Origin of the sequence: Actinoplanes sp. NPDC049265 (assembly GCF_043197135.1) — a bacterium.
Taxonomy (GTDB): domain Bacteria; phylum Actinomycetota; class Actinomycetes; order Mycobacteriales; family Micromonosporaceae; genus Actinoplanes.
On sequence record NZ_JBICSP010000006.1, the window covers coordinates 1 to 397,438 of the forward strand.

General features: G+C 69.7%; 364 protein-coding genes, 7 tRNA genes, 1 other RNA gene, 9 pseudogenes and 1 riboswitch. Of the genes and pseudogenes, 174 read left to right on the forward strand and 207 right to left on the reverse strand.

The features are described from left to right. Nucleotides 1-132: 132 nt before the first annotated feature. Complete coding sequence (locus ACGFIO_RS16635) at nucleotides 133-507, reverse strand: DsrE family protein (protein ID WP_392827095.1); 375 nt, start codon at nucleotides 505-507, stop codon at nucleotides 133-135. Between the two features lie 13 nt (nucleotides 508-520). On the opposite strand from ACGFIO_RS16635, the gene mtfM reads away from it, so the two are divergent. Together mtfM and ACGFIO_RS16645 are read left to right on the forward strand one after the other, a co-directional pair. After that, on the forward strand, nucleotides 521-625 hold the full coding sequence (gene mtfM, locus ACGFIO_RS16640; RefSeq protein WP_392827097.1) for a small membrane protein MtfM: 105 nt from the start codon (nucleotides 521-523) through the stop codon (nucleotides 623-625). Beyond that, nucleotides 619-1,233, forward strand: a complete 615-nt coding sequence (locus ACGFIO_RS16645) for an FABP family protein (protein ID WP_392827099.1) — start codon at nucleotides 619-621, stop codon at nucleotides 1,231-1,233. Before mtfM ends, ACGFIO_RS16645 begins: the two co-directional genes overlap by 7 nt. On the opposite strand, the gene ACGFIO_RS16650 is transcribed toward ACGFIO_RS16645, so the two are convergent. After that, nucleotides 1,214-1,984: an aminotransferase class IV gene (locus tag ACGFIO_RS16650; protein ID WP_392827100.1), complete on the reverse strand. Its 771-nt coding sequence runs from the start codon at nucleotides 1,982-1,984 to the stop codon at nucleotides 1,214-1,216. The two genes, ACGFIO_RS16645 and ACGFIO_RS16650, sit on opposite strands and share 20 nt — an antisense overlap. A 63-nt stretch (nucleotides 1,985-2,047) precedes the next feature. Between ACGFIO_RS16650 and ACGFIO_RS16655 the strand changes: the two genes are divergently transcribed. The 9 genes and pseudogenes from ACGFIO_RS16655 to ACGFIO_RS16695 all read left to right on the forward strand — a co-directional run bounded on the left by ACGFIO_RS16655 (nucleotide 2,048) and on the right by ACGFIO_RS16695 (nucleotide 8,148). Next, nucleotides 2,048-2,446 carry a Fur family transcriptional regulator gene (locus ACGFIO_RS16655; RefSeq protein WP_392827455.1) on the forward strand — a complete coding sequence of 133 codons (399 nt, stop codon included), beginning with the start codon at nucleotides 2,048-2,050 and terminating at the stop codon, nucleotides 2,444-2,446. Beyond that, a complete protein-coding gene (locus ACGFIO_RS16660; protein ID WP_392827101.1) occupies nucleotides 2,443-3,471 on the forward strand; it encodes a YgfZ/GcvT domain-containing protein in 1,029 nt (342 codons plus the stop codon). Before ACGFIO_RS16655 ends, ACGFIO_RS16660 begins: the two co-directional genes overlap by 4 nt. Nucleotides 3,472-3,671: 200 nt before the next feature. Further along, nucleotides 3,672-4,502, forward strand: a complete 831-nt coding sequence (locus ACGFIO_RS16665; protein ID WP_392827103.1) for a 3-keto-5-aminohexanoate cleavage protein — start codon at nucleotides 3,672-3,674, stop codon at nucleotides 4,500-4,502. 158 nt (nucleotides 4,503-4,660) lie between these two features. Then, nucleotides 4,661-5,011: pseudogene (locus ACGFIO_RS16670) on the forward strand (helix-turn-helix domain-containing protein); the annotation flags it as partial. A gap of 107 nt (nucleotides 5,012-5,118) precedes the next feature. After that, on the forward strand, nucleotides 5,119-5,556 hold the full coding sequence (locus tag ACGFIO_RS16675; protein ID WP_392827105.1) for a hypothetical protein: 438 nt from the start codon (nucleotides 5,119-5,121) through the stop codon (nucleotides 5,554-5,556). A gap of 52 nt (nucleotides 5,557-5,608) precedes the next feature. Beyond that, the gene (locus ACGFIO_RS16680) at nucleotides 5,609-5,932 is read left to right on the forward strand and encodes a DUF2516 family protein (RefSeq protein ID WP_392827107.1); all 324 of its coding nucleotides are present in this window, start codon (nucleotides 5,609-5,611) and stop codon (nucleotides 5,930-5,932) included. After that, nucleotides 5,929-6,816: an alpha/beta fold hydrolase gene (locus ACGFIO_RS16685; RefSeq protein ID WP_392827108.1), complete on the forward strand. Its 888-nt coding sequence runs from the start codon at nucleotides 5,929-5,931 to the stop codon at nucleotides 6,814-6,816. Before ACGFIO_RS16680 ends, ACGFIO_RS16685 begins: the two co-directional genes overlap by 4 nt. A gap of 38 nt (nucleotides 6,817-6,854) precedes the next feature. Further along, the gene (locus ACGFIO_RS16690) at nucleotides 6,855-7,313 is read left to right on the forward strand and encodes a hypothetical protein (protein WP_392827110.1); all 459 of its coding nucleotides are present in this window, start codon (nucleotides 6,855-6,857) and stop codon (nucleotides 7,311-7,313) included. 34 nt (nucleotides 7,314-7,347) lie between these two features. Then, complete coding sequence (locus tag ACGFIO_RS16695; RefSeq protein WP_392827111.1) at nucleotides 7,348-8,148, forward strand: EI24 domain-containing protein; 801 nt, start codon at nucleotides 7,348-7,350, stop codon at nucleotides 8,146-8,148. 147 nt (nucleotides 8,149-8,295) lie between these two features. Here the strand turns inward: ACGFIO_RS16695 and ACGFIO_RS16700 are convergent, their stop codons facing one another. The 7 genes from ACGFIO_RS16700 to ACGFIO_RS16730 all read right to left on the reverse strand — a co-directional run bounded on the left by ACGFIO_RS16700 (nucleotide 8,296) and on the right by ACGFIO_RS16730 (nucleotide 15,428). Further along, nucleotides 8,296-11,100, reverse strand: coding sequence for an RICIN domain-containing protein (locus tag ACGFIO_RS16700; protein WP_392827113.1), 2,805 nt, complete (start codon nucleotides 11,098-11,100; stop codon nucleotides 8,296-8,298). Nucleotides 11,101-11,175: 75 nt separating this feature from the next. Next, complete coding sequence (locus tag ACGFIO_RS16705) at nucleotides 11,176-12,021, reverse strand: hypothetical protein (RefSeq protein WP_392827115.1); 846 nt, start codon at nucleotides 12,019-12,021, stop codon at nucleotides 11,176-11,178. Nucleotides 12,022-12,089: 68 nt separating this feature from the next. Continuing rightward, complete coding sequence (locus ACGFIO_RS16710; protein WP_392827116.1) at nucleotides 12,090-12,413, reverse strand: DUF1416 domain-containing protein; 324 nt, start codon at nucleotides 12,411-12,413, stop codon at nucleotides 12,090-12,092. Between the two features lie 2 nt (nucleotides 12,414-12,415). Further along, nucleotides 12,416-13,264 (reverse strand): sulfurtransferase, encoded by an 849-nt coding sequence (locus ACGFIO_RS16715; RefSeq protein ID WP_392827117.1) that lies wholly within the window; start codon nucleotides 13,262-13,264, stop codon nucleotides 12,416-12,418. A 123-nt stretch (nucleotides 13,265-13,387) separates the two neighbouring features. Then, on the reverse strand, nucleotides 13,388-13,516 hold the full coding sequence (locus ACGFIO_RS16720) for an Ms5788A family Cys-rich leader peptide (RefSeq protein ID WP_392827118.1): 129 nt from the start codon (nucleotides 13,514-13,516) through the stop codon (nucleotides 13,388-13,390). Nucleotides 13,517-13,536: 20 nt separating this feature from the next. After that, a complete protein-coding gene (locus tag ACGFIO_RS16725; protein WP_392827119.1) occupies nucleotides 13,537-14,325 on the reverse strand; it encodes a DUF2993 domain-containing protein in 789 nt (262 codons plus the stop codon). A gap of 83 nt (nucleotides 14,326-14,408) precedes the next feature. Further along, on the reverse strand, nucleotides 14,409-15,428 hold the full coding sequence (locus ACGFIO_RS16730; RefSeq protein ID WP_392827120.1) for a hypothetical protein: 1,020 nt from the start codon (nucleotides 15,426-15,428) through the stop codon (nucleotides 14,409-14,411). Between the two features lie 224 nt (nucleotides 15,429-15,652). On the opposite strand from ACGFIO_RS16730, the gene ACGFIO_RS16735 reads away from it, so the two are divergent. The 6 genes from ACGFIO_RS16735 to pstB all read left to right on the forward strand — a co-directional run bounded on the left by ACGFIO_RS16735 (nucleotide 15,653) and on the right by pstB (nucleotide 21,493). After that, on the forward strand, nucleotides 15,653-16,375 hold the full coding sequence (locus ACGFIO_RS16735; protein ID WP_392827121.1) for a winged-helix domain-containing protein: 723 nt from the start codon (nucleotides 15,653-15,655) through the stop codon (nucleotides 16,373-16,375). A 7-nt stretch (nucleotides 16,376-16,382) separates the two neighbouring features. Further along, entirely contained in the window at nucleotides 16,383-17,243 is an 861-nt protein-coding gene (gene mshD / locus ACGFIO_RS16740) for a mycothiol synthase (RefSeq protein ID WP_392827123.1), read from the forward strand. Between the two features lie 182 nt (nucleotides 17,244-17,425). Continuing rightward, on the forward strand, nucleotides 17,426-18,520 hold the full coding sequence (gene pstS, locus ACGFIO_RS16745; protein WP_392827124.1) for a phosphate ABC transporter substrate-binding protein PstS: 1,095 nt from the start codon (nucleotides 17,426-17,428) through the stop codon (nucleotides 18,518-18,520). Nucleotides 18,521-18,562: 42 nt separating this feature from the next. Continuing rightward, entirely contained in the window at nucleotides 18,563-19,633 is a 1,071-nt protein-coding gene (gene pstC / locus ACGFIO_RS16750) for a phosphate ABC transporter permease subunit PstC (RefSeq protein ID WP_392827125.1), read from the forward strand. A gap of 20 nt (nucleotides 19,634-19,653) precedes the next feature. Further along, nucleotides 19,654-20,700, forward strand: coding sequence for a phosphate ABC transporter permease PstA (gene pstA, locus ACGFIO_RS16755; protein WP_392827456.1), 1,047 nt, complete (start codon nucleotides 19,654-19,656; stop codon nucleotides 20,698-20,700). A 16-nt stretch (nucleotides 20,701-20,716) separates the two neighbouring features. Beyond that, a complete protein-coding gene (pstB, locus tag ACGFIO_RS16760; RefSeq protein WP_392827127.1) occupies nucleotides 20,717-21,493 on the forward strand; it encodes a phosphate ABC transporter ATP-binding protein PstB in 777 nt (258 codons plus the stop codon). A gap of 64 nt (nucleotides 21,494-21,557) precedes the next feature. On the opposite strand, the gene ACGFIO_RS16765 is transcribed toward pstB, so the two are convergent. Then, on the reverse strand, nucleotides 21,558-22,436 hold the full coding sequence (locus ACGFIO_RS16765) for an NUDIX domain-containing protein (protein WP_392827129.1): 879 nt from the start codon (nucleotides 22,434-22,436) through the stop codon (nucleotides 21,558-21,560). Between the two features lie 47 nt (nucleotides 22,437-22,483). On the opposite strand from ACGFIO_RS16765, the gene ACGFIO_RS16770 reads away from it, so the two are divergent. Then, complete coding sequence (locus ACGFIO_RS16770) at nucleotides 22,484-23,449, forward strand: Gfo/Idh/MocA family protein (RefSeq protein WP_392827131.1); 966 nt, start codon at nucleotides 22,484-22,486, stop codon at nucleotides 23,447-23,449. A 112-nt stretch (nucleotides 23,450-23,561) separates the two neighbouring features. On the opposite strand, the gene ACGFIO_RS16775 is transcribed toward ACGFIO_RS16770, so the two are convergent. The 3 genes from ACGFIO_RS16775 to ACGFIO_RS16785 all read right to left on the reverse strand — a co-directional run bounded on the left by ACGFIO_RS16775 (nucleotide 23,562) and on the right by ACGFIO_RS16785 (nucleotide 26,284). Beyond that, entirely contained in the window at nucleotides 23,562-24,569 is a 1,008-nt protein-coding gene (locus ACGFIO_RS16775; protein WP_392827133.1) for an anion permease, read from the reverse strand. Next, nucleotides 24,570-25,196, reverse strand: a complete 627-nt coding sequence (locus ACGFIO_RS16780; protein ID WP_392827134.1) for a DUF47 domain-containing protein — start codon at nucleotides 25,194-25,196, stop codon at nucleotides 24,570-24,572. Nucleotides 25,197-25,303: 107 nt separating this feature from the next. Then, on the reverse strand, nucleotides 25,304-26,284 hold the full coding sequence (locus tag ACGFIO_RS16785; protein ID WP_392827136.1) for a hypothetical protein: 981 nt from the start codon (nucleotides 26,282-26,284) through the stop codon (nucleotides 25,304-25,306). Between the two features lie 95 nt (nucleotides 26,285-26,379). On the opposite strand from ACGFIO_RS16785, the gene sigJ reads away from it, so the two are divergent. Then, nucleotides 26,380-27,285 carry an RNA polymerase sigma factor SigJ gene (gene sigJ / locus ACGFIO_RS16790; protein ID WP_392827138.1) on the forward strand — a complete coding sequence of 302 codons (906 nt, stop codon included), beginning with the start codon at nucleotides 26,380-26,382 and terminating at the stop codon, nucleotides 27,283-27,285. On the opposite strand, the gene ACGFIO_RS16795 is transcribed toward sigJ, so the two are convergent. After that, nucleotides 27,268-27,774: a DUF402 domain-containing protein gene (locus ACGFIO_RS16795; RefSeq protein WP_392827140.1), complete on the reverse strand. Its 507-nt coding sequence runs from the start codon at nucleotides 27,772-27,774 to the stop codon at nucleotides 27,268-27,270. The two genes, sigJ and ACGFIO_RS16795, sit on opposite strands and share 18 nt — an antisense overlap. Nucleotides 27,775-27,881: 107 nt before the next feature. On the opposite strand from ACGFIO_RS16795, the gene ACGFIO_RS16800 reads away from it, so the two are divergent. Beyond that, nucleotides 27,882-29,885: an ATP-dependent DNA helicase gene (locus tag ACGFIO_RS16800; RefSeq protein ID WP_392827141.1), complete on the forward strand. Its 2,004-nt coding sequence runs from the start codon at nucleotides 27,882-27,884 to the stop codon at nucleotides 29,883-29,885. 14 nt (nucleotides 29,886-29,899) lie between these two features. On the opposite strand, the gene ACGFIO_RS16805 is transcribed toward ACGFIO_RS16800, so the two are convergent. Then, entirely contained in the window at nucleotides 29,900-31,165 is a 1,266-nt protein-coding gene (locus ACGFIO_RS16805) for an AI-2E family transporter (protein ID WP_392827142.1), read from the reverse strand. Nucleotides 31,166-31,312: 147 nt separating this feature from the next. Between ACGFIO_RS16805 and ACGFIO_RS16810 the strand changes: the two genes are divergently transcribed. Continuing rightward, a complete protein-coding gene (locus ACGFIO_RS16810; protein ID WP_392827457.1) occupies nucleotides 31,313-31,621 on the forward strand; it encodes a GroES family chaperonin in 309 nt (102 codons plus the stop codon). Nucleotides 31,622-32,795: 1,174 nt separating this feature from the next. Here the strand turns inward: ACGFIO_RS16810 and ACGFIO_RS16815 are convergent. Next, nucleotides 32,796-34,481: pseudogene (locus ACGFIO_RS16815) on the reverse strand (PrsW family glutamic-type intramembrane protease); the annotation flags it as partial. A gap of 185 nt (nucleotides 34,482-34,666) precedes the next feature. Then, nucleotides 34,667-35,872 (reverse strand): aromatic acid exporter family protein, encoded by a 1,206-nt coding sequence (locus tag ACGFIO_RS16820; protein ID WP_392827144.1) that lies wholly within the window; start codon nucleotides 35,870-35,872, stop codon nucleotides 34,667-34,669. Between the two features lie 16 nt (nucleotides 35,873-35,888). On the opposite strand from ACGFIO_RS16820, the gene ACGFIO_RS16825 reads away from it, so the two are divergent. Beyond that, nucleotides 35,889-36,521 carry a metal-dependent phosphohydrolase gene (locus ACGFIO_RS16825; RefSeq protein WP_392827146.1) on the forward strand — a complete coding sequence of 211 codons (633 nt, stop codon included), beginning with the start codon at nucleotides 35,889-35,891 and terminating at the stop codon, nucleotides 36,519-36,521. A gap of 58 nt (nucleotides 36,522-36,579) precedes the next feature. On the opposite strand, the gene ACGFIO_RS16830 is transcribed toward ACGFIO_RS16825, so the two are convergent. Both ACGFIO_RS16830 and ACGFIO_RS16835 read right to left on the reverse strand, forming a co-directional pair. Further along, nucleotides 36,580-36,852, reverse strand: coding sequence for a DUF4031 domain-containing protein (locus ACGFIO_RS16830; RefSeq protein WP_392827148.1), 273 nt, complete (start codon nucleotides 36,850-36,852; stop codon nucleotides 36,580-36,582). Beyond that, the gene (locus tag ACGFIO_RS16835; protein WP_392827150.1) at nucleotides 36,849-38,624 is read right to left on the reverse strand and encodes a glycerol-3-phosphate dehydrogenase/oxidase; all 1,776 of its coding nucleotides are present in this window, start codon (nucleotides 38,622-38,624) and stop codon (nucleotides 36,849-36,851) included. Before ACGFIO_RS16835 ends, ACGFIO_RS16830 begins: the two co-directional genes overlap by 4 nt. A gap of 187 nt (nucleotides 38,625-38,811) precedes the next feature. Between ACGFIO_RS16835 and ACGFIO_RS16840 the strand changes: the two genes are divergently transcribed. Further along, nucleotides 38,812-44,232, forward strand: coding sequence for an Ig-like domain-containing protein (locus ACGFIO_RS16840; protein WP_392827151.1), 5,421 nt, complete (start codon nucleotides 38,812-38,814; stop codon nucleotides 44,230-44,232). Nucleotides 44,233-44,447: 215 nt separating this feature from the next. On the opposite strand, the gene groL is transcribed toward ACGFIO_RS16840, so the two are convergent. Beyond that, nucleotides 44,448-46,070 carry a chaperonin GroEL gene (groL, locus tag ACGFIO_RS16845; RefSeq protein WP_392827153.1) on the reverse strand — a complete coding sequence of 541 codons (1,623 nt, stop codon included), beginning with the start codon at nucleotides 46,068-46,070 and terminating at the stop codon, nucleotides 44,448-44,450. A gap of 331 nt (nucleotides 46,071-46,401) precedes the next feature. Here groL and ACGFIO_RS16850 point away from each other — a divergent pair, with 331 nt between their 5' ends. Continuing rightward, on the forward strand, nucleotides 46,402-46,938 hold the full coding sequence (locus ACGFIO_RS16850; protein ID WP_392827155.1) for a GNAT family N-acetyltransferase: 537 nt from the start codon (nucleotides 46,402-46,404) through the stop codon (nucleotides 46,936-46,938). 1 nt (nucleotide 46,939) lies between these two features. Further along, the gene (locus tag ACGFIO_RS16855) at nucleotides 46,940-47,371 is read left to right on the forward strand and encodes a hypothetical protein (RefSeq protein WP_392827157.1); all 432 of its coding nucleotides are present in this window, start codon (nucleotides 46,940-46,942) and stop codon (nucleotides 47,369-47,371) included. On the opposite strand, the gene ACGFIO_RS16860 is transcribed toward ACGFIO_RS16855, so the two are convergent. From ACGFIO_RS16860 to ACGFIO_RS16875, 4 genes are all read right to left on the reverse strand, one after another. Beyond that, a complete protein-coding gene (locus ACGFIO_RS16860; protein WP_392827159.1) occupies nucleotides 47,368-48,366 on the reverse strand; it encodes a GNAT family N-acetyltransferase in 999 nt (332 codons plus the stop codon). The two genes, ACGFIO_RS16855 and ACGFIO_RS16860, sit on opposite strands and share 4 nt — an antisense overlap. A 255-nt stretch (nucleotides 48,367-48,621) precedes the next feature. Further along, nucleotides 48,622-49,896 carry a threonine synthase gene (gene thrC, locus ACGFIO_RS16865; RefSeq protein ID WP_392827160.1) on the reverse strand — a complete coding sequence of 425 codons (1,275 nt, stop codon included), beginning with the start codon at nucleotides 49,894-49,896 and terminating at the stop codon, nucleotides 48,622-48,624. An 11-nt stretch (nucleotides 49,897-49,907) separates the two neighbouring features. Beyond that, nucleotides 49,908-50,016, reverse strand: a riboswitch (SAM riboswitch). Between the two features lie 61 nt (nucleotides 50,017-50,077). Continuing rightward, nucleotides 50,078-50,956, reverse strand: coding sequence for an ABC transporter permease (locus ACGFIO_RS16870; protein WP_392827161.1), 879 nt, complete (start codon nucleotides 50,954-50,956; stop codon nucleotides 50,078-50,080). A gap of 41 nt (nucleotides 50,957-50,997) precedes the next feature. Beyond that, nucleotides 50,998-53,772, reverse strand: coding sequence for an alpha/beta fold hydrolase (locus ACGFIO_RS16875; RefSeq protein ID WP_392827162.1), 2,775 nt, complete (start codon nucleotides 53,770-53,772; stop codon nucleotides 50,998-51,000). 85 nt (nucleotides 53,773-53,857) lie between these two features. On the opposite strand from ACGFIO_RS16875, the gene ACGFIO_RS16880 reads away from it, so the two are divergent. Beyond that, nucleotides 53,858-56,059, forward strand: a complete 2,202-nt coding sequence (locus ACGFIO_RS16880; RefSeq protein WP_392827163.1) for an AAA family ATPase — start codon at nucleotides 53,858-53,860, stop codon at nucleotides 56,057-56,059. A 77-nt stretch (nucleotides 56,060-56,136) separates the two neighbouring features. Here the strand turns inward: ACGFIO_RS16880 and ACGFIO_RS16885 are convergent, their stop codons facing one another. From ACGFIO_RS16885 to ACGFIO_RS16925, 9 genes are all read right to left on the reverse strand, one after another. After that, entirely contained in the window at nucleotides 56,137-56,478 is a 342-nt protein-coding gene (locus tag ACGFIO_RS16885; protein ID WP_392827164.1) for a DUF3263 domain-containing protein, read from the reverse strand. Between the two features lie 57 nt (nucleotides 56,479-56,535). Then, a complete protein-coding gene (locus tag ACGFIO_RS16890) occupies nucleotides 56,536-57,537 on the reverse strand; it encodes an ABC transporter permease subunit (RefSeq protein WP_392827165.1) in 1,002 nt (333 codons plus the stop codon). After that, entirely contained in the window at nucleotides 57,534-58,523 is a 990-nt protein-coding gene (locus tag ACGFIO_RS16895; protein WP_392827166.1) for an ABC transporter ATP-binding protein, read from the reverse strand. The genes ACGFIO_RS16890 and ACGFIO_RS16895 overlap by 4 nt, the downstream gene beginning before the upstream one ends. An 85-nt stretch (nucleotides 58,524-58,608) precedes the next feature. After that, the gene (locus ACGFIO_RS16900; RefSeq protein WP_392827167.1) at nucleotides 58,609-59,796 is read right to left on the reverse strand and encodes a hypothetical protein; all 1,188 of its coding nucleotides are present in this window, start codon (nucleotides 59,794-59,796) and stop codon (nucleotides 58,609-58,611) included. Further along, the gene (locus ACGFIO_RS16905) at nucleotides 59,793-60,308 is read right to left on the reverse strand and encodes a SigE family RNA polymerase sigma factor (protein ID WP_392827168.1); all 516 of its coding nucleotides are present in this window, start codon (nucleotides 60,306-60,308) and stop codon (nucleotides 59,793-59,795) included. The genes ACGFIO_RS16900 and ACGFIO_RS16905 overlap by 4 nt, the downstream gene beginning before the upstream one ends. An 86-nt stretch (nucleotides 60,309-60,394) precedes the next feature. Beyond that, nucleotides 60,395-60,574, reverse strand: coding sequence for a hypothetical protein (locus tag ACGFIO_RS16910; RefSeq protein WP_392827169.1), 180 nt, complete (start codon nucleotides 60,572-60,574; stop codon nucleotides 60,395-60,397). A 282-nt stretch (nucleotides 60,575-60,856) separates the two neighbouring features. Then, nucleotides 60,857-61,945, reverse strand: a complete 1,089-nt coding sequence (nagA, locus tag ACGFIO_RS16915; RefSeq protein WP_392827170.1) for an N-acetylglucosamine-6-phosphate deacetylase — start codon at nucleotides 61,943-61,945, stop codon at nucleotides 60,857-60,859. Next, entirely contained in the window at nucleotides 61,942-62,856 is a 915-nt protein-coding gene (locus ACGFIO_RS16920; RefSeq protein WP_392827171.1) for an ROK family protein, read from the reverse strand. The genes nagA and ACGFIO_RS16920 overlap by 4 nt, the downstream gene beginning before the upstream one ends. Continuing rightward, nucleotides 62,853-63,770 (reverse strand): SIS domain-containing protein, encoded by a 918-nt coding sequence (locus ACGFIO_RS16925; RefSeq protein WP_392827172.1) that lies wholly within the window; start codon nucleotides 63,768-63,770, stop codon nucleotides 62,853-62,855. Before ACGFIO_RS16925 ends, ACGFIO_RS16920 begins: the two co-directional genes overlap by 4 nt. Before the next feature lie 227 nt (nucleotides 63,771-63,997). Between ACGFIO_RS16925 and ACGFIO_RS16930 the strand changes: the two genes are divergently transcribed. Then, nucleotides 63,998-64,783, forward strand: a complete 786-nt coding sequence (locus ACGFIO_RS16930; RefSeq protein ID WP_392827173.1) for a DeoR/GlpR family DNA-binding transcription regulator — start codon at nucleotides 63,998-64,000, stop codon at nucleotides 64,781-64,783. 51 nt (nucleotides 64,784-64,834) lie between these two features. On the opposite strand, the gene ACGFIO_RS16935 is transcribed toward ACGFIO_RS16930, so the two are convergent. Next, nucleotides 64,835-65,800, reverse strand: coding sequence for a helix-turn-helix domain-containing protein (locus ACGFIO_RS16935; RefSeq protein WP_392827174.1), 966 nt, complete (start codon nucleotides 65,798-65,800; stop codon nucleotides 64,835-64,837). 166 nt (nucleotides 65,801-65,966) lie between these two features. Between ACGFIO_RS16935 and ACGFIO_RS16940 the strand changes: the two genes are divergently transcribed. Beyond that, on the forward strand, nucleotides 65,967-66,527 hold the full coding sequence (locus ACGFIO_RS16940) for an RICIN domain-containing protein (RefSeq protein ID WP_392827175.1): 561 nt from the start codon (nucleotides 65,967-65,969) through the stop codon (nucleotides 66,525-66,527). Nucleotides 66,528-66,562: 35 nt separating this feature from the next. Here the strand turns inward: ACGFIO_RS16940 and ACGFIO_RS16945 are convergent, their stop codons facing one another. Both ACGFIO_RS16945 and ACGFIO_RS16950 read right to left on the reverse strand, forming a co-directional pair. After that, entirely contained in the window at nucleotides 66,563-67,261 is a 699-nt protein-coding gene (locus tag ACGFIO_RS16945; RefSeq protein WP_392827176.1) for a phosphatase PAP2 family protein, read from the reverse strand. 13 nt (nucleotides 67,262-67,274) lie between these two features. Next, the gene (locus ACGFIO_RS16950) at nucleotides 67,275-68,687 is read right to left on the reverse strand and encodes a trypsin-like serine peptidase (RefSeq protein ID WP_392827177.1); all 1,413 of its coding nucleotides are present in this window, start codon (nucleotides 68,685-68,687) and stop codon (nucleotides 67,275-67,277) included. 113 nt (nucleotides 68,688-68,800) lie between these two features. Between ACGFIO_RS16950 and ACGFIO_RS16955 the strand changes: the two genes are divergently transcribed. After that, nucleotides 68,801-70,021 carry a DUF4032 domain-containing protein gene (locus ACGFIO_RS16955; RefSeq protein WP_392827178.1) on the forward strand — a complete coding sequence of 407 codons (1,221 nt, stop codon included), beginning with the start codon at nucleotides 68,801-68,803 and terminating at the stop codon, nucleotides 70,019-70,021. On the opposite strand, the gene ACGFIO_RS16960 is transcribed toward ACGFIO_RS16955, so the two are convergent. Beyond that, the gene (locus ACGFIO_RS16960; protein ID WP_392827179.1) at nucleotides 69,993-70,568 is read right to left on the reverse strand and encodes a dihydrofolate reductase family protein; all 576 of its coding nucleotides are present in this window, start codon (nucleotides 70,566-70,568) and stop codon (nucleotides 69,993-69,995) included. The two genes, ACGFIO_RS16955 and ACGFIO_RS16960, sit on opposite strands and share 29 nt — an antisense overlap. A gap of 121 nt (nucleotides 70,569-70,689) precedes the next feature. After that, nucleotides 70,690-72,471, reverse strand: coding sequence for a potassium channel family protein (locus ACGFIO_RS16965; RefSeq protein WP_392827180.1), 1,782 nt, complete (start codon nucleotides 72,469-72,471; stop codon nucleotides 70,690-70,692). A 101-nt stretch (nucleotides 72,472-72,572) separates the two neighbouring features. On the opposite strand from ACGFIO_RS16965, the gene ACGFIO_RS16970 reads away from it, so the two are divergent. Further along, complete coding sequence (locus tag ACGFIO_RS16970) at nucleotides 72,573-73,208, forward strand: hypothetical protein (RefSeq protein WP_392827181.1); 636 nt, start codon at nucleotides 72,573-72,575, stop codon at nucleotides 73,206-73,208. 182 nt (nucleotides 73,209-73,390) lie between these two features. Here ACGFIO_RS16970 and ACGFIO_RS16975 read toward each other — a convergent pair whose 3' ends face one another. From ACGFIO_RS16975 to ACGFIO_RS16985, 3 genes are all read right to left on the reverse strand, one after another. Continuing rightward, nucleotides 73,391-76,639 (reverse strand): S8 family serine peptidase, encoded by a 3,249-nt coding sequence (locus ACGFIO_RS16975; protein WP_392827182.1) that lies wholly within the window; start codon nucleotides 76,637-76,639, stop codon nucleotides 73,391-73,393. Nucleotides 76,640-76,784: 145 nt separating this feature from the next. Then, nucleotides 76,785-77,132 carry a low temperature requirement protein A gene (locus tag ACGFIO_RS16980; protein ID WP_392827183.1) on the reverse strand — a complete coding sequence of 116 codons (348 nt, stop codon included), beginning with the start codon at nucleotides 77,130-77,132 and terminating at the stop codon, nucleotides 76,785-76,787. Between the two features lie 120 nt (nucleotides 77,133-77,252). Continuing rightward, nucleotides 77,253-77,666, reverse strand: a complete 414-nt coding sequence (locus ACGFIO_RS16985; RefSeq protein WP_392827184.1) for a GNAT family N-acetyltransferase — start codon at nucleotides 77,664-77,666, stop codon at nucleotides 77,253-77,255. A gap of 130 nt (nucleotides 77,667-77,796) precedes the next feature. Here ACGFIO_RS16985 and ACGFIO_RS16990 point away from each other — a divergent pair, with 130 nt between their 5' ends. Together ACGFIO_RS16990 and ACGFIO_RS16995 are read left to right on the forward strand one after the other, a co-directional pair. Next, nucleotides 77,797-78,231 (forward strand): SRPBCC domain-containing protein, encoded by a 435-nt coding sequence (locus tag ACGFIO_RS16990; RefSeq protein ID WP_392827185.1) that lies wholly within the window; start codon nucleotides 77,797-77,799, stop codon nucleotides 78,229-78,231. Continuing rightward, entirely contained in the window at nucleotides 78,218-78,565 is a 348-nt protein-coding gene (locus ACGFIO_RS16995) for an ArsR/SmtB family transcription factor (protein ID WP_392827186.1), read from the forward strand. Before ACGFIO_RS16990 ends, ACGFIO_RS16995 begins: the two co-directional genes overlap by 14 nt. 41 nt (nucleotides 78,566-78,606) lie before the next feature. Here ACGFIO_RS16995 and ACGFIO_RS17000 read toward each other — a convergent pair. Then, nucleotides 78,607-78,680 (reverse strand) — tRNA-Thr (locus ACGFIO_RS17000). 157 nt (nucleotides 78,681-78,837) lie between these two features. On the opposite strand from ACGFIO_RS17000, the gene ACGFIO_RS17005 reads away from it, so the two are divergent. Then, entirely contained in the window at nucleotides 78,838-79,923 is a 1,086-nt protein-coding gene (locus ACGFIO_RS17005) for an ABC transporter ATP-binding protein (protein ID WP_392827187.1), read from the forward strand. Nucleotides 79,924-79,969: 46 nt separating this feature from the next. Here the strand turns inward: ACGFIO_RS17005 and ACGFIO_RS17010 are convergent, their stop codons facing one another. Next, nucleotides 79,970-83,290, reverse strand: coding sequence for an Hsp70 family protein (locus ACGFIO_RS17010; RefSeq protein WP_392827188.1), 3,321 nt, complete (start codon nucleotides 83,288-83,290; stop codon nucleotides 79,970-79,972). Between the two features lie 299 nt (nucleotides 83,291-83,589). On the opposite strand from ACGFIO_RS17010, the gene ACGFIO_RS17015 reads away from it, so the two are divergent. Then, complete coding sequence (locus tag ACGFIO_RS17015; RefSeq protein ID WP_392827189.1) at nucleotides 83,590-84,090, forward strand: GNAT family N-acetyltransferase; 501 nt, start codon at nucleotides 83,590-83,592, stop codon at nucleotides 84,088-84,090. Nucleotides 84,091-84,099: 9 nt separating this feature from the next. Next, a complete protein-coding gene (locus ACGFIO_RS17020; RefSeq protein ID WP_392827190.1) occupies nucleotides 84,100-84,726 on the forward strand; it encodes a TetR/AcrR family transcriptional regulator in 627 nt (208 codons plus the stop codon). Nucleotides 84,727-84,778: 52 nt separating this feature from the next. On the opposite strand, the gene rlmB is transcribed toward ACGFIO_RS17020, so the two are convergent. From rlmB to ACGFIO_RS17035, 3 genes are all read right to left on the reverse strand, one after another. Further along, nucleotides 84,779-85,894, reverse strand: coding sequence for a 23S rRNA (guanosine(2251)-2'-O)-methyltransferase RlmB (gene rlmB / locus ACGFIO_RS17025; protein ID WP_392827191.1), 1,116 nt, complete (start codon nucleotides 85,892-85,894; stop codon nucleotides 84,779-84,781). Next, a complete protein-coding gene (cysS, locus tag ACGFIO_RS17030) occupies nucleotides 85,894-87,309 on the reverse strand; it encodes a cysteine--tRNA ligase (protein WP_392827192.1) in 1,416 nt (471 codons plus the stop codon). Before cysS ends, rlmB begins: the two co-directional genes overlap by 1 nt. Nucleotides 87,310-87,427: 118 nt before the next feature. After that, the gene (locus tag ACGFIO_RS17035; RefSeq protein ID WP_392827193.1) at nucleotides 87,428-88,825 is read right to left on the reverse strand and encodes a class II fumarate hydratase; all 1,398 of its coding nucleotides are present in this window, start codon (nucleotides 88,823-88,825) and stop codon (nucleotides 87,428-87,430) included. Nucleotides 88,826-88,916: 91 nt separating this feature from the next. Between ACGFIO_RS17035 and ACGFIO_RS17040 the strand changes: the two genes are divergently transcribed. After that, on the forward strand, nucleotides 88,917-89,435 hold the full coding sequence (locus ACGFIO_RS17040) for a hypothetical protein (protein WP_392827194.1): 519 nt from the start codon (nucleotides 88,917-88,919) through the stop codon (nucleotides 89,433-89,435). Between the two features lie 178 nt (nucleotides 89,436-89,613). Here ACGFIO_RS17040 and ACGFIO_RS17045 read toward each other — a convergent pair whose 3' ends face one another. The 3 genes from ACGFIO_RS17045 to ACGFIO_RS17055 form a co-directional block, all read right to left on the reverse strand. Then, nucleotides 89,614-91,281, reverse strand: a complete 1,668-nt coding sequence (locus ACGFIO_RS17045) for a fumarate hydratase (RefSeq protein WP_392827195.1) — start codon at nucleotides 91,279-91,281, stop codon at nucleotides 89,614-89,616. Nucleotides 91,282-91,341: 60 nt separating this feature from the next. Then, nucleotides 91,342-92,643 carry a hypothetical protein gene (locus ACGFIO_RS17050; protein ID WP_392827196.1) on the reverse strand — a complete coding sequence of 434 codons (1,302 nt, stop codon included), beginning with the start codon at nucleotides 92,641-92,643 and terminating at the stop codon, nucleotides 91,342-91,344. A gap of 203 nt (nucleotides 92,644-92,846) precedes the next feature. After that, on the reverse strand, nucleotides 92,847-93,341 hold the full coding sequence (locus ACGFIO_RS17055) for an Lrp/AsnC family transcriptional regulator (protein ID WP_392827197.1): 495 nt from the start codon (nucleotides 93,339-93,341) through the stop codon (nucleotides 92,847-92,849). A gap of 89 nt (nucleotides 93,342-93,430) precedes the next feature. Between ACGFIO_RS17055 and hppD the strand changes: the two genes are divergently transcribed. From hppD to hisC, 4 genes are read left to right on the forward strand one after another with little or no spacing between them, the layout of a single operon-like run. Further along, entirely contained in the window at nucleotides 93,431-94,585 is a 1,155-nt protein-coding gene (gene hppD, locus ACGFIO_RS17060) for a 4-hydroxyphenylpyruvate dioxygenase (protein ID WP_392827198.1), read from the forward strand. A gap of 10 nt (nucleotides 94,586-94,595) precedes the next feature. Then, complete coding sequence (locus tag ACGFIO_RS17065) at nucleotides 94,596-95,162, forward strand: RDD family protein (protein ID WP_392827199.1); 567 nt, start codon at nucleotides 94,596-94,598, stop codon at nucleotides 95,160-95,162. Then, nucleotides 95,159-96,028 (forward strand): RDD family protein, encoded by an 870-nt coding sequence (locus ACGFIO_RS17070; protein WP_392827200.1) that lies wholly within the window; start codon nucleotides 95,159-95,161, stop codon nucleotides 96,026-96,028. Before ACGFIO_RS17065 ends, ACGFIO_RS17070 begins: the two co-directional genes overlap by 4 nt. Further along, on the forward strand, nucleotides 96,028-97,128 hold the full coding sequence (hisC, locus tag ACGFIO_RS17075; RefSeq protein WP_392827201.1) for a histidinol-phosphate transaminase: 1,101 nt from the start codon (nucleotides 96,028-96,030) through the stop codon (nucleotides 97,126-97,128). Before ACGFIO_RS17070 ends, hisC begins: the two co-directional genes overlap by 1 nt. Nucleotides 97,129-97,245: 117 nt before the next feature. Here the strand turns inward: hisC and ACGFIO_RS17080 are convergent, their stop codons facing one another. Together ACGFIO_RS17080 and ACGFIO_RS17085 are read right to left on the reverse strand one after the other, a co-directional pair. Next, nucleotides 97,246-98,064: an SMP-30/gluconolactonase/LRE family protein gene (locus tag ACGFIO_RS17080; protein ID WP_392827202.1), complete on the reverse strand. Its 819-nt coding sequence runs from the start codon at nucleotides 98,062-98,064 to the stop codon at nucleotides 97,246-97,248. A 50-nt stretch (nucleotides 98,065-98,114) separates the two neighbouring features. Continuing rightward, nucleotides 98,115-99,257 carry an ROK family protein gene (locus ACGFIO_RS17085; RefSeq protein ID WP_392827203.1) on the reverse strand — a complete coding sequence of 381 codons (1,143 nt, stop codon included), beginning with the start codon at nucleotides 99,255-99,257 and terminating at the stop codon, nucleotides 98,115-98,117. Nucleotides 99,258-99,458: 201 nt separating this feature from the next. Between ACGFIO_RS17085 and ACGFIO_RS17090 the strand changes: the two genes are divergently transcribed. The 4 genes from ACGFIO_RS17090 to ACGFIO_RS17105 all read left to right on the forward strand — a co-directional run bounded on the left by ACGFIO_RS17090 (nucleotide 99,459) and on the right by ACGFIO_RS17105 (nucleotide 103,030). Continuing rightward, entirely contained in the window at nucleotides 99,459-100,646 is a 1,188-nt protein-coding gene (locus ACGFIO_RS17090; RefSeq protein ID WP_392827204.1) for a chitosanase, read from the forward strand. A 70-nt stretch (nucleotides 100,647-100,716) separates the two neighbouring features. After that, nucleotides 100,717-101,562, forward strand: a complete 846-nt coding sequence (locus ACGFIO_RS17095) for a hypothetical protein (RefSeq protein ID WP_392827205.1) — start codon at nucleotides 100,717-100,719, stop codon at nucleotides 101,560-101,562. A 53-nt stretch (nucleotides 101,563-101,615) separates the two neighbouring features. Beyond that, a complete protein-coding gene (locus ACGFIO_RS17100; RefSeq protein ID WP_392827206.1) occupies nucleotides 101,616-102,074 on the forward strand; it encodes an SRPBCC family protein in 459 nt (152 codons plus the stop codon). Then, a complete protein-coding gene (locus tag ACGFIO_RS17105; protein WP_392827207.1) occupies nucleotides 102,071-103,030 on the forward strand; it encodes a hypothetical protein in 960 nt (319 codons plus the stop codon). Before ACGFIO_RS17100 ends, ACGFIO_RS17105 begins: the two co-directional genes overlap by 4 nt. Nucleotides 103,031-103,254: 224 nt before the next feature. Here ACGFIO_RS17105 and ACGFIO_RS17110 read toward each other — a convergent pair whose 3' ends face one another. The 4 genes from ACGFIO_RS17110 to ACGFIO_RS17125 all read right to left on the reverse strand — a co-directional run bounded on the left by ACGFIO_RS17110 (nucleotide 103,255) and on the right by ACGFIO_RS17125 (nucleotide 106,452). Further along, nucleotides 103,255-104,421, reverse strand: a complete 1,167-nt coding sequence (locus ACGFIO_RS17110) for a tetratricopeptide repeat protein (protein WP_392827208.1) — start codon at nucleotides 104,419-104,421, stop codon at nucleotides 103,255-103,257. Between the two features lie 291 nt (nucleotides 104,422-104,712). Then, nucleotides 104,713-105,192, reverse strand: coding sequence for a 2-C-methyl-D-erythritol 2,4-cyclodiphosphate synthase (ispF, locus tag ACGFIO_RS17115; RefSeq protein WP_392827209.1), 480 nt, complete (start codon nucleotides 105,190-105,192; stop codon nucleotides 104,713-104,715). A gap of 32 nt (nucleotides 105,193-105,224) precedes the next feature. Continuing rightward, nucleotides 105,225-105,923 (reverse strand): 2-C-methyl-D-erythritol 4-phosphate cytidylyltransferase, encoded by a 699-nt coding sequence (gene ispD, locus ACGFIO_RS17120; protein ID WP_392827210.1) that lies wholly within the window; start codon nucleotides 105,921-105,923, stop codon nucleotides 105,225-105,227. 43 nt (nucleotides 105,924-105,966) lie between these two features. Continuing rightward, nucleotides 105,967-106,452, reverse strand: coding sequence for a CarD family transcriptional regulator (locus ACGFIO_RS17125; protein ID WP_041832964.1), 486 nt, complete (start codon nucleotides 106,450-106,452; stop codon nucleotides 105,967-105,969). Between the two features lie 332 nt (nucleotides 106,453-106,784). Here ACGFIO_RS17125 and ACGFIO_RS17130 point away from each other — a divergent pair, with 332 nt between their 5' ends. Beyond that, the gene (locus ACGFIO_RS17130; protein ID WP_392827211.1) at nucleotides 106,785-107,552 is read left to right on the forward strand and encodes a hypothetical protein; all 768 of its coding nucleotides are present in this window, start codon (nucleotides 106,785-106,787) and stop codon (nucleotides 107,550-107,552) included. 171 nt (nucleotides 107,553-107,723) lie between these two features. On the opposite strand, the gene ACGFIO_RS17135 is transcribed toward ACGFIO_RS17130, so the two are convergent. The 4 genes from ACGFIO_RS17135 to ACGFIO_RS17150 are packed head-to-tail and all read right to left on the reverse strand — an operon-like array spanning nucleotide 107,724 to nucleotide 111,080. Further along, nucleotides 107,724-108,179 (reverse strand): DUF6023 family protein, encoded by a 456-nt coding sequence (locus tag ACGFIO_RS17135; protein WP_392827212.1) that lies wholly within the window; start codon nucleotides 108,177-108,179, stop codon nucleotides 107,724-107,726. Next, nucleotides 108,176-109,213: a type III polyketide synthase gene (locus ACGFIO_RS17140; RefSeq protein ID WP_392827213.1), complete on the reverse strand. Its 1,038-nt coding sequence runs from the start codon at nucleotides 109,211-109,213 to the stop codon at nucleotides 108,176-108,178. Before ACGFIO_RS17140 ends, ACGFIO_RS17135 begins: the two co-directional genes overlap by 4 nt. 8 nt (nucleotides 109,214-109,221) lie before the next feature. Then, nucleotides 109,222-110,376, reverse strand: coding sequence for an acyl-CoA dehydrogenase family protein (locus ACGFIO_RS17145; protein WP_392827214.1), 1,155 nt, complete (start codon nucleotides 110,374-110,376; stop codon nucleotides 109,222-109,224). Beyond that, complete coding sequence (locus tag ACGFIO_RS17150) at nucleotides 110,373-111,080, reverse strand: methyltransferase domain-containing protein (RefSeq protein WP_392827215.1); 708 nt, start codon at nucleotides 111,078-111,080, stop codon at nucleotides 110,373-110,375. Before ACGFIO_RS17150 ends, ACGFIO_RS17145 begins: the two co-directional genes overlap by 4 nt. A 46-nt stretch (nucleotides 111,081-111,126) precedes the next feature. Here ACGFIO_RS17150 and ACGFIO_RS17155 point away from each other — a divergent pair, with 46 nt between their 5' ends. The 4 genes from ACGFIO_RS17155 (at nucleotide 111,127) to disA (ending at nucleotide 115,609) form a co-directional block, all read left to right on the forward strand. Continuing rightward, the gene (locus ACGFIO_RS17155) at nucleotides 111,127-111,954 is read left to right on the forward strand and encodes a UbiA family prenyltransferase (protein WP_392827216.1); all 828 of its coding nucleotides are present in this window, start codon (nucleotides 111,127-111,129) and stop codon (nucleotides 111,952-111,954) included. A gap of 98 nt (nucleotides 111,955-112,052) precedes the next feature. Continuing rightward, a complete protein-coding gene (locus ACGFIO_RS17160; RefSeq protein ID WP_392827217.1) occupies nucleotides 112,053-112,802 on the forward strand; it encodes a hypothetical protein in 750 nt (249 codons plus the stop codon). 132 nt (nucleotides 112,803-112,934) lie between these two features. Then, on the forward strand, nucleotides 112,935-114,335 hold the full coding sequence (radA, locus tag ACGFIO_RS17165) for a DNA repair protein RadA (protein WP_392827218.1): 1,401 nt from the start codon (nucleotides 112,935-112,937) through the stop codon (nucleotides 114,333-114,335). Nucleotides 114,336-114,421: 86 nt separating this feature from the next. Continuing rightward, complete coding sequence (gene disA / locus ACGFIO_RS17170) at nucleotides 114,422-115,609, forward strand: DNA integrity scanning diadenylate cyclase DisA (protein WP_392827219.1); 1,188 nt, start codon at nucleotides 114,422-114,424, stop codon at nucleotides 115,607-115,609. On the opposite strand, the gene ACGFIO_RS17175 is transcribed toward disA, so the two are convergent. Beyond that, nucleotides 115,600-115,980, reverse strand: a complete 381-nt coding sequence (locus ACGFIO_RS17175; protein WP_392827220.1) for a winged helix-turn-helix transcriptional regulator — start codon at nucleotides 115,978-115,980, stop codon at nucleotides 115,600-115,602. The two genes, disA and ACGFIO_RS17175, sit on opposite strands and share 10 nt — an antisense overlap. 84 nt (nucleotides 115,981-116,064) lie before the next feature. Between ACGFIO_RS17175 and ACGFIO_RS17180 the strand changes: the two genes are divergently transcribed. Continuing rightward, a complete protein-coding gene (locus ACGFIO_RS17180) occupies nucleotides 116,065-116,691 on the forward strand; it encodes an NADPH-dependent F420 reductase (RefSeq protein ID WP_392827221.1) in 627 nt (208 codons plus the stop codon). A gap of 217 nt (nucleotides 116,692-116,908) precedes the next feature. Here the strand turns inward: ACGFIO_RS17180 and ACGFIO_RS17185 are convergent, their stop codons facing one another. The 4 genes from ACGFIO_RS17185 to ACGFIO_RS17200 all read right to left on the reverse strand — a co-directional run bounded on the left by ACGFIO_RS17185 (nucleotide 116,909) and on the right by ACGFIO_RS17200 (nucleotide 119,544). After that, entirely contained in the window at nucleotides 116,909-117,628 is a 720-nt protein-coding gene (locus tag ACGFIO_RS17185) for a class I SAM-dependent DNA methyltransferase (protein ID WP_392827222.1), read from the reverse strand. A 43-nt stretch (nucleotides 117,629-117,671) separates the two neighbouring features. Continuing rightward, nucleotides 117,672-118,412, reverse strand: a complete 741-nt coding sequence (locus tag ACGFIO_RS17190; protein WP_392827223.1) for an adhesin — start codon at nucleotides 118,410-118,412, stop codon at nucleotides 117,672-117,674. Between the two features lie 71 nt (nucleotides 118,413-118,483). Next, nucleotides 118,484-119,035, reverse strand: coding sequence for a peptide deformylase (locus ACGFIO_RS17195; RefSeq protein WP_392827224.1), 552 nt, complete (start codon nucleotides 119,033-119,035; stop codon nucleotides 118,484-118,486). Continuing rightward, a complete protein-coding gene (locus ACGFIO_RS17200) occupies nucleotides 119,032-119,544 on the reverse strand; it encodes a glycine cleavage system protein R (RefSeq protein WP_392827225.1) in 513 nt (170 codons plus the stop codon). The genes ACGFIO_RS17195 and ACGFIO_RS17200 overlap by 4 nt, the downstream gene beginning before the upstream one ends. 21 nt (nucleotides 119,545-119,565) lie before the next feature. Here ACGFIO_RS17200 and ACGFIO_RS17205 point away from each other — a divergent pair, with 21 nt between their 5' ends. Further along, entirely contained in the window at nucleotides 119,566-120,465 is a 900-nt protein-coding gene (locus ACGFIO_RS17205) for an A/G-specific adenine glycosylase (protein WP_392827226.1), read from the forward strand. 27 nt (nucleotides 120,466-120,492) lie between these two features. Here ACGFIO_RS17205 and ACGFIO_RS17210 read toward each other — a convergent pair whose 3' ends face one another. The 5 genes from ACGFIO_RS17210 to nadC form a co-directional block, all read right to left on the reverse strand. Further along, nucleotides 120,493-123,024, reverse strand: coding sequence for an ATP-dependent Clp protease ATP-binding subunit (locus ACGFIO_RS17210; RefSeq protein ID WP_392827227.1), 2,532 nt, complete (start codon nucleotides 123,022-123,024; stop codon nucleotides 120,493-120,495). A 366-nt stretch (nucleotides 123,025-123,390) separates the two neighbouring features. Continuing rightward, nucleotides 123,391-123,747, reverse strand: a complete 357-nt coding sequence (locus tag ACGFIO_RS17215; RefSeq protein ID WP_392827228.1) for an Lsr2 family protein — start codon at nucleotides 123,745-123,747, stop codon at nucleotides 123,391-123,393. A gap of 124 nt (nucleotides 123,748-123,871) precedes the next feature. Further along, complete coding sequence (lysS, locus tag ACGFIO_RS17220) at nucleotides 123,872-125,380, reverse strand: lysine--tRNA ligase (RefSeq protein ID WP_392827229.1); 1,509 nt, start codon at nucleotides 125,378-125,380, stop codon at nucleotides 123,872-123,874. 25 nt (nucleotides 125,381-125,405) lie between these two features. Continuing rightward, entirely contained in the window at nucleotides 125,406-126,164 is a 759-nt protein-coding gene (locus ACGFIO_RS17225) for a type III pantothenate kinase (protein ID WP_392827230.1), read from the reverse strand. 91 nt (nucleotides 126,165-126,255) lie between these two features. Continuing rightward, nucleotides 126,256-127,122: a carboxylating nicotinate-nucleotide diphosphorylase gene (nadC, locus tag ACGFIO_RS17230; RefSeq protein ID WP_392827231.1), complete on the reverse strand. Its 867-nt coding sequence runs from the start codon at nucleotides 127,120-127,122 to the stop codon at nucleotides 126,256-126,258. Nucleotides 127,123-127,480: 358 nt separating this feature from the next. On the opposite strand from nadC, the gene ACGFIO_RS17235 reads away from it, so the two are divergent. Together ACGFIO_RS17235 and ACGFIO_RS17240 are read left to right on the forward strand one after the other, a co-directional pair. Continuing rightward, nucleotides 127,481-128,380: a septum formation family protein gene (locus tag ACGFIO_RS17235; protein WP_392827232.1), complete on the forward strand. Its 900-nt coding sequence runs from the start codon at nucleotides 127,481-127,483 to the stop codon at nucleotides 128,378-128,380. Nucleotides 128,381-128,427: 47 nt separating this feature from the next. Then, entirely contained in the window at nucleotides 128,428-130,074 is a 1,647-nt protein-coding gene (locus ACGFIO_RS17240; RefSeq protein ID WP_392827233.1) for an L-aspartate oxidase, read from the forward strand. Here ACGFIO_RS17240 and panD read toward each other — a convergent pair. Genes panD through ACGFIO_RS17255 form a run of 3 tightly spaced genes read right to left on the reverse strand, consistent with a single transcriptional unit; the run spans nucleotide 130,071 to nucleotide 132,186 of the window. Then, complete coding sequence (gene panD, locus ACGFIO_RS17245) at nucleotides 130,071-130,466, reverse strand: aspartate 1-decarboxylase (RefSeq protein WP_392827234.1); 396 nt, start codon at nucleotides 130,464-130,466, stop codon at nucleotides 130,071-130,073. The genes ACGFIO_RS17240 and panD overlap by 4 nt on opposite strands. After that, a complete protein-coding gene (gene panC / locus ACGFIO_RS17250; protein ID WP_392827235.1) occupies nucleotides 130,466-131,296 on the reverse strand; it encodes a pantoate--beta-alanine ligase in 831 nt (276 codons plus the stop codon). The genes panD and panC overlap by 1 nt, the downstream gene beginning before the upstream one ends. 29 nt (nucleotides 131,297-131,325) lie before the next feature. After that, nucleotides 131,326-132,186, reverse strand: a complete 861-nt coding sequence (locus ACGFIO_RS17255) for a Rossmann-like and DUF2520 domain-containing protein (RefSeq protein WP_392827236.1) — start codon at nucleotides 132,184-132,186, stop codon at nucleotides 131,326-131,328. A gap of 139 nt (nucleotides 132,187-132,325) precedes the next feature. On the opposite strand from ACGFIO_RS17255, the pseudogene ACGFIO_RS17260 reads away from it, so the two are divergent. Next, nucleotides 132,326-133,444 (forward strand): annotated as a pseudogene (locus ACGFIO_RS17260) (SAM-dependent methyltransferase); the annotation flags it as partial. A gap of 203 nt (nucleotides 133,445-133,647) precedes the next feature. Next, nucleotides 133,648-134,772, forward strand: a complete 1,125-nt coding sequence (locus tag ACGFIO_RS17265) for an NADH-quinone oxidoreductase subunit D (RefSeq protein WP_392827458.1) — start codon at nucleotides 133,648-133,650, stop codon at nucleotides 134,770-134,772. 6 nt (nucleotides 134,773-134,778) lie between these two features. On the opposite strand, the gene ACGFIO_RS17270 is transcribed toward ACGFIO_RS17265, so the two are convergent. The 4 genes from ACGFIO_RS17270 to ACGFIO_RS17285 all read right to left on the reverse strand — a co-directional run bounded on the left by ACGFIO_RS17270 (nucleotide 134,779) and on the right by ACGFIO_RS17285 (nucleotide 139,317). After that, complete coding sequence (locus ACGFIO_RS17270) at nucleotides 134,779-136,629, reverse strand: hypothetical protein (RefSeq protein ID WP_392827237.1); 1,851 nt, start codon at nucleotides 136,627-136,629, stop codon at nucleotides 134,779-134,781. Nucleotides 136,630-136,734: 105 nt separating this feature from the next. Continuing rightward, nucleotides 136,735-137,733, reverse strand: a complete 999-nt coding sequence (locus ACGFIO_RS17275) for a glycine betaine ABC transporter substrate-binding protein (protein ID WP_392827238.1) — start codon at nucleotides 137,731-137,733, stop codon at nucleotides 136,735-136,737. Nucleotides 137,734-137,878: 145 nt separating this feature from the next. Continuing rightward, a complete protein-coding gene (locus ACGFIO_RS17280; protein ID WP_392827239.1) occupies nucleotides 137,879-138,598 on the reverse strand; it encodes an ABC transporter permease in 720 nt (239 codons plus the stop codon). Further along, nucleotides 138,595-139,317 carry an ABC transporter permease gene (locus tag ACGFIO_RS17285; RefSeq protein ID WP_392827240.1) on the reverse strand — a complete coding sequence of 241 codons (723 nt, stop codon included), beginning with the start codon at nucleotides 139,315-139,317 and terminating at the stop codon, nucleotides 138,595-138,597. Before ACGFIO_RS17285 ends, ACGFIO_RS17280 begins: the two co-directional genes overlap by 4 nt. Before the next feature lie 2 nt (nucleotides 139,318-139,319). Between ACGFIO_RS17285 and ACGFIO_RS17290 the strand changes: the two genes are divergently transcribed. From ACGFIO_RS17290 to ACGFIO_RS17305, 4 genes are all read left to right on the forward strand, one after another. Then, nucleotides 139,320-140,327 carry an ABC transporter ATP-binding protein gene (locus ACGFIO_RS17290; RefSeq protein ID WP_392827241.1) on the forward strand — a complete coding sequence of 336 codons (1,008 nt, stop codon included), beginning with the start codon at nucleotides 139,320-139,322 and terminating at the stop codon, nucleotides 140,325-140,327. Between the two features lie 70 nt (nucleotides 140,328-140,397). Continuing rightward, nucleotides 140,398-140,784 (forward strand): GntR family transcriptional regulator, encoded by a 387-nt coding sequence (locus ACGFIO_RS17295; RefSeq protein WP_392827242.1) that lies wholly within the window; start codon nucleotides 140,398-140,400, stop codon nucleotides 140,782-140,784. After that, entirely contained in the window at nucleotides 140,781-141,668 is an 888-nt protein-coding gene (locus ACGFIO_RS17300; protein ID WP_392827243.1) for an ABC transporter ATP-binding protein, read from the forward strand. The genes ACGFIO_RS17295 and ACGFIO_RS17300 overlap by 4 nt, the downstream gene beginning before the upstream one ends. After that, nucleotides 141,665-142,696 carry an ABC transporter permease subunit gene (locus ACGFIO_RS17305; RefSeq protein ID WP_392827244.1) on the forward strand — a complete coding sequence of 344 codons (1,032 nt, stop codon included), beginning with the start codon at nucleotides 141,665-141,667 and terminating at the stop codon, nucleotides 142,694-142,696. Before ACGFIO_RS17300 ends, ACGFIO_RS17305 begins: the two co-directional genes overlap by 4 nt. A 123-nt stretch (nucleotides 142,697-142,819) precedes the next feature. Here the strand turns inward: ACGFIO_RS17305 and ACGFIO_RS17310 are convergent, their stop codons facing one another. The 7 genes from ACGFIO_RS17310 to folP form a co-directional block, all read right to left on the reverse strand. Next, nucleotides 142,820-143,314 (reverse strand): hypothetical protein, encoded by a 495-nt coding sequence (locus ACGFIO_RS17310; protein WP_392827245.1) that lies wholly within the window; start codon nucleotides 143,312-143,314, stop codon nucleotides 142,820-142,822. A gap of 53 nt (nucleotides 143,315-143,367) precedes the next feature. Continuing rightward, nucleotides 143,368-143,649, reverse strand: a complete 282-nt coding sequence (locus ACGFIO_RS17315) for a hypothetical protein (RefSeq protein ID WP_392827246.1) — start codon at nucleotides 143,647-143,649, stop codon at nucleotides 143,368-143,370. Between the two features lie 61 nt (nucleotides 143,650-143,710). Next, nucleotides 143,711-144,904: an ABC transporter permease gene (locus ACGFIO_RS17320; RefSeq protein WP_392827247.1), complete on the reverse strand. Its 1,194-nt coding sequence runs from the start codon at nucleotides 144,902-144,904 to the stop codon at nucleotides 143,711-143,713. 69 nt (nucleotides 144,905-144,973) lie between these two features. Then, nucleotides 144,974-145,495, reverse strand: a complete 522-nt coding sequence (locus ACGFIO_RS17325; protein ID WP_392827248.1) for a DUF3180 domain-containing protein — start codon at nucleotides 145,493-145,495, stop codon at nucleotides 144,974-144,976. Further along, nucleotides 145,492-146,022 (reverse strand): 2-amino-4-hydroxy-6-hydroxymethyldihydropteridine diphosphokinase, encoded by a 531-nt coding sequence (gene folK, locus ACGFIO_RS17330; protein WP_392827249.1) that lies wholly within the window; start codon nucleotides 146,020-146,022, stop codon nucleotides 145,492-145,494. The genes ACGFIO_RS17325 and folK overlap by 4 nt, the downstream gene beginning before the upstream one ends. Further along, complete coding sequence (gene folB / locus ACGFIO_RS17335) at nucleotides 146,019-146,378, reverse strand: dihydroneopterin aldolase (protein WP_392827250.1); 360 nt, start codon at nucleotides 146,376-146,378, stop codon at nucleotides 146,019-146,021. Before folB ends, folK begins: the two co-directional genes overlap by 4 nt. Then, nucleotides 146,375-147,199 carry a dihydropteroate synthase gene (gene folP / locus ACGFIO_RS17340; protein WP_392827459.1) on the reverse strand — a complete coding sequence of 275 codons (825 nt, stop codon included), beginning with the start codon at nucleotides 147,197-147,199 and terminating at the stop codon, nucleotides 146,375-146,377. Before folP ends, folB begins: the two co-directional genes overlap by 4 nt. 372 nt (nucleotides 147,200-147,571) lie before the next feature. Between folP and ACGFIO_RS17345 the strand changes: the two genes are divergently transcribed. The 6 genes from ACGFIO_RS17345 (at nucleotide 147,572) to ACGFIO_RS17370 (ending at nucleotide 156,493) form a co-directional block, all read left to right on the forward strand. Beyond that, a complete protein-coding gene (locus tag ACGFIO_RS17345; protein WP_392827251.1) occupies nucleotides 147,572-147,865 on the forward strand; it encodes a hypothetical protein in 294 nt (97 codons plus the stop codon). 3 nt (nucleotides 147,866-147,868) lie between these two features. Continuing rightward, nucleotides 147,869-148,231, forward strand: coding sequence for a hypothetical protein (locus ACGFIO_RS17350; RefSeq protein ID WP_392827252.1), 363 nt, complete (start codon nucleotides 147,869-147,871; stop codon nucleotides 148,229-148,231). Between the two features lie 109 nt (nucleotides 148,232-148,340). Continuing rightward, nucleotides 148,341-152,291 carry an ATP-binding protein gene (locus tag ACGFIO_RS17355; RefSeq protein ID WP_392827253.1) on the forward strand — a complete coding sequence of 1,317 codons (3,951 nt, stop codon included), beginning with the start codon at nucleotides 148,341-148,343 and terminating at the stop codon, nucleotides 152,289-152,291. Nucleotide 152,292: 1 nt separating this feature from the next. After that, nucleotides 152,293-154,221: an MFS transporter gene (locus ACGFIO_RS17360; RefSeq protein WP_392827254.1), complete on the forward strand. Its 1,929-nt coding sequence runs from the start codon at nucleotides 152,293-152,295 to the stop codon at nucleotides 154,219-154,221. Nucleotides 154,222-154,775: 554 nt separating this feature from the next. Next, nucleotides 154,776-155,891, forward strand: a complete 1,116-nt coding sequence (locus ACGFIO_RS17365) for a M23 family metallopeptidase (protein WP_392827255.1) — start codon at nucleotides 154,776-154,778, stop codon at nucleotides 155,889-155,891. 44 nt (nucleotides 155,892-155,935) lie between these two features. Then, complete coding sequence (locus tag ACGFIO_RS17370; protein WP_392827460.1) at nucleotides 155,936-156,493, forward strand: hypothetical protein; 558 nt, start codon at nucleotides 155,936-155,938, stop codon at nucleotides 156,491-156,493. Between the two features lie 2 nt (nucleotides 156,494-156,495). Here the strand turns inward: ACGFIO_RS17370 and ACGFIO_RS17375 are convergent, their stop codons facing one another. Next, nucleotides 156,496-156,930, reverse strand: a complete 435-nt coding sequence (locus ACGFIO_RS17375) for a hypothetical protein (RefSeq protein WP_392827256.1) — start codon at nucleotides 156,928-156,930, stop codon at nucleotides 156,496-156,498. Nucleotides 156,931-157,189: 259 nt separating this feature from the next. Between ACGFIO_RS17375 and ACGFIO_RS17380 the strand changes: the two genes are divergently transcribed. From ACGFIO_RS17380 to ACGFIO_RS17390, 3 genes are read left to right on the forward strand one after another with little or no spacing between them, the layout of a single operon-like run. Beyond that, nucleotides 157,190-159,775 carry an FtsK/SpoIIIE domain-containing protein gene (locus ACGFIO_RS17380; protein ID WP_392827257.1) on the forward strand — a complete coding sequence of 862 codons (2,586 nt, stop codon included), beginning with the start codon at nucleotides 157,190-157,192 and terminating at the stop codon, nucleotides 159,773-159,775. Beyond that, entirely contained in the window at nucleotides 159,772-160,461 is a 690-nt protein-coding gene (locus ACGFIO_RS17385; protein ID WP_392827258.1) for a hypothetical protein, read from the forward strand. The genes ACGFIO_RS17380 and ACGFIO_RS17385 overlap by 4 nt, the downstream gene beginning before the upstream one ends. A gap of 11 nt (nucleotides 160,462-160,472) precedes the next feature. Then, nucleotides 160,473-160,733 carry a hypothetical protein gene (locus ACGFIO_RS17390; RefSeq protein ID WP_392827259.1) on the forward strand — a complete coding sequence of 87 codons (261 nt, stop codon included), beginning with the start codon at nucleotides 160,473-160,475 and terminating at the stop codon, nucleotides 160,731-160,733. On the opposite strand, the gene ACGFIO_RS17395 is transcribed toward ACGFIO_RS17390, so the two are convergent. From ACGFIO_RS17395 to dacB, 7 genes are all read right to left on the reverse strand, one after another. After that, entirely contained in the window at nucleotides 160,730-161,122 is a 393-nt protein-coding gene (locus ACGFIO_RS17395; RefSeq protein WP_392827461.1) for a RidA family protein, read from the reverse strand. The genes ACGFIO_RS17390 and ACGFIO_RS17395 overlap by 4 nt on opposite strands. A gap of 2 nt (nucleotides 161,123-161,124) precedes the next feature. Further along, on the reverse strand, nucleotides 161,125-161,760 hold the full coding sequence (gene folE / locus ACGFIO_RS17400; protein WP_392827462.1) for a GTP cyclohydrolase I FolE: 636 nt from the start codon (nucleotides 161,758-161,760) through the stop codon (nucleotides 161,125-161,127). Next, nucleotides 161,760-163,787: an ATP-dependent zinc metalloprotease FtsH gene (gene ftsH / locus ACGFIO_RS17405; RefSeq protein WP_392827260.1), complete on the reverse strand. Its 2,028-nt coding sequence runs from the start codon at nucleotides 163,785-163,787 to the stop codon at nucleotides 161,760-161,762. The genes folE and ftsH overlap by 1 nt, the downstream gene beginning before the upstream one ends. 225 nt (nucleotides 163,788-164,012) lie before the next feature. Continuing rightward, nucleotides 164,013-164,588, reverse strand: coding sequence for a hypoxanthine phosphoribosyltransferase (gene hpt, locus ACGFIO_RS17410; RefSeq protein ID WP_392827261.1), 576 nt, complete (start codon nucleotides 164,586-164,588; stop codon nucleotides 164,013-164,015). Between the two features lie 106 nt (nucleotides 164,589-164,694). Beyond that, nucleotides 164,695-165,645: a tRNA lysidine(34) synthetase TilS gene (tilS, locus tag ACGFIO_RS17415; protein ID WP_392827262.1), complete on the reverse strand. Its 951-nt coding sequence runs from the start codon at nucleotides 165,643-165,645 to the stop codon at nucleotides 164,695-164,697. Continuing rightward, nucleotides 165,646-166,704 (reverse strand): zinc-dependent metalloprotease, encoded by a 1,059-nt coding sequence (locus ACGFIO_RS17420; protein ID WP_392827263.1) that lies wholly within the window; start codon nucleotides 166,702-166,704, stop codon nucleotides 165,646-165,648. Nucleotides 166,705-166,764: 60 nt separating this feature from the next. After that, on the reverse strand, nucleotides 166,765-168,171 hold the full coding sequence (dacB, locus tag ACGFIO_RS17425) for a D-alanyl-D-alanine carboxypeptidase/D-alanyl-D-alanine-endopeptidase (RefSeq protein ID WP_392827264.1): 1,407 nt from the start codon (nucleotides 168,169-168,171) through the stop codon (nucleotides 166,765-166,767). A 725-nt stretch (nucleotides 168,172-168,896) separates the two neighbouring features. Between dacB and ACGFIO_RS17430 the strand changes: the two genes are divergently transcribed. Beyond that, nucleotides 168,897-169,400, forward strand: a complete 504-nt coding sequence (locus ACGFIO_RS17430; RefSeq protein WP_392827265.1) for an inorganic diphosphatase — start codon at nucleotides 168,897-168,899, stop codon at nucleotides 169,398-169,400. Between the two features lie 394 nt (nucleotides 169,401-169,794). Here ACGFIO_RS17430 and eccD read toward each other — a convergent pair whose 3' ends face one another. Then, nucleotides 169,795-171,231, reverse strand: a complete 1,437-nt coding sequence (gene eccD, locus ACGFIO_RS17435; protein ID WP_392827266.1) for a type VII secretion integral membrane protein EccD — start codon at nucleotides 171,229-171,231, stop codon at nucleotides 169,795-169,797. Between the two features lie 186 nt (nucleotides 171,232-171,417). On the opposite strand from eccD, the gene eccCa reads away from it, so the two are divergent. Beyond that, entirely contained in the window at nucleotides 171,418-175,371 is a 3,954-nt protein-coding gene (eccCa, locus tag ACGFIO_RS17440) for a type VII secretion protein EccCa (RefSeq protein WP_392827267.1), read from the forward strand. A 407-nt stretch (nucleotides 175,372-175,778) separates the two neighbouring features. Beyond that, a complete protein-coding gene (gene mycP / locus ACGFIO_RS17445; protein WP_392827268.1) occupies nucleotides 175,779-177,017 on the forward strand; it encodes a type VII secretion-associated serine protease mycosin in 1,239 nt (412 codons plus the stop codon). Between the two features lie 127 nt (nucleotides 177,018-177,144). Here the strand turns inward: mycP and ACGFIO_RS17450 are convergent, their stop codons facing one another. Beyond that, nucleotides 177,145-178,545 (reverse strand): FAD-dependent monooxygenase, encoded by a 1,401-nt coding sequence (locus ACGFIO_RS17450; protein WP_392827269.1) that lies wholly within the window; start codon nucleotides 178,543-178,545, stop codon nucleotides 177,145-177,147. Between the two features lie 91 nt (nucleotides 178,546-178,636). Here ACGFIO_RS17450 and ACGFIO_RS17455 point away from each other — a divergent pair, with 91 nt between their 5' ends. Beyond that, nucleotides 178,637-179,251, forward strand: coding sequence for a TetR family transcriptional regulator (locus tag ACGFIO_RS17455; protein ID WP_392827270.1), 615 nt, complete (start codon nucleotides 178,637-178,639; stop codon nucleotides 179,249-179,251). Nucleotides 179,252-179,264: 13 nt separating this feature from the next. Here the strand turns inward: ACGFIO_RS17455 and ACGFIO_RS17460 are convergent, their stop codons facing one another. The 5 genes from ACGFIO_RS17460 to ACGFIO_RS17480 all read right to left on the reverse strand — a co-directional run bounded on the left by ACGFIO_RS17460 (nucleotide 179,265) and on the right by ACGFIO_RS17480 (nucleotide 183,882). Beyond that, on the reverse strand, nucleotides 179,265-180,443 hold the full coding sequence (locus tag ACGFIO_RS17460) for a MarP family serine protease (RefSeq protein WP_392827271.1): 1,179 nt from the start codon (nucleotides 180,441-180,443) through the stop codon (nucleotides 179,265-179,267). Between the two features lie 31 nt (nucleotides 180,444-180,474). After that, nucleotides 180,475-181,137 carry an NUDIX hydrolase gene (locus tag ACGFIO_RS17465; protein ID WP_392827272.1) on the reverse strand — a complete coding sequence of 221 codons (663 nt, stop codon included), beginning with the start codon at nucleotides 181,135-181,137 and terminating at the stop codon, nucleotides 180,475-180,477. After that, nucleotides 181,134-181,775 (reverse strand): TlpA family protein disulfide reductase, encoded by a 642-nt coding sequence (locus tag ACGFIO_RS17470; RefSeq protein ID WP_392827273.1) that lies wholly within the window; start codon nucleotides 181,773-181,775, stop codon nucleotides 181,134-181,136. The genes ACGFIO_RS17465 and ACGFIO_RS17470 overlap by 4 nt, the downstream gene beginning before the upstream one ends. 68 nt (nucleotides 181,776-181,843) lie before the next feature. Further along, nucleotides 181,844-182,641 carry an endonuclease III gene (gene nth / locus ACGFIO_RS17475; protein ID WP_392827463.1) on the reverse strand — a complete coding sequence of 266 codons (798 nt, stop codon included), beginning with the start codon at nucleotides 182,639-182,641 and terminating at the stop codon, nucleotides 181,844-181,846. A 56-nt stretch (nucleotides 182,642-182,697) separates the two neighbouring features. After that, nucleotides 182,698-183,882 (reverse strand): CapA family protein, encoded by a 1,185-nt coding sequence (locus ACGFIO_RS17480; RefSeq protein ID WP_392827274.1) that lies wholly within the window; start codon nucleotides 183,880-183,882, stop codon nucleotides 182,698-182,700. A 203-nt stretch (nucleotides 183,883-184,085) separates the two neighbouring features. On the opposite strand from ACGFIO_RS17480, the gene ACGFIO_RS17485 reads away from it, so the two are divergent. The 4 genes from ACGFIO_RS17485 to ACGFIO_RS17500 all read left to right on the forward strand — a co-directional run bounded on the left by ACGFIO_RS17485 (nucleotide 184,086) and on the right by ACGFIO_RS17500 (nucleotide 189,003). Continuing rightward, nucleotides 184,086-184,763: a Crp/Fnr family transcriptional regulator gene (locus ACGFIO_RS17485; RefSeq protein ID WP_285686067.1), complete on the forward strand. Its 678-nt coding sequence runs from the start codon at nucleotides 184,086-184,088 to the stop codon at nucleotides 184,761-184,763. Nucleotides 184,764-184,960: 197 nt separating this feature from the next. Beyond that, a complete protein-coding gene (locus ACGFIO_RS17490; protein ID WP_392827275.1) occupies nucleotides 184,961-186,397 on the forward strand; it encodes a carboxyl transferase domain-containing protein in 1,437 nt (478 codons plus the stop codon). Nucleotides 186,398-186,467: 70 nt separating this feature from the next. Continuing rightward, complete coding sequence (locus ACGFIO_RS17495) at nucleotides 186,468-188,474, forward strand: biotin carboxylase N-terminal domain-containing protein (protein ID WP_392827276.1); 2,007 nt, start codon at nucleotides 186,468-186,470, stop codon at nucleotides 188,472-188,474. Nucleotides 188,475-188,595: 121 nt separating this feature from the next. Beyond that, nucleotides 188,596-189,003 (forward strand): DUF3592 domain-containing protein, encoded by a 408-nt coding sequence (locus ACGFIO_RS17500; RefSeq protein WP_392827277.1) that lies wholly within the window; start codon nucleotides 188,596-188,598, stop codon nucleotides 189,001-189,003. On the opposite strand, the gene ACGFIO_RS17505 is transcribed toward ACGFIO_RS17500, so the two are convergent. From ACGFIO_RS17505 to ACGFIO_RS17525, 5 genes are all read right to left on the reverse strand, one after another. After that, entirely contained in the window at nucleotides 189,000-190,307 is a 1,308-nt protein-coding gene (locus ACGFIO_RS17505) for a serine/threonine-protein kinase (RefSeq protein ID WP_392827278.1), read from the reverse strand. The two genes, ACGFIO_RS17500 and ACGFIO_RS17505, sit on opposite strands and share 4 nt — an antisense overlap. Before the next feature lie 31 nt (nucleotides 190,308-190,338). Continuing rightward, a complete protein-coding gene (locus tag ACGFIO_RS17510; protein ID WP_392827279.1) occupies nucleotides 190,339-193,986 on the reverse strand; it encodes an adenylate/guanylate cyclase domain-containing protein in 3,648 nt (1,215 codons plus the stop codon). Further along, nucleotides 193,983-194,777, reverse strand: coding sequence for an MBL fold metallo-hydrolase (locus ACGFIO_RS17515; RefSeq protein ID WP_392827464.1), 795 nt, complete (start codon nucleotides 194,775-194,777; stop codon nucleotides 193,983-193,985). Before ACGFIO_RS17515 ends, ACGFIO_RS17510 begins: the two co-directional genes overlap by 4 nt. A 124-nt stretch (nucleotides 194,778-194,901) precedes the next feature. Further along, nucleotides 194,902-195,393 (reverse strand): RidA family protein, encoded by a 492-nt coding sequence (locus tag ACGFIO_RS17520; RefSeq protein ID WP_392827280.1) that lies wholly within the window; start codon nucleotides 195,391-195,393, stop codon nucleotides 194,902-194,904. 85 nt (nucleotides 195,394-195,478) lie between these two features. After that, complete coding sequence (locus tag ACGFIO_RS17525) at nucleotides 195,479-195,634, reverse strand: DUF4177 domain-containing protein (protein ID WP_093619400.1); 156 nt, start codon at nucleotides 195,632-195,634, stop codon at nucleotides 195,479-195,481. Between the two features lie 103 nt (nucleotides 195,635-195,737). Between ACGFIO_RS17525 and ACGFIO_RS17530 the strand changes: the two genes are divergently transcribed. From ACGFIO_RS17530 to ACGFIO_RS17540, 3 genes are all read left to right on the forward strand, one after another. Then, nucleotides 195,738-196,982 carry a hypothetical protein gene (locus ACGFIO_RS17530; RefSeq protein ID WP_392827281.1) on the forward strand — a complete coding sequence of 415 codons (1,245 nt, stop codon included), beginning with the start codon at nucleotides 195,738-195,740 and terminating at the stop codon, nucleotides 196,980-196,982. 121 nt (nucleotides 196,983-197,103) lie between these two features. After that, the gene (locus tag ACGFIO_RS17535; RefSeq protein ID WP_392827282.1) at nucleotides 197,104-198,063 is read left to right on the forward strand and encodes an ArsA family ATPase; all 960 of its coding nucleotides are present in this window, start codon (nucleotides 197,104-197,106) and stop codon (nucleotides 198,061-198,063) included. A 55-nt stretch (nucleotides 198,064-198,118) separates the two neighbouring features. Then, the gene (locus ACGFIO_RS17540) at nucleotides 198,119-199,234 is read left to right on the forward strand and encodes an ArsA family ATPase (protein WP_392827465.1); all 1,116 of its coding nucleotides are present in this window, start codon (nucleotides 198,119-198,121) and stop codon (nucleotides 199,232-199,234) included. A 28-nt stretch (nucleotides 199,235-199,262) separates the two neighbouring features. Here ACGFIO_RS17540 and ACGFIO_RS17545 read toward each other — a convergent pair whose 3' ends face one another. Next, nucleotides 199,263-199,565: a WhiB family transcriptional regulator gene (locus ACGFIO_RS17545; protein WP_392827283.1), complete on the reverse strand. Its 303-nt coding sequence runs from the start codon at nucleotides 199,563-199,565 to the stop codon at nucleotides 199,263-199,265. A gap of 316 nt (nucleotides 199,566-199,881) precedes the next feature. Here ACGFIO_RS17545 and ACGFIO_RS17550 point away from each other — a divergent pair, with 316 nt between their 5' ends. Then, entirely contained in the window at nucleotides 199,882-202,311 is a 2,430-nt protein-coding gene (locus ACGFIO_RS17550) for a transglycosylase domain-containing protein (RefSeq protein ID WP_392827466.1), read from the forward strand. Between the two features lie 100 nt (nucleotides 202,312-202,411). Here ACGFIO_RS17550 and ACGFIO_RS17555 read toward each other — a convergent pair whose 3' ends face one another. Then, a complete protein-coding gene (locus tag ACGFIO_RS17555; RefSeq protein ID WP_392827284.1) occupies nucleotides 202,412-202,864 on the reverse strand; it encodes a GatB/YqeY domain-containing protein in 453 nt (150 codons plus the stop codon). Nucleotides 202,865-202,889: 25 nt separating this feature from the next. Between ACGFIO_RS17555 and ACGFIO_RS17560 the strand changes: the two genes are divergently transcribed. Both ACGFIO_RS17560 and ACGFIO_RS17565 read left to right on the forward strand, forming a co-directional pair. Continuing rightward, nucleotides 202,890-203,783 (forward strand): metallophosphoesterase, encoded by an 894-nt coding sequence (locus ACGFIO_RS17560; protein ID WP_392827285.1) that lies wholly within the window; start codon nucleotides 202,890-202,892, stop codon nucleotides 203,781-203,783. 74 nt (nucleotides 203,784-203,857) lie between these two features. Next, a tRNA-Pro gene (locus ACGFIO_RS17565) sits at nucleotides 203,858-203,931 on the forward strand. Between the two features lie 110 nt (nucleotides 203,932-204,041). Here ACGFIO_RS17565 and ACGFIO_RS17570 read toward each other — a convergent pair. From ACGFIO_RS17570 to ACGFIO_RS17610, 9 genes are all read right to left on the reverse strand, one after another. Continuing rightward, nucleotides 204,042-205,553, reverse strand: coding sequence for a LacI family DNA-binding transcriptional regulator (locus ACGFIO_RS17570; RefSeq protein WP_392827286.1), 1,512 nt, complete (start codon nucleotides 205,551-205,553; stop codon nucleotides 204,042-204,044). Nucleotides 205,554-205,609: 56 nt separating this feature from the next. Beyond that, nucleotides 205,610-205,951, reverse strand: coding sequence for a helix-turn-helix domain-containing protein (locus ACGFIO_RS17575; protein WP_392827287.1), 342 nt, complete (start codon nucleotides 205,949-205,951; stop codon nucleotides 205,610-205,612). Between the two features lie 186 nt (nucleotides 205,952-206,137). Beyond that, nucleotides 206,138-208,090: a DUF3987 domain-containing protein gene (locus tag ACGFIO_RS17580; protein ID WP_392827467.1), complete on the reverse strand. Its 1,953-nt coding sequence runs from the start codon at nucleotides 208,088-208,090 to the stop codon at nucleotides 206,138-206,140. 31 nt (nucleotides 208,091-208,121) lie between these two features. After that, on the reverse strand, nucleotides 208,122-208,460 hold the full coding sequence (locus ACGFIO_RS17585; protein WP_392827288.1) for a hypothetical protein: 339 nt from the start codon (nucleotides 208,458-208,460) through the stop codon (nucleotides 208,122-208,124). Continuing rightward, complete coding sequence (locus tag ACGFIO_RS17590; protein ID WP_392827289.1) at nucleotides 208,457-208,729, reverse strand: hypothetical protein; 273 nt, start codon at nucleotides 208,727-208,729, stop codon at nucleotides 208,457-208,459. The genes ACGFIO_RS17585 and ACGFIO_RS17590 overlap by 4 nt, the downstream gene beginning before the upstream one ends. A 135-nt stretch (nucleotides 208,730-208,864) precedes the next feature. After that, entirely contained in the window at nucleotides 208,865-211,006 is a 2,142-nt protein-coding gene (locus ACGFIO_RS17595; protein ID WP_392827290.1) for a cell division protein FtsK, read from the reverse strand. A 91-nt stretch (nucleotides 211,007-211,097) separates the two neighbouring features. After that, nucleotides 211,098-211,292: a hypothetical protein gene (locus tag ACGFIO_RS17600; protein WP_392827291.1), complete on the reverse strand. Its 195-nt coding sequence runs from the start codon at nucleotides 211,290-211,292 to the stop codon at nucleotides 211,098-211,100. A gap of 21 nt (nucleotides 211,293-211,313) precedes the next feature. Then, nucleotides 211,314-212,048, reverse strand: coding sequence for a DUF2637 domain-containing protein (locus ACGFIO_RS17605; RefSeq protein WP_392827292.1), 735 nt, complete (start codon nucleotides 212,046-212,048; stop codon nucleotides 211,314-211,316). Beyond that, a complete protein-coding gene (locus tag ACGFIO_RS17610; RefSeq protein WP_392827293.1) occupies nucleotides 212,048-212,293 on the reverse strand; it encodes a DUF6284 family protein in 246 nt (81 codons plus the stop codon). Before ACGFIO_RS17610 ends, ACGFIO_RS17605 begins: the two co-directional genes overlap by 1 nt. Nucleotides 212,294-212,675: 382 nt before the next feature. Between ACGFIO_RS17610 and ACGFIO_RS17615 the strand changes: the two genes are divergently transcribed. Further along, the gene (locus ACGFIO_RS17615; RefSeq protein ID WP_392827294.1) at nucleotides 212,676-213,536 is read left to right on the forward strand and encodes a GntR family transcriptional regulator; all 861 of its coding nucleotides are present in this window, start codon (nucleotides 212,676-212,678) and stop codon (nucleotides 213,534-213,536) included. Next, the gene (locus ACGFIO_RS17620) at nucleotides 213,491-214,354 is read left to right on the forward strand and encodes a glycosyltransferase family 2 protein (protein WP_392827295.1); all 864 of its coding nucleotides are present in this window, start codon (nucleotides 213,491-213,493) and stop codon (nucleotides 214,352-214,354) included. Before ACGFIO_RS17615 ends, ACGFIO_RS17620 begins: the two co-directional genes overlap by 46 nt. 18 nt (nucleotides 214,355-214,372) lie before the next feature. Here the strand turns inward: ACGFIO_RS17620 and ACGFIO_RS17625 are convergent, their stop codons facing one another. Then, on the reverse strand, nucleotides 214,373-214,621 hold the full coding sequence (locus ACGFIO_RS17625) for a GntR family transcriptional regulator (protein ID WP_392827296.1): 249 nt from the start codon (nucleotides 214,619-214,621) through the stop codon (nucleotides 214,373-214,375). 115 nt (nucleotides 214,622-214,736) lie between these two features. On the opposite strand from ACGFIO_RS17625, the gene ACGFIO_RS17630 reads away from it, so the two are divergent. Both ACGFIO_RS17630 and ACGFIO_RS17635 read left to right on the forward strand, forming a co-directional pair. Beyond that, nucleotides 214,737-214,982 (forward strand): hypothetical protein, encoded by a 246-nt coding sequence (locus ACGFIO_RS17630; RefSeq protein WP_392827297.1) that lies wholly within the window; start codon nucleotides 214,737-214,739, stop codon nucleotides 214,980-214,982. Nucleotides 214,983-214,993: 11 nt separating this feature from the next. Next, complete coding sequence (locus ACGFIO_RS17635; protein WP_392827298.1) at nucleotides 214,994-215,581, forward strand: hypothetical protein; 588 nt, start codon at nucleotides 214,994-214,996, stop codon at nucleotides 215,579-215,581. A 440-nt stretch (nucleotides 215,582-216,021) separates the two neighbouring features. Here ACGFIO_RS17635 and ACGFIO_RS17640 read toward each other — a convergent pair whose 3' ends face one another. The 4 genes from ACGFIO_RS17640 to ACGFIO_RS17655 all read right to left on the reverse strand — a co-directional run bounded on the left by ACGFIO_RS17640 (nucleotide 216,022) and on the right by ACGFIO_RS17655 (nucleotide 222,424). After that, the gene (locus ACGFIO_RS17640; RefSeq protein WP_392827299.1) at nucleotides 216,022-218,133 is read right to left on the reverse strand and encodes a hypothetical protein; all 2,112 of its coding nucleotides are present in this window, start codon (nucleotides 218,131-218,133) and stop codon (nucleotides 216,022-216,024) included. A gap of 588 nt (nucleotides 218,134-218,721) precedes the next feature. Beyond that, a complete protein-coding gene (locus ACGFIO_RS17645) occupies nucleotides 218,722-219,417 on the reverse strand; it encodes a hypothetical protein (protein WP_392827300.1) in 696 nt (231 codons plus the stop codon). Between the two features lie 904 nt (nucleotides 219,418-220,321). Continuing rightward, nucleotides 220,322-221,890 carry an ATP-dependent endonuclease gene (locus ACGFIO_RS17650; protein WP_392827301.1) on the reverse strand — a complete coding sequence of 523 codons (1,569 nt, stop codon included), beginning with the start codon at nucleotides 221,888-221,890 and terminating at the stop codon, nucleotides 220,322-220,324. A 288-nt stretch (nucleotides 221,891-222,178) separates the two neighbouring features. Beyond that, nucleotides 222,179-222,424, reverse strand: a complete 246-nt coding sequence (locus tag ACGFIO_RS17655; protein ID WP_392827302.1) for a DUF6019 family protein — start codon at nucleotides 222,422-222,424, stop codon at nucleotides 222,179-222,181. Nucleotides 222,425-222,600: 176 nt separating this feature from the next. Between ACGFIO_RS17655 and ACGFIO_RS17660 the strand changes: the two genes are divergently transcribed. Both ACGFIO_RS17660 and ACGFIO_RS17665 read left to right on the forward strand, forming a co-directional pair. Then, nucleotides 222,601-223,500, forward strand: a complete 900-nt coding sequence (locus tag ACGFIO_RS17660; RefSeq protein ID WP_392827303.1) for a GntR family transcriptional regulator — start codon at nucleotides 222,601-222,603, stop codon at nucleotides 223,498-223,500. Nucleotides 223,501-223,513: 13 nt separating this feature from the next. Next, a complete protein-coding gene (locus ACGFIO_RS17665) occupies nucleotides 223,514-223,975 on the forward strand; it encodes a hypothetical protein (protein WP_392827304.1) in 462 nt (153 codons plus the stop codon). A 13-nt stretch (nucleotides 223,976-223,988) separates the two neighbouring features. On the opposite strand, the gene ACGFIO_RS17670 is transcribed toward ACGFIO_RS17665, so the two are convergent. The 4 genes from ACGFIO_RS17670 to ACGFIO_RS17685 all read right to left on the reverse strand — a co-directional run bounded on the left by ACGFIO_RS17670 (nucleotide 223,989) and on the right by ACGFIO_RS17685 (nucleotide 229,189). Beyond that, nucleotides 223,989-225,272: a methyl-accepting chemotaxis protein gene (locus ACGFIO_RS17670; protein ID WP_392827305.1), complete on the reverse strand. Its 1,284-nt coding sequence runs from the start codon at nucleotides 225,270-225,272 to the stop codon at nucleotides 223,989-223,991. Nucleotides 225,273-225,470: 198 nt separating this feature from the next. After that, on the reverse strand, nucleotides 225,471-225,761 hold the full coding sequence (locus tag ACGFIO_RS17675; RefSeq protein ID WP_392827306.1) for a hypothetical protein: 291 nt from the start codon (nucleotides 225,759-225,761) through the stop codon (nucleotides 225,471-225,473). A 73-nt stretch (nucleotides 225,762-225,834) separates the two neighbouring features. Beyond that, entirely contained in the window at nucleotides 225,835-228,027 is a 2,193-nt protein-coding gene (locus ACGFIO_RS17680) for a putative bifunctional diguanylate cyclase/phosphodiesterase (RefSeq protein WP_392827307.1), read from the reverse strand. Nucleotide 228,028: 1 nt separating this feature from the next. Further along, a complete protein-coding gene (locus ACGFIO_RS17685; RefSeq protein WP_392827308.1) occupies nucleotides 228,029-229,189 on the reverse strand; it encodes an FIST signal transduction protein in 1,161 nt (386 codons plus the stop codon). A 92-nt stretch (nucleotides 229,190-229,281) separates the two neighbouring features. On the opposite strand from ACGFIO_RS17685, the gene pyrE reads away from it, so the two are divergent. Then, complete coding sequence (pyrE, locus tag ACGFIO_RS17690) at nucleotides 229,282-229,806, forward strand: orotate phosphoribosyltransferase (protein ID WP_392827309.1); 525 nt, start codon at nucleotides 229,282-229,284, stop codon at nucleotides 229,804-229,806. A 43-nt stretch (nucleotides 229,807-229,849) separates the two neighbouring features. Here the strand turns inward: pyrE and ACGFIO_RS17695 are convergent, their stop codons facing one another. The 3 genes from ACGFIO_RS17695 to ACGFIO_RS17705 all read right to left on the reverse strand — a co-directional run bounded on the left by ACGFIO_RS17695 (nucleotide 229,850) and on the right by ACGFIO_RS17705 (nucleotide 232,917). Beyond that, nucleotides 229,850-230,518 (reverse strand): hypothetical protein, encoded by a 669-nt coding sequence (locus ACGFIO_RS17695; RefSeq protein WP_392827310.1) that lies wholly within the window; start codon nucleotides 230,516-230,518, stop codon nucleotides 229,850-229,852. A 67-nt stretch (nucleotides 230,519-230,585) separates the two neighbouring features. Further along, nucleotides 230,586-231,644: an aspartate-semialdehyde dehydrogenase gene (locus tag ACGFIO_RS17700; RefSeq protein ID WP_392827311.1), complete on the reverse strand. Its 1,059-nt coding sequence runs from the start codon at nucleotides 231,642-231,644 to the stop codon at nucleotides 230,586-230,588. A 7-nt stretch (nucleotides 231,645-231,651) separates the two neighbouring features. Next, nucleotides 231,652-232,917 carry an aspartate kinase gene (locus ACGFIO_RS17705; protein ID WP_392827312.1) on the reverse strand — a complete coding sequence of 422 codons (1,266 nt, stop codon included), beginning with the start codon at nucleotides 232,915-232,917 and terminating at the stop codon, nucleotides 231,652-231,654. 159 nt (nucleotides 232,918-233,076) lie between these two features. Between ACGFIO_RS17705 and ACGFIO_RS17710 the strand changes: the two genes are divergently transcribed. The 5 genes from ACGFIO_RS17710 (at nucleotide 233,077) to ACGFIO_RS17730 (ending at nucleotide 238,490) form a co-directional block, all read left to right on the forward strand. Next, a complete protein-coding gene (locus tag ACGFIO_RS17710; RefSeq protein ID WP_392827313.1) occupies nucleotides 233,077-233,868 on the forward strand; it encodes a hypothetical protein in 792 nt (263 codons plus the stop codon). Between the two features lie 139 nt (nucleotides 233,869-234,007). After that, nucleotides 234,008-235,741 (forward strand): 2-isopropylmalate synthase, encoded by a 1,734-nt coding sequence (gene leuA, locus ACGFIO_RS17715; RefSeq protein ID WP_392827314.1) that lies wholly within the window; start codon nucleotides 234,008-234,010, stop codon nucleotides 235,739-235,741. A gap of 329 nt (nucleotides 235,742-236,070) precedes the next feature. Continuing rightward, nucleotides 236,071-236,724 (forward strand): HNH endonuclease family protein, encoded by a 654-nt coding sequence (locus ACGFIO_RS17720; protein WP_392827315.1) that lies wholly within the window; start codon nucleotides 236,071-236,073, stop codon nucleotides 236,722-236,724. Then, on the forward strand, nucleotides 236,724-236,966 hold the full coding sequence (locus tag ACGFIO_RS17725; protein WP_392827316.1) for a hypothetical protein: 243 nt from the start codon (nucleotides 236,724-236,726) through the stop codon (nucleotides 236,964-236,966). Before ACGFIO_RS17720 ends, ACGFIO_RS17725 begins: the two co-directional genes overlap by 1 nt. Nucleotides 236,967-237,002: 36 nt before the next feature. Beyond that, nucleotides 237,003-238,490 carry a family 20 glycosylhydrolase gene (locus tag ACGFIO_RS17730; protein WP_392827317.1) on the forward strand — a complete coding sequence of 496 codons (1,488 nt, stop codon included), beginning with the start codon at nucleotides 237,003-237,005 and terminating at the stop codon, nucleotides 238,488-238,490. Here the strand turns inward: ACGFIO_RS17730 and ACGFIO_RS17735 are convergent. The 9 genes from ACGFIO_RS17735 to ffs form a co-directional block, all read right to left on the reverse strand. Next, nucleotides 238,480-239,523 (reverse strand): ABC transporter ATP-binding protein, encoded by a 1,044-nt coding sequence (locus ACGFIO_RS17735; RefSeq protein ID WP_392827318.1) that lies wholly within the window; start codon nucleotides 239,521-239,523, stop codon nucleotides 238,480-238,482. The genes ACGFIO_RS17730 and ACGFIO_RS17735 overlap by 11 nt on opposite strands. Continuing rightward, on the reverse strand, nucleotides 239,523-240,569 hold the full coding sequence (locus ACGFIO_RS17740; protein ID WP_392827319.1) for an ABC transporter ATP-binding protein: 1,047 nt from the start codon (nucleotides 240,567-240,569) through the stop codon (nucleotides 239,523-239,525). The genes ACGFIO_RS17735 and ACGFIO_RS17740 overlap by 1 nt, the downstream gene beginning before the upstream one ends. Further along, nucleotides 240,569-241,582, reverse strand: coding sequence for an ABC transporter permease (locus tag ACGFIO_RS17745; RefSeq protein ID WP_392827320.1), 1,014 nt, complete (start codon nucleotides 241,580-241,582; stop codon nucleotides 240,569-240,571). The genes ACGFIO_RS17740 and ACGFIO_RS17745 overlap by 1 nt, the downstream gene beginning before the upstream one ends. Nucleotides 241,583-241,754: 172 nt before the next feature. Further along, a complete protein-coding gene (locus tag ACGFIO_RS17750; protein ID WP_392827321.1) occupies nucleotides 241,755-243,509 on the reverse strand; it encodes an ABC transporter substrate-binding protein in 1,755 nt (584 codons plus the stop codon). Between the two features lie 79 nt (nucleotides 243,510-243,588). Next, nucleotides 243,589-244,515, reverse strand: coding sequence for an ABC transporter permease (locus ACGFIO_RS17755; RefSeq protein WP_392827322.1), 927 nt, complete (start codon nucleotides 244,513-244,515; stop codon nucleotides 243,589-243,591). Nucleotides 244,516-244,951: 436 nt separating this feature from the next. Next, complete coding sequence (gene recR, locus ACGFIO_RS17760) at nucleotides 244,952-245,545, reverse strand: recombination mediator RecR (protein ID WP_392827323.1); 594 nt, start codon at nucleotides 245,543-245,545, stop codon at nucleotides 244,952-244,954. An 11-nt stretch (nucleotides 245,546-245,556) separates the two neighbouring features. After that, on the reverse strand, nucleotides 245,557-245,856 hold the full coding sequence (locus ACGFIO_RS17765; RefSeq protein ID WP_392827468.1) for a YbaB/EbfC family nucleoid-associated protein: 300 nt from the start codon (nucleotides 245,854-245,856) through the stop codon (nucleotides 245,557-245,559). Nucleotides 245,857-245,953: 97 nt separating this feature from the next. Beyond that, a complete protein-coding gene (locus ACGFIO_RS17770; protein WP_392827324.1) occupies nucleotides 245,954-249,223 on the reverse strand; it encodes a DNA polymerase III subunit gamma and tau in 3,270 nt (1,089 codons plus the stop codon). Between the two features lie 78 nt (nucleotides 249,224-249,301). Beyond that, nucleotides 249,302-249,391: signal recognition particle sRNA small type (ffs, locus tag ACGFIO_RS17775), an RNA gene on the reverse strand. A gap of 86 nt (nucleotides 249,392-249,477) precedes the next feature. Here ffs and ACGFIO_RS17780 point away from each other — a divergent pair. From ACGFIO_RS17780 to ACGFIO_RS17790, 3 genes are all read left to right on the forward strand, one after another. After that, a tRNA-Ser gene (locus ACGFIO_RS17780) sits at nucleotides 249,478-249,565 on the forward strand. 181 nt (nucleotides 249,566-249,746) lie between these two features. Beyond that, nucleotides 249,747-249,953 (forward strand): hypothetical protein, encoded by a 207-nt coding sequence (locus ACGFIO_RS17785; protein WP_392827325.1) that lies wholly within the window; start codon nucleotides 249,747-249,749, stop codon nucleotides 249,951-249,953. Beyond that, a complete protein-coding gene (locus tag ACGFIO_RS17790) occupies nucleotides 249,950-250,321 on the forward strand; it encodes a type II toxin-antitoxin system PemK/MazF family toxin (protein WP_392827326.1) in 372 nt (123 codons plus the stop codon). Before ACGFIO_RS17785 ends, ACGFIO_RS17790 begins: the two co-directional genes overlap by 4 nt. Nucleotides 250,322-250,410: 89 nt before the next feature. Here ACGFIO_RS17790 and ACGFIO_RS17795 read toward each other — a convergent pair whose 3' ends face one another. Beyond that, nucleotides 250,411-251,151: a hypothetical protein gene (locus ACGFIO_RS17795; protein ID WP_392827327.1), complete on the reverse strand. Its 741-nt coding sequence runs from the start codon at nucleotides 251,149-251,151 to the stop codon at nucleotides 250,411-250,413. Between the two features lie 379 nt (nucleotides 251,152-251,530). Here ACGFIO_RS17795 and ACGFIO_RS17800 point away from each other — a divergent pair, with 379 nt between their 5' ends. Beyond that, nucleotides 251,531-252,472 (forward strand): glycerophosphodiester phosphodiesterase family protein, encoded by a 942-nt coding sequence (locus ACGFIO_RS17800; protein ID WP_392827328.1) that lies wholly within the window; start codon nucleotides 251,531-251,533, stop codon nucleotides 252,470-252,472. A 235-nt stretch (nucleotides 252,473-252,707) separates the two neighbouring features. Here the strand turns inward: ACGFIO_RS17800 and ACGFIO_RS17805 are convergent, their stop codons facing one another. The 6 genes from ACGFIO_RS17805 to ACGFIO_RS17830 all read right to left on the reverse strand — a co-directional run bounded on the left by ACGFIO_RS17805 (nucleotide 252,708) and on the right by ACGFIO_RS17830 (nucleotide 256,707). Next, entirely contained in the window at nucleotides 252,708-253,055 is a 348-nt protein-coding gene (locus ACGFIO_RS17805) for an STAS domain-containing protein (RefSeq protein WP_392827329.1), read from the reverse strand. A 72-nt stretch (nucleotides 253,056-253,127) separates the two neighbouring features. Beyond that, nucleotides 253,128-253,628: a DUF6886 family protein gene (locus ACGFIO_RS17810; RefSeq protein ID WP_392827330.1), complete on the reverse strand. Its 501-nt coding sequence runs from the start codon at nucleotides 253,626-253,628 to the stop codon at nucleotides 253,128-253,130. Nucleotides 253,629-253,739: 111 nt separating this feature from the next. Beyond that, entirely contained in the window at nucleotides 253,740-253,949 is a 210-nt protein-coding gene (locus ACGFIO_RS17815) for a hypothetical protein (RefSeq protein ID WP_392827331.1), read from the reverse strand. Nucleotides 253,950-254,327: 378 nt separating this feature from the next. After that, nucleotides 254,328-254,741: a universal stress protein gene (locus ACGFIO_RS17820; protein WP_392827332.1), complete on the reverse strand. Its 414-nt coding sequence runs from the start codon at nucleotides 254,739-254,741 to the stop codon at nucleotides 254,328-254,330. Then, a complete protein-coding gene (locus tag ACGFIO_RS17825; RefSeq protein WP_392827333.1) occupies nucleotides 254,738-255,967 on the reverse strand; it encodes an SLC13 family permease in 1,230 nt (409 codons plus the stop codon). Before ACGFIO_RS17825 ends, ACGFIO_RS17820 begins: the two co-directional genes overlap by 4 nt. Nucleotides 255,968-255,987: 20 nt before the next feature. Beyond that, nucleotides 255,988-256,707 carry an SDR family oxidoreductase gene (locus tag ACGFIO_RS17830; RefSeq protein WP_392827334.1) on the reverse strand — a complete coding sequence of 240 codons (720 nt, stop codon included), beginning with the start codon at nucleotides 256,705-256,707 and terminating at the stop codon, nucleotides 255,988-255,990. Between the two features lie 96 nt (nucleotides 256,708-256,803). On the opposite strand from ACGFIO_RS17830, the gene ACGFIO_RS17835 reads away from it, so the two are divergent. Continuing rightward, entirely contained in the window at nucleotides 256,804-257,643 is an 840-nt protein-coding gene (locus tag ACGFIO_RS17835) for a LysR family transcriptional regulator (RefSeq protein WP_392827335.1), read from the forward strand. Between the two features lie 169 nt (nucleotides 257,644-257,812). Here ACGFIO_RS17835 and ACGFIO_RS17840 read toward each other — a convergent pair whose 3' ends face one another. Beyond that, nucleotides 257,813-258,415, reverse strand: a complete 603-nt coding sequence (locus ACGFIO_RS17840) for a DinB family protein (RefSeq protein WP_392827336.1) — start codon at nucleotides 258,413-258,415, stop codon at nucleotides 257,813-257,815. Nucleotides 258,416-258,492: 77 nt separating this feature from the next. Further along, nucleotides 258,493-259,464: a prephenate dehydrogenase gene (locus ACGFIO_RS17845; RefSeq protein ID WP_392827337.1), complete on the reverse strand. Its 972-nt coding sequence runs from the start codon at nucleotides 259,462-259,464 to the stop codon at nucleotides 258,493-258,495. Nucleotides 259,465-259,575: 111 nt separating this feature from the next. Here ACGFIO_RS17845 and ACGFIO_RS17850 point away from each other — a divergent pair, with 111 nt between their 5' ends. Then, nucleotides 259,576-260,724, forward strand: a complete 1,149-nt coding sequence (locus ACGFIO_RS17850; RefSeq protein WP_392827338.1) for a PQQ-binding-like beta-propeller repeat protein — start codon at nucleotides 259,576-259,578, stop codon at nucleotides 260,722-260,724. A 122-nt stretch (nucleotides 260,725-260,846) separates the two neighbouring features. Here the strand turns inward: ACGFIO_RS17850 and ACGFIO_RS17855 are convergent, their stop codons facing one another. Continuing rightward, nucleotides 260,847-261,359, reverse strand: a complete 513-nt coding sequence (locus ACGFIO_RS17855; RefSeq protein WP_392827339.1) for a hypothetical protein — start codon at nucleotides 261,357-261,359, stop codon at nucleotides 260,847-260,849. A gap of 178 nt (nucleotides 261,360-261,537) precedes the next feature. Continuing rightward, nucleotides 261,538-262,287, reverse strand: a complete 750-nt coding sequence (locus tag ACGFIO_RS17860) for a M23 family metallopeptidase (RefSeq protein ID WP_392827340.1) — start codon at nucleotides 262,285-262,287, stop codon at nucleotides 261,538-261,540. A 64-nt stretch (nucleotides 262,288-262,351) separates the two neighbouring features. Here ACGFIO_RS17860 and ACGFIO_RS17865 point away from each other — a divergent pair, with 64 nt between their 5' ends. The 4 genes from ACGFIO_RS17865 to ACGFIO_RS17880 all read left to right on the forward strand — a co-directional run bounded on the left by ACGFIO_RS17865 (nucleotide 262,352) and on the right by ACGFIO_RS17880 (nucleotide 264,081). Then, nucleotides 262,352-262,747 carry a hypothetical protein gene (locus ACGFIO_RS17865; RefSeq protein ID WP_392827341.1) on the forward strand — a complete coding sequence of 132 codons (396 nt, stop codon included), beginning with the start codon at nucleotides 262,352-262,354 and terminating at the stop codon, nucleotides 262,745-262,747. A 67-nt stretch (nucleotides 262,748-262,814) separates the two neighbouring features. After that, on the forward strand, nucleotides 262,815-263,021 hold the full coding sequence (locus tag ACGFIO_RS17870) for a hypothetical protein (protein WP_392827342.1): 207 nt from the start codon (nucleotides 262,815-262,817) through the stop codon (nucleotides 263,019-263,021). Nucleotides 263,022-263,104: 83 nt separating this feature from the next. Next, nucleotides 263,105-263,632: a tRNA adenosine deaminase-associated protein gene (locus ACGFIO_RS17875; protein ID WP_392827343.1), complete on the forward strand. Its 528-nt coding sequence runs from the start codon at nucleotides 263,105-263,107 to the stop codon at nucleotides 263,630-263,632. Between the two features lie 26 nt (nucleotides 263,633-263,658). Then, nucleotides 263,659-264,081, forward strand: a complete 423-nt coding sequence (locus ACGFIO_RS17880) for a nucleoside deaminase (RefSeq protein ID WP_392827469.1) — start codon at nucleotides 263,659-263,661, stop codon at nucleotides 264,079-264,081. Here ACGFIO_RS17880 and deoD read toward each other — a convergent pair. Beyond that, nucleotides 264,053-264,778 (reverse strand): purine-nucleoside phosphorylase, encoded by a 726-nt coding sequence (deoD, locus tag ACGFIO_RS17885; RefSeq protein ID WP_392827344.1) that lies wholly within the window; start codon nucleotides 264,776-264,778, stop codon nucleotides 264,053-264,055. The two genes, ACGFIO_RS17880 and deoD, sit on opposite strands and share 29 nt — an antisense overlap. Nucleotides 264,779-264,881: 103 nt before the next feature. On the opposite strand from deoD, the gene ACGFIO_RS17890 reads away from it, so the two are divergent. Continuing rightward, nucleotides 264,882-264,971, forward strand: a tRNA-Ser gene (locus ACGFIO_RS17890). A 65-nt stretch (nucleotides 264,972-265,036) separates the two neighbouring features. On the opposite strand, the gene ACGFIO_RS17895 is transcribed toward ACGFIO_RS17890, so the two are convergent. The 5 genes from ACGFIO_RS17895 to mtnA all read right to left on the reverse strand — a co-directional run bounded on the left by ACGFIO_RS17895 (nucleotide 265,037) and on the right by mtnA (nucleotide 268,462). Next, on the reverse strand, nucleotides 265,037-265,297 hold the full coding sequence (locus ACGFIO_RS17895; RefSeq protein WP_392827345.1) for a Txe/YoeB family addiction module toxin: 261 nt from the start codon (nucleotides 265,295-265,297) through the stop codon (nucleotides 265,037-265,039). Continuing rightward, nucleotides 265,294-265,596 carry a type II toxin-antitoxin system Phd/YefM family antitoxin gene (locus tag ACGFIO_RS17900; RefSeq protein WP_392827346.1) on the reverse strand — a complete coding sequence of 101 codons (303 nt, stop codon included), beginning with the start codon at nucleotides 265,594-265,596 and terminating at the stop codon, nucleotides 265,294-265,296. The genes ACGFIO_RS17895 and ACGFIO_RS17900 overlap by 4 nt, the downstream gene beginning before the upstream one ends. Before the next feature lie 459 nt (nucleotides 265,597-266,055). Continuing rightward, nucleotides 266,056-267,063: an acyl-CoA dehydrogenase family protein gene (locus ACGFIO_RS17905; protein ID WP_392827347.1), complete on the reverse strand. Its 1,008-nt coding sequence runs from the start codon at nucleotides 267,061-267,063 to the stop codon at nucleotides 266,056-266,058. A gap of 87 nt (nucleotides 267,064-267,150) precedes the next feature. Beyond that, nucleotides 267,151-267,279: a hypothetical protein gene (locus ACGFIO_RS17910; protein ID WP_392827348.1), complete on the reverse strand. Its 129-nt coding sequence runs from the start codon at nucleotides 267,277-267,279 to the stop codon at nucleotides 267,151-267,153. 214 nt (nucleotides 267,280-267,493) lie between these two features. After that, entirely contained in the window at nucleotides 267,494-268,462 is a 969-nt protein-coding gene (gene mtnA / locus ACGFIO_RS17915; protein ID WP_392827349.1) for an S-methyl-5-thioribose-1-phosphate isomerase, read from the reverse strand. 18 nt (nucleotides 268,463-268,480) lie between these two features. Between mtnA and ACGFIO_RS17920 the strand changes: the two genes are divergently transcribed. The 8 genes from ACGFIO_RS17920 to ACGFIO_RS17955 all read left to right on the forward strand — a co-directional run bounded on the left by ACGFIO_RS17920 (nucleotide 268,481) and on the right by ACGFIO_RS17955 (nucleotide 277,655). Then, nucleotides 268,481-269,557 (forward strand): PHP domain-containing protein, encoded by a 1,077-nt coding sequence (locus ACGFIO_RS17920; protein ID WP_392827350.1) that lies wholly within the window; start codon nucleotides 268,481-268,483, stop codon nucleotides 269,555-269,557. Between the two features lie 10 nt (nucleotides 269,558-269,567). Continuing rightward, on the forward strand, nucleotides 269,568-271,238 hold the full coding sequence (locus tag ACGFIO_RS17925; protein WP_392827351.1) for a DUF885 domain-containing protein: 1,671 nt from the start codon (nucleotides 269,568-269,570) through the stop codon (nucleotides 271,236-271,238). 295 nt (nucleotides 271,239-271,533) lie between these two features. After that, nucleotides 271,534-272,700: a hypothetical protein gene (locus ACGFIO_RS17930; RefSeq protein ID WP_392827352.1), complete on the forward strand. Its 1,167-nt coding sequence runs from the start codon at nucleotides 271,534-271,536 to the stop codon at nucleotides 272,698-272,700. After that, entirely contained in the window at nucleotides 272,687-275,389 is a 2,703-nt protein-coding gene (locus tag ACGFIO_RS17935; RefSeq protein WP_392827353.1) for an ATP-binding protein, read from the forward strand. The genes ACGFIO_RS17930 and ACGFIO_RS17935 overlap by 14 nt, the downstream gene beginning before the upstream one ends. Beyond that, nucleotides 275,386-275,856: a roadblock/LC7 domain-containing protein gene (locus ACGFIO_RS17940; protein ID WP_392827354.1), complete on the forward strand. Its 471-nt coding sequence runs from the start codon at nucleotides 275,386-275,388 to the stop codon at nucleotides 275,854-275,856. Before ACGFIO_RS17935 ends, ACGFIO_RS17940 begins: the two co-directional genes overlap by 4 nt. Continuing rightward, nucleotides 275,853-276,290, forward strand: a complete 438-nt coding sequence (locus ACGFIO_RS17945; protein WP_392827355.1) for a DUF742 domain-containing protein — start codon at nucleotides 275,853-275,855, stop codon at nucleotides 276,288-276,290. Before ACGFIO_RS17940 ends, ACGFIO_RS17945 begins: the two co-directional genes overlap by 4 nt. Further along, nucleotides 276,268-276,915: an ATP/GTP-binding protein gene (locus tag ACGFIO_RS17950; protein WP_392827356.1), complete on the forward strand. Its 648-nt coding sequence runs from the start codon at nucleotides 276,268-276,270 to the stop codon at nucleotides 276,913-276,915. Before ACGFIO_RS17945 ends, ACGFIO_RS17950 begins: the two co-directional genes overlap by 23 nt. A 92-nt stretch (nucleotides 276,916-277,007) precedes the next feature. Continuing rightward, nucleotides 277,008-277,655 (forward strand): hypothetical protein, encoded by a 648-nt coding sequence (locus tag ACGFIO_RS17955; protein WP_392827357.1) that lies wholly within the window; start codon nucleotides 277,008-277,010, stop codon nucleotides 277,653-277,655. On the opposite strand, the gene ACGFIO_RS17960 is transcribed toward ACGFIO_RS17955, so the two are convergent. Genes ACGFIO_RS17960 through ACGFIO_RS17970 form a run of 3 tightly spaced genes read right to left on the reverse strand, consistent with a single transcriptional unit; the run spans nucleotide 277,652 to nucleotide 284,997 of the window. Beyond that, the gene (locus tag ACGFIO_RS17960; RefSeq protein WP_392827358.1) at nucleotides 277,652-282,487 is read right to left on the reverse strand and encodes a DNA repair ATPase; all 4,836 of its coding nucleotides are present in this window, start codon (nucleotides 282,485-282,487) and stop codon (nucleotides 277,652-277,654) included. The two genes, ACGFIO_RS17955 and ACGFIO_RS17960, sit on opposite strands and share 4 nt — an antisense overlap. After that, nucleotides 282,484-284,370, reverse strand: coding sequence for a flotillin family protein (locus ACGFIO_RS17965; RefSeq protein ID WP_392827359.1), 1,887 nt, complete (start codon nucleotides 284,368-284,370; stop codon nucleotides 282,484-282,486). Before ACGFIO_RS17965 ends, ACGFIO_RS17960 begins: the two co-directional genes overlap by 4 nt. Before the next feature lie 36 nt (nucleotides 284,371-284,406). Next, on the reverse strand, nucleotides 284,407-284,997 hold the full coding sequence (locus ACGFIO_RS17970) for a hypothetical protein (RefSeq protein WP_392827360.1): 591 nt from the start codon (nucleotides 284,995-284,997) through the stop codon (nucleotides 284,407-284,409). Between the two features lie 325 nt (nucleotides 284,998-285,322). On the opposite strand from ACGFIO_RS17970, the gene ACGFIO_RS17975 reads away from it, so the two are divergent. From ACGFIO_RS17975 to ACGFIO_RS17985, 3 genes are read left to right on the forward strand one after another with little or no spacing between them, the layout of a single operon-like run. Further along, nucleotides 285,323-286,000: a UDP-N-acetylglucosamine 2-epimerase gene (locus tag ACGFIO_RS17975; RefSeq protein WP_392827361.1), complete on the forward strand. Its 678-nt coding sequence runs from the start codon at nucleotides 285,323-285,325 to the stop codon at nucleotides 285,998-286,000. 1 nt (nucleotide 286,001) lies between these two features. After that, entirely contained in the window at nucleotides 286,002-286,352 is a 351-nt protein-coding gene (locus tag ACGFIO_RS17980) for a hypothetical protein (protein ID WP_392827362.1), read from the forward strand. 40 nt (nucleotides 286,353-286,392) lie between these two features. Next, nucleotides 286,393-286,830 carry a VOC family protein gene (locus tag ACGFIO_RS17985; protein WP_392827363.1) on the forward strand — a complete coding sequence of 146 codons (438 nt, stop codon included), beginning with the start codon at nucleotides 286,393-286,395 and terminating at the stop codon, nucleotides 286,828-286,830. A 55-nt stretch (nucleotides 286,831-286,885) separates the two neighbouring features. Here ACGFIO_RS17985 and ACGFIO_RS17990 read toward each other — a convergent pair whose 3' ends face one another. After that, nucleotides 286,886-288,073 carry a hypothetical protein gene (locus tag ACGFIO_RS17990; protein WP_392827364.1) on the reverse strand — a complete coding sequence of 396 codons (1,188 nt, stop codon included), beginning with the start codon at nucleotides 288,071-288,073 and terminating at the stop codon, nucleotides 286,886-286,888. A 71-nt stretch (nucleotides 288,074-288,144) separates the two neighbouring features. After that, nucleotides 288,145-288,903, reverse strand: a complete 759-nt coding sequence (locus tag ACGFIO_RS17995; RefSeq protein ID WP_392827365.1) for a dienelactone hydrolase family protein — start codon at nucleotides 288,901-288,903, stop codon at nucleotides 288,145-288,147. Nucleotides 288,904-288,987: 84 nt separating this feature from the next. Here ACGFIO_RS17995 and ACGFIO_RS18000 point away from each other — a divergent pair, with 84 nt between their 5' ends. After that, a complete protein-coding gene (locus ACGFIO_RS18000) occupies nucleotides 288,988-289,548 on the forward strand; it encodes a TetR/AcrR family transcriptional regulator (protein WP_392827366.1) in 561 nt (186 codons plus the stop codon). An 844-nt stretch (nucleotides 289,549-290,392) separates the two neighbouring features. Here the strand turns inward: ACGFIO_RS18000 and ACGFIO_RS18005 are convergent. Continuing rightward, the gene (locus tag ACGFIO_RS18005; RefSeq protein ID WP_392827367.1) at nucleotides 290,393-291,013 is read right to left on the reverse strand and encodes a TetR family transcriptional regulator; all 621 of its coding nucleotides are present in this window, start codon (nucleotides 291,011-291,013) and stop codon (nucleotides 290,393-290,395) included. Nucleotides 291,014-291,112: 99 nt separating this feature from the next. Here ACGFIO_RS18005 and ACGFIO_RS18010 point away from each other — a divergent pair, with 99 nt between their 5' ends. Next, nucleotides 291,113-293,293 carry a CocE/NonD family hydrolase gene (locus ACGFIO_RS18010; RefSeq protein WP_392827368.1) on the forward strand — a complete coding sequence of 727 codons (2,181 nt, stop codon included), beginning with the start codon at nucleotides 291,113-291,115 and terminating at the stop codon, nucleotides 293,291-293,293. A 92-nt stretch (nucleotides 293,294-293,385) separates the two neighbouring features. On the opposite strand, the gene ACGFIO_RS18015 is transcribed toward ACGFIO_RS18010, so the two are convergent. Beyond that, complete coding sequence (locus ACGFIO_RS18015) at nucleotides 293,386-293,967, reverse strand: TetR/AcrR family transcriptional regulator (RefSeq protein ID WP_392827369.1); 582 nt, start codon at nucleotides 293,965-293,967, stop codon at nucleotides 293,386-293,388. Between the two features lie 109 nt (nucleotides 293,968-294,076). Between ACGFIO_RS18015 and ACGFIO_RS18020 the strand changes: the two genes are divergently transcribed. From ACGFIO_RS18020 to ACGFIO_RS18035, 4 genes are read left to right on the forward strand one after another with little or no spacing between them, the layout of a single operon-like run. Continuing rightward, nucleotides 294,077-294,487, forward strand: coding sequence for a MarR family winged helix-turn-helix transcriptional regulator (locus tag ACGFIO_RS18020; RefSeq protein ID WP_392827370.1), 411 nt, complete (start codon nucleotides 294,077-294,079; stop codon nucleotides 294,485-294,487). A 5-nt stretch (nucleotides 294,488-294,492) separates the two neighbouring features. Next, a complete protein-coding gene (locus ACGFIO_RS18025; RefSeq protein ID WP_392827470.1) occupies nucleotides 294,493-296,022 on the forward strand; it encodes an MDR family MFS transporter in 1,530 nt (509 codons plus the stop codon). A gap of 59 nt (nucleotides 296,023-296,081) precedes the next feature. Further along, nucleotides 296,082-297,686 (forward strand): diguanylate cyclase, encoded by a 1,605-nt coding sequence (locus tag ACGFIO_RS18030; RefSeq protein ID WP_392827371.1) that lies wholly within the window; start codon nucleotides 296,082-296,084, stop codon nucleotides 297,684-297,686. A gap of 4 nt (nucleotides 297,687-297,690) precedes the next feature. Continuing rightward, nucleotides 297,691-299,256, forward strand: coding sequence for a diguanylate cyclase (locus tag ACGFIO_RS18035; RefSeq protein ID WP_392827372.1), 1,566 nt, complete (start codon nucleotides 297,691-297,693; stop codon nucleotides 299,254-299,256). Nucleotides 299,257-299,459: 203 nt separating this feature from the next. Here ACGFIO_RS18035 and ACGFIO_RS18040 read toward each other — a convergent pair whose 3' ends face one another. Together ACGFIO_RS18040 and ACGFIO_RS18045 are read right to left on the reverse strand one after the other, a co-directional pair. Beyond that, nucleotides 299,460-299,786, reverse strand: coding sequence for a hypothetical protein (locus ACGFIO_RS18040; RefSeq protein ID WP_392827373.1), 327 nt, complete (start codon nucleotides 299,784-299,786; stop codon nucleotides 299,460-299,462). 4 nt (nucleotides 299,787-299,790) lie between these two features. Next, entirely contained in the window at nucleotides 299,791-300,027 is a 237-nt protein-coding gene (locus tag ACGFIO_RS18045) for a hypothetical protein (protein WP_392827374.1), read from the reverse strand. 253 nt (nucleotides 300,028-300,280) lie between these two features. Here ACGFIO_RS18045 and ACGFIO_RS18050 point away from each other — a divergent pair, with 253 nt between their 5' ends. After that, the gene (locus ACGFIO_RS18050; RefSeq protein ID WP_285686153.1) at nucleotides 300,281-300,520 is read left to right on the forward strand and encodes a DUF397 domain-containing protein; all 240 of its coding nucleotides are present in this window, start codon (nucleotides 300,281-300,283) and stop codon (nucleotides 300,518-300,520) included. 57 nt (nucleotides 300,521-300,577) lie between these two features. Here ACGFIO_RS18050 and ACGFIO_RS18055 read toward each other — a convergent pair whose 3' ends face one another. Next, nucleotides 300,578-301,459 (reverse strand): helix-turn-helix domain-containing protein, encoded by an 882-nt coding sequence (locus ACGFIO_RS18055; protein WP_392827375.1) that lies wholly within the window; start codon nucleotides 301,457-301,459, stop codon nucleotides 300,578-300,580. A 284-nt stretch (nucleotides 301,460-301,743) separates the two neighbouring features. Between ACGFIO_RS18055 and ACGFIO_RS18060 the strand changes: the two genes are divergently transcribed. Genes ACGFIO_RS18060 through ACGFIO_RS18075 form a run of 4 tightly spaced genes read left to right on the forward strand, consistent with a single transcriptional unit; the run spans nucleotide 301,744 to nucleotide 302,922 of the window. Continuing rightward, complete coding sequence (locus tag ACGFIO_RS18060; protein WP_392827376.1) at nucleotides 301,744-302,040, forward strand: hypothetical protein; 297 nt, start codon at nucleotides 301,744-301,746, stop codon at nucleotides 302,038-302,040. Next, on the forward strand, nucleotides 302,037-302,231 hold the full coding sequence (locus tag ACGFIO_RS18065) for a hypothetical protein (protein WP_392827377.1): 195 nt from the start codon (nucleotides 302,037-302,039) through the stop codon (nucleotides 302,229-302,231). Before ACGFIO_RS18060 ends, ACGFIO_RS18065 begins: the two co-directional genes overlap by 4 nt. A gap of 24 nt (nucleotides 302,232-302,255) precedes the next feature. Next, a complete protein-coding gene (locus ACGFIO_RS18070) occupies nucleotides 302,256-302,594 on the forward strand; it encodes a CU044_2847 family protein (protein WP_392827378.1) in 339 nt (112 codons plus the stop codon). Between the two features lie 37 nt (nucleotides 302,595-302,631). Then, the gene (locus ACGFIO_RS18075) at nucleotides 302,632-302,922 is read left to right on the forward strand and encodes a DUF3040 domain-containing protein (protein WP_392827379.1); all 291 of its coding nucleotides are present in this window, start codon (nucleotides 302,632-302,634) and stop codon (nucleotides 302,920-302,922) included. Here ACGFIO_RS18075 and ACGFIO_RS18080 read toward each other — a convergent pair. The 10 genes from ACGFIO_RS18080 to ACGFIO_RS18125 form a co-directional block, all read right to left on the reverse strand. Next, nucleotides 302,900-303,739: a phosphoribosylaminoimidazolesuccinocarboxamide synthase gene (locus ACGFIO_RS18080; protein WP_392827380.1), complete on the reverse strand. Its 840-nt coding sequence runs from the start codon at nucleotides 303,737-303,739 to the stop codon at nucleotides 302,900-302,902. The genes ACGFIO_RS18075 and ACGFIO_RS18080 overlap by 23 nt on opposite strands. A gap of 308 nt (nucleotides 303,740-304,047) precedes the next feature. After that, nucleotides 304,048-305,181: an Ig-like domain-containing protein gene (locus tag ACGFIO_RS18085; protein WP_392827381.1), complete on the reverse strand. Its 1,134-nt coding sequence runs from the start codon at nucleotides 305,179-305,181 to the stop codon at nucleotides 304,048-304,050. A gap of 260 nt (nucleotides 305,182-305,441) precedes the next feature. Continuing rightward, nucleotides 305,442-306,854, reverse strand: coding sequence for a M14 family zinc carboxypeptidase (locus ACGFIO_RS18090; protein WP_392827382.1), 1,413 nt, complete (start codon nucleotides 306,852-306,854; stop codon nucleotides 305,442-305,444). 203 nt (nucleotides 306,855-307,057) lie between these two features. Next, nucleotides 307,058-307,789, reverse strand: coding sequence for a 2-phosphosulfolactate phosphatase (locus ACGFIO_RS18095; RefSeq protein ID WP_392827383.1), 732 nt, complete (start codon nucleotides 307,787-307,789; stop codon nucleotides 307,058-307,060). Between the two features lie 4 nt (nucleotides 307,790-307,793). Next, nucleotides 307,794-308,177 (reverse strand): PPOX class F420-dependent oxidoreductase, encoded by a 384-nt coding sequence (locus tag ACGFIO_RS18100; protein WP_392827384.1) that lies wholly within the window; start codon nucleotides 308,175-308,177, stop codon nucleotides 307,794-307,796. A gap of 45 nt (nucleotides 308,178-308,222) precedes the next feature. Further along, complete coding sequence (locus ACGFIO_RS18105) at nucleotides 308,223-308,852, reverse strand: GntR family transcriptional regulator (protein ID WP_392827385.1); 630 nt, start codon at nucleotides 308,850-308,852, stop codon at nucleotides 308,223-308,225. A 13-nt stretch (nucleotides 308,853-308,865) separates the two neighbouring features. Further along, nucleotides 308,866-309,633 carry an ABC transporter ATP-binding protein gene (locus ACGFIO_RS18110; protein ID WP_392827386.1) on the reverse strand — a complete coding sequence of 256 codons (768 nt, stop codon included), beginning with the start codon at nucleotides 309,631-309,633 and terminating at the stop codon, nucleotides 308,866-308,868. Nucleotides 309,634-309,758: 125 nt separating this feature from the next. Next, entirely contained in the window at nucleotides 309,759-310,520 is a 762-nt protein-coding gene (locus ACGFIO_RS18115; RefSeq protein WP_392827387.1) for an ABC transporter permease, read from the reverse strand. Then, nucleotides 310,517-311,275, reverse strand: coding sequence for an ABC transporter permease (locus tag ACGFIO_RS18120; RefSeq protein ID WP_392827388.1), 759 nt, complete (start codon nucleotides 311,273-311,275; stop codon nucleotides 310,517-310,519). Before ACGFIO_RS18120 ends, ACGFIO_RS18115 begins: the two co-directional genes overlap by 4 nt. A gap of 18 nt (nucleotides 311,276-311,293) precedes the next feature. Continuing rightward, nucleotides 311,294-312,235: an ABC transporter substrate-binding protein gene (locus ACGFIO_RS18125; protein ID WP_392827389.1), complete on the reverse strand. Its 942-nt coding sequence runs from the start codon at nucleotides 312,233-312,235 to the stop codon at nucleotides 311,294-311,296. Nucleotides 312,236-312,363: 128 nt separating this feature from the next. On the opposite strand from ACGFIO_RS18125, the gene ACGFIO_RS18130 reads away from it, so the two are divergent. From ACGFIO_RS18130 to ACGFIO_RS18160, 7 genes are all read left to right on the forward strand, one after another. Continuing rightward, on the forward strand, nucleotides 312,364-313,065 hold the full coding sequence (locus tag ACGFIO_RS18130; protein ID WP_392827390.1) for a 4-carboxy-4-hydroxy-2-oxoadipate aldolase/oxaloacetate decarboxylase: 702 nt from the start codon (nucleotides 312,364-312,366) through the stop codon (nucleotides 313,063-313,065). A gap of 26 nt (nucleotides 313,066-313,091) precedes the next feature. After that, nucleotides 313,092-314,114, forward strand: coding sequence for a 4-oxalomesaconate tautomerase (locus ACGFIO_RS18135; RefSeq protein ID WP_392827471.1), 1,023 nt, complete (start codon nucleotides 313,092-313,094; stop codon nucleotides 314,112-314,114). After that, nucleotides 314,111-315,064, forward strand: a complete 954-nt coding sequence (locus ACGFIO_RS18140) for a VOC family protein (protein ID WP_392827391.1) — start codon at nucleotides 314,111-314,113, stop codon at nucleotides 315,062-315,064. The genes ACGFIO_RS18135 and ACGFIO_RS18140 overlap by 4 nt, the downstream gene beginning before the upstream one ends. Continuing rightward, on the forward strand, nucleotides 315,061-315,831 hold the full coding sequence (locus ACGFIO_RS18145; RefSeq protein WP_392827392.1) for a DUF1932 domain-containing protein: 771 nt from the start codon (nucleotides 315,061-315,063) through the stop codon (nucleotides 315,829-315,831). Before ACGFIO_RS18140 ends, ACGFIO_RS18145 begins: the two co-directional genes overlap by 4 nt. Then, entirely contained in the window at nucleotides 315,828-316,820 is a 993-nt protein-coding gene (locus tag ACGFIO_RS18150; protein WP_392827393.1) for an amidohydrolase family protein, read from the forward strand. Before ACGFIO_RS18145 ends, ACGFIO_RS18150 begins: the two co-directional genes overlap by 4 nt. A gap of 174 nt (nucleotides 316,821-316,994) precedes the next feature. Further along, nucleotides 316,995-320,579, forward strand: a complete 3,585-nt coding sequence (locus ACGFIO_RS18155) for a family 78 glycoside hydrolase catalytic domain (protein ID WP_392827394.1) — start codon at nucleotides 316,995-316,997, stop codon at nucleotides 320,577-320,579. 710 nt (nucleotides 320,580-321,289) lie between these two features. Beyond that, nucleotides 321,290-322,198 carry a Ku protein gene (locus tag ACGFIO_RS18160; RefSeq protein ID WP_392827395.1) on the forward strand — a complete coding sequence of 303 codons (909 nt, stop codon included), beginning with the start codon at nucleotides 321,290-321,292 and terminating at the stop codon, nucleotides 322,196-322,198. 36 nt (nucleotides 322,199-322,234) lie between these two features. Here the strand turns inward: ACGFIO_RS18160 and ACGFIO_RS18165 are convergent, their stop codons facing one another. Both ACGFIO_RS18165 and ACGFIO_RS18170 read right to left on the reverse strand, forming a co-directional pair. Beyond that, complete coding sequence (locus tag ACGFIO_RS18165) at nucleotides 322,235-322,717, reverse strand: SRPBCC domain-containing protein (RefSeq protein WP_392827396.1); 483 nt, start codon at nucleotides 322,715-322,717, stop codon at nucleotides 322,235-322,237. After that, the gene (locus ACGFIO_RS18170) at nucleotides 322,714-323,034 is read right to left on the reverse strand and encodes a putative quinol monooxygenase (protein WP_392827397.1); all 321 of its coding nucleotides are present in this window, start codon (nucleotides 323,032-323,034) and stop codon (nucleotides 322,714-322,716) included. The genes ACGFIO_RS18165 and ACGFIO_RS18170 overlap by 4 nt, the downstream gene beginning before the upstream one ends. Before the next feature lie 82 nt (nucleotides 323,035-323,116). Here ACGFIO_RS18170 and ACGFIO_RS18175 point away from each other — a divergent pair, with 82 nt between their 5' ends. The 3 genes from ACGFIO_RS18175 (at nucleotide 323,117) to ACGFIO_RS18185 (ending at nucleotide 325,303) form a co-directional block, all read left to right on the forward strand. Then, the gene (locus ACGFIO_RS18175; RefSeq protein WP_392827398.1) at nucleotides 323,117-323,599 is read left to right on the forward strand and encodes a MarR family winged helix-turn-helix transcriptional regulator; all 483 of its coding nucleotides are present in this window, start codon (nucleotides 323,117-323,119) and stop codon (nucleotides 323,597-323,599) included. Nucleotides 323,600-323,735: 136 nt separating this feature from the next. After that, nucleotides 323,736-324,386 (forward strand): GntR family transcriptional regulator, encoded by a 651-nt coding sequence (locus ACGFIO_RS18180; RefSeq protein ID WP_392827399.1) that lies wholly within the window; start codon nucleotides 323,736-323,738, stop codon nucleotides 324,384-324,386. 8 nt (nucleotides 324,387-324,394) lie between these two features. Then, the gene (locus ACGFIO_RS18185) at nucleotides 324,395-325,303 is read left to right on the forward strand and encodes a DUF6282 family protein (RefSeq protein WP_392827400.1); all 909 of its coding nucleotides are present in this window, start codon (nucleotides 324,395-324,397) and stop codon (nucleotides 325,301-325,303) included. 13 nt (nucleotides 325,304-325,316) lie between these two features. Here ACGFIO_RS18185 and ACGFIO_RS18190 read toward each other — a convergent pair whose 3' ends face one another. From ACGFIO_RS18190 to ACGFIO_RS18200, 3 genes are all read right to left on the reverse strand, one after another. Further along, the gene (locus ACGFIO_RS18190; protein ID WP_392827401.1) at nucleotides 325,317-326,717 is read right to left on the reverse strand and encodes an Ig-like domain-containing protein; all 1,401 of its coding nucleotides are present in this window, start codon (nucleotides 326,715-326,717) and stop codon (nucleotides 325,317-325,319) included. Between the two features lie 104 nt (nucleotides 326,718-326,821). Continuing rightward, nucleotides 326,822-328,063: an RICIN domain-containing protein gene (locus ACGFIO_RS18195; protein ID WP_392827402.1), complete on the reverse strand. Its 1,242-nt coding sequence runs from the start codon at nucleotides 328,061-328,063 to the stop codon at nucleotides 326,822-326,824. A gap of 46 nt (nucleotides 328,064-328,109) precedes the next feature. After that, nucleotides 328,110-328,598, reverse strand: a complete 489-nt coding sequence (locus tag ACGFIO_RS18200) for a MarR family winged helix-turn-helix transcriptional regulator (protein WP_392827403.1) — start codon at nucleotides 328,596-328,598, stop codon at nucleotides 328,110-328,112. A 96-nt stretch (nucleotides 328,599-328,694) separates the two neighbouring features. Between ACGFIO_RS18200 and ACGFIO_RS18205 the strand changes: the two genes are divergently transcribed. Continuing rightward, complete coding sequence (locus ACGFIO_RS18205; RefSeq protein WP_392827404.1) at nucleotides 328,695-329,069, forward strand: DoxX family protein; 375 nt, start codon at nucleotides 328,695-328,697, stop codon at nucleotides 329,067-329,069. A 293-nt stretch (nucleotides 329,070-329,362) separates the two neighbouring features. Then, nucleotides 329,363-329,920, forward strand: a complete 558-nt coding sequence (locus tag ACGFIO_RS18210; RefSeq protein ID WP_392827405.1) for an AAA family ATPase — start codon at nucleotides 329,363-329,365, stop codon at nucleotides 329,918-329,920. Nucleotides 329,921-329,960: 40 nt separating this feature from the next. Here the strand turns inward: ACGFIO_RS18210 and ACGFIO_RS18215 are convergent, their stop codons facing one another. Then, entirely contained in the window at nucleotides 329,961-330,986 is a 1,026-nt protein-coding gene (locus tag ACGFIO_RS18215; RefSeq protein WP_392827406.1) for a serine hydrolase domain-containing protein, read from the reverse strand. A 70-nt stretch (nucleotides 330,987-331,056) separates the two neighbouring features. Here ACGFIO_RS18215 and ACGFIO_RS18220 point away from each other — a divergent pair. Further along, nucleotides 331,057-331,185 (forward strand): annotated as a pseudogene (locus ACGFIO_RS18220) (aldo/keto reductase); the annotation flags it as partial. Nucleotides 331,186-331,243: 58 nt separating this feature from the next. Here the strand turns inward: ACGFIO_RS18220 and ACGFIO_RS18225 are convergent. Continuing rightward, nucleotides 331,244-331,561 (reverse strand): nucleotide pyrophosphohydrolase, encoded by a 318-nt coding sequence (locus ACGFIO_RS18225; RefSeq protein WP_392827407.1) that lies wholly within the window; start codon nucleotides 331,559-331,561, stop codon nucleotides 331,244-331,246. 22 nt (nucleotides 331,562-331,583) lie between these two features. Between ACGFIO_RS18225 and ACGFIO_RS18230 the strand changes: the two genes are divergently transcribed. The 4 genes and pseudogenes from ACGFIO_RS18230 to ACGFIO_RS18245 form a co-directional block, all read left to right on the forward strand. Then, nucleotides 331,584-332,321 carry an NYN domain-containing protein gene (locus ACGFIO_RS18230; protein ID WP_392827408.1) on the forward strand — a complete coding sequence of 246 codons (738 nt, stop codon included), beginning with the start codon at nucleotides 331,584-331,586 and terminating at the stop codon, nucleotides 332,319-332,321. A gap of 9 nt (nucleotides 332,322-332,330) precedes the next feature. Further along, complete coding sequence (locus tag ACGFIO_RS18235) at nucleotides 332,331-333,572, forward strand: FAD-binding protein (protein ID WP_392827409.1); 1,242 nt, start codon at nucleotides 332,331-332,333, stop codon at nucleotides 333,570-333,572. A 671-nt stretch (nucleotides 333,573-334,243) separates the two neighbouring features. After that, nucleotides 334,244-336,013 carry an HEXXH motif domain-containing protein gene (locus ACGFIO_RS18240; RefSeq protein WP_392827410.1) on the forward strand — a complete coding sequence of 590 codons (1,770 nt, stop codon included), beginning with the start codon at nucleotides 334,244-334,246 and terminating at the stop codon, nucleotides 336,011-336,013. A gap of 328 nt (nucleotides 336,014-336,341) precedes the next feature. Beyond that, a pseudogene (locus tag ACGFIO_RS18245) lies at nucleotides 336,342-337,640 on the forward strand (hypothetical protein); the annotation flags it as partial. Between the two features lie 107 nt (nucleotides 337,641-337,747). Here the strand turns inward: ACGFIO_RS18245 and ACGFIO_RS18250 are convergent. Continuing rightward, a complete protein-coding gene (locus tag ACGFIO_RS18250) occupies nucleotides 337,748-337,792 on the reverse strand; it encodes a hypothetical protein (RefSeq protein WP_392827472.1) in 45 nt (14 codons plus the stop codon). Here ACGFIO_RS18250 and ACGFIO_RS18255 point away from each other — a divergent pair. The 3 genes and pseudogenes from ACGFIO_RS18255 to ACGFIO_RS18265 form a co-directional block, all read left to right on the forward strand. Beyond that, nucleotides 337,776-338,477 (forward strand): annotated as a pseudogene (locus tag ACGFIO_RS18255) (hypothetical protein); the annotation flags it as partial. The gene ACGFIO_RS18250 and the pseudogene ACGFIO_RS18255 sit on opposite strands and share 17 nt — an antisense overlap. A 29-nt stretch (nucleotides 338,478-338,506) precedes the next feature. After that, on the forward strand, nucleotides 338,507-342,235 hold the full coding sequence (gene fxsT / locus ACGFIO_RS18260) for an FxSxx-COOH system tetratricopeptide repeat protein (RefSeq protein ID WP_392827411.1): 3,729 nt from the start codon (nucleotides 338,507-338,509) through the stop codon (nucleotides 342,233-342,235). A 101-nt stretch (nucleotides 342,236-342,336) separates the two neighbouring features. Then, complete coding sequence (locus ACGFIO_RS18265; protein WP_392827412.1) at nucleotides 342,337-343,779, forward strand: cellulose binding domain-containing protein; 1,443 nt, start codon at nucleotides 342,337-342,339, stop codon at nucleotides 343,777-343,779. 46 nt (nucleotides 343,780-343,825) lie between these two features. Here the strand turns inward: ACGFIO_RS18265 and ACGFIO_RS18270 are convergent, their stop codons facing one another. From ACGFIO_RS18270 to ACGFIO_RS18285, 4 genes are all read right to left on the reverse strand, one after another. Further along, complete coding sequence (locus ACGFIO_RS18270; protein WP_392827413.1) at nucleotides 343,826-344,224, reverse strand: ChaB family protein; 399 nt, start codon at nucleotides 344,222-344,224, stop codon at nucleotides 343,826-343,828. A 68-nt stretch (nucleotides 344,225-344,292) separates the two neighbouring features. Next, nucleotides 344,293-345,552: an AI-2E family transporter gene (locus tag ACGFIO_RS18275; RefSeq protein WP_392827414.1), complete on the reverse strand. Its 1,260-nt coding sequence runs from the start codon at nucleotides 345,550-345,552 to the stop codon at nucleotides 344,293-344,295. Nucleotides 345,553-345,605: 53 nt separating this feature from the next. Beyond that, entirely contained in the window at nucleotides 345,606-345,830 is a 225-nt protein-coding gene (locus ACGFIO_RS18280) for a hypothetical protein (protein WP_392827415.1), read from the reverse strand. A gap of 189 nt (nucleotides 345,831-346,019) precedes the next feature. Then, a complete protein-coding gene (locus tag ACGFIO_RS18285) occupies nucleotides 346,020-346,796 on the reverse strand; it encodes an SEC-C domain-containing protein (RefSeq protein WP_392827473.1) in 777 nt (258 codons plus the stop codon). 18 nt (nucleotides 346,797-346,814) lie between these two features. Between ACGFIO_RS18285 and ACGFIO_RS18290 the strand changes: the two genes are divergently transcribed. Then, the gene (locus ACGFIO_RS18290; protein WP_392827416.1) at nucleotides 346,815-347,045 is read left to right on the forward strand and encodes a hypothetical protein; all 231 of its coding nucleotides are present in this window, start codon (nucleotides 346,815-346,817) and stop codon (nucleotides 347,043-347,045) included. 8 nt (nucleotides 347,046-347,053) lie between these two features. On the opposite strand, the gene ACGFIO_RS18295 is transcribed toward ACGFIO_RS18290, so the two are convergent. The 6 genes from ACGFIO_RS18295 to ACGFIO_RS18320 form a co-directional block, all read right to left on the reverse strand. Then, the gene (locus ACGFIO_RS18295; RefSeq protein WP_392827417.1) at nucleotides 347,054-347,356 is read right to left on the reverse strand and encodes a hypothetical protein; all 303 of its coding nucleotides are present in this window, start codon (nucleotides 347,354-347,356) and stop codon (nucleotides 347,054-347,056) included. Nucleotides 347,357-347,374: 18 nt separating this feature from the next. Then, entirely contained in the window at nucleotides 347,375-347,812 is a 438-nt protein-coding gene (locus ACGFIO_RS18300; RefSeq protein WP_392827418.1) for a hypothetical protein, read from the reverse strand. Further along, the gene (locus ACGFIO_RS18305; protein WP_392827419.1) at nucleotides 347,745-348,281 is read right to left on the reverse strand and encodes a hypothetical protein; all 537 of its coding nucleotides are present in this window, start codon (nucleotides 348,279-348,281) and stop codon (nucleotides 347,745-347,747) included. The genes ACGFIO_RS18300 and ACGFIO_RS18305 overlap by 68 nt, the downstream gene beginning before the upstream one ends. Nucleotides 348,282-348,616: 335 nt before the next feature. Next, nucleotides 348,617-348,829, reverse strand: coding sequence for a hypothetical protein (locus ACGFIO_RS18310; protein WP_392827420.1), 213 nt, complete (start codon nucleotides 348,827-348,829; stop codon nucleotides 348,617-348,619). 292 nt (nucleotides 348,830-349,121) lie between these two features. After that, nucleotides 349,122-350,204, reverse strand: a complete 1,083-nt coding sequence (locus tag ACGFIO_RS18315) for a NaeI family type II restriction endonuclease (RefSeq protein ID WP_392827421.1) — start codon at nucleotides 350,202-350,204, stop codon at nucleotides 349,122-349,124. Between the two features lie 64 nt (nucleotides 350,205-350,268). After that, complete coding sequence (locus tag ACGFIO_RS18320; RefSeq protein WP_392827422.1) at nucleotides 350,269-351,348, reverse strand: DNA cytosine methyltransferase; 1,080 nt, start codon at nucleotides 351,346-351,348, stop codon at nucleotides 350,269-350,271. An 80-nt stretch (nucleotides 351,349-351,428) separates the two neighbouring features. Between ACGFIO_RS18320 and ACGFIO_RS18325 the strand changes: the two genes are divergently transcribed. The 6 genes from ACGFIO_RS18325 (at nucleotide 351,429) to drmB (ending at nucleotide 364,055) form a co-directional block, all read left to right on the forward strand. Beyond that, nucleotides 351,429-351,872, forward strand: coding sequence for a very short patch repair endonuclease (locus ACGFIO_RS18325; protein ID WP_392827423.1), 444 nt, complete (start codon nucleotides 351,429-351,431; stop codon nucleotides 351,870-351,872). A 187-nt stretch (nucleotides 351,873-352,059) separates the two neighbouring features. Next, nucleotides 352,060-352,359 carry a hypothetical protein gene (locus tag ACGFIO_RS18330; RefSeq protein ID WP_392827424.1) on the forward strand — a complete coding sequence of 100 codons (300 nt, stop codon included), beginning with the start codon at nucleotides 352,060-352,062 and terminating at the stop codon, nucleotides 352,357-352,359. A 476-nt stretch (nucleotides 352,360-352,835) separates the two neighbouring features. Then, the gene (locus ACGFIO_RS18335; RefSeq protein ID WP_392827425.1) at nucleotides 352,836-357,548 is read left to right on the forward strand and encodes a sacsin N-terminal ATP-binding-like domain-containing protein; all 4,713 of its coding nucleotides are present in this window, start codon (nucleotides 352,836-352,838) and stop codon (nucleotides 357,546-357,548) included. 2 nt (nucleotides 357,549-357,550) lie between these two features. Next, the gene (locus tag ACGFIO_RS18340; RefSeq protein ID WP_392827474.1) at nucleotides 357,551-359,128 is read left to right on the forward strand and encodes an ATP-binding domain-containing protein; all 1,578 of its coding nucleotides are present in this window, start codon (nucleotides 357,551-357,553) and stop codon (nucleotides 359,126-359,128) included. Further along, nucleotides 359,125-362,235 (forward strand): helicase-related protein, encoded by a 3,111-nt coding sequence (locus ACGFIO_RS18345; protein WP_392827426.1) that lies wholly within the window; start codon nucleotides 359,125-359,127, stop codon nucleotides 362,233-362,235. Before ACGFIO_RS18340 ends, ACGFIO_RS18345 begins: the two co-directional genes overlap by 4 nt. After that, nucleotides 362,232-364,055, forward strand: coding sequence for a DrmB family protein (gene drmB / locus ACGFIO_RS18350; RefSeq protein ID WP_392827427.1), 1,824 nt, complete (start codon nucleotides 362,232-362,234; stop codon nucleotides 364,053-364,055). The genes ACGFIO_RS18345 and drmB overlap by 4 nt, the downstream gene beginning before the upstream one ends. A gap of 27 nt (nucleotides 364,056-364,082) precedes the next feature. On the opposite strand, the gene ACGFIO_RS18355 is transcribed toward drmB, so the two are convergent. Then, nucleotides 364,083-364,946: a hypothetical protein gene (locus tag ACGFIO_RS18355; protein ID WP_392827428.1), complete on the reverse strand. Its 864-nt coding sequence runs from the start codon at nucleotides 364,944-364,946 to the stop codon at nucleotides 364,083-364,085. A 58-nt stretch (nucleotides 364,947-365,004) separates the two neighbouring features. Here ACGFIO_RS18355 and ACGFIO_RS18360 point away from each other — a divergent pair. The 4 genes and pseudogenes from ACGFIO_RS18360 to ACGFIO_RS18375 form a co-directional block, all read left to right on the forward strand. Beyond that, nucleotides 365,005-365,385 (forward strand): annotated as a pseudogene (locus tag ACGFIO_RS18360) (restriction endonuclease); the annotation flags it as partial. Nucleotides 365,386-366,156: 771 nt separating this feature from the next. After that, nucleotides 366,157-367,167, forward strand: coding sequence for a hypothetical protein (locus ACGFIO_RS18365; protein ID WP_392827429.1), 1,011 nt, complete (start codon nucleotides 366,157-366,159; stop codon nucleotides 367,165-367,167). A gap of 1,074 nt (nucleotides 367,168-368,241) precedes the next feature. Then, a complete protein-coding gene (locus ACGFIO_RS18370) occupies nucleotides 368,242-368,550 on the forward strand; it encodes a hypothetical protein (RefSeq protein ID WP_392827430.1) in 309 nt (102 codons plus the stop codon). Beyond that, nucleotides 368,550-368,606, forward strand: a pseudogene (locus ACGFIO_RS18375) (hypothetical protein); the annotation flags it as partial. The gene ACGFIO_RS18370 and the pseudogene ACGFIO_RS18375, both read left to right, overlap by 1 nt. A 61-nt stretch (nucleotides 368,607-368,667) precedes the next feature. Here ACGFIO_RS18375 and ACGFIO_RS18380 read toward each other — a convergent pair. Continuing rightward, entirely contained in the window at nucleotides 368,668-368,919 is a 252-nt protein-coding gene (locus tag ACGFIO_RS18380; protein WP_392827478.1) for a hypothetical protein, read from the reverse strand. A 107-nt stretch (nucleotides 368,920-369,026) separates the two neighbouring features. Here ACGFIO_RS18380 and ACGFIO_RS18385 point away from each other — a divergent pair, with 107 nt between their 5' ends. The 4 genes from ACGFIO_RS18385 to ACGFIO_RS18400 all read left to right on the forward strand — a co-directional run bounded on the left by ACGFIO_RS18385 (nucleotide 369,027) and on the right by ACGFIO_RS18400 (nucleotide 371,995). Further along, nucleotides 369,027-369,257 (forward strand): helix-turn-helix domain-containing protein, encoded by a 231-nt coding sequence (locus ACGFIO_RS18385; RefSeq protein WP_392827475.1) that lies wholly within the window; start codon nucleotides 369,027-369,029, stop codon nucleotides 369,255-369,257. Between the two features lie 439 nt (nucleotides 369,258-369,696). Further along, entirely contained in the window at nucleotides 369,697-369,939 is a 243-nt protein-coding gene (locus ACGFIO_RS18390; protein ID WP_392827431.1) for a hypothetical protein, read from the forward strand. 1,143 nt (nucleotides 369,940-371,082) lie between these two features. Further along, the gene (locus ACGFIO_RS18395) at nucleotides 371,083-371,550 is read left to right on the forward strand and encodes a tyrosine-type recombinase/integrase (RefSeq protein ID WP_392827476.1); all 468 of its coding nucleotides are present in this window, start codon (nucleotides 371,083-371,085) and stop codon (nucleotides 371,548-371,550) included. 118 nt (nucleotides 371,551-371,668) lie between these two features. Further along, complete coding sequence (locus ACGFIO_RS18400; RefSeq protein WP_392827432.1) at nucleotides 371,669-371,995, forward strand: helix-turn-helix domain-containing protein; 327 nt, start codon at nucleotides 371,669-371,671, stop codon at nucleotides 371,993-371,995. 76 nt (nucleotides 371,996-372,071) lie between these two features. Here the strand turns inward: ACGFIO_RS18400 and xerC are convergent, their stop codons facing one another. The 3 genes from xerC to ACGFIO_RS18415 form a co-directional block, all read right to left on the reverse strand. Further along, nucleotides 372,072-373,112 carry a tyrosine recombinase XerC gene (gene xerC / locus ACGFIO_RS18405; RefSeq protein ID WP_392827433.1) on the reverse strand — a complete coding sequence of 347 codons (1,041 nt, stop codon included), beginning with the start codon at nucleotides 373,110-373,112 and terminating at the stop codon, nucleotides 372,072-372,074. Between the two features lie 520 nt (nucleotides 373,113-373,632). Continuing rightward, nucleotides 373,633-373,705: transfer RNA gene (locus ACGFIO_RS18410), tRNA-Arg, on the reverse strand. 163 nt (nucleotides 373,706-373,868) lie between these two features. Continuing rightward, nucleotides 373,869-373,962 (reverse strand) — tRNA-Ser (locus tag ACGFIO_RS18415). Between the two features lie 1,072 nt (nucleotides 373,963-375,034). Between ACGFIO_RS18415 and ACGFIO_RS18420 the strand changes: the two genes are divergently transcribed. Then, a complete protein-coding gene (locus ACGFIO_RS18420; RefSeq protein ID WP_392827434.1) occupies nucleotides 375,035-376,009 on the forward strand; it encodes a hypothetical protein in 975 nt (324 codons plus the stop codon). A gap of 199 nt (nucleotides 376,010-376,208) precedes the next feature. Here the strand turns inward: ACGFIO_RS18420 and ACGFIO_RS18425 are convergent, their stop codons facing one another. Next, nucleotides 376,209-376,964, reverse strand: a complete 756-nt coding sequence (locus tag ACGFIO_RS18425; RefSeq protein ID WP_392827477.1) for a CPBP family intramembrane glutamic endopeptidase — start codon at nucleotides 376,962-376,964, stop codon at nucleotides 376,209-376,211. Between the two features lie 75 nt (nucleotides 376,965-377,039). On the opposite strand from ACGFIO_RS18425, the gene ACGFIO_RS18430 reads away from it, so the two are divergent. Further along, on the forward strand, nucleotides 377,040-378,146 hold the full coding sequence (locus tag ACGFIO_RS18430; protein ID WP_392827435.1) for a globin domain-containing protein: 1,107 nt from the start codon (nucleotides 377,040-377,042) through the stop codon (nucleotides 378,144-378,146). Between the two features lie 37 nt (nucleotides 378,147-378,183). Here the strand turns inward: ACGFIO_RS18430 and ACGFIO_RS18435 are convergent, their stop codons facing one another. Next, nucleotides 378,184-379,734 (reverse strand): peptide deformylase, encoded by a 1,551-nt coding sequence (locus tag ACGFIO_RS18435; protein ID WP_392827436.1) that lies wholly within the window; start codon nucleotides 379,732-379,734, stop codon nucleotides 378,184-378,186. A 311-nt stretch (nucleotides 379,735-380,045) separates the two neighbouring features. Between ACGFIO_RS18435 and ACGFIO_RS18440 the strand changes: the two genes are divergently transcribed. Continuing rightward, nucleotides 380,046-380,765 (forward strand): IucA/IucC family C-terminal-domain containing protein, encoded by a 720-nt coding sequence (locus tag ACGFIO_RS18440; RefSeq protein WP_392827437.1) that lies wholly within the window; start codon nucleotides 380,046-380,048, stop codon nucleotides 380,763-380,765. A gap of 61 nt (nucleotides 380,766-380,826) precedes the next feature. Here ACGFIO_RS18440 and ACGFIO_RS18445 read toward each other — a convergent pair whose 3' ends face one another. Next, nucleotides 380,827-381,837 (reverse strand): monooxygenase, encoded by a 1,011-nt coding sequence (locus ACGFIO_RS18445; RefSeq protein ID WP_392827438.1) that lies wholly within the window; start codon nucleotides 381,835-381,837, stop codon nucleotides 380,827-380,829. 327 nt (nucleotides 381,838-382,164) lie between these two features. On the opposite strand from ACGFIO_RS18445, the gene ACGFIO_RS18450 reads away from it, so the two are divergent. Next, nucleotides 382,165-384,015, forward strand: a complete 1,851-nt coding sequence (locus tag ACGFIO_RS18450) for a diguanylate cyclase domain-containing protein (RefSeq protein ID WP_392827439.1) — start codon at nucleotides 382,165-382,167, stop codon at nucleotides 384,013-384,015. 85 nt (nucleotides 384,016-384,100) lie between these two features. Here ACGFIO_RS18450 and ACGFIO_RS18455 read toward each other — a convergent pair whose 3' ends face one another. Continuing rightward, entirely contained in the window at nucleotides 384,101-385,687 is a 1,587-nt protein-coding gene (locus tag ACGFIO_RS18455) for a hypothetical protein (protein WP_392827440.1), read from the reverse strand. 48 nt (nucleotides 385,688-385,735) lie between these two features. Between ACGFIO_RS18455 and ACGFIO_RS18460 the strand changes: the two genes are divergently transcribed. The 3 genes from ACGFIO_RS18460 (at nucleotide 385,736) to ACGFIO_RS18470 (ending at nucleotide 388,532) form a co-directional block, all read left to right on the forward strand. Continuing rightward, nucleotides 385,736-386,041 (forward strand): hypothetical protein, encoded by a 306-nt coding sequence (locus tag ACGFIO_RS18460; protein WP_392827441.1) that lies wholly within the window; start codon nucleotides 385,736-385,738, stop codon nucleotides 386,039-386,041. A gap of 265 nt (nucleotides 386,042-386,306) precedes the next feature. Continuing rightward, complete coding sequence (locus ACGFIO_RS18465) at nucleotides 386,307-387,020, forward strand: class I SAM-dependent methyltransferase (protein WP_392827442.1); 714 nt, start codon at nucleotides 386,307-386,309, stop codon at nucleotides 387,018-387,020. A gap of 312 nt (nucleotides 387,021-387,332) precedes the next feature. Then, the gene (locus ACGFIO_RS18470; protein WP_392827443.1) at nucleotides 387,333-388,532 is read left to right on the forward strand and encodes an ATP-binding protein; all 1,200 of its coding nucleotides are present in this window, start codon (nucleotides 387,333-387,335) and stop codon (nucleotides 388,530-388,532) included. 259 nt (nucleotides 388,533-388,791) lie between these two features. On the opposite strand, the gene ACGFIO_RS18475 is transcribed toward ACGFIO_RS18470, so the two are convergent. From ACGFIO_RS18475 to ACGFIO_RS18485, 3 genes are all read right to left on the reverse strand, one after another. Then, nucleotides 388,792-389,469: a GNAT family N-acetyltransferase gene (locus ACGFIO_RS18475; protein WP_392827444.1), complete on the reverse strand. Its 678-nt coding sequence runs from the start codon at nucleotides 389,467-389,469 to the stop codon at nucleotides 388,792-388,794. Nucleotides 389,470-389,560: 91 nt separating this feature from the next. Beyond that, entirely contained in the window at nucleotides 389,561-390,280 is a 720-nt protein-coding gene (locus ACGFIO_RS18480; RefSeq protein WP_392827445.1) for a C40 family peptidase, read from the reverse strand. 610 nt (nucleotides 390,281-390,890) lie between these two features. After that, nucleotides 390,891-391,070 carry a hypothetical protein gene (locus tag ACGFIO_RS18485; protein ID WP_392827446.1) on the reverse strand — a complete coding sequence of 60 codons (180 nt, stop codon included), beginning with the start codon at nucleotides 391,068-391,070 and terminating at the stop codon, nucleotides 390,891-390,893. Between the two features lie 135 nt (nucleotides 391,071-391,205). On the opposite strand from ACGFIO_RS18485, the gene ACGFIO_RS18490 reads away from it, so the two are divergent. Continuing rightward, the gene (locus ACGFIO_RS18490) at nucleotides 391,206-391,472 is read left to right on the forward strand and encodes an excalibur calcium-binding domain-containing protein (protein ID WP_392827447.1); all 267 of its coding nucleotides are present in this window, start codon (nucleotides 391,206-391,208) and stop codon (nucleotides 391,470-391,472) included. Nucleotides 391,473-391,528: 56 nt separating this feature from the next. On the opposite strand, the gene ACGFIO_RS18495 is transcribed toward ACGFIO_RS18490, so the two are convergent. From ACGFIO_RS18495 to ACGFIO_RS18505, 3 genes are all read right to left on the reverse strand, one after another. Continuing rightward, nucleotides 391,529-391,708 carry a hypothetical protein gene (locus ACGFIO_RS18495; protein ID WP_392827448.1) on the reverse strand — a complete coding sequence of 60 codons (180 nt, stop codon included), beginning with the start codon at nucleotides 391,706-391,708 and terminating at the stop codon, nucleotides 391,529-391,531. A 76-nt stretch (nucleotides 391,709-391,784) separates the two neighbouring features. Further along, entirely contained in the window at nucleotides 391,785-392,666 is an 882-nt protein-coding gene (locus ACGFIO_RS18500; protein ID WP_392827449.1) for a transketolase family protein, read from the reverse strand. 5 nt (nucleotides 392,667-392,671) lie between these two features. Then, nucleotides 392,672-393,304 (reverse strand): transketolase, encoded by a 633-nt coding sequence (locus ACGFIO_RS18505; RefSeq protein WP_392827450.1) that lies wholly within the window; start codon nucleotides 393,302-393,304, stop codon nucleotides 392,672-392,674. 48 nt (nucleotides 393,305-393,352) lie between these two features. Here ACGFIO_RS18505 and soxR point away from each other — a divergent pair, with 48 nt between their 5' ends. Beyond that, nucleotides 393,353-393,787, forward strand: a complete 435-nt coding sequence (gene soxR, locus ACGFIO_RS18510) for a redox-sensitive transcriptional activator SoxR (protein ID WP_392827451.1) — start codon at nucleotides 393,353-393,355, stop codon at nucleotides 393,785-393,787. Here soxR and ACGFIO_RS18515 read toward each other — a convergent pair. Further along, on the reverse strand, nucleotides 393,776-394,732 hold the full coding sequence (locus ACGFIO_RS18515; protein ID WP_392827452.1) for an NAD(P)H-quinone oxidoreductase: 957 nt from the start codon (nucleotides 394,730-394,732) through the stop codon (nucleotides 393,776-393,778). The genes soxR and ACGFIO_RS18515 overlap by 12 nt on opposite strands. Nucleotides 394,733-394,817: 85 nt before the next feature. Here ACGFIO_RS18515 and ACGFIO_RS18520 point away from each other — a divergent pair. The 3 genes from ACGFIO_RS18520 to ACGFIO_RS18530 all read left to right on the forward strand — a co-directional run bounded on the left by ACGFIO_RS18520 (nucleotide 394,818) and on the right by ACGFIO_RS18530 (nucleotide 396,870). Then, nucleotides 394,818-394,905: transfer RNA gene (locus ACGFIO_RS18520), tRNA-Ser, on the forward strand. 565 nt (nucleotides 394,906-395,470) lie between these two features. Further along, nucleotides 395,471-396,217 (forward strand): HNH endonuclease, encoded by a 747-nt coding sequence (locus tag ACGFIO_RS18525; protein ID WP_392827453.1) that lies wholly within the window; start codon nucleotides 395,471-395,473, stop codon nucleotides 396,215-396,217. 41 nt (nucleotides 396,218-396,258) lie between these two features. Next, nucleotides 396,259-396,870 carry a hypothetical protein gene (locus tag ACGFIO_RS18530; RefSeq protein ID WP_392827454.1) on the forward strand — a complete coding sequence of 204 codons (612 nt, stop codon included), beginning with the start codon at nucleotides 396,259-396,261 and terminating at the stop codon, nucleotides 396,868-396,870. A gap of 292 nt (nucleotides 396,871-397,162) precedes the next feature. Here ACGFIO_RS18530 and ACGFIO_RS18535 read toward each other — a convergent pair. Continuing rightward, nucleotides 397,163-397,345, reverse strand: a pseudogene (locus ACGFIO_RS18535) (site-specific integrase); the annotation flags it as partial. Nucleotides 397,346-397,438 lie beyond the last annotated feature (93 nt).

Here is a 397,438-nt window from a genome sequence, read left to right on the forward strand (position 1 = left end):
GGGCAGCAACGGTGGGCGATGACCCGACGGATCCAGATGCCTCCGGCCCTAACGAGCCGGACAACAACAAGGGTCCACCAATGAGCTGCGGTCTGGACCACCCACCCAGCTACGACAGCAAAGCTCTTGAACTCAATAGACGAGGGCCTGTGCGCCATCGGCCATCACTTCTTCGACGAAGACCGCGGCGCCGGCGATGCGGATGCCGGGGAGGACGTCCTCGGGGGTGATGCCGCGGCGGGCCGCGCACTGGGTGCAGGCCGTCACCCGGCCCGCCTCCAAGAGGATGCCGAGCAGCTCGGGCAGGGGCGCCGCGTGCGGGAGGTCGAACTCCCCGGCCTTGGACGGCAGGGCGAACCACGTCGACTCGCCGGTCATCCAGAACGAGACATCGACCCCGGCCACCGCGGCGGTGCTCGCGACCGTGAAAGCCTGCGAGCAGCGTTCCGGGGCGTCCGAACCGGCGGTCGCCTTGACGACGAGCATGCGTGCCATGCGGCTCAGCATAGGATGGCTTCCCGTGGTTACCGAGATCGGATTCGTGAGCCTGCTCGTCGCGGGCCTGGGCGCCATGGCCGGCGGCGTCGGCTACCTGGCCGTGCGGATAGCAAGGGGGCGTTGGTGAGTTCTTCCACCGAGAAGCCGGACGAGAATCCTCTCGGCCCGCCGCCGTGGCTGAACGCGCCGCCCGTCGAGCCCTACCCGTACGAGGACACCTTCGACCTGCGCACAGGTCCCGACCTGCACCCGTCGCTGCTGGGGCTGCTGCCGTTCGTCGGGCAGTGGCGCGGGCGCGGCCAGGGTGGATTCCCGGCGCCGGAGGACTACGACTTCGCGCAGGAGATCACGATCAGCCATGACGGCCGGCCGTTCCTGATGTATTCGTCGCGCGCCTGGCTGCTCGACGGCGACTCCAAGCCGGTGGCCGAGTCGGTGCGCGAGTTCGGCTTCTGGCGTCCGGTGCTGGTCGACGGCAAGCCGGGCGACGACATGGAAGCCACCATGATCACGCCCGATGGGGTGATGGAGTTGTACCTCGGCCGGGCGAACGGCACCCGGCTGGAGATGGCGACCGACGCGATCGTGCGGACGCCGACGGGAGCCGAGGTGACCGGTGGGCAGCGGCTGTTCGGCATCGTCGACGGGGCGCTGCTGTACGCGCACGAGATGGTCGCCAATGGGGACGGGCCGCATCCGCACATGTCGGCGCGGCTTATCCGGGTCGGCGGCTGACGATCTCCTGCAGGCGCCCGGTCGCACTCGACCGGGCGCGCGGGCGTCCGTCGAGTTCGCGCACCTCGACCAGGCCGCGCAGGGCTGAGGCCAGCCAGATGCCGTCGGCCTCGTGCAGTTCGGCCGGCCGGACAAATCCGGCTCTTCCGTTTTCGGTCAACAGCAGGTGCGCCACGGTGACGCTCGGGAGCACGCCGTCGCCGGCCACCCCGTGCAGAACGCCCTGCTCGAGCCACACCAGGCCGGCGGTCGGTGACTCCAGGGCGTACCCCTCGGTGGAGATCCACAGCAGGTCCGCCCCGGCGACCGACCGCCGCGCGGCCAGATTCGCGGCGTAGGAGATCGTCTTCGCGGTCGTCAGCGACCAGCCGGGCCGTTCGCACGACACTCCGGCCCCGGCGGTCACCACCCGCACCCCGTCGGCCCGCTGGGCGATCACTTCCGGGGGTACGGGTGAGACGGTCGCGTAGAGCACCGGCTCCCCACCGGCCGGCCCGGCCGTGGCCACCAGCCGCAACGCACCCTCGCCCTTCGCCGCGGGCCAAGCCTCCTCGGCCTGGTCGACCAACGGCGCCGGGTCGGGCAGCGGGATCCCCAGCAGCGCCGCCGACCGGGCCATCCGGGCCAGGTGAGCCGCCCGCAGCCGGGCCACCCCGTCCCGGATCCAGAGCGTCTCGAAGACCCCCTCGCCGTACAGCACCCCGCGATCGTCCGGCCGGAGCATCGTCCCCGCCGGGATAACCAGGTTCACCGGCGCAGACTATCCGCCGAGCCGAACTATGCTTCTGGAGTGCCCGCCACGACCCTCGCCGAGATGCTCCGGGAACGCGGCCTGCGGCTCACCCCGCAGCGCCAGCTGATCCTGGAGGCCGTCCATGAGCTGGGCCACGCCACCCCCGAACAGGTGCACACCTACGTGCGAAAACGAGTGGCCGGCGTCAACATCACCACCGTCTACCGCACCCTCGAGCTGCTCGAGGAGCTACGCCTGGTCAACCACACCCATCTGTCGCACGGCTCGCCGACCTACCACGCCGCCGGTGAGGACCAGCACGTCCACCTGGTCTGCCGGGCCTGCGGCTCGATCGCCGAGGTCGACCCGTCGGTGATGCAGCCGGTGACCGAACGCCTCCTGGCCGAGCGCTCGTTCCGGGTCGATGTCGGGCACGTCTCATTGTTCGGCGAGTGCGGGGACTGTAAGGATCGACCATGACCACCGTGACTATCGAGGACCTGGCCCCCGAGTCGGCCGACGCGGGCGTGGCGGCACACTACGGCGACCCGGTGCGCGAGCAGCGCCTGCTGGAGACCGCGGTTGGCCTGGTCGACCGGTCCAACCGGGATGTGATCGCGGTCCCCGGCGAGGAACGCGCCTCCTGGCTGCACACGCTCACCACCCAGCACCTGACCGACCTGAGCTCCGGGCAGGGCTCCGAGCTCCTGGTCCTGTCCCCGCACGGCCACGTCGAGCAGCACGCGTACGTGACCGAGGACGGCACCACCGCCTGGCTCGACACCGAGCCCGGGGCCGGGGCCGGGCTACTGAAATACCTCGAGATGATGCGGTTCTTCACCCGCGTGGAGCCCCGCGACGCCTCCGCCGAGCTGGACGTCTGGTCGCTGGTCGGGCCGGGCGCGGCCGGTCTCTTCCCCGAGCTGGGCGCACCCGTGGTCGCTCCCGTTCCGGGTCCGAAGTTCGCCGCCGGGTCGGTGGCGGCGGCTCCGACCGCGCTCTATCCGGCGGTCTCGGTGCGCGGGATGCTGGTTCGCCGGGTGCCGCTCGGGGTCGACCTGCTGGTGCCACATGGGCAGGTGCCCGATCTCGACGTGCCGCGGGCCGGGCTGTGGGCCTACGAGGCGCTCCGAGTCGCCCACCGGATCCCACGGCTCGGCTGGGAGACCGACCACCGGACGATTCCGGCCGAGGCCGGCTTCCTGGCCCAGTCGGTACACCTGGACAAGGGTTGCTACCGCGGGCAGGAGACCGTGGCGCGAGTCCATCACCTGGGCCGGCCGCCGCGCCGGCTCGTGCTGCTGCACCTGGACGGGGTGGCCACCGACCAGCCGCCGGCCCAGGGCACACCGGTCGAGCTGGACGGGCGGGCGGTCGGCTTCGTCGGCACCGCCGTGCGCCACCACGAGCTGGGCATGATCGCCTTGGCCGTCGTAAAGAAGAACGTCGCGGATGACGCGCGTCTCACGGTCGGCGAGTCGGCTGCCGCCATCGACCCGGCCTAAACACCCGCACAAGCGCCCCCCAAACGCGCAACCGCCCCCACCCGTCCTAAACACCCCCGCAAGCGCCCCCTCCCAAACGCGCAACCGCCCCACCCGCCCACCCCACGCGTTAGGCTGCGTACCCAGCGCACCCAGCAACCCACCCCGCGCCAAACACACAGCGCCACCCCGCGCAAAAAGGGCCGGAGAGGCGGAACAGCATGCCCGGGACCGTGATCACGGTGGCGCCGACCGGGGCGGAGAGCAGCAAAGCGGCAGTGCCCGCGCTGCCCGTGACGCTCGATGAGCTCGTCGCCACGGCCAAGGAGTGTGAGGCGCTCGGCGCGGCGATCGTTCACGTGCACATCCGCGACGACGACGCCCGGCCCACGCTCGATCAGGGCCGGTTGCGTGACACCGTGGCCGCGCTCAAGCAGTCGACCGACCTGATCGTGCAGCTCTCCTCGGGCGGCGCGGTGACCGACCCCGAGGATGCCCGGCTGGCCGTGCTCGAAGCGGGGCCGGAGATGGCGTCCTGCACGATGGGCACGGTCAACTTCGGTGACGGCGTGTTCCTGAACCGCTGGGAGTTCATCGTCGACCTGCACCGGCGGATGCAGGAGCGCGGGATCGTGCCGGAGTACGAGATCTTCGACCTGGGCCAGCTGACCACGTTGCGGCGGCTGCTCGACCAGCACGGGCTGCCGGTCGGCGGGCACGTGCACGTAGACCTGGTGATGGGTGTGCCGGGCGGGATGCCGGGGACGGCGGCGGCGCTGGTCGCCTGCGAGTCGGTGATCCGGGATCTGCCGGCGGGGACCACGTTCAGCGCCACCGGCATCGGCCGGTCGACGATCCCGGTGATGCTGGCCTCGCTCTCGGCCGGTGGGCACCTGCGGGTGGGCATGGAGGACACCATCTCGTACGCCCGGGGCCGGCCGGTCGAGTCGAACATGCAGCTGGTGGCCCGGGCGGTCGGGTTCGCCCAGCTGGCCCAGCGGCCGCCGCTGATCCCGGCGGCGGCCCGGGAGCTGCTCGGCGTACCGGCTTGATCCTTCGGTGTTGTCACGCCGGGCGTCGCGGGGGCGGGGGACGTGACCGGGCCGATGTTTCCACGCTCGGCGAACGATCCGTCTGGTGACCTGGTTCACGCTAGCTGGAGTTAGCATTTTGCTTGCAGGAGCTAGCAGTGCGGGTTACTGTCGATCGCATGGCCGGAAACAACGATCTGCCGCAGGACATCGGGACGTTCATCCGTGACCTCCGGCAGACCGCCAAGATCTCGCTTCGGCAGCTCGCCGACAAGGCCGGGGTGAGCAACCCCTACCTCAGTCAGATCGAGCGTGGCCTGCGCAAGCCCAGCGCCGAAGTGCTGCAGCAGATCGCCAGCGCGCTGCGGGTCTCCACCCCGGCGATGTACCTGCGGGCCGGCCTGCTCGACAGCGATGGTCAGCCAGGTGTGCTGGCCGCGATCGCCGTCGATCCGGAGCTCACGATCGCGCAGAAGCAGTCGCTCTCGCAGATCTACGAGACGTTCCGCAACGAGAACGCCCGGAAAGCACCAGAACCCGAGCTCGACCCCGAGACCGCGCCTGACCTCGACGAGGAGGCGGCGATCCGCGAGCGGCTCGCGACCGAGACCACCATTTCCCGTACGGAGGAGAAGTAATGCCCGAGCAGACCAACACCCGGCTCCCCGCTCCGCTCTACGCCGCCGCCGGCGCCGGTGATCTGGCGTACCAGCAGCTCCGCAAGCTCCCGGCCCTGGTCGACGAGCTGGGCGTGCGGGTCAACCAACTCAGCGAGAAGGCCACCGCGTCGCTGCGGGCGGCCAACGAGAAGGCCAACCAGACCGACTTCGACAAGCTGCGGGACAACGCCACCACCGGCGCCGTCGCCTTCGCGCAGGTCGCGTCCGAGCGGGCCGTCCAGGCGTACACCGCGCTGGTCGCCCGGGGCGAGCGGGTCGTCGGCACCGGTGTCGTCGCGACCGCCGACGTGGTCAACGCCGACATCGAGACCACCGAGGAGCCGGCCGCCATCGAGGCCGCCGCCCCCAAGCCGCGCAAGAAGGCCACCCCGGCCAAGAAGACCACGAGCAACTGAAGCCTGAGGAGGCCCCGGCAGCGGCCGGGGCCTCCGGCATAGACTCAAGGTCATGGCCACCAGCGCGCCGATTTTCTACATAGACGTGGTGAGCATCATCTCGCTCATCGTCAACATCGCGTCCCTGATCGTGCAGGCGGTCGCCCTGATCCACTGCGTCACTCAGCGCGGCGACGGGTTCCAGGCGATCGGCACCCTGCCCAAGGGCGCCTGGCTGGCCATCCTCGCGGTCTGCTTCGTGCTCACCTTCCTGCCGATCAGCGGCGGCGGCGCCACCGGCATCTTCGGCCTGATCGGCGTGGCCGCCGCGTTGATCTACCTGCTCGATGTCCGCCGCGGCCTGCGCGACCTGACGGACGGCAAAGGCTTCTGGTGAGAGGTTTCCGCTGGCCGCCGCCTCCGGACGGCGGGCCGCGGACCTGGGGACCGGCACCGACCGGCCCCCGCACCGGCCGGCCGACCCTGCCGTCGCCGCCGACCGAGCTGATCGACGGCCCGGCCGGCGTACGCCTGGAACAGCTGACCAGCGGCGTCGGCACCCCGGTGGCCGTGTTCGCGCACGGGCTGGCCGGTGACATCTCCGGCACCCGCCCGCTGGGCAGCGCGGTGCGTGGCCGCCGGGTGTTCTTCCAGTTCCGCGGCCACGGGCGCTCGTCGGCGCCACCGGGGCCGTGGAGCTTCGCCGACCTGGCCGCCGAGCTGCGCGCCGTCGCCGATCACGCCTCGGCCACCCGGGCGCTCGGGGTCAGCATGGGCGCCGGGGCCCTGTGCCGGCTGCTGGCCGACACGCCCGACCGGTTCGAGCGGGTGGTTTTCTATCTGCCGGCGCCGCTCGACGGTGTCCGCTCCCCGGCCGCGGTCAACCGGCTGGGGCGGCTGCTGGCCGCGCTCGACACCGGCGAGGCGGCGCTGGTCGCCGAGGCGGTCGAGGCGGAACTGCCGCCGTCCGTCCGCCACACTCCGGCCGGCTGGAGCCACCTGCGGCACCGCGTCGAGCAGTTGATGCGCGACGGGTTGTCGGCCGACCTCGACTCGCTGTGGCCGGCACCCGCCGTTCCCGACCCGGCCGCGTTGGCCAAGGTCACCGCCCGCGCGCTGGTGCTCGGGTGCGCCGGCGACGACGTACACCCGGTGCGGGTGGCCGAACGCCTGGCCGCCACCTTCCCCGACGCTGACCTGCACATCTACGATCGTCCGTCGGTGCTGTGGACCAACCGGTCCGATCTGCGCGACCGGATTTCGACGTTCTTGAACGCCTGAGGCCGTAACCTTTCCGGTCGCCACGCGGTGTTCTGGGCGTGCGGCTCTCCCCTAAATCGATCTTCATAGGCCTGATCGCGCTCGGGCTGCCGTTCGCCGTCGCCCTCGGCTGGATGCTGGGCGCCACCGGAAGCCGGGCCGGGCAGCCCCGGATCGCCGGCGCGCCCGGTGGGGCGGGCACGATCGGTGCCGCGCCGGCCAGGGGACACCCGACGGAGCCGGTCAACCCGGTCCGCTACGACGTACGCCGGCCCGCCGCTCAGACGTCGGCGCTGCCCTCGGCGCCGGCCCCGCCGCCGGCCACCGCACCGCCGCCGTCGGCCGGTTCGTCGCCCAGCCCCGGCGGCCCCCTGGTCACGCTGACCACGCTTCCGCCGCTGACCCACCCGCCGGTCCCGACGCCGACGACTGTCACCAGCGGTCCGCCGTCGTCCTCGGCGACCCCGTCCGGCAGCACGTCGTCGACGTCGGGTGGCCTGCTGTTCCGCCGCCGCTGAGGCGACGCTGGCCCGCTCGCCCTACGCTGTCCGCGTGGGTGCTGCGTTTCGCGATTTCTTCACCGGTGCCGGCCTGCTCGGCCGCGGCCTCGGGCAGGTGCTGCGCCGGCCCGGGTTGCTCGGTCTGGGCATGCTGCCCGCGCTGATCTCCGCTGTCGTGTACGCCGCGGCGCTGATCACCCTGATCGTCTACATCGACGACCTGTCGGCCGCGGTCACCTGGTTCGCCGACGACTGGGCGACCGGCTGGCGCGACGCCATCCAGATCTTCGCCGGCCTGGCCCTGCTCGGGGTATCCGGCCTGCTCACGGTCCTTACCTTCACCGCCGTCACGTTGCTGATCGGCGACCCGTTCTACGAGAAGATCTCCGGACTGGTCGAGGAGCGCTTCGGCGGCGTGCCCGATGCCGTCGAGACCGAGTGGTACCGCTCGCTGGGCCGCAGCCTGGTCGACAGCCTGCGGTTGATCGGCCTGTCGATCCTGCTGGGCGTTCCGCTGTTCCTGATCGGGCTGATCCCGGTGGTGGGCCAGGTTCTCGGCATCGTGCTGGGCGGTGCGGTCGGCGGCTGGCTTCTCGCCGTCGAGCTGACCGGGGTGCCGTTCCAGCGGCGGGGCAAGCGCCTGCGGGACCGACGCGCGGTGCTGAAGGCGCGGCGACCGCTGGCGCTCGGTTTCGGGGTCGCGGTCTTCCTCTGTTTCCTGATCCCGCTGGGCGCGGTGCTGCTGATGCCGGCCGCGGTGGCCGGGGCGGCGCTGCTCTCCCGCGCGGTGCTGGGCCTGCCGGTCGAGGCTCTGACCACGCACGCGGCCGCGCAGCGACCCGGCCAGGGGTAGGCCCGGGCGGCATCTGCGCAGCGGATACCGCCCAGGCCTACCACCGATATAAAGGGCGCGACCAATTTACGCACGTGGAGCGAAGCGACCTCGGCGGGAGCGACGGTCAGCACCACCCACTCACCTACGACATCCGCCTTCGACCCTTCACGAACCGGGAATGACCCGCCAGCGCTGGTTTCCCAGATCGCTGCGTTGCGTGACGATGGCGCCGTCGGCGGCCGACTGGCCCGACACTTCCAGCACCTTTCCGCTGTGCCGGGCCACGATGGCGAAGATCGACGGCCCGGTCCAGGCCAATCGCCACTGCTGATTGGCGCCGCCGGCCGATCCCCACTGCACCACCCGGGCACCGTCGGCGGTGGACGCGCCGAGCACATCGACGACCTTTCCGCTGTGGTCGCTGACGATGCGGAAATAGCCGCCGCCGGCGTCCTCGAAATGCCACAGGTGGTCGGCCGTTCCGGTCGGCGGCCACTGCGTGAGTTGCGCGCCGTCGGCCGTCGACATGTCCTGGATCGCGAGCACCTGGCCCGAATGAGTGGCCTGCAGCTTGACCCGCCCGTCGGGAATCAGCCGCCAATTGTGGTCGGCCGTCCCGTTGTCCGCGAACTGCACCACATTGGCCGAGTCGGCCGTCGACAGACCGGAGACGCCCAGCACCTTGCCGGAGTTCTTATTGCGGATGCGGGCGTATCCGGTGCCGTTGTCGACGATCTGCCACAGGTGGTCGGCGGTGCCGTTGTCGGTGAACTGCACGACCTGCGCCGAATCGGCGGTGGACATACCCGCTACGCCGAGGACCTTGCCCGAGTTGACGTTGCGGATGCGGATCCAGCCGTCGCCGTTGTCCACCGGAACCCACAGGTGGTCGGCCGTTCCGCTGTCCGCGAACTGCACCACCCGCGCGCTGTCGGCAGTGGACATCTGGTCCACGCCGAGCACCTTGCCGGAATTCTGGTTCTGAATGCGGAACGGTACGCCGGGCTCGATCCACGGCCGCCCGTCGCCGATTCGCGGGAATGATGTAACGCGCAGCCGCGCCGCGCCCATCGGAATCAGTGTCACCGTTTCCAGCGGCTCGGTGGACGGCGTCGGACTGTCCTGCAACGGCGTGACGATGTCGTCCGAATCCGCTTTCCAGGCGGTCACGCGACGCGCGCCGGTGGTGATCCGGATCGGCGCGCCGGCCGGGGTGAACGGATCGGCCGCGTTGCCCAGACCGGTGGTCACCGCGAAGCCATTCAGCGTCAGGCCGTAGTTCCACGCCGATCCGGGTCGCACCTCGCGCGTCGGCCACGTGCTGGTTCCGCCGGTCTGCACCCAGTTCTCGGTGATCGCCAGCGAAAAGGTCAGCGCCCCGAAATCGACGGAGACCGCGTTGTGGTTGCTCGCCCAGGTTCGCGTCCGGGCCTGCATCGGCAGGCGGAGAACGACACGGTCACCGGTGGTCCAGGTCCGTTCGATTCTGAGGTACGCCGGGCCGGCCACCCCGGGCGCGGCGGCCCCGTTCACAGTGACGACGGGGGCGACGCACCACCCGGGCACCCTCAACAGCAGCGGGAACGCGAGCGATCGGGGCGTACTGACCGTGTAGGTGATCGTGTCCGAGAACGGATAGGTGGTGTCGGCCGTGATCGTCACCGTCGTTCCGTCCCCGACGCGAGCCGTGACCCGCGACGGCCCGTGCAGGGTGGCCGCCAGCCCGCCGTCCGGGGTGGCCGCCCACATCTCTTCCACGTAGTACGGCCAGCCCATCCCGTAGTTGTGCGGGCAGCATCGGTAGTTGTCGATGCCGAGCATGTACGCCTGCATCGCGAACCCGTTCTGGAACTGCCCCTGATGCCCGGGCCGGTCCCGCAGCGAGATGCTGTTGGCGCTGGTGACGTAGTGGATGCCGCGCTGCTGCGGGTCGAGCGCGGCGGGCAGCGAGTTGAACGCCAGGTCCTCGGTGCGGTCACCCCACACCGGGTCGCCGGTGATCCGGGTCAGCATCTCGTGGCTGGCCATGAACTCGACGATGCCGCAGGTCTCGAAGCCCTGGCGGGGGTCGCCGAAGCCGGGGCGGGTGTTCTCGTCACCGGCGAAGCCGCCGCCGGGGAACTGTCCCCACTGGGCCATGATCTGGTTGTAGTCGTTGTAGCTGGCCTGCCGGTGTGTGGCGTCGCCGGAGAGGACCGAGTAGACGGCCGGTTCCCGGAAGCCCTGCGCCAGGTTGACGTTGTGTGGGGTCGGCAGGTTGTTGACGTAGTTTTGCGAGTATTGGTGGATCTTGCGGGCCAGGTCGAGCAGGAACGCGTCGCCGGTGCGGTTGTAGGTCCAGAAGACGACCTCGAGGGTGTCGGCCCAGCGGAAGCTGCCCCAGTCGTACTGGAAGACGCCGGCCGGGCGCGCGTTGACGAACTGGAAGAACCGGGTCAGGAACGGCAGCACCCGGGTGTCGCCGGTGTACTCGGCGCGTGCGCGGATGGCGTGCAGCATCGGCATGTGCGGCCAGAAGTCCGGGCCGTTGTTCAAACTCGTGCGGAGCCGGGTGGGTCCGAAGAAGCCGTCCGGCGCCTGGGTCGCGAGTACCCCGGTGATCCAGCGCTCGGTCTCGGTCAGCACCCGGGAGTCGCCGGTCGTGTAGCCGAGGCTGCCGAAGCCCTTGAGCCAGTACGGCAGCTCCTCCCAGCCGGCCAGCGCCGGGTTGACCCAGCCGCTGTTGTCGTACTGGAGGAAGTGTGACACCTCGGTCATCCGGCCGTTCAGCCCGGTGAGCTGGTAGTTCAGCTGGGTGGCGAGCCAGCCGGTCGCGCGGGTCGAGCCGGGGGTGAGCCGGATCAGGGCGTCCGGCCGCAGCGGCGCGCGGTTGACCACGTATCCGGGGGCGACGGCCGCGGCCGGGTCGGCGGCGAGCGCGACGACGGGGACGGCGGCAGCGGCTCCGGCCAGCAAGGTTCGACGACGCATGGCGTTCACCCTTGATAGAAAATGTTCGATTGAGCGCGTAACCGGAGGGTAACGCAGCCAATCGATGATTGTCTATCAGTGACAGGGTTCGGTGACGCTGAGCCGCAGCGTCGACCCCTGCTTCACCACCGCCACGGCCACGCCGTCGATCAGGTACGCCCACCCCGACGGCTCCGCGCGCACCACCGACGCGCCGCCGACCACCGGCTGCAGAGCCACGCCGAGATCGCGGGGCGGCGGCACACCGTCCACCGTGTAGGTCCGCCCCGAACCACCGCTCGGGCAGGACACCGTGCTCGAACCGGCCGCCGCCGCCTCGTCCTGGCCGAGCGCCCGCAGCGCGGCCACCAGCTGGGCGGGCGGCTTGACCAGACTCGGCGACTCCAGCTCGAGGTCACCGTCCGGGCGGCAGCCGGTGCTGACCTCGATCGGCACCACCTGACTGGACGCCTCGGCCCGGGCGTCGATCGCCACGTAACCGCCGGCGTCCGCCTCCAGGCCGACCCGGCGCCCGGTGGTGCTCGCGTCGGCCCGGGCGTGGTAGCCGGCCGGAAGCGCGGCGGCGATCGCCTCGAGCACCGGCAGGGCGCCGTCGCCGCGGACGTAGACGGTGACCGTGCGGGTCGCCTCGACGCCGGACCGCACCGGCGTCACGCGGCATCCCCGGCGTACCCGGACGTCGTCGATCTCGGCCGCGCGGTCTCGCCCGTCCGACGCCGCCGCGAAAACCGCACCGGCCGCCTCCTGGAGCACCGGCATCGCGGCAGCGATGTCGCGCTGCTCGGGCACGGTCGGCGGGTCGTGCCACACCGACCACAGCCCGAGCCCGGCCACGACCAGGATCCAGGCCACCACCACGGCGATCAGCCCGGGCCGGCGGACGCGCGGCTGCTCGGTGGGCGGCGTGGTCACGGCAGTCATGGTGACACGCCTCCCTTCACGCGAAAGGCCCACCCCTACGCGCGGGGCGGGCCTTTCCCAACAGAGCGTCAGGCGGCGACGTTCAGGCCAACCTCGTTCACGCCGCGGGTGGCGTCGACGACCAGGTCCCCGTTGCCGTGGCGGGAGAGCGCCCGCAACGTCCAGGACCCGGGCGCCGCGAAGAAGCGGAACACCCCTTGCGGCGACGTGACCACCTCGGCGGTGAACTCGCCGGACGAGTCCAGCAGGCGCACGTACGCGCCGCCGACCACATCGCCCTCGGCGTTGTTCACGATTCCGGTGATGACGGTTTCCTTCTCCAGGTCGACGCTCGCGGGCAGCGGCGCCGACTGGTCCGGTGCGGCGCAGCCGGAGATGTCGGATGCGGTCATCGTCACGCCTTCCCGGGCTCGTCGCCGAGCACGACGGGCACGCCGATCAGCGAGCCGTACTCGGTCCACGAACCGTCGTAGTTCTTGACGTTCTCCTTGCCGAGCAGCTCCTTGAGGATGAACCAGGTGTGGCTCGACCGCTCGCCGATCCGGCAGTAGGCGATGGTGTCCTTGCCGTTGTCCAGCCCGGCGTCGCCGTAGAGCTTGGCCAGGTCCTCGTCCGACTTGAACGTGCCGTCCTCGTTCGCGCCCTTGCTCCACGGCACGTTGATCGCGGTCGGGATGTGCCCGGCCCGCTGCGCCTGCTCCTGCGGCAGGTGCGCCGGTGCGAGCAACCGGCCCGCGAACTCGTCAGGGCTGCGCACGTCGACCAGGTTCTTCGCCCCGATCGCCTGCACGACCTCGTCGCGGAAGGCGCGGATCGACAGGTCCGGTGCGGAAGCGGTGTAGCTGGTCTTCTCGCGCTGCGGGACGTCGGTGGTGTACGCGCGGGCGTCCAGCTCCCACTTCTTGCGGCCGCCGTCCAGCAGCACCACGTCACGGTGACCGTAGAGCTTGAAGTACCAGTACGCGTAGGCCGCGAACCAGTTGTTGTTGCCGCCGTAGAGGACGACCTTGTCGTCGTTGCCGATGCCCCGCTCGGACAGCAGCTGCGAGAACTGCTCCTGGTTGACGAAGTCCCGGCGTACCGGGTCCTGCAGGTCCTTCTTCCAGTCCAGCTTGATCGCGCCCGGGATGTGGCCGCCGTCGTAGGCGGTGGTGTCCTCGTCGACCTCGACGAAGACGACACCCGGGGTCTCGAGGTTCTTCTCGGCCCAGTCGGCAGATACGAGCGCAGAGTCGCGGCTCATCGATTTGGCTCCCTTGTTGAGATTCCAGGGAGGTCCGCACACGCGCGGACCCCAGGATGGATCAGCGATTTCGTGCGAACGGCGCCACTGCCGGGCGGAAGAAATGCAGCCGGAAGGACCCCGTCAGATGACAGGGCGACACAGGCAGGCGGCCACGCGGCACAGGTCGACCGCGCGCCGTTTGGTGAGCAACAGGCTCATGCGGCCGACCCTACCAGCGGTTCCAGCCACCGGAACACCTCGAACCAGCATCCGGGACGGCGGTCACATCGTCAGCCGGCGCTGTTGAGCGGAACGTTCTTGGCGCCCGCGGTCACCACGAGACCGTTCGGCGTGGGCTGCACCTTTTCGACCTTGAGGTTGAGCGGCAGGGCCGGCACCGGGACGTCGATCGACAGCTGCCGGGCGTAGTTGTTCAGGGCGCCGCGTACCAGCGGGACATCGGGCAGACCCTCGGCCGTGACCTCCTCGAAACGCACCCGGACGACGTTGTTGGCGGCCACCTCGAGGTTGGCCGTGCCGTTGACCGTGACGCTCTGGTTGAGGATCTTGACCGGGGCGGTGACAGCCAGCTTGCCGTCCTTCTCGGCCAGCTTGACGCCGTCCTGATCGCTCAGGTCGGCCAGGGTCGGGTAGTCGAGGGTGCCGGCGCCGGTCAGCGTGCCGGCCACGATGTCGCCCTGCCCCGAGCGCACGGTGTCCAGCGGCGCCCGAACGTCCAGTGCCCGCACGTCGAGCAGCGGCAGCTTGATCGTCTTGCCGTTGCCGGCCGGGCCGGCGAAGTCCGGGACCTCGATCTGGATCTCCTGGTAGTCGCCCTTGACCACCTGGGTCAGGAACGGCACACCCTTGATCGTCACCCGCGGGTCGCCGGAGGTCGCCTTCTGGTCGGCGATCTGCTGGGCGACGCGGTCGCCGATCATCTGTTCCGCGTACGAGGCGCCGAGCCGGTCGGCCACCACCGCGATCAGGCCCAGGATGATCAGCAGCACGACCAAGGTGATCAGCAGGCGGCGTCCCCAGCGCCTGCGCGGGCGTCGTTCGCCGTACACCTCGGCCACGTGATCTCCTCTTGACAGCCACTGATGCGGGCGACCGTATATGCCCCCCGCCACCTCTTTTTAGTCAGGTCAGGTTTTCTGGGTCAGGTCAGGAAGAAGGCGTTCAACGCATACGCCACCGGAGCGACCGCCGCGAACGCGCCCAGCGGCCCCTGCATGTGCCGGGCCAGCCAGAACGTCGGCGCCTCGTCGGGCCAGTCCCGCCCCGCCTCGGTGAAGTTGATGGCCAGGTCGACCAGCACCGCCGCGCCCGCCGCGACCAGGCCGAGCACCGCGCCCCGGGCCGGGGTGAACGGCTGCACCAGAAAACTGCCCAGCTGAGCGGCGGCGAGCGTGCCGAGCATCGCGCCGAGGATGATGCCGGTCGCGCCCCGCGGCACCTGCGGGGCGATCCGCGGCTTGGGGAAGACCGCGTCCACCAGCCTGGCCACCAGCAGGCCGACGCCGGCCGCGGCGAGGCCGACCATCTGCGCCTGGGTGCCCACCGGCTCACGGGACAGCACGAGGAAGACGGCCGGCGTGATCACGCCGCCGGTGATCAGCACGGTCGAGGTGAGCGCGTCGCGGACCCGCAGCCGATCGAGCCGGAACGCGAACTGCCCGCCGACGATGACGACCACGCCGACCACGGCGACCAGCAGCAGTTGCAGCAGGCCGGCCTCGCGGGCGCTCGCCGCCAGGAAGTCACTGACGAGAGCGGCCAGCACCGCCACCCCGGCCACCAGCAGCGGCACCGGCGGGCGCATAGCCATCGTCCAGGCCAGCGCGAAGAGCAGCTGCACGCCGAACAGGACTATCGCGTACGGCCAGCGGGAGTCGGGCCCGGACGTCTGCGCTCCGAGGATCAGCGCGATGCCGAGCAGCCCGGAGAAGCCGGCGATGGCCACCGACAGCGGCCGGCGGACCGGCACCAGCGGGATCTCGGTCTCGTGGTCCTCGTCCGGCTCCTCTCCGTCGGCGTATCCGCCGGCACGGGAGGTGGACTCGTCGGGCACAGCGCCGTAGACACCGGAGGCCGCACGCGGAGCGGAACGCGCGATCTCCCGGGAGACATCCTCATCCCAGTTGTCACGGTCGCCGTCGGTCGGCATCGAGGGGAACACGACTGCGATCGTGCCAGACTCCGGAATCCGTGCATCCCGGCGTGGCAGTCATATGAACGGGTCGTTACCGATAGGCCGTTCGGACACCTTGATGGCGTACGCAATATCACAGGCCGGTGCGACCAGGGTGAACAATGCTCTTCGTCGGTTAAGGTAAGCCCAGCCCACCCGTCGGTGACGCCGGGATTCTTTAGTCCGGCGCCCCCGGGCCCGCGAGAGTCGAGGTGAGTGTGGAAATCCTGCTGTTGGTGACGGCACGCGCTGGTGAACCGTCCGCCGTGCTGCCCGCCCTGGACCTGCTGCCCCATTCCGTGCGTACGGCGCCTCGCGACGTACGCACTCTGGTTTCCGGGCCCAGCCCGGACGCGGTCATGGTGGACGCCCGCTCGGAGCTCTCCGAGGCCCGCGCCACGTGCCGCATGCTGCACGCGACCGGTCTGGGCGTCCCGCTGGTGGCCGTGGTCACCGAGGCCGGGCTGATCGCCCTGAACGCGGACTGGGGCGTCGACGACGTGATCCTGGCCAGCGCCGGACCGGCCGAGGTCGAGGCCCGGCTGCGGCTGGGCGTCGGCCGGCTGTCCAACGCGACCGCCGGGGCCGGTGGCTCGATCCGGGCCGGCGAGCTCAACATCGACCCCGACACGTACGCGGCGAAGCTCAAGGGCCGCCCGCTCGACCTCACCTACAAGGAGTTCGAGCTGCTCAAGTTCCTGGCGCAGCACCCCGGCCGGGTGTTCACCCGCGACCAGCTGCTGCGTGAGGTCTGGGGCTACGACTACTTCGGCGGCACGCGCACTGTCGACGTGCACGTTCGGCGGCTGCGGGCCAAGCTCGGCTCCGAGTACGAGTCGATGATCGGCACCGTCCGCCAGGTGGGTTACAAGTTCGTCATCCCGCCGAGTGGCCGCCAGCTGCCCGACAACGAGCCCGTCTCGCTTCCGGTCTGACCCTGCCTTGGTCTCGGCAGAGCCTTCTTCTCCTCCGGCGGCGGCGGTGCTCGACCTGGCCGCCGCCGCTCTTCAGGCCGACGGCGTCTACCCGCTGTCCGAGGATGTCGTTCTGCGCGTCCGAGACGGCGGCGGCTTTTCCGTGTCGTCCTACGACGGGGACACCCTCACCGGTTTCGCGAATATCGACGGTGGTTCGGGCGAACTCGTCGTCCATCCCGATCACCGGCGCCGCGGCTATGGAACGGCACTCCTGGCCGCCCTCGGATCAGGCCCATTGGATATTTGGGCTCATGGGGACAATTCGGCTGCGCATTCTTTTGCCGACCGGAGCGCCTTCTCGCGCGATCGCGTGCTGTTCCAGATGCGCCGCCCGCTCGACTCGCCGCCGCTTCCGGACAATCGGCTGCCCGAGGGCGTCACGGTTCGCGAGTTCCGCCCCGGCCACGACGAGGACGCCTGGCTGGCGATCAACGCCCGGGCCTTCGCGCACCATCCCGAGCAGGGCCGGTGGACCACCCACGACCTCACGTTGCGTGAAGAGGAGCCGTGGTTCGACCCGGCCGGTTTCCTCCTCGCCGTCGACATCGAGGACACCCTGCTCGGCTTCCATTGGACAAAGGTGCACCCCGCGGCCGGTGCCGACCCCGCGCTGGGCGAGGTCTACGTGCTCGGCGTCGACCCGGGCGGCCACCGGCGCGGGCTCGGCCGGGCACTGAGCGTGGCCGGGCTGACCCACTTGAAACAGCAGGGCCTGACGACTGCCATGCTGTACGTCGACGAGTCCAACGAGGCGGCCGTCCGGCTCTACCAGAGCCTGGGATTCGGCGTTCACGCCGCCGACGTGATGTACCACCGCGCGGCCTGACGACCAGGCACGCCGTGCGCTGGTTCACGTAACGGACAACACATCCTCAGTCGGCGTGCACCCCAGCGCGTAGACCTGTTCACGCTGCGTTCATTTAGGGCCGGGAGCCCAGTTACTTGCCTCTTTTAGCTTTCGGATGAGCCGGTGAGACACCGGCGCGCAATCCATTCGAAGGGAAAATTGTGAAGCTCCAGCGGGTCGGCTTCGTGGCCGGCATTGCTTTGACTGCGACGCTCGCGCTCACCGCGTGCGGTTCGGACAACGAGGCCACGCCGTCCGCCGGCGGCGCCTCCGCGGCCAACGCGAACTGCGTGGCCGGCCAGATCACCGCTCAGGGTTCCACCGCCCAGAAGAACGCGATGGACGAGTGGATCAAGACCTACCAGGGTCAGTGCGCCGACGCCAAGATCGACTACCAGGGCACCGGTTCCGGCGCGGGCATCCAGGCGTTCATCGCCGGCACCGCGGACTTCGCGGGTTCCGACTCGGCGCTCAAGCCGGAGGAGCAGCCGCAGGCCGACGCCAAGTGCGCCGGTGGCCAGGCCCTCAACCTCCCGATGGTGATCGGCCCGATCGCCGTCGTCTACAACCTGGACGGCGTCGACAACCTCCAGCTCTCGCCGGAGACCCTGGCCGGCATCTTCGCCGGCAAGATCACCAAGTGGGACGCCGCCGAGATCAAGGCGGACAACCCCTCGGCGAAGCTGCCGTCGACCGCCATCCAGTCGGTCCACCGCTCGGACGAGTCGGGCACCACCGACAACTTCACCAAATACCTGAGCAAGACCGCCGAGAAGATCTGGACCTTCGGCAACGCCAAGGCGTGGAAGGCTCCGGGCGGCACCGGCGCGGCCAAGTCGGACGGCGTGGCCACCCAGGTCAAGGGCACCGCGGGCACCATCTCCTACGTCGAGCTCTCGTTCGCCGAGAACAGCGACCTGAAGAAGGCCAAGATCAAGAACGGCGCCGGCGAGTACGCCGAGCTGACCGGCGAGAGCGCCGGTAAGACGATCGCGGGCGCCAAGGTCGAGGGCACCGGCAACGACCTGAAGCTGTCGATCGACTACTCGACCAAGGAGGCCGGGGCCTACCCGATCGTCCTGGTCACGTACGAGATCGTCTGCAGCAAGGGCAGCGCCAAGGCCGCCGCGATCAAGGGCTTCCTGACCTACACCTCCAGCACCGGTGGCCAGCAGGCGCTCGGCGAGCTGGGCTACGCGCCGCTGCCGGACAGCGTCCGCAGCAAGGTCGAGACCGCCGTCGGCGCGCTCGCCTGACCCACTCGACACAGCCCCTTCTATTCAAAAGCGAGCGAGCGAATGGGTGACATCCCCTCCCGCTCGGCGACGACACCGGCCGGCGAATCGGGTGTGACAGGAAGTCACACCCGGTCCGCCGGCACCGGCGTATCGCCGAACGCCCCCGCTGGACCGCCCCTGGGTGGCGGCAATGCCCTGGCCACGAAGAAGCGCTTCGGCATGGAAGCCGGCTTCCGAGGTCTGAGCACCGCCGCCGGCGCGATGGTGCTGGTCATCATCGTGGCCATCGCGATCTTCCTGATCTCCAAGGCGGTGCCGGCCCTGTCGGCCAACAACGAGAACTTCCTGACCTACAAGGCGTGGTTCCCGAACGATGCCCAACCTAAGTTCGGCATCGCCGCGCTGGCGTTCGGCACCGTCCTGTCGTCGATCATCGCCCTCATCGTGGCGGTGCCGATCGCGCTGGGCATTGCCCTCTTCCTGTCGCACTACGCGCCGAAGCGGCTGGCCACGCCGCTCGGCTTCATCATCGACCTGCTGGCCGCCGTGCCCAGTGTGGTGTTCGGCCTCTGGGGGCGGGACGTGTTCCTGAACCCGGTGCGCGACTTCTCCCAGTGGCTCAACGAGTACTTCGGCTGGATCCCGATCTTCGGCGGGGACGGACCGTTCGGCCGCTCGATCCTGCTCGGCAGCCTGGTGCTGTCGATCATGGTGCTGCCGATCGTCACCTCGCTGTCCCGGGAGGTCTTCATGCAGACCCCGGGCATGAACGAGGAAGCCGCGCTGGCGTTGGGCGCGACCAAGTGGGAAATGGTCCGCACCGCTGTCCTCCCGTACGGACAGCCCGGCATCATCGCCGCGGTCATGCTCGGCCTCGGCCGGGCGCTCGGTGAGACGATCGCCCTGGCGCTCACCCTGGGCATCGTCTTCAACATCTCCTTCAACATCATTGAGAACGGCGGGAACTCGATCGCCGCCAACATCGCCAACACCTTCGGTGAGGCGAACGCCACCGGCCGCGGCGCGCTGATCGCCTCCGGTCTGGTCCTGTTCGCGATCACGCTGGTGGTCAACATGGCGGCTCGGGCGATCATCTACCGCCGTCGCGAGTTCCGGGACAGTGCCGCATGACCCAGGTTTCCGATGTTGTGATGACGCCGTCCGGCCTGCGTACCAAGCAGCTGCCGCTGGTGGTCAATCTGCTCATCGCCGTTGTGGCGCTCGTCGTCTCGGCGGCGGTGGTGCTCGGCACCGGCTTCGGTGGCTGGGTGCTCGTGGTCGTGGTGGCCGGCATCCTCTACCTGATCGGCCTCTCGATCGTCGCCGGCCGGGTCGAGGGCCGGCGCGCGGCGACCAACCGGGTCTGGCAGGCGCTGATCTACACCGCCTGTGTGCTGGCGGTCCTGCCGCTCGCCTCAGTGGTGTGGACGCTCGTCTCCAAGGGCGCCAACCGGCTGGACGGCAACTTCTTCGGCACGTCGATGAACAACATCGGTGCCCGTGACCCGATGGGCGGCGCCTACCACGCCATCATCGGCACGCTGGAGCAGGTCGGCCTGGCCACCCTGATGGCGGTACCGCTGGGTGTGCTCGGCGCGATCTACCTGGTGGAGTACGGGCGGGGCCGGTTCGCCCTGACGGTCCGCTTCTTCGTGGACGTCATGACCGGTATCCCGTCGATCGTCGCCGGCCTGTTCGTGCTGGCCTTCTGGGTGCTGATCGTCAGCCCGTGGTTCAACGACGGGAACCCGCGGTTCTCCGGCTTCGCGGCCTCTCTGGCACTGACCGTGTTGATGTTGCCGACGATCGTCCGGTCGACAGAGGAGATGCTGCGGCTGGTGCCCGGGCCGCTGCGCGAGGGTGCGTACGCGCTGGGCGTACCGCAGTGGAAGACCATTCTGCGGATCGTCCTTCCGACGGCACTGCCCGGCATCGTGACCGGCGTCATGCTGTCGGTGGCCCGTGCGGCCGGCGAGACGGCTCCGGTGCTGCTCGTCGCCGGTGGCGCCGCGGCGATCAACTTCAACCCGTTCGACGGCAACCAGTCGTCGCTCGCGCTGTACACCTACTCGCAGGCCGGTGACGCATCCAGGTTCGCACCGGACCGCGCGTGGACGGCCGCTCTGACACTGGTCGCCATCGTGCTGATCCTGACGATCGCCGCCAAGCTGCTCGCCCGCCGCAACAGGCTTTCCTGACAAGAGGTATTCCCCCATGGCCAAGCGCATCGAGGCGTCGAACGTGACGTCGTACTACGGAAGCTTCAAGGCGATCGACGGCATCTCGATGACCGTCGAGCCGAAGACGATCACCGCCCTGATCGGCCCCTCGGGTTGTGGCAAGTCCACGTTCCTGCGGTCCATCAACCGCATGCACGAGGTGCTGCCGAACGCCCGCATCGAGGGCCGGCTCACCATCGACGACCAGAACATCTACGACGCCGACGTCGACGTGACAGCGGTCCGCCGCATGATCGGCATGGTGTTCCAGCGCCCCAACCCGTTCCCGACGATGTCGATCTACGAGAACGTCGTGGCCGGCCTCAAGCTGAACGGCGTGAAGAAGAAGTCGGTGCTCGACGACGCGGTGGAGAACAGCCTCCGCTCGGCCAACCTGTGGGACGAGGTCAAGGACCGCCTCGGCCGCCCCGGCGCCGGCCTCTCCGGTGGCCAGCAGCAGCGCCTGTGCATCGCCCGCACGATCGCCGTAGAGCCCCAGGTAGTCCTCATGGACGAGCCCTGCTCGGCCCTGGACCCGATCTCCACGCTGGCGATCGAGGACCTGATGTTCAAGCTGAAGGACCGCTTCACCATCATCATCGTGACCCACAACATGCAGCAGGCGGCCCGAGTCAGCGACAAGACCGGCTTCTTCTCCATCGACAAGACGGGCGACCCCGGCCGCCTGATCGAGTACGACGACACCCAGAAGATCTTCTCCAACCCCACCGAGAAGAAGACCGAGGACTACATCACCGGCCGCTTCGGCTGACCCTTCCCGCCGCCTATCGGCCTGGTTACCCGCCGGGCGGGTGGCCCCGGGCCGAACCTCGGTATCACTGATCGACTCGCAACACGGCGCCGCCGTCGCCGGTCAGCTCCACCCGGGGCCGCACCGGCACGGCGGCGTTCCGCTTCTCGACCAGCACCTGCTCGATGCTCGCGAACGCCTCCAGCGAAGCCAACGTGACCCGCGTAGGGGGCAGCATCGTCAACTCCCCGGTCTCCGCCGGATCGACCCACGCAGTGCCGTCGCTCTCCCCCGACACGTCCCGAGCCTCTTGCCCCGCCGGCAACGCCGCCACGAAGAACCACGTGTCGAACCGGCGCGGCTCGAACTCCGGCGTCACCCACCGCCCCCACGGATGCAGCAGGTCATCACGCATCCGCAGCCCCCGCCGAGCCAGCAGATCCGCCATCCGAAGCTCCCGCCGCATCACCGCCACCCGATCCGCCTCCCACTCATCTCCCACGACATCTGCCACGACGTCGTACCCGGCCACTCCGGCTGCCGCCTCCTCCCGGCCCGCCAGCGCCACGGCCTCGTCCTCATCGGCTTCCTGCTCGCCGGCCGCCCGTGCCCCGGCGTCCCCTCGGCCCGCCAGCAGCACCCCGGCCTCCTCGAACAGCTCTCGCACGGCCGCCCCAACCACCGCCCGGGCCTCGGCGTCGCTCACCCCGAGCCGCTCGGCCCAGTCCGATCGCACCGTGACGGGCTGATCGTCCGGGTCGACACCTCCGCCCGGGAAGGCGTACACCCCGCCGAATGCCATCCCTCGCGCCCGCCGCAGCACGTAGGCCTCGAACCCCGGGCCCGCCTCTCTCAGCAGCACCACCGTGGCGGCCGGACGGGTCGGCGCCGGCGGTCCGGTGAACTCGTGCGCCCTCTTCACCATCGCGGGCGGCAGCGGATATCCATCACGAGGTTCGGTCACGGGTGGATCCTCCCATCGGGCCGGCGCCGGACGATACGGTGGCGATCATGACGACGCGTTGGGGAATCCTGAGCACCGGTGGCATCGCCGAGTCGTTCGCCTCGGACCTCGCCCTGGTGGACGGCGCGAAACTGGCCGCCGTCGGCTCCCGCACCTTGGAGTCGGCGACCCGGTTCGCTGAGCGGCACGGCTTCGCCCGCGCGCACGGCTCGTGGGCCGAGCTGGCCGCCGATCCCGAGGTCGACGTGGTCTACGTGGCGACGCCCCACGCTCAGCACGAGGCCGCCGCACTGCAGTGCCTGCGCGCCGGCAAGGCTGTGCTCTGCGAGAAGCCGATGACGCTCGACCTGGCGTCGTCCGCCCAGCTCGTGCAGGAGGCACGCGCCCACAACGCCTTTCTCATGGAGGCGATGTGGATGCGCTGCAACCCGGTCATCCGCGAGGTGGCCGAGCTGATCGAGCAGGGCCACATCGGCCGGGTCACCGCGGTCCATGCCGACTTCGGAATCCAGGGCCCGTTCCCGGCCACGCACCGCCTGCGGGCCCCGTCGCTCGGCGGCGGCGCTCTGCTCGACCTTGGCGTCTATCCGATCCACTTCGCTCACCTCTTTCTCGGTGCTCCCGCCTCGGTGCAGTCCTGGGCCCGCCTCACCCCTGAGGGCGTCGACGAGACCACCGGCCTTCTCCTGGGCTACGACTCCGGCGCCGTGGCTGCTCTGACCTGCAGCATCAACGGCGCCTCGGCCAACGGCGCCACCATCACCGGCGAATCCGGCCGCATTGACATCCCGGACGGTTTCTGGGCGCCGCGCGGCTTCTCGGTCACCCGCGCCGGTTCGACGGAAACCCACGCCCGCGATTACGAAGGCCTGGGATATCGCTTCGAGGCGGCCGAGGTCCAGCGCTGCCTGGACGCCGGACTGCTGGAGAGCCCCCTGGTGCCGATCGCCACAACCCTCGAGATCATGACCCTGATGGACATGGTCCGCGAACAGATCGGCGTCGCCTACTGATCGTCCCCGCCGGGGTAGCAACTAACAAATGTCATCGAAATCCCATGACACTTTGTCACTACCGACCGCGCACCCCAGCGAGTGACGATGATGGCCTCGCAGGCACCCCGGCCTAGCCGAAAAGTGGCTTGACAACTAAATAGAGAAGGCAGGCAAAGATGCCGGCCGCCGGGAAGGTGATCAACCACCCCAGAATAATGTTGCCGGCCACGCTCCAGCGGACCGCCGAAAGGCGTTTGGTTGCCCCCACGCCCATGATGGCCGAGGTGATGGTGTGGGTCGTCGAGATCGGCGCGCCCAGGACCAGGGCATTGAAGTAGAGCACGCCGCTGGCCACCGTCTCGGCGGCGAACCCTTCCGGTGGCCGCAAGTCGATGATCTTGCGGCCGAGCGTGCGAATGATCCGCCAGCCGCCCGAATAGGTACCCGCCGCGAGCACGGCGGCGGAGGCCCAGATCGACCATTCCGGGATGTGCCGTGCGTCTCCTTGCCATCCACCCACATGGAGCGCAAGAACAACAACGCCGATCGTTTTCGCGGCGTCCTGCATGCCGTGCCCGATGGACATCGCCGCGGCGCTGAGCGTCTGGGCATTACGGAATCCACGATTGAGCCGAGCCGGGTGTCCATTACGAAAAATCCACAGCACCGCGATCATCGCGACGAACCCGAGAATGAACCCGACCAGCGGCGAAACCACCATCGGAATCAGAATCTTCTCGACAATGTTGGCCCACTGCACCGCTCCGCCCGAAGCGAAAATGGTGGCACCGACGAGGCCGCCGAAAAGAGCGTGCGACGAACTGCTCGGAAGCCCGAAATACCAGGTGATCAAATTCCAGCAGATGGCGCCGAGGACGCCGGCGAAGACGACGCCCAGGCTTTCCATACCCGTGGGCAGGGTGACGAGGCCACTGCCGACGGTCTCGGCGACCTTCGTGCCGATGTGCGCACCGATGAAGTTGCCCACCGCGGCCATGGCCAGCGCGGTACGCGGTGTCAAGGCCCGCGTGCTCACGCTCGTCGCGATCGCGTTCGCGGCGTCGTGGAATCCGTTCGTGTAGTCGAAGGCAAGCGCGACGACGATCACCGCGACAACGGCGATGAGCTCGGCGGACAATTACGACTCCTTGACCGAGATGGTCTCGATGGTGTTCGCGACGTGCTCGAAGGCGTCGCAGGCCGCCTCCAACTCGTCGGCGACCTCCTTCATCTTGAGCACGGTCAGGGCGTCGTACTCCCCGCTGAAGAGCCGGACCAGCAGCATCCGGTACGCGCGGTCACCGTCGTTCTCCAGGCGGTTGATCTCGATCCAGTACTCCTCCAGGTTCTTCATCGCCCGCAGCCGTGGCATCGCCTCGGCAGTGATCTTCGCCTGCTGATCGAGCACGTTGACGAGCTCGTGCATCTCCCGGGGAAGCGACGGCAGCTCGGTGAGCCCGTAGAGGTAGAGCAGGTTGCCGACCGCCTCCAGGTGGTCCATCACGTCGTCCAGCTGGGAGCCCAGCGAGTAGATGTCCTCGCGGTCGAACGGCGTGATGAAGGTCGAGTTGATCTTTTTGTAGAGATCGTGGGTGATCTGGTCGCTGTCGTGCTCTACGTCGGTCAACCGCTCGCTGACCGACTGCACGTCCACCCCGGGCAGGGCGAGCTCGTTGAGCAGCTCCGTGCCGCGCACGAGGTTCTGGGCGGCTCGGGTGAACAGCTCGTAGAACGCACCTTCGGTGGGGCGGAAGGAGAACTTCACAGCGCGGACCTCGATCGACGGAAGAGGAGATTCTTCGGGAACAATAGGTAACGCCCGGGCGGCGTGTTTCCTCGCCCACCCCGGCTCACTTCCCGATCACCCGCCGGTCAGGCGTTGTTCACCTTACGCAACGCGGTCGCATCGTCCGAGACGACGGCACGTGGAGCAGGGGCGGACCGGCGGACCGGCTTGGCGACGAACATCTGCACCGCGGTCTGCGGACTCACCGGGTGACGGCGCAGGTGGCGGGCCAGCCCGCTGTGGTCCGGGTCGGCCAGGACATCGACGCCGGCCAGTCCGAGCTCAGTCCAGACGGCGCGGCGAGCGCTGCGTGCGCCGGCGCTCAGGCCCGAGATGCGGACGGTACGCCCGTCCTCGTGCGCGGCGCGCACCATGGCGTGGAGCAGGTGCCGCTCCTCGGCCGAGATGGGTTCCCGCCCGTCCCAGCCGAAACGCCGCGACCAGGGCTCGCTGATCATCGGGACCAGCGACGCCGGTGCCGACCGCGAGCCGATGTCGTCGAAGGTGCCGTCGGCGAAGGCGTAGCGGCGACGTTCGGCGACGAGGAGTTCCCGCACGTCGACGATGCCGGCGACCGCAACGGTCACCGCACCCGGCTCGAGCTTGCCGTCCTCGCACCGGCTGAGCAGTGATGCGTGGTCGCGCAGTTGCTGATCGAGCATCCGGTAGGCACGCAGCAACGTCTTCGCGTCGCGGTTGGGCCCGGTGAACTCCACGACCAGCCGGAACGGCACGGTCTGGTCCGGGCGCAGGCGTCCACCACGGGCCTTGGCCCGGGCCAGGAGCGGGCCGAGGACCAGACGGCGCAGGGTACGCCCCGGTTGTGGCGCCCCGGGGCCGATGAACAACTCTCCGTGCGGGCCGGGCAGCACCGGCACAGTCAGGCCGGCGAGCCCGCTCTTGAGGACAGCGGGGAGCGGATCGACAATGTCGGCGCCGGCCAGGGCATGCCCGGACGGCTGGTACGGCGCCGGTCGGCGCACCGCGGCAACTCCGGCCGACAGCGCACCCACGGCACCGGCCAGGCCGACGGCACCGCCGACCATGGTGATTACATCGTTGGCCACGGCTTTCTCCGAGATCGGACAAATAGTACGTTCGGTGCAGCCACTGTGACACAGATGGCTGCCGCGATCAGGCAATCTCGCAGAGAATTGTCACCATGTCCCCCGAGGAGGAGTTCGAGCGCGAGCGGCCGCACCTGATTTCGGTGGCCTACCGGATGCTGGGCAGCCGGGCCGAGGCGGAGGACGTCGCTCAGGAGGCGTGGCTGCGGTTCGACAAGGCGCGCCGGGAGACCGACATCAACGACCTGCGCGGCTGGCTGACCACGGTCGTCGGGCGGCTCAGCCTCGACGTGCTCAAGTCGGCACGGGTGCGACGGGAGGCGTACCCCGGTCAGTGGCTCCCGGAGCCGGTCGTCACCCGGCTGGACGACCCGGCCGAGCGGGTCACCCAGCGCACCGAGGTCGGCCTGGCCCTGTTGGTCATCCTCGAGAAGCTCACCCCGGAGCAACGAGTCGCGCTGGTGCTGCACGACGCGTTCGCGGTGCCGTACGAGGAGATCGCCGACGTCCTGCACACCTCGGTGGCCGCGGCCCGCCAGCACGCCTCACGAGGGCGCCGCGCGGTGGCCGAGGACCGCGCCCGGCACAACGCGGACCTCCCCGAGCAACGTCGGGTGCTCGAGGCGTTCATGACGGCGGCCGACTCCGGCGACATCCAGGCATTGGCCGCGGTGCTGGCACCGGACGTCGTCTCGATCGGCGACGGCGGTGGGGTCGTCAACGCCGGCTCGCGTGTGGTCGCCGGCGCCGACCGGGTGGCCCGCTTCTGGATCGGGTTGATCAACCGACGGCTACGCACGATGACCGACATGACCATGACACCGGTACTGGTCAACGGCGATCTCGGCCTCTTCGCGCACGGCCGGTTCGCGGACGGTCGGGAATTCCGGTCGGTCATGACGCTCGCGGTGGCCGACGGCCGCGTCACCGCCGTCTACAACCAGCTCAACCCGGGCAAGCTGGGCGACATCGAGACGCTGGGCCTAGTCGACGACGTCTGACAGCCACTTGCGGTACTGCGTGGCGAACGGCTCGGAACCGTCGCCCAGGGCGACCATGAGCTTGCGGGCGGCCGCGTACGCCTCGGTGACGACCTCGCCGGGATAGCCGAACTGTTCCTTGTGCTCGGCGAACTCGTCCTCGTCACGCAGCTCGACGAGCTGGGTCTCGCGCCGGCGTACGACGTCGAGGTCCAGATCCACGATGTGAACCGTGTCACCCTCCCACCGAGCGGGGGTCGTGATGTCGCAATAGACCTCGCTGGTGCGAGGAGGGGGGTTGAACATGCCGGTCCACCACGCCGCGTGCGGGATCAGCAGCACGAACGGGATCTGCTCGACCGACGGCCGTCCGTGGTAGACGGAGGCCGTGCCACGCGGCACACCCACCCAGATGCCCAGGTCATCCTCACTGAGCTTGCGGGCCGGATAATCGCGGTGCGCCGAGCCGTCAAACTTCGTATAGACGACCCGGACCGTCTCGCTCGGCATGACAGGCACCCTAACGGTGCGAGGAATTTGTCGGTGGCTGCGGGTACGGTCTCCGTCGTGGTCGAGCCTTCTCCGTCATCCCCATCCGCCGCCCCGGGCAGGCGATCATGACCGCTACGACCCGCCGCAAGGCCAAGGCCGCCGATCTGCTCGGGGCGGCCGTCGGCGCGGTGCCCGGCGGCGCGGCCCGCCCCGGCCAGCAAGAGATGGCCAACGCGATCGAGCGGGCCGTCCGGGAGAAGGAGCACCTGCTCGTCCAGGCCGGCACGGGCACCGGCAAGTCGCTGGCCTACCTCACACCGTCGCTGCTGGTCGACGGTCCGGTGGTGGTGTCGACGGCCACCCTGGCGCTGCAGAACCAGCTGGTCGAGCACGACCTGCCCCGGCTGGCCGACGCGGTCGAACCGATGCTCGGGCGGCGGCCCAAGTTCGCGGTGCTCAAGGGTCGGCACCACTACCTCTGCGTGGCAAAGATGGAACACGCTGACGAGGAGGAGCCCACCGACACGCTGTTCGACGCGGCGCCCGCCCAGCGCGGCGGCACGCAGTGGCTGGGCGAGGCGGGCCGGCTGGGCAAGCAGATCCAGCGGCTGCAGGCCTGGGCGGAAAAGACGACCACCGGCGACCGTGACGAGCTCGACCCGGGCGTCGACGACACCGCGTGGCGGCAGGTGTCCATGCCGGCCCGGGACTGTGTCGGTGCGGCGCGTTGCCCGTACGGTCAGGAGTGTTTCGCCGAGGCCTCCCGCACCCGGGCCCGCGAGGCGGACATCGTGGTCACCAACCACAGCCTGCTCGCGGTCGACATGCTGGCCGAGCGCAACATCGTGCCGCCGCACAAGCTGCTGGTCATCGACGAGGCACACGAGCTGGCCGAGCGAGTGTCGTCAGCGTCACAGGCCGAGCTGAGCCCGGAGTCGGTCGAGCGGGCCGCCAAGCGCGCCCGCCCGCTGATCCCGCAGCCCGTCGCCGAAGCCTTGGCCGAGGCCGCCGACGCGCTGACCGTCGGCCTGGGCGACGCGCCGGCCGGCCGCATCACCACCGGGCTCCCGCCGATGCTGGCCCAGGCGGTGATCCTGATCGACCAGGCCACCCGCCAGGCCCTGTCCGCCATCGGCGAGATCAAGACCGACGATCCCGACCCCGTCCGCAAGCAGCAGGCCAAAGCGACCCTGGACGAGGTCTCCGAGACGACCCGCCGCCTGCTGGAAGAGTCCGACTTCGACGTCGCCTGGGTGGAGAAGCCCGACGTCGGCAGCGGGCGCCGGGCGCTCGTGGTCGCCCCGCTGTCCGTGGCCGGCACGCTGGCCAACAAGCTTTACGACGAACGCACCGTGGTCGCCACCTCGGCCACGCTGACGCTGGGCGGCCGCTTCGACACGGTGGCGCGGTCGCTGGGCCTGCCGGCGCCCCGCGCACCGCAGGACACCTCGGGCGAGGGCTGGACCTCGCTCGACGTGGGCTCGCCGTTCGACTATCCGAAGCAGGGCATCCTCTACGTCGCGTCGCACCTGCCCCGGCCCGCGGCGTCCGGGCTGCCCGACAAGGCCGGCGAGGAGCTGCTCGAGCTGGTGCAGGCGCTGGGCGGGGCTACGCTGGGCCTGTTCTCGTCCCGGCGGGCGGCGACCCAGGCGGCCGAGCTGGTCCGCGCCCGGACGACGCTGCCGGTCCTGCTGCAGGGTGAGGAGGCGCTGCCCCTGCTGGTGCGCCGATTCCGCGAAGAACGGGCGACCTGCCTTTTCGGCGTGATGTCGCTGTGGCAGGGCGTGGACGTCCCGGGCGAGTCCTGCCAGCTGGTGGTCATCGACCGGCTGCCCTTCCCCCGGCCCGACGAGCCGCTGGCGGCGGCCCGGGCAGCGGCGGTCGACGCGGCCGGCGGCTCCGGCTTCTCCGCGGTGAGCGTTCCGATCGCCGCGATCCGGCTGGCCCAAGGCGTCGGCCGGCTGATCCGGTCGACCGGCGACAAGGGTGTGGTCGCCGTCCTCGACTCCCGGCTGGAAACCGCCCGCGGCTACGGCGCCTTCCTCCGCGAGTCCCTGCCGCCGTTCTGGTACACGACCCGGCAGGAAGTCGCCGTGGGAGCGTTGAAGCGCCTCGCCAACAAACCCTGACCGGCCGGGGCGCGCTAGCTCGCCGGCGGCTCGGCCGTGACGACGACCGCGTCCGGCGGGATCTCGGGCCGGCGGCGGGCCAACCGCCGGACCGCCGTGTTGAGGACCGCGATCAACGGCACGGAGACCAGCGCCCCGATGATGCCGGCGACGACCACGCCGGACGCGATACCGATGATCACCACCAGCGGGTGGATCGCGACCGCCCGGCCCATGATCAGCGGCTGGAGGACGTGCCCCTCGAGCTGCTGCACGGCGATCACCGCACCGAGCACGATCAGGGCGATCACCCAGCCCTGGTCCACCAGGGCGACCAGCACGGCCACCGCGCCGGAGACGCTGGCGCCGACGATCGGGATGAAGGCGCCCAGGAAGACGAGCGCGGCCAGCGGGAACGGGAACGGCACGTTGAGGATCACCAGGGCCAGGCCGATGCCGGTGGCGTCGATGAAGGCCACCAGGACCGTGGCCCGCACGTAGGCGCCCAGCGTCGACCAGGAGGCGTCGCCGGCGTCGGAGAGCGACCAGCGGGCGTTCACCGGGAACAGCCGGACCAGGAAGCGCCAGATCTTGCGGCCGTCGCGCAGGAAGAAGAACGTCGAGAAGAGCACCAGCAGCCCGCCGGTGAGGATCTCGGCCAGCGTCGCGGCGGTCGAGATGCCGGTCGAGGTCAGCGACGAGGTGTTCGCGTTGATCCACGACTGGGCCTGGTCGATGGCCTTGTCGACCTGGGCGTCGGACAGGTGCAGCGGGCCGGTGCGGGCCCAGTTCTGGATCTGCCGGATGCCGTCGCTGGCCTTGTCGGTGAGATTGGGCAGACCGTCGACGAACTGGTTGACCACCAGCGTCAACGTGCCCGCCACGGCCGCCAGCCCGCAGATCAGCACCAGGAAGGTGGCCAGCGACCGCGGCACCTTCAGCTTCAGCAGCCAGCCCACGGCCGGCGCCAGCAGCGCGGACAGCAGCAGCGCGATGGCCAGCGGGATCATGACGATGCTGATGATCCCGACGAAGCGCAGCAGCGCCCAGCCGACCACACCGACCACGATCAGGCGCCACGACCAGGCGGCGGCGATCCGCAGCGCGTGCGGCACCTCGGCGTCGTCACGGCTGGTGGTCGACTGGTTGTCCAGCGGGTCGGGCGGTGGCGGCGGGGCGAACTCGACCTCCGGCTCCACGTCGCGTTGCCGCTCCCGCTCGGCGCGAGCGATCCGCACGGACTCACGCCCACTCTCGTATGCGCGGCGTAGGTTGTCCCGCACACGCTGAAAGCGACTCACCCGGCCGATCCTCCTCGCGTCATCGCGTCTCCATCACCGTAGTCGCACCACACGACACTTCCGCGCCGCACGTGGCCGAGTCTCACCGGTCGGCGCGGCGGGCGTACCGTCAGCGTCGTGACTGCCGACACCACCACCGATACCGGGATGCCGATCCGGATGCTGCACGACCGTGTCCTCGTGCGGATGGACGGCGGCGAGGGCGAGCGCCGCTCCGGCGGCGGCATCGTGATCCCGGCGACGGCGTCGATGGGCCGCCGGCTCTCCTGGGCCACCGCGGTCGGCATCGGCCCGAACGTCCGTTCCATAGTGGTGGGCGACCGCGTGCTCTTCGACCCCGACGACCGCTCCGAGGTCGAGTTGCACGGCCGCGAGTTCATCCTGCTCCGCGAGCGCGACGTCCACGCCGTGGCAGCGAACCGCGTCTCCTCCGACAGCACCGGCCTCTACCTCTGACCGAGATCCAGATCCGACGGGTACGCCGGGCACAACGCTCCCCATGCCGAAGCGGCCACCCTGCCGCTCAAGGCCGTAGCGCCCGCATCCGGGCCTGAGAATCGGGCCGGGCCTGAGAATCGGGCCGGGCCTGAGAATCGGGCCGGGCCTGAGAATCGGGCCGGGCCTGAGAATCGGGCCGGGCCTGAGATCTTCATCCGCTATACATCCCAGGCGGCATCGAGGAAGCAGGTCCCCGCGTAGGCGATGTGACTGCCTGCCGGGGGACCTTAGCTGAGACGTGCGGAGCGCCTCAGCTCGACGACGAGCTGTCCGAGGACGAGGACGACCCGTCGGACGAAGAGGACGATCCCCCGTCCGAGGGCGACGAGGAACCCGAGTCCGACGACTCACCGGCATCGGTGGATCCGCTCGCGGCGGGTGACGTTCCGCCCGAGTCAGCCGACCACGGTGACGAGCCGGAGGACGGTGCGCCGGGCCCGGAGGACGGTGCGCCGGGCCCGGAGAGCGGCGAGTTGTACTCGGGCCATGGCGACCCGTAGCCGGGCATGCCGGCGGCAGCTGAGGTGGGCGCGTCGCCCCACCCGGTGCCGTGCGACGGCCCTGAGGCCCCGGACGCCGACGGCTGCGCTGACGAGGGGTGCGGCGGCGGCGAGTGATGCGTTCCCGGTGCCGGGGCGGCGCCGGGACCAGGCGCAGCGCCCGGTTGAGCCGCCTGCGGGTAGCCCGATGCCACCGCCTCGGAACCACCAAAAGTGGCGGGGTTGCCGTAGGCCTGGTCACCGGAGGGCTGCGGAGATTGCGGGCGGATCTGCGGAGCGGCGCCGGGGCCTGGGCTTGGCTGCGGATCGGCGTAACCGCCACCGGCCGGAGCACCCCAGCCCGGACCGACTGGGCTGGGAGGAGCCGAAGGCCGCACCCCATGCGGAGGCTGAGCACCGTAGCTGGCATCGGGAGTAGCCCCGGCGCCCGCCGTCTCGCCCTGACCCGGCGTCGCTCCATACCCAGGGGCGGCGCCGTGGCCGGGCGGGGGCCCATAGCCAGATCCGCCGCCGTAACCGGGCGCGGACCCGTACCCGTAGCCGGGAGCGCCGCCGTAACCTGGGGCCGCGCCGTAACCAGGAGCGCCGCCATAGCCCGAAGTCGCGCCGTAAACGGGAACGCCGCCATAGCCAGGAGCCGCACCATAGCCAGGAGCCCCGCCTTGGCCGGGTGCGCCGCCATAGCCAGGTGCGCCGCCATAGCCAGGTGCGCCGCCATAGCCAGGAGCGCCGCCATAGCCAGGAGCGCCGCCATAGCCAGGAGCGCCGCCATAGCCAGGAGCCCCGCCATAGCCACCGCCCCCCGCCATCGCCGGCTGGGCCATCCGGATCGGCACGGGGACGACCGGCTCGACAGGGGCGGCCACCGTTCGGGTCACGCCGTCGGGGAAGGCGATCTGGTAGTCGTGGCCGTTCCAGAAGGCGCGGGGCATCTGCGGGTCGCGGCCGGAGAAGGCCGCTCGGTAGTCGCCGATCGCGGTGAGCAGTTCCCGCTCCTCCTCGACCGCGCGGGCCTGGTCCTCGGAGCCGCGGAGCAACCCCCGCTCCATGCCGTCGCGGACGATGGCCAGGCGGGTGGCGGCGAACTGGAAGCTGCGCATCGCCCGCATGCCGGCCTGGCCGGATACGCGCTGGGCCCAGCGGCGGGCCGAGTGGCGGCGGCCGAGGCTGCTCAGGGACGCCACCTCGGGGGGCGCGAACCAGCCGGCGGCGACATAGTGCGGGAGGATGCGTTCGCTGAGGCGGCCCTCGTAGCCGCGCAGGGCGACGGCGAAGCCGACCGTGGCGAAGAAGAACGGGACCATGAAGCCCAGGTACCCGTACAACATGATCATGGGTTGACCTGTGGCCACGGACAGGGTGGGCAGCAGGTTGAACGTGCCGTGCAGGATCATCGCGAGGAGCAGGCCGGCGATGGGGGCCAGCCAGCGGACGCGGCGGTCGCCGGAGCGGGAGGCGAGGCCGAGGCCGATGCCGGTCATCGAGGTGAAGAGCGGGTGCGCGAATCCGGTGAAGAGGATGCGCACGATGAAGATCAGGAAGACGTTCTGGATGCCGGTGGCCGGACCGTACTGTTCGTTGCCCGCGGCGTAGCCGTGACCGCCCAGGTAGAGGACGTTCTCGACCATGGCGAAGCCGAGGGCGGAGATTCCGCAGTAGACGATGCCGTCGGTGATGCCGGACCACTCGCCGCGGCGGCGCCAGAACAACAGCATCGGGCCGAGGGCCTTCATCGACTCCTCGATGAACGGCGCGATCAGCACGGCGACCAGGGCGTCGGGCAGCCCGATGGCGTCGAAGAGCCAAGCGGCGCCGTTGTTCACCCAGTACGCCGTGAGGGTCGCGACCGCGGCACCCCAGGAGAAGCAGAAGACCAGGTAGCGGTTCGGCTCGGGCTCATAGCGGTCGAGCCAGAGGAAACAGCCGACGAGTACGGGAACCGGCAGCATCGCCGCGATGAGGCCGACGATCAGGCCTTGGATGCCGTTGTTGAAGCCGAGCACACCGAGCATGACGACCGAGCAGATCGCGATGCCGGTGATCACCAGGGTCAGCGGAAGCCAGCGCCGCCACCCGCTCTTGCGCCTCGGCAACGCGACGATGGCGGGCGGCTGACCCAGCGGCGCCCCGGACGGCCCCAGCTGCCCGGACGGCCCCAGCTGCCCGGACGGCGGCGCCGCCTGTTGCGTGAACGGCGTCGCCGGCGCGCCCGGTTGCGCGGGCTGGTACGCCGGGGGCGCGACCGGCTGGTGCTGCGGGGGCGCGACCGGCTGGTGCTGCGGGTCGGGCGAGCCGCTCGGCGGCGCTGGTTCGGCCATAGCGACCAGCGTAGCCACCCCGTCCCGGCCCGGCTGGCCCGAGCCGGGACGAACGGCTCCGAAGAGCGCGGATCGGGCGAACGGCATCCGCACCGCTGGCCATCGGCCCCGGGGAGGTGGGGCGGGGCGGCCCGGACGACAGCGAGACGGGGCGTGCGGTGGGGCCGGGAGGCAAAAGTGGTAGCTCAGGAGCTGTGGGGATCGGGGCGGGGACGGGCCGTGCGGTAGCGGCCGGCGCGGCGCTTGGCCTGCCAGCCGACCGCCTTGCGGACCAGCCGGGGGGCCTCCGCGTGTTCGATGCCGGTGGCACGGAGCAGGTCGGTGGCCGTGGTGCGGATCTGGGCTACCACCACGCCGCCGGAGAAGCCGACGCCCTCCTCGAAACCGCGGCCGGCCTCGGCGGCGGCGCGCAGGGCCCGTTCGCGGGTGGCGATGGGCTCGACGCCGCGTGCCCACTCCTGCCGCAGGAGGTCGACCGCGTCGCCGAGGGCGCTGATCGACTCGGGCAGCACCTCGGGCATGGTCTCCTGGTCGCCCATGGCGGTCAGCACCCGGCGGGTCAGCACGCGTACGTTCCGCAGGGCGTAGGTGAGGTGCTGGGCGCCGTCGACGTACTGGGCCAGGGCGCCCTTGGTACGCCAGCGGGCGGGGGCGAAGGCGACGTTCTCCCGGGCGGCGGCCACGGCGGCCGAGAACGCGGCGAACGTGGCCTCGGACGCCCGGAGCTTGGTCAGGGCCTCGTCGACGGCCTCGTCGTCCTGGTCGGCCAGGCCCTGGGCGACGCCGTGCAAGCCCTCGGCCAGTTCCTCGAGGGCCGGGTCGGCCGAGCGGCGGACCACGCTGAGCGGGTTCAGCGGGAGCAGCAGCGTCATCACGATCAGGCCGACGCCGCCGCCGACCAGGGCGTCGATGAAGCGGGTGTACGGCAGGCCGGGGCCGGTGGTCAAGGTGGCGACGAGCACGGCGGAGGACGCCGACTGGACGACCAGCGGGGTGCCGCCGCCGACCGCGGTGGCCACCAGCACCGCGCCGAGCACGATCAGGCCGATCTGCCAGGGTCCGCTGCCGATCACATAGATCAGGGCGTCGCCGACACCGATGCCGATGGCCACGCCGAGGACCAGTTCCGCGGTCCGGCGGGCGCGCTGACCGACCGAGGAGGCCAGCGTGATCACGGCGGCGATCGGGGCGAAGAACGGCGACGGCCGGTGCAGCACGTCGTTCGCCAGATACCAGGCCAGGCCGGCGGCCAGGGCGGCCTGGACGGCCAGGAACAGGCCGCCGCGCACCCGGGTCCACGCGGCCGCCGCACCGTGCCGGGTACGCCCGGGCATCCCGGCCAGGATCTTCGCCACCCTGCGGTCGGTGGGTTCGTCGCCCGCCTCGGTCATGACCCAAACTTAGGGGGTGACGAGTCTTGCGGAGCAGTGGCGTGCGGCGGTTCGGGGTGCCGGGGCGACAGCCGGGGACGACGACCTGGACGCGGCGGGTGGCTACCTGCTGGGACGCTGGGCGGAACCCCAACGGCAATATCACGACGTGTCGCATCTGTCCGCCGTACTCGAGGTGATCGATCGTCATGCGGCGCTCGCGCCGCATCCGGACCGCGTGCGCGTGGCGGCGTGGCTGCACGATGCGGTCTACGACCCTCGGGCGCTGGGGGATGCCAACGAGCGGGACAGCGCCGAGTTCGCGGAGGGGCTGCTGACCACGCTGGGGGCGCCGGCCGAGGTGGCGGCCGAGATCGCGCGGCTGGTCGGGCTGACCGCGGGGCACGCCACCGGCACGGACGACCCGGACGGTGAGCTGCTGTGCGACGCCGACCTGGCGATCCTGGCGGCCGACGAGGAGCGGTACGCGGCCTACACGGCGGCGATCCGGCGGGAGTACGCGCACGTGCCGGACGACGCGTTCAAGGACGGTCGCGCCCAGGTGCTGAAGGCGCTGCTGGAACTGCCGTCGATCTACCGCCACCCGCCGCTGCGCGAGGCGTGGGAGGCCAAGGCCCGCGCCAACCTGGAACGCGAGCTCAACGGCTGAGCCGCGGGCACGACGGCCGCGAGGAAAGACGACGGCCGCGAGAGGTGCGGTCGCGGCGTCAGGGGCGCGGGCGGCTGAGGTGCTTGGGGCGGCGGAGGCCCGTCGCGCGGAGGCGGGCGGCCAGGTCGCGGGACGGCAGGAGCGTCGCGCCCAGCCACAGGGCCGAGTGGAAGCGGGCCTCGGGGATGTCGTAGTGGTCACGGTCGAAGGCTCGCCGGGGGGCGCCGAGCATCTCGGCGAAGATGTGCAGTTCCTCGTACGACAGGTCGCTGACCAGGTGCGACCACAGTCGGCCGTGGGCCGGCCAGAGGGGCTGGTCGACGAGGATCAAGGGCGGTCGGCGGCGTAACCGCGCACGTCGGGCACCCCGATGCGGGCGGCGTCGGCGGTGGCGTCGTCGGGCATCTTCTGCGACTGGCGCTCGGACTCGACGCGGGCCAGGTAGTGCTCGACCTCGCGTTCGCGCACGGCGTCGTCCCAGCCCAGCGCCTCGCCCATGATCTCGGCCGCGTGCTTGGCGGTCTCGGCGCCGCGGTGGGCGGTCTCGATGGAGATGCGGGTACGCCGGGTGAGCACGTCGTCGAGGTGCAGGGCGCCCTCGGCCTGGGCGGCGTAGGCGACCTCGGCGGCCAGGTATTCCGGGGCGCCGCTCAGTGGCGCGGCCAGCGCGGGGTCGGCGTTGATCATAGCCAGGAGGTGCACCGTCAGGGTGCCGTAGCGTTCGAGCAGGTGCTCGACGACGCCGGCCGAGACGCCGTGGCGGCGGGCCGTGTCGAGGCGGTCGCGCCAGGCCGCGGCGTAGCCGTCGGCCCCGAGCAGGGGCAGCTCAGCGGTCTGCGACGGGCGCCAGGGGCCGCCGAGGCGGCGCACGGCGCGGTCGATCACGTCGGCCGCCATCACCCGGTACGTCGTGTACTTGCCGCCGGCCACCAGCATCAGCCCGAGCATGGGTTCGACCACGGCGTGCTCGCGGGACAGCTTGGAGGTGCTGTCGGCCTCGCCGGAGAGCAGCGGGCGCAGGCCGGCGTAGACGCCCTCGATGTCGTCGGTGGTCAGTGGCCGGTCGAGCCACTGGTTGACCTGGTCGAGCAGGTAGCTGATGTCGCGGGCCGAGGCGGCGGGGTGGGCCCGGTCGAGCTGCCAGTCGGTGTCGGTGGTGCCGATGATCCAGTGGCCGCCCCACGGGATGACGAAGAGCACCGAGGTGGGCGTACGCAGGATCAGGCCCGCCTCGCCGGTGATGGCCGAGCGCGGCACCACCAGGTGGACCCCCTTGGACGCCCGGACCCGCAGCCCGGGGCGTACCCCGACGTCGCTGAGCATCTGCGACATGTCGTCGCTCCACACGCCGGTCGCCGCGACCACCGTGCGCGCCCGGACCTCGAAGTCCGGCTCGCCCGGCGCCTCCAGGTCGCGGACCCGGACGCCGACCACCTCGCGCGCCTCGCGGACGAAGCCGACCACCCGGGCGCTGGTGACGACGGCCGCGCCCAGGCTGGCCGCCGTCCGGGCCAGGTTGACCACCAGCCGCGCGTCGTCGACCTGCCCGTCGTAGTAGCGGATCGCCCCGGCGATCCGGTCGGCGCGCAGGCTGGGGAACAGGTGCCGGGTGCCGTGGCCGGTCAGGTGCCGGTGCAGCGGCATGCTCCGGCCGTTGCCGAAGACGCCGGCGAACGCGTCGTAGGCGGCCACGCCGAGCCCGTAGTAGGCGCGGTGCCAGACCCGGGCCGGAGGATGCGACTTCTCGAGCGGGACGAGGATCGGCACCGGCCGGACCAGGTGCGGTGCGATCCGGCCGGCCAGCAGCCCGCGCTCGGTGAGCGCCTCGTGCACCAGGTGCAACTCGAGTTGTTCGAGGTAGCGCAGGCCACCGTGGATCAGCTTGCTGGACCGGCTGGAGGTGCCGGCGGCCAGGTCACGGGCCTCGACCAGGGCGACCTTGAGGCCCCGGGAGGCGGCGTCGAGGGCGGCGCCGGCACCGGTCACGCCCCCTCCGACGACCAGCACGTCGAACTGTTCGTCGCGCAGACGCTTCAGATCGGTCGTACGGCGGATCGGTGAGAGCCGGCCGGCCGCGTACCGGGAAACCGAGGGATCACGCACGCGTCCCACGTTAGCGCTCCGCGGCGTCCCGGAGACCGCCCAATCCCGCCGGACCAGCCCCGCCGGACCGGCGAATATCCACCGCAAACGGCTCTGACCAGCACCTTTCCTGCACCTGACCGTCCCTAGCGTCAGTGGGGCCCGGCCCATCAGGTCGGGCGTTCCGACGTGACGACCGAGGGCGGCCATGCACCGACGACCCCTGCGCGCGGCTCCCATGAGGGTGCTCGCGGTCCTGGTGGCCCTGGCCGTCGCGGCGACCTTCACCGCGTACGTCAATCAGGCGCAAGCGGTCATCACCACGCCGTTCGACACCACGTTCGCGGCCAACGCGAACGGTGCGATAGTGCTGCGCGGCAACGCCAGCCTGACCTGCCCGCCGGCCGCCACCGGCTGCCTGGACGCGCTGCGCGGGATCGGCGCGACCTCGGGCGAGGCGCTGAACAACAACGGCTACAACATGATGTACAAGGACGTCGACACCGACCCGTCGACGTTCAACTCGAGCAGCGCCGACATCAACCTTCCGGCCGGGAGCACGGTGCTGTTCGCCGGTCTGTACTGGAGCGCCAACACCGGGGCCGGCTCCAACGGCTCGGCCGCGCCGAACGCGGGCATCAAGGGCACCATCCGGTTCCGGGTTCCCGGCGGGTCCGGCTACACCACGCTGACCACCAGCGACGTGATGGCCGGCGGCACCGCGTACCAGAGCTACCGCAAGGTCACCGACCTGGTCGCGGGGGGCGGCAACGGCACCTACACGGTGGCCGACATCCAGGCCGGGACCGGCGTCGACCGGTACGCCGGCTGGGCGCTCGTGATCGCGTACCAGAATCCGGCCGAACCCATGCGCGACCTGCGGGTGTACGACGGTTTCGGTGTCGTCGGCAGCACCCAGACCAACGTCACCATCCCGGTCAGCGGGTTCCAGACGCCACAGTACGGCCAGGTCACCACCAAGATCGGCACGGTGGTGTACGAGGGCGACCTGGGCAAGACCGGTGACACCCTGCAGCTGGACAGCCAGTCCATGTCGGACACCCGCAACCCGGCCGGCAACTTCTTCAACTCGACCGTGAGCGACAGCAACGCGCTGGTCGGCAGCCGCAACCCGAACAACTCGAACCTGCTCGGCGTGGACATCGACCAGTTCGACGCCAGCGGCAAGCTGGGCAACAACGCCACCGGCGCCACGCTCACGCTGACCACCGCGTCCGGCGGCGAGACGTTCTACCCGGGCGTGGTCACCTTCGCCACCGACCTGTACGCCCCGGACCTGACGATCGCGATGACCGGCACCGACACCGACGGCGGCGACCTGCTGCCGGGCGACGAGATCGAGTACGTCGTCGACGTCAGGAACGCCGGCACCGACGACAGCATCGACTCGATGCTGTCGGACGCCGTCCCGGCCGGCACCACGTACGTGCCGAACTCCTTGAAGATCGGCGGCGTGGCCGTCTCGGACCAGGCCGACCTCGACACCGGCGAGTTCAAGGCCGACTCGGCGCAGGGCACCAACCTGTTCCGGATCGGGTCCGGGGCCACCTCGGCGGCCGGCGGCAGGCTCGTCCCCAACGCCACCGCCCAGGTCAGCTTCCGGGTGAAGGTCGACGTGAACACCCCGGCCGGCTTCGTGGTGCTGAACAAGGCCGCCGTCGACTACACCGGCGAGCACACCGGTCGCAAGATCGCGGGTACCAGCAGCGCGGCCGGCGTGACGGTCATGCGGCCTCGGGCCGACCTGGCCGCGGCGCTGTCCGTGGTGCCGTCCCGGGTGCAGCGCGCGACACCGTCGAACCCGGTCAGCTACCAGCTGACCGTCACCAACAACGGCACCGACCTGGAGCCGCGGGCGACCGGCCGGCTCACCCTGCCGACCGGTGTGACGTCCGGTCCGGTGCCGGCCCAGTGCACCCGGTCCGGCCCGGACGTCATCTGCGACATGGGCCCGCTGGCCCCGTACACCTTCCGCACGCTGCAGATCGACGCGACCGCCGGCCCGTCCGCGGACGCCGCCGCCGTGGCCGGCGCGGTGGCCACGGGCACCGGCCTCGACGCCGTGTCCTCGAACGACACCGCGTACGCGACCCTGGTCGTGAACACCGCCCCCGAGGCCGAGGACGACACCGCCACCACCACGCACCACCACGTCGTGGTGATTCCGGTGCTGGACAACGACAAGGACGCCGACCACGACGCGCTGACCGTCACCATGTCGGCCTCCGTGTCCGGCCGGCCGAAGCACGGCGACGCGGTCGCGAACACCACCGGCAACACCGTCACGTACACCCCGGAGGACGGCTTCGCCGGCACCGACACCTTCTCCTACGAGGTCTCCGACGGCCGGGGCGGCACCGGCAGGGCGACGGTGACCGTCGAGGTGGCCGACGCCGCCCCGGTGGCCGGTGACGACAGCGGCGCCGGCCGGGCCGGCCAGCCGGTCACGGTCACGGTGCTGGACAACGACCACGACCCGAACGGCGACCCGCTGACCATCACCGCCGTCACCCAGCCGGCCGGCGGGCAGGTCATCTTCTCCGGCGGCTCGGTCACCTTCACGCCGAACCCGTCGTTCGCCGGGACGGCGACCTTCACCTACACGGTCTCGGACGGCAAGGGCGGCTCCACTGTCGCCACCGTGCGGGTCGACGTCGCCAACGCCACCCCGCACGCGGTGGACGACGAGATCGCCACCGGCTATCGCACCGACGTCGTGGTGCCGGTGCTCACCGGCGACACCGACCCCAACAACGACCAGCTGACCGTCAAGCAGGTCACCCAGCCGGCGAACGGCACCGGCACGGTCGGCCTGACCGGCGGCGTCGTCACCTACCACGCGCCGACCGGCTTCTCCGGCGTCACCACGTTCACCTACACGGTCACCGACGGGCAGGGCGGCGAGGACACCGCCACCGTGCGGGTCACCGTGGGCAACGCGCCGCCGGTCGCCGCCGACGTGACCGGGTCCGGTCCGTACGGCCGTCCGGTCGCGATCGAGGTCGCCGGCGCCGCCACCGACCCGAACCACGACCCGCTGCACATCTCCGATGCCGGCGCCCCCGGCCATGGGACGGTCGCGGTGGACGGCGACGGCCAGCTGGTCTACACGCCGGAGGACGGCTTCTCCGGCACCGACGAGTTCGATGTGGAGGTTTCCGACAACCACGGGGGTACGGACACCGCGCACGTCACCGTGACCGTCGAGAACGGCGTACCCGTGGCGACGCCCGACTCGGTCACCGCCGAGACCAACCTCGCGCTGACCGTCCCGGTCCTGGCCAACGACCACGACCCCAACGGCGACCCGCTGCTCGTGACCGTCAAGGCCGGCCCGGCCCACGGCACCGCGGTCGTCCAGCCCGACGGCCAGGTCCTCTACACCCCGGTCGCGGGCTTCCGCGGTGCCGACTCGTTCCAGTACGAGGTCGCCGACGGCGAGGGCGGCAAGGCGACCGCGACGGTCAGCGTCACGGTGGTGAACTCGCCGCCGATCGCGCACAGCGACGCCGACAGCACCGGGCCGGATACCGCGATCACGTTCGACGTGCTGGCCAACGACACCGACGCCGGCCACGACGGGCTGACCGTGACCGGCTGGACGAACGGCGCGCACGGCACCGTCGCCCCGGACAGCCAGGGCCGGCTGGTCTACACGCCGGCGCCGGGCTTCGCCGGGACGGACGCCTTCACGTACGCCATCGAGGACGCCGCGCACGGCACCTCCACCACGACCGTGACGGTGACCGTGCTCAACGCGCTGCCGATCCCGGTGAATGACCAGTTCCGGGTCCGCGCCGGCGTGGCCAACACGTTGACCGTGCTCGCCAACGACACCGACCCCAACACCGATCAGGTCCTCCATGTACGGGCGGTGAGCACGGCCGGTCACGGCATGGCGAGCGTCGGCCCGCACGGCACGTCGGTCACGTACATCCCGGCGCCCGGCTTCACCGGCTCTGACACCTTCGACTACGAGGTGACCGACGACGCCGGCGGTCTCGCCACGGCCACCGTGTCCGTGGTCGTTGACCTGCCGCCGGTGGCCACACACGACGCCGGCACCACACCGTCCGGCACCGCGATCAACGTGCCGGTGCTGGCCAACGACGCCGACCCCGAGCACTTGCCCCTGACCGTGGTGGCCGCGGCCACGCCCCCGCACGGCACCGTGGCGGTCAACCCCGACCTCACGGTCCGCTACCTCCCGGCGGCCGGTTTCGTCGGCGCTGACACGTTCAGCTACACGATCCGGGACGCGGCCGGCAACACGGCCATCGGGACCGCCACCGTGACGGTGGCCGACGCCGCCCCGGTCGCCCGCCCCGACCTGGCCGCCGTGGCCGCCGGCGGACGCACCGACGTGACCGTGCTGGGCAACGACGGCGACATCAACCCGGGGCAGACGCTGACCGTGACGTCGGTCGGCGTACCGGCCCATGGCACCGCCACCCGGCTACCCAACGGCAAGATCCGGTACGTGCCGGCGGCCGGGTACACCGGGCCGGACAGCTTCAGCTACGTGATCTCGGACGGCCAGGGCGGCACGGCCACCTCGACCGTCACGGTCACGGTGACCGACGGCGTGCCGGTGGCGCTGCCGGACGTGGCTGAGACGCCGTACCGGCACAGCGTCACGGTCCACCCGCTCGACAACGACCTCGACCCGAACAACGACGCCCTGCGGGTCATCGGGGTGAGCGGGCCGGCCACCGGCACTGTCACGTTCACCCCGGGCACCGTCACCTACCGGCCGCCGGCCGGATTCTCCGGGGTGGTCGAGGTGGAGTACACGCTGGCCGACAGCGACGGCAACCAGGCCAAAACCAAGATCACGATCACGGTGGGTACGCCGCCGGCGGTGCCGGACAAGCAGGCCGCCGCCCCGCCGGGAACCCCGGTCACCATCGGACTGCCCCTGGTGGACAAGAACAATCGCCCGGTGACAGTGGTCGAGGTCGGCCGGCCGGCCCACGGCACCGCCAGGCTGGACGCCAACGGCAAGGTGATCTACACGCCGGTGCAGGGCTTCTCGGGCTGGGACACGTTCACCTACACGGCCGAGGACGTCAACGGCAACCTGGCCACGGCCACGGTGAAGGTCTTCGTGGCCGGCCCGGCGGCTCCTCCGGTGGCCCGCAACGACGGCGCCGAGGTGCCGGTCGGCGGCTCGGTGCGGATCACCCCGGTGGCCAACGACACCGACGCCAACCAGGACCGGCTGACCGTCATCAAGATCGGGAAGCCGCGGCACGGCACCGCGGTGCTGTCCGGCGGCAAGGTCGTGTACGCCCCGGCCAAGGGCTACCAGGGTGGCGTGGACTCGTTCACGTACACCGTTTCGGACGGGCACGGCGGCACCGACACCGCGACCATCACGGTGAACGTGCACGCCGAGGCGACGCCGCAGCCGAGTGCCGCCCGCCTGCCGAAGACTGGCCAGGATCTGGTCACTGTGGCCGGCGCGGGGACTCTGGCCCTGCTGGTGGGCGCGGCGCTCTACTGGTTCGGTGTCCGCGGCGGGACGACCGTCCCGGTCCTGGTGGTCGGCGGCGAGCGCCGCGGCCCGGGCCGGCATCGCCCGGGACGTCACCGCGAGCAGCGCTGAGACAAAGCGCCAAGAGAAGCCACGCGCGGCGAAGAGATCGCTCGGCCAGGAAAGCCGCCCGGCGAAACGGCCACGCGCTCACAACCGGCGCCCGGCGAAGCAGGTGTCCGGCGAAGACAGCGCTCGGCGAAACCGCGGCGTTGCGGGGAACGGAGAACGGGCGGGCCGCTGGAGTGCGGCCCGCCCGTTCCAGGCGTTTCAGGAGTGGACTGGACTCAGAAGTCCATGTCCCCGCCGCCCGGAGCACCGGCCGGGGCCGGGTTCTTCTCGGGCTTGTCCGCCACGACCGCCTCGGTCGTGAGGAACAGGGCGGCGATCGACGCGGCGTTCTGCAGCGCCGAGCGGGTGACCTTGGTGGGGTCGATGATGCCGGCGGCCAGCAGGTCGACGTACTCGCCGTTGGCGGCGTTCAGGCCGTGGCCTGCGTCGAGGTTGCGCACCTTCTCGACCACGACGCCGCCCTCGAGGCCGGCGTTGACGGCGATCTGACGCAGCGGGGCGTCCAGCGCGACCTTGACGATGTTGGCACCGGTGGCCTCGTCGCCGACCAGGTCCAGCTTCTCGAACGCGGTCTTGCTGGCCTGGACCAGCGCGACACCACCGCCGGGCACGATGCCCTCCTCGACGGCCGCCTTGGCGTTGCGGACGGCGTCCTCGATGCGGTGCTTGCGCTCCTTGAGCTCGACCTCGGTGGCCGCGCCGACCTTGATCACCGCAACACCGCCGGCCAGCTTGGCCAGGCGCTCCTGCAGCTTCTCACGGTCGTAGTCGGAGTCCGACTTCTCGATCTCGGCCCGGATCTGGTTGACCCGGCCCTGGATCTGCTCGGCGTTGCCGTTGCCGTCGACGATGGTCGTCTCGTCCTTGGTGATGACCACCTTGCGGGCCTGGCCCAGCAGGGACAGGTCGGCGGCGTCGAGCTTGAGGCCGACCTCCTCGCTGACGACGGTGCCGCCGGTGAGGATGGCGATGTCGTCGAGCATGGCCTTGCGACGGTCACCGAAGCCCGGCGCCTTGACGGCGACCGACTTGAAGGTGCCGCGGACCTTGTTCACGACCAGGGTGGCCAGGGCCTCGCCCTCGACGTCCTCGGCGATGATGATCAGCGGCTTGCCGCCCTGCATGACCTTCTCCAGGATCGGGAGGAGGTCCTTGACCGCGGAGATCTTGCTGTTCGCGATCAGGATGTAGGGGTCGTCGAAGACGGCCTCCATGCGCTCGGCGTCGGTCATGAAGTACGCCGAGATGTAGCCCTTGTCGAAGCGCATACCCTCGGTGAGCTCGAGCTCGAGCCCGAAGGTGTTGCTCTCCTCGACGGTGATGACGCCTTCCTTGCCGACCTTGTCCATGGCCTCGGCGATGATCTCGCCGACCGTGGAGTCACCGGCGGAGATGGAGGCGGTCGAAGCGATCTGCTCCTTGGTCTCCACATCCTTGCTCAGCTGCGTCAGCGCCTCGGAGACGCTCGCCACGGCCGCCTCGATGCCCCGCTTCAGGGCCATCGGGTTGGCGCCGGCGGCGACGTTGCGCAGGCCCTCGCGAACCAGCGCCTGGGCGAGGACGGTCGCCGTCGTCGTGCCGTCACCGGCCACGTCGTCGGTCTTCTTGGCGACCTCCTTGACCAGCTCAGCGCCGATCTTCTCGTACGAGTCCTCGAGCTCGATCTCCTTGGCGATCGACACACCATCGTTGGTGATGGTGGGAGCGCCCCACTTCTTCTCGAGCACGACGTTGCGGCCCTTGGGGCCCAGCGTCACCTTCACGGCGTCGGCGAGCTGGTTCATGCCCCGCTCGAGGCCCCGACGAGCTTCCTCGTCGAATGCGATGATCTTGGCCATACGGCTGTGTCCTCCCGGACATTCACAGGAACCTCTGCGGACGTCGCCACCTGGCGATGCGACGTCCTCAGGCCGAGCCGGATAGCCCGCGACGACCGGCCCCGTGCCGGGGCACCGATGGCGGCGCCCGGCCGGAACCCCACCGTCCCGACCTGCTTGGCACTCACGTGGTGCGAGTGCCAAGCCCATGTTTAGCACTCCCATGGGCCGAGTGCAAGGAGAGTGAGCCTAGTCGCTCGACTAGTTACGCCCAGGGCGAAACAGGTGGCAGCGAGGTCGGATAAGCGCAACCCGCTTGCCGCCCCTTCCCCCGGCCGGGTAGGCAGACACCATGGTGTCGCTCAGCACAGCCCCCCGATCGACGGCCACGGTGCACCGGGTCCGGCCCGAGGACGCCGGCCGGATGCGCGCGTTGCGGCTGGAGATGCTCGCCGACAGCCCGCTGGCCTTCCTGGAGACGCTGGCCGCGGCGGCGGCCCGTTCACACGACGACTACCGGCGCCGGATCACCCAGGCCAGCCACGGACACACCCTCGCGCAGTTCGTGGCCGAGCCCGGGGCCGGCAAGGGGCCGCTGGTCGGGCACGCCGGCGGCACCGTGCTGCCCGAGGACCTGCTGACCACGGTCGTCTTCGCCGTCTACATCACCCCCGAGCGCCGCGGCACCGGGATCCTGGCCGACCTGGTCGAGGCGGTCGCCGCCTGGTCGAGGGCGGCCGGGCGCGACCAGTTGATGCTGGAGGTGGTGGTCGGCAACGACCGGGCGGTACGCGCGTACCAGAAGCTGGGTTTCACCGACACCGGCGTCCGCGTGCCGCACCCGGTCGTCCCGGGCCTGACCGAGTTACAGATGCGCCGGACGGCGTGAGATGCGCGCCCGCACGCTGCTGACCGCCATCAACGGCACCACACTGGCCGGGCTGATCCTGGCCCGGGCGACCGGCGCGACGATCAGGCGCGGCCGCGACGGCGTGTTCATCGCCGAGGGGTACGCCCGGAAGATCCCGAAGAACACCTGCTTCACCGTCGGCTCGGTGATCATCACCCGGCGCAGCGCGGAGTGGCTGCTCGCCGACGAGCGGACCGCCCTGTTCAGCCACGAGAGCCGGCACGTCAGCCAGTACGCGCTGCTCGGACCACTCTTTTGGCCGCTGTACTACGCGTTCTGCGGCTACTCGTACGCGATGACCGGCTCCTACGGCTGCCGCAACGCCCTCGAGAAGCACGCCGGCCTGCACGCCGGCGGCTACCGCACGGACGCCCCGCTGCGCCCCTGGGCGACGAGGTTCAAGGCGCGCTAGATCGTCAGCTGCCACTGCATCCAGGTGTCGGCGGCCCGGAAGCCCAGCGCCCGGTTGATCGACAGCATGTACTCGTTCGACGAGGCGTTGAACGTGTCGATCGCGGTCAACGCCGGCCGGTGATCGAGCGCGAACCGCAGGTTTTCCAGCTTGACGATCAGGCCGAGCCGGTGGCCGCGGTGGTCCGGGTCGACGATCGTGATGTGCTGCCAGAGGTGGGTGGCCAGCGCCGGCGGCCCGGAGAGCGTCGTCCAGGCCACCATCCGCCCGGTGGCCTCGTGCACAGCGCCGGTGTGGAAGCGGTCGAGGCCCCGGTCGAGCCGGTTCTGCTCGCTCGTGCGGATCCGGTCGGCGTCGACCTTTTCCGGTTCGATGGTCAGGTCGCCCATGGGCGCGTCCTCGAAGAGCCGGCTGTCCAGATAGGCGATGTCGTCGAGGTACTCGTCGGCCGGCATGCCCTGCCACCGCACCACCCGGTAGCCGGCGGCGCTGGCCCGGGCCTCGGCGAGCATCTCGGCATATCGCTTGTGGTCGGCCGTGGTCAGGTCGAGCCGGCTGCGGGTGTCCTGCAGGGCCGCCTTGGCGCCGGCGGCCGAGGCGAAGGCGTCACCGTCGGGGTGCTTCTGCACCGACTCGCCGGTGATGTGTTTGCGGCCCTCGGCGCGGCTGCGCTCGATCACGAAGTCGAGCAGCGCCCGCCCGACGCCGTGCCGCCGCATCGCCGGGTGCACGTTGAGGTGGGTGTTGAGCTGTTCGAGGTTGTCCAGCAGCGGCAGGGACATCTCGACCACGCCGGCCGGTTCGCCGTCCAGCGTGGCGAGCGCGTGAATGTTGCGGCACGCGGGATAACCACGACGCACCGTGTCGACGAAGAAGTCCTCGGGCTCGAACGGGATGTCCGGAACATCGCGCTCGTGTGCGGCCTTGGCGACCGCGTAGGCCTGGCGGACAACGGACTCGTCAGAACCCTCGAACTCGGCGACGTCGATGCGCATCCCCACAGACTGAACGCACTCGTGGTCCGCCGCGACCGATTTACCGAAGGAGAAATTTGGTCGGGAGGACGCGCGCACAGCGCCTCCGGCACTGGGTCGTTGGGCCCCGGTAGAGATTGTCGCCAAGCTCGAAGGTGGGGCCTCGTACGGCGTCGCGTCCTCCCGCAGAGAGCATCCTGCCGACGTTGTGATCCGTTCGCAAGTCCTCGCAGGATGGAAAAGCGAACTTACTGTCGGGAACCCGACTACACCGGGTTACCCGAGAAGGCCGGCGTCACGAGCCCCGCGCAGCGACGGCTTGATCCGGTGCGTCGGCCCGACCCGGTCGGCCACCGCGTCCAGCGTCTTCAGACCCTCGCCGGTGTTGAAGACGACGGTCTCCTTGGCCGGGTCGAGCTTGCCCGCGGCGACCAGCTTCTTGAGCACGGCCACGGTCACGCCACCGGCCGTCTCGGCGAAGACGCCGGTGGTCTGGGCCAGCAGCTGGATGGCCTCGCGGATCTCGTCGTCGTCGGCGTAGTCCATCCACCCGTCGGTGCGCTGGACCGCCTCGATGGCGTAGACGCCGGCCGCCGGGTCGCCGATGTTCAGCGACTTGGCGATGCCGGTCGGCTTGACCGGGACGATCTGGTCGGTGCCGTTGTGCAGGGCGGTCGCGATCGGGTTGCAGCCGGCCGACTGCGCGCCGAACACCCGCCAGCCGCCGGCCGGGGCCTCGACCAGGCCGATCTCGACCAGCTCGGAGAACGCCTTGTCGATCTTGGTGAGCAGCTCGCCGCTGGCCATCGGGATGACCACCTGGGCCGGGATGCGCCAGCCGAGCTGCTCGGCCACCTCGTACCCGAGGGTCTTGGAGCCCTCGGCGTAGAACGGGCGGACGTTCACGTTGACGAACGCGGTGTCCTCGAACTCGTCGGTCTCGACCAGTTCGCCACAGAGCCGGTTGACATCGTCGTACGAGCCGTCGATGGCGACCAGCTCACCGCCGTACACCGCGGTCGTGACGACCTTGCCCTGCTCCAGGTCGCCGGGGATGAAGACGATCGAGGGAACGCCGGCCCGGGCGGCGTGCGCGGCCACCGAGTTGGCCAGGTTACCGGTGGAGGCACAGGCGAACCGGGTGAAGCCGAGGCCGCGGGCCGCGGTCAGGGCGACCGAGACGACCCGGTCCTTGAACGAATGGGTCGGGTTGGCCGAGTCGTCCTTCACCCACAGCGGAGCGTCCAGGCCGATCGCCGCGGCCAGCGCGGGCGCGCTGATCAGCGGGGTGAGGCCGGGGTCGAGGGTGACGCGACCGGCCGGATCCTGACCGGCCGGGAGCAGCGGCGCGTAGCGCCAGATGTTGTGCGGACCCGCCTCGATCTGGGCGCGGGTCACCTGGGCGATCGCCGCCGGGTCGTACGCGACCTCGAGCGGCCCGAAACACTCGTAACAGGCATGCTGGGCGGCCAGGGGGAACTCGGCACCGCAGGCCCGGCAGACAAGAGCGCGGGCGGGAGAACCGACGGATGTGCTGAGGGTGGACGTCACCAGAGGAATTCCTCTCATCTTTCCCTGCCCGGGGAGGCAAGGCCGGAATTAGCACCTGCCACAGATGTGGTGGTTGCCGGGGCTTCAACGGGCCGTTCCCTCTGCCCCTCTGGATGAGGTATTCAGTTGTCTGACACACACCCTACGTGGCGATTGGCCTAGGCGAAAAGTAGTGTGACGCTCACGACGTGATGTCCTTGCGGGTGAATCGCCAGAACGCGAGCGACCAGAAGATCGTCGCGTACGCCACCGCCGCGATCGCCCCGCGCACCATGTCGTCGGTCTGGGTGGGCGTCGAGAGCAGGCCCAGCCAAGCGTCGCTGTAGTGGGTGGGCAGGAAGTCCCGGATCACCCCGAGCGCCTCGATCTGGTCGAGGATGCTGGACAGGATCCACAACAGCACCGCGCCGCCGACCGCCCCCAGCGCCGCGTCGGTCAGCACCGAGAGCAGGAACGCGAGCCCGGCCACGATCAGCAGGATGACGGCCAGGTAGCCCAGGATCCCGAGCAGCCGTAGCAGCCCTTCGCCGGGCGGGATCTCGGCGGCGATGGTGCTGCCCAGCGGGTGCCAGCCGTACCGCAGCGTCCCCACCAACAGCGCCACCCCACCCAGCGTGAGCAGCGCGACCAGCGAATAGGCGAGGGCGACGCCGAGCTTGACGGCGAGCAGCCGGGCCCGCGGCACCGGGATCGCGAGCAGGTAGCGCAGGCTGCCCCAGGACGCCTCGCTGGCCACGGTGTCGCCGCAGAATAGCGCCACGACCACGACCAGCAGGAACGACGCCGAGACGAAGACGCAGAAGAGCGCGAAGTTGAGTCCGCCCGAGGTGGCCAGGTCGACCAGGCTGGAGAACTGCCCGCCGCCGTTGTCGTCGTCCGAGCTGCCGCCGAACTCGAACGCGACAAGCACGATCAAGGGCAGAAGAGCCATGAAACCCAGAGCCAACTGGGTACGCCGGCGCGACGCCTGCCGCCTGACCTCGGCCCAGATCGGCAGCGTGGCCGACGGCCGGTACCCCGTAGCTGAGTTTCCGCGCTCCACGGTCCGGCGATCGTTCACCGTTGTGGTCGCGACCGTAGCCTCCCCGCTGCCGCTCGAGGTCATCGGTCCCCACTCCCTCGCGAGTTCTCCCCGACCAGCGCCAGGAACGCGTCTTCCAACCGGCGCCGCGGCACCACCCGGTCGACCCCGATCCCGGCCTTGACCAGCGACGCCACCACCTCGGCGCGCGGCGTGCCGTTCATGTCGACGATCAGACCGGTCGCGCCGTCCGGCAGCACCGAGGTCACGTTGAGCCCGGCGAGCACCCGCGACGCCTCGGCCACGTCGGTCACCTCGATCTGCACCGACGGCGAGTCGCCGACGATCTCGTCGACCGGCCCGGACGCCACGATCCGGCCCTTGTTCACCACCACCGCGTGCGTACAGGTCTGCTCGACCTCGGCCAGCAGGTGGCTGGACACCAGCACCGCGCGGCCGTCGGTGGCGTACCGCTTGAGCACCCGGCGCATCTCGGCGATCTGCGGCGGGTCCAGCCCGTCGGTCGGCTCGTCCAGCACCAGCAACTCGGGCAGCCCGAGCATGGCCTGGGCGATGGCCAGGCGCTGGCGCATGCCGTGGCTGTAGTTCTTCGTACGCCGATGGATCGAGTCACCCAGCCCGGCGATCTCCACCGCCTCGTCGAACCGCGCGTCGGCCCACGGCCGGCCGGTGGCCCGCCAGTACGCCCGCAGGTTTTCCTCACCGGTCAGGTGGGGCAGGAACCCCGGCCCCTCGACCAGCGCGCCGACCCGGGACAGGATCGGCGAACCGGGCACCAGCGGGTTGCCGAAGACCAGCGCTTCGCCCCGGGTCGGCATGGTCAGCCCCATCAGCACCCGCAGCGTGGTGGTCTTGCCGGCACCATTGGGACCGAGCAGCCCGACGACCTGGCCGCGCTCGACCGTGAAGCTGATCTCCTCGACCGCGACGAACCCGTCCCCGTACTCCTTGCGCAGGTCACGCACGACCAGCGGGGTCTCGGCGAACTCGGCCACGGTCGGCGCCCGGCGGGCCCGGCGGCGGCGGATCAGCAGCACCACGACAAGTCCCAGGACGATGGCGGCGATCAGGCCGGCCAGCACGTACCGCCAGATCACCTGGGGGTTGCTGATCGGCGTGCCCACCATGGTCGGCAGCGTGAGCGTGGGTTCGACCGCGACGGTGTAGGTGGCCGGCGCCGGCGGTGTGAGGTAGCCCTGGTCGGAGGCGGCGACCACGACTCGCAGCGAGTTGCCGGTCTCGATCCGCCGGACGATCGCCGGCAGTGTGACGGTCACCGGCCGCGCGGCCGCGATGTCCCGGCCGAGCCCGGTCAGCCGGACCGGCGCGACCAGCCCCGCGCTCAGCGTCTCAGCGCCCTTCGGGTCGACGTCGTAGAGCTTGACGAACAGCGTCGCCTCGCCGGTCGGTGACGCGGCCCGGAGCCGGACGGTCGGCGCTCCGACCACGTCGACGGCCTGGGTGACGGGCTTCGAGGCGAAGGTGGCGTACTGCCCCGGTATGTCCCCGGCCACGCCTGCGAGCAGCGTGGACAGCCGGCCGCCGACGCCCGGCAGCGAGGAGAGGCCGCCGGGATTGCCGTTGGGCGGGTTGGCGATCGGCTGCGCCGGGCCGGCCAGCGCGATGTCGGTGCGACCGGTCCCGCTGATTCCGGGGTACGCGTCGACCGAGTACCCGTTCGTCACCAGCCCCCGGTCGAGCGCGCTGAAGCCGGCCACCCGCGAGTACGTGAAACTGGTCGGCGGCGCCTCGCCCTCGCCCTTGACGTAGTGGTCGAGCCACTGCACGGTCAGGAACTTGGTCCGGTCCTGGTCGGTCTGCGGCCCGAGCCCGCCGTCGTGCCCGCCGGTGAACCAGGCGACCCGCACCGGCGTACCGGCCGCCGCGATCCCCCGCGCGTTGGCGTCCGCCTCGGACAGCGGAAAGAGCGTGTCCACTGCCCCCTGAACGAGCAGCGTCGGCGCCTTGATCTTTCCGAGTACCGCCTGAGGGCTGGACTCACGCAGCAAGGCCAGCGCCGCGGCGTCCGGCTGCCCCGTGGTCGCCATCGAGAGATAGGCCGCACACACATCGGCGGCAAACCGCCCGCAAGCAGGGTTGATCCCCGGCGGAAGAACCGCCGGCCCGGCGGCCGCGCCGGCATCGGACCCGGAGCCGGCGCCCTCGTCGGGCGAGCCACCCGTGGCCGCGGGCGAGGCGGCGCCGTTTCCGAAGAACAGGCCGGCCCAGCCCTTCTTGAAGACGCCGACCGCGTCGGTGCCGGCCGACTGCGGCAGGAACGAGCGCCCGAGATCGTTCCAGGTGATCAGCGGGACGATCGCGTCCACCCGGGTGTCCTGCCCGGCCAGCAGCAGCGCCAGCGCCCCGCCGTAGGACCCGCCGACCACGCCCACCCGAGGGTCGCCGGCCGCGTCGGTCTCCACCTCGGGCCGCCGGGCCAACCAGTCGAGCAGCCGCTGCGCGTCGCGGACCTCGTAGTCGGGGCTGTCCAGGTGGATCTGCCCGCCGCTGCGGCCGAAACCGCGGGCGGTCCAGGTCAGCACCGCGTACCCGCGCTCGACCAGCGACTCGGCGTCGTCCCGGACCGAGTTCTTGGTCCCGCCGAAGCCGTGCGCGAGCAGCACCGCGGGCACCTTGCCGGCCCGGTCGCGCGGCAGGTAGAAGCGCGTGTCGAGGTCGATCGTGGCCCCGCCGGAGGGCGCCTCGGGCACGGTCACCGGCTGATCGCTGGTGGTCCAGGCATCCCGGCCGGGCAGCACGGCCCCGACCACCAGACCGGCGAGGATCACGAGGACTGCCGTGGCGGCCAGGACCCTACGACGGCTCAATGGCATGCGCCCAAAGCTATCCCGGCCGATCTGAGCGAGTGCTGTGAGTGCTGTGGGTTCCCACCGGCGTGAGGGCGATAGCGTGGTAGCCGTGGCAGACGATCTCACGCTGACCGTGACCCAGCGGCCCGCGGCCCTCGACGCGCGTCGCGGCATCGTCCGCCTGCATCCCGAGGTGATGGCCGCGCTCGCGATCAACCCCGGTGACCCGCTGCGCCTGGCCGGCGCCCGCACCACCGCCGGCATCGCCGCCCGGGCCGAGGCGAGCGCCAGCCGCGCCCTGCTCTACGCCGACGACCTGACCATCGGCAACCTCGGCCTGCGCGACGGCGGCCAGGTCACCGTGACACCGATCCCGGTGGTCGGCGCCCGCCGGGTGACGTTGAGCGGCCCGGCTGAGATCGTCGCCGTCGTCTCGCCCGAGATGCTGCGCCTGGCCCTGCTGGGCAAGGTGGTCAGCGCCGGCGACGACGTCTCCCTGCTGCCACAGGACGTGCTGCTCGACGCGGACAAGCGGGCCGCGGTCGAGGGCGCCCGGCGCAGCCTCTCCAACCGGGTCGGGTACGCCTGGACCAGCACCCTGCTCAAGGTCGTCGAGGTCACCGACGCCGACGCCGCCCTGGTCTCGATGGACACCCTGGTCGCCTGGGAGCACGGCGAGGCGACCCGGCCGGCCGCCTCCGTCGCCGCTCCCGCCCGCCCGGCGACAACCGACCCCGAGGTGCCGCCGCCCAGCATCGACGACCTGCCCGGTCTGCGCGCCCAGGCCAAGGAGCTGACCGAGCTGCTCGACCTGGGCTTCCACCACCGCGAGGTGCTCGGGCGGCTCGGCACCACGGTGTCGCTGGGCGTGCTGATCTCGGGGCCGGCCGGGTCGGGCAAGTCGGCGCTGGTCCGGGCGGTCGCCGCCGGCGTCGGGGCCGAGGTCTTCCCGCTGTGGGCGCCCGAGCTGGCCGCGCTGACCAATGACGCCGCGGCCGGGCGGTTGCGCGCCGCCGCCCGGGACGCGCGTGCGGGTGGCCCGGCCGTGGTCCTGATCGCCGACGTCGAGGCTCTGGCCCCGCGTGAACAGCCCGGTCCGGTCGCCACGGTGTTCCGGCAGGTGCTGGCCGAGACGGTCCGGGCCGGTGTGGCGGTGGTCTGCACGACCAGCCGGCCCGAGGCCGTCGATCCCGAGCTGCGCGCGCCCGACCTGCTGGCCGTGCAGCTGGCGGTGGCGCTACCGGACCAGGCGATGCGCCGCGAGCAGCTGAGCGTGCTGACCCGGGGAATGCCGCTGACCGAGGATGTACGCCTGGATGACGTCGCCGCGCGTACCCCCGGATTTGTCGCCGCCGACCTCGGAGCTCTCGCCCGGGAGGCCGGTGTCCGTGCCGCCCTGCGCCAGAAGGACGCCGAGTCGCCGACCGTGACCATGGCCGACTTCGAGGCCGCACTGGACGTGGTCCGGCCGACGTCCATGGCCGAGTCGTCGCTCGAGATCGCCGCGGTCACGCTGGACGACGTCGGTGACATGACCGAGGTCAAGGAGGTGCTGACCGAGTCGGTGCTGTGGCCGCTGACCTATCCGGACACCTTCGCGCGGCTGGGGGTCTCACCGCCGCGCGGCGTGCTGCTCTACGGTCCCCCCGGCTGTGGCAAGACCTTTCTGGTCAAGGCCATCGCGGGTACGGGCAGAGCCAACGTCCTGTCGGTCAAGGGCGCCGAGTTGCTGAGCAAGTGGGTCGGCGACAGTGAAAAGGCCGTGCGTGAGCTGTTCCGCCGCGCCCGCGAGGCCGCGCCCACGCTGGTCTTCCTGGACGAGGTGGACGCGCTCGCCCCGCAGCGTGGCCAGGGCTCGGACGGCGGCACCACCGACCGCGTGGTGGCGGCGCTGCTGACCGAGCTGGACGGCGTCGAGGACCTGCGCAACGTGGTGGTGATCGGGGCGACCAACCGGCCCGACCTGATCGATTCGGCCCTGCTGCGTCCGGGCCGGCTGGAACGACTGGTCTACGTGCCGCCACCGGACGCCGAAGCCCGCGCGGCGATCCTCAAGGCGTCGTCGAAGTCGGTGCCGCTGGACGACCAGGTCGACCTGGACGCGCTCGGCGCCGACCTGGACGGTTTCTCGGCGGCCGACTGCGCGGCCCTGATCCGCGAGTCAGCGCTGGCCGCGATGCGCGAGTCCCTCGACGCGACCACGGTCACCGCCGCGAACGTGACCACCGCCCGCTCCCGCATCCGCGCCTCCTTGGACCCGGCCCAGGTCGCCTGGCTGGCCAACTTCGCCGACCAGCAAACCCGCGCCTAGCCCTACCACTCCCTCACACAGTGGTCGCGCAGCGCGGCATCCGGGCCGGAACCACCGCCCGGCCCTACCACTGAGGGCTAGCGGCGGCGGGTGCGGGTGCGGGTGGCGCGCAGGCGGCGGAGGCGGCCGACCAGCACCGGCTCGTGCTCCAGCGCGGCCGGATTGTCCAGCAACGCGTTCAGAAGCTGGTAATACCGGGTCGAGGACAGCTCGAAGGTGTCCCGGATCGCCTGCTCCTTGCTGCCCGCGTGCCGCCACCACTTGGCCTCGAAGGCCAGGATCTTGAGCTCGCGGTCGGACAGGGCGGGCTCGGTCGCCGCCGCGGGCTCGTGCGCGGAGGTGCACGGCGCGGGCGGCCGCTGCGCCGGCGCGTGACCGGCCGGCCGATCCACATCGGACGGCGAAGATTCGGGGTGCATGGTGCTCCTGAGCGTGGGGATCGAAGAGCATCGTAAGGTCTGCACCCCGAAGCTACCTCACGCGATGTCCCGCTTACGCATAGTCCACAAGGCGGCACCCACAATGACGACGAAGATCGCCGCCCACAGCGCGCCGGCCATCGGCCAGGTCAGCGTCAGCGTGTCCGGTTGGCAGCCGTTGACCGAGGAGAACTGGCAGGAGTTGTAGTCCTCCAGCTTGAACTCCTTGTTCATCCAGGCGACGGCCCAGATCGGCAGCAGCCAGACCTCGCCGAACGGCACCTCGGCCATGTTCAGCACCAGGTAGAGCCCGAACTGCAGGACCACCACGACGCCGGCCGCCACGCCCAGCGCCACCGCGGTGTGCCGGCCCAGCGACGCCAGCCCGAACCCGATCGCCGCGGCCAGCAGGATCAGCACTATCGCGCGTACCTCGGTCAGCGCGGTCGACCGCCACGCCCCGGCCGTCATCCCCTCGGTGGTGCCGTGCAGCTCGGCGATGGCCAGGAACGTCAGCGTCCACAGCACCGCCACCACCACGCTCAGCGCCGCCACCGCCCCGAGCAGCACACCCAGCTTGGTGCCCAGCACCTGGAGCCGGCGCGGCCGCCACAGCAGCAGGTTCATCATCCCGCCGCTGCTCCACTCGGCCCCCACGTACGACGCGCCGACCACGAAGGCCAGCAGCACGAAGATCGCGGCGAACGTGGTGATCACCGCGCCGAAGTCGTTCTTGAAACGGAACGTCGACGGCATGTGCCAGTCGGGCGGGAAGTCCTGCGGTTGCGGCTGGTAGAGCTGCGTACAGTCGGCCGGATAGCCGTTGGTGCCGGGCGCGCGCTCGCAGTTGGCGCGATCCTGGCCGGCCTGCCGCAGCGCCTCCTGATAATCCTGCTCGGCCGCCGCCCGGGCCTGGGCCACCTGCTCCGGGCCGACCTTCTGGTTGCTGAGGAAGATGCCCACCGCGATCACGACCATCACCACCAGCGTGCCGATGGTCAGCCAGCGTACGAACCGGCGCTTGGTCAGCCGCCGCAGTTCCGCCTGGGCCAGACTCACTGCCCCCACCCGCCCCGCGCGCCCGCCACCGCGGACTCGTCGACCTGCCGGCTCGCCCCGTCCACCGGCGCCGTCCCGGTCAGCTCCAGGAAGACACTCTCCAGGTCGACCGCGACCGGCGCCAGCTCGCTCACCCACACCTCGTGCTGCGCCAGCACCCAGGTGATCCAGGCCGGCCGCTCCACCCCGCCGACCATCACGTGGTCGTCGGCCGGGGTCACCTGGGGCGCACCGGCCGACCGCAACACCTCGGCCACGGCGGTCAGGTCAACCCCGGATTCCACGCGTACGCGCACAGCGCTCGACTTGTGCTGCGCCAGCACCTCGGCCACCGACCCGGCCGCCACCCGCCGCCCCGCCGAGATGATCGTCACCGAGTCACAGATCAGCTGGATCTCGCCGAGGATGTGGCTGGACACGACCACCGTCATGCCCGACTCGCTGAGGGTGCGCATCAGCGAGCGCATCTCCCGGATCCCGCCCGGGTCGAGCCCGTTGGCCGGCTCGTCCAGAATCAGCAGCCGCGGGTTCTTGAGCAGCGCCGACGCCACCGCCAGCCGCTGCTTCATACCGAGCGAATAGGTCTTCACCCGGTCCTTGGCCCGGTCCCGCAGACCGACCAGTTCGAGCACCTCGGGCACCCGGGCCCGCGGCACCCCGCCCGCGTCGGCGAGCAGGGTCAGCGTGTCCTGCGCGGTGAACGGCAGGAAGAACTGCGGGCTCTCGACGATCGCGCCGACCTGGCCGGCCACCTCGGGCAGGCTCTCGGGCACCTCCCGCCCGAGGATCGCCATGCGACCGCCGTTCGGTTTGATCAGGCCCAGCAGCGTACGCAAAGTGGTGGTCTTTCCCGAGCCGTTGGGCCCGAGGAATCCGTGCACCTGTCCGGCCTCGACCACCATGTCGAAGCCGTCCAGCGCGCGGCGCACCCCTTTGCGGCTGCGATAGGTCTTCCGCAGACCTTCGATCTCCAGCACGGCGCTCACACCGAGACCTTAGAGGCCAACCGGCGCGTAACCCGGGAGGCCGCACGCCGACCCGCCTACCGGGCCGGCGCGCGCTGTCCTGCTGTCAGCCGCAGGTCCAGGTGACGGCCCGGCCGGTGTCCCGCGTCGGATCGGTGTGGAAGTACTCGTTGCCGGTCACCGTCCGGCCGTCGTCGCTGATCCCGAGGATCCGGTAATTTATCGTCCCCGGCGCCGGTGGCGTCCCCGGGAGCTTGCGGGCCGTCCCGCCGTCCAGCACCCACAGGTGGCCGTCCGTGCCGTCGTCGCCGACCACGGCACCGTTGGCCGCCACCGTGTGCGGGCGCCGGATCTGCGCGGGCAGGGCCTCGTACTTCTTGGTCCCGACGCTGTATCGGAAGCCCTTGGCGTCGTCGTAGCCGACGACCCAGCCGCTGGCTATACCCCACACCGTGGGCGAGCGTTGCCCCGCGGACACCGGAACCGGCCGGCTGCTGCCGTCGGGCAGCCACAGGTTCGCGAACTCGGCCCCTTCGCTGTTGGCGTAGCCCAGCATCGTGCCGTCCTCGTCGAGGAACAGGACCTGGGCCTGCTTGCCGACCGGGACGGCGAGCTTGGTGGGCGCGGCGTCCGGGCGCTCCCAGCGGGCCGGCACGTTGCCCTTCACCAGGCCGGCGAACCGGCCGTCGTCGGCGATAGCGGTGGTGATGGCGCCGTCCTTCAGCGCGGTCAGCTTCCCGTCCTCGTACACGTACGAGAGCAGGGTCAGCTCGTCCTTGGTCATAACGGTGAACAGCGCCGTGAACTCGCCCTTGGCGTTGAGGTCGTACTCGCCGCGGCCCCCGACCGGAATCTCGACCTCGGCGACCCGCGCACCGTCCTTGCGGACGGTCACGGTCGTCTTCTTGCCGCCGCTCGCCTCCTGCAGCGTGTAGTGGCCGGTGTGGTCGACCGCGGCCAGCAGACCGGTCGTGCCGGGCATCGGCGACAGCGTGCAGTCCGGGCCGGTCGCGGCGGCCGGCAGATACGCGGGGGCCGCCGCCGACGGGGAACCGCGGTCGGCCGCCGGCACCCCGTCGCCGCCCTGCCGGCCGTTCACCACGATCGCCGTCGTACCCGCGGCCACCGCGGTCAGGAACACCGCCGTGAACGCGCCGGTCGCGGCGGTCCGGACCCGGCGGCGCCGGTCACCCTCACGCACGATGTGGTCCAGGTCGAGCCACTGCTCGCCGCTGGGCTCGCCGGCCAGCGGCCCGAGCATCTCGCGGGCCTCACGATCTTCGGTCGAGTTCATCGCAGTCCTTCCAGGGCCGAGGCCGGCTCACGGGAGCCGAGGATTTTGCGCATCGCGGTGAGGGCGTGGCTGGTCTGGGACTTGACCGTCCCCTCGGAGCAGCCGAGCAGAGCGGCCACGTCGGCCACGCTGCGGTCGCACAGAAACCGCAGGACGAGCACCGCCTGCTGGCTCGACGTCAGCCGGGACAGGGCCGCCCGCACCACCTCGCGGTCCTCCACACCTGGCCCCAGCCGCGCCTGGTCCGGCAACGCCTCCCCGAACAGGCGTACCTTCCACCAGCCCCGGCGCCGCTCGCTGATGAACGTGCGCACCAGGATCCGGTGTACGTACGCGTCGATGTTGTCCGCCCGCGCCACGCCGGCCCAGCGCGCGTACACCTTGGTCAGCGTCTCCTGCACCAGGTCATCGGCCTGATGCGTGTCGCCGCACAGGAGGTACGCCGACCGTCTCAGCGCACCCGCACGGCCTCGCACGTAGGCGAGGAACTCCGGGTGCGCACCCGCACTCATATCGCTCACGAACCCCCGACGCGACCCCGGCGAAATCGGTTGTAGGTGCCGAAGAACTTTCCCGCCGTACGCTCAGGGCAACACGATCATCGGTCCGCTGGATCCCGCTCGCGATCCGCCTCTGACTCCGGTGCCCGCTCATATTTGGCGTCGGCCCAGGTGCCGGTGACGACGTTGCCGTCGACCACCAGATCCATGGTCAGCAGGGACTTGTCGGGACCGTGGACGCTGCGCGCGGTGAGCCGGTCGCCGTGTTGCAGGACCACGACGAAGTGGGCGTTCGTGAACTCGGCCTCGCGGCTGCTGGAGTAGTAGCGGTAGCGGCTGAGCCAGACGCCGGTGTACCCACTGCTGGGCCGGGCGGCACCGGCCGCGACCGGCCCAGCGGGACCGCGTACCTCCAGATCGTGCCCACCGTGCCCATCCTCGACCGCAACCGACTCGGCTTCCGCCGGGAACCCGAGCGAGGCGATCGGCAGGCGCGTGACGACCTCGAGCGCCCGCGCGCTGGCGGGCCGGGGATTCGCGATCTCGCCGCTCTCGTAGCGCTAGTCGATCCAACGACCGGCCCGCATGACGCGCTTGACCCGCAGGTCCTCGGAGAGCACGACCAGGTCGGCGCGCAGGCCCGCCTCGAGCGCTCCGATCTCGTCGGAACGCCCCAGCACTCGCGCCGGCGTCGTCGCGGCCATCAGGCAGGCGTCCGGCAGGGGGATGCCCGCCCCGACGGCCCGGCGCAGGGCCGCGTCCATGGTCAGGGTGCTGCCGGCGATCGAGCCGGTGCCGATCCGGGCCACCCGGTCGGCCACCGTCACGGTCTGGCCGCCCAGGTCGTAGGTGCCGTCGGGCATGCCGGCGGCGTCGATGGCGTCGGTTATCAGGGCGGCGCGGTCGGGACCGGCCGTGCGGGCGGCGAAGGCCAGCATCCCGTCGTGCAGGTGGACGCCGTCGGCGATCAGTTCGCAGACGATGCGGCGGGAGGCGAGCAGGCCGATGACCGGGCCGGGCTCGCGGTGGTGGGCCGGTCGCATGCCGTTGAAGAGGTGCGTTCCGAGGGTGGCGCCGGCTTCGACACCTTCGAGCGTCTGTTCGTACGTGGCATCCGTGTGCCCGATGGCCGCGACCACGCCCGACCGGTCCAGATAGGAGATGGCGTCGAGGGCGCCGGGCAACTCGGGGGCGATCGTGACGGCCCGCACGATCCCGCTGGCGACCAGGGTCCGCAGTTCGGAAAGGTCGGGGTCGCGGATGTGGTCGGTGTTCTGGGCCCCGCACCGCACCTTCGACAGGTACGGCCCCTCGAAGTGCACCCCGGCGATCGAACCGTCGGCCACCAGCGGCTGGAAGGCCTCGACGGCGTCCCGCATCACCTTCAACGGTGAGCTGACCAGGCTGGCCAGCACCGTCGTGGTGCCGTGGGCCAGATGAAAGGCCGCCGCCGCGCGCGCTGACGAGAAGTCCCCGGTGGTGAAGGTGTGCCCGCCGCCCCCGTGACAGTGCAGGTCGACGAAGCCGGGCACCACGTAGTCGGTGGTGTCGACGCTGGACTCGGACACCGAGATGATCGCCGGTCCGGAGACCTCGACGTGACCGGGGACGACCGAGCCGGGCCGGACGATGCGTCCAGGGATCTTCACGAGAGCGCGTCCAGTCCTAGGAGGGCGGCGCCGAGGCACCCGGCCGTGTCACCGAGGGCCGCCCGCTCGACGCGTGGCAGCCGGAGAAACCGTTTCCGCGTGTCCAACGCGGTCCGCAGGGGTGCCAGCAGCGCCTCGCCGGCCTCGGCCAGCCCGCCGCCGATGACGATCATCCCGGCGTCGTACAGCGCCTGCGCGGTCAGCAGCCCGTCAGCCAGCGCGTCGACCGCCTCGATCCACACCTGGCGGGCCAGCGCCTCGCCCGCCGCCGCGCGGGTGGCCACGTCGAACGCGGTCGAGCCGGCCACGCCGGACAGGGACGCGTACCGCCGCCCGATCGCCGACGCCGAGGCGATCGACTCCAGACAGCCGTGCCCGCCGCAGGCGCAGGGCGGCCCGCCGGGCCGGACGATCACGTGCCCGACCTCGCCGGCCGCGCCGTGCGCCCCGGCGAAGGCGGCACCGCCGACCACGTGGGCCGCGGCGATGCCGGTGCCGATCGCGATGAACAGAACGTGTGGTTCGCCCCGGCCGGCGCCCAGCCGGGCCTCGGCCATGCCCCCGGCGCGGACGTCGTGCCCGAGGGCGGCCGGTAACCCGAGGCGCGCGGCGACCAGGTCACGCATGGGCACGTCACGGAAGCCCACGTTCGACGACCAGACCGCGACGCCGTTCGCCTCGTCCACGACCCCGGGCACGACCAGGCCCACCGCGGCCGGCTCGAGGCCGGAGGATCGGGCCCGGCCGGCCAGGCCGTCCGCCACCGCCAGGATGTTCTCGGTCACCGCCGCGGGGCCGCGCTCGGCCCGGGTCAGGTGTCGTTCGGTGTGCAGGACCCGGCCCTCCGGGTGGACGAGGGCGCACTTCATGCCGGTGCCGCCCACGTCCAGGGCGATGACGACGCGACTCATTGGAGGACGACGCTGCGGGTCAGGTTGCGGGGGTGGTCCGGGTCGAGGCCCTGGGCCTCGGCGAGGGCGATGGCGACCCGTTGCGCCACGATCAGGTCGGCCATCGGGTCGAGCGGGGTACGCCCACCGCACCAGCGTCCGATCGCGCCGTACCCACCGTGGTGCCGGGCGTGCACGAACGCCGCCCCGGTCGCCTCGACGTCGTCGGCCAGGTGGGCCGGCACGTCACCGATGGCCCAGACCACCCGGCCGGGCGCCGCGATGGAGATCGGCCCGTGCCGGTAGTCCATCGCCGGGTACGCCTCGGTCCACACCATGGCGGCCTCGCGGCACTTGAGCGCCGCCTCGTGGGCCAACCCGACGGTCCAGCCGCGGCCGAGGAAGGTGATCTGTGTCGTCGTGTCGGTGCGGACCGGGAGGGGCAGGCGTACGGCCACCTCGGCGTCGCCGGCGATCGGGGCGATGTCCTGGCCCAGCCCCGCCCGCAGCAGCGCCAGCACGCTGGTGGCGAACCGGGTCTGCACCACGGCCTGCTCGTCGGCGAAGTCGAGCACGATCACGTCGTCGGCCACGATGGCGGCGGGTTGGGTGGCGTCGGCGGTCACGACCGTGGTGGGGGTACGCACGGCGCCCAGCGCGTCGACGACTTCGGTGGTGGAGCCGGAGCGCGTGATCGCGATAATCCGGTCGTACCGTCGATTGAGCGGGAACTCGGACGCCTGGAACGCGTCGGTCTCGCCCTGGCCGAGCCGCTCGCGAAGCGCGGCGTAGGCCTGACCCATGAACCATGACGTGCCGCAACCGATCACCGCGACCCGCTCCCCGACGGCCGGCAGCCCCGGTGACCCGGCCAGCTTCGCGGCCCGCGCCCAGCAGTCCGGCTGGCTGGCGATCTCGGTCTGCACGTGCGTCATGTGGGTTCCTTCGACGGCGAGGATGCGCATAAGCGTTCGGTACGGTGCCCTTTCGAGCTGCATTCTGCGTGGAACGCCGCCGCCCACGCAACAGTCAGGTTACGTTCGCGCAGCCACGATCTTTGCTATGCCGCTTTTCGAGCACTAATGTGCACACTCTTATCACGGAGTGGGCATCCCGACCGCGGATGCCGCTCGGAGCCGCCACTGCGGGTTTTGGGGGTTGAGTGGACCGGTACGCGCGGTGGAACGCCCTGCTCGAGCTGCTGGCCGAGAGCGGGCGGGTGAGCGTCGAGGACGCCGCCGAGCGCCTCGACGTGTCCCAGGCCACCATCCGGCGCGACTTCGACCAGCTCGCCCAGCAGCAGATGATCACCCGGACCCGGGGCGGTGCGGTCGCCAACGGCGTCTCCTACGACCTGCCGCTGCGCTACAAGAGCGCCAAGCACTCGGCCGAGAAACAGCGCATCGGTGAGGCCGCGGCCCGCCTGGTCGAGCCCGGCACCGTCGTCGGCCTCAACGGCGGCACCACGATGACCGAGGTCGCCCGCGCCCTGGCCGTACGCCCCGACCTCAACACCAGCGGCGAGGGCGCCCAGCTCACCGTCGTCACCAACGCGCTGAACATCGCCAACGAGCTGCTCGTCCGCTCCCGGATGAAGATCGTCGTGGCCGGCGGCGTGGTCCGCCCGCAGTCCTTCGAACTGGTCGGCCCGCTCGGCAGCGCACTCCTCAAGGAGGTCACCCTCGACGTCGTCCTGCTCGGCGTCGACGCCCTCGACGTCGAACTCGGCGCCGCCGCCCACCACGAGGGCGAGGCGGCGATGAACAGCCTGATGGTCGCCCGGGCCAAACGCGTCGTGGTCATCGCCGATTCGTCCAAACTGGGCGGCCACGCGTTCGCCCGGATCTGCCCGATCACCAAGGTCGAGGTCCTGGTCACCGACAACACCGCCCCGGACAGCGCCCTGACCGCCTTCCGCGAAGCCGGCGTCGAGGTCATCGTCGCCTGACGGTGCCAACCCCGTCGCCCCCAGCGCGACCGCGCGGAAGCCAGCCGGCGGTCACGACTCCGGCGCCGGCGGCACGGACGCGCGGAAGTCACCCGGCGTCAGCCCGTATCGAGTGCGGAAGGCCCGGTTGAAGTTGGCCGGATCGGCGAAACCCCACCGCGCGGCGAGCGCCCGGATCGGCACGTGCCGCTGGCCCGGGTCGGCCAGATCGTGCCGGCAGTTCTCCAGGCGGCGGCGCCGGATGTACTCGGCCACGGAATCGTCGCTGCCGTGGAAGAGGCGATGCAGCGAACGCACCGACAGGTGATGCGCGGCGGCCACGCCGGCCGGGCCCAGGGCCGGGTCGCCGAGCCGGCTCTCGATGTACTGCCGCACCTGGAGCAGGCCGACCCGGCCGGCCGGGCGGGCGTCCGCTCCGAGGTGCGCGGCCAGCACTCCGCCGACCAGCTCGGCGAGGATGCCGGTGAGCCGGGCCTCGTCGTCGGGCCCGTACCGGCCGCAGTCCTGGGCGACGGTGCCGAGAAACTGGGTCAGCAGCGCGCCGAGGCCGCTGTGGACCGGCAACCGTACGGCGGCGACGCTCTCCGCCTGGGCCGTCGAAAGGGGGACGAGCCGGCGCGGGATGTGAGCCTCGATCACCGACACGGTGCGCTGCCGGCTCTCCGAGGTGGTGCGGAACGGCCGCCAGGACTGGTAGAGCACGAGATCGCCGGGGCCGAAGGTGACCGTCCGCCCGCCCTGGTTGAGCCCGAACCGCCCGTGTACGCCCAGGTTGAGGTGGTAGCACTCCGGATCCGACCGCCGGATCAGGCGCGTGGTCCGGCTCGCGGTGACCGCCGAGCACCGTACGGTGGCCACCTGCGCCCCGCCCATCTCGAGCGCTTCGACGCCGCCGCTGAACGACCGGGGGTGCGCGGTCCGGACGTCGATCGGGGCGTACATCGTGCTCAGGCTCTGATGCCAGAAGTCGAACCGGTCACCCGCGGGCAACTCGCGCAGGTCAATGGCGTGGTACATCGTCACTCCCCCGGGTGGCGGCGCCGGACGGCCACTGTAGACAGCGGCCGCCACCCCTGCGGCTCGGCGCACGATGACAACGGGTGTGGCGCGCCACGACAATGACGCCGGTCCCGGCGGCACGCGAAGGTAGGGCACAGAATCGCCTGCTACGAAAGGGATACGCATGAAACGTACGTCAGCCCTCGCGTCGTTGATCGCCGTCGTCGCCGCCGTTCCGGCCGCTTCCGTGCCGGCCGCCGCGGCTGCTGCCGCCCCTGGCCCGCGCGCCGGAAGGGCGTCCGCCGACTCCGACTACCGGGTGGTGCGGCTGCGGAACCTGAACTCCGGCCGCTGTATGGGTGCGGAGGGAGGCACCCCGGCCAACGGGACCCGGGTGATCCAGTGGACCTGCACCGGGTCGGGTGATCAGGCGTGGTACGTCAACTTCGACGGCAGCTACTCCGAGGTGGTGAACTTCCGCCGCGGTCCCGGGTCGACCGACGCCTGCCTGGGCGTGTCCGGCGGCGTTACCACTCAGGGCGCACAGATGGTCACCTGGCAGTGTGACGGCAAGGCCAACCAACAGTGGCGCGTCGAGGGCAGCAGCGAGTGCGGTGGCGTCATCCTGGTCAACGCATCGGCCGGGATGCTGGCCAGCGTGGAGGGCCGCAGCACGGCGAACGGCGCATCCGTCATCCAGTGGCCGCACGGAAGCACCCGCGACCAGACCTGGTGCGTCGAATAGACGCGACGACCTCGGTGCGCTGATCCTGGCGGGGATCAGCGCACGGACGGCGTGAACGGACGCTCGAAACGAGCCACCGGGCCGGGCAGCGGCAACGTCTCCCACGGCACCCGGGCCAGCAGCCGGGCCAGCACCAGCCCGAGGAAGAGCCCGGCGATCGAGTCGGTGATCCAGTGCCAGCTCAGGTAGGTCGTCGTGCCGAAGACGATCGCCGGGGGCAGCACCCGCAGGGCCAGGGTGACTCGTCGGCCCAGGGCACCGATCAGACCGGTCAGCCCGAACGCGATCACCACGTACCAGATCACGGCGTTGGCCACATGACCGGACGGATAGCTCATCCCGGCCTGCCCCACCGCCGCCGGGTTGAAGAGCGCCGTGCGGTCGGGGCCTTCGAAGCGCGGCGCCGCCCGTTGGAACAGGATCTTCATCGGGCCGAGGGACAGGTACGTCAGGAGCGTCGCGCCCAGGAACACCAGGAGCGGCCGGATCGAGCGGCGGCGCCAGGCCAGCAGCGCCACGAGCAGCCCGGCCACCGGCATCAGCAGCCAGCCGCCCTGGCCGAGGCTGTTGAGCACCCGGGCGGTCCAGTAGGCGACGGGCGGCCGGTGCGCGTCGGACCAGTCGGCCACGGCCGCGTCCAGACCGAACAGGTGCCCCCGCGCCAACAGGACGGTGATCAGCACGAACGCGGCCACGAAGGCGGCGTCGGGCCACCAGCTGCGGGGTCGGGTCACGCGACCACGGTACCTACAGCTTGCCGCTCAGCTGACTGAGGAGCAGGTCGGATCGGACGCCGGAGTTGGGGCAGCCGCCGAAATGGTGCAGGGCGACGACCCGGTTGGTCCGGCGGGAGATGACCGGCGAACCGGACGAGCCGCCCTCGGTGTCGCAGTAGTAGGACACGTCCGAGGCGGTCTGGTAGCCGGTGTACGCGTTGTCGGCGACGGCGCAGTTGCCGGCCTTTTCGCCGAGGCTGCCGGCGATCCGGGTCGGGTCGCCAGCCGGGTGCTGCGGCACGTACAGCGGCTGTCCCTTGGCCGGGCGGACGTTGTCGAGCTGCAGGTAGCCGTACTTTTGAATGGCGCCGAAGTTCTCCACCGTGAACAGCGTGTAGTCCAGCGTGTGGTTGGTGGCCAGCACCTTGTCGCCCCAGACCTTGGTCGGCTTGAAGGTGTCGTACCCGCCGCAGGTCGCGCACTGGTAGTTGAACCAGACCTCGGTGTCGTAGGCCGAGTCCGAGTTGTCGAAGCAGTGGTTGTTGGTGAGCATGCGGTTCCTGGTGCCGACGCGCCAGCCGGTGCACAGCTCGGTGCCGTCGATCAGCAGCCGCGCGACCGCCTTGGACCGGGTGTAGGCGACCGGGTCCTTGGCCTTGTAACAGACCGCGTCCTTGGACTCGTCGCTGCCGCAGACGGATTCCTCGCGGCCGGTGTGGCCGGGCGCGGTCAGCGTTTCCTCCGGCGCACCGCCCTGTTCGGTACGCGTGAAGCCGCGCGCCACCCGGTCCACCCGGACACCGGGCTCGCCGGCCAGCGAGCGCGCGCCCAGCGGGTCGACGGCGCGGTGCACCTTCACGACCGCGGTGTCGCCGGTGACGGACATCGCCCACTTGTCGACCGACGCGCCCTCGACCAGCGCGGGCGCGTCGTAGCGGTACGACTCCTGGCCCTTGGCGTCGGAGACGGTGAGGTAGTCGCCCGGCGCCATCACCATGCGGTCGAAGTGCAGCTTGACGTACGAGGCGCCGGGGTAGCGGAAGGTCTCGGTGGCGGGCGTCCGCGCGTACCCGAGAAGCTTGTCGACCCGCAGCAGACGGCCTACCTTCTGCCGGCCCTTGGCGGCGGCCGCGGCCGCGCTCTCCTCGACGATGGCCCGCTTGTGTTTGACCGGCTCGGCGTGGGTCCGCGGATCCTCGCTGACCGGCTTCGTGCTGGTGGCGGCCGCGGTCGGGGTCTCGGTCGCGGCCTGGGTCGCGGCCGTGGTGGGTCGCTGGTTCGACAGAACGGCCACGGGGGTACGCGCCTCAGCCGGCGCCTCCCGCCAGCCGCCGACGGGCCGGCGTTCGTCGTTCGACTGCTGCTTCCAGACCACCGCGCCCGCCGATCCGGCGAGTACGAGGGCGGCGCACGCCCCGACGACGATGCCTGCCTTGCGTCGCATGCTTCTCCCCGGGGTCACGAAAGCCATAAAAAGGCCGATAAGGCGATCTGGCAGTTTGTGTAACGAGCCACGTGCGGGAGCGACGCGCGTCGGACAGCGTGCACACTGGGTCGGTGCGCATCACGTCCGCCCTCGTCGACCCGGCACTGCTCGATCTGCCGTGGTCGGTTCCACTCGAGGATTGGCCGGCCGATCACCTGGTCGCGCTGCCGCAGGGCATCTCCCGGCACATCGTCCGCTTCGTCAAGCTGAACGAGACCGTGTACGCCCTCAAGGAGACCCGGGAACGGATCGCCGAGAAGGAGTACGACCTGCTCCGCGCCCTGGAACGGATCGACTTCCCGGCGGTCGAGGCGGTGGCCATCGTCACCGACCGGCAGGACGAGGCGGGCGAGCCGCTGGAGTCGGTGCTGATCACCCGGCACCTGCAGTTCTCGCTGCCCTACCGCGCGCTGTTCTCGCACGTGCTGCGGCCCGAGACGATGAACCGCCTGCTCGACGCGCTGGCCGCGCTGATCGTCCGGATGCACCTGACCGGGTTCAGCTGGGGCGACTGCAGCCTGAGCAACACCCTCTTCCGCCGGGACGCCGGCGCGTTCGCGGCCTACCTGGTCGACGCCGAGACCGGCAACCTCTACCCGAAGCTGTCCGAGGGCCAGCGCAGCGAGGACATCGAGATCCTCCGGCTCAACATCTACGGCGAGTGCCTCGACCTGCAGGCGGCCGAGCTGCTGCACGAGTCGATCGACCCCGAGACGGTGGTCGACGACATCGTGGCCCGGTACGACCGACTGTGGCACGAGGTCACCTACGAGCAGGAGGTGCCCCGCGACGCCCGGCACGACATCGAGCGCCGCATCCGCCGGCTCAACGACCTCGGCTTCGACGTCGCCGAGGTGGCCGTGTCCACGGTGGACAGCGGTTACCGCGTACGCCCCAAGGTCGTCGACGCCGGCTATCACACCCGCCGCCTGATCCGCCTGACCGGCCTGGACGCCGAGGAGAACCAGGCCCGGCAGTTGCTCAACGACCTCGACACCTACCGCGCCGAGAGCGACCTGATCGACGAGCAGCAGGCCGCGCACCGCTGGCTGACCGAGGTCTTCGAGCCGGTGGTCCGGGCGGTGCCGGCCAACCTGCGCCGCAAGCTGGAGCCTCAGGAGATCTTCTCGCAGATCATCCAGCACAAGTGGCTGCTGTCCGAGCGGGCCGGCCGGGACGTCGGCATGGCGCCCGCCGTGCAGAGCTACCTGACCGACGTGCTCGCCCACAAGCCCGACGAGCAAGCCGTGCTGGGCCTCGAGGTCAGCGCCCTCGAGGACGCGAATAGCTGAGGATGATCACTCCGGTGGTGGAGGTCTCGCTGCCGTCCAGGGTCAGCGTGGCCGGAGCGCCGCCGTCCGGGAACATCCGCTTGCCGCCGCCGACCACCACCGGGAAGACCAGCAGCGTGTAGCGGTCGATCAGGTCCTGGGCGACGAGCGTCGGGATCAGCCCGCTGCTGCCGAAGACGACCAGGTCCTCGCGCTGCCCGAGCCCGGCGATCTCGTCCTCGCGGACGATCTGGCTGTTGTGCCACTCGGCCTTGTCGAGGGTGCGGGACACGACGTATTTCGGGCGCCGGTTGAGCGCGGCGACGGCCGGTTCGCTCTGATCGGCCTCCGACCAGTTCGACACGAAGGTCTCGTAGGTTCGCCGTCCGAACAGGAACCCGCCGGCGCCGGTGGTGGCGTCGCCCATCACCCGCCCGACGACCGGGTCCATCGACGGCTGCACCCAGCCGCCACGCTCGAAGCCGCCGTCGGTGTCCTCGTCGGCGTACAGCGGCGACTGCACGACACCGTCGAGCGTGACGAAATTGACGACTGTGATCCCCGACATGCGAACGATCCTGGCACAGCTCAGCTCGCGGCGCGGCGCGGCCACCGTCGTTTCACCGCGGCTACCTCATCCAGCGGCGCGACCAGGCGATCGGGGTTACATCGACCGCACCCCGGTGCTGCTAGTCATCGGTCTCCCGGTAGGGGGTGGCCTGCTCGAGCAGGGCGCGCAGGCCGGCCCGGCGGGCCACGACCACCACCCGGTCGCCGGCCGACAGCACCCGCCGCCGGTCGGGGGTCCAGTCGACCCACTCCGAGTCGGCCGCGGACATGCCGATCACCCGCACCATCTGCGCCCGGTCGGCCGATTCCAGGGCCGTCCCGTCCAGCGGCGAGCCCGGCAGCACCCGCACCGCGGCCACCAGCAGCGCGTGCCGGTCGACCGGGATCGTCACGATCACGTCCCGGTCGAGCAGGGACGCGGCGAAGGCCGGGGCGACGAGCCGGGACACGCTGCGGGAGATGTCGATGTTGAAGGCCTTCTGGACCCGGCGGGCGAAGTCGTCGTCGAACAGGCGCAGGACCACGCGAATGTCGGAGCGGGCGGCCCGGGCGTTCAGCGCCGCCTGCAGGTTGGTGACATCGTCGGTGGACACGACGACCAGCGCTTTGGCCGTGTCGACGTGGGCCTGGCGCAGCGTATCGTCGGAGGCCGCGTCGCCGACGATGAACGGCACGCCCAGCTGCCGGGCCACCTTGGCGCCGCGGGCGTTCGGGTCACGGTCGATGGCGACCACGTCCAGGCCCAGGTCGTTCAGGTGCCGGAGGGTACGGGTACCGACGGTGCCCAGGCCGACCAGCACGATGTGGTCGGTGTGCGCGCTGCGGACCTGCCCGTTGGCCAGTTCGAACCGGGCGTTGACCATGCCCTCGACCACCGCGGCGGTGATCAGCGGGATCAGCGCGACGCCGGCCAGCGTGAGGACCAGCTGGGCGCCTTGGGCCACCCCGTTGCGGTCGACCTCCACATCGGACGATCCGACCGCGGTCAGCAGGGTCACGTAGAGGGACGTCCAGAAGCCGCCGGGGACGTTGTCGGTGTGCGCGAGCACCGCCCCGGCCAGCACGGTGATCACCAAGGTGGCAATCACGGCCACGCCGAGCTTGCGGTTCATCGCGGCCCGGACGGCCCGGACGGCGCCACGCAGCGTCCGGCCGCGGCGTGCCGACCGGGCCAGCTTGCGGGCGGCCACGGCCTGGCCGACGGGTTTGCGGGAAGCCTCGGCGAGCACGAGGTCGGCCGGGCGGCCCTGGCCCGGCGCGGGGTCGGCGGGCAGCACGGCCGTCTCGCCCGAGCCGTCGGCCGTGGTCAGGGTGCAGACCACGGATTCGGCGGGTACGTCGGACCGCCGCGCCACGTGCATCGTCCGGCCGGCGTGGCGGAAGTGGGTGGGCGCGGGCTCGCCCAGCGCGGCGGCGACGAACGCGGGCGCCGCCATCGTCGCGTCACTGAGGACGGCGCAGTCGTCGAACAGCTTGCGGACGCCGTACCCGAGACCGGTGTTGAACATTCGCAGCACCAGGCGCAGGTCGGGTTCGACGGCCTGGGCGCACAGCGCGGCGTGCAGGTTGATCACGTCGTCGGGCATGACCAGGGCCAGCGCCGCCGCTCCGGCCAGGCCGGCGGCGCGGAACGCGGATTCGTCGAGGCGGTCGGCGCGGACCACGCGTACCCCTCGGAGCCCTTGCAGGTCGGGAACGTTGGCGCGCAGCCGGTGGGGCACGACCAGGGTGATCCGGATCCGGTGGCCGGCGTTGGAGAGTTCCTCGGCCAGCGTGTAGACGAGCGAGTCGGCGCCGCAGATGACGAAGTGGGGGCGGCCGTCGGTGCCGTTGGCCAGGCGCTGCTGGAGCCGGGACATGAGCCCGCGCCGTACCGCTCCGGGCTGTTGTTCGGCGCTCACGGACCGATCGTAATCATGGCCGTCACCGGAACCAGGTACGTCCGCCGCTCGTTGCCCCTTCCGAGCCAATTGTCCGTGAAGTCTAGTACCGGAGGACTCGCATGCGTAGGTACCTGCTCGCCGCCGCGGTGATGGGTGGGCTCGTCCTGTTCGGCGCCGGGCCGGCGCGAGCCGACGACCAGCCGCTGCCCGCCGTCGATCAGGTGGGTGGCCTGGTCGGCTCGGTGGGTGACATCGGGGGCCTGGGCCCGGCCGGTGACGTCGCCGGCGCCGATCCGCTCGGCGGCGGTGTGACGGTGCCCAACCCGCTCGACTCCGGTGCGCCGGCCGTCGACTTCCAGCCCGGCGACAACTCGGTGACGCCGCCGACGCTACCCGCCACGGCACCCAAGGCCGCGACGACGAAGACGGCGGCGACCACGGCCGCGTCGTCGACGAAGGCGGCGACCTCGAACGCACCGGCCACCGGCACCGAGTCCCGCCTCGCCGGCAGCAACCTTCCGCTGCTCGGGGGCCTGCTGCCGCAGAAGCCGGTGCGGACCCTGCCCACGTCCACCGACATCAGTGGCCTGCCTCCGGGCGGCACCGACGTCCCGCCGGGTGGAGGTAACACCACGCCGGCCGCCGGCCCGGGCGACGACCAGCAGCGCCTCGACGAGGAGCCGATCGACGGCGAGTCCGCGCGCCCGTTCTCCGAGGGCCGCCCGGTCGCCGGCCAGGACCCGGACTACAAGTAACCCGCACGCGAAGCGGGCCCATCCTCGCCGTTGAGGATGGGCCCGCTCTCGTCAAAGACCAGTGGTAGCCCCGGGCGCATCCGCCCGGCGGATGCCGCTCCGGCCCACCACCGCCCGGGGAAGTGGTAGACCTCGGCGGTCTCCGCCCGGCGGATGCCGCTCCGGCCTACCACCGTGTGGGGCTAGCTGACCGAACTGATGGCCACCGAGCCGCGGCCGACGACCGCGCCCTCGCTGGTCGTGAAGACCGCCTCGCCGAAGAGGTCACGGCCCTCGGACGGCGCCGCCGCGGCGGTCACCGACCCGGTCACGGTCGCGGACGCGCCGTTGGCCAGCGGCGTCTCGGTCGGCGGCACGGTCAGCGCACCGAGCGCCGGGCTGTAGAAGACGTCCAGGTAGTCGTACTGCGTGGTCCCGGCCGGGATCGCGTAGCCGTCGACCACCACGGTGTACGTCCCCGCCGCGGGCGACGGGATCGACACCGCTTCCTCGGCGTCGCCGTCGGCCTGCTGCGCCACCGGGGTGTCGCCCAGGTAGACGGTCAGGTCGAGGTCAGCCCCGAGGTCGGACGGGTTACCGATGGCCACGTCGAGGCGGGACGCACCGGCGGGCACGACGACCTCGAACTCCTGCTGGTCGCCGTCCGCGATGGTCGGGCGGTCCGACTTGGCGCTGCCCAGCGGGCCGCCCTGCGCGGTCAGCGTGAGCGGGCCGTAGTTGTTGGTGACGTTCCAGCTGACCGGGGCCGGGGTGCCGGCCTTGACGCTGGGCAGGGTGACCGTCTCCGGGTCGACCGTGACGCCCTGCACCTTGGCCGTCAGCTGGTACGGGTTCTGCAGGTAGGGCGACGTCCGGCGGGACTCCACCTCGATCTCCCAGACTCCCGGGATCGGGTCGTCGTAGGAACGCTCGTCCGGCTTGCAGGTGTCCGGGTTGGAGAAGTGCGGGTAGCACTCGAGGCTGGAGGTCGGGTCGAGCGGCACGCCGTACGGGCTGATCGCGACGAACCGGGTCTGCGAGTCACCCTTGAGCCCGGCCAGGTCGACCTGCAGCGAGCTGGCGCCCTCGGGCACGACCACGAAGTACGAGACGGACGAGTTGCGGTCCACCTTGCCCTCGCCCTTCAGGGCGTACGACGGCTTCTTGGTGGTGACCGAGGTGACCACCGTGTTCATGATCTCGTAGTCGACCACCGAGGTGGCCGGGTCGTCGACCTTGAGGATGGCCGAGTTGAGGCCGTCCTTGGGGGTGACCACCACCGAGACGGTGACCGCCTTGTTCAGTGGCAGCAGCACGCTGCCGGCCGACTTGAACGCGCCCTTGTCGCCGACCCAGGTCAGCTTGTGCCGGACCGTACCGGCGGCGCCGCTGGTGCGCTTGATCTGCACGTTGTAGACGCGGGTGGAGTCGGCCGTCTGACCGCCCTCACCGGCCACGCAGCGGTTGTGGATGCCGCTGCCACGATTCGGGGTCGGGGTCAGGAACTCGGACAGCGCGGTGCAGACCGGCGCCGACGACTCGTACCCGATGGTGTCGACGGTCTTGGACAGCAGTTTCCAGGCGCCGTTGACGTCGAGTAGGCCGTCGCCCTGTGCCGCCACCGAGACGCCCTTGATCGGCTGCGCCGAGCTGTAGATCGCCTTGCGCAGCTGCGCCGGGTTGACCTGCTTGTTCGACTGCTTGGCCGCGGAGAGCAGCAACGCGGCGGCCCCGGCGGCCTGCGGCGAGGCCATCGAGGTGCCGTTCTGGTGGTTGAGGCCGATCGGCAGGGTGTAGCCGGCCTCCGGGATGCCCGGCTCGTTCAGCCACATGTTGATCGTGGAGATGGCCGAGCCCGGCGCGGTGATGTTCGGCTTGAAGCCGCCGTCCTCCCGCGGTCCCCGCGAGGAGAAGTTGAACATCGCCATGTCCTTGCGGACCACCGAGCCGTAGTTGGCCAGCCAGGTCTCCTTGCTGATGCTGGCGGCCACGCTGACCACGTCGGTGGCCACGGACGGGTCGCCGATGGTGTTCACGCCCGGCCCGGAGTTGCCGGCCGAGATGAACATCTGCACGCCGTAGTCGCTGATCAGCCGGTTGTAGAGCTCCGACCGGGCGTTGTCGCCGCTGTTCAGAGGGGGCAGGCCGCCGATCGACATGTTGATCACGTCGACGCCGCGGTTGACGACCAGGTCGGCCATGCCGGTGGTCAGCGCGGCGGCGGTGCAGCCACCGCCCCACGAGCAGGCTCGCGACGAAACGATCTTGGCGCCCGGGGCCTGGCCGTCGAGGTTGTCGTTGCCGAGCATGTTGTTGGCGGCGAGGATGCCGGAGACGTGCGAGGCGTGCGAGGCTTCCGGGATGCCGATGTTGACGAAGTCGGCCACCTGACCGGGCAGGCCGGCCGGGGTCAGGTCGACGTCCTCACGGAACTCGACCACGAACGGGACGCGCTCGGCGACCGGGGTGGCCGGGTTGTCGACGCCGAAGTAGCCGACGTCGTACTTCTCCTTGTACGGCCGCATCACGGCGTCGTCGGTGAAGTCGTTGTTCTGGTTCACGTCGACCCGGATGTCGTGCGAGGCCGGGTCGTAGAGGATTCCGAAGACGTCGGTGCTGTCGCCGTCGCGGTTGACGTCGCCGGCCAGGTCGTCGGCCACGGTGATCGACTCACGGAAGGTGCTGTAGAGGTACGTGCCTTCCGGCTTCTTCACCGACGCCGGCGGCGCGGAACGCATCGCCCGCCAGGTCGCGTCGTTCTCCAGCAGCGGGTCGGTCGCCGTCACCCAGTCGACGATCTTGCGCTCGCCGGTCGACGTGGTCTTCAGGGCCGGGTTCTCCAGGTCCACACCGGAGTCCATGACACCGATGGTGACGCCGCGGCCGTCCCATTCCGGGTGCTTGCGCTTGAACGCGACCGAGCCGGTCTCGTCGGTCGGCATGTACGGGTTCGCGGCCGGCGTCCTCGGGCCCGGGCCGGGCAGCGTGTCGGTCTGCTTCGCGCCTTTCTTACCCAGTTGCTCCTGAGGCTCCGGCAGCTGGATCTTCTCGTCCAGGTCGATCGCCGATACACCGGGCAGCTTGGCCGCCTTGACCACGTTGCCGGTCGGCACCGAGGCCAGCACGTAGCCGACCTGGTCGAAGCGGCGGGTCACGGTGCCGCCGAGGCTCTTCACCTTGGCCACCACGTCGGCCGACCGGCCCTGGTCGGCGGCGATGATCACGGTGACGTTGGCCGCGCCCTTGGCTTCGGCCTGGGTCAGGAGGTCGGCGTCGTGCGAGTCGAGGGTGGTGGCGGGGGCGTCCTTGGGCGAGTCGCCCGGCGTCTCCTGGGCCGGTGGCACGGTCGGTGCGGGCGCGGCCTGCGCGGGAAGGGCGTTGCCGAGTACGGCGACTCCCACCGCGAGCACGGCGATACCTGTTCGCCGGCTCCAGGCGGATCGATGTCTCACGTACGAATCCTCCGGAACTTCTCGCCCGCCAAGGGGGTGTGCGGACGTATCCAGGGATCCTCGGACTCCGGTAGTCAGCTAGTCACTATGGTCGATGGAGTTCGTGACCAGGATGAGACATTTACGCGTGCGCATATGCGTTTTCCTAGTCGGCTGATTGCTTTCGTTCCGGGTCAATTCGACCGCGGAGCCGCGTGATCAGCACCAAAACGGCGAGCAGCCCGGCGGTCACATGCACCGGCGCCGGGCCGAGCGGTGTCAACAAGATCAAAACCACGATGCCGGGGTACGCGAAAAGCACGGCGCCATGAGCCTGCGGCCGAATGTGCAACAGCCACACGATCAACAGATAAACGGCGACGGGTACGGCCACCGCGAACCCGGCGAGATGCCCGCCGATCTCGGTGTCCCGAATGTCGAAGTCGACCACCACCCCCAGCCCGGCCCCCACCGCCGCGGCGGCCGCGAAAATCAGAAAGTGGCCGTACCCCACAGCATCGACATCCGCAGCGAGCCCAGCAGGTCATGGGCTGACCGAAACAGAGGTCGAAGAACAGTTCCAGCGGCGTGGCGACCCGATGCGACTCGTCCACCCGCCGGGCCCGCATCGGCGTCACGTCAGATCCCAGTTGAGCAGCAGGAACGGCTCTTCCTCGTCGGCGCCGGCCTTGCGGTAGGTCGCCTGCGCGGCGGCGTTGTCCCGCTCGGTGCCGACCCACATGCCGTAGCAGCCGCGTTCGGTCGCGAGCCGGGCCAGGCCTTCGACCAGCGCCGTGCCGACCCCTTGCAGTCGCGCCGCCGGTAGGACGCCCAGCTCGTACACGAACATCTCGGTCCCTTTGTCCGGGTGGGTCATCTCCACCCCCGAGATCATCCCGACCGCCCGCCCCGCATCGTCGTACGCGAACAGCAGGTGATGCCCCGGCTCGCGCAGGAACCGCCGGGTCACATCCTCGATCGGCGGCCCGTCGAAGAGATCCGCCGCCCCCAGCACCTCGGCGACGTCCACCACCCGTTCGATCCGCATGGCGCCACGATAGGGGCATGGCCATGGAGTGGATCCACAACCGGCAAGGACGTGGTCGGCGCGCCTTGACGCAACCATTGGGTTGCTATAACTTCAGTAGCAACCCAATGGTTGCTATATGGAGGACGACATGACCTTTCCCAATCAGATCGAGCGCACCCTGCAGCTCAAGCACACCCCCGAGCGCGTCTGGGCCGCCCTGACCACCGCCGAGGGCCTGGGCACCTGGTTCGGCAACCGCGCCGAGGTCGACCTGCGGGTCGGCGGCGAGGCCCGGCTCAGCTGGGACAGCGGCGACAACGCGACGCTGGTCATCGAGCGGCTGGAGCCGCCGCGCGTGTTCGCATACAGCTGGCCGATCAACGGGCTGCCCGACAGCGACCCGCGCCGCACCTATGTGGAGTTCACGCTCGAACCGACCACGTCGGGCACCACGCTGACCATGGTCGAGAGCGGGTTCGCGCAGGTGACCGGCGACCAGCACGAGAAGGCGCACGGCGGCAACACCGACGGCTGGACGCACGAGCTGGGCGAGCTGGTCGCGTACCTCGATGCCCAGCCCTGACCTGGAGGCCGTGGCGGCCGAGGTCTTCATCGCGCTGGCCGACCCGAGCCGGCGAGCGATCCTGGCCGCCCTCGCCGCCGGCGGCCCAGCCACCGCCACCGACCTGGCCGGCCGGCTGCCGATCACCCGGCAGGCCATCGCCAAACACCTCGCCCTGCTGACCGAGGCCGGTCTGGTGGTGACCGAGCCGGGCGAACGACGTCGCATCCGCCATCGGCTCAACTCCGCCCCGATGCGGGTGGCCCAGCAGTTCCTGGCCGCACTGGCCCGCGACTGGGACGGCCCGCTGGCCGCCCTGCGGGACCGGCTCGACGAAGGAGATCCCGATGCTTGACCTGCCGCCGGCGTCCCCTCGAAGACCTGGCCGCGGTGGAGAGCCCCCGGCCGGATTCGAACCGGCGACCTACCGCTTACAAGGCGGTTGCTCTGGCCAACTGAGCTACAAGGGCGCCCGAACAGCATACCGGCAAAGGGTGATGACCCTCGAAACGCCAGCTCAGCGCGTCTGGACCTTGGCAGAATCGTGAAAAGGATTTAACGTAACGCTGTTCCATCCACTCGGATCGTCCGGCACGTTCCTGCCGGTGGAAAGGAAGTCGATACTTCATGGCTACCGTCACCTATGACAAAGCCTCCCGGATCTACCCGGGCTCTGAGCGCCCCGCGGTCAACGAACTCAGCCTCGAGATCGGCGACGGCGAGTTCCTCGTCCTGGTCGGGCCCTCCGGCTGCGGCAAGTCCACCAGCCTGCGCATGCTGGCCGGCCTCGAGGACGTCGACCGCGGTCGCATCCTGATCGAAGGCAAGGACGTCACCAACCTCCCGCCGAAGTCCCGCGACATCGCGATGGTCTTCCAGAACTACGCCCTCTACCCGCACATGTCGGTGTACGAGAACATGGCGTTCGCCCTGAAGCTGCGCAAGACCCCGAAGGCTGAGATCGACCGCCGGGTCAAGGAGGCCGCCGCGCTGCTCCAGCTGGACGAATACCTGGCCCGCAAGCCCAAGGCGCTCTCCGGTGGTCAGCGTCAGCGTGTCGCCATGGGCCGCGCCATCGTGCGTGAGCCGCAGGTCTTCCTCATGGACGAGCCGCTGTCGAACCTCGACGCCAAGCTCCGCGTCCAGACCCGCTCGCAGATCGCCACCCTGCAGGCCAAGCTCGGCATCACCACCGTGTACGTGACCCACGACCAGGTCGAGGCCATGACCATGGGCCACCGGGTGGCGGTCATGCTGGACGGCGTCCTGCAGCAGTGCGACACCCCGCGCGCCCTGTACGACACCCCCGGCAACGTCTTCGTGGCCGGCTTCATCGGCTCGCCGGCGATGAACCTCAAGACCGTGGCGCTGACCGAGGCGGGCGCCAACTTCGGCCCGCTCGCCGTCCCGCTGTCCCGCGAGCAGGTCGCCGCGGCGCAGAGCGGTGGCGGCAAGGTGACCGTCGGCTTCCGCCCCGAGGCGACCGACCTGGTCGGCGCGGCCGACGGCGGCCTGCCGATCGTCGTCGACCTGGTCGAGGACCTCGGCTCGGACGCCAACGTCTATGGCCACGCGGCCATGGACGACGGCTCGGAGCGCTTCGTGGTCCGCACCGACCGGCGCAACATGCCCAACATGGGCGAGACCGTGCACATCAAGCCGCAGGCCAACCAGGTGCACGCGTTCAACGCGTCGAGCGGCGAACGGATCTGAGTTTCCACGGAACGGCCCCGGCGTTTGTCAACGCCGGGGCCGTTTTCTATGCCGCGAAGCGCTGCCAGATCAGGGTGGCGTCGGCGACGCAGGCGATCACTTCGGTGTTCCAGGAGCACGAGGCGGTGCGTACGCCGGGCAGGGGCCCCAACTGGACCGGATCGTCGCCGACGTGCCGCCCGGCCAGCGCCGGGTCCTCGGGCGAAGTGTTCAGGGGGTGGGAGAAGAGCAGCACGTTCCCGCCGTCGAGCCGGCCGGCGGCGCCGTCCGCGGTCCAGGCGACCTTGCCGGTGGCCGAGTCGACCAACGCCACCTTGGCCGTCGGCGACAGGTTCTGGGTGACCAGGGCGTGGTCGCCGACCGGGACGATGGTCTCGGCGCCGGGCAGCGACACCCGCCAGGTCTTGGCACCGTCGGCCACGCGTACACCCGCCAGCTTGTGGGTCTTGCTGTCATAGCTGGTCGACTCGATCCAGCAGACGTAGTCACCGCCGCACGACGCCAGCGCCATGATCCGGGCGTCGTTCTCGGCCTGGCTCAGCACCTTGGGACCCTCCAGCGTGGACAGGTCGAAGGACAGCACCCGCTGGGTGTTGCCGTTGGTCTCGACGGTCACGACCCGGTTGCCGGTCACCGAGATCAGCCCATCGGTGTCGGCGACGCCGGCCTTGGGCGCGACCTTGACGCTGCCGTCTCCCGCGTCGATCACCCGCGCCGACCGGTCGCCCAGCACCTGCAGCAGCCGGGTGTCGTCGTCGTAGTCGGGCGCGAACGGCACGCCCGTGGTCCGCGCCGGCCCGGACAGGTCGTCGGCGGTCTGGCTGGTCCAGACGACCGGTGTCGTGGTCGATTCGACCTTGGGGTCGGGCGTCTCCCACGCCTTGTCGCCGTCGCTGCGGCGCAGTCCGAGCAGCCGCTTGTTCCGGCTGTCGGTGAAGACGGCGTTGGGCCCGCTGAACCGCACGGTGTCGTCCCGGTCCATCGCCCGCTGCCAGCGCACCCGCCCCGAGTCCCCGTCGAGCACGACCAGCCGCCGCTGCCCGCTGGTGCTGTCCACCTCGCTGATCGCCGCGACGCCGTCGGGCAGCCCGATGATCTGCTCCCACCCACCGGCGATCCCGGCCGCCGTGTTCCCCCACACCTTCTTGCCGCTGCCCGCGTCGGCCGCCACGATCCCGAGCGCGCCGTCGTCCCCCTCGGTCGCGTAATACACCCGATCCCCGTAGATCACCGTCTCGACCAGGTTGCTGCCGACCTTGGCGGCCGCGTCCAACGTCACCGGCGCGGCCTTGTCCAGCGCCTGGAAGTCGATCGCCCGATACCCCGGCCACAGCACCCAGGCCAGCGTCGCCCCCGCCGCGACCACGACGACCGCGACCAGAGCGACAACCCCGACCCACTTCTTCCGGTACGCCCTTCTGCCCGCGCTGTCGCCTTCCCGCTCCGCCGACGCGAGCCAGGACCCACCGCCCGCCCCGCCCTGCGCCCCCACCGAGCCGACGCGCCCACCTTGCCCGCCGCGCCCGCCAAGACCACCTTGCCCGCCGAGACCACCTTGCCCGCCGAGACCACCTTGCCCGTCGTGACCGCCGCCGAGCCCAGCGGCCCCGTGAACGCCGCCCTGGCCACCGCCGAGCCCACCGGCACCGTGACCGCCCCGCTCACCACCGAAGCCGCTGTTTCCTCCACCGCCGTGGTAGGCCGACGGCCCACCCGGCCCGAAGGCCTCCGCCTCACCGGTCGCCCACGGGTCGACCGGCTCCGCATACTGCGACGCGTCCGGCTCCCCCCGGACCTGCTGCGCCGGAATCGTCGCCGGCGTGGGTGTGGGCGTCGCCGCCTCGGCCTCCCCTCGCCGATAGGTAGCCTGATCATCCGGAACCACCACCGCCGTCCCGGTGTCCCACCCCCGGTTGTCGACCTGCGTGCCACCGCCATCGTCCGCGGCACCGGTCCCCGCCTCGGCCGCGAGCGCCGCCAGACCCGCCGCCCCACCCACCTCGGCGCCAGGGGCCGCCGACGCGCCGCCGGACCCAACCGCCCCGGACGCGACGCCAGGCCAAGCGGGTCCCGGCCCAACCTCACCCGACGCGCCGCCCGGCCCAACCTCACCCCGCACGACTCCACCCGACGCGACGCCCGGCCCAACCTCACCCTGCGCCACTCCACCCGACGCGACGCCCGACTCGGGTGGCCGGGCCTCGGCGCCCACCCCTGAGGTCGGTGCCGGGGGCGCGGCGGACGGCGCTTCCGGCGTACCCGTCGCATCTGACTGAACCGCGACGATCGCACCCTCGGCGACCGGCAGCTCCGGCTGCTCCAGCACCGTCGGCGCGACGCCCAGCTCGGCGTGCAGCAGCCGCGCCACCAACGGCACCCGTGACGACCCGCCGACCAGGAACAACCCGGCCAGCTCGACCGGCGTGAATCCGGCCGCCTGGATCACCGCGTCGGCCTCCGCGACCCCGCGGCGGATGAGTGGCCCGGCCGCCGCCTCGAGTTCGTCGCGGGTCAGGTGCACGGCCTCCTCGACGCCGGGCACCGCCACCGGCGCGACCGACGAGCGGGACAGCATTTCCTTCGCCCCGCGCACGTCCTCCCAGAACTGCCGCCGCGCCCGCCACTGGGCCAGCGTGCGCGGATCGGTCAGCGCCGCCCACGCCTCCGGTTCGGCCCCGGACAGCGATTTGCCCAGGTGGTCGACCAGCGCCGCGTCCAGGTCGAGGCCGCCGAGGTCGTCAGCGCCGCCGGATGCCGCCACCTCGAAGCGCGGGCGCCCGTCGGATCCAAGGCCTTCGTTACGTACGACGGCCACGTCGAGCGTGCCGCCGCCCAGGTCGAACACCGCCAGCGCCGCGCCCACCGGCACCGGCCGGCGCAGCACGTCGGCGAAGTAGCGGGCGGCGGCCACGGGTTCGGGCACCAGGCGGGTCGCCGCGGGCCAGCCGGCCCGGCCGAGCGCCTCGGTCAGCACGTCGCGCCGCAGGCTGCCCCAGGCGGCGGGGTAGGTCAGGACGGCCTGCGGCAGGAATCCGGCCGTGGCGACGGCTTCCCGGGCCACCGCCCCGAGCAGCGCGGCCAGCAGTTCGGCGACCGGAACGCCGGCGTCGCCGAGGTGCACGGTGCCGTCGTCGATGTGCCGTTTCGGGTGCGGTTCGATGCGCGCCGGGTCGGCGTACCCCAGCCGCTGCGCGTCCCGTCCCACGTGCAGCCGCCGTCCGGCGTCGAGGTAGACGGCCGACGGCAGGAGCGGCTGCCCGTCGAAGAGCAGCGGCCGGGTCCGCCCGTCGGGCCGGCGCAGCATGGCGACCGTGTGCGACGTTCCAAGGTCGACGGCGAGCACAAAGCCGTCCCCGGGCTCGGTCATCGTGCTGCTCCTCCGCCAACGGACACCCGGCCCGTCATGTTACGGCCCGGGCACTACCAGCAGAAACGGGAGGATCACCCGAGCGCGACGGTCGTACGCCTAGGCCTCATTTCGCGGTCCAGCCAGGGCCGTGGTCCGGCCGGGCCCGCGGTCCAGCCAGGGCCGCGGTCCAGCCAGGGCCGCGAAACGGCCGGAGCCGCGAAACGGCCTAGACTGCGTCGGATGTTCCGCCCGGCCTACCCGATCCGCACCCCCCCCGGCTGACTCTGCGCCCGGTCACCCTCGACGATCTCGACGACGTGTACGCCTACCAGCGCCGCCCCGACGTCGTCCGCTGGATGCTCGGCGCCACGACCCGCACGCGGGAGCAGTCGCGGTCGTCGGTGATCGCCATGTCGGGCGAGGACGCGCTGCGCGCCGAGGGTGACGTTCTGACCCTGGCCGCATGCACCGGCGCCGGGGTCATCGGGACGGTGGAGCTGGTCTGGCACAGCGAGGCCGACGCCACGGCCGAGCTGGGTTACGTCTTCCACCCCGACCACGGCGGCCGGGGTCTGGCCACCGAGGCCGTGACCGCCATGCTGGAGTGGGGGTTCACGGAGTTCGGGCTGCATCGCGTCCATGGCCGGTGCCACGCCGGCAATGACCGGTCGGCGCGCCTGATGACCCGGGTCGGCATGCGCCTGGAGGGACGGCACGTCGAGAGTTACCGCTTCCACGGCGAGTGGGCCGACCGGCTGGTCTTCGCCGTCCTGGCCCGCGAGTGGCGGCGTAGTGGAACAGCTGATCCGCTTAGCTAGAGTGGGATTGTGACGGAGCAACTGGTCGGCAAGCTGCGCTCGGATGCCCGGGACAACCGTGACCGGATCGTCGAGGCGGCGCGCGAGGCGTTCGCGTCCGATGGTCTGGATGTGCCGATGCGCGAGGTGGCCCGGCGCGCCGGGGTGGGCCTGGCGACCGTCTATCGCCGCTTCCCGACGAAGGAGGCCCTGCTCACGGCCGCTTTCGCCGAGCAGATGCAGGCGTGCGAGCGTGTCCTCGACGAGGCCCTGACCGTGCCCGACCCGTGGGCCGGCCTCTGCCGGGCGATCGACAAGGTGCTGGCGCTGCACGCCCTCGACAGTGGTTTCGCTCGTGCGATGACGGCGCAGTACCCGCGCGTCTTCGACTTCGCCGACGGCCGCGACCGTTCCCTGCGCAAGCTGCTCGGCCTCATGCGCCGCGCGAAGGAGTCCGGTGGCCTGCGTCCGGATGTCGTCCTCGAGGATGTCGTGCTCGCCATGATGGCCAACGACGGCATCCGCGCCGAGTCACCGGAGCTGCGGCTGGCGGCGACCCGCCGTTTCGCCGCCCTGATGCTCCAGTCGTTCAGCGCCCGGCCGGTGCCGCTCCCGCTCCCGCCGGCGGTCCGGCTTCCCTTGACGGTGCGGGCATAGGCGGCACGCCGCGGCACCGCCTGCGTCTGGGCCGGCGGTGCGCGGTCACGGCTCAGCCGTAGGTGCGGCGGCGGTTCACCTCGGCCAGCGTGACGGCCGCGGCCACCGACGCGTTGAGCGACTCCACCGTGGACGCCATCGGGATGTTGACCCGCAGGTCGCAGGTCTCGCCGACCAGGCGGGACAGGCCGCGCCCCTCGGAGCCGACGACCACCAGCAGCGGGCCGACCGCGGCCTCGAGCTGGTAGAGATCCGTTTCGCCGTCGGCGTCGAGCCCGATCGCCGTGAACCCGGCCTGCTGGCAGGCCTTGACCGCGCGGGTCAGGTTGACCACCTGCGAGACCGGCACCCGGGCGGCCGCGCCGGCGCTGGTTCGCCAGGCCGTGGCGGTGATGCCGGCGGCGCGCCGCTCGGTCATGAAGACGCCGTGCCCGCCGAAGGCCGCCACCGAGCGGATGACCGCGCCCAGGTTGCGCGGGTCGGTCACGCCGTCCAATGCGACCAGCAGCGGTGCGGTCTGTTCCAGAGCGGCCGCGATCAGGTCGTCGAGCTGCTCGTACGCGAACGGCGGCACCTGCAGCCCGATGCCCTGGTGCAGTACGCCACCGGTCATCCGGTCGAGCTCGTTGCGGCTGACCTCGAGGATCGGGATGCCCCGGTCGCCGGAGGTGCGGATGATCTCGTTGACCCGGTCGTCGATGTCGATGCCCTGGGCCACGTACAGCGCGGTCGCGGGGATCGCCGCGCGCAGCGCCTCGACCACCGGGTTGCGGCCGAGCAGCAGTTCCGGCCCTTCCTTGGTGGGGTTGGACCGGCGGCCGGGCGCGACCCGCGGGCCACCCCGCTGGCTGGTCTTGCCGCGCTGCGGTGTGGGCCGGCCGGTGCCTCGCCCGCCGCCCCGGCCCCACGTGGTGTCCTTCGAGCCGGGGAGGCCGACCTTGGGCGCGCGGCCCTCGGCGGCGGCCGCCCGGCGCTCTTTGTCCTGTTTGCGCGCGGTCTTGGCCGGCAGTTCCTCGGTGCCGGAGTAGCCCTTGTGCCAGGGCCGCTCGTCGGCGGGCAGGGTGCGGCCCCGGCCCTTGAGGCCCGAGCGGTTCTTGCCGCCCGAGCCGATCGGCGCGCCCTTCTTCGAGGTGACGCGGCGGCTGCGGTTGCTGGAGTTACCCGGCATCAGTGTTGCTCTCCCACTGTCCAGCGGGGTCCGGCCGGGGTGTCTTCCACCTGGATGCCCGCATGCTTCAACTGGTCGCGGACCGCGTCGGCGGCGGCCCAGTCCTTCCGGGCCCGCGCCTGCGCCCGCTGCTCGAGGGCCAGGTGGACGAGGGCGTCCACCACCGGCTTGAGGTCGTCGCCGCGGTCGCCACCGCCCCAGGCCGGGTCGAGCGGGTCGAGGCCGAGGACGCCGAGCATGGCCCGCACGGCGGTGAGCGCGGCGCGTACGCCGGTCTCGTCGCCCGAGGCGAGCGCGGTGTTGCCCTCCCGGATGGTGTCGTGCACGACCGCCAGGGCGGCCGAGGTGTTGAGGTCGTCGTTCATCGCGGCGGCGAAGTCGGGTGGCACGTCCATCGGCCGGCCGGGCCCGACGATCTCCACGGCCCGCTGCACGAAGCCCTCGATCCGGCGGTATGCCGTGGCCGCTTCCCGCAGGGCTTCCTCGGAGTAGTCGATCCGCGAGCGATAGTGCGGAGTACCGAGGTAGTAGCGCAGTTCGACCGGCCGGACGCCCATCTGCATGATCGACGCGAAGTCGATGACGTTGCCCAGCGACTTGCTCATCTTGGCCTCGCCCAGGTTGAGCAGCGCGTGGTGCACCCAGAAGCGGGCGAACGGCAGCCCGGCCGCGCGGGACTGGGCGATCTCGTTCTCGTGGTGCGGGAAGGTCAGGTCGAGCCCACCGCCGTGGATGTCGAACTCATCGCCGAGGTAGCGACGGGCCATCGCCGAGCACTCGATGTGCCAGCCGGGCCGGCCCCGACCCCACGGCGACGGCCAGGTGGCGTCGACCGGCTCGTCGGATTTCGCGGCCTTCCACAGGGCGAAGTCGCGGTAGTCGCGTTTGTCCTTCTCGCCGCCGTCGGCGGGCGCGCGCATGTCGTCGGGGTTCTGGCCGGACAGGGCGCCGTATTCCGCATACGACGGGACGTCGAAGTAGACGTCGCCGTTGCCGTTCTCGGCGGGGTATGCGTGGTCGCGCTCGATCAGGTCGTCGATCAGCTCGTGCATCTCGGGGATGTGCGCGGTGGCCAGCGGCTCGTAGGTCGGGGGCAGCACGTTGAGCGCGGCGTAGTCGGAGTCGAGGACGCGACGGTTCTCGTACGCGATGGACCAGAACGGCCGGCCCTCGTTGACCGCCTTGACGAGGATCTTGTCGTCGACGTCGGTGATGTTGCGGACGAAGGTGACCTCGAGGCCGGTGTGCAGCAGCCAGCGCCGTAACACGTCGTAGTTGACCGCGGACCGCAGGTGGCCGATGTGAGGCACCGACTGGACGGTGAGACCGCACAGGTAGATCCCGACCTGACCGGGCGTCTTCGGGACGAACTCCCGGACGGATCGGGTCGCGGTGTCATGCAGGCGGAGCGTCACCAATCAAGGGTACCGAGGTGGTCCAATCGGTAACGCTCCGCCTGTGGACAAAGGCCTGGTTTTCACATTCGCCACCAGTGCTGACGCCCCGGGATTGAATTCGAAACCAGGCCTAGGCCTAGGGCCTCGTCATGCGAAGGACGTCGAGGGCCGTGTCCAGTTGATCTTCGGTCAGGGTGCCACGGTCGACGTGGCCTCGGGCCAGCACGATCGAGCGGATCGAAGAACCGGAGGCCAGCGCCTCCTTGGCGATCGAGGCGGCCTCGTCGTACCCCAGGAATCGGTTGAGGGGTGTGACGATCGACGGCGAGCCCTCGGCGTACCCCCGGGCGATCTCCTCGTTGGCCTCCAGCCCGTCGATGCAGCGGTCGGCCAGCATGCGCGCCGCCGCGGCCAGCAGCCGGATCGACTCGAGCAGGTTGCGGGCCATCACCGGCAGCATCACGTTGAGCTCGAAGTCACCCTGAGTGCCGGCGAACGCGACGGCCGCGTCGTTGCCGATGACCTGGGCGCAGACCTGGCGCACCGACTCGGGCACCACCGGGTTCACCTTGCCCGGCATGATCGACGAGCCCGGCTGCAGGTCGGGCAGCCGCAGTTCGCGCAGGCCAGCCCGCGGCCCCGACCCCATCCAGCGGATGTCGTTGACGATCTTGTAGAGCCCGACCGCGACCACCTTGAGCTGGCCCGACGCCTCGACCAGCGCATCCCGGGCGCCCTGGGCCTCGAAGTGGTTGCGGGCCTCGCTCAGCGGCAGCCCGGTCATCTCCTTGAGCGTGGCGATCACCGCGGGGGCGAAGCCGGGCGGCGTGTTCACGCCGGTGCCCACGGCCGTCCCGCCCAGCGGCAGCTCGGCCAGCCGGGGCAGGGTGTCGGTGAGCCGGTCGATGCCGTACTGCACCTGCGCGGTGTAGCCGGAGAACTCCTGACCGAGCGTGACCGGCGTCGCGTCCATCAGATGCGTACGCCCGCTCTTGACCACCTCGGCCCAGGCGTCGGACTTGGCCTTGAGCGCGGCCGCCAGGTGGTCCAGGGCCGGGATGAGGTTGCTGGTGACCGCCTCGGTGGCGGCCAGGTGGATCGACGAGGGGAAGACGTCGTTGCTCGACTGCGAGGCGTTGACGTGGTCGTTCGGGTGCACCGGGCGACCGAGCTCACGCGCGGCGAGCGAGGCGATCACCTCGTTGGCGTTCATGTTCGACGACGTGCCCGACCCGGTCTGGAAGACGTCGATCGGGAACTGGTCGTCGAAACCCCCGCCCGCCACCTGCGCCGCGGCCGTGGCGATGGCCTTGGCCAGATCGTCGTCGATAACGCCCAGAGTGGCGTTGACCTGGGCCGCGGCCCCCTTGATCTGGGCCAGCGCCTTGATGTGGGCCGGCTCCAGCCCGCGCCCCGAGACGGGGAAATTCTCCACCGCGCGCTGGGTCTGCGCCCGCCACAGGGCGTCGGCCGGGACCCGGACCTCGCCCATCGTGTCCTTCTCGATGCGGTATCCGCTCTCGTCACTCGTCACACCCTCATTCGTACACCGAAAGTGGACGGGCTGGACGACGGAACGTACCGTGGGCCAGCGTTTGGACTGCCTACTGAACAGGATCTTTGTGATGCGACGCGCTCTGTTGGCCGCTGTGGCGGGTGGTGCTCTCGTGGCGCTGACCGCCTGTGGCAGCGACGCGAACAACGCCTCGACCACCGCTGAGCAGGCGCCTCCGTCGCCCTCGGCGTCGGCCGAGTCGACCTACGTGGCGCCCGACTACACGACCAACACCAAGCAGGTGTGCGACAAGGTCTCGGCCATCTACGCGGACGGCTTCGGCGGTTTCTCGGCCCAGATGGGCAAGATGATCGCCAACAAGGAGGCAAAGCAGGCGCCCGAGGCGACCGCCGCGCAGAAGGCGGCCGGCGAGGAGCTCAAGAAGGTCGGCGCGCAGATCACCAAGGAGGTCTCGGTGGCCGAGGACCCCGACCTCAAGGTCGCCGGCGAGCAGAGTGCGGCGAAGGTCACGCAGAGCGCGTCGGACAAGGCCTTCTTCGACTCGATCAAGACAACCAAGGACCTGGACGCCAAAATCGAGTCGAAAATGCTCGACTGGATGAACCCGGTGACCGGCTTCTGCGCCTGATCAAGACCAAGACCAAGTTCAAGATCCGGTCGTAGCGGGGTGGGTGGTACAGACCGCTGCTCCCGCCGAGGGTCGCTCCGCTCCACCTGCGTAAGTGGTTGCGCCCCAAACCCCAGTGGTAGCCCAGGCGGTATCCGCTCCGCGGATACCGCCCGCTCCTACCACCGCCGCCAGCGCGTCAGGGGCGGGCGCCGATGTTGAGAACAGCCTTCGGCCTGGTCACGTCGGCGAAGAAGTCGTTGCCCTTGTCGTCGACGACGATGAAGGCCGGGAAGTCCTCGACCTCGATCTTCCAGATCGCCTCCATGCCGAGTTCCGGGTATTCCAGGACCTCGACGTGCCGGATGCAGTCCTGGGCCAGCCGCGCCGCCGGGCCGCCGATCGAGCCCAGGTAGAACCCGCCGTGCGTCTGGCACGAGCGGGTCACCTGCCCCGAGCGGTTGCCCTTGGCCAGCATGACCATCGACCCACCGGCGGCCTGGAACTTCTCCACGTAGGAGTCCATGCGCCCGGCCGTCGTCGGCCCGAACGAACCCGACGCGTACCCCTCGGGGGTTTTGGCCGGTCCGGCGTAGTAGACCGCGTGGTCGCGCAGGTATCGCGGCATCGGCTCGCCCGCGTCCAGCCGCTCGGCGATCTTGGCGTGGGCGATGTCCCGGGCCACCACCAGCGGGCCGGTCAGCGACAGCCGGGTCTTGACCGGGTACTTGGACAGCAGCGCCCGGATCTCGTCCATCGGCCGGTTGAGGTCCACGCGGACGACTTCTTCGTTGTCGAAGGAAACGTCGGGCAGGAAGCGGGCCGGGTCGGTCTCGAGCCGTTCCAGCCAGACACCGGAGGGCGTGATCTTGGCGACGGCCTGGCGGTCGGCCGAGCAGGACACCGCGATCGCGACCGGGCAGGACGCGCCGTGCCGCGGGAGCCGGATGACGCGGACATCGTGGCAGAAGTACCGGCCGCCGAACTGGGCGCCGATGCCGAAGTCGCGGGTCAGCTCGAGGACCGCCGCCTCCAGCTCGACGTCGCGGAAGCCGTGCGCCGCCATCGTGCCGTGCCGGGGCAGGTTGTCCAGGTATTTGGCGCTGGCCAGCTTGGCCGTCTTGAGGGCGTACTCGCCGCTGGTGCCGCCGATGACGATGGCCAGGTGGTACGGCGGGCAGGCGGCCGTACCGATCAACCGCAGTTTCTCGTCCAGGAAGGCCATCATCCGCGCCGGGTTCAGCAGCGCCTTGGTCTCTTGGTAGAGGTACGACTTGTTGGCCGAGCCGCCGCCCTTGGCCATGAACAGGAATTTGTACGCGTCGGGATGGCCACCCGGGTCCTCGGCCGCGATCTCGATCTGGGCCGGCAGGTTGGAGCCGGTGTTCACCTCGTCCCACATGGTCAGTGGCGCGAGCTGTGAGTAACGGAGGTTCAACCGGGTGTACGCCTCGTAGACGCCGGCCGCGATCGCCTCCTCGTCGCGGCCGTCGGTGAGGACGTGCCGGCCGCGCTTGCCCATGACGATCGCGGTGCCGGTGTCCTGACACATGGGCAGCACGCCGCCGGCCGCGATGTTGGCGTTACGTAGCAGGTCGAGGGCCACGAACCGGTCGTTCGGCGATGCCTTGGGGTCGTCGATGATCGAGCGGAGCTGGGCGAGGTGGGCGGGCCGCAGGAAGTGTGCGATGTCGTGCATCGCCTCGGCCGTGAGGAGGGTGAACACCTCGGGCTCGACGGTCAGGAAGCGGCGCTTGCCGGGTCCCTCGACCACATCCACGCCCTCATCGCTGACCAGTCGGTAGTCGGTGGTGTCGTCACCGACCGGCAGCAAGGGTGCGTAGGTGAAGGAGCCGGGTCTGTTCATGAGCGGCAAGCCTAAATCAGAGGGTTGCGCGACTGCGAACGGCCCGGGATCTCGAATCGATCACTTGTACGGCAGGTAGGCCATGTCCCGCCCGTCCACGGCGATCAGGCCCTGCGGTCCGGTGGCGAAAACCGAGGCCTCGGTACGCGCGTCGACCAGCACTCGCCCACCGGCCGGGGACAGCGCGATGATCCGCCGGGGCGACGCGTTGGCGATGATCGCCGCGTACGGGGTGAGTGCCGCCGACGCGCCGTCGTTGACGTTCCGCCGCCAGGTGACGTCCCCGGTGCTGAAGGATCGCCCGCTGAGCGTTTTGCGGTCGGCGCTCCGGACGATCGCGTGGGCGTCGTTCACGGCGAGCACGTCCTGATCTTTGGCGCCGTACCAGAGCCGCCGCCCGTCGTGCGCCGCGATCAGTTCCTCGCGCCCGACCGGGTCGACGCCGAGCACGACGTCGTCACCGCCGGCCGGGTCCCGGGTCTGTTTGCAGGACGAGCCGTTGTCCGCGGTCCGCAGGTTCAGCCCGTCCCGCTGCCACACCGTGCCCGCACCCGGGTTGGTCGCGACCACGCTGTAGTAGCAGGTGCCGTCGCCGGCCGTACCGGTGACGGTGATGACCCGGCCACCGACCACCGTGACCCGCTCGGCCGGCTTGGGGGTCAGGGTCTGCACGACCTTGCCGGTGGCGGTGTCCACGATGCGCACGTGCCCGCCGTCGGCCAGACCCATCAGCCCGGGCAGGTACGGCCGCCCGGCGACCTGGTCGTCCACTTGGGACGCGGGCAGCGGCTGGGTGCCGGGCAGGGCGGGGTTGGCCGCGTCGAGGACGAAGCCGATGCCGCCGGTGCTGACCCTCCACAGCGGACGTGAGCCCCGCGGGTCCCAGGCCGACAGCTCGCACTCGCCGCCTTTGACGCAGGCCAGGTCGACTATCGCGTCCCGGTAGGCCCACACCGCGGTGGCCGCGTTGTCGCTGCGCCGGACCGCGCCGCTGCGTGGGTCGAGCACCTGGTAGCCCTTGGTCAGCAGCTTGCCGGTGACGACCACGGCGTCCGGGCCGGTGCCGGCCACCGAGGCCCAGTCGGCGTCGGACTGCCACAGCTTGACGCCGGCGCCGAGCCCGTACGACTCGACCCGGGTGCGGTATTCGACGATGGCCGCGTCGCCGGCGATGGTGACGCCGGCCGGGGATCCGCTGAGTTTGATCTGCCACTGGGAGGCGCCTTCGGCCACCGGCCCGGCCGCTGTCACCCAGTTCCAGACCTGTGGCCAGGGGTTGAAGACGCGGGTGAGGGCGAGCACGACGAGGCCGACGACGACGAAGATCGCGATGTACCCCCTCGGGGTGCCGCCGGAAGCCACGCCACACGCTAACGAGATCCACCCGGCTCGACCGGGAGGGCCCCTTAAGCCCGTGTCATCCCGATTGGTTACGCTTCGCGGCCTCAATCATCGCTGAGAGCGCATCGCGGCCGCGGTCATCGCTGAGAGCGCTTCGCGGCCGCGGTCATCGCTGAGAGCGCTTCGCGGCCGCGGTCATCGCTGAGAGCGCTTCGCGGCCGCGGTCATCGCTGAGAGCGCTTCGCGGCCTCCAAAACCAACGGCATGATCCGGTACGGGATGAGCTCGGCGAGGGCGATGATGGTGGCCGCCCGCTCGATGCCCTCGTGGTTCAGGATCCGGTCGATGACCCGCTGCAGGTCGGTGTTCGATCGGGCCACCACGCGACACAGCATGTCCCCGCTGCCGGTGATGGTGTGCACCTCCAGCACCTCCGGCACGTCGGCCAGGTGCTTGATCAGCGCGCTGTGGCCGTACCGCTGACTGATCTCGAGGGTGACGAAACTGGTCACGCCGAAGCCGATCGACGCGGGCGCGACGTCCGGTCCGAAGCCGCGGATCGCGCCCCGCGCGATCAGCTTGTCCAGCCGGGCCTGGACCGTGCCGCGGGCGACCGACAGCCGCCGGGAGAGTTCGAGCACGCCGATCCGGGGCTCGTCCTGCAGCAGTGAGAGCAGCCGCGCGTCAAGCTCGTCGAGCTGGACATCCTGACCAGTCACAGCCGTCCCCCACTCTACGGATTGCGCACGTTGACCAGCAAAAACTGTAACTATTGCCCATCGACCGTACGTGAGACAACGATCACGTCATGACGCAGACGATGGAAAGCGCGACCCCGACTGCCGACGTCTTCCCTGTCCAGGGCGTCGACTACCTCCAGTTCCTGGTGGGCAACGCCAAGCAGGCGGCCCACTACTACTCGACCGCGTTCGGCATGACCTGCGTGGCCTATCGCGGGCCCGAGCACGGCTACCGCGACCACGCCGAGTACGTGCTGGTCAGCGGCGGTGCCCGATTCCTGATCACCGGTGCCGTGCACGCCGGCGCGGCCGGTGCCGACCACGTCGCCGCGCACAGCGACGGCATCAAGGACATCGCGCTCGCGGTGCCCGACGTCGACAAGGCGTACGCCCACGCGACAGCGGCCGGCGCCCGCGGCGTGACCGAGCCGTACGACGTCAAAGACGAGCACGGCACGGTCCGGATCGCCGCCGTCGCGACCTACGGCGACACCATTCACACCCTGATCGACCGGTCCGGGTACGACGGCCCGTTCCTGCCCGGCTTCGTGGCCCGCGGCCCGATCGTCGACCGCGGCGCCGCCATCGCGGCCGGCCTGCAGCCCAAGCGTTACTTCCAGGCGGTCGACCACGTGGTCGGCAACGTCGAGCTCGGCAAGATGGACGAGTGGGTGGAGTTCTACCGCCGGGTCATGGGCTTCACCAACATGGCCGAGTTCATCGGCGACGACATCGCCACCGACTACTCGGCCCTGATGAGCAAGGTCGTCGCCGACGGCACCCGCAAAGTCAAGTTCCCGCTGAACGAGCCGGCCGTGTCGCAGCGCAAGTCGCAGATCGACGAGTACCTGGAGTTCTACGGCGGCCCGGGCGCCCAGCACGTCGCCGTGGCCACCAACGACATCCTGGCCAGCGTCGATGCCATGCGCGCGGCCGGGCTGGAGTTCCTCGACACCCCGGATTCGTACTACGACGACCCGGAACTGCGGGCACGGATCGGCCAGGTCCGCGTACCCATCGAGGAGCTGAAGAAGCGCTCGATCCTGGTCGACCGGGACGAGGACGGCTACCTGCTGCAGATCTTCACCAAGCCGGTGCAGGACCGCCCGACGGTGTTCTTCGAGCTGATCGAGCGGCACGGTTCGCTCGGTTTCGGCAAGGGGAACTTCAAGGCGTTGTTCGAGGCCATCGAGCGGGAGCAAGAGCTGCGCGGAAACCTGTAACACTGTCCCGGTGACTTACCAGGCCTACCCGCCTTACCAGGGACCGCCGCCGTACGGGTACGGCGGGCCGCCCCAACCGATGAGCCCGGGCGGGCAGCCGCTGGCCGATTTCGGCAACCGGCTGCTCGCCTACATCATCGACAGCGCCATCCTCGGCGCCGTGATCATGCTGATCTTCCTGCCGGTGTACGGGTTCTATCTCTACGGGGTGATGAACAGCGTCGACGCGACCGACCCGAACCCGTTCGGCGACGTCATCGGGCCGTTCCTGATCATCTACGCCGGCATCTTCCTGGTCGACCTGATCCTGCTCTACCTCTACCACGTGGAGTACATGCACCGCGGCGGCCAGACCCTGGGCAAGAAGATCATGAAGCTGAAGGTCGTCCCGATCGACCCGAACCTGCGGCTGACCCGGGGCATGGCGGCCAAGCGGTACGTGGTCGAGACGATCTGCGGGCTCGTGGTGCCGATGTTCAGTTACCTGGACGGGTTCTGGCAACTCTGGGACAAGCCGTACCAGCAGACCCTGCACGACAAGTTCGCCGAGACCGTCGTGGTAAAGGTTGGCCCATGAGCTCCCTGCCCGCGGGCTGGTACAAGGACCCGGCCGACCCGGCGACCCAGCGCTACTGGGACGGTGAGGGCTGGGTCGGCAAGGCCATCCCGGCCGACGCCACGCCCCCGCCGGACGGGCCCGAGCCGTTGCCCGAGCCGGTCGTCGCGCCGCCGGTCACCACGCCAGCCCCGGCCGAGGACCCGAACAAGCTGCCCGACTACCCGCAGACGTGGACACCGCCGCCGGGCTACCCGCCGCCCCCGCCGGGCTGGATGCCGCCGCCCGGGTGGACGCCGCCGCCCGGCTCGGGCTGGATCGTGCAGGCCCGGCCGCACGGCTTCGCGCTCGCCGGGTTCGGTCAGCGGCTGGTCGCCCGGCTCGTCGACGTGTTCGCCGTCCTGCTGCTCAACGTCGTGGTCAACGGCTGGTTCGCCTACCAGTTCCTGCAGGAGTTCCTGCCCATGTACCGGGCCGCGCTGGCCGACCCGTTCGGCGAGCAGCCCGACCCCAGCGCCCGGTCGGAATACCTGCTCTGGACCATGCTGATCGTGGCCACCCTGCTGTGGCTGCTCTACGAGGCGCCGGCCATCGGCTCCCGCGGGCAGACGCTGGGCAAACGGATGGTCGGCATCAAGGTGATGGCGGTCGAGAACACCGAGCCGCTCGGCTTCGGGCGGGCGTTCCGCCGCTGGGCCCGGCTGGGCCTGTTCACCCCCTTCTGGGGCTGCGCCGGCCTCGGCCTGGTGATCCAGCTGGTCGACTCGCTGTCGCCGCTGTTCGACCAGCAGCTGCGGCAGGCGTTGCACGACAAGACCGCGCGTACGGTCGTCATCGCCCTGCAGCCCGACCACAAGCCACCCACGGAACGGGAAGGAACCTCCTGATGACCCGGTTGACCCGCGCCGACCTGGACGCACTGCCCACCTATGTGCCCGGGCGCAACGTCGCCGACCTGGCGCGGGAGCTCGGCATCGCCGAGGCGATCAAGCTGGCCAGCAACGAGGTGCCGTTCGGGCCGCTGCCCGGCGTGGTCGAGGCCGTGACCGAGTGCATGCTGGGCTCGCACCGCTACCCCGACATGGGCGTGGTCGATCTTCGAGACAAGATCGCTCAGCGGTACGCGGTGAGCGCCGACCGCGTCGTCACCGGCTGTGGCTCGGTGGCGCTGGCCGAGCACCTGATCAAGGCGACCAGCCTGCCCGGTGACGAGGTGGTGTACGCGTGGCGCTCGTTCGAGGCGTACCCGATCATCACCGCCACCTCGGGCGCCACCTCGGTCCGCGTCCCCAACACGGCCACCCACGGGCACGACCTGCCCGCCCTCGCCGCGTCGATCACCGACCGGACCCGCGTGGTGATCGTCTGCAACCCGAACAACCCGACCGGCACCTCGGTCGGCCGGGCCGAGCTCGACCGCTTCCTCGACGACGTGCCGTCCGACGTGCTGGTCATCCTCGACGAGGCGTACCGCGAGTTCGTCACCGACGAGCGGGTCCCGGACGCGCTGACCACCTACGGCGACCGGGCCAACGTGGTCGTGTTGCGTACCCTCTCGAAGGCCTGGGGTCTGGCCGGCCTGCGGATCGGTTTCCTGGTCGCGCAGCCCGAGGTCGCCGCGGCCGTCCGCAAGGTCGTCACCCCGTTCTCGACCAGCCTGGTCGCGCAGGCCGCGGCCATGGCCGCGCTCGATCAGGAGGACGAGGTACGCCGCCGCTGCGCCGTGGTCATCGCCGAACGCGACCGCGTCACCGAGGCCACCCGCAAGCTCGGCCTCGACGTCCCGACGTCCCAGGCCAACTTCATCTGGCTCCCGCTGGGAGACAAGGCCGCGGCCTTCGCGGCCGCGTGCGAGCAGCGTGGCGTGATCGTCCGGGCTTTCCAGGGCGACGGCGTACGCGTAACCATCGGCACCCCCGAGGAGAACGACGCCTTCCTGGCTGTATTGGATGGCCTCGCTCCGCTCGGCGAGGCGATCGTCCCCTGATGCCGTTGGAGATGACTCGCGCTTTTCTGACGCCCGCAAACCCCGACGGGCGCCAGAAAACCACGGGCCATCTCAACGACGGGACAATCGCGGGACGGGCCGCCGGCTGGCGAGAGGTCAGTCAGGTTTGACCGTGGCAGCGAGAAGGCGGCCGGTGCGGGCGCCGGAGAACATGGCGTTCGGGTCGGAGAAGTCGGCGGTCACGGCGTAGAGGGTGCCGTCGGGGCTCAGGGCGCAGTCGAAGGCGCCGTCCTCGAAGGTGACCGTCTGCAGGATCTCGCCGCCCTCGCGAACCCGGCGGCAGTGCCGGCCTGGGACCGAGGCATACCAGATCGCGCCCTCGGGGTCGAAGCACAGGCCGTCGGGGGCGTCGCCGGGCAGCTCGGCCCAGACCCGGCGGTCGGTCAGGTTGCCCTCCGCGGTTATGTCGAAGGCGGTCAGCCGTTCGCCGTGCGACTCGGCCACGACCAGCGTGCCGCCGTCCGGGCTGACCGCCATCCCGTTCGGGAAGAGCAGGTCACCGGCGACCCGGCGGACCGCGCCGCCCGGGGTGATCACCGCGATGAGGCCGGGTGCGGGCGGGCCGGCCGGGAAGTCGTACCCGATGTTGTTGACGAAGACGTGCCCGCGCGGGTCGACCGCGATGTCGTTCCAGGCGTGCGGGGCGACGACGCCGGCGAGGTCGGCGTGGGTGGTCTGCTCGCCGTCCGGGGCGATCGCGAGCAGCCGCTGATGGGTGCCGTTGGTGCTGACCATCCGGCCGTCGGGCAGCCAGTCGAAGCAGAACGGCATGCCGTCGACCCGGGCCACCACCCGCGCCGACCCGCCCTCGACCTGGATCAGCTCACCGGCGACCCAGTCGGAGAACCACACCCGGCCCTGGTGCCATCGAACCGACTCCCCCAGCACGATTCCCTCGAGAACCAACTCCACCACGCCACGAGACTATGCGGCGATCGCCCGCGAAGCGGAGCGGAGCCGGCAACTCAAGCGTCGGAGATCGCCGACAGCAGCGCCTCACGGATCGAGTTGAGGCCGGCGTCGAGGGCACCGAGGAGCACCGCGTCATCGTGGATGCTGGTCACCTCGATCTGCGCCTGCAGCGGCTCGTTGCGCTGCATGGCGGCGGCCACCGCGTCGCGTAGCGCCCCGCCGCCGGCCTGCGCCACCTCGCCGGCCAGCACCACCAGCGGTGGGTCGAGCACCGCGATCACCGCGGCCAGACCGACCGACACCCGGTCGGCGAGCTGGCTGAAGAACTCGGCGAAGTCGGCCCGCCGCTCGCCGGCGTAGGCGACCACCTCGGGCGGGGTCTCGCCGGGAATGTCATGCTCGCGGGCCAGATCCAGCACGGCCGCGCCGCCGACCAGGTCCTGCAGGGCGATCTTGCTGTGCGCGGAGTCCGGTGCGTACAGCGGCATGTAACCGATCTCGCCGGCCCCGCCGCGCGCGCCCCGCATCAGCGCGCCCCCGATGTCGATCGCGAGGCCGAGGCCGTCCTGGCCCAGCCAGAGCAGCGCGAAGCCGTCCGCGCCCTGGCCGATCCCGCGCCGGCGTTCGGCCACCGCGGCCAGGTTGACATCGTTGTCCACGTCGACCCGGGTGCCGAACCGGGCGGCGATCTCCGGCACCAGCCCGCTGCGCCCGAAGCCGGGCACCTCGACGTGGTGGATGGTCTCGGTGCGCGGGTCGTACGAGCCGGCCACGCCGAGCTGGATCTGCTTGATCCAGGCGGCGGGCGCCCCGGTCTCGGCGCGCAGCCGGTCGACGACGCCGCCGAGCGCCTCGATCGGGTCGGCCTCGAGGAAGTTGACGCGGGTTTCGACCCGGGCCCGGACCTCGCCGGTGAGGTCGCACACCGCGGCGGTCAGCGACGGTGCGCCACTGGCGCCGATGTCACGCACCGAGATGGCGACGGTCCAGGCGGCGTCCGGATTGGCCGAGTAGACCTCGGCGTTCGGGCCCGGCCGGCCGCTGTTGTGCCCGACCACCGAGACCAGCCCGGCGCCGACCAGCCGGCGCAGCACCTCGGAGATCGTGGGGGTCGACAGGGCGGTCAGCCGGCGCAGGTCAGCGCGGGTCAACGTGCCCGGATCCAGCAGATACGCGAAGGCCGCGCTCTCGTTCATGGCACGCAGGAGCTTCGATGAACCCGCTGGTCGCGACAACCCGTTTGCTCCCCACGAACATCGAACAGATGTCACGGAACGTAGGCGTATGACGCATCAGTGTCAAGCGACGCCCACCGCTGTCAGACATTGACAACTGAGAATTGATAAAACAGGTTAACTGACATAGCGTTACCTTCCCCATCGATATGAGGAGCGCTCATGTCCATCCCCAGGGCCGCGATCGCGGCCGCAGCAGGTGTGCTCATCAGTGCCGGCGGCATCGTCCTCGGCGTCCTCCCGGCCAGCGCGGCCGGCGCCGGCCCGATCACCGGCCTGGCCGGCAAGTGCGTCGACGTGGCCGGCGCGGCCAATGCCAACGGCACAGCGATCAACCTCTACACGTGCAACGGCACCAACGCCCAGAACTGGACCGCCGGCACCGACGTCCGCGCGCTGGGCAAGTGCCTCGACGTCACCGGCGCCGGCACCGCCGACGGCACCAAGGTCCAGCTGTACGACTGCAACGGCAGCGGTGCCCAGAAGTGGACCGCCGACAGTGGCCGGTTGCGCAACACCGGATCGGGCAAGTGCCTGGACGTGACCGGCAACAACTCCGCCGACGGCACCCGGCTGCAGATCTGGACCTGCGGCTCCGGCGCCAACCAGCGCTGGACCCTGCCCGGCGGCGGCCAGAACCCGCCGCCGACCGGCACCCCGCTCGACGACCCGGCCAAGAAGGAGGTCGCGATGAAGCTGGTCAGCGCGGCCGAGAACTCGTCGCTGGACTGGCGGGCCCAGTTCCGGTACATCGAGGACATCGGCGACGGCCGTGGCTACACCGCTGGGATCATCGGCTTCTGCTCGGGCACCGGCGACATGCTCGAACTGGTCGAGAACTACACCGCCACCAAGCCGAACAACGTGCTGGCCAAGTACCTGCCGGCCCTGCGCCAGGTCGACGGCAGCGACTCGCACGCCGGGCTCGACCCCAACTACCCGGCCGACTGGCGTACCGCCGCCGGCGACAGCGTCTTCCAGGCCGCGCAGGAATCCGAGCGCGACCGGGTCTACTTCAACCCGTCGGTCCGCGACGCCAAGAACGACGGCGTCCGCGCGCTCGGCCAGTTCGCCTACTACGACGCCGCGGTCATGCACGGGTACGACGGCATGCGCTCGGTGCGGTCGGAGGCGCTGCGGCACGCCGTCCCGCCGTCCCAGGGCGGCAACGAGACCACCTGGCTGAACGCGTTCCTGGACGCGCGGGTGGCCGAGATGAAGAAGGAGGAGGCGCACTCGGACACCTCACGGGTGGACACCGCGCAGCGCGTCTTCCTCAACAACGGCAACCTGGACCTGAACACGCCGCTGGTCTTCGCCGTCTACGGGGAGCAGTTCCGGATCGACTGATCTGTCTATGGAAAACACGGCCTGACGGACGCTGTTGAACACCGCTCGCAGCGTCCGTTAGGTTCGATTCGTGTCGTCGATGGTGCCACCGCTGCTGGCCGGGCTGGTTGACGACGCCGCCCTGCTCCAGCCCGGCGACACAGCCGTCAAGACGGCCGCCGCCGGGCTCCGCGAGCACCGCGACGCCTGGTACGGCCAACTGGCCGGCTCTCTGCTCGTACCCTCGTCGCGCCTGGATCTTGATCTTGAACCGCCCGGGCTGCCGGTCGGCGTGATCAACGATGGGGCCTTCACCGCCCTGCCCGCCACCGTGGCCAAGCTGCGGTCGTGCGGCGCCGAGGTCCGCTCGATCGAGGCCGCGGTCGCCCGCCGGGGCGAGGACCCGCAACCCGGCCTGGCCGAACTGCGCCGGCTGGCCGCCACCGACAAGGACCTGGAGGTGTACGCCGAGATCCCGCTCAGCTGGGGCCTGCTGGCGGCACTGGACGCGGTGGCCGCGATGCGCGCCGACGGCCTGCGGATAGCGCCCAAATTCCGGGTCGGCGGACTGGCCGCCGAGCTCTTCCCCACCCCCGTCGAGCTGGCCGCCGTAATCTGCGCCTGCCGCGACCGCGAGCTGCCGTTCAAGCTGGCCACCGGCATCCGGCACGCGCTGCGGCACACCGACCCGGAAACCGGCTTCACCCACCACGGCTTCCTCAACGTGCTGGTCGCGGTGCTGCTGGCCAACGACGGGCAAGAGGTCGCCGAGGTGGCCGAGGCGCTCGGCGCGACCCACCCGGTGCCGCTGGTCGAGCCGGCCCGCGCCCGCCGCGACGAACCCCGGCCCCTGTGGGCGGCCTTCGGCGCCGCCGCGATCATGGAACCGCTGACCGAGCTGGTCCGGCTCGGCCTGATCAACGGCGGCTACCAGTAACCCCTGTCCGGCACCGGCCCGTTCCCCGTATTTTGTACGCGGGAGGTCACGCAATGTCGACAGTCGTGGTGACACGCCTCATCGAGGCACCCATCGAAGCGGTCTGGCGCGTCTTCACCGACCTGCCCGGCCGCGCCACCTGGCTGCACACGGTCACCGCGGTCGAGGTGCTGACCACCGGCCCGTTCGGGCAAGGCACGGTGTGGCGCGAGACCCGCACCATGCCCGACGGCGGCGAGATCACCGAGGAGTTCCAGGTCAGCGCGAGCACGCCCGGGAACTGCTTCGCCGTCGAGTCGCCCGGCATCGGCGCCGAATACCGCATGACATACACGTTCGTACCGGTGCTGGAGGGCAAACGCCGCGGTGGAACTATGGTCACCGTGGTCCAGGACGGCACTCCGACAGCGCCGGCGGGCCGGTTCCTGGCCCTTGTCTTCGGCGGCCTGGCCGCCCGCACGGTCGAGGGTGCCCTGCGGCGCGACCTCGACGACCTGGCGGCGGCCGCTTGACGTACGGCCGCACACTGCTCGCCCTGGTGCTGGTGGGTGTCACAGGGCTGATCGGGTGGCGGGTGCTGCGTCCAGCCTCGCTCTCGGCCACCGGCACGGTCCCCGCACCGGTCGACGTGGCACCCGGCCCGACCGGCCGCATGTCGGTCATCCCGTTGCTGGTCGAGGGGCAGTTCCGGGTGTACGTGTCCCGGCGCCAGGTGCGGGCCGACGGTCCCGTGGCGGCCAATACGGCCCGCACGCCCTTCTGGTCGCTGCGCCGGTGGCCGCAGTCGGTCAGCGGGGTGGTCGCGGTGGGGACGGTGGTGGTGACCCGCTGGTCGGACGGGGCGGTGATCGCGCTGGACGGGCTGACCGGGCGTACCCTCTGGCGCGCCTCAGGCTTTTCGGGGTCCTTCTCCATACCTAGGGACGTTCTCTGGTCGCCGCCCGACATGTTCGCCGCCGCCGCGGCCCGGGTGGTGCTGCTCCGTTCGGGCGGACAGGTCACCGCGCTGGCCGCGGCGACCGGGGCCACGGTCTGGTCCCGTGCCTGCGCCGGGCCGGCGTTCGCCACCGACTCCGACCTGGCCTGCGGCGACCGGCTGCTGTCGGCCTCGACCGGCGCGGTCGTCGCCACCGGTACCTTCACCGGCGTGGAGTGCGCCGTCGGTTGTCTCGGGGCGCGTGACGTGAGCGGGCGGGTCTGGCGGGCCGGGCGGCCCATCGCCTATGCTCCGCCCTCCGGTTTCGTTCTGGGCTCGGCCGGCGGCGTCTCGTACGTGCTCACACCCGACCGCCACCTGGTCGCCCGGGACGAGACGACCGGCACGGTCCGGGGCGACTTCGTCCTCGGCTACCCCCACGACCGGACCGACTGGACGCCGGCCGGATGGCAGCTGGCCGACGGCTACCTGGCCATCGACCGGGGCCCGACCTTCACCCGCGACCAGGTCCTGCTGGCCAAGCTGCCCTGAGCCGCATGTCGCCCGCCCCTGGCCAGCCTTGTGCCGCGTACCGCTTCAGCCCCGCCCCCGGCCCACTGGCCGCTGACCACCGACCTCAGCCTCCGCGCCCCCGGCCCCAGCCCCGGCCCCTTCGCCACAGACCCTTTCAGCCCCGCCGCCGACCCCTTGGCCGAGGACCACCTCAGCCCCGCCGCCGACCCCTTGGCCGAGGACCACTTCGGCCTCGCCGCCGATCAGCGCCGCAGCAGGACGACCAACTCGGCCGCCGCCGCCACGATCATGGCCACCACCAGCGGGATCAGGCCGCCGATGAGGGCGTACCCAAAAATGATCAACGGCGCCACGAGCGACGCGTAGGCGGCGACGGCCATCAGCGGCTCGGTGCGCCGCAGGCGGGTCAGGGCGGCAGCGGCCCGCTCGGTCAGACGCCGGCTCAGCCACACCGCGAGGGCCACGAAGAGGATCACACTGATCAGGCCGGCCCAGACCCGGGAGGCGCCCGCGCTGGCCTGCGCCATCAGCGCTGTCAGCAGGGCGGCCACCAGGGTGCCGCTGCTGCCGTACAGGATCATCTGCCGCACCGCGGCGCGCGAGTCACCGGACGGGTCCAGCACCGGCCCCCGCGGCTTGCTCACCGGCGGCGGCTCCTGAAACACCTCGCCCCGCAGGCCGGCCGTCGGATCGTAGGCTTCCGGCGCGGGCTCGGGCCGGTCCGGAGCCGGATAGGCCCGCGGCAGTTCCTCGACCACCGGCGGCGCGGTCGTGTCGATCGCCGCGTCGTCCGCCAGCCCTTCCAGCGCCAACGCCCACCGCCGGCGTTCCAGGCGCACGATCCCCACGTCACGCTGGGCGTCGCCGATCGCAACATCAAGATCGAGGGCTTCCGCGTACGCCCGCTGAGCCAGATCGAAAAGCCGAAGCCGGGCGGCCACCACCGCCAGCACCAGATGCGCCTCAGCCTCGGCCGGCGCCGCCCGCACCCCGTTCCAGGCCGCGTTCAGCGCATCCTGCCCGTTCCGGGCTTCGCTGAGCAGCGCGGCCCCAGTCCGCTGGGCGTAGGCGTCGCCCGGCCACCGCGCCAGTATCTGGTTCGCCACCCGTGCGGCCTCGCCGAACTTCCGGTTGTCGGTGAGAGCCATCGCCCGAACCACCAGCGCCGCCACCGTGCCGCTGCCCGCCGCCACGGCCCGCTCGGCCGCAACCAGAGCCTCGGCCGGCTGATCGGCCACAAGGTGCACCCGAGCCAGCGTGGCCAGCAACTCAGCATCCTGCGGCGCCCCCGCCAGCCCCGCCGCCACCTCAGCGGCAGCGTCGTCATACCGCCCCAGGTCAGCAAAGAGCAGCGCCCGCTGCCGATACTCCTCCGGCGTCGTTTCAGGCTCCAACGGGCTGGCACTCACGCCCCGAGCGTAGGCGACCAACCTGAACACCACTCGCCCTGCCCGCTCCCGCTCGCCCTCCTACACCCCGCCCCCACTCGCCCGGCTAGCTCCCGCGGCTGGCGACAGGCCCAGGGGCCGCGGCTCAGCTCGCTCTCAGCGCCTGCTCGCCCGCCCGCCTCGCTGGGTGGTGGGTTGCGCTGATCGACGATCCGCCGCCTCCCCCACCCGAACACAGGGTGGGCGGTCAATGTAGCGGGCGCGGACGGCGGCGGCCGGGATTGTCCACAGGGGCGCGGGATTGTGGACAGGTCAGGCGGATGGTGGCAGGACCAAGGCGACGGCCGTTGCCGCGAGGCCCTCGCCTCGGCCGGTCAGGCCCAGCCCGTCGGTGGTGGTGCCGGCGACGGTGACGGGGGCGCCGGCCGCCTCGGAGAGCACTCGCTGCGCCTCGTCGCGGCGTGGGCCGATCTTGGGGTGGTTGCCGATCACCTGGATTGACACGTTGAGCACGGTGAAGCCGGCGGCAACCAGCAACCGGGCCGCCTCGGTCAGGAGTGTCACGCCGGAGGCGCCGGCCCACTCGGGGCGGGCGGTGCCGAAGTTGCTGCCGAGGTCGCCCAGGCCGGCCGCACTGAACAGTGCGTCGCAGGCGGCGTGGGCGGCTACGTCGCCGTCGGAGTGTCCGGCCAGGCCGATCTGGCCGGGCCAGTGCAGGCCGGCCACCCAGCATTCCTCGCCGTCCTGGAAAGCGTGCACGTCGGTGCCCAGGCCTACCCGAGGAAAGATCACCCGGTCAGCCTAGGCCTCGCGTGAAGGGCCGCTCAGAAGGGACCGTGTGCGAGGAGGGCCTCGGCGATGACCAGGTCCAGGGGGCGCGTGATCTTGAGGGCCAGCTCGGAACCCAGCACGCAGGTGACCGGAATTCCGGCCTTTTCGGCCAGGCCGGCGTCGTCGGTCAGTGGATCACTCGCGGCGGCATGGGCGGCGGCCAGGACCTGGTGCTGGAAGCCCTGGGGGGTTTGGACGCTTCGCAGCACCGACCGGTCGACCGTGCCGAGTACGAGGCCCTCGGGCGACGCCTCCTTGATCGTGTCGACCACGGGGAGGGTGGGGATGACCGCCGGCCGACCGGCTCGGACGGCGGAAGCCACCGACTCGATCAGGTCGGGTGGGGTGAGGGCGCGGGCCGCGTCGTGGACCAGGACGATCGGGACGTCGGCGGGCACGACGGCCAGTGCGCGGCCGACCGACTCCTGGCGTTCGGCGCCGCCGGCCACGACCGAGACGGGGGTGATCGGAGTGAGCAGCTCCGACACCGCTTCGACGTCGGCCGCGGGGGCGGCGACCACGATCATGCGTACGCTCGGCGCGGCCGCGACCCGGCGTACCGCATGAACCAGGAGGGGTTCCCCGGCGAGCAACCGCAGCGCCTTGGGTCCGCCCGGACCAAGGCGGACTCCGGCGCCCGCCGCAGGAACGAGGACCGCGACGTCACCCCGAGCATTGAGCTGCGCGGTCACGTCGCGGTCCTTCTCAAGTGTTGCTTATGAGTGATGTGGCGGATCAGGCCTCGGTGAGGACCTTGTCGAGGAGGACTTCCGCCTCGTCCTTGGTGCTCTTCTCAGCGAGGGCCACCTCGCCGACGAGGATGTCGCGAGCCTTGGCGAGCATGCGCTTCTCCCCAGCCGAAAGGCCACGCTCCCGCTCACGACGCCAGAGGTCACGAACGACTTCGGCAACCTTGAGCGGGTTGCCTGAGGCGAGCTTCTCGAGATTGGCCTTGTAACGCCGCGACCAGTTGGTCGGCTCCTCGGTGTGCGGTGCGCGGAGGACATCGAAGACCTTGCCCAGGCCTTCCTCGCCAACCACCTCACGCACGCCGACGATCTCGGCATTCTCAGCGGGCACGCGGACCGTCAGGTCGCCCTGGGCAACCCGAAGGACGAGGTACTGCTTTTCCACGCCCTTGATAGTTCTAGTCTCGATTGCCTCGATGAGTGCGGCCCCGTGGTGGGGGTAAACAACGGTCTCGCCGACACTGAAAACCATAGGTTCGAAACCCCTTTCGCTGTTACCAGGGTAACACGCTCAGGCGGCGATGTCTCACCCTGCCTGTGACTGTTAGTGCAGCTCAGAGGCCTTGTGACGGGCCTTTCTACCGCTTGACATGCGGGCGTTGAGCTGCCTGCGTCACTCAGCGTGAGCACAGCGTTACGGGCTCATCGACCGAGTCGTAAAAGTCGGAACTGACTGCTTTGTGAGGTCAAGCTTATCGCTGGGGACCGGAACCAGACACTACTGGCGTCCCGGCCCCGCTTGAGAGAGGCTTGGCAACAAGTCCTCGAACGGCACATGTGGTCGGTCTGGGAGGAGGGTGAATTATGGGCGGCTCCAACGACAACGGCGGCGATTTTCCGCGCGACGGCGGCTCCCCAGACGACCTCCCCGAGCTGCCCGAGGAGTGGGGCGTCATCGTCATCCCCGACGATCTCTCGGAGCTTGCCGACGAGGTCAGGGCGGTGCAGGCCGAGCTGGCGATCTCCGCACCCTATTCGCGGTGGGAGAGGTTCAAGGTCCGCCCGGGGGTACGCCGCCTGCGCCGGATCGCGAGCGCCGGCCTCCGTGCCCCGGTGGTGATCATCGCGATGGCCGTGCTGGTGACGGTGGCGAGCCTGTTCGCGTCGGCGTGGCCGGGGCCGTCCCGATCGCCGGCGACCGAGCGGACGGCCGACAACACCGAGGAGCCCGGCGACACGCTGCCGTCCCTCGAACTGCTCGACCGGGAGGGCAAGGCGGTCGCGCTCCGTGGTCAACTACCCGCGGTGATCCTGCTGACCGATGGTTGTGCCTGCACCGATCTGATCAACGACACCGTCACCGCCGTACGCCCCGGAATCGTTGTGGTCACGGTGAGCGCCATCCGCCCCACCAAGGGCACCGCGCCACCGACCGGCGCGGCACCGCAGCCGCAGGGCAAGACCGTCCGCGAGCTGCGCGACCCGACTGACGAGCTGCGGCGATACCTCAAACTGGCGGCCCCCGACGGCACCGCGGGCACGGTCCTGGTCGACCGGGGCGGCAAGATCATCCGCACCGAGGCCCGCACGGCGTCGGTCGAGGCGTTCAAGGGTGACCTGGCCCGCCTCTGACCAGCGCCAGGAACATCAAGGCGGACCGCGAGAACGGTCGGCGGCCACGCTTCCCGGCGAAGCCACCGCTGGCCGCGCAGAACAGACCGGCCGCGCAACAGCACAGAGCCCACCACCTGCGCGGAGCTCGGAGCCGAGCGCCCGCGCGCAGCGCAGAGCGAACCGGCCGGGTCAGTAGCCGAGGTTGCGTTCGAGGCGCCAGCGGAAAACGGCACCACTCTGCTCGTCCTCGCCGGTGATCTCGATGTAGAACTCGTCGGCCAGCGCCACGTCGAGGCGGCCGATCTCCGGGTTGTCCGAGCACGGCACCGCCCGACCGGAATCGCGGCGGTTGGTGCTCACCCGGACCCGGGCCCGGCCGGTGCCGGCACACACCATGGCCAGGGTGTACGAGCCGCTGTCGACGGGGCTGGTGCGTTCGGCGGCCCGGTCGCCGTCCAGGCGTACCGTCTCGGCCAGCGCCCGGGGGCGGTCCGGCAGCAGCCCCTCGACCGTCTCCTGCCAGGCCTGCAACCGCGGGTCGGCCCCGGTCAGCGGCGCCGCCCGCACGAACCACAGGCCGCCACCGAGGAGCACCACGGCGGCCAGCCCATACAGCAGCACGCCGCGCAGACGCTCCTCGCTCACGGACCCAGATTAGGTCCCAGGATCGCGCCGTAGAGAGTGAGACCGGGGCCGAAGGCCATCAGGACCACGCGATCTGGTCGGTCGTCGCGGCGGCGGAGCGCGTCCAGGACCAGGAGCACGGTCGGTGAGGAGCAGTTTCCGTACGCCGAAAGCACGCTCCGCGACGCCTCGAGCGCGTCCGGCGGCAGGCCCAACCGCTCCTCCACCACGTCCAGGATCTTGGGGCCACCAGGGTGCACGGCCCAGCCGTCGCCGGGACGGACCCCGATCTCGTCGGCGAAGCCCCGCACGTGCCGGGCCAGCACCGACGGGACCCGCGGGGACAGCCCCATGCGGAAGCCGGCGTCGGTGATGTCCCAGGTCATCTGGTCGACCGCCGTGGTGTCGGTCAGGGCGGACAGCTGACGGAAGGCGTACGCGTCAGCATCGTCACCCGGAGTGAGCACAACGGCGGCCGCCGCGTCCGCGAACAGCGCATGCGAGACGATCTGCTGCACGTCCACGCGGGCGGCCGCGGGCTGTACGTGCAGGCTGGTCAGCTCGACGCAGAGCAGCAGGGCGGGACGGCCGTGGGCCGAGACGTAGTCGGCGACCGTGCCCATCGCCGGCAACGCGGCGTAACAACCCATGTGGCCGATGAAGAGGCGCTGCGTGCTCGGGGCCATGCCCAGGTCACGGGCGAGGAGGATGTCCAGGCCGGGGGTGGCGTAGCCGGTGCACGAGCAGACCACGAACAGGCCGATCTCGTCGGCGCGGACCCCGGCGTCGGCCAGCGCGCGGTCGATCGCCTCCTTGCCCAGCGGCATCGCCTCGATCTGGTAGCGGGCCATCCGCCGCTGGGTGGTCCACTCGGACGCGTCCTCGACCAGCGGGCTGACGGCGATCTGGCGGCGGCGTACCCCGGAGTTCTGGAAGATCCGCTGGGCCAGCGGGCGGCGGCGGGCGTCGTAGTGGGCGGCGAAGTAGCCGGACCACAGCTCGTCCTGGTCCACGGACGGGGGAAGGGCGATACCGAGCCCGGCGATCTTCGACAAAATGCCTCCTACCAGCGTGGCGCCGACCCTTCCGAGTCGGGATCGCCGCCGAGCGCGTCCACGCCCAGCCAGTCCGCGCACACGTCCGAGGTGGCCGGCTGCAGGGAGCCGGCGCGGGCGTCGCGGTAGAGCCGTTCGAGCGGATTCCCGCGCCGCATCGCCGAGGTGCCGGCCGCCTCCAGCATCGAGGCCGCCACCTCGGCCGCGGTGGTGCCGGCGAGCAGCTTGGCCCGCCACACCCAGCGGTTGGTCTCGGCGTCGCCGGGCGCCTCGTCGACCCGGCCCGCGGCCTCCATGACGGCCAGGTGGGCCGCCGCAACCTGGGCGTCGGCCCGGCCGATGCGGGCCCGTACGGCCGGCAGATGCCCCAGCTCGCGCCGGTTGACGTGCTCGACGGCGGCGTCGACGGCGGCCCGGGCCACCCCGACGTAGACGGCGGCGTAGCTGGCCACCATCCACTGCGGGGCGAGCTGGGCCACCACCAGGGCCAGGCCCTCGACGCCGCCGAGCAGCGCGCCGGTCGGCACTGTCACGTCCAGGTGCAGGTCGTGCGAGCCGGTGGCCCGCATGCCCAGGGCGTCCCAGGTCTGCTCCACCCGTACGCCGTCGCCGGGCGGGACGATGAACTGGCTGACCTGGGTCGGGTCTTCGGTGCTGCGGGCGGCGACCAGGTAGCCGCCGGCGTGCCCGGCTCCCGAGCAGAACGTCTTGCTGCCCACGATGCGGTAGCCGCCGTCCACCTTCTGGTAGCTGGTGGTGAGCTGGGACAGCCGGGAGCCGGCGCCCCGCTCGCTCATCGCCACCGCGTACCACCGGCCCTCGGCCGCCGCCCGCAGGTAGTCGTCGCGGGCGGTCAGGGCCTCGGCGGGCAGGCCGAGCGCATCGGCCAGTTCGTCGGTGACGCCGGCCAGGGCGCCGGTCACCGAGGCGTGCATGTTGAAGATCAGCGCGGTGGCGCCGTTGCCGCGGGCCAGCTCGTAGGCGATCGCCGCGTACGCGCCGAAGCCGGCCCCCGAACCGCCCAGCCGGACCGGCGCCATCAACCCGAACAGCCCCGAGCGTCGCAGGTCGGCGAAGTCGTCGGTGGGGAAACTGCCGTCCCGGTCGTGACCGGCGGCACGGGCCGCGAACCGGGGCGCCAGCCGCCGGGCCTCCTCGATCATGACTTCCGCCCCCTGCCCTGGAACAGGACGGCCGTGGTGAACGTGGGCACGATGCGACCGAGCGGGCCGCCACCGGTCGGCGGCCACCGGAACAGCCAGCGCGTCAGCCCCGTCATGGTCGGACGGATACCCCTGACCCGCAGATCAACCCCTTGGTGACGGAACTCTTCAATCAGCCGCCGGGGCCGGACGAACAGCGCCGGATCGTGCAGGCCGCGCGGGGCGATGCCGAGGCGCTCGGCCGCGGTGACCGTGACGAACCGGCTCACCGCGGTCGCGTTCAGCGTGTCGAGCACGATCAGGCCGCCCGGCCGCAGCACCCGGCTCAGCTCGGCGACGGCTCCGGGCAGGTCGGTGACGTGTTCGAGGATCTCGCCGGCGACAACGACGTCGGCACAGGACGTGGCCAGCGGCAGCGCTGTGACATCGCCGCCGACCGGGCGGATGCCACGCCGGACGGACTGGGCCAGGCTGGTTCGCCCGACATCGACGCCGACGTGCCGATAGCCGAGCCGCGCCACGTGCGGGGCGAGCAGGCCACCGCCGCACCCGGCGTCCAGGAGCACGGCCCTTTTTCGAGATGCCGAGGGTACGAGGGCAGCCCGCGCCGCCGCGAGCCAGTGCAGCAGCTCAAAGGTGCCGCCGGGCCGCCACCACTCACCGACCAGGTCGTCGTACTGTCCGGGGTCATTGCGTCGCCGCATGTAATCGAGCGTGGCACGACACCGGAACAAGCACCACACTGCAGACATGTCCCGCACCCTTGCCCTGCTCCGATCCTCCCACCCCGAACCGGGCGGAGCCGTGACACTGGCGATGACCCTGCTGGCGGTCGGCGCCGGCCATCGGGGCTGGGCGATCCTCGGCGTGGCGGCCGCGGTCGGCGCCACCCAACTCTCGGTCGGCTGGGTCAACGACTGGCTCGACGCCGACCGGGACCGGGCCGCCGGACGCGTCGACAAGCCGGTGGCGCGGGGCGCGGTCTCCCGCCGTACCGTCGGGCTCGCGGGTTTGATCTCCTCGCTCGTCATCCCCGTGCTGGGGCTGCCCTTCGGCCCGGCCGCGACCGTCTGCATCACCCTGGTCGGGGTGTTCGCGCTGCTCTACGACTGGCCGCTGAAATCGACCGCCTTCTCGATCGTGCCCTACCTGGTGGCGTTCGGGCTGTTGCCGGCCTTCGTCGTGGTGGCGCTGCCCGGCCACCCCGCGCCTCCGCTGTGGCTGGTCGCGGCCGGTGCGCTGCTCGGCGGGGGCGCGCACTTCGCCAACGTGCTGCCCGACCTGGCCGACGACGCCGCGACCGGGGTGCGTGGGCTGCCGCACCGGCTGGGCCCGACCGGTTCGTCCATCGCCGCCGCGGTGCTCCTGCTGGGTGCGACGCTCGCGCTGGTCCTCGGGCCGTCCGGGCCGCCGTCGTGGGCCGGCCTGGCCGCCGGTGCGGCCGCCGTCGTGGTCCTTCCCCTGGGCTGGTACGCCGCCCGCCGCGCACAGGGACGCGCGGTGGCGATGTTCCGGGCGGTGATCCTGGTGGCCCTGATCGACGTGCTGCTGCTGATCTTCAGTGGGCCCGTGCGCTGATTGCCCGGGTCGCCGCACGCGCCCGATCAGCGACCTCTAGGCTGGCCCTCAGCCTTTCCCTGCCGCTTTCCGCTGTCCTTGTTGTTGGAGGCTGAACGATGCGCTTCACTGGTCGCCGTGTTACCGCGCTGGTCGCGGGTTCGGCCACGGTCGCCGCCCTCGCGCTGACCGGCTGCAGCGCCGGCCAGGTCGCCGAGACGGCGATGAAGAAGCCGTCCAACTCCGGGGTCAACGCGAGCAACTCCAACAACAGCGTCGTGGTGCGCAACCTGCAGGCGGTCTACAACGGCGTCGAGGGGTACGCCCCCGGCACGCCCGTTCCGCTCGAGGTCGCGCTGTTCAACCAGACGACGGAGCAGGTCGTGGTCACGATCAGCAGCCGGCCGCTGTCCGGCGCGGCGCCGAGTCAGGGCGCGGTCGCGGCCGGCCAGATCGGCATCACCGGCGGCCCCGGTGCCGCTTCGGCCAGCGCCGCCGCCGAGCCGTCCGGCAGCCGCCCGCCGGCCTCTCCCGACACCGAAACCCCCGACAATGTCCCGTCCGGCAGCGCCTCCGGTGGTCCCGCGGTGCCGCCGCCCGCACCCGGAAACACGCCGCAGCTGCAGCCGGCCCGCATCACCATCGGCGCGATGGGCTCGGCGTCCTTCATGCCCGGCGACTCGTCCCAGCTCCTGGCCACCGGCATCACCAGCAAGGTGACCAACGGCCAGGCGATCAACCTGGTCTTCGAGTTCAGCAACGGCGCGCAGCCGCTCGAACTCCAGGCTCCGGTCGGGGTTCCGATGTCCGCCGCCCCGCGTGGCTCCGCCGACCCGGCCGAGAACGAGGAGCCCGAGGGCGGCGAGTAACCCGCCCGGCTTCCACTCCCGGCGGCCAGTTCCCCGGCTCGCCGTTCCCCGGCTCGCCCTTCGCCGCTTTCCGGCGTGCGGTTCGGCCGGCGGGCTTCCGGGTTTGTCGTACCCGGCCGATAGCTTTGCTCCGTGACGTCATCCCGCGCCGCCACCAAGGCGCCCAAGCCGGCCTTCGTCTGCGACGCGTGTGGGCACCAGCCGCCCAAGTGGGTCGGCCGCTGCCCCGAGTGCAACGAATGGGGTTCGGTCATCGAGTCCACGGTGACCGGTCCGCTGGTGTCCGGCCGGGTGGTCAGCTCCCGGATGCCGTCCGAGCCGGCCCGCCCCATCTCGCAGATCAGCGCGGCCCCGGCCAAAGCGGTGCCGACCGGCGTCAGCGAGCTCGACCGGGTGCTCGGCGGCGGGCTGGTGCCCGGCGCGGTGGTGCTGCTGGCCGGCGAGCCGGGCGTGGGCAAGTCCACGCTGCTGCTCGACGTGGCCCAGCAGTGGGCGGTCAACGCGAGCACACCGTCCCTCGTGGTCAGCGGTGAAGAGTCGGTGAGCCAGGTCCGGCTGCGGGCCGAGCGGCTCGGCGCCCTGCACGAGCGGCTCTTCCTGGCGTCCGAGAGTGCGCTCGACGCCGTGCTCGGGCACCTCGACGCGGTCAAGCCGGGGCTGCTCGTGCTCGACTCGGTGCAGACGATCTCCACCCCCGGCCAGGAGGGCGTGCCCGGCGGCGTGACCCAGGTGCGTGCCGTCACCGCGGCTGTCGTGGCCGTCGCCAAGGAACGCGGGATCGCCACCGTGCTCGTCGGCCATGTGACCAAAGACGGACAGGTCGCCGGCCCACGGGTCCTCGAGCACCTGGTCGACGTGGTGCTCCACTTCGAGGGCGACAAGCATTCCGCGCTGCGGTTGGTGCGCGGTGTGAAGAACCGCTTCGGCGCGGCCGACGAGGTGGGCTGCTTCGAGATGCACGAGGGCGGCATCACCAGCCTGCCCGATCCGTCGGGGTTGTTCCTGACCCGCTATCAGGAGCCGGTGCCGGGCACCTGTGTGACGGTCGCCATGGAAGGCCGGCGGGCGCTGGTGACCGAAGTGCAGGCGTTGATCGGGGCCGAGGTGCAGGGTTCGCCGCGGCGGACCGTGTCCGGGCTCGACGGTGCCCGGCTGGCCATGGTGCTGGCCGTGCTGGAACGCCGGACCAAACAGTTGAAGCTCTACAACCGCGAGGTGTTCGCGGCCACCGTCGGCGGCATCCGGCTGGTCGAGCCGTCGGCCGACCTGGCCATGGCCCTGGCGGTCGCGTCCGGTGGCCTTGACCTGGCCATGGCCCCGCATCTGGCCGCCATCGGCGAGGTCGGGCTGACCGGCGAGATCCGCCGGGTCGGCGCGGTCGGGCGGCGGCTGGCCGAGGCGGCCCGGCTCGGTTTCAAGTCGGCGCTCGTGCCGCCCGGCTGCAGTGGCGACGCGCCCCGCGGCATGGACGTCATCGAGGTCGGTGACCTGCGCACAGCGTTGCGATCGGCGGCCAGCCTCTCGGCTTCCTGATCACGCAAGGTCACCGATCATCACGCTACGGAGCATTCCTCGCACCGCGCCTCGTTGACCTGGTTGACAGTCCGTAGAATGTACCGGTGCCGCTCGACCGCGATCCTTCGAAGCCCGCCGTGCCCAGCAACGTGCCGCGCCCGGGCGTGAACGGTTCGTCGTCCCGTGGGATCGTTCCCACACCGCCCGGCCTGACCGGCGGCGGCGTCAGCGCCGACCCGTTACGAGCCAATCTCGCGTTGATGGCGCCCGGCACCGCGCTGCGCGACGGGCTCGAGCGGATCCTCCGCGGCCGCACCGGCGCCCTGATAGTTCTCGGACACGACGCGGTCGTCGACAGCATCTGCACCGGCGGCTTCCCGCTCGACGTCGAGTTCTCCGCGACCCGGCTCCGCGAGCTGTGCAAGATGGACGGCGCGGTGGTCCTGTCCAGCGACGGCACCCGCATCGTCCGCGCCGCGGTGCACCTGATGCCCGACCCGTCGATCCCGTCCGAAGAGTCCGGCACCCGGCACCGCACCGCCGAGCGGGTCGCCAAGCAGTCCGGCTTCCCGGTCATCTCGGTCAGCCAATCGATGCGCATCATCGGGCTCTATGTGAACGGCCAGCGCCACGTCCTCGACGACTCGGCCGCCATCCTGTCCCGGGCCAACCAGGCCCTGGCCACGCTGGAACGCTACAAGCTCCGCCTCGACGAGGTCTCCGGCACACTGTCCGCCCTGGAGATCGAAGACCTGGTCACCGTGCGCGACGCGGTCGCCGTGGTGCAGCGCCTCGAGATGGTCCGCCGCATCGCCGACGAGATCTCCGGTTACGTGGTCGAGCTGGGCACCGACGGCCGCCTGCTCGCCCTCCAGCTCGACGAGCTGATGGCCGGCGTCGACTCCGACCGCACCCTGGTCATCCGCGACTACCTGCCGACCGGCCGCAAGGCCCGCACGCTCGACGAAGCGCTGGTCGAGCTCGACCTGCTGACCGCGACCGAGATGATCGACCTGGTCGCGGTGGCCAAGGCGATCGGGTACGCCGGAGCCAGCGACGCACTGGACGCGGCAGTCAGTCCGCGCGGTTTCCGTTTGCTGGCCAAGGTGCCGCGGCTGCCCACGCCGATCGTCGACCGCCTGGTCGGCCACTTCGGCAGCCTGCAACGCCTGCTCGGCGCCACAGTCGAAGACCTGCAAGCCGTCGACGGGGTGGGCGACGCCCGCGCCCGAGGAGTCCGCGAGGGCCTGTCCCGCCTCGCCGAGGCCTCCATCCTCGAGCGCTACGTCTGAGCCGGCTCGTTACGTTCCTGGGCCTCGAAGAGTTCGTCGCCGTACTTGGTGACCCAGTCGGCGAGCGCCCGCATCGGCCCGTCGGCGAAGGTCTGGCCGAGCGGCGTCAGCGCATAGTCGACGCGAGGCGGGGCCTGCGGGAACCAGGTGCGTTCGATCAGGCCGTTGGACGAGAGCCGGTGCAGGGCCTCGGTGAGAGCCTTGTCACTGATGCCGCCGATGTTGGCCCGGAGGGCGCGGCGGCGTTGCCGGCCGGCGGTGAGAGCGGCCACGATCACCGGGTCCCAGGCGTGCGTGAACAGGTCCGTCGCCATCCGGATCCGGCAGTCGGCCACCAGATCGAAACAGTCGGCGGCGGTGTCGTGGGACATCCGGCCATGATGGCACGGGCGACGCGCACCCGATGGTGCGTGACGAGCTGATCGGTGCGCCTCGGCGTTCCTAGGTTCGACGTCATGCGAATTGGAATCCTCGGTACCGCGACCTTCGCCACCGCGCTCGCCACCGGCTGGACCCGGGCCGGACATGACGTCATCGTCGGTGGCCGCTCACCCGAGCGGGCGAAGGCCGCCGCTCAAGCGTCCGGCGCCCAGGCCCGGCCGCTGTCCGAAATCGGCGAAGGCTGCGACGCCGTCCTGCTCAGCGTGCACTGGGAGGGCATCGCCGACATCCTCGCGGCGGCCGGGGCAGCGGCGGGGTCGCTCGCCGGCAAGCCTCTGATCGATCCGACCAATGCGGTCGATCACGGGTACGGCGTGCTGCGGACCGAGCCCGGGCGTGCGATCGCCCACCGGGTGGCCGAGCTCGCGCCGGGCGCCCACGTCGTCAAGGCGCTGAACCTCTTCCCGTCGACGCGGTGGACCACGTCGAGCCCGTCGCCGTCGGCGGTGGCAATGTGCGGCGACGACCCGCGGGCGCTCGAGGTGGTGGGGTCGCTCGTCCGTGACCTCGGCGGCGTTCCGTCCGTGCTCGGCGGGCTGGACCGGGCCCGCCAGCTGGAGGAGGTGGCCGGCTTCGTCATCGCTCTCGCGTTCGCCGGCGTCGACCCGCAGTCGGCGATCCCCGCCCTCCCGCAACCGTAACCGCCCCGTTCCGCCTACTACGGCGCGACGCAGTGGTAGCCCAGGGCGGTAACCGCGGCGCGGAAACCGCTCGGGGCTACCACTGGGGGCTTGTCGAGCTCGGGGGATCGTCGGGGGAGGGCTGGAAGGACCGGCGTCTTGGGCCGGATGCGGGCGTTACGGCCTTGAGCGGCAGGGAGGTCGCTTCGGCATTGGGGACTTCAGAGTGGCGTACCCGTCAAAGGGGTTTTTGCCAGACGGAGATGTGGGACGGGCTGTCGGCGGTGAACAGGGACCGCGACCAGTCGGCCCAGCGCTCGGTCAGGTGGAGGCCGGCCAGTTGCGCCATGAGGTCCATCTCGGCCGGCCAGGCGTAGCGGTGCTCGGAGTGGACGACGCGCGAGCGGCCCTCGGTGACGGTGAAATGGTGCGAGGTCTGGCGCTGGGTGAGGAGGTCGTACGTGTCGAAGCCGGCGTACTCGTCCTCGACGGCGAACGGGACGGCGACCGCGCCGGGCGGGAGCAGACGCAGCGCGGGGACGTAGCACTCGATCACGAAGCTGCCGCCGGGGCGCAGGTGGCGGGCCGCGTTGGCGAAGCAGGCGACCTGGGCCGGCTGGGTGAGCAGGTTGGTGATGGTGTTGAAGACCAGGTAGGCCAGGTCGAACTGGCCGGGGGCACGGTCGGCGGACATGTCGCCCTCGACGATGGTGATCTGGTCGGCGCCGGGCTTGGCCCGCAGGTGGGCGAGCATGGCGGTGGAGGTGTCGATGCCGGCCACCTCGATGCCACGCCGGCTCAAGGGCAGACCGACCCGGCCGGTGCCGATGGCGAACTCGACGGCGCGACCGCCGGGAGCGAGCGCGGCCAGGAAGTCGACGGCAGCGTCGGGAGGCACCAGATCGGTGCCCTCGTCGTAGCCTTCGGCGCGGAAGCTGTCCCACAACTGCGACGTCATAGGCGGAGCTTCACACGCTCCGCCCGGGTGACGCGAGCGAGTTTCAGGCGGTGACGGTGACCGCGACCGGCTCGCTGATCTTGCGGTCGAGGCGGGCGCGGAGCTGGTACTGGCCGGGCGGCAGGGCCGGGCCGGTGGGCAGCGCGGCCGAGCACTTGTTGGCCTGGTGACCGTTCCAGGTGATCGAGAAGTGGTAGTCCATGCCGGGCTGCATCTTCGTCGGGTTGGTGGAGCGGTCGGCGCTGCACGTGTCCGACGACCAGAATTTGTGGGCGCCCTGGTCGAGGTAGAGCTCCTGGGCGCCGGCGCCGAGGTCGCGCGTACAGGCGGTGGGCGACGTGTTTCTGATCTTGATGCGAATGGTCAGCGGGGTGCCGGACTTGACGGTGGTCGCGGCGGGCAGCGGGGTCAGCGCGATCGCCTGGTCGGCGCAGGATCCGTTGGTCGGCGCGTCCACGTTGTTGTTGGTGCCGGTGCCGTTGCCCGAGGACGGGTTGGGGACGGCCGGAGTGCCCGACTGGAGCTGGTCGGGGTCGGGCAGGGCCGGCTCGTTGGGCTTGTCGTCGCCGAACGAGGGCTCCGGCTCGGCGCTGTCCGAGTCGTCGGGGGCCGGGGTCGGTGCCTGGGAGCCTGAAGTGCCCTTACCTGCGCCACGCTTGGTGTCGGCGTCGTTACCGCCGCACGAGACGAAGAGCAGGATGCCGACGAGCAGCAGTGCTCCCAGCACCACGACCCGGCGCCGCCAGTAAACGGCGGGAGAAAGGGGACCGACCGTCGATCGCATGATGGCCTCACCGTACGCCGCGCCGGAGCACCAATCGCCGCGACGCGCCGAGGGACGCGACGGTGCTTCGCTTATAGGTAGACTTTGCGCTGGTAGATCGCATGCGCGCCGGCCACCCGATCGAGGAAGAGTTTCCCTCCGCAGTGGTCGATCTCGTGCTGCAGGGCGCGCGCCTCGAACGCGTCGGTGGCCAGGCTGACCGGGTCGCCCGAGCCCGGCAGCGCACCCTCGACGACCACCCGGCCGGCCCGCTTCACGTCACCGGTCAGGTCGGGCACCGACATGCAGCCCTCCCGGCCCGGCCGCCAGCGGCTGGCCTCGACCACCTTGGCGTTGCACAGCACGAACGTGCCGTGCGTGGTCACCGTCTTGGGATGCTGGGTGACGTCGACGACGAAGACCTGCGCGCTCACCCCGAGCTGCGGCGCGGCCAGCCCCACACAGCCGGGCGACACCCGCATGGTGGCGACCAGGTCGGCGGCCAGCTGCACGACCTCGGGGTCGGCCGGGTCGACGTCCTCGCCGGTGGTGCTGAGCACGGGGGCCGGGGCGGTGACGACCGGGCGGACCCGGCCCTCGACGCCGAGCAGGTCCGGCTTCCAGTCGAGCAGGTCCGGACTCACAGGATCTCCGACTCGGCGCGCCGCAGCGTCACGTCCACGCCCAGCTCGGCGGCGGCCACGGCCAGCTGGGCGGCCAGCACGTCGGCGCGGTCCGGGCCGAGGTCGACCTCGGCCACGATCACGTACAGCGGGCCGGTCAGCCGGCTGGTCAGGTCGGTGATGTTGCCGCCGGCCGCGGCGACGACCCGGGTGACGGCGGCGACGATGCCGAGGCGGTCGGCGCCGTGCACGCTGACCAGGAACGGTTCGCCGTGTGGGGTCGCGTCGGCTTCCTGTTGTACGGCGCGCACGATGGCCACCAGGCGCCCGTCGGCGGTGAGCGGCTCGAGCGCCTTCTCTACCGCCCCGGCGGCCGGACCCGTGCAGATCAGGGTCATCGCGAAGTGGCCGCGCAGCCGGGTCATGGTGGAGTCGGCGAGGTTGGCGCCGACCCCGGCCAGCGCCTCGGCGACGTCGGCGACGATCCCGGTGCGGTCCGGGCCGATCACGGTGATGGCGAGCTCGTGCACAGCCCTACAGTAGGGGGCGCTATGACGCTCGCTGACAACGCCATCGCCTGGTACGAAGCCAACGCCCGCGATCTGCCCTGGCGGCAGCCGGACACCACGCCGTGGGGGGTGATGGTCAGTGAGGTGATGCTGCAGCAGACGCCGGTGGTCCGGGTCGAGCCGGCCTGGCGTTCCTGGATGACGCGCTGGCCGACGCCGTCCGCGCTGGCCGCGGACCCGCCGTCGGAGGCGATCCGGATGTGGGGGCGGCTGGGATATCCGCGGCGGGCCATGCGCCTGCACGCGTGCGCGGTCGCGATGGTCGCGAAGCACAACGGCGACGTGCCCTCGGATCTGGACGAGTTGCTGGCGCTGCCGGGGATCGGGACGTACACGGCGCGGGCGGTGGCGACCTTCGCCTTCGGGCAACGTCACCCGGTCGTGGACACCAACGTGCGCCGGGTCGTGGCCCGGGTGGTGGAGGGCCAGCCGGATGCCGGTCCCGCCACCACCGCGGCCGACCTGGTCGCCATGACCGATCTGCTGCCCTCGGATCCTCCACGCGCCGCTCGCGCCTCCATCGCTTTCATGGAGCTGGGCGCGCTGGTCTGCGTGGCCCGGAATCCCAAATGTCTTGTTTGCCCGTTGGAGAATGTCTGCCTGTGGCGCGCCTCGGGCCAGAAGCTGCCCGACGGACCAAGCCGGAAACCCCAGACCTACGCGGGCACCGACCGCCAGGTCCGCGGCCTCATCCTCGAGGTGCTGCGCCACGCCACCGGCCCGGTCCCCCGCCCGCGCATCGACGTGGTCTGGGGCGACGACGTCCAGCGCGCCCGCGCCCTGGCCGCCCTGGTCTCGGACGGCCTGGTCGAGCCCCGTTCCGGCGACTCCTTCGCGCTGGCCGGCGACCTTGCCGGGGACACGGAACGGCCCGGCGGGTAACCCCGCCGGGCCGTCACTCAGACGTACTTACTCGGTCGCACCCTCGGCGGTACCCGCGCCGAGGTCGGCCGGCACCGCGTCCGGAACGCTGGAACCGCGGTCGGCGCCGGTGAACGTCAGCTTGCTCTTCTCGACGTTCGCCGGGTCGCCCTCGCAGTCCACCACCACGATCTGGCCGGGGCGCAGCTCGTTGAAGAGGATCTGCTCGGACAGCGTGTCCTCCAGATCGCGCTGGATGGTGCGGCGCAGCGGCCGGGCACCCAGCACCGGGTCGAAGCCCTTGTTGGCCAGGTACTTCTTCGCGTTGTCGGTCAGCTCGAGGCCCATGTCCTTGTTCTTGAGCTGGGTCTCGATGCGCGCCACGAAGATGTCGACGATCTGCAGGATCTCGTTCTGGCGGAGCTGGTGGAAGACGATCGTGTCGTCGATGCGGTTGAGGAACTCGGGGCGGAAGTGGTTCTTCAGCTCGTCGTTGACCTTCTGCTTCATCCGCTCGTAGTTCGACTCCTCGGCCTCGGAGGCCTGGAAGCCGAGCGACACGGCCTTGGCCACGTCCCGCGTACCGAGGTTGGTGGTCAGGATGATCACCGTGTTCTTGAAGTCGACGATGCGGCCCTGACCGTCGGTGAGGCGGCCGTCCTCCAGGATCTGCAGGAGGGTGTTGAAGACGTCCGGGTGGGCCTTTTCGATCTCGTCGAAGAGGACCACGGAGAACGGCTTGCGGCGAACCTTTTCGGTCAGCTGGCCACCCTCGTCGTAGCCGACATAGCCGGGAGGGGCACCGACCAGACGGGACACCGTGTAGCGGTCGTGGAACTCGGACATGTCCAGCTGGATCAGCGCGTCCTCGGAGCCGAAGAGGAACTCGGCCAGCGCCTTGGACAGCTCGGTCTTACCGACACCGGACGGGCCGGCGAAGATGAACGAGCCGGACGGGCGCTTCGGGTCCTTCAGACCGGCCCGGGTCCGCCGGATCGCCTTGGACACCGCCTGGACCGCGTCCTCCTGGCCGATGACCCGCTTGTGCAGCTCATCTTCCATGCGGAGCAGCCGGGAGGTCTCTTCCTCGGTCAGCTTGTAGACCGGGATGCCGGTCCAGTTGCCCAGGACCTCGGCGATCTGCTCGTCGTCGACCTCGGACACGACGTCGAGGTCGCCGGCCTTCCATTCCTTTTCCCGCTGCGCCTTCTGACCGAGGAGCTGCTTCTCCTTGTCGCGCAGCTGGGCGGCACGCTCGAAGTCCTGCGCGTCGATCGCGGACTCCTTGTCGCGGCGTACCTGGGCGATGCGCTCGTCGAAGTCGCGCAGGTCTGGCGGCGCGGTCATCCGGCGGATGCGCATCCGGGCGCCGGCCTCGTCGATCAGGTCGATCGCCTTGTCCGGCAGGAAGCGGTCGGAGATGTACCGGTCGGCCAGCGTCGCCGCGGCCACCAGGGCGGCGTCGGTGATGCTGATCCGGTGGTGCGCCTCGTAACGGTCGCGCAGGCCCTTGAGGATCTCGATGGTGTGGGCCAGCGACGGCTCACCCACCTGGATCGGCTGGAAGCGGCGCTCGAGAGCGGCGTCCTTTTCCAGGTGCTTGCGGTATTCGTCCAGCGTCGTGGCGCCGATGGTCTGCAGCTCGCCACGGGCCAGCATCGGCTTGAGGATCGACGCGGCGTCGATCGCGCCCTCGGCGGCACCGGCGCCGACCAGAGTGTGGATCTCGTCGATGAACAGGATGATGTCGCCCCGGGTGCGGATCTCCTTGAGCACCTTCTTGAGGCGCTCCTCGAAGTCACCGCGGTAGCGGGAACCGGCGACCAGCGCGCCCAGGTCGAGCGTGTAGAGCTGCTTGTCCTTGAGCGTCTCGGGCACCTCGCCCTTGACGATCGACTGGGACAGGCCCTCGACGACGGCGGTCTTGCCGACGCCCGGCTCGCCGATCAGCACCGGGTTGTTCTTGGTGCGGCGGGACAGCACCTGCATGACCCGCTCGATTTCCTTTTCGCGCCCGATGACCGGGTCGAGCTTGCCCTCGCGGGCGGCCTGGGTCAGGTTGCGCCCGAACTGGTCGAGGACCAGCGACGTGGACGGCGCGGCCTCACCGGCGGCGGCACCGGCCGCGGCCGGCTCCTTGCCCTGGTAGCCGGAGAGCAGCTGGATGACCTGCTGGCGGACCCGGTTGAGGTCGGCGCCGAGCTTGACCAGCACCTGGGCGGCGACGCCCTCGCCCTCACGGATCAGGCCGAGCAGGATGTGCTCTGTCCCGATGTAGTTGTGGCCCAGCTGAAGCGCCTCGCGCAGCGAGAGCTCCAGCACCTTCTTGGCGCGCGGCGTGAACGGGATGTGCCCGCTCGGCGCCTGCTGACCCTGGCCGATGATCTCCTCGACCTGCTGCCGGACCCCTTCGAGGGAGATGCCGAGGCTCTCCAGAGCCTTGGCGGCGACACCCTCGCCCTCGTGGATCAGGCCGAGCAGGATGTGCTCTGTCCCGATGTAGTTGTGGTTGAGCATCCGGGCCTCTTCTTGGGCCAGGACGACAACCCGTCGCGCTCGGTCGGTGAACCGCTCGAACATGCCCTCGTGCTCCTCACGTGCCGTGCGCCAATGTTGAAACTGGCGGGGCCAGCGCACGGACATCGGTGATGCCCGCGCTGTAACTCTATCGCCGCCGGGTGCGTCCGCTGGGGGCTCACCGGCCCGGGTGGGACTCCTGACGACGATGTTCTCCCCAACTTCGCACGCCAACCAGGTGTTCCCCACCCCGATGGACTACGCGCACAGCGAAATCAGGACGAGATCGCTAGTTGTCCACAGCCTGTGGACAACGTTGTCCACCCCTGTGGATAACCGTACGCACCCGGGCCGGAGGCGGGGCGAAAAGCGCGAGGGTCCGCGGCGCCGGTCGCGCCACGGACCCTCGTCCACACCTTTGGGAGGCGATCAGCTCCGGCCCGGGCCCTTCGCGTGGAACTCGTCCACGATCTCCTGCGGGATACGCCCCCGGTCGGAGATGTCCTTGCCGCTCTTCTTCGCCCACTCCCGGATCGCCTTGTTCTGCTCCCGGTCGGCTGTCGCGCCGCCACGGCCCCGGGCAGCCCGCCCACCGACCACGACACCGCCGCGCGCGACCTTGCTCCCGGCCCCGACATAGGGTGCGAACAGGTCGCGCAATTTCCCGGCGTTCTTGCCGGACAGGTCGATCTCGTACTGAATGCCGTCGAGGGCGAACTTGACCGTCTCGTCGGCGTCACCGCCGTCGAGGTCATCGACCAGCTTGTGAATGATCTGCTTGGCCACGCGCCGTTATCCTTCCGAGCACCGCGCGGTGCTCCCCGCGCTTTATCAGCTGAACGATAACTTGTCGCATCCGCAGCACGTCAATGGAGGGTGGCAGATTTATCTTCGCCACTCACTTCCGGCTTCACTCCGGCCGGGTCAACGGAAACAGGATGGTTTCCCGAATACCCAAGCCGGTGAGCGCCATCAGCAGCCGGTCGATTCCCATTCCCATGCCGCCGGACGGGGGCATTCCGTACTCCATCGCGCGCAGGAAATCCTCGTCCAGCCGCATCGCCTCGGCGTCGCCACCGGCGGCCAGCAGCGACTGTGCGGTGAGCCGTTCCCGCTGCACCACCGGGTCGACCAGCTCGGAATAGGCGGTGCCGAGCTCGAAACCGAGGACGTAGAGGTCCCACTTCTCGGTCAGCCCCGGGACCTCCCGATGCTGCCTGGTCAGCGGCGCCGTCTCTTCCGGGTAGTCGAGGACGAACGTCGGCGCCCGCAACGACGGCACCACGAGGTGCTCGAACAGTTCCTCGGCGAGCTTGCCCGCGCTCCACTTCGGGTCGACGGCCAGTTCGACCTTGTCGGCGTACGCCCGCAGCCGATCCAGATCGGTCTCGACGGTCACCTCCTCCCCCAGCGCGGCGGACAGCGACCCGAACAGCGTCACCTTCGGCCACTCGCCGCCGAGATCCAGTTCGGTGCCGTCGTAGTGGGTCACCGAGGTGGAGCCGGACACCGCGACGGCGGCCTCCTGAATCCACTCGCGCACCTGCTCGGCCATCACGTTGTAGTCGGCATAGGCCTGGTACGCCTCGAGCATCGCGAACTCCGGGGAGTGACTGCTGTCCATCCCTTCATTTCGGAAGTTCCGGTTGATCTCGAAGACCCGCTCGATCCCGCCGACCGCGGCCCGCTTCAAGAAAAGTTCCGGGGCGATGCGCAGATACAGATCTATGTCGAGCGCGTTGCTGTGCGTCACAAATGGGCGAGCAGTGGCGCCGCCGTGCAGCAACTGCAACATCGGCGTTTCCACTTCGAGATAATTGCGCTGGAACAGCGACTCCCGAAGACTCCGGACCACTGTCGCCCGCGTCCGTACCACCTCACGGGCCTGCGGCCGGACGATCAGATCGACATAGCGCTGGCGTACCCGGGTCTCCTCGGAAAGCGGCTTGTGCGCGACCGGAAGCGGACGCAGCGCCTTGGCACTCATCGCCCACGAATCGGCCAGCACCGAAAGCTCACCGCGGCGGCTGGTGATCACCTCACCGGTGACCGACACCAGATCACCCAGGTCGACCACCGACTTCCACCGGGCCAGCGACTCCTCACCGACCTTGTCCAGCGACAGCATCGCCTGCAGCTCCACGCCGTCGCCGTCACGCAGCGTCGCGAAGCACAGTTTGCCGCCGTTCCGGATGAAGATCACCCGGCCCGCGACCGAGGCCGTGTCGCCGCTCGGGGTGTCGGTGGGCAGGTCGGCGTACTTCTCCCGGATCTCGCCCATGGTGGCGGTACGCGCGACGTTGACCGGATAGGGGGCGATGCCCTCGGTCAGCATCCGGTCACGCTTGGCCCGGCGGACTTTCATCTGCTCGGGAAGGTCCTCGGCCGGGTCGAAATCTGGGGCGTTCTGCTGCGTCACGTCGAAGAAGCCTACTCAGCCCGCCTCAGACGTTCCGCTCATATACCATCCGCAGCCCGATCAGCGTGATCATCGGCTCGTACGCGGTGATCGTCCGGCACTCGTCCTTCACCAGCGGCGCCAGCCCGCCGGTGGCGATCACCGCGCGTACCGAGCCCAGCTCCTCGGTCATCCGCTCGACGATTCGGTCCACCTGCCCCGCGAAGCCGAAATACATCCCCGACTGCAGACACTCGACGGTGTTCTTGCCGATCACCGACCGCGGCCGGGCCGGCTCCACCTTGCGCAACTGGGCGGCCCGGGCGGCCAGCGCGTCGAACGAGATCTCGATGCCCGGCGCGAACGCCCCGCCCAGGAACTCGCCCTTGGCGCTGATCACATCGAAGTTGGTGGTGGTGCCGAAGTCCACGACGATCGACGGCCCGCCGTACAACGCGTGCGCGGCGAGCGTGTTGACCACCCGGTCGGCGCCCACCTCCTTCGGATTGTCGATGGCCAGCTGCACGCCCGTCTTGACGCCCGGCTCGACCACCACGTTGGGCAGGTCACCGTAGTGCCGCGCCAGCATCCCGCGCAGACTCCGCAGCGCCGCCGGCACCGTCGAACAGGCGGCCACGCCGGACACCTCGACCGCGTCCCCCGCCAGCAGCCCGCGGAACATCAGCCCGAGCTCGTCCGCGGTCGACCGCGCGTCCGTCTTGATCCGCCAGTTGTGCACCAGCTTGTCGCCGTCGAAGGTGGCCAGCACGGTATTGGTGTTCCCGATGTCGATACAAAGCAGCACGGTCCCGATTGTTCACCGCAAACCCATTCGGCGGGTACGCCGGGCGGGCCCCACAACCGCAGATCCGGTCTGACCCAGTGCCGGAGGACGCTCAGCGAGCTCTCAAGTCCATCGCGATGTCCATGATCGGCGACGAGTGGGTCAGCCCGCCCACCGACAGATAGTCGACCCCCGTGGCGGCGTACTCAGCGGCCGTCTCCAAGGTCAGGTTCCCCGTGGCCTCCAGCTCAGCCCGGTCCCCCACCCGCTCGACCACCTCCCGCAACAACCCCGGCCGCATGTTGTCGCACAGCAGAAAGTCGGCCCCCGCCGCCACCGCCTCGACCGCCTCGTCCACGGTCGTCACCTCGACCTGCACCGGCACGTCGGGAAACGCCGCACGCACCCGCTCATAGGCCGCGGTAATGCTGCCCGCCGCCAGCTTGTGGTTGTCCTTGATCATGGCCACGTCGTACAGGCCCATCCGTTTGTTCGTGCCCCCACCGGCCCGGACCGCGTACTTCTCCAGCTCGCGCAACCCCGGCGTGGTCTTCCGGGTGTCCAGAACGGTCGCCTTGGTCCCGGCCAGCACATCCGCCCAGCGCCGCGCGTGGGTGGCCACCCCCGACATCCGGCAGAGCAGATTGAGAGCGGTGCGCTCGGCGGTCAACAACGCCCGGGTCGGCCCGCTGACCGTCGCCAGCACATCGCCCCTGACCACCGCCGCGCCGTCGGCCACCCGCTGCTCGAACGTGGCCCGGCCACCCGAGGTGACCGCGAAGACCTGAGCCGCGACGGTCAGGCCGGCCACCACCCCCGGGGCGCGGGCGACCAGGTCGGCGGTGTCGGTCTGGTCGGCGGGGATGGTCGCCTCGCTCGTGACGTCCCGTGGCGGGGTACCCAGATCCTCGTCCAGCGCCGTCCGGACGATTCGCTCCACGGAAGCCACATCCAGGCCGGTTCTGCTCACGATCACCACTTAACCATTGGGGGTGGGGCGCTATCCACAGGACTGTGGACAGGTCACAGGATCGCCAGGATCGCGCGCTATGTTCGGGCCCCACCCGGTGCTGGGGTGGGGGCGGTCCAGCGGGGCGCGGGCGGATTTTTTCGGTGGTAGGGGTGGGCGGTGTCCAGGCCCCAGCTACCACCGCGGACGGCAACGGTAGGGGCCGCGCCCGGTGGTAGGACCTGACGGCAACTGCCCGCCGCGCGCCGCCCGGCGCTACCGCTGATGGTCGGGGCGGTGGGAGGCGGCGGGGAAATGGCTGGAACACCGGGACCTGCATCAACGATCTGCCTATGATCGACAAAACGGACATCGATCGGGAGGCTCGGTGCGGTTTCGGGGGTGGGTGGCCGGTGCGCTGCTTCTGGTGCTGGCCGGCTGCGGGAACCCCGGTGGGGTGGACGGCGACCTGACCGACGGGTGGGGTGCGATTCAGGCGCCGACCGGATTCACGCCGGAGCCGGGGGCCTGTCACCTGGCCAACTTCTCGAATGTGGGCACGCGCGCGGCCTACGAGGAGGTCGACTGCGATCTCAAGCACCGGACCGAGACCGTTTTCGTCGGCAAGTACGCGGATCCGGCCGCCCAGGCCGCCGCGCCGCCGGCCGACGACTCGGCGGCGGCGCGCGGGGCGTACCAGACGTGCGACGCCAAGACCAGCGCCTATGTGGCAGCGCCGTGGCGTACGGGGCGGTTCTGGATCGGGGTCACGCACCCCTCGCCGGCGGCCTGGACCGGTGGCGCCCGCTGGTTCCGGTGCGAGGTGCTGGAGATCAGTTCAATCGAGGACGACGGCGGGCTGGTCATGCGGCTCGGCACGGTCAAGGACGCGTTGAAGGCGAGCGGCTCGGATCTGCTGCTCGGGTGCTATGCGATCCAGCTGGACTCGAACGGGGCGATCAGCACGATGCCGGCGGCCAGTTGCGGGGCCCGGCACAACGCCGAGTTCGTGGGGGTCTGGGATGCGGATGACCTGGACTATCCCAAGGATGACAAGCAGTGGGCGAAGTTCCACGAGGGGTGCCGGAAGCTGATCGCCTCCTTCGCCAAGGTGCCGGACGACGCCGACCTGCAGTATCGGACCGGCGTGGTGTCGCTGCCGGGCGGCGAGGACGTGTGGCGGCTCGGTGATCATGGGGTGCGCTGCTACATGTGGCTGGACGGCGCCGAGCTGACCAAGTCGCTCAAGGGTGTGGGGATCAAGGAACTGCCGGTCCAGTACAAGTAACTCAGCGCACTATTCGCGCCCCGAGTGTCGAAACTCGCGTCCGCCCGATGAACACTGAGCGGATGGATCTCCCCGCATTGCCCCGTCGTCTGGCCGCCCCGGAGCCGGGCTGGACCGAGACCACCGACGTCGTGGTGGTCGGGTCCGGCGTGGCCGGGCTCACCGCCGCGTTGCACCTGCGGGAGCAGGGCCTGCACGTCACCGTGGTCACCAAGGTCAACATCGATGACGGGTCGACGCGCTGGGCCCAGGGCGGCATCGCGGCGGTGCTGGATCCGCTCGACACGCCGGAGGCGCACGCCTTCGACACCGAGATCGCGGGGGTCGGGCTGTGCGACCCGCGTGCGGTCCGGGTGCTGGTCGAGGAGGGGCCCGCCCGGGTACGCGAACTGATGCGTCTCGGCGCGGCGTTCGACCGGCATCCCGACGGGACGCTGATGCTGACCCGGGAGGGCGGGCACCGGGCCGACCGGATCGTGCACGCGGGCGGTGACGCCACCGGGGCCGAGGTGCAGCGGGCGTTGCACGAGGCGGTGCACCGCGACCCGTGGATCCGGCTGGTCGAGCACGCGCTGGTCCTCGACCTGCTGCGTACCCCGAACGGGCGGGCCTGCGGCATCACCCTGCACGTACTCGGTGAGGGCTCGGACGACGGCGTCGGCGCGATCCTGGCCCGGGCGGTGGTGCTGGCCACCGGTGGCATGGGTCAGGTGTACGCGTCGACGACGAACCCGTCCGTCTCCACCGGCGACGGGGTGGCCCTGGCCCTGCGCGCCGGCGCCTCGGTCACCGATGTGGAGTTCGTGCAGTTCCACCCGACGTCGTTCGTGACCGCGAGCGTCAACTCGGTGCAGCGCCCGCTGATCTCCGAGGCGTTGCGGGGCGAGGGGGCGCACCTGGTCGACGAGACCGGCAAGCGGTTCATGGTCGGGCAGCACGAGCTGGCCGAGCTGGCGCCTCGCGACGTCGTGGCCAAGGGCATCCACCGGGTGCTGCGCGCCACCGGGGCCGACCACGTCTATCTGGACGCCCGGCACCTGGGCAAGGACTTCCTGGAGCACCGCTTCCCGACGATCGTGGCGTCGACCCGGGCGGCCGGCGTCGACCCGGCCACCGAGCTGATCCCGGTGGCGCCGGCCGCGCATTACGCCTCCGGCGGCGTACGGACGGATCTGCACGGCCGCAGCAGCATCGACGGGCTCTACGCCTGCGGCGAGGTGGCCTGCACGGGCGTGCACGGCGCGAACCGGCTGGCCAGCAACTCGCTGTTGGAGGGGCTGGTGTTCGCGCGGCGGATCGCCGACGACATCGCCCGCGACCTGCCGGCCCAGGGCGACCCGGTGTCGTCGAGGGCCGAGTCGTGGGTGATACCGGACGCGGCCCGGCCCGACCTGCAGCGGGCGATGACCCGGGGCGCCGGGGTGCTGCGGTCGGCCGATTCGCTGGCGGCGACGGCCGGTGAGCTGTCCCGGCTGGGCGCCGAGCGCTCCCGCCCGCGCAATGCCGCCTGGGAGTCGACGAACCTGCTCACTGTCGCGTCAGCGCTGGTCGCGTCGGCCGCCACGCGCCTGGAGACGCGTGGCTGCCACTGGCGGGAGGACTACCCGAACGCCGCCGACGAGTGGCGCGGGCATCTGCTGGACGCGATCGACGCCCGCGGGCAGCTGGCCCAGACCTTCGAGGAAATGCCCTAGACGCCGGGCACGCCGACAGCAGCGCTGGTGGGGTCGGTGTCGCGGGCGAGGATCTTGTTGTCGGCGTCCACGTGGACGACGCGGGGCTGGTAGGAGCGGGCCTCGGCGTCGTCCATCTGGCCGTACGCGATGAGGATGACCAGGTCGCCGGGGTGCACCAGATGCGCGGCGGCGCCGTTGATGCCGAGCACGCCGGAGCCACGCTCACCGGCGATCGTGTAGGTCTCGAGCCGGGCGCCGTTGGTCACGTCGACGATCGCGACCTTCTCGCCGGGCAGCAGGTCGGCCGCGTCGAGCAGGTCCTCGTCGACGGTGACGGAGCCGACGTAGTGCAGGTCAGCCTGGGTGACAGTGGCGCGGTGGATCTTGGACTTGAGCATCGTGCGTTGCATCAGGGGCCTTCCAGGTCCAGCGGGACGTTGTCGATCAGACGGGTACGCCCGACCCTGGCCGCCACGAGCAGGCGGGCGGGGCCGGACTCCGGAGCCGGGCCGAGCAAGGGATCGGTCAGGGCCAGATAATCGAGCCGCACACCCGTACCCCCCTCGAGGATCTTGCGAGCGGTCGACAGCGCACCCTCGGCAGTGGCCTGCGCCGCACCGGCCCGGAGGGCCCGGGACAGCGTGAGGGCGGCCTCGCGCTCGGCCTCCGACAGGTAGCGGTTGCGGCTCGACCGGGCCAGGCCGTCCGGCTCGCGCACCGTCGGCACCACCCGCACGTCGACCGGGAGGTCGAGGTCACGGACCATCCGCCGGACCAGCGCGACCTGCTGGAAGTCCTTCTCGCCGAAGAACGTCAGGTCGGCCCGGGTCAACTGGAGCAGCTTGCAGACGACGGTGAGCACGCCGGTGAAGTGCCCGGGCCGGCTCGCACCCTCGAAGATCTCGCCCAGCCGGCCCGCCTCGACCCGCACGGCCGGCAGACCACCCGGATACATCTCGTCGACGCTCGGCGCGAACACCACGTCGGCGCCCTCGGCGGCACAAACCTCGAGATCTTTTTCGAGGGTACGCGGGTAGCGGTCGAAATCCTCGTTCGGCCCGAACTGCAGGGGGTTCACGAAGATGGTCACGATCAGCCGGTCGGCGTGGGCGCGGGCGGCCCGCATGAGCTCCCGATGCCCGTCGTGCAGCGCTCCCATGGTCAGCACCACGGCCACCGTGCCCGGCATCGCTTTGCGGACCGCCTGCAGCCCCAACTTGGTCTCGACCAGCTCGGTCATCGCGGCCCCGTCCGGTCGAGCCCGCCCGGTCATCGGACGGCTTCCGTCAGGTGGGACAGCACGTCCAGCAGGTGGGTGGCGTCCTGGGTGCGCAGGCGACCCGAGGCGATCGCCCGATCGGCGGTGCGGCGGGCCAGCGCCAGATAGGCCGGCAGCGACTCGGCCGGGACGCTCGCCAGGTGGCGGCGAACCGTGCCGGCGTCGCCGCGGGAAACCGGACCGGTCAGTGCGGCGTCACCCAGGCGCAGCGCATTGTCGAGGGCGGCGGTCAGCAGCGGGCGCAGCACCGTGGCCGGCTGCTCGACGCCGGCCGCCCGCAGGATCGCGGCCGCCTCGTTGACCAGCGTGACCAGGTGGTTGGCGCCGTGCGCGAGCGCCGCGTGATAGCGGGGCCGCTCGGCCTCGGCGATCCATTCCGGGACGCCACCCAGGTCGGCGACCAGGCGCGTCGCGAAGCCGCGATCGTCGGCGGTGACTCCCCAGGCGATGCCGGGCAGCCGTTCCAGATCCCCCGGCTCGCCGGTGAAGGTCATCGCCGGATGCAGGGCCAGACCGGTCACGTCACCGAGAACGGCCACGCCGTGCGCACCGGACGTGTGCGCGACCATGCGCGTCTGGGACAGGGCGCCCGTCTCGGCCAGGCCGGCGACCACCGCGCGGAGGGCGTCGTCGGGCACAGCCAGCAGCAGGAGGTCACGTGCGGCCCGGGCGACCTCGTCGGCCGGAAGCACCGGCACGCCGGGCAACAGGCGCGCGGCGCGCTCGAGCGAGGCAGCCGACACGGCGGCGGTGGCGGCCACGTCATGCCCGGCCGCACGCAACGCGGCGCCCAGCACGGCGCCCACACGGCCGGCGCCGACCACGCCGATGACCAGCGGTTCAGTCTTCATCTGTAGATCCAGTCCTCATTCACAGGGGTACCGGTCCGAGCCAGTATGCGCCCGTTTCACGGCCCGGAAACAATGGATGTGGCCAACCGCACCGGTCCCGTACGGTGGCGTGGTGAACGGGGTGGGCTGGCGCGCGGCGATGGAGGCGGCGCTCTATGGACCGGACGGATTCTTTGTACGGGACGGCGACGGGCCGGGTGGGCACTTTCGGACCAGCGTGCACGCGTCGCCGTTGTTCGCCGGGGCGGTGGCTCGGCTGATCGGGCGGGTTGACGAGGCGCTCGGGCATCCGCCGGTGCTCGACGTGGTGGATGTCGGCGCGGGGCGGGGTGAGCTGCTTGTGGCCCTGCTCGAGGCGCTGGAGGGCGACAGGGCGCGGGGGCGGCGCTCGGTGGAAGCCTGTGGACAGCCGACAGAAACGTCTGCCTGTGGACAGCCGACGGAAAATGTCGCCGCCGGCCGCTACGTTTCGGCCCACCCAGTGCACGGGGTGGGGGAGGTGGCGGCCGACGCGGACAAAAACGGCGAATCGGGCAGGGTGATGCGGCCGCTGGGGGAACGGGTGCGGCTGGTCGCGGTGGAAAAGGCGAGCCGGCCCGCGGGGCTGGACGGGCGGGTCGAGTGGCGAGAGCAACTGCCCGACCAGGTGACCGGGCTGATGCTGGCCACGGAATGGCTGGACAACGTGCCGATCGACGTGGCCGAGGTGGACGGCGACGGGGAGCCTCGGCGGGTGCTGGTCGACCCGCTTACGGGGGCGGAACAGCTGGGGCCGCTGCTTGAGGGCGCGGATCGGCGGTGGTGCGAGCAGTGGTGGCCGGCCGGGGGCGGTGAGCGGGTCGAGATTGGTTCGAGCCGGGATTCGGCCTGGCGGGACGCGGTGAGCCGGCTACGGAGGGGCCTCGCTCTGGCGGTCGACTATGGGCACCTGAGGGACGACCGGCCGCGGCCGGGGACGTTGACCGGGTTCCGGGGCGGGCGGCAGGTGGTGCCGGTGCCGGATGGGTCGTGCGATGTCACGGCACATGTCGCCATGGATGCGGTGGCGGTCGCGGGCGGTCACCCGTACACCCTGATCAGTCAGCGGGAGGCCCTCCGAGCGTTGGGGGTCGACGGCGCGCGACCACCGCTGGACCTGGCCCGCAGCGACCCGGCGGCTTATCTGCGGGCGTTGAGCGGGGCGGGGGCGGCGGGCGAGCTGACCGATCCGGACGGGCTGGGCGGGCACTGGTGGCTGCTGCAGTGGGTCGGGCTGAGCGAAAGCGGGCCGGGTAAAAGCGGGCCGGGCGAAACCGAGCGCGAGAGGCTGCTGCAGCCGGCGGGGCTGAGCGAAAGCGGGCCGGGCGAAAGCGGGCCGGGCGAAAGCGGGCCGGGTGAAACCGAGCACGAGAGGCTGCTGCAGTCGGTCGGGCTGAGCGAAAGCGCGCGTGGCACGATGCTCGGGTGAGTGATGTGCGGGAGATGACCGTCGGCACCGGTGCGGGGCTGGACACCGCCGACATGGTGCTGAACATCGGGCCGCAACACCCCTCCACGCACGGCGTGCTGCGGCTCAAGCTCACCCTGGACGGCGAGCGGGTGACCGCGTGCGAGCCGATCGTCGGCTACATGCACCGCGGCGCCGAGAAGCTGTTCGAGGTGCGCGACTACCGGCAGATCATCGTGCTGGCCAACCGGCACGACTGGCTGTCGGCGTTCAGCAACGAGCTCGGCGTGGTGCTGGCCGTCGAGCGGCTGATGGGCATCGAGGTCCCGGAGCGCGCGGTCTGGCTGCGGATGGCGCTGGCCGAGCTCAACCGGGTGCTCAACCACCTGATGTTCCTGGGGTCGTACCCGCTGGAGATCGGTGCGATCACGCCGATGTTCTACGCGTTCCGCGAGCGCGAGACCATCCAGGCGGTGATGGAGGAGGTCTCCGGCGGGCGTATCCACTACATGTTCAACCGGGTCGGCGGCATCAAGGAGGAGGTCCCGGCCGGTTGGACGCGGCGTGCGCGGGAGGCCATCGGTCAGGTCCGTCGCCGGATGCCCGACCTCGACCGGCTGATTCGCAAGAACGACATCTTTCTGGCGCGTACGGTCGGAGTCGGCGTTCTGACCGCCGAGCAGGCGGCGGCGTACGGCGCGTCCGGACCGGTGGCCCGGGCCAGTGGTCTCGACCTGGATCTGCGGCGGGACGAGCCCTATCTGGCGTATGACCAGCTGAACGTGCCCGTGGTGACGCGAACCGCCGGCGACTGCCACTCGCGCTTCGAGGTGCTGCTCGATCAGGTGTACGTGTCGCTCGACCTGGCCGAGCAGTGTCTGGACAAGGTGGACACGATCGGCGGCCCGGTCAACGTGCGGCTGCCCAAGGTGGTCAAGGCACCCGAGGGGCACACGTACGCCTGGACCGAGAACCCGCTCGGCATCAACGGCTACTACCTGGTGTCGCGGGGCGAGAAGACCCCGTGGCGGCTCAAGCTGCGCACCGCGTCCTACGCCAACGTGCAGGCCCTGGCCACGCTGATTCCCGGCTGTCTGGTGCCCGACCTGATCGCGATCCTGGGCTCGATGTTCTTCGTCGTCGGCGACATCGACAAGTAGGTCGCGTCACCAGTTCTTGCCGTGGCGCTCCTCGGCCTCGGACCAGCCCGGGTAGCCCTCGTCGACGGTGCCGAAGCCGCCGGCCTCCCAATAATTGCCGTTCCCGTAGTAGCCGTCGTCCTCGTCGTCCCCCGCCGCCGCGTGATCCGGCTTGGACCGCCGCCCGGTGTAACCGAGGTCGACCGCGGTGACGTCGGCCCGCCGCTTACCGCCCTGATCGCCGCCGGGCAACGCCCCGGAGTCGTCCACGCCGCGGCTCGCTCCATAGACACCGCCGCCGCCGGCGTAGGCCTCGCTCGAACCCGAGCTGTAGATGTCACCGGACGGCTGGCCGTCACCGTAGATGTCACCGGACCGATCGGCGGCGTAGATCTCCCCCGAGCGCTCGCCGCCGTAGATCTCCCCCGAGCGCTCGGCGCCGTAGATGTCACCGGACCGCTCGCCGCCATAGACCTCGCCCGAGCGGTCGGCGCTGCCGTAGACCTCACCGCCACGGTGGGCAGCCGGCTGCGGGCGGGCCTGCGGCGGGCGCCGGCCGGGGCCGGGAACGGAACCGGTGCCGCCGCCGGGGCCAGAAACGGTTCCGACGCCGGGGCCGGGACCAGGACCGGCGCCGACGCCGGGGCCGGAAACGGCGCCAACGCCCGGGACGGGAACGGCGCCAACGCCCGGGACGGGAACAGGACCGGTACCGACGCCGGGACCAGCGTCACCCGGGCCGGCGGCCCGGCCGGGCGGGTTCGGGGCGCGACCGGGCGGGTTCGGCGCACGGCCGGGTGGATTCGGGCCACGGCCAGGCGGGTTCGGGCCACGACCGGGCGGGTTCGGGGCGCGACCAGGCGGATTCGGGGCGCGGCCGGGGCCGGCGACCTGGCCCGGCTGCGGTGGGCGACCCTGGACCGGGCGACCGCCCGGGTGCGGCGGGTGCGGGCCGGGCCGGGCCGGGCGCGGATTGCCGTAGGTGCCGCCGGGCGCGGTTGGTTCGGCCGGCGTGGAAAAGACCGGCGGCACCTGGGCGGCGCCACGACCACCACGCGGCTCGGACCAGCCACCGGCCTCGTCGGCGCCGGACCAACCGGACTGATCCTCGTCGGACCAGCCGGATTCGTCGCCGTCGGACCAGCCGGACTGATTCGGCTCGGACCACCCGGGCGGGTCGGCCGGCCAACCGGGAGCGGAAGCGACACGCGCGGCCCGAGCCACCCCAGCACCACCACCAACAGCCGCGCCCCCGACAGCAGCTCCGCCGACAGCCGCGCCGCCGACAGCAGCACCACCAACAGCCGCGCCCCCAACGGCGGGACCGCCGACGACCGTGCCGGTGTTGGGGATCGGCCGACCGCCGGTGCGTTGACCAGGCTCGCGAGACGGAGAGACCGGCGTCGACGGACCGGCGCCCACTCCCCCGGGCGGCGCACCACCGGGACGAGGCGGCGCCCCGGGCCGGGAGCGGGGCCCGACCCCCGAACGCTGCGGCGGCACCGCCGCGACCGGCCCGTTCGGCACCGGTGCGACCGGGGCCGCGGCGGGCGCCGGCGGGGCGGGCGGCATCGCGCGTACCCGGGCGCTGACGGTGGCGATCTCGGCGCGCATCTCCTCGCGGAGCGCGCCCACCTCCTCGGCCACGCGGTCCTCGACCTGCATCCGCAGCAGGACCGGATCATTGCGGACCAGCAGCGACGCGCCGACCAGCACGACGCACACGGCGATCAGCAGCACCGCGAACCGGATCGGGCCCTGGCTGCTGCCCAGCATCACGACCAGCGCGGCCACCGGGGCGAGGCTCACGCCGCCCCAGACGAGCGCGCGCAGCAGGCGCGCGTTCTGCCCGTTTTCAGCAACCCGGTCGGATGACATGGACGCCGATGTTACTCATCCTCATCCGGGTACGAAACGGGCAGCGCCAGGCTTCCTGGTGAACATGAAATCCAGGGAGCCTGGCGCCGGGTTTGTCAATCCGGTCTAGCCCGCGGCCAGTGCCGCATCCGAGCTGAACACCAGGCCCACGCTGACCGTGCCCTGCTTGAGGCCGGTCTTGGTGAGCGGGCCGCCGGCGTCGAGCGAGGTGAACTTGCCGGCCTGGAAGTTGTACGTGGAGACGAGGCCGGCCTGGCACTTGGGCCGCTGCGGGCACTCTGGGGGCCCACCGAGCACGGTCGCCGAGCCGGAGCACTTGGCGGCCAGGTCGGACAGGCTCTTGACCGCGTTCTTGTCGGCGAACGCCTGGGTCACCGCGAACGCGTTCTGGTCCTGTGCGGTGGACGGCTTGCCGAAGACCAGCCCGGTCTTCTGGCCCAGCTCGGTCAGGGCGGTGATGGTCTTGTCGAGGTCGGGGGAGGACGGGTCGGCCGCCTTCTCGCCGTTGACCTTGCCGTTGAGGAAGCCGGCCAGGGTCGCCGCGTACTCGGGGACGACGTCGATGTCGCCCTTCTCCAGCGCGGGCTCGTACAGCTCGCGGTTGCCGATCTGCTGGACCTTGACCGTGTAGCCGGCCGAGGTGAGCGCGAGTGCGTACAGCTCACCCAGGGTGGCGTTCTCGGCGAAGTTGGCCGCACCGACGGTGATGGCGCCGCCCTTGCCCTTGGTGATGCCGGCCGTCACGTTGTTGGCCGTCGCGAACTCCTGCGCGGCCGCCTTGGACGACTTGCGGTCGACGTCGACGGCCTTGTTGAGCTCGATCAGCTTTTGCGTGTCGAGGGCGGCGGACACCTTGTCGAGCGCCGCGATCAGCTCGGGGCTGGACGACTTGGCGTTGATCGCCGGGATGACGTTGTCGGTGTTCTGCAGCTTTTTGTCGTCGTCGAGCACGACGAGCTTGTCACCGGCGGCGGGGGCGCAGCCCGCCCCGGAGGCACCCGCGGCCGGGGCCTCGGTGCCCGACGAGCCGGCGTTGCCACAGCCGGAGAGGATGACGACGGCCGCCGTTAAGGACGTGGCCGTCAGGAGCAGGTGTCGACGCATTACTGCCGCCTTCTGTGTCCCGGATCGGCGAGGTGGCCGAGCCGCGTGTCCGACGGGCAGTCGGTAGGGGCCGATGCCCGTATGAATCTTCCACTGCTCTTCCTACCTGCTGGGTATGACAACTTCGCAGGTGGTGTGGCGACCGTTACCCAGCCGGTACCGCCGCCGGGCTGGAGCGACGGCGCCGGCGAACCCGCAACGGCCGGGGGGTGACGGCGCGTTGAAGGATGGCCAGCAGGCCTTCGACGACCAGCGCGAGCAGGGCCACCACGATGCCGCCGGCGACGATCTGCCCGCCGCCGCCCTGGCTCATCCCGATACCGAAGCCGGCACTGATGATCTCGCCCAGGCCGCCGCCGTTGACGAAGGCGGCCAGCGCGGCCGTGGCCACCACCTGCACCGCGGCGGTACGCAGCCCGGCCGCCAGGTAGGGCACGCTGAGCGGCAGCTCGACCTGGCGCAACAGCTGCCCGCCGGACAGGCCCATCCCCTTGGCCGCGTCCCGGGTCTCGGGGTCGATCTGCCGGAGCCCGGTGTACGCGTTGGCCAGCAGCGGCGGCACCGCGAACACGGCCAGCGCCACGACCACCGGCGGCTGCCCGAAGCCGAGCGGGGTCAGCGGCAGGATGGTGAGCAGGGCCAGCGTGGGGATGGCCAGGGTGAGGTTGGCGACGGTGATGACCGCGCCGCCGCCCCGCCCGCGGTGGCCGAGCCAGATGCCGATCGGCCAGCCGATCACGCAGCCGAGCAGCACGGCCAGCCCGCTGATGGTCAGGTGCTCGACCAGCCGGTCGAGCAGTCCACCGGGGTTGGTCCAGTTCAGCGGGTCGTTGAGCCAGACGAAGCCCTGCTGGAAGTAGTTCATGACGCCCGCCGCCCCCGGATCCACGGTGTGAGTAGCCGGCCGACCCCGGCCAGCACCAGGTCGAGCACGAGCGCGAGGGCCACGCAGAGGATCGCGCCGGTGAGGATCTGGGCCTTGTAGAAGTTGTTGCGGAAGCCACCGAGGATGAGGTCGCCGAGCCCGCCCTGACCGATGATCGAACCGACTGTGACCAGCGCGACTGTAGACACCGTGGCCAGCCGGAGGCCGGTGATGATGCCGGGCAGGGCCAGCGGCAGCTCGATCCGGAAAAGGCGCCCGAACCGGCCGTACCCCATGCCCGCGGCCGCGTCGCGAACCTCGTCCGGAACGCCGGTCAGCCCGGCCAGCGAGTTGCGGACCAGGACGAGCAGGGCGTAGAGGACGAGGGCGACCAGGACGGACGCGATGTTGGTGGTGCCCAGCAGGGGGGCGAGCATCGCCAGCAGTGCCAGCGACGGAATCGTGTACAGGACGCCCGACAGTGCAAGAATCGGCCCGGTCAGCGGTCGTATCCAGTAGGCGACGACCGCGAGTGGTACGGCGACGACGAGCGCGATGAGCACGGTCTCCGCGGTGAGTTCCGCGTGGATGATCAGCTTGTCGAGGATCGCGTCGGCGTTGTCGCTCAGATAGCGCCAGGAGAACCACGGGTTTCCGGGCCCGTCATCGGCGGGCGCGGCCAGCGGGGACGCCGCGAGGTCCCACGACAGGAAGGACATACGTGGACGCTACCGCGATCACCGACTCCGGCGCTGGCCGGAGCGCGGCGTCGATCACGCTGGAGAATGTGGGGAAGGTCTATCCCGACGGGACCGTGGCGGTCGGCGACATCAGCCTCGACGTACCCGCGGGTGAGCTCGTGGTTCTGATCGGCCCGTCCGGTTCCGGCAAGTCCACCGTGCTGCGGATGATCAACCGGCTGATCGAGCCGTCCAAGGGGCGGATCCTGATCGACGGCGAGGACGTGACCGACCAGGATCCGGTCGAGCTGCGCCGCCGGATCGGCTACGTGATCCAGAACGTCGGCCTCTTCCCGCATCAGAGCATCCGCACCAATGTGGGTACGGTGCCCCGGCTGCTCGGCTGGCCCAAGAAGCGGACCAACGAGCGCGCCGACGAGTTGCTGGACCTGGTCGGCCTGGACCCCTCCCGGTTCGGTGGCCGCTATCCCAACGAGCTGTCCGGCGGTCAGCGGCAGCGGGTCGGGGTGGCTCGGGCGCTGGCCGCCGACCCGCTGGTGCTGCTGATGGACGAGCCGTTCTCGGCGGTCGACCCGATCGTGCGCGGCCGGCTGCAGGAGGAGTTCCTGCGGCTGCAGGCCGCGGTACGCAAGACGATCGTGCTGGTCACCCACGACATCGATGAGGCGGTACGCCTGGGCGACCGGATCGCGGTCCTCGGTGAGGGCGGCCGGCTGCTGCAATACGCGCCACCGCCCGAGCTGCTCAGCAAGCCGTCCTCGGCGACGGTGCGTGACTTCGTCGGCGCCGACCGGGGCATCCGCCGGCTGACCGTGACTCCGCTGCGTGACGCTCTGCGCCCGCTGGGCCGGGTCGAGGACATCGAGCGGCTGCCGACCGTGGAGGCCGGTGGCACGCTCTACGACGCGCTGGCCGCGATGCTCACCGCCGACGCTCTGAACGTGGTGGCGGTGGATGACGGCACGCCGGTCGGCACCGTCTCCCGCTCCGCGATTTTCGAGGTGCCGAACGCCGAGGCGGTTGCCTGAGGAAACTCTCAGCTTCCACATTGAACTAGGGTGCTAGGGTCATAGCACTTTAGTCGATTGGAGGCTGTCCGTGATCGATTTCCATCTGGACGCCCGGTCCGGCGTGGCGCCGTACATGCAGCTCATCCACCAGGTCCGGCGGGCCATGCGGCTCGGCCTGCTCAGCGAGGGCGACCAGCTACCCACCGTCAAAGAGGTGGTCGGCAAGATCGCCATCAACCCCAACACGGTGCTCAAGGCCTATCGCGAGCTGGAGTACGAGGGCCTGGTCAACCTGCGCACCGGGGTCGGCACGTTCGTCGCCCGTACGCTCAGCCCGGACACGTCCGCCCACGCCCCGCTGCGGGCCGAGCTGGAGCGGTGGCTGGCTCGGGCACGCGAGGCCGGGCTCGACGACGAGAGCATCGAGGCCCTGTTCGTCAGCGCTTTTCGTGCCCAGGCGGAGGCCCGATCATGACGGACGCGATCGTGACTGAGGGCCTGACCAAGAGGTACGGCCGCAAGACCGCGCTCAACGACTGCACGCTGAGCGTCCCCAGCGGCCGGGTCGTCGGCCTGGTCGGCCCCAACGGCGCCGGCAAGTCCACCCTGCTCCAGCTGGCCTGTGGGCTGCTGCGGCCGACGTCCGGCGCGATCCGGGTCCTCGACGGGCAGCCCGGCGACTCCCACCAGGCGGCCAGGATCGGCTTCGTCGCCCAGGACACCCCGACGTACGCGCACCTGAGCATCGCCGAGCACCTCCGCCTCGGCCGCGCCCTCAATCCGGGCTGGGACGACGCCCTGGCCCGGGACCGGATCGCCGCACTCCGGCTCGACCCGGCACAGAAGGCGGGCAAGCTCTCCGGCGGTCAGCGGGCGCAGCTCGCGCTCACCCTGGCCGTCGCCAAACGCCCCGACCTGCTGCTGCTGGACGAGCCGGTCGCCGCGCTCGACCCGCTGGCCCGGCGCGAGTTCCTGCAGGGGTTGATGGAGCACACGGCCGAGCACGGCACCTCGCTCGTGCTCTCCTCGCACCTGGTCGGCGACCTGGAACGCACCTGCGACTACCTGATCGTGCTGGTCGCGTCCCGGATCCGGGTCGCCGGCGACGTCGACGAACTGCTGGACCAGCACCACCGGGTCAGCGGGGCCCGACGCGAGGCCGGCACCCTGCCCGCCGGCCACGAGGTGATCCACCAGAGCCACGCCGGCAAACAGACCACGATGATCATCCGCAGCTCGGCCCCGATCGACGATCCCTGGTGGACCGTGGAGCCGCTCGACCTCGAGGACCTGGTCCTGGCGTACATGACCGAGGCCGCCGGCGCGGGCCCGGCGCGAGTGCTGGAGGGACAACGATGACCTGGTTGACGTGGCGACAGTTCCGTACCCCCATCGCCCTAGTCGGTGCCCTGGTCGCGGCGCTCGCGGTCGCACTCGTGGTGACCCGGCCCGCCCTGGTCGACCTGTTCCGGTCGACCGGGATGGACACCTGCGGCAGCAACTGCGCCAACCAGGCCAAGGACTTCCTGCTCCGCTCCGAGAGCCTGGCCGCCGCACCCCTGTTCCTGGCCGGCGCGGCCATGGTCTACCTGATCCCGGCCATCATCGGCATCTTCTGGGGCGCCCCCATGATCGCCCGCGAGCTCGAGTCGGGCACGTACCGCCTGGCCTGGAGCCAGAGCATCACCCGCACCCGCTGGCTGACGGTCAAGCTGCTGGCCGGCGCGGCCGCCGCGATGCTGGCGGCGGGACTGCTCAGCCTGGTGGTGACCTGGTTCTCCAGCCCGTTCGACACGGCACGGGCGAACCGGCTGATCCCCGAGCTGTTCGGAGCCCGCGGCATCGTGCCGATCGCGTACGCGGGGCTGGCCTTCGCTCTGGGCGTGCTCATCGGAACGGTTCTGCGCCGAACCGTCCCGGCCATGGCCCTCACCCTGCTCCTGGTCGTCGGAATCCAGGTGCTCATGCCGACCCTCGTGCGGGGTCACCTGATCACGCCCATGCACGACAGCGCGGCGATCACCGCCCAGCCCGGCGGCGGCGGCGAGGACTTCTTCGAGGAGTTCCTGATGAGCGACGACGGCAGCATGACCGTCGTCCCCAAGCTCGACAAACCGGGCGCCTGGGTGATGTCGAACCGCGCCGTCACCGCCGACGGGTCGACCTTCCGCGGACCGTACGACCCCAACTCCTGCGGGCGGGAAGCGGGCGGCGGACCGAAGAAGTGCGAGGAGTGGGTGCTGTCGCAGAACCTGCACCATGACGCGGTCTACCAGCCGGCGAGCCGATTCTGGCCGCTGCAGTGGATCGAGTCCGGGCTGATCCTGGCGGTCACGGCGCTGCTGGGCCTGCTCACCTTCTGGTGGGTACGCCGCCGCCTCAGCTGACCGGCGTACCGGGCGGTCCCGGGAGCGGGACCGCCCGGCCGTGGACGTGCCGTTGGGGGACGGATGGGCGGCACGCCCTGGTCAAGGCCGTGTTTCGCAGTCCCGCCGGGGCTGCGGCGTGGCCTACGACCGTGTGCCTCGGCGGCCGCCGAGGGTGACCAGTCCGATCAGCCAGCCGACGAAGATGCCGTAGGTGGCGCCGGACCCGGCCGACTCGAACGCGCGGAGCAGCGTCGGGTTGGCCAGGAACAGAGTGGTCAGGAGCGCGGCGAAACCGCAGGAGAAGATGTACGCACCCCAGCCGGCGAAGAACTGGCTGATCGTGCCGCGGGCCCGGGCGAGCTGAGAACCGGGCAGGAGGAAGAGGAAGAGCGCGGTCAGGACGACCACCAGGATCGCCCGGAGGTCCTGCACGACGATCTCGCGCAGGGAGTCACCGGAGTCGATGTACCACGACGGCCAGCCGAGCAGCCGGAGGAACCAGCCGCCCGCGGTCGCGGGATTCGTGTTGTCCGCCGCCCAGTCCCGGTACCACGGGCTACCGAAGACCAGGACTAATATCAGGGCGGCGGCGGTGCCCGCGCCGGGCGCGGACTTGTACTTGTTGCCGAGAGCCATGGGCCGCCTATTTCCCAGGCGGCCGGATGCTTCAAACGACGGCGCTGAATGTCCTATTTCTGCAGGTAGTCGATGAACGCGGCCCGCAGCAGGGGCTCCTGTTCGCCGTAGCCGTGGCCGGTCAGCTCACGCCACAACGCGACCGCCTCGTCGACCGTCGGACCGACCGAATTGGGCGCGCCGTCCAGTGCCGACGCCTCGTCCGAGTCGGGCAGGTGCTTGAACACCGACCAGAAGAAGCTCAGGTCGCGCTTCTCCCGCGCCTTGGCGAACGCGCGCTCGCGCAGCTCTTCGGTCTCCAGCGCGTCCAGCTCGGCAAAGCTCGCAGAGGTCATGGTCACAGTCTAGGCAGGGCTCCGGACCGACACTCCGAGGCGGCGGAACTGGGCCATCAACTCAGTCGTCCCAGCGGTCGGCGCGCTGCTGTGGCTGGGCGGGGGGCTGCTGCCATGTTTCCGGCTGGTCGGGGTGCCAGGTGCCGGCCGACGGGGCCGCCGTCATCTGCCAGTCGTCGTCGTAGCCGATGGTGGGCTGGGGGCGGCCGTACGTCTCGATCAGGCGGGTGACGACCAGGCCGGCACCGAGGAGGGCGGCGGCGATGGCGTACATGGCGATGTCGAGGTCGCGGCGGTCGGCGTAGTCCAGGAACAGGGTGAGCGCGGCGGTGGCCAGGAGCGTGCCGAAGATGCCGCCGCGCCGGCCGAACGCGCTGGTGCCGGCCAGCATCGCCACGCCGATGGCGATGCCGGTCCACTCGAAGCCGGGCTCGGGCTGGACCGGGGTGTTGGGCCGCACGGTGGCCAGCAGGATGCCGGCCACCACCGCGAACAGCGAGGAGAAGACCAGGGCGGCGACCACGGGCACGGTCACGCCGGCGCCGCGACGGCGGGCCGGGTCGGTGACCGGGCGCATCTTGCCGATGAACCGGCGCAGCGGCGCCACCGTGCCGGTCGCCCCGCCCAGCACGGCCAGCAGCGCGAACCCGCCGAACAGGAAGAACGCCTGGTCGGAAGGGTCGAAGGTGCCCTGCACGTTGACCGGGCCGGTGCGCAGCTGGTTGTAGACGACCACGCCGAGCCCGGCGGCCAGGGTGGCCACCCAGCCGGGCACGTGCAGGCTGATCACCAGGATGGCCACGGCCAGGCCGGCGATCGCGGCGATGATCAGCGCGGGGACGGCCGCCTGGAGCAGGCCCTTGTCGCCGTTCTCGGCGTACTGCAGCGACGCGGCGATCGCGATGGGGCCGACGGCGAGGTTGGGTACGCCGGCCCGCAGCGTCAACCCGGCCCCGAGGGCCAGCAGGCCGATCGCCGAGCCCCAGATGAGCAGCGTGTCCAGGGCCGGACGGCGCAGCGCGTCGGGCTCCAGTCGATACAGCAGGAAACCGATCGCCGCCACGGTGAGCAGCAGGACGATCTCCCAGCCGATGTGGATGCCCAGCCGGTCGCGGCCGGTGTCCTCGATCGGGACCAGGCGCAGCGGCGGCCCGCCGCCGTCGTCCGGATCGAGTCCGTGCCGGCTCCGGAAGTCCTGCGCGGCGTGACCTGTGCGGTACGCCGCTGGATCACTGACCTGCTCGTCGTACGCCATGTCCGCCTCCGCCCAGTCCTGCCCAGGATACGGATGTACCACCAGCGGGGTTCAAGACCAAGAGACAGGTCAGATGCGGTCGGGTGGAATGCCCGGCTCGTCGGTATCGTCCCGGTCCGGTGGGTCGGGCACGCGGCACGAACGCTCCAGCCAGAGCGCCGCACCGACCAGCGCCAGCGCCGCGACCACCCCGGCCGCGGTGGCCGGAAGTGAGTCGTTGGAGAACTCCCGGGACATGTCCAGGGCAAAGAACAGCAGCTGGCCGGCGCAGTATCCGCCGTACAGGGCGCCGGCCAGTGAGGACGCCTTGGCCAGGACCGCGTACCGGGCGACGGCCAGCGGCTCGACCGGCGGCGCGCCGCGTTTGCGCTGGACCCGGGCGGCCGTGTTCTGCGCGAGGATGCCCTCGGCGGCGGCCAGCGCGGCGATCACGATCACCGGCAGCCAGGGCGGGGCCGGCCACTCGTTGTAGAAGAAGCTGAGCAGCAACCACCCGACCGCCGCGGCGACCAGAGCGGCCACCACCAGCACGGAGATGCTGGTGGGACGGATCGAGGGGTCGGTGCGCGGACCGCTCGGGTTGTTGCTCACGGGTCCAACTGTAGTGACAGGCCGGAGCACGGGCTCATCGCGGCGGCGTCGGCGGCGAGCTCCGGCCGGGTGAGCAGGTCGGTGACCCAGCCATGGCCGGTGAGCTGGGCGTACGGCTGAATGTCGAGCCACGGCTTGAGGACGAAGGCCCGCAGATGGGCGCGCGGATGCGGCAGGGTCAGCTCGGGATCGTCACTGGTCACCGGCGTGTCGTCGGGGCCGTACACCTCGATCACGTCGACGTCCAGGGGGCGCGGCCCGAAGCGGCGGTCCGGGTCGCGGACCCGGCCGGCGTCCTTCTCGCAGGCCCGGGCCAGCTCGAGCCAGCCCGCCGGCTCGATGTCCGGATCCAGGACCATCACGACGGCGTTGAGGTACGCGGGCTGAGCGCGATCGTCCCCCCAGGGCGGTGTCTCGTACACGCCGGAGGCGAGCAGCACCCGGTCGCCGAGCAGGTCGACGGCCCGGCGCAGATGGCCGGCGCGGTCGCCCAGGTTGCTCCCCAGCGACAGGATCGCCCTGGTCACCGGGTCCTCCGCAGCACCACGGCGACGTCGGCGAACTCGTGCGGGATCGGCGCCTGCGGCTTGTGCACGGTGATCGTGGCCGCCTCGACCCGGGCGTCGGTCAGGCACTCGGCGGCCAGCCGGTCGGCCAGGGTCTCGATCAGGTCGACCGGTTCACCCGCGACGATGGCGGCGAGGCGGCCGGCCAGCTCGCCGTAGTGCACCGTCCGGGTAACGTCGTCGGTGGCCGCGGCCGGGGCTAGGTCCAGCTCGAGCTCGGCGTCGATGACGAAGTCCTGGCCCTCGGCCCGCTCGACGTCGTACACGCCGTGGCGGCCGCGGATCCGCAGGCCGGTCAGCCGGATTCGGTCGCTCACGGCGTACCCACCGAGGGTTTGACCAACCGCGGGGCGCCTGACGCGCGCCACACCTCGAGCGCGTCCCGGGTCGCGCGCACCTCGTGCACCCGCACGCCCCACACTCCGGCCGCCACCGCCAGCACGCTGGTGGCCAGCGTGGCCGCGTCGCGTTCGGGGGCCGGCCGCGGGATGCCGTCCGGCCCGGCCAGCAACCGGCCCAGATAAGACTTGCGGCTGGCCGCGAAGAGCACCGGGTGGCCCATCCCGAGCAGCACGTCGAGCCGGCGGGTGAGCGCCCAGTTGTGGGTGGCGTCCTTGGCGAAGCCCAGGCCCGGGTCGATGATGATCCGCTCGGCGGCGACCCCGGCCGCGAGCGCGGCCTCGACCCGCTGCGCCAGCTCGGCGGCGACCTCGGCGACCACGTCGTCGTAGCGGGCCAGGGCGTTCATGTCGCGCGAGGGCCCCCGCCAATGCATGATCACGTACGGGCAGCCGGCTCGCGCCACCAGCGGCGCCATGTCCGGGTCGGCCAGGCCGCCGGAAACGTCGTTGACCAGCACCGCCCCGGCCTCCAGAGCCGCCGCGGCGACCTCCGACCGGGTGGTGTCGATGCTGGTCGGCACGCCGGCGGCGGTGAGCGCGGAGATCACTGGGACAACCCGCGAGATCTCGGTACGCGCGTCCACGCGCTCGGCGCCCGGCCGGGTCGACTCGCCACCGACGTCGACCAGGTCGGCCCCGTCGTTCCTGATCGCAATGCCGTGCGCCACAGCGGCGTCGGTGCCGGCGTAGAGACCGCCGTCGCTGAAGCTGTCCGGGGTGACGTTCAGGACCCCCATCACCACGGGGTGATCCAGGCTCACTAGCTGGTCACCGATTATCACAATCCAAAACCTAGCCCCAGTCGATCTTCGTACGTATGTACTGTCGCGGCTGCCGCAAGGGGGATTCACCTGCGCCGTCACTCAGGTTCAGTCACGCCCTCACCTTGGGTAACGAATCAGGCAGCTTGTAGGTAAGAGGGGCGGCCCGTACGCTTCGGGACAGGCATCATTTGAAGGACCGAAGGAAGCAGATGGGCTAGCGGAGGACGGGTCGCCCTTACGGCTCACTGGACTCAGGTGCGCCAGAAGTAGCACCATATGGGGTTGCCGTCAGGCTTCACAACTGCAGTGATCGATCTTTCTGTCGGTCACCCGGGAGGTTTACCGATGATCGCCACCGACTTCGCCGCCCAGGCAGCGACGGTGCTTCAGCAAGGCGCAGTGCTCGCGGCCGATCAGGGCCAGATCAACACGAACGGCATAGTGTCGTTCTTCGCGAGCAACATCGCCCCGATCCTGCTCGCCGTGCTCGGCGTCATCTTCATCGGCCGAGCCAGCCGGGGCGAGATCTCCAAGGTCCTGACCAGTTCAGCGATCGCCATCGTCGGGCTCGCGTTCATCGCCGGCGCGGCCACGCTGTTCTTCGTCGGCGACCGCCTGATCGATCTGATCTTCACCTGAGCCATGCGCCTACGCACGGATGACGACATCTACCGGGCACGGCTCGTCTACCTCGGGCCGCCCGGCTACACGCTGCCGATGCACCTGCCGTACGCGCAGTATGGGATGTTCATCCTCCTTGTTCCGTTCTTTATGTTCTTGCACTATCTGATCTCGTTCGAGATCGATCCCTTCCCCGCGTGGGAGATCGCTCTCGCGATGGTCAGCACGTCGTACGTGTTCCGCCACGTCGACCCCGACCGGCCCGCCCGGGCGGTCATCCGCACCGCGCTCACCGACTGGCGGCGCACCCGCGAGCCGGCCGCCGAGCGACGCGACCCCCGTCTCGTCGCGACCCGCATCCGGGTTCGGGAGGAGCTGATATGAGACTGCCAAGTCCTGTCGCACGCCCGAGCGGGGCCACTTCATGACCACATCCCCTCCGCCGGGGCGTCCCCGCGGCGGATCTCCTCAGTCGGCCAGGCAAAGTAACGGTATGCGTTCGAATGATTACGCTGAGGCCAACGGTTCCGAGGAGTTCAACTCTCCCGACACCGAGTTGGTGACGAGTCCCGGGCACGGGGCCGTCGGAGTGTTCCAGGCGCCGCAACCGGTGCGCCCCCGCGCCAACGGCGGGCCGGGCCTGGACAACTCGCTGGACATCGACTCGCCGTTCCTCGATCTCTTCGGTGGGGCGCCCGCCTCGGCACCGCCGGTCCCGCCGCCGGCCGAGGAGCCGCACACCCCGCCGTCCGACGACGATGACTTCGACTTCGGATTCGAGTTCGAGGAGCGGACCCCGGCCGGGGCACCCGCGCCGGCCTCGGATTACGCGGCGCCGCCGGAGTTGGCGGTACTCGACCCCGGGCCGCCGCCGGAACTCGAGGTGACCCACCCCAACCTCCAGCCCGACCTCGCCTCGGCGCCGACCGTCGAGCAGCCGGCCGCGCGTGACGTCCCGGAGCAGCCGTCCTACGCGGACCAGCCCGCTTACCCGGAGCAGCCCGCTTACCCGGACCAGCCCTCCTACTCGGAGCAGGCGCACTTCGGGGAGGCTCGGGCGGACGGCGGAGAGTCGGCGTCGGGGTCGCAATCGGACCTCGACCGTCGCGGGGCCGCTCCGGCTGGGCCGCCGATCCAGCCCCCGCCGGTGCCGGCCGCGCCGCCGGTCGCTGAGACGGCCGACTACGACGAGGACTTCGGGGCCGGGCTGGAGGATTGGCCGGACGAGGTGCGTGGCGGGGCCGGAACGCCGGTTTCGCCCGCGGCGCCGCCGCGCCGGTCGGTCAGCGGGTCCCCGCTCAACCGGCCTCTCGACGCGCCGCCGCTCAACCGGCCTCTCGACGCATCGCCCTCCGACCGGCGGGTCGACGCACCGCCGTCCAACCAGCCATTCGACCCACCGCCGGCCGATCAGCCTTTCGACCCGCCGCCGGCCCACCGGCCTCTCGACGCGCCGCCGGACCGATCCCTGGGCCGGGCGCCGCGGGACGACCGGGCGCCACGGGATCGGGCGCCGGGGCGGGGACAACAAGAACGAACCCGCGGCCGGGCGGACGAGTCGCGCGGCCAGGCTGCTGACGGGACGCCGCCGGGACGGCCGGTTTCCGCGCCGCCCGTGTCGACAGCGCCGCTGTGGCAGACCGTCGCCACGCCCGACCGGCGCCACGCCAACGGGCAGCACCCCGGGGTCACACCGGTGCCGCGCGCGCCGGAACGGGAGCTCGAGCCTCTGCGCACCGGGCGGGCACTGGCCGAACCCGAAACGCGCGACCTGCCGGCCACGATGCCCGAGAAGGCGCCGGCCCGGAAGCGGAAGCGCACACAGCCCGACAACCTTCCCGCCGTACGCCGGAAGGAGGTAAAACCGGCGCCGCTGAAGCCCAACAAGATCAAGTTCAGCGATCGCGACCCGGCCATCGAGCTGGCCATCAGTGAGATCGCCGGCCACCTGACCTTCACCCAGTCCACGGTCACAGCCTGGTACTGGCTGCCCGAGGTGCGCTGGGCGTTCCGGCCCGACGCCGAACGTGAGGCCCTGCTCTCGGCCATCTCCGAGCAGTACGCCGGCCTGGCCGGGTTCCGGCTGCACCTGCGGCGGACCACGCGGCCGTTCCCGGCCGACGAGTGGGCCCGTACCGTCGACTCCCTGACCGCCAAGCCCTTGGCCGACGTGGCCGGCGCGACCTCCTGGTCCGACCACCTGGTCGCCGCGCAGCGGCACCTGCTCTCGGTCAACCACGCCGAAGGCCAGACCTACCTGGGTGTGACGTTCGCGCGGCGGTCGCTGGGCGACACGTTCTCCGAGCGCGTCCTGCGCGTGTTCGGCAAGGGCACCTCGGACGGCGAGCGGCGCAAGCTGGGCCGGACCGTCGAGCAGTTCGACGAGGTGCTGAACGCGTTCGGCATGCGTGGGCGGCGGGTCAGCCCACAGGAGCTGGAGTGGCTGCTCTTCCGGTCGGTCGCGCTGTGCATGGCGCCGCCCGGGCCGCTGTCCCCCGTGACCAGCGGGCAATGGGATTCCGGGGACCTGCTGGCGCTGACCGAGCAGGTGGAACGGTACCGCACGCCCTACGGCTCGACGGTCAAGCTGGTCAACCGGATGACCGGCGAGGAGCGGCACGTCGCCGTGCTGTCCGTCGGTCGCATGGAGCCGCTCGAGATCCCCGAGAAGCACGAGCCGTGGCTGCACTTCCACGAGCGCCTGCCGTGGCCGATGGAACTGTCGTCGCGGATCGACATCCTCGGCTCGGGCAGCTCGTTCAAGAACCTCGAGCACCGGCTGCGGATGATCCGGTCCCAGCAGCTCGACTACGCCGAGCACGGCATCGACGCCCCGCCCGAACTGGAACGCCTGGCCAAGCGGGCACTGGTGATCGGCGACGAGATGACCACGGGACTTCCGGTCGAGTCGGCGCGGGCGCACGGCTGGCATCGGATCGCGGTCGGTGGGCGTACCCGGGAAGAATGTCTCGAACGAGCCCGCCGCCTGATCCAGCTCTACTCGCGGGAGCTGCGGATCTCGCTGCAGCATCCGAAGAACCAGGATCAGCTGGCTCGCGAGTTCATTCCCGGCGAGCCGATCGCCAACACCGGCTACGTGCGGCGGATGCCGGTCAAACTGCTGGCGGCGGCACTGCCGCAGGCCGCGTCCACGGTCGGTGACCGGCGGGGCGACCTGATCGGGCGTACCGCGGGAACCTGCCGGAGGCCGGTCTTCCTCGACCTGCACTTCCCGATGGAGGTGCGGGAGCGGTCCGGGCTGGGTGTCTTCGTGGCCGAGCCCGGTGGTGGCAAGTCGACGCTGATGGGCGCCCTGGGGTACCTCAATGCGCGGCGGGGCGTGCAGGTCACGCTGCTCGACCCGTCCGGCCCGCTGGCCCGGCTGTGCCAGATGCCGGAGCTGCGGCCGTACTCCCGAGTCCTCAATCTGACCGGCTCGGAGCAGGGGACGCTGGCGCCGTACGCGCTGATCCCGACGCCGGTACGCAGCGAGTTCCCGGCCGGCCCCGGCGGCGACCGGGAATACGAGATCGGCGTGTCCAACGCCCGCGCCGAGCGCCGCATGCTCGTGCAGGACATCTGCTCGATGCTGGTGCCGCCGCAGGTGGCCAAGGAGGCGTCCACGGCGACGCTGCTGCGGCACGCGGTGCGGCAGGTGCCGGCCGAGGAGACGTCGACGCTGGACGATGTCGTGCGTACGCTGCAAGGCCTCGACGACGACGGCAAGGAGCTGGCCAACCTGCTCCTGGACACGGCCGAGATGCCGCTGGCGCTGCTGTTCTTCGGCTCCCCGCCCAGGCATCTGCTGGGCGCCGACGCCACGCTGACGGTCATCACCATGGCCGGCCTGCGCCTGCCCGACCTGAAGATCGAGCGCGAGTACTGGTCGGCCGAGGAAAGCCTCGCCCTGCCCATGCTGCACACCGCGCACCGCCTGGCCGTCCGCCGCTCCTACGGCGGCTCGATGTCGGCCCGCAAGATGGTCGGCCTGGACGAGGCGCACTTCATGGAGGGCTGGCGCTCCGGCCGTTCGTTCCTGGTCCGCCTGGCCCGAGACTCCCGCAAGTGGAACCTGGCGGCGCTGGTAGCGTCGCAGAACCCGCGCGACATCCTCGGCCTCGACGTGCAAAACCTGGTGTCGACGGTGTTCGTCGGCCGGATCGCTGAAGACCAGGAGATCGCCAGCGAGGCGCTCCGGTTGCTGCGGGTGCCGGTCCACGACGGGTACGAGGCCACGCTGGCGTCGCTCTCCCAGGTGGACACTTCGTCCGCCACCAGACTCGGTTTCCGTGAGTTCGTGATGAGGGACGTGGACGGGCGGGTGCAGAAGGTCCGGGTCGACGTGTCATACGTCGACGGCCTCCTCGACCACCTGGACACGACACCGGCGGCCCAGGCGCCCCCGGTAACCACCATTCCGAGCATGTCCGACCTGGAGGGTTGAGATGATGCGGCGGGCCCTGGCGACGGTGTTGACCCTGCTGGTAACAGCAGTAGCGTCGATCGCGTGGGCGGTGGCGGCCCCTTCCGCCGCAACCGCAACCCCGCTGCGGGTACCGGGAGGTGCGTGCAACACCCAGGAATGGCAACAAGATTTCAGGTCGTGCCTAGTTCGCGCAAAAGTTGACATCAGCGACGCGGTGGACTGCAAGAAGGCGCCCACCCCCAGCAGCCCGGACTCCGGTTTCGGAGGCTGGTTCGCCGAACGTCCGCCGACGTCCAACAACGGTGTTCGGGGCATGTATAGCCGGTATGGGTACGCGGGCTATTCTTACACCACATACAGCCCGAACGACAGTTGCGCATCATCCCTGATAGATCCTGAGTACAAATTCGAAACCACAGTAGCCAACGGCGAGTTCATGATCGCCACGGCGATTATTGGCGCCTCAAATGCCGTCCGAGAGAGGGCATGGGACCCAAAGTCACTGTGGGGTTGGGCTGACCCTCTTGTAGAGCAGGCAACCAAGGCCATTTACGAGAAGGTATTCAGCGTATTCGGTGTCGTTACTCTGGCGGTAGTCGGCCTGTATCTGATTTGGCGATCGCGCCAGGCAGAAATGGGCGCAGCGACGACCACTGCCGGGTGGGCGATCCTTGTCATGGTTGCGGTCACGGCCATCGCGGCATGGCCGGTGAGATCCGCAAACATCGCCGATCAGAGTCTGATTTCGACCCTTGGCGTGGTGCACGACGCGGTTGGCCCACGCCAGGCGAACGGCCGATGCGACGATCCCACGCCCGGTGCTTGCCAGGACAAACGTCCACCAGCCGCTCGAGCGAGTGATACTGCAACTGAAACCATGCTTTATCGAAATTGGCTGCGAGGACTACTCGGGTCAGCTGACAGCCAGGTCGCCAAGAGATACGGACTCGCGCTTTATGATGCCAAGTCTTACTCCTGGCAGGAAACTGACAAGCTCAACGCTAATCCCAAGACCCGCGATGCGCTGATCAAACAGAAGGAAGAGCAGTGGCACCAGGCCGCGAAGCTCGTCCGGCAAGATGATCCCGAGGCATACGATTACCTCACCGGCGAAAGGGGAATGGAGCGGATCGGATCCGGCTTCATTGCGCTTCTGGCCGCAATCATGTTTGCGCTTTTCGATTTGACCGCATCCTTGCTGGTGCTACTCGGCTTCCTGATCTTCCGGTGGGCGGTGATCGCTGCCCCGATCTTAGGCACGGTCGGCTTGTTGCGCCCGGCCAGCGCAGGTATCAAGCGCCTGGGCAATGCCGTGGTCGCAGCGGTGTTCAACATCGCGATCTTCGGCACAGGCTCAGCTGTCTACCTCTTTGCTGTTGATCTGATCATGAATACTCCAAGCCTGGCCGGTTGGCTACAGGTCGTTCTGGTCTTCCTCTGCGGCGTAGTGGGTTGGGTATTGCTTCGGCCCTACACACGCGTCACGCAGCTCGGAGGCAAGAATTCGACACAGCAGCTGTCTCGGCTCTTCGAGGGGATCATGGCTCGTCGTGGCCGGGAATATGTCGTCAGTGACGACGATGGCAGATCGAAAACCATCTTTGTCGATCCGGTGGGTGGCCCTCCATCTATTCAGCAACGACCCGAGAGCCGCGGCGAAGATCCGTCACAGACTCAACCGGGTCGGAAGCTACCGTCGCTAACCGGACGTGGCGATCAGAGGCCCGAGACGACAGCCCCTGCACCCCGGCGCGAGGGATCAGAGAGCCACAAGGAGGACGTGCCGGCAACACGCGAACCGGCTCCGGCACCTTCACCTCGCCGTGCGCCCAGTTGGTCCGAGCCCGACGTCGCTGATCAGCCGGCGTCCTACGCCATCTACCGACCTGAGACAGGCAGCACGACGAGCGAGCCATCAGAGCCGCGAGTACGCACCGAGGCGAAGTGATCTTTGATGGCTCCGCACTTACTAGAACGTGGCTTGTCCGGCCTATTCCGGTCACGATGGGGCGTAGCCATCGTGATTGCGATAATTGTGCTGGCCGTCGTTGGAGTCGGCCGAATCTTCTCTGACGGGTCTGACCACAGTAAGGACCCGCTCGGATCGATCTCGCCGGCACCCGCGCTCACCGTGGATCCGGCTGATGAGGACAGTGTGATCTCACCTGACCCACCGCCGTCGCCCACCACCAGCCCTGGAACCGCCGCCCCGGAGGCGGTGGCCTACGCCTTCGCTGGCGCTTGGGCAGATCACGACAATGTATCCGCGAAGACATGGCGTGATCGCCTGGTGCCCAACGCGACCAAGGAACTGTCGGCTGAGCTTGCAGACACTGATCCAGCGGACGTTCCAGCGAACCGTGTGACCGGACGTCCGGAAATCCGTCCCGTCGGCGACGGGCTGATTGACGCTGTCGTCGTTGCTGACACTGGCACACTCACACTTCGCCTGGTATCGCCCGAAGGGCGATGGGTGGTCAGTGGGATCGATTGGGCCGAGTCATGAGTCTCCGCCGGCCGCGCCACGTCACTCTGTTGGTCGCTTTGGTTGCGACACTGGCGCTCATCTGTTGTGGCGGTAGCGCGAGCGCGATCCTCCTCGGGGGTTTGGGCGGGGAGGAAAAGGCCAAAACCCTTTCGACATCGGAGTGCGGGCAGGGCGGTCCGATCGATGTGAACGGTGAGCTACCTACACTCCCGCAGTACGGTCCTGAGCAGATGCGCAACGCGGCGGCAATCATCAAGGTGGGCTCGGATCTGAAGCTTCCTCCACGGGCATGGGTGATCGCCATTGCGACGGCCATGCAGGAGTCGCGACTTCTCAATCTCGGCAACCTGGGAAAGAGGAATGATCACGACTCGCTCGGACTTTTCCAGCAGCGCCCCAGCGCGGGCTGGGGAACACCCGGGCAAGTACGCGATCCCGTCTATGCGAGCCGGAAATTCTACGAAAAGCTGCGGACCGTTAAGAATTGGGAGAACATGTCGCTCACGCAGGCGGCACAAAAAGTTCAACGCAGCGCTTATCCCAACGCCTACGCCAAACATGAGCCGCTGGCGACGCAGATCGTTAATAAGCTCGCCAACGGGGCAGCCAACGCCGTTGGAAAATCAGTGGCGATGGTCTGCGCGGCCGGCGGGCAGGTCGCCGCATCTGGTTGGAGGATCCCCCTCAAGGCGACGGTCGGCTCGGGGTTCCGCACTCCCCAACGTCCCACCCACCAAGGCGTCGATCTCATCGTCCAGCGCTACACACCGATCGCGGTTGTGGCGAGCGGCGTGGTCTCGGTGGTCAAGTGCGACGAGGACCATCGCGGACGCCGTACCTGTGACGTTGACGGCTACCCAGGTAAGGGTGGTTGCGGCTGGATGGTGGAGGTCGTGCATGCAAACAAAGTCATGACGCGCTACTGCCACATGGTGCAACATCCCTTCGTCAAGGTCGGTCAGCAGGTCACTGCGGGTGACATCATTGGCCGAGTGGGAACTAGCGGCAACTCCTCCGGACCTCATCTGCATTTCGAAGTGCATATGGGTAACGACCGCACCAGTGGCGGGGCCGTCAATCCGGCGGACTACATGCGACGGCAGGGCGCGCCCCTCGGAGGCGACGAGTGAACAGCCGCCAGCTACCGGATCCGTTCACCGGACCGGCCGATTGGATGGACGCGGCTCCCAGACCGATCGTGCCGACGCCTGCGAACATGGCGGGGGCCTTGCGAGGGCGCCGCGTCTTGATCGGCCTGCCTGGTCAGGGATGGCGGGGCGACATGAGAGCCGATGAGAAGGTGGTGCAAGGCAGTCGGACCTACGTGCCCGTCATGCCGGAGTCAGAATGGTATCGCGCTGAGTCGGAACGCACGGAGGTCTTCGCGCCGATGGTGCCGGTCGAGCGCGTATGGGTCGAAGAACTTGGCCTGGCGGCCTCGCCTTCGCCCCTCGACGATGTAGTGAACAGGCTCGTCTCGCTGGACGATCCCCCGCGACGGACACCCGTGGCAGCCCGCGCCATCCCAACTCTCACGGGTAGGCGGGCAGTCCAACTACTCGAGGACGGCGGTGAACGCCGCGACCTTCGGTGCGTAACTGAGCTGCACACCAGCGACGATGGCGGAATTTGTGCCCGCGTGGCCACCGAACTGGATTGGTACCGCTGGGCGTGGAGCGGCAAAACACCCAGCACCTTGGAAGTACCATTGGAACTCTTGTGGATTGAATAAGCTCAAGCCATTTTGGATCCACCGCAGAGCTGCCATTGGTCGCCCGTTCTTTTGACGTCGAATTGCCAATCTTCGTCACGACTGCTCAGCATTTGTCCCTGATCAAAGCCGGATATGGTCAGCGTGACACCTACCGACTCCTGTTCCTGGCCGGTGGTCGTGCGGGTCAACGCACCCCAGCTCACCATGACCGAAACCTTCTGCTCGGTTTCCCGCCGCAGAATCTCGCTTCGGAGAGCAGCGACCGCCCTCAGGTCCGGCTTTTCACATGTGAAGAGGCTGGATTGCTTGTCATCTCTATCGACGAGGAAGGCGATCAGGAAACTGTCGGTTACGACATCCGGTTCGCTCCGATCAATCTTGGTGGCTCGATCGTAGAGGGAGACGAAGACTCCTACGCCGCCTAGGCAGAGTAAGGACAGGATGCCTGCGGCCATGGCCAGGAGAAGGCGGGCTCGGCGGTTGGGAGGCTTGGGCGACGAACTGGCGGGAGGCGGCGGGGGGAGCGCGCCGGAGGGTGGCGCCGCCGGGGAGGGCTGCTCGGGCTGGGGTGGCGGCTCCGGGGGGTGCACACCGTCGACTTTAGTGGCTCTGGAGGATCTATCGACCGGCGCCACGGAAAGGTGCTGTGGCTACGGAACGCAAAGGGTCGGCGTGGCTGGGATACGGTTTGAGCGCACACAGGGAGGTGAGGCGGTGGCGGAGTCGAGTTCCCGGATCGATCAGGCCGCTGCCCTGCACCGGCAGGCCGAGGCCACCGTCGCGGCGGCGGCGGCCGTGCTTGATGGGCAGGCGCCGGCCGCGGGTGATCCGCGGGAGCAGCATGCCCTGGCCGAGGAGTTGCGGGCGGCGGCCAGCGCGCTCGCGCCGGGGTGGCTGGGCGCGCCGCTGGAGGCCCGGTCGGCCAACACGCCGCTGGGCGGGGCTGGTCTGCCCCAGTTCGTGCGGGTGGGGGTGGCGCAGCCGCTCGATGATGCGACCTTCCCGGCGATTGTGCCGCTGCTGGGGTCGGGCAACCTGACCATCGACCAGGATGCCCGGGACGCGCGGGTGGCGGGACTGTTGCGCAGCGTCGTGCTGCGGTTGCTGGCGGCCGCTCCGGCCGGGTCGCTGCTGTTGCGGGCGGTCGACTGTGCGGGCGGCGGGACGGTCTTCGCGCCGTTCGAGCCGCTGATCGGGACCGGCGTCCTCAATCCGGTCGCCACTGACCAGGAAGGTCTGCGGGAAACCCTCAACGACGCGCAGAAGTGGGTACGAGCGCGGCGTGGTGATGGCGCCCGCCGCAGCCGCCGGGACAAGGTCATGCTGCTGGTGATCGCCAGCCTGCCGCCGACCGCGTGGGGTGAGCTGCCGCAGATCGCGCTGCTGGCGCAGCAGGGGCCGAGTGTCGGCCTGCATCTGATCGTGGCGGGCTGGCCGCCGCCGCCGGAGAACACGGGTGACAGCCAGCAAGGAATGCTGCGGGATGCCACCGCCATCGCGTTGCTCAATCCGGATGTACGCATCGGCAACACGCCTCTCGGCGCCTTCACCGCGGGGGTCGACGGCTTCTTCGACGTGCCGGTCTTCCTCGACGACGACCCGCCGCCGCACCTGATCGACGCGGTCTGCCAGGAGCTGGCCGCCAGTTCGGCCCAGGCCGCCCAGGTGATGCTGTCCGACCTGCTACCGGACCCGCGTGAGGAGATCTGGACGGCCGACGCCGCCGACGGGCTGAGCACGCCGGTGGGGCAGGCCGGCGACAACCCGGTGGTGCTGCAGTTCAACGACCTGACGCCACACTGGATGGTCGGCGGGCGGTCCGGCGCCGGCAAGACCGCCTTCCTGATCAACGTGCTGTACGGGCTGTGCGCCCGGTTCAGCCCGGCCGAGCTGGCCCTCTACCTGCTCGACTTCAAGGAAGGCGTCTCGTTCGCCGAGTTCGTGCCGACCCAGCGTGACCGCACCTGGCTGCCGCATGCGCGGGCGGTCGGTGTCGAGTCCGACCGGGAGTACGGGCTGGCCGTGCTGCGCGAGCTGGACGCCGAGATGACCCGCCGGTCGGTGGCGTACAAGCGGGCCGGTGTGACCAAGTTCGCCGACCTGCGGGCGGTGGCCGCCGAGGAGGGGCGCGGCAAGGCGCTGCCCCGGGTGCTGTGTGTGATCGACGAGTTCCAGGTGTTGCTGGCCGGCAATGACCCGATTGCCACTGAGGCGGTGGGGCTGCTGGAGTCGCTGGCCCGCAAGGGCCGCTCGTACGGCATCCATCTGGTCCTGGCCAGTCAGACCGTGCTCGGCGTGGAGGCGCTGTACACCAAACGCGATTCGATCTTCGGTCAGTTCCCGGTGCGGGTGGCCCTGCCGGGCGGCGGTGACGTGCTCGAGCCGACCAACGACTCGGCGGCCGGCCTGGCTTTGGGCACCGCGGTGGTGAACACGGCCGGTGGCCTCGGCGGCCCGCGTGGCGCCACCCGGGCCCACGAGCGGCATGTGCGTTTCCCCGACCCGCACGCCGACAAGGACGCGCTCAGCGAGCTGCGCCACAAGCTGTGGGGCGCCCGTGATCCGGAGTCGCCGCCGCCGCGCATCTTCGCCGGCTACGCGCAGCAGCACCTGGCCGACGACCCGACCTACCGGGCCGCGCTGGCCGGGCGGGCGGGGCGGCCGGCCGCGCTGGTCGGCCGGGTCATCGACGTGCAGCTGTCGACCGCATCGTTCCCGTTGGACGCGTCGCCGGGGCGGCACCTGGCGATCTTCGGGACGCGACCGGACGGGGCCGAGGTGTTGCAGGCGGCCGCGTTGGGTGTGGCGGCGTTCCACGCACCGCGTACCGCACGATTTGTGATCTCGTCGTTGGTCGCCGAAGGCGATGAGCTGGCCAACGACCTCGCAGCCGAGATCGGCCACCGGCAAGAGGTGGTGGCGGTGGGCGCGTCCGGCCTGGCCGCCCAGCTCAACCTGGAGCGGCCGAGCTATCTGGTGGTGTTCGGGATGGATGCGGCCAGCCCGGGGACGCTGCCGACGCTGCGGCAGGTGCTGCGGGACGGGCCGGGCCGCGGCGTGCACCTGCTGTCGTGGTGGCGCGGGCTGCGGCGGTTCACCGAGGAGACGGGCGGCAGCGCGGGCCGGGAGGACGTGGCCGGGCTGCTGTTCCTGAACACGGCCCAGCAGGATGTCTGTCTGATGCTGGGCCGGCAGATCGACTGGCAGCCGCGCCCGAACCGCGCGTTGCTGCACGACCGGCACGCCGACCGGGTGGATGTGCTGGTGCCGTTCGTGCTGCCGGAGGCGGAGGAGCCGTGACGGAGCCGACCACCGACGAGATCATTCCGCAGCAGCAGTCGCCGGCGCCCGCGCACGGGCCGTGGGCGGATTATCTGGCCGCGGCGCAGCGGTTGGATGCGGTGCGTCGCGAGGCCAGCGTCACGGCCGGTGAGCAGGCTGCGGCTTTGCAGGCCGCGAGGCAGGAGCTGGCGGGGGTACGCGCACGGCTCGCACCGCAGCGCGCCCGGTTGGTGCAGGAGTTCGGCGTACCCGAACAGGATCTTGTGCCTCGGCCGGCCGAGCAGGCGGCTGCGGCACCCACGGTGAACGGCGGTCCGGCCGCGGCCCTGGCCGCATTGCGACAGTCCCGGGGGACAGCGGACGCGGCCGACGCGGCGATGCTCGGCTCCCCGGCCCGGCGGGTCTCGTCGCTGCGGCCGTGGGCCCGCAATCTGCTGATCTACGGTCCGTTCGCGGCCGCGGTGCTGATCGTGCAGATCGTGCTGTATCTGGTGGCGCCGCCCGGCTCGGTGCCCACGTACGCGCTGCTGTGCGGGCTGAGCATGCCGGTGATGGCGTTCGGGCTGGGCTGGGTGACGATCGGTTTCGTCTACGGCGGCGGCCCGGAGAAGGTGGATCGCACCCCGGTCGTCGGTGTGATCGCGTGCCTGACGCCGGTGCTGCTGACCTGCATGGCCGTCGGGCTGCTGCAGTTCATCAAGTAGGAGGTGCGGCGGTGGCGAGCGTCGAAGAGGTCAAGGCCAACGTGCGGGCGTCGGTGGACGGCACGCAGCGGGCGGTGACCGGCATCCAGCACGTGTCGGAGCAGCTGGACGACGCGCTGGCGCTGCTGCGGCTGACCGCGGTGGGGTCGTTTCACCCGTCCGTGGCGTCGGCGATCGCGCAGCTGGAGCAGGCCCGGATGCGGCTGGACGAGGCGGCGACGCTGGCCCGGGCGGCGATCGACAGCGCCGACACCTACCGGATGATCGTCTAGGCGGTCTCGGCCGTCAGGTCGACCTCGATGAGTTGGCCGCGGTAGCCCAGGGCGGCGACCCCGAGCAGGGTGCTGGCGCTGGTGAAGGCCGGCGCCAGCGGGGATCGCATCAGGCGGTGCCACACGTCGGCCAGCTCGCCGCTGTCGGTGCTGACCACGTACACCACCGAGCGCACCACGGCGTCGGGCTTGACCCCGGCCGCATCGAGGACGGCCAGACAGTTGGCGATGACCTGGTCGGTCTGGGTCAGGAAGTCGTCACCGACGATCTTGTCGTCGACGTCGAGCGGACACTGGCCAGCGAAGTGGATCATGCGGCTGGCGGAGGAGACCGTGATGTGGGCGTAGCCGTCCGGCCGATGCAGGCCCGGCGGGTTGAAACGCTGCATGGTCACCTCGCGTTGATCAGGGCCATCGCTTCCGCGCGGACCTTGCCGTCGCGCTGGAACGCGCCGCGGACCGCCGAGGTGACCGTACGGGCTCCGACCTTGCGGATGCCACGCATTTCCATGCAGAGGTGCCGGCATTCGAGCACCACGATGACCCCGCGCGCCCCGAGCTGCTTCATCAGCAGGTCGGCGATCTCCGAGGTGAGTCGTTCCTGCACCTGCGGGCGGCGGGCGAACACCTCGACCAGGCGGGCGAGCTTGGACAGCCCGGTGATGCGGCCGTCGGTGCCGGGGATGTAGCCGATGTGCGCGCTGCCGACGAATGGCAGCAGGTGGTGCTCGCACATGCTCTGCACCTCGATGTCGCGGACCAGCACGAGTTCCTCGTGGTCGGCCTCGAACGTCGTGGTGACCACCCGGGCCGGGTCGACCCGCAGGCCGGCGAAGAGTTCGGCGTACGCCCGGGCCACCCGGGACGGGGTCCGTTCCAGACCGTCGCGGTCCGGATCCTCGCCGATCGCGATGAGGATCTCCCGGACCGCCTTCTCGATACGCGGAAGGTCGACGGCGTCCTCGACGGGAGACCCGTTGAGTTTGCCGTCGACCAGTCGCGCGGCGAGATAGTCGAGCTCGCCGATCAGTGGCCGCCTTCCGCCCCGTTACTGCCGGCCGTGCCCGAACCCCCGGGCACGATCGCCGCCTGACCGTCCGCCTCGGCCTGCGCCTTGAGCGTGGCCTGCTCGGACGGGGTGAGCACCGGAGGGGCCGACGACGGCAGACGCTTGCCGAAGCCGTTGAACGGAGCCATCGGAGGACGCTTCTGCACACGGGCGCAGATGCGGTTCATGTCGTCCTGGGTGATGGTTTCCTTTTCCATCAGCTCGAGCACCATGTCGTCGAGGACGTCCCGGTATTCGACCAGGATTTCCCACGCCTCGTCGTGCGCGAGCTCGATGAGCGCCCGGACCTCGCTGTCGATGTCGGCCGCGACCGAGTCGGAGTAGTCCTTCTCGTGGCCCATGTTGCGGCCCATGAACGGCTCGTCGCCGCTGGTGCCGTACTTGACGGCGCCCAGCTTGGAGCTCATGCCGTACTGCGTGACCATGGCGCGGGCCAGGCTGGACGCCTTTTCGATGTCGTTGCCGGCGCCGGTGGTGGGCTCGTGGAAGACGAGTTCCTCGGCGGCCCGGCCACCCAGCGCGTAGGCCAGCGTGTCGATCATCTCGGCCCGGGTCTGGGTGTATTTGTCCTCGGTCGGCAGGACCAGCGTGTGGCCCAGCGAGCGGCCGCGCGGCAGGATCGTCACCTTGTGCACCGGGGCGGAGTGCGGCAGAGCGTATGCCACCAGCGCGTGACCGCCCTCGTGGTACGCGGTGATCTTCTTTTCCTTGTCGCTCATCGCCCTGGTCTTGCGCTCCGGTCCGGCGATGACGCGGTCGATCGACTCCTCGAGGAACTCGTTGGAGATCGCCCGCTTTTCGTTCCGCGCGGTGAGCAGTGCGGCCTCGTTGATCACGTTGGCCAGGTCGGCGCCGGAGAAACCGGGCGTCCGGCGGGCCACCGAGTCGAGGTCGACGTCGGGCGTGAACGGCTTGCCCTTGGCGTGCACCCGGAGGATCGCCTTGCGGCCCTCCATGTCCGGGTTGTCCACCGGGATCTGCCGGTCGAAACGGCCCGGGCGCAGCAGCGCCGGGTCGAGGATGTCGGGCCGGTTGGTCGCCGCGATCAGGATCACGCCGCCCTTGGTGTCGAAGCCGTCCATCTCGACCAGCAGCTGGTTGAGCGTCTGCTCGCGCTCGTCGTGACCGCCGCCCATGCCGGCACCGCGGTGCCGGCCGACGGCGTCGATCTCGTCGACGAAGACGATCGCCGGCGCGTTGGCCTTGGCCTGCTCGAAGAGGTCGCGGACGCGGCTGGCGCCGACACCGACGAACATCTCGACGAAGTCCGAGCCGGAGATCGAGTAGAAGGGCACCCCGGCCTCACCGGCGACCGCCCGGGCCAGCAGCGTCTTGCCCGTACCGGGTGAGCCGAACAGCAGCACACCCTTTGGGATCTTGGCGCCGAGGGCCTGGTATTTGGCCGGATTCTGCAGGAAGTCCTTGATCTCGTAGAGCTCCTGGACCGCCTCGTCGGCCCCCGCCACGTCGGCGAAGGTGGTCTTCGGCGTGTCCTTGGTGATCATCTTCGCTTTGGACTTGCCGAAGTTGAGCACCCTCGAACCGCCGCCCTGCATCTGCGACATGAACAGCAGTAGCAGGATCACCAGGATCGCGATCGGTAGCAGGTTGATCAGGAGACTGAGCAGGATGCTGTCGCCCGAGACGGTGGTGTTGAAGTTCTCCTGGATGCGCCCGGCGGCCTTGGCCTGCTGGACCGCGTCGAGGATGCGGTTGCTCGCCTCGTACGGGTACTGCGTCTCGATCAACTTGGTCTGTTTGCCGGCGAAGCGCTCGTCGGAGACCAGGTCGATCTGCAGCGTCTGCTCTTTGTCCTTGATCAGGACTTTCTTGATGCCCGGCTGGGTCAGCCGCTCGAGGGCGACCGACGTGTCAACTCGCTGGTAGCTCGGACCACTGGTGAAGATTGAGCTCAGCGCAATCGCACCGATGATCACCAGACTGATCCAGACCACCGGGCGTCGGAAGAAACGCGTACGTTCCATACTGTCTGTCGGGCACTTGTCGCGCCCGGACCCTCCTGATCGGCGTCCTGGTCACCTGACTTGCTGCCGGCGAGCATGGGGCTGCGCCATTGGTCACTCGACGGTACACCGTGGGTGCCGGTTGCGACTCCGTGAGCCCACCCGCCCGACACCGGCCGTTTACGGCCTAGCCAGTTGAAAAGCGGGCGAAGCGCCCCATTCCTGAGAAGAAGCTGAGGAACCCGTTCAGCTACGGGCGTACACCTCCGGCTTCAGCACCCCGATGTACGGCAATTCGCGGTACCGCTCGGCGAAGTCCAGCCCGTACCCGACGACGAACTCGTTGGGGACGTCGAAGCCGATGTACTTCACCGGCACGCTGACCTTGACCGCGTCCGGTTTGCGCACCAGGGCCACCACCTCGACGCTGGCGGGCGACCGGCTGTGCAGGTATTTCATCAGCCAGGACAGGGTCAGACCGGAGTCGACGATGTCCTCGACGATCACCACGTGCCGGCCGGCGATGTCGCGGTCGAGGTCCTTGAGGATGCGCACCACGCCCGAGGAGGCCGTGCCGGAGCCGTAGGACGACACCGCCATGAACTCCATCTCGACGGACGGACCGGTCCGGCCCAGCGCGCGGGAGAAGTCGGCCATGAACATGACCGCCCCCTTGAGCACGCAGACGAGCAGCAGCCCGCCCTCGGCGCCGGCGTAGTCGGCCGAGACCTGCTTGGCCAGTTCCTCGGTCTTCTCCCGGATCTGCTCCTCGGAGATGATCACGTGATCGATATCGGCGTCATACCAGGAGCCGTCTGCCATGGACCTAGCCTGCCTGATGAAGGTTGCGGGCGGCGGCCGGGGTCAGCGGCCGGACCTGCGCAAATCCCGCTAAACCGTGGGCTGGCGTGACACGGCGTGGCGACCGTCACAGGTCGACCCGCCTGAGGCAACCCTCTCGCCGGGCCACCAGCACCCCGCCCGGTAACGCGGCCGGACCCTGACCGTGCCAGTCCGTGATCAAGGCGTCCATCGCGGCCACGTGCCGGTGGGACAGCGCACCGCCGGAGACGCCGAGCCGCCGCGCCCACTGGTGCAGCACCCGGGTGCGGATCGCGTCGGGCAAGACGGACAGGTCGGTCACCACGAGCTCGTCGCGCACCTCGGCGGCGGCCAGCGCGTCCAGGGCCTCGGTGTCGGCCGCCAGCTGTCCCGCCGTCCGGGCCAGGTTGCCGACCACGGCCGGGCCGAGCGCGGCGATCAGGGCGGGCAGCAGGTCGGCGCGGACGCGCGCTCGGGCGTACGCGGGATCGTGGTTGTGGGGGTCATTCCAGACCGTGAGGCCCAACGCAGCGCAAGCCTTGCGGGTTTCCGCCCTCGACACGTCCAGAAATGGGCGCAGCAACAATCCCCGGCGCTGGGGCATTCCGGACATTCCACGCGGGCCGGCGCCTCGGGCCAGTGCCAGCAACACCGTCTCGGCTTGATCGTCCCGGGTGTGCCCCAGCAGGATCGCGGAGGCGCGATGCTCACCAGCCGCCTCTTCCAATGCCGCATATCGCGCATTTCTGGCAGCAGCCTCGGGACCGCCCGGGCCGACGACCTCCACCCGGACCGCCAGCGTGGGCGACAAATCTGGAAAGACCGACAAGACGCCGGCAGCGCGCTCAGCGGACCCCTCCTGAAGCCCGTGATCAACGGTGATCAGGCCGGCCCGAAGACCGAGGCGAGGCGCCACGAAACCCGTCGCCGCCGCGAGCGCCAGCGAATCAGCCCCGCCCGAACAAGCCACCAACACGAGCGAGCCGCGGGGCAAAGACGACAGGCCGGAACGAACCGCCCGGCGGGTGGCCGCGACCGGCGCCGGGAGAAACGCCATCTAGCCCGCCGCGACGCCGCCGTGCACCCGGGCCACCCAGGCATCCGGGTCGCCGAGCTCATCCAGCCGCGGCAGGGTCAGCGGCGACTCGAAGATCTTGTTGAAGCCGCTCATGCCGACCCGCTCGACCACGCCGTGCACGAATTTGCGGCCCTCGGCGTACTGCCGCATCTTGACCTCGATGCCCAGCAGCCGGCGGATCGCCATCTCGAGCGGGTTGCCACCCTCGCGGCGGCGGTTGAACTTGGCCCGGATCGACTCCACGCTTGGGATCACCTCGGGGCCGACACCGTCCATCACGAACTCCGCATGCCCCTCGAGCAACGTCATCAGGGCGGTCAGCCGGTCGAGCACGGCCTTCTGCGCCGGGGTCTGCACGATGTCCAGTACCGAGGCGCGGCTCTCCGGGTCGCGCAGCGCGTCGGACAGGGTCGCGACGCCGCGCCGCAGCCGCTCCAGGATGTGCTCGGCACCGGCCTGCGAGGCGTCGGTGAAGGCCTGCACCTCGCCCAGGAAGTAGCCGCGCATCCATGGGACCGCGGTGAACTGGGTGCGGTGGGTCACCTCGTGCAGGCACACCCAGAGCCGGAAGTCGCGCGGGTCGGCATCCAGCTTGCGCTCGACCTCGACGATGTTCGGAGCGTTCAGCAACAGCTGGCCCGGCTCGCCGGAGAACACCTCGTACTGTCCCAGCACCCGGCCGGACAGATAGGCCAGCACGGTGCCGGCCTGCACCCCGGTCACCCGCGAGCCGATCGCGTCGGCCACCGCGCCCGGCTGCCGGTCGCCGGAGAGCCGGGTGACCAGCGGGCTGATCACCTGCCGCAGCCCGGCGATGTTCACCGCCGCCCAGTCCTTCCGGTCCACCACCCGCACCGCCGGCACCTCGACCTGCGAGGTGAGGCCAGTGTACGCGGCGACGTGCCCCGCCGCCTCGTCGGTCAACTCACGCAGCTGGCTCACCACCTGCATAGCTTCCTCGTAGGACACCGCGGGGCCGGATTTGGACAGCGCCCCCGCGGTGGCGGAGGCCAGATCCCAGTCAACGAACTGCGCCATGAACCGACAGTACCCGCGAGTCACCAGTCGGCGACCCGGTAGAAACCCGGATAACCGGCGTCAACAGCCGCAGGCGACAAGTCTGGTCGCCACCCGGTCGAGCGCCTGCCGCGCCGTTACCGAGTCGCCTGTCGCATCGGCCATGATCGCGAAGACCAGCAGCCGCCCGTCCTTGGTCACCAATTGCCCGGCGATCGTATTGACGCCGCTCAGCGAGCCGGTCTTGGCCCGGACCAGCCCCTGGCCGGCCCGGTTCGGGGCCGGCGTGACGAACCGGGTCCGCAAGGTGCCCGACCACCCGGCCACCGGCAGGCCCCCGAACATCGAGGTCAGCTCTGGGTGATCGCCCTGGGCCGCCAGGGCCAGCAGCTTGGTCAGCAGATCCGGGCTGATCTGGTTGAGCCGGGACAGCCCGCTGGCGTCGGACAGCTTGATCTCGCCCGCCGGCAGGCCCAGCTCGGTCAGCTTGGCGATCATCGACGTGGTCGCGCCGTCGAACGTGGCCGGCGCACCCGCGGCCAGCGCCACCTGCCGGGACAGCACCTCGGCGATGGTGTTGTCGGACTGCTCCAGCATCCAGTCGATCACGTGCACCAGCGGCGGGGACTGCACCTTGCCCAGCTCGGCGCCCGGAACGATCGCGCCGCCCGCGGCCGCCGTCGCCGCGGCCGGTGCGGATCCCCTGGTCACGGCGGCCTTGACGCCCAGCTGCCGGGCGAACGCCTGCCCCGCCGCCAGGGCCGGATCGGTGAACCGCGGATCCCCGCCGACCTCGTGGTGCACCGGCTGCCGGCGCCCCGCGTTGGTCATCAGCGGCATGACCGCCGCCACCTGGCCCTCCGGCGCGATGATGGTCCGATTCCAGCCCTTGGCCGTGGTCGAGCCGCTGAACAGCGACGTGTCGATCAGCACGCGGGTGATCGGCGTACCGTCCATCGCGGTCTTGACCTGGTCGGCCAGCTTGTCCAGCCGGGCCGCGCCCGGGAACTGCCCCTTGGAGTTGACCGCCAGCGTCGGGTCGCCGCCGCCGACCAGCACCACCTCGCCCGGTTGCCCGCCGGCCACGACCCGGGTGGTCAGGCGGTAGGCCGGCCCACGGGTGGCGAGCACGGTCGCGGCGGTGACGAGCTTGGTCGTCGAGGCCGGGGTGGTCGGGGTCGCGGCGTTCTGGGCGTAGAGGGTCGCGCCGGTCGAGACGTCGACCACTGACGCGCGTACCCGGGAGCCCAGGGCCTTGGCCCCCAGCAGCCCGCCGATCGCCTGCTGCACGGCCGCCGCGCTGGGCTGGGTGGCGCTCTCACCGGCCGCGGCCAGCACCGGCGTGGGCGTAGGCTCGGGCGCCACCGAGGGCGAGGCGGTCGGGTCGGTCTTGTCGGCCAGCCAGCCCGCGATCGGCCCCGGACGCATGATGAAGGCCGCCGCGCCGACTGCGACAATCAGGATCAAAGTCAATAAACCGGAAACCATGAGGGTACGGCGAGTCTTTGTGCTCCCCGTGGCCGCACCGGCTTCGTGCGGGCTTGCGCCCGCTGCACCCGCTGCGGGTTGTCCCGGCCCATCCGCCGGTCCCCCGCCCGGCCCGGCGCTCGCCGAGGCCCGGTCGATCCCCACCGGCCGGGACACACTGACCCGCCCGACCGCTTGACCGCCGGCCTCTTGCCCTCCAGCCCAACCGCGACCGCCGGCCTGTGGCCCACCGGCCCAGCCGCCATCGGCCTGTTGGCCGGCCCAGCCGCCACCGTCGGCCTGTTGCGCGCCGGCCCAGCCGCCGTCCGCCGCGCCGCTTGCAGGCCCGCCGCCGGCCGGGCGCATCTCCCCGCCGAAGCCACGCTGCTGCCCGCCGGGAGACTGCCCATCACCGGCGTTGGGCATCGGCACGGACGCCCGTCCCGCCTTGATCGGCGGCCCGCCACCCGGTCGATCCCCCTGCTGGGGGTCACTCTGTGGCGGCTGTGATTGCTGAGCCGGACTCACGTCCGCGACCGACTCGGGAGGGTTTGCGGGCACCGATGCCCGTCCCTTGTGTGAATCTTCCCTCCCCACCGGCCCCTCCTCGTTCGCGGCGTCAGACTTAGGGGAGACTACTTACATCCCGCACATCGCGGCGCGCGGATCCTGCCGAGCCCGGGCTCCCCCGCGCCCCAGCGTGATCGGGCCTACACACGGCCGGCATACGACCGAGGGAGCACATCATGGATTTCGACGTTCTGGTTGAGATCCCCAAGGGTCAGCGCAACAAGTACGAGGTCGACCACAAGACCGGACGAATCCGACTGGATCGCACGCTGTTCACCGCGACGCAGTACCCGGCCGACTACGGCTACATCGAAGGCACCCTCGGTCAGGACGGCGACCCGCTCGACGCCCTCGTCCTGATCCAGGAGCCGACGTTCCCCGGCTGCCTGGTCCGCGCCCGAGCCATCGGCATGTACCGCATGACCGACGAAAAGGGCCGCGACGACAAGGTCCTCTGCGTTCCCTACGAGGACCCGCGGCAGGAACACCTGCGCGACATCCACCACCTCGGCGAGTTCGACCGCATGGAGATCCAGCACTTCTTCACGGTGTATAAGGACCTCGAGCCGGGGAAGTCGGTGGAAGGCGCGACCTGGGTGGGCCGGGTGGAGGCCGAGGAGGAGATCCGGGCCTCGTTCAAGCGAGCCGAAGCTCTGGAGCACGGAACGGACGGGCACTAGCTCGTTGGGGGGCTGAGCTCGGCCTGATGCTCCGAACGGAGTGGCTGGGCTCAGCGGACCGGCCTGAGGAACGGCTGAGCTCGGCGAACCGCCCAGGCTGAGGTCGGTTGAGCACGCCCGCTGAGGTCGATTGAGCACGCCCGCTGAGCTCGATTGAGCACGCCCGCTGAGCTCGATTGAGCACGCCCGCTGAGCTCGATTGAGCACGCCCGCTGAGCTCGATTGAGCACATCGGCTGAGGTCGGTCGAGCGCGCCGCGTGGGCTCATGGGGACCGCGCCGCGTGGGCTCATGGGACCGCGCCGGCGCTGCGCAGGGAGACTGGGCCACGGGGTAGGACCAGCTCAGCGGAACGCGCCGTGGGAATGGCTGAGCTCAGCGGAACGCGCCAGTGGCTAGAAAGAGATGTTGGTTACGGCGTTGTATAGGCCTGCTACGGCGCAGGCTACGGGGATTACGGAGACGACCACCAGAGTGTCGGTCAGGTCGGCGGCTCGGCCCAGGTAGGGGGACGGGGGCTTGCGGGAGTAGGTGGCGCCGGCGGCCATTGTGGACAAGGCCAGGACTACGGCGGCGGCGCTCACGGCCAGACGGACCGGGGTGTTGGCGGTGGCCAGCAGGTTGAGGCCCAGGGCGGCCACGCCGAACAGGCCGGCGCAGATCAGCGGGACCCGCTGGCGCAACGTCACGAACAGGCGGGAACGCAGGAGCAGGGCCGCGGCTGAGACCGCCATGAGGAGGCGGGCCGCCAGGCTTTCGGAGGACGCCAGCACCAGGAAGGCGCCGGCGGCCAGGATCGCGTGGCCCAGCAGCATCCCGGCCAGGAGTTCCTCGGTGCGGGTGACCGCCGCGAAGACGGTGGCCCGGTCGGGGCGTTCGCGGGCCAGGTCGGCCGCCCCGGTCTGCTGCGCGGCGGTGAAACCGTCGGCGCCGCTGCCGGTCGGCAACGTGACCGGCGGCATCGGGACCTTGCCGAAGCGGATGGCGATCAGCGGGATCAGGCCGATGCCACAGACCAGAACCGAGATCAGCGCCGCGGCGCCGGCCGCGGCGGACGCCCAGATGCCGATCAGGGCGGTGATCGCGCCGAGCAGGCCGACCATGCCGCCGGCGGCGAAGACCCGCAGGCCGGCCGCCACCCCGATGCCGCCGAGCGCGGCCACCAGCAGCAGGGCGACCGAGCCGGTCAGCAGCTCGGCGCCACCCAGCCACGGGAGCAGGGCGAACACGCCCACGCGATCGGCCGAGCCGGACGAGACGAGGACGGCGCCGCCGGCGAACGCGTACGGCATCGCGCACGCGCCCAGGGCCGCACCGGCCCGCGCGTCCCCGTACGCGCGGGAAGCAGTCACCCCGGCCAGCGCGAGCAACAGGCCCACGCCAAGCCCGACGTAGGCCGAGCCGACCCACGACGGCCCGGCGGCCAGCACCGCGAGCAGACCCACCCCGAGCAGGAGCGCACCGCTGAGCACGGTGGCCGTGCGGGTGGAGGCGGGCGTCCACACCGTGCCCCGGCGGCGCGCACCATCGGCGATCGCCTCGACCACGTCGTCATACTCCAGCTCGGGCCAGTCTTCGCGCGCGGGCACCAGATGCAGCACCTCGCCGTCGCGTACCCCTTGCGGGAAAAGACCTTGAGCCGTCGCCAGCGGAACCCCGTCGGTGCGCCGCAGCAGCCAGCCGCCGTGCCGCTCGCCGTCGTCGGCCAGGCCCTCGCCGGCGTGCCGCAGCACCTCGGGCAGCAGCTCGGCCAGCGGGACGTGCTCCGGCAGCGCCACGTCGACGCGGCGTTGTGGAGCGCTGATCGTGATGCGCGCCAGACCGACACTCATGAATGAAACCCATCGAGGAGAAGCGAGGCTGCGGAACGGAGGCGACTTTACCTATCCTGGGCGCGGCGCGATGCCCGCCTGTGGATGGACGCAGGCGACGGCCGGCCTGTGGATAACTCAGGCGACGGGCCGGCGCGGTGCCAGACTGTGCGTGCAGTCGACGGGGAAAGAAAGGGACGGCTTGTCATGAGTACGACCGTGATCAAGCGGTCCGCGAGACGACCGGCACCGGAGATTCCGACCGGCGAGTTGGCCGTGGACGCGCCACCGGAGATCCCGCAGGACGGTGCCCGGCGCTGGCAGCAGGCGGTGATGGTGCTGCCGATGCTGGGCGGCTCGGTGGCCATGGCCATGATGATGGGCCCGGCCCGGGGCGGCGCCATGTCCTACGTGATTGGTGGCCTGTTCGGGGTTTCCTCGCTGGCCATGCTGGCCACCTCGTTCGGCAGCAGCGGCTCGCCCAAGAAGGCCGAGATGATGGCCGCCCGTCGCGAATATCTGCGGCATCTGGCCAACCTGCGCCGCCGGGTGCGCGAGACGGCGAGCAAGCAGCGGACCGGCCTTTATTACCGGCATCCGGAGCCGGGCCAGCTGTGGTCGACGGCGGGTAGCCACCGGGTGTGGGAACGCCGCCCGGCCGATCCCGATTTCGGGGTGGTCCGGCTGGCGGTCGGCCCGCAGACCTTGGCGACCCCGCTCGTCCCCCCGGTGACCAGGCCACTCGAAGATCTGGAACCGATGACCGCGGGTGCACTGCGCCGGTTTCTCGATGCGTACTCGGTGGTCCCTGATCTTCCCGTCGCGGTGTCGCTGCGCGGTTTCGCCCGGGTCTTCATGCGCGGGCCCGAGGCCGAGGCCCGCGCGCTCACCCGTGCGGTGCTGGCCCAGCTGGCCGTCTTCCACGCACCCGACGACCTGCTGATCGCGGTGGCGGCCGGGCGCGAGCGGCGAGCCTCCTGGGAGTGGATCAAGTGGTTGCCGCACAACCTGCATCCGACCCGCACCGACGCGCTCGGCCAGGTGCGGATGGTGGCCAGCTCGGGGCCGGATCTCGAGCGGATGATCGAGGATGTGATCGGCAACCGGCCGCGCTTCAACCCGGGTGCGATGGGTACGAGCACGCCGCATGTGATCATCGTGCTCGACGGGGTTGACCTGCGCGGGGCCACTCAGCTCGACGACGGCATCGATGGCGTGACCGTTCTCGATCTCGATGACACCCCACCCAAGCTGCTCGACCGGTCGCTGTTGGTGCTGGAGGTCCAGCAGGCCGCCGGCCAAAGAGCACTGCACACGTACGCCACTGAGCACGCGGCCGAGGTCGGCACGCCGGACCGGCTGAGCGAACCGGAGGCGGAGGCGGTCGCGCGGCGGCTCGCCCCCTACCGGCTGGCCGCCGCGTCGAAGTCGCCGGATGCCCCGCTCGCCGCCGAGATGGGCCTGACCGAGCTGCTCGGCATCCCCGATCTCGAGACGTTCAGCGTGGCGCAGAGCTGGCTGCCCCGGCCTAACCGCGACAAGCTGCGCGTACCGATCGGCGTCGGCGGCGACGGCGGCCCGGTCGAGCTCGACCTGAAGGAGTCGGCACAGGACGGCATGGGCCCGCACGGCCTGCTGATCGGCGCCACCGGCTCGGGTAAGTCGGAGCTGCTGCGCACCCTGGTCCTGGCGCTGGCCGGCACGCACTCGTCCGAGACGCTCAACTTCGTGCTGGTCGACTTCAAGGGTGGCGCGACGTTCGCGTCGCTGGACAGGCTGCCGCACACCGCGGCGGTGATCACCAACCTGGCCGACGAGCTGCCGCTGGTCGACCGCATGGTGGACGCGATCGACGGCGAGATGCTGCGCCGCCAGGAGCTGCTGCGGAAGTCGGGGAACTTCGCCAGTCTGCGCGACTACGAGAAGGCGCGGGCGGGTGGCTCGGCGCTACCGCCGTTGCCGTCGCTGCTGGTGATCTGTGACGAGTTCTCCGAGCTGCTGTCCGCCAAACCGGACTTCATCGACCTCTTCGTCCAGATCGGACGTCTCGGGCGTTCGCTGGGTGTGCATCTGCTGCTGGCCAGCCAGCGCCTCGAAGAGGGACGGCTGCGGGGACTGGACACGCATCTCTCGTACCGGATCGGCCTGCGGACCTTCTCGGCGCTCGAGTCGCGGGCGGTGCTGGGCGTGCCCGACGCGTACGAGCTGCCTCGCTCACCCGGCCACGGGTACCTCAAGTTCGGCACCGAGCCGCTGGTCCGGTTCAAGGCCGCGTACGTCTCCGGCACCTACCGCAAGCCCGGCAGTCGTCGCGCCGGCGCCACCGGAGCAAGCGCCGCACCGCAGGTACTGTCCTATTCGACCCATTACGTGCCTGTGCCGAAAACCGTCAAGCCGGCCGAACCGACCCCCGAGGAGACACCGGCCGGCGAGAGCCTGATGGACGTCATGGTGGCCCGGCTGGCCGGCCAAGGACCGCCCGCGCACCAGGTGTGGCTGCCGCCGCTCAACCAGTCGTCGGTGCTGGACGAACTGCTCGGGCCGGTCGCGGTCGACCCGGTCCGCGGGCTCAGCTTCGCCAACCCCGAGTTGCACGGCGCCCTGCAGGTGCCCGTTGCGCTCATCGACAAGCCCCGTGAGCAGCGACGCGACGCGATGTGGATCCAGCTCGGCGGCGCTGCCGGGCACCTGGCTGTGGTCGGGGCGACGCAGTCCGGCAAGTCGTCGGCGCTGCGTACCCTGATCTGCGGTCTTGCTCTGACCCACACCCCGGCCGAGGTGCAGATCTACTGCCTCGACTTCGGCGGCGGAGCGCTCGGCGTCCTGCGCGATCTGCCGCACGTGGGCGGAGTCAGCGGGCGCGCCGACGCGATCGGCGTGCGCCGCACCGTCGGCGAGGTCCTGACCGTGCTCGCCCAGCGCGAGCAGCGGTTCGCCGAGATGGGCATCGACTCCATGGCGTCCTACCGGCGCCGCCGGGCCAACCCCTCGGCGGTCGCCGCCGACCCGTTCGGCGACGTCTTCCTGGTCGTCGACGGCTGGACCACGCTGCGCAAGGAATTCGAAGAGCTCGAACCGGTGATCACTGACATCGCCACCCGCGGCCTGTCGTACGGCATCCACGTGGTCGGCACCGCGACCCGCTGGATGGACTTCCGGCCGGCCATCCGCGACCTCTTCGGCTCCCAGTTGGAGCTGCGACTGGGCGATCCGAGCGACTCCAGTGTCAACCGGCGGGCCGCGAACAACGTCCCCGAACAGGCCGGCCGTGGCATCGTCGAGCACCCGACCGACAAGAACAAGAGCTACCACGTCCTGACGGTACGCGCGGAGCTGAGCACCATCGGCGAGACGACGGAGCTGGTCAAGGAGATCGCGACCAACTGGCGTGGCCCGCTGGCGCCGCGGGTGCGGATGCTGCCCGACTCATACCCGTACGCCGACATGGACCTGGCCCGCAGCACCGGCCTGCGCCTGCCGATCGGGCTGTCCGAGCAGGACCTCTCCCAGGTCGAGATCGACTTCGCGACCGACCCGCACTTCCTGCTCTTCGGCGACGCCGAGTGCGGCAAGTCGTCGTTCCTGCGCGCGGTGGCCAGCACCGTGACCCGGCGGTTCCAGCCCGAGGAGGCCCGGCTGATCCTGGTCGACTACCGGCGCAGCCTGATGGACATGCCCGAGACCGACCACCGCATCGGGTACGGCATGCAGGCGCAGAAGACGCTGGAACTGATGGAGTCGGTGGCCGGTTACATGGAACGCCGGCTGCCCGGGCCGGACGTCACCGCGCAGCAGCTGCGGGAACGCTCCTGGTGGACCGGGCCGGAGCTGTTCGTGCTGGTCGACGACTACGACCTGGTGGTCTCCGGCCCGACCAACCCGCTCACCCCGCTCCTGCCCTACCTCTCCCAGGCCCGCGACGTGGGTCTGCACGTGGTGATCACGCGGCGGGCCGGCGGTGCCAGCCGGGCCCTGTACGAGCCGGTCATCCAGCGGCTGCGCGAGCTCTCGTCACCGGGACTGGTGATGTCCGGGTCACCGGACGAGGGCGCGCTGATCGGGCCGGTGAAGGCCGTCCCGATGCCGCCGGGACGTGGCCGCCTCATCACCCGGCGTGAGGGCGTACGCCTGGTCCAACTCGCCCACCAACCGCCCTACTAGGGCGATCGGACGAACGGTGCGATTGAGTTGTCCACAGCCCAGCCAAGCGTCGCTTTTTCGGAGTAATCTCCCTGCATCGACCAACCCCGTTCACCACTGGCAGATAGGCATCGTCGACCCGTGAGCGCAGCGAGCACCTCCCCCCGGGGCCGTGACGCGTCACCTCGGTGGATCCTGCCCGGCGGCTCGCCTCGCATTGCTCGCGGCGATACGGTCGCCTCGGCTTCCGGCGGCGGTCCGGGCAGTGCACCTCGCATTGTTCCCGGCGGTGCGGCCGGCGCGGCTCCCGGCGGTGCGGCCGGCGCGGCTCCCGGCGGTGCGGCCGGCGCGGCTCTTGGCAGGGCGGCTTTCGGCGGCACGGCTTTCGGTGGTGCTCTTGGCGATGCGGCTTTCGGCGGTGCGGCTTGGTGAGTCGTTGTCTGCGCGCGACCGCCGGTGTGTTCGCCGGTTCGGTTCTCGCGGTCGGTCTTCCCGGCACCGTCGCTGAGGCCGCGCCCAACCCGGTCACTCAGGACACGATCCGCTCCGAGCAGTGGCATCTGCGGACGCTGAACGTCGCCGGCGCCTGGAACTGGTCGCAGGGCGCGGGCGTCACCGTCGCGGTGATCGACTCCGGGGTGGATTCCCGGCACGTCGACCTGCAGGGCCAGGTGCTGCCCGGCCTCGACCTGGTCGACAGCAAGGGCGACGGCGACACCGACCTGGTCGGCCACGGCACCACGGTCTCGGCGATCATCGCCGGCAAGGATGACGACGCCGGCGTGGTGGGCATCGCGCCCAAGGCCAAAATCCTTCCGGTACGCGTGCTCGACCAGGAAAACCGTTACGACGACGCGATGATCGTGGCCAAGGGCGTCCGCTGGGCCGTCGACCACGGCGCGCGCGTGATCAACATGTCCCTCGGCGGCAGCGGCAGCAGCGCCGCCCTGGCCGCGGCCATCGACTACGCCTTCGCCAAGGACGTCGTGGTGGTCGCCTGCACCGGCAACGCGAGCGCCTCGTCGTCGAGCGGAGTGTGGTACCCGGCTCGCGAGCCCGGCGTGATCGCGGTGGCCGGCATGGAGCGCTCCGGCGACGTGCTGTGGTCCGGTTCGATCACCGGCCCCGAGACCGTGGTGACGGCGCCCGCCACCAAGCTGGTCGGGGCCAGCCCGTCGGGCTACTGGAACGTGCAGGGCACCAGCTTCGCCGCGCCGATGGTGTCCGCGACGGCGGCGCTGATCCGCTCCCGCTGGCCCACCATGCCGGCCGGCGAGGTGGTCAACCGGATCATCAAGACGGCCCGCGACCGGGGACCCGAGGGCCGCGACAACAAGTACGGCTTCGGCCTGGTCGACCCGACCGGCGCCCTGACCGCCGAGCTTCCCACGGTGGCCGACAACCCGCTCGACACCTCCCCGACGCCCGGCCTGGCCCGCCTGGGCAGCGCGCGGGTGTCCGGTTCGGCCCAGTCGGCCCCCAACAAGCCGGCCCCCGACACCGCGAGCGACAACCGCGTCCCCGGCAAGAACGCCGGTGCCCAGGTCGCCGCCCCGCCCGCCGACGACGAGCAGCACAACCGAGGCTGGTGGGCGGCGGCCGCCTTCTTCGCCCTCTCCGCCCTCGTGGGCGTAGCGATCATCCGCCGCTTCGCCAACGTCACCTGACCCACGGCGCCGGGCGCGGTGAACGGGTCCATCCCTGGGCGAGCTCGCACCCATGGGTGGCCCGAATGACCCGGCGGCCGACCTGAACCCGCCAACGTCGGCCGGGGGCGTTGAGGCGCTGGGCTAGCTAGCTCGCCACCGGCTTGCCGGCCGGGGCGCCGCACCAGTGCCGCAGCGCGGTAAGCAGGCCGGCGGTGTCGGCCGGGGCGCCGGACCACGCCGCGTACCCGTCCGGGCGTACCAGAATGATCCGGTCGCCGGCCGAACTCGCGTCGGTGGGGGTGACCCGCTCGGACCAGGCGCCGATGTCGAGGGCCGGCTGGCCGAGGAGCGCGAACCGCCCGTCCCGCAACGCCTCGTAGAGCCGCCGGCCGTCGGGCAGCGGGACGTCCGGCACCCGGTCCACGCCGTTGCCGTAGCTGATGCCGACCCCGGAGATCATGAGCGCGCCCTTGCGGCGGATCGCCGGCACGCTCAGCGGGATCCGGACCGCGGCCAGGCGCAGGGCGCGCTGCGGGGCCGAGCGGGCGATGCCCGAGCGGACCAGGGCGCCCGATGACTTCACCGCGGTCCGGCCGATCGGGTGCCGTTCCGTCTCGTAACTGTCCAGCAGCCCGTCGTGCCCGCGGACCGCCGCCGCCAGTTTCCAGCCGAGGTTGGCGGCGTCCTGGATGCCGGTGTTCATGCCCTGGCCGCCGGCCGGCGAATGGCAGTGCGCGGCGTCGCCGGCCAGGAAGACGCGGCCCACCCGGTAGTGCGGGGCCTGGCGTTCGTCGGAATGGAACCGGGACATCCAGCGTGGGTCGTGCAGGCCGAAGTCGGTTCCGCAGGCCTGGCGGACGGTCGCCCGGATCTCGGCCAGCTCGACCGGTTCGGAGACGGGACGCTCGTCGCTGTTCCAACTGAAGACGCGGTACCAGCCGTCGCCGAACGGTGCGATGAAGGCCATGGCGCCGACGGCCGAACTGACCGTGAGAGTCTCGGCCGGCTTCTCCCGCAGGCGTACGTCGGCCAGCATGATCGAACGCAGGACCGAGCGCCCGGGGTACGACAGTCCGATCGCCCGGCGGACCACACTGTGCACCCCGTCGCAGCCGACCAGGTAGCGGGCCCGCAGCGTCCGGCCGTCGTCGAGGGTCGCGGTGACGCCGTCGTCGTCCTGGTCGACCGAGGTGACCGCGGCGCCGGAGGTCACCCGGACGCCGCGACCGGCCAGCACCCGTTCGGTCTCGTATTGCGGGGTGATCAGGACGTAGGGGAAGCGGCTGGGTACGCCGGCCAGGCTGACCATGGTCTTCCCGAACAGGCGGATGCCGGGTAGCTGCTGCCCGGTGGCGACCAGCTCGTCGGCGACGCCACGCATGTCGAGTTGCTCGAGGGTGCGCGCGTGGACGGCGAAGGCGCGGGTGGTGTTGGGCTCGCCCGAGCGGCGTTCCAGCAGCATGTGGCCGATGCCGGCCCGGGCCAGGTCGCCCGCCAGGGTCAGGCCGGTCGGCCCGGCCCCGACGATCAGGACATCGGTATCCATCGCGCTCCCCCTCCGAATGCCAACACCTGTTGACCGATCCTCCTCGGCCCCGGCGGAGGAAGTCAACGGTTGTTGGCCTACAGTTGTTGACGTGACAGGGGAACAGGACATGCCGCCCCGCCGATCCGACCGCACCCGGGCAGCCATCCTGGCCGCGGCGCGCGAACGGTTCGCCGCCGACGGCTACGCCAAGGCCACCATCCGGGCTATCGCCGCCCAGGCCGGCATCGATCCGGCCATGGTGATGCGCTATTACGGCTCCAAGGAGAAGCTGCTGGCCGCCGCGGCCGACTTCGGTCTGGAGCTGCCCGACCTGACCCGGCTCGCCCCGGCCGCACGGACCGCCGCACTGGTCCAGCACCTGCTCGACCTGTGCGAGCGCAACGACACGATGATCGCCCTGCTGCGGGTGGCGGCGACCCAGGAGGCGGCGGCCGAACGGGCCCGGTTCCTCGTCGCCAACCAGATCGAGCCGCTGATCGCGCTGATCGAGCCCGATCCGGAGCAGGTCCACCGGCGGGCCGGGCTGCTGGCGACGCAGATGATGGGCTTGGCGCTGACCCGGTACGTCCTGGAGCTACCCGCGGTGGTGTCCATGACCGCCGGCGAACTGGCGGCGTGGCTCGGCCCGGCGATCGAGCACTACCTCACGGGCCGGCCAGGCACCGCCCGCCGGCCTCACACCAGCGGCTCCCCGCACAGATAGGTCGGAGTGGCGGTCAAGCACAGTCGCCGGTGCGGACTCCCCGGGTGCGGTCGCGGCCGTCTTGGGCCACCCCGGCCGCCTCGCGGGCCGTGACCGCGAACCCGATGTTCCGGTCGTCCGCCGCCGCCGCGAAGATCACGCCGAGGACGCGGCCGTTCGGGGTGATCAGCGGGCCGCCCGAGTTGCCGCTGCGGACCAGCGCCCGGATGGTGTAGATCTCTCGGTTGACCTCGCCCGCCTCGTAGATGTCGGGGCCGGGCACGTTGCCGACGTCGCTGACCCGGGCCGACTGGGCGTCGTAGGGGCCGTCCAGCGGGTAGCCCAGGACGATGGCGTTCTGGCCGGTGGCGGCCGGCTTGTCGACGAAGTTCAGGCGCGGCGCCCGGAGGCCGGGCACGTAGATGACGGCCAGGTCGCGTTTCGGGTCGTAGACCACGACCGTTCCGTCGAGGCGGCCGCTCGACGTCTCCACCTCGATCTCGCGGGTGCCGGCGACCACGTGCGCGTTGGTCATCACGCGCTCGTCGGCGTACACGAAACCGGATCCTTCGATACGCCGGGAGCAGCTGGGCGCGGTGCCCAGGATCTTCAGGACCGAGCGGCGGCTGTTGATCACGACCTGGGACTTGGCCAGGGCCGGATCGGGGGCGGCGACCTCGCGGGCGTTGGTCGGGGAGAGGCCGCTGAAGACCTCGGGGAAGCCGTTGGTGTCGAGGGTGGACCGCAGGGCCGAGGACAGGGCCTGGGCCTGCTGCGGCATCAGCGAATTGATGCCGTCGAGGACCGCGCTGCTGCGCACCTCGCGGTTGAGCCACGGCAGCGACGTCGACTTCAGCGGGATGGCCACCAGCCAGGCCACCAGCAGGACGGCGACCAGCGAGACCATGGCCCCACCGGCGTCGTCCAGGCGCTGCACCGGCTTGCTGGTCATCGACCGCCGCAGCTTGGTGCCGAACCAGCCGGCCAGCGTCTGACCGAGCACGGCCAGCGCGAAGATCGAAACCAGGGACACCACGACGCGTACGGCGCCGTCGGCGAACTGGTTGGCGATCAGCGGGCCGACCTGAAGGCCGATCAGTGCGCCGCTGAAGAAGCCGCCGAAGGACAGGGCACCGATCACGAATCCCTGCCGGTATCCGCTGATCGCGAAGACCAGCATCAGCAGGATTAGGATCGCATCGACCACGTGCACCCACTCAGCGTAGAAGTGACGGTCCACCCGCTCACGGAACCACCTGTCCCGGCACCGGTGCGGCCTGCTCCGGCAGGTCCTCGACGCGGTCGGTGTCCCACGGCCGGCTCCAACCGGCCAGGTCGAGCAGGGTCGAGGTGACACCGGCGGTGAAACCCCAGACGAGCATGTCGCGAACCTGGAAGGCCGGCCCGATCCAACCGCTCGGATGCCGGATTCGCAAGCGGTTGGCCGGATCGACCAATTCGGCCACCGGCAGCCGCTCGACCCGGGCGACCTCGGCCGGTTGGCACGGTCGCACCGGATGCGGGGCGTGCCACCAGGCCAGCACCGGTGTCACCAGGAAGCCGCTGACCGGGATGAACAGTTCGGGCAGGGACGCGACGACGGTGGCGCTGGCCGGGTCGAGCCCGACCTCCTCGCCGGCCTCGCGCAGGGCGGTGGCGGCCGGGTCGGCGTCGCCGGGGTCGGCCGCGCCGCCGGGGAACGCGGGCTGACCGGCATGGTTGCGCATGGTCGCGGCGCGTTGCAGCACGAGCAGGTCGGGCTCACCGGGGCGGTCCTCGCCGAGGAGCACGAGCACGGCGCTGGGTCGCCCTTGGCCCTTGGGTACGCGCAGCGTGGTGAAGTCTTCCGTACGCAGCGACGCCGTCCGGCTTCGCAACGGCTCCCACCAGCCGGGCAACTCGGTCACGGCGCCACCGCCACCCCGGTGTGCGTGCGCACGAGCTCACTCAGCGTCCGGGCGTCCATCGGCAGCGGGTGCACGTAGGCGCGGCCGGCCGTGTCGACGAAGACGGTGACCGGCAGGTTGATCTGGCCGAGCGCGGCGGGCAGCCGCCTCTTCGGGTCGTAGAGCGTCGGCATGGTCACCGAACGCCCCCGCCCGAACGAGGCCGCCGCCTCCCGGCTGTCGCCCACATCGACCCCGAGCACGTGCAAGCGCCCGCCCGCCTTGGCGGCCAGGCCTTGCACGACGGGCAGCTCGTTGCGGCACGGTCCGCACCACGACGCCCACATGTTGATCACCGCCGGGCCGGGAAGGGCGCCGAGCGCGACCTCCTGCCCTCCGGTGAAGCAGGGCAGCGACAGTTCGGGCAGAGCGGCCGCCCGTTTCGCCCCAGCCGAGGAGGAGCCCCCAGCCGAGGAGGCCCCGGCCGAAGAGGTCGCCTCGGCCGGCGAAGAGGCCCCGGCCGAGGCGGAGGGCGGCGCGGTCAGCGCGGCGCAGTCGTCGAAGGGTGACGGGGTTTCCGACGTCGGCGTCGTGGAGGTCTCGGGCGGCGAGGTGCACGCCGGCAGAGCAAGAATCATGGGCACGGCGAGCCAGGCCATCCCGCGTCCCCACCGACCGGGGGCCGACGGGGACGCGGAGAGTGTGACCGGGGCGGCCGGCCCACGCCTCACGGGGCCTCCGGGGTGACGATGGCCGCCGCCGGGACCAGGGAGGGGTCGACGCCGGCGTGGACGGCCAGCTCCCGCGCCCGCGGGCCCTTGAGTAGCTTGGCCGCGCCGGCCGCGTCGGTCGGCCCGGTGCCGTACGACGGGCACATCGGCGCCAGCGTGCACGCCCCGCAGGCCGGCTTGCGGGAGTGGCAGACCCGGCGGCCATGGAAGATCACCCGGTGCGACAGCATGGTCCAGTCGCGCTTCTCGATCAGGTCGGCGACCTGGAACTCGATCTTGACCGGGTCGTCCTCGCTGACCCAGCCGAACCGGTTGGTCAGCCGCCTGAAGTGGGTGTCGACGGTGATCCCGGGTACGCCGAACGCGTTGCCGAGGATCACGTTGGCCGTCTTGCGCCCGATGCCGGGCAGGCTGACCAGGTCGTCGAGCTTGGCCGGCAGCACCGAGTCGTACCGCTCGACCAGGGCCTGCCCCAGCTTGATGAGCGAGTCGGTCTTGGCCCGGAAGAACCCGGTCGGCCGCAGGACCTCTTCCAGCTCGGCCCGGTCGGCCGCCGCGTAGTCGGCCGGCGTCAAGTATCTCTTGAACACCCGCGGAGTGACCTCGTTGACCCGGACGTCGGTGGTCTGCGCGGACAGGATGGTGGCCACGGCCAGCTCGAGCGGCGTGGTGAAGTCGAGCTCGCAGTGCGCGTCGGGATGCGTCTCGGCCAGCTCCCGGGCCATCTTGCGGGCCCGGCGTTTGCGCCCGATCGGCGTTTCGCCGGCGAAACGCTTGGCCGAGCGGGCCAGCAGAGCGGCGGTGGGCGAAGTCACCGACAAAGAGTACGTCGCCGGTACGACGGGCCGGGTCACCGCGGCGGCGAGATCGATCCGTCCTCGCCGATCTTCGCCGCGGTGTCGCCGAAGTCGTCGGCGGACAGGTCGGCGATCAGGTCGCGGGACTTCCCGTTCTCGTCGGCGGTGGGTACGCCGGCCGCGTTGAGATAGGTGGAGACCACCTTGCCGCCGGCCCACGTGCCGTCCGGTTGGAGCGAGACGTGCAGGATGGCGCCGTACTTGAGGACTCCGGTGCTGGACAGCGTCTTGCCGCCGCCGGCGAAGTTGCCGAGGCTGTACGCGATCAGCCGGTCCTTGTAGAACTCCATGCCCCGCAGCACGTGCGGACCGTGCCCGATGACCACGTCGGCGCCGGCGTCGACGACCGCGTGGCTGAACGCCTTGGGGTCGCCGCGGTTCTCGCCGAAGAACAGCTCGCTGCCCGGTTTGACGTGCGTCTTGTCCGAGCCCTCGGCGCCCATGTGCACCTGCACCACGACCAGATCGGCCTGGCCGGCGGCCCGCTTGACGACGTCACGCGCGGCTTCGAGGTTGTTCAGGTTGTTGGCCCCGGCGTACGGGGAAAAGCCCACCACCGCGACCTTGACGCCCTTGACCTCGACGACGGTGATTTCGTCCTGCGCACCGGTGTGTTTGAGCCCGGCGCCCTCGAGCGCCTGGACGGTGTTCTGATAGCCCTGGGTGCCGTAGTCCTTGGAGTGGTTGTTGGCCGTGTTGAGCAGCTGGAAGCCGGCCTCTTGCAAATGCTTCGCGTACGCCGGGGGCGACCGGAACGCGAAGCAGTTGGCGCGCGGCGGCGACCCGCACTTGGAGGTGCCGGTGTCGCCGGTGAGCGGCTGTTCCAGGTTGCCCATCACGAAGTCGGATTTCAGCCCGTCGGTGACCGAGTCGAAGAACCCGTCGCCGTTGCGGGCCGGCAGCTTGTTGGGCGCGCTGCCCATGATGATGTCCCCGGTGGCCGACATCGAGATGGCGTCGCCGGTCGACTCCTCGCGCGGCGGTGACGACGAGGGCGTGCGCTGCTTGGGAACGGTGGGGGGCGCGGCGGCGGCACCGGCTTGCCACTGTGGTGGGTCGGATTTGTCACGATTGGCGAGGGCCACCCCGCCGATCCCGATTCCGGCCAGCGCCGCGACGGCGATCGTCGCGGTCAGGATGGGACGACCGAACAGACCGGTCCGGGGGTGGGCATTCATCGACGGCGACGATACCGTCAGGGAGCAAGCGCGAACGACGGTCGTTCAGCCGATCGTCAATCACCGAGAGCGACCGATTTTCGAGCGAGACGGCCCGTAGCGGTTACGCTGCGGGTTCTGGATCAAGGGGTGCCCGCCAGTTTCCGGCCCGCGTGCGCCTAGACTGATCGAGCGCGGGCAAACGCGCAGGTGGAGGTGCGGCGATGGATGAGGTGCTGGCGCGCAGCGGGATCTTCCAGGGCGTTGACCCGGAGGCGGCCGAGGCGCTCGCCAAGGAGATGGACACGATCGAGGTCCGCAAGGGCGACATCGTCTTCAACGAGGGCGAAGCGGGAGACAGCCTCTATATCGTGCTCTCCGGCAAGATCAAGCTGGGTCGCCGGGCGGCCGACGGCCGGCAGAACCTCGTCTCGATCATGGGCCCGTCCGACATGCTCGGCGAGCTCTCCCTGTTCGACCCCGGCCCGCGGACGGCGACCGCCACGGCGGTGACCGACACCCGGCTGGCCCGGCTCAAGAAGTCGTCGCTGCGCCCGTGGCTCAACAACCGTCCGGAGATCGCCGAGCAGTTACTGCGTGTGCTCGCCCGCAGGCTGCGCCGGACGAACGACGCCCTGGCCGACCTGATCTTCACCGATGTCCCGGGCCGGGTGGCGAAAAACCTCCTGCAGATGGCCGGCCGCTTCGGCACCCGCGACGGTGGCGTCCTGCGGGTCACCCACGACCTGACCCAGGAGGAGTTGGCCCAGCTGGTCGGCGCCTCCCGCGAGACGGTGAACAAGGCGCTGGCCGACTTCGCGTCGCGCGCCTGGCTCCGGCTCGACGGCAAGAGCGTGATCATCCTCGACCCGGAGCGTCTCGCCCGCCGCGCCCGCGTCTAGGTAACTCGTAACAGAAAGGCCGCCCCTGACCGGGCGGCCTTTTTTGCGTTTGGTAACACCCCCGGAGAAGGACGTCAAGATCCGTGTCGCACCCGGTCAGATGCTCGTTGTGGAGGTGGTCGAGAGGCACGACATCCACAGCGAGAGGGCGCGGACTTGAGCGACGCACGGGCCGGCGGGCACAGCGGGGTGAGCACATGACCGTCCTGGAGTCCGCGATCGACCCGCGGACTCCCGCCTATCTGCAATCGAAGTCGGCGATGCTCGAGCGCTTGGCGGAGCTCGAGGCGGCGCTGGACGAGGCGCGGGCCGGCGGCGGCGAGAAGTGGGTGACCCGCCATCACGCCCGGGGCAAGCTGCTGCCCCGCGAGCGGGTGGAGATGCTGCTCGACCGGGACAGCCCGTTCCTCGAGCTGTCGCCGGTGGCGGCCTGGGGCTCCGGCTATCCGGTCGGCGCCAGCGTGGTGACCGGCATCGGCGTGGTCGAAGGGGTCGAGTGCGTGGTGATCGCCAACGATCCGACGGTGGACGGGGGCGCCGTCAACCCGTACACGGTCGAAAAGATCCGGCGGGCCGCCCGCATCGCCGCGGTGAACCGCCTGCCCCTGGTCAACCTGGTCGAATCGACCGGCGCCGCGGCACCGGCGGGACCACCGCCGGGCGGCGCGATCGCCCGCGACCTGAGCCAGCTCACCGCCGACCGGGTGCCCACCGTCTGCGTCGTGTTCGGGGCGACGACCGGTGACGCCGCCTACCTGCCGGCCCTGTCCGACTACACGATCATGGTCCGCGGGCACGCCAAGGTGCTGACCATCCACCCGCAGCCGGTCCGCGCCGGCGCCAACGGCCGTGGCTCCGAGGTCCGCAGCGCCCCGACCGTGCCCGCCGGGGTGACCGGGCCGGCCGACCAGCTGGCCGAGGACGAGCGGGACGGGCTGCGGCTGGCCCGGCAGTGCGTACGCCGTTTCAACTGGCGCAAACGCGGCCCGGACCCGCGCACCGCGTCCCCGCGCCCACCCCGGTTCGCCGCCGAGGCCCTGCTCACGATGGCCGGCGAGGACGGTTTCGACCCGCGCGAGGTGCTCGCCCGGATCCTCGACGACAGCGACTTCGACGAGTTCAAACCGACCCAGGGCACGGCGGTGGTGACCGGCTGGGGCGAGCTGCACGGCTACCCGATCGGCGTGGTGGCCAACCTGGGCGGCACGTTCACCCCGGCCGAGACGCAGAAGGCCGTGCACTTCATCCAGCTGGCCAACGCCACCGACACCACCCTGCTGTTCGTCCAGTACACCGGCGACGCCCAGGTCGAGGACCGGGAGGCGGCCGACGTACGGCACGGCGCGCCGCTGGTGCACGCGGTGGCCAAGTCGACCGTGCCGCATCTGACGCTGATGATCGGCGCGACGCCGGCCGAGCAGATGGGTGGCATCTACGGTCGGGCGTACGAGCCCCGGTTCCTGTTCAGCTGGCCGGTGGAACGGCCGGCCGAGGAGCCGGACCAGCGGCGCAAGCTCCCGGACGACGGCGTCATCGACCCCCGCGACACCCGTACGGTGCTGGCACTCTGCCTTTCCGCCGTGCACAGCGCCGCCGTCCAGGGCGCCGAGCACGTGGGCGTGTTCCGACCGTGAAAGCCCCGAAAGGTAGCTGGGCCCCCCTCAAGCGGCTCCGCCGCACTGCAACAAGAAGATGGGTAGCAAAGTGATCCGACGTCTGTTGGTGGCCCACCGTGGTGAGATCGCCCGCCGGGTCTTCGCCACCTGCCGCCTGGTCGGCATCGAGACGGTCGCCGTCTACTCCGATGCCGACGCCGACGCGCCGCATGTGACGGAGGCCGACTACGCCGTCCACCTGCCCGGCAACTCGCCGTCGTCGACCTATCTCCGCGGTGACCTGGTCATCGCCGCGGCCCGCCGGGCCGGTGCCAACGCGATCCATCCCGGCAACGGGGTGATGGCCGAGGACCCCGACTTCGCCGCCGCGGTCGCGGACGCCGGGATGATCTGGGTGGGGCCGCCGGCCAAGATCCTGAGCACGCTGCACAGCAAGATCGAGAGCAAGTCGAGGGTCGCCGAGGCGGGCGTACGGACGCTGCCCACGTTCACCGACCCGGCCCAGGTCACCGAGTTCCCGGTGCTGATCAAGCCGGCCATCGGCGACGGCGGCACCGGCATGCGCGTGGTCCGGGACAAGGTCACGCTGGCCGAGGCGGTCGCGGCCACCCGCCAGGAGGTGGGCTCGGACGTCTTCTGCGAGCCGTACATCGAGGACGCCCGGCACATCGAGATCCCGATCCTGGCCGACGCCCACGGCAACGTGGTGCCGTTCGGCGAGCGGGAGTGCTCGGTCCAGCGCCGCTACCAGAAGATCGTCGAGGAGACGCCGTCCCCGGCGGTCGACCCGGTGCTGCGCGAGGAGCTGTGCCGGGCGGCGATCGTCTGCGTCAAGGTGCTCGGCTTCGTCGGTGTCGGCACTGTCGAGTTCCTGCTCGACTCCGACGGAGACTTCCACTTCCTCGAGCTGACCCCGAGCCTGCAGGTCGAGCACGCGATCACCGAGTGTGTCTCCGGGTACGACCTGGTCCGGCTGCAGTTCCTGATCGCCGAGGGCGGCCCTCTGCCGATGCCCGGGCCGCCGCCGATCCGCGGCCACGCCATCGAGGTCCGGATCTGCGCCGAGGACCCGGCGTACGCCTGGCTGCCCGCCGCCGGCACGCTGCACCGCTTCTCGGTGCCCGACATCGCCGGCTCGTTCCGGCCCCTGCCCCAGCCCGGCCTCCGCCTGGACGCCGGGGTCACCGACGGCTCGGTGGTCGGCGTGCACCACGACCCGATGCTGGCCAAGCTGGTGGCCTGGGCGCCGACCCGGGCCGAGGCGGCGCGGATGCTCGGCTCGGCGCTCGCCCGGGCCCAGCTGCACGGTGTCGTCACCAACCGTGACCTGCTGGTCCGCGTCCTGCGCCACCCGTCGTTCCGGGCCGGCGAGGTGGACACCGGCTTCCTCGACCGGCATCCCGAAGTCTTCGCGCCCCTGCTCTCCTCGGTGGACGCCGTCCGCATCTCTTGCCTGGCCGCCGCCCTGGCCGGTGCGGCCGGCCGGCGTACCTCGGCCCGGGTTCTGGCATCGCTGCCCAGCGGCTGGCGCAACGTGCCGTCGGGTTCACAGACCGCGGTGTACGACGGCCCGGCCGGCCCGGTCGAGGTCGGCTACCGGATGAACCGGCACGGCGAGCTGGCCGGCTGGTGGGTGCGCGCGGTCGACCCCGAGGAGCTGGACCTGGCCGGGCTGGGCCAGGAGCCGACGATCGACGACCACCCTCCGACCACGGTGGTGCACGCGTCCAGCGACAAGGTCGCCTTGGACGTGAGCGGCATCCGGCTGACCTTCCACGTGCACCGGGTGGGCGAGGTGTCCTACGTGGACAGCCCTGAAGGGTCGGTCACCTTGCGTGAGGTGCCCCGCTTCCCGCTGCCGGCTCCGGAGGCGGCGGAGGGCTCGCTGATCGCTCCGCTGCCGGGTGCGGTGCGGCGCGTTCTGGTCGTTCCCGGCCAGCGGGTACGCGCGGGCGAACTCCTTCTCACCCTGGAGGCGATGAAGCTGGAGCACCCGGTCCACGCCCCGTCGGCCGGCGTGGTCGCCTCCTTGCCCGTCCAGCCCGGCGCCGAAGTGGACACCGGCGAACTCCTGGCCGTTCTCGACCCCGAGTAGCCCCGCGCGGCCCCTTTGCTCTGAGCACAAATATGCATCACTGTTGAACGTTCAATGGTGATGCGTATTTGTGCTCAGAGCAAAGGGCCGCCAGGTGCACCCGTCGGGCACGATGAGCGGCATGGATATCGGCGTTCTGATCAAGCTCGTCGGCGGCGCGATGGTGCTGGTCGCCGGGCTGGTGCAGGTGCTGAAGGTGCCGCGCCTGCGCCGCAACCGGGTCCGGACCGTCGGCCGGGTGACCGGGGTCAAGCCGTTCGACACCGACGAGGGCCGGCTGTACGCCCCGGTGGTCGCCTTCGCCGACGAACACGGCGGCGCGCACAAGTTCACCGCCGAATGGGGTACCGGCGGCGGCCAGCACGACCTCGGCGACGAGGTCCCGGTGACCTATCCCGCGGATCGCCCGGAGGACGCCCGTCTGAGCAGCACGATGCAGAACGCGCTGACCTTCGTTCTGCCCCTCGGCCTCGGCGGGGTGTTCATCCTGGTCGGCCTGATCCTGCTGGGGTCTCTCGCACTGGGTTAGCGCGAGGGAGCGGCCAGGCAGGTGAAGGACCGGCCCGACGGCTGCACCGCGAAGGACCAGCCGCGCAGATCGGTGACGCCGGTCGCGCGGCGGAACGAACGCACGCTGCAGACGTCGCGGACGGTCTCGTTGCCGGTCACCGCGGCCCGATCGCCCGGGTCGACGCCGGCCGGCAACGGGCCGCGAGCGAAGGACCGCCACGCGATCGGCGCCGTCGAGGCCACCGGCACGCGCAGTCTGCCGGCCAGGGTGCGCACCCCGGCGGGCGGCGCGGAGGCCAGCCAGGCGCCGGTCAGGGCGGCCGCGACCAGCAGGAACACGCCGAAGCCGCCGAGGAACCACTTGCGCTTCTTGCGTTCGGTGTGCACGGTCGGGGTCTCGTCGGGCTGGGTCTGGCTGGCCGGCGGAATCGGGCGCGGCTCGCTGAAGCTGTGCGTCGAGCGGTAGACGGTCGGCGGCGGGGGTGGCGCCCCGCCCGGTGCCAGGTGCAGGCCGTTGAGCATCTCGCGCAGTTGCTCGGCGGTGGGCCGGGCCCGCGGGTCGTTGGTCATCCCGTACCGCAGGACCTCGGTCATCGACTGCGGGACGTGCGGCAGATCGGGGATCGGCCGGTTGAACAGGTCCATCAGCGTGATCAGGCTGGGGCTGCGGTCGGACTCCCAGCGCGGCGGGTGGCCTCGCATCACCGCGTACAGCGTTGCGCACAGCGCGTACACGTCGACGGCGCCGGACGGCTGGTCGTGGCGGAACATCTCGGGCGGCGCGTATGCCGGAGTCAGCACCTCGAGGGTGACCGACGAATCGCGCATCTCGCCCAGCACGGCCAGCCCGAAGTCGGCCAGCACGGCCGGGTTGAAGTGCGAGTAGAGGATGTTGGCCGGTTTCACGTCGCGATGCAGGACCCCGTTGGCGTGCGAGTGCACCAGCGCGTCGGCGATCTTGACGCCGAGGTCGCGGGCCTCGACCGCGCCGAGCGGCGAGACGCGCATGCGGTCCAGGTACGACCCGTCGCACAGTTCCATGATCAGGTACGGGTGCTGGTCGACCGTGACACCGACGTCGAACAGGTCGACCACATGCGGGTGCGATGACATGCGCCCGGCCGCTCGCGCCTCGCGCAGGAATCGGGCCTGGTCGCGTGGATTGTCCAGGGTGCGATTTTCCACCTTGATCGCGACCTCGCGGCCGACCGAATCCTGGGTGGCTTTGTACACAGTGGCGTAACCCCCACGCGCCATGACCGACAAGCCGGACATGCCTGGCACGTAGGGCGTGGGCAGAGCGCCAGGCGGAGTGTCCGTCACGGGTATGAAAATAACCCAGGAGCCGCCGAGATCATCCAGGCACGTCAGACGTGAGGACGACAGATTCCGCCGGACCGGTGAGCGGCAGGGCCAAAGCGTCCCGCAACTCCTCGGCCGCGAGCCGTTCACCTGCCTGTTCGGTCGAGTAGGCGAGCATGACGGCCTCATCGGCGGCAATCCGCGATTCGTCCAGGCAACCCGCCGCCGCGAGCACCCGGGCGTGTACACCGGCCGCCACCACACTGCTCCGGACATCCTCGGCCTGAGCTTCGCGGGCCCGCCGGACCCAGGTCAGTGCGGCGTCGGTGCGGCCTTCGGCGAGCAGAGCCGACGCGTACGCCGCCAGCGCCTGCCGCCGCGAGAACAGCAGCGACGGCGTACCCGTGTCACTCGCGATCGGCGCCAGCAGCCCCACCGCGGTGGCCGAATCCCCGGCCCGCAACCGCGCCTCGGCCAGCAACACCCGCGGCCCGACCTGGGCCGGAGCCAGCGGATTGTGCGGCTCGACCGCGGTCATCACCCGCCGCGCGTCGGCCTCGGCCGCCGCCACATCGCCCAGTTGCAGGTGGACGAAGCCGCGGATCGTCCCGGCCATGCCGAGCAGCAGCGGATGCCCGGTCCGGCCGGCGTAACCCAGCGCGTCGTCGAGCAGGTCCACGGCGTGGTCCCACTGACCCAGGCCACGGGCAATCGCTCCGCGCACGACCAGGGCCAGGCCACGTCCCCAGTCGTCGGAGACCGCACTGAACTCCTTGTACGCCTGCCGCGCCTCCTGATCGGCCTCGCCCAGGTCGCCCAGTTCGCTGGCCGCGTACGCCTCGACCGCGCGCAACGTGCCCACCGCCCAGCCCTCGCCGACCCGCTCGCCGAAGGGCAGGAAGATCTGGGCCAGCCGGCGCGCCTCGGTCAGCCGGCCGGAAAGCAGCCGGGCGAACGCCGTGGTGCCGCGCAGCCAGGATCGCCCGACCGGGTCGCCGAGCTCGGCGAACAGTCGCGCGGCCCGGCCCAGGACGGCGTCGGTGCCGGTGAAGTCGCCGCGCGTGGTCGTCACCCAGGCCAAGTTCTGCAGCGCCCAGGCCTGGCCGTGCCGGTCGCCGGCGGCCAGCGTCACCTGGTACGCGGCGGCGAACCGGCTGCTGGCCTGGCTGAGCCGCCCGCCCAGGAAGTCGGCCATGCCCAGCCGGCGCATCGCGTTCGCCCGCTCCGGGGCCAGCTCGGCCTCGGTCGCGACGTCCAGCGCCTGCTGCCAGGCCGCGGTGGCCCGGGCCATCTCGCCCAGCGCCTCGTGCGCCCGGCCGGCCACCAGCAGCGCCTCGGCCCGCGCGACCGGATCGTTGTCGGCCGCCCCGGCGATCTTCTCGCCGTACGCCAGCGCCTCGTCGGCCCGGCCCAGCCGCAGCAGCGCACGAGCCTGCACGAGCTGGTCGGGGACGGGCAGGTTGCCCTTGGCCAGGGCGGTGGCCCGCTCGCCGTACTCGATGGCCGCGCCCGGCTCCACGTTGGCCAGTGCCCGCCGGGCCAGCCGGCTGAGCGCGTTCAGTCCGAGCGGGCCGACCTGCCGGGCCGGCGCGTCGGCCCGCAACCGCACCTGGTCGGCCAGTTCCACCGCGCATTCGGCGTGTGTGGCGACGAAGGCGTCCCGCTCGTTCTCAGTCAGGCTGAGCCGGCCGGCCGGGTCGTACCCGAGCTCGGTGACCGACTCCGGTGCCGCCCAGCGGGCCAGGTAGGCGTGCTTGTCGGCCAGCTCGGCCTTGCCGATGCCGGCGTACGCACCCTCGCGCATCAGCGGCGTGCTGAACGCAAACCCGCCCCGCACCCGGTGCAGCATGCGGCGTTGCAGCAGCTCGTCGACGGCCCGTTCGAGCTCGACGGCGGCCACCGCGCCGGGCCGGGCGTCACTGGCCGCGCGGCGCTCGCGCAGCGCCTCGATCACCCCGGTCGGCACGGTGTCACCGAGCACGGCGGCGTCACGCAGCACCGAGCGAGGCTCGGCCGGGAGCGCGTCGATGCGGGCGGCGAGCACGGCGGCCAGGTCCCGGGACAGCAGCTGGCTGCCCAACGAGCCGGCCGCCAGCTGCCATTTGCCGGCCGCGTTGGCGCCGACCGCGGGGATCAGGGCACCCCGCTCGATCAGCAGCGTGACCAACTCGGCCAGGTAGAACGGGTTGCCCTGGGCGGTGGCGAGCAGCCGGTCGGAGTCGGCGGTGGGCAGCTTGCCGCCGTTCAGGTAGGACGTGAGCAACCGGGAGGCGTCGGCGCCCCGCAGCGGCGGCAGCGTGTGCACCTCGGCTTCGGAGAGGCGGGTCAGCGCGCCGGCCGTACGCACCAGCTCGGGCCGGCCCAGCAGCAGCACGACCACCGGCCCGTCGAGCCGGGAGAGCGTCATGCCCAGCGCGTCGACAGTGGTCGCGGTGGCGTCGTGCAGGTCATCGACGATCACCACCAGCGGCGCCTCGGTGGCCAGGGCGTTGAGCAGGTCGGCGACCGCGATCGAGATCGCCTCGGCGTCGGTGCGCTTGCCGCTGGGTTGCCAGTCGGCGGTCGCGTTGGGACCGACCGGGACGGTCGGCGCCTCGCCGTAGCCGAGCAGCCCGAGCAGCCGGTCGATGTCCACCGCGGCCGGCTCGCCGTCCCGGCCGAGCCGGGTGACCAGCTTCTTCAACCGCTCCTCGACCACCGGCCGGGTGATCGTGGCGGTCACGTCCTTGGGCAGGCCGGCCGACTTGCGGACCAGGTCGGCCAGCGGCGCGAACCGGCGGCGCTCGCCGAACGCGCGGCAGCGCACCCGCAGCACCCGGGCGCCGGTGTGCGCGGCGAAGCGGCCGTGGCTGCTCACGTCGTACCCGGCGGCCAGGCGTTTGATCTCGGTCGCGAACCGGGTCTTGCCGATCCCGGCCTCGGCCGTCATCACCATGATGCGCGGGGTGAGCGTGTCGATCGCCTCGGAGATCCGCCCGGACACCCGGCCCAGCTCGGTCTCGCGCCCGACGAACGGCGCCTCGTCGCCCACGCCGGAGCGCGTGCCGGGCGCGTCGTGCAGGCCGAGCAGCTCGAACGCGGGCACCGGTTCGCGTTTGCCCTTGAGCCGGAGCGGGCGCAGCTGCCGCCAGGAGGCCACGTGCCGGGTGGCCGCGGTGGTCCGCGCGCCGGCGTAGACCGCGCCGACCGCGGCGGCGTCGGCCAGCCGGGCGGCGGTGTTGACGGTGTCGCCGATCACGGTGTACTCGATCGACGCCTGGATGCCGGCCACCACCTCGCCGGTGTTCAGGCCGACGCGCAGGCCGAGGGGTGCGCCGCCGCCGCGTTCGTCGTCGAGCACCCGGCGTACGGCACGCTGCATGCTCAGGGCGGCCCGGACGGCCCGTTCGGCGTCGTCCTCGTGGGCCACCGGGGCACCGAAGACGGCCATGATCCCGTCGCCGGTGAGCTTGTCCACGTGGCCGCCGAAGGTCTTCACGGCGCCGGCCAGCGCGGCCAGCACCCGGTCGGTGACCGCGCCGACCCGCTCCGGGTCGAGGTCCTCGGACCAGGACGTGAAGTCGGAGAGGTCGCCGAAGAGCACGGTCACGATGCGCCGCTCGGCCGCGGGCAGGGTGGCCGCGGCGGGCAGGGCGGCCCCGCAGTTGTGGCAGAAGCGGGCACCGGGAACGGCGACGGTTCCACACACCGGACAGGTCACAGCGGGTCCAACTGTTGCGTACCCGGTTGTGATTCCCGCCTCAGATAATCCAGCTGGGCTCGGGTGGACATCTCCGCCGCAAAGCGTACTTTCGGGTCAATATCTGAATACACAGCGTCAACGATCGCCTCCGCAGTGTCGGCACCCTGCGCGATCGCCGCGCGCACCTGCGCCAACCGCTCGCGCCGATGCGCGAGATAGGCCCGTGCCACTCCGGCCGTGTCTTCCCCCACCGGCCCGTGCCCCGGCAGGAGCGCCAGCGGGTACGCCGTGAGCACGCCCAGACTGTCGAGGTACGCACCCAGATCGCCGTCCGGATAGGCGACGACAGTGGTTCCCCGGCCCAGGATCGTGTCCCCCGTGAAGACGGCGTCCTCGGTCACGAAGCACACCGAGTCGGCCGTGTGCCCCGGCGTGGCCAGCACCTCCAGTTCCAGCCCGGCCGCCGCCAGCCGGCCCGGGACCAGCGGCTCGGCGTTCAGGCAGTGCCGCGGATCGGCCGCACGCACCGGAGCGCCGCCGAGCAGCCGGGACAGCTTGGCGGCGCCCTCCACGTGATCGTGGTGGCCGTGCGTGATCAGAATCGTGCTCACCGGAGCGTGCTCGGCCAGCGCGGCGAGGTGACCGTCGTCCTGCGGCCCCGGGTCGATCACCACCGCGTCAGCGGCCCCCGGCGCACGCAACACCCAGGTGTTGGTGCCGTCCAGCGTCATCGGGCCCGGATTGGGCGCGCGCACCAGCGTCACCCAGCCGGGCAGACCCTCCTGAGCTGCACCACCCACGTCACGGATGGTACGTCGCTTCCTGCCACGAGGAAGGGACCGGATGTGCGATCCGGTCACTTTCGGTCAGGTCTCGTGCACAAACGCACATCACGCCGACGCTCCCGCGACCTCGGGCCACCGTGGCCCCGGGTCAGGCGACCTCGGCGATGACCTCCACCTCGACCGGGGCGCCCAACGGCAGCTCGGCCACGCCCACCGCACTGCGTGCGTGCCGCCCGAGCTCGCCCAGCACGTCGCCGAACAGCTCGGAAGCGCCGTTGATCACGGCCGGCTGACCGGTGAACCCGGGCGCCGAGGCGACGAACCCGGTGATCTTCACGATCTTTACCACCCGGCCCAGGCCGACCAGGGCGTCGATCGCCGCCAACGCGTTCAGCGCACAGGTGCGGGCCAGTACGGCCGCGTCCTCGGCCGAGACCTCGGCGCCGACCTTGCCGGTGGCGGCCAGCCGGCCCTCGACCATCGGCAGCTGCCCCGACACGTACACGTGGTTGCCGGACTGCACCGCCGGCACGTACGCGGCCAGCGGCGGCACCACCTGCGGCAGGGTCAGCCCGAGCTCGGACAACCGGGCGTAGATGGCCGCCCCGCCGTCACCGCTCACCGGCGTAGGCGCTGTCACGGCTGAGCCCCCTTCGTCTTGCCCTTCCGGCCCTCGCCTTCAGCGCCGTTTCCCGCTGCCGGCATCTGCCGCTCGGCGCAGGCGGTCACGACTTGGGCCGCTTCAAATACGCGACCAGTTGCTCCGGATTCGGGCCGGGCACCACCTGGACCAGCTCCCAGCCGTCCTCACCCCAGTTGTCCAGGATCTGCTTGGTGGCGTGCACCAGCAGAGGCACGGTCACGTACTCCCACTTCTGCATCGTCGATGTGCTCCTTCGATCGGGTACCGCGACAGCTTAGGGCTCACGCGTCTCCCTGTTTGGTTAGGCTGAGCGCGATGTCACAGAGGGCCGGGAGCAACCGATGACGACCGACACCAGTCATCCGGAACCGGAGCCGACACCGACGCCGGACCCGGATCCGCCCCAGCCGATCCCGCCGCCCGCGCCGGTGCCGGCTCCGGAGCCGCCGCACACGTCGGCCATGTCCTTCTACGGGTCGGACTTCATCGACGCGCAGCCGGACTTCATCGAGCCCTCGTTCCCCCCGCCCGGCGCGTTCCCCGACGAGCCCGGCGGCCCGCCCGGCACCCAACTGATGCCGGCGTTCCCGCCCGTCACACCGTCACCGCCCATCGCAGCGCCGCCGCCCGTCACACCGTCACCGCCCGCCGCAGCGCCGCCGCCGCCCGCGACAGTCGCAGCGCCCCCGGCCGTCACGCCGGCGCCACCGGCCATCGCGGCTCCGACCGAGCTGATCCCCGCGATTCGCGCCGACGAGACCGCCCCGCCCGCGACGCCCGTGGCCGCCACCTCGGACCCCACCTCGGTCACGGCCACGCCGGGCAGCGCCGATACCGCCCAGCTGCCCGCCGTCCGCACCGACGACGCGACCCAGCTCGCCCTCCGGGCCGACGACACCGCTCGGCTCCCGGCCGTACCCGCGTCCGAGCCGGCGCCCGGGTGGCATCAGCCGCCGCCCGCCGGCCCGTGGCACGCCCGGCACGAGAAGCCCGGCGAGTGGCGGCACGACCCGCCCGAGCACCTGGCCTTCGAGCATTCGCCGCCGGCCGAGGTGCAGATCCCGTCGCTGCTCGGTGCCGCCTCCGCGCCGGTGCCGCCGGCCCAGCCGTGGGAGGTTCCGCTCAAGATCGAGGCGGGCGAGAAGCGGCGGCGCAGCGGCCTGTGGATCTCGGTCGCGCTGACCACCACGCTGCTGCTCTGCGGTGGCGGCGCGGCCTCGGCCTACCTGCTGCTCCGGGACAGCGACGCGAGCGGCGCCCCCGACCCGGCCTCGGCGGTCAACGAGTTCCTGACCGCGATCTACACCCGGGGTGACGCCGACGCGGCCGGCGAGCTGGTCTGCCGCGAGGCCCGCGACAAAGACAAGATCACCGCCAAGGTGCAGCAGATCAAGGGATACGCGGCCGAGTACGACGCCCCGAGTTTTCGCTGGGACGACCCGGCCGTGGACGGCAAGACCGACGAGCGCGCCACCGTGTCGGTGCAGCTGACCATGTCGACCGAGGACGAGAAGACCGCCCAGCAGACATTGACCTTCACGACCGTACGAAAATCGGGTTGGCTGGTCTGCGAGGTCAAAGGCTGAAGCTGTGCCGCCCGGCTCGGCTTCGCTCCGCAACACGAAAACCTCGGGAGTCGACATGTGAAGCGGTGGCCGCAAACACCACGGCCGCCGTTTCACACGCCAACTCCGTACAGTCGAAGCCATGGGTGACCAACAGCGGACCTCGCGCTGGCCCGCACGCCTGCACGTGGTGACCGGCAAGGGCGGGACCGGCAAGACCAGCGTCGCCGCCGCGCTCGCGCTCGGCCTGGCCGAAGGCGGCCGTAAGACCCTGCTCGTCGAGGTCGAAGGGCGGCAGGGCATCGCGCAGCTCTTCGGCGTCGAGCCGCTGCCTTACAAAGAGTTGCGGATCGCGAGCGTGCCAGGCGGCGGCGAGGTGCGCGCGCTGGCCGTCGACGCCGAGGAGGCGCTGCTCGAGTACCTCGAGATGTTCTACCGGCTCGGCGCGGCCGGGCGGGCGCTGCGCAAGGTGGGCGCGATCGACTTCGCCACCACGATCGCCCCGGGCCTGCGCGACGTGCTGCTCACCGGCAAGGTCAAGGAGTCCACGACGCGGTCCCGGGACGGCCGCCGGGTGTACGACGCGGTGGTGCTCGACGCGCCGCCGACCGGGCGCATCGGCCGCTTCCTGAACGTGACGGCCGAGGTGGCGGGGCTGGCCCGGGTCGGGCCGATCAAGACACAGAGCGAGGGCGTGGCGTCGCTGCTGCGCTCGCCGATCACCTCGGTGCACGTGGTCACGCTGCTCGAGGAGATGCCGGTTCAGGAGACCCTGGACGCCATCGCCGAGCTGCGGGCCCTGGACATCTCGATCGGGCGGATCGTGCTGAACGGCGTACGCCCGCCTCTGCTCGCTGAGGCCAAAATCACCAAGGCCGAGCTGAAGCGGGGTCTGACCGCGGCCGGCCTGGCCGCCGACACCGCAACCGTGGCCGTGCTGCAGGAGGAGGCCAAGGCCCATCTGACCCGGCGCGGCCTGCAGGAGTCGCTGCGCGGCGAGCTCGAGGAGCTGGGCCTGCCCCTGGTCGAACTGCCGCTGCTCGATCGCGGGGTGGACCGGGCCGGGCTGGACGCGCTGGCCGAGGCGTTGATGGGTGTCTGAGGTACGGACTGGTTACGCTCGGGTAGTGACCGCTGAGCGCCTCGACCTCGACGCGATGCTGGCCGATCCCGTCACGAAGATCGTCGTGTGTTGCGGTTCCGGCGGCGTCGGGAAGACCACTACCGCCGCCGCGATCGGTGTCCGATCCGCCGAGGTGCACGGCCGCCGCACGGTGGTGCTGACCATCGACCCGGCCCGCCGGCTGGCCCAGTCGATGGGCCTGACCGAGCTGGACAACACGCCGCGGCAGGTCAAGGGCATCGACACCGAGGCCAGTGGCGGCGAGCTGCACGCCATGATGCTGGACATGAAGCGGACCTTCGACGAGGTGGTGCAGGAGCACACCACGCCGCAGCGGGCCGCCGAGATCTTCGCCAACCCCTTCTACCAGGCGATGAGCTCGACCTTCGCCGGTACGCAGGAGTACATGGCGATGGAGAAGCTGGGCCAGCTGCGGGCCACCGACGAGTGGGACCTGATCGTGGTCGACACCCCGCCGTCCCGTTCGGCCCTGGACTTCCTGGACGCACCGGCCCGGCTGTCGCGGTTTCTCGACGGGCGCATGCTGCGGCTGCTGCTGGCCCCGGCCCGGAGCGGCGGCCGGAGCATGTTCTCCCTGGTCACCGCCTCGTTCGGGCTGTTCTCGCGGGCGGTGCAAAAGATCCTGGGCGCGCAGCTGCTGACCGACCTGTCGGGTTTCGTGGCCGCGCTGGATTCGATGTTCGGCGGGTTCCGGCAGCGGGCCGACGAGACCTACCGCATCCTGCAAGATCCGCAGACGGCGTTCCTGCTGGTCGCGACCCCGGAGCGGGACGCGCTGCGGGAGGCCGCCTATTTCGCCGAGCGGCTGGTGGCCGAGCGGATGCCGCTGGCCGGCCTGGTGCTCAACCGGGTGCACCGCTCCGGCTTGCCGGAGCTGACGGCCGAGCGGGCCGAGCGGGCCGCCGCCGTCCTCGACGCGGCCGAGGGCAATGAGGTGACCGCGGACGCGCTCCGGATCCACGCCCAGTTGTTGCGGCAGACCGAACGGGAGGCCCGGGTGGCCGCGACGTTCACCGACGCGTTCCCGGGTGTGCCGGCCGCGGCGATCACCGCGCAGCCCGCCGACGTGCACGACGTCGACGGGTTGCGGACGATCGGCGCGGCGTTGGCTACCGCGACGCGGCCCTGAACCGCTCGTACGACCCGGATGGGCCTGCTCAGCGCGCTGAGGCCAAAACCTTGTCGGCGCTCTTCTCCTTGAGCGCGGCCTCGAACATCTTCCGCCAGCTCGCCACGTGCGGGTGCCGGCGCAACAGCGCGCGACGCTCCCGCTCGGTCATGCCGCCCCAGACCCCGAATTCGATCCGGTTGTCCAGCGCGTCGGCGAGGCACTCGTAGCGAACCGGGCAGCTGCGGCAGATCCTTTTCGCCACGTTCTGCTCGGCGCCCTGCACGAACAGCGCGTCCGGGTCACCGCTCTGACACGCCGCCATGCTGGGCCAGTCGCTGATCATTCCCATCTGTAAACGTCCCCCCTTGCCTTTACCCCCTGACGTCTGCGGCTCATGTCCCCCAAGCAGCGCAGACGTCGTGCGAAGCTCGCCGGACCATCATGCTCTGTAGTCAGGCGATTACGCAACGTTCACCCTCAAAATCGGCATAGCCGGGCACAGCCGGGCAACTCCGGGCAGTCGATTGCACCATCCGGGGGATCCACTTTCGGGAAAAAGGCGCGCTCAGAGGCATCAGCGTGCAGAATCATTCTCGGTGAACCGTGACCTTCTCACCGAGCGTTCGCGTGCACCCGTCAGGTAACTTGTGCCCGTGAGTTCCTGGATGCGCCGACGCGATCACAACATCTTCGCCAACGCGACCTCCCTGATCATCTGCGGGTTGCTCGCGGGGGTGGTGGTGGCCGCGGCCGCGTTCCCGGCGGTGGCCATGTCGGGCCTGGCCGCCAAGGCCGGCGGTGACACGTTCGCGCAGCTCCCCAGCACTCTCCGGTCGGCCTCCGCGCCCCAGGTGTCACGCGTCTACGCCAACGACGGCAAGACCCAGATCGCGGCGATGTACGACGAGTTCCGCAGCGACGTCCGGCTCAAAGACATCAGCCAGAACATGCAGGACGCGATCGTCGCGGCCGAGGACCACCAGTTCTTCAAGCACAAGGGCGTCGATGTCAAGGGCGTCGCCCGGGCCTTCGTCAACAACAACAGCGGCAAGTCCCAGCAGGGCGCCTCCACCCTGACCATGCAGATGGTCCGGATGTCGCAGGCGTACAGCGCGACCAGCCCGCAAGAGGTCGTCGACGCGACCAAAGACAGCCCCAAGCGCAAGATCACCGAGATGAAGTACGCCCTCGAGGTCGAGAAGCAGCTGTCCAAGGGCCAGATCCTCGAGCGCTACCTCAACACGGCACCGTTCGGTGGCGGCGCGTACGGCATCGCCGCGGCCAGCCAGGTCTACTTCGGCACCAAGGCCAGCAAGCTCACCGTCGCCCAGTCGGCGCTGCTGGCCGGCATGGTGAAGGCGCCGTCCGCCTTCGACCCGACCACCAAGACCGGTTACCCGCAGGCCAAGGACCGCCGCACCTGGGTGCTCGGCAACATGCGCGACATGGGCTTCATCACGCCCAAGGAATACACCGACGCCATCGCCACCAAGATCCCGACCAAGATCCAGCGGGTCGGCAACGGCTGCACCTCGGTCAAGACCAACAGCTGGGGCTTCTTCTGCGACTTCTTCTACCGCTGGTGGAACAGCCAGCCGGCCTTCGGCGTGAACGTCTACACCCGTGAGCGCCAGCTGAAGAGCGGCGGCTACCGGATCGTCACCTCGCTCGACCCGAAGGCACAGGACCAGGCGCGCAAGCGGGCGACCGAACGGCTCAAGGACACCAACCGCAACGCGGTGCTGCTGGCCGGCATCGAGCCCGGCACCGGCCGGGTCCGGTTCCTCGCCACCAACCGCAAGTTCAAACTGGACAACTCGGCCCACCCGGAAAACCGGATCTCCTCGGACCCGAAGAAGGCCCGGAAGAAAATCCGCGGCACCTACCCGAACACCACCAACCCGCTGTTCAGCGGCGGCGGCGACATCACCGGCTACCAGGCCGGCTCGGTGTTCAAGATGTTCACCATGGTCGCCGCCCTGGAAAAGGGCCTGCCGCTGGGCACCACGATCAACGCGGGCCCGCAGGCCAAGACCAACTACATCGTCCAGTACGGCAGCCCGGCCGCCTGCCCCGGCACCAACAAATACTGCCCCGAGAACGCGGGCGGGGCCGACGGCGGCCCGACCAACATGTGGACCGGCTTCGGCCTCTCCCGCAACACGTTCTTCGTGCCGCTGGAGGAACGGGTCGGCGCCGAGCGGGTGGTCGACGTGGCCAAACGATTCGGTGTGCAGTTCCGTGCCTCGAACGACGCCCGCCTGGCCAACAACAAAGACCTGGCCCACGGCTGGGGCGCGTTCACCCTGGGCGTCACCTCGTCGACGCCCCTCGAGATGGCCAACGCGTACGCCACCCTGGCCGGCGACGGCATGTTCTGCGAGCCGACCCCGGTGCAAGAGATCAAGACCCAGCACGGCGAGAAGATCGACGTCGGTAACCCGCACTGCACCCGGGCCACGTCCTCCGAGGTGGCCCGCTCGGCTCTGGACGCCGCCCGGTGCCCGGTGGGCGACCAGTCCTACCTCGGCCGCTGCCACGGCGCCACCGCCGGCGTCGTCCACGGCGCCGTCGGCCACCCGGTCTTCGGCAAGTCCGGCACCACCGACAAGGACAAAACGGCGGCGCTGATCGTCGGCACCGCGTCCATCGTGGTCGCCGGCTACGAGGTCAACCCCGACTGGGCCGACCACAACGACCGGATGGACCACGACGTCATCAACCCGGCCGTCTACAAGACGGTGGCCGACTACATGAAGGGCAAGCCGAAGAAGGGCTTCAAGAAACCGGGGAACCGCAAACTCACCGTCGGCGAACAACGTTCGGTCCCGAACGTCGAGTGCTCGTCGATCGGCGAGGCGAAATCGCGGCTCTCCGGCGCCGGCTTCGACCCGTACGTGATCGGTGGCCAGGTCGACTCGAAGTGCCCCGCCGGCCAGGCCGCGGGCACCAACCCCGACGGCCAGTCGATCAAGGGCGGCCCGGTCGGCATCGAGGTCAGCAACGGCAAGGGCGGCGGTGACAAGCCACCGCCCGGCACGAAACCGGGCGCACCCAACTTCCCCGGCTTCCCGAACTCACCCCGCCGCAACTGATCAACAGAACCCCCGAGGCTCCGGCCCCGGGGGTTCTGTCGTAATCGGCCCAGCTGCTTGCGTACCCCGGCCTTGTCCTCAGCCTTTTTCTCAGCTTTTCTCAGCCGAGCTGCTTGCGAACCTCGGCGGCGACCCGGCCACCCTCGGCCCGGCCCGCCACCGCGGCCTGCGCCGCCTTCATCGCCGGACCCATCTGCGCCTTGCCGGAAAAGCCGCCCGCGGCCAGCGCACCGGCCACGATCTCGGCGATCTCCTCAGCCGAGAGCTGCTGGGGCAGGTAGCGGTCGAGAACCTCACCCTCGGCGTTCTCCCGCGCCGCCTGATCGGCCCGGCCGGCCCCCGCGAACGCGGCCGACGCCTCGCGGCGCTTCTTGGCCTCCTTGGTCAGCACGGCGGTGACCTCGTCGTCGGTCAGCTCCCGGGCGGCGTCACCGGAAACCTCGGCGGTGCGTACGGCGGACAGCGCCATCCGCAGCGTCGAGGTGGTGAGCTCGTCCCGCCCCTTCATGGCGGTGCGCAGGTCGTCGTTCAGGCGGTCCTTGAGCGTTCCCATGAACGGAGAAACTACCCTTGCCCTCATGCGTAAGCGCACCGCAATATCGCTGGCCGCCGGCATCACCGCCCTCGGGGGCGCCACCTTCGCGTACGCGTCCCTGGTCGAGCGCAACATGTTCACGTTGCGCCGCTTCGACGTGCCCGTCCTCGAGCCGGATGCGGAACCGCTGCGCATCCTGCACCTGTCCGACCTGCACATGATGCCCGACCAGAGGCGCAAGCAGGCCTGGGTGGCCGCCCTGCGCGGCACTGACCCCGATCTGGTGGTGGTCACCGGCGACAACCTCTCGTCGCCGCATGGCGTCCCCGGCGTACTCAACGCCCTGACCCCGTTCTTCGACGTACCCGGCGCCTTCGTCTTCGGCAGCAACGACTACCGCGGCCCCGTCTGGAAGAACCCCCTGCTCTACCTGGTCCCCGACCGCGAATACGTCCAGGGCGTCGACCTCCCCTGGGAGGACCTGCGGGCGGCCTTCACCGACGCCGGCTGGACCAACCTGAACAACGCCCGCACCACAATCAAGGCCGGCGGCCGGTCAATCGAACTGGCCGGCGTCGACGACCCACACATCGAACGCGACGACTACCCGTCCGTCTCCGGCCCCGTCTCCCGCGGCGCCGACCTGCACATCGGCGTAACCCACACCCCCGCCAGCCGCGTCCTGTCCCCCATGGCCCAGGACGGCTTCAGCCTCCTCCTGGCCGGCCACACCCACGGCGGCCAGGTCCGCGTCCCCGGCTACGGCGCCCTGACCACCAACTGCGACCTCCCCCACAACCTGGCCCGAGGCCTGCACCGCTGGCCCGGCACCGACAGCTGGCTCCACGTCTCCGCCGGCCTCGGCACCCACCCCACCGCTCCCATCCGCTTCGCCTGCCTGCCCGAGGCCTCGATCCTGACCTTGATACCGCGCTGAGCTGGGGTTTCGTGCTGGGGGGTATACCGATTTCACGGGGGGCGGGGCGTCGGATAGTATTGCCCAGCACGTTGCGGGGTGTGGCGCAGCTTGGTAGCGCGCTTCGTTCGGGACGAAGAGGCCGTCGGTTCAAATCCGGCCACCCCGACGTGAGTTAGAGCAGCTCAGGGCCGGTCTCCTGGAAACAGGGACCGGCCCTGACTGCTTCTCCTGGCCGCTTGGGAGAAATTTTGGGAGAAGATCTTGCTGACGGGCTCCCTAGACAGCTCGCAACAGTGCATCGAGCGCACGGACCGGGGAGCCTGACGACATCGCCCTTCGGGCGCGGAGAGCCGTCTCCCACTGGGCTGTGAGGTCGTCCATCAACCGTTGCCGCATGGCTGCGGTGATGTGGGAGTACCGGGCCTGAACTGAGCCGTCCGCGTGGCCCATCCGGTCGTCTTGCAGCTTCTTGGGTACGCCCATCTCCTCCATCATCGTCTTGTGCGAGTGCCGTAGCCCGTGCGGCGTCAGACCGGTGGCGATTGAAGTCCAACAGGCGTCGGCACGGCTCACCGCTCCTCGGCCCCGGGCCGGGACCCCGGGAAACGTGCCTCCCAGGATCGGTACCGGCCGCGCCGGCTGGGGCGCGGCCCGTGGGTACCAACCGCTCGCTGCGGGGTGGAACAGCCACGTCGCGAATCCGGACCGTCGCCAATGCGGCGCAAGCTGTCCGGGCTTCGGTCCACCCCGCACGTAGCCGAGCTGTGCCACGGCATCAGCGACCTTCGCGCGGGTGCCCTCCGGCACCATTTCCGGCCGATTCAAGACGTTGGAGACCGTGCCGGTCGAGACCTCGGCGAGCCGGGCGACGTCCAGCAACTTCGGCCCCGGAGCGCTCGCCGCGCCGTTGGCCGGTCGATGCCCGCTGAACAGGTAAGTCCGGCCGTGACACGCGCAGGGCTTCGGTTTGGTGGCCACGATGTGAGCCGTAAGCAGGTCGCTCAGGAAGTCCGGGGCGTCGATCGTGCGGTACGAGTCATCCTTGGGCGGCACTCGGGTCAGTTCGCCCGAGTCGAGTTCGTATAGCTGCCATTCGACTCGGATGCTGTTGCGTCGGACGTACTCGGTTTCCAGGCCGACGAGTTCCCCGAACCGCATGCCGGTCGTACCCTTCGTCACCACCGCCACGAATTCGTCATCCCTGCCGGACAGCATCGCGGCCCGTTCGGCGATAAGCAGTACGCCGCGCATATCCGTGAACACCTTCTCCGGGCCGCGGTTTCGGCGCCGTCCCGCACGTCGTCCCCGGCCGCGCCGTTTCGTCGCTGGGTTTGACGACATCCGGCCTTCCGCCTCGGCGTCCGACAAGATTAGGTGAAGCGTGCTTCGCCACGTCTTGATGCTGGACGCGGCGTAGCCTGCGGCCCGTTCCTTCTTCTCCCACAGGTCGACCCCTTCGCTGACAAGTTCGACCAGGGGTGTTTCCTCGAATGCGGGCAACAGGTGGTTCTCGATGTGTCGCCGATAGTTCTGCATGGTCGAAGCGGCGAGGTCTTGCCGGGCGTACCAGGAACGGACGTACTCGCCGAAGGTGATTCGTAGGTCGGCCCGTGGGCGAGGTGCCTGCTTGGCGGCATTCGCCTCCGCCAGGTCAGCGGCCCTCTTCGCGTCGCGCTTCGTGTCGAACTTGATGACGTCTCCGACTTGGTCGGACACCGTTCCGTATTTTCCGGGAGCGGTCTTGAAACGCCCCCGCCAGTAGTTGCCGCGCTTCTCGGCGAATCCCATGCCTCGTGATCTCCTCAGTGGGGAGATGCCCCCGCCGCACGGCGGGGGCATCTCTGTCAGGCGGCGTCACTTTGGGTGGTGTCTTGCGCGCGCCGGGCACGCGCGGGAATCCGAGCTGTCAACTGGGCGGACGAATCAACGGGTGGCCGAGGCGATCGGTTCCGTCGGGCACGCCGCGCATCGACGGGAATGACCTCGGCGCCTTCGGCCGTCCGCTCGGAGAGACGAACGATCTCGCTGAGGTGATCAGGGGTGAAGCGGTATCCGCCCCCGATCCAGCAGAACGGGATTCGGCGCTTCCTTGCTTGCTCCTTCACCCACCACTCGGAGCACTTCAGAATCCGGGCCACGTCGCGCGGCAGATAGAAGACAATTTCGACGGCCGATTCGGCAGCCATGGGGGTGCCCTCCCGTTGAGTCGGCGTATGGATGAACCGATGTCTGTGTGTGGCTCTCAGCGGGCCGGTCTTGGTCAGCCGCGCCCTGTTCGCTGGATGGGGGACGTGGCGTGCCAGAAGTGCCACAACTGCCAGAACCTGTCTGGGTTGGGGGTTGTGGCGGTTGTGGCAGTTCTGGCACGCCGGTTACGCGGCCTTGCGCGCGGCGAGCGGGTGCACGGTCGCGGCCGGTTGGTGGACTTCGGGGTTGACCAGGTAGCTCGGTGACGGGGGTCGTCCCCCGGCCCGCTTCGGTGTGGGCGGGTCGAGCTGTCTGAGGTAGCCGTGGGCTTCCAGCACTGACAGGGGTGCGTCGAAGTCAGCGGCGGTCGGGATCTGCGTCGACTTGAGCGCCCGGAAGACTTCACGTTTGGTGAACGCGCGGGTGTTGGTGCGTTCGATCCACGCCAGGATGGTTCGGGCGTTGCGGGTCGCCTGGTCGGATCCCATGTCGTCGAACGCGCCCAGGGCGTGAGCGGCGTAGTACTCGCCGATCAGGGCGGCCCGCTCGATGGTGTCGACGCCGACCGGCTTGCCCCATCCGTCGTGCAGGTGCTCGGCGAGGTGGATCAGTCCTGCGATCCGCACGACGGCCCCGGTGTACTTGCTGCCCCAATCGACGACGTGTGACCACGCGCCGCCGGGGGCAAGCCGGGGTTCGACCTGCCGTTCGATGTCGAGAACGGCATCGTTGGCTTGCGGGGTGAGGACCAGCACGGCCGGATCGGTCCATTCGGCGAGCGTGAGGACCAGGGCGTGCAGGTGGGCGTGATACTCCGCTGCGACCTGGGTGGGGATCGGGTCGGCACCGATCTTGCGGCGGCCGACGGTGTTTTCCGGCAAGGCGAACAGGATTCGGGCCAGCAGCCCGAGTCCCCGGAAGCCGGGCATGCCCGCGATGTCGCGCAGAATCTCCGGCTGCACCGCGAGGCCCATGGTCAGGGCTGGTTTGTCGACGTGTCCGCCGTCGCGGGAGAGCCGGTCGACGCGCATCATGTCTCCGGCGTGGCCTTTGAGGAAGACCTCCAGGTTCGGGGTGCCGGAGTAGCGGCCCGCCATGGTGGCGAAGATCCCGCCTTCCGGTGACAGCACGGCGATCCGGCCGCCTTGGGCGGCGAGGATCTGTTGGGCGGTTTCGCTGGTCACGTCGTCGGCGACCAGTTGAGGTTTGACGGGGACGGTGATCGCTTCGGCGTTCATCGCGGCGGCTGTCGCTTCGGCGATGAGGGTGTCGCGTGCCGCTGGATCGGCGTTGGCGGCGGCGAGGGCGGCTTTCTCGGCCGCCTTTCCCGCGACTTTGGCGGATAGTTCGGCCTCGATGATCGCGGGTGCGGTCCGTTCGGCCAGGGCCTTTTCCGCGAGCAGGATTGGGCCGACCATCGCGGCGAATACTGCGCTCTTGCGGGAGCCGGGCGGGAGCACGACGACCGTGAACAGGTTGGTTGGCTCCCGCCAGGATCCGCGTACTTCTACCTCGGCCCGTCCGCCGGCCGCCGTGGACAGGCACGCGAGCGCGATGCTCCCGGCCGCGTCGATCGGGGTTTGGGTGAACTCGGCAACCGCGAACACCTGCTCGGCCACCCAGTCGGGCAGCAGTTCGGCGGGGAACACCGGCAGGTGCCGTCCACGGCCGAGCGGGACCAACGGTGACCAACCACCCGGCACCTCGGCGTCATCGAGCATGGCTCGCCCGGCGGCGACCAGGTCGGCCGCGTCGGCACCCGAGGTGGCGAGCTGGGCGAGCTGCGCGCCGACGTCGGCGACCTTCCGCCGTTTCGCCAGGTCGGCCACGATGCCCGCGTAATGGGCTGCGTTGCCGGTCGAGGGTGTCTGGGTGGTCAGGGTATGCAAGTAGGGCGCGCCGCCCACCTTGCCGAGTTGGCCGGTCTCGGCGAGGTGGGCAGTCACGGTGATCGGATCGGTGGGTGTCCCGGCCGCGTGCATCCCGCACATGGCTTCCCACAGCACACCGTGCGCGGGGCGTCCGAAGTCGCCCGGGGCGAGGGTGGCGGCGAGGTCGGCCATGAGGTTCGGGGCGAGCAGGGCGGCACCGATGACGGCCTGCTCGGCGGCCAGGTCGTGCCCGGCTTGAGTCACGATGGGGACTCCTCTCGGATCGGGGCAGGGGTCATCAGGCAGCGGGTCGGCCGATCGCCCGGTGCTGCTCGCGGTCGGTCAGGCTGGCGAGCCGGGGAGCGACCTCGTTGAGCAGTGCGCGCATGAGCTGCAACGCGGCGGCGAGCTGCCAGCGGGCCACTGTTTCGTTGCTGTGCAACGGGATCCGGGCGCGGATCTCGATGTACTCGACGTTTGCGGCGCGGACGCGGGTGAGCCAGGCCCGTCCGCCGATCTCGTCGGCGGTCAGGTCGGCCGACCGGTGCTCGGCCACGCCGCAGCGGTGGTCCCGGGCGCACCATGCGGTGTGCGGGGTCGCGGCGCGCTGGATGCGGGCCATCGTGCGGGCCTTCATCGGGTGCCCTTGTCGTGCAGCTCCCGGACGCTGTTGATGATCCGGCGGCCGACCCGCAGGCGGCGGCCGTCGCCTCCGCAGCGGCGGCACAGACCGAACGCGCGGCCGAACGGCGACCGGCGTTTGCCGGATCCCTTGCACTTGCGGCAGGCACCGAACGGCCAGATCCAACACCCGATGCTGTAACAGAAGGTGACGATCACGAGGATGAGGAACAGCAGGCCGGTCAGACCGGCGGACGGGGTTGCGGTCGCGGCGAGGGTGGCCACGGAAAGCCTCCAGGGGCAGGGTCTGGGGTGTGAGCTGGGGTGGGGGCGACCCGCGACCGGCGGATATATGGCCTGACCAGGCCGGTCGCGGGTCGAGTCGCGTGGACGCGACCGGTCGCGGGTCGTCCGCGACCGTCAGGCGGCTTTCCGCCGGCCGATCGCGGCGTCGATGTCGTCGGTCTTGGCGCCCTTGAGTGCCTTGCCGTTCCGCTTGACATCAACGCTGCGTACACCGAACGCTCGGACCTGAGCCGAGATCGACTCGGCCGTGGTGTCGGCGTACGCCTCCGGGAGCCGTTCGCCGAGCCGGGAGGCGATCTCCTCCCACTGGGCTCCGGTCTCGCCACGCTCGATCACGGCGCGGACGTCGGCGAGGACGTCTCGGGCGACCCGGGCGATGTCCTCCCCGGCGGCCATCCCGGTGAGGGTGCCCGCGGCCTCCCGCAGTGCCCGCGCGGCGGTCAGGATCTTCTCGGCGTCGTCGGCGTCGGCGAGGTAGGTCCGGACGGTCGGGGTGGCGTCCGACGCGCCGCGCAGGATGCCCACCCCCTTATAAGAGGGCAGCAGGGTGGAGCTGTCGTGCCCTTCCGAGTACGCCCCGGAGCCAAGGACCAGGTCGGACACCTGCCACGACCCGGTACGCAGGCTGAACCGCACCTGGTGGTTGTCGCGGAAGGACACGAACTGCTGAGCGACCTGCCCCGACCCGATCCCCGAAGGGCGTTGGGTGGCGTCGACGAACCCGACCCCGGCGGCCGGAGCGACCTTGACCAGGTACACCAGAAGGGAGGCGATCTCCTTGCTGATCTCGCCGAGGTCGAAGTACTCCTGGAACTCGTCCAGGAACACCAGCCGGACCGGCATCTTGTACTTCGGATCCCGGGCGATCTCCCTGGTCAGCTTGCCCTCAGGGCACACGTCGACGGGCAGTTTCGACAGCCGCTCGTAACGGTCCTGCACGTCGGCCTTGATCTCCCGGAGGGCTTCCAAGACGATCTCGGCGGGGTCGCCGTCGCGGGTCATCGCCAGGCCGAACGCGCACCGGTCGGCGACCAGGGAGAACTTGCGCCAGTCCGGCTTACCGCCACCGTCGAGCACGGTCAGCTTCACGTACGGGTCAAGTGCTGCGTACAGGGCCAGGAGACGCGCCGCGAACGTCTTGCCCTGGCGGGGTTGCGCACCGATCAGGATGCTGTTCCACAGCAGGTCAACCATGACCTTGTTGCCGCGTTCGTCGAGGCCGAACGGGGCAGGCTGCCACACGTCGGTGGCCTTGCACCGCAACAGCGGCGTTCGGCCGGCCCCCGCCGACAGCGGATCCCGGTCGGCCACCCACAGCGTGTGCCGACGGTGCGAGCTGAAATCCCGGGTGATGAACACCTGAGAGATAGCCACGTCCAGACCGGACGCGATAGCACCGCGCGCCTTCACGGCCTCATCGAACGTCTTGCCGTACGGCAGATCGATCGACACCTGGGAACCGGTCCCCGAGGGGTCCCGGGCCATGGTCGAGCCGAAGCTGATCTGCTGGTGCGGCTTGTCCGGGTGGCCCAGACCCGCCGCGTAGTACGCGCGGAGGATGATGTCCGGGTTGACGCGCCGGAACCGTCCGGCGACGGTGGCAGGGGTAATGATCGGCCGGTCATCGGGGCGGCCGATGTGCGCCAGGAACGTCACCACGGCCGTGGCGACCAGGGCGAGCGCCCACCACGGGGCGGTGACCCACAGGATCGGTCCGCCGATGACGACGGTCAGGACTTCGGCGGCCAGCACGATGAACCGCCACATGCGGGTGGCCTTGACCTCCCGGTGCAGCTTGAGCCACATCGCCGGATCGTTCGCGTCGGCGGTACCTTGCCGCAGCGCGTACTGCTCGGTCACCCACCACCATCTGATCTGCCGACCGGCCAGCCGGAACACCCCGACGACGGCCCAGAACGCGGCGAGGATCGCGTACTTCGGCGAGCGCAGCGCGTGGAAGCCGCACCGGTAGCCGAACACGGCGAGGGTCTGCCTGATGTTGTGCTTGATGTTCGGCCAGCTCGACCAGCCGACCGGCACGATCGGCACCCGGCCGGCCGCCCCGGACGGCGGCGGGTCGACGGGCATTCCGCCAACGGTCGGCGACTCGTCGAGGGTCACCTCGAAGTGGGTATCTCCCGCGCCGGTCGTTCGGCGGGTGCGGGCCTCGCCCAGGTCGACGACGTTCTTGACGTCGGCTTCGGCAGCGGTCCAATCAAAGTTCTTGTCGTCAGGGTTGGGATTCTGCGGGACCATCAGGCTCTCTCCTGCGGGTCGTGAAGGGCTTGCGGAGGGAACCGGCGGCACGGCGTGTGCTGGCAGGCTTGGGCCGTGCCGCCGGGCGGAGTCAACGGGGCGCGTTGTGGTCGGTGGCGTAGAGGAAGCCGAACAAGGCTTGCTGCAACGCGACCAGGTCAGTCGCGTGGATCGGGCGGGGGTAGCCGTGTTTGGCGAACTGATCGGCGATGTCGATCAGCAGGCCGAACGTGAACCGCCGGTCAGCGTCGGGACGCGGCAGGGGGTAGGCATTCTGGTCGGTCATGACGGTGGCTCCCTTCATTGATCAGGCAGCTGTGAGAGCCGGGGTTTCCGCAGGCTCCGGGCCGGATGGTGACGCGTCCGTGACGCGCAACGCGGCGAGGTGACGCCGCGCCGTCGACGGCGAAACCTCCGCCCGCTTGGCGATCTCCGCCACGCTGGCGCCAGGCATCCGCGCGGCGACCTTGGCGACCTTGCTCGCCGACGCGGGACGTGGCGTGACCCGCTTGGCGGGCGTCTTCTTGATCGGCGTGGCCGGAGCGGGCGAGGTCTCGGCGACCCGCGCGATTGGTGCCTCAGACGTGGTGTCCGTGACGGTCACGATGTCTTCCGCCACGTCGGTGACGCGGCGAGCGGTCGCCAGCAGCGCGCCGGTCGCCATGACCATCAGCCCGTCAACAGCGAGCGGGCCGAGCATCGCGGTCAGGGTGTCCTCGCCGTAGAAGTGCAGCAGTCCGGCGAGGTGCTTGTAGGAGACGAACGCGGCGACCAGGGCGACCGGGAGCAGGCCACCCAAGCGGAGCGCGGTCCAGCGGCGGCCGGACGGCCACGCCACCCGGGCCAGGATCTCGGTAGCCACGAACAAAGCGACCGGCCAGAAGATCGCACCGACCACCGCGCCCGTCTGCGGCGTCCAGTCGACCGGGACGTCGGCCGGCGGGACGTAGGAGTGCGCGACGTTGGCGGCGATCGACACGGTGCCACCCAGGGCTGCACCGATGTAGGCCCAACCACGACCGGAAACCGACGGCTTGCGCATCAGGCCACCGCCCTGCGAATCGCGGGAAGCGCGGCCAGCTCGGCGGCCACGCGGGTGACCCTGGCCTCTGCACGGCGCATGCGACGCCAGTCGAGGACGGTCGGACCGCCGTGGTCGTCGGCGTAGATGAGGTTGATCTCGGCGTCCAACAGGTCCAACTCGGCCGCGATCAGCGGCCACTCGGCCTCGATCGCGGCCAGGTCGGCAGCGGTCGGACCGTCGGTGATGCGGTGAAGCTTGCTCAATGGAACCTCCGAGGGGGCGCCGTGTTCGGCAACGTTTGTGCCGCACACGGACAGGCAACAAGGGGACGTGGATCAGAAAGAGTCACGAGATACGCGACGTCGTGACCTCGGTTGAGCCTCGGATGGACAGGTCAAGCGGCCGGACACGTCGACGGCCGAACACCCGAGGTAACCCCGAAAGGTCACGTATGCACTTGTCAGAGAGCAAGTCACGACCGGCCTTCCTGCGGCAGCACAGGCGAAGCCAAGCCCGACATGCCGACGAATCGGCCTGCCAACTTCGGTACCGAAGTACCGAAGTTGGGATGAGGCTACGACAGGTGATCGTCGATGCGCAAGCACTTCGGTACCGAAGTACCAAACCCGCTGCTAAAGTGCGGTCATGACAGCCGAACGGACTCTTGGGACCGTGGCGCTCCATGACCAGATAGCCGACGATCTACGCGAGCGGATCGCTTCCGGTGAGTACGCACCGGGCGCCACGCTCCCGTCTGTGCGCCAGCTACAGGACAAGTGGAAATGCTCCGACGGCCCCGTACGCGACGCGCTCACGATCCTTCGCAACGAGGGGCGCATCATCCAAAGTCGAGGTGCCCCCGCCCGTGTCCGGATCGCTCCGGAGCGAGCACTCTCCATCTCCATCACGCCTGAAGCCGCACAGACGCAGAAGGACCTCGCGCTCCGTCCGCAGAATGAGCGTGCCGAGACCGGCGCCTCAGAGCTGGCCCTAGGCGTACCGATCGACCAAACCGCCTTCACCGCCACCTACACGCGGGTGCCGGCCGACCGGGAGCTTGCCGGAGAATTCGAGCTGCAAGCGGGAGCTGAGTTGCTTCGGCGCGAGTATCGGACGGTCCACAGCGAGTCGGACCGGCTGGTGCTGTCGAGCGTTTCGCACATCCCGATCGCCCTGGTCGAAGGAAACCCCGACCTGCTCGACGAAAAGAACGAGCCGTGGCCGGGCGGGCACTGGCACCAGCTCTACACGGTCGGCATCGAGATCGACCGCATCGAAAGCTCGATCACGGCAATCCAGCCGACGCCGAGGCAGCGTCAAGACTGGAAGATGGACCCCGGCGTACCACTGCTCTGCCTGCGAAGCCTCTCGATCGACACGGAGGGCCGCGTGGTCGAGGTGGCCGACTCCACCTATCCGGGCGACCGAACCGCAATCTCCTTCACGCAACAACTCAGCCGGTGGCCGACGACCCGTCGCGCCAGGCCGGGAAGGAAGGCTGTCTAGTGCCAACGCTCTCGATCATCACAGCGGCGTACGCCCCGAGCGCGGCCTACCTCCGGGAGACCATCGACAGCGTTCGCGCCCAAGAGCTCCCGCAAGGATGGGACCTGGAATGGGTCGTCCAGGAGGACGGCATCGCTCCTTCCCTCGCTCACCATTTCGCACAGGTCAAATGCGCCCGATACGAAGCCAGCGGCGCGCAGCTGGGCATCGCGGCGACCCGCAACCTGGCGCTGTCGCGAGCGACGGGTGACCTCATCCAAGTCCTCGACTCCGACGACGTGCTCCTGCCGGGTGCGCTAAGGGCTCTAATCCCCAAGTTCGAAGAGAACCGGATTCACTGGGCGGTTGGTCAGGCTGACGACCTGATGCAGGACGGCTCACGAGTCGCGTGGAAGTCGGCGCTTCCCTACGGGCTGGTCTCACCCGGCACCGTGAACCGATGGGCAGAGGAGAACGGCGGCAACTGGCCCATCCATTGCGCCGGCCTAATGCTCCGGGCCATCTCGCTACGAGCGATCGGCGGATGGGTCGGCCTGCCCGGGGACGAAGACATCGCCATGTTCGCCGCACTGTCAGAAATAACCAAGGGCTACAACCTCGACGGCGTGACATGGCTCTACCGCCAGCATCCCCAACAGATCACTCGTTCGCGCGCGACGCGCCACCTCAGCGAGGATTGCAGGCGGCTGGCTCTCCAACGAATCAAGGCCGTGCAGCTTTCCGGCCTCGACTTCGGTAGCTCACGTCAGTTCGACTTTGACCTGGACGTGCACCTGGTCAAGGTCGGCCCAGCAGCTAAGCAGTCGGGTGACGCATGATGTCGTACATCGCGGGAGCTACTTGTCGGCGCCAGTTGACGGCGGCGACACATAGGTCCCGCGCTGAGGAACCGTGAAGACGAGACCCTGCTCCCGTAACGTCTCGACGGCACGTCGAACCGTTCCGCGGGCAATACCGAACTCTTGGATGAGCTGGCTCTCACTGGGGATCGGCCGATTCGGCGCCCAATCCCCCTTCTTGATCCGCTCGCCGAGGATCTCAGCCAGCTGTAGGTAAATCGGCACAGGGCCGTCCGGCTCGATCATGTCGACACGCTAAACGACTACAAGCAGCCAGGTAGCTCTAACTACGTAACTAAACGTCTAGAGACGGAGCTAGACGAGTGTGAACGAGGGCTGCGATCGCTTCGCGGAGGAAAGGATGCTCATCGATTCATTGCCCGGCGGCGTGACCCTCACCCGCAACCAACTCGGCGGCCACTGGGTCGAATGGAACGGAAGGTTGATCGGCTGGTTACACGCGAGCATAGGAAACCACTGGAATGCCTACGCATACATCCCCGATTCAGAATACGACGGCGACGAACTGGGACGGTTCTCACGAGTAGAGGCGCTAAAGAAAATTGCCAAGACGGCAGGCTGGAAGAGCAGCAATAAATCGGAGTGAAAGGAAATATAATGGATGACGCCAGGTTTGCGTCGGGACTGACTCTCACCGACGAGAACCGCGAAATCATGGCCGAGACGTTCGATTGGCCGGATGACGCGCTTGACATCTGCAAGTTCATCGAGATTGATTTCCCCGAGTGGTATCCCGTATACATCGGAGTCGACGGAGGCGACCGGGCCTACCCGCCTGGCTTTTACGCAATTCGGCGCTTCTCATGGAAGTCAGAGCCGCCGGCCTACGGCGCCACAGATGATGAGCTGCGAGCTGCACTCAACGACTGGCGCCCTGGTCTTGCCCCGCCCAACGCCGCAGCAGCAGACCTCCTCGAAGAAGTGACTCCCGTGCTCATGGGCCTGAGCGAGCTGGAGAATCAGGCCGGACTCGGCCCAGAGATGCTTCAGCTCCTCTCGCGCATGAACATCTTCCCGCCGCCCATCGCCGACTTGGCCAGCGGGCCGCTGTGGCTAACCGCAGAACTCCAAATTCGATTCGGTCGCAAACTACAGAGGAAGGAGCCGGAAAAAACCCAGACGTGGTGGTCGAGGTGGTGGCAGCGCCTAAAGGGACAATCTAGCCCGTCCGCAAATCCGGCCTAACTTCAAGGCTTCTAAATCCGACTGCTGGGAGACGGCCGGTACCGCAACCGCCCCCCAGCATGCGATCCAGTGCGCGAGGCGCTGACCGGTCTTCGCACGGGGCGGCGTCGGTTGCCGCGACGGTTCGCAGCCGCCGGCGACCTCCCTGGGGCCAAAGCTCCAGCCCGGGGAGGTTGTCGAACGTTTCGCAATTAATCGACGAAAGGACACGAATGCAATTCTCGGAATGGGTCACGCTTACCGTATCGAAGCAGCCCAACAATGCCTTAGTACAGAACATATGACAGGAGAAAGGTACTGACCTTCGCCGATCTTCTATTCGGCCGTCTATTCCCTCGATCATCTACGGCGACGGGCCGGAAGTATCTGCTTCCCGCCCGTCGCTGACCGACGTCCCTCACCTGCCCGCCCTCACGTGCCCGGTCGTTGGCCGCAAGAAACTATTTCCGATCCAAGAGGGCAATGAAGTTCAGAACGGCATCATTTGGATTTCCACTGTCCATGTCGCGAATGGTGAATCCGTGCAAGGATAGCTTTTTGACATCAAGGTAGTAATGCGAGCCTCGGCGGTAGACGAGCTCCAGTTCCTGCAGTCGATCGAGATAGCGCCTCCTGACGCTATTGTTCTTGACGATCCTTTGCTCCAAGAGTTCGTCGAACACGCTAGGAGATTCACCCGCCTGCTGCCTAAAACTTCTCAGAATTGCGCGAAGGTTCATATAGTCGTTGCGTCCGATGAAGGCAGATCTTCTGGACGGACCAGGACTATAGGGGCGCAATGCAGCAAGTGGCTCCTTGCAATAGACGACGAACGCATTAATTCGTGGAGCTTCAATGGAGAGAGGCCCCAAGGCGATGATCGTCTCGGCGTCCATGAGCGATGGCGGAGCACTTTCAACCCCTGGGTCGACAGAGATAATCTCGGCGTCCAGATTGATTTCCTTAGCCACAATCGCAGCTGATGGGCCGAGGATGAAGCGCTGCGACTTGCTCCCAATAATAACGCCCACGTCGGTTACCACGAGCCCACGAGAAATGCGATCCGTGAAGTGGATTGCGCCAGACAGGTCACCAACCGTGAATCTTAGGTTAGCGCCTGATCGACTCATGGTGTCTTTCAGCTCAAGCAGTGCATCACCGCCGCCCTGGAGGAAGGAGAAAAGCTGCTCCGCCTTGCTCATAGAGGAACTGTTCTGCGATTGCACCAGTACTGGTACAAGATTCTCGGGAATCTGGGGGTAGCCGTCGTCAGAGCTGGTCGCAAACTCATGAACGAATTGGTAGAAGAACGGCCCGACGCCTGTGATTCTGTGCCGCGGATCTGACTTCAGACTGGCGGCACAGGCAGGGTCGATGGCAGCCTTGGCCATGATGAAGTCAGAGAAGACCACGTTCACCGCATTTTTTCCCGCCAAGAAGGGGTGGTCTCCCATAAACTGGGTCGCATGCTTCTCATACGTTTCTCGTAGCGACGCGGGCATCGTGGCCGGCATCTCGACTGCGATGTCCACCCCAAGCACGTGACTAACGAGGCGAACGCTCTGCTCCTGCGGAGAATAGATGCCTTCAAACCCGTCCCACGACTCATTGGCCGCCAACAGCGCCCTCATCTTGTCAACGGTGCGACCCTTGAATTTCGCTTGCTCACGTTCGAGAAGCTCATCAATTATCCTTAGCAGGATGCCCTTCGGCGCCGCAGAAGCCGAGCCCAAAATCTGCTGTTCTTTATGTGGGTTTGGGACAGCTAGGAATTCTCCAAGTACGGAAAGCACCGGCGCGTAGCCCAAGAACCCGTTTACTTCCAGCCATACCTTTTGGGCAGAAGTAACCTTCTCGGTCAGCAAGGCTGACGCGATCTCGCGCATCCTGCTCTGCGCAAGTTCCTCGAAAGGCCCCGGGTACTTGACGGCAGAGTCGTAGTCGCGACCCGGATACTGTTCGTGCATCCGGGCCATGAATGAGTGGATGTAGCTTAAAGCCTGCTCGTAAGAGAAAAATGAAACCTTAGCATTTGCCAACGGCGCGCCTTCTGAGGCAAAGAACAATTCAACCAGTTCGGCCGTATCCGGCCGCGAAAGCAAGACAATGCTCAAACCTTCACCGGAACCGCGGCCCGCAAGCTTGCGCACATTGTCCAGAAACGCTAGAAAGTTTGCTGTTCCCGCTTTAAGGTGAGCTTCATCGAGCGCATCAATAACCAGCCCTGCTCGACCCGCCATTACTTCCCCGATAAAAGGGGAATTGAATCCGAGCGCGTCCTGAATCAGACCCGAGAGCGAGTAAGATCCGACCTGTGCATGAGCGGCGTCAATTAGCGGCCAATTGAGCGTCGCGGCGAGCGCATTGGCGGCCGCCGACTTTCCCACCGCTCCAGGCGCCTCTATGAGCAGAATCCGAGAGCCCTCAGGAAAGATCCAATCCCGGAGGTCGGGCCAAACGTAGCCGGGAGGGACGTGGACGTCCGCCGTAAGTGCCTTGACGGACTCATCTTCGGGCGTGAGCGGCCCGTCAAGTGAAACCAAGTGTTCGGTCAGATCTCTCAGGGTCTTCAACTCAACGCTCCATCACAAAATCACTCGCAGCGACTCTCGTGATACATGACGCTACTAAGGCATCGATGATCGTTTCCACGACTCAGGGACCTAGTTCGTCACCTCTTCGGTCGCCGCATCCCGTCCGAGTCGACACACTGAGCGCTAGCTGCGGCTAGCGGTCTCAGCGGTACTGTCGCTAGGCTCACGCCCGGTCTAACGAAGCGTTGATAGATCGGACGCGGTGCGACCAACGCGTGTCAACGATCGCCGAGCGATCTGTGTGTGGGCAGGTCATCGCCTTGCGGCCCACAGGCTTTAAAGCCGGTGAGAACCTTCTGCGCGACGTTAAAGCGGCCCGTTCCGCAGGCCGCTCGCGCGCCGCCGGACCTCGGCCTGGCCGCTGGCCAGCCGCCGGCGTTCTTGGGACTCCGTCCACGACGCCGCGATGAATCCCGCCGGCCGGCGCGAGGGTACGTCGTCACTTCGGAAAGCTATGCCCCCGGCGGGGACTCCGGTATCAGAGATGGGTGGTGCCATCCCGACAGCCTCCGTCCAGGCGAAGCCGAACGGAGGCTGTCGGGATGGCGGTTGGTCCGAGATTGCTGTTCAGGCGTTGTCGTCGAAACGGACATGCGTCTCTGGATGGGTCTTCTGTAAGTTCAGGCGTTCCTCGGGATTCTGCAGCTCAAGCGGATGATGCAATGGCTCGTAGGGAAGAGGCTTCCGCTTCGCGCGGCGGAGTATTGCTCGCCATAGGGGAGTGAAGTTCGTGTAGATGATGTCGTTGAACCAGACCGCTTCTCGATTGAGCTCTGTTGCGACTCTTGGATACTGGCTTTGATATGTCGCCCATTGTGCGTCAGCTTCAAGCATATCCAATCGCGTACATGCGTTAAAGCACTTTGTCAGCGCCTCCATGCATGCCCGTGCAGGGATTTGGACGTCTGGTAGCGAGAATGCCTCAAGTTCCGCGAAGGCATCTCTTACTTTTTCTTGACGCCCTCGTGCCGCATCGAAGTTGAATGTTGTTTCCGGTGTTTCGCCAGCGTTGTTGGCCTCATGAGTTTGACGGGCCAAGATGCGAAGTGCGTCGACTCGCGCCGCGAAAGCCCAGGTTGCTTTTCGGAAGTTGACTCCCAGTTCCCGCCGGCGTGCAATTTCCTTGAATATTAGTTCGCGCGTGAATGATTGGGTAGTTGAACGTCGCGCCAGTCCGGCTCCTACCCAAATTCCTAGCACTGCAATTATTGCAGCTACTACAGGGGCTGCGCTCTTTAAGATCTCTGGCCAGTAATAACTCACGCGGACAGAATGAAGTATAGGTGTTCTTGCTGCAATGGTCCGAACGCGTGGTTGAGGCATCCGATCCGGGGGCGGTGGAAGATTGTTGGAAAGGAGGGCTGCGTTTACGTTGAAGCGACGAACCGAGCCCGGCAGGCAGGGCTGTTGGGGGTACAGCAGCGAAGTACAGCAACCGGAGCGTCGTTAGCTACTCATGTTTGGCTGATCATGTCATCTGACCTGCGTTTCTGGACTTCGATGGCCTTGCTGCCGGGACCCGATCGGTCATGGGTTGGTTGACGCCTGTCGGCCCCACGGGTTGGGCTAGACCTGGACACAGTTCCCTACGGTCTCAGTTGTGGTCTCATTCGGTGCTGAATGGAGCGGTTCGCCAGCGTTCAGGCAGGGAGGTAGCCGCAGGTCATGGACGGTGCTGACCATCGCCGGACGGCGGTCTACAGACTTGGAAAGCGTGCGGGGGCGTTGGGAGAAATCGGGGAGAACTTGGCTTGATCGCTGCCCCCGGCTGACGACTAAGACCAACGTAGACCAACGCCCTGAGCTGCGACTTTACCGTTGTGGCGAGGTCAAGATCCGTCCGCTGTCCTCATTCGGGACGAAGAGGCCGTCGGTTCAAATCCGGCCACCCCGACGTGAAGTAAGAGCAGGTCAGGGTCGGTCCTCCGGAGGCGGAGGGCCGGCCCTGATTTTCGTTCCGGCCGCGGTTGGGGCGGGACGTGGGGCATGGAGTCACGGGGACGTGCCGCGCGGAACCCCAGGTTGATGGTCGAGCACTTCCCCACGGAACCGGAGGCCGACGTTCGGGCCGCCAAAGCCAACGTTTGGCCCAGCGTCACGCAAGCGTCTTCAGTCGGCTGAACAACTGATCGGCCATGTGATCATCAGGTACGGAAAGGACGATAGGTCACAGGGCCTCGAGGAAGCCGCCAAGGTCAGATTGGAGCATTTCCTCGCGGCTTACGTTCGCGGCGATCCTCCAGTTCTCCGTTTTTGCCCAGCCCTGGCTCACGCCTTTTTTGTCGAACGGGCCGAGAGCTTCGAACTTCCGGCCGAACGTTCTATCGATCGCAGTCTGGCTGAAGTAGTTTTCCAGAGCACGTCGCTCCAAGACGTGTCCTGCTATCCCGAGCCTCGCGCACAGAGACGTGAAATCTTGGCGTTGGCGGCTCAGTGCGGCGGACGGCGACTTGCGTTCGCTGTCAATAAGATATGAGACTGACTTCGATATGCGAAGTATGTCGAGTAGCTCTTGTTCTACGTCCCCTCGGATCATCTCGCCTCCATGAAGCGGCAGGCAAAGCACTTCGTGCTCCTTGCCAAATGACCGCAGCAGTTGCATCATGGCGCGAATCTCGGTTTTGCCCTCAACGAGCAGGATCTTGGAAAATCCGAGCTGCGGGCTGCCCTCGAACGATAACTGGCCCATGAGCGTGACGAGAGAATCCGCACCCTCGTATGGCGCTACTTTACGTCGGCCGGCGTCGGTCTTGGACACCACGAAGATCTGATCAGCGCTGGTCCGCGCCAGCCCCATGCTGTGGGTCGCGTAAATCGTCGCAGTGCCGACATACTTGGCCAGGGTCGTCAAGAAATCCAATTGGAGGGATGAGTGCAGGTTGAGCTCTGGTTCATCGATGAGCAGAATGCTTGGACGCCGGACCAGTAGATTAACCAGAACTACGATGAAGTGAGCAATGCCTGCCCCTTGCTCGGTGAGCCGGAAGCTGCGGCCATCGACCGTCAGCTGAAGCGCGTTCATCTCAGGATTTGGGTTGATGTCCAGGGCCTGGAAGCCAAAGATTCGACGGATCTCGTCGAGGAGAATGGCGACGGCCTCATTGCTGTCCGGATCATATCCGGACTTGTATTCAGCAAAACGTTCGACAAACGCGCTTCCAATTTGAATGTCGAAATAGTTGGCTTGAGTGCCAATATTGATAGCGTTGCGAAAGGGGCCGACATACATTGTGTCTTCAAGCACATTCATTGCGAAAATGAACGGATTGAAAATCGACTCTCTTACGTCTGGTTGCATGCCGCTGCCCGGACCATACAGAACTTGATTTCCGCTCAGGATTCTTGGCGTCACCCGCCCGCCCTTTTGAAAGTCGAACTGGTATGTCAGAACCTCGCCATGATCCGCAAATGCGCCGGCCGGGCCGTCATTTACCGTAAACGATATTTCAATGTCTCGGTTTTCACCTGCTCGCCACGGTCGCTCCCCCGGCAGAACGCCAAAGCTGTTCACATTCCATGGCTTGGCATGCAACAGCATCTGGCTCGCTTCACCGATGGGGGTGTTCTTATTGAAGACCGAAAAGAAGGGCCGGAGCTCATAAATCAGCCGGAGAAGTGAACTCTTGCCTGAATTGTTCGTTCCAACCAGCGCCGTAAATCCGTCTCGGATCGAGAACTTCACCGGATCGTCGCCGAAGCAGCGGAAGTTGCGAACGGCAATATCGATATCCAACATGATCTTCCTCCCGTGCCGGAGCCGGCCAACCTTATCGGATCCCACTCGTTCGGAGAGACGTGGCACCAGAGTCCTCTAGCAATCGCGGTCACGCCACGGGTGTGTTCATGTGGGTCTTTGCCGCTGTTTCGCACCTGACCGCACGAAATCGTCCTTGAGCGGGAATAGAAGGCCAGGAACCAACGCCAACGCGTCGACGATGCGACTCTGCCGAGAAGATGTACGCGTACACCGTTAACCGTCGTCGGGCCTTGGAACGCGCCAGCGACATTTGGGCTGGGTACACGGCTAGACCAAGCGCCCGAACGACGAATAGCCGGGGCAGTCGGCGTAGCCACCGGCGGTCAGGAACGTGTGGGCGACATGCTCCGCATCGGAACCGCAGGAACGCGGCTCCCGGCCGGCTGGCTCGGCCGCCGTCGTGATCCGGTGGGCCTCGATCATGCCGTTGCGGACGGCCGCCTTGACGATCAGGTAGAGCACGATCAGGCCCACCGTCGTGATCACCACCGCGGTGATGATCAGGGCGGTCACTCCGGACGCTGCTGCCGCTTCCACGGTTCGCCCGATCGGCCGCCGGGCGGCTGACCTGAGCCGATGAGCTCGACCAGCATCATGCGCGGCGCCGGTTTGCGCGACGGTCGACGCCTCATGGACCGCGCCCGAAGATCATCGCCGGTTGCGAACGGCCTATGACATAGGGTGGCCGGGTGAGTGAGCTGACCGTCGACACGGCGTCGGCCACCCCGGTCTACCGGCAGATCGTCGAGCAGGTCCGTTACCTGGTCGACGGCGGTGGGTTGCGGCGCGGCGATCGGCTGCCGCCGGTACGCCAGCTCGCCGACAATCTCGGCGTCAACCGGAACACCGTCGCGAAGGCGTACGCGATGCTCCGTGAACTGGGGTTGATCGAGACCAAGGGCGCGTCCGGGACGACGATCGCCGGGCCCGCGCCGCGCAAGGACCGGCTGCGCGAGGCGGTGCTCGAGGCGGTGCGCGGGGGGATGAGCCCCGAGGAGGTACGCGACACCGCGTACGCCCTGGCCCAGTCGGTCGGCTCCGACGTGCGGGCGGTCTTCGCCGAGTGCAACGAGGAGCGGGCGGTGGCCTTCGCGAAGGAGCTGTCCGAGCGGCTGCACGCCGACGTGCGCCCGAGTCTGCTGACCGAGCTCGGCACCAGCACCGTCGACGCCGAGCTGGTCGTCACCACGTTCTTCCACCTGGCCGAGGTGCGGCGCTGGGCCCGGGCGGCCGGCCGCGCCGTCGAGACCGTGGCGATCGTGGTCGCGCCGCACATCCGTACCCTGATGAAGGTGGCCGAGCTGCCCGCGAACGCCCGCGTCGGCGTCCGCTACTCGACCCCCCACCAGGCCGAGCAGGTGCGAGATTGGCTGGCCGCGGCCGGTCCGGCCACGGTCGAGATCATCGGGTACGAGACCACGGCGCTCAACCCCGGCCTGACCATGCTCGTGGTGCCCAGCGAGGAGCCGGCGCTGGCCGCGGTGGCCGCCCCGGGCACTGAGGTCGTCGAGTTCGGCAACGTCCTCGACGAGGGCTCGATCCGCATGGTCGGCACAGTCCTCGACGAACTCCGAACCCGCTCCGCTTGACCTAGGACACGACATGACGTCCCTGACGGCGACTCGTCCCAGCTTCTGGAAGAACGACTACGAACTGGCCGTGGACGGTCGCGTGGTCACCCGCTGGAATGCGAAGTTCTGGCGCGCCGGCGGCTCCTTCGAGCTGGACGGCCGCACCTACGAGGTCCGGACCAACGCCTGGGCCACCCGCTACGAGATGACCGACCAGCCCACCGGCGTCCTGATGGCGACCGCCGAGCGCGTGGGCCGCAAACGCTGGACGATCACAGCCGACGGCCGCACTTACGCTTTCCAGCGCGGCTCGGTCTGGCGCCTCGAACAACTCCTCATCCTCGACGGCCACCCCGCCGGCAGCATCCGCCGCCCCTACCTGCGTCCGGGCACCGCCGAGGCCGACCTGCCGGGCCTGCCGCCCCACGTCCAGATCTTCGCGTTCCTGGTCGTCCTGAGCGGCTGGGACCAAGCCTCCGCGGCCGCCGGCTGACGCCCCGCCCGGGTCAGCGGGCGGAGATCTCCGACGCCCGGGCGACCTCGTCGGCGACGCTGGTGACCAGGTCCCGGGTCTGTGCGGCCATCGCCACCTGCTCGTTCATCACCGACGCGGCCAAACGCTGCGCGTCGGCCACCGCGCCCAGGCGGCTGGTCATGCCGCTCACCGCGGTGCCCAGGGCGGCCGCGCCCGAGGTCACCTCGGTCACCGTGGCTTCGATGCGGGCGGTTGCGGTGGCGGTCTGGCCAGCCAGTTGTTTGACCTCGCCGGCGACGACGGCGAAGCCCTTGCCGACCTCGCCGGCCCGGGCGGCCTCGATGGTGGCGTTCAGGGCCAGGAGGTTGGTCTGGTCGGCGACGGCCTGGATGAGGTTGGCGATGGTGGCGATGTCGGCTACCGACGTACGCAATTCCTCCAGGCTCTTGAGCGCTGCGTCGGCGTCGCCGAGGGTGGTGGTGACCTGGTCGCTGGCGTGTGTCACGGTGCGGGTGACGTCCGACAGGGCCGATTCGAAGCCGCTCAGGGCCTCGTCGGCGTCGGTGCGGAGGCGGGCGCCGGTGGCGCTGGTGCGTTGGAGCACGTCCTCCAGGCGTACCGCCATCTGTTCGGACCGTTCGAGCTGGGCCTGCGCTTCGGCCCGGGCCGCCTCCTCGCGCCGGTTGGCGTCGTCGGCGGCCTCGCGCAGCTGGGCCGCGCTCTGTTCGGCCAGCTGGGCCTGGCGGTTCTCGTTCTCGCGGCGGACGGCGGCGTCGAAGTGCCAGTAGGTGATCTGGGCGGCCGACATGGCCAGCACGAATGCGGCGTGCAGCAGGGCCCGGCCGAAGACGGCGCCGGCGCTGTGCCCGCTGTGCTCGCCGTAGACGAGGCCGGGGGCGAGCAGGCCGATGCCGAAGTGGTGTCCGGCGACCAGGAGGACGGCCAGGGCGAAGGCCAGCCAGTCCTGGTAGAGGCCGATCAGGGCGATCACCACGAAGAAGTGGAAGTGCAGGTCGATCTGCCCGCCGCCGGCGTGGACGAGGGCGTCGGCCGCGAGCAGGAAGCCGACGCTGGTGGCGATGGCCCGTCCGCGCTGTGACTTGGCCAGGCCGGTGGTGACGCCGCAGATCATGACGCCGCCGAGGACGGCGAGTAGGAGCGGCGCGTGGTGGCCGGGGCTGAGCTGCCCGGTGAAGTAGCCGATGACGAGGATGACCGGCACGTGGGCCCAGAGCAGGACCCGCAGCACCCGATGGCGGGCGTTGAACGCCGGTTCGGAGAGCTGTACGTCGGGAATCAGGGCCAGTGTGGGCATCTCGGGTCCACCGTCTCCCATCGGCGCCCGGTTGTGGGGGCAAATCGGGAGCTTTCTTTATTTCTTGAAGTTTCCTTACAGTAGTTGACTCCGCCGGAGACATCGGGTTGGCTCAATGCGTTACACGCGGACTTCAACACGGAAGAGGGGCCGAGAGGGGTACGGCCGGGCGGCGGCCGTACCCCTCTCGACGAACCTCTAGAGCGCGAGCTGCGGACGCGCCGGAACCCCGGTCACCGCCGGCGCCGCCGCCCGTGGCGGGGGCACCGCATAGGCCGGGACCAGCATCGACTCCACCGCCGGAGCGATCCCCGGGCGCTCGTTGAGCGAGATCAGCCGGGCCGCCCGGGCCAGGGAACCGGTCTCGCCGTCACGGAAGCCGGCCCGGTAGCCCCGCTCGTAGCGTTCGCCACGGCCCAGGGCACGGCCCAGGGCGAAGCAGGAGGATCCGGCGAGGGCCAGGAGGAACAGCAGAGCGAAGGGTGTCACGGTCCGTCCTCTCGAGAGTGTTGGACTCCCATTGAGTCGCAAAATACTCGAAACCCGACAGAACGGACCGTAACTATGCGATCAGTGACGCGTTCGGGTGACTGAGGCTCGTGCTCTCCAGGAACGGTGGTAGGTCGGACGCGTCGGCGGGGCGGCAGAGGTGATAGCCCTGGCCGTACGCGCAGCCCAGCGCGCGCAGCGCATCCAGCTGGGCGGCGTTCTCGATGCCCTCGGCCACCACCCGCAGACCCAGGATCTGGCCGAGCTGGACGATGGTCCGCACCAGAGCCAGGTCCTCGCCGGTGAGTTCGGCCCGGGCGATGAAAGCACGGTCCACCTTGAGTTCGTCGACCGGCAGTTCGCGCAGGTACGCCAGAGAGGAATACCCGGTGCCGAAATCGTCGATCGAGAGCTGGACGCCGAGCGTACGCAGCGCCAGCAGCCCGGACCGGGCCAGATCGGGCTCACTCATCAGCACCGACTCGGTCAATTCGAGCGTGACCGCGCTGGACGGCAGGCCGGCCATGGCCAGCGCGCGCATCACGTCGTCGGCGAACCTCGGGTAGACCAGTTGGTGGCCGGAGACGTTCACGTTCAGCGTCAGGTCGGGGAAGGTTCGGCGCCACCTCGCGACCTGCGCGGCCGCCGTTTCCAGCACCCACCGGCCGATCTCCACGATCAGGCCCGACTCTTCGGCGATCGGGATGAAGTCGACCGGGCTGACCAGGCCACGGCCGGGGCTGTGCCAGCGGATCAGCGCCTCGACACCGGCCACCTCGCCGGTGGCCAGCCGGATCAGCGGCTGGTACTGCAGCGCGAACTCGCCGGCGTCCAGCGCCTTCTGCAGGTCGCCGCGCAGGCTGAGGTAGTTCAGGGCCTCGGTGTGCATGTACGGCTCGTACACCACGACCTTGCCCGGGCCCTCCTTCTTGGCCCGGTACATCGCCACGTCGGCGTTGTTCAGCAGCACGTCCGAGTGCTCGGAGGTCTCCCGCGAGATGGCCACGCCGACGCTCGCGCCGATGAAGATGTCCCGGCCGGCCAGCCGGAACGGGTCCTTGACGGCGTTGATGATCCGCTCGGCGACGCCGGTCGCGGCCTCCATCGGCGAATCGTGCAGCAGCACCGCGAACTCGTCGCCGCCGAGCCGGGCGGTCGTGTCGCTGGCCCGCACGCAGCCGCGGATCCGGCCGGCCACGGCGGCCAGCAGCTGGTCGCCGGCCTCGTGGCCCAGGCTGTCGTTGACCGCCTTGAACCGGTCCAGGTCGATGAAGAGCACGCTGGTCGGGTCGGTCGACACGTCGCGGGAGGCCAGCACCCGGTTGAAGATCTTCAGGAACAGGCCGCGGTTGGGCAGGCCGGTCACCGGGTCGTGGTGCGCTTCGGGCACGGCTTCGACGGTACGGGCGTCGGCCATCGCCAGGCTCACCTGCTGCGCGAACGCGGCCAGCTGGTCGCGGTGCTCGCCGTGCCGGTCGGCCGGTCCGGGCAGCCGGGCCACCAGGCTGCCCGCCATCTCGCCGGTCACCTGCACCGGAGCGGCGATCACGGCGTCCTGGGCGAGCGGGCGGATCAGCACCTGGCCACCGGCCATCGCCTCGCGGGCCTCGGCGTGATGGGTGGACGCCTCCGGCGTACCGGCCGTGGACGCCACCGTCAGCCGCCGGGCCCGGCCCTCCTCGGCCAGCATCAACGCCACCGAGTCGGCCCCCAGCAGGGCGGCCGCGCCACTGGTGACCGCGTCCAGGATCTCCGGCAGCGGCCGCCGGTTGGAGATGTTCCGCTGGATCGTCAGCAGGGTCTCGACCAGCATCTGCTTGGTTCGCGCGCTCTGCGCCACCCGTTCTGAGTCGGCCCGCAGGTTGCGCTCGTCGGACAGCGCCCGGATGCTGCGCAGGGCCAGGCCGAGCACCTGGGCCAGGCCCTGCAGCACGTGCCGTTCCTCGGGGCTGAACTCGTCGGCGACCCGGCCGACCATCAGTGCGCCGTGCTTCCGATCCCCGGCCAGCGCGGTGTAGCAGGTGTGCAGGGCGCCGAGCCCGGGCACGCCGAGCCGCCGGTCGGCGCGGAGCAGCCCGGTCACCGGCACGTCGGCGCCGAAGCCCCAGGCGCCACGGACCTCGTCGGCCAGCACCACGGCGGCCACCTCGGCCTCGACCATCTCGGCGGCCCGCTCGACGGCGGCCGCGACGGCGGTCTCCTCGTCGGCGGCCGCGTTGACTGCCGAGAAGTACTCGGTGAGCTGGAGAGTCGACCAGTTCGGCATGTCAGGCCAGGGCCAGGGTGACGAGGGTCAGGTGGTGGGTGCCGAGCGCGCCGCGTACCCGCGCGATCTCCCCGGATGTATAGAAGCCGGCGTACGGCGTGCTGCCCAGCGCGGAGCGCATCGCGGCCATCTCCTCCCGCATCCCGTCGGGTCCGAGCCGGCCGCGCCGCGCGCCGCAGTCGAAGGCGAGCACGCCCAGCGGCACCTTCCCGTCCAGCCCGTCCAGCGCGTCCAGGCACGAGTCGACCGCGCCCTGGATCAGCGCCTCGTGGTCGGCCGCCATCAGCCAGCACAGTGCACCCTGGGGAACATCGGACATCCCCAGGATGGACCGTTCGACGTCGTCGCCGTCGTGGATCACCCGGATGTCCTCCCCGTTGCGCCGGGACAGGCCGATCGCCTGCAGCGCGTGCACGTCGTGGAACAGCTCGGCGGCGGGCCGGCCGACCATGTCGTTGCGGCGCAGCAACACGTCGAGCGCCGGTTCGTCGTCGAGCTCGTAGATCCGGCCGCCCCGGCTGCGGGTGACGATCATCGGCGGGTCGAGCCGGTGCCAGCCGTGGGCGATGCCGATGCCGATCGGGGCGTCCGAGCCCAGCGCGATGCCCACCACCGCGTCGGTGAAGACGGTGTCGCCGATGAACTGGAACGTTTTCGACCGGTCCGATCCGCCGCCGGCGAAGCCCCCGACCAGTGGCACCGCCGCCCCGAGGATCGAGTAGGCGCCGCGGACGACCTCGTGCGGATCGCCGGAGAGCCCGTCGGCGAGCAGGACGAGCACGCTGTGCGGGCTGGTGACACCGGCCATGGCCTCGGCCGCCTCGGCACCGGCCTGGCGGTGGCCGGCGTCGCTGATATGGGCGACCTTCGCGCGTACGGTGAAACCCTCACCGCCCAGCGCGCCCACCGACACCCCACCCGCGCTCGCGCCGTCGTTGGCCAGCTCACCCAGCGTGGAGGCGCCGACCACCAGCGCGTGCGGCCCAGCCTCGGCGCGGACGGCCATCAGCAGCGCGGGCAGGTCATGCTGGTGCGAGGCAAAGACGAAGACCACCGCCGGGGTACGCCCACCGATCGCCGAAGTGGCCGCCTCGGCGCCCGCCTTGGCGCTGTCCGCGGCCGTGCTGTGCCCGGCGCCGAACCAGCGGTGCGGTGTCTGCATGATCGTCTGATCGGCAGGTTCGAACGGTTGCTGAGGCGTTGCGGGCGGGGTGCCGTGAGCCCACCGGGGCCCGCCTGACAGGCTGTCCTCTTGTGACTGACTCCGACCTGGCCCGGCAGGTGAACAGCGTCGCCCGGCTCTCCGGCACGTTCACGCTGCGCAGTGGCCGCACGGCGACCGAATACTTCGACAAGTACCAATTCGAGGCCGATCCGGTGCTGCTCGACCAGCTGGCCGAGCAGATGGCCGCGCTGATCCCCGAGGGCACCGAGGTGCTGGCCGGCCTGGAGATGGGCGGCATCGCGGTGGTCACCGCGGTCGGCCGGCACGCCGGTCTGCCCTGCGCGTTCGTACGCAAGCAGGCCAAGCAGTACGGCACGGCGCGACTGTCCGAGGGCGCCGAGGTGGCCGGTCGGCGGGTGCTGGTGGTCGAGGACGTGGTGACCTCCGGCGGCCAGGTCGTCATCTCGACCGGCGAGCTGCGGAAACTCGGCGCACACGTGGATCACGCCCTGTGCGTGATCGACCGGCAGGAGGGCGGCGCCGAAACGCTGGCCGAGCACGGCATCAAGCTCCGTGCCCTGCTCAACCGGGCGACGCTGGACGCGGCGATCTGATTCGGCGGCCGGCGCCGCCTACGCGTTCGGCGGCCGGCGCGGCCTACCCGAAGGACATCAGGGCGCCGACCACCATTCCGACGACCGCGCCGGTGACGCCGACGATCAGGCCGGCGAGCCAGAGGGTCTCGCCGCGGCTGCGTCCGACCAGGGCCAGGGTGACGGCACCGACGCCGAACACGGGTGGGCAGACCAGCAGCGCGATCAGGCCCATCACGATCGCGGCGATGCTGAGGGCGACGCCCGCTTTCTGGACCGGCGCCACGAAGGGGTAAGGCGGCGCGTAACCGGGCGGCGGCACGAAGCCGGGCTGGGCGTACGCCGGCGGCGGCGCATAACCAGGCTGGGCATACGCCGGCGGCGGCGCATAACCAGGCTGGGCATACGCCGGCGGCGGCGCGTAGCCAGGCGGGGCATACGCCGGCGGCGGCGCGTAGCCAGGCGGGGCATACGCCGGCGGCGGCGCGTAGCCAGGCGGGGCGTACGCCGGCGGCGGGGCATGGCCGGGCTGGCCGTCAGCTGGCGGCGGGGCCAAGGCCGGCGGCGGCGCGGCCGGGTAGAGCTGGGCCGTCGTCGGCGGCGGGGCGTAGCCGGTCAGGCCGGACGGCATCGGGGTGCCGAACTGATCGGCGGCCGGCGCCGGGGCGGCGTGACCGCAGCTCGGGCAGGCCGTGCCGACCGGGACGCCGGCGCCGCAGTTCGGGCAGGCCATCGGGGCTCCTAGGTGCTCGCGGGATGCGGCCGCAACGATCGACCGGCGCCCCACCCACCTGAGCGAACTACCGGGCCAGCTCCGCGGCCAGCAACTCGGCGATCTGTACCGTGTTGAGGGCGGCGCCCTTGCGCATGTTGTCGCCGGTGATGAACATGTCCAGCGCCCGGGGGTCGTCCATCGCCCGGCGGATGCGGCCGACCCAGGACGGATCGGTGCCGACCGCGTCGATCGGCATCGGGAACTCGCCCGCCGCCGGGTCGTCGACCAGGATCACGCCGGGGGCGTTGCGCAGCACCCCGCGGGCGTCCTCGGCGGTGAGCTCGGAGCCGAAGACCGCGTGCACCGCGACCGAGTGGCCGGTCACCACCGGGACCCGGACGCAGGTGGCGGAGACCTTGAGCGACGGCAGGCCGAGGATCTTGCGCGACTCGTTGCGCATCTTCAGCTCCTCCGACGACCAGCCGTCGGCGGCCAGATCACCCGACCAGGGGACCACGTTGAGGGCCAGCGGGGCCGGGAACGGGCCCAGGTCGTCGCCGACGGCCTGCCGGACGTTGCCCGGGCGGGAGCCGAGCATCCGGTCGCCGGCCACCTTCATCAGCTGGTCGTGCAGCACGTCGACGCCGACCTGGCCGGCGCCGGAGACCGCCTGGTAGGACGCCAGGACCAGCTCACGCAGCCCGTAGTCGCGGTGCAGGGGCGCGATCGCCATGATCATCGCCATCGTGGTGCAGTTGGCGTTGCTGATGATCCCCCGCGGGCGGCGGCGCATCGCCTCCTTGTTGACCTCGGGGACGACCAGCGGCACCTCGGGGTGCATGCGGAAGGCGGCCGAATTGTCGACCACGGTGGCCCCGCGCTCGACCGCGATCGGCGCCCACTCGAGCGAAACCGCGTCGGGTACGTCGAACATGGCCACGTCGACGCCGTCGAACGCCTCAGCGGTCAGCTCGGCCACCGGGAGGTCCTCACCGCGGCAGCGCAGCGACCGGCCGGCCGATCGGGCCGACGCGAGCAGCCGGATCTCGCCCCACACGTTGCGCCGGGAGGAGAGCAGCTCACGCATCACCGTCCCGACGGAGCCGGTGGCCCCGACGACGGCGAGCGTGGGCTGCCGCGTCATCGCCGGGCTAACGTCCGGTACCCGCGTAGACGACGGCCTGCTCGTCGCCGCCCAGCTCGAACTGCTCGTGCACGGCGCGGACGGCGGTGTCGAGGTCGTTGTCACGGCACACCACGGACACCCGGATCTCCGACGTGGAGATCATCTCGATGTTCACGCCGGCGGCGCCGATGCAGGCGAAGAAGGACGCGGCCACCCCCGGGTGCGAGCGCATGCCCGCCCCGATCAGGGACACCTTGCCGACGTGGTCGTCGAAGAGCAGGCTCTTGAACTTGATCTGGCCCTGGATCTTGTTGAGCGCGGCCATCGCCGTCGGCCCGTCGGCCTTGGGCAGCGTGAACGAGATGTCGGTGCGGCCGGTGCCCTCGGTGGACACGTTCTGCACGATCATGTCGATGTTGATCTCGGCCGAGGCGACCGTCTCGAAGATGCGGCCGGCGGCGCCCGGTTCGTCGGGCACCCCGACGATCGTGATCTTGGCCTCGCTGCGGTCGTGGGCGACCCCGGTGATCAACGCCTGTTCCACGGAAGGGTCCTCCATCGATCCGGTGACCATGGTGCCGGGTTTGTGGGTGTACGAGGAGCGTACGTGGATGGGCACGCTGAACCGCCGGGCGTACTCGACGCAGCGCAGCATCAGCACCTTCGCCCCGCCGGCGGCGAGTTCCAGCATTTCCTCGTACGTGATCGCCTTGATGTGCCGCGCGTTCGGCACGATCCGCGGGTCGGCGGTGAACACACCGTCCACGTCGGTGTAGATCTCGCAGACGTCGGCCCGCAGCGCGGCGGCCAGCGCCACCGCGGTCGTGTCGGAGCCGCCCCGGCCCAGCGTGGTGATGTCCTTGGTGTCCTGGGAGACGCCCTGGAAGCCGGCGACGATCGCGATCGCGCCCTCGTCCAGCGCCGTCCGCAGGCGGCCGGGCGTGACGTCGATGATGCGGGCCTTGCCGTGCACCGACGTCGTCAGCACGCCGGCCTGCGAGCCGGTGTACGACCGGGCTTCGTACCCCAGGTTGTGGATCGCCATCGCCAGCAGGGCCATCGAGATGCGCTCGCCCGCGGTCAGCAGCATGTCGAGTTCGCGACCGGGCGGCAACGGGCTGACCTGGTTGGCCAGGTCCATCAGCTCGTCGGTGGTGTCGCCCATCGCGGAAACCACCACGACCACGTCGTCGCCGGCCTTGCGTGCCGCCACGATCCGTTCCGCCACCCGCTTGATGCGCTCCGCCGTGGCGACGGATGAACCGCCGTATTTCTGCACCACCAGGGCCACGGCCGCAGACTTCCTCTCTGCACGTGCGCGAACGGACCTGACCAGCTTAGTGGCACCAGCAATTTGCACCGAGCGGCGATCCCAGATTCCGGCCGGTGGGTCGCGACACGCCCGTAACGGTCCGCGACCGATGTGCGGCACAGAGGCGAGAATGTCTCGGTGCGTCCACGCCTCGTACCCGTCGTCCTGCTGACCCTTCTGGCAGCGGGCTGCGGTACCGACGCGCCCGCCGCGCCGCCGGCGCCGGAGCCCAGCGACAACGTGGTGGCCGACATCTCGCCGGCCCGCACCGAGCTGGCCGCCCGGGCCGCGCTGGCCCAGGACCACCGCTACTCGGCCCTCTACGACTACGACCCCGGCGACGGCCAGGGCAACCGGTCGGTGGTGGCGACGGTCGCGACCGACGGCTCGTGGCGGGTGGACATTCCCGGCGGCGCGCTCGGCGGCACCGCGGACGTGTCGATCGTGCAGACCGGCGACGGCGTCTTCCAGTGCGCGATGCCGTCCGCGACCAACCCGATCGCGTCGTCCTGCGCCCGGGTCGCCGACCCCGACAAGCGCCTGCCCCGCGACATCGACCCCAAGGTCGAGCGGATCTTCCGGCAGTGGCTGAGCGTCTTTCAGGACCGGCAGGCCCCGCTGTCCGTGGTGGCGGCCCAGCCCCTGGCTACGCAGGGCGCGGCCGCACAGGGCAAGTGCTACTCGGTCGACGGCATCTCGGCCTCGCTCAGCCCGCCGGTGGACGTCGGCATCTACTGCTACGCCGACGACGGCCTGCTCACCGCGGCCCGCGTCGACTTCGGCGCGCTCACCCTGGTCAGCGTCGCAGCCGCACCGCCGCGCATCGACCTGCCCGGGCCGGTCACCGGCAGCCAGCCGCTCGAGACGAAGAGCCCGCCGCCGGCTCCCTCGTCCGGATCAGTTGGCCCTAGCGTTCAGCCGCCGGGCTGATAGTGTTGCCGACGACATGTGGAACGCACTTCTCCTTCCGTGCCGCGACGGGGCCCGTTTCTAGGCCGACACCTCGTCGCGGAGTTTGATGTGCGCGCGGCCGTCCAAGGTCCCGTTCCCCTCTTCAGGAGCACATCCCATGTCAGTTACCGATGACGCCATCGCCCGCCAACGTCCGAGTGCGATGCCGTTCCAGCGCTACCAGGCCTACCACCAGCAGTTCGCGGTCGACCTGCCCGATCGGCAGTGGCCGTCCAAGCGCATCGAGAAGGCGCCCCGCTGGTGCGCGGTCGACCTCCGCGACGGCAACCAGGCGCTGATCGATCCGATGTCCCCCGAGCGCAAGCGGCGGATGTTCATGCTGCTCGTGCAGATGGGCTACAAGGAGATCGAGGTCGGCTTCCCGGCCGCCAGCCAGACCGACTTCGACTTCGTCCGCCAGCTGATCGAGCAAGACCTGATCCCGGACGACGTCACCATCCAGGTGCTGACCCAGTGCCGCGAGCACCTGATCGACCGCACCTTCGAGTCGATCCGCGGCGCCAAGCGGGCCATCGTGCACTTCTACAACTCGACCTCGACGCTGCAGCGCCGGGTGGTGTTCGGGCTGGACAAGGACGGCATCACCGACATCGCGACCACGGGCGCGCGGCTGTGCCAGAAGTACGCCGAGATCCACACCCCGGACACCGAGATCTTCTACGAGTACAGCCCCGAGTCGTACACCGGCACCGAGCTGGACTACGCGCTCGAGGTCTGCTCGGCCGTCATCGACGTGATCGACCCGACCCCCGACCGGCCGCTGATCATCAACCTGCCGGCCACGGTCGAGATGGCCACCCCCAACGTGTACGCCGACTCGATCGAGTGGATGCACCGCCACCTGCCCCGCCGCGAGTCGGTGGTGCTCAGCCTGCACCCGCACAACGACCGCGGTTGCGCGGTGGCCGCGGCTGAGCTCGGTGTGCTGGCCGGCGCCGACCGGGTCGAGGGCTGCCTGTTCGGCAACGGCGAGCGCACCGGCAATGTCGACCTGGTGACGCTGGGCCTCAACCTGTTCTCCCAGGGCGTCGACCCGATGATCGACTTCTCCGACATCGACGAGGTCAAGCGGGCCGTCGAGTACTGCAACCAGCTGCCGGTGCACGAGCGCCACCCGTACGTGGGTGACCTGGTCTACACCGCGTTCTCGGGCTCGCACCAGGACGCGATCAACAAGGGTCTGGCCGCGCTGAACAACGACGCCAAGGCGGCCGGAACCCCGGTCGACGACTTCACCTGGGGCGTTCCCTACCTGCCGATCGACCCCAAGGACGTCGGTCGCACATACGAAGCGGTCATCCGGGTCAACTCGCAGTCCGGCAAGGGCGGCGTGGCGTACATCATGAAGGAGGAGCACAAGTTCGACCTGCCGCGCCGGCTGCAGATCGAGTTCTCCGGCGTGGTGCAGCGGGTCACCGACTCCGCGGGCGGCGAGGTCGGACCGCAGGCGATGTACGACATCTTCGCCGGCGAATACCTCACCGACCACCAGGACTTCGCCCGGATCCGGATGCAGCGGTACGCCACCGCCACCGTGGACGGCAAGGTCGAGATCGAGGTCACGGTGACCGACCGGGGCGAGGAGAAGACGCTCACCGGGGTCGGCAACGGCCCGATCGACGCGTACGTGCAGGCCCTCCAGCCGCTGGGCATCCAGGTCCGGGTGCACGACTACCACGAGCACGCCCTGTCCTCCGGCGGAGACGCCCAGGCCGCGGCGTACGTCGAGTGCGAGGTCGGCGAGACCACGGTGTGGGGCGTCGGCCTGGACGCCAACATCGTCACCGCCTCGATCAAGGCCGTCACCAGCGCGGTCAACCGCGTCCGCTGACCACCCCGGCGGTAGCCCCGGGCGCCATCCACACCCCCGGGACCGCTTAGTTCCACCACCCAAAACCCAAGTGGTGGCCAGGAGCGGTATCCGCCACCGCGATACCGCCCAGGCCCACCACCCAAACCCGAGTAGTAGCCAGGAGCGGTATCCGCCACCGCGATACCGCCCAGGCCCACCACCCAAACCCGAGTAGTAGCCAGGAGCGGTATCCGCCACCGCGATACCGCTCGGGGCTACCACTGCCGGGTTGGACAAGGCGCGCGGTGCAGAACGGATACATCGCGCTCCAGGGCGAGAAACGGGCACAACCCGCCTAGGCTTGAGGGGTGCTCACGCGTACCCCCCTCGCTCTTCTTGCCCTTGTCGCGGCAGCGACCCTGACCTCCGGCTGCGAAGTGGCCCCACTCAAGCCGGCACCGACCCCAACCGCGGACGGTGGTGTGGCCGGCGGCACCCACGGCGATCCCGTGCAGCTGCTGGCCACGCTCAAGGTGGCCAAGGCCGGCTCGATGAAGGACTACAGCCGGGCCAAGTTCCCGCACTGGAAGAGCACCGGCCAAAACTGTGACGTGCGCGATTCGGTGCTCAAGCGGGACGGCACCAAGGTCAAGCTGTCCGGCTGCAACGTCGTCGGCGGCAGCTGGACCAGCATCTACGATGGACGGAAGCTGACCAAGCCCACCCAGGTCGACATCGACCACATGGTGCCGCTGGCCAATGCCTGGCGCTCGGGCGCCGCGGCCTGGACCACCGACAAGCGTGGCGACTTCGCCAACGATCTCGACCGCCCCCAGCTGGTGGCCGTGTCGGCGACCTCCAACCGCGGCAAGGGCGATCAGGATCCTTCCACCTGGAAACCGAGTATGCGCAGCGCCTGGTGCGGGTACGCGAAAGACTGGATCACCGTGAAGAGCTACTGGAAGCTTTCGGTGACCACCGCGGAGAAGAAGGCGTTGAACGACATGCTCAAGGAGTGCTGATGGCTGGGAAGCGGAGCGACCTGAACGCGCCGGGCGGCGTGATGACCGACGAGGTCGGCGTCATCACCGGTGAGGTGACGCTGGTCAGCGAGGTCAAGGGCAGTGATGTCACGCTGACCGTGCAGTACAAGGACGCCGCCGAGTGGTACCACGTGACCGGCGGCAAGCTGACGTTGCACGACGCGGCCGACGCCGACGTCGTCCATGACCTCACGGTGTCACTGCTGCATCGCCCCGAGTAGTAGCTTTATTTACAGTCCTCAATGTAGCGTCCGGGGATGGCCCTGCCTTACCTCCTGACCGCCGCGTTGATCGCGACGCCTGTGCCCGTCTTGTCCGCTGAACCAGCATTCGACGTGATCCCGGCGCCGGTGTCGGCGGTCGCCACCGGCGCCGATTTCCACCTGGATCGCACCACCGTCATCCAGACCCGCACGCCCGCGGTCGGCTCGCTCCTGGCCGCCGACCTGCGCGAGGCGACCGGGCTGACCATCCCGGTGACCCCGTCGGCCGCGCCGGCCGGCCGCAAGATCTCGCTGAAGATCACCGGCGGGCTCGGTGACGGCTACCGGATCGCGGTCGATCGCAGCGCGGTCGAGATCAAGGCGAGTACGCCGGAAGGCCTCTTCGACGGTACGCAGACCCTGCTGCAACTGCGCGACGGCCGGGCCATCGCCGGCGGCACGATCGCCGACCGGCCCCGGTTCACCTACCGCGGCTCGCACCTCGACCTGGCCCGCCACTTCCACGCACCGGACGAGGTCAAGAAGTACATCGACGAGATTCGCCGCCTGAAGATCAACTACCTGCACCTGCACCTCAGCGACGACCAGGGCTGGCGGATCCAGATCGACGGCTGGCCCCGGCTCACCGAGATCGGCGGCGCCGAGGGCACCGGTGTGGACGGCGTCGGCGGCGGCTTCCTGACCAAGGCGCAGTACACCGACCTGGTCGATTACGCCGCGGCCCGGTTCGTGACCATCGTGCCCGAGATCGACATGCCCGGGCACGTCAACGCCGCCCAGGTCGCCTACCCGGAGCTGACCTGCGACGGGGTCGCACCGCCGCCGCGCACCGACACCGCGGTCGGGTACAGCTCGCTGTGCATCTCGTCGGAGACCACCTACCGGTTCGTCGAGGACGTGATCCGCGAGCTGGCGGCGATCACCCCCGGGCCGTACATCCACATCGGCGGCGACGAGGCCCACGCCACCCCGCCGGCCGACTACGTCCGGTTCCAGGACCGTGTGATCCCGCTGGTCGCGAAGTACGGCAAGACGGCGTACGGCTGGAACGAGATCGCGCAGTCCACCGCCGCCTACTCGTCGGTGGCGCAGTACTGGGGCACCACGAACAACAACCCGGTGCTGGCCGGGGCGGTGGCCCACGGCATGCGGGTGGTGATGTCGCCGGCCAACAAGGCGTACCTGGACATGAAGTACGACCGGAACACCCGGCTCGGCCTGACCTGGGCCGGCCTGATCGAGGTGCGGACCGCGTACGACTGGGATCCCGGCACGCATCTGACCGGCGTACCCGAATCGTCGGTCTTGGGGGTTGAGGCCGCGCTCTGGTCGGAAACGCTGCGCAGCATCGACGACATCGAGTTCATGGCGTTCCCGCGGCTGGCCGCGATCGCCGAGCTCGGCTGGTCACCGGCCGCGACGCACGACTGGGAGTCGTTCCGGACCCGGCTGGCCGCGTACGGTCCGCAGTGGACCGCACGCGGCGTCGACTTCTACCGGTCGCCGCAGGTCAGCTGGTAAGCGCCGGCTTCCGTCCCTGGACGGCCTCGCCCTCCGCGACCGGGAAGTGACACGCGGTCTGGTGCGAGCCGGGGTCGTCCAGGCGCGGGATCAGCGGCGGCTCCTCGGTCGCGCAGATCTCCTGCGCCTTCCAGCAGCGGGTGCGGAAGCGGCAGCCGGACGGCGGGTTGATCGGGCTCGGCACGTCACCGGTCAGCAGCACGCGCTCCCGCTGGAGGCGATCGCGCCGACGCGGGTCGGGCACCGGCACCGCGGAGAGCAGAGCCACCGTGTACGGGTGCCGCGGGTTGTTGTACAGCGACTCCCGGTCGGCGATCTCTACCACCTTGCCCAGGTACATCACCGCCACCCGGTCGGAGATGTGCCGCACCACGGACAGGTCGTGCGCGATGAACACGTAGGTCAGGCCGAACTCGTTCTGCAGGTCGTCGAGCAGGTTGACGACCTGAGCCTGGATCGACACGTCGAGCGCGGAGACCGGCTCGTCGGCCACGATCATCTTGGGCCGCAGCGCCAGCGTCCGGGCGATGCCGATGCGTTGCCGCTGACCGCCGGAGAACTCGTGCGGGTAGCGGTTGTAGTGCTCCGGGTTGAGCCCGACCAGCTTGAGCAGATCCTGCACCGCGCGCTTGATGCCGTGCTCGGTCTTGACGTTCTGGATCCGGAACGGCGCCCCGACGATCGTGCCGACCGTATGCCGCGGGTTCAGCGACGAGAACGGGTCCTGGAAGATCATCTGCATGTCCCGGCGCATCGACCGCAGCCGGCCCTGACCCAGGTGCGAGATGTCCCGGCCGTCGAACTCGATCGAGCCGCCGGTCGGCTCGAGCAGCCGGGTCAGCAGCCTTCCGGTGGTCGACTTGCCGCAGCCGGACTCGCCGACCAGGCCCAACGTCTCGCCCTTGAAGACTTCGAAGTCGATGCCGTCGACCGCGCGCACCGCGCCGACCTTGCGACGCAGCAGGCCCTGGGTGATCGGGAAGTGCTTCTCCAGGCCCTTGACCGACAGGAGCGCGTCCTTCGTGTCACTCATCACGCCTCCAACTTCGGCTTCACTTCTTCGGCCCAGATCCGCTGCCGTTCCTCGGTCGGGATGTGACAGCGGACCAGGTGCTTGCTGCCGCCGGCCCGGGACAGCTCCGGCATCGTGGTCGAGCCGAGCCCGCCGGTCCGCGGCTCGAACTGGCAGCGTGGATGGAACGAACAGCCGCTGGGCAGGTTGATCAGCGACGGGGGCAGGCCCGGGATCGGCACCAGCCGCTCCATCTGCGGGCGGTCCATGCGGGGCATGGAGCCGAGCAGACCCCAGGTGTACGGGTGTTCCGGCCGGTCGAAGATGGTGGTGGAATCGGCGTACTCGATGCACCGGCCGCCGTACATGACCAGCACCTCGTCGGCCAGCTCGGCCACCACGCCCAGGTCGTGGGTGATCACGATGAGCGCGGAGTTGAACTCCGACTGCAAGTCGTGCATCAGGTCGAGGATCTGCGCCTGCACTGTCACGTCGAGGGCCGTGGTCGGCTCGTCGGCGATCAGCAGCTCGGGGTCGTTGACCAGCGCCATGGCGATCATCGCGCGCTGCCGCATACCGCCGGAGAACTGGTGCGGGTAGTCGTCCACCCGGCGATCCGGCTGTGGGATGCCGACCCGGCCCAGCATCTCCACGGCGTGCTTGCGGGCGACCGCCTTGGAGACGTTGTGGTGGACCCGGTACGCCTCCATGATCTGCTTGCCGACCGTGTAGTACGGGTGCATCGACGACAGCGGGTCCTGGAAGATCATCGCCATCTGGTTGCCGCGCAGCTTGCGGACCGCGTCCTCGCCGCTGCTGACCAGCTCGGTGCCGTCCAGCCAGATCTCGCCCGAGATCTTCGAGTTGCGCTTGTTGTACAGCCCCATGATGCCGAGGCTGGTCACCGACTTGCCCGACCCGGACTCGCCGACGATGCCCAGCGTCTTGCCGCGCTCCAGCGAGAAGTTCAGGCCGTCGACGCTCTTCACCACACCGTCGTCGGTCGGGAAGTGGATCTTCAGGTCCTTGACCTCGAGGAACGGCTGTCCCTGATTAGCCGCGGTCATCAGCCCACCCTCACTCTCGGGTCGACGACCGCATAGAGCAGGTCGACGACCAGGTTCGCCACGACGACGAAGAACGCCGCCATCAACGTCACGCCGAGCACCTTGGGCAGGTCGTTGTTGGTGATCGCGTCGATCGCGTACTTGCCCAGGCCGGGGAGGGAGAACACCGTCTCGGTCAGCACGGCGCCACCGAGCAGCAGACCGAAGTCCAGACCGAAGATGGTCAGGATCGGGGTCAGGGCCGCGCGCAGACCGTGTTTCACGTCGACGTCGCGTTCCTTCAGGCCCTTCGCGCGCGCCGTTCGGATGTAGTCCTCGCTCATCGTCTCCAGCATGCCCGCGCGGGTGAGGCGGGCGTACTGGGCGGAGAACTGGAAGGCGAGAACGACCCAGGGCAACAGCAGCGAATAGAACCACTCGCCCGGATTCTCGGTGAACGGCGTGTAGCTGCCGCCCTGCGCGGTCCAGCCGAGCTTGTAGCTGAAGATCAGGAGGCCGATCAGACCGGTGAAGAAGATCGGCAGGGAGACACCGGCCAGCGAGATGCCCATCGCCACACGGTCCAGCAGCGTACCCCGGCGCAGGGCCGAGATGGTGCCGGTGGACAGGCCGAGCAGCAGCCAGAGGACGGCCGCGCCGATCGCCAGCGACAGCGTCACCGGCAGGCGGTCGAGCAGGTCGGGCCAGACCGGCTGGTGGGTGATGAACGAGTATCCGAAGCACGGCGCCGCGCAGTGCTCGATACTCGAACCGATGCTGTAGTCGGCACCGACGAAGATGCCCTTGACCCAGCGCCCGTACTGGACGTAGATCGGGTCATAGAAGCCCAGCCGGTGCGCGATCAGGGTGACCGTCTCGGGGGTGGCGGCGCGTCCGACGTAGCGGGTCGCCAGCGTCTCCGGCGTCCCGCCGACCAGCCGCGGGAAAAGGTAGAAGATCGAGAACGTGGCGGCGCTGACGATGAAGAGCAGCAGGACGGCCGCGAACAGGCGCCTGATGATGTAGGTGATCACTGGAGTTTATTCACGACCTTCCTTGACCCGCGCCTTGCGGACGTACCTCACATCGATCTCCACCGTCGTGAATAAATTCCATCGGTTCGTGGCCTAGACGGCCGGCCCGAGGAGTCCCCCGGACCGGCCGCCTGCTGCCTTCACCTACCTATCGTGTGTGTTCCGGCCCGGATCAGGCCACGCCGAGCGCGGTGTAGTCGTACATCGCGTACGCCTCGCTGACGAACACGTTGGTCAGCTTCTTCGGACGGATGAGCAGCGCCTTGGCGTACACACCCGGGAGGATGTAGGCGTCCTCCATGACCTTCTTGTCGATCTCGCCCCAGGCCTTCTCACGGGCCGAGGTGTCGGTGTTGGCGACCGCGGCGTCGAGCATCTTGTTGACTTCCGGGTCCCGCACACTGGCGTTGGACGAGCCACCGGTCTCCCGGATGACCCGGCTGTCGACGATCTGCGACAGGAAGCCGAAGCCGTCGTTCCAGTCGGCGCCCCAGCCGTTCACGATGAGGCCCAGCTTGTTGTTCTTGGCGTACGGCGGGTTACCGGCGTACTGGGAGAAGTAGTCACCCTGCGGGAACGGCTTCAGCGTGAGCTTGATGCCGACCCGGGCCAGCGACTGCTGCAGCGCCTCGGCGGTCGCCTTCTCCTTCGGACGCTCGGCCCGGTAGGAGATGTTGGTCTCGAAGCCGCTCGGCTGACCACAGGCGGCGAGCGCCTCCTTGGCCTTGGCCACGTCACCCTTGCCGTCCTGCGACGGGTACAGGTCGAACTTCTGGTAGCCGGGAACCGCCGGCGGCATGAGCGTGGTGGCGATGTCGCCACCGGCCAGCGGGCCGCCGTACGCGGTCTGGTAGCCGGTCTTGTCCGCGGCGAACTCCACGGCCTTGCGGCAGTCGGCCTTGTCGAACGGCGCGACGTTGCCGTTGATCGAGGTGTACCAGAGGCGGGACTGCTGGACGTTGTCCGTGCTCGCCTTCAGCGTCGGGTCGCCGACCACGCGGCCCAGGGCGGCCGGCTGCACACCGGTGCCGACCACGTCGATGTCCAGGTCGCCGGAGAGCAGCCGGTTGTCCAGGTCGTCGGCGTTGACGTTGAGCGAGACCTCGAAGCGGTCCGGCAGCGCCTTGCGGATCGGGTCGCTGGCCTGGTCCCAGTTCGGGTTCCGCTTCAGCGCGAAGTCCTTGCCCAGGTTGTTCGTGTCGAACATGTACGGGCCGGACGAGATCACGTGCTGCTTGTAGTTGGCGCCGGTGTCCTTGGCCTCCGGCACCGGGACCGTCTGCGACAGCGCGGCCAGGTAGTCGAAGCCACCGAAGGCCTGCTTCAGGTGGAAGACGACAGTCGTGTCGTCCGGGGTGGTGATCGCCGAGTCGGTGTTCACACCCTTCGACTTGTACGGGCCCTTGTAGCCGGCCGGCAGGTTCAGGAACTGCTCGAAGTACGCCGGGCCGTTCGGGAACGTCTCCTTGTCGACCGAGCGGAGCACCGCGTACTTGACGTCGGCGGCCTTGACGACCGTGCCGTCCTCGTACTTGATGCCCGCCCGGATCTTGTAGGTCCAGGTCTTGCCGCCGTCCGACGGCGTACCCAGGCCCTCGGCCAGGTCGGGGGTCAGCTCGTTGCTGCCCTTGCCCGGCTCGACCTTGAAGGTGAGCAGGCTCCGGCCGTACAGCCGGAGGAAGTTCCACGAGTACCCGTAGTAGGTCTCGCCCGGGTCAAGGGTGTCCCAGTCGCCGGAGTTGGCCAGGCGGATCGTTCCGCCCTTCTTGTCCGAAGCGTTGAACACCTTGGAAAGGGCAGCGTTGAACTCGGGCTTGGCCGAGCTCGAACCGCCGTTCGAATCGTCGTCTCCGCCGCCGCACGCGCCGGTTAATCCGAGTGCCAGGACGGCCGTCGCGGCCGCCAGCACCCTGTTTCTGCGGATCACTTGTAGCAACCTCCCTGATGGGACGGCCCGGGACCGGACCGCCTGGCTGGAGCAGAAGTCTTTTCCTCGGGGCGTCGCATCAGCGCCGGCCCTTCGGATCGAGGGCATCCCGCAAGCCGTCACCGAAGAGGTTGAAGGCGAGCACGGTGATGAAGATGGCCATGCCGGGGAAGAACATGAAGTGCCAGATGGTGTAGAACCGCGAGGCGTCCGAGAGCATGCCGCCCCAGCTCGCCGTCGGCGGGCGCACGCCCACACCGAGGAACGACAGGGCCGCCTCGAACAGGATGTTCGTCGGGATCAGCAGCGTGGCGTAGATCAGGATCGGCGCGATCAGGTTGGGCAGCATCTCCTTGAAGATGATGCGCGGCGCCCGCGCGCCCAGGCTGCGGGCCGCGTCCACGAACTCACGCTCCCGCAGCGACAGGGTCTGACCGCGGACGATGCGACCGATGTACGGCCAGCTGAAGAAGCCGATGATGAAGATCAGCAGGAAGATCCGCAGCCCGTCCCCGGTGAACCCGAAGGCGGTGTCCGGGACCACGCCGACCAGCGCGATCGAGAAGACCAGCAGCGGGAACGCCAGGAAGACGTCCATCAGCCGGCTGATCAGGGTGTCGACCCAGCCGCCGAAGAAGCCCGCGATCACGCCCAGCGTGGAACCGATCAACGTGGACAGCATCGTCGCGAAGAAGGCGATCAGCAGCGAGATCCGGGCGCCGTAGACGACCCGGCTGAAGATGTCCCGGCCGTTCTGCGGCTCGACGCCGAAGATGTGCTCGCCGGAAATGCCGGTGCCGCCCTTGGGTGCGAGCGTGTTGACGTCGATCAGATCCTGGTGGAACTCGTTCGGCGGCGAGCCGAACCAGTCGGCCAGCAACGGCGCGAACACCGCGACCAGGATCAGGAAGATGACAACGATGCCACCGCCCATCGCGACCTTGTCGCGCTTGAGGCGGTTCCAGGCGATCCGGCCGAGCGATCGACCCTCGATCTGCTTGGTCACGACCGCTCCGCCAGGCGCGGGATCCGGCGCCAGCGGAACCTGGTCTGTGGCCGTGCCGGGCCCAACGACCATGAAGCTTCCGGTCCTCTCCCCGGCCACCAGCCACGACGCCGCCGCCGCGGTAGTTGACCGCGAGATCGACCGGCCCCGCAGCGCGGGCAACCGATCGGTTGTTCGCGTACGTGGATGGTGCGGCCAGCCCCGGCAATGGTGGTTGCCGACGCGGACACGAACCAGCGGACGGGTTACGCCGCCGCCGTGAGAGGAACGCTCACGTAATCCCGCCCATCGGTCAATAGGCTTTCGGTCCGTTTATCGTTTCCTGGCCGCGCCGTGACGGCAGCGTGACAAAGCCCTTCGCGACAAGAAAGTAACGCACAGTTGAGGGCCGCCGGGCCGTTTCGGCCCAACGTTCCCACCCGTCTCACCAGGTCACTTACACCGCACGGCGGCCCTCGAAGGCACGACCCAGGGTGATCTCGTCGGCATACTCCAAGTCACCACCAACCGGAAGACCGCTCGCCAAACGGGTCACAGCGATACCCATCGGCTTGACCATCAGCGCCAGATAGGTAGCGGTGGCCTCGCCCTCCGTGTTCGGATCGGTGGCCAGAATCAGCTCCTTGACCTCACCCGAGCTCAGCCGCGCCATCAGCTCCCGGATGCGCAGGTTGTCCGGACCGATACCCTCCAGCGGATTGATCGCCCCGCCGAGCACGTGGTAACGGCCCCGGAACTCACCGGTCCGTTCGATCGCCACCACGTCCTTCGGCTCCTCGACCACACACAGCACCTCGTTGCCGCGCCGCGGGTCGCGGCACACCCGGCACTGCTCCGACTCGGCCACGTTGAAGCAGATCGTGCAGAAGCGCACCAGCTCCTTCACCTTGCGAAGCGTGGTGGCCAGCCGGTTCACGTCGGCCGGATCCGCGGACAGGACGTGGAAGGCGATCCGCTGAGCCGACTTCGGGCCCACGCCCGGCAGCCGGCCCAGCTCGTCGATGAGGTCCTGGATGGCGCCTTCGTACACCCGTCGCCTGCCTAGAAGCCCGGGAGCTGGAGCCCGCCGGTGGCCGGGCCCATCTTCTGCTCGGTCAGCTCACGCTGCGCCTCAGCGGCGTTGTGCACGGCCGCGAGCACCAGGTCCTCCAGCGTCTCGACATCCTCCGGGTCCACAGCCTTGGGGTCGATCTTGATCGACTTGAACTCCCCCAGCCCCGTGATCACCACGGACACCAGGCCACCCCCGGCCGTACCGGTCAGCTCGGCGGCCGCCAGCTCGGCCTGAGCCTGAGCGACCTGCTGCTGCATCTTCTGCGCCTGCTTCATGATCTGCTGCATGTTCGGCTGTCCACCGGGGCGCATCGCGTCGCTCCTACTCAGTCGTGTGCAAGTCCCAACCAGCGTAGTGGTCACATCGACACCACCGGCCACACGGTCAGCTCGTGGTCTCGCCGATCTTCTCCGCCCCGAACGCCTGCCGCAGCAGGTCCATGGCCTGTTGCTCGCTGTTCTGGCGTGCGCTCTTCTCGTCGATGACGTCGTCGAGCGGTTCGTCGCCCGGGTCGAAGCCGTCGAACGACCGCGGCGGGCCGTCGAACTCCGGGTCGTACGGGGCCTCGTCGGCGGGTGAGCCGTCCGGCCAGGCGCTGGCGCCCGGCTGCGTCGGGGCGTTCGCGGGCCCAGCCGGCGGCTGGGCGGCTCCTGGCGTGGCGCTGGTCTTGGCGGCGGTCTGGCGGCCGGCGCTGGCGGCGGCCGCGGCTCGGGCGGCGGCCAGGCCCGGGCTGGGCGCGGGCCTCGCCGGGGTCCGGTCCGGGGTGGTGGGCGCGGCCGGGGACTGTGTCCGGTCCGGGGCCGGCGCGGGCCGGGACTGTGTCCGGTCCGGAGCGGCGGGCCGGGGTGGGGGCTGGTCGGGGGTGGCAGCGGTCGGGGCGGCGTTGGGGCGCGGCGTCGGGGTGGCCGGAGCGGCGGTTCCGGAGGCTGCGGCGCGGGCCGCCGCCAGGCCGGTGGACGGACCGGTCGGGCCCGGCTCTGGTCCGTCGGCCGGCGCGGCTGCTGTGGTGGGCGCCGGTCGGGGCGCTGGCGCGGGTGCGGCACTGCCTGGGCGGACGGGCTCCGGCCACGCGGTGTCGTCCTCGGGCGGGGGCGAAGCGGCGGCTCCCGGGCGGGCCGGTTCCGGCCAGTCATCGCCTGACGCCGGTGGTCGGGCGGGCTCGGGCCAGTCCCCACCGGCCGCGGCAGGCTGGGCTGGATCGGAGCGGTCGACGCCGGCGGACTGGGCTGAATCGGACTCGGCGCTAGTGGCGGCTGGAGCGGGGCGGTCGGCGCTGGCGGCGGCGGGCTGGGCTGGAACGGGGCGGTCGGCACTGGGTTGGGCTGGGCGGACCGGTTCTGGCCAGTCGTCGCTGTCGTCGGCGGGTGGCTGGGGCGCGCGCCTCGGGGCTGACTCGCGCTGGCGGGTCGGCTGGGCGGACGGCTCGCGCTGGTTCGGGCCGTTGTGGGACGGACCGTTCTGGGTGGTCGGCGCGGGCTGGGCGGGGCCACGGTTCGAGGCGGCGGTACGGGGGGCCGGGCCCCCCTCGCCGGCCACCTCGCAGCGAATCTGCCAGCGGCCGCCCAACGTCTCGTAGAGCGCGTCGACCAGGAGTTGAGGCTGGTCGGCAACCATCTTGGCGTGCGCCGGGAAGCGGAACGTGAGGACCACCGTCTGGCCGTCCAGGTCGCGGACCGTCGCACCCGAGGCCAGGGCGGCCACCTTTTTGCTCTGGCGGCTGACCGACGTGATGATCTCGGGCCAGACCTCACGGACCGCGGCCGCCGTGAGCTGACCGGAAGCGATCGGTTCGACGCCGTCATCCGGGGCGTCGGGGAGGATAGCGCCGGGGTCGGGGCGACGTGGGGGCTGAGCGCCGCCGGAGGTGGGCGCGGCCTGCGGCGGGACCGGGCGCGCGGGCGGGGCCTCGTCGTCGTAGTGCGGGGGCTCGTCCGGCCACTCGTCCTCGTCGTAGGCGCTCGCGGAAGGTACGCCGGGGACGGCCGGCGGGGTGGCCGACGCAGGCTGGGCGGAAACCGGGGCCTGCGCGGGAGCCTGGGCCTGCACGGAAGGCGTGGCCGACGCCGGTGGTGCGGGGGCTACGGAAGCCGGGGTCTGCGCGGGAGCCGGGGCCGAGGCCTGTCCGAAGGCCGGAGGAGCACTGACCGGCGGGGCGGCGGGCGCGGCCGTAGAAGGAGAGGTGGCGGGCGCAGCGGCGGCCGTCGTGGGTGGGGCGGAAGGCGGGGCTTCGGAAGGGGCTGGGGACGGGGTGGAAGGCGCGGCGGGTGTGGAGGGGCGCTGGGCGGTGGGCAGGCCGCCGGCGGGGGCTCGGCGGCTGGCGGCGGCGGCTGCGGCTCGGGCGGCATTGAGGCCACCGCTGGTAGAGGTGGCGGGGGCGCCGGAGGGCTGGGGGCTGGTGCCGGCCTCGGGAGGGGTTGAGCCGGTGCCGCCACCGGCATTGGCGTCGGGGAGCGACGGAGTCGCGTCGTCCGGGCGTACCTGGGAAAAATCGGAAAGCGTGAGTCGCCGCTCCATGCGCTCCAGACGCTGGAGCAGCGCGCCGTGCGAATCGTCGGCGCCCGGCAGCAACATCCGGGCCGTGATCAGCTCGAGGAGCAGCCGCGGGGCGGTCGTGCCGCGCATCTCGACCAGGCCGTTGTGCACGATGTCGGCGCTGCGGGAGAGCTGGGCCGGGCCGAGCCGGGTGGCCTGCGCGCCCATCGCGTCGAGCTGGTCGGCCGGGCCGTCGATCAGGCCCTTCGCCACCGCGTCGGGAACCTGCTGCAGGACGATCAGGTCACGGAAGCGTTCCAGCAGGTCGGACGCGAACCGCCGCGGGTCGTGGCCGGCCTCGGCGACCCGGTCGATGGTGGCGTACGCCGCCGCGCCGTCCCCCGCGGCCAGCGCGTCGCACATCTCGTCGATCAGCGCGACGTCGGTCACACCGAGCAGGGCGACCGCGCGCGCGTAGTCGACACCCGCCGGCCCCGCGCCGGCGATGAGCTGGTCGAGCACTGAGAGTGTGTCGCGCGCGCTACCCCCGCCGGCCCGGACGACCAGCGGAAAGACGGCCGGATCGACATGGACGCCTTCGGCTTCGGTCAATTGCTGCAGGTACGGTCGGAGCACGGCCGGCGGGATCAGCCGGAACGGGTAGTGATGCGTCCGGGACCGGATCGTGCCGAGCACCTTTTCCGGTTCGGTCGTCGCGAAGATGAACTTGACGTACTCCGGCGGCTCCTCGACCAGCTTGAGCAGCGCATTGAAGCCGGCCGACGAGACCATGTGCGCCTCGTCGATGACATAAATCTTGTACCGGCTGCTGGCCGGCGCGAAGAACGCCTTTTCCCGCAGCTCACGAGCATCGTCAACACCGCCGTGGCTGGCCGCGTCGATCTCGATCACGTCGATCGACCCGGTGCCGTCGTTGGCCAGGGACTTGCAGGAGGCACAGACCCCGCACGGCTCCGGGGTGGGACCCTGCTCACAGTTCAGCGAGCGAGCCAGGATGCGCGCGCTCGAGGTCTTGCCGCAGCCACGAGGCCCGGAGAAGAGGTACGCATGGTGCAGCCGCCCGCTCCGCAACGCCTGCGACAGCGGCTCGGTGACATGCTCCTGCCCGATAACCTCGGCGAAGGTCCGCGGACGGTACTTGCGGTAGAGCGCGAGAGCCACGCCTGCCCCTTCCTCGACGACCGCGCCATTGTCCGCCGAGGGTGTGACAGAAACAAACGTGCCGGGGGCTCGACACGAAAGGACCCCCCGTGCACCCGCCAGAGCTCGCTTATCCTTGCTGCCTTCCGGCCCTGGGGAGGTTCACAAGATGACGCCGCACGAGGGGCTGGCAGCTAGCCTACCCGGCCCCGGCGTCCGGCTGTGCGGCCCTCCCGCCAGAAACCCGGGCGACGGTGGTCTGTATCCTGTCGGACGGAGGATTCGCCTAGAGGCCTAGGGCGCACGCTTGGAAAGCGTGTTGGGTTCACACCCTCACGAGTTCGAATCTCGTATCCTCCGCCAGCAGAACATGCAAGGCCGGGCCCGGCGGTCCGGCCTTCTTGGTTCTCGGGCCCCTCTGGCACCTCCGCGCGATGGGACAAGGCGAGGACCCCACGCCGCCGACCCACATGTCGGCAGTCGGGCGCACGACCACTCCTACCTTTGGTGGCACTCCGGGTGCCACCAAAGGTAGGATCTGCCTATGAAGATAAGCGTCAGCCTCCCCGAGGAGGATGTCAGGTTCCTCGACGAACAGGGAGAGAACCGTTCGGCCACCCTCCACGAGGCGGTCGCTCTCTTGCGTGAGCGGCAACTCGCCGATCAGTATGCCGAGGCGTTCAGCGCGTGGGCTGACTCATCCGACGCGGAACTGTGGGACGCCGCCACCCCCGACGGCCTCTCGTCGTGAGGTGGGGCGACGTCATACAGGTCGACCTCAACCCGGCCGCGGGAAGCGAGGCGAACAAGGTCCGCCCCGCAGTCATCGTCAGCAACGACGGCGCCAACCGTGCCGCGGAACAATTCGGCCGTGGCGTCATCACGGTCGCGCCTATCACCTCCAACGTCACCAAGGTCTACCCGTTCCAGGTTCTGATCGCTTCTGACCAGGACCGGACCGGCCTCACGGCGGAATCCAAGATTCAGGTGGAACAGATCCGCGCCGTGGACGTGGCACGCGTAAGCCGGCGCCTCGGCCGGCTTCCCGTCACCTTGCACGAACCGCTTCGCGAAGCCCTCGCCCTGCATCTGGGACTGCGGAACGGTCGATCTTCCTAGATCCTCAACCTGGTCCCCGGCGAGACCCTCGCCGGGGCTTACTATTCACCTTCGGCCAGGCCAATTCGACGGCCGAACCACGGAGCCGTCTATCCCTCGACGAAGCGGCGCAGAGTGTCGGTCAGCTGCCGGTCGTCGACGGTCGAATAGACCGAGCGGTCCTCGCCGACCAGGATGAACAGCGGGCAGGTTTCGTCCTCGCCGGTCAGGCGGGTTTCGAAGAGCTTCTTGCGGGTGGCCGTCTCGTAGAGGGTCAGGCGGTAGCGGCCCTCCTTCATGTCGATTTTCGACGGCTTGGGCTTGTCGATGGGGCAGGTCTTGACCTTGGGGGTCTTGGTGGTGACGAGGTCAACGCACGCCACCAGCTGGACCTTGGAGAAGTCCTTCGGCTGCCAGGCGTCCTTGATGGCCGCGGGAGACTCGAACGGGATGTCCAGGTAGCCCACCGTCGTCCGGTACGGCAGGTCTTTGCGCTCGCGGACGCTGATGGAGATGGGGTGGGGGGACAGCTCCGTCGTGTACTTCGGGGCCTTGGGGTAGTACCAGTGGTCGCAGACTCGCTCCAGGTCCTTGGCCTCGCGCACTCTGGTCGAGCTGGCCTTGGAGCCGGCGGGGACGGATCCGCTGACGTTGAGGGGCTTGTGGGGGGCCGCCGTGGTGGGTGGCGCCGAGGACGGCTCGGTCAAGGGTGAGAGGCCGCCGGAGGACGGGTCGTTCAGTGACTCCGAAGCGTTGTGGGCGGCCCGGATGCCTCGGGCCAGGCCGAAGGCGACGGTTCCGAAGCAGGCCACGGCCAGGACGCCGACCACGGCTATGACTGCGATCCACACGTTGCGGGAGGTTTTCCGCGGGGCCGGCGCCGGCTGCTGCAAAGGAGACAGCGACGGCAAGGGCTGGCCTGGCGGCGGAAAGGCCGGCGGCACGGGCTGGCCCGGGGACGGAAAGGCCGGCGGCACAGATTGGCCCGGGGGCGGAAAGGCCGGCGGCACGGGTGGGCCCGAGGGCGGTGTGAAGGGGGGCGGAGGGGTAGAAGGCGGCGGGGCGTAGGGGGATGGCGGCGGAGGGGTGGAGGGCGGGGTAGAGGACTGCGGCGCCGTGGGGTCCGGCCCCGGCGCCTCGTTGTTTTCCATGTTCAGCTCCCCGTTGATCGATGCATCGGCGAGGGACTGTAGCCGCTGCGGCTCGATCGTGTGGGGCAGAATGCCGCCCGTGAAGGTGAAGAAGCGCTGGGTCATCCCGGGTGTGATGGTGCTGATCGCGGCGGGGCTCTACGTCGGGAACCGGTCGGGGAACGGCGCGGGGCGGCCGAAGCTGCTGGCTCACCGCGGCATCGCGCAGACCTTTCCGCTCGACGGTGTGGGCAACGACACGTGTACGGCCACCCGGATCAACCCGCCCGACCACGCCTACATCGAGAACACGCTGCCGTCGATGCGGGCGGCGTTCGCGGCCGGCGCCGACGCGGTCGAGTTCGATGTGCAGGTGTCGGCCGACAACCAGCTCGTCGTCTTCCACGACTCGACGCTCGAGTGCCGGACCGACGGCCGCGGCACGGTCAAGGAGCACACGCTGGCCGAGCTGCGCCAGCTTGACCTGGGGTACGGCTACACGGCCGACCACGGCGCCACCTTCCCGTTGCGCGGCAAGGGCCGGGGAATGCTCGTCACCGTCCCGGAGGTGGTCGCCGCCTTCCCGGGCCGGGAGCTGCTCCTCGACCTCAAGAACGACGACGCGGCCGAGGCGGGGCGTCTGCGCGAGTTCCTCGACACGTTGCCGCCGGAGCGCCTCGAGACCATCGCGGTGTACGGCGGGGGCGACGTCGTCGTGGGTGGAAAGGTCCGGAGCGCATCCAAACAGACAATGAAGAACTGCCTTTTGGCGTACGAGGGAATCGGCTGGACCGGCCACGTGCCCGACGCGTGCCGCCACACCGAGCTGCACCTGCCGCAGCGTTATGGCCGTTTCCTCTGGGGCTGGCCGAATCGGTTCGTCGACCGGATGCGCGACGCCGACACCCGGGTGGTCCTGGTCGCCGGCGACGGCCCGTGGTCGGAGGGCTTCGACGACGCCGAGGCCATGCGCCAGGTGCCGGACGGCTGGTCAGGCTGGCTGTGGAGCAACCGGGTGGACCGGATCCAGGTCGGCCGGTGAGAACAGTCGCGGTATCGGCAAGGGCAGCAGTCACAGGCCGACCAGCGCCCCGCCGGCCGCGGCGATGACCAGGGCCGGACGTACGCCGACGAGCGATCCGAGGACGCCGCCGACGATCGCACCGAGCGGGCGGATCCCGTAGTCGAGCCTGAATCAGGACGCCGCCGAGGGCTGGTCAGCAGACCGACCTCGGTGGGCGTGGCGGCCAGCGTGGTGACCGCGATCACGTCTGGGTTCACAACTCCGCGGCCGCTATCGCATCCTCGACCGACGGGAAGATGGCGAAGTACTTGCTCAGGCCGACCGTCGCCATCAAATTGAGCAGGAACGGGCTGGCCGACGCGAAGCTGAGCCACCCGCCCCGCGTCGTGATCACCTGCTTGCTGGTGATGAACGCGCTCAGCCCGACCGAGTCGCAGAACTTGAGGTCGGCCAGGTCCACGACGATCCGCGGCACCGGCCGGTCCAGCAGGTCGGCCAGCGTGGCGTGCAGCTTGGCCGAGGTGTCGGCGTCGAGCTCACCGCTCAGCCTGAGCACCGCGACGTCGGATCGGTGGTCAGAAGTCGTGGCTAGCATCCCCATCCGCTTTCCCTCTGGATCAGTGGCAATCCAGGCTAGAACGGCACAAACGGACCCGGCCGGACACGACGTCCGTCAGCCCGACCGGGCCGCGTTGCGCAGCCGGATGCCGCTGAATCGCAGGCCGCTGGCCACCACCGAGTCCATGTAGGGCCGCAGATGGCGCAGCAGCCGCAACTCGATGCCGGCCGCCTCATGCGCGGCGAGCAGGTCGCCGGTCTCCTCGGGCGGCCCGAGCGGCCGGACCACCTCGGTGCTCACCCAGGCGTGCGGATAGGGCTTTCCGATCGGCCGGAACTGGCCGGCCGGGAAGCGATAGGCGAAGAGGCGCACGGTACGCAGGCGGTCGAGCCAGGCGTACTCGATGGCGTGCACCCGGGCCCCGGTGGCGTCCGGCCGGGGCCAGCTGCACACCCGGGGGCAGTCGCGGGGAAACCAGTAGGACGGCGCGTTCTGGCCGTCGACGGCCCAGACGTATGGCTCGGTCTCGCGCGACGTCGGCGCGACGTGCGGCCGGAAAACGGTGATCGTGGGGTCTTCGGAGAAATGCAGGACCTGGCCGGCGTCGGGCAGCATGCCACCTGCCTAAAGCAATCGGGCCGGACCCCGCAAAGGGAATCCGGCCTCGATCGAACTGGGGCCAAGCCATTGAGGTCAAGCGTGTGGCTCAGCCCGGCATCCGGCGCTCTAGAGCTTGCGCCACTGCCAGCGTGAACCGCGCCACGCGTCCGCCAGGATCATGGCCGAGGCCTTTCCCGGACACTGCTGGACCTTCGATTTGCCCTCAGGGCCACCCATCTGGGCTTCCACTTCCCAAAGGCTGCCGTCGGTCTTGACGTAGACGTCCCGCCGTGCAAGGCGGGCGTCACCATTCCACCAGTGATGCTCAACTCTCACGGGTCAACTTTATGACAGACATCGACAGATTCGACCGGGGCGGGTTCGTGAAACTTCTTCACCACCAGGTTGGGAAACATCGGCCGACAGGCCGGACTTGTCCGCGACATCTTGCATCCACCCCGTTGTCTTTGGTCAGTCTCGATCCCGTCACACGTCGTAATATACGCAGGTCAGAGCATCGCGAACGAATGCATCCGTCGCGACGAAACGGCACCGTCACGTCATCGACACGTGAGCAGCCGGTTTGATCATGCTGTGAAGACCCTGAGAGCCCCGTTCCGGGGTTTCGGGCGCGGACCGGATTTTTCACAATGCGTGAGGTAGGACGTCCAACCGCCAGACCGGAACGTGTTTGTGCCACTACCGATTGTTCAACTAGGGCCAGACGAGCAGAACCGAGCAGGGCGCGTGGTCGACCACAAAGCGCGTGGCGTGACCCAGGCTGCGCGGCCCCAGGACCAGCCGGTCACCGTCCCGGGCCAGCACCAGGAGATCGGCGTCGGTGCAGGCCGCGACCACTTCGCGTTCCGGCCGGCCCCAGCGCAAGGCCCGCCGGCACGCGCGGCCCAACCGGCGCTCGGCCGCGGTTAGCACCGCCTCCCCGGCCTCGGCCAACATCTCATCGCCCGGTCCGGGCGTGTTGCGGCCGAGCAGGGCGGCCGGGCCGCTCAACGCGGCGATCGTGGCGCTGTCGACCACATAGAGCAGAGTGACCTCGCCGGGCTGCTCGCGGGCGGCGTCGACACACGTCTCCCACGTGCCGTCGGCCAGCCACACGAGGGTCCTCATACGCCCGACACTCGCAGACTCAGCCACAACGCCGCCACCCCGACGAGCAGACAGGCCGGCACCGTCAGCGCCCCCAGCCGGAGGAATTCCCCGGTCCCCGGCGGTTCGCCGCGACGGTGCAGAATCTGCCGCCACAGCAGCGTCGCGAGCGAACCGACATAGGTCAGATTGGGTCCGATATTCGCGCCCAGCAAAACGGCGAGCACCAGGCCGGTGTCGTGCGCGGCCAAAGGCAGCAACATCAGCGTGGCCGGCAGATTGTTAAGCAGATTGGCGAGCACCGCCGCCAATCCGGCCATGGCCAGCAGACCCAGAATTCCGGAATGGTGCGGCGCCAGCCGATCGATCAGCCGTCCGAATCCGCCACGGGCCGCCGCCAGCACCACGATCCCCAGGCCGAAGACGAAAAGGCAGAACCACGGATTGGCGGCGGCCAGGAGCGACTTCGGCGTCAGACCCTTCTGCCGTACGCCCAGAGCAATCGCCCCGGCCGTCGCGATCCACGCCGGGTGCACGCCCAGCGGCCCGGCCACCACGAACCCGGCCAGCGTCACCCCGAGCACCGCCAGCGCGTACCGGGGCGCGGGCTCCGGCTCGACCGGCTCGACCGGCCGCCGCACCCGCAGATCCCCGGCGAAATACCAGCGCAGGATCGCGAACTCGACCGCCACCACGGCCACCCAGGGCGCCGCCATCAACCCGGCGAACCGCAGGAACGACAGGCCGCCGGCGCTCATCGCCAGCAGGTTCGTGAGGTTCGAGACGGGCAGCAGCAGCGAGGCCGAATTGGCGAGGTGGCTGCACGCGTACACATGAGGTTTGGGTCTGATCCGCAGCCGCGCCGCCGTCGCGAACACCACCGGGGTGAGCAGCACGACCGTCGCGTCCAGGCTGAGCGCCGCGGTGACCACGGCCGCGATCACGAAGACCAGCCCGAGCAGCCGGGTCGGCGAACCGCGACTGGACCGGGCGGCCAGCGCGCCGGCCCAGCGGAACACGCCGGCCCGGTCGGCCAGATGGGCCAGCAGCAGAACCGCGGCCAGGAAGCCGACGGTCGGCCCGAGACTCCGGACCTCCCGCCACGCGTCCGGCCACGGCACCAGCCCGGCCACCACCGCGATGATCGAGGCCGGCACCGCGGCGACCGCCTCGGGCAGACCGCGCGGCCGCACGACCGCGAAGGCCAGCACCCCGGCCAGCAGCAACAGGGAGACCAGGGTGGGCACGGGCGCAACTTACCCGCCGATCACCACGGAACAACGCCGTCGTCGTCGAAGAAACCGCCGGTCGGGCCGTCGTCCGGCAACGTGGCCAGCCGGATCGCGATCGCGGCGCCCTGCTGCGGGGTGCGGTAGCCGCGGTGGCCGTTGAGGTCGGTCGCCACGTAACCCGGACAGCCGAGGTTGATCAGGATGTTGGTGTCGCTGAGCTCCTTGGCGTACTGAACGGTGACCGCGTTGAGAAAGGACTTCGAGGTGGGGTACGCGGCGCCGATCGGCCCCGTGTCGAAGGTGCCGTCGGTCTGCCGGGTCAGCGAGCCGACCGTGGACGACATGTTGACGATGCGCGGCGACCGGGAGCGACGCAGCAGCGTCAGCATCGCGTTGGTGACCCGGACGACGCCGATCACGTTGGTCTCCACGACCGTCCGGATGGTCCCCGGGTCGACCAGGGTCGGCTCCTGCGGCATCCCGCCGGTGATCGCGGCGTTGTTGACCAACACGTCCAACCGCCCGTAGCGCTCCTCGAGCAGGGCCGCCGCGGCGGTCGCGGCGCCGGTCACGTCCAGCGGCACACCGAAGGCGTCGGCCCCGCCCGCGCGCAGTTTGGCCACGGCCGCCTCGCGCCGCTCCTCGTCCCGGGCGCCGACCCCGACGCTCCAGCCGAGGGCACCCAGGCCGGCCGCGATCTCGTACCCGATGCCCTTGTTCGCGCCGGTGACCAGCGCGACTGTCTGTTCGCTCATGCCTTCGACCTTCGTCACCGTGAGCCGATCGCTCCAACACCGCTTGGGTACGCACCGATACCCCACAGGTATCGAAGCCGCGGTAGCTTTGCCGCTATGGAGACGCGCGAGTTGCGATACTTCGTCGCCGTCGCCGAGGAGCTGCACTTCGGCCGGGCCGCCCAGCGCCTCGGCATGGCCCAGCCGCCGCTGTCCCGGGCGATCCGCCAGCTGGAACGGCGCCTCGGAGTGGATCTGCTCGAACGCACCAGCCGCTCGGTCACGCTCACCGAGGCCGGCACGGTGCTGCTGCGCGAGGCCCGCGCCGCCCTCGACGCGGTGGCGGCGGCCGAGCGGCGTACCCGGCGGGCCGGCGCGAGCGGCACCCCCGGGCTGGTCCTGGTGACCAAGGCCGCGGCGGCCGGCGAGCTGCTGGCCAAGCTGCTCGACGCGTACGCCGCCGAGCCCGACGCCGGGCCCATCGACGTCGTGCTGTGCAGCGTCGGCGAACAGGAGGGCATGCTCCGCGACGGCCGGGCCGACGTGGCGCTGCTGCATACCCCGTTCGACTCGGTGACCGGCTTCGACATCGAGGAACTGGCCACCGAGACCCAGGTGGCGGTGCTGCCGGCCGGGCATCCGCTGACCACGCGTACACACCTGCGCCTGGCCGACATCACCGACCGGCCCGACCTGCCGATGGCCCGCTGGCCCCGCGACGGCGTCTGCCCCGACGGCCCCGGCCCCGAGATCCACGACCAGGCCCAGCTCCTCCAGCTGATCGCACTGGGCCGCACGACGGTCGTCCTGCCCGAGTCGGTCCGCCCCTATCTGACCGACCGGCACGCCACCGTGCCGATGCTCGACGCCCCCGAGGTGACCACGGTCATCGCCTGGCCGCCGCACAGCACGTCGCGGGCCCTGGCCGCCCTGGTCCGCACCGCGACCCGCCTGTAGTCAGGTCTTGAGAGTCCGGCTCAGCAGAGCCGGAATCTGTTTCCCGCTCCGGACGTCGATGTGCCGTCGGTGGCCTCTTCGACCAGCCTGCCCTCAGCGAAGGGCGGCGCGAACCCCGGCCGGGAGGGGCCCCTGCTGCGTCGGCCCACGTCGCGTCCCTCGGCGGGGCTCAGGACGCGGGAACGCCGGGCTTCCAGGGCGTGACGAAGCCGTTGGCCGGCCAGCCCTCGGCCGCGGCCATCAGGGTGTAGGCGGTGGCGCCGTCGACGGACTGGCGAATGATGTCGGCGTGCCCGGTGTGGTGGGCGATCTCCTCGATCAGGTGCAGCAGGACCCAGCGCAGGGTCCAGTGGTCGTACTCCTGGGGGTTCCACGGCACGCTCTTGTCGATCGGGACCTGGTGGTCGAGGTCGAGCTCGGCCACCGCCCGGGCGGTCTCGGCGGCCACCCGGTCGGTGAAGGCGAGGATGTCCTCCAGGGTTTCGCCCTCGTCGAGGTCGAAGTGCTGGTCCCAGTCGTGCTTGCCGGGGTAGGACATGGGTCGCCGCAGGACGGTGTCGATCCAGCCGGCTTCGGTGTACGCGCAATGCTTGATCACCCCGCCGACGCTCAGCTCGCTGGCGCTCGGCGTGGCCCGCAGCTGCTCCGGGGTGAGACCGTATCCGGTGAGTTTGAGCAGGTAGCGCCGCTGTTCCAGGAACGCCATGAGGCCGTCGCGTTCGTCGCTGACGGGACGGGTGTGGCCGGGCATCTCGTTCTCCTTCGTCGTCACGACTCAGTGGCAGGCCGGGCCGTATTCGCGGGCCGGGCAGCGCCCTGGGCTACCACTGGGGGCTGGTGCCTATGACGTTAGGAGGGATTGCGGTCAGTTTCCGGCCGCATGGCTGTGACTTTTCGATGTGGCCGGTCGACGCCGATGACCCAGCCGCCGACCCGGCCCAGGCGGAGCAGGACGTCCTTGCGGGCGGGCAGTTCGGCCTGGTCGCCGGGCACGGGGGGCCAGGCCGAGCGGGTGGCGTTGGCCGGGGCGAGCAGCGGGCGGAGGGCAGCCACCGGGTCAGGCTCGCTCAGCTGCGTACGCAGAGCCCGCAGGGTGTGGATCACCTCGTCGAGGGCCTCACCTACGGCGGCCGCGTTGCCCCCGCACATGGCGGCGATCAGTTCCGGCCGGGTGGCCGCCACCCGGGTGCCGTCCCGGAAGGAGCCGGCGGCCAGCGCCGCGGCGAGGGGGTCGTTCTCGATCGCGCCGGTCAGGGCCGCGGCCAGCAGATGGGGTACGTGACTGACGCCGGCCACCGCGCGGTCGTGCTCGGCCGCCGTGGCCGGCACCACCCGCGCCCCCAGCCCGGTGACCAGCGCGGCCAGCTCGAGCCAGTCCGCGGTTTCGGTCTCGGGCTCGAGGCCGAGCACCCAGGCGCAGCCGACGAAGAGCCCCCGGTCGGCGGCCCGGAACCCGGACGTCTCCTTGCCCGCCATCGGGTGCCCGCCGACGAACCGCAGCCCGCCCATCAGCTCGCGCACCGGGCCCTTGATCGAGGTGACGTCGGTGACCAGCCCCAGGTAGCCGTCCAGTTCCCGCCGCACCGACGGCAGGGCCGGGAACGGCACGGCCAGCACGCACAGGTCGGTGCCGGCCAGCGCGTCGCGGACCGTGCCGGCCACCTCCCACCGGGTGCCGGTGCGGGCTCGGGCGGCCGCGGTCCGGGCGGTGGCCCGGGTCGCCGGGTCGGCGTCGAAGCCGACCACCCGATGTCCGCCGGCGGCCAGCGCCTGCAGCACCGAGCCGCCGATCAGGCCGAGTCCGAGCACCGCGACGTTCACGAGGACGCACTCTATCGGCCGTCCGGCCAGTTCATGATCAACCGTAACCGGCAGTGCAATTAGTCCGTTTCGGCAGTAGAACGTACCTTACCTTCGCGTTAATGTCATTTTGTGACTTACAGGGGCAAATATCTCAATCGGGGCATTGGGACGACGATCGTGGTGGCGCTGGTGACGGCCGGCGCGATCCCGGCCTGGGCGGCGTTCTCCACCACACCGGACGCGCTGCCCGGCTTCAACGGGACAGTGCTGGCCGTGGCGTACTCGGGCAACACGCTCTTCGTCGGCGGCGACTTCACCTCGGCCGTGGTCAAGGGCAAAAGCATCGCCCGGAGCCGACTCGCCGCCGTCGACGCGCGCACCGGTGAGTTGCTGAGCTGGGCGCCCGCCGCCGACGGGCGGGTCAAGGCGCTGGTCGTCAGCGGCTCGGCGGTCTACGCGGCCGGCGACTTCGCCTCCGTCGGCGGCCAGAGCCGGGACAGCCTGGCCAAGCTCGACGCCGTCACAGGGGCGGTCGCGAGCTTCAAGCACAGCCTCACCGGCAAGCCGTACGCGCTGGCCACCGGCTCCGATCGGCTCTACCTGGGCGGCGCGTTCACCGCCGTGGACGGCCAGAACCGCACCCGCCTGGCCGCGTTCAGCCTGGGCAGCGGCAGCCTCGACAGCTCCTGGAAGCCCACCGCCGACGATCAGATCGAAGCGATCACCGCCACCGACGGGCGGATCTACGTCGGTGGCAAGTTCCACAAGGTCAACGGCACGTCCGGGTACGACCGGCTGGTCGCCCTGGATCCGGCCAAGGCGTCGATCGTCACCGGCTTCAAACCCAAAGCCCCCGTGATCACGTACGGGATCGCGATCGGACCGGACGGCGTCTACGCGGCCGCCGGTGGCCAGGGCGGCAAGGCCAACGCCTACTCGACCGGTGGGACGCTGAAGTGGACGGCCACGTTCGACGGTGACGCGCAGGCGATCGCCTACTACAGCGGCACCGTCTACGTCGGCGGGCACTTCGACCGGGCGTGCAAGACCGCCCGGACCGGACCGCAGGGCGTCTGCCTGGACGGCTCCGACGACCGCGTCAAGCTGGCCGCGCTCGCGCCGTCGACCGGCAAGCTGCAGGCCTGGAGAGCCGACGGCAACGGCATCGAGGGCGTCCTGACCATGGCCACCACCTCGAGCTTCGGCGCGATGGCGGCCGGCGGCGCCTTCACCACCGTCAACGGCAGCTCGGTGAAGCGCCTGGCGCAGTTCAGCTGAGGGCATCACCCCTGGACTGAGGGCATTACCCCGAAGGAGAAGGGCCGCATCCTTGGGCGAGGGTGCGGCCCTTTTCGCGTACGCCCGAAAGGTTCGTCAGGGGCCGCCGTTGGCTGGGCCGGTCAGCGGGAAGCGTGGCTGAGGCGGTCCGGTGAGGCTGGACCAGTCTTGAGCATCGTAGCCACCAAGAACAGCCAGATCGGGACCAGCAACCCGGTGGGCCTGAGGTATGTGTCCGGGATGACGTGGGCGACCAGCGAGTATCCGGCGAGCCAGACGCCGGTGACCACTCCGACGACGCGGATGGCGGTCACCTGGGTGCATAGCGACGTGGTAAGGATCCAGACGCCGGCGAAGATGTGTCCGGCCATCCGCGCCGGCCAGGCGACGTTGTGCGGTGCTGCGTTGAGGATCAGGATCGCCGTCAGCACGTCGAGTCCGACCCACAGGTACGCGCTAGCGGTCGCCCACGCGGGGGCGGTCATCCGCGACGTCAGCACCAGGATGGACAGATGGAAGAATATTCCTGGGTACTCCGGCCACGTTGCTTTCGGCGCGAGAACCAGGCATAGGACCGAGACGACGAACAGCGTCAGCGACACGATCGCGATCGGCCGGGGTCTTACGTCACCCAATGTGAGCTGTCCTTATTTCGATACGGTTGGTGGCATAACCGAGCGGACGTGCGGCCACACCGCAACCGAGCCCCGCCTGTTCACCCTCGTCACCCCCGCCAGGCCAGCTGGACACCCCACAGCAAGCCGACTCAAACCCCACCCGGACATGAAACACCCCTAAAGCAAACTTATGGCCTCAGGGCTTGCAGTGGTTCTTTTTCTCCCAGGCCTTGACCGTGGCCACCGGGCTCTTGTTGCCCTTCTTGCGCCACGAGTCCAGGAAGGTGGCGGGCCAGATCACCCCACGGCGGGTCTTCCAGTCGCCGGTCTTGGCGCACGGCGGGGAGATGCCGTAGTGGGTGTGGCAGACCCCGTTCGCGTTGCCGGTGTGGCCGACCTTGCCCAGCACCTGGCCGCTGGTCACCCGGACACCGGCCTTGATGCCGCTCTGCACCTTGCTGAAGTGCGAGGCGTAGTAGCGGACGCCGTCGTCACCCAGCAGCGACACCGACAGGCCGCCGTTGTTCGGCCCGTCCGGTGACCCCTTGACGTAGATGTCCTTGAGGCTGATCTCCAGGATCACGCCGCTCGTGGTCGCGACCACCGGCTCACCGCAGTCGGCGAAGATGTCGGTCGCCGGGTACTTGCCGTGCGTCGGATGGTAGGCCACGTTCGACGCCTTGACCGGAAACGTGTACTTCACGGTCGTACTCGCCGGGGTCGAGGCCTTGACCTTGGGTTTGGTGCTCTTGGACGGGGTCGCCGACGAGTCACCCGAGGGCGGCGTCGCGGTCAGCGCCGCAGGTGGTGGCGCCGACGACGGCTCCACGAACATCGGCGTCGCGGCCACCGGTGCGGTGTCGGCGCCGTCGCTCGCGGGAGCGCCGCAGCCGGCCAGGCACAGCGCCAGAGCGGTCAGTCCGGTGAGGGTACGGAGGCGAAACACCGCGCCATCCTGACAGAAGTCGTCCCGTCCCGCTGCCCGGCCCACCCGGGATAGGCTCATCGGCATGGCTGACCGGAACATCTGGCCCGCGGCGCAACCGCCGCCACCCGGGTGGTTGCCCGCCGGCGCCGACCACCCGCCGGTGCTGCCGCCCGGGCAACCACCCCGCCCGGTCTACCGCGAACCGCACCCCATCCGGACCGCGCCGGTGCTCTCCGGCATGGGCGCCGCCCTGATCTGGTTCGCCGCCTTCGGGTTCCTCGCCGGTGACCTGCTCAGCTACGCCTGGTGGACGGTTCTCGCGGCGGTCACCGCCTGGGCCGTCGCCCTGGTCCTGACCAAGCTCGGCGACCGCGGCGTAGCCACCGGAGTGGCGATCGTGGCCGGGCTCGGGCTGTCCATCGCGATGGGCTTCGTCACCCACCGATGGGTCGCCACCCTCGACTGGCCGCTGTGGTGAATGTCCTGGTCTGGGGACCCTTTTCATCGACGTACGGTGTGCCTTCGGTGGCGCAGCGCACTCGGCCTTGACGAACATCGCCGCGCTCGGCAACCTCTGCCCCATGGCCTCTTCCCCACAGCGGCTTGACCCCGACCGGCGCCGCCGGCGACTCGAACTTCTGGCGGCCCTCGCCGACGCGAAAGCCGCGCGTTGCCTCACCCAGCCCGAGCGGCTGCGCGGTGCCCGCCTACGTGAGTTGATCGCCACCCGGCGCCGTCGCGTCGTTTCCTGACACTCCTTCGGGGCGTGGCGCTTCGCGCCCGCCTGCCCACCCGATAGCGTTTGTTCGCGCCAGGACTTCGCAGTGGGGGAATCGTGTCGACTTTTGCTGCCGCCGTCGCCCGGAGCAAGAACGGTTGGACGGCATCCGAGATCGAGCTGACCGGCCTCGCCGACCTCGACGAGGTCGCCGACCGGCTGCTCGACGTCGAGCCGGACGCTGACGTGTCGTTACTGTTCGTCGAGTCGGACGACCAGTATCTAGCCATCCTGCGCCTCGACGAGGGCGAAGATCTGCGGGTCTTCGGCTCGGACTCGGCCTTCGCCGAGGAATCCCGGCTGGGAGCGCTGCTGCTGGGCGACATCGAGGCGCCCGCCATCGACATCGACGAGGTGCCGGCCGCGGACGCCGACCCCGACGACGAGGACGACGACGACCCGCCGGTCGCCGACCCCGACGCCGACCCCATCGGCGACTCGGAAATCCTCGCCGACCTGGGGATCAGCTCGTCCCGGCTGCTGGCGCTGTGCGCTCAGGAAGGCCTGCTCCCGTCCGACGTCACCTCCTCGGTGGCCGAGAAGCTGGGCTGCGCCGACGAGTTGGAAGAGCTCCGCGAGGCGTGAACACCCGGCCGCTCCACGTCGCGTGGATGCGGCGCGCCCTCGCCGTGGCGACCTCGTACCCCGACGACGTACCCGTCGGCGCGATCGTGCTCGGACCCGGCGGCGCCGAGCTGGCCGCGGCCGGCAACGAACGCGAGGCGGCCGGCGACCCGACCGCCCACGCCGAGATCCTCGCCCTGCGGCGGGCCGCCGCGGCGCTCGGCACCCGGCGGCTCGACGACTGCACGCTGGTGGTGACCCTGGAGCCGTGCACGATGTGCGCCGGGGCGCTGGTCCTGGCCCGGGTGTCGACCCTGGTCTTCGGCGCGTGGGAGCCCAAGACCGGCGCCGTGGGGTCGCTCTGGGACGTGGTGCGGGACCGGCGGCTCAACCACCGGCCCGCGGTCTACTCCGGGGTGCTCGAGGACGAGTGCGTGGCCCTCATGCGGGACTTCTTCCGCCGGCCGTGATCGTGTCCAGGCCGATCTGCACCATGGCCGAGAAACCGGTCTCGCGCTGGACCGACTCCATCGCCTCGCCCCGCTTGATGTGGTCGCTCACGGTCAGGATGGTCAGCGCCCGCGCCCGATAGCGGGCCGCGATGGTGTAGATCGCCGCCGACTCCATCTCCACCGCCAGCACGCCGTAGTCGGCCAGCGTGTCGTACAGGTCCGGTCGATCGGTGTAGAACGCGTCGGCGGCCAGGATCGGGCCCACCCGCATCGCCGTGCCGCGCCGCTCGGCCACGTCCACGGCCGTACGCAGCAGCGTGAAGTCGGCCACCGGCGCGTAGTCGACCAGCCCGTCGAACCGGACCCGGTTCATGTTCGAGTCGGTGGCCGACCCGATCGCCGCCACCACGTCACCGAGCCGCAGCTCCTCGGCCAGCGCCCCGCACGACCCGATCCGGATCAGGTCCTTCACGCCGTACTCGTTGATCAGCTCATGGGTGTAGATCGACGCGGACGGCATACCCATGCCCGACCCCTGCACCGACACCGGCACCCCCTGCCAGCTCCCGGTGAACCCGAGCATGCCCCGCACCTGCGTGTAACACTTCGGGTCGTCGAGGAAGGTCTCGGCGATCCACTTGGCCCGCATCGGGTCACCGGGCAGCAGCACCCGTTCCGCGATCTCCCCCGGCTGCGCACCGATGTGCACGCTCATGCGCTGTCCCTCCGCTAGTCATCCACTTACCCGCCGATCCTGCCAGCCCGTGAGGTGCCAACCCGCTTACGGGGCGGATCTGGGGTCGGGTAACCTACTTCGCGGTGGTGTGTCCGAGCGGCCTAAGGAGCACGCCTCGAAAGCGTGTGAGGGTGCAAGCCCTCCAAGGGTTCAAATCCCTTCACCACCGCCACCTAACAGGCGAAACGCCCGGCAGCTTGCCGGGCGTTTCGTCGTTCCAAGATCCGTAGTCTCAGTTCAGTAGTGATACTTCACCGACAGGATCTCGAAGGCCGTCGAGTCGTCGACGACCCGGTAGACAAGTCGGTGCTCCTGAGTGATGTGTCGAGACGCCCAGCCTGACAGGTTGTTGCTCAGTAGCTCGGGGTGCCCGACACCCGCTCCCGGGTCACGTTGGATGGCTTTGATCAGTTCGTTGATCTTCTTCCAGACCTTGCGATCCAGGGTGTGCCACTCCAGATACTCGGCCCACGCGTCGGGGTGCCAGACGATCTTCACGCTACTTCTGTGCCCGACCTCTCCGGTTCGGTGGTCAGTGCCTCAAGCTCTTCCGTGGTCTTCACCACGACCTGGCGGCCCGGCGCGTCCATGTCGGCGATGCGGCGCCGGAGAATCTCGCCGTTTGCTCCGTTGAGCAGGTGCTGGGTCTCTTTCATCGCGTTCCACTCGGCAAGCGAGATGATGACCACGGAGCGGTCGTTGTTGCGGTGAATCACGGTCTCCTCGCCGTCATCGACGACGGCGTCGAGAGTCTTGGCGAAGTTGGCGCGGGCCTCGGTGAAACCAAGAACCTTCATAGCTGGCCCCTTCCAGTCCTGTACCGGTGAAGGTACAGGTTCGCGTACATTTGCCGCCAGAGGCCGGCGAAGATTCCCCAGATCCGGACTAAGGGTTCAAATCGCTTCACCACCGCCAGCATCAGACGTAACGCCCGGTCGACCCGCGAGGGCCGGCCGGGCGTTACGTCGTTCGGGGCTCCGTCGTCTCATTCGACCGCACGCTCCGGCATCACCGAGCAGGAGCAGCGCCAGCTGGGCGTAAGTGCCGATGCCGGCGGCGTTGAGGGCGGCGGCCATCTTGGGACACCGCGGCTGGGTGCCGCGTCATGCGACCGGCCGGCCCTACGGCGACTCGGAGTTCAGCGTTCCGTCCGTCGGATGCCCGAAGACAGCGGGGCTTCGCTCTTCCGGACCGACGCCAGCCGTCAGGGTCGCACTCCCCACGCTGAATGCGGCCTTCGGCCGGTCGAGGGCACGTCAGCCGAGGGACGCGAGGTGCGCCGCGTAGAAGCGATTCAGCAGGGGGTGCCGGCTGCCCACCATGGCGTCCCGCCAGAAGCGCTGGACCGGGTTGGATTCGGCGAAACCGCCCAGCCCGTGCAGGTCGAGCATCTTGTCCAGGGCGACCAGGCTGCCGGTGACGGCCGACTTCAGCGCGGCGGCATGGGTGGCGGGCGGCTGGTCGGCGGCGCGGATGATGCCCTCCATGGTGTTCTCGGCCGCCTCCACCAGCTCGGTCACCTCGGCCTGCCATGCCTGGGCGACCGGCGACTCGGCCAGGGGGGTGGGGGTCAGGAACACCTTCTTGCCCGACGCGAACAGGTCCTGGGTCCGATCGAGGGCACCCCGCGCACTGCCCACCGTGGTGGCCAGCACGGTCAGCGCGTACGTGTTGAAGTCGGCGCCCTGCGGGTTGGCCGGCGGTCCGAGGTGGTCGACCGGCACCAGCACGTCGTCGACAGTCACGGTGTGGCTGCCGGTCCCGCGCATGCCGGCGACCCGCCAGGTGTCCTCGATGGTCACCCCGGCGGGCTCCAGGTAGGCCGTCATCGGCTGCGGCGGCCGGCCGTCGGGCTGCTCGACCAACACGCCGAAACCGAACCAGGTCGCGTCCGCGGCCCCGGACACGTTGGGGAAGCGGCCCGAGACCCGCACGCCGCCGGGGGCCGGAACCGCCCGGCCGGTGGGCATGATGCTGCCGGCGAAGATGGCGCCGGGGTCGGCGAGCAGTTTGCTGCGAACCGGCTCGCCGACGCCCTCGACGAGCATCCGCATGGTCGTCGAGGTGGCCACGATCCAGGCGGTGGACGGGCAGCCGCGAGCGAAGTCGGCGATGGCGTGGATCAGATCCGGTGTCGATCCGGCGTAACCGCCGAAGCCGCCGACCTGCCGCACGGCGTCGAGGCTGGCGGGGGCCGGTCGACGCTCCGTCTCGGTGTGGGCGGCGTTGTCGGCCAGGATCCTAATTGTTGCTCCGTCAATCATTTGGTTGAAGTTATGAGCATCGGACGCCCGGAGCCAGCGGCTTGCCCGTTCGTACGCCGTCGCCGGGTCGCGCCGGGCGCCGAAATGTCAGGTGCCGCGAATGGTGAACATGGACGAGATGCCCTGCGCGCGGCCGGCGCCCGAGGCCGGCTGCGCGGTCCAGCCGGCCTCGTACGGATGCACCTCGAGCCCGGACTCGTCGTCGGTCAGGTGCACGCTGACGCTGAGCAGCTCGGTGCCGAGCCCGGCGACGCCGCGGTCCTCGACGGATTCCGGCGGGTGCTCGGCGCACCCGCCGCCCGGATGTGGCGGTGGTCCGCGAGAGGGTGACGGAGTCGAACGCCGGTGGTGTGCTGTCTCATGTGGCCGGTGCGGCGAGGCCGGCCGAGACGAGCGCTAACGCCGCGATTCCCCGCATCCCGAAGGGATTTTACGAGTCGGGGCGGTCGCCCGAGCCGGGTCGGATTGTGCGCCGGTCGGTGACGATCGCGGTGATCAGGTCGTGCGGCGTGACGTCGAAGGCCGGGTTGGCGGCCGGGAACCCGGCGGTGACCTCGGCGCCGGACCGGTCCTCGATCTCCACCGCCGCGCCGTCGGGAGTGTCCGGGTCGATGGTGGACTCGGGCGCGACCACGACGAACGGGATGCCGGCCCGCTGGGCGCCGAGCGCGTGCGCGTACGTGCCGATCTTGTTGATGGTGTCGCCGTTGGCACAGATCCGGTCGGCCCCGACGACCACGGCGTCGACCTCGCCCCGGGCCATCAGGAACGGGCCGGCGCCGTCGACCGCGACCCGGAAGTCGACCCCGGCCCGGGTCAGTTCCCACGCGGTCAGCCGGGCGCCCTGCAGCAGCGGGCGGGTCTCGCTGGCCAGCACGTCCCGCAGCGTGCCGCGGCGGTGCAGTTCGAGCACCACGCCGAGCGCGGTTCCGCCGACGACCGCGGCCAGCCCGCCGGTGTTGCAGTGGGTGAGCATGCGCGGGGCGCGTCCGCAGAGCTCGGTGATCAGGTCGGCGCCACGGGTGGCCATCGCCTCCGACGCGGCGATCTCCTCGTCCCGCACCAGCAGTGCCTCGGTCAGCGCGGCGTCGGGTCCGTCGGGCAGTCGCCGGGCGGTGCGACGCGCTCCGCGGGCCAGGTTGACCGCGGTGGGCCGGGCGCTTTCGATGGCTCGTACGCAATCAGCCAGCTTTTGATCGTCGTCGGCGTGCAAGCGGGCGGCCAGGGCGACACCGAGCGCACCGGCCACGCCCAGGGCGGGCGCCCCGCGCACGGCCAGCGACTGGATCGCGGTGATCAATTCGGGCACCGTGGTCAGCCGCAGCACCCGTTCCTCGACCGGCAATGCCGTCTGGTCGATGATCTCGATGGCGCCGTCCACCCAGTCGATCGTCCGCATGCCTCCTATTCTGCAGACATGCCCGCCAGAGATCCGGTCGCCGACCTCCGCCGCATCGCCTTCCTGCTGGAACGCGCGAACGAGGCCACCTATCGCGTGCGCGCCTTCCGCTCGGCCGCCGCGACGATCGCCGCCCTGCCACCGGACGAACTCTCGGAACGGGTCGAGTCCGGCACGCTGTCCAAGCTGAAGGGTGTCGGCGACGTGACCGCGCTGGCCGTGGCCGAGTCGCTGCGGGGCACCACGCCGGCCTACCTGCGCCGGCTGGAGACGACCGAGGGCACCGACCTGCACGGTGCGGCGGCCCGGTTGCGGGAGGCCTTGCGCGGCGACTGTCACGCGCATTCGGACTGGTCCGACGGTGGGTCACCGATCGAGGAGATGGCGCTGGCGGCGGTCGAGCTGGGCCACGAATACCTGGTGCTGACCGACCACTCGCCCCGGCTGACGGTGGCCCGGGGCCTGCCGCCGGACCGGCTCCGCCGGCAGCTCGACCACGTCGCCAAGCTCAACGACGCGCTGCCGGACGGCTTCCGGATCCTCACCGGCATCGAGGTCGACATCAACGACGACGGCACCCTCGATCAGGAGGACGCGCTGCTGTCCCGGCTGGACGTGGTGGTCGGCTCGGTGCACAGCAAGCTGCGCGACGAGGCGCCGCGGATGACCCGGCGGATGCTGCGGGCGATCGAGAACCCGCACCTGGACATCCTCGGGCACATGACCGGGCGCAAGGTGTCGGCGGCGGCGTCCGGCGTGAAGGCCGAGGGCGACCGGGCCCATCGCCGCTCACCGACCCGGCCGCCGAGCGACTTCGATCTGGCCAAGGTGCTGGCGGCGTGTGCCGAGCACGGCAAGGCGGTGGAGATCAACTCGCGGCCGGACCGGCTGGACCCCCCGAAGCGGATGCTCACCGCCGCGGTCGAGGCCGGCGTCCTGTTCAGCATCGACACCGACGCCCACGCCCCGGGCCAGCTGGACTGGCTGCGGTTCGGGTGCGAGCGGGCGGCGCTGTGCGGCGTACCGGTCGATCGGGTGGTGAACACCTGGACCACCGAACGCCTGCTCGACTGGACGGCGTCGCACGAGCGGTAGTGTCGGGGCGGTGGGAGCTGTTGACGATCTCGCTGACCGGTACATCGCCGCGTGGGCGCCGCTGAACCCGACCGGCGCGACCTTCATCGGCGTACCCGGCTATGACGACAAGATGGACGATCTGTCCCCCGAGGGCTACGCCGCCCAGGCCGAGCTGGCCCGGCGGACCGTCGCCGAGCTCGGCACGATCGAGCCGGCGACCGAGTCCGAGCAGGTCGCCAAGGAGGCGATGCTCGAGCGGATCGGTCTGGAGCTGGCCCGCTACGACGCCGGGTATTCGACCAGCGAGGTCAGCGTCATCACCCACGGCGTGGCCGCGCTGCGGCAGGTCTTCGATCTGATGCCGACCGCGGGCGAGGAGGCGGCCGTCAACATCTCGGCCCGGCTCGCCGCCTACCCGCGAGCGGTGCAGGAATACCAGCGCACGCTGACCGAGGCGGCCGAGTCGGGTCAGGTCAGCGCCCGCGCGCAGCTGCTGGCCGCGGCCGACCTGTGCGAGGCGTGGGCCGACCCGGAACGCGACGACTTCTTCCACGGCCTGGCCACCCGGGTCGGCGCGAGCGGGACGCTGGGGCAGGAGCTCCAGCGCAACGCCGCCGGCGCGACCGCTGCGACCGCGGACTTCGCCGACTTCCTGCGTTCCGAGATGGCGCCACGCGGCCGCGACAAGGAGGCCGCCGGGCCCGAGCGGTACGCGCTGGCCTCGCAGTACTTCCTCGGGGCGCGGATCGACCAGCACGAGACGTACGCCTGGGGCTTCGAGGAGCTGCACCGGCTGGAGACCGAGATGCGCGCGGTCGCGGCCGAGATCGCCGGCCCCGGTGCGAGCATCGACGACGCGGTGACCACGCTGGACGCTGACCCGGAGCGCTGGGTCGCGGGCAAGGAGGCGTTCCGCGAGTGGATGGAGCGGCTCGCCCACTCGGCGATCGACGAGCTGGCCGGCAAGCACTTCGAGATCCCGCCGCCGATGCGCGGGCTGGAGGCGTGCCTGGCGCCGACCTCGGACGGCGCCATCTACTACACCGCGCCGACCGAGGACTTCTCACGCCCGGGCCGGATGTGGTGGGCCGTCCCGGCCGGGCAGAGCCGGTTCTCCACCTGGCGGGAGACGTCGACCGTCTATCACGAGGGGGTGCCCGGCCATCACCTGCAGATCGGTGGCACCCAACTGCTCAAGGAGAGGCTGAACCGCTGGCAGCGGCAGCTGGCCTGGTGTTCCGGGCACGGCGAGGGCTGGGCGTTGTACGCCGAGCGCCTGATGGACGAGCTCGGTTACCTGGGTGACCCGGGCGACCGGCTCGGCATGCTGGATGGTCAGGCGCTGCGGGCGGTCCGGGTGATCGTGGACATCGGCATGCACCTGGAGCTGGAGATTCCGCGGGACAACCCGTTCGGCTTCCAGCCGGGCGAGCGGTGGACCCCGGAGCTGGGCTGGGAGTTCATGCGGGCGCACTGCCGGGTCGACGAGGACGTTCTACGCTTCGAATGGCGCCGGTACCTGGGGTGGCCGGGGCAGGCGCCGTCGTACAAGGTGGGCGAACGAATCTGGCTGCAGGCGCGTGACGACGCCAAGGCCCGCAAAGGCCCCGAATTCGATCTGAAAGCCTTTCATCAGGATGCGTTGAATCTCGGCGTACTCGGCCTTGATCCGCTGAGAAAGGCCCTTTCCCGGATCTGAGAATGGTACGGACATTGTGTCCGTCCTGTTACGCTGCGCAATATTCGCCACTGTCCGCGATTGCGCCGTCACCGTCGGGCAACAATTGACCGGCGTCCATCCTCGCCCTGGCGTTACCGCCGATCCCGCCCGCAGTGCATCCCCCGATCAGATGACCCAATACTGACCAGCGGTAAGGGGGGTCTTGAGGATTTCTCGGGATAGATTGGCCCGGATCCGCGCGTCCGAACGATTACACAGGGTGATCGAAAATCGGGGCGCGGCTCGGTAGTGCCCTTGGCGGAGGAAGAAGGCAATGGCAGCAACGGACGGAAACAGCCCGTCTCGGCTACGGCCCGTTCTCGCGGCCGTTCTGACGATCTTGATTCTGGCGCCGGCCGGCATGCTCTTCTTCCGGGTGTGGCAGCAGAACGCCGACGAGCGCGACGGCACCGAGCGTGAACAGCAGGGCGTGGAATACCTGGGCGGCCTGGCCCCGCTGATCAGCGCCCTGACCGAAACGCAGTCCTCGGCCCTGCAGGGCGTCTCGGCCGCACCGGCCTCGCTGACCTCCGCGGTGGGCAAGATGGCCGCGATCGACCAGCGGATCGGCGCCGACCTCGGCACCCGTGAGCGGTGGACCGGCCTGCGCGACCGGATCAACCAGCTCGGCTCGGTGACCGGCGACCCACTGCAGATCTACCAGGCCAACGTCGAGGTCACCAACCTGACCCTGGCGCTGTACAAGAGCGTCGCCGACAGCTCGACGCTGAGCCGCGACCCCGACAACGACCTGTCGCACCTGCAGCAGGCGTTCGCCCGCGACCTGCCCAACACCACGGTGATGGTGAGCCGGATGGGCGACCTCGCCCTGATGCTGCAAAAGCTGACCGGCTCGGACCAGCGCACCACCCAGGCCCGGGCCACCCTGCTGCCGCAGTTCGGCGCCTCGGTGCTCTCGGTCAACGACAGCGTCGCCGCGCTGACCGACAACCTGCAGGCGGCGGTCGACGACACCGAGAGCACGACGCTCAGCGGCAGCCTGGTGACCACGGTCGACGCGTTCCGCCGCGGCGTCGAGGCGTTCATCCGCGGCGCCAGCCCCGGCGGCAGCAGCGCACCCAACGCGGCCGCCATGGCCACCGCGCAGAGCCAGCTGCAGACCTCGCTGGCCAGCCTCTCCGGTGTGCTCGTGCGCGAGATGCGCGGCCTGCTGGACAGCCGGATCGACCGGCTCGACGGCCGCCGCATCGAGGCGATCATCATGGGCGCCCTGGCCGTGCTGCTGGCCCTGGCCGTCGTCCTGCTGGTGACCACCGGCCGGCGGGCGACCCGCACCGGACCGGCCCGCGAGCCGCTCAGCCTGGCCGACTCGCTGCCTAACGGCCGTGACCCGTTCGCCGCCTCCGCCCGCGATTCCTCGCCGCCGTACGGCACCGAGGTCGGGCCCGACCGGCGGGAGCGTTCCGGTGCTCTTCGGTAAGTTCCGCATCCTGGGCAAGCTGGCCCTGCTGGTCCTCGTACCGCTGCTGGGCGTGGTCGCGCTCAGCGTCCCCATCGTGATCAACCGGATCGACGCCGCCCGCGACGCGCAGAAGATCAAGGACCTGGTCGAGCTGGGCAACGCGGTCGGCTCCACCGTGCAGGACCTCCAGGAGGAGCGCCTGCTCTCGGTCGGCTACATCTTCCAGGTCGTGCAGGGCCCCGAGTTGGTCGCGCAGAGTGCCAAGGTGCAGGAGAAGCTGGCCGCGCTGACCCGCCGGGACAAGCCGCTGAACGGGCCCATGCGCCGGGCGGTGGCCGGCGCGGCGCGGCTCAGCGAGACTCGGGCAGCGGTGCTGTCGGGCCGGCTCAAGGACCCGAACGCCGTCGTCAACGCGTTCACCGCGGCGGTACAGCCGCTGATCGACGGGCTCGGGCTGCGGACCGAGGCCGACCTGACCACCTCGGTCGGGCGGCAGCTGTACGCGCTCGACTACGGCCTGCGCACCAACGACCTGATCAACCAGTCGTCCGGCTACCTGACCGCGGCGGCGCTGTCCCCGCAGCCGGCGGCGTTCATCGGGCTCTTCTACTCGATCCTGGTCCAGCTGCAGAACGACATCATCGCGGCCCAGGTGTTCTTCACGCCGTCCCAGTACAAGCTCTACCTCTCGGCCCAGGACGCCTGGTCGTCCCGGGTCGGCGCGGAGTTCCTGCAGAAGGCCGCGATCGACCCGGCCAGCGCGGTCCAGCTGCTCAACCGCGAGTCGCTGTTCCCGTCCCTGCGGTCGGTGAACGTGCTCGGTGGCTTCGTCGAGAAGCGGGTCTCGGCCGACGTGAACGCGGCCGTCACCGACAACCGGGACAGCGCCCTGCAGACCGCGCTCTGGGTCGGTGGCGCCTCGCTGCTCCTGCTGCTGATGGTGTTCGGCCTGTCCATCGTCATGGCCCGGGCGGTCGCCCGGCCGCTGCAGCGCCTCACCCGCTCGGCCGACCGGATCGCCCGGGCCGCCGAGGGTGAGCTCGAACGGGTCGCCGACGACGAGGCCGAGGTGGCCCGGCCGATCCGGCTGGACCCGGTCGACGTGGCCGCCCGGGACGAGATCGGCGACCTGGCCCGCGCCTTCGACCGGGTGCAGACCACCGCCGTCCGGCTGGTCGAGCGCCAGGTGGTCGGCCGGCGCAACGTGGCGCAGATGTTCGGGCACGTCGGGCGGCGTACCCAGAACCTGGTCGGCCGCCAGCTCGCGCTGATCGACAACCTGGAGCGCCGCGAGACCGACTCGGACCGCCTGCGCGAGCTCTACCGTCTCGACCACATGTCGTCCCGGCTCCGCCGCAACGCGTCCAGCCTGGTCGTGCTCTCCGGCGGCGCGGGCACGAACGAGCACATGGCCCCGCTGGCCCTGTCCGACGTGGTCCGGCTCGCCCTGGGTGAGATCGAGGACTACACCCGGGTCGACGTCGAGGTGCCCGAGGAGATCGTGATCGTGCCGGCCGTGGTGGCCGACCTGACCCTGCTGCTGGCCGAGCTGATGGAGAACGCCACCTCGTTCTCCCCGCCGCACACCCAGGTCGCGGTGACCGCGGCCGAGCTGCGCGGCGGCGCCCGGCTGGCCATCGTCGACCACGGCCTGGGCCTGTCGCCGGAGCGGCTGGCCGAGGAGAACGCCCGGCTGACCCGCCGTGAGCGGCTCGACCTGGCCCCGACCGAGGTGCTCGGGCTGTTCGTGGTCGGCCGTCTGGCCCGCCGGCACGGCATCGAGGTCACCCTGACCGACACGCCCGAGGGCGGCGTCACCGCATGGGTCGACCTGCGTCCGGCCCACCTCGTCGCGCCGGCCGAGACACTGCCGCCGGGCGTGCCGATCCAGGCCATCGTGACCAGCCCGACCAGCGAGTACGGCTCGCTGCTGGCCGGTCGCCGCTCGGCCCCGGGCAGCATCCAGCCGTTCGACGCGAACATGCTCGACCGGGCCACCCGGACGCTGCAGAGCGCCCAGTCGTGGAACGCGTTCGACTCTCACCCGGCACTGCCGGCCGCGGCGTCGGCGCCGGTCGAGGCCGAGATCGTCGAGGACGAGCCGGCCCGGCGGGGACAGATCCGGCAGGATCCGGCCCGGCCGTACGACGCCGGCACCCCGGTCGCCGGCCGGCACCCGACGGCCATGCCCGAGCTGCCGGCCGGCCCGATCGAGATGAAGCCGGTCACGCCGCCGTTCCAGCCGGTCGTGATCCCCCGGCCACGGACCGCCCCGGAGGAGGCGGGCCGCAACGGCCACGGCAACGGCTCCGGGCTGCGGCGGCGGGTGCCGGGCACGCAGCTGCCGACCGACGTCGGGCCCAAGGCACCGATCGCGCCGCCGACCACTGACGACGCCGTCGCCGCGCGTGAGGCGTTCGAGGCCTTCGAGGCCGGCGTCACCCGGGCGCAGTGGGACGTGATCGAGGCCGATGTGACCGGCACGCCGGTGCCCGGACAGGTCCGTGACAGCCATCCGCCGCTGGCCCGCCGGACCCCGGGCGCCTCGCTGCCGGATGTTCAGCCGCAGAGCACCACGCCGCCGCCGGCTTCGCCGACCCGGCCCCTGGACCCGGACGCCGCGCGCGCCCTGGTCGAGCAGTTCGAGTACGGAGTCGCACTCGCCTTGAATGAGTCGAAGAACCAACACGAGGGACAATCGCGATGACCAGCCCCTACAGCACCGATACCAACAGCGGTCGCGACTACGCGCACTCGCAGCTCAGCGCGGAGGCGAAGACCTTCAACTGGTTGCTGGACTCGTTCACGTCCGGCACCGCTGGGGTGATCGAGGCCATCGCCGTGTCCTCCGACGGCCTGCTGATGGCCATGTCGGCGATCAAGGACCGGCCCAACGCCGAACGCCTGGCCGCCGTGGTGTCCGGCCTGACCAGCCTCTCCGGTGGCGCCGCGAGCTGGTACAACCTGGGCAGCCTGAACCGGGTGATCATCGACATGCAGGACGGCTACCTGCTGGTCACGGCGATCAGCGCGGGCTCGGTGCTGGGCGTGATCGCCGACCGGACGGCCAACCTGGGCACTCTTGCCTACGAGATGACCCTGTTCGCCACCCGGGCCGGCGGTGCCCTGAGCCCGCGCCTGATCGCGGAGTTGAAGAACGCCGTTCAGCAATGACCTACCCGGGCGGCCCCGAGCACCCCGGACGCCGGCCGGCGCCCGGGGTTCGGCCGTTCCTGCACAGCAAGCCGGCACCGCGGCCGAACGACTCCGATGCCGACGGGAACTCCACCCTGCGCCCGTTCGTGATCACGTCCGGGCGGGTGGACGGCCCGGACCCCGACATCGGCATGGAGACGCAGGTCACGACCCATCCGGAGGCTACTCCGGCCCGACTGCCGCCGGAGAAGCGCGCGATCGTGACCCTTTGCGTCGAGCCGCTGTCGGTGGCCGAGATCTCGGCCCGGCTCCGCCTGCACCTGGGCGTCACCCGCATCCTGGTCGGCGATCTGCGGGCGGCCGGCCAGCTCGAGGTGCACGTTCTGAACAACGAATTCCCCAGCCCCGACACCATCATGCGAGTGATTCGTGGACTTCGAGCGATCTCCTGACCAGCTCTGGCCTGACCAGCGCATCGTCGGCACGGCACGGGTGCCGGACGAGCAGCCGCGTGGCGCCCCACCGGTCCCCGTCAAGATCATCGTGGCCGGCGGCTTCGGCGTGGGCAAGACCACGACGGTCGGCGCTATCTCGGAGATCTCGCCGCTGACGACCGAGGCCGAGATGACCATGGAGTCGATCGGCGTGGACGACCCGGGGCCGGCGACGGCCAAGACGACCACGACCATCGCGATGGACTTCGGCTGCGTGACGATCGACAAGACGCTGAAGCTGTACCTGTTCGGCACGCCCGGACAATCCCGGTTCGCGTTCATGTGGGACGATCTGATCCGCGGAGCGCTCGGCGCCCTGGTGGTGGTCGACACCAACCGCATCGACGACTGCTACCCGGCCGTCGACTACTTCGAGCGGGCCGGTTTGCCGTTCGTGGTCGGTGTCAACACCTTCGACGGGCAACTCGCCTACAACCTCGACGAGGTGCGCTGGGCTCTCGCAGTGCGGGAAGATGTGCCGGTTCTGTCCTTCGACGCACGGTTCCGTGGCTCGGTCCGGGATGCCCTCCTCGTCGTCCTCGACCAGGCACTGCACAAGTCGATCAAGCTCAATTCACACTGAGTGTGCACGGGATCGCTCAACTTCACGGTTTCCAAACCGGCCTTCGAACGGGCAGAGTTGTACGAGCAACATCCCAGACGGAGGGCGGAGTCGTGCGAGGCGGATTGGACGACGCGCTGGACAAGCTCGCGCGTCGTGACCAGCTGCGCCGGCGGGCGAGCGGGGAGGCGGAAGCCACCCCACCGGCCGTACAGGAGCTGGTCGAAGCGATCGCGGGAGTCGTCGGGCGCAATCCGAAGCTCGAGGTGACGGTCGGTGTCGAGGGCGTCGGCGATCCGACGCTGCTGCACTTCTATGTCGAGGACGGCATGGTGCGGGTGAACGCCGACTCGTCGGTGGCGTCCCGGGCCGGCGACGCGGCCGCGCACCGGCACGCCGACTTCGACCTCGATCCCGAGGAACACACGGTCTCGCATCCGGCGCCCGAGCCGCGGGCCGCGCACGTCAGCTACGACGACCGCGACCGCTACGACCCGGGTACGGGCTACGAGGAATACCCGCCGGCCGCGTCGAGCCACGCGGACGAGTTCCGCAGCCCCTTCGCGGCCGCGCCACCCCCACCCGTGCCCCCGCAGTATTCGCCCGCCCCGGAACCCGAACCGGACAACGGCGGTCTCACCCCGCTGCCCGAGCCGATCCCGCTGCGTGACGTCGACAGCCAAGAGACGGAACAGGCGGCCAAGCGACTGGCCGCCCTGCTCCGCGACAACCCGACCCTGCTGCGCCAGGAAAGGCCTTAGGCCCGCAGTTTGCTGATCGCGGCTTCCACGCCACCGACCTTGTCGGCGAGGAGGCCGACCGCGCCCACGGCCCGGGTCATCGGGTCGTCCTCGGCCCCGCCCAGCGCCAGCTCACGAAGGTAGGCGGCTTTGACGTCGGCCCAACGAGCGGCCTGCTCAGGGGTCAGCCGGCCGCGCAGCTCGGCCAGCTTGAGCAGGTTGGCCTCGGCGCCGGTGGTCAGCGTCTGCGCCTCGCCCAGGTAGTGGTCGTCGATCACCGCCTCCAGCTCCTCGTCGTTCATCACCGGGACGATCCGCTCGGCCAGCTTGGTCATGTTGCGGTAGGAGCCCTGAAGGCGGAACGGCGGTTCGGTACGCGACGCCTCCGCCTGCCCGGCCGACGCGATGTAGGCCTGGTTGTTGCGCAGCACCACCCGCCGCACCCGGCCCATCTTCCGCAGCACCGAGAGAATCTGCTCCAGCTCGGCGGCCGAGTAGGCGTGCGACAGCTGATCGGGCCGGACCGCGTCGTCGCCCTCGGCCAGCCGGACCAGCAGCGGCAGGTCGTCGCGGTCCCGGGCCGAGAGCGGCGCCAGCACCGGGTTGGCGGTGAGCGCGTTCTCCAGGTAGGACAGCTCGAACAGGTCTTCCCGGCCGGCCAGCACGTCGCCCAGGTTCCACACGTCGGCCCGGTTGGCCAGCATGTCCGGCACCCGGAACCGCTGTCCCGACTCGGTGTACGGGTTGCCCGCCATGCACACCGCGAAGCGCTTGCCCCGTAGGTCGTACGTGCGGGTCCGCCCGTCCCAGACGCCTTCCATCCGCCGCTGGGCGTCACAGAGCGAGATGAACTTCTGCAGCAGCTCGGGTGACGTGTGCTGGATGTCGTCCAGGTAGAGCAGGACGTTGTTGCCCATTTCGAGCGCGAACGAGATCTTCTCGACCTCTTGCCGCGCGGTCGCGTCGGGCGCCTCGGCCGGGTCCAGCGAGGTGACACCATGCCCCAGCGCCGGACCGTTGACCTTGACGAAGACCAGCCCGAGGCGGTCGGCGACGTATTCCATGAGGGTCGTCTTGCCGTAGCCGGGCGGAGAGATCAAGAGCAGCAGACCGGATTGATCGGTACGCTTCGCATCCCCCGCCGCGCCCAGCTGCCGGGCCAGGTTGTCGCCGATCAGCGGCAGATAGACCTGGTCCAGCAGCCGGTTGCGGACGAACGAGGTCATCACCCGGGGCTTGAACTCGTCCAGCCGGAGGCGGGCGCGTTCGGCCGTGGCGAGGGCCGAACGCTGCTTCTGGTACGCGCGATAGGCCGGCATGCGCTCGTCCCGGAACTCCCGGGCGTCGGCGAGCAGGTCTTCCAGGCGTACGGTAAACGACCCGCCGTTGATCGTCGGATGCACCCCGAGCAGGCCGCTGACGGTCTCGGTGGTCGCCGCCGACGAGTCGTACCGGGTGAGCGTGGCGAGCTCCAGAGCTACCGCCTCGGGCAGATCGCGAATATCCCCTTTATCGGGATGGGTAGCGATGAACCCGGACAGCCACGCCTCGACCAGCTGCTTCCGCGCATGCCACGAGTCGAGCGCCCGCAGGTCGTCGGCATATTGCCGTTCGGAGGCGCCGAGGGCCCGATGGAACCGGTCGGCCATCACGCGGGCGCCGGCCCCGGACACGAACCCGGCCGGTTCCGACGCCAACTCCTCGACCAGGTATTCGCCGATCTCGTCCTGCAACGCCGTCAGGGCTTCGCTCGGCCCGAACGCCGCCCGGGCCCGGACCAGCGACGTCGCCCGGATGGTGTAGAGCCGTCGCTGCTCCTCGGTCGTCTCGAAGGCCCAGAACAGCTGGGCCGCGGCCCGCACCGACGGGCGGTAGCGCAGAAGTCCCGCCCCCGCGTGCAGCCGGATCAGGGCGCCCAGGATGAGCGTCGCGTCGGCGTCGTGCACGCCCCGCTCGTACCCCTCGTCGTAGCGTGCCTCGGCCGCCCGCCGCACCAGATCACGCAGCGTCCCGTCCGGCAGCGCCGCCGTGGCCGCCGCCGGGTCGGCCGCGAGGACCGCCGCCGCCAGGTGCGCGGCCCGGTACATGGCCGGCGTCTCGGAGATCAGCGGCTGCTCCCAGAACGGCCGGGTCAGCTCGAACGCCGCGTCGATCACCGGCGAGCGGTAGTCGGTGCCGGTCACCGCGAACGCCAGCCGGTCACCGTCGGGCACCAGGGTCAGGTCGATGGCCTGGGTGTTCACCGCGAACGCGTGCCGGCCCAGCCGGATCGTGTTGCCGCCGTCGGCGTAGAGGTCGAGCCGGTCGCGCAGGGCCCGCCCGGCCTCTTGCCGCGCGGCCTTGATCCGGCCGTCCAGTTCCTCGGCCCGCACCGAGTCGCCCAGGGTACGCAGCTCGCCCGCCAACGACCGCAGCTTGGCCACCATCGGGTCGCTGGCGAAGTAGGTGTTGACCTCGTCGGCGCTGTCCAGGGCGGCGACCCGCCGGTGCACGCCGTCGAGGATCCGCCGGGCCGAGTCGACCAGCCGGTCGGCCCGCCGCGCCCGATCGTCGAGCAGGGACTGGCGGCGGCCGGCGATCGCCTCGTACACCTCGGTGCGTTTGGTCCCGAGTTGCTCCAGGAAATCGCCATCCGCAGCCCCACCACCGCCCACATCCGCACTGAAGTCTGAGCCTCCGAACCGGGTCTCCAGCGCCTCGATCTGCAGCATCAGCCGGGCCAGTTGCTCGTCGCACTTCTCCGGGGTGTCGGCCACCGCCAGTGCGCCGCTGACCGACTGCCCGAGCAGCGCGAACTCGGCTGCGAACTCGGCCCGGCCCTCGACCGCGGACAGTTCCCGCCGGCGCGCGTCCAGAGTGGCCCGGGCCCGGTTGAGGCCGCCCAGCACCTCGCCGATGCGTTCCAGGATGGCCACCCGGACGGTGGCGTCGGCGATGTCCAGCCCGCCGATCACCTCGGTGACCACCCGCAGGCCGTCGGACTGCTCGGTGACCTTGTCGGCCACCGGGGCCGCCGAGGCCACCGTGGCGATGCCGCCGGCCTCGGTGACCAGGTCGTCGACCACCTGCTGGTACCCGGTGAACGCGTCCGGGCGCTGGAAGAAGTCGACCGCGCGCTGGGCGGTCGCGTCGACCTCGGCGGCGACCTGGCCGCCCAGTTCGTCGATCCGGGCCACGTCGACGTAGCGCATCTCGCGCAGGCCGACCAGCTTGCCCTGGTGCTGGCGGAGCTCGGCGAGCTGCGACACCCAGCCGTCGGTGCCGGTCGGGGTCTCACCGCGTACCCGTCGAATGAGGGTTTCGATCTCTTCTTGTTGTTTTCCCAGAGAATCGGCCGCTTGGGCGGTCAGCTCCTGGACGGTCTCGAACTCGTCCAGGACCTGGGCCGCGGTGGCGCGGACCTCGGACAGCGGTGTCCTCAGGTCGCCGAGTTCGACCTCACCGAGCCAGTGGTAGTGGTCGAAGATCCGGGTGCAGGCCGCGACCATCGCCTCGAAGACCGGGCCGGACGGCGCCATCTCGTCGGCCATGCGGGCCACCGACAGGCATTCGGAGATGCCGCGGACCAGCTCGGCGTTGCCGATGCGCTCCAGCGGGCCGGTGCCGACCGGCTGCTGGGCGGCGTACGTGTCGGAGACGAACGGCGTCCGCCACACCTGCATCGGATGCACCCGGGCCGGCTCGTCCGACATCTCCCGGAAGCAGACCAGTGTGCCGTCGTCGAACAGCGAGTACCCGTGGCACGGGATCGGCGTCGCCACTTCCTTGCGGATCATGTTGTACGGCAGCAGCAGGTAGGCGCCGGCAGCCCGGGCGTGGAAGACGTAGAGCACGTCCTCGCCGTTGACCGACCGGATGGTCCGCTCGAACTCCAGATCGGACACGTCGGCGTCGAACGTCTTGTGCACACCGGTGGCCAGGTAGTAGCCGCCCGGGAAGATGATGCCGTGGTCCTCGGGCAGCCGCTGGCAGGCCTGCCCGATCCCGTCCAGCCGGACCACCTCCCGGGTCCGGGTGTTGAAGACCAGGTAACGCCAGGTGGTTTCCTTGTAGGGCAACACCTTGAGCAAGATCAACGGCCCGACGCGGGCGCACGCGATGGTCGCGTCGGCCAGGCTCTGCAGCGGCTCGTCGACCGGCTCGGAATAGATGCCCTCGCCGTCCGAGGTGTTGTTCTCGACCTTGACGGTGAGCGTGCCACCGACCGTCTCCACGAAGACCGCGTCCTCGATGGACACGTGCGGGTGCCGGCCCTGGACATGCTGTTCCCGGGTGGTCTCGGTCCACTCGAAGTCATGGGCCGGCGGGAAGACGTGGTCGCGTTCGCCACGATTGTCGAGATAGGACACCGCACCGCCGGTGTCCACCCGCCAGCGCAGCACCCGCAGGTCGTCGGCCCGCGGCCCGGTCTGGAAGACGGCCAGCAGCAACCCTTCCAGCCGGCGCAGCTGGAGCAGCTTCGCCTGCTGGTAGTAGCGGTACATCTCCCCGAAGTCGCGCTGGAACCCGGTGTCGGTGAGCAGTCCGGGCACGTCGACCGACGGCTCGAACCGGAACGCGTCGCCGTCCCGGGAGAACCCGTGCACGGCGAACACGTCGTCCACTGTGGTCTCGGAGCGCAGCCCGATGAACACGTTGTAGCCGAACAGCATCGCGCCGCCGACCTGCGCCACGTCTCGCGGGACACAGTTGTTCTCGGTGCGGATCCGTTCGGTGCCGAGCAGCCGCAGCTCGGCCCCGCCGAAGGCGCTGATCCGTTGCTGGTTCAGCGCCTCGGCCTTCGTGGCGAGCTCAGCGCTCTGTGCCCGGAGCCGTTTCTGGAGGACCTCGTAGGTCCCGGCGTCGAGCGTCACTTGTCGCCGTTCAGCTGCTTCACCAGGTACGCCGTGAGGGCGGCGCTGCTGACCCCTTCGGTGTTGAGCACCTTGCTCAGGTCGTCCGGAAGCTTCTCGACCAGTCCCTGCGCAACGGTCGAGTGGCTGACGAAGCCGTCGATGCTCTTGCCCATGGTGATCGAGCCGAGCAGCTTGTCGAAGAACACCGAGTCGCCGCCGACGATGTCGATGTCGGCCTTCTCCAGACCGGCCGCGACCACCAGGGCCTGCTGCTCGGCGATGTCCTTCTGCACGTTGATGCCGGCCAGCCGGATCTCCTTCTCCATCTCCAGCCGCAGGCGGTACTCCTCGTGCTCACGGGACGCCTGGTCCAGGGCGGCCATCGCGGCCGCCTTGTCGGTCAGACCCTCGGCCTCGCCCTTGAGCTTCTCGCGCAGACCCTCGGCCTGGGCCAGGGCCTTCTCCCGGGAGACGACAGCCTCGGCCCGGCCGACCTTCTCGATGGCCTCGGCGTTGCGCTCGTTGACCTGCACCTCGGCCAGCCCCGCGGCGGCCGCCTCGGCCTGCGTACCCTCGGCCAGCCGGATCTTCGAGCGGGCGTCCAACTCGGCCGCCTGCTGCCGGGCCTCGGCCAGCACGATCGCCTCGCGGGCCTTGTGGGCCGCCGCGGTCTCGGCCGCCTCGGCCGCCTTGATGTCCTTGACCAGGTGCTCCTGGGCCTCCGCCTCGGCCGCGATGATGACCTGCTGGCGGGTGCGCTCGGCCTCCTCGACCACGCGCAGGCGCTTGATGTTCTCTTCCTGCTCGGCCACCGTCTTCTCGACCGCGACCCGTTCCCGGACCACCTCGGCCATGGACCGCTTCTCGACCTCGAGCTCCTTGTCCTTCGAGATCGTGGACAGCGAGACCTCACGGTCGCGGGTGACCACCTCGAGCATGCGGTCCTTCTCGATCCGCTCGGTCTCGATCGCGATGACCCGCTCGCGGTTCTTCTCGGCCACCGCGACCTCGCGCTGCAGGTTCTCGCGCTGGATGCCCAGCTCCTGGTCGGTGCGCAGGGCGGCTGCGTGCGCCTTGAGCCGCTCCTGGGCCTGGACCAGCTCGATCTCGGCCGCCTCGCGGGCCCGCATGGTCTCGATCTCGCGGTGCTGCTTGATCTCGGCGTCGGCCTGCCGGCGCTGCAACTCGAGGATCGTCTCCTTGGCGTCGACGTCCTGCCGGGTGATCTCCTTCTCCTCGTTGCGCCGGTAGTCGTTGGTCTTCACCGCCTCGATCGCGGTCAGCTCGGTGATCTTCCGGATGCCCTGCGCGTCCAGGATGTTCTTCGGGTCGAGCGAGGTCAGCGGCGTCTGCTCGAGGAAGTCGATGGCCGCGTCCTCCAGGCTGTAGCCGTTGAGGTCGGTGCCGATCACCTCGATGATCTGGTCCCGGAAGTCGTTGCGCCGGGTGTAGAGGTCGACGAAGTCGAGCTGCTTACCGACGGTCTTCAGCGCCTCGGAGAACTTCGCGTTGAACAGCTCCTGCAACGTCGACTCGCTGCTGGCCCGCTCGGTGCCGATCGCCTGGGCCACCTTGATGACGTCCTCGGTGGTCTTGTTGACCCGTACGAAGAACGTGATCCGGATGTCCGCGCGGATGTTGTCCTTGCAGATCAGGCCCTCACGGCCGGTCCGGGTGATCTCGATGGTCTTCACCGAGATGTCCATCGTCTCGGCCTTGTGCAGGACCGGCAGCACGACCGCGCCGGTGAACGTGACGTCCACCCGGCGCACCTTGGACACGATCAGTGCCTTGCCCTGCTCCACCTTTCGGAACATCCGGCTGAGGAAGAAGATGACTCCGAGAGCGACGAGGACGACGACGGCGAGCACGATGCCGAAGCCGGTGGAGATCACGTCCATGGGCTATTCCCTTTGCTTGTTGCCGTGGGGGTTTCTCTATTCGGGAAGCGCGATGTCCGCCGGCACGACCCAGAAGAATTCGCCGTCGGCGTCGACGTCGTAGAGCAGGGCGCGGCTGCCGGCCGTCAGGGTGTCGGTGCCGGTCTGGCGGACCTGGATGATCGCCGATGATCCGTCCGGGGCGTGCACCTCGGCCTGGCCGAACGTGCGGGTCACCGTGCCGGTGCGGATCACGCAGGTGAGGCCGATGAAATCGGCGCGGGAGGCGGGTCGCTCGTGGGGCCAGACGCGGGCCAGCACGGCGACCAGAACGCGGGTGAGGATGAAGGCGGCGACGATCGCCGCGACCAGAACGGCCCAGAGCGGAAATTTCCCGTCGGACAATTCCGAGCCGGCCAAGCTCCCGAACCAGGCCAACAACACCAGGAGCGAGAAAACCACCGACATGGGTACGCCCGACAGGCCCACGAACGCAAGCGGCCCGTGCCCGGCTTCGCCGCTGCCGCCGTCGGCGTCCGGGTCGGCGCCGCCGACGATGACGACCAGCCAGTAGCCGATGACCACGACCAGCAACGGCGTGAACACCACGGTGGGGAAGCTGATCGCAGCCTCGAGGAACCCACCCATGGACAAACCCGCCCCCGCCTGCCGAGATGTCCCCCGGGCGACCCGCCCTGAGGTGATACCGATGATGACAGCAGCCGTCAATCACGCGCAGCCCCGCCCCCGACCACACTTGGTCATCTTTTCGGCCATCGAACTACTTAAGGTGATGGTCGGATGTCCGCCGTTTCTCCCTTCCTGAGCGCTCTGGCCTGGGCCTATGAGCCAGTCTTGGGGTCCGTTCGGTCACCGCTCTTGTTTTACAGAGAGTCACTGAATAGGTTTTTCGAGGTCTGTGACGCGACATCGTTGGTCGCTGTGAGCCCCCAGGGAGGAGACGGGTACCGCGATGGCGCTCCCCGAGATCCATGTGGTCGCCGGCACGACCGGCGCCGCCGCCGAACTGGCCCCCGTGGCCCAGGCGCTGCGCATGGCCGGCCTGCTCGTGCCGGTGCTGGTGGTGGCCGGAGCCGACCCCGGCGCGGTGGGCGCCGCGTTCGCCGACCTGGACCTGGTGGCCGACCTCACGCTGCCGGCCGGTCCGGCGGCCGCACTGCTGACCCGCTTCGACCGGATGTGGGCCAACCGCGCCCCGTCGACCGTTCTGGTCGCCGGCTCCGACCCCGCCGGCCTGTCCGCCGCCCTGGCCGCCTTCTGGCACCACATCCCGGTGGCCCACCTCGGCGCCGGCGCCCGCCACGAGGACCTCCCCTCGTCCTCCCCGGCCCCGGCCTTCCCTGCCTCCCGAGACCCGGCCTCACCCGGCCCGGCCTCACCACCGGTTGATCCCGAGGCCTGCGGCCGGCTGATCACCCAGCTCGCCCGCGTGCACCTAGTCGCCAACCCGATCGACGCGATGAACCTGCTCGACGAAGGCGTTCCGGCCCGCGACCTGATGATCAGCGGCGACGACACGCTCGCCCCGCGCCGGGCCGCCCAGGCCGTCGCCGCGGTGGCCGGCCTGGCCCCCCGGCCCGCGCCCATGCCGGTGGTCGTTCCGCCCGCGACCGCGAGGTTCGGTGGCTGACATGGACGTGATCGACTTCTACACCGACTCGTGGACCCGCGACGACCGGGACGGCGTGCGCCGCGTGCTGGCCCCCGACGTCGAGGTCGAGTGGAACCTGGACGCCCCCGTCGACGACGAGGAACTGGTGCAGACGCTGCACCGGATAGCCGTGTTCGCCGACGGCGTGACAGTGGTGGCCAAGGCCGGCCGGGCCGACGGGGCCGCCGTGGTCTACGACCTGGCCGCGCCGTTCGGCACCGCCCGGGTGGCCGAGTTCCTGACCGTCGAGGCGGGCCGGATCACCCGCATCCGGCAGGTCTACGACGTGGTGGCCATCGACCGCTACTTCCCCGGGCTGTACCTCAACTGACGCCGGTGATTGTGTCGTACCCGGCCGTTAGGTTCGGCGCATGGCTTACAACTTCCAGGTGGTCCTCGACTCGACCGACCCGCACACCCTGGCCGACTGGTGGGCCGAGACTCTCGGCTGGCCGGTCGAGCCGTCCGACGAGGCGATGATCCGCGATCTCGTCGCCCGAGGCCACGCCCAGGAGTCCGACACCAAGACCCACAACGGCGTGCTGGTCTGGGCGATCGGGGCCGGCATCCGTCACCCCGACCCGCTGCCCAGCGGGCAACCGCAACGCGTGCTCTTCCAAGCCGTACCCGAGAAGAAGTCGGTCAAGAACCGCATGCACGTCGACGTCTGGGTCGGCGCCGAGCAGCGCGAGGCCGAGCGCGACAGGTTGGTCGCCCGCGGCGCGACCTACCACGCCAGCCACTCCCAGGGTCCGTTCTCGTGGTTCGTGATGACCGACCCCGAGGGCAACGAGTTCTGCCTCAGCTAGGGTCCGGCTGGTCGATCAACCACCCTATGGACCTCGCCTCGCGTACCGCTGATCCCTAGGCCTTCTCGACCGCGGCCAGATAGACCGCCCGCACGGCCAGGGTGGCCTCGACCTCGTCGAGAATCGGGGCGAAGAACTGGCGGCGGTTCTCGGTGTCGATCATCGAGGTGACGGCGAAATACATGCTGCCGAAGCCGGCCAGCAGCGCCGCGTTACGAAAGAGCGCCGACGGCACCTGAGGGAACACCGGCGAGAAGTGCGGCGGGTGGCCGATCCACTGCTCGGCCGTCTCCGGGCTGACCACGAGCAGGCCGACGATCAGGAAGAACGCGAACAGCCAGACGCCGACCACCATCGCCTGCACCAGTTGCCGCGAGGCGAGCATGACCAGCAGGTTGCCGACCTGGCGGCCGTTCAGCGGCGGGGGATGCGCGGCCCCTTCGGGCACCAGGTCGTCGAGCGGCAGGCCCTCGAGCGGAGTGTTCCGGCAAGCCGCTTCCAGCCTCGGCGTACTCAGATCCTGCTCGACCCGGCCGATCTCCTCGCGCAACCGCCCCGCCGCGGCGAAAACCGTGACCGCCGCGAACAGCGCGAGCACCGCACTCAGCCGCCACCAGTTGAGATGGTCCATGGCCTGCCACAACTCGCCGGTAAAGAAGAAGAACAGCGTGACGAACAGCAGCATCGGCAACGCGCGGCTCTGCAACCGGACGGTGTTGCGCAGGTCCTGCACGGCGTGACGGACCGCGCGCTCCAACATCGGCAGCGCGCCATAGGTGGTGGCCAGCCGGGACAGCTGAAACAACGCCACGAAGATGGCCGCGAACACCACCACCGCGCCGAGGAAGTCCGCGCTACTCTCAGTGATCGCGCCCGCGTGCAGGCGGGGCGCCGACGCCCGATGCCAGATCACCACATCGAGCAGCGGGATCACAATCGGCATGATGCCGTACGCGACGACGACGGTGCTCGCCAGCCAGCGCGGAAACGTGGGCGGCCGCCGGAAGCGATTGAGCAGCACTCCGACGACCACCCCGCCGACCAGCACCGCCGCCACAGCGGTGAACCGGCCACTCGCACTGAGCTCGTCCCGCAGCGGCCACAGCAGTCCGGTCAACGCGACCAGACCGAGGAACGGCACCATGCGCGGCAGAATGTGCCCGGCGAAGCTGTAGCCGGCGATCAGCTGCGGCAGCCCCTGCCGAATCAGCCAACCTTCGGTCCGCCGTACCGTCTCCCGCACGCAAGCACCTTAGGCGCTGCCCCCCGCGGGAACGAAACTGTTTCGTTTCGCAGAGCGCTCGCCCGCCAACCTCAGCCGGCCGGGTGCACCCGATCGAGCAGCTCGAAGAGCCGCGTCCAGTGCCGCTTCTCGCCCTCTTCGTGGTACATCGCGGTGTCCGTCATGGTGAAGCCGTGCGGCGCGCCCTGGTAGAGCTCCGAAGCGTAGGTAACCCCGGCGTCGGTCAGCGCCCTCTCCAGCGTCGCGATGTTGTCGGCGGTCATGGAGCCGTCGTTGTCGGCGTGGGCGAAGTACAGTTCCACGCCGCCGAGCGAACCGATGTGCCGGTGCGGGCTGTCCGGCTCGTCGGTGACCACACCGCCGGCGTGGAAGCTGGCGACAGCGCGTACCCGCGACGGCTGTTCCTCGGCCGCGACCAGCGCGTTGCGCCCGCCCATGCAGTAGCCGACCAGCACCGCCGGCCCACCGTCGACGCCCGGAGCCGAGGCCATGAAGTCTAGATAGGACGCCGCGTCGCTGGTCAGCTTGTCCCGGTCGAGGTCCTTGATCATGGGCATGACCTTGCCGAACACGGCGCCGCGGCGGTCCGGGTCCTTGAGCTCGTCCATGTCGACGATGGGCGAGCGGCCAAAGCGATAGAGCAGATTGGGTACGAGCACAGCGTAGCCACGCTCCGCGATGCGGTCGGCCATCTCCTCCAGGCGCGGCCGGATCCCGAACGCGTCCATGAAGAGCAGAACGGCCGGGTATGGTCCGTTGCCCTGTGGCCGCACCAGGTAGGCGTCGGCCGCCCCGTCCCGGGTCTGGATGTCCACCGAGCTTCGTTGCATCAAGGCCTCCAAGTGTGTGTCGTCGCTCGTCACGCTACCGGTCAACTGGGGATGCTTCCCCGTTAGCGTCGGTACGCTGTGTAGATGGCTGCCGTACGATTGCGCGCTGACGCGGAGCGCAACCGCATCGCCCTGCTCAGCGCCGCCCGCGAGGTCTTCAGTGAACACGGGCTGGACGCCTCCCTGGATGAAATCGCCCGCCGGGCCGGCGTCGGCAACGCCACCCTCTACCGCCGGTTCCCCACCCGGCGCGATCTGATCGCGGCGGTCTTCGCCGACCGCAAGGCGACCCAGGTCGAGCTGGCCGAGCATGCCCTGGCCCAGCCCGATCCGTGGCCGGCGTTCGTGGGCTACGTGACCGCGTTGTGCGAGCTGCAAGCCGCGAACAAGGGTCTGGGCGAGCTCCTGGTGGCGGTCAACTTCGACGGCGACGAGCGGCTGGCCCAGTTGCGGGCGACCTCGCAGCGCCGGGCCCGCGACGTCATCAAGCGAGCCCAGGACGCCGGCGCGCTGCGGGCCGACTTCGAGCTGGAAGATCTGTGGCGTCTACTGATGGCCAACGCCGGCGTCATCCAGCGCTCGCCCGACCCGCGGGCCTGGCGCCGCCAGCTGGCACTGCTGCTGGATGGTCTGGCCGCACGCTGATCGGGCTTGTTTCGACGCTCGTCGCTGCACGAAGCGTAACGAATAGCTGTGAACTTGCTGTGGCCGTCGCCAGCAGAAGGTGGGCGCGGCGCCGGGGTGGGGGTCCCGGCGCCGCGCGTTCAAGGCGGCCCAGTGTCGCGATCGCCTACGTCAATACTCCGTCAGCCTGGCCGGCGTCGGCCCAGTCGCCGTCCTGATCCGCGACGGGCGCCCGGGCCGCGGCAGCACGCCCGGTGACGGTGGCCAGCCCGGTCAACGTGGCCCGGCCGGTCGGCACCGCGAGACTGCCGGGCGTGGCCGCCGGGCCTGTCCGGGCAACGCGACGGGACCGCACGACGTGGCCCGACGCGGCGCGACCGGTCAACTCAGCCCGACCGGCCAACATGTCCGACTCAGTCAACATGTCCAACTCGGTCAACATGTCGGGCTCGGTCAACGCGGAGGCCCGGCCGGGCAGCATCCCGGGGCCGGTCAACGCGGCGGCGCGGTCTGCTGGCGCCGGGCCCGCGCGGTCCGTTGCGGCCGCCGGCGGCGTTGCGGCGCCGTCATTCCGGGCCGCCGGGCACCGACCGGGAACGGCCGCGGCCGGGCGAAGCTTCCGAACGCGAAGACTTCCGGAACGAGGTGTGCGGATCCGTCATCGCCGGGCCATGGCCGGTGATCTGGATCAGGGTCGGACGACATAGCTTCTCCGCTCGCGGGGGGATACGACGGGAACCAAATCCTGTCCTGTCGGACCCCGGCGCGGCGACGGTTCAAGACTTAATTTTCACTGAAAAGCCGCTACGTAGTGCCACATTCACCCCAAGTGTCCAAGATCCACCCTCGCCACCCTCCGATGTGGTCAGCGGGGCACGAGGAGCAGTTGCAAGGCCGGCCCGACCCGGCTCACCAGCGTCTCGGTGCTCTCCTCGGCCAGCACCGCGACCCCGACCGCATGACGGCCGACAGCGATCCCGACCAGCATGGACGCCGCGAGCGCGACTCGAACCGCCCCGTCCGGGCCGCTCCAGGCCGGCTCCTGCCGCGCCTCGCCGGCCAGGCGTGATTCGAGGAATTCCCGCAGTTGGGTGTTCGCCTGCTCGTTGGCGATCGCGCCGCGGAGCATGGCCAGCAGCGCGGCCGAGTCTTCGGAATCACTGTCCCACAGCGCCAGATGCGCGCGGGCCACGCGCTCACCGACCGAGTCGACGGGGCCGCCGAACGCGGCGGCGATCCGCGCCAGAGCCGCGGGCGAGATGGACATGACCGCGCCGAAGAGCTCCTCCTTCGAGCGGAAGAACTGCATGACCAGCGCCGCGTCGACGCCGGCGTCGGCGGCGATGCCACGGATGGTGGCGCCCTTGAAGCCGTCGGAGGCGAATCGGCGCCGGGCCGCGGCCAGCACTGCTTCCCGGGTGGTGTTGCGTCCGGGACGCCGCCCGCGGCGAGGCGGGGTTTCCGGACGAGCGGGACCGTCATGCACGAACAAAGCCTAACCCGCTGACGTCGATTCTCAACATCTGTTGATATTTTCTCGGCGCGCTCCTACTGTCGGCGGCGCACCCGATTCGCAGGAGGCGTCGTGACGAACATCGGACGGCTGGCCGGGCCGATCAGCGGCCTGAAGTACGAGACACCCACGCATCAGGGCCGGACCGGGCCGGACGGAGAGTTCCGCTACGAGGACGGCGAGCGGATCGCGTTCCTGGTCGGCGAGAACCCGATCGGGAACGCGTCGGCCCGGCCGCTGCTCACGCTCGCGCACATCGTCGCCCGGGTCGACGGCGACCTTCACAAGCTGCGCGATCCCGGCCTGACCAATGTCGCCCGCTTCGTCTTCACCCTCGGACGCACCTCGGTCCGGGACCACGGGACCGCGATCGACCCGAGAGTCCACGCCGTCGTCGGCGGCCGGCGCATCCGTTTCCGCCACGACGCCGACTTCGCCGGTGTCGATTCCGGCGACAAGGTCGAGGCGTTCGGCACCGACCCCACCGTCGTCGAGCTGCTGAACGACCTGAACGCGGCCGGGGTCTTCGCCGACGGGCCGCGCACGCTCTGCACGCCGGCGAACGCACGCAACGAGGTCCGCCGCAACCTGATGGGCATCCTCCGCTTCCGGGACGCACGCATCCCGCTGGCCGGCGGCGAATACGTTCTGGCCGACGTGTTCCGCCCGGACGGCCCGGGCCCCTACCCCGTGGTGGTCAGCGCCGGCCCGTACGGCAAGGCCTTCCACCATCACTCGATCGCCTCCGACCTCGAGCTCGAGGAGCACGAGACCATGGAGGACGACTACTTCTCCGGCAATCCCGGCGGACAGCCGTTCGAGAACCACGAGACCGTGAACACCGCGTCCTGGGTGCCCGACGGGTACGCGGTCGTCCGCGCCGACATGCCGGGCGCCGGCCTCAGCCCGGGGCAACTGGCGCCGTGGGGCATCGCCGGAGCCGAGGCGTTACGGGACTGCATCGAGTGGGCCGGGGTCCAGCCGTGGTCGAACGGCAACGTCGGCACCTGGGGAATGTCCTACCTGGCGATCAGCCAGCACCAGGCGGCCAGTCTGCGGCCGGCGCATCTCAAGGCGATGATCACGATCGGCACCGACGTCGACCTGTACGAGGAGGTCGCCTACAACGGCGGCATCCTCAACGAACAGTTCTGGCCGATCTGGAAGGCGGCGGGGATAGATCGGGCGGTCCGCGGCCGGTACGACGTCGCCGATTTCATCCGGGCGCTGAAGGACAGCCCGTTCCGCGACTCCGACCCCGGCGCCATCTTCGGGCCCCGGGCCCGCCTCTTCATGTCGCCCGACCTGACCGAGGTCAGCGTGCCACTGTGGGCCGTCGTGGCGATCACCCACTCCTCGCATCTGCACCAGGTCGGCAGCAGCAACGCGTACCTGAGCACCCGGACCGCGAACAAGCGGCTCGACCTGTGGGACGACTGGTTCCAGAAGTCCTACGCGGCCGAGACCGTCGCCGACCACAAGGCGTTCTTCGACCACTGGCTCAAGGGCATCGACACCGCCTTGATGGCCACCCCGCCGGTACGCCTGGAGATCCGCTCCGGCAACGGCGCGGCCACGGTGCGTCACGAGCACGAGTGGCCGATCGTCGGCACCCGTTACCGGCGCTGGCACTTCGACGGGCACCAGGCGCGCCTGCGGGACACGCCACCGGACGCGGACGCCGAGCTCACCTGGTCGGCGCAGGTCGACCCGACCGCACCGGAGTCCGGCCCGCACGTGACCGGTGTGTCGTTCGTCAGCGAGCCGCTGGCCGGCGACGTGACGCTGGCCGGTCACGGAAAGGTCGGGCTGCGGGTCTCGTCGACCCACCATGACATGGACATCTACGTGTCCGTACGGGTCATCGGCGAGAACGGCGACGAGGTCGACTTCACCGGGTTTTCGACCAGCGGCTACCCGGAACGCCCGATCCCGCTGAGCATGGGGTGGCTGAAGGCGTCACATCGCCGGGTGGACGAGGAACGCTCCACCGAGTACACGGTCAAACACACCCATCGACAGGCCGATTACGCTCCGCTCGAGCCCGGACAGCCGGTCGACGTCGAGATCGAGCTGACGCCCACCACCGGCCTGGTCCGCCGGGGGCAGCGGATCCGGGTCGACGTGCAGCCCTACGACGGTGTGGCCCACGGAATGCACCACGCCTACGACCCGAGCTATCACGACGGCGCCCGCAACACCGTCCACACGGGACCGGGCCGGCTCGGCTACGTACAACTGCCGTTGATCTGACGGGACAACCCGGCGGCGGGGCAGGGAGGGCGACCCACGACGGCCCGGCGGGTGTGCCACGTCAGCCTCGGTTGGGCGTACCCGTCAACGGGTTATCCGGCGAAGCCGGCGCCGACCTGGGACAACGTGCTGCGGACGAGCGTCGCCAGGCTGGTGTCGGGGGTGTCGAGCCAGACGTCGAGCGCGACCCGCAATGTGGCCAGGAACGCCGCGGCCATCAGGCGGGCCCGGAGGTCGTCGGCCGCGGGGAGGCGTTCGGCGACGGCCGTGCTCAGCTCCCACTCGAGCACGGCGAACGTGTTGACGTGCTGGGCCGCCAGCGCCGGGTGTTTGCGGACCATCCGCCAGCGGGACACCACGGCCGGGTCGAGCTGGCCGAGGTCGTCGTAGAACTGGTGGGCCGCCTCGGTCAGGGCCGCCCAGGCCGGCTCGCCCGGCGGCCGGTCGCGGATGCTGCCGGTGAGCCGGCGGATTCGTTCGAAGTCGCCGTGCAGGAGGGCCTGCTCCTTGTTGGCGAAGTAGTTCGAGAAGGTACGCCGGGACACGCCGGCGTCGTCGGCGATGGCCTCGACGGTGACGCGTTCGGCGCCGAGTTCGAGGGCCAGCCGGAGGGCCGACCGATGCAGCGCGAGCCTCGTCGCGGCCTTCTTGCGCTCCCGGAGTCCTGCCGTCACGCCGCCCAGCGTAGCCAGCATGTGATCCAGTTCCCATTGAGAAATATTGCGCACTGAGCAACGTTGGGCCGATAGTTGCATGGACCAAGCAGTTCGAGGAGGGGCCGCCGTGGAACAGATCCGGCGCGAGCTGATGAACCGGATGGGCGACGTCCTCAAGGCGATCCGCCTCTTCAAGTCGAGCCCGGGGCAGCACGCGATGGGCACCCTGGCCGCCCTCGACCGCACCCGGGCGACCTCCGTCACCCAGCTGGCGACCCAGTGCGCCCTCGACCCGTCGACGGTCAGCCGCGCGGTCACCGCCCTGGTCAAGGACGGTCTGGTCGAGCGCACCGCCGACCCCGCCGACGGCCGCGCCGGCGTGCTGTCGATCAGCCCGCACGGCCGCGAGGTGCTCGAGGCGACCATCCGGACCTACGACGCCCGCCTCGCCCACGCCCTCCGCGACTGGTCCGCCGACGACCTGCGCACCCTCACCGCGCTGCTGAAGCGCTTCTCAGAAGACCTGGAGACCCTGTGAAACCGATGACCCACCGCGAGATCCTGGAGGCGCTCAGCGGCCTCCTGCTCGCCCTGTTCGTCGCCATGTCCAGCGCGACAATCGTGTCAACGGCCCTCCCGAAGATCATCGGCGGGCTGAACGGCAGTCAGACCCAGTACACCTGGGTGGTCACCGCGACCCTGCTGACCGCGACCGCGTCCACCCCGATCTGGGGCAAGCTGGCCGACCTGTACAGCAAGAAGACCCTGATCCAGCTCTCCATCGTGATCTACGTGGTCGGCTCGATCGTGGCCGGCTTCGCGCAGAGCGCCGGCCAGCTGATCGCCGCCCGCGCCTTCCAGGGTCTGGGCATGGGCGGCCTGCAGGCGCTGGTCCAGGTGGCCATCGCGGCGATGATCCCGCCCCGCGAGCGCGGCCGGTACAACGGCTACCTCGGCGGCGTGATGGCGCTGGCCACGGTCGGTGGCCCGCTGCTCGGCGGCGTGATCGTCGACTCCGCGCTGGGCTGGCGCTGGTGCTTCTTCATCGGCACCCCGATCGCGTTGATCGCCCTCTTCGTGCTGCAGAAGACGCTGCACCTGCCGGTGCTGCGCCGGGACGACGCGAAGATCGACTACGCCGGTGCGACGCTGATCGCCGCGGGCGTGAGCGTGCTACTCATCTGGATCTCGTTCGTCGGCAACTCGTTCGGCTGGGTGTCGCCGGAGACGTTCGGCATGGTCGGCGCCGGCCTGGCGCTGCTGATCGCCGCCGTGGTGGTGGAGAGCCGGGTCAAGGAGCCGGTCATCCCGCTGTCCATCGTGCGCACGCGCACCACCGCCCTCGCCATCCTCGGCAGCCTCGCGGTCGGCATGGCCATGTTCGGCGGCTCGGTCTTCCTCGGCCAGTACTTCCAGATCGGCCGGGGCTACACACCGACCGAGGCCGGCCTGCTGACCATCCCGCTGATGGCCGGCGTGCTGTTCTCCTCGACCATCGCCGGCCGGATGATCAGCAAGAGCGGCCGGATCAAGCCGTACCTGGTCGTCGGCTCGATCGTGCTGGTGGCCGGCTTCGCCGCGCTCTCCCGGCTCGACCACGAGACGCCGCTCTGGTACGTCGGCGGCGCGATGGCGCTGGTCGGCATCGGAGTCGGCATGACCATGCAGAACCTCGTGCTGGCGGTGCAGAACACCGTGGCCCTCAAGGACATCGGTGCGGCCAGCTCGACGGTCGCGTTCTTCCGGTCGATGGGCGGCACGATCGGGGTGTCGGTACTGGGGGCCGTGCTGGCCAACCGGGTCACCGACACCATCACCAGCCAGCTGCCGGCCGCCGCGTCCCAGTCCGGCAGCGGTACCAGCAGCCTTAACCTGGCTCAGCTGCCCCCGGCGATCCAGCACATCGTGCGGGCCGCGTACGGCGACGCCACCGGCCACATCTTCCTGATCTCGGCGGCGATCTCGGTCGTCGGCGTGATCGCGGTGCTTCTCCTCAAGCCGATCTCGCTGCGGACGACGGTCGACATCGAGCCGCCGGTCAGCGTGGACGCCGAGCCTGTCCGCGTCCCGTAAGTCCTCACCTCTCGCCACCTCCGGTCGAAGTGAAGGTGGCGAGAGGAGGGGATGGCAACGTGACGCAACGCGTGATCGACGCGGAAGAGCTCTCCGCTGCCATCCTCGCGATCGAGGACGAACTGGTCTTCGACGCCGTCGAGGCGCGGGACCTCGCCGACCGCTACGAACAGCAGGCCGTCGAGATCGGCGACCAGCTGCTCATCCAGCGGGCCCGGCTGTGTCAGATCGGCGTGCTCATGCGGGCCGGCGACCTGGCCGGCGCGGCGTCCCGGATCTGGGCCGTGCACCGCTGGGCCGAGGACAACCAGTCCCGGATGCTGCTGGCCCGCACCCACCTGGTCTGGGGCAACATCCATCGGCTGCTCGGCGACTACGCCCTCAACCTGGAGCACTCGGTGCTCGCCGTCGAGCTGCTCGACCAGGACTCCACCGACTTCATGCGGATCTGGCACCTGGCCCGGCTCGGCGGCGCGCTCGGCCTGGTCGACTCCCGGCTGGCCGCGCGGGAACGCTACGAGCAGGCCGAACGCATCGCCCGCGAGGTCGGCCACCACGTCCTCACGCTCTGGGTGCTGAACAACTACGCGTGGTCCGAGTGCCTGATGGACGAGCCGGTCCGGGCCGAGCGGATCATCGAGCGGCTGCGCCCGTTCGCCGCGGAGCACGGCTTCGATCTGCACCCGACGATCCTGGACACGATCGGCTCCATCGAGATCGAGAACGGCCAGTTCGAGCAGGCCGAGCGGACGATGCTGGAATGTGTCCGCCTGGACGCCGAGGGCCGCGACGAGGACGCCGACTCGATGGCTCAGTACCTGCTGACCCTGGCCCGGGCCCAGGGCGGCATGGGCGCCCTGGACCGCGCGCAGCAGACCCTGGACGAGTGCCGGGCGATCTGCGAGGAGCGCGAGCTCGGCCACGTCATGGTCCGCGTTCATCAGGACCAGGCCGAGTTGTACGCCGCCCGCGGCGACTTCGCCGCCGCGTTCGCCGAGCACAAGAAGTTCTTCGCCGCCCACCTCGCGCTCGGTTCGGCCGAGCGCGAGGCACAGGCGCGCACCCGGCAGGCCATGTACGAGACGGCCGAGGCCCGCGAGGAGGCGGAGCGGTTCCGCGAGCAGGCCCGCCGCGACCCGCTGACCGGACTTCGCAACCGCCGGTACGTGGACGAGCAACTGCCCGGCCTCATCCAGCGCGACGCCGAGCTCACCCTGGCCATCGTCGACCTCGACCACTTCAAGCAGATCAACGACCGGCTGTCGCACGACGTCGGCGACCAGGTGCTGATCAAGGTGGCCCGGCTGCTGGAGTCCGAGCTCTCCGACGCCTGCCCGGAAGGCTTCGTGGCCCGGATGGGCGGCGAGGAGTTCCTGCTGGTGCTGCCCGGGGTCGAGGTGCGGGACGGGGCGCAGGCGCTGGACCAGATCCGGACCGCGGTCCGGGCGCACGCCTGGCCGCCGATCACCGGGGAACTGCCGGTCACGGTCAGCATCGGCGTGGCGACACGGGCCGAGAGCCCGGCGGCGACCCAGCCCGTGCTGCTGTCCATCGCCGACCGCAACCTGTACGCGGCCAAGCACGCCGGCCGCGACCGCGTCGTGTTCAACATGCCGCGCGACGCCCGCAACCGGGCATACCGCGACGTGCGGACGGCGGCCTGAGGAGATGGACGCCCACGAGATCTCCGCCGCCATCCTGGCCATCGAGGACGGGGTGCTCTCCGACGTCCTGGAGACCCGCGACGCCGCCGCCCGCCTGGAACAGGAGGCGCTGGCGCTGGGCGACGAGCTGCTGGTGCAGCGGGCCCGGCTGTGCGAGGTGACCATGCTGATGCGTACGGGTGAGCTGGCCGCCGCCGCCCGTCAGATCTGGTCCATCCACCGCTGGGCCGAGGAACACCGCGAGCCCCGGCTGCTCGCCCGCCTGCACCTGACCTGGTCCAACATCCACCAGTTCCTGGGTGACCCGGCCCAGAGCCTGGAGCACGCGCTCAAGGCGGTGGAGCTGCTCGACGACACCGCCACGCCGTACATGGAGATCTACCACCGGCTCAAGCTGGCCGACGCCCTCGGCGCGATGGGCTCGATGGACGCCGCCCGGGCCCGCTACCGCCAGACCGAGGAGTTCTGCCACCGGCTGAACCGGCCCGACCTGCTGCTCTGGCTGCTGAACAACTGGGCCTGGACCGAGTCGGCGGCCGGCGAGACGGCCCGGGCCGAGCGGATCGCCCAGCGGCTCCGGGACCAGACCACCGAGCAGGGCATCGAGTTGCCGCCCAACGTGCTGGACACGATCGGCGGCATCGAGATCGAGAGCGGCCGGTACGCCGATGCCGAGCGCACCCTGCTGACCTGCATCGAGCGGTACGGCGACGGCCGGATGGAGGACGCCGACTCGCTGGCCGAGTACCTGCTGACCCTGGCCCGGGCCCAGCGCGGGGTGGGCGCCACCGACCGGGCCCAGGCCACCCTGGACCGCTCCCGGGCGGTCTGCGTCGAACGCGACCTCGGCCACACCATGGTCCGGGTCCACCAGGAGCAGGCCGAGCTGTACGCCGCCCGATGCGACTTCGAGGCGGCGTTCGCCGAGTACAAGGTCTTCCACGCCGCGCAGAACCGGCTGGTCACGGCCGACCGTGAGGCGCAGGCCCGCACCCGGCAGGCAATGTTCGAGACGACCGAGGCCCGCGAGGAGGCGGAGCGGTTCCGCGAGCAGGCCCGCCGCGACCCGCTGACGGGGTTGCTCAATCGCCGGTACGTGGACGAGCAGCTGCCCGGCCTCATCCAGCGCGACCCGCTGCTCACCCTGGCCATCGTCGACCTCGACCACTTCAAGCAGATCAACGACCGGCTGTCGCACGACATCGGTGACCAGGTGCTGGTGCAGGTGTCCCGGATCCTGGAGGCGTCGCTGGCGGCGGTCTGCCCCGACGGCTTCGCCGCGCGGATGGGCGGCGAGGAGTTCCTCATGGTGCTGCCCGGGACCGAGGTCGCCATGGCCGCCCGGCTGCTGGACGATATCCGGGCGACCGTCCGCGCGTTCGCCTGGCCGCCGATCGTGGGCGACCTGCCGGTGACGATCAGCATCGGCGTGGCCGCCCGGGCCCAGGCCTCGTCCCCGACCCAGCCGGCGCTGCTGTCCGCGGCCGACCGCAACCTCTACGCCGCCAAGCACGCCGGCCGCGACCGGGTGGTGTTCGGCGGCCACCGCTCCTACCGCGACGCCGCCTGAGCACGGGTTCTCGGGTCTTGCGATCACGCACCCGGAAGGGCTCGGGCCATCTCTGATGGGCCCCAGCCCGTAGCCCGCGGGAGCATACGGTCCGCACCCCAACGGACGCGGGAAAGGCTCCCGAGTTTGATCTTTGTGACCTGCGGAGTTGGAAGCCGGTCGAGCGGCCTGGTACGGGGGAACCCGACCGCCCGACCGGGGTCTCAGGGGCGAAGCCGCGGGCGTTTGCGGGCCGGGCGCCCAGGCAGGCAGCGGGCCCGGACGAGCACCTGACGGCGCGCCCCCTCGCGGCCGGCGCCGTCGATGAGCGTGCCCTCGACCTCGAGCCACGTGTCGCCCTCGAACGGAACCGGCCGCTCCCAGTCGATGCGGTCCAGCTTGATGGTCAGTGTGCCGATGCCGTAGCAGTAGTCGGTCTCGGCGAACTCGTGCACGAGACGGCGGCGCAGCGCCGGCTGGAGCCGCCCGTCACGCATCGCCGGCGCCTCGGCCACCCACACGATCGGGTGACCACGCCGGATGCAGCGCACTGCCTCAAGCGTGCGAATCGGACTCACCGCCATCCTCTGGCCGGCGGACCGATCGAACCAGTGCGTAGCGTACGCCGCCGAAACGGTGAGTGACGACGCTCGCCCGGGACGATGCCGCGGAAACGTCGTCGATCTGCAGGTCGTCGCGATACAAGAGTGCCGGGTTGCCCTTCCGCGCGTAGTCCGGAGCACGCGGATCGGACGGCTCGGGATGCTCCGGACCGATGTTCGGTACCCACATGCTCTGTTACCTCCCGCTCGGACGCCCCCGCCAGGGAGCCTCGCTTGAGGCCGTTCTGCGACCGTATGGTCACTTAAAGATGTCACCCTCGGTGACCTTTTTTCTAATGGTACGTGCGTTATCATGCTCACAATCCCGTGATAGCGCAAGGCCAAATGCACGTGCATCTGCACAGCCTGTCGCCTGATCGGGCCGGAAGGTAGTACCACCACCGGTCGAGACCCGACCGGACTGGGCAACGTAGGGAGTACAAATGTCGCGCATGGTCAACGGCATGTCGGCCAGCCAGTTGCACGGAGTGACCTGGCAGAAGAGCGGCCGAAGCAACCCCAGCGGCAACTGCGTCGAGTGCGCCGCCCTGCCGGACGGCAGCGTCGCCGTGCGGAACTCCCGGGACCCTGAGGGCCCGGCGCTGATCTACACGCCCGCCGAGATCGAGGCTTTCATCGGTGGAGTTCGCGACGGCGACTTCGACAACCTGCTCCCCCGATAAAGACGTCGAGGGCCCACCCCGCCGCCCGGGGTGGGCCAACTCGGAGGGGGTCAGGAACTAGCCCGGCCGGCCGACCTCGTGCAGGAGCTTCTCCAGAATCTCCGGCGTGTGGTTCGGCGGGTCGGCGTCGATGCAGACGCGTTCCATCGCGATGGCGTACTGATCGACGTCCTCGCGCTTGTCGAGGTAGATGGCACTGGTGAGCTGCTCGACGTAGACGACGTCGGGCAGCTCGGGCTCCGGGAAGCGCAGGATCGAGAACGGCCCGCCGGCCGCGGCGTGACCGCCGGCCTGGAACGGAATGATCTGCAGCCGCACGTTGGGCTGCTTGGACGCCTCAATGAGGGCCTCGATCTGCGCCTTCATCACCTCGACGCCGCCGATCGGGCGACGGAGCACGGCCTCGTCGACGACCGCCCAGATCTGCGGCGGGTCGGGCCGGTTGAGCACCATCTGGCGCTGCCGGCGGAGCTCGACGCGACGATCGATCTCGTCGGCGTTCGCCCCCGCGTGACCGAGCATGATCACCGCGCGGGCGTATTCCGGGGTCTGCAGCAGGCCGGGCACGAACTGGATCTCGTACGTGCGGATCAGCGTCGCCGCGGCCTCCAGCCCCAGGTAGGACTGGAACCAGCCGGGCAGGATGTCGCCGAAGTGGTGCCACCAGCCGGGGTTGTTCGCCTGCCGGGCCAGACCGAGCAGGGCCTCGCGCTCCTTGGGATCGGTGACCCCGTAGAGGGAGAGAAGGTCGGCGACGTCGCGCTCCTTGAAGCTGACCCGGCCGAGCTCCATGCGGCTGATCTTGGACCCGGGCGCACGGATTTCCCACCCGGCGTCCTCGCGGGTGATCCCTTTGCCTTCGCGTAGCCGCCGCAACTGAGCACCCAGGAGGATGCGCAGCACGGTTGGCCCGCTGCCCGGCGCCTCCTCCGCAGTCACGCTTACTCCCCGCTCTGATCTTCGTTCATGAGGGCTGCCGGCACGCAGTCCCTTCGCATCTTAGGGGTGTGATCGTCCGGCACGAAACCGTCCGATGCATCCATCTTGTATAACTCGCACGAGTCAAATGCACGTGCATCTGACCTTGCGGTTGCACTGGTTCGCGAGCATGATAGCTGACAGGCGCGTATCTACCTGCTGACACAGCGTGCTGAAAAGTTCGGCTTACCGGCCGAGGTGTTCCCCCGCCGCGACCGAGGCACTTGATCTTGGAGGCTTCCCCGATGTCCACTCCGACCATCGCCCCGCCGGAGCGCGACCCCAAGGACGTTCTGCCGGCCGACAACTACCACAAGGCCGACCCGGTCTGGGTTTACCGCAACGGCTGGCGGGCCGGTGTCATCGAGGCCGCGTCGGCGCTCGCCGTCACGGTCACCTATCGGCCCGGCGCCCACCTCGGCACCGGCGTCGACACGTTCACCGCCGACTACGTGGCGAAGCGCGCCGACGAGGACCCGGCGCTCGACAACCGTTCTCTGCTGGTGAAGCGCGTACCCGCCGAAGTGCGGAACGCCGCGTGACCGGGGCGGTGGCCCTCACCGCCCTCATCGGCGCCGCCTGCCTGCTGGCCGGCATCGCCGTGGGCTGGTACCTGCGGCGTACCAACGACTGGTGCACCCACTGCGGAGACCAGCTCAGCTGTGAAGGCTGCGGCAAGCGAGCCGCCTGGCCCCGCCCCGAAGCCTCGGCCGCGCAGGTACCGGCGCCGTAGCTCGCACTCGCTACGGTTCTCCCCATGGCCGCCTATGTGGAACTGCCGATCGACGAGACCGGCGACGAGACGATCCGGGTCGAGGTTCGCGAGGTCGGCCTGACCCGCGCCTCCGCCGGCGACGTGATCGAGCGGGCCACCCAGCGCTTCGACCAGGCCATCGCCCAGGTCGTCAAGATCGGTCAGGATGCGGTACGCAAAGCGCGCGAAGCGGCCACGCCCCCCGACGGCATCGACGTCGAGCTGGGCCTCAAACTGACCGCCCGCACCGGCTTCGTCATCGCCGAGTCCAGCGGCGAGGCCAACTTCAAGGTGACCCTTCGATGGTCGTCGTCAGGTTTCACGTCGACGGACGAGGGGTAGGCCATGTCGTCGGCACGCTGCCTGTGGAGGTGTCATCGTGCTGGAACCCCATGAGAAGCACGTCTTCGACGGCATGGTGGCCGGACTACGCGCCGGCGATCCACGGTTCGCCCGACGGGTCGGTCGCCTGACCCGGCCGCCGCGGCAGGGGCTGCGGACGATCGTGGCGATCCTGCTCTGGACCGCCGCGCCGATGTGCGTCTGGCTCGGCGGGTGGACCGGGTTCTTCATGGCCGTGGTCGGCGTCGCTTACGGCGTACACCTGATCAAGAAACGTGCCCCCCTGACCGGCCGCACCGAAAGATTCAGGTCCACCGATCCCCGGTGATGCGCTCGTAGGCCTCGACGTACCGGTTGCGGGTGGCCTCGACGACGGCCTCCGGGATCTCCGGCCCCGGAGCGGTCCGATCCCAGTCGGCCCGCTCGGTCGTCGCCCAGTCCCGCAGGAACTGCTTGTCGAGGTAGCGCAGCGTCGTGCCCGGCTCCCACTCCTCGGCCAGCATGAACCGGCTCGAGTCGGGCGTGAGCAGCTCATCCCCGATCGTGATCCCGTTGACCCCGAAACCGACCTCGATCTTGGTATCCAAAATCAGGATCCCCCGGGTACGCGCGATCTCCGACCCCCGCCGGTACACATCCATGGTGATCCGCCGCAGCTCGGCGGCCACCTCCGGCCCTTCCTGAGCCACCACGGCGTCATAGGTGACGGTCTCGTCGTGCCCCTCCCCCGGAGCGACCTTGGTCGACGGCGTGAAAATCGGTTCCGGCAGCCGCGACCCTTCGACCAGCCCGTCCGGCAGCGCGTTGCCCCCGACGGCCCGCTCCTTGTCGTAATCCTTGACCCCCGACCCGGCCAGATACCCCCGCGCGATGCACTCGACCATGACCATCCGAAGCCGCTCACAGCGCACGGCCCGCCCCGCCCACTCGGCCGGCACCTCAGTCGCCGACCGCACGTGATTGGGCGCGATGTCGTTCAGCTGGTCGAACCACCAGAGACTGAGCTGGGTGAGAATTTTCCCTTTGTCAGGAATCGGCGTAGGCAGCACCACATCAAAAATCGACACCCGATCGCTGGCCACCAGCAGAAGATCGTCCCCGTCCGCGTAGACGTCCCGAACTTTCCCCGAGTGCAACAGCTCCACGTGGTCCTACCCCTCCAGCGCCAACCAACGCCCCAAACTCTACGGCCGTCCGGGCGACCCCAACGCGTCGGTCCAACCGAGCCCTGGGCTGGCCCTGGTAAGGCAAGATGTCGCCGTGGCGGCCGAGTTGTCGGCCGGGCTCTATGAAGAAATCGTCACCGAAGCGATGGCGGGGCGGCTGGAACGACTCGACCCCGCGGATACCGCGCTGGGCTACCACTGCCTTGAGCGGGCGGTCCGGCCGGCTGGCAGCCCGCCTTTGCCCGGGCCCGAGCTGCGCCGGGGAGGCCGGGCGCGGTGGGGTGGGTTTAGTGGAGGTAGGTGCGGGGCTTGGTGCTGGAGGCGTTGCCCGCCTTGTCGAAGACGTAGAAGGCCACCGAGTATGAGCTGCCGTACTCCCCGGTGTGCAGTTGCAGCGAATAGGGCGGAGTGATGTCGGTGGCCTTGGTGCGGCCGTTGACACGCATCTCGACGCGGTCGATGCCGTTCAGGTCGGCTACCTTCACCGGGACCGTCAAGGTGCCGGAGAGGCGGGTGCCGGACTTCGGCGCGGTGATCGAGATGGTCGGCAGGGTGTTGTCGACGATCACCGTACGTCGCTCGGTGGAAAGGTTGTCCCAGCGGTCGGCGAGCCGCCAGGTCAGCACCCGTGCACCGTCGCCGCCGATCGGCACCGTCACGGTGTACGGCGGCGTGGTGATGGCCGGCGCGCCGACGAGCGTTGCCGACTTTATGCCGGACAGGTCGAGCGCCAGGACCGACGTGGTCAGCGTCGTGCCGTGGACGAACGCCCGCTCGGCCGGCAGGATCTGAAGGATCAGCGGGCCCTGGTCGTCCACCTTGAAGGCGGTCCGCGCCGTCGAGCTGTTGCCGGCCAGGTCGGTGAGCGCGAGCGTCAGCCGCCCGTTCTGGCCGGTGGCGATCCACGTCACCGACCACGGTGCGGCGGTCGCCCGGCCGACCAGACGGCCACCCTCGGACTCGGTGACCACGAAGTCGGCCAGGTCGGCCGAGGGCTCGGTCGCGGTGATCGTGGTGTTGCCGTGGACCCGGTCGGCCCACCCGGGCGTGAAGGTGGCCTGCGGCGGCTCGGTGTCGACCCGGACCCGGGTGGACAGTTCGGTGACGGCGCCCAGCAGGTCGTACGCCCGGATTGTGACATCCGCCTCGGCGTTGTTGAGCTCGACGGGGGGCTGCAGCAGCACCGCGCCCGCCGTCCGCGCCTGCCGCACCAGCAGTACGCCGTTGACCAGCAGCTCGACCGTGGCCGCGCGGGGGTCGAAGGTGGGCGAGATGAATTGCTTCGCACCGATCAGCTGACCGGACGTCAGCCCGGTGGTGATCACCAGCGGTCCCCCGGCCGCCGCGGCGGCGGGCGAGGCCGAGCCCGCCACCATCGCCAGGCCCAGAGCCGTCACCGCGGTCCATCGCCGTGCCTTCACGTTGCGCCCCCGCCCCGTCGCAGTCGGTTCCTCCGCCGACCATACGACAGCGTCCACAGTCGACGAGCCAGCCGATCAGTCAGCTTTCCGGCACCCTGCCCCGGCGACCGGAACTCCTGGTCCGATGACCTCCGGACAGCTGCCCCAACGTGCAACCAGACCCGCCCCCGTGGACGGATCGCGCTCCCTTCCGGTGGTGGTAGCCCGGGACGGTATCCGGGTCCCGGATACCCCCAGGACTACCACTGAGACGTCGAGGATCAACGTGGACGGCCGGGTCCGGCGGTCAGGGTGCCAGCCAGGTGGGCGGCGGCGGCGATGGTGGCGGCGTACTGGACGCCGACCAGGCGGCGGATCTCGATCGGGCGCAGCTCGGCGGCCTGGGCGTCCTCGGCCAGCCAACCGGCGTACCGCTGCTCCATCTCGGCCAGCCCGGCCCGCACCGCGGCCCGTACGTTGCCCACCGCCGCCTCGCCGCGCAGCGCCCGCAGCAGGATCCCGCCGTAGCGCAACCGGTACTCGTGCACGTTGAGCGCGAGCGACGTGGCCTCGGCGACCGTGGCGGGACGGTCCGCGGTGGGGCGCAGGCTGCGCTCCTTACGGGCGGGGCCGGCCTCGCTCAGGAAGCGGGAGAAGAATCGGGCGGCCCGCCAGAACGGCGAATCGGGGGCGAGCAGGTTGTGCTCCACGGCGGCGACGATGCGGTTGAGCAGGTCGCCCACGTCGATCAGCTCGGCGGCGTTGCCGGCCAGCGCGTCGCGGTAACTGATCCCGGCCGGTGACGTGTCCCCGGCCCGCGGGTCGTGCCAGTAGGGAAGTTCGCTGACCAGCATCAGGGCGCCCCAGCGGTTGGCGTACCAGGTGGTGCTGCCGCCGCGCATCGACCACTGCTCGCCGCGCGCCCGGGTCTGCTCGTACACCGTGGCCAGCGCGGTCGCCTCGTAGATGGCGTCGTCCAGCACGACCAGGTCGGGCGCCTCCGGCTCGCCCCGGTCGAGCGGGATGCCCAGGTGCTCGGGGACGCTCTTGAGCACCGGGTGCAGCGCCGGCTCGGGACGGCTGAGCCAGTAGTAGGCGCCGCCCAGCTCGCTGTTGTGCAGCGACGCGACCAGGGCCGGCCGGTACTCGTCGATCAGCCGCATCAGCGCCTGCGTCTCGGCGATCGGATTGTCGAAGTACGCGTCCTCGTGGTTGATCGGGAACGTCCACTCGACCTGGTCCCGGCCGGCCGGGCGATAGAAGTGCCGGGCGTAGTGCGACCGGGTGAACGGGCCGCGCAGCCAGCCCTCGTTGAGCCGCAGCCCGTCGGGGTCGGCGCAGTCGACGATCCGCCAGCGGAACCCGAGCCGTTCCCGCAGGCCCGGGTCGGCGCATAACCGTTCGGCCAGGTGCAGTGCGGTGAGCCCGCCGATCGGCTCGTTGGGGTGCGGGAGCCCGAAGGCCAGCGCCTCCGGCACCGAGCCGGGCGCCTCGCCCGGCCGACGCTCGACGGTCAGGCACCAGAGCGGGTCACCCTGCCGCGAGCTGCCGCAGCGCCGGATCGACGCCAGCTCGGGATACCGCTCGGCAATCCGGCGCAGGCCCGCGTGCAAATCGTCCACCCCGGCGAACGCCTCGAAGGCGGGGACCGTGGTCAGTTCGGCGAGCAGCCAGGCTGGTAGGGCGTCGATCATCCGCCCATCCTTACGAAGAGTTCGCCGATGAGACCAGACGGTCACCCCGTCGAACCCCTGTGTGTCAAGCCGGATCCCGCATCGGTACCCGCGGTCGAGTCCGATTCTGATCTTCCAAGATCACGGCGCTTTCGTTGGAACGTACGCGTGTCGTCACCGACCGGGGTCGCCGCCGCGACCTTCACTGACCGTGTTGTACTGCTTTAATAGACATCCGTCACTGTGTCTCGCACTTCGGGAAGCCGGAACTCGCCGTCGACCAGCACCGGCACCGCGGCGCTCGACCCGGCCTCGGCCGCGATCGCGACATCGTGCGGGAAACCGCCATTGATCAGCTCCCGGCCGCTCACCGTCGCCGCCAGGTCGCCCGGCTGGGCCGCGGCCGCCGTCCGGGCCTCCGGACTCGCGTCGGTCAGGTCGAGCTCACGCAGGACGGCCGCCGCGCCCCACAGGTCCTCCACGGCGGGGCGGAGCGTGCCGTCCGGCCAGTGCTCGCCGCCGGCCACGACGGCCACCGTGACGTCGCCCTGGGCGCTGATCCAGCGGGCGACCGCGGGCGCGTTACGCAGGGCGGCCGCCACCACCCGGGCCCGGCCGCAGCCCAGAGCCAGGGCGATGGTGGAGCCGTTGGGGGACGGCAGGACGACGCGGGCTCCGGGCGTACCCCACCGGCGCAGAGTGACCGGCGACAGGCTGAAATCGCGTGGACCGGCCGCACGCCTCCCCACAGCCAGCGCGGCCTTTCGCTCCTGCGCGAAGCGCGCGGCCGTGCCGTCGTTCCAGCGGTACGGGAGCACGACCATGCCCGCGTCCAGGGCCACGCTCACCGACGTGGTGAACGAGAGCACGTCGACCACGACGACGATGTCCGCGCCCGCGCTGACCGCCCGCCCGCCGGTCAGGCCCCACTCGAACCGGATCCTCGCCTCCGGCACGGGCTCAGCGCACGCCGACGGTCTGCCGGACCGGCTCGATCACGGCGACCACCCGCTCCAGGTCACGCGAGTACGGCGCCCCGATGTACTTGGCCGCGATCCGGTCGATGATCGCCCAGGCGGGGTCGCCGTCCAGCCACTCGATCACGCGACCGCGGATGACGACCGGGGTGAACGGGTTGTCCGGCGGTGCGATGGACAGTGCCACCCGCGGGTCATGGCCGAGGTTCCGGGCCTTCTGCGACCGCGGGCCGGTCAGGAAGACGATGTTCTCGCCGTGGGTGCCGATCCACAGCGGAACGGTGTGCGGGGCGCCGTCGGGCGTGACGGTGGCCAGGTGGGCGATCGGGGTGCCGTCGAGGACGCGGCGTACCTCGGGGTCGAGCATGGGTCTGGTTCCCTTCGGCGTCGATGGTGTGAAGAGGCGCACTTGTCACACCCGCAGGGCGGCGAACGTCGTCAGGGCGGCGAGCACGCTGGTCAGGTGGGTGCGCATCGCCTCCTCAGCGGCGGCCGGGTCACGGGCGGCGACGGCGTCGATGATGGCCAGGTGTTCCGGCAGGGACGTGAACGGGCGGCCGGGCATCAGCGACAGCCGGAACTGGTGGCGGACCATCTGGCCGTGCAACTGCTCGATGATCCGGGTGGCCGAGGTGTGCCGGGCGATCGCGCGTACCCTCGCATGCAGTTGGGCGTTGAGGTCCGAATAGCGCAACATGTCGGCCGCCTCGACCACCGACCGCATCTCCTCGCCCAGCGCCCGCAGCTCGCGGATCTCCGGGTCGGAGATCCGCTCGGCCGCACGCCCGGCGACCAGGCCCTCGACCGCGCGGCGGAGCTCGGTGATCTCGATCGCCTCGTCCAGCGAGATCTCCCGGACCCGCGCGCCCCGGTTGGGCTGCAGCTCGACCAGGCCCTCGTTGGCGAGCTTGGTGAACGCGTTGCGCAGCACGAACCGGCTGGTCGCGAAACGCTCGGCCAGCTCGGTCTCGATCAACCGCTGGCGGGGCGCGTAATCCCCGCGGAGGATCGCCGCGCGCAATTCGGACAACACGTCACTCATGGTGAGATGTTATTCAGGTGCCTTGCTTGGCCCGCTGCACCAGGGTCCAGACCTGGGTGCGGATCTCGGCGAAGGCGGGCGAGGAGCGGGTCTCCAGCTGGGTGCGTTCGGCCGGCAGATCGACGGGTATGTCGGCCAGCACCGTGGTCGGCCGACGAGACAGCACCAGCACCCGTTGGCCCAGGTAGACCGACTCGTCGATGTCGTGCGTGACGAACAGGATCGTGATGCCGAGGCGCTGCCACAGGGCCCGGACCAGGTCCTCTAGATCGGCTCGGGTCTGCGCGTCGACGGCGGCGAAAGGTTCATCCATCAGGAGGACACTCGGCTCGTAGGCGATGGCCCGGGCGATCGCCACCCGCTGCTGCATGCCTCCGGAGAGTTGCCACGGGTGGGCGTCGGCGCTGTCGCTCAGCCCGACCGCGTCCAGCGCCGCCTCCGCCGACTGCCGGAAACCGGGGCGGGACTTGATGGGCAGTTCCACGTTCTTGCGTACGGTCAGCCACGGGAAGAGGCTGCGGCCGTACTCCTGGAACACCACCGCCATGCCGGCCGGCGGCCCGGTGACCGGCACACCGCCCAGGCGCACCTGCCCGCCGGTCGCGTCGAGCAGGCCGGCGACGCACCGCAGCAGGGTGGTCTTGCCGGCGCCGGACGGGCCGACCACGCAGACCAGCTCGCCGTGCCGCACCTTGAAGGTCAGGTCGCGGATCGCCTCGACGTCCCGGCCGTGACCGGTGTACGTCTTGGCGAGCCCGTCCACGTCCAGGCTGACGGCCACCCCTCATCCCTCCCGTTCCTCGGCGCCCGATGCGTATTTGTGCTCAGAGCGCTCTGAGCACAAATACGAATTGGGGCCACCAGCAGTGGTAGCCCAGAGCGCTTTCGCTGCCACGGATACCGCCCTCAGCTACCACTGTGGTTCTGGCCGCGGTACCAGGCCAGCATCCGGTTCTCGACCAGCCGGAACAGCGCGGCCAGGGCGACGCCGATCAGTCCCAGCAGGATGATCCCCGTCCACATCTCGGGCACCTGGAAACCGCGCTGGAACTGCACGATCGACGCGCCGAGCCCCCGGTTGGCCCCGAACAGCTCGCTGATCACCATCAGGATGACCCCGATGGACAGGGCCTGCCGCGCGCCGGTGACGATCCGCGGGCTGGCCCCGCGCAGCACCACATGCCGCAGTCGGGCCAGCGGGCCGAGCCGGTACGAGCGTGCGGTGTCCCGCAGCACCTCGTCGACCGACCGCACACCGTCCACGGTGTTCAGCAGGATCGGCCACAGGCAGCCCAGCGCGATCGTGATGATCTTGTTGGTCCAGCCGGTGTAGCCCGCGAACAGCGCGATCAGCGGGATCAGCACCGGCGGCGGGATGGCCCGGAAGAACTCCAGCACCGGCTCGGCCATCGCCCGAAGGGTCCGCGACGAGCCGATCGCCACGCCCAGCGCCACCCCGGCGACCAGCGCGATCAGGTAGCCGATGGCCAGCCGGGCCAGGCTCGGGAGCACGTCGTGGATCAGGCGGTCGGTGGTCCAGGTGGCCGGGAACGCCTTCAGGATGGTCGGCAGGGGCGGCCAGAAGAAACTGTTCTGGTACGCCGAGACGAACCACCAGATGACGACGAGGATGACCGGCAACCCGACCGTGTAGACGACACGCCTCATCCGAAGCTCCGCACGCTCGTGTGCCAGCGCAGGGTGCGGCGTTCGACCGCCCGCGCGCCCACGTTCACGAGGACCCCGATCAGACCGACGACCAGGACCAGCGCGTACGTGTCGGAGACAGCCCCGGACGACTGGGCCACGCCGATCGAGCGGCCCAGTCCCGGCACCCCGACGATCAGTTCGGCCGTGATCTGAAGGATCAGCGCGACCGCGGCGGCGAGGCGGAAGCCGGTCAGCACGTACGGCAGGGCGGTCGGCCAGACCACGTTGCGCACGATCCCCCAGCGGGAGAAGCGGAACGAACGCGCGGTGTCCCGGACCACCGGGTCGACGTCAGCCACGCCGTAGAGCACCTGCACCAGCACCTGCCAGAAGGCCGCGTACACGACCAGCACCAGCGCCGACTGGATCCGGCTGCCGTAGACCAGCACGACCAGTGGGATCAACGCGACCGACGGGATGGGCCGGAGGAACTCGATGGTCGAGGCGGTGAGCGCCCGCAGGATCGGCATGCTGCCGATCACCACGCCGGCCACCACCCCGGCGACCATGGCGATGGCCAGCCCGAGGGCCCAGCCGCCCAGGGTCTGGCCGAGCGCGGTCCAGAAGTCCTCCTCGCCGGTCTGCCGGCCGAGCGCACGGGCCATCGCGGTGAACGGCGGCAGGTACTGGTCGTTGACCAGGCCCGTGCGGGGCAGCAGCTCGGCCGCGGCGACCACCACAGCCACACCGGCGAGGGGCTTCCAGAGCTCCATGTCAGGGATCGATCCGGCTCAGGGGATGAGCTTGGTCAGGTCGGGGTCCTTGGTGATCAGGCCGTCGGTCTTGGCCATGTCGAGGAGCTTCCGCACGGCCGGGCGGTCCACCTCGGCCGGCCACTTGGGCAGGGTCAGTTTCTGTTGTACGGCCGGTTCGAGCTTGAGGTAGTCGGTGAGGACGGCCCGGGCTTCCTCGGGATGGCTGTCCGCGTAGGCCAGGGACTTCTTCATGGCGCTCTGGAAGCCGGTCACCACCTTGGGGTTCTGGGCGGCGAACGGCTCGGAGGTGAAGTAGAGGCCGACCATCAGCCCGTTCAGCGGGTTGCCGATCGGCACCAGGCCCTGTTCCTTGCCGATGGTCAGGAACGGCTCGACGACCTGGCCGGCCTCGATGTCGCCCTTGGCGATGGCCGGCGGGATCTGCGGGAACGGCAGCTCGACAAAGGTGATCGTCTTGGGGTCGCCGCCCGCCTCCCGGACGGCGTTGCTGACCGTCAGCGTGTTGATGTTCTTCAGCGTGTTCACCCCGACCCGCTTGCCCACCAGGTCTTTCGCGGACTTGATCGGGCTGTCCTTCTTGACCAGGACGGCGCCGAAGTCCTTGTCCTCCACGCCGGTCGACGCGTTGCCGGCCGAGACGACCTTGAGCGGCAGCCCCTGGGATCCGGCCAGCAGCAGGGAGACGGTGTTGCTGAAGCCGAATTGGTACTGCTGGCTGACGACGCCGGGGATGATCGCGGCGCCACCCTGGGCGGTCTGAATGGTGAGCTCGAGCTTCTCGGCGGCGAAGAAGCCCTGCTTGATGCCGAGGTAGACGGGTGCGACATCGACGATCGGGATCAGCCCGAGAGTGACCTTGGTGGTGCCATCCGATGTGGTCGAGGCGCTTCCGCCGCCACCGCACGCCGCGGTGAGCAGGGCGAACGCCGCGACAACAGCGAGTTTCGCGCGGACCATGGATCCTCCTTGGACGGTGGCGTACGGAGAACCGATGTGGCGCACCTTACACACATTGTTGACACAATTGAAGCCAATATGAGCGTGGATTGTTGACACATTTGTTGACACTGCCTAGCGTGGCGGCCATGGCCGCTCACTACGTCGTACGGGATGTGGATCGGGCCGACCCCGCGGTGATCGCCGCGCTGCGATCGTGCGGGGTCGCCGCCGCGCACGAGGCGGCCGGCCGGATCGGCCTGCTGGGCCCGTCGATCGAGGCCCGGGTGCCGGGCAGTGCGATCGCCGGCTCGGCGATCACCGTCTCCTGCCATCCCGGCGACAACCTGATGATCCACGCCGCGGTCGAGGTGTGCCGCCCCGGCGACCTGCTCGTGGTGACCACGACCTCCCCGTCCACCGACGGCATGTTCGGCGACCTGCTGGCCACCTCGCTCGTCGCGCGCGGCGTCGTCGGCCTGGTCATCGACGCCGGGGTACGCGACATCGCGTCGCTGCGCGGCATGGAGTTCCCGGTCTGGTCCCGGGCGGTGCACGCCCAGGGCACGGTGAAGGCCAGCCCGGGCTCGGTCAACGTGCCCGTGGTGGCCGCCGGTCAGCTGGTCCGGCCGGGCGACATCGTGATCGCCGACGACGACGGCGTGTGCGTGCTGCCCGCCGCGCGCGGCGCCACCGTGGCCACCGCGGCCGCCGACCGCATCGCCAACGAGGCGGCCAAGCGCGAGAAGCTGGCCGCCGGCACCCTCGGCGTCGACATGTACAACCTCCGGCCGCTCCTGGCCGACCTGGGCGTCGAGTACGTCGACCGCCTCCCGGACGACCGGCAGTGACCGCACCCGCCGACGGCATACCCTGCATGCAGATGCGCGGCGGGACCTCCAAGGGCGCCTATTTCCTCGCCCGCGACCTGCCGCGCGATCCCGCCGCCCGCGACGACCTGCTGCTGCGGATCATGGGCGCACCGGACGAGCGGCAGATCGACGGCCTCGGCGGCGGGCACCCACTGACCAGCAAAGTCGCCGTGGTCGCGCCGTCGGACGACCCGGACGCCGACGTCGACTACCTCTTTCTCCAGGTCGTACCCGACCGGCCGATCGTCACCGACGCCCAGACCTGCGGCAACCTGCTGGCCGGGGTCGGTCCGTTCGCCATCGAGCGCGGCCTGGTCCGGCCGGCCGGCGACAGCACCGAGGTCCGGATCCGGATGATGAACCCGTCGGTCGCCTTCGCCCGGGCCCGCGTCCGGACGACCGGTGGCCGGGTCCGCTACGACGGCGACACGGTCATGGCCGGCACGCCGTTCCCGGCCGCGCCGATCGACCTGACCTTTCCCGGCGGTGACACGCTCTTCCCGACCGGGCGGCTGACCGATCGGCTGGCCGGGTTCGACGTGACCTGTGTGGACGGCGGGATGCCGGTGGTGCTGGCCCGTGCGACCGACCTCGGCCTGGCCGGTGACGAGCCGCCATCCGCCCTGGAGGACGACGCCGGCCTGCGGGAACGGGTCGAGGCGCTGCGCCTGGCGGCCGGGTTCGCGATGGGCCTGGGTGACGTGGCCGAGGCGACCGTACCCAAGATCAGCATCGTCTCGGCGCCCCGGAACGGTGGCACGATCGCCACGCGCACGTTCATTCCGCACCGGGTGCACACCGCGATCGGGGTGCTTGGGGCGGTCTCGGTCGCGGCCGCCGTCCGTACGCCCGGAACCATCGCTTCCGCCGACGGCGCCGGCCCGGTGCGGATCGAGCACCCCACCGGGACCTTCGAGGTGGCGGTCGAGCTCGACGGCCACCGGCTGCGGGAGAGCTCGGTCGTCCGTACCGCGCGGAAGCTGTCCGACGGCCTGGTCTGGCCCCGACCCGTGGGGGAAGCCGCATGACCCTGACCCACGATCCCGATCGGCGCCGGGACATCGCCCACGTCGGACCGGTCGAGCTCTACACCCCGGCGCTCGAGAAGTCCCGCGACTTCTTCGTCGACCAGTTGGCCCTGCGCGAGGTGCACCGCGACGCGGAGTCCGTCTACCTGCACACCTGGGACGACTACCAGTCGTGGACGCTGCGCCTGATCCAGCGCGACCGGGCCGGCGTCGGGCGTACCTATCTGCGCGCCGCGAGCCCCGAAGCCCTGGACCGGGCGGCCGCCCTGATCGGCACCACCCGCGTGGCCGACGACGTGCGCGGCCTCGGCCCGGTGCATCTGTTCGCCGACCCCGACGGTCACGAGCTCGGTCTCTACTACGACGTCGACTGGTACGCCGCGGACGACGCCGACCGCCCGGCCCTGAAGAACCAGGCCGCCGCCTATCCCGGCCGCGGCGCCAACGTCCGCCGCCTCGACCACGTCAACTACCTCACCGCCGACGTCCCCGCGACCGTGGCGTTCCTGAGCGACGTGCTGGGCGCCCGCTGCACCGAGCAGATCGTCAAGGACGACGGCAGCCCGCAGGCCGTCTGGTATTCGGTCGGCCAGAAGACCTACGACCTGGTCTACACCGAGGACTGGACCGGCAGCCGGGGCCGCCTGCATCACATCGCGTTCGCCACCGACACCCGCGAGGAGATCCTGCGCGCCGCCGACGTCTGTCTCGACGCGGGCGTACACATCGAGACCGGCCCGCACAAGCACGCGATTCAACAGACCTTCTTCCTGTACGTCTGGGAGCCCGGCGGAAACCGCATAGAACTGTGCAACGCTGGCGCCCGCCTGATCCTGGCGCCGGACTGGAAGACCATCAGCTGGACCGCCGCCGAACGCGCCAAGGGCCAGGCGTGGGGCTTGAAGACGATCGAGACCTTCCACACCCACGGCACCCCGGTCGTCCCGTGACAGCGCGGATCGCGGTCCTCGGGCTCGGTGAAGCCGGCTCGGAGATCGCCCGGGACCTGGCCGGCGCCGGCGCCTCCGTGCGCGGGTTCGACCCGGCGGTGGCCCCGCCGCCCGGGGTCGAGGCGCGAGCGAGCGACGCCGACGCGGTCCGGGACGCCGAACTAGTGCTGAGTGTGAACAGTTCCCACGACGCGATCCCGGCGTTGGAGGCGTCACTCGACGCGTTGCGGCCGGGCACGATCTGGGCCGATCTCAACACCGCCGCCCCCGATGTGAAGGCCGCGCTGGAGGCCATGGCCGCGCCCCGAACGGTCACCGTCGTCGACGTCGCGCTGATGTCGCCCGTACCCGGGAAGGGTTTGCGCACCCCGATGTTGATCTCGGGGGCCGCGGCCCGGGAGTTCTCCGAGCTCCTGACGCCGCTTGGAGCGCGGGTGAGCATCCAGGACGGGCCGGCCGGAGCCGCGATCGGGCGCAAGCTGCTGCGCAGTGTGTTCTACAAGGGACTCGCCGCCGCGGTGGTCGAGGCGCTGGCCGCGGCCGAGGCGGCCGGATGCGCCGACTGGTTGCGCGGGAACATCGCCGACGAGCTGGCCGGATTCGACCAGCACACGATCGAGCGGCTGGTCGACGGCACGCATCGGCACGCCCGGCGCCGGGCCGACGAGATGGCCGCGGCCACCGAACAGCTGCGGTCACTCGGTGTCGAACCACGTATCGCGAGCGCGGCGCGTGACCTGCTGGACGAGCTCAAGGACGGGCAATGATCATCGACTGCCACGGGCACTACACGACCGCCCCGGAGGCACACACCGCCTGGCGTACGGCCCAGCAGAACGCCTTCCGCGACGGGGTCACGCCGCCGGCCTACCCGGACATCCCGGACGACGAGATCCGCGCCTCGATCGAGGGCAGCCAGCTGCGCCTGATGGACGAGCGCGGCATCGACCTGACGATCTTCTCGCCGCGCGCCTCAGCCATGGGGCATCACTTCGGCGACGAATCGGTCAGCCGGGCCTGGACCGAGGCCAGCAACGACCTGATCGCGCGGGTGATCAAGCTGTTCCCGACCCGGTTCGCGGGCGTGTGCCAGTTGCCGCAGTCCCCGGGCGTACCCATCGCCCGGTCGGTCCCGGAACTGCGCCGCTGCGTCGAGGAACTGGGCTTCGTCGGGTGCAATCTGAACCCCGACCCGAGCGGTGGCCACTGGACGGCGGCGCCGCTGACCGACGAGAGCTGGTTCCCGCTCTACGAGGCCATGGTCGAGCTCGACGTGCCGGCGATGGTGCATGTGTCGGCGGTGACCAACGACAATTTCCACGCCACCGGGTCGCATTACCTGAACGCCGACACGACGGCCTTCATGCAGTTCCTGCAGTCCGACCTGTTCGAGCGCTTCCCCGGGCTCCGGTTCGTCATTCCGCACGGCGGCGGAGCGGTGCCCTACCACTGGGGGCGGTTCCGCGGGCTGGCCGACATGCTCGACCGGCCGCCGCTGACCTCGCTGCTCGGCAACGTCTTCTTCGACACCTGCGTCTACCACCAGCCCGGCATCGACCTGCTGTTCTCGGTCATCGACGTGGACAACATCCTGTTCGGCTCGGAAATGGTCGGTGCGGTACGCGGAATCGACCCGACCACCGGCCACCACTTCGACGACACCCGGCGCTATGTGTCGTCGCTGGACCTGCCTCCCGGCGCGCTGGAGAAGGTCTACTCGTCGAATGCGCGCCGCGTTTATCCCCGGCTCGTGTGAAGGCGGCCCGGATGCCGCACTGGCCACCACTGGATCAGTGCTGAAACGTGCAAGTTCTGCGTGGCGGCTCTGTACGGATGCGGGTGTTGCCTCGATCACAGCTTCCTCATAGGATCGAAGAACGTCACTTTGAACGTTTCAATTCGACGCTCTCGCCACCGAGAGGGGAACCCCATGACGGGTCGCTCAACCCTGCGCAGATTGTCCCTTCTAGCCACCGCCGCCCTGTCCTCCGTGCTGGTCGCCGCGCCCGCCCAGGCGACCATCACCACCCCGGTCGACCTCACCAACGCCCACTGGATCTGGTACCCGGAAGGCGACCCCACCGTCGACGCGCCGGTCGCCACCCGCTACCTGCGGCGCACCTTCACCGCGCCGGCCGGCCCCTACACCGACGCCCAGCTGGTCGTCACCGGCGACGACACGGTCGACGTCTGGCTCAACGGCACCTGGCTCACCGGCTCGCCCCGCGGCACCGACGCCTGGCACACCGCGATCTACACCGATCTCGCCGGCTCCCTGATGGCCGGCGCGAACACCCTGGTGATCGCCGCGCGCAACAACGGCGGCCCGGCCGGCGTGGTCGGCAAGGTCCGGATCAACGACCAGGAGTTCGTCACCGACGGGCAGTGGCAGGCCGGTCAGGCCGTCGACGAGAAGCTGGCCGGCACCTTCGTCGGGGCGCGCGACCTCGGAACGTACGGCATCGGGCCCTGGCGCACCGTCGTACGCCCCAACCCCACCACCGCCTCACCCGTCACCGTTACCGGGCTGACCACCGAACGCCGTACCGACCCGATCGGCGTCGACGTGCCACAGCCCCGCCTCGGCTGGCGGCTGGCCAGCGGCGACAAAGGCCAGACCCAGGCCCGCTACCAGGTGCAGGTCGGCCGGGCCAAGGACGACGACGTCTGGGACAGCGGCATCGTGCCCGGCAGCCAGTCGTCCGACGTGGCCTATCGGGGTCCGGCGCTGGCCGCCAACACCGGCTACCACTGGCGGGTGCGGATCTGGGACGGCCAGGGCCGGCCGACCCCGTGGAGCGCGAGCGCCCGCTTCGACACCGGGCTGACCGGCGGCTGGACGGCGAGCTTCATCGGCCGGCCGGGCACCGCCAACGTCACCGGCGCCTCGTGGATCTGGTATCCCGAGGGCGATCCGGCGGTCGAAGTGCCGGCCGGGACGCGCTACTTCCGGCGTACGTTCACCGTGCCCGCCGCCACGCGCGCGACCCTGGCCGTGACCGGCGACGACACCGCCGACGTGTGGGTCAACGGCCGGGCCGTGACCAGCTCACCCCGGGTCACCGACTCGTGGAAGCGGGCTCAGACGGCCGAGGTGCCGCTGGTCGCCGGGACGAACACCGTCGCGGTCAGCGCCACCAACACCTCCGCCGGGCCGGCCGGGCTGCTCCTCAAGTTCGGCGACGTCGTCAGCGACGGCTCGTGGAAGGCGTCCACCACCGGGCCGTCCGGCTGGGAGCAGCCGGGCTTCAACGACAGCGCATGGCCGGCGGCGAAGGTGACCGCGGCCAACGGCGGAGGTCCGTGGGGTACGCAGGTGGCGGTGCCGAACGCGTCCCCGTACCTGCGCAAAGGTTTTGACGTGGCCAAACCGGTGGCCCGGGCACGGCTCTTCACCACGGCGCTCGGACTGCACGACACCTACCTCAACGGTGCCCGTGTCGGCGTCGAGCGGCTCGACCCGGGCTGGACCGACTACACGAAGCGGCTGCAATATCGCGGCTACGACGTGACGAGCGCCCTCCGCCAGGGACGGAACGCGCTCGGCGCCGTCCTCGGGAACGGCTGGTACAGCGGCAACATCGGGTTCGCGGGCAGCCAGCGGTACGGCACGTCGCCCTGGTACTCGGCCCAGCTGATCATCGAGTACGCCGACGGCACGTCGGCCACGGTCAGCAGCGACGCGTCGTGGCGGACCGCGACCGCCGACATCCGGGCCGACGACCTGTACGCGGGCGAGGACCAGGACGCACGGCTGGCCAACGCCGGCTGGAACACGCCCGGCTTCGACGACGCCTCCTGGGCGCCGGTCACCGTGTCCACGGCGGCCAGGCCCCGGCTGGTCGCGGCGGTCGATCCCGGTGTGGCCGTACAGCAGGAATTGACGCCGCGCGCCATCACCCAGCCCAAGCCCGGCGTCTACGTCCTCGACCTCGGGCAGAACTTCACAGGCTGGGACCGGCTGCGGGTACGCGGACCAGCCGGCACCCGCGTGACAGTGCGGCACGCCGAGATCCTGAACGCCGACGGCACCCTCTACACCGCCAACCTGCGTGCGGCCCAGGCCACCGACACGTTCACGCTGGCCGGCACCGGCGCCGACGAGGTGTTCGAGCCCCGCTTCACCGTGCACGGCTACCGCTACGTGGAACTGACCGGCCTGCCCACCGCGCCGACCACCGCCACCCTGACCGGGCTGGCGGCGTGGACCGCGGGCACCGCCACCGGCACCTTCACCACCTCGGATCCGCTGGTCAACCAGCTCCAGCACAACATTCTGTGGGGCGCCCGCTCGAACATGCTGTCGATCCCGACCGACTGCCCGCAACGCGACGAGCGGCTCGGCTGGACCGGCGACATCGCGGCGTTCGCGGCCACCTCGACATTCAATTTCGATGCGTACGGGCTCCTGGACAAATTCGCCGACGACCTGACCGACGCCCAGCGCGCGGACGGGGCGTTCACCGACGTCGCACCGGCCGTCATCGACGGGGCGGGCAAGGCCGGCTGGGGCGACGCCGGCGTGATCGTGCCCTACCAGACCTGGCAGCGTTACGGCGACCTGCGCGTGGTCGACGAGCACTATCCGGCGATGGTGCGCTGGGTCGAATATCTGCGCTCCACGGCCGGCGCCGACCTGATCCGCGACCACGAGACGTTCGGCGACTGGCTCAACGTCGACGACGGCACCGCCAACGACCTGACCAGCACCGCCTACTTCGGCTGGTCGACCCGGCTGGTGGCACGGATGGCGGCGGCGACCGGCCGCACCGCCGACGCCACCCGGTACGCGCAGCTGGCCGACCAGATCGCGGCCGCGTTCACCACCCGCTTCGTCCGCGCCGACGGCACCGTCGGGAGCAACAGCCAGACCGGGTACGTGCTGGCGCTGGCCTTCGGCCTGGTGCCCGCCGACCGCGTCCAGGCCGTGTCCGACCGGCTGGCGGCCAAGGTGGCGTCCCGCGGCGGCCACCTGTCGGTCGGCTTCATGGGCGTCGAGAACCTGCTGCCGGTCCTGGCCGAACACGGTCACCTGGACACCGCCTACCAGGTGCTGCAGCAGCCCGACTACCCCGGCTGGGGCTACATGAACAGCCGCGGAGCGACCACGATCTGGGAGCGCTGGGACGGCATCCGCACCGACGGGACGCTGCAGGACCCCGGCATGAACTCGTTCAACCACTATGGACTGGGCTCGGTCGGCGACTGGCTCTATCGCACGGTCGGCGGGGTGGCGCCGCAATCGCCCGGGTACCAGCGCATCCTGGTCGCGCCGCGCCCCGGCGGCAGCCTCACGACGGCGACGTCGGACCTGACCACGGCCTACGGCCGCACGGCGAGCTCGTGGTCCAGGTCGGGTAGCACGCTCACGCTGAGCGTGACAATCCCACCCAACACCACGGCCACGGTACGCGTCCCCGCCACCAACGTGACCCCGCCGGCCGAGGCCGTGTCACTGGGCGGCTCGTCCTACGCCCTGCCCTCCGGCACCTACACCTTCACCACCCCGGCCTGACCGCACGACCCGGCACCGCCGCCGGACCCACCGCACGGCCCGACCCACCACCAGACCAGCCGCGCGACCCGGCCTCACCGCCGGACCCATCGCACGGCCCGACCCCACCAGCGCATCAGCCGCGCGTGTTTGGCTGAGGCGCCGGACCCATCGCACGGCCCGACCCCACCAGCGCATCAGCCGCGCGCGTTTGGCTGAGGCGCCGGACCAGCCGCGCGTCCCGGGCTCCCCGGGGCGCGCGGCGGCGGCCGGGGCGCGGTCAGGTCAGGACCAGCGCCTCAGCCGTGGCCGGTTGCCCGATGGTGGTGTCATCGGCCGGTGAGCCGAGGTTCTCGGACGCCGCGCCGGGCTCGCGACCACGCCGCCCCCCAACGCCGACGCGGCCATCACCGTCAGAACACGTGTGTGCACACGCATGCCATGCCTCCCCGTGAATCTTGCCGCGGAGGAGCATTGCACAGGCGTACGACAAAATCTGTCCTTGACCGTCAGCCGGCGTGACTGCCCCATTCGACCGGCACGACACCGGCGATGACCAGGGCGATCCCGGCGACCATGGTGCGGGTCAGCCTGCTCACGGCGTACCCGTGGAATGGTCTGTCGAATCCAGCGTGGCCTGCGGCTCGTCGTGCATGGCCGCCTCCATCCGGACGGAAATTACCTTCCGGCGCTGAGGTATTCAACGCGCCGGTGGCGGGTACCACCAGGTCATGGCGCGACCGATCTGGACCGGAGCAATCACCTTTGGGCTGGTTTCCGTGCCGGTGGCGATGTATTCGGCCACCCACGAGCACGAGGTGTCCTTCCACCAGTACGAGAAGGGCACCAGCGACCGCATCCGCTACCAGCGGGTCAACGAGCGCACCGGCAAGGAGGTCGACTTCGGCGACATCGCCAAGGGCACCGACGTCGGCGGCGGCAAGCTGGTTCTGCTCGAGCAGGAGGAACTCGACTCGGTGGCGCCCGGCCGGTCCAAGAGCCTCGACCTGCACGCCTTCGTCGACCTGGCCGAGATCGACCCGATCTTCTACCAGAAGAGCTACTTCCTGGCCCCCGGCAGCGAGGAGACGGCCAAGACGTACGCGCTGCTCCGCGACGCCATGGCCAAGGTCGGCCGGGCCGCGATCGGGACGCTGGTGATGCGCGGCAAGGAGTATCTGGCCGCGATCCGCCCCGACGGCAAGCTGCTCGTGCTGGAGACGATGTACTTCGCCGACGAGGTACGCGATGCCGAGGACGAGTTGGGCGGCCTGCCCAGAGCGACGGCGAAGCCGGCCGAGATGAAAATGGCCGTGCAACTCATCGAGTCGATGGCCGCGAAGTGGAAGCCGGCCGACTACCGCGACAGCTACACCGACCGGGTCAACGCCCTGATCGACGAGAAGAAGAAGGGCAAAGAGGTCACGGTGTCCGAGCCGGCGCCCGAAGCCACTGACGTCACCGACCTGATGGAGGCGTTGCGGGCCAGCGTCGACCGGGCCAAGTCCCGCCGCCGCGGCTCATCCAACTCGGCCACCGCCACGAAGACGCCGGCGAAAAAGGCCTCCTCGGCCAAGAAAGCGGCGCCGGCCAAGAAGGCATCCGCGAAGAAGACGACAGCCAAGAAGAAGGCTGCTTAGCAATCCAGCAGGAGTTCCGTTGACGGCTGATCGCGGTCAGGGACGGATCGTCGACGCGGCGATTCGAGCCAGGCTGTCGACCCAGCTCTGGTGTGCACGGCGCATCCTGCGGGCGTGCACCGGCCGCACCACAGCCGGTACAAGGCCGCGCTGGGTCTCCTCCGTTCGAATGTCGGTTCCGCCGTCGGGCCGGGGCGTGAGAATCCAGGCGTGGTGGCCTCGCGCGCCCATACCCCGGCCCGTCCAGGCCAGGCGTTCGAACGGCTCGTACTCGGTGATCTCGGTGGTCACCCGTGTTCCGAAGGTCACCCAGGAGAAGCGGGTGCCGAGTTCCACCTCCGGCCAGCTTCCGGCGAGGTGGCGTACATCGTGGACGTTGCCGTAATACGACTCCCACCTTGTGGGATTCGCCAGCCAGGACCAGACGGCCGAGGCCGGGGCGGTGCTGCGAGCGAGGTTGACCTCGTGAATGGCCGCGCCCCGAGGATCGTGCCCGGCCGGCCAGCGGATGTCGGTCACGAGTCGCTCCGGGGCAGCAGCGGGCGCCCCGTCACGTCACCGAAGCGGGTGATCGTGGGGCTTTCGGCGACGGCGGGGCGGATGGTTTCGACGAAGGCGGCGAACGCGGGGGAGCCCAGATGGGCCTGCAGCGCCTCGTCCGAAGCCCACTCCTCGACCAGCACCAGAGTGTTGGGGTCGCCGACATCCTGCGCGCAGTGATAGCTCAGGCAGCCCGGCTCGGCCCGGCTGGCCTCGCTCATCCGGGCCGCCGCGGTCAGGACCGTCGTCAGACTTCCCGGCTGGACGCGTACGAAACCGTGCACCAACGCGGTCATGGTCGACCCTCCGCTCCAAAAACGTTCAATGGTTGAATGATGTCACGGCTAACGTATACCCGGACCGGATATCGTGCAACGCATGAACGATGCCAACGCAGTCGGATCACAGGACGCTGCCGGCGGCCCGACCATCGCCGAGGGGGTCGCCGCCCGGCCCGCGCTACTCCTGGCCCACGTGGGCAGCGCCCTCGAAGCCGCCGCCGACGACTGGCTGGCCCCGAGCGGACTCAGCGGCCGTGACTACGCGGTGCTCGCCATCCTCACCACCGACGCCCCCGACACCCAGCACGAACTCGCTCGCCTGCTCGGAAAAGCCCCCGGCATCGCCGTCATCGCGGTCGACCGCCTCGAGGCCGCCGGTCTGGTGGAACGGCGCCGTGATCCGGCCGACCGCCGCCGGAGCCGGGTCGAGGCCACGCCGGCCGGACGCAAGGCCTTACGCAAAGCGGATCAACTGTCGGCCGACGGCCTGGGCCGCCTGTTCCCCGGGCTCGACACCAGTCACCGTGACACGCTCTGGCAGTTGCTCGCCGACGGCATCGCCCGCCCGCCACGGCCGTGAGGACACCTGGAGCCGGCACGACGCGTCGGTGACGTCATCGCCTGGTCCACCTTCCGGCGCAACTAAGACTCGGCGACGAGCCTGAACGACGCTCAACGGCTTGACTTTTGTCAACAGTCTTGTAAACAATCCCGGAATGGCGCGCACCAACGCCGCAGCGCCCGAGGACGCCTACGAGCGGCTGCGCTCGCAGATCGTCACCGGCACCCTGATGCCGAACGAACGCCTGGTCGAGATCGACCTGGCCGACCGGCTGGGCGTCGGCCGGGCGGCGATCCGCACCTTTCTCACCCGCCTGGAACAGGAAGGGCTGGTGGTCCGCGAGCCCAACCGCGGCGCGCGGGTCCGGATGGTGACCGAGGCCGAGGCGATCGAGATCACCCAGACCCGGATGATGCTGGAGGCGCTCGTCGCCCGGGAGGCCGCGACCCGGGCCACCCGCGACGAGGTCGCCGAGATGCGCGCGATCCTGGCCGAGATGGAGCAGCGGCTGAACGCCGGCGAACTGCTGCTCTACTCCGACGGCAACGCCCGGCTGCACGCGGTGATCCTGCGCGCCTCCCGGCACGCCACCGCCGCCCGGCTGATCTCCAGCCTCAAGGCTCAGACGGTCCGCTTCCAGTACCGCACGGTGCTGGTGCCGGGGCGGCCGCGGCATTCGTACGCCGAACACACCGCTATCGTCGACGCGATCGACGCCGGTGACGCCGACGCCGCCGAGGCGGCCATGCGCACCCATCTGTCCCATGTGACCACCACGCTGCGCGAGTCCCACGCCCAGCAGTAGGGAGAGCCGTGCCGTCCGAAGCAGCGCGCCAGATCGTCGCCGGCGCCTACGACACCCATGTGCACGTCGCCCCGGACGTGATGAAACGCCTGGTGGACGACGTCACGCTGGCCCGGCGCTGCGCCGAGACCGGGCTGGCCGGCTTCGTGCTCAAGTCGCATTACGTGCCGACGGCCGAGCGCGCCGAGGTGGTCCGGGGCACGGTTCCCGGCGTCGACGTGCTCGGGGCGATCACCCTGAACGCGTCGGTCGGCGGCCTCAACCCGGTGGCGGTGGAGATCGCCGGCCGGCAGGGCGCCCGAGTGGTGTGGCTGCCCACGGTGGACTGCCGCAACCAGCGGGAGAGCCGGGCGCGGGCCCCCGAGGGCGCGGTACCGCCGATGTGGGCGCAGCTCCAGGACGACCTGGCCGAACAGGGCATCATGGCGCCGGCGATCGACGTGGTCGACGAGTCGGGCCGGGTGGTGCCCGCGCTACGGCAGGTGCTGACCCTGATCGCCAAGCACGACATGGTCCTGGCCACCGGGCACCTCTCCGGCGCCGAGATCAAGGCGACCGTGGAGGCGGCGGCGGAGGCGGGCGTACGCCGGATCGTGGTCACCCACCCCGAATTCACCTCGCAGCGCGTACCCGTGGACGCCCAGCGCGAACTGGCCGAGCACGGCGCGCTGATGGAACGCTGCTTCACCACCCCGCACAGCGGCAAGATCTCCTGGGAGGAGTGGTACGCCCACATCCGGGCGGTCGGCCCCGAGCACTCGGTGCTGTCGAGCGATCTCGGTCAGCCGTTCAACCCGCCGGTCGAGGACGGGCTGGCCCTGCTCGCCGACCGCCTCCTGGCCAACGGCTTCACCGAGGACGAGGTACACACCATGTCCGTGGTGAACAGCCGCCGCCTGGCGGTGGTCGGCGAGTAAACGCCGGTGCGGGTCAGCGCGTCCAGGTACGCCGGGACGTGCTGACCACGTTGCCGGCCTTGTCGACCGCGTAGAACGCCACCTGGAACGACTGGCCGTACTTGGTGGCGTCGAGGTTGAGGTTGTAGGGCGCCTTCGAGTCGGTGAGCACGGTCGTGCCGTTGACCCGGAGCTCGACGCGCTGGATGCCGTTCTTGTCGGTGGCCGTCATCGACGTGTTGACCGTGGCCGGCACCTTGGCGTTGTTGCCCGGGGCGGTCACCGAGGTGATCGTGGCCAGCGTGTTGTCGACGATGACCTGGCGACGGTACGAGGACAGGTTGCCGGCGCTGTCGCGGACCATCCAGTCCCAGTAGGCGAGGCCGTCGCGGCCCAGCGACACCGGGACCGAGAACGTGTCACCGTTGCGCACGCCCTCGCCGCTCCGCGGCACGCCGAGGTAGGCGCCGTCCAGCCCGGCCGGGTCGGTCGCGGTGACCGTGCTGGTCAGGCTGGTGCCGCGGACCACGGCGAGCTCGGCCGGGGTGACCTGGGTGATCGTCGGGCCGTTGGCGTCGATCTGGACCGAGAACCTCTCGATCGTCTCGTTGCCCCACGGGTCCCAGGCGCGGATCTCCATCGGGACGGAGCGGATCTGGGTGCCGAAGTCGTACTGGACGGAGACGCCGTTGCTCCGCAGCGCACCGTCGATGTACCACTCCATCCGGTTGACGCTGGAGGGGTCCTCGACGCTCACCCCGAGCGTCTGCACACCGGGCTGGACGAACGGCGGCCGCTTGAGCCGGATGACGGGACCCTCGGTGTCGACCAGGTAGCTGGCCTCGTACACCGGGGAGACGTTGCCGACCTTGTCGGTGGCCCGGAAGTTGACCCGGCCGTCGTGGCCGGTGAAGTCGAAGTGGAACACCCACGGCTTCGCGGTCAGGCGGCCCAGCTGGGTGCCGTCGTCCGGATCGGTCATCACGATCTCGGCCGTGTCGGCGTCCGGGGTGATCCAGATGTCGGTCTGGCCGTGGACCGGGCTGCCGTCGATCGGGTCCCGGAAGGTCAGCTTCGGTGCCTTGCCGTCGACGTGCACCCGGGTGGACTTGATCTCGCTGCTCTGGCCGGCCTCGTTGATGGCGCGCAGCTCGACGTTCACGTCCTGGCCGTCGAGGTGGGCCGGGAACTCGGCGCGGAGGGCGCCGTTGGGCCACGGCAGCATCGCCGAGTACCAGGCCGGCACCACGACCTGCACCTTGACGGCGTCATCGCTGATCACCGGAGTGAAGTCCTTGACCAGGCCGACGGTCTCGCCGTCGGTGAGACCGGTCGAGCTGATCACCGGCACGTCGGCGGCAGCGGCCGGTGCGGCGGCGCCGGCGACGATCAGGCCGGCCGTGACAACGATGGTGGCGAATCCCCGTATTTTCACGAGCATGAATGATACGGCACCGTTCCATCGAACGTCGACGGCGCCGATTCAAACTCAAAACCAAGTTCCAGGGCCGGTCGTAGCTGGGTGGGTGCGACATCGGTTTACTGTTTTCGGAAGCTTTGGGCCGCCGAACCGTTGCAGGGGTATTGCACCAATTGGACGCTGTCGTTGGCGGAGGCACCGGGGACGTCGAGGCATTTGCCGCTGTTGCGGTTGACGAAATGGTAGGTGCCGGCGGGCTCGGCGACCGGCTGCCACTGCTGGTTGGCGCCGCCGCTGTAGGACCAGGTCTGGATCGGGGCGTTGTCGGCGGTGGAGACGTCCTTCACGTCCAGGACCTGGGCGCTGTTGCCGCGGTTGTTGATGCGCACGTAGCCGTTGGTCGTCGGGACCAGTTGGTATTGCTGAGCGGCGGTGCCGTTGCAGGTGTATTGCTGGATCGCGGTGCCGTTGACCGTGCCGGCGGCGCGCGCGTCGACGCACTTGCCGCTGTTCACGTTGGTGAGCGACGTCCACGGGTTGGGGTCGGGGTTGTCGTTCGTGGCGCCGGCCAGCCACTTGATGCCGTTGACCAGCCACTGGTTCTGCTGCGCGCTGGCGAATGTGGACGACAGCCGGGTGTTGGTGTCGTAGTTCATCGCGTTGTGGCCGAAGTTGGCGTACAGCATCTTGTAGTTGCGGTTGGTCCACAGCAACGGATAGAAGCCGCTGCGCCACTGCTGGTTGGGGTCGGTGCCGACCGGGAAACTGGAGCTGTCGATCGACGCCAGGATGTCGATGTCCGGGTTCTGGCGCAGGTCACGGCTCCACGAGTACCACTCGCTGACCGAGCTCGGGAAGGTGGCGGGCAGCCCGGCCATGCTCGGGTGCGACGGGTCCTCCACGCGCAGCGTCTCGGCCGTCGGGCCCCACGTGTTGGTGGCGAAGTTCCCCGAGCCCAGGAACGTGTTGTAGTACCAGCTCCAGCCGTTGGCGTCGTCGGTCCACGCGCTCACGTGGAAGCCCATCCAGGCGCCGCCGTTCTGCATGTACTGCTGGAACGCGGCCCGCCGGTCGGCCGGCGGACCGTCGTCCAGAAACATGATCACCTTGTAACCGGCCAGGCCGGACGTGCTCAGCCGGCTCCAGTCGGTGGTGGCCTCCCAGGTGAAGCCGTTGGCCGCACCGAGGCGGGGGAACTGCTCCCGGGCCTCCTTGTCGAAGTCGATGTGGGCGGCGTCCCAGGTTCCGTTGTAGAACGCCAGCACTTTGAACGGGTCGGCGGCGGCTGCGGCGGGGACCGCGGTGCCGGCCACGAGCAGCAACGCCACGGCGAGGGCTCGGAGAAGCAGTTTGGGGGACATGGCATTCATCATTGAACGTCGATGTCTGCCATCACAAGGGTGATTGTTAAGTTATTTTCCAGTCGCTGCGGAGGCAGTGCGCCGACGGGTCGACCGCCTGCATGATGCGGCGGCTGACCTCGCCCAGATGGCGCCGTTGCGGCCTGGTCAGCGGGTCGAAGATCAGGTTGCGAACGGTCTCGACGTGCCCCGGCGCGGCCGCCTCGACCCTCTCGAACCCGTCATCGGTCAGGATCGCGAGCGTGTAGCGCCCATCCGACGGATCCGGTTCGCGGCGCACGCACCCGCGCTTCTCCATCCGCGAGATCACCTGCGACAGCCGGGGCAACGACCCGTCGGCGATCATGGCCAGCTCGCTCATCCGCAGGGTCCGCTCCGGCTGCATCGACAGGACCGAGAGCACCAGATATTCGAACAGCGTGAGGCCGGCGTCGGCCTGCAGCTGAGCCTCCAGCGCCTGCGGCAGCCGGGTCAGCACCGAGGCCACCGTGATCCAGGTCTGCCGCTCCTCGTCATCCAGCCAACGCGGTTCCACGCCGTCCAATCTAGCTCACCTTTTTACTTGCACCGTTAACTCGATGGGCGCTAGATTCACTTCACGCGTTAAGTCATACCGGCCCCTGGGGGAGTCATGAACGTCGTTCTGTGGGTCATCGCGGCAGTGCTCGCGGTGGCGTTCGCCGGCTCCGGCCTGATGAAGATCGTCCGGCCCAAGGAGCAGCTCAAAGCCACCGGCATGGGCTGGGTCGACGGCTACTCCGACGGCACGGTAAAGCTCATCGGCCTGGTCGACGTCCTCGGCGGCCTCGGGCTCGTGCTCCCCGCCCTGGTCGGTATCGCGCCCATCCTGGTCCCGATCGCCGCGGTCGGCCTGGTCATCCTGATGATCGGCGCGATCGTGACCCACGGGCGACGCGGCGAGACCCCGATGGTCATCGGCAACCTGGTCCTGCTGATTCTGGCGGCTGTGGTGGCCTGGGGCCGCTTCGGGCCGTACGCCTTCTAGCACGGAGCCGCCGGCTTCGTCCCCCGGCGCGGTCGCCTTCGCCGTGCTCGCAATCCGCGCCGCTGAGGACCGAACGGCAGACCGCCAACCTCGACCCGAGGTGGGCGCTTCCCGGCCTGCGATCGCCGCATGCGACCCGCGGGGTGCCGCGGGTCCACCGCACGAGGTGCAGTTGAAGCTCCAAAGACTGCGAGCTCCGCGCGACTGTGACGCCAGCAACCGGGCGACCGCCACGCCGCCGGCTGGACGAGACGGGACGAGGTGCGTCAGGGCCGGGCGGGCAGAATGGCGGCGTGAGTGCACCGACGCTGGTTGTGATTCGCGGCAACTCAGGCAGCGGCAAGACGACGACCGCCCGTGAGGTGCGTTCGCGCTATGGACGCGGGTGTGCGCTGGTCGAGCAGGATCAGTTGCGCCGGATTCTGCTGCGCGAGCATGACGAGCCCGGCGGTGTGGCGCCTGCCTTCATTGTCGCGACCGTGCGGACGGCGCTGGATCTCGGCTACCACGTCGTACTGGAAGGCATTCTGCATCGGGCCCGTTACGAGGCTGCGCTCGGCGAACTGCTGGCCGCGCATCCGGGGCCGCGGCTGGTCTGCTACTTCGACATCTCGTTCGAGGAGACCATGCGCCGGCACGGCATGCGCGGCGACTCCGGGTTCACCACCGCGGACATGCGGAGCTGGTATGTGGAACGCGACCTGTTGGGCGTACCCGATGAGCTTGTCCTTGACGAACGCAGCAGTCTGCCCGCGAACGTGGCGACGATCATGCGGGTGAGCGGGCTGGGTGGGCAGGCGCCGCGGACACCGTGCCCGACTCGGTGTCCGCGCTGCGCCGAGAAACTCTGAGCCGCCCGGGGCCACGCCGCAGCCGCGACCCGAGCCGCGCCTAATCCCACATGGCCATGGCCACGCCCAGCGCGCGGGTGTCGGGCACGGCGGCGGTCATGCGGCTGGTGACGTACGCGAACGTGGTCCGCGCCCGCAGGTCGATGAGCGCGAGCGAACCGCCGTTGCCGCCCCAGAACAGCATCTCGCCGTGCGGCAGGAAGTCGTTGCCCACCGCGAAGCCCAGCCCCCAGCGGATCGGCCAGCCGAGCACCAGGTCGCGGCCCTCGATCTGAACCTCCAGGGCCCGGCGGCGCCCGGCCTCGGAGATGACCCGGTCGGTGGTCATGGCGGTGTGCGCGACGGCGACCGAGCGGGCGTTGCCGTGGCCGTTGCCGGCCGGGATCTCGGCGGCACGCCAGGCCCGGGTACGTGTCACAGCCACGTCGATGGCCGGGTTGGTGGCCGCGTTCACCTGGATCTCGGTCTCGGTGAAGCCGTCGATCGGCCGGTCCGGGGCGATCAGGTCGGCGACCCGATGGTCCTCGGTGGCGGGCAGGCCGATGTGGAAGTCGGCGCCGAGCGGCTCGGCGATCTCCTCTCGGAACACCGTACCCAGGGTGCGGCCGGTGATCCGGCGGATGATCTCGCCGATCAGGAAGCCGTGCGTGACGACGTGGTAGCCGGACGCCGTGCCGGGCGCCCACCACGGCTCCTGGGCCGCCAGCAGCGAGGTGGCCTTCTCCCAGTCGTACAGATCGGTGACGGTCAGCGGCTCGCGCCAGCCGGACAGCCCGGACGAGTGGCTCAGCACCTGGGCCACTGTCACGTCCTGCTTGCCGGCGGCGGCGAACTCCGGCCAGTATTTCGCGACCGGCGCGGCGAAATCGAGCTCACCTCGGTCGGCGACGAGCAGGGCGGTCACCGCGGCCATGGTTTTGGTGGTCGAGTAGACGTTGACGATCGTGTCCCGGTCCCAGTCGCCGGCCCACGAGTCGACGACCGGTTCGCCGTCGACCGTCACGCAGACGGCGGCGCCGCCGTCCTCGACAGTGGCCTTCATCGCTTGTTCGACGCGTTCGCGCATGGCGACAGTCCTAACATCGCCGCCCGAGAACGGCGACCGAAATACAGTGTGGCCATGAGCCCTGCCCGCTATGACGCCGGAGCACCGCCGGACCGGCCGGAGCGGGCTCAAGCTGCCCGCGGTGTCGCTCGGCCTGTGCCACAACTTCGGCGGTGACAAGCCGCTGGAGACCCAACGGGCCATTCTGCGCCGAGCCTTCGTCTGATACGTCAACCTGTGGTCCCGCTCCAGCGACGCGTAAACGCGGACGCCGAGGATCAGCGGGCCGGGTAGCGGCGGGCCGAGTCGGCCAGCTTCTCCAGTGCGCCTTCGACCAGGTCGATGCCGAGGACGTCGGCCAGGCGGACGAGATAGATCGTGACGTCGCCGATCTCCGCGCGTACCCTCGGGCCAAGGTCTTCGTCGGCCATCACGGCCGCGGACTGCTCCGGCGTGAGCCACTGCAGTTCCGCGAGGAGTTCACCCACCTCTCCGGCCAGCGCCATGGCCAGGTTCTTGGGCGTGTGGAACTGTTCCCAGTCACGCTCCTGCGCGAAGGCGCGGACGCGGTCGGTGAGTTCGGCGAGCGAGGACATCAATTTCTCCCAGGGAGCGCGATTGACCAACGAGAACGCCGTGAAACTGGCGGTACTCATCGACGCCGACAATGCCCAGCCGGGGATCGTCGAAGCGTTGCTCGCAGAGATCGCCAAGTACGGCACGGCACACGTCAAACGAGCGTACGGGGACTGGACCGGTCCCAGTCTCAAGGGCTGGAAGGACCAGTTGCTGGCCCAGTCGATCCAGCCGATGCAGCAGTTCGCGTACACGCATCGGAAGAACTCGACCGACTCGGCGATGATCATCGACGCGATGGATCTGCTGTATTCCGAGCGGTTCGACGGATTCTGCATCATCTCCAGCGACAGCGACTTCACTCGCCTCGCCTCCCGCATCCGGGAGTCCGGCCTGATCGTGTACGGGTTCGGCGAGCGCAAGACCCCCAAGGCCTTCGTCTCGGCCTGCGACAAGTTCGTCTACACCGAGAACCTGCAGGAGCCGCTGGCCGCCCCGGAGGAGCCGGAGCCGGCCCGGGTCAGCCCGGCGCTGGTGAAGCAGCTGCGCAGCGTGGTCGAGGCGGCTTCGGACGAGGACGGCTGGGCCATGCTCTCCCATGTCGGGCAGATCCTGACCAAGCAGGCCCCTGACTTCGACCCCCGTACCTACGGTTTCGGCAAGCTCAGCGATCTGATCACCGCGATCACGGTGCTGGACGTCGACCGTCGCGAGGCCGGCTCGGGGAAGCACGCGGTGATCTACGTCCGGGACCGGCGCCGCCGTACCGGGAAAAGCTAACGTGGCAGCATGAGCGAGCAGGTCACCAACTGGGCCGGCAACATCGTCTTCGCGGCCGAGCGCGTACGCCGGCCGTCGTCCGTGGCCGAGCTGCAGGAGCTGGTGGCCGGGGCCGGGCGGGTCCGGGTGCTGGGCAGCGGCCACTCGTTCAACCGCATCGCCGACACCACCGGCGACCTGGTCTCGCTGGCCGGCATGCCGCGTGTCATCGAGATCTCACCGGACCGGACGCAGGTCCGGGTCGACGGCGGCATCCGCTACGGCGATCTGCTGGCCGAGCTCAACGCGGCCGGGGTGGCGCTGCACAACACGGCGTCGCTGCCGCACATCTCGGTGGCCGGCGCGATCATGACGGCCACTCACGGTTCGGGCGAGTCCCATCAGAATCTGGCCGCCAAGGTGTCGTCGATCGAGCTGGTCCGCGCCGACGGCGAGCGGGTGGTGCTGCGGCGCGGCGAGCCTGGCTTCGCCGGCTCGGTCGTCGGCCTGGGCGCGCTCGGGGTGATCACCGCGCTCACTCTCGATCTCGTCCCGGCCTTCGAGATCCGGCAGTACGTGTACGACGACCTGACCCGCGATTCCCTCGGTGCCAACCTGGATGCCGTGTTGTCGGCCGGTTACAGCGTCAGCCTGTTCACCAATTGGCGGAGCACGACGATCAATCTGGCCTGGCTGAAGCGTCTGGACGAGATGCCGGCCGGCCCGTTCTTCGGCGCGGTGCCGGCGGACGGCAAGCGCGGCCCGATCCCCGGCATGGATCCTGCGAACGCGACTGACCAGGGCGGCGTACCCGGCCCGTGGCATGCTCGCCTGCCCCACTTCAAGCTGGAGTTCACTCCCAGCTCGGGCGCCGAGCTGCAGTCCGAGTACATGGTCCCGAGGTCCCGCGCCTTGGAGGCGATCGACGCGGTCGCTTCCGTACGCGACAAGATCGCCCCGGTTCTGCAGGTCAACGAGATCCGCACGGTGGCCGCCGACGACCTGTGGCTGAGCATGAACTACCAGCAGGACAGCCTGGGCCTGCACTTCACCTGGGTCGCCGACACGGCGGCGGTGCTGCCGGCCGTCCGGGCCTTGGAGGGGGCTTTGGCCGGCCTTTCTCCGCGCCCCCATTGGGGCAAGGTCTTCACCATGCCGGCGGCCACCATCCGCAGCCGCTACGACCGTTTCGCCGACTTCACCGAGTTGGTCAGGCATTACGACCCGACCGGCAAGTTCCGCAACGAGTGGCTCGACGATCTGCTCGGCTGACGCGGCCCAGGCGTTACTCAGAGTTACACCCCTGGCTCCCCCGTTACGCAACGTTTTTCGCACGCCGGAGCAGCGCGTTGAACTCGGATCGCCTGAACTCGTCCCAATAGCCATGCGATCCCGACTCCCTCGGCCGGATTTCCGCAGCTTGCGGACTGGCAGTCCGACTTCGGCCGGGCAGGACACGCACCCTGGCGACGGTCCAGAAGTGCAGCGCCAATACAACGACACGCCCACGGCGCTACGTATCCGTAACGACGTGCATTAGGTTGAACCAGCCTGTGCGCAGGGGGAAAACCGAGCTTTTACTGCAAGGGGATCGGGCGCTTGAGACGCTGAGAGACGACTTCTTTCCGGTGAAAAGCGTCAGAACTCCTCCCTGTCGCGCTTCCGCATCTGTACACACGACATCTGCACGCACGACTAGTCCGCTCGTTGAAGTGAATTGAGTGAGTGAGTGAGTTCGTCATGACCGAACCCCTAAGACCCGCCGGTACGGAGACGGAGATGATCTCCCTTGCCGGATACAGCCTCGGCGACATACGAACGGATCGCAGCCCGGAGCTCGCCGAAGCCGTGCGCCTGGTTCTGCGGCAAGTACAGCGACCTAGATCGAATCTCGGCGGCGCGGGCCCGCCCGGACGCGCAGACTGACGGCGGGCACTAGTCGCGTGTCCATCTCCCGAATCGAGCTCCCCGAGAGCGACTTCCATCAGCTCGCCATCGGCGGCGGTTCCCCCGACGTGGTGAAACGCCTCTGGGACAGCGAGCACAGCCGCCGCCTCGTCATGCTTCGCGCATTCCTCGAAGCCGACGGCGACGACATATCCGAAGCCTGGTCCGTCCTGGAGACCGCCGAGCGGGTGGCCCCCGGCGCGGTCCGCGAGCTCATCATGCATCCGCAGATCGGATCTTGGCTGGCCTATGGCCTCCGGCGCCATCGCGGGGGTGCGACCAGTTCGGCGCCGAGCCGTCACGAGTTCGCGCACCTGAACACCGTCGCCATCGCCGCCGCGGCGCTCGCCGGCCAAACCTTCCGAACCTCGGTGCCGCTACGTGCCGGTCAGGTCATGGTTCCTCTCTTCGGCATGGCCCGGTTCGACGCTTGCGCCGACTGGGACAGCGCCGAGGCGGGCACCGAGGACGGCCGGATCTGGTTGCGCCACGGCGATCAACTGGTGACCGTGCCGGCCGACGGCAGCGACGCTCCAGGCTGGTGGGCGCTGCGCCGGCTGACCGTCGGCGACAGCCTCCGGCTGACTGTCTGGCTGGATGACCTGGACCCATGGCGTGATCTCGCCGATCCGGTGCGGCCGGCGCGGCTGTCGGCGGATGCCTTCGCACGCTGGGCCGATCTGCTGGACGGGGCCTGGCGAATTCTTCTCGAGGGCCACCGCGAGCTGGCCGAAGGGCTGGCCGCCGGCGTGACCTCCCTGGTGCCTCTGCCCGTCGGCGACGGCTGGGACACACGCAGCGCATCCACCGGCGACGCGTTCGGGGCGATCATGTGCTCGCCACCACCGGACCCGAAGACGCTCGCGGTGTCCCTGGCCCACGAATTCACCCACATCAAACTGGGTGGATTGATGCACCTCTTCACCATGACCGACGGCGTCGGCCGGCCGTCTCTCTATGCACCGTGGCGGGACGACCCGCGGCCGGCCGGCGGGCTCCTGCAAGGTATCTACGCATTTTTCGCGATCACCGATTTCTGGCGGCGCCAGCGGCTGGTGCAACGAGACGTGCTGGACGACTTCGAATACGCGTACTCGAAGGCGATGACCGAAGAGGCACTGACCATCGCGCTGCGCGACGGCGATCTCTCCGATCGCGGGCGGCGATTCGCCGAGGCGCTGGGCGAGGCGATGCGCGAATGGCCCGACGATGACGTCGACGGGCCGGCCGCTCGACTGGCCCTCATCGTCGCTGACGGCCATCGGGCCGGGTGGCGGATCCGGCACTGCCATCCGCGGGCGGAAGACGTCGACGCTCTGGTCGCGGCGTGGAACGGCGACACCGGCGAGCGGGTCGCTCTCAAGCCGTCGGACGTTCAACCGGACCCGGAGATGAAGCACTGGTCGGCTGGGCGGCTCGGACTGGCCCGCCGGCGGCTCCGTTCACCGGAGCACTACGCCGAGGCCCGGCACGCGGATTGGGGAGCAACCCTTTCCGACGCCGACCTGCTGTTGTTCGCCGGCGAGCCGGCCAAGGCGGCCGCGGCGTTCGCCGAGGAGATCGCGGCCGATCCGGACTCGTTCGACGCCTGGACCGGGCTCGGCCTCGCCCTCCGCGAGGACTCGCCGGCGCACAGCCCGGCCGGCACGGCCTTGACGACCCGGCCGGAAGTGGTTCTCGCAGTTCATCGACGAAGCCCGGCGGCTCGGTCACCGATCGATCTGGCCACCTGGATCGGCGGCCAACTAGGCGCCCCGGCCCGTTGAAGCAGTGAGTGAATGCAGGTCCGTTTCGCACAGCGGCCCTGCATTCCTCATAGCTGGACGTCAAGACCGATTGCCGCAAATTTCTCCCCAACCGCACCTCTAGGCGGTCACCACCGCGTCGGTGATACTTATCCTCCAGGCGTATTCGTCGCACTGCGTGAAGTCGATCGCGATTGGCGATCACGGCGAACGGGGCGGGCGTGTTGAGGTGGGGAAACGTTGATTCCAGCCGTCTTCCTTCTGCAAATTGCACGAACGCCTGTCCCGATCTTGCGGGCGCCGACAATGATCACGAACGGCACGCCGGCATTGATCGTGGGTGCGTCAGATGACGAATCCACAAGCCAGCCGGAGATTTGCCGATAGCGAGCCGATCGGTCGCGACGACGTGACTGTCGGCATTGTGACCGCCCTGGCCATCGAGCGGCACGCGATGGAAGAGCTCATCGACAACCGGCAGCGATACCGCGACCCGGAGGACCACAGCGCGTACTGGCTCGGGACCGTGCCCAGCATCGAGAAGGAGCAACCCCACTTCGTCGCGCTCCTGATGATGACCCGGGACGGCACGCAGCTCGCCGCCACCTACTGCGCCAACATGCTTCGGACCTTCCCGCGCATCCGGACGGTGATCATGACCGGGATCGCGGGCGGTCTTCCCCGCCCGGAGTCACCCGGCAAGCATGTCCGGCTGGGCGACGTGGTGGTGGCCGTCGACGGCATCGTGAACTACGCCAGCGTGCGGCAGGAAGGGCCGGCGACGAGGCTGCGCCAGCCGCAGGGCTCCGGCCTGATCGCCAATTGGCTGCTCCAGGCCTCACGTGAGCTGCAGGTGCTGGAGGAGGACGGTGACCGGCTCTGGGAACGGTACCTCGATCCGCAGCGGTGGCCCGGCGCCGCGTCCTTCGTACGGCCACCGGCTGACACCGATGTGCTCTACGTCCGGCGGCGCCCCACTCAGCACCCGCCCCGTCCGGTGGCCGGCCCGCCGGACGACATGCCTCGCATTCACCACGGCATGATCGGTTCGTCCGACATGCTCATGGTCGACGAGGTGACCCGGGACCAGCTCGCCGACGATCACCCGGAGATGCGGGCGATCGAGATGGAGGGCACCGGCGTCGCCGCCAGCACGGCCGCCTTCGACCGCACCTGGTTCATGGTGCGGGGGGTGGCCGACTATTGCGAGACCGCCGGCAAGAACGACGTCTGGCACTCCTACGCGTCATACACGGCGGCAGCGTACGTCCGTGCTCTCCTCGAGGTGGCGCAACCGTTCGACCGTGACGAACGCCGGCCCGCGGTCCAGGCCCGTGCGCTGGTGAACGACGACGATCAGGCCAAGCTCGATCAACTGCTGAGTCAGGTGCCGGCGTCCTTCGACGTACTCCCGGCGTGGCGCGAATCGGTACCGGACCGCTGGGACACGCCCACCGAGGTGCTCAGCTCGCCGGCGACCGCCTATCACTTGTTGGCCCGCCAGAACGCCGGCGCGTCGGGGCTGCATCCGGCGGTCCTGTTCATCGCCATCCTCGGCGAACACCTTCGAGCCCGGGACGACGAGCTCGCGGATCGGCTCACGGCCTGGGCGTTCCAGCAGGCTGACGCGGCTCGGACGGCCGACGCACTGCTGGCACGGCTGCGATCGGATCCGCGACCGATCGGCACCGGACCGCTTCTTCTGATCGAGATCGCGGTGCACGGATTGAACCGGGAACAGTGCCGCATCACCCCCTACCTGCAGGGGGTGAGCGGGCCCTGGCGCCCGCACCCGGTCAAACCGGAGCTGGTGGCGCTCACCGAGGTCGGACAGGCGGTGAGCCGGATGGTCGCCAAGGCCGAGGAGGTCTGGGGTACGGGCAACGCGGCCGGCCAGGCCGGCATCGAGTTCCTGCTCCCCGCCGGTCTCCTCAACCTGCCGGTGCAGTGGTACCCGGCGTCTCGCCTTGGGCTCGTGCAACCGATCTGCGTCCGATACCCCGTAGCGGTACGAAGCGCGGAACGCATGCGCGAGCAGAGCCTGCGCCGGGAATGGATCAGCCGGTGGGAGTTGCTCGACCGGCAGCCGTTCACCGGCGGCGTGATGTGGGGCCTGCGCCACCGAACCGACGACATCACGGTGGAGGCCTGGGAAGCCGGTCTGAGCGGCGACGGCTCCTATGTGGTGGTTGTGCTGAGCCGGCCACCGAACACCGAGCTCGGCCGCCGCGAGTTGTTCGCCGCCCTGGCCGCGGGCGTGCCGGTGATCCTGTGGGATCAGCGCGATCAGCAGTCGGCCATCGGTGACACCGACGGACTCCACCGGCTGATCACCGAACCGGCCCGGCTGCCGGCCGAAACCCGAAACCTCCGCGTCCAGGCCGAACAGGCGGCCGCGCAGAACCCTGACCACTACGGCCGATCGGTCGCCCTGCTGTGGGACGACCCTCATCGCGTCGTCAAGACCGGGGGCGTAGAAGCATGACCCACGAGCAGGTTCCGGACGGACGCGTCGTGACCGCACTACCGGACAGCCTCGCGCTCGAGGCCGAGCTTCGCCGGTTCGCGCCGTACGCGCCGACGCTGGCGCTCGTGGTCGACTCGAGCCCCTCGATGCGAGTGTGGGAGCCGACGGTGACCGCCTTCCGGCACCTCGCCGAGGCGGTGTTCACCGGGGTACGCGCACACACCCTGAAGTCGTTCCGCGACGACCGAGGCCGAAGTCAACCCGACGGACAACTGATCATCGTGCTGACCGACGGCCTCGATCCGTTCTGGGCCCAGAGGGACGCCGGTGCCCTGCTCCGCGCCTGGGGATCCGCCGTTCCGGTAGCCATCGTCAATCCGTACCCGGAAGAGCGCTGGCACCGATCGAACCTGGCCCCGCGAAAGCTCCAGCTCTCGGCCAGTCATGCCATGGCCACCAACGCCGAGTTGCAGATCCGCGAGCCGGCCCGCTGGATCAACCCGTTCGACGAGCCGCGGCACGAGTCCGCCGTGGCCATCCCGCTGCTCGAACTCAGTGCGCGCTGGCTCGACCGGTGGGCCTCGCTGGTCGACGGCACGTCGCGCGGCTGGCTCGACCTGGTCGCGTACATCGCGGATCCGGACCGCTCGCCCGGCCCGGCGCAACGAGCCGTACCGGTGCCGGCACCGACCGATGTGGATCCGCAGGATCTGGTCTTCCAGTTCCGGGCGGAGGCGTCGGCACAGGCCTTCCGGCTCGCCACCTACGTCGCTTCCGTACCTCTCGACCTGGATGCGCTCCGGGCGATCCAGGGCGTGCTCCTCCCCGAATCGCGTCCTCTTCATCTGGCCGAGGTCGTGACCAGCCCGCTGCTCATCCGGGCCGGTGACGACCTGACCTTCCGCCCGGGCGTGCGCGAGGCGTTGCTCGCCTGCGCGGCCCGGGACGACACGGTACGGGTCGTCCAGATTGTCTCCGACCTCCATGGGGATCGGCTGCCGGCCGTCCGCGACCTCTCGACCGTCCTGGCCAGTCCGGACCGTCATCCGGACACCGCGGTCGCTCCGGCAACGTTGCCGTTCGCGCAGCTCGAACTGGCCGTTCTCCGTGCCCTGTCCGGACCCTACGCAGCACGCGCGGGCCGACTTCAGGAGGCGATTGCCCGTATGTCCCCCGAGCCTCCGGCCGAGCCGATTCGGATCCGACCGGTCGAACGCACGACGCACCCCGTTCACGGCCCCGGACCGGTGCCCATACCCACGTCCATCCATTCCTTGCTGCAGCCGGAAGCGGATGCCGCGGTGTGGGGCAACCTGCCGCCGCGAAACGGTGACTTCACCGGACGCGAAGATCTGCTGGCCGCGCTCGACCGCCGGCTACGGCGGCGCCAGGTGACGGCGGTGCTGCCGCAGGCGCTGCACGGCATGGGCGGCGTCGGAAAGTCGCAGATCGCCACCGAGTACGCCTACCGCCACCGGGCCGACTTCGACGTCGTCTGGTTCGTGCCGGCCGAACAGCCGAGCCAGATCCTGCGGGCACTGAGCGAACTCGGCAAGCGGCTGAACGTCGATGTGAGCCAGGACGCCAACACCGCGGTGCGCGAGGTCAAACGGGCGCTTCAGGCCGGAACGCCGTACGCCAACTGGCTTTTGATCTTTGACAACGCCGAGACCATCGAGACCGTCCGCGAATATCTTCCGCAGGGCGGCACGGGCAAGGTACTGGTCACCTCCCGCAACGAGGAGTGGACCAGCCTCGCGGACGCGCTGGAGATCGGGGCGTTCAGCCGCGGCGAGAGCATCGCGCTTCTGCGTAAGCGAAACCCCACGATGAGCCCGGAACAGGCCGACGCGCTGGCCGAGTTGCTCGACGACCTGCCGCTGGCGATCGGTCAGGCCGCGGCCTGGCGGGCCACGACGGACACGCCGGTCGAGGATTACCTCCTCATGTTGCGCGAAACCCGTGCCCGGCTCGAACCCGAGGACCACCCGGAGGAGTACGAGGTCGCGGTCGCCGCCGCCTGGACGGTCGCCCTGGAGCGACTCGACGCCGAGAACCCGGTGGCCGTGCAATTGCTGCAGGCCTGTTCCTTCATGGCGCCCGAGCCCATCTCGCTCGAACTCTTCCAGGGGCCGCGGAACGTCAACATCTCGCCGGAGATGGACGCGACCCTGCAGAAGCCGAGCCGGCTCAACCGCGCCTTCCGCCAGATCGAGCGATACGGCCTGGCCCGCACCGACTACCGCGAGAAGACCATTCAGCTGCACCGGCTGGTGCGCAACGTCGTGATCGGCCGGCTGACGCCGGAGGGCCAGGAGGACATGCGGCATGCCGCCCACCTCTTCCTGGCCGGCGGCAACCCGGGCAACCCCGACGCGCTGGAGCACCGGGCCAGGTTCCACGCCTTGCTGCCGCACGTGCGTGCCTCCGACATCAGCGGATGTGAAGACGAATGGGCGCGGCAGCTGGCCAACGACATCATCGCCTTCCTGTTCTTCTGGGGTGACCAGACCGGCTGCCGGGAGTACGCGGCCGAGGTCGTGGATCGCTGGAACACGATGCTGGCGCCCGAAGACCCTCAGATCCTGAAGGCGGCGCGATGGCTCGGTCACGTCGAGCGCGTGCTGGGCAACTTCGCCGCGGCCGCTCGCATCGACGCCGACTGCCTGGAAAAACTGCGGTCGACGACCGATCCGGACGACGAGGACACGCTCGACGCCATGAGCCTGGTCGCCGCCGACCGCCGAGCCGCCGGTGACTTCGCCGGCGCCGTGGACCTCGACCGCGAGGCGTACGAAATCTCGGAACGCGTCTTCGGCCCCGACTATCCACACACGCTGTCCATGGCTCACGCGCTCGGCGTGAGCCTGCGTGCCACCGGGGATTTCTCGGCCGCCCTGGAACGCGACATGGACACCGTCCGCCGCCGGGTCGAGGTGCTCGGAGCCGACCATCCGCTGACCCTGCTCACGCAGAACGGTCTCACTCTCGACCTGCGCGAACGCGGCGAATACGTGGCCGCGAACGAGCAGCAGGAGTCGTTGTACGAGCGGACGCACCGGGCGCTCGGGGCCGGCCATCAATACACCCTGATGGCCGCCCGCAACCTGGCCGTCTCCCGCCGCCGGGCCGGCAAACACGAGGACGCGCGCAAGCTGGCGATGAACACCATGGATTCGCTTCGCTCGCGGTACGGCGAGCTCAACCCCGAGGCGATCGCCTGCGCCCTCAACTATGCGGTCGACCTGCGCGAGAACGACCAGGTCGTGGAGTCACGCGAACTCGCCGAGCGCACCTGGCACGAGTATGCCGAGACGCTGGGTGAGAACCACCCCTACACGTTGTACGCCCGGACGAACCTCGGCATCGTGCTTCGCCTGCTGGGTGACGTCGCCATGGCCTTCGAACACGACTCCGCCGCCTTCGAGGGTCTGCGCAACGGTCTCGGCGACGATCACGTCCTCACCCTGACCTGCGCGACCAACCTGGGGAGTGATCTGTCCGCGATGGGCGACCACAACGCGGCCTACCGCATGGATCTGGACACGTTGCAGCGGTCGGAGGGCCGGCTGGGCATCGAGCATCCGTCGACCTTGGCGTGCTCGCTCAACCTGGCCTTCGATCTGCGGGCACTCGGCCGCGGCGTCGAGGGCGATCAGCGATTCGACGCCGTTATCGAGGCGTACCGGCGGGTTCTGGGTCCGGAACATCCGGCGATCGCGGCCGCCGAGGACGACCAGCGCGCCAACTGCGACGTCGACCCGATGCCGCTCTGACGCCGTCCTTTAGGCGGACTTAAGGAAACTGGCTAGGCTCCTTAAGGGGTGAGAGGACACGATCGGGGCCGTTCGGAAAGCCCCCTGATCGGAGTTGTCTCATGGGACGCAAGCGGCTACGGCTGGCTATCTATCTTGGAGCGGCCGCTGTCGCGGCCGGCGGCGGTGCGATCGCGGCCGTGGCCGGGACCAGCACCAGCACCAAGGCCGGCGGGACGTTGACCGCCAGCTTCAGCAAGGACTCCGACTGGGGTAGCGGCTACCAGGCCAAGTACACGATCAAGAACACCGGCAGTACGGCCGTGGACGGGTGGAAGCTGGCGTTCGGGCTGCCGGGGTCGGCCAAGGTGGGCACCTTCTGGGACGCCTCGGTCGCGGTCGCGGGCGGCACGGCCACCGCTACCAACAAGGGCTACAACGCGAGCATCCCGGCCGGCGGCAAGGTCGAGTTCGGGTTCGTGGTGGCCGGCAGCGGAGACCCGACCAGTTGCACGATCAACGGCGCCGACTGCAAGAGCGGCGGAGGCGGTACGCAGCCGACCACCCCGCCCACGAAGCCGACCACCCCGCCGACCCAGCCGACCAAGCCGCCGGCCCAGGATCCGACGACGCCGCCGACCCAGCCGACCAAGCCCCCGACGCAGCCGACCAAACCGGCGGCCGGAGGCGTGCTGGCGGCCCCGTACGTCGACATGGGTCTGCTTTCGAACGGTGCCACGACCCTGGCCCAGCTGGCCAAGAGCGGCAACGTCAAGTCGTTCTCGCTGGCCTTCGTCACCGGGGCGGGCTGCAAGGCCAGCTGGTTCGGTGCCTTCGACCCGCGGCAGAAGCAGTTCGCCGACCAGATCGACGCGCTGCGCAGCGGCGGCGGTGACGTCAAGGTCTCCTTCGGCGGCGCCACGGGCATCGAGCTCGCCCAGGCCTGCACCGACGTCAAGGCACTGCAGGCCGAGTACCAGGCCGTCGTGTCGGCGTACAACCTGAAGTACATCGACCTGGACATCGAGGGTGCCGCGTCGGCCGACGCCGCCTCGATCGGCCGCCGCTCGACCGCCCTGGCGGCGCTGCAGAAGGCCAACCCGGGCCTGAAGATCTCGCTGACGCTGCCCGTACTCCCGGAGGGCCTGACCAACGACGGGCTGAACGTGGTGCGCTCGGCCAAGAACGCGGGCGTCGACATCGACCTGGTCAACATCATGGCGATGGACTACGGGCGGGCCGGTCAGGACTACGGCAACCTGGCCATCCAGGCCGTCGAGTCGACCAAGAACCAGATCAAGCAGGTGTACGGGAACAGCGACGCGGCCGCCTTCAAGATGGTCGGCGTGACCCCGATGCTCGGTCAGAACGACGACAACGGGAAGTTCACCCAGGACGACGCCCGTGACCTGGTCGCCGCGGCCGGCAAGAACCACATCGGGTTCGTCTCCTTCTGGGAGCTCAACCGCGACAAGAACGCCTGCTCGGGCGCCCTGTTCCAGTGCACCAACGTGGCGCAGTCCCCGTTCGAGTTCAGCAAGATCTTCGCCGGCTTCACCGGCTGACCTTCAGGTAGTAGAGGCCCGGACGGCAGCCGCCGTCCGGGCCTTTCTACTTCGCGCTGGCCTTGCGGGTGCTGCGGGCGTTCGCCTTCTGGATGGCCTCGACCAGCTCGGACTTGGTCATCCGGGAACGGCCGGTGATGTCGAGCCGCCTGGCCACGTCCAGCAGGTGCTTCTTGCTGGCGTTGGCGTCGACGCCGGAGGCGGTCTTGGCCTTGCTGTCCCGGCCGCCGGCGGCCTTGGCGTCGCTCGGGCCCTTCTCGGCCTTGGGCTCCCAGTGGTCGCCGACCTTCTCGAACGAGTGCTTGACCGCGGAGAACGCCGTCCGATGGGCGCGCTCTCCGTCGCCGTACTGGTCGACCGCGGAATCGAGGGTCTCGGCGTAGGTGTCCTGCGCCTTCTTCGGCGACCGCTTCAGGGTGCTCGGCATGTTCTCACGTGCGGGCATGACCATCGCATACCCGTCGGGCGCCCCGGTAACCGTGATCACACGACGACACCGGCGGCCGCCGTGACTCAGGGCACGGTCTCCTTGTCCGCTCCGACCTCGGGATCCTGGGTGCCCGGCGGCTGGCTGTCGGGCGTCGGCCGGCCGTCGGGATGCCGCACCAGATAGCGGATGGCGGTGTTCAGGACCGCGAGCAGGGGTACGGCGATCAGCCCGCCGACGATCCCGGCGACCACGATGCCCGAGGCGATGGCCAGAATGACCGCCAGCGGATGCAGCGCCACCGCCCGCCCCATGATCAGCGGCTGCAGGATGTGACCCTCGAGCTGCTGCACCGCGATCACGATGATCAGCACGATCAGCGCGGTGACCGGCCCCCGGGTGACCAGCGCGACCAGGATCGCGACGACACCGGACAGGGTCGCACCGACGACCGGGATGAACGCGCCGAGGAACACCAGCGCGGCCAGCGGGATAGCCAGGGGTACGCGCAGGATCAGCAACCCGATGCCGATACCGACCGCGTCGACGAACGCCACCAGCACCGTGGCGTGCACGTACGAGACGAGCGTGTGCCACGAGTAGTGGCCGGCCCGGGCCGTGGGCAGCCGGGCGTCACGGGGCAGCAGCCGGGTCAGGAACGTCCAGATCTGCCGGCCGTCCCGCAAGAAGAAGAACAGGGTGAACAGCACCAGGAAGAATCCGGTGACGACCTCGCCGAGCGTGCCCGCGGTGCTCAGCGCGCCGCTGGTCAGAGCGCCCTGATGCGAGGTGACGGCGTCACGGGCCCGGTCGACGTACTGGCTGAGCTGGGCGTCGGAGAGGTGCAGCGGCCCCTGCGAGAGCCACTTCTGCACCTCGTTGACGCCGTCGCTGACCTTCGCCGACAGGTCGTCGAGTTGGTTGATGAAGGTCCGGATGATCAAGCTCAGACCGCCGAACACCACTATCAGGGCGGTGATCAGCACCAGGCCCGCGGCCAGGGAGCGTTTCATCCCCCGCTTCACCAGCAACGCGGCGACCGGCTGGAACAGGGCGGCGAGCAGTATCGCGACCACCACCGGGATGATCACCACGCGCAACACGGAGATCAGCCGCAGCGCGAGGTAGGCCGCGACCACGAAGAGAATGAATCGCAATGCCCAGGCGCCGGCGGTCCGGATCCCGCTGGGCAGCACGTCGTCCGTGGTGGGCGGCTGTTCGACGACCCGGACGGGTTCCGGGCGCATCGGCCCTTCTTCCGGGCCGAGGTAGGGCGGCGGCGTGCGGGCCGCCGCCGCGGTGAAACGATCCCGCGCCCGCTCGCGGACGGTCTGCACCCAGCTCATGTCCGCTGGATGCCCCGTTTCATCGGATCGCACTCCTGCTTTGCTGATTGATGCTATTTGGCGAGGCGGCTGAGCTCGGCGATCGCCTGGGCCGCCTTGACGTACTTGTGGCCGGCCAGGTCTCCGATGGTCTTGATGTTGAAGGCCTTCTGCAGCGCCTCGCCGTCCGCGTCGCTGACGCCGGCGAGCGCGGAGACCGGAGCGTCGGCCAGCTCAGCCAACGACTTCGACTCGTAGGCCTTGTCCAGCACAGCGTCGAGGTTCACGGAGATCGCCATTAGACCGTTCCTTCCGGGTACGCGTTGCCGCCGGACCGCCCGGCGACAGCACTGCACTTGACCGCTGACGCCGCGCCTAAACCCGAGCCCCCTCGAACGGCCGTCGCGTATCGACAACGTCTTCCACGGCTCGATCGGGGACGTCCGCACCGTCGGACGCCCCCTACCCGTCAGTCAATTCACGATTTCTTAACGGCCTCTGGGCAGGCAGCACTTCTTGTACTTGCTGCCCGACCCACACCAGCACGCGGCGTTACGCTCCGGCGGCCAGGTGATCTGGCCCCGGAGCTGACCCGCGTAGCCGGCCCGCGTCTGCGGATCGGCCGGATCGCCGTCGGTCCCCGCGAACCGGGTCAGCCCACCGACCGACCCGATCAGCAGGCTCAAATCGCTTCGCCCGGCGCGCGCCAGGCGGTTCAGCTCACGCTCGAGCCGGGCGCGGTGTGCATCCCAATCTTCCCCGTACGCCTCAGACAACGCCGGCCACTGACCGAGCAGCTGCTCGAACTCCCCCTGCGGCCAGAACAGCAGATCGTCGACCAGCTCGGCCGCGGCCCGGGCGTTGGCATTGGCCAGCCGCGTCTCGAGCCGATCGGCCAGGTTGTCGTGCGCGTCGTGCGACCGCCCCAACGCGTGGCGAACCCGGTGCCGCTGCTGCAGCAGGAAGAAGAGAAGCCCCGCGTCGTCGGCGCTGGCCGGCTCGGGCCCGTCCCGCTCGGCCAGCACACTCTGCGTGGCCTCGGTCAGCCACTCCTCGGCCACCCGGTTGCGCCCGCCCACCGCCAGTGCCGCACTGACGTAAGCCGGCGCGTCGTTGTACCGAGTGAGCAGCGGCCGCAGCCCGTCAAGCTCGGCCATCGCGTCATCCGCCCGCCCCACCCGGAACAGAATCCGCGCCCGCAGAGCCCTGGCCGCGGCAACCCGGCTGCCGTCCTGCCCGCCGTAGGCGTCGAGCCCGCGATCCACATACCGCAACGCGGCATCATGCTTGGATCGACTCTCGGCGATCTCAGCGGCCAGCCCCAGGGCGTACCCCGCATCATCTTTGTCGGCGAGCAATCCCGCATCGACAGCATCAGCCAGCTCGGCCGCAACCCCCAGCGGGTCAGCGGCGCCGAGCGCAGACTGCCGCACCTCATCGAGGTCGGCACTGGTGAGTTCAGCTTTCAACGACACGTCGCCAACCTACTGCTCTTCGCCCTTCCGGACCGTTGATCTAGGTCTCAGTAATAGTGTGCGTGTGCCGTGGCCGTGGCTTGGCCGGCCCGCGCGTACCCGCGAAGGATCGCGCCGACCACCTGGCTGAACAACCGCCGGTCCACTCCCGCCGCCGTCCCGTTCGCATCTCCGGTGCCGGCGTCGAACAGAAGATCCCCGATCGGCCGGCCGTTCCCGTCAGCCGGCCGGAACCTCCGCGCCGCCACCTCAAACGTCACGAAGCCGCTGACCTGGTCGGCCTCCCACCGGTACAGCACCTGCTCACCGGTAGCGTCGCCTCGGGCCCAGATCCCGATCGAGGCGGTCATCGCCGACACCTCCCACGATCAATCAAGCCGGACGCGGGCCAGCCGGTCAAGCAGGGTCGGCTTGCGTGCGTGCGCCGTTCGCAACAGCCGCATCCGCTCCTCGAACCCGTCGATGTCACCGTCCAGGAATGCCAGATCCCGGAGATCCACCAGAAGCGTGACAGCGACGTCGTACTCCTTCGGCTTCTTGGACTCGATCAACGTCTCCACGTGACGCCACGCCGCTGCCGTGTCCTTCCTCAGCTCGGCCAGGCGCAGCGCACGAGCTTCGGCCGCTGCCTTCTCCCGCCGGCGCTGAGCCTGAGCCTCACGACGGCGGGCCGCCTCCTGCCGCCGAGCGAACAACTGCTCGGCGGCGGCCGGCAGATCACCGGCGGTACGACCGCCATCAGCTTCCGGATCGACCGAGGTCCCATGGAACTCGCAGCATCTCCACTCGCAGGTGAGCGCCGTCACCCCGCAAGATCCGTAGCAGCCATTCATCCTTGTCGACCGCCGACTGCGCCTTGACCCAGCGTTTCAGAGCGGCATCCGACGGCGCCTTCACCACCAGCGGTGCACTCGCCGCTGCGGCCACCGCGAGCAGGTCCCGATCCAACCTCAGGAACTCCGCGAATGCCTGCTGAGGACCCGGCAATTCGGCGAGGCCGGCCGGCACCGCGGACTCCGGCTCATCGAAGTCGGCGATGCGCTGCCAGGCTGCTTGCTGGGCGTCGTAGGCTTCGACATTCGCCCACCGGGTCTTCAGCCGGGATGACGGCACGGTCTGCACGCGGTGGCCGCCGTCGAGGAACTCCACCTCGATACTCGCGGTGGTCTTCTTCGGGGTGACGGCCTTGATGCGTACGCGTTCCGACGGTTCCGTGTCTCGAAGCCGGTAGACCCATTCGTCGCCGACGACGTACCGCGATGCGTCGAACGCCACCTGAACCGCCCTTTCGGATGCCGGCCTGCCGCGAGGCGCTGTGACCCGGGTGTGCAGGACCACTCGCAGGAACGAGTATTAGAAGTTGCCGATACGCCAGCGCAGGGCTTGATGCGCCAGCTCGGCGTCGACCCCGTCCCGCCGTGTGCAGGCCTCGACGGCGCGCCGTGCAGGATCCCACAGCATGCTGCGCAAGACGTCTGACTGGCACGCCTCCCGGAACCTCTGCCAGGTGGGGATGCCCTGGTCGTGTTCGGTGATGAAGTGCAGGACGTGAGTGACGGCGAAGGGGGCAGTCCAGTCCCTGATCGTAGGGGCGCGGAGACGTGCGCTTTCTAGACGTCGCTCAAGGCGTGTTCGGTCGAGCTGCACACCTGTCTCACCTCGTCCAGGCTCGCCGACAGGACGACGCGGCTCTCGTGGCCCATGACGGCGGGGACGACCTGGGCACGCCGGCCGTCCCCGCGCCACCAGTTCAGCCGGTCCGTGGCCCTCGGCGACGAGACGAAGCGTGCGATCACATCATGCGCTGTGACGACAGTCTGCACGTCCGACCTCCGACGATCGCATCGTTGACCGTCTAAGTGTCGGCCTCACGTACGACATTTCGGAGCTTGGCCGCTGAGCGGGACTCGAGCGGCCGGTCGGGGCGGCCGGTCTTCAGACATCCGCCCGCGAGTCATGCGGGTGGCGGTTCGTGAGTGGGCTCGGATCGACCACCACGGTGTCGTGGCAGCGGAGCGGATCCTCGGCGGGGTGTCGCCGGTTCCGGTGGGCGAGGCGGTCCCCGAGGGTTGCCTTTCTCGGGCGGGGCGGCCGCCTCGGTACACGCCGGATGCGTCAGCCGCCTTGTTTGGGCAGCTCAGGGGCGATGGTGGGTGGGTCGCTGGGGCGCGACAGCCGCCACAGTCGTCCGTCGATCTCGGTGCGGGGCTCGGGGTCACCGGCCGACCATGGAGTCAGGCGGGCGCTGACGAACCGACCGAGCGTCGGCACGGGCAGGCCCAGCTCTGCCGCCATCTGTGGATGCGGTGCGTAGTGGCCGAAGATCACGATGCCGTGGGGCCGCAGGTGCTTGCGTGCGTCACGGACTCGTTTGGCGCCGTCGACCTGTTGAGCGGCGGTCAACACGGTGGCGCGGTTAACCAGCTGTCCGGTCAGTTCATGGAACAGGTTGGTGACTGCGGTCTGGCCTTTGGCCGCGTAGGCGATGAGCTCGAGTTTGGCGGGGTCCTTGACGTGCAGCAGGGTGTTCTTGACCAGGTCCGCGCCGGCTTCGATCCAAAGGATGCTGTCGCGACCCCGATCGTTGAGTCTCCGCTTCCCGTCACGCTGTCTGCCGGGTGGCCGGAGCACCGATTCGCTGATCACGACGAGGCCGGAGGCCCATCGGGCGGTGTACTCGTTGGCCCACACGACGAGGGCAATCTTGTCGCCGCGGGAGTACATCTCCTGCGGGATCTCCCAGTCGTAGAGGTTCAGCGACCACTTGCAGTCGACGTCGACACCGGCGATCTGGTAGTCGAGGTCCCGGCCGTCGGCGAAGCCGAACTCGCGCTGCAGCCAGATCTCGACCAGGGTGCCGACGTGGGTCTTCTCGGTCTTCAGAAGCTGGGTGTAGTCCCAGCGACCGGTGCGTTGTCCGTCGTAGATCTGGTCGAGCGCCTCGCGGATCGCGTATCCGGTGCGTACACCGTCGGGGTCCATCGCCTTGATCGCGTCGCGTACGGCCCACAACTGCGGGTGGTGCTCTCGGGTCGGCGGTTGCGCGTCGGTCCGGTACGGCGACGGCCCTGTGGCCGGCCGCGGTCGTCCGGCCGTCTTCGGCCGAGGTGGCAGCACCCGTCCGCGGTGTACTCGCAGGCCACGCGGCAGTACGGTCGAGTCGTCGTCGCCGAACAGTGAGGTCTGGTCGAAGGACACCCGGGCAGAGTGCCGCCCACCGACATCCGCCGTCAAACGCGAAAGCGTCCGCCTCGGTGCAGGGTCAGTTGAGGTACTGCTTCACGTGCGCGGCGATGGCCTGGGCGAGGCCTGCGGGCACGGCGTTGCCGATCTGCTTGGCGATCTCGGTCTTGGACCCGCACCATAGGAAGTCCTTGGGGAAGTCCTGCAGCAGCGACGCTTCGTAATGGGTGATCACCCTGTTCACCCGCCGGCTGGGGTTATAGGGGTCCCACTGCGGGTGCAGGTACTGACCCTTCTCCGGCTTGAAGAACTCGGTGCGGATCGTCAACGACGGGGCGTCCCACCGCATTCGGCCCATGACATCGGTCGTGCCGGTCTTCTTCTCCCGCCAGCACCGCGACAGCAGATGATCGGGGACGTCGAACCGGCCGCCGCCGGGTGGGACGTGATCGTAGCGCTCCAGCGACAGCCGGGTGGGCTGACGACCGAAGTGGATGTCTCTGCCCTTGAACTCACCCCGGATGCGCTGGCCGAAGTGCTCGGTCATTGTCTCCGGGAGTTCGGTGGTCACCGGCCGTTCGTCGATTCCGGCGATCCGGCTCCGCACGGTCTCCCAAGGCTTCAGACCACCGGCGCCGTCCTTGGCATGCGTCGGTGCCGGCAGCGGGATCTTGCCGATACGCGAACCGATGACGATGGTGCGCGGTCGACGCTGCGCCACCCCGTAGTCGGCGGCGAGTAGCACGCCGTGGGAGAGTTCGTAGTCCTTGACGATGCCGTGGTCCGCCTCCTCGAGCAGGAGCTGGAACTCGCTGCTCTTGGAGAAGCGTTGGACGTTCTCGATGATGAACACCTGCGGTCGCGCGGTGACGACGAACCGCAGGTATTCCTTCCACAGCTTGTTACGAGGATCGTTGACGTCCTTGCTACCCAGGTTGGAGAACCCCTGGCAAGGTGGGCCGCCGATCACGACCTGGGCATCGGGGATCTCGTCCTCGCGGACCAGCGCGATGTCACCCCATCGGGTGTGCGACTCGCCGAAGTTCGCCGCATAGGTCGAGGCGGCGGCGCGGTCCCACTCGACGGAGAGCACCGGTTGGAATCCTTCACGATGGAACCCGACCGTCATACCGCCGCAGCCCGCGAACAGGTCGATCATGCTCAACCGATCACTCACCAGCCACATGGTAGACGCCTCGCGATCTCAAACCACGCCGGCGCGCCGGTGGAGTAGAACACATGTCCGACAAGTCGTGGGCCTCGTCGCCCGGCGTACGCAGATCGATGCAATCCAACACGGGGCGTGACACCAAGCCGGAGCTCGCGCTGCGTCGGGCCGTCCACGCGTTGGGTTTGCGCTATTTCGTCAGTCGTCGTCCGATCAGGGCGGTACGTCGAACGGCGGACCTGGTGTTCCCCCGCGCACGGGTGGCGGTTTTCCTCGACGGGTGCTTCTGGCACGGGTGCCCGGTGCATCACACGGTTGCCAAGACGAACGCCGAGTTCTGGGCGTCGAAGGTCGAGACCAACCGTCGTCGAGATCGGCAGACCAATGCGGCGCTCCGCGAGGCTGGCTGGACCGTGGTACGCGTCTGGGAGCACGACGACCCCGCCGAGGCGGCCCTCCGCGTGAAAGAGGCTATTGCCGCCGCCCCCGGACGCCTTGACGGCCGGCGTACCTGATCGGCCTTTTGCATAGAAGGACTCCACAGCTGGCCGAATCGCAAAGTGATGACGTTGCATGTCATCAGTCATCCGGGACTGGCCCCGCCGGTCAAGTCGATGGTCTGGATCGGTCCAGGCCTCACCGGGCGTGTCCCGGCTGGGTCCATTCCGCGGTGTCCGTCCGGCGTCCTGCCATGATGGCCTGGTGAACGGGCAACCGGCGAGCGATGAACTCAGACGTGAGGTCCTCCAGCTGTGCCAAGCCGTGCACGAATCGATCGACCTCATGGGTCTCGACGCCGCGGACATGAGAGAACTCGAGCGTCGGCTGGTGTCCGTCGAGCAACTCGCGAATGCCCCCGACGTGCTCGCCGCCGACCTGACGGAGACCTTGAAAGGTGTCCGGTACTTGCTGGTCGAGGTCGCTCAATGCCCGTTGGGAGCCTTCATGGCGGCGTCCGCCGAAACCATCATCGGCGACGGTTACGGCAGGCTCTTCTTCTGACTGATGTCAGGCTGTTCTGTCTGCGCATCCTGGTAGCTCCGCCACTCGTGATCCATCAGGCGGTCCCGCCATAGAGCAGGGTTTCGAGTAGTTCTCCACGCAGCTGTAGAGGATGCGATCACGGCGCGAACCGAGAGACGTCCTGGTAACGGCGAGGTACTCCCTCGGATGCGGTTCATCGGAACTTCGCTGAAGCCCAACCGAGAACCCGAGCACGCGGGACGGTGCGTCAGGATCCACAACGGACGCGAAGTCGAGCGCGTGTTGATCGACTCAGTTTCCACCAGGCGGTCTTCGACTGTCGACACTCGACAACCGTTCGGTCCATGGTGTCGACGAAAGTCGCTCGCTTCTGATCCGTTCGTCGGGATGTCGCGGCTGCCCATCGTGGGTGAATTCAACCGTTCGAACGCTCATCCGGGAAAGACCGAAGAAGGTGTCACCCCCGCAGCCCCGGCGCCGCCATAATGGTGTCCGTGGCGGACTCAAGGGGATGGGGACAACCGGATGAGGCGCTGGGGCGTCGCGTGCAGGAGTTGTTCAGCGAGGCTCTGGGCGCGTATCGGTCGAGTCCCTTATTGATCTTGGAGCAAGCCGGTCACGAAGACAACTTCCGCACGGGTGGTTACGCGAAGCGGCCGGTTCTCGAGCTCGTTCAGAACGCCGCCGACGCATTGCGCCGTAGCGGTAGGCGTGGCCGCGTCAAGGTCATGGTCCGCGAGGGAGTCCTGTACTGCGCCAACCAAGGCGCTCCGTTCGACACGAAGGGACTGGAGGCGATCACCCACGCTTACATCAGCGACAAGGATGGGGACGAGATGGGGCGCTTCGGCCTCGGATTCAAGTCCGTCCTGGCGCTGTCGGACGCCCCGCTGGTGCTCAACAAGGCCGTGAGTTTCAAGTTCAGTGCGCAGGCGTCGCGGGAGGCTCTTTCCGATCTTGCGCCCGACTCCGCCGTGTACCCGGTCCTGCGGTTACCGACCGTCGCCGACGACCTGGCCGAGATCGCCCAGAACCCTGTTCTCGGAGAACTCGCCGAGTGGTCCGACACCGTCATCTGTCTTCCGTTGGCACGTGACAGCGGGGAACTCCTGTCGCAGATGAAGTCGTTCCCTAAAGAGTTTCCGCTGTTCGCGTCGTACGTGTCTGAGCTTGAATTGAGCTGGGACGAGGGGTGCGGGAATCTCTTCCGTTGTGAGCCTCTCGGCGAGGACCGCTATCGGCTCCTGGTCAGCAGCTCGAATACCGACGACCGGGATGCGACCGTCGACCGGGGCGACATCGAGGGCACGCGGAAGCCCATCGTCGATTCGACTGACTGGTTGGTTCTGCATCAGACGTATCGACCCACCGAAGTGGAGCTTGCCGCGGTCGGCCAGACAATCCGTCGACCCGAGGTGACGGTGACCTATGCGGCCCCGTTGGACGACGTTCAGACGCTAGGTCGGTTCTGGGCCTACTTCCCCTTGCAGGACTCGACGTCGGCGCGTGGGATTCACAACGCTCCGTGGCATGTCAGCGACGATCGCACCAACCTTCTCGACGGAGCGTTCAACCAGGGACTGTTGAAGGTCACCGCCGATTTGATCGTCAGCGCGCTTCCCCGCCTCAGCACGGTCGACGATCCGGCCCGGAGCTTCGACTACCTGCCCGCCCGTGAACGGGAGGCCGACAACTTCGCAGACCGACGGTTGATCGAGCTCGTCCCCGAGCTGGCGAGAAGGACGAGGTCAGTGCCCGACGTGGACGGGGTGCTCCGGATCCCGTCAGATCTCGAGTACCTGACTGCGGACCTCGCCATCGACGTCGAGTCGATCGAACTCTGGAACTCGGCGCCCGGCAGACCTGTGCGAAGCCCGCATCAATCGTGCTACCGGACGCAGACCCGTAAAGCCCGGTTGCGTCGGCTCGTCCGCGGCGATGGCAATCGGGCCGCGCCGAACGAACTCATGGGCTCGGCGTGGCTGGAGCGCATCGTGGCAGGTGGCCGCGACGACCAGTGTGACGTCGCCTTGCAGGTGTACATGTCGGTCGGCGAGGAGTCGACGCGTCGGGCCCTGAGGCAGGCCGCCGTCGTGCCGGACACCTCCGGCGCGTTGCACCGCATCGAGCACACCGACCGCGTCTTCCTGCGCGGGAACCCGCTGAGCGCATCGGCCGGAATCCGACTGGTACGGCCTACCCTTCTCGATCTGCCGGGCGTGGAGGACAGCCTCCGGGCGATCGACTTCCACGACGTGGATCCGGCCAGCGAGTTGCGGCGTCTGGCGACCACGGCCGCCTCCCGGTGGACCGGTCCGCAATGGCAGGAGTTCTGGAACCTCGTACTCGAGGTCAGCAGCCACGACGCCGAAGAGATTCTGCTGCAACACGTGCTGAAGGACGCGGCGCTGAAGGTCCGGTGTCGCGACGGCTCCTGGCAGCACGTGGGAACGGTAGTCGTGCCCGGCCGTGTGGAACCGGCGAAGCCGTCGCTCGCCGTTGACGTCGACTTCCACCAATTGCATCTAGGCCTGCTGCGTTCCATCGGCGTCGCGGACCGCCCGGTGGTCACCGAGACGGCGAAACAGGACATGACTCTGTCCGAGTATCGCCGGCTGGTCCGTGCGGCCTACCTCGAACCACTGCCACCGAGAGGCAGACCAGACCCGGCCTCGATCGATTTTCGGGAGAAAACCGGGCCGACACCGCTACACGTCCTGCGTTCCTTCGCCGACTCGCGAGACGACGAATCAAGGGCTCGATGGACGAAGTTCCTCCTGGAGGTCGACGGGCCTGACACCTGGGTGCTGCAACCACCCGATCCCAATCGTTTCCCCGCGAAGTCGGTCACGGCGCCACACTTGTGGGCCGCCCAACGCTATGGCCTGCTGGACACGGCCTGGGGGCCGCGGGAACCGGCACGGTCCCTGCACCCCGACCTTCACGACTTGTCTCCACTGATGCCCGTGGCGACGTGGCCGTCGGCCTTCAGACTCACCACGGTCGACAAAGAGACCGACATCCCGGTCAACATCTGGCGTGAGTTCCTCACCCGGGTGCCGGCCGGCGGAGACCCGCGCCGCATCGGCTCACTCGTCGTGAAGGCTCTCAGCCGCCTGCCGCAGACCGAGATACCGGAGCGACTGCCGGCGGTAACCGGCCACGCCTACACGACCGTCGCGCCCGATGAGCTGCTCATCGCTGTCCAGGACGACGAGGTCCACACCCTGTCCGATCAGGGGCTGGCCTTCATCATGGTCGGCGACGAACAGGATGCTCAGGCGCTGATCAACGCTTGGGGCTGCCGGCCAGCCTCGTCGATGTTGCGTGTGGAGATCAGTCCCGACACACCAGGCGAGCCGGTCGTTCTCCTCGACCGGTTCCGCAGGCTGCGCGACTACGCCGACGGTGCCCTCGATGGACTCGAACTCGTAGGCTGCAACGCCCTGCACCGGGTGGTCACGCTGCCGACGGGCACCGACAGCAGTCCCGAAGAGTTCGCCGTCACCGGCCACACGATCTACTTCGAGGAGACCCTCGACGACGAGGAATTGCTCAGCCGAATCTCAGACCGGTTCGGTCTCGACCTCGACGTGCGGGCGATCGATCGGATCCTCGGCGAGGCGGAGAGCGCTCGCATCCAGGAAGCCATGGCGCTGGCACGGACCACGCGGGATCCGGCACGACGCCTGCTCGCCCTCCTTCCCGCCGCCACTCTCAGAGTCCATCTGCCGGAAGGACTCTTGGAGACCGTGCGCGAAGTGTCGCCGGACGGGGGCGATCTGCAGATCGCGCAGTTGCTGATGCACTTCTTCGGCGACACAGTCCTGCACGTCCTGCGACACGACCTGCGGGCGGCAGGGTACGAGGTACCCGACACCTGGGCCGGTTCACCGTTGGCGATGGAGGCCGTGCGCAAGTTCGGGTTCCCTGCCGAATTCGCCGGCGAACGTAATCGCAGGCTCGACGCGGATATCACGGTCCTGGGCCCACCCGACCTCAAACCGCTGCACGATTATCAAGAGGAGTTGGCCGGTCAGATCCGCGGCATGCTGCGCCCCGACCCGGACCCCGCCCGGGCCTTGCTGTTCCTGCCCACCGGCGCGGGTAAGACCCGAGTGACCGTAGAGGCCCTGGTCCGATCCATCAACGCCCGCGAGGTCGACCGCCCGGTTCTCTGGATCGCCCAGAGCGAGGAACTCTGCGAGCAGGCGGTTCAGACTTGGATGACGGTCTGGAGGCAGTTCGGTGAACGGCCGCTACGCCTGAGTCGGCTCTGGAGCCGCAATGAGGTCGCCGCCAGCGATCTGGACGCCAACGTGGTCGTGGCGACCGATGCCAAACTCGACGTCGTCCGCAAGAGCGACGGTTATGAATGGCTGCGTGACGCCGCGATCGTGGTCATCGACGAAGCCCACGGAGCGATCGCTCAGGGCATCACAGCGACACTCCGCTGGCTCGGCATCGACCAACGCGAGACCGCCCGACCGTTGCTGGGACTCACGGCGACCCCTTTCGCCGGCACGGGCGACGAGGCCAATCATCGCCTGGCCGGACGGTTCTTCAACAACCAGTTCAACGTGCTCGGCGACGACCCTTACGGTGAACTCCAACGGCGCGGAGTGTTGGCCCGCACGGAACATCGGATCATCAAGGGGTCGCTGTTCGCGACGGAGGAAGCCGACAAGGCCCACTTCAGCAAGTTCAAGGACGTCTCCAACGACATGCTGGCTCGTGTGGGCCGCGACCGCGAACGCACGCTGCGACTGGCGGAAGACATCGCCGAACAGCCCGGCGACTGGCCGATCCTGGTCTTCACCTCGTCGGTTCTGGCCGCGCAGACCTTGGCGGCGCTTCTGCGCGTCAACAAGATCACCTCCGCCGCGGTCAGCGGTGCAACCCCTGCCCCGGAACGACGACGAACCGTCGAGGCGTTCCGGAATGGCGACATCCGAGTCCTGACGAACTGCAACGTGCTGACTCAGGGTTTCGACGCCCCCGGTGTCCGGGCGCTATACATCGCCCGGCCGACGTTCAGCCCGAACCTCTACATCCAGATGGTCGGGCGCGGTCTGCGCGGGCCCAAGAACGGCGGCAAACCGGAGTGCCTCATCGTCAACGTGGCCGACACGTTCGAGACCTTCGGCGACCAGCTCGCCTACAAGGAGTTCGATCACCTGTGGCGCTACCAGGGAGGCGCCCGGTGAAGATGATCCCCGGACCGGAACGCTTCGGCCGCGTCCAGTCGGCCGCCGAGACCAAGGTGGCCAAACTCCTCTCCCAAGCCGACCTGGGTGAGCCCGCCACCTGCTTCTACTCGGTTCACCTACCGCAACACGAGTACAAGCGCATGGCCGAGATCGACTTCCTGATCGTCCTCAAGGACCTGATTCTCGTCCTCGAGATCAAGGGCGGCCGACTGTCGCGGATCGACGGCGTATGGACGTTCACCGACCGTTACGGAATCGTCCACGAGAAGCGCGAAGGACCCTTCGAGCAGGCGCGCAGTGCGATGTTCGCGCTACAGCACGACCTCGAGCAGCGGATCCCCGGCCTGACGACGTCGTTCGGGGCCATAGTGGTGACACCGGACCAGTTGCTCGACCGTGACCTCGAATGGGACCCGGCGGAGTACATCGGCCCGGCGGCGATGACCGTCGCCGGAATCGAGAGGGCTTTGACGAGCACGGCAACGCACTGGCGGCGGAAAGCCCACCACCGGGTCCGCGATTCCGACTACCGCGATGTCGTCGCGCTCCTCCGTCCCGACTTCGACCGCGTGCCTCGGCTGTCGCTGTTGGCGGCCTCCTTCGAGACCGACTACGTCGAATTGGCGCGCGAGCAGTACGACATGCTGCGTGGCAGCGAGGTCAACGATCGGATCTTCTGCACGGGCGGCGCCGGATCCGGCAAGACGTTGCTTGCTGTGGAGACGGCTCGACGCGCGGCCCAATCAGGCGCCTCAGTCCTGCTGACCTGCCGTTCACCCGGTGTCGTCGACGTCATGCGTCGGTCCCTAGGCGAGACGGCCGTGACCTGCCTACCGTGGTCCGAGGCGAGAACGTCGGCACCGGCGGACGTGCTTGTCGTCGACGAGGCGCAGGATCTGCTCAACGTCGACGACTGGTTCACCCTGGACCAGCTGGTCGTGGGCGGACTCCGGGACGGCCGCTGGCGCATGTTCAGCGACCCCAACAATCAGACCGACGTCCACGGCGAGTTCGACCCACAGGTCTACGCGGAGGTCGCCGCCGGCGCGAGCCGCTACCAGCTTCCGTACAACTGCCGTAACACGGCGGCGATCGTCAAACAGACCCAGTTGATGACCAAGGCCGACCTGGGAGTGGCCAAGGCCGGACAGGGACCCGCAGTCGAGTACGACCGACCAGACACCGACCAGGACACCGCCACCCTGCTCGACGCCCGCCTCAAAAGGCTCCGCCACGAGGACGTCGACCCGGGCGATGTCGTGGTCGTGACCCTCCGCGACACCGTCGAGCAGAGTTCGGCCGTCCACAGCAAGGCGTTCACCCAAGGCCGACTCACCACGGCCAGGGAGGGAGCGAAGCCGACGGGCCGCGGGCTCACCAGACTGGTGACGGTCCGTGACTTCAAAGGCCTCGAAGCCCCATACGTGCTGATCGTCGACGTCGACGACGTCGCCGCACCCACCGACCGGTCGAAGTTGTACGTCGCCATGACCCGGCCGCGGATCTCTCTCTGGCTCGCGGTCCGCCCGAAAGCCTGGCGGCAACTCACCGAGACTCCTGTAGGGAACCGGACATGACCCAACCCCGCACCGTCGTCCAGCGCCGCGACGACACCGTCGACCATCTGCGACGCCAATACCTCGGCCCGCAAGACGGCGCGAACGAGGTCATCGCGAACCGCCCGGACCGGGTCTACCTGGTCGGCACCCTCTACCCGCGAGGGCCGGCCGCACCCCGCCTCGACGGCGACGTCCTCGGCGACGACGAGCACGAGGAAGGGCTCGACGCTCCGATCGAACTCGCCAACGCGTGGAACCCGGCGTCCGCCGCGGTCTCCTTCCTGCACGACGGCAGCCATCTGCACTGCACCATCTCGGCTGGTCGCTACCGACGAGTCCCGGGTGGCAGTGACTGGCAGCGCACCCAGCTATCCGAACCCACGGTCACGCTCGACCCGGACACCGCTGCCGTGACGGTGTTCGACGGCGCCGCGCTCCTCAAAGCCGTCTGGCGATGCCTCGGCGACGCCTGGCTGGTCACCGTCGCCGTCGAGAACGGCGCCCAGCACGACGAGGCGGGCTCCCCGCCACCCACCGAGGACTGCCTGTTCCAAGTCGAGTTGACCTGCTCCGTCGACGGTGGCCAGGTTCGGCCCTACCCGTCGGTATCACTGCTCAGCGACGACCCCGAAGACCAAGAGCTGCAACTGCTCTACCGCCACCGCCGTGTGTACGGGGTCGGCCACGGCTGCTCGGTGTTATGGGACGGCGACGACGGCGTCGTGACCCGCGTCGCCACCGACATGCTGCCCTACAGCGTCGTCCCAGGGGTGTCGCCCGGTTCCCGTGACGCCCCTGTGCTCAGCCTCGACTTCCTGTCCGACGAGACACTGCCCGCCCCCGATCTGTCGGCCGCTCTCAACGCGTTCGTCGACGACTACGCCGAATGGATCTCCCGACGGCACGACGAGGCGTCCAAGCTGCCGGCACACCATGCCGGCGCGGCCGATCGACTCCTCGTGCGCATGGAAACGGCCCGGGACCGGATGCGCGAAGGCGTTCGTGTCCTCACCGATGACGACGACGTCCGGACGGCGTTCCACTTGGCGAACGCTGCGATGTGCGAGCAGATCCTGCAGTCTCGTCACGCGAAGGCATCGCCCGGTAGGCGGGGGCAGGGGCTCCCCAAACGGTCGCCCGGTCTCGCCCCGCCGTCTTGGTACCCGTTCCAGCTGGCCTTCCAACTGCTCACGATCGCCTCGACGGCCGATCACAGGCACACCGACCGTGACGTGGTAGATCTCATCTGGTTCCCCACCGGCGGCGGCAAGACCGAGGCCTATCTCGCCCTCGCCGCGTTCGAGATGATCCACCGGCGGCTCGTGCGCGGCCGGCGCGGCGGTGGAACGGCGGTCCTGACCCGCTACACCCTGCGCATGCTCACCTCGCAGCAGTTTCAACGCGCCGCCACCCTGATCTGCGCTCTCGAACAGCTGCGAGAGCAGGACCCGCGACTGCATGACAGTCCCTCGTTCACCATTGGCCTGTGGCTCGGAGGCGACACCACTCCGAACACCTACAAGGTCGCCCACGAACGGGCCCGCGCGCTCCGCCGAGCATCCGAGCCCGAGAATCCCTTCCAGATCATCGACTGTCCGTGGTGCGGAACGCCGCTCATCCCTCGCCGACGCAGCACCGACGACGGCGCCTACGGCGTACGTACCACCAGTAGAACCTTCGAGCTGTTCTGCCCGCACGATGAATGCTCGTTCCACAGCGAGCTTCCGGTCAAGGTCGTCGACGAGCAGATCTACGCCGACCCGCCGACGCTGCTCGTCGCGACCGTCGACAAGTTCGCCGGGCTGCCCCGACACAAGGACGCCGCCGTGGTGCTCGGTCGGGACGACTCGCCGTATGAACCGCCGAGCCTGGTCATCCAGGACGAACTGCACCTGCTGTCCGGTCCGCTCGGCACCACCGTCGCACTCTACGAGTCCGCGGTGCTCGGACTCATGAGCTGGGACGGCGCACGACCGAAGATCGTCGCCTCGACCGCCACCATCCGATCGGCGCCCGAGCAGGTCCAAAGCCTCTACGGCGCCCCCGTCGCCCTGTTCCCGCCCAGCGGACTGGACGCAGACCACAGCCACTTCGCAGAGACCGACCTCCAGTCACCCGGCCGCATGTACGTCGGCCTGATGCCCCAGGCTTTCACCCAATCCAGGGCCACCGGCCTGTCATGCCTGGCCTTGCTCGAGATTCCGATGCTGCTGTCCGACGTCCCCGCAGACTTGGACGCCTACTGGACCGTCGTCGCGTACCACAACTCGCTACGCGAGCTCGGCCGCACCGTCACGATCGTGCGTGACGACATCGAGTCGCTGCTGACCAACCGGGCGTCGCGCCGCGGAGGCCGCGCCCGCCGCATCCGCGGCGAGGGCATCATCGAGCTCACCAGCAACGTCTCGCCCAGCGCACTCATCAAACGCTTCGCCCGCCTCGAACGACGCGCCGGGGAGGCCGACGCCGTCGACCTCGTCGCGACGACCAACATGCTGTCCGTCGGCATCGACATCAGCCGACTCGGCCTCATGTTGATGAACGGACAACCCAAGACCACCGCCGAATACATCCAGGCCACCAGCCGGGTGGGCAGATCACACGTCCCCGGACTCGTCGTGACCCTGCTGCGTGCCGGCAAGCCTCGTGACCGCTCGCACTACGAGTCGTTCCGGGCCTTCCACGAGTCGCTGTACCGGCACGTCGAACCCACCAGTGTCACCCCCTGGTCCGCGGCGTCACGCAGCCGTTCCCTGCACGCCGCACTCGTCACCCTGGTGCGCCACGGCGCGGGACTGCGCACCAACAACGAGGCCGGTGACTTCCGGCCCGACGACCCGCCCGTTCAGAAGGCCGTACGCATCCTGCTCGACGCCGCCGCCCGCAGTGACCCTCACACCGTCGCCGAGACCACCACCGAGGTTCAACGGCTCGTCAACGAATGGGACCGCAAGGCCCAACACGCCAGGGAACTCGGGCTCGAACTGCGCTACGACAGCTCTGACAACGACCAACCAGTCCTACTCTGCGACTACGGCGAACGACGCGACGCGTGGCCGACCATGCACTCTATGCGGTCGGTCGACCGAACCGTCCGCGTCATCGCCAACGGGGAGAATCAATGAGAACAACACGCCTCAGCCAGACCGTCTCCCCGTTCGGCGTCGGCGCCGTCCTCGACATCCTCGGCGAGTCCCTCATGGCCGCAGACATCAGCCGATGGCCGATCGAACGGACCCACCTCATCACGTCGCGCCGCCTGCAGGAACGCCTCGGCGTCGCCGAACTACGCACTCCACCCAGCGTCCCCTCATACCCTTCCAAGAACACACCCGGACTGCCCTACGAACGATTCCCGAGCTGGTTGTTCTGCCAAGACTGCCGCCGGATGCAGCGTCTGCGACACCACGACGAGACCGGCGAACCGCCGGTCTGCCGACAGTGCACCGGACCGATGGTCCCGATGCGTTTCATCGTCGTCGGCACCGAACGCGGTCATGCCATGGACGTCCCGTGGGTTCGCTGGGCGCACTCCGAGCCCAGCAATGAGGACCAGAGACGCTGCAGGGTCGAGGACCTGCTCTTCCTCACCCGGACCGGCACATCCTCCGAAGGTCTGGGCAGCCTGGTCGTCAGATGTGTCACCTGCAGAGCCGAACGCGACCTCAGCGACCTCACCGCACGAGGGTCCCTCTCCCGGATCAACGTCCGCTGTAATGGAGCCCAACCCTGGCAGCGAACCAGCGTCGGCTCGTGCAACGAACGACTCGAGGTTGTCCAGCGCGGAGCTACGAACGTCACCCTCAGTGAAACCACCACTGCTCTGGACATCCCCGAACCCGAGGTTCCGGTCCGCGACGACGAAGCCGAGATCCGTCAGCACAAGAACTTCGAGGACGTCCAATCGGCGCCCACGGGGCCGTTCGCCCCCACGCTGATTCAAATGATCGCCAACGACGTCGGCGTCAGCACCGAGCTCGTGCAGCGAGTCGTGTCCTCGTCGGCCGCAGATCCCGACCAGGAGATGAAAGCGGCCCGCGAGGGACTGCTGACCGACGAATGGCAGGCTTTCCGCCAAGCCATCGAGAACCCCGGCGAGGTACTCGGTACCCCCACTTTCCGGGTCTCCGCCACACCCTTCCTCGGGCCTGACGCCCCTGACGCCTTCACCGCGCTCGACGCGACGGTCGGGCCTGTGGTGCTCGCTCACCGCCTGCGGGAGATACGGGTTCTGCACGGCTTCCGCCGCTACGACCTCGACGCCGACCTAGTCGACGCCGACCTCGGGCCGCGCGGCCGTGCGCGATGGCTGCCGGCAGTCGAGTCATTCGGCGAAGGGGTACTGCTCACACTCGACGAAGCCAAGCTCGCGGACTGGGAACGCCGGGACCCTGTGATCGAGCGCGCCCGAGGCCTGGAACGGCGTCGACGCGACTCGCCGATCGGTTCGCGCTTCACAGAAGCCACGCCACGACTGATCCTGCTTCACACCCTCGCCCACATCCTCATGCGGCAGCTCGCTTTCAGCTGTGGATACTCCGCCGCGTCACTCCGAGAACGGGTCTATGCAGCGACCGGGGGCGCGTCCCCCGAATCCGGAGTACTCATCTACACGGCCGCCGGCGACGCGGAGGGGACACTCGGCGGGCTGGTCCGCCAAGGTGAGGCACCACGACTGGCCCGCACTCTCGTCTCGGCCTTGGAGGCGGCGGCCTGGTGCTCCTCAGACCCTCTGTGTCGCAGCAGCCGAGGCCAAGGCATGGGCAGCATGAACCTCGCCGCCTGCCACGGCTGCTGCCTGGTCTCCGAGACCTCCTGCGAGCGGGGCAATCTCCTCCTGGACCGAATCCTGCTCATCGGAGACGTTCACACTCCGGGCTATGGCTTCTTCGAGGAGGCGATCGCTTCCGCGCAGCTCACCGCCGCTTCGCATGTCACCGATTGACGTCGACCAACGGGTGGGTACGACCGGTCACCTCCCGTAGCAGCGGTTACACACGGTCGCCAAGCGCGCCAGTCGACGTAGATCCTGCCCCGACAGGTCGGCGGCTGCGCCCGGAGCCGCATCAAGGTGGTTCACCACCAAATAGAACACGCCTTCGGACGGGTTCGGGGCGTCCCGGCGGCGTCGGCACCCCCGGCAGGTGTAGTGGTCTCGTGTGAAGACCTGACGGCGCAGGTCCTCGGGAAACAGCCGCTGGGTGGAGTGAAGATGATCGACCTCCCGAACAGATACCAGACGGTGCTCGCCGGGGCGGAGATCTGGAGCATCTGCGCGACTCTCGATCGGCAGCAGCTCGTCGTCTCGGAGCCGCCGGGCGGCCTCAGCACCACGTCGTCCGTGGGCCACCCGGTCGAGTTCATCCGCGGTAACCGCCTCGCCGACCAGCGTCTCGAACAACTCACGAACGCGTTCGATGACCGGACCGTCCGATCCACGGAGCCTGGTCACCGTCGCGTAGCGATCACGGCGCTTCTGATCCGGTTCCTCGGACAGCAGACGGTAACGACCGCCACCCTCCTCGATGTCGAAGCCGTCCTCGACGCGAAGCTCACGAATACGTCGAGCCCATTCGCCGATGCCCGACACAGCCGCGAGTTCTTCGCCGCTGACCCACTCACCTCTGTACTTCTGCAGGTGCCACAGGATCCGCTGACGTGCCCCTCCGCCTAGACGCGACCTCGGCGCACCGTATATCCGCGCGACCGACACTCGGACCTCGGATAAAGCCTCGGCGACCGCCTCGTAAGAACGTTCGGCCGCTACATCGTCAGCCAACTCGGCAAGCCGCTGAACCGCGGCGCGAAAAACCTGAGCCGGATCTGCGTTCGCCACCGAAACAGTCTAGGCGTCCCCGACGGCCAAGATGACGTGAACCGCCCAAGCGGGCGGGGATGGTGGGCTTGACTTCGTCGGCCGTCTCGACGTAGGTGTACCGAACGCCAACACCCCCACTCGTGTACTCGGCCAGACGAAATGCGTCACCCCAGAAAGCACGATCAGCGCGGAGACCGTTGCACGCGTGGTCGCTCGACTGCGGCGCGGCTGGATCGGAGTCTTCGTCACCACCGGATCCTTCTCGCAACGGGCTCAGACCGAGGTCATCGACCACCAGTATCCGTTGGTGATCATCGGCGGCAGAGTGCTCACCGAGCAGGTAATCATGGCCGCTAGCGACTACGGCAGAGACCTCAACGCGTTGCCCCACGCGGTGGGACAGGGGTACACGCAGTCGGTGACTCACCGGAGGCCAGAAGAGATCCTGCGAGGCTGATTTCCGGTCAGCTGCGTCTCGAGGACGTGAACCTATCAGTCATGGGCAAGTAAGGCGCGTCGGCCATCCTTGTCCGAGCGACTGTCGGAGCGTCTAGAACCTGCGTTCACAGAAGACGCTCCAAATTGTCCAGGTTGCCCTCAGTCAGTCATTCACTTGTGACTGAGAGGGTAACTCGTCGCCAACTGCGACGTTCAAGAAGCGTCGGCCACCCCGCATGGCGTTGATGACTCATGCGCCTACCCGGACAGGAGAGACATGGGTACGATGCGGGTAGTTTCCACGTTACACATAACTACTGCTACCGCATGTGATGGCTTCACGAACTGAAGTTTGATCGTTGCGAACTTGATCCAATTCGCGGTGATCGTCGCACTGCTTACAAGTTGGCTTGCGGCCGCTGAACATCTTGCGCGTAGTCGCGTGTTCGCAACCGGGGCAGCCGCCTTTGCTGGCACCCTTGGTCCGGGCCTCGGCATCCTTCCGGCGCTCGGATAGGTCGAGAGCGCCGGACGCAGCTTCGCGAACTTCGTCTTCGACCGGCCGTCCGCCCCAGCTGACCTCCCCTCGACGCGGACCTGCGTTCCTTCTCACCGACGTCGCCGAGCTACCACGATGCCATCACCTCCCACCGCCCCGAAGAGGTCCTGTCGCTGTAGCGCGGTCGACTCGCGAACCCGTGGATTGTTCGTCGAACCGCACCTCGACAGCGAAGGCCGTTTGGTAGCGTGCCTCCGCCGTTTCCCACGTGGCGGCTAGGACAATATCGTCATGGCTAAGAGTCACATCCAGAAGCAGTCCGAAGAACTGGTCGACCGGGTCGGCAACGCGTCCGATGATGCCTTGGCGCCCCTGCTCTTCGGCGGCTGCTGGCTCGAGTCGAAATACTCGCCGCTTCTATCCGTCCAGCTCGCAGCCGGACAATCGCTACGTGACCATGTCGCTGACGAGCAGGCTGGCTGGAACCCGGACTGGTTGCTCGACCCCGATGTCGGCTTCACAGCGACGGATTCCGCAGGACGGCCGCTGCCGTCTGCGGAGACGCCAGCCACCGCGGACGGGCCGGTCCGCTGGAACCCCGCGCTACCGCTACCCAAAGTGGACGATCAGACGTCGGACGAGTGGACGGGCAACTCCGATCAACGTCGGAGATTGGCCGGCGAGATCCTTCTACTCGCGTTGTGGCGGCGCAGCGCCCGGAGCACAGGAGTACCGGACTCAGTTGTTCCTGCCAAGGCCATCGTTGGGCAGACCCGGGGCGCGCGCTTCAAGAACTCGCTGTCGGTCTTCTTGTCCAGGAGGCTGCCTGGCTGGAAATTCCCCAGCGAAGTTCCGCTCAATCAAATCTTCGGCTTGCACCTACGCAAAGACGTCGGCTCCCGTAAGAGTGACATCCTCGCGGTCGTCGACCAACAGCCTCACCCGCGGCTCATGGCCGTCATCTCATCGAAGTGGAGTTGGCGAAGTGACCGCGGGACCGAGGCCGCGCAGATGGTACCGCTGAATAAGTACCGGCCGGACGTTCCCTATGTGGTCTTCACCGCGGAGTTCGTTCGGGCCCGCGAGGTTGGCAGGGAGAGTGTCGAGGACCGGGCCTACCACCTTTGCCGGGAGTGGGTGGGTGCATGGATGTCTCTCTACGACGAGTGGGGCATCCGCGACTGGGCGACCCTTGGACTGGCCGACATCGAGGCGTCGGCCCGGACGGTCGAGGCGAGCCTGGGGTTCGGGTCGATGGAGGAACTAGCGTCTGACCTGGACGCTGCCGGCACCTACCGGTGACATATCCGACTTCGACGCGCCCGTTTCACGCTCATGTGTCGTCATCGATACTGCGCGGCCAAGGTAATCGGCGTCCGAACGAGACTGGACGTTAGGCCATTCAGATGTTCCGTTTTGAAATGCTGCCGAATCGGAGCTTGCGACTCACACCGTAGGCCGAGGGTACTGGCTGTTGGCAGCAAGCGTTACGGGCGTCGCGCTCGCGTTGGTCGCACCGCTGGCAATCAGCGCAGGCGCCATTGCGGCCCTGTTCGTGGTAGACGGCGACGAGCCCGCCGGCACGCGTTGGACTGCGCGCCGTCGACCCCTCGGCAAGGGCATCGCGGTCCACGACGGTGACCTGATGACCGGCCGACCGTGCGCATCGCCTCCGCGGCGAATGCTGGGCGACCCGGCGCGGATGCGGCACGTCGGCCGGCCCTGCAAGAGCATTCGTGCACCGGTCGACGGTTGTGACCCGGGTTCTGTCGTCGGGGTTGGCGCCCCCGCCATCTCGTCGCGGGCGGGACGAGGCGCCACAGCGACGAGTGATCGTGTCCGCCGTCACGGACCGCGTCATGTGCCACCAGCCGGCTGTTCTTGTTGGCACTCGCGCGTCGCGATCCCGGCTCGGCGGTCATGCGCCTAACTACACCACCCGGTCACGCCTTCGACCAGTGACACTACGGCCGTAGGTGTCCCTCCCGATAGCGAGCGCGGTAGAACCGCTTACCCTGCCGGTCGCGACACCCGCACTGCTTGAAGACGCCGTCACTCAGCCGAGTCGCGACCGTGTGCCGCAGTGAGCAAAGCATCAGATCAATTGCAGTCGGATCCAACCGTGCCAAAGGCCCACGAAGTTGTCCCAACGACTCAAGCCCCTGGCCGATCATCCAAGTCGGGGCCTTTCACCAGGGGCGATTCGTTCGGATTCGGACGATCGTCGGTCGCTCGAACGGGTTAGCCACGCCAGCCAGATCCGTCGGGCCGTTCAGGACGAGACGCTCGCTGGTACCGCCGGGAAGCTCCGCCAAACCGGGGGGAACTCACGTTGATGATCAAGCCGAGTGGGAACGGTTCTTCGCCGATCACTATGTGAAGCTCCTGACGGCTGGTGTCAGCTGGGGCGGCGATCTTCGTGACGCGGAGGATGCTGTTTCCGTCGCGATGCTGGAACTCAACCAACGGTGGCACGAGGTGAGGAACCGAGCGGCCTACACGCGGCGGGTCGTGCTCAACTACACCACCTATGTCCAGCGCGGCGAGCGCAAGCTGATCGAGAAGTTGATCGCCGCCAACGCGTTTGTCGACACGAGTTACGACGATCAGGTACTGACCCGCCATGAGGACGACCAGCGAGTCCGAGGCCTCTTGGAACAGTTGCCAGTGAACAACGTCGGGTGATGGAGAGCCTCTACGAGGGCCTGACCACCGCGGAGATCGCTGAGGCGCTGGGTAAGTCCGAGGCAAACGTCCGCAAACACCTCCAGCTGGCCAGAGACCGGCTGAAGAGGGCGCTGGTCAGCGAAGGGTACAGACGTCGCCCCTGTCGCGCCCGGCCGATTCCCGTGAGGAGGTCATCCAGTGACCGTCTACTACCGTGGCTCCGGCGACGTCGCCGACAACGACCTCGTCGATCTGGCGGCCGAGGTCGCTGACCTGGCCGCCGAACACATTCGCGTCCTGCAGCTCGATCCGGCCGAGCTGACCCGGTGCCGGCTGCGCATCGAGCAGGCGGCACGCGCGGCACGCGCGGAGGCCTTCGCCCCCCACCGAACGCCGTCCCGGCCCCCGCCCTCGGCCGGCCGAGGCGGCCGTCACCCCGACCCCAAGGCGGCGGGTCAGTGGCGACCCTCGAAAGGCCGCTCGCCGCGGGGCGCCTGCTCGAAAAGGGAAACCATCTCCCGGTCTCAACCTCCAGCCGGCGGATCGTGGGCAGTGAGCGCCAGTCGTTGGCCAAGGACCTGGTCAAGCGAAACACGTCAGGTGAGTCGATCAGGGCGCTGGCGGCCTCGACCGGCCGCAGCTACGGCTTCGTTCACCGCGTTCTCACCGAGTCTGGGGTCCAGTTGCGGCAACGTGGCGGCGCGAGACGACGGAAGAAGGCATAGCAGTTCTTCGCCCTTGATAGACCTTCGGGCACGGCCGACGCCCGTTCCGTCAAAGCGGGGGAAACTCAGACCGCCCGCCAACGACGACCGGTGCTGGACACGCGCAGCCCAGTCCTAAATGGCGTATTCCGGATCTATAGCACGCTGCCCCCCGCTACGCACATCCAGGCAAAAGAGCTTCGGCGACATAGGCGTGTTCGGTACCTCGGGACAGATTTCGATCTGCGGCAGGGACGCGGATGAGGACCTCAACCGGAGCCACACCCGACCACACGGCCAGACGCGTTAACGGAGTCAGCGTAGGCGGCGCGGCGTCCGCGAAACCGCCAACTCACAGTGCCATATTCAATAAAGGCATGTGGCCTAACTAGCGTCGGTATAGTGGCCTTATGGAGGGAGCCATATATGGCCTCGCTCGTACGAATGATTCGATCGTTGCGTGGCCAGTGATCTCGAACAAGCGGTACGCGCCTTCGCACAGGCACAGGCCGAGGTCACCCAGACGCAGGAACTACTGGCGGAGAAACGAGCCGAGGTACCCCGTGCCCGCGCACGGCTGGCCGCCGTGATCGTCGAGGTCTACCAGCGCGGCATGCGGCAGAACGAGATCGTCTTGGTTACCGGCTACACCCGCGAATCCGTACGGCGCATCCTGCGCGCCGCCGGCGTTGAACCAGACTGAGGCATCCCCGGCCTAGATGCAGCCCAGCCGGCCGCCGCATCTTGGCGCGCACGCCGCTAGCAAGCTTCCGATCAGGCAAGCGGCTTCGGCCGTCCTGCACCTCCCGTGCAAGCCGTTCACCGGTCACCGTGAACGCCCCAACAGTCCGACCCCCCGTCGACAACGAACGGGGAAACACCATGTCAGACACCGGAATCTTCAAGCGCTGCGGATGCATCGACAGCAACACCGGGCGACGCTCGGGCGAGCACTGCCCACGACTGGCCGAACCCGGCCACGGCAGCTGGTACTTCGCCTGCTCAACCCAGAACCTGCTCGGCCAGACCGAACGCATACGACGCGGCGGCTTCCCCACCGCGGACGCAGCCGCACAGGCCCGCGACGAACTGCTGCAACTCTCCCGCGAGGAACGCACCGGACAGAACTGGACCGTCACCCGATGGCTACGGTACTGGCTGTCCACCCGCACCCGGATACGCCCCACCACCAAATCCCACTACGCCCACGACACCGACCGGTTCCTGATCCCCACCATCGGCGCCCTGACCCTCGCCGAGCTCAACACCCGGCAGCTCACCGCTGCCTTCGCCGAAATCGGCAAAGCCACCAACCGCTACGGCCGGCCCCACACGATGTGCACCCTGCACCACGCCCACACCACCCTGAGAGCCGCGCTGAACGCCGCCGTCCGCGAAGGCCTGTTGACCAGCAACCCCGCCGCCCGGGTGGAACTACCCGCCCGGGAACGCCCACACGCCATGGTCTGGACCGAACCCCGCGTCGCCGCCTGGCGGGCCACCGGCGAACACCCCGTCGTCGCCGTCTGGACCCCAGAGCAGCTGGCAGCGTTCCTACACTCGGCACGCCACGACACCCTCTACGCCCTCTGGTGGCTCATCGCCCTACGCGGACTACGCCGCGGCGAAGCCGCCGGACTGCGCTGGAACGACGTCGACCTCGACAACGCCCAACTCACCGTCCTGCGCCAGCGCACCACCGCCGGCTACACCATCCACGAAGGCCCACCCAAATCCGCGACCAGCCGCCGCATCGTCGCCCTCGACCACCACACCGTCCTACGCCTGCACCACCGCCGACAACACCAACACCACCAACGCCGCGACAACACCGGCAAAGCCCTACCTGGACAGCGGCTACGTCTTCACCCGCCCCGACGGCGCACCCTTCCACCCCGGCTACTTCACCCAACGCCTCCGCCTGCTCATCAACCGCGCCGACCTACCACCCGTCCGATTACAAAACCTGCGCCACGGAGCGGCCAGCCTCGCCCACGCCGCCGGCGCCGGCGCCGACCTCAAAACCATCCAAGACCTACTCGGACACTCCAACGTCTCACTCACCGCCGACGTCTACACCGAAGTCTTACCCGACAAACAACGCCAAGCCGCCGAAGACACCGCCCAGCTGCTGCTCGACGCCGGCCACACCATCCGCGCACCTCTCGCCATCATCAAACGCACGATGGTGCTGCCACGACGACCTCGCCGCGAACCAGCAGCCCCAACGACCATCGCCACGCCACCACGTAGCCAGCGCCACCGCACCCACAAGTCCCGGTCACGGTACGAGACTCTGCGGAGACGAAGGTGACCGTGATAATCCGTACCGACGCGGCGCTACGCTGAGCCGCCTGTAACGCTGACCAGGCCGGCACACATCAGCCCCTTTTGGCCTGACCGCAGAGGGCAGGGTGATCTTGATGTACTCGGTGAGTAGCGATGCCGTCGACCGGGCGATACGGCTGCTCGCCGAGAATGCGGCATTCCTCACGCTGGACCAGCGGCTGCGGATCGCCGCGCTGCTGGCTCGCCCGATCGAGCCGGAACCTTCGTACAACCGGGATCCGGTCGATCCTCCGCCCACTGAAGCTGTCGTGCTCACCGTCGAGGAGACCGCCGACCTGCTGAGAGTCGGCCGCACCACGGTCTACGACCTGATCAAGAGCGGCGGGCTGACCAGCATCATGATCGGCCGGCTGCGCAGGGTCCGGTATGCCGATGTCGTCGCCTACCTCGACCAGACCGACCGGCGATAGGCGTACTCGTGGGCAGGTCGGTCGTACCCCAGCCAGCAGTGACGAGCTGCTCCGCCAAGCCGCCGTCAGCAGCGAGTCATGCCTGGTAGGCACCGGATAGCGCCCAGCGCAGCTTCACGTGGCTCATCAGCAAATCCGCCGACTTCTGAACCGCGACCGCAGCCATCGACTTGAAGATGCAGCTGTACGTGTCGATCGTGGTCCAGGCCGTGGAGTGGCCCATGTCCTCCTGAATCTGCTTCAGATCCATACCGGCGGCCGCCTCGACGCCGGCCGCGCCGTGGCGCAGGTCGTGCAATCGCACCGGCGGCAGGCCTTCGCTGTCCGCCAGCTTCCTGAACCGGCGTGTCAACCAGTCGGGTCGCACCGGCTTGCCGTCAGCGTGGACAAAGACCCTCTCATTCGGGTCGACCCAGCCCAACCGACGCCGCTGGTCGCGCCACAATGCCGACAGCAGCTCCACGCTGAACCTGTCGAGCGACATCGTGCGGACACCCGCCGCTGACTTCGGCGGTCCCACCCAGTCCGCACCGCGAACGACCACGATCTGCTCCCGAACGGTGAGCTCTCCGCCTGCCAGATCGATGTCCTCCCACCGCAGGCCTGCGATCTCGCCCCGACGCAAACCCCGCAGCGCCACCAGCCACCACAACGAGAAGAACCTGTCGTTCTGCACGGAGCTGAGGAACTGCCCGACATGGTGGAGATCCCAGACCGCCACGCGGGGACGGACCCCCGTGTTCTGCCACGCCTTCACGTACGAGTCGTCCCACACCACAGCCCGCGGCTTCGCCCCGGACGGAAGCTTCAACCCTCGAGCAGGGTTGAGGTCGATGACCCCTTGACGGCGAGCCTCGGAGAGCGCGGTACGCAGCACGGCCCGGATTCCGTTCAGGCTGCTTGGGGAGATCAGTCGGCCACCGCGAACATGGCCGCGGGAGATTCTGTCCATCGCCCGCTGTGCGTCCTTTGCGCGAAGCTTGCGCATCGTGTGATGACCAAGCGTCGGGATCAAGTGGTCGTAGACGACGCTTCGATAGCCGACCATCGTCGACGGGCGGAGACGATTCTCTTGCGTAGACAGCCAGAACTCCAGCCACCGTCGAAGCGTCCACATCCCGGCCGCTTCATGCCCTGGCTTCTGGCGAAATTCCCAGCAGGCGCGTTCAGCGTCAGCCCTGCTGGGGTGGCCGCCGCGACGCACCCGGATCCGTCGATCGTCCGGCCCGGGCATCTGTACTGAGAAGTACCAGCTGCCGTGGCCCTCAGCGGGCAACCGGCCGCAACGCGAACCGAGCTGACGTCCTGACTGCTCACACCGACAGGCACACCGCCGGTACACCAAACCGGCCTCCTTCGCCTGACCCACAGCTGCCACCACGCACCGCAACACGATAGGTAACTCGCCCGGCAGCCTTGATCATCCAATAGGCAATTCAGACACGCGAACAGCCGGATTCGCGTCATCCTTTTGCGAACCCGGTGCTATTGACCCAATAAACCCAGGTCAACCCTGCTTCAGGCAGCCCTAGATGTGGGGCAAAGACGTGACCCACAGCTGACCCACATACCAAAAAGAACCTGGCCCCGGCGGCCCGGGTTCCAGGTTCATGCAGGTCAAACGATGTTTCTCGTCGCGCGCCCGAAGGGACTCGAACCCCTAACCTTCTGATCCGTAGTCAGATGCTCTATCCATTGAGCTACGGGCGCAGTCTTGCGTGGCTGTCGCGTGCCCAGCCAGGAAACTACGTTAGCACGCCCACCGCTGCCACCCCTCGGGCGGGCTCCTGCGCTGGGGGACAGGTCGGTCTGGGCGGGAAGCACAAACGCCGGCGGCTGCGAGTTTGGGCAGCTCACCGGCGTGAGGGGTGGGTGGCGGAGACTCCGGGATTCGAACCCGGGAGGGGCTTTAAGACCCCAACCGCATTAGCAGTGCGGCGCCATAGACCAGACTAGGCGAAGTCTCCCCGACGGCACTCAACCGTCGAACGACGAGGATACCGGACCCCCTTGGCGCCGGGCAAAGAGGTATGGGTGGTGGCGGGGGCGGTTCGTAGCGGGTGGAAATCGCTGGGTGCGATTAGGCTCACGCGGATGGAGGAGAAGGAGCCCCGCAAACGCTCGGCTGACGCTGAGTTCAGCGCTGTCGACCAGCCGCCGTCGGGTCGCCGGCGGAAGGCTGCTCCTCCGCAGGTCACGTTCCAGCCGCCGGCCGCCGAGCCGACCGAGCGCCCACGTCGGTCGAAGGCCGCCGGCACGCCGCCCCAGCACGCGGAATCCGACCCGCAGCGAGGCGCGGAACGAACTGCGGCGCCCACGGAGGCGGCACGCGGAGAGGGCGCCCAGAGCGAGATGGGTTCGGCGGCCAGGGATCGAGCGGAGCCGACGCAGGGCAAGCGGCCGGGCCGCGCGGAGCCGGCGCGGAGCGAGGATTCAGAGCGCGGGGAGCCGGCGCGGGACGAGCGGCCGGATCGCGCGGAGGCGGCACGGAGCGAGGGTTCAAATCGCGCGGAGCCGGCGCGGGGCGAAGGTTCGGCGGCGGGTCGCGCTCGGCGCGCCAGGAAAACGGCAGATGGAGGTACGGGCACAGCACCTGCTCGCAACCCAGCCCAACAGCCGCCTTCAGCTGGGCGCCGCAAGTCCACGCCCCGCAAAGCCACGCGGCCCCCGACCCCCGCCACGCCCACCGCCACCACGGCCGACCAGCCCAGCTCCACGGCCGACCAGCCCGGCACCACAACGCCTCCCGCCCAGCGCCGGTCAAAGGCCGCCACGCCCGCCAAGACCACCCCGCGGGGCACGACGACCCCGACGGCCACGACTACTCCGCCGGCCAAGCAGCCTTTCCCGGCCGCCACTCAAGCTGAGACCGCCCCGGCACAAGCACCGGCTCGGCCCATCACCGGACAAACGCCGTCCCGAACCGCCTCGCCGGACATGCCGGCCCAAACTGCCGACCCGGCGACGGCCGGCACCACGCGCGAGTCGACCCCCGTTGCGCCGGCCAAGAAGGCCACCGCCCCGAGGAAGGGGATCAGCGTGGCCAAGAAGGCGGCGAACGCCCCGACGAAGGCAACCGCGGCGCCGGCAAAGGTCGCCAAAGCGACGAAGGAGGCTCGGCCACCGGCCCACCCGACCGGCATCCCGGCCCAGCCGCAGGTCACCGAGCCAACCGTCGCCAAGGCCTCCCCGCCAACCGAGCCCGAGAAGAAGGCCGAGCCGGTAACAACGGCCCCGCCCGAGACAACGGCCGAACCAGAGACAACGGCCGGGCCCGAGACAACGGCCGACGTGACGAACGAGGTGGGGGCGGTGGCTGCCACGGTCCAGGGTGGGGACGTGAGCGCTGCTCTGGCCGTACCGGCTGAGAAAACCGCAACCAGACGCACCGAGCCCTGGGCCCAGCTGGTCGCCAACCCGGGTCACGCCCCGGAGCTTCTGGCGCTCGCCGCCGTGCAGAGTATTGGCCCGCGCGCCGCGGACTGGGCCCGTCGGATGCGCGAGCGCTACCCGCACGCGACCGACGCCAGTCTGGCTCGCCTGGCCGAGCGGCAGTTCATTCGCTTCGGCGGTGTGGGCAGTGTCTTTGCCGCGGCGGCCGGCTCGTATGCGCCTATTGCTCTGCTGAGCAGCAACGCCCTGACCTATGCCGAACTGGTTCTGCATGTGGCGGCTGCTCACCAGGTTGATCCGACCGACCGCCGGCGTGCCGTTGACCTGCTCGTTCTTACGCAGGTGCACGCGACCCCGGAGGACGCGGAGGCCGCGCTGACCACCGCCGAGCAGCCGGCCTACGAGGAGGAGACGCACCTCACGGATGCCGTGTGGCGGCTCGCTCGGATGGCCTCTGCGCAGGGCGTTGCCTGGGCCATCGTCAAGCAGGTCAATCGGGTCTTTCCGGGGGTGACCCTCCTGTCGGCGATCATCACCAGCCGCTCGGGGGTACGGACGGTGGGCATGCGGGCGACCCGGTTCTACAGCCGGCTGAGCCAGGACGCCGACAGCAGGGCATAGCCAGCGAAAATGAAACAACGCCGGCGTTGTTAGCGGCGCCGGCAGCGGGGATGTGGCCAGCGAAGAAGGCGACGCCGACGGCAGGCGTGGCCAGCAAAGAAGGCGACGCCGACGGCAGGCGTGGCCAGCAAAGAAGGCGACGCCGACGGCAGGCGTGGCCAGCAAAGAAGGCGACGCCGAAACCGGCGGGCGACCGGGGCTAAAGCCAGCTCAACCAGGACTCCGGCAGCAGGGTGTAGCCGACGAAGGCGACGATGTCGAGCAGGGAATGGGCCACGATCAGGGGCATCACCCGCCTGTAACGCAGGAAGAACAGGGCGAAGATCACGCCCATGACGGCGTTGCCGATGAAGGCGCCGAAGCCCTGGTAGAGGTGGTACGAGCCGCGCAGGACGGCCGAGGCGGCGATGATCGACACGGTGCGCCACTCGAGCGAGGCGCGCAGCCGGGTGACGAGGTAGCCGACGACGATCACCTCCTCGAGCACCGCGTTCTCCACGGCTTTGAGGACCAGCACCGGCACCGCCCACCACACCGGCTGCAGGGCCGCCGGCACAATCTGGGCGTTCAGCCCCAATTGCGCAGCAAGGTAGACCAGCAAGAGGCCGGGGACGCCTATCACCGCGGCCAAACCCACGCCCCAGCCCGTGTCGAAGCCGGGCCGATACAGCGGCCGGCCCAACGAAGAGCGCTGCGAATCCAGCAGATACAGCGCGAGCAGCACCGGCACCAGCGCGAAGAAGATCCAGAGCAGCTGGTACGTCAGATCCAGGTACGGTCGCGGCGACTGCGACGGGTTCAGCGTGGCCTTCGACGCGGAGAGCGGCCCGGCCGACAGCTTGGCGATGAGGGACACCACGGCATAGACGGCGCTCGCGCCGAGGGACAGCAGCAGGACGAGAAGGATCTCGATCCCCGTCGAGGTGCGGCGGGCGCGGTCAACTTCGCTGGTCACCCGCACAACGATAAGGGTGGCCAATCGCACTGATGGTGCGTCTTAGATCCGAGTGCGCTGCCCACCCTGACTGACATGGGAGACCTCGCGCGTTTGCTCAAGGAGAGTTGGAGCCTCGTCGAGGAACATCAGGACAAGGTGGCCGGCTACTTCTACGCCAAGATCTTCCTGGCCCACCCCCACCTGCGGGAACTCTTCCCGATGCACATGGACGTCCAGCGATCGCGATTACTCAATGCTCTGGTGACAGCCGTGCAGACGCTGGAGGATCCGGAGCGGTTCGATGAATATCTACGCGCGCTCGGTCGTGATCATCGAAAGTTTCACGTGGAACCAGAACACTACGAGGTGGTGGGCGGGGCACTGATCGAGGCGATGCGGCACTACGCCGGCGAGCAGTGGAGCATCGAGTTCGACCAGGCCTGGGCCGACGCGTACGCGGCGATCGCGGCGAAGATGCTGGCCGGCGCCGAGGCGGACACCAACCCGCCGTACTGGTACGCCGAGGTCACCGCCCACGAGCGCCGCGCCCAGGACATCGCGGTCTTCACCGTTCTCCCCATGCAGCCGCTCGAGTTCCGCGCTGGCCAGTACCTCAGCATCGAGTACCCGCGCGCCCAGCCGCGCTTGTGGCGGACCTATTCGGTCGCCAACGCGGCCCGGCGGGACAACACCCTGGAGTTCCATGTACGAGCGGTCGGCGCCGGTTGGGTGTCCAGTGCCCTGGTACGACGCCTCCAGGCCGGCGACATGATCAAACTGGCCGCCCCGATGGGCACGATGGGCCTGGACCGCCGCTCCACCCGCGACGCGGTCTTCGTGGCCGGCGGCACCGGCCTGGCCCCGGTCAAGTCGATGCTCGAGGAGCTGACCCGGTACAACCGAACCCGTTGGGTGCACGTCTTCTTCGGCGCCCGTAACCGCGACGATCTCTACGACCTGCCCGAACTCAACCGCCTGTCGGCCCGCTATCCGTGGTTGTCGGTGGTCACCGCCTGCAGCGAGGACCCGTCCTTCCCGGGCGAGCAAGGCAACATCTCCGACGTGGTGGGCCGTTACGGCCCGTGGAACGAGCACGACTTCTTCGTCTCCGGCTCGGGCGCCATGGTCAAGGCGACCCTGAAGACGCTGGCCGAGCTCCAGGTGCCGGCGCTGCGCGTGAAGTACGACGCATTCAATTAGGCCCTATTTCGCAGTCCAGCCGAGCGCGTAACACGGTCTAGTAGGCCCAGGGCCGCCCGATCTGCTGATACTCGGAGACGGGCACGAGGGCCGCGTCCGGCGCCATCCGATCCACGTACAACTTGCCTTCGAGGTGGTCGATCTCGTGGCTGACCAGCCGCGCCATCGCCAGCTCGAACGACGTGATCACCCGCGTACCGTCGAATCTCGCGTGCTCGACCTCGATCCGCAGCGGCCGCACGACCAGCCCGCGGTAGTCGAAGAAGGAGAGGCAACCCTCGTACTGCTCGTCGGTGTCGCCGGACTCGCCGACCATCCGCGGGTTGAGCAGCACCACCGGCTCGACGTCGTACTCCGGCGGCCGGACCACCGCCGCGGCCACCGACAAGCCGATCTGCGGGGCCGCGAGCCCAACCCCCTTGCTGAAGTCGTGCAGCGTCTCCAGCCGCTGGAGCGCGGTGAGCAGTGAGGTCACCGCCTCGCGGGCCGACTCCTCCTCGCGGGGCAGCTGGAAGTGCCGGGATCGCTGCCGCAGCAGGTCGGCGCCGCGCTGGACGATGCCGACGCCGCGCATCTTCTGCGAGGCCCGCGGCTCGGAGTGGGTCAGCGCGACGGCCTGGCCGTTGATCGGGGCCAGGTCCTCGTAGGTCGGCGCGCCGGCCCCGCGGAACCGCCACTCCAACCGGTACCGGGCGTTGAGCAGCGGCTGGTCGGTGGACCACTCGAAGATGGCCCGATCGTCGTCGTTGTGACGTTCGAGCGGCGTCCGTACGGGTACCTCAGCGGCCATGGACGTCTCGACGCCCCACACCTGCGGCTCGAAGTGCACCGGGAAGTCCAGCCGCACGGTGAGGCTCCGGGTGGGCAGGCGCACCGCGCGCTGAAACCACTGCCCCCACTTCTCCTCGCCGACGGTGTACGCGTACGAGATCGTGGTTCGCTCGCCGGGATAGAGGGGAAACTGGCCGTGCTCGTTTCCGAACAGAAGCCAGACCTCCTTGGAGGCGTCCCGGTCCAGTTTGAGTCGCTGCTGCATCGGCTCGGCGGCCTCGCCCTCGCCCGAGTTCGCCTCGATGTCCAGCTCCTCCCAGGTCAGCGGGTGCTGCCGGTGGTGCCGGTTGGAGCCGGTCGGGTCGTGCGGGTAGCGGTCGACCGAGATCTTCATCAGGAACCGGGTGACCGGCTCGTTGCCCGCGTTGTAGAGCGACCGGTGGATCCGGCACCGGTAGGACCCGTCGACGTAGCGGAGCTCGGCGATCTCCTTCTCCACGATCAGCCCGGTCCCGGGCGGCATCCACTGCGCCGGCACCGGCGGGTCCCGGTGTGCCGCCGCGCCCCGGGCGTGCCGGAGTTCGTCGTACTCCTGGAATCTCTGCCAGATCGCACCGCCCGCGGAGAGAACGGCCTCGGCGCGCCGGGCGAAGTCCTCGGTGGGCTTGTGCCGGCGTCCCTCGACATGACTGACGTACGAGGGATCGAAACCCATGCGTGCGGCGAGTTGCTTCTTCGTCATTCCTCGCTCGGCACGCCACTGGGCAAGCGCCGTGACGAACTGGTCGGCGGCCCGCTCGACGGGCGAGGTGGTCATCACGAATGCCCCCTTCGCGACGGGAAGTTCAGTGTCGCTGGCTCCTGGTGTCAACAAGGGGCTAGTAGCGCGTTGCCGACAGATACCTTGACGAATCCGGCAACGCGGCAACCGTCCGTCAGGACACCATCGCTTCGGGTATTCGGAGGAATAACACCTGATGGGGGCCGGTGTACCAGGACCGCCCGACCCGTGGTTAGGTTAGCCTTAACAAGGTACGGTTGGCACCGACCGAAGGGGGTGCGGAACGAGTGACGGCAGCGCTGGCGATGTCGCAGCCACTGGCACCCATCACGGACACCCTCCGGGCGATGTTCGGCACGAGCACCCAGCTGCCCGGCCTCGCCCCCGACCTGCTGGTCACCGACCCGTCCGGCTGGCGGCCGACCGCCGAGCTGCGGGGCCACAGCCTTGACGCGCTGCTCGACTCGTCCCGCCGCCGGTGGAACGCCCAGCCGCACGCGGCCGCGGCGCTGGCCTGGAAGGCGTACACCTATTGGCTCGCTCTTCCGGCGGTCCTCGGGTATGCCTCGGCCCGGCGGGTGCCGCTGCTGTCCGCGCACGACGTCCTGATGCACTTCGACGACCCGCGCCCGCTGGTCACCCTCGGCCTGCGGGCCGACATCCCGGTAGCCGTGCTGCCCAGTGACCCGCTGGCGCTGAGCGGCCTGCCGCAGGTGCGGGTGGTGCCGACCGAGGCGGCGCTGCGCGAGGAGTTCCGCGCGTCGCTGCTCGACCGGCACCTGACGCCGCTGCTGGACGCCATCCACGACCGGGTGCGGCTCGGCCGGCGTACGCTGCTCGGCTCGCTCGCCTCGGGCGTCGCCTACGCGGTGCTCCGCTCGGCCGACGTGCTGCCCGGCCCGTCCACCGAAACGATCAACGCCCTGCTCACCACCTTGGGCGTGGACGACCTGGTCGAGCTGGTGGCCGATGCCGGCGGCCGGCTCGACGTGCAGCGGCGGACCTGCTGCCTGGCCTTCACCCTGCCGCAGCCCAAGGTCTGCAAGGGCTGCTGCATCAAGCCGTAGCCCAAGGTCCGCAAGGGCTGCTGCATCAAGCCGTAGCCCAAGGTCCGCAAGGGCTGCTGCATCAAGCCGTTGCCGTCGACAGCACGACGACGCCCAGGCACATCTCGTCGCTGGTTCCCTCGCCCCACACCACATACCGCGGCGGCTGGTCGCGCAGTTGCGGCAGCTGGTGGCGCAGGCCGACGTCGTGCGTGCAGGTGACCCGCAGGGTGTCGCCGGGCTTGACCCGGGCCGGCTCGGTCAGCGGCGTGATGCCCTGCTCGTCGAAGTTATAGGACGGCACGTCGAGCAGCGTCGTGGCGCCCGCTTTCCCGGGGTTGAGCTCGACCTTGACCGACCGGCCGAGCAGGTGCATGTGCCCGCCCAGCGCATAAATGGTGGCGGCCTGCCGTACCGGATAGTCGCACTGGGTCCTGGTCGACGCGACCGGCCGGCGACCGCCGTTGCACCGCCGGTTGAGGCCGGTCACCGCGCCCAGGGCACCGTCGCCGAAGCGTGCGGCCACGTCGCGTACCGCCGCGGCCCGGTCGCAGAGCGGCCCCTCCTCGTTCGGCCCGCAAGCCAGCTCGACCGGCGCCGGCATCAGGAAGGTGTCCAGCGGCGTGAGGCCGGGCTGGTCGGTGAGCCTCAGCCGGATGCCCGAGCGGTCGGTGTCGCCCGGCTTGGCCGCCAGCAGGTTGTAGTGCACCTGCATGACCAGCTTGCTGCCGGGCGCCATCGGGTAGCCGATGTCCGGCCGCAGCAGCGTCTCGTCCGCGCCCGGCGCCCACGAGGCCACCCAGGCCGCGGTGTCGGCGATGCCCGCGTTCCCGAAGCAGGTCCAGCCCTGGCCGGGCGTGCCCGCGTCGGTCCGCTGGGCCTCGGCGGCCTGGTCCGGCGTGATCCGGAAGAAGATCGCGTGGTGGACGACCGTGGCGTTCTGCGGCAGGAACTGGCTCCCGGTCAGGAACGACGTCCCGGTGATGCCGGGGTCGACCAGGAAGCACCGGTAGTCGTCGGTGCCTCCGTGCGGCGCGGCCGGGGTGTAGGCGGCCGGCATGGCCACGTCGACGAAGCGCTCGCCAGTGCGCAACGGCGCCGCCGGCGCGGCCGACCCGGTGTGCTGGTGGGCTGAGGGTGGTGCCGGGGCCGCGGGTTCGTCGGCCCCACAGGCAGACCCCCCGATGAGTACGCCTGCCAGCACGCCAACCGCTCCGATTCGCCGCATTGTCGGCACCCCCTCCGACACGCAGCGTGCTCCACTTCGGACTTTGTGTCACCCTTCGGTGCACTATTTGCGCGCCGGATCCCTTATCTCGGCCGAATCTCTGACGAAACGTAAGGGGAGAGCCGATACCAAACCGGTCAGCGGGGCCGGATGCACGCAATCGCGGACAACCGGACGAGGAGTGGCGCACGCATGACCGAGCGTACGTTCGCGATCCTCTCCCCGTTCGTGGGCGGCGACTATTACGGTGCGATCATCGCCGGGGTGAACGCAGCCGCCGCCGCCCGTGGCGACTCGGTGATCGCCATCCAGACGCTCGACCCCGGCTCGCACAGCGCCGACCACAGCGGCCTGCCCGACTTCCACCGGCCGGTCGCCTGGGACCACGTCTCCGGGTTGATCATCCTGCCCGGGGCGGTCGACTCCGAGTACGCGCTGACCGCCGGGCGGGCGGGTAAGCCGGTGGTGCTGATCGGCCACGAGATCGACGGCGACTGCTCGTCCGTGGTGGCCGACAACCGGTCCGGCGTACGCGAAGCCGTCACCCACCTGATCACCCACGGCCATGAGCGGATCGCCTTCGCCGGCAACCTGAACCACTTCGACGTCCGCGAACGCCACGAGGGCTACCGCGAGGCGCTGCTCGCGCACGGCATCATCCCCGGCGCCGACCTGCTCTTCGACCTGCCGGACAACCACGAGACCGGCGGCGAGGACGTGGCCGGATGGCTGATCCGGGCGGGGATGCCGGCCACCGCGATCGCGCTGGGCACCGACCGGAACGCGATCGGGGTGGACCGGCGGCTGCGGGCGGCCGGGTACGAGCTCCCGCGCGACCTGGCCGTGATCGGCTTCGACGACATCCCGGACGGCATGTACCTCCATCCGTCGCTGTCGACCGTCCGCCAGCCGCTGGACCAGGTCGGCGCGGCCGCCCACGCGCTCGCCCGCGACCTGGCCGACGACCCGGCGCTGAGCCGGCGTCAGGTGCGCGGGGTGCCGACCGTCTTCGTGCGGCGCGACTCCTGCGGCTGCCCCAGCGACGGGCTGCCGGTCTCTGAGCCGCACACCCGGGAGCTCTTCGGCGACATCCAATACCTGCAGGCCACCCTCAACATCCAGTACGAGCTGAGCATCGAACTGCTCGGCGCCCACGGCGAGCGGGATCCCCGGTCGCTCAGCTGGCTCGACCGCACGCCGGCGGTCGGCGGCGTGCTCGGCCTGTGGTCGGGCGCCGCCGACCTGGACGTCGTCGGCGAGTTCTGGCCGGGCGGCTCGACCACCGCGGTGGGCACCTCGATTCCGGTCGCCCAGTTCCCGCCGCGGAGCCTGTTCGACCTGGCCGATGGCCCGACCGGGGACATCGTCTTCGTGGTGCCGGTGAAGAGCGAGGCCCACGACTGGGGGCTGCTCGCCGCGGTCGGCCGGATCCAGGCCAGCACCCCGCCCGGCCGCGAGATGATGAACCACTCGGGCTCGCTGCTGGCCGCCGCGCTCGACCACGTGACGATGGTCCAGGCGTTGCGTGACCAGGAGGAACAGCTGCGCAGCGCCGCCCTGCACGACTACCTGACCGGTCTGCCCAACCGGGTGCTGCTGGCCGACCGGCTGCGGCAGGCCGGGCTGCGGGTGTCACGGCAGCCGAGCCACCGGTTCGCGGTGCTGCTGCTCGACCTGGACGGGTTCAAGGCGGTCAACGACTCGCTCGGGCACGCGGCCGGCGACGCGCTGCTCGTCGAGGTGGCCGCGCGGCTGACCGGGCTGCTCCGGGAGTCGGACACGGTGGCGCGGCTGGGCGGCGACGAGTTCGTCGTACTCCTCGACGGGGTGACCGTGCCGGACGGCCCACAGGCGGTGAGCTCCGCGATCGACGCCGTGCTGACCGAGCCGTTCCTGATCGACGGCCGGGAGGTGCGGGTCGGCGTGAGCATCGGGGTGGCGCTGTCCATGCCGGGCGCGTCCGACCCCGACCACCTGCTGCGCGAGGCCGACGCGGCGATGTATCGCGTGAAGTCGTCCGCGCGCCGCCCAGTCAGTCGCTGACGCAGCCCGACCCTCGGCGCCCGATCAGCCACCGACGCGGGCTTCCGCGCGCGGTCAGTCGCCGGCGCCGGCCCTCCGTGCGCGGTCAGTCGATGACCGGGCCGGTCAGCACCGCGTTCGGGTCGTCGACCAGGTTGCGTACGTTCCAGGTCCAGACGCCGCCCTGCCAGGTCGGCTCGAAGCCGAGCAGGTCGGTCATCGCCCGCAGCATCTCGACATCCCGCGTCTGCGGCTGCAGGACGATCACGCCCGCCTTCCAGTAGCGGAGGTCGGCCAGGGTCATCTCGCGCCGGGTGTCGGTGATCTCGGGGGTCGGGTTGCCCTGCTGGATCGAGGCCATCAGGCCACTGGTCGGCCGCCACGGCGGCGAGAACAGCGCGGTGCGGTCGGTCGGGTCCAGCGGGTTCTGGTTGGGCAGCAACGCGTACGTGCCGGCGATCCGCATGTCCAGACCGGTGTACGCCGTCCAGCGCAGCGGCTCGGGGTAACCGGAGTCGGGCAGCGGGAGCGTGACCACGGTGTGGTCGTCGTCCACGAACTGCTTCCAGGTGCCCGCGGTGACAAAGTCGGGGACCGGGGTCATCGGGGCGCTGCGCACTGGGGTCGGCACCAGCGGGACCAGGGCCATCGCGACCGAGGTGATCATCGCCACCCTGACCGGGCCACGCGCCGACGGCTGGCTGCGGACCAGGTCGATCGCCTTCTGGCAGCCGATCGCCAGCACGATGCCGACCACCGGGGCGATCGCCATGGCCCAGCGGGTCGGCACGGCCGAGTTGAGCACCGGGACGCTGTGCAGGACCGCCCAGATGCCCGGGACGCCGGTGTTGATGCCGTTCAGGAAGATCCGCGGGCCGAGCGACATGGCCGCGAACAGCAGCGCGATGCCGCCCAGGGCGACCACCGCGACGCTGCGCCGCAGCCAGACCATCAGGCCGAGGAAGAGGATGACCAGGCCCCAGCCGAAGAACGCGTTCTGCTCGGCCGGGTTCTGGGCCAGCCGCTCGGCGGTCAGCTCGTTGCCGGCCACCGACCGGGCCGAGTATGCGGTGAAGGACCCGAGGTCGGCACCGAAGTTGCGGACGAACTGCGGCAGGCCGTGGTAGCTCTGCGGCCCGAAGAACTGCACGGCCAGCGGGTACGCCAGCACACCGAGCGTGACGACCGCCGTGATGCCGAGCCCGCGCAGGAAGGTCAGCACCTCGCCGCGGTGGGTGTGCCGCCGCGAGATGGCCATCGCCGTGCAGAAGATGCCGAGGCCGACCGCGGTCATGAAGAGGATCTCGAGGTTGATGAACGCCTGCCAGACCAGCAGGCCGGCCAGGATCAACCCGTTGCGTACGGCCCGGCCCGGCGTCCGCAGGGCCAGGCAACGCCAGATGATCAGCGGCACCAGGAACTGCGACACGATGTTGGGGTGGCCGCCGGCGTGCGACACCATGCTCGGCGCGAAGGTGCAGAACAGCGCGCCGACCCACGCGGCCAGCCGCGAGGTCACGAAGACCCGGGAAAGCACCAGGTACCACGAGATGCCGGTAACTGCCAACGCGAGCGTAAGAAAAAGGTTGAACGCCACATGGGTGCCGAACAGAAGAGTGATCGGCGTCATCGGCAGCGAAACGGCCAACACCGAGGTGTTGGCCATCATGTTCACCCCGTCGGGGTAATTCATGCGATCGGAGAAGAACGGATAAGCGCCATCAGTAACGATGCGAGCACCGTGCGCCAGCATCATCTCGAAGAAGGCTTGATCTTGTGGATCATCGCGCAACTGATGATCAAGATTGAGCCACAACGGCAGCGTGATGAAGAGCGCTACCGCAACGAAACTGCATATGGCGACCGCGTCCCGCCAGGTGAGAGAGAGCCAGAAGCGCGGCCGCGTGGCCGGCTCGACCTCGGGCCTAGCTGCGGGTATGACCGCGAGCGTCGGACTGGTCACATCGGTGTCGAGAGTCCGGAGCTCCGCGTCGAGGTCGCCGGGCTCGGCGACATCGCGGGGCCGCATGGCACTCCCGCCGGCTGACTGACCGCTCGAGTCAATACCCGTAATCGTCATAGCATCGGCCACCCTAACCGAGGTTGGTAACGTTGCAGTGTCGGGCGGCCGATGCGTGATCGAGCCGATATGTACAAAGCAGCCAACGTCACCGTGTACCCGCCGAGCAATGTCTCAATCAGGCAAAAAATGAGTGGGGCTCCCCCGCTCAACTTTCGTCTCTGGACGCCGGATGGTTAACTCGGTCAGTCCCGCTGTCAGCTCGGATAGGCAAGACGAGGGAACCTTACTTATGGCAGACATCACCGGAGACCAGCGGATCCAGTCCGAGGTCCTCGAGGGCCTCGCGATGGCCGTGAACCACCGCCGGTGGTTCGTCGAGCTGGCTCTTCCGTATCTGGGCGACAACCCGATCGAGATCGGCAGCGGCCTCGGCGACTACGCACTGGAGTGGTCGGAGCACCTTCCGCGGTTCACCGCCACCGAGGCGGACCCCGATCGGCTCGTCCAGCTCAAGGAGCGCCTGGCCGACCACCCGAACATCGACGTGCGGCAGATGCTGCTCCCCAGCCCGGAGGCCAACGGCGAATACAGCGCCGCTGTCTCCTACAACGTGCTGGAGCACATCGAGGACCACGTCGGCGCCCTGCGCAGCATGGGCGAACTGGTTCGCCCTGGCGGCCGGATCATCCTGATCGTGCCGGCCTTCATGTTCGCGATGAGCCAGGTGGACATCGCCACCGGCCACATCCGGCGCTACACCAAGAAGACGATGCGCGCCGCGATGACCGAGGCCGGCCTCGAGATCGAGAAGCTGCACTACGCGAACGCGCTCGGCCTGATCAGCTACTACGGTGCGACGAGCATCTTCAAGCTGGCCCCCAAGGAGGGGCCGATGATCAAGTTCTACGACAGCCTGGTGCTGCCGGTGACCAAGGCGGCCGAGAGCGTCATGAAGCCGCCGTTCGGCCAGTCGGTCTTCGTGGTCGCGCGTACCCCGCGCTGACCCGAGTTCCTCACGAGCGCCCGGGGCCCCTTCAGGGCCCTGGGCGTTTTTGTGCCATCACCTCGAAGACGCACAGGTGGTGCGCGCCACACCGGCCCCACCGGGCGACACTACTGTCAGACATCCGACCGGGTGCGAACGGCGAAGATCCCCGTGCCCGGTGGTGATAGAGCAGCTGGCGCTCGGCCCCTCGCGGGGACGGGCGCCGACTGCTGCCGGCACCCGCTCACCGCCGCCCTCGCCACCGGGGCCGCGATCCGGTCGTCGGCCGAACCCGCCCGGATGCCGCGAACCGGGTGAGAGCATCGAATCGTGAGAGCACCTCTGCCCGAGGACGAGCCGGCCCGGCTGGCAGCGCTCCACGACGCCCAGGTTCTCGACACCGCGCCGGAGGAAGACTTCGACGACATCGCGCTGCTCGCCTCCGAGATCTGCGGCACCCCGATGGGCCTGGTCAGCCTGGTCGACACCGACCGGCAGTGGTTCAAGGCCAAGATCGGCCTGGATATCGAGCAGACGCACCGCGACATGTCCTTCTGCGCGCACGCGATCCACGGCCACGAACTGTTCGAGATCCCCGACGCCGCGCAGGACCACCGGTTCGCGGACAACCCCATGGTGCTCGCCGACGACGGCATACGCTTCTACGCCGGCGCGCCGGTGGTGCTCGACGGAACGCACTCGGTCGGCACGGTGTGTGTCGTCGACCACGTGCCCCGGGAGCTCACCGGAGCCCAGCGGCGGGCCCTGCGCAGCCTCGCCCGCCACGCTTCGGTGCAGCTCGAGCTGCGGCGATACGCCCGGCACGCCGGGGCGATCTCCGACCGTCTGCGCCACCTCGACCGGATGAAGGACTCGTTCCTGGCCACGGTGAGTCATGAGCTGCGTACGCCGCTCAGTTCCATCCGCGGCTATCTGGAGATGCTGCTCGAGGACGACTTCGACGCCGAGACCTCCCGCCGCTTCCTCTCCGTCATGCAGCGCAACTCCGACCGCCTGCTCCGGCTGATCGACGACCTGCTGCTGGTCGCCCGGCTCACCGAGGAGGGCATGCAGATGGATCTCGGCGAGGTCGACCTGGCCGAGGTGACCCACCAGGTGCTGTCGGCCTGCCGCCCGCTCGCCGACCACAAGGCGGTCAAGCTGCGCGACCGCACCGAGAGCCCGGTGCCGGCCCGCGGCGACGCCCGGCGCCTCGGCCACGCCCTCAACCACCTGGTCGTGAACGCCATCAAGTTCACCGCCGCCGGTGGCGAGATCTCCGTCGACGCGACGGCCGACCCCGAACCAGAGCTGATCATCACCGACACCGGCGTGGGCATCCCGGCCGACGACCTGCCGCACGTGTTCGACCGTTTCTACCGCAGCACCGCCGCCGACCAGATGGCCGCGCAGGGCCCCGGCCTCGGCCTGGCCATCGTCCGTTCGATCATCGACGCGCACCACGGCACCATCCGCGTACACAGCGAACCCGGCATCGGCACCACGGTCCGCGTCACGCTCCCCCGCTGACCCGCGGTCGGCTGACCCGCGCTCCGCTCACCCCGCCGACCCGCGCCACGCGCACACCGCCGACCCGCGCGCTCCACGCCACCCGCACCGAGCCATGCTGACGCCGCCGACCTGGCGCCACGCTCGTCCGCTGAGCACCGCGCCGCCCCCAACGCGCACACCGCCAACCCGCGCGCTCCACGCCACCCGCACCGAGCCATGCTGACGCCGCCTGACGCCACGCTCGTCCGCTGAGCACCGCGCCGCCCCCCATCCGGGGTCACCCTTCGGCGCTGGGCGCTTCCTCAGCGGCATCGCCGAGCCCGAACATCGCCCGGCAGGGTTCCAACCCCAAGATCTTGACGGGTACGCCACGAGCAGCGTCCCAGCCGGCCCGGTCGAGCCGCAGCCGCCGCCCCACCGTCGCCTGCCCGCGCACCACCAGCCGCTCGACCCCGTCGTCGACGTAGCCCAGGCGCTTCGACACCCCGTACGACGCCGCGTTGTGGTCGAACGCCTCCGAGACGGCGAACTCGGCACCCAGCCCGGCGAAGGCGAGCTCGAGCACGGCGGCGCGCATCTCCGTCCCGTACCCCCGGCCCTGGAACTTGAGGCCCAGCCACGAACCGGTCGCGACCTCACGCAGCACCGCGAACTGCCGGGCGCTGACCGCCTGCGTGCCGATGACCGTGCCGTCGGCCACCACCACGAACTGCAGGTTCCAGTCGTCGGGCGACCAGCGGGCCCACGTACCCCACTGGAACTGGATCGTGTTCCGCGCGACCACAGCCGGTTCCGCGTCGGTCCACGGCACCGAGAACGGCTGGACCGCCGGGTCGTGGACGCCGGCCGCGGCCACGTCGCCGAGAACCGCGAGATCATCCGGATCCGGTACGCGGAGCTCGAGCCGGGGCGTGGTCAGGCGCAGGCCGGCGATCGGCCAGTGGTCGGTCAGCATGCCCAGGATTGTGACGCCCCGCGCTGCTGGAAGCGCAACCTATTTGATTAGAAACGTTCGATGCTTTTATTAGAGAAGTTCGATGCTTTCATTACAGACGTTCGACGTGCAAACCCGCGTAGAGCCTGCGGTACACCACTCCGGTACGCCGGTTTCCCGCGTCGATCATCATGCCGCCACCCATGTAGATGCCGACGTGACCCGGCCCGACGACCAAGTCGCCCGGACGCGCCGCCGACCGTGGAATGGACCGCGCGCGGGCGGCCTGGGCCCCCGACGAATGCGGAAGGCTGATGCCGGCCCGGGCGTACGCACTCTTGGTGAAACCGGAGCAGTCGAAGAGGCTCGGCCCTTCGGCTCCGGACGCATACCCCTTTCCGATCTGGGCCCGGGCGAACGCGATGACCGCGCCCATCCCCGGCCGAATGCTGGACCGGGTGACGATCCGGTGGACCTTCGCCCGCCGCGGCCGGATCTTGCGAACCACGGCACGAGCCTCATGCCGTACGCTCTCCGTCCTGGCCCTTGGCCGCAAATGCCGCTTGACCTGCTCTTTTTCCTGCACCTTGACGCGCACAGCGGCGACTCGCACAGGCGAGCGCCGGTTCAGCGGCCGGGTGGCCCGGGACACCCGGACAGGGCGTTTCCCGAGTCGCTCGGCCCGCCGGGAAAGCGTGGCGACGGGGTCGAAACCGGACGTTTCAGTGTTGCTCGGGGCAACGCTGGGCGGGTTGGCACCGGCGTCGGCGGGCCGGTCGGCAGACTCGACAACCGGCGCGATAACGGCCAGCACAATGGCGCCGGCGGTCAACGCACGACGCGTGGACGGACGGGACAGTTCGGCCTCCGTACTCGGCCCGGAGCACTCACGCGAATCCCATTGTTGCCTTTGCCGCCCCGCGAGCGAAACGGCGTTGGGAACCCGGGCGATATGGGTTATTTCCGTCGACCATGCCAGCACATAATTGCATTGCACATGTGTCGGATCGGATTTTTTTACCCGGCGATTCGCCCGAAAAATTCTCCGCGCCCTCCCGCTGAGCGCGACTCTCACGTTCGGTCACTCAGAAAATGAGCACGGATCCGGCCCCCTCGGCCGCGCGTGTCCCGGCCGCCCCCATCCCGAGGGTGTGCCATCGCGCGTGGTTATAGCACCTCTGATGCGTCCTCGCGTGTACTTGCGGGACCTCGCCGGCCCGACAGAACGGTCTTTCTCCTCACGGCATACCGCGATACCGTGACCATCGCGTCGTCCATTGTGTCTCAGCACGGAAGTCCACAATGTTGCGTCGGGCCGAGATGCCGCTTGTATTCCGTTGCGGTGTCACGAAATCACGGCCTGCGAATACAGAGAATTGGACCGGGACTGACAGAGGTCGATGACCTCCCGTCCCGGCCGTTGGATGAGGCGCCGACGTGCATCAGGCGGTGGTGCGGCGGTGGCGGCGGTATTGCATGACCAGCCCGGCGGCGACGCCGAGGGTCAGCACGCCGAGCGCGACGCTGACCAGGGTGAGCCCGGCAACCGAGGTGGCGGCGTTGGCGATGGCCAGGACCACGAGGGCGGTCCAGAGGACGGGGCGGAAGTCGTTGTTCGTCATGCCCTGAAATCTATGCAGCAGGACGTTTCCCGACGATCCCCTGGGCTGCCCAACCCCGGTACAGCTGGCACTACCTCAAGTTGGCCGTGACGCGGCCGATTGAACGTCTGCTCCCTGACTCCCGAAAGAGGTCCCATGATCCGCAAGACGCTCGCGGCCGCGGCCATCGCCGCGTTCGCCGTCACCGGCGTCGCCGCGCCGGCCGGCGCGGCAGCGAAGACCTACGCCAACTGCACCGCGATGAACAAGGCGTACCCGCACGGCGTCGGAAAGAAAGGCGCCCGCGACAAGGTGTCCGGGTCGACGAAACCGGTCACCAACTTCAAGGTCGACACCGCCCTGTACAACGCGAACAAGAAGAGCGACCGCGACAAGGACGGCATCGCCTGCGAGAAGCGCTGACCGCTCCTCACCCATGACGGCTCAGGAGCCGGTCGGCCGGCGTCTTCGCGAACCGGTCAGGCCTGGGTGCGGCGGTGCCGGCGGTACTGCAGGACCAGGGCCACCGCGACGGCCAGGGCCAACACCCCCAGAATGACGCTGACCAGGGTCAGACCGGCCACCGAGGTCGCGCCGTTGGCGATGACGAGGACCACGAGGGCGATCCAGAGCGCGGGCCGGAAGTCGTTGTTCTTCATGCCTCGGGAACCTACGGACCCGGACCGCCGCCGGCGATCCCGCGGGCTGCCCAGCCGAGGTATAGCAGGCTGTACCTCAGCGGCCCAGGAAGCCGGTGATCGAGGCGCGGAGGCTGGGCGCATCCAGGCCGTGCGTGCGGGCGTGGTCGGCCGGGGTGCCGTAGTGGCGGATCTCGGCCCGGCCCACGCCGAGATGCAGGGCGCGGTGCGGGATGTCGCGCAGGGCGTCGGCGACCTGGCGGCTCGAAGTGCCCTGAAGGTACGGCTCGACCAGAATCACCTCGCGGTTGACCAGGCGGCGCAGGCCGGCCGAGTCGAGCGGGCGCGGGGTCAGCGTGTACGCGACGGTCACGTCCAGGTCGGCGGTCGCGGCCAGCACCGGGTCGAGCATCGGGCCGACGGCCACCACCACCGGGGCGCCGGCCCAGCCGGAACGCAGTTCCTGCAGCGCTGGGCCGGTGGCGTACGCGCGAGAATTCTCTTGGGTCGAAAGCCGCACGTACACCCGATCGTCGTGGCCGGCCGCGCCCCGAAGCAGGGCCGGAACCTCGTCGGGGTGGCCGGGCACGTGCACGGTCCAGCCGTCCAGGGTGTCGAGCAGTTCGACGTCGCCGGGCGACTGGTGGGTGTAGCCCTCAACCGACGCATCGTACGAGGCACCGATGCTGACCAGCACCGCCCCGACGTCCTGGTGGCCGAGGTCGAGCTTGATCTGCTCGTACGCGCGATCGATCAGGAAGGGTGCGTACGAGTGCACGTACGGCCGCATCCCGGTCAGCGCGAGCCCACCGGCCACGCCGGTCATCAGCTGTTCGCGGATGCCGACGTTCAGCACCCGGTCGGGGTGGCGGCGCATGGCCGGGCGGAACGCGTCGGCCGAGATGTCGGCCAGGACGACGGCGGTCCGCGGATCCTCTTCGAGCAGCGCGGTCGTGGTGGCGACAAAGGTTTCCCGCATGACGCTCAGTACTCCTTCTTCTCGACGGTGGCGACGACCACGTAGGGGCGGTCCCGGTTCCGTTCGGACAGGGCGGCCTCGATGGCGACGTGATCCCGTCCGTCCACGAGCGACACGTCCCAGCCGAGGAACCGGGCGGCGATCCCGCCGGGCCAGCCGTGCGTGGCCGACTGGTTGTCGATGACGATGGCGGTCAGCGGAAGGCGCGTGGCCGCGGCGTACGCGATGGCCTCGTGGTTCGATCCCTCATCGAGCTCCGCGTCGCCGAGCAGGACGAACACGCGCGAGTCGAGGAAGCCCTGCGCGCGCAGGCCGAGCGCGGTGCCGACGCCCAGCCCGAGGCCGTGGCCGAGCGAGCCGGTGCCGATCTCGACGCCGGGGACGAGCACCCGGTCGGGGTGGCCGCCGAGGTGGTTCATCCGCGTGCCGAGACCGTCCAGCCAGTCCCGCGGGATGAAGCCCTTCTCGGCCAGCACCGCGTAGTAGGCGTGCGGCCCGTGCCCCTTGGACAGCAGGAACCGGTCGCGATCGGGCGTGTCGACCGTATCCGGGGTGATCCGGAGAATCCGGTCGTACAACACCCAGAGCACGTCGATGGTGGAGTTGGCCGAGGGCAGGTGCTTCGTGGCGGCGATCATCCCCCTACACTGCAAGTTAAAGTGAACTTCAAGGCAAGGGACTCCGCTGTGGACACGCTCACGATCGGTGACTTCGCGGTGCGGGCCGGCGTGGCACCGTCAGCGTTGCGCTTCTATGAGAAGGAAGGGCTGATCAGGGCGACGCGTACGGGCGGCAACCAGCGCCGCTACCAGCGTTCCGAGCTGCGCCGGGTGGCCTTCATCAAAATCGCACAGCAGATCGGGGTGTCCCTGGACGAGATCCGGGACGTGCTCGCCACCCTGCCCGAGAACCGCACCCCCACCAAGGCCGACTGGACCCGGCTGTCGGCCCGCTGGCGCCGGCGCCTCGACGATCGGATCGCCCTGATGGAACGGCTACGCGACCAGCTCACCGGTTGCATCGGCTGCGGTTGCCTGTCGATGAAACGCTGCCAGCTCATCAACCCCAGCGACGAACTGGCCCTCACCGGCCCCGGGCCGCGCAAACTGCTAGGCGAGTAGCAGGATCTTGCCCAGGTGGTCGCTGGCCTCCATCCGGCGGTGAGCCTCGATCGCCTCGCTCATCGGCATCGTGGTGTCGATGACCGGCTTGATCTCGCCCGCGTCGACCAGCGGCCACACGGTTTCGCGTACCCCCGCAACGATTTTGCTCTTGTCGGCGACCGGCCGCGCCCGCAACGTGGTCGCCGAGATCGACCCACGCTTGCGCATCAGCTTGTTGAGATCGATTTCCGCGGTACGCCCACCCTGCAACCCGATCACCGCGAGCCGCCCGCCGGTCGCGAGCACGTCGAGGTTCCGCTCCAGATATTTCGCCCCGATGATGTCGAGGATCACGTCGGCGCCGCGCCCGCCGGTGAATTCCTTGGTCGCCGCCACGAAGTCGTCGCTGGTGTAGTCGATGACCAGGTCGGCACCGAGCCGGCGCAGCGCATCATGCTTGGCCGCCCGCGCGGTGACGACCACAGTCGCGCCGAGCGCCTTGCCGTACTGCACCGCGAACGTCCCGATCCCGCCCCCGCCGCCGTGCACGAGAAAGACGGAGTCCCGCCGCAGCCGCCCCACATTCGAGAACACGGTGCACGCCACCTCGGGCAGCGCCGCCGCCTCCTGCACCGACATTCCCCGCGGGATCGGCAGCAGTTGCCCCGCCGGCACCGCGACCCGCTCGGCATAGCCGCCACCAGCGAGAAGAGCACAAACCCGCTCCCCCACGCTGTGGTCACCGACCCCCCGGCCAATCGCGCTGATCACTCCCGAACATTCCAGGCCAGGGTACGGAAGGGAGCCCGCCGGCGGCGGATACTTCCCTTGCCGTTGCATCACGTCAGCCCGATTGACGGCCGCCGCCGTAACATCGACGATCACTTCGCCGTCCCCCGCCACGGGTTCGTCAACCGTCGTCCAGACAAGCCCGTCGGGCGGCTCAACCACAATCGCGTGCATGCCGTCCAGTCTGCCGTTCCACCCGCCGCCCCGCCCGGTTTGCGGACGAGTCGCCCGGATCTGGCAAACTGAGCGGTGCCACACGGGAGGGCTCGCCTAGTGGCCGATGGCGCCGGTCTTGAAAACCGGTGAGGCGTTCCGCGTCTCCGTGGGTTCGAATCCCACGCCCTCCGCTCCCAGCACGCGAAAGGCCCCTCTGACCAGCGCGAACGCTCTCAGAGGGGCCTCTAGTCTGATCGGCGCCGATCTCAATCGGTCTCACTTGATCTCGCTCAGGCTGACGCCGGTGCCCAAATGCGGCCCAAAGTTTGGACGGCCAGGTCAGGGCGCTACGTTCGGCTGATGTCACGGCCCGCGCGGCTCGCCTTGACCAACCGCGTAGGGATGTCGAGCACATCGATACTCAAACGCTGCATGCCTACCTCGCGGGGCCAAGCGCCTTGCTGGCGGGGCTGCACGCGAGTACATCGAGGGTGGCCCGGGAGACTGAACGGATTGCGACTGCAACATCGGATACGGGGATGTCTGTGGCTTGCGAGCAACGCTTCATCTCTAACAGCACGAGCCGATCCGACCTGCGGCGAGACCGCCCGGTTACACGATGCCGTTGCTGCGCAAAGGATTCAGCGCACCGACCACCACCATGTGAAGCCGAGTTAGATCCTACTCAGCCACTAAACATGCTATGGTCTTCGGCGCGATGCCCTACTTCATTCCTGAACGGAATGCAGTAAGGCGATGCCATTCGACGAATTAGAGCAAATAGCAAGGGCGGGGCCGCCGACCATGACAAACGGTTCCACAAGGCGTTTATCTTTGACCCAGGCCACTAAAGACTCGTTGTGGGCAGAGTCTGGCGGGCATTGTCAGAATCCTCAGTGTCGCGCAGATCTACTCGGGTTCATCGATCAGAAGAATATTGCCGAGTTGGCGCACATAATTCCTGCCAGCAAAAAAGGGCCACGTGCCGCCGACTCCCCCGAACTGACGAAGCAGGAACGTTCACTGCCTGAAAACATCCTCGTGCTCTGCCCCATCTGCCATACAGTAATTGACAAATCTCCAGAAGGCTTTCCGTCCCCGACACTTCGCGGATGGAAGGAGAAGAGCCAGCGCGCTCGCGCGATGGCCCACGGCACGCCGGTTTACGACACGAGGCCCGATGCCCGCAAAGCGGTAGAGAGACTGCTGGACAGCAACCGTACAGTTTTTGACCTCTACGGACCGAGAGACGACATCTTCGACGAGAGCCGAGCAGAGCGCTGGCGCGGCCACGTTAGGGATTCAATCATCCCTAACAACGACGAGCTCCTCCGTATCATTGAGGTTAATCGTCATCTTCTGAGTGATACCGAGAAGGCCACAGTCCAAGTGTTTGAACTTCATGCCAAGCAGCTAAAGGAACGTCACATAGCTGGCGACTGGACCCCCGGGTCGATCACTTTTCCTGGGGCCATGACGCGCATCTTCGGAGATATCAAATGAGCATACGCTCCTGGATCTTGAGGCAACTGAGCGAGAAGTCCATGCAGGTAGAGATCATCGGCTCGCAAGGCGTGCTCGTTCGACGCCCAGGCAAATCGGATGCCGTTGGCTATTGCGCCGAGCCGAGCGCTAGAAATGACTTTGACATCGAAGAGCTAGAGTCGGCAGTCAAGAACATTCCGCGGCTCGGGATGATCATCATAACCCGTCGAGCAGTCGCGCCCGACGTCTACGATAGAGCAAGCGAGCTGGGCGTATGCGTTGATACTTTTGGCGGATTCGTTCGAGCAATAGCGTCATTCGATGACGTTTCTCAGTATGTTCATCCTGACGAATCATATGTTAGGAAAAGGCTGCTTTCCACGCGTATCGTTTCTCGCCTGAACCGTCGTGGACACAGGGCTTGGGAAATCGAGCGGCAAAAGGGTCTTCGGTCGCTTACGATTGTCACGCATGAACGTTATGAGCTTACCGATGATGACTTCACGACACTGTTGAATCAACACCTAAAGATTGATATTGATGCTTTAGTGATCACTAACACCAACGCAAGAGGATTTGGTGAGCGTGTCACTAGAAACGCTCGGCAAGTAGGAATTCCGATATTCACGCTAGACCAGTTCATCGGCGAAATTCGTGCGCCATGGACATGAGGAGGCGGTGGCCGACTGTTGACACCTTGTGCCGACTTGCTGAAGAAATTGCCAGTATCGAACTGTGGGTGTTCGGGTCGGCACTGTCTTCCCCTCAGCCAAACGATATCGACTTGCTGGTTATCTACCGGGACCGGCATGACGTAGTAAAGCTTAGGGAGTCAGGCTTTTGGGAGATTTCTATACCGCCGATTGACATGATCGCCATGACGATAGACGAAGAGGATCACTATAAGTTCATTGAAGGAACAGGAGCCATTCGCTTAGTCGCCTCGGCTACTCGGCGGGCGCGCTAATCGGAAGAACCGCCGTGGTCGCATTCGTCGCCCAGAGCCGCTTCGATTCGCCGCCGGGCAGCCTCGTCCTGGCCGTCGATGCACTTGGCGTAGACCTTGAGGAGAACGTGCACGCTGTGCCCGGCCCACTCGGCGACCTGGGTCGCCGGCACCCCGGCGTTCAGCCAGAGCGACACTGAGCGCTTTTCAACTGCCGTGGATCGGGTTCTCGATGTGGTGCAGGGCCAGGATGGCCTGCACGATGGCGGTGGCGCGGCGTGGGCAGCAGCGCA

Coding starts and splice junctions, on each gene's coding strand:
- ACGFIO_RS16635 (WP_392827095.1), bottom strand. CDS start 507: ATGCTGAGCCGCATGGCACGCATGCTCGTCGTCAAGGCGACCGCCGGT.
- ACGFIO_RS16655 (WP_392827455.1), top strand. CDS start 2,048: ATGCTCCGGGAACGCGGCCTGCGGCTCACCCCGCAGCGCCAGCTGATC.
- ACGFIO_RS16660 (WP_392827101.1), top strand. CDS start 2,443: ATGACCACCGTGACTATCGAGGACCTGGCCCCCGAGTCGGCCGACGCG.
- ACGFIO_RS16665 (WP_392827103.1), top strand. CDS start 3,672: ATGCCCGGGACCGTGATCACGGTGGCGCCGACCGGGGCGGAGAGCAGC.
- ACGFIO_RS16675 (WP_392827105.1), top strand. CDS start 5,119: ATGCCCGAGCAGACCAACACCCGGCTCCCCGCTCCGCTCTACGCCGCC.
- ACGFIO_RS16680 (WP_392827107.1), top strand. CDS start 5,609: ATGGCCACCAGCGCGCCGATTTTCTACATAGACGTGGTGAGCATCATC.
- ACGFIO_RS16700 (WP_392827113.1), bottom strand. CDS start 11,100: ATGCGTCGTCGAACCTTGCTGGCCGGAGCCGCTGCCGCCGTCCCCGTC.
- ACGFIO_RS16705 (WP_392827115.1), bottom strand. CDS start 12,021: ATGACTGCCGTGACCACGCCGCCCACCGAGCAGCCGCGCGTCCGCCGG.
- ACGFIO_RS16710 (WP_392827116.1), bottom strand. CDS start 12,413: ATGACCGCATCCGACATCTCCGGCTGCGCCGCACCGGACCAGTCGGCG.
- ACGFIO_RS16715 (WP_392827117.1), bottom strand. CDS start 13,264: ATGAGCCGCGACTCTGCGCTCGTATCTGCCGACTGGGCCGAGAAGAAC.
- ACGFIO_RS16720 (WP_392827118.1), bottom strand. CDS start 13,516: ATGCTGGTTCGAGGTGTTCCGGTGGCTGGAACCGCTGGTAGGGTCGGC.
- pstC (WP_392827125.1), top strand. CDS start 18,563: ATGGGTGACATCCCCTCCCGCTCGGCGACGACACCGGCCGGCGAATCG.
- pstA (WP_392827456.1), top strand. CDS start 19,654: ATGACGCCGTCCGGCCTGCGTACCAAGCAGCTGCCGCTGGTGGTCAAT.
- pstB (WP_392827127.1), top strand. CDS start 20,717: ATGGCCAAGCGCATCGAGGCGTCGAACGTGACGTCGTACTACGGAAGC.
- ACGFIO_RS16770 (WP_392827131.1), top strand. CDS start 22,484: ATGACGACGCGTTGGGGAATCCTGAGCACCGGTGGCATCGCCGAGTCG.
- sigJ (WP_392827138.1), top strand. CDS start 26,380: ATGTCCCCCGAGGAGGAGTTCGAGCGCGAGCGGCCGCACCTGATTTCG.
- ACGFIO_RS16795 (WP_392827140.1), bottom strand. CDS start 27,774: ATGCCGAGCGAGACGGTCCGGGTCGTCTATACGAAGTTTGACGGCTCG.
- ACGFIO_RS16800 (WP_392827141.1), top strand. CDS start 27,882: ATGACCGCTACGACCCGCCGCAAGGCCAAGGCCGCCGATCTGCTCGGG.
- ACGFIO_RS16810 (WP_392827457.1), top strand. CDS start 31,313: ATGCCGATCCGGATGCTGCACGACCGTGTCCTCGTGCGGATGGACGGC.
- ACGFIO_RS16820 (WP_392827144.1), bottom strand. CDS start 35,872: ATGACCGAGGCGGGCGACGAACCCACCGACCGCAGGGTGGCGAAGATC.
- ACGFIO_RS16840 (WP_392827151.1), top strand. CDS start 38,812: ATGCACCGACGACCCCTGCGCGCGGCTCCCATGAGGGTGCTCGCGGTC.
- groL (WP_392827153.1), bottom strand. CDS start 46,070: ATGGCCAAGATCATCGCATTCGACGAGGAAGCTCGTCGGGGCCTCGAG.
- ACGFIO_RS16850 (WP_392827155.1), top strand. CDS start 46,402: ATGGTGTCGCTCAGCACAGCCCCCCGATCGACGGCCACGGTGCACCGG.
- ACGFIO_RS16855 (WP_392827157.1), top strand. CDS start 46,940: ATGCGCGCCCGCACGCTGCTGACCGCCATCAACGGCACCACACTGGCC.
- ACGFIO_RS16860 (WP_392827159.1), bottom strand. CDS start 48,366: ATGCGCATCGACGTCGCCGAGTTCGAGGGTTCTGACGAGTCCGTTGTC.
- ACGFIO_RS16875 (WP_392827162.1), bottom strand. CDS start 53,772: ATGCCATTGAGCCGTCGTAGGGTCCTGGCCGCCACGGCAGTCCTCGTG.
- ACGFIO_RS16885 (WP_392827164.1), bottom strand. CDS start 56,478: ATGCACCCCGAATCTTCGCCGTCCGATGTGGATCGGCCGGCCGGTCAC.
- ACGFIO_RS16900 (WP_392827167.1), bottom strand. CDS start 59,796: ATGAACTCGACCGAAGATCGTGAGGCCCGCGAGATGCTCGGGCCGCTG.
- ACGFIO_RS16905 (WP_392827168.1), bottom strand. CDS start 60,308: ATGAGTGCGGGTGCGCACCCGGAGTTCCTCGCCTACGTGCGAGGCCGT.
- ACGFIO_RS16920 (WP_392827171.1), bottom strand. CDS start 62,856: ATGAGTCGCGTCGTCATCGCCCTGGACGTGGGCGGCACCGGCATGAAG.
- ACGFIO_RS16925 (WP_392827172.1), bottom strand. CDS start 63,770: ATGACGCACGTGCAGACCGAGATCGCCAGCCAGCCGGACTGCTGGGCG.
- ACGFIO_RS16935 (WP_392827174.1), bottom strand. CDS start 65,800: ATGTACCACGCCATTGACCTGCGCGAGTTGCCCGCGGGTGACCGGTTC.
- ACGFIO_RS16940 (WP_392827175.1), top strand. CDS start 65,967: ATGAAACGTACGTCAGCCCTCGCGTCGTTGATCGCCGTCGTCGCCGCC.
- ACGFIO_RS16950 (WP_392827177.1), bottom strand. CDS start 68,687: ATGCGACGCAAGGCAGGCATCGTCGTCGGGGCGTGCGCCGCCCTCGTA.
- ACGFIO_RS16960 (WP_392827179.1), bottom strand. CDS start 70,568: ATGTCGGGGATCACAGTCGTCAATTTCGTCACGCTCGACGGTGTCGTG.
- ACGFIO_RS16970 (WP_392827181.1), top strand. CDS start 72,573: ATGCGTAGGTACCTGCTCGCCGCCGCGGTGATGGGTGGGCTCGTCCTG.
- ACGFIO_RS16985 (WP_392827184.1), bottom strand. CDS start 77,666: ATGCGGATCGAACGGGTGGTGGACGTCGCCGAGGTGCTGGGGGCGGCG.
- ACGFIO_RS16990 (WP_392827185.1), top strand. CDS start 77,797: ATGACCTTTCCCAATCAGATCGAGCGCACCCTGCAGCTCAAGCACACC.
- ACGFIO_RS16995 (WP_392827186.1), top strand. CDS start 78,218: ATGCCCAGCCCTGACCTGGAGGCCGTGGCGGCCGAGGTCTTCATCGCG.
- ACGFIO_RS17005 (WP_392827187.1), top strand. CDS start 78,838: ATGGCTACCGTCACCTATGACAAAGCCTCCCGGATCTACCCGGGCTCT.
- ACGFIO_RS17010 (WP_392827188.1), bottom strand. CDS start 83,290: ATGACCGAGCCCGGGGACGGCTTTGTGCTCGCCGTCGACCTTGGAACG.
- rlmB (WP_392827191.1), bottom strand. CDS start 85,894: ATGCCGGGTAACTCCAGCAACCGCAGCCGCCGCGTCACCTCGAAGAAG.
- ACGFIO_RS17040 (WP_392827194.1), top strand. CDS start 88,917: ATGCGACGCGCTCTGTTGGCCGCTGTGGCGGGTGGTGCTCTCGTGGCG.
- ACGFIO_RS17045 (WP_392827195.1), bottom strand. CDS start 91,281: ATGAACAGACCCGGCTCCTTCACCTACGCACCCTTGCTGCCGGTCGGT.
- hppD (WP_392827198.1), top strand. CDS start 93,431: ATGACGCAGACGATGGAAAGCGCGACCCCGACTGCCGACGTCTTCCCT.
- ACGFIO_RS17070 (WP_392827200.1), top strand. CDS start 95,159: ATGAGCTCCCTGCCCGCGGGCTGGTACAAGGACCCGGCCGACCCGGCG.
- hisC (WP_392827201.1), top strand. CDS start 96,028: ATGACCCGGTTGACCCGCGCCGACCTGGACGCACTGCCCACCTATGTG.
- ACGFIO_RS17085 (WP_392827203.1), bottom strand. CDS start 99,257: ATGAACGAGAGCGCGGCCTTCGCGTATCTGCTGGATCCGGGCACGTTG.
- ACGFIO_RS17090 (WP_392827204.1), top strand. CDS start 99,459: ATGTCCATCCCCAGGGCCGCGATCGCGGCCGCAGCAGGTGTGCTCATC.
- ACGFIO_RS17100 (WP_392827206.1), top strand. CDS start 101,616: ATGTCGACAGTCGTGGTGACACGCCTCATCGAGGCACCCATCGAAGCG.
- ACGFIO_RS17125 (WP_041832964.1), bottom strand. CDS start 106,452: ATGGTTTTCAGTGTCGGCGAGACCGTTGTTTACCCCCACCACGGGGCC.
- ACGFIO_RS17130 (WP_392827211.1), top strand. CDS start 106,785: ATGGGCGGCTCCAACGACAACGGCGGCGATTTTCCGCGCGACGGCGGC.
- ACGFIO_RS17145 (WP_392827214.1), bottom strand. CDS start 110,376: ATGATCGAGGAGGCCCGGCGGCTGGCGCCCCGGTTCGCGGCCCGTGCC.
- ACGFIO_RS17150 (WP_392827215.1), bottom strand. CDS start 111,080: ATGCGGCGACGCAATGACCCCGGACAGTACGACGACCTGGTCGGTGAG.
- ACGFIO_RS17155 (WP_392827216.1), top strand. CDS start 111,127: ATGTCCCGCACCCTTGCCCTGCTCCGATCCTCCCACCCCGAACCGGGC.
- ACGFIO_RS17160 (WP_392827217.1), top strand. CDS start 112,053: ATGCGCTTCACTGGTCGCCGTGTTACCGCGCTGGTCGCGGGTTCGGCC.
- ACGFIO_RS17175 (WP_392827220.1), bottom strand. CDS start 115,980: ATGTCCCACGACACCGCCGCCGACTGTTTCGATCTGGTGGCCGACTGC.
- ACGFIO_RS17180 (WP_392827221.1), top strand. CDS start 116,065: ATGCGAATTGGAATCCTCGGTACCGCGACCTTCGCCACCGCGCTCGCC.
- ACGFIO_RS17185 (WP_392827222.1), bottom strand. CDS start 117,628: ATGACGTCGCAGTTGTGGGACAGCTTCCGCGCCGAAGGCTACGACGAG.
- ACGFIO_RS17190 (WP_392827223.1), bottom strand. CDS start 118,412: ATGCGATCGACGGTCGGTCCCCTTTCTCCCGCCGTTTACTGGCGGCGC.
- ACGFIO_RS17205 (WP_392827226.1), top strand. CDS start 119,566: ATGACGCTCGCTGACAACGCCATCGCCTGGTACGAAGCCAACGCCCGC.
- ACGFIO_RS17210 (WP_392827227.1), bottom strand. CDS start 123,024: ATGTTCGAGCGGTTCACCGACCGAGCGCGACGGGTTGTCGTCCTGGCC.
- ACGFIO_RS17240 (WP_392827233.1), top strand. CDS start 128,428: ATGAACACTGAGCGGATGGATCTCCCCGCATTGCCCCGTCGTCTGGCC.
- panD (WP_392827234.1), bottom strand. CDS start 130,466: ATGCAACGCACGATGCTCAAGTCCAAGATCCACCGCGCCACTGTCACC.
- panC (WP_392827235.1), bottom strand. CDS start 131,296: ATGACCGAGCTGGTCGAGACCAAGTTGGGGCTGCAGGCGGTCCGCAAA.
- ACGFIO_RS17255 (WP_392827236.1), bottom strand. CDS start 132,186: ATGAAGACTGAACCGCTGGTCATCGGCGTGGTCGGCGCCGGCCGTGTG.
- ACGFIO_RS17265 (WP_392827458.1), top strand. CDS start 133,648: ATGACCGTCGGCACCGGTGCGGGGCTGGACACCGCCGACATGGTGCTG.
- ACGFIO_RS17270 (WP_392827237.1), bottom strand. CDS start 136,629: ATGTCATCCGACCGGGTTGCTGAAAACGGGCAGAACGCGCGCCTGCTG.
- ACGFIO_RS17275 (WP_392827238.1), bottom strand. CDS start 137,733: ATGCGTCGACACCTGCTCCTGACGGCCACGTCCTTAACGGCGGCCGTC.
- ACGFIO_RS17280 (WP_392827239.1), bottom strand. CDS start 138,598: ATGAACTACTTCCAGCAGGGCTTCGTCTGGCTCAACGACCCGCTGAAC.
- ACGFIO_RS17285 (WP_392827240.1), bottom strand. CDS start 139,317: ATGTCCTTCCTGTCGTGGGACCTCGCGGCGTCCCCGCTGGCCGCGCCC.
- ACGFIO_RS17300 (WP_392827243.1), top strand. CDS start 140,781: ATGACGGACGCGATCGTGACTGAGGGCCTGACCAAGAGGTACGGCCGC.
- ACGFIO_RS17305 (WP_392827244.1), top strand. CDS start 141,665: ATGACCTGGTTGACGTGGCGACAGTTCCGTACCCCCATCGCCCTAGTC.
- ACGFIO_RS17310 (WP_392827245.1), bottom strand. CDS start 143,314: ATGGCTCTCGGCAACAAGTACAAGTCCGCGCCCGGCGCGGGCACCGCC.
- ACGFIO_RS17315 (WP_392827246.1), bottom strand. CDS start 143,649: ATGACCTCTGCGAGCTTTGCCGAGCTGGACGCGCTGGAGACCGAAGAG.
- ACGFIO_RS17320 (WP_392827247.1), bottom strand. CDS start 144,904: ATGGCGTACGACGAGCAGGTCAGTGATCCAGCGGCGTACCGCACAGGT.
- folP (WP_392827459.1), bottom strand. CDS start 147,199: ATGGGGGTCCTGAACGTCACCCCGGACAGCTTCAGCGACGGCGGTCTC.
- ACGFIO_RS17345 (WP_392827251.1), top strand. CDS start 147,572: ATGATCGCCACCGACTTCGCCGCCCAGGCAGCGACGGTGCTTCAGCAA.
- ACGFIO_RS17350 (WP_392827252.1), top strand. CDS start 147,869: ATGCGCCTACGCACGGATGACGACATCTACCGGGCACGGCTCGTCTAC.
- ACGFIO_RS17355 (WP_392827253.1), top strand. CDS start 148,341: ATGCGTTCGAATGATTACGCTGAGGCCAACGGTTCCGAGGAGTTCAAC.
- ACGFIO_RS17360 (WP_392827254.1), top strand. CDS start 152,293: ATGATGCGGCGGGCCCTGGCGACGGTGTTGACCCTGCTGGTAACAGCA.
- ACGFIO_RS17365 (WP_392827255.1), top strand. CDS start 154,776: ATGAGTCTCCGCCGGCCGCGCCACGTCACTCTGTTGGTCGCTTTGGTT.
- ACGFIO_RS17370 (WP_392827460.1), top strand. CDS start 155,936: ATGGACGCGGCTCCCAGACCGATCGTGCCGACGCCTGCGAACATGGCG.
- ACGFIO_RS17375 (WP_392827256.1), bottom strand. CDS start 156,930: ATGGCCGCAGGCATCCTGTCCTTACTCTGCCTAGGCGGCGTAGGAGTC.
- ACGFIO_RS17395 (WP_392827461.1), bottom strand. CDS start 161,122: ATGCAGCGTTTCAACCCGCCGGGCCTGCATCGGCCGGACGGCTACGCC.
- ftsH (WP_392827260.1), bottom strand. CDS start 163,787: ATGGAACGTACGCGTTTCTTCCGACGCCCGGTGGTCTGGATCAGTCTG.
- hpt (WP_392827261.1), bottom strand. CDS start 164,588: ATGGCAGACGGCTCCTGGTATGACGCCGATATCGATCACGTGATCATC.
- tilS (WP_392827262.1), bottom strand. CDS start 165,645: ATGGCGTTTCTCCCGGCGCCGGTCGCGGCCACCCGCCGGGCGGTTCGT.
- ACGFIO_RS17420 (WP_392827263.1), bottom strand. CDS start 166,704: ATGGCGCAGTTCGTTGACTGGGATCTGGCCTCCGCCACCGCGGGGGCG.
- dacB (WP_392827264.1), bottom strand. CDS start 168,171: ATGGTTTCCGGTTTATTGACTTTGATCCTGATTGTCGCAGTCGGCGCG.
- ACGFIO_RS17430 (WP_392827265.1), top strand. CDS start 168,897: ATGGATTTCGACGTTCTGGTTGAGATCCCCAAGGGTCAGCGCAACAAG.
- eccD (WP_392827266.1), bottom strand. CDS start 171,231: ATGAGTGTCGGTCTGGCGCGCATCACGATCAGCGCTCCACAACGCCGC.
- eccCa (WP_392827267.1), top strand. CDS start 171,418: ATGAGTACGACCGTGATCAAGCGGTCCGCGAGACGACCGGCACCGGAG.
- ACGFIO_RS17450 (WP_392827269.1), bottom strand. CDS start 178,545: ATGGATACCGATGTCCTGATCGTCGGGGCCGGGCCGACCGGCCTGACC.
- ACGFIO_RS17470 (WP_392827273.1), bottom strand. CDS start 181,775: ATGGCCTGGCTCGCCGTGCCCATGATTCTTGCTCTGCCGGCGTGCACC.
- ACGFIO_RS17480 (WP_392827274.1), bottom strand. CDS start 183,882: ATGAATGCCCACCCCCGGACCGGTCTGTTCGGTCGTCCCATCCTGACC.
- ACGFIO_RS17485 (WP_285686067.1), top strand. CDS start 184,086: ATGGATGAGGTGCTGGCGCGCAGCGGGATCTTCCAGGGCGTTGACCCG.
- ACGFIO_RS17490 (WP_392827275.1), top strand. CDS start 184,961: ATGACCGTCCTGGAGTCCGCGATCGACCCGCGGACTCCCGCCTATCTG.
- ACGFIO_RS17500 (WP_392827277.1), top strand. CDS start 188,596: ATGGATATCGGCGTTCTGATCAAGCTCGTCGGCGGCGCGATGGTGCTG.
- ACGFIO_RS17525 (WP_093619400.1), bottom strand. CDS start 195,634: ATGCAGAAGTGGGAGTACGTGACCGTGCCTCTGCTGGTGCACGCCACC.
- ACGFIO_RS17530 (WP_392827281.1), top strand. CDS start 195,738: ATGACGACCGACACCAGTCATCCGGAACCGGAGCCGACACCGACGCCG.
- ACGFIO_RS17535 (WP_392827282.1), top strand. CDS start 197,104: ATGGGTGACCAACAGCGGACCTCGCGCTGGCCCGCACGCCTGCACGTG.
- ACGFIO_RS17540 (WP_392827465.1), top strand. CDS start 198,119: ATGCTGGCCGATCCCGTCACGAAGATCGTCGTGTGTTGCGGTTCCGGC.
- ACGFIO_RS17545 (WP_392827283.1), bottom strand. CDS start 199,565: ATGGGAATGATCAGCGACTGGCCCAGCATGGCGGCGTGTCAGAGCGGT.
- ACGFIO_RS17550 (WP_392827466.1), top strand. CDS start 199,882: ATGCGCCGACGCGATCACAACATCTTCGCCAACGCGACCTCCCTGATC.
- ACGFIO_RS17555 (WP_392827284.1), bottom strand. CDS start 202,864: ATGGGAACGCTCAAGGACCGCCTGAACGACGACCTGCGCACCGCCATG.
- ACGFIO_RS17560 (WP_392827285.1), top strand. CDS start 202,890: ATGCGTAAGCGCACCGCAATATCGCTGGCCGCCGGCATCACCGCCCTC.
- ACGFIO_RS17570 (WP_392827286.1), bottom strand. CDS start 205,553: ATGGGATTCGCCGAGAAGCGCGGCAACTACTGGCGGGGGCGTTTCAAG.
- ACGFIO_RS17575 (WP_392827287.1), bottom strand. CDS start 205,951: ATGGCTGCCGAATCGGCCGTCGAAATTGTCTTCTATCTGCCGCGCGAC.
- ACGFIO_RS17585 (WP_392827288.1), bottom strand. CDS start 208,460: ATGAAGGCCCGCACGATGGCCCGCATCCAGCGCGCCGCGACCCCGCAC.
- ACGFIO_RS17595 (WP_392827290.1), bottom strand. CDS start 211,006: ATGGTCCCGCAGAATCCCAACCCTGACGACAAGAACTTTGATTGGACC.
- ACGFIO_RS17600 (WP_392827291.1), bottom strand. CDS start 211,292: ATGACCGACCAGAATGCCTACCCCCTGCCGCGTCCCGACGCTGACCGG.
- ACGFIO_RS17605 (WP_392827292.1), bottom strand. CDS start 212,048: ATGCGCAAGCCGTCGGTTTCCGGTCGTGGTTGGGCCTACATCGGTGCA.
- ACGFIO_RS17615 (WP_392827294.1), top strand. CDS start 212,676: ATGACAGCCGAACGGACTCTTGGGACCGTGGCGCTCCATGACCAGATA.
- ACGFIO_RS17625 (WP_392827296.1), bottom strand. CDS start 214,621: ATGATCGAGCCGGACGGCCCTGTGCCGATTTACCTACAGCTGGCTGAG.
- ACGFIO_RS17630 (WP_392827297.1), top strand. CDS start 214,737: ATGCTCATCGATTCATTGCCCGGCGGCGTGACCCTCACCCGCAACCAA.
- ACGFIO_RS17635 (WP_392827298.1), top strand. CDS start 214,994: ATGGATGACGCCAGGTTTGCGTCGGGACTGACTCTCACCGACGAGAAC.
- ACGFIO_RS17650 (WP_392827301.1), bottom strand. CDS start 221,890: ATGTTGGATATCGATATTGCCGTTCGCAACTTCCGCTGCTTCGGCGAC.
- ACGFIO_RS17665 (WP_392827304.1), top strand. CDS start 223,514: ATGACGTCCCTGACGGCGACTCGTCCCAGCTTCTGGAAGAACGACTAC.
- ACGFIO_RS17670 (WP_392827305.1), bottom strand. CDS start 225,272: ATGCCCACACTGGCCCTGATTCCCGACGTACAGCTCTCCGAACCGGCG.
- ACGFIO_RS17680 (WP_392827307.1), bottom strand. CDS start 228,027: ATGCCGAACTGGTCGACTCTCCAGCTCACCGAGTACTTCTCGGCAGTC.
- ACGFIO_RS17685 (WP_392827308.1), bottom strand. CDS start 229,189: ATGCAGACACCGCACCGCTGGTTCGGCGCCGGGCACAGCACGGCCGCG.
- ACGFIO_RS17695 (WP_392827310.1), bottom strand. CDS start 230,518: ATGGCCTGCCCGAACTGCGGCGCCGGCGTCCCGGTCGGCACGGCCTGC.
- ACGFIO_RS17700 (WP_392827311.1), bottom strand. CDS start 231,644: ATGACGCGGCAGCCCACGCTCGCCGTCGTCGGGGCCACCGGCTCCGTC.
- leuA (WP_392827314.1), top strand. CDS start 234,008: ATGTCAGTTACCGATGACGCCATCGCCCGCCAACGTCCGAGTGCGATG.
- ACGFIO_RS17725 (WP_392827316.1), top strand. CDS start 236,724: ATGGCTGGGAAGCGGAGCGACCTGAACGCGCCGGGCGGCGTGATGACC.
- ACGFIO_RS17730 (WP_392827317.1), top strand. CDS start 237,003: ATGGCCCTGCCTTACCTCCTGACCGCCGCGTTGATCGCGACGCCTGTG.
- ACGFIO_RS17735 (WP_392827318.1), bottom strand. CDS start 239,523: ATGAGTGACACGAAGGACGCGCTCCTGTCGGTCAAGGGCCTGGAGAAG.
- ACGFIO_RS17740 (WP_392827319.1), bottom strand. CDS start 240,569: ATGACCGCGGCTAATCAGGGACAGCCGTTCCTCGAGGTCAAGGACCTG.
- ACGFIO_RS17765 (WP_392827468.1), bottom strand. CDS start 245,856: ATGCAGCAGATCATGAAGCAGGCGCAGAAGATGCAGCAGCAGGTCGCT.
- ACGFIO_RS17785 (WP_392827325.1), top strand. CDS start 249,747: ATGAAGATAAGCGTCAGCCTCCCCGAGGAGGATGTCAGGTTCCTCGAC.
- ACGFIO_RS17805 (WP_392827329.1), bottom strand. CDS start 253,055: ATGGGGATGCTAGCCACGACTTCTGACCACCGATCCGACGTCGCGGTG.
- ACGFIO_RS17810 (WP_392827330.1), bottom strand. CDS start 253,628: ATGCTGCCCGACGCCGGCCAGGTCCTGCATTTCTCCGAAGACCCCACG.
- ACGFIO_RS17820 (WP_392827332.1), bottom strand. CDS start 254,741: ATGAGGACCCTCGTGTGGCTGGCCGACGGCACGTGGGAGACGTGTGTC.
- ACGFIO_RS17830 (WP_392827334.1), bottom strand. CDS start 256,707: ATGAGCGAACAGACAGTCGCGCTGGTCACCGGCGCGAACAAGGGCATC.
- ACGFIO_RS17835 (WP_392827335.1), top strand. CDS start 256,804: ATGGAGACGCGCGAGTTGCGATACTTCGTCGCCGTCGCCGAGGAGCTG.
- ACGFIO_RS17865 (WP_392827341.1), top strand. CDS start 262,352: ATGGCTGACCGGAACATCTGGCCCGCGGCGCAACCGCCGCCACCCGGG.
- ACGFIO_RS17880 (WP_392827469.1), top strand. CDS start 263,659: ATGCGGCGCGCCCTCGCCGTGGCGACCTCGTACCCCGACGACGTACCC.
- deoD (WP_392827344.1), bottom strand. CDS start 264,778: ATGAGCGTGCACATCGGTGCGCAGCCGGGGGAGATCGCGGAACGGGTG.
- ACGFIO_RS17900 (WP_392827346.1), bottom strand. CDS start 265,596: ATGAAGGTTCTTGGTTTCACCGAGGCCCGCGCCAACTTCGCCAAGACT.
- ACGFIO_RS17905 (WP_392827347.1), bottom strand. CDS start 267,063: ATGATTGACGGAGCAACAATTAGGATCCTGGCCGACAACGCCGCCCAC.
- mtnA (WP_392827349.1), bottom strand. CDS start 268,462: ATGCGGACGATCGACTGGGTGGACGGCGCCATCGAGATCATCGACCAG.
- ACGFIO_RS17920 (WP_392827350.1), top strand. CDS start 268,481: ATGCCCGCCAGAGATCCGGTCGCCGACCTCCGCCGCATCGCCTTCCTG.
- ACGFIO_RS17930 (WP_392827352.1), top strand. CDS start 271,534: ATGGCAGCAACGGACGGAAACAGCCCGTCTCGGCTACGGCCCGTTCTC.
- ACGFIO_RS17940 (WP_392827354.1), top strand. CDS start 275,386: ATGACCAGCCCCTACAGCACCGATACCAACAGCGGTCGCGACTACGCG.
- ACGFIO_RS17945 (WP_392827355.1), top strand. CDS start 275,853: ATGACCTACCCGGGCGGCCCCGAGCACCCCGGACGCCGGCCGGCGCCC.
- ACGFIO_RS17965 (WP_392827359.1), bottom strand. CDS start 284,370: ATGGACGTGATCTCCACCGGCTTCGGCATCGTGCTCGCCGTCGTCGTC.
- ACGFIO_RS17970 (WP_392827360.1), bottom strand. CDS start 284,997: ATGGGTGGGTTCCTCGAGGCTGCGATCAGCTTCCCCACCGTGGTGTTC.
- ACGFIO_RS17975 (WP_392827361.1), top strand. CDS start 285,323: ATGGCGCTCCCCGAGATCCATGTGGTCGCCGGCACGACCGGCGCCGCC.
- ACGFIO_RS17980 (WP_392827362.1), top strand. CDS start 286,002: ATGGACGTGATCGACTTCTACACCGACTCGTGGACCCGCGACGACCGG.
- ACGFIO_RS17985 (WP_392827363.1), top strand. CDS start 286,393: ATGGCTTACAACTTCCAGGTGGTCCTCGACTCGACCGACCCGCACACC.
- ACGFIO_RS17995 (WP_392827365.1), bottom strand. CDS start 288,903: ATGCAACGAAGCTCGGTGGACATCCAGACCCGGGACGGGGCGGCCGAC.
- ACGFIO_RS18000 (WP_392827366.1), top strand. CDS start 288,988: ATGGCTGCCGTACGATTGCGCGCTGACGCGGAGCGCAACCGCATCGCC.
- ACGFIO_RS18025 (WP_392827470.1), top strand. CDS start 294,493: ATGACCCACCGCGAGATCCTGGAGGCGCTCAGCGGCCTCCTGCTCGCC.
- ACGFIO_RS18035 (WP_392827372.1), top strand. CDS start 297,691: ATGGACGCCCACGAGATCTCCGCCGCCATCCTGGCCATCGAGGACGGG.
- ACGFIO_RS18045 (WP_392827374.1), bottom strand. CDS start 300,027: ATGTGGGTACCGAACATCGGTCCGGAGCATCCCGAGCCGTCCGATCCG.
- ACGFIO_RS18050 (WP_285686153.1), top strand. CDS start 300,281: ATGTCGCGCATGGTCAACGGCATGTCGGCCAGCCAGTTGCACGGAGTG.
- ACGFIO_RS18060 (WP_392827376.1), top strand. CDS start 301,744: ATGTCCACTCCGACCATCGCCCCGCCGGAGCGCGACCCCAAGGACGTT.
- ACGFIO_RS18070 (WP_392827378.1), top strand. CDS start 302,256: ATGGCCGCCTATGTGGAACTGCCGATCGACGAGACCGGCGACGAGACG.
- ACGFIO_RS18090 (WP_392827382.1), bottom strand. CDS start 306,854: ATGATCGACGCCCTACCAGCCTGGCTGCTCGCCGAACTGACCACGGTC.
- ACGFIO_RS18100 (WP_392827384.1), bottom strand. CDS start 308,177: ATGCTCGACCCCGAGGTACGCCGCGTCCTCGACGGCACCCCGATCGCC.
- ACGFIO_RS18105 (WP_392827385.1), bottom strand. CDS start 308,852: ATGAGTGACGTGTTGTCCGAATTGCGCGCGGCGATCCTCCGCGGGGAT.
- ACGFIO_RS18115 (WP_392827387.1), bottom strand. CDS start 310,520: ATGAGGCGTGTCGTCTACACGGTCGGGTTGCCGGTCATCCTCGTCGTC.
- ACGFIO_RS18120 (WP_392827388.1), bottom strand. CDS start 311,275: ATGGAGCTCTGGAAGCCCCTCGCCGGTGTGGCTGTGGTGGTCGCCGCG.
- ACGFIO_RS18125 (WP_392827389.1), bottom strand. CDS start 312,235: ATGGTCCGCGCGAAACTCGCTGTTGTCGCGGCGTTCGCCCTGCTCACC.
- ACGFIO_RS18130 (WP_392827390.1), top strand. CDS start 312,364: ATGGCCGCTCACTACGTCGTACGGGATGTGGATCGGGCCGACCCCGCG.
- ACGFIO_RS18135 (WP_392827471.1), top strand. CDS start 313,092: ATGCAGATGCGCGGCGGGACCTCCAAGGGCGCCTATTTCCTCGCCCGC.
- ACGFIO_RS18140 (WP_392827391.1), top strand. CDS start 314,111: ATGACCCTGACCCACGATCCCGATCGGCGCCGGGACATCGCCCACGTC.
- ACGFIO_RS18150 (WP_392827393.1), top strand. CDS start 315,828: ATGATCATCGACTGCCACGGGCACTACACGACCGCCCCGGAGGCACAC.
- ACGFIO_RS18155 (WP_392827394.1), top strand. CDS start 316,995: ATGACGGGTCGCTCAACCCTGCGCAGATTGTCCCTTCTAGCCACCGCC.
- ACGFIO_RS18160 (WP_392827395.1), top strand. CDS start 321,290: ATGGCGCGACCGATCTGGACCGGAGCAATCACCTTTGGGCTGGTTTCC.
- ACGFIO_RS18170 (WP_392827397.1), bottom strand. CDS start 323,034: ATGACCGCGTTGGTGCACGGTTTCGTACGCGTCCAGCCGGGAAGTCTG.
- ACGFIO_RS18175 (WP_392827398.1), top strand. CDS start 323,117: ATGAACGATGCCAACGCAGTCGGATCACAGGACGCTGCCGGCGGCCCG.
- ACGFIO_RS18180 (WP_392827399.1), top strand. CDS start 323,736: ATGGCGCGCACCAACGCCGCAGCGCCCGAGGACGCCTACGAGCGGCTG.
- ACGFIO_RS18195 (WP_392827402.1), bottom strand. CDS start 328,063: ATGTCCCCCAAACTGCTTCTCCGAGCCCTCGCCGTGGCGTTGCTGCTC.
- ACGFIO_RS18205 (WP_392827404.1), top strand. CDS start 328,695: ATGAACGTCGTTCTGTGGGTCATCGCGGCAGTGCTCGCGGTGGCGTTC.
- ACGFIO_RS18215 (WP_392827406.1), bottom strand. CDS start 330,986: ATGCGCGAACGCGTCGAACAAGCGATGAAGGCCACTGTCGAGGACGGC.
- ACGFIO_RS18225 (WP_392827407.1), bottom strand. CDS start 331,561: ATGTCCTCGCTCGCCGAACTCACCGACCGCGTCCGCGCCTTCGCGCAG.
- ACGFIO_RS18235 (WP_392827409.1), top strand. CDS start 332,331: ATGAGCGAGCAGGTCACCAACTGGGCCGGCAACATCGTCTTCGCGGCC.
- ACGFIO_RS18265 (WP_392827412.1), top strand. CDS start 342,337: ATGGGACGCAAGCGGCTACGGCTGGCTATCTATCTTGGAGCGGCCGCT.
- ACGFIO_RS18270 (WP_392827413.1), bottom strand. CDS start 344,224: ATGCCCGCACGTGAGAACATGCCGAGCACCCTGAAGCGGTCGCCGAAG.
- ACGFIO_RS18275 (WP_392827414.1), bottom strand. CDS start 345,552: ATGAGCTGGGTGCAGACCGTCCGCGAGCGGGCGCGGGATCGTTTCACC.
- ACGFIO_RS18280 (WP_392827415.1), bottom strand. CDS start 345,830: ATGGCGATCTCCGTGAACCTCGACGCTGTGCTGGACAAGGCCTACGAG.
- ACGFIO_RS18290 (WP_392827416.1), top strand. CDS start 346,815: ATGCTTGGATCGACTCTCGGCGATCTCAGCGGCCAGCCCCAGGGCGTA.
- ACGFIO_RS18295 (WP_392827417.1), bottom strand. CDS start 347,356: ATGACCGCCTCGATCGGGATCTGGGCCCGAGGCGACGCTACCGGTGAG.
- ACGFIO_RS18320 (WP_392827422.1), bottom strand. CDS start 351,348: ATGATCGACCTGTTCGCGGGCTGCGGCGGTATGACGGTCGGGTTCCAT.
- ACGFIO_RS18325 (WP_392827423.1), top strand. CDS start 351,429: ATGTCCGACAAGTCGTGGGCCTCGTCGCCCGGCGTACGCAGATCGATG.
- ACGFIO_RS18340 (WP_392827474.1), top strand. CDS start 357,551: ATGATCCCCGGACCGGAACGCTTCGGCCGCGTCCAGTCGGCCGCCGAG.
- ACGFIO_RS18345 (WP_392827426.1), top strand. CDS start 359,125: ATGACCCAACCCCGCACCGTCGTCCAGCGCCGCGACGACACCGTCGAC.
- drmB (WP_392827427.1), top strand. CDS start 362,232: ATGAGAACAACACGCCTCAGCCAGACCGTCTCCCCGTTCGGCGTCGGC.
- ACGFIO_RS18365 (WP_392827429.1), top strand. CDS start 366,157: ATGGCTAAGAGTCACATCCAGAAGCAGTCCGAAGAACTGGTCGACCGG.
- xerC (WP_392827433.1), bottom strand. CDS start 373,112: ATGTGGACGCTTCGACGGTGGCTGGAGTTCTGGCTGTCTACGCAAGAG.
- ACGFIO_RS18430 (WP_392827435.1), top strand. CDS start 377,040: ATGGGAGACCTCGCGCGTTTGCTCAAGGAGAGTTGGAGCCTCGTCGAG.
- ACGFIO_RS18435 (WP_392827436.1), bottom strand. CDS start 379,734: ATGACCACCTCGCCCGTCGAGCGGGCCGCCGACCAGTTCGTCACGGCG.
- ACGFIO_RS18440 (WP_392827437.1), top strand. CDS start 380,046: ATGTTCGGCACGAGCACCCAGCTGCCCGGCCTCGCCCCCGACCTGCTG.
- ACGFIO_RS18450 (WP_392827439.1), top strand. CDS start 382,165: ATGACCGAGCGTACGTTCGCGATCCTCTCCCCGTTCGTGGGCGGCGAC.
- ACGFIO_RS18455 (WP_392827440.1), bottom strand. CDS start 385,687: ATGAATTACCCCGACGGGGTGAACATGATGGCCAACACCTCGGTGTTG.
- ACGFIO_RS18465 (WP_392827442.1), top strand. CDS start 386,307: ATGGCAGACATCACCGGAGACCAGCGGATCCAGTCCGAGGTCCTCGAG.
- ACGFIO_RS18475 (WP_392827444.1), bottom strand. CDS start 389,469: ATGCTGACCGACCACTGGCCGATCGCCGGCCTGCGCCTGACCACGCCC.
- ACGFIO_RS18485 (WP_392827446.1), bottom strand. CDS start 391,070: ATGACGAACAACGACTTCCGCCCCGTCCTCTGGACCGCCCTCGTGGTC.
- ACGFIO_RS18490 (WP_392827447.1), top strand. CDS start 391,206: ATGATCCGCAAGACGCTCGCGGCCGCGGCCATCGCCGCGTTCGCCGTC.
- ACGFIO_RS18495 (WP_392827448.1), bottom strand. CDS start 391,708: ATGAAGAACAACGACTTCCGGCCCGCGCTCTGGATCGCCCTCGTGGTC.
- ACGFIO_RS18500 (WP_392827449.1), bottom strand. CDS start 392,666: ATGCGGGAAACCTTTGTCGCCACCACGACCGCGCTGCTCGAAGAGGAT.
- ACGFIO_RS18505 (WP_392827450.1), bottom strand. CDS start 393,304: ATGATCGCCGCCACGAAGCACCTGCCCTCGGCCAACTCCACCATCGAC.
- ACGFIO_RS18515 (WP_392827452.1), bottom strand. CDS start 394,732: ATGCACGCGATTGTGGTTGAGCCGCCCGACGGGCTTGTCTGGACGACG.
- ACGFIO_RS18525 (WP_392827453.1), top strand. CDS start 395,471: ATGCCATTCGACGAATTAGAGCAAATAGCAAGGGCGGGGCCGCCGACC.
- ACGFIO_RS18530 (WP_392827454.1), top strand. CDS start 396,259: ATGCAGGTAGAGATCATCGGCTCGCAAGGCGTGCTCGTTCGACGCCCA.